Origin of the sequence: Krasilnikovia sp. MM14-A1259, from assembly GCF_047159535.1 — a bacterium.
Taxonomy (GTDB): Bacteria; Actinomycetota; Actinomycetes; order Mycobacteriales; family Micromonosporaceae; genus Actinoplanes.
The window spans coordinates 1,488,464-1,949,836 of sequence record NZ_BAAGAJ010000002.1 but is presented as its reverse complement, the minus strand read 5'-3'; the positions used below and the strand labels follow the sequence as shown (position 1 = coordinate 1,949,836).

Annotated in this window: 384 protein-coding genes, 2 pseudogenes and 1 riboswitch (2 of these 387 only partly in view); of the genes and pseudogenes, 220 read left to right on the top strand and 166 right to left on the bottom strand. The window is 72.4% G+C overall.

Annotation, left to right across the window (positions count from 1 at the left end; genetic code table 11):
• From ACMCNK_RS08375 to ACMCNK_RS08365, 3 genes are all read right to left on the bottom strand, one after another.
• Positions 1-212, bottom strand: the 5' portion of a protein-coding gene (locus tag ACMCNK_RS08375; protein WP_412735823.1) for a hypothetical protein. 208 nt of this gene lie to the left of the window's left edge; only the first 212 of its 420 coding nucleotides appear in the window; it begins with the start codon at positions 210-212; the stop codon falls past the left edge of the window.
• A gap of 10 nt (positions 213-222) precedes the next feature.
• Entirely contained in the window at positions 223-2,037 is a 1,815-nt protein-coding gene (locus ACMCNK_RS08370; RefSeq protein ID WP_412735822.1) for a DUF4157 domain-containing protein, read from the bottom strand.
• A gap of 65 nt (positions 2,038-2,102) precedes the next feature.
• Complete coding sequence (locus tag ACMCNK_RS08365) at positions 2,103-2,294, bottom strand: hypothetical protein (protein ID WP_412735821.1); 192 nt, start codon at positions 2,292-2,294, stop codon at positions 2,103-2,105.
• 152 nt (positions 2,295-2,446) lie between these two features.
• Between ACMCNK_RS08365 and ACMCNK_RS08360 the strand changes: the two genes are divergently transcribed.
• The gene (locus ACMCNK_RS08360) at positions 2,447-2,707 is read left to right on the top strand and encodes a GntR family transcriptional regulator (RefSeq protein WP_412735820.1); all 261 of its coding nucleotides are present in this window, start codon (positions 2,447-2,449) and stop codon (positions 2,705-2,707) included.
• A 149-nt stretch (positions 2,708-2,856) separates the two neighbouring features.
• On the opposite strand, the gene ACMCNK_RS08355 is transcribed toward ACMCNK_RS08360, so the two are convergent.
• From ACMCNK_RS08355 to ACMCNK_RS08345, 3 genes are all read right to left on the bottom strand, one after another.
• Positions 2,857-5,835, bottom strand: a complete 2,979-nt coding sequence (locus ACMCNK_RS08355; protein ID WP_412735819.1) for a glycine--tRNA ligase — start codon at positions 5,833-5,835, stop codon at positions 2,857-2,859.
• A gap of 88 nt (positions 5,836-5,923) precedes the next feature.
• Positions 5,924-6,382: a peptidoglycan-binding domain-containing protein gene (locus ACMCNK_RS08350; protein WP_412735818.1), complete on the bottom strand. Its 459-nt coding sequence runs from the start codon at positions 6,380-6,382 to the stop codon at positions 5,924-5,926.
• A gap of 181 nt (positions 6,383-6,563) precedes the next feature.
• A complete protein-coding gene (locus ACMCNK_RS08345; RefSeq protein ID WP_412735817.1) occupies positions 6,564-8,090 on the bottom strand; it encodes a diguanylate cyclase domain-containing protein in 1,527 nt (508 codons plus the stop codon).
• 130 nt (positions 8,091-8,220) lie between these two features.
• Between ACMCNK_RS08345 and ACMCNK_RS08340 the strand changes: the two genes are divergently transcribed.
• From ACMCNK_RS08340 to ACMCNK_RS08330, 3 genes are all read left to right on the top strand, one after another.
• Positions 8,221-9,585: a UDP-glucose dehydrogenase family protein gene (locus tag ACMCNK_RS08340; protein ID WP_412735816.1), complete on the top strand. Its 1,365-nt coding sequence runs from the start codon at positions 8,221-8,223 to the stop codon at positions 9,583-9,585.
• A gap of 173 nt (positions 9,586-9,758) precedes the next feature.
• Positions 9,759-12,257 (top strand): LamG-like jellyroll fold domain-containing protein, encoded by a 2,499-nt coding sequence (locus ACMCNK_RS08335; protein WP_412735815.1) that lies wholly within the window; start codon positions 9,759-9,761, stop codon positions 12,255-12,257.
• Positions 12,258-12,537: 280 nt separating this feature from the next.
• On the top strand, positions 12,538-14,271 hold the full coding sequence (locus ACMCNK_RS08330; RefSeq protein WP_412735814.1) for a glycoside hydrolase family 6 protein: 1,734 nt from the start codon (positions 12,538-12,540) through the stop codon (positions 14,269-14,271).
• Between the two features lie 52 nt (positions 14,272-14,323).
• On the opposite strand, the gene ACMCNK_RS08325 is transcribed toward ACMCNK_RS08330, so the two are convergent.
• The gene (locus tag ACMCNK_RS08325) at positions 14,324-15,139 is read right to left on the bottom strand and encodes a hypothetical protein (RefSeq protein ID WP_412735813.1); all 816 of its coding nucleotides are present in this window, start codon (positions 15,137-15,139) and stop codon (positions 14,324-14,326) included.
• A 445-nt stretch (positions 15,140-15,584) separates the two neighbouring features.
• Between ACMCNK_RS08325 and ACMCNK_RS08320 the strand changes: the two genes are divergently transcribed.
• The 6 genes from ACMCNK_RS08320 to ACMCNK_RS08295 all read left to right on the top strand — a co-directional run bounded on the left by ACMCNK_RS08320 (position 15,585) and on the right by ACMCNK_RS08295 (position 24,170).
• Positions 15,585-17,354, top strand: coding sequence for a translation initiation factor III (locus tag ACMCNK_RS08320; protein WP_412735812.1), 1,770 nt, complete (start codon positions 15,585-15,587; stop codon positions 17,352-17,354).
• Positions 17,355-17,406: 52 nt separating this feature from the next.
• Positions 17,407-18,879, top strand: a complete 1,473-nt coding sequence (locus tag ACMCNK_RS08315) for an NADH-ubiquinone oxidoreductase-F iron-sulfur binding region domain-containing protein (RefSeq protein WP_412735811.1) — start codon at positions 17,407-17,409, stop codon at positions 18,877-18,879.
• A gap of 35 nt (positions 18,880-18,914) precedes the next feature.
• Entirely contained in the window at positions 18,915-19,436 is a 522-nt protein-coding gene (locus ACMCNK_RS08310) for a TlpA family protein disulfide reductase (RefSeq protein ID WP_412740784.1), read from the top strand.
• A 3-nt stretch (positions 19,437-19,439) separates the two neighbouring features.
• Positions 19,440-20,294 (top strand): cytochrome c biogenesis CcdA family protein, encoded by an 855-nt coding sequence (locus ACMCNK_RS08305; protein ID WP_412735810.1) that lies wholly within the window; start codon positions 19,440-19,442, stop codon positions 20,292-20,294.
• A complete protein-coding gene (locus tag ACMCNK_RS08300; protein ID WP_412735809.1) occupies positions 20,291-22,231 on the top strand; it encodes a serine/threonine-protein kinase in 1,941 nt (646 codons plus the stop codon). Before ACMCNK_RS08305 ends, ACMCNK_RS08300 begins: the two co-directional genes overlap by 4 nt.
• Positions 22,232-22,415: 184 nt before the next feature.
• Positions 22,416-24,170: a serine/threonine-protein kinase gene (locus ACMCNK_RS08295; RefSeq protein ID WP_412735808.1), complete on the top strand. Its 1,755-nt coding sequence runs from the start codon at positions 22,416-22,418 to the stop codon at positions 24,168-24,170.
• 41 nt (positions 24,171-24,211) lie between these two features.
• Here ACMCNK_RS08295 and ACMCNK_RS08290 read toward each other — a convergent pair whose 3' ends face one another.
• Both ACMCNK_RS08290 and ACMCNK_RS08285 read right to left on the bottom strand, forming a co-directional pair.
• Positions 24,212-26,671, bottom strand: coding sequence for a Tex family protein (locus ACMCNK_RS08290; protein ID WP_412735807.1), 2,460 nt, complete (start codon positions 26,669-26,671; stop codon positions 24,212-24,214).
• 70 nt (positions 26,672-26,741) lie between these two features.
• Complete coding sequence (locus ACMCNK_RS08285) at positions 26,742-27,845, bottom strand: LuxR C-terminal-related transcriptional regulator (protein WP_412740783.1); 1,104 nt, start codon at positions 27,843-27,845, stop codon at positions 26,742-26,744.
• 64 nt (positions 27,846-27,909) lie between these two features.
• On the opposite strand from ACMCNK_RS08285, the gene ACMCNK_RS08280 reads away from it, so the two are divergent.
• Positions 27,910-28,629: a PP2C family protein-serine/threonine phosphatase gene (locus tag ACMCNK_RS08280; protein WP_412735806.1), complete on the top strand. Its 720-nt coding sequence runs from the start codon at positions 27,910-27,912 to the stop codon at positions 28,627-28,629.
• Positions 28,630-28,652: 23 nt separating this feature from the next.
• Entirely contained in the window at positions 28,653-29,171 is a 519-nt protein-coding gene (locus ACMCNK_RS08275; protein ID WP_412735805.1) for a GNAT family N-acetyltransferase, read from the top strand.
• Here the strand turns inward: ACMCNK_RS08275 and ACMCNK_RS08270 are convergent.
• The 6 genes from ACMCNK_RS08270 to ACMCNK_RS08245 all read right to left on the bottom strand — a co-directional run bounded on the left by ACMCNK_RS08270 (position 29,155) and on the right by ACMCNK_RS08245 (position 38,578).
• Positions 29,155-30,174, bottom strand: coding sequence for a helix-turn-helix domain-containing protein (locus ACMCNK_RS08270; RefSeq protein ID WP_412735804.1), 1,020 nt, complete (start codon positions 30,172-30,174; stop codon positions 29,155-29,157). The two genes, ACMCNK_RS08275 and ACMCNK_RS08270, sit on opposite strands and share 17 nt — an antisense overlap.
• Positions 30,171-31,190 (bottom strand): helix-turn-helix transcriptional regulator, encoded by a 1,020-nt coding sequence (locus ACMCNK_RS08265; RefSeq protein WP_412735803.1) that lies wholly within the window; start codon positions 31,188-31,190, stop codon positions 30,171-30,173. The genes ACMCNK_RS08270 and ACMCNK_RS08265 overlap by 4 nt, the downstream gene beginning before the upstream one ends.
• Before the next feature lie 130 nt (positions 31,191-31,320).
• Positions 31,321-33,435 carry a 1,4-alpha-glucan branching protein GlgB gene (gene glgB, locus ACMCNK_RS08260; protein WP_412740782.1) on the bottom strand — a complete coding sequence of 705 codons (2,115 nt, stop codon included), beginning with the start codon at positions 33,433-33,435 and terminating at the stop codon, positions 31,321-31,323.
• Positions 33,436-33,499: 64 nt separating this feature from the next.
• On the bottom strand, positions 33,500-34,816 hold the full coding sequence (locus ACMCNK_RS08255) for a maltokinase N-terminal cap-like domain-containing protein (RefSeq protein ID WP_412735802.1): 1,317 nt from the start codon (positions 34,814-34,816) through the stop codon (positions 33,500-33,502).
• Complete coding sequence (gene treS, locus ACMCNK_RS08250; RefSeq protein WP_412735801.1) at positions 34,816-36,570, bottom strand: maltose alpha-D-glucosyltransferase; 1,755 nt, start codon at positions 36,568-36,570, stop codon at positions 34,816-34,818. The genes ACMCNK_RS08255 and treS overlap by 1 nt, the downstream gene beginning before the upstream one ends.
• A 40-nt stretch (positions 36,571-36,610) precedes the next feature.
• Positions 36,611-38,578 (bottom strand): maltotransferase domain-containing protein, encoded by a 1,968-nt coding sequence (locus ACMCNK_RS08245; protein ID WP_412735800.1) that lies wholly within the window; start codon positions 38,576-38,578, stop codon positions 36,611-36,613.
• Between the two features lie 279 nt (positions 38,579-38,857).
• Here ACMCNK_RS08245 and ACMCNK_RS08240 point away from each other — a divergent pair, with 279 nt between their 5' ends.
• Positions 38,858-39,445 carry a hypothetical protein gene (locus tag ACMCNK_RS08240; protein ID WP_412735799.1) on the top strand — a complete coding sequence of 196 codons (588 nt, stop codon included), beginning with the start codon at positions 38,858-38,860 and terminating at the stop codon, positions 39,443-39,445.
• Between the two features lie 17 nt (positions 39,446-39,462).
• Here ACMCNK_RS08240 and ACMCNK_RS08235 read toward each other — a convergent pair whose 3' ends face one another.
• Together ACMCNK_RS08235 and ppgK are read right to left on the bottom strand one after the other, a co-directional pair.
• Positions 39,463-39,927 (bottom strand): PPOX class F420-dependent oxidoreductase, encoded by a 465-nt coding sequence (locus ACMCNK_RS08235; protein ID WP_412735798.1) that lies wholly within the window; start codon positions 39,925-39,927, stop codon positions 39,463-39,465.
• A gap of 6 nt (positions 39,928-39,933) precedes the next feature.
• Positions 39,934-40,725: a polyphosphate--glucose phosphotransferase gene (gene ppgK, locus ACMCNK_RS08230; RefSeq protein WP_412735797.1), complete on the bottom strand. Its 792-nt coding sequence runs from the start codon at positions 40,723-40,725 to the stop codon at positions 39,934-39,936.
• Between the two features lie 313 nt (positions 40,726-41,038).
• Here ppgK and gsmA point away from each other — a divergent pair, with 313 nt between their 5' ends.
• The 4 genes from gsmA to ACMCNK_RS08210 all read left to right on the top strand — a co-directional run bounded on the left by gsmA (position 41,039) and on the right by ACMCNK_RS08210 (position 49,509).
• A complete protein-coding gene (gsmA, locus tag ACMCNK_RS08225) occupies positions 41,039-42,187 on the top strand; it encodes a sporangiospore maturation cell wall hydrolase GsmA (protein WP_412735796.1) in 1,149 nt (382 codons plus the stop codon).
• Between the two features lie 110 nt (positions 42,188-42,297).
• Positions 42,298-46,239, top strand: a complete 3,942-nt coding sequence (gene hrpA, locus ACMCNK_RS08220) for an ATP-dependent RNA helicase HrpA (protein WP_412740781.1) — start codon at positions 42,298-42,300, stop codon at positions 46,237-46,239.
• Positions 46,240-46,389: 150 nt separating this feature from the next.
• Positions 46,390-48,633 (top strand): putative bifunctional diguanylate cyclase/phosphodiesterase, encoded by a 2,244-nt coding sequence (locus ACMCNK_RS08215; RefSeq protein ID WP_412735795.1) that lies wholly within the window; start codon positions 46,390-46,392, stop codon positions 48,631-48,633.
• A 138-nt stretch (positions 48,634-48,771) separates the two neighbouring features.
• Positions 48,772-49,509 carry a LamG-like jellyroll fold domain-containing protein gene (locus ACMCNK_RS08210; RefSeq protein ID WP_412735794.1) on the top strand — a complete coding sequence of 246 codons (738 nt, stop codon included), beginning with the start codon at positions 48,772-48,774 and terminating at the stop codon, positions 49,507-49,509.
• A gap of 70 nt (positions 49,510-49,579) precedes the next feature.
• On the opposite strand, the gene ACMCNK_RS08205 is transcribed toward ACMCNK_RS08210, so the two are convergent.
• Entirely contained in the window at positions 49,580-49,810 is a 231-nt protein-coding gene (locus ACMCNK_RS08205; RefSeq protein ID WP_412735793.1) for a hypothetical protein, read from the bottom strand.
• Positions 49,811-50,087: 277 nt separating this feature from the next.
• Entirely contained in the window at positions 50,088-50,879 is a 792-nt protein-coding gene (locus ACMCNK_RS08200) for an exodeoxyribonuclease III (protein ID WP_412735792.1), read from the bottom strand.
• Positions 50,880-51,038: 159 nt separating this feature from the next.
• Here ACMCNK_RS08200 and ACMCNK_RS08195 point away from each other — a divergent pair, with 159 nt between their 5' ends.
• A complete protein-coding gene (locus ACMCNK_RS08195; RefSeq protein ID WP_412735791.1) occupies positions 51,039-51,584 on the top strand; it encodes a hypothetical protein in 546 nt (181 codons plus the stop codon).
• Here the strand turns inward: ACMCNK_RS08195 and ACMCNK_RS08190 are convergent.
• Complete coding sequence (locus tag ACMCNK_RS08190) at positions 51,560-53,860, bottom strand: putative bifunctional diguanylate cyclase/phosphodiesterase (protein ID WP_412735790.1); 2,301 nt, start codon at positions 53,858-53,860, stop codon at positions 51,560-51,562. The two genes, ACMCNK_RS08195 and ACMCNK_RS08190, sit on opposite strands and share 25 nt — an antisense overlap.
• Before the next feature lie 112 nt (positions 53,861-53,972).
• On the bottom strand, positions 53,973-54,833 hold the full coding sequence (locus ACMCNK_RS08185; RefSeq protein ID WP_412735789.1) for a universal stress protein: 861 nt from the start codon (positions 54,831-54,833) through the stop codon (positions 53,973-53,975).
• A gap of 158 nt (positions 54,834-54,991) precedes the next feature.
• Between ACMCNK_RS08185 and ACMCNK_RS08180 the strand changes: the two genes are divergently transcribed.
• From ACMCNK_RS08180 to ACMCNK_RS08145, 8 genes are all read left to right on the top strand, one after another.
• Positions 54,992-56,275, top strand: coding sequence for a citrate synthase (locus tag ACMCNK_RS08180; RefSeq protein ID WP_412735788.1), 1,284 nt, complete (start codon positions 54,992-54,994; stop codon positions 56,273-56,275).
• A 114-nt stretch (positions 56,276-56,389) separates the two neighbouring features.
• The gene (locus ACMCNK_RS08175; protein WP_412735787.1) at positions 56,390-56,701 is read left to right on the top strand and encodes an ArsR/SmtB family transcription factor; all 312 of its coding nucleotides are present in this window, start codon (positions 56,390-56,392) and stop codon (positions 56,699-56,701) included.
• Positions 56,701-57,228, top strand: coding sequence for an SRPBCC family protein (locus tag ACMCNK_RS08170; protein ID WP_412735786.1), 528 nt, complete (start codon positions 56,701-56,703; stop codon positions 57,226-57,228). Before ACMCNK_RS08175 ends, ACMCNK_RS08170 begins: the two co-directional genes overlap by 1 nt.
• Before the next feature lie 8 nt (positions 57,229-57,236).
• A complete protein-coding gene (locus tag ACMCNK_RS08165) occupies positions 57,237-58,754 on the top strand; it encodes a gluconokinase (RefSeq protein WP_412735785.1) in 1,518 nt (505 codons plus the stop codon).
• 74 nt (positions 58,755-58,828) lie between these two features.
• Positions 58,829-58,951: riboswitch (cobalamin riboswitch) on the top strand.
• A 58-nt stretch (positions 58,952-59,009) separates the two neighbouring features.
• On the top strand, positions 59,010-61,181 hold the full coding sequence (locus tag ACMCNK_RS08160) for a VWA domain-containing protein (protein ID WP_412735784.1): 2,172 nt from the start codon (positions 59,010-59,012) through the stop codon (positions 61,179-61,181).
• The gene (gene cobO, locus ACMCNK_RS08155; protein ID WP_412735783.1) at positions 61,181-61,780 is read left to right on the top strand and encodes a cob(I)yrinic acid a,c-diamide adenosyltransferase; all 600 of its coding nucleotides are present in this window, start codon (positions 61,181-61,183) and stop codon (positions 61,778-61,780) included. The genes ACMCNK_RS08160 and cobO overlap by 1 nt, the downstream gene beginning before the upstream one ends.
• Positions 61,774-63,129: a cobyrinate a,c-diamide synthase gene (locus ACMCNK_RS08150; protein ID WP_412735782.1), complete on the top strand. Its 1,356-nt coding sequence runs from the start codon at positions 61,774-61,776 to the stop codon at positions 63,127-63,129. Before cobO ends, ACMCNK_RS08150 begins: the two co-directional genes overlap by 7 nt.
• Positions 63,126-63,512, top strand: a complete 387-nt coding sequence (locus tag ACMCNK_RS08145) for a cobalamin biosynthesis protein (RefSeq protein WP_412735781.1) — start codon at positions 63,126-63,128, stop codon at positions 63,510-63,512. The genes ACMCNK_RS08150 and ACMCNK_RS08145 overlap by 4 nt, the downstream gene beginning before the upstream one ends.
• Here ACMCNK_RS08145 and ACMCNK_RS08140 read toward each other — a convergent pair.
• From ACMCNK_RS08140 to ACMCNK_RS08130, 3 genes are all read right to left on the bottom strand, one after another.
• The gene (locus tag ACMCNK_RS08140; protein WP_412735780.1) at positions 63,509-64,987 is read right to left on the bottom strand and encodes a glutamate--cysteine ligase; all 1,479 of its coding nucleotides are present in this window, start codon (positions 64,985-64,987) and stop codon (positions 63,509-63,511) included. The two genes, ACMCNK_RS08145 and ACMCNK_RS08140, sit on opposite strands and share 4 nt — an antisense overlap.
• 261 nt (positions 64,988-65,248) lie before the next feature.
• Complete coding sequence (locus ACMCNK_RS08135; RefSeq protein WP_412735779.1) at positions 65,249-65,788, bottom strand: hypothetical protein; 540 nt, start codon at positions 65,786-65,788, stop codon at positions 65,249-65,251.
• Positions 65,789-67,720: 1,932 nt separating this feature from the next.
• Positions 67,721-68,527, bottom strand: a complete 807-nt coding sequence (locus ACMCNK_RS08130) for a hypothetical protein (RefSeq protein ID WP_412735778.1) — start codon at positions 68,525-68,527, stop codon at positions 67,721-67,723.
• 832 nt (positions 68,528-69,359) lie between these two features.
• Between ACMCNK_RS08130 and ACMCNK_RS08125 the strand changes: the two genes are divergently transcribed.
• Together ACMCNK_RS08125 and secA2 are read left to right on the top strand one after the other, a co-directional pair.
• Positions 69,360-70,490, top strand: a complete 1,131-nt coding sequence (locus ACMCNK_RS08125; RefSeq protein WP_412735777.1) for a SigB/SigF/SigG family RNA polymerase sigma factor — start codon at positions 69,360-69,362, stop codon at positions 70,488-70,490.
• Between the two features lie 127 nt (positions 70,491-70,617).
• Positions 70,618-72,909, top strand: a complete 2,292-nt coding sequence (gene secA2 / locus ACMCNK_RS08120; protein ID WP_412735776.1) for an accessory Sec system translocase SecA2 — start codon at positions 70,618-70,620, stop codon at positions 72,907-72,909.
• Here secA2 and ACMCNK_RS08115 read toward each other — a convergent pair whose 3' ends face one another.
• Positions 72,910-73,848 carry a DUF3500 domain-containing protein gene (locus ACMCNK_RS08115; RefSeq protein ID WP_412735775.1) on the bottom strand — a complete coding sequence of 313 codons (939 nt, stop codon included), beginning with the start codon at positions 73,846-73,848 and terminating at the stop codon, positions 72,910-72,912.
• A 727-nt stretch (positions 73,849-74,575) separates the two neighbouring features.
• Here ACMCNK_RS08115 and ACMCNK_RS08110 point away from each other — a divergent pair.
• From ACMCNK_RS08110 to ACMCNK_RS08080, 7 genes are all read left to right on the top strand, one after another.
• On the top strand, positions 74,576-75,154 hold the full coding sequence (locus ACMCNK_RS08110) for a winged helix-turn-helix domain-containing protein (RefSeq protein ID WP_412735774.1): 579 nt from the start codon (positions 74,576-74,578) through the stop codon (positions 75,152-75,154).
• Between the two features lie 26 nt (positions 75,155-75,180).
• Positions 75,181-75,813, top strand: a complete 633-nt coding sequence (locus ACMCNK_RS08105; RefSeq protein ID WP_412735773.1) for a uridine kinase — start codon at positions 75,181-75,183, stop codon at positions 75,811-75,813.
• 294 nt (positions 75,814-76,107) lie between these two features.
• A complete protein-coding gene (locus ACMCNK_RS08100) occupies positions 76,108-76,530 on the top strand; it encodes a TraR/DksA family transcriptional regulator (protein ID WP_412735772.1) in 423 nt (140 codons plus the stop codon).
• 69 nt (positions 76,531-76,599) lie between these two features.
• Positions 76,600-77,475, top strand: a complete 876-nt coding sequence (locus ACMCNK_RS08095) for a DUF72 domain-containing protein (protein ID WP_412735771.1) — start codon at positions 76,600-76,602, stop codon at positions 77,473-77,475.
• A 496-nt stretch (positions 77,476-77,971) separates the two neighbouring features.
• On the top strand, positions 77,972-78,523 hold the full coding sequence (locus tag ACMCNK_RS08090; RefSeq protein WP_412735770.1) for a GNAT family N-acetyltransferase: 552 nt from the start codon (positions 77,972-77,974) through the stop codon (positions 78,521-78,523).
• Between the two features lie 619 nt (positions 78,524-79,142).
• Positions 79,143-80,534 carry a hypothetical protein gene (locus ACMCNK_RS08085; protein WP_412735769.1) on the top strand — a complete coding sequence of 464 codons (1,392 nt, stop codon included), beginning with the start codon at positions 79,143-79,145 and terminating at the stop codon, positions 80,532-80,534.
• A gap of 75 nt (positions 80,535-80,609) precedes the next feature.
• Entirely contained in the window at positions 80,610-81,050 is a 441-nt protein-coding gene (locus ACMCNK_RS08080; protein WP_412735768.1) for a hypothetical protein, read from the top strand.
• 280 nt (positions 81,051-81,330) lie between these two features.
• Here ACMCNK_RS08080 and ACMCNK_RS08075 read toward each other — a convergent pair whose 3' ends face one another.
• Positions 81,331-81,873 carry a DUF2716 domain-containing protein gene (locus tag ACMCNK_RS08075; protein WP_412735767.1) on the bottom strand — a complete coding sequence of 181 codons (543 nt, stop codon included), beginning with the start codon at positions 81,871-81,873 and terminating at the stop codon, positions 81,331-81,333.
• A 283-nt stretch (positions 81,874-82,156) separates the two neighbouring features.
• Here ACMCNK_RS08075 and ACMCNK_RS08070 point away from each other — a divergent pair, with 283 nt between their 5' ends.
• Positions 82,157-82,285, top strand: a complete 129-nt coding sequence (locus tag ACMCNK_RS08070; protein WP_412735766.1) for a hypothetical protein — start codon at positions 82,157-82,159, stop codon at positions 82,283-82,285.
• Positions 82,286-82,294: 9 nt separating this feature from the next.
• Complete coding sequence (locus ACMCNK_RS08065) at positions 82,295-82,720, top strand: VOC family protein (RefSeq protein WP_412735765.1); 426 nt, start codon at positions 82,295-82,297, stop codon at positions 82,718-82,720.
• A 595-nt stretch (positions 82,721-83,315) separates the two neighbouring features.
• Here ACMCNK_RS08065 and ACMCNK_RS08060 read toward each other — a convergent pair.
• Entirely contained in the window at positions 83,316-84,368 is a 1,053-nt protein-coding gene (locus ACMCNK_RS08060) for a serine hydrolase domain-containing protein (RefSeq protein ID WP_412735764.1), read from the bottom strand.
• Positions 84,369-84,424: 56 nt separating this feature from the next.
• Positions 84,425-85,239, bottom strand: a protein-coding gene (locus ACMCNK_RS08055) for an IS5 family transposase (RefSeq protein ID WP_412740780.1) whose coding sequence is annotated in 2 segments (ribosomal slippage) — positions 84,425-84,889 and positions 84,892-85,239 — 813 coding nt in all. Because the reading frame shifts where the segments join, the coding sequence is not laid out codon by codon here.
• A gap of 376 nt (positions 85,240-85,615) precedes the next feature.
• Here ACMCNK_RS08055 and ACMCNK_RS08050 point away from each other — a divergent pair.
• Positions 85,616-86,497: pseudogene (locus ACMCNK_RS08050) on the top strand (AraC family transcriptional regulator).
• Positions 86,498-86,881: 384 nt separating this feature from the next.
• Here ACMCNK_RS08050 and ACMCNK_RS08045 read toward each other — a convergent pair.
• Entirely contained in the window at positions 86,882-87,310 is a 429-nt protein-coding gene (locus ACMCNK_RS08045) for a hypothetical protein (protein ID WP_412735763.1), read from the bottom strand.
• A gap of 270 nt (positions 87,311-87,580) precedes the next feature.
• Between ACMCNK_RS08045 and ACMCNK_RS08040 the strand changes: the two genes are divergently transcribed.
• Both ACMCNK_RS08040 and ACMCNK_RS08035 read left to right on the top strand, forming a co-directional pair.
• Complete coding sequence (locus ACMCNK_RS08040; RefSeq protein ID WP_412735762.1) at positions 87,581-89,986, top strand: polymorphic toxin-type HINT domain-containing protein; 2,406 nt, start codon at positions 87,581-87,583, stop codon at positions 89,984-89,986.
• A 7-nt stretch (positions 89,987-89,993) separates the two neighbouring features.
• Complete coding sequence (locus ACMCNK_RS08035; protein ID WP_412735761.1) at positions 89,994-90,452, top strand: hypothetical protein; 459 nt, start codon at positions 89,994-89,996, stop codon at positions 90,450-90,452.
• A gap of 512 nt (positions 90,453-90,964) precedes the next feature.
• Here ACMCNK_RS08035 and ACMCNK_RS08030 read toward each other — a convergent pair.
• Both ACMCNK_RS08030 and ACMCNK_RS08025 read right to left on the bottom strand, forming a co-directional pair.
• Entirely contained in the window at positions 90,965-93,760 is a 2,796-nt protein-coding gene (locus ACMCNK_RS08030) for a BTAD domain-containing putative transcriptional regulator (RefSeq protein WP_412735760.1), read from the bottom strand.
• A gap of 380 nt (positions 93,761-94,140) precedes the next feature.
• The gene (locus ACMCNK_RS08025; protein ID WP_412735759.1) at positions 94,141-94,530 is read right to left on the bottom strand and encodes a DUF4190 domain-containing protein; all 390 of its coding nucleotides are present in this window, start codon (positions 94,528-94,530) and stop codon (positions 94,141-94,143) included.
• Between the two features lie 1,011 nt (positions 94,531-95,541).
• Between ACMCNK_RS08025 and ACMCNK_RS08020 the strand changes: the two genes are divergently transcribed.
• Positions 95,542-97,590: an ATP-binding protein gene (locus tag ACMCNK_RS08020; protein WP_412735758.1), complete on the top strand. Its 2,049-nt coding sequence runs from the start codon at positions 95,542-95,544 to the stop codon at positions 97,588-97,590.
• Positions 97,591-97,838: 248 nt separating this feature from the next.
• On the opposite strand, the gene ACMCNK_RS08015 is transcribed toward ACMCNK_RS08020, so the two are convergent.
• From ACMCNK_RS08015 to ACMCNK_RS07985, 7 genes are all read right to left on the bottom strand, one after another.
• Entirely contained in the window at positions 97,839-98,627 is a 789-nt protein-coding gene (locus tag ACMCNK_RS08015; protein ID WP_412735757.1) for a DUF72 domain-containing protein, read from the bottom strand.
• A 24-nt stretch (positions 98,628-98,651) separates the two neighbouring features.
• Positions 98,652-99,329, bottom strand: coding sequence for a hypothetical protein (locus ACMCNK_RS08010; RefSeq protein WP_412735756.1), 678 nt, complete (start codon positions 99,327-99,329; stop codon positions 98,652-98,654).
• Positions 99,326-101,968: an FtsK/SpoIIIE domain-containing protein gene (locus ACMCNK_RS08005; RefSeq protein WP_412735755.1), complete on the bottom strand. Its 2,643-nt coding sequence runs from the start codon at positions 101,966-101,968 to the stop codon at positions 99,326-99,328. Before ACMCNK_RS08005 ends, ACMCNK_RS08010 begins: the two co-directional genes overlap by 4 nt.
• On the bottom strand, positions 101,961-102,833 hold the full coding sequence (locus ACMCNK_RS08000; protein ID WP_412735754.1) for a hypothetical protein: 873 nt from the start codon (positions 102,831-102,833) through the stop codon (positions 101,961-101,963). The genes ACMCNK_RS08005 and ACMCNK_RS08000 overlap by 8 nt, the downstream gene beginning before the upstream one ends.
• A gap of 6 nt (positions 102,834-102,839) precedes the next feature.
• Positions 102,840-103,100 (bottom strand): hypothetical protein, encoded by a 261-nt coding sequence (locus tag ACMCNK_RS07995; RefSeq protein WP_412735753.1) that lies wholly within the window; start codon positions 103,098-103,100, stop codon positions 102,840-102,842.
• 117 nt (positions 103,101-103,217) lie between these two features.
• Entirely contained in the window at positions 103,218-103,649 is a 432-nt protein-coding gene (locus ACMCNK_RS07990; RefSeq protein WP_412735752.1) for a hypothetical protein, read from the bottom strand.
• 53 nt (positions 103,650-103,702) lie between these two features.
• Positions 103,703-104,680: a LysR family transcriptional regulator gene (locus tag ACMCNK_RS07985; RefSeq protein ID WP_412735751.1), complete on the bottom strand. Its 978-nt coding sequence runs from the start codon at positions 104,678-104,680 to the stop codon at positions 103,703-103,705.
• 275 nt (positions 104,681-104,955) lie between these two features.
• On the opposite strand from ACMCNK_RS07985, the gene ACMCNK_RS07980 reads away from it, so the two are divergent.
• Positions 104,956-106,263, top strand: coding sequence for a M20/M25/M40 family metallo-hydrolase (locus ACMCNK_RS07980; protein WP_412735750.1), 1,308 nt, complete (start codon positions 104,956-104,958; stop codon positions 106,261-106,263).
• 30 nt (positions 106,264-106,293) lie between these two features.
• Positions 106,294-106,962, top strand: a complete 669-nt coding sequence (locus ACMCNK_RS07975; protein WP_412735749.1) for a hypothetical protein — start codon at positions 106,294-106,296, stop codon at positions 106,960-106,962.
• A gap of 30 nt (positions 106,963-106,992) precedes the next feature.
• Here ACMCNK_RS07975 and ACMCNK_RS07970 read toward each other — a convergent pair whose 3' ends face one another.
• Complete coding sequence (locus ACMCNK_RS07970; protein WP_412735748.1) at positions 106,993-107,184, bottom strand: DUF5703 family protein; 192 nt, start codon at positions 107,182-107,184, stop codon at positions 106,993-106,995.
• A gap of 5 nt (positions 107,185-107,189) precedes the next feature.
• Positions 107,190-108,191, bottom strand: a complete 1,002-nt coding sequence (locus ACMCNK_RS07965) for an aldo/keto reductase (RefSeq protein ID WP_412735747.1) — start codon at positions 108,189-108,191, stop codon at positions 107,190-107,192.
• A gap of 153 nt (positions 108,192-108,344) precedes the next feature.
• Here ACMCNK_RS07965 and ACMCNK_RS07960 point away from each other — a divergent pair, with 153 nt between their 5' ends.
• From ACMCNK_RS07960 to mshC, 5 genes are all read left to right on the top strand, one after another.
• On the top strand, positions 108,345-109,397 hold the full coding sequence (locus ACMCNK_RS07960; protein ID WP_412735746.1) for an LLM class F420-dependent oxidoreductase: 1,053 nt from the start codon (positions 108,345-108,347) through the stop codon (positions 109,395-109,397).
• 2 nt (positions 109,398-109,399) lie between these two features.
• Positions 109,400-110,104 (top strand): histidine phosphatase family protein, encoded by a 705-nt coding sequence (locus ACMCNK_RS07955; protein WP_412735745.1) that lies wholly within the window; start codon positions 109,400-109,402, stop codon positions 110,102-110,104.
• 200 nt (positions 110,105-110,304) lie between these two features.
• Positions 110,305-110,883 (top strand): DUF3090 domain-containing protein, encoded by a 579-nt coding sequence (locus ACMCNK_RS07950; protein WP_412735744.1) that lies wholly within the window; start codon positions 110,305-110,307, stop codon positions 110,881-110,883.
• Entirely contained in the window at positions 110,880-111,698 is an 819-nt protein-coding gene (locus ACMCNK_RS07945) for an SCO1664 family protein (RefSeq protein WP_412735743.1), read from the top strand. Before ACMCNK_RS07950 ends, ACMCNK_RS07945 begins: the two co-directional genes overlap by 4 nt.
• A gap of 58 nt (positions 111,699-111,756) precedes the next feature.
• Positions 111,757-112,995, top strand: coding sequence for a cysteine--1-D-myo-inosityl 2-amino-2-deoxy-alpha-D-glucopyranoside ligase (mshC, locus tag ACMCNK_RS07940; protein ID WP_412735742.1), 1,239 nt, complete (start codon positions 111,757-111,759; stop codon positions 112,993-112,995).
• Here mshC and ACMCNK_RS07935 read toward each other — a convergent pair.
• A complete protein-coding gene (locus ACMCNK_RS07935; protein ID WP_412735741.1) occupies positions 112,992-113,717 on the bottom strand; it encodes a helix-turn-helix transcriptional regulator in 726 nt (241 codons plus the stop codon). The two genes, mshC and ACMCNK_RS07935, sit on opposite strands and share 4 nt — an antisense overlap.
• A gap of 138 nt (positions 113,718-113,855) precedes the next feature.
• Here ACMCNK_RS07935 and folE point away from each other — a divergent pair, with 138 nt between their 5' ends.
• Both folE and ACMCNK_RS07925 read left to right on the top strand, forming a co-directional pair.
• Entirely contained in the window at positions 113,856-114,452 is a 597-nt protein-coding gene (gene folE / locus ACMCNK_RS07930) for a GTP cyclohydrolase I FolE (protein ID WP_412735740.1), read from the top strand.
• Positions 114,453-114,484: 32 nt separating this feature from the next.
• Positions 114,485-115,708 carry an NAD(P)/FAD-dependent oxidoreductase gene (locus tag ACMCNK_RS07925; RefSeq protein ID WP_412735739.1) on the top strand — a complete coding sequence of 408 codons (1,224 nt, stop codon included), beginning with the start codon at positions 114,485-114,487 and terminating at the stop codon, positions 115,706-115,708.
• A gap of 6 nt (positions 115,709-115,714) precedes the next feature.
• Here the strand turns inward: ACMCNK_RS07925 and ACMCNK_RS07920 are convergent, their stop codons facing one another.
• Both ACMCNK_RS07920 and ACMCNK_RS07915 read right to left on the bottom strand, forming a co-directional pair.
• On the bottom strand, positions 115,715-116,506 hold the full coding sequence (locus ACMCNK_RS07920) for a GntR family transcriptional regulator (RefSeq protein ID WP_412735738.1): 792 nt from the start codon (positions 116,504-116,506) through the stop codon (positions 115,715-115,717).
• 143 nt (positions 116,507-116,649) lie between these two features.
• The gene (locus tag ACMCNK_RS07915; protein WP_412735737.1) at positions 116,650-117,519 is read right to left on the bottom strand and encodes a PAC2 family protein; all 870 of its coding nucleotides are present in this window, start codon (positions 117,517-117,519) and stop codon (positions 116,650-116,652) included.
• 161 nt (positions 117,520-117,680) lie between these two features.
• Between ACMCNK_RS07915 and metH the strand changes: the two genes are divergently transcribed.
• Positions 117,681-121,199, top strand: coding sequence for a methionine synthase (metH, locus tag ACMCNK_RS07910; RefSeq protein WP_412735736.1), 3,519 nt, complete (start codon positions 117,681-117,683; stop codon positions 121,197-121,199).
• Here metH and ACMCNK_RS07905 read toward each other — a convergent pair.
• The 5 genes from ACMCNK_RS07905 to ACMCNK_RS07885 form a co-directional block, all read right to left on the bottom strand.
• A complete protein-coding gene (locus ACMCNK_RS07905; RefSeq protein WP_412735735.1) occupies positions 121,186-121,539 on the bottom strand; it encodes a hypothetical protein in 354 nt (117 codons plus the stop codon). The two genes, metH and ACMCNK_RS07905, sit on opposite strands and share 14 nt — an antisense overlap.
• Positions 121,540-122,070, bottom strand: coding sequence for a GrpB family protein (locus ACMCNK_RS07900; RefSeq protein WP_412735734.1), 531 nt, complete (start codon positions 122,068-122,070; stop codon positions 121,540-121,542).
• 56 nt (positions 122,071-122,126) lie between these two features.
• Complete coding sequence (locus ACMCNK_RS07895) at positions 122,127-122,984, bottom strand: PhzF family phenazine biosynthesis protein (protein WP_412735733.1); 858 nt, start codon at positions 122,982-122,984, stop codon at positions 122,127-122,129.
• Positions 122,984-123,550 carry a carboxymuconolactone decarboxylase family protein gene (locus ACMCNK_RS07890; protein WP_412735732.1) on the bottom strand — a complete coding sequence of 189 codons (567 nt, stop codon included), beginning with the start codon at positions 123,548-123,550 and terminating at the stop codon, positions 122,984-122,986. Before ACMCNK_RS07890 ends, ACMCNK_RS07895 begins: the two co-directional genes overlap by 1 nt.
• Before the next feature lie 78 nt (positions 123,551-123,628).
• Entirely contained in the window at positions 123,629-123,916 is a 288-nt protein-coding gene (locus ACMCNK_RS07885; protein ID WP_412735731.1) for a winged helix-turn-helix transcriptional regulator, read from the bottom strand.
• Between the two features lie 205 nt (positions 123,917-124,121).
• Between ACMCNK_RS07885 and nadC the strand changes: the two genes are divergently transcribed.
• The 3 genes from nadC to ACMCNK_RS07870 all read left to right on the top strand — a co-directional run bounded on the left by nadC (position 124,122) and on the right by ACMCNK_RS07870 (position 126,263).
• The gene (gene nadC / locus ACMCNK_RS07880; RefSeq protein ID WP_412735730.1) at positions 124,122-124,994 is read left to right on the top strand and encodes a carboxylating nicotinate-nucleotide diphosphorylase; all 873 of its coding nucleotides are present in this window, start codon (positions 124,122-124,124) and stop codon (positions 124,992-124,994) included.
• Positions 124,995-125,215: 221 nt separating this feature from the next.
• Positions 125,216-125,509 carry a DUF1330 domain-containing protein gene (locus ACMCNK_RS07875; protein ID WP_412735729.1) on the top strand — a complete coding sequence of 98 codons (294 nt, stop codon included), beginning with the start codon at positions 125,216-125,218 and terminating at the stop codon, positions 125,507-125,509.
• Positions 125,510-125,744: 235 nt separating this feature from the next.
• Positions 125,745-126,263, top strand: a complete 519-nt coding sequence (locus tag ACMCNK_RS07870; protein ID WP_412735728.1) for a hypothetical protein — start codon at positions 125,745-125,747, stop codon at positions 126,261-126,263.
• Positions 126,264-126,488: 225 nt separating this feature from the next.
• Here the strand turns inward: ACMCNK_RS07870 and ACMCNK_RS07865 are convergent, their stop codons facing one another.
• The 4 genes from ACMCNK_RS07865 to ACMCNK_RS07850 all read right to left on the bottom strand — a co-directional run bounded on the left by ACMCNK_RS07865 (position 126,489) and on the right by ACMCNK_RS07850 (position 130,264).
• Positions 126,489-126,980, bottom strand: coding sequence for a hypothetical protein (locus ACMCNK_RS07865; protein ID WP_412735727.1), 492 nt, complete (start codon positions 126,978-126,980; stop codon positions 126,489-126,491).
• A 169-nt stretch (positions 126,981-127,149) separates the two neighbouring features.
• The gene (locus ACMCNK_RS07860; RefSeq protein WP_412735726.1) at positions 127,150-128,298 is read right to left on the bottom strand and encodes an ankyrin repeat domain-containing protein; all 1,149 of its coding nucleotides are present in this window, start codon (positions 128,296-128,298) and stop codon (positions 127,150-127,152) included.
• Between the two features lie 213 nt (positions 128,299-128,511).
• Positions 128,512-129,135: a transglycosylase domain-containing protein gene (locus tag ACMCNK_RS07855; RefSeq protein ID WP_412735725.1), complete on the bottom strand. Its 624-nt coding sequence runs from the start codon at positions 129,133-129,135 to the stop codon at positions 128,512-128,514.
• A 58-nt stretch (positions 129,136-129,193) separates the two neighbouring features.
• Entirely contained in the window at positions 129,194-130,264 is a 1,071-nt protein-coding gene (locus tag ACMCNK_RS07850) for a hypothetical protein (protein WP_412735724.1), read from the bottom strand.
• 222 nt (positions 130,265-130,486) lie between these two features.
• Here ACMCNK_RS07850 and ACMCNK_RS07845 point away from each other — a divergent pair, with 222 nt between their 5' ends.
• A complete protein-coding gene (locus tag ACMCNK_RS07845) occupies positions 130,487-130,648 on the top strand; it encodes a hypothetical protein (RefSeq protein WP_412735723.1) in 162 nt (53 codons plus the stop codon).
• A 70-nt stretch (positions 130,649-130,718) separates the two neighbouring features.
• On the opposite strand, the gene ACMCNK_RS07840 is transcribed toward ACMCNK_RS07845, so the two are convergent.
• Positions 130,719-131,144 carry a hypothetical protein gene (locus ACMCNK_RS07840; RefSeq protein WP_412735722.1) on the bottom strand — a complete coding sequence of 142 codons (426 nt, stop codon included), beginning with the start codon at positions 131,142-131,144 and terminating at the stop codon, positions 130,719-130,721.
• 152 nt (positions 131,145-131,296) lie between these two features.
• On the opposite strand from ACMCNK_RS07840, the gene ACMCNK_RS07835 reads away from it, so the two are divergent.
• Together ACMCNK_RS07835 and ACMCNK_RS07830 are read left to right on the top strand one after the other, a co-directional pair.
• Positions 131,297-131,767 carry a hypothetical protein gene (locus tag ACMCNK_RS07835; protein WP_412735721.1) on the top strand — a complete coding sequence of 157 codons (471 nt, stop codon included), beginning with the start codon at positions 131,297-131,299 and terminating at the stop codon, positions 131,765-131,767.
• 208 nt (positions 131,768-131,975) lie between these two features.
• Positions 131,976-133,151, top strand: coding sequence for a methyl-accepting chemotaxis protein (locus tag ACMCNK_RS07830; protein WP_412735720.1), 1,176 nt, complete (start codon positions 131,976-131,978; stop codon positions 133,149-133,151).
• 42 nt (positions 133,152-133,193) lie between these two features.
• Here ACMCNK_RS07830 and ACMCNK_RS07825 read toward each other — a convergent pair whose 3' ends face one another.
• The 6 genes from ACMCNK_RS07825 to ACMCNK_RS07800 all read right to left on the bottom strand — a co-directional run bounded on the left by ACMCNK_RS07825 (position 133,194) and on the right by ACMCNK_RS07800 (position 138,808).
• Positions 133,194-133,340 carry a hypothetical protein gene (locus tag ACMCNK_RS07825; protein ID WP_412735719.1) on the bottom strand — a complete coding sequence of 49 codons (147 nt, stop codon included), beginning with the start codon at positions 133,338-133,340 and terminating at the stop codon, positions 133,194-133,196.
• A gap of 413 nt (positions 133,341-133,753) precedes the next feature.
• Positions 133,754-134,929, bottom strand: a complete 1,176-nt coding sequence (locus ACMCNK_RS07820; protein WP_412735718.1) for a helix-turn-helix domain-containing protein — start codon at positions 134,927-134,929, stop codon at positions 133,754-133,756.
• Between the two features lie 118 nt (positions 134,930-135,047).
• On the bottom strand, positions 135,048-135,818 hold the full coding sequence (locus ACMCNK_RS07815) for a class I SAM-dependent methyltransferase (protein WP_412735717.1): 771 nt from the start codon (positions 135,816-135,818) through the stop codon (positions 135,048-135,050).
• A gap of 14 nt (positions 135,819-135,832) precedes the next feature.
• Entirely contained in the window at positions 135,833-136,042 is a 210-nt protein-coding gene (locus ACMCNK_RS07810; protein WP_412735716.1) for a helix-turn-helix transcriptional regulator, read from the bottom strand.
• 94 nt (positions 136,043-136,136) lie between these two features.
• The gene (locus ACMCNK_RS07805) at positions 136,137-137,192 is read right to left on the bottom strand and encodes a BMP family lipoprotein (RefSeq protein WP_412735715.1); all 1,056 of its coding nucleotides are present in this window, start codon (positions 137,190-137,192) and stop codon (positions 136,137-136,139) included.
• Positions 137,193-137,203: 11 nt separating this feature from the next.
• Positions 137,204-138,808, bottom strand: a complete 1,605-nt coding sequence (locus ACMCNK_RS07800) for a methyl-accepting chemotaxis protein (RefSeq protein ID WP_412735714.1) — start codon at positions 138,806-138,808, stop codon at positions 137,204-137,206.
• Between the two features lie 177 nt (positions 138,809-138,985).
• On the opposite strand from ACMCNK_RS07800, the gene ACMCNK_RS07795 reads away from it, so the two are divergent.
• The 4 genes from ACMCNK_RS07795 (at position 138,986) to ACMCNK_RS07780 (ending at position 146,399) form a co-directional block, all read left to right on the top strand.
• Positions 138,986-139,561: an HD domain-containing protein gene (locus ACMCNK_RS07795; protein ID WP_412735713.1), complete on the top strand. Its 576-nt coding sequence runs from the start codon at positions 138,986-138,988 to the stop codon at positions 139,559-139,561.
• A gap of 46 nt (positions 139,562-139,607) precedes the next feature.
• The gene (locus ACMCNK_RS07790) at positions 139,608-140,261 is read left to right on the top strand and encodes a hypothetical protein (RefSeq protein WP_412735712.1); all 654 of its coding nucleotides are present in this window, start codon (positions 139,608-139,610) and stop codon (positions 140,259-140,261) included.
• Between the two features lie 59 nt (positions 140,262-140,320).
• Positions 140,321-142,567 carry a putative bifunctional diguanylate cyclase/phosphodiesterase gene (locus ACMCNK_RS07785; RefSeq protein WP_412735711.1) on the top strand — a complete coding sequence of 749 codons (2,247 nt, stop codon included), beginning with the start codon at positions 140,321-140,323 and terminating at the stop codon, positions 142,565-142,567.
• Positions 142,568-142,664: 97 nt separating this feature from the next.
• A complete protein-coding gene (locus ACMCNK_RS07780; RefSeq protein ID WP_412735710.1) occupies positions 142,665-146,399 on the top strand; it encodes a hypothetical protein in 3,735 nt (1,244 codons plus the stop codon).
• 8 nt (positions 146,400-146,407) lie between these two features.
• Here the strand turns inward: ACMCNK_RS07780 and ACMCNK_RS07775 are convergent, their stop codons facing one another.
• Complete coding sequence (locus ACMCNK_RS07775; RefSeq protein ID WP_412735709.1) at positions 146,408-147,145, bottom strand: YqjF family protein; 738 nt, start codon at positions 147,143-147,145, stop codon at positions 146,408-146,410.
• 133 nt (positions 147,146-147,278) lie between these two features.
• Between ACMCNK_RS07775 and ACMCNK_RS07770 the strand changes: the two genes are divergently transcribed.
• Genes ACMCNK_RS07770 through ACMCNK_RS07760 form a run of 3 tightly spaced genes read left to right on the top strand, consistent with a single transcriptional unit; the run spans position 147,279 to position 149,326 of the window.
• Positions 147,279-147,926, top strand: coding sequence for an HAD family hydrolase (locus ACMCNK_RS07770; RefSeq protein WP_412740779.1), 648 nt, complete (start codon positions 147,279-147,281; stop codon positions 147,924-147,926).
• Between the two features lie 60 nt (positions 147,927-147,986).
• The gene (locus tag ACMCNK_RS07765; RefSeq protein ID WP_412735708.1) at positions 147,987-148,475 is read left to right on the top strand and encodes a DUF1778 domain-containing protein; all 489 of its coding nucleotides are present in this window, start codon (positions 147,987-147,989) and stop codon (positions 148,473-148,475) included.
• 29 nt (positions 148,476-148,504) lie between these two features.
• The gene (locus ACMCNK_RS07760) at positions 148,505-149,326 is read left to right on the top strand and encodes a DUF4097 family beta strand repeat-containing protein (protein WP_412735707.1); all 822 of its coding nucleotides are present in this window, start codon (positions 148,505-148,507) and stop codon (positions 149,324-149,326) included.
• A gap of 147 nt (positions 149,327-149,473) precedes the next feature.
• Here the strand turns inward: ACMCNK_RS07760 and ACMCNK_RS07755 are convergent, their stop codons facing one another.
• Positions 149,474-150,166, bottom strand: coding sequence for a response regulator (locus ACMCNK_RS07755; RefSeq protein ID WP_412735706.1), 693 nt, complete (start codon positions 150,164-150,166; stop codon positions 149,474-149,476).
• A 41-nt stretch (positions 150,167-150,207) separates the two neighbouring features.
• Positions 150,208-151,317: a RecB family exonuclease gene (locus ACMCNK_RS07750; protein WP_412735705.1), complete on the bottom strand. Its 1,110-nt coding sequence runs from the start codon at positions 151,315-151,317 to the stop codon at positions 150,208-150,210.
• A 75-nt stretch (positions 151,318-151,392) separates the two neighbouring features.
• Here ACMCNK_RS07750 and ACMCNK_RS07745 point away from each other — a divergent pair, with 75 nt between their 5' ends.
• From ACMCNK_RS07745 to ACMCNK_RS07735, 3 genes are all read left to right on the top strand, one after another.
• On the top strand, positions 151,393-152,553 hold the full coding sequence (locus ACMCNK_RS07745; RefSeq protein ID WP_412735704.1) for a M50 family metallopeptidase: 1,161 nt from the start codon (positions 151,393-151,395) through the stop codon (positions 152,551-152,553).
• 44 nt (positions 152,554-152,597) lie between these two features.
• The gene (locus tag ACMCNK_RS07740; protein ID WP_412735703.1) at positions 152,598-153,566 is read left to right on the top strand and encodes a tRNA (adenine-N1)-methyltransferase; all 969 of its coding nucleotides are present in this window, start codon (positions 152,598-152,600) and stop codon (positions 153,564-153,566) included.
• A gap of 93 nt (positions 153,567-153,659) precedes the next feature.
• On the top strand, positions 153,660-154,247 hold the full coding sequence (locus ACMCNK_RS07735; protein ID WP_412735702.1) for a hypothetical protein: 588 nt from the start codon (positions 153,660-153,662) through the stop codon (positions 154,245-154,247).
• A 63-nt stretch (positions 154,248-154,310) separates the two neighbouring features.
• On the opposite strand, the gene ACMCNK_RS07730 is transcribed toward ACMCNK_RS07735, so the two are convergent.
• Positions 154,311-154,604, bottom strand: coding sequence for a ferredoxin (locus ACMCNK_RS07730; protein ID WP_412735701.1), 294 nt, complete (start codon positions 154,602-154,604; stop codon positions 154,311-154,313).
• A 175-nt stretch (positions 154,605-154,779) separates the two neighbouring features.
• Here ACMCNK_RS07730 and arc point away from each other — a divergent pair, with 175 nt between their 5' ends.
• From arc to prcA, 7 genes are all read left to right on the top strand, one after another.
• A complete protein-coding gene (arc, locus tag ACMCNK_RS07725; protein ID WP_412735700.1) occupies positions 154,780-156,561 on the top strand; it encodes a proteasome ATPase in 1,782 nt (593 codons plus the stop codon).
• Between the two features lie 69 nt (positions 156,562-156,630).
• The gene (locus ACMCNK_RS07720; RefSeq protein ID WP_412735699.1) at positions 156,631-158,088 is read left to right on the top strand and encodes an acyltransferase family protein; all 1,458 of its coding nucleotides are present in this window, start codon (positions 156,631-156,633) and stop codon (positions 158,086-158,088) included.
• 47 nt (positions 158,089-158,135) lie between these two features.
• Positions 158,136-159,653 (top strand): depupylase/deamidase Dop, encoded by a 1,518-nt coding sequence (dop, locus tag ACMCNK_RS07715; protein WP_412735698.1) that lies wholly within the window; start codon positions 158,136-158,138, stop codon positions 159,651-159,653.
• A gap of 174 nt (positions 159,654-159,827) precedes the next feature.
• Positions 159,828-160,043 (top strand): ubiquitin-like protein Pup, encoded by a 216-nt coding sequence (locus tag ACMCNK_RS07710; RefSeq protein ID WP_412735697.1) that lies wholly within the window; start codon positions 159,828-159,830, stop codon positions 160,041-160,043.
• Between the two features lie 21 nt (positions 160,044-160,064).
• Entirely contained in the window at positions 160,065-160,385 is a 321-nt protein-coding gene (locus ACMCNK_RS07705) for an endonuclease VII domain-containing protein (protein ID WP_412735696.1), read from the top strand.
• A complete protein-coding gene (prcB, locus tag ACMCNK_RS07700) occupies positions 160,304-161,143 on the top strand; it encodes a proteasome subunit beta (protein WP_412735695.1) in 840 nt (279 codons plus the stop codon). The genes ACMCNK_RS07705 and prcB overlap by 82 nt, the downstream gene beginning before the upstream one ends.
• Before the next feature lie 58 nt (positions 161,144-161,201).
• Positions 161,202-162,026 carry a proteasome subunit alpha gene (gene prcA, locus ACMCNK_RS07695; RefSeq protein WP_412735694.1) on the top strand — a complete coding sequence of 275 codons (825 nt, stop codon included), beginning with the start codon at positions 161,202-161,204 and terminating at the stop codon, positions 162,024-162,026.
• A gap of 108 nt (positions 162,027-162,134) precedes the next feature.
• On the opposite strand, the gene rfbB is transcribed toward prcA, so the two are convergent.
• Positions 162,135-163,109, bottom strand: coding sequence for a dTDP-glucose 4,6-dehydratase (rfbB, locus tag ACMCNK_RS07690; protein WP_412740778.1), 975 nt, complete (start codon positions 163,107-163,109; stop codon positions 162,135-162,137).
• Between the two features lie 149 nt (positions 163,110-163,258).
• Between rfbB and pafA the strand changes: the two genes are divergently transcribed.
• Together pafA and ACMCNK_RS07680 are read left to right on the top strand one after the other, a co-directional pair.
• Positions 163,259-164,617: a Pup--protein ligase gene (gene pafA / locus ACMCNK_RS07685; protein WP_412735693.1), complete on the top strand. Its 1,359-nt coding sequence runs from the start codon at positions 163,259-163,261 to the stop codon at positions 164,615-164,617.
• A 26-nt stretch (positions 164,618-164,643) separates the two neighbouring features.
• Entirely contained in the window at positions 164,644-164,886 is a 243-nt protein-coding gene (locus tag ACMCNK_RS07680; protein WP_412735692.1) for a hypothetical protein, read from the top strand.
• 12 nt (positions 164,887-164,898) lie between these two features.
• Here ACMCNK_RS07680 and ACMCNK_RS07675 read toward each other — a convergent pair whose 3' ends face one another.
• Positions 164,899-165,999 carry a DUF3866 family protein gene (locus ACMCNK_RS07675; protein WP_412735691.1) on the bottom strand — a complete coding sequence of 367 codons (1,101 nt, stop codon included), beginning with the start codon at positions 165,997-165,999 and terminating at the stop codon, positions 164,899-164,901.
• Positions 166,000-166,070: 71 nt separating this feature from the next.
• Here ACMCNK_RS07675 and ACMCNK_RS07670 point away from each other — a divergent pair, with 71 nt between their 5' ends.
• The 7 genes from ACMCNK_RS07670 to ACMCNK_RS07640 all read left to right on the top strand — a co-directional run bounded on the left by ACMCNK_RS07670 (position 166,071) and on the right by ACMCNK_RS07640 (position 170,909).
• Positions 166,071-167,075: a helix-turn-helix transcriptional regulator gene (locus ACMCNK_RS07670; protein ID WP_412735690.1), complete on the top strand. Its 1,005-nt coding sequence runs from the start codon at positions 166,071-166,073 to the stop codon at positions 167,073-167,075.
• Complete coding sequence (locus ACMCNK_RS07665; protein ID WP_412735689.1) at positions 167,072-168,070, top strand: helix-turn-helix transcriptional regulator; 999 nt, start codon at positions 167,072-167,074, stop codon at positions 168,068-168,070. Before ACMCNK_RS07670 ends, ACMCNK_RS07665 begins: the two co-directional genes overlap by 4 nt.
• Before the next feature lie 18 nt (positions 168,071-168,088).
• Positions 168,089-168,322, top strand: coding sequence for a hypothetical protein (locus ACMCNK_RS07660; protein WP_412735688.1), 234 nt, complete (start codon positions 168,089-168,091; stop codon positions 168,320-168,322).
• 95 nt (positions 168,323-168,417) lie between these two features.
• Positions 168,418-168,729 (top strand): Sec-independent protein translocase subunit TatA, encoded by a 312-nt coding sequence (tatA, locus tag ACMCNK_RS07655; protein WP_412735687.1) that lies wholly within the window; start codon positions 168,418-168,420, stop codon positions 168,727-168,729.
• 9 nt (positions 168,730-168,738) lie between these two features.
• Positions 168,739-169,689, top strand: coding sequence for a twin-arginine translocase subunit TatC (gene tatC / locus ACMCNK_RS07650; RefSeq protein WP_412735686.1), 951 nt, complete (start codon positions 168,739-168,741; stop codon positions 169,687-169,689).
• A gap of 42 nt (positions 169,690-169,731) precedes the next feature.
• Positions 169,732-170,634: a diacylglycerol/lipid kinase family protein gene (locus ACMCNK_RS07645; protein WP_412735685.1), complete on the top strand. Its 903-nt coding sequence runs from the start codon at positions 169,732-169,734 to the stop codon at positions 170,632-170,634.
• Between the two features lie 68 nt (positions 170,635-170,702).
• The gene (locus ACMCNK_RS07640) at positions 170,703-170,909 is read left to right on the top strand and encodes a hypothetical protein (RefSeq protein ID WP_412735684.1); all 207 of its coding nucleotides are present in this window, start codon (positions 170,703-170,705) and stop codon (positions 170,907-170,909) included.
• Between the two features lie 15 nt (positions 170,910-170,924).
• Here ACMCNK_RS07640 and ACMCNK_RS07635 read toward each other — a convergent pair whose 3' ends face one another.
• Complete coding sequence (locus tag ACMCNK_RS07635; RefSeq protein ID WP_412740777.1) at positions 170,925-171,677, bottom strand: HAD family hydrolase; 753 nt, start codon at positions 171,675-171,677, stop codon at positions 170,925-170,927.
• Positions 171,678-171,754: 77 nt separating this feature from the next.
• Here ACMCNK_RS07635 and ACMCNK_RS07630 point away from each other — a divergent pair, with 77 nt between their 5' ends.
• The gene (locus ACMCNK_RS07630; protein WP_412735683.1) at positions 171,755-174,529 is read left to right on the top strand and encodes a DEAD/DEAH box helicase; all 2,775 of its coding nucleotides are present in this window, start codon (positions 171,755-171,757) and stop codon (positions 174,527-174,529) included.
• A 34-nt stretch (positions 174,530-174,563) separates the two neighbouring features.
• Here the strand turns inward: ACMCNK_RS07630 and ACMCNK_RS07625 are convergent, their stop codons facing one another.
• Positions 174,564-175,175, bottom strand: coding sequence for an adenylate/guanylate cyclase domain-containing protein (locus ACMCNK_RS07625; RefSeq protein ID WP_412735682.1), 612 nt, complete (start codon positions 175,173-175,175; stop codon positions 174,564-174,566).
• 51 nt (positions 175,176-175,226) lie between these two features.
• On the bottom strand, positions 175,227-177,752 hold the full coding sequence (locus ACMCNK_RS07620) for a CHAT domain-containing protein (protein WP_412735681.1): 2,526 nt from the start codon (positions 177,750-177,752) through the stop codon (positions 175,227-175,229).
• A gap of 175 nt (positions 177,753-177,927) precedes the next feature.
• Here ACMCNK_RS07620 and ACMCNK_RS07615 point away from each other — a divergent pair, with 175 nt between their 5' ends.
• The 3 genes from ACMCNK_RS07615 (at position 177,928) to ACMCNK_RS07605 (ending at position 180,444) form a co-directional block, all read left to right on the top strand.
• A complete protein-coding gene (locus ACMCNK_RS07615; protein ID WP_412735680.1) occupies positions 177,928-179,289 on the top strand; it encodes a S8 family peptidase in 1,362 nt (453 codons plus the stop codon).
• 100 nt (positions 179,290-179,389) lie between these two features.
• The gene (locus tag ACMCNK_RS07610) at positions 179,390-179,983 is read left to right on the top strand and encodes an RNA polymerase sigma factor (protein ID WP_412735679.1); all 594 of its coding nucleotides are present in this window, start codon (positions 179,390-179,392) and stop codon (positions 179,981-179,983) included.
• Positions 179,983-180,444: a carboxypeptidase-like regulatory domain-containing protein gene (locus ACMCNK_RS07605; RefSeq protein WP_412735678.1), complete on the top strand. Its 462-nt coding sequence runs from the start codon at positions 179,983-179,985 to the stop codon at positions 180,442-180,444. Before ACMCNK_RS07610 ends, ACMCNK_RS07605 begins: the two co-directional genes overlap by 1 nt.
• Before the next feature lie 12 nt (positions 180,445-180,456).
• Here ACMCNK_RS07605 and ACMCNK_RS07600 read toward each other — a convergent pair whose 3' ends face one another.
• From ACMCNK_RS07600 to ACMCNK_RS07560, 9 genes are all read right to left on the bottom strand, one after another.
• Positions 180,457-181,185 (bottom strand): FHA domain-containing protein, encoded by a 729-nt coding sequence (locus ACMCNK_RS07600; RefSeq protein ID WP_412735677.1) that lies wholly within the window; start codon positions 181,183-181,185, stop codon positions 180,457-180,459.
• Complete coding sequence (locus tag ACMCNK_RS07595; protein WP_412735676.1) at positions 181,182-182,447, bottom strand: VWA domain-containing protein; 1,266 nt, start codon at positions 182,445-182,447, stop codon at positions 181,182-181,184. Before ACMCNK_RS07595 ends, ACMCNK_RS07600 begins: the two co-directional genes overlap by 4 nt.
• A 10-nt stretch (positions 182,448-182,457) precedes the next feature.
• A complete protein-coding gene (locus tag ACMCNK_RS07590) occupies positions 182,458-183,519 on the bottom strand; it encodes a PP2C family protein-serine/threonine phosphatase (RefSeq protein ID WP_412735675.1) in 1,062 nt (353 codons plus the stop codon).
• 20 nt (positions 183,520-183,539) lie between these two features.
• Positions 183,540-185,834, bottom strand: a complete 2,295-nt coding sequence (locus ACMCNK_RS07585) for a tetratricopeptide repeat protein (RefSeq protein ID WP_412735674.1) — start codon at positions 185,832-185,834, stop codon at positions 183,540-183,542.
• Positions 185,831-187,033 carry a hypothetical protein gene (locus ACMCNK_RS07580; protein WP_412735673.1) on the bottom strand — a complete coding sequence of 401 codons (1,203 nt, stop codon included), beginning with the start codon at positions 187,031-187,033 and terminating at the stop codon, positions 185,831-185,833. The genes ACMCNK_RS07585 and ACMCNK_RS07580 overlap by 4 nt, the downstream gene beginning before the upstream one ends.
• 7 nt (positions 187,034-187,040) lie before the next feature.
• Positions 187,041-188,006, bottom strand: coding sequence for a glutamate ABC transporter substrate-binding protein (locus tag ACMCNK_RS07575; RefSeq protein WP_412735672.1), 966 nt, complete (start codon positions 188,004-188,006; stop codon positions 187,041-187,043).
• Positions 188,003-189,364: a hypothetical protein gene (locus tag ACMCNK_RS07570; RefSeq protein ID WP_412735671.1), complete on the bottom strand. Its 1,362-nt coding sequence runs from the start codon at positions 189,362-189,364 to the stop codon at positions 188,003-188,005. The genes ACMCNK_RS07575 and ACMCNK_RS07570 overlap by 4 nt, the downstream gene beginning before the upstream one ends.
• Before the next feature lie 210 nt (positions 189,365-189,574).
• A complete protein-coding gene (locus tag ACMCNK_RS07565; protein WP_412735670.1) occupies positions 189,575-191,122 on the bottom strand; it encodes a long-chain-fatty-acid--CoA ligase in 1,548 nt (515 codons plus the stop codon).
• Between the two features lie 137 nt (positions 191,123-191,259).
• Positions 191,260-192,603 carry a ferric reductase-like transmembrane domain-containing protein gene (locus ACMCNK_RS07560; protein WP_412735669.1) on the bottom strand — a complete coding sequence of 448 codons (1,344 nt, stop codon included), beginning with the start codon at positions 192,601-192,603 and terminating at the stop codon, positions 191,260-191,262.
• A 263-nt stretch (positions 192,604-192,866) separates the two neighbouring features.
• Between ACMCNK_RS07560 and ACMCNK_RS07555 the strand changes: the two genes are divergently transcribed.
• Together ACMCNK_RS07555 and ACMCNK_RS07550 are read left to right on the top strand one after the other, a co-directional pair.
• Complete coding sequence (locus tag ACMCNK_RS07555) at positions 192,867-193,064, top strand: ferredoxin (protein ID WP_412735668.1); 198 nt, start codon at positions 192,867-192,869, stop codon at positions 193,062-193,064.
• 99 nt (positions 193,065-193,163) lie between these two features.
• Positions 193,164-194,675, top strand: a complete 1,512-nt coding sequence (locus ACMCNK_RS07550; RefSeq protein ID WP_412735667.1) for a M1 family metallopeptidase — start codon at positions 193,164-193,166, stop codon at positions 194,673-194,675.
• Between the two features lie 65 nt (positions 194,676-194,740).
• Here the strand turns inward: ACMCNK_RS07550 and ACMCNK_RS07545 are convergent, their stop codons facing one another.
• The gene (locus ACMCNK_RS07545; protein WP_412735666.1) at positions 194,741-196,972 is read right to left on the bottom strand and encodes a putative bifunctional diguanylate cyclase/phosphodiesterase; all 2,232 of its coding nucleotides are present in this window, start codon (positions 196,970-196,972) and stop codon (positions 194,741-194,743) included.
• Between the two features lie 61 nt (positions 196,973-197,033).
• Positions 197,034-198,683, bottom strand: coding sequence for an acyl-CoA dehydrogenase family protein (locus ACMCNK_RS07540; RefSeq protein WP_412735665.1), 1,650 nt, complete (start codon positions 198,681-198,683; stop codon positions 197,034-197,036).
• Between the two features lie 195 nt (positions 198,684-198,878).
• On the opposite strand from ACMCNK_RS07540, the gene ACMCNK_RS07535 reads away from it, so the two are divergent.
• Both ACMCNK_RS07535 and ACMCNK_RS07530 read left to right on the top strand, forming a co-directional pair.
• Positions 198,879-200,666, top strand: a complete 1,788-nt coding sequence (locus ACMCNK_RS07535; RefSeq protein ID WP_412735664.1) for a dynamin family protein — start codon at positions 198,879-198,881, stop codon at positions 200,664-200,666.
• A gap of 14 nt (positions 200,667-200,680) precedes the next feature.
• Positions 200,681-202,174, top strand: a complete 1,494-nt coding sequence (locus ACMCNK_RS07530; RefSeq protein WP_412735663.1) for a dynamin family protein — start codon at positions 200,681-200,683, stop codon at positions 202,172-202,174.
• 102 nt (positions 202,175-202,276) lie between these two features.
• Here ACMCNK_RS07530 and ACMCNK_RS07525 read toward each other — a convergent pair whose 3' ends face one another.
• The 3 genes from ACMCNK_RS07525 to ACMCNK_RS07515 all read right to left on the bottom strand — a co-directional run bounded on the left by ACMCNK_RS07525 (position 202,277) and on the right by ACMCNK_RS07515 (position 207,541).
• Positions 202,277-204,817 (bottom strand): Hsp70 family protein, encoded by a 2,541-nt coding sequence (locus tag ACMCNK_RS07525; protein WP_412740776.1) that lies wholly within the window; start codon positions 204,815-204,817, stop codon positions 202,277-202,279.
• Between the two features lie 70 nt (positions 204,818-204,887).
• Positions 204,888-205,943 carry a hypothetical protein gene (locus tag ACMCNK_RS07520; protein WP_412735662.1) on the bottom strand — a complete coding sequence of 352 codons (1,056 nt, stop codon included), beginning with the start codon at positions 205,941-205,943 and terminating at the stop codon, positions 204,888-204,890.
• Between the two features lie 20 nt (positions 205,944-205,963).
• Positions 205,964-207,541 (bottom strand): NlpC/P60 family protein, encoded by a 1,578-nt coding sequence (locus ACMCNK_RS07515; protein ID WP_412735661.1) that lies wholly within the window; start codon positions 207,539-207,541, stop codon positions 205,964-205,966.
• Positions 207,542-207,727: 186 nt separating this feature from the next.
• Here ACMCNK_RS07515 and ACMCNK_RS07510 point away from each other — a divergent pair, with 186 nt between their 5' ends.
• The 3 genes from ACMCNK_RS07510 to ACMCNK_RS07500 are packed head-to-tail and all read left to right on the top strand — an operon-like array spanning position 207,728 to position 210,869.
• Positions 207,728-208,348, top strand: coding sequence for a LuxR C-terminal-related transcriptional regulator (locus ACMCNK_RS07510; RefSeq protein ID WP_412735660.1), 621 nt, complete (start codon positions 207,728-207,730; stop codon positions 208,346-208,348).
• Between the two features lie 6 nt (positions 208,349-208,354).
• A complete protein-coding gene (locus tag ACMCNK_RS07505) occupies positions 208,355-210,310 on the top strand; it encodes an ATP-binding protein (protein ID WP_412735659.1) in 1,956 nt (651 codons plus the stop codon).
• A complete protein-coding gene (locus ACMCNK_RS07500; protein WP_412735658.1) occupies positions 210,291-210,869 on the top strand; it encodes a DUF4255 domain-containing protein in 579 nt (192 codons plus the stop codon). The genes ACMCNK_RS07505 and ACMCNK_RS07500 overlap by 20 nt, the downstream gene beginning before the upstream one ends.
• A gap of 58 nt (positions 210,870-210,927) precedes the next feature.
• On the opposite strand, the gene ACMCNK_RS07495 is transcribed toward ACMCNK_RS07500, so the two are convergent.
• From ACMCNK_RS07495 to ACMCNK_RS07485, 3 genes are all read right to left on the bottom strand, one after another.
• On the bottom strand, positions 210,928-211,353 hold the full coding sequence (locus ACMCNK_RS07495) for a type II toxin-antitoxin system VapC family toxin (RefSeq protein ID WP_412735657.1): 426 nt from the start codon (positions 211,351-211,353) through the stop codon (positions 210,928-210,930).
• Positions 211,350-211,595, bottom strand: coding sequence for a FitA-like ribbon-helix-helix domain-containing protein (locus ACMCNK_RS07490; RefSeq protein WP_412735656.1), 246 nt, complete (start codon positions 211,593-211,595; stop codon positions 211,350-211,352). The genes ACMCNK_RS07495 and ACMCNK_RS07490 overlap by 4 nt, the downstream gene beginning before the upstream one ends.
• A 93-nt stretch (positions 211,596-211,688) precedes the next feature.
• Positions 211,689-213,290 (bottom strand): diguanylate cyclase, encoded by a 1,602-nt coding sequence (locus ACMCNK_RS07485; RefSeq protein ID WP_412735655.1) that lies wholly within the window; start codon positions 213,288-213,290, stop codon positions 211,689-211,691.
• A 176-nt stretch (positions 213,291-213,466) separates the two neighbouring features.
• On the opposite strand from ACMCNK_RS07485, the gene ACMCNK_RS07480 reads away from it, so the two are divergent.
• From ACMCNK_RS07480 to ACMCNK_RS07465, 4 genes are all read left to right on the top strand, one after another.
• Positions 213,467-214,132 carry an SMI1/KNR4 family protein gene (locus tag ACMCNK_RS07480; protein ID WP_412735654.1) on the top strand — a complete coding sequence of 222 codons (666 nt, stop codon included), beginning with the start codon at positions 213,467-213,469 and terminating at the stop codon, positions 214,130-214,132.
• The gene (locus ACMCNK_RS07475; RefSeq protein WP_412735653.1) at positions 214,102-215,403 is read left to right on the top strand and encodes a helix-turn-helix domain-containing protein; all 1,302 of its coding nucleotides are present in this window, start codon (positions 214,102-214,104) and stop codon (positions 215,401-215,403) included. The genes ACMCNK_RS07480 and ACMCNK_RS07475 overlap by 31 nt, the downstream gene beginning before the upstream one ends.
• A 176-nt stretch (positions 215,404-215,579) precedes the next feature.
• Positions 215,580-215,708 carry a hypothetical protein gene (locus ACMCNK_RS07470; RefSeq protein WP_412735652.1) on the top strand — a complete coding sequence of 43 codons (129 nt, stop codon included), beginning with the start codon at positions 215,580-215,582 and terminating at the stop codon, positions 215,706-215,708.
• On the top strand, positions 215,705-215,941 hold the full coding sequence (locus ACMCNK_RS07465) for a hypothetical protein (protein WP_412735651.1): 237 nt from the start codon (positions 215,705-215,707) through the stop codon (positions 215,939-215,941). Before ACMCNK_RS07470 ends, ACMCNK_RS07465 begins: the two co-directional genes overlap by 4 nt.
• An 11-nt stretch (positions 215,942-215,952) precedes the next feature.
• On the opposite strand, the gene ACMCNK_RS07460 is transcribed toward ACMCNK_RS07465, so the two are convergent.
• Positions 215,953-216,411: a YdeI/OmpD-associated family protein gene (locus tag ACMCNK_RS07460; RefSeq protein ID WP_412735650.1), complete on the bottom strand. Its 459-nt coding sequence runs from the start codon at positions 216,409-216,411 to the stop codon at positions 215,953-215,955.
• A 94-nt stretch (positions 216,412-216,505) separates the two neighbouring features.
• Here ACMCNK_RS07460 and ACMCNK_RS07455 point away from each other — a divergent pair, with 94 nt between their 5' ends.
• The gene (locus ACMCNK_RS07455; protein ID WP_412735649.1) at positions 216,506-217,348 is read left to right on the top strand and encodes a hypothetical protein; all 843 of its coding nucleotides are present in this window, start codon (positions 216,506-216,508) and stop codon (positions 217,346-217,348) included.
• Positions 217,349-217,398: 50 nt separating this feature from the next.
• On the opposite strand, the gene ACMCNK_RS07450 is transcribed toward ACMCNK_RS07455, so the two are convergent.
• Together ACMCNK_RS07450 and ACMCNK_RS07445 are read right to left on the bottom strand one after the other, a co-directional pair.
• On the bottom strand, positions 217,399-218,103 hold the full coding sequence (locus ACMCNK_RS07450) for a tetratricopeptide repeat protein (RefSeq protein ID WP_412735648.1): 705 nt from the start codon (positions 218,101-218,103) through the stop codon (positions 217,399-217,401).
• A 52-nt stretch (positions 218,104-218,155) separates the two neighbouring features.
• Positions 218,156-222,046: a DUF4157 domain-containing protein gene (locus tag ACMCNK_RS07445; protein WP_412735647.1), complete on the bottom strand. Its 3,891-nt coding sequence runs from the start codon at positions 222,044-222,046 to the stop codon at positions 218,156-218,158.
• 148 nt (positions 222,047-222,194) lie between these two features.
• On the opposite strand from ACMCNK_RS07445, the gene ACMCNK_RS07440 reads away from it, so the two are divergent.
• The 14 genes and pseudogenes from ACMCNK_RS07440 to yiaA all read left to right on the top strand — a co-directional run bounded on the left by ACMCNK_RS07440 (position 222,195) and on the right by yiaA (position 234,176).
• Complete coding sequence (locus ACMCNK_RS07440) at positions 222,195-222,527, top strand: hypothetical protein (RefSeq protein ID WP_412735646.1); 333 nt, start codon at positions 222,195-222,197, stop codon at positions 222,525-222,527.
• 15 nt (positions 222,528-222,542) lie between these two features.
• Positions 222,543-224,162 carry a phage tail sheath family protein gene (locus ACMCNK_RS07435; RefSeq protein ID WP_412735645.1) on the top strand — a complete coding sequence of 540 codons (1,620 nt, stop codon included), beginning with the start codon at positions 222,543-222,545 and terminating at the stop codon, positions 224,160-224,162.
• A 12-nt stretch (positions 224,163-224,174) separates the two neighbouring features.
• Complete coding sequence (locus tag ACMCNK_RS07430) at positions 224,175-224,606, top strand: phage tail protein (RefSeq protein ID WP_412735644.1); 432 nt, start codon at positions 224,175-224,177, stop codon at positions 224,604-224,606.
• On the top strand, positions 224,603-224,962 hold the full coding sequence (locus ACMCNK_RS07425; protein WP_412735643.1) for a hypothetical protein: 360 nt from the start codon (positions 224,603-224,605) through the stop codon (positions 224,960-224,962). Before ACMCNK_RS07430 ends, ACMCNK_RS07425 begins: the two co-directional genes overlap by 4 nt.
• Positions 224,963-224,979: 17 nt before the next feature.
• Positions 224,980-225,129 (top strand): annotated as a pseudogene (locus tag ACMCNK_RS07420) (DUF6760 family protein); the annotation flags it as partial.
• Positions 225,122-225,580: a phage tail protein gene (locus ACMCNK_RS07415; RefSeq protein ID WP_412735642.1), complete on the top strand. Its 459-nt coding sequence runs from the start codon at positions 225,122-225,124 to the stop codon at positions 225,578-225,580. The pseudogene ACMCNK_RS07420 and the gene ACMCNK_RS07415, both read left to right, overlap by 8 nt.
• Positions 225,558-227,564, top strand: coding sequence for a DUF4157 domain-containing protein (locus ACMCNK_RS07410; protein ID WP_412735641.1), 2,007 nt, complete (start codon positions 225,558-225,560; stop codon positions 227,562-227,564). Before ACMCNK_RS07415 ends, ACMCNK_RS07410 begins: the two co-directional genes overlap by 23 nt.
• On the top strand, positions 227,564-228,241 hold the full coding sequence (locus tag ACMCNK_RS07405) for a CIS tube protein (RefSeq protein ID WP_412735640.1): 678 nt from the start codon (positions 227,564-227,566) through the stop codon (positions 228,239-228,241). The genes ACMCNK_RS07410 and ACMCNK_RS07405 overlap by 1 nt, the downstream gene beginning before the upstream one ends.
• Positions 228,234-229,886: a VgrG-related protein gene (locus tag ACMCNK_RS07400; protein ID WP_412735639.1), complete on the top strand. Its 1,653-nt coding sequence runs from the start codon at positions 228,234-228,236 to the stop codon at positions 229,884-229,886. Before ACMCNK_RS07405 ends, ACMCNK_RS07400 begins: the two co-directional genes overlap by 8 nt.
• Positions 229,887-229,897: 11 nt before the next feature.
• Positions 229,898-230,299 (top strand): GPW/gp25 family protein, encoded by a 402-nt coding sequence (locus ACMCNK_RS07395; RefSeq protein ID WP_412735638.1) that lies wholly within the window; start codon positions 229,898-229,900, stop codon positions 230,297-230,299.
• A 55-nt stretch (positions 230,300-230,354) separates the two neighbouring features.
• A complete protein-coding gene (locus tag ACMCNK_RS07390) occupies positions 230,355-232,313 on the top strand; it encodes a putative baseplate assembly protein (protein ID WP_412735637.1) in 1,959 nt (652 codons plus the stop codon).
• On the top strand, positions 232,310-232,888 hold the full coding sequence (locus ACMCNK_RS07385) for a phage tail protein (RefSeq protein WP_412735636.1): 579 nt from the start codon (positions 232,310-232,312) through the stop codon (positions 232,886-232,888). Before ACMCNK_RS07390 ends, ACMCNK_RS07385 begins: the two co-directional genes overlap by 4 nt.
• Complete coding sequence (locus tag ACMCNK_RS07380) at positions 232,881-233,375, top strand: hypothetical protein (protein ID WP_412735635.1); 495 nt, start codon at positions 232,881-232,883, stop codon at positions 233,373-233,375. Before ACMCNK_RS07385 ends, ACMCNK_RS07380 begins: the two co-directional genes overlap by 8 nt.
• Positions 233,376-233,654: 279 nt before the next feature.
• A complete protein-coding gene (gene yiaA, locus ACMCNK_RS07375) occupies positions 233,655-234,176 on the top strand; it encodes an inner membrane protein YiaA (protein ID WP_412735634.1) in 522 nt (173 codons plus the stop codon).
• A gap of 45 nt (positions 234,177-234,221) precedes the next feature.
• Here yiaA and ACMCNK_RS07370 read toward each other — a convergent pair whose 3' ends face one another.
• The 6 genes from ACMCNK_RS07370 to aceA all read right to left on the bottom strand — a co-directional run bounded on the left by ACMCNK_RS07370 (position 234,222) and on the right by aceA (position 243,026).
• Positions 234,222-236,402 (bottom strand): ATP-binding protein, encoded by a 2,181-nt coding sequence (locus ACMCNK_RS07370; protein ID WP_412735633.1) that lies wholly within the window; start codon positions 236,400-236,402, stop codon positions 234,222-234,224.
• A gap of 120 nt (positions 236,403-236,522) precedes the next feature.
• Complete coding sequence (locus ACMCNK_RS07365) at positions 236,523-237,137, bottom strand: dihydrofolate reductase family protein (RefSeq protein ID WP_412735632.1); 615 nt, start codon at positions 237,135-237,137, stop codon at positions 236,523-236,525.
• A gap of 120 nt (positions 237,138-237,257) precedes the next feature.
• Positions 237,258-238,670 carry a hypothetical protein gene (locus ACMCNK_RS07360; RefSeq protein WP_412735631.1) on the bottom strand — a complete coding sequence of 471 codons (1,413 nt, stop codon included), beginning with the start codon at positions 238,668-238,670 and terminating at the stop codon, positions 237,258-237,260.
• A gap of 52 nt (positions 238,671-238,722) precedes the next feature.
• Positions 238,723-239,907, bottom strand: a complete 1,185-nt coding sequence (locus ACMCNK_RS07355) for a hypothetical protein (protein WP_412735630.1) — start codon at positions 239,905-239,907, stop codon at positions 238,723-238,725.
• A 199-nt stretch (positions 239,908-240,106) separates the two neighbouring features.
• Positions 240,107-241,735: a malate synthase A gene (gene aceB, locus ACMCNK_RS07350; protein ID WP_412735629.1), complete on the bottom strand. Its 1,629-nt coding sequence runs from the start codon at positions 241,733-241,735 to the stop codon at positions 240,107-240,109.
• Between the two features lies 1 nt (position 241,736).
• Positions 241,737-243,026: an isocitrate lyase gene (gene aceA / locus ACMCNK_RS07345; protein WP_412735628.1), complete on the bottom strand. Its 1,290-nt coding sequence runs from the start codon at positions 243,024-243,026 to the stop codon at positions 241,737-241,739.
• 128 nt (positions 243,027-243,154) lie between these two features.
• Here aceA and ACMCNK_RS07340 point away from each other — a divergent pair, with 128 nt between their 5' ends.
• The 6 genes from ACMCNK_RS07340 to ACMCNK_RS07315 all read left to right on the top strand — a co-directional run bounded on the left by ACMCNK_RS07340 (position 243,155) and on the right by ACMCNK_RS07315 (position 248,139).
• Entirely contained in the window at positions 243,155-244,636 is a 1,482-nt protein-coding gene (locus ACMCNK_RS07340) for a helix-turn-helix domain-containing protein (RefSeq protein WP_412735627.1), read from the top strand.
• 364 nt (positions 244,637-245,000) lie between these two features.
• Complete coding sequence (locus tag ACMCNK_RS07335) at positions 245,001-245,741, top strand: lytic polysaccharide monooxygenase (RefSeq protein WP_412735626.1); 741 nt, start codon at positions 245,001-245,003, stop codon at positions 245,739-245,741.
• Between the two features lie 8 nt (positions 245,742-245,749).
• Positions 245,750-246,334 carry a DUF305 domain-containing protein gene (locus ACMCNK_RS07330; protein ID WP_412735625.1) on the top strand — a complete coding sequence of 195 codons (585 nt, stop codon included), beginning with the start codon at positions 245,750-245,752 and terminating at the stop codon, positions 246,332-246,334.
• A 109-nt stretch (positions 246,335-246,443) separates the two neighbouring features.
• Positions 246,444-246,926: a MarR family winged helix-turn-helix transcriptional regulator gene (locus ACMCNK_RS07325; RefSeq protein WP_412735624.1), complete on the top strand. Its 483-nt coding sequence runs from the start codon at positions 246,444-246,446 to the stop codon at positions 246,924-246,926.
• A gap of 32 nt (positions 246,927-246,958) precedes the next feature.
• Entirely contained in the window at positions 246,959-247,549 is a 591-nt protein-coding gene (locus ACMCNK_RS07320; protein WP_412735623.1) for a DinB family protein, read from the top strand.
• Between the two features lie 65 nt (positions 247,550-247,614).
• The gene (locus ACMCNK_RS07315; protein WP_412735622.1) at positions 247,615-248,139 is read left to right on the top strand and encodes a GNAT family N-acetyltransferase; all 525 of its coding nucleotides are present in this window, start codon (positions 247,615-247,617) and stop codon (positions 248,137-248,139) included.
• A 5-nt stretch (positions 248,140-248,144) separates the two neighbouring features.
• Here the strand turns inward: ACMCNK_RS07315 and ACMCNK_RS07310 are convergent, their stop codons facing one another.
• Both ACMCNK_RS07310 and ACMCNK_RS07305 read right to left on the bottom strand, forming a co-directional pair.
• A complete protein-coding gene (locus ACMCNK_RS07310) occupies positions 248,145-248,783 on the bottom strand; it encodes a response regulator (RefSeq protein WP_412735621.1) in 639 nt (212 codons plus the stop codon).
• Entirely contained in the window at positions 248,780-249,955 is a 1,176-nt protein-coding gene (locus tag ACMCNK_RS07305; protein ID WP_412735620.1) for a sensor histidine kinase, read from the bottom strand. Before ACMCNK_RS07305 ends, ACMCNK_RS07310 begins: the two co-directional genes overlap by 4 nt.
• Positions 249,956-250,110: 155 nt before the next feature.
• On the opposite strand from ACMCNK_RS07305, the gene ACMCNK_RS07300 reads away from it, so the two are divergent.
• The 5 genes from ACMCNK_RS07300 (at position 250,111) to ACMCNK_RS07280 (ending at position 257,611) form a co-directional block, all read left to right on the top strand.
• Positions 250,111-250,887: an ABC transporter ATP-binding protein gene (locus ACMCNK_RS07300; protein ID WP_412735619.1), complete on the top strand. Its 777-nt coding sequence runs from the start codon at positions 250,111-250,113 to the stop codon at positions 250,885-250,887.
• A complete protein-coding gene (locus ACMCNK_RS07295; RefSeq protein WP_412735618.1) occupies positions 250,884-253,418 on the top strand; it encodes an FtsX-like permease family protein in 2,535 nt (844 codons plus the stop codon). Before ACMCNK_RS07300 ends, ACMCNK_RS07295 begins: the two co-directional genes overlap by 4 nt.
• 169 nt (positions 253,419-253,587) lie before the next feature.
• Positions 253,588-254,226, top strand: a complete 639-nt coding sequence (locus ACMCNK_RS07290) for a GNAT family N-acetyltransferase (protein ID WP_412735617.1) — start codon at positions 253,588-253,590, stop codon at positions 254,224-254,226.
• Between the two features lie 175 nt (positions 254,227-254,401).
• Positions 254,402-256,717, top strand: coding sequence for an N-acetylmuramoyl-L-alanine amidase (locus ACMCNK_RS07285; RefSeq protein WP_412735616.1), 2,316 nt, complete (start codon positions 254,402-254,404; stop codon positions 256,715-256,717).
• A gap of 138 nt (positions 256,718-256,855) precedes the next feature.
• Positions 256,856-257,611: a L,D-transpeptidase family protein gene (locus ACMCNK_RS07280; protein WP_412735615.1), complete on the top strand. Its 756-nt coding sequence runs from the start codon at positions 256,856-256,858 to the stop codon at positions 257,609-257,611.
• Between the two features lie 66 nt (positions 257,612-257,677).
• Here the strand turns inward: ACMCNK_RS07280 and ACMCNK_RS07275 are convergent, their stop codons facing one another.
• Entirely contained in the window at positions 257,678-257,905 is a 228-nt protein-coding gene (locus ACMCNK_RS07275; protein WP_412735614.1) for a hypothetical protein, read from the bottom strand.
• A 247-nt stretch (positions 257,906-258,152) separates the two neighbouring features.
• Here ACMCNK_RS07275 and ACMCNK_RS07270 point away from each other — a divergent pair, with 247 nt between their 5' ends.
• The 3 genes from ACMCNK_RS07270 to ACMCNK_RS07260 are packed head-to-tail and all read left to right on the top strand — an operon-like array spanning position 258,153 to position 261,441.
• The gene (locus ACMCNK_RS07270; RefSeq protein WP_412735613.1) at positions 258,153-259,526 is read left to right on the top strand and encodes an efflux RND transporter periplasmic adaptor subunit; all 1,374 of its coding nucleotides are present in this window, start codon (positions 258,153-258,155) and stop codon (positions 259,524-259,526) included.
• Positions 259,523-260,260, top strand: a complete 738-nt coding sequence (locus ACMCNK_RS07265; RefSeq protein WP_412735612.1) for an ABC transporter ATP-binding protein — start codon at positions 259,523-259,525, stop codon at positions 260,258-260,260. The genes ACMCNK_RS07270 and ACMCNK_RS07265 overlap by 4 nt, the downstream gene beginning before the upstream one ends.
• Complete coding sequence (locus tag ACMCNK_RS07260; protein WP_412735611.1) at positions 260,257-261,441, top strand: ABC transporter permease; 1,185 nt, start codon at positions 260,257-260,259, stop codon at positions 261,439-261,441. The genes ACMCNK_RS07265 and ACMCNK_RS07260 overlap by 4 nt, the downstream gene beginning before the upstream one ends.
• 11 nt (positions 261,442-261,452) lie before the next feature.
• Here the strand turns inward: ACMCNK_RS07260 and ACMCNK_RS07255 are convergent, their stop codons facing one another.
• The 5 genes from ACMCNK_RS07255 to ACMCNK_RS07235 all read right to left on the bottom strand — a co-directional run bounded on the left by ACMCNK_RS07255 (position 261,453) and on the right by ACMCNK_RS07235 (position 270,533).
• On the bottom strand, positions 261,453-265,742 hold the full coding sequence (locus ACMCNK_RS07255; protein ID WP_412735610.1) for a hypothetical protein: 4,290 nt from the start codon (positions 265,740-265,742) through the stop codon (positions 261,453-261,455).
• 542 nt (positions 265,743-266,284) lie between these two features.
• Positions 266,285-267,145, bottom strand: a complete 861-nt coding sequence (locus ACMCNK_RS07250; RefSeq protein ID WP_412740775.1) for a pirin family protein — start codon at positions 267,143-267,145, stop codon at positions 266,285-266,287.
• A gap of 65 nt (positions 267,146-267,210) precedes the next feature.
• Positions 267,211-268,569 carry an acyltransferase family protein gene (locus tag ACMCNK_RS07245; protein ID WP_412735609.1) on the bottom strand — a complete coding sequence of 453 codons (1,359 nt, stop codon included), beginning with the start codon at positions 268,567-268,569 and terminating at the stop codon, positions 267,211-267,213.
• Positions 268,570-268,657: 88 nt separating this feature from the next.
• On the bottom strand, positions 268,658-269,074 hold the full coding sequence (locus tag ACMCNK_RS07240; RefSeq protein WP_412735608.1) for a pyridoxamine 5'-phosphate oxidase family protein: 417 nt from the start codon (positions 269,072-269,074) through the stop codon (positions 268,658-268,660).
• Between the two features lie 28 nt (positions 269,075-269,102).
• Complete coding sequence (locus ACMCNK_RS07235; protein ID WP_412735607.1) at positions 269,103-270,533, bottom strand: DUF2252 domain-containing protein; 1,431 nt, start codon at positions 270,531-270,533, stop codon at positions 269,103-269,105.
• 96 nt (positions 270,534-270,629) lie between these two features.
• Here ACMCNK_RS07235 and ACMCNK_RS07230 point away from each other — a divergent pair, with 96 nt between their 5' ends.
• The 3 genes from ACMCNK_RS07230 (at position 270,630) to ACMCNK_RS07220 (ending at position 275,859) form a co-directional block, all read left to right on the top strand.
• Positions 270,630-271,673, top strand: coding sequence for an ROK family protein (locus tag ACMCNK_RS07230; protein WP_412735606.1), 1,044 nt, complete (start codon positions 270,630-270,632; stop codon positions 271,671-271,673).
• A 106-nt stretch (positions 271,674-271,779) separates the two neighbouring features.
• A complete protein-coding gene (locus ACMCNK_RS07225) occupies positions 271,780-273,729 on the top strand; it encodes a PPC domain-containing protein (protein WP_412735605.1) in 1,950 nt (649 codons plus the stop codon).
• Positions 273,730-273,903: 174 nt separating this feature from the next.
• On the top strand, positions 273,904-275,859 hold the full coding sequence (locus ACMCNK_RS07220) for a PPC domain-containing protein (protein WP_412735604.1): 1,956 nt from the start codon (positions 273,904-273,906) through the stop codon (positions 275,857-275,859).
• Between the two features lie 42 nt (positions 275,860-275,901).
• On the opposite strand, the gene ACMCNK_RS07215 is transcribed toward ACMCNK_RS07220, so the two are convergent.
• Positions 275,902-276,234: an STAS domain-containing protein gene (locus tag ACMCNK_RS07215; protein ID WP_412735603.1), complete on the bottom strand. Its 333-nt coding sequence runs from the start codon at positions 276,232-276,234 to the stop codon at positions 275,902-275,904.
• Positions 276,235-276,368: 134 nt separating this feature from the next.
• On the bottom strand, positions 276,369-277,862 hold the full coding sequence (gene zwf, locus ACMCNK_RS07210) for a glucose-6-phosphate dehydrogenase (protein WP_412735602.1): 1,494 nt from the start codon (positions 277,860-277,862) through the stop codon (positions 276,369-276,371).
• 160 nt (positions 277,863-278,022) lie between these two features.
• Here zwf and ACMCNK_RS07205 point away from each other — a divergent pair, with 160 nt between their 5' ends.
• Positions 278,023-278,964 (top strand): exopolyphosphatase, encoded by a 942-nt coding sequence (locus ACMCNK_RS07205; protein ID WP_412735601.1) that lies wholly within the window; start codon positions 278,023-278,025, stop codon positions 278,962-278,964.
• Between the two features lie 175 nt (positions 278,965-279,139).
• Here ACMCNK_RS07205 and ACMCNK_RS07200 read toward each other — a convergent pair whose 3' ends face one another.
• Entirely contained in the window at positions 279,140-280,141 is a 1,002-nt protein-coding gene (locus ACMCNK_RS07200) for a DUF1775 domain-containing protein (protein ID WP_412735600.1), read from the bottom strand.
• Between the two features lie 79 nt (positions 280,142-280,220).
• Here ACMCNK_RS07200 and ACMCNK_RS07195 point away from each other — a divergent pair, with 79 nt between their 5' ends.
• Both ACMCNK_RS07195 and ACMCNK_RS07190 read left to right on the top strand, forming a co-directional pair.
• A complete protein-coding gene (locus ACMCNK_RS07195; protein ID WP_412735599.1) occupies positions 280,221-280,427 on the top strand; it encodes an RNA-binding S4 domain-containing protein in 207 nt (68 codons plus the stop codon).
• Positions 280,428-280,477: 50 nt separating this feature from the next.
• On the top strand, positions 280,478-281,371 hold the full coding sequence (locus ACMCNK_RS07190; RefSeq protein ID WP_412735598.1) for a hypothetical protein: 894 nt from the start codon (positions 280,478-280,480) through the stop codon (positions 281,369-281,371).
• Positions 281,372-281,500: 129 nt separating this feature from the next.
• Here ACMCNK_RS07190 and ACMCNK_RS07185 read toward each other — a convergent pair whose 3' ends face one another.
• A complete protein-coding gene (locus tag ACMCNK_RS07185; protein WP_412735597.1) occupies positions 281,501-281,869 on the bottom strand; it encodes an FKBP-type peptidyl-prolyl cis-trans isomerase in 369 nt (122 codons plus the stop codon).
• A gap of 188 nt (positions 281,870-282,057) precedes the next feature.
• Here ACMCNK_RS07185 and ACMCNK_RS07180 point away from each other — a divergent pair, with 188 nt between their 5' ends.
• The 4 genes from ACMCNK_RS07180 to ACMCNK_RS07165 all read left to right on the top strand — a co-directional run bounded on the left by ACMCNK_RS07180 (position 282,058) and on the right by ACMCNK_RS07165 (position 285,215).
• Positions 282,058-283,035 carry a lytic polysaccharide monooxygenase gene (locus ACMCNK_RS07180; RefSeq protein WP_412735596.1) on the top strand — a complete coding sequence of 326 codons (978 nt, stop codon included), beginning with the start codon at positions 282,058-282,060 and terminating at the stop codon, positions 283,033-283,035.
• Between the two features lie 113 nt (positions 283,036-283,148).
• Positions 283,149-283,430: a hypothetical protein gene (locus ACMCNK_RS07175; protein WP_412735595.1), complete on the top strand. Its 282-nt coding sequence runs from the start codon at positions 283,149-283,151 to the stop codon at positions 283,428-283,430.
• 46 nt (positions 283,431-283,476) lie between these two features.
• On the top strand, positions 283,477-284,871 hold the full coding sequence (locus ACMCNK_RS07170; RefSeq protein ID WP_412735594.1) for a DUF4331 domain-containing protein: 1,395 nt from the start codon (positions 283,477-283,479) through the stop codon (positions 284,869-284,871).
• Entirely contained in the window at positions 284,868-285,215 is a 348-nt protein-coding gene (locus ACMCNK_RS07165; protein WP_412735593.1) for a phospholipase, read from the top strand. Before ACMCNK_RS07170 ends, ACMCNK_RS07165 begins: the two co-directional genes overlap by 4 nt.
• A 135-nt stretch (positions 285,216-285,350) precedes the next feature.
• On the opposite strand, the gene glgC is transcribed toward ACMCNK_RS07165, so the two are convergent.
• On the bottom strand, positions 285,351-286,583 hold the full coding sequence (glgC, locus tag ACMCNK_RS07160; RefSeq protein ID WP_412735592.1) for a glucose-1-phosphate adenylyltransferase: 1,233 nt from the start codon (positions 286,581-286,583) through the stop codon (positions 285,351-285,353).
• 59 nt (positions 286,584-286,642) lie between these two features.
• Here glgC and glgA point away from each other — a divergent pair, with 59 nt between their 5' ends.
• Positions 286,643-287,854, top strand: a complete 1,212-nt coding sequence (gene glgA / locus ACMCNK_RS07155; protein WP_412735591.1) for a glycogen synthase — start codon at positions 286,643-286,645, stop codon at positions 287,852-287,854.
• Between the two features lie 150 nt (positions 287,855-288,004).
• Positions 288,005-289,615: a methyl-accepting chemotaxis protein gene (locus tag ACMCNK_RS07150; protein ID WP_412735590.1), complete on the top strand. Its 1,611-nt coding sequence runs from the start codon at positions 288,005-288,007 to the stop codon at positions 289,613-289,615.
• Between the two features lie 21 nt (positions 289,616-289,636).
• On the opposite strand, the gene ACMCNK_RS07145 is transcribed toward ACMCNK_RS07150, so the two are convergent.
• Positions 289,637-290,554 carry an NAD(P)/FAD-dependent oxidoreductase gene (locus ACMCNK_RS07145; protein WP_412740774.1) on the bottom strand — a complete coding sequence of 306 codons (918 nt, stop codon included), beginning with the start codon at positions 290,552-290,554 and terminating at the stop codon, positions 289,637-289,639.
• A gap of 87 nt (positions 290,555-290,641) precedes the next feature.
• Here ACMCNK_RS07145 and ACMCNK_RS07140 point away from each other — a divergent pair, with 87 nt between their 5' ends.
• Positions 290,642-292,195, top strand: a complete 1,554-nt coding sequence (locus ACMCNK_RS07140; protein WP_412740773.1) for a glycoside hydrolase family 10 protein — start codon at positions 290,642-290,644, stop codon at positions 292,193-292,195.
• Here ACMCNK_RS07140 and ACMCNK_RS07135 read toward each other — a convergent pair.
• Positions 292,185-293,819, bottom strand: a complete 1,635-nt coding sequence (locus ACMCNK_RS07135; RefSeq protein WP_412735589.1) for an ABC-F family ATP-binding cassette domain-containing protein — start codon at positions 293,817-293,819, stop codon at positions 292,185-292,187. The genes ACMCNK_RS07140 and ACMCNK_RS07135 overlap by 11 nt on opposite strands.
• 83 nt (positions 293,820-293,902) lie before the next feature.
• On the opposite strand from ACMCNK_RS07135, the gene ACMCNK_RS07130 reads away from it, so the two are divergent.
• From ACMCNK_RS07130 to ACMCNK_RS07075, 12 genes are all read left to right on the top strand, one after another.
• Positions 293,903-295,312: a sigma 54-interacting transcriptional regulator gene (locus ACMCNK_RS07130; protein WP_412740772.1), complete on the top strand. Its 1,410-nt coding sequence runs from the start codon at positions 293,903-293,905 to the stop codon at positions 295,310-295,312.
• 1 nt (position 295,313) lies between these two features.
• On the top strand, positions 295,314-297,278 hold the full coding sequence (locus ACMCNK_RS07125) for a hypothetical protein (protein WP_412735588.1): 1,965 nt from the start codon (positions 295,314-295,316) through the stop codon (positions 297,276-297,278).
• Between the two features lie 127 nt (positions 297,279-297,405).
• Positions 297,406-298,035, top strand: coding sequence for a CDP-alcohol phosphatidyltransferase family protein (locus ACMCNK_RS07120; protein WP_412735587.1), 630 nt, complete (start codon positions 297,406-297,408; stop codon positions 298,033-298,035).
• Entirely contained in the window at positions 298,032-298,949 is a 918-nt protein-coding gene (locus tag ACMCNK_RS07115) for a DUF881 domain-containing protein (RefSeq protein WP_412735586.1), read from the top strand. The genes ACMCNK_RS07120 and ACMCNK_RS07115 overlap by 4 nt, the downstream gene beginning before the upstream one ends.
• The gene (locus ACMCNK_RS07110; RefSeq protein ID WP_412735585.1) at positions 298,946-299,278 is read left to right on the top strand and encodes a small basic family protein; all 333 of its coding nucleotides are present in this window, start codon (positions 298,946-298,948) and stop codon (positions 299,276-299,278) included. Before ACMCNK_RS07115 ends, ACMCNK_RS07110 begins: the two co-directional genes overlap by 4 nt.
• A gap of 286 nt (positions 299,279-299,564) precedes the next feature.
• Positions 299,565-300,515: a DUF881 domain-containing protein gene (locus ACMCNK_RS07105; RefSeq protein WP_412740771.1), complete on the top strand. Its 951-nt coding sequence runs from the start codon at positions 299,565-299,567 to the stop codon at positions 300,513-300,515.
• A 43-nt stretch (positions 300,516-300,558) separates the two neighbouring features.
• Entirely contained in the window at positions 300,559-300,939 is a 381-nt protein-coding gene (gcvH, locus tag ACMCNK_RS07100; RefSeq protein ID WP_412735584.1) for a glycine cleavage system protein GcvH, read from the top strand.
• Positions 300,940-301,160: 221 nt separating this feature from the next.
• The gene (locus ACMCNK_RS07095; protein ID WP_412735583.1) at positions 301,161-301,613 is read left to right on the top strand and encodes an FHA domain-containing protein; all 453 of its coding nucleotides are present in this window, start codon (positions 301,161-301,163) and stop codon (positions 301,611-301,613) included.
• A gap of 65 nt (positions 301,614-301,678) precedes the next feature.
• Positions 301,679-302,362 (top strand): MerR family transcriptional regulator, encoded by a 684-nt coding sequence (locus tag ACMCNK_RS07090; protein WP_412740770.1) that lies wholly within the window; start codon positions 301,679-301,681, stop codon positions 302,360-302,362.
• A gap of 172 nt (positions 302,363-302,534) precedes the next feature.
• Complete coding sequence (locus ACMCNK_RS07085; protein WP_130507654.1) at positions 302,535-302,999, top strand: bifunctional nuclease family protein; 465 nt, start codon at positions 302,535-302,537, stop codon at positions 302,997-302,999.
• Positions 303,000-303,132: 133 nt separating this feature from the next.
• Positions 303,133-303,690: a MerR family transcriptional regulator gene (locus ACMCNK_RS07080; protein WP_412735582.1), complete on the top strand. Its 558-nt coding sequence runs from the start codon at positions 303,133-303,135 to the stop codon at positions 303,688-303,690.
• Between the two features lie 49 nt (positions 303,691-303,739).
• Positions 303,740-303,862, top strand: coding sequence for a hypothetical protein (locus ACMCNK_RS07075; protein ID WP_412735581.1), 123 nt, complete (start codon positions 303,740-303,742; stop codon positions 303,860-303,862).
• An 80-nt stretch (positions 303,863-303,942) separates the two neighbouring features.
• On the opposite strand, the gene ACMCNK_RS07070 is transcribed toward ACMCNK_RS07075, so the two are convergent.
• From ACMCNK_RS07070 to ACMCNK_RS07045, 6 genes are all read right to left on the bottom strand, one after another.
• Complete coding sequence (locus ACMCNK_RS07070; RefSeq protein WP_412735580.1) at positions 303,943-304,227, bottom strand: peptidoglycan-binding protein; 285 nt, start codon at positions 304,225-304,227, stop codon at positions 303,943-303,945.
• 177 nt (positions 304,228-304,404) lie between these two features.
• On the bottom strand, positions 304,405-307,908 hold the full coding sequence (locus ACMCNK_RS07065) for an ATP-binding cassette domain-containing protein (protein ID WP_412735579.1): 3,504 nt from the start codon (positions 307,906-307,908) through the stop codon (positions 304,405-304,407).
• A gap of 125 nt (positions 307,909-308,033) precedes the next feature.
• The gene (locus tag ACMCNK_RS07060) at positions 308,034-309,215 is read right to left on the bottom strand and encodes a metallophosphoesterase (protein ID WP_412735578.1); all 1,182 of its coding nucleotides are present in this window, start codon (positions 309,213-309,215) and stop codon (positions 308,034-308,036) included.
• Positions 309,202-309,918: a nucleoside/nucleotide kinase family protein gene (locus tag ACMCNK_RS07055; protein ID WP_412735577.1), complete on the bottom strand. Its 717-nt coding sequence runs from the start codon at positions 309,916-309,918 to the stop codon at positions 309,202-309,204. Before ACMCNK_RS07055 ends, ACMCNK_RS07060 begins: the two co-directional genes overlap by 14 nt.
• Before the next feature lie 148 nt (positions 309,919-310,066).
• Positions 310,067-310,717, bottom strand: coding sequence for a hypothetical protein (locus tag ACMCNK_RS07050; protein ID WP_412735576.1), 651 nt, complete (start codon positions 310,715-310,717; stop codon positions 310,067-310,069).
• A 66-nt stretch (positions 310,718-310,783) separates the two neighbouring features.
• Positions 310,784-311,035, bottom strand: coding sequence for a hypothetical protein (locus tag ACMCNK_RS07045; protein WP_412735575.1), 252 nt, complete (start codon positions 311,033-311,035; stop codon positions 310,784-310,786).
• Between the two features lie 271 nt (positions 311,036-311,306).
• Here ACMCNK_RS07045 and ACMCNK_RS07040 point away from each other — a divergent pair, with 271 nt between their 5' ends.
• Positions 311,307-312,119 carry a polysaccharide deacetylase family protein gene (locus ACMCNK_RS07040; RefSeq protein WP_412735574.1) on the top strand — a complete coding sequence of 271 codons (813 nt, stop codon included), beginning with the start codon at positions 311,307-311,309 and terminating at the stop codon, positions 312,117-312,119.
• Positions 312,116-313,162 (top strand): glycosyl hydrolase, encoded by a 1,047-nt coding sequence (locus ACMCNK_RS07035; protein WP_412735573.1) that lies wholly within the window; start codon positions 312,116-312,118, stop codon positions 313,160-313,162. Before ACMCNK_RS07040 ends, ACMCNK_RS07035 begins: the two co-directional genes overlap by 4 nt.
• Before the next feature lie 12 nt (positions 313,163-313,174).
• Here the strand turns inward: ACMCNK_RS07035 and ACMCNK_RS07030 are convergent, their stop codons facing one another.
• The 5 genes from ACMCNK_RS07030 to ACMCNK_RS07010 all read right to left on the bottom strand — a co-directional run bounded on the left by ACMCNK_RS07030 (position 313,175) and on the right by ACMCNK_RS07010 (position 321,000).
• Positions 313,175-314,296, bottom strand: coding sequence for a hypothetical protein (locus ACMCNK_RS07030; protein WP_412735572.1), 1,122 nt, complete (start codon positions 314,294-314,296; stop codon positions 313,175-313,177).
• The gene (locus tag ACMCNK_RS07025; RefSeq protein ID WP_412735571.1) at positions 314,293-317,352 is read right to left on the bottom strand and encodes a hypothetical protein; all 3,060 of its coding nucleotides are present in this window, start codon (positions 317,350-317,352) and stop codon (positions 314,293-314,295) included. Before ACMCNK_RS07025 ends, ACMCNK_RS07030 begins: the two co-directional genes overlap by 4 nt.
• A 210-nt stretch (positions 317,353-317,562) precedes the next feature.
• Positions 317,563-318,942 (bottom strand): glycosyltransferase, encoded by a 1,380-nt coding sequence (locus ACMCNK_RS07020; protein ID WP_412735570.1) that lies wholly within the window; start codon positions 318,940-318,942, stop codon positions 317,563-317,565.
• Positions 318,939-319,913, bottom strand: a complete 975-nt coding sequence (locus ACMCNK_RS07015; RefSeq protein WP_412735569.1) for a glycosyltransferase family 2 protein — start codon at positions 319,911-319,913, stop codon at positions 318,939-318,941. The genes ACMCNK_RS07020 and ACMCNK_RS07015 overlap by 4 nt, the downstream gene beginning before the upstream one ends.
• A gap of 58 nt (positions 319,914-319,971) precedes the next feature.
• Complete coding sequence (locus tag ACMCNK_RS07010) at positions 319,972-321,000, bottom strand: glycosyltransferase family 2 protein (RefSeq protein ID WP_412735568.1); 1,029 nt, start codon at positions 320,998-321,000, stop codon at positions 319,972-319,974.
• A 1,016-nt stretch (positions 321,001-322,016) separates the two neighbouring features.
• Here ACMCNK_RS07010 and ACMCNK_RS07005 point away from each other — a divergent pair.
• Positions 322,017-322,367, top strand: coding sequence for an STAS domain-containing protein (locus tag ACMCNK_RS07005; RefSeq protein ID WP_412735567.1), 351 nt, complete (start codon positions 322,017-322,019; stop codon positions 322,365-322,367).
• 4 nt (positions 322,368-322,371) lie between these two features.
• On the opposite strand, the gene ACMCNK_RS07000 is transcribed toward ACMCNK_RS07005, so the two are convergent.
• Entirely contained in the window at positions 322,372-323,076 is a 705-nt protein-coding gene (locus tag ACMCNK_RS07000) for a DUF3626 domain-containing protein (protein ID WP_412740769.1), read from the bottom strand.
• A gap of 215 nt (positions 323,077-323,291) precedes the next feature.
• On the opposite strand from ACMCNK_RS07000, the gene ACMCNK_RS06995 reads away from it, so the two are divergent.
• The 6 genes from ACMCNK_RS06995 (at position 323,292) to ACMCNK_RS06970 (ending at position 330,395) form a co-directional block, all read left to right on the top strand.
• Positions 323,292-323,870: a TetR/AcrR family transcriptional regulator gene (locus ACMCNK_RS06995; protein WP_412735566.1), complete on the top strand. Its 579-nt coding sequence runs from the start codon at positions 323,292-323,294 to the stop codon at positions 323,868-323,870.
• Positions 323,871-323,886: 16 nt separating this feature from the next.
• Positions 323,887-325,167 carry a cytochrome P450 gene (locus ACMCNK_RS06990; protein ID WP_412735565.1) on the top strand — a complete coding sequence of 427 codons (1,281 nt, stop codon included), beginning with the start codon at positions 323,887-323,889 and terminating at the stop codon, positions 325,165-325,167.
• A gap of 65 nt (positions 325,168-325,232) precedes the next feature.
• Positions 325,233-325,682, top strand: a complete 450-nt coding sequence (locus tag ACMCNK_RS06985; protein WP_412735564.1) for a DUF5990 family protein — start codon at positions 325,233-325,235, stop codon at positions 325,680-325,682.
• Positions 325,683-325,732: 50 nt separating this feature from the next.
• Positions 325,733-328,804: an SNF2-related protein gene (locus tag ACMCNK_RS06980; RefSeq protein WP_412735563.1), complete on the top strand. Its 3,072-nt coding sequence runs from the start codon at positions 325,733-325,735 to the stop codon at positions 328,802-328,804.
• Positions 328,797-329,576 carry a hypothetical protein gene (locus ACMCNK_RS06975; protein ID WP_412735562.1) on the top strand — a complete coding sequence of 260 codons (780 nt, stop codon included), beginning with the start codon at positions 328,797-328,799 and terminating at the stop codon, positions 329,574-329,576. The genes ACMCNK_RS06980 and ACMCNK_RS06975 overlap by 8 nt, the downstream gene beginning before the upstream one ends.
• Positions 329,577-329,711: 135 nt before the next feature.
• A complete protein-coding gene (locus tag ACMCNK_RS06970; RefSeq protein WP_412735561.1) occupies positions 329,712-330,395 on the top strand; it encodes a DUF6328 family protein in 684 nt (227 codons plus the stop codon).
• Positions 330,396-330,407: 12 nt separating this feature from the next.
• On the opposite strand, the gene ACMCNK_RS06965 is transcribed toward ACMCNK_RS06970, so the two are convergent.
• Positions 330,408-333,257: a helix-turn-helix transcriptional regulator gene (locus ACMCNK_RS06965; protein ID WP_412735560.1), complete on the bottom strand. Its 2,850-nt coding sequence runs from the start codon at positions 333,255-333,257 to the stop codon at positions 330,408-330,410.
• A gap of 221 nt (positions 333,258-333,478) precedes the next feature.
• Here ACMCNK_RS06965 and ACMCNK_RS06960 point away from each other — a divergent pair, with 221 nt between their 5' ends.
• From ACMCNK_RS06960 to ACMCNK_RS06945, 4 genes are all read left to right on the top strand, one after another.
• Positions 333,479-333,652 (top strand): hypothetical protein, encoded by a 174-nt coding sequence (locus tag ACMCNK_RS06960; RefSeq protein ID WP_412735559.1) that lies wholly within the window; start codon positions 333,479-333,481, stop codon positions 333,650-333,652.
• A gap of 225 nt (positions 333,653-333,877) precedes the next feature.
• A complete protein-coding gene (locus tag ACMCNK_RS06955) occupies positions 333,878-334,387 on the top strand; it encodes a DinB family protein (RefSeq protein ID WP_412735558.1) in 510 nt (169 codons plus the stop codon).
• A gap of 53 nt (positions 334,388-334,440) precedes the next feature.
• The gene (locus ACMCNK_RS06950; protein ID WP_412735557.1) at positions 334,441-335,115 is read left to right on the top strand and encodes a DNA polymerase beta superfamily protein; all 675 of its coding nucleotides are present in this window, start codon (positions 334,441-334,443) and stop codon (positions 335,113-335,115) included.
• Positions 335,112-335,858, top strand: coding sequence for a DNA polymerase beta superfamily protein (locus ACMCNK_RS06945; protein WP_412735556.1), 747 nt, complete (start codon positions 335,112-335,114; stop codon positions 335,856-335,858). The genes ACMCNK_RS06950 and ACMCNK_RS06945 overlap by 4 nt, the downstream gene beginning before the upstream one ends.
• 38 nt (positions 335,859-335,896) lie before the next feature.
• On the opposite strand, the gene ACMCNK_RS06940 is transcribed toward ACMCNK_RS06945, so the two are convergent.
• Positions 335,897-337,036, bottom strand: coding sequence for a peptidoglycan recognition family protein (locus tag ACMCNK_RS06940; RefSeq protein ID WP_412735555.1), 1,140 nt, complete (start codon positions 337,034-337,036; stop codon positions 335,897-335,899).
• 80 nt (positions 337,037-337,116) lie between these two features.
• Here ACMCNK_RS06940 and ACMCNK_RS06935 point away from each other — a divergent pair, with 80 nt between their 5' ends.
• Positions 337,117-338,139, top strand: coding sequence for an NAD(P)H-dependent flavin oxidoreductase (locus ACMCNK_RS06935; protein ID WP_412735554.1), 1,023 nt, complete (start codon positions 337,117-337,119; stop codon positions 338,137-338,139).
• On the opposite strand, the gene ACMCNK_RS06930 is transcribed toward ACMCNK_RS06935, so the two are convergent.
• The 4 genes from ACMCNK_RS06930 to ACMCNK_RS06915 all read right to left on the bottom strand — a co-directional run bounded on the left by ACMCNK_RS06930 (position 338,140) and on the right by ACMCNK_RS06915 (position 343,496).
• On the bottom strand, positions 338,140-339,576 hold the full coding sequence (locus tag ACMCNK_RS06930) for an SDR family NAD(P)-dependent oxidoreductase (protein ID WP_412735553.1): 1,437 nt from the start codon (positions 339,574-339,576) through the stop codon (positions 338,140-338,142).
• Positions 339,577-339,649: 73 nt separating this feature from the next.
• Positions 339,650-340,642 (bottom strand): hypothetical protein, encoded by a 993-nt coding sequence (locus ACMCNK_RS06925; RefSeq protein ID WP_412735552.1) that lies wholly within the window; start codon positions 340,640-340,642, stop codon positions 339,650-339,652.
• Between the two features lie 302 nt (positions 340,643-340,944).
• The gene (yaaA, locus tag ACMCNK_RS06920) at positions 340,945-341,751 is read right to left on the bottom strand and encodes a peroxide stress protein YaaA (RefSeq protein WP_412735551.1); all 807 of its coding nucleotides are present in this window, start codon (positions 341,749-341,751) and stop codon (positions 340,945-340,947) included.
• Positions 341,752-341,780: 29 nt separating this feature from the next.
• Positions 341,781-343,496, bottom strand: a complete 1,716-nt coding sequence (locus ACMCNK_RS06915) for a copper resistance protein CopC (RefSeq protein ID WP_412735550.1) — start codon at positions 343,494-343,496, stop codon at positions 341,781-341,783.
• A gap of 107 nt (positions 343,497-343,603) precedes the next feature.
• Here ACMCNK_RS06915 and pgm point away from each other — a divergent pair, with 107 nt between their 5' ends.
• Entirely contained in the window at positions 343,604-345,247 is a 1,644-nt protein-coding gene (gene pgm, locus ACMCNK_RS06910; RefSeq protein WP_412735549.1) for a phosphoglucomutase (alpha-D-glucose-1,6-bisphosphate-dependent), read from the top strand.
• A 132-nt stretch (positions 345,248-345,379) separates the two neighbouring features.
• Positions 345,380-347,728, top strand: a complete 2,349-nt coding sequence (locus tag ACMCNK_RS06905) for a putative bifunctional diguanylate cyclase/phosphodiesterase (protein WP_412735548.1) — start codon at positions 345,380-345,382, stop codon at positions 347,726-347,728.
• Between the two features lie 43 nt (positions 347,729-347,771).
• Here the strand turns inward: ACMCNK_RS06905 and gndA are convergent, their stop codons facing one another.
• The 4 genes from gndA to ACMCNK_RS06885 form a co-directional block, all read right to left on the bottom strand.
• A complete protein-coding gene (gene gndA, locus ACMCNK_RS06900; RefSeq protein ID WP_412735547.1) occupies positions 347,772-349,202 on the bottom strand; it encodes an NADP-dependent phosphogluconate dehydrogenase in 1,431 nt (476 codons plus the stop codon).
• A gap of 417 nt (positions 349,203-349,619) precedes the next feature.
• Positions 349,620-349,844 carry a hypothetical protein gene (locus ACMCNK_RS06895; RefSeq protein WP_412735542.1) on the bottom strand — a complete coding sequence of 75 codons (225 nt, stop codon included), beginning with the start codon at positions 349,842-349,844 and terminating at the stop codon, positions 349,620-349,622.
• Positions 349,844-350,014 carry a hypothetical protein gene (locus ACMCNK_RS06890; protein WP_412735546.1) on the bottom strand — a complete coding sequence of 57 codons (171 nt, stop codon included), beginning with the start codon at positions 350,012-350,014 and terminating at the stop codon, positions 349,844-349,846. The genes ACMCNK_RS06895 and ACMCNK_RS06890 overlap by 1 nt, the downstream gene beginning before the upstream one ends.
• Positions 350,011-350,145, bottom strand: a complete 135-nt coding sequence (locus ACMCNK_RS06885) for a hypothetical protein (RefSeq protein WP_412735545.1) — start codon at positions 350,143-350,145, stop codon at positions 350,011-350,013. Before ACMCNK_RS06885 ends, ACMCNK_RS06890 begins: the two co-directional genes overlap by 4 nt.
• Before the next feature lie 199 nt (positions 350,146-350,344).
• Between ACMCNK_RS06885 and ACMCNK_RS06880 the strand changes: the two genes are divergently transcribed.
• Positions 350,345-351,235, top strand: a complete 891-nt coding sequence (locus ACMCNK_RS06880; protein WP_412735544.1) for a helix-turn-helix domain-containing protein — start codon at positions 350,345-350,347, stop codon at positions 351,233-351,235.
• Complete coding sequence (locus ACMCNK_RS06875; protein ID WP_412735543.1) at positions 351,225-351,431, top strand: DUF397 domain-containing protein; 207 nt, start codon at positions 351,225-351,227, stop codon at positions 351,429-351,431. Before ACMCNK_RS06880 ends, ACMCNK_RS06875 begins: the two co-directional genes overlap by 11 nt.
• 115 nt (positions 351,432-351,546) lie before the next feature.
• Here ACMCNK_RS06875 and ACMCNK_RS06870 read toward each other — a convergent pair whose 3' ends face one another.
• The 3 genes from ACMCNK_RS06870 to ACMCNK_RS06860 are packed head-to-tail and all read right to left on the bottom strand — an operon-like array spanning position 351,547 to position 352,072.
• Positions 351,547-351,771 carry a hypothetical protein gene (locus tag ACMCNK_RS06870; RefSeq protein WP_412735542.1) on the bottom strand — a complete coding sequence of 75 codons (225 nt, stop codon included), beginning with the start codon at positions 351,769-351,771 and terminating at the stop codon, positions 351,547-351,549.
• Positions 351,771-351,941, bottom strand: a complete 171-nt coding sequence (locus ACMCNK_RS06865; protein ID WP_412735541.1) for a hypothetical protein — start codon at positions 351,939-351,941, stop codon at positions 351,771-351,773. Before ACMCNK_RS06865 ends, ACMCNK_RS06870 begins: the two co-directional genes overlap by 1 nt.
• Positions 351,938-352,072, bottom strand: coding sequence for a hypothetical protein (locus ACMCNK_RS06860; protein ID WP_412735540.1), 135 nt, complete (start codon positions 352,070-352,072; stop codon positions 351,938-351,940). The genes ACMCNK_RS06865 and ACMCNK_RS06860 overlap by 4 nt, the downstream gene beginning before the upstream one ends.
• Before the next feature lie 278 nt (positions 352,073-352,350).
• On the opposite strand from ACMCNK_RS06860, the gene ACMCNK_RS06855 reads away from it, so the two are divergent.
• Positions 352,351-352,533 (top strand): DUF397 domain-containing protein, encoded by a 183-nt coding sequence (locus ACMCNK_RS06855; protein ID WP_412735539.1) that lies wholly within the window; start codon positions 352,351-352,353, stop codon positions 352,531-352,533.
• 118 nt (positions 352,534-352,651) lie between these two features.
• Here ACMCNK_RS06855 and ACMCNK_RS06850 read toward each other — a convergent pair whose 3' ends face one another.
• The 3 genes from ACMCNK_RS06850 to ACMCNK_RS06840 all read right to left on the bottom strand — a co-directional run bounded on the left by ACMCNK_RS06850 (position 352,652) and on the right by ACMCNK_RS06840 (position 357,352).
• Positions 352,652-354,820 (bottom strand): glycosyl hydrolase, encoded by a 2,169-nt coding sequence (locus tag ACMCNK_RS06850; protein ID WP_412735538.1) that lies wholly within the window; start codon positions 354,818-354,820, stop codon positions 352,652-352,654.
• A complete protein-coding gene (locus ACMCNK_RS06845; RefSeq protein WP_412735537.1) occupies positions 354,817-355,626 on the bottom strand; it encodes an HlyD family efflux transporter periplasmic adaptor subunit in 810 nt (269 codons plus the stop codon). The genes ACMCNK_RS06850 and ACMCNK_RS06845 overlap by 4 nt, the downstream gene beginning before the upstream one ends.
• Positions 355,627-355,744: 118 nt before the next feature.
• The gene (locus tag ACMCNK_RS06840) at positions 355,745-357,352 is read right to left on the bottom strand and encodes a glycosyltransferase (protein WP_412735536.1); all 1,608 of its coding nucleotides are present in this window, start codon (positions 357,350-357,352) and stop codon (positions 355,745-355,747) included.
• Positions 357,353-357,814: 462 nt separating this feature from the next.
• Here ACMCNK_RS06840 and ACMCNK_RS06835 point away from each other — a divergent pair, with 462 nt between their 5' ends.
• The 4 genes from ACMCNK_RS06835 to ACMCNK_RS06820 all read left to right on the top strand — a co-directional run bounded on the left by ACMCNK_RS06835 (position 357,815) and on the right by ACMCNK_RS06820 (position 361,097).
• The gene (locus ACMCNK_RS06835) at positions 357,815-358,129 is read left to right on the top strand and encodes a type II toxin-antitoxin system PemK/MazF family toxin (RefSeq protein WP_412735535.1); all 315 of its coding nucleotides are present in this window, start codon (positions 357,815-357,817) and stop codon (positions 358,127-358,129) included.
• 191 nt (positions 358,130-358,320) lie between these two features.
• Complete coding sequence (locus tag ACMCNK_RS06830) at positions 358,321-359,670, top strand: PP2C family protein-serine/threonine phosphatase (protein ID WP_412735534.1); 1,350 nt, start codon at positions 358,321-358,323, stop codon at positions 359,668-359,670.
• A gap of 11 nt (positions 359,671-359,681) precedes the next feature.
• Positions 359,682-360,098, top strand: coding sequence for a DUF1810 domain-containing protein (locus ACMCNK_RS06825; protein WP_412735533.1), 417 nt, complete (start codon positions 359,682-359,684; stop codon positions 360,096-360,098).
• Between the two features lie 63 nt (positions 360,099-360,161).
• Positions 360,162-361,097: an FAD-dependent oxidoreductase gene (locus tag ACMCNK_RS06820; protein ID WP_412735532.1), complete on the top strand. Its 936-nt coding sequence runs from the start codon at positions 360,162-360,164 to the stop codon at positions 361,095-361,097.
• A 2-nt stretch (positions 361,098-361,099) separates the two neighbouring features.
• Here ACMCNK_RS06820 and ACMCNK_RS06815 read toward each other — a convergent pair whose 3' ends face one another.
• Positions 361,100-361,795, bottom strand: coding sequence for a GNAT family N-acetyltransferase (locus tag ACMCNK_RS06815; protein ID WP_412735531.1), 696 nt, complete (start codon positions 361,793-361,795; stop codon positions 361,100-361,102).
• 245 nt (positions 361,796-362,040) lie between these two features.
• Here ACMCNK_RS06815 and ACMCNK_RS06810 point away from each other — a divergent pair, with 245 nt between their 5' ends.
• The 5 genes from ACMCNK_RS06810 (at position 362,041) to ACMCNK_RS06790 (ending at position 367,029) form a co-directional block, all read left to right on the top strand.
• Positions 362,041-362,718 carry a DUF1775 domain-containing protein gene (locus tag ACMCNK_RS06810; protein ID WP_412735530.1) on the top strand — a complete coding sequence of 226 codons (678 nt, stop codon included), beginning with the start codon at positions 362,041-362,043 and terminating at the stop codon, positions 362,716-362,718.
• A 103-nt stretch (positions 362,719-362,821) separates the two neighbouring features.
• On the top strand, positions 362,822-363,664 hold the full coding sequence (locus ACMCNK_RS06805) for an alkaline phosphatase family protein (RefSeq protein ID WP_412735529.1): 843 nt from the start codon (positions 362,822-362,824) through the stop codon (positions 363,662-363,664).
• A 1-nt stretch (position 363,665) separates the two neighbouring features.
• Positions 363,666-365,036, top strand: a complete 1,371-nt coding sequence (locus ACMCNK_RS06800; RefSeq protein ID WP_412735528.1) for an MFS transporter — start codon at positions 363,666-363,668, stop codon at positions 365,034-365,036.
• Positions 365,033-366,007: a TolB family protein gene (locus tag ACMCNK_RS06795; RefSeq protein WP_412735527.1), complete on the top strand. Its 975-nt coding sequence runs from the start codon at positions 365,033-365,035 to the stop codon at positions 366,005-366,007. Before ACMCNK_RS06800 ends, ACMCNK_RS06795 begins: the two co-directional genes overlap by 4 nt.
• 83 nt (positions 366,008-366,090) lie before the next feature.
• Positions 366,091-367,029, top strand: a complete 939-nt coding sequence (locus ACMCNK_RS06790) for an NAD(P)-dependent oxidoreductase (RefSeq protein WP_412735526.1) — start codon at positions 366,091-366,093, stop codon at positions 367,027-367,029.
• Between the two features lie 84 nt (positions 367,030-367,113).
• On the opposite strand, the gene ACMCNK_RS06785 is transcribed toward ACMCNK_RS06790, so the two are convergent.
• Complete coding sequence (locus tag ACMCNK_RS06785) at positions 367,114-368,478, bottom strand: sulfatase-like hydrolase/transferase (RefSeq protein WP_412735525.1); 1,365 nt, start codon at positions 368,476-368,478, stop codon at positions 367,114-367,116.
• A gap of 195 nt (positions 368,479-368,673) precedes the next feature.
• Between ACMCNK_RS06785 and ACMCNK_RS06780 the strand changes: the two genes are divergently transcribed.
• Complete coding sequence (locus tag ACMCNK_RS06780; RefSeq protein ID WP_412735524.1) at positions 368,674-369,132, top strand: glycosyltransferase family 2 protein; 459 nt, start codon at positions 368,674-368,676, stop codon at positions 369,130-369,132.
• 25 nt (positions 369,133-369,157) lie between these two features.
• Here ACMCNK_RS06780 and ACMCNK_RS06775 read toward each other — a convergent pair whose 3' ends face one another.
• Positions 369,158-370,075, bottom strand: coding sequence for a 5'-3' exonuclease (locus tag ACMCNK_RS06775; RefSeq protein ID WP_412735523.1), 918 nt, complete (start codon positions 370,073-370,075; stop codon positions 369,158-369,160).
• Positions 370,076-370,266: 191 nt separating this feature from the next.
• Here ACMCNK_RS06775 and ACMCNK_RS06770 point away from each other — a divergent pair, with 191 nt between their 5' ends.
• The 3 genes from ACMCNK_RS06770 to ACMCNK_RS06760 are packed head-to-tail and all read left to right on the top strand — an operon-like array spanning position 370,267 to position 372,930.
• The gene (locus ACMCNK_RS06770; protein ID WP_412740768.1) at positions 370,267-371,652 is read left to right on the top strand and encodes a ferric reductase-like transmembrane domain-containing protein; all 1,386 of its coding nucleotides are present in this window, start codon (positions 370,267-370,269) and stop codon (positions 371,650-371,652) included.
• An 18-nt stretch (positions 371,653-371,670) separates the two neighbouring features.
• A complete protein-coding gene (locus tag ACMCNK_RS06765) occupies positions 371,671-372,168 on the top strand; it encodes an FMN-binding protein (RefSeq protein ID WP_412735522.1) in 498 nt (165 codons plus the stop codon).
• A 24-nt stretch (positions 372,169-372,192) separates the two neighbouring features.
• Positions 372,193-372,930, top strand: coding sequence for an alpha/beta hydrolase family protein (locus ACMCNK_RS06760; RefSeq protein ID WP_412735521.1), 738 nt, complete (start codon positions 372,193-372,195; stop codon positions 372,928-372,930).
• A gap of 44 nt (positions 372,931-372,974) precedes the next feature.
• On the opposite strand, the gene ACMCNK_RS06755 is transcribed toward ACMCNK_RS06760, so the two are convergent.
• Together ACMCNK_RS06755 and ACMCNK_RS06750 are read right to left on the bottom strand one after the other, a co-directional pair.
• Positions 372,975-373,865 (bottom strand): SCO6745 family protein, encoded by an 891-nt coding sequence (locus ACMCNK_RS06755; protein ID WP_412735520.1) that lies wholly within the window; start codon positions 373,863-373,865, stop codon positions 372,975-372,977.
• Positions 373,866-373,887: 22 nt separating this feature from the next.
• Positions 373,888-375,033: a hypothetical protein gene (locus tag ACMCNK_RS06750; RefSeq protein ID WP_412735519.1), complete on the bottom strand. Its 1,146-nt coding sequence runs from the start codon at positions 375,031-375,033 to the stop codon at positions 373,888-373,890.
• Between the two features lie 236 nt (positions 375,034-375,269).
• On the opposite strand from ACMCNK_RS06750, the gene ACMCNK_RS06745 reads away from it, so the two are divergent.
• From ACMCNK_RS06745 to ACMCNK_RS06715, 7 genes are all read left to right on the top strand, one after another.
• Positions 375,270-376,385 carry a uroporphyrinogen-III synthase gene (locus tag ACMCNK_RS06745; protein WP_412735518.1) on the top strand — a complete coding sequence of 372 codons (1,116 nt, stop codon included), beginning with the start codon at positions 375,270-375,272 and terminating at the stop codon, positions 376,383-376,385.
• Positions 376,382-377,134 (top strand): sirohydrochlorin chelatase, encoded by a 753-nt coding sequence (locus ACMCNK_RS06740; RefSeq protein ID WP_412735517.1) that lies wholly within the window; start codon positions 376,382-376,384, stop codon positions 377,132-377,134. The genes ACMCNK_RS06745 and ACMCNK_RS06740 overlap by 4 nt, the downstream gene beginning before the upstream one ends.
• Before the next feature lie 56 nt (positions 377,135-377,190).
• Complete coding sequence (locus ACMCNK_RS06735) at positions 377,191-379,359, top strand: molybdopterin oxidoreductase family protein (protein ID WP_412740767.1); 2,169 nt, start codon at positions 377,191-377,193, stop codon at positions 379,357-379,359.
• Between the two features lies 1 nt (position 379,360).
• Positions 379,361-381,877, top strand: a complete 2,517-nt coding sequence (gene nirB / locus ACMCNK_RS06730; protein WP_412735516.1) for a nitrite reductase large subunit NirB — start codon at positions 379,361-379,363, stop codon at positions 381,875-381,877.
• On the top strand, positions 381,874-382,203 hold the full coding sequence (locus tag ACMCNK_RS06725) for a Rieske (2Fe-2S) protein (RefSeq protein WP_412735515.1): 330 nt from the start codon (positions 381,874-381,876) through the stop codon (positions 382,201-382,203). Before nirB ends, ACMCNK_RS06725 begins: the two co-directional genes overlap by 4 nt.
• Positions 382,200-383,576: an MFS transporter gene (locus ACMCNK_RS06720; protein WP_412735514.1), complete on the top strand. Its 1,377-nt coding sequence runs from the start codon at positions 382,200-382,202 to the stop codon at positions 383,574-383,576. Before ACMCNK_RS06725 ends, ACMCNK_RS06720 begins: the two co-directional genes overlap by 4 nt.
• 110 nt (positions 383,577-383,686) lie before the next feature.
• Entirely contained in the window at positions 383,687-384,208 is a 522-nt protein-coding gene (locus ACMCNK_RS06715; protein WP_412735513.1) for a hypothetical protein, read from the top strand.
• On the opposite strand, the gene ACMCNK_RS06710 is transcribed toward ACMCNK_RS06715, so the two are convergent.
• Both ACMCNK_RS06710 and ACMCNK_RS06705 read right to left on the bottom strand, forming a co-directional pair.
• Positions 384,178-385,728 carry a hypothetical protein gene (locus ACMCNK_RS06710; protein ID WP_412735512.1) on the bottom strand — a complete coding sequence of 517 codons (1,551 nt, stop codon included), beginning with the start codon at positions 385,726-385,728 and terminating at the stop codon, positions 384,178-384,180. The two genes, ACMCNK_RS06715 and ACMCNK_RS06710, sit on opposite strands and share 31 nt — an antisense overlap.
• Positions 385,729-385,738: 10 nt before the next feature.
• Positions 385,739-386,848, bottom strand: coding sequence for an FAD-dependent monooxygenase (locus ACMCNK_RS06705; RefSeq protein ID WP_412735511.1), 1,110 nt, complete (start codon positions 386,846-386,848; stop codon positions 385,739-385,741).
• 329 nt (positions 386,849-387,177) lie between these two features.
• Here ACMCNK_RS06705 and tuf point away from each other — a divergent pair, with 329 nt between their 5' ends.
• A complete protein-coding gene (gene tuf / locus ACMCNK_RS06700; protein WP_412735510.1) occupies positions 387,178-388,365 on the top strand; it encodes an elongation factor Tu in 1,188 nt (395 codons plus the stop codon).
• 41 nt (positions 388,366-388,406) lie between these two features.
• Here tuf and ACMCNK_RS06695 read toward each other — a convergent pair whose 3' ends face one another.
• From ACMCNK_RS06695 to ACMCNK_RS06680, 4 genes are all read right to left on the bottom strand, one after another.
• The gene (locus ACMCNK_RS06695) at positions 388,407-393,554 is read right to left on the bottom strand and encodes a hypothetical protein (RefSeq protein ID WP_412735509.1); all 5,148 of its coding nucleotides are present in this window, start codon (positions 393,552-393,554) and stop codon (positions 388,407-388,409) included.
• Positions 393,555-393,608: 54 nt separating this feature from the next.
• Positions 393,609-394,229, bottom strand: a complete 621-nt coding sequence (locus ACMCNK_RS06690; protein ID WP_412735508.1) for an L-threonylcarbamoyladenylate synthase — start codon at positions 394,227-394,229, stop codon at positions 393,609-393,611.
• A 115-nt stretch (positions 394,230-394,344) separates the two neighbouring features.
• Positions 394,345-394,791 (bottom strand): cellulose-binding domain-containing protein, encoded by a 447-nt coding sequence (locus ACMCNK_RS06685; RefSeq protein ID WP_412735507.1) that lies wholly within the window; start codon positions 394,789-394,791, stop codon positions 394,345-394,347.
• 183 nt (positions 394,792-394,974) lie between these two features.
• On the bottom strand, positions 394,975-396,900 hold the full coding sequence (locus tag ACMCNK_RS06680) for a hypothetical protein (protein WP_412735506.1): 1,926 nt from the start codon (positions 396,898-396,900) through the stop codon (positions 394,975-394,977).
• A gap of 205 nt (positions 396,901-397,105) precedes the next feature.
• On the opposite strand from ACMCNK_RS06680, the gene ACMCNK_RS06675 reads away from it, so the two are divergent.
• The gene (locus ACMCNK_RS06675; protein WP_412735505.1) at positions 397,106-397,531 is read left to right on the top strand and encodes a hypothetical protein; all 426 of its coding nucleotides are present in this window, start codon (positions 397,106-397,108) and stop codon (positions 397,529-397,531) included.
• A gap of 112 nt (positions 397,532-397,643) precedes the next feature.
• Here the strand turns inward: ACMCNK_RS06675 and ACMCNK_RS06670 are convergent, their stop codons facing one another.
• Genes ACMCNK_RS06670 through ACMCNK_RS06660 form a run of 3 tightly spaced genes read right to left on the bottom strand, consistent with a single transcriptional unit; the run spans position 397,644 to position 401,550 of the window.
• Positions 397,644-398,315, bottom strand: coding sequence for a hypothetical protein (locus tag ACMCNK_RS06670; protein ID WP_412735504.1), 672 nt, complete (start codon positions 398,313-398,315; stop codon positions 397,644-397,646).
• A complete protein-coding gene (eccE, locus tag ACMCNK_RS06665; protein ID WP_412735503.1) occupies positions 398,315-399,844 on the bottom strand; it encodes a type VII secretion protein EccE in 1,530 nt (509 codons plus the stop codon). Before eccE ends, ACMCNK_RS06670 begins: the two co-directional genes overlap by 1 nt.
• Positions 399,845-399,870: 26 nt before the next feature.
• Positions 399,871-401,550 carry a right-handed parallel beta-helix repeat-containing protein gene (locus tag ACMCNK_RS06660; RefSeq protein ID WP_412735502.1) on the bottom strand — a complete coding sequence of 560 codons (1,680 nt, stop codon included), beginning with the start codon at positions 401,548-401,550 and terminating at the stop codon, positions 399,871-399,873.
• A gap of 142 nt (positions 401,551-401,692) precedes the next feature.
• On the opposite strand from ACMCNK_RS06660, the gene ACMCNK_RS06655 reads away from it, so the two are divergent.
• The 3 genes from ACMCNK_RS06655 to ACMCNK_RS06645 are packed head-to-tail and all read left to right on the top strand — an operon-like array spanning position 401,693 to position 403,805.
• Positions 401,693-402,079, top strand: a complete 387-nt coding sequence (locus ACMCNK_RS06655) for a YwqJ-related putative deaminase (RefSeq protein WP_412735501.1) — start codon at positions 401,693-401,695, stop codon at positions 402,077-402,079.
• The gene (locus ACMCNK_RS06650) at positions 402,076-402,561 is read left to right on the top strand and encodes an SUKH-3 domain-containing protein (RefSeq protein ID WP_412735500.1); all 486 of its coding nucleotides are present in this window, start codon (positions 402,076-402,078) and stop codon (positions 402,559-402,561) included. The genes ACMCNK_RS06655 and ACMCNK_RS06650 overlap by 4 nt, the downstream gene beginning before the upstream one ends.
• Positions 402,558-403,805, top strand: a complete 1,248-nt coding sequence (locus ACMCNK_RS06645; RefSeq protein ID WP_412735499.1) for an SseB family protein — start codon at positions 402,558-402,560, stop codon at positions 403,803-403,805. The genes ACMCNK_RS06650 and ACMCNK_RS06645 overlap by 4 nt, the downstream gene beginning before the upstream one ends.
• A gap of 10 nt (positions 403,806-403,815) precedes the next feature.
• Here the strand turns inward: ACMCNK_RS06645 and ACMCNK_RS06640 are convergent, their stop codons facing one another.
• The 6 genes from ACMCNK_RS06640 to eccCa all read right to left on the bottom strand — a co-directional run bounded on the left by ACMCNK_RS06640 (position 403,816) and on the right by eccCa (position 413,555).
• Positions 403,816-404,190, bottom strand: a complete 375-nt coding sequence (locus ACMCNK_RS06640; protein ID WP_412735498.1) for an ArsC/Spx/MgsR family protein — start codon at positions 404,188-404,190, stop codon at positions 403,816-403,818.
• Between the two features lie 29 nt (positions 404,191-404,219).
• Entirely contained in the window at positions 404,220-405,500 is a 1,281-nt protein-coding gene (mycP, locus tag ACMCNK_RS06635; RefSeq protein ID WP_412735497.1) for a type VII secretion-associated serine protease mycosin, read from the bottom strand.
• Between the two features lie 192 nt (positions 405,501-405,692).
• A complete protein-coding gene (gene mycP / locus ACMCNK_RS06630; protein WP_412735496.1) occupies positions 405,693-406,970 on the bottom strand; it encodes a type VII secretion-associated serine protease mycosin in 1,278 nt (425 codons plus the stop codon).
• Between the two features lie 97 nt (positions 406,971-407,067).
• Entirely contained in the window at positions 407,068-408,858 is a 1,791-nt protein-coding gene (locus tag ACMCNK_RS06625; protein WP_412735495.1) for a hypothetical protein, read from the bottom strand.
• A gap of 14 nt (positions 408,859-408,872) precedes the next feature.
• The gene (locus ACMCNK_RS06620) at positions 408,873-409,553 is read right to left on the bottom strand and encodes a hypothetical protein (protein ID WP_412735494.1); all 681 of its coding nucleotides are present in this window, start codon (positions 409,551-409,553) and stop codon (positions 408,873-408,875) included.
• Between the two features lie 45 nt (positions 409,554-409,598).
• A complete protein-coding gene (gene eccCa / locus ACMCNK_RS06615; RefSeq protein ID WP_412735493.1) occupies positions 409,599-413,555 on the bottom strand; it encodes a type VII secretion protein EccCa in 3,957 nt (1,318 codons plus the stop codon).
• A 129-nt stretch (positions 413,556-413,684) separates the two neighbouring features.
• On the opposite strand from eccCa, the gene eccD reads away from it, so the two are divergent.
• On the top strand, positions 413,685-415,067 hold the full coding sequence (gene eccD / locus ACMCNK_RS06610; protein ID WP_412740766.1) for a type VII secretion integral membrane protein EccD: 1,383 nt from the start codon (positions 413,685-413,687) through the stop codon (positions 415,065-415,067).
• Positions 415,068-415,073: 6 nt separating this feature from the next.
• On the opposite strand, the gene ACMCNK_RS06605 is transcribed toward eccD, so the two are convergent.
• Positions 415,074-415,808, bottom strand: a complete 735-nt coding sequence (locus ACMCNK_RS06605) for an SUKH-3 domain-containing protein (RefSeq protein ID WP_412735492.1) — start codon at positions 415,806-415,808, stop codon at positions 415,074-415,076.
• 131 nt (positions 415,809-415,939) lie between these two features.
• Between ACMCNK_RS06605 and eccB the strand changes: the two genes are divergently transcribed.
• The 3 genes from eccB (at position 415,940) to ACMCNK_RS06590 (ending at position 418,121) form a co-directional block, all read left to right on the top strand.
• Positions 415,940-417,364 carry a type VII secretion protein EccB gene (gene eccB / locus ACMCNK_RS06600; protein ID WP_412735491.1) on the top strand — a complete coding sequence of 475 codons (1,425 nt, stop codon included), beginning with the start codon at positions 415,940-415,942 and terminating at the stop codon, positions 417,362-417,364.
• A 126-nt stretch (positions 417,365-417,490) separates the two neighbouring features.
• On the top strand, positions 417,491-417,823 hold the full coding sequence (locus ACMCNK_RS06595) for a WXG100 family type VII secretion target (protein ID WP_412740765.1): 333 nt from the start codon (positions 417,491-417,493) through the stop codon (positions 417,821-417,823).
• A gap of 13 nt (positions 417,824-417,836) precedes the next feature.
• The gene (locus ACMCNK_RS06590; protein WP_412735490.1) at positions 417,837-418,121 is read left to right on the top strand and encodes a WXG100 family type VII secretion target; all 285 of its coding nucleotides are present in this window, start codon (positions 417,837-417,839) and stop codon (positions 418,119-418,121) included.
• 115 nt (positions 418,122-418,236) lie between these two features.
• Here ACMCNK_RS06590 and mycP (ACMCNK_RS06585) read toward each other — a convergent pair whose 3' ends face one another.
• The gene (gene mycP / locus ACMCNK_RS06585) at positions 418,237-419,544 is read right to left on the bottom strand and encodes a type VII secretion-associated serine protease mycosin (RefSeq protein ID WP_412735489.1); all 1,308 of its coding nucleotides are present in this window, start codon (positions 419,542-419,544) and stop codon (positions 418,237-418,239) included.
• Positions 419,545-419,698: 154 nt separating this feature from the next.
• Here mycP (ACMCNK_RS06585) and ACMCNK_RS06580 point away from each other — a divergent pair, with 154 nt between their 5' ends.
• The 4 genes from ACMCNK_RS06580 (at position 419,699) to ACMCNK_RS06565 (ending at position 435,276) form a co-directional block, all read left to right on the top strand.
• The gene (locus tag ACMCNK_RS06580; protein ID WP_412735488.1) at positions 419,699-420,091 is read left to right on the top strand and encodes a YbaB/EbfC family nucleoid-associated protein; all 393 of its coding nucleotides are present in this window, start codon (positions 419,699-419,701) and stop codon (positions 420,089-420,091) included.
• Positions 420,088-420,432, top strand: coding sequence for a hypothetical protein (locus ACMCNK_RS06575; RefSeq protein WP_412735487.1), 345 nt, complete (start codon positions 420,088-420,090; stop codon positions 420,430-420,432). Before ACMCNK_RS06580 ends, ACMCNK_RS06575 begins: the two co-directional genes overlap by 4 nt.
• Positions 420,433-420,586: 154 nt before the next feature.
• On the top strand, positions 420,587-434,428 hold the full coding sequence (locus ACMCNK_RS06570) for a toxin glutamine deamidase domain-containing protein (RefSeq protein ID WP_412741086.1): 13,842 nt from the start codon (positions 420,587-420,589) through the stop codon (positions 434,426-434,428).
• A gap of 20 nt (positions 434,429-434,448) precedes the next feature.
• Positions 434,449-435,276 (top strand): DUF6406 domain-containing protein, encoded by an 828-nt coding sequence (locus ACMCNK_RS06565; RefSeq protein ID WP_412735486.1) that lies wholly within the window; start codon positions 434,449-434,451, stop codon positions 435,274-435,276.
• Positions 435,277-435,298: 22 nt separating this feature from the next.
• Here the strand turns inward: ACMCNK_RS06565 and ACMCNK_RS06560 are convergent, their stop codons facing one another.
• Entirely contained in the window at positions 435,299-435,844 is a 546-nt protein-coding gene (locus ACMCNK_RS06560) for a hypothetical protein (protein WP_412735485.1), read from the bottom strand.
• Positions 435,845-435,976: 132 nt separating this feature from the next.
• Here ACMCNK_RS06560 and ACMCNK_RS06555 point away from each other — a divergent pair, with 132 nt between their 5' ends.
• Positions 435,977-436,786: a thioesterase family protein gene (locus ACMCNK_RS06555; protein WP_412735484.1), complete on the top strand. Its 810-nt coding sequence runs from the start codon at positions 435,977-435,979 to the stop codon at positions 436,784-436,786.
• Between the two features lie 100 nt (positions 436,787-436,886).
• Positions 436,887-439,034, top strand: a complete 2,148-nt coding sequence (locus ACMCNK_RS06550; RefSeq protein WP_412735483.1) for a transglycosylase domain-containing protein — start codon at positions 436,887-436,889, stop codon at positions 439,032-439,034.
• A gap of 53 nt (positions 439,035-439,087) precedes the next feature.
• On the opposite strand, the gene ACMCNK_RS06545 is transcribed toward ACMCNK_RS06550, so the two are convergent.
• The gene (locus tag ACMCNK_RS06545; RefSeq protein ID WP_412740764.1) at positions 439,088-439,915 is read right to left on the bottom strand and encodes a DUF72 domain-containing protein; all 828 of its coding nucleotides are present in this window, start codon (positions 439,913-439,915) and stop codon (positions 439,088-439,090) included.
• Positions 439,916-440,038: 123 nt separating this feature from the next.
• Here ACMCNK_RS06545 and ACMCNK_RS06540 point away from each other — a divergent pair, with 123 nt between their 5' ends.
• Positions 440,039-440,788 carry an alpha/beta fold hydrolase gene (locus ACMCNK_RS06540; RefSeq protein WP_412735482.1) on the top strand — a complete coding sequence of 250 codons (750 nt, stop codon included), beginning with the start codon at positions 440,039-440,041 and terminating at the stop codon, positions 440,786-440,788.
• Here the strand turns inward: ACMCNK_RS06540 and ACMCNK_RS06535 are convergent.
• The 3 genes from ACMCNK_RS06535 to ACMCNK_RS06525 are packed head-to-tail and all read right to left on the bottom strand — an operon-like array spanning position 440,763 to position 444,685.
• Entirely contained in the window at positions 440,763-442,577 is a 1,815-nt protein-coding gene (locus ACMCNK_RS06535; RefSeq protein WP_412735481.1) for a GMC family oxidoreductase N-terminal domain-containing protein, read from the bottom strand. The genes ACMCNK_RS06540 and ACMCNK_RS06535 overlap by 26 nt on opposite strands.
• On the bottom strand, positions 442,570-443,982 hold the full coding sequence (locus ACMCNK_RS06530) for a hypothetical protein (RefSeq protein WP_412735480.1): 1,413 nt from the start codon (positions 443,980-443,982) through the stop codon (positions 442,570-442,572). Before ACMCNK_RS06530 ends, ACMCNK_RS06535 begins: the two co-directional genes overlap by 8 nt.
• Entirely contained in the window at positions 443,921-444,685 is a 765-nt protein-coding gene (locus ACMCNK_RS06525; RefSeq protein WP_412735479.1) for a FadR/GntR family transcriptional regulator, read from the bottom strand. The genes ACMCNK_RS06530 and ACMCNK_RS06525 overlap by 62 nt, the downstream gene beginning before the upstream one ends.
• A gap of 385 nt (positions 444,686-445,070) precedes the next feature.
• Between ACMCNK_RS06525 and ACMCNK_RS06520 the strand changes: the two genes are divergently transcribed.
• From ACMCNK_RS06520 to ACMCNK_RS06460, 13 genes are all read left to right on the top strand, one after another.
• Positions 445,071-446,678: a GMC family oxidoreductase gene (locus tag ACMCNK_RS06520; RefSeq protein ID WP_412735478.1), complete on the top strand. Its 1,608-nt coding sequence runs from the start codon at positions 445,071-445,073 to the stop codon at positions 446,676-446,678.
• Positions 446,599-447,654, top strand: coding sequence for a quaternary amine ABC transporter ATP-binding protein (locus ACMCNK_RS06515; protein ID WP_412735477.1), 1,056 nt, complete (start codon positions 446,599-446,601; stop codon positions 447,652-447,654). Before ACMCNK_RS06520 ends, ACMCNK_RS06515 begins: the two co-directional genes overlap by 80 nt.
• Positions 447,651-449,621, top strand: a complete 1,971-nt coding sequence (locus ACMCNK_RS06510; protein WP_412735476.1) for an ABC transporter permease — start codon at positions 447,651-447,653, stop codon at positions 449,619-449,621. The genes ACMCNK_RS06515 and ACMCNK_RS06510 overlap by 4 nt, the downstream gene beginning before the upstream one ends.
• Positions 449,622-449,684: 63 nt before the next feature.
• A complete protein-coding gene (locus ACMCNK_RS06505) occupies positions 449,685-450,650 on the top strand; it encodes an ABC transporter substrate-binding protein (RefSeq protein WP_412735475.1) in 966 nt (321 codons plus the stop codon).
• A 117-nt stretch (positions 450,651-450,767) separates the two neighbouring features.
• Positions 450,768-453,218: a nitrate- and nitrite sensing domain-containing protein gene (locus tag ACMCNK_RS06500; RefSeq protein ID WP_412735474.1), complete on the top strand. Its 2,451-nt coding sequence runs from the start codon at positions 450,768-450,770 to the stop codon at positions 453,216-453,218.
• Positions 453,219-453,255: 37 nt separating this feature from the next.
• Positions 453,256-453,681 (top strand): roadblock/LC7 domain-containing protein, encoded by a 426-nt coding sequence (locus tag ACMCNK_RS06495; RefSeq protein WP_412735473.1) that lies wholly within the window; start codon positions 453,256-453,258, stop codon positions 453,679-453,681.
• A gap of 32 nt (positions 453,682-453,713) precedes the next feature.
• On the top strand, positions 453,714-454,115 hold the full coding sequence (locus ACMCNK_RS06490) for a DUF742 domain-containing protein (RefSeq protein WP_412735472.1): 402 nt from the start codon (positions 453,714-453,716) through the stop codon (positions 454,113-454,115).
• Positions 454,099-454,707 (top strand): GTP-binding protein, encoded by a 609-nt coding sequence (locus tag ACMCNK_RS06485; protein ID WP_412735471.1) that lies wholly within the window; start codon positions 454,099-454,101, stop codon positions 454,705-454,707. Before ACMCNK_RS06490 ends, ACMCNK_RS06485 begins: the two co-directional genes overlap by 17 nt.
• A 5-nt stretch (positions 454,708-454,712) precedes the next feature.
• Positions 454,713-455,669 (top strand): ABC transporter substrate-binding protein, encoded by a 957-nt coding sequence (locus ACMCNK_RS06480; RefSeq protein WP_412740763.1) that lies wholly within the window; start codon positions 454,713-454,715, stop codon positions 455,667-455,669.
• Between the two features lie 89 nt (positions 455,670-455,758).
• Complete coding sequence (locus tag ACMCNK_RS06475; RefSeq protein ID WP_412735470.1) at positions 455,759-456,802, top strand: hypothetical protein; 1,044 nt, start codon at positions 455,759-455,761, stop codon at positions 456,800-456,802.
• A 99-nt stretch (positions 456,803-456,901) separates the two neighbouring features.
• The gene (locus ACMCNK_RS06470) at positions 456,902-457,780 is read left to right on the top strand and encodes an LLM class flavin-dependent oxidoreductase (RefSeq protein ID WP_412735469.1); all 879 of its coding nucleotides are present in this window, start codon (positions 456,902-456,904) and stop codon (positions 457,778-457,780) included.
• Positions 457,781-457,851: 71 nt separating this feature from the next.
• Positions 457,852-458,733, top strand: a complete 882-nt coding sequence (locus ACMCNK_RS06465; protein WP_412735468.1) for a L,D-transpeptidase — start codon at positions 457,852-457,854, stop codon at positions 458,731-458,733.
• Between the two features lie 164 nt (positions 458,734-458,897).
• Positions 458,898-459,545, top strand: coding sequence for an HNH endonuclease family protein (locus ACMCNK_RS06460; RefSeq protein WP_412735467.1), 648 nt, complete (start codon positions 458,898-458,900; stop codon positions 459,543-459,545).
• Positions 459,546-459,548: 3 nt separating this feature from the next.
• On the opposite strand, the gene ACMCNK_RS06455 is transcribed toward ACMCNK_RS06460, so the two are convergent.
• Positions 459,549-460,955 (bottom strand): DJ-1/PfpI family protein, encoded by a 1,407-nt coding sequence (locus tag ACMCNK_RS06455; protein WP_412735466.1) that lies wholly within the window; start codon positions 460,953-460,955, stop codon positions 459,549-459,551.
• A gap of 33 nt (positions 460,956-460,988) precedes the next feature.
• Positions 460,989-461,373 carry the final stretch of a GlxA family transcriptional regulator gene (locus tag ACMCNK_RS06450; RefSeq protein WP_412735465.1) on the bottom strand. Its footprint extends 584 nt past the window's final position, so the window shows 385 of its 969 coding nt (coding positions 585-969); its start codon lies beyond the right edge, outside the window — the gene reads right to left on this strand; the stop codon is at positions 460,989-460,991.

The following is a 461,373-nucleotide window of genomic DNA, read 5'->3' as shown; positions in this document are numbered from 1 at the left end:
GACTCGTCGCGGTCGCCGGTGAACCTCAGCACCCGCGAGTCGTCGAGCAGCACGGAGAACCAGTCCAGATGGATCTCGCCGACGTCCACATGACTCAGGACGGTCAGCTCCGCCGGGCCCGCGTTGTGCAGCGTGAACGTCACGGTGCCACCGTCGGCCGCCCCACCCAGCCGCAGCCCGTCCACCACCGGCGACCACGCCACCGCGCCCACCGCGCCCCCTTCAGCGCTCGTAGCCGACCCGAACGTCGTAGTCGGCGTCGTCCATCGACGACTTGTTGCGGATCTGACCCATCGACGGCGCCCACCGCATCGACACGATCTTGTCGTCGGCGTCCGGTGTGTCCTCGTCGAACACCTCGATCAGCACCGCCGAGGCCAGCGGCAACGTGGTGGTGAACGCCTCCAGCGGCACGAGGAAGTCGTGACTGTCGCCGTCGTTGAGCTTCGTCACCTTCGTACGGTGCTTCTTCTGTCCGGTGACCTTGACGTAGACCTCGTCCGCGCCGGTCCAGTCCTCCGTGCCGCGCACCTTGACCCAGACCTCGACGTTGCGGTGCGCCAGCTCCCGCTCGTACGCGAGCCGGGTGAAGTCGCGCCGCACCCGGTCCGGGCCCGCCGCCAGGGCTGCGACCTCCGCACGGATCTCGACCAGCCGCCGGGCCAGGTTCACCGTGTCGAAGATGTCGATGTCGTGCGCGATCGGCAGGTCGACCGTGTTGTACACCGTGCCGGTGCCCGGGTCGGTGAACGTCAGCGAGTTCCACTTGACGGCCGCGTCGCCGAACGCCTCGGTCGGCGGCCCCTGCCGGACCAGCGCGATCGCGGCCGGATCCAGCTTGGCCCGGCCCGCGTCGTCGGTCCGCCAGCCCCACGCGACGCTGCCCAGATACATCCCGGCCAGCGGCCCGTCGATGGCCAGCGCGGCCACCTCGAAACTCTGCGTCCACTGCTGCCCGGCGAACGCAGGCGTACGCCCCGGGGTGTCGTCCAGCACCGCATCGACCGCCGGGAAGAACGTGCCGTCGGGCTTGCGGCGGTGCGCCCCCGTGGCGTTGTTGCCGCCGCTGGCCGCCACATCGCCCAGCGCCGCCGACACCACCGCCGCGGCGGCCCCGGCCGGGGCCACGTTGTAGACGCCGTACAGCGGATTGGTGTTGGGGATCGTGCCGCCCCGGCCGAAATCGCGCCGGTCGATGCCGCGGCCCACGTCACCCTCACCGCGCTGCAGGAAATCCGGCATCGTACGGGCATTCGACGGCGTGTCCACCGCCCCGCCGCGGGTCGTCGCGGACAGCGTCTTCACCGACTGGGTCAGGCCGATCCGGGTCGCCTCGACCAGGTCGTTCGCGGTGAAGTGCAGCTCGATGTGTGCGCCGATCGTGCCCGCCTGATTGACCGGCCGGTACGCCGCGGTCGTCCAGGACCCACCGGCCGTGGCCACCAGCCGGTGGATCACCGGCGCCGCCCCCGTCACGCGCGGGGCGCCCGCGGCGGCCGCCCGTTCCGTCGCGTCGGCGGGAGAGCTCACCGCGTCCGGCCGCGGCGGCAGGCTCACGCCGTCATGCTGCACGACGTGGGCCAGCTCGTGCGCGACGACCGTGGGGGAGGGACGGGCATCCGCGAACGCGACGCGGTTGCCGTACGCCGCGGCGTGCGCCCCCAGCGCCGCCAGCCCGGCCCGCGCCGCGTCCCCACCCAGGTACGCGTCGACGTGTCCGAAGTCGTGCCCGAACCGCTCCTCCATCTGCTCCCGGTACGGCACCGCCCCGGCACTGCCGGAGGTCGCCAGCGCGAACGCGTCCGCCGGGGCGAGGGTGGTGTTCCGGTCTGGGACGGCGGGACCTGCCACGCCCGCGACCAGCCGGTGGATCGCCGCGTTGCCTGCGGCCAGCACGGCCTCCAGCGACGATCGGTCGGGCGGCACCTGCCCGGGGGCCCACCGGCCGGGCAGTGACGACCGGACCGGTGCGGATGCAACAGGGCGGGCTTCCACCGCGTCGTCGGCGTCTCGCCGCGGCTCCAGCCTGGCCCGCATCGCCACCACCCGCTCTCGCCCGCTCGTCTCACGGTAGCCACCGCGGGCCCGCCGCGACAGCAGCCCTACTGGTCGCGACCGCCTTGGGTGGCGGTGGCGGCGCCCGCGTCCGATCCAAGGCGGGCCAGAAACGATTCCAGTACCGCCGCGAGTCCATCGATCGTGTCGTCCTCCACGAAGGCGTGACCGGATTCGGCAAGGCGGTCAGCGACCTGCTCGGCGATCCGCCGAAGCTGGTTGTCGCCCTGGAGACTCATCGCATCCTCCCTCGGAAGAGCGGGCGAAGTCCGTCGTCCGCTTCGGGCGGGCCTGGAGCGGCGACCCGGGCAGATGATAGGCCAAGTTCCTCATGCCTGTACAGGGTTCACCATGGTTCCCCTTTGACGATCACGGTGTACACCGAGGTGGGATGGTCGACGATGTGATCGACCATGATGGCCCGACGCCGTTGTACGTGCAGGTGGCGGATGCTGTCCAAGCCCGTATCGAGGCAGGTGAACTGCTCCCGAACCGGCCCATCCCCTCGGAGAACCAGCTTGTGCAGGAGTACGGCATCGCGCGAGGAACGGCGCGCAAGTCGATCCAGCTGCTCCGTGAGCGCGGACTGGTGGTGACAGTGGTGGGTCGCGGCACGTACGTCGTCGCCAAGCCCTCGACGGAGGAGAAGTAGCCGACGAAGATGCGTGCGTGGCGGGCGGCCGGACGGTCACCGTGGAGGACTGGCGGCGATCAGCGGAAGTCTTCACAGACCTGGATGATCCGCGGGTGATGGCCGCCGCATGGCATTGACGGATGACTTGCCACCGGCGGACTTCCGGATCAGATGCGTAGTTGCGGCCAGTCCAGCAGCGTGGCGCCCAGGTCGCGGATCGTGGCGAGCAAGCCGAGGCGGGCCGCCCGTAGCGCCGGGTCCTCGGCCATCACGAAGATGTCGGTGAAGAACGCGTCCACCGGCGCGACCAGCCGGCCCGCAACGCGGGTGAAGCCGGTGAGATCCGACTCCGGGCCCAGGTCCGCGCGGACCGCCTGGACCGCCTCGTGCAACCCGGCCTCGGCGGGTTCCTTGAGCAGGCCCGGATCGTACGCGGCCGGGGTGCCGTCCGGCACGATGCGCCGGGCCCGCTGGATCGCTGCGGCGACGCCCCGGAACGCGGGATCGTCCGCGAGACCGGTCAGTTCGGACAGCAGATGGTCGACCCGGGACGGGCGGTCGGCGTGCGGCAGTACCGCCCGGACCCGGTCGACCGGGTGGCCCTCCTCGGTCAGCGCCTGTTCGAGGCGGCGGGCGAGGAACTCCGCGACGTCGCGGCGTACCGGATCGGTCACCTCGACGGGCTGCAGGCGCGCCGCCGCGGCCAGCGCGCCCGTGAGGCTCAGCGGGGCCAGCCCCGGGTGGGCGCGGTGCACCGCGAGGGCGCCGAGGGCAGCGCGGCGTATCGCGAACGGGTCGCTGCTGCCCGTGGGCAGGCCCACCGTGGCGGCCAGACCGGCCAGCAGGTCGAGGCGGTCGGCGAGCGACAGCAGCGCGCCGGGCAGCGTACGCGGTGGCGCGTCGCCCGCGTGGCGCGGCAGTTCCACCTCGTACAGGGCGGTGGCGACGTCCTGGGGTTCCCCGGCGTGGCGGGCGTAGTCGCGGGCCATCTCGCCGGCCAGGCTGGTCATCTCCGTGACGAGCTGGGCGCCCAGGTCGAACTTGACCAGCGGGGCCGCCCAGCGCAGCGTGGCCGCGTCGGTGCTGGAGAGCCCGAGCGGGGCGGCCAGTTCGGCGGCCAGGGCGGCGATCCGGTCGGCCCGGTCGGCCATCGAGCCGAGTCGGTCGGTGAACGTCAGCCGGGCCAGCCGCTCGCGCAGCGCGGCCGGGCCGGCGCGCAGGTCCGCGGCGTAGAAGAACGCGGCGTCGGTGAACCGGGCCCGCAGCACGGCCTCGTTGCCCGCGCGTACCCGGTCCACGTCGACCGGGCCGTTCGCCACCGCCACGAAGCGCGGCAGCAGCGCCCCGGTCGAGTCCCGCACCGGCAGGTATCGCTGGTGTTTGCGCATCACGGTGGTCAGCACCGCGTCGGGCAGTTCGAGGTGGGCCTCGTCGAACGTGCCGAGCAGCGGGGTCGGCTGCTCCACCAGGTACGTGATCTGGTCGATGAGGTCGGCCTCGGCGGCCACGTCGATGCGGCCGTCCGGGTAGACCAGGTCCTGGGCGCCGGTCACCACGAGGTCGCGCCGGTCCTCGGCGTCGGCCACGATGCCGTTGACCGCGATCAGTTCGGCGAACTCCTCGGCCGAGGGCACCTCCACGATCGGCTCCGCGGCGGTCCGCAGCAGCTGCGTGCGCCGGCCCGCGGCCAGCGCCGACACCGCGACCGGCACGACGTGCTCACCCCACAGGGCGAGCAGCCGGCGGATCGGCCGGGTGAACGACAGCCGTGGATCGTTCCAGCGCATGTTCCGGCTGCTGCGCAGGCCGGTGACGACGGGCGCGAGCGCGGCGGCGAGCACCGCGGGTGCCGCGCCGCCGGCTTCGTGCCGCTGCACCACCACATGGGGTACGCCGTTGACGTCGGCGGTCTGCACCGCGTCGGGTGTGACGCCCTGGGCGCGGGCGAAACCGGCGAGCGCCGGGGTGGGACGGCCGTCGGCGTCGTACGCGGCCGAGGCGCGCGGGCCGCGGACCGTGACGACCCGGTCCGGTTCGTGGGCGGCCACGTCGGACACCGTCGCGATCAGCCGTCGTGGTGTCGCGGCCACACGGACCTCGCCGTGCGCGAGCCGGGTTGCGGCCAGCCGGTCGGCGACGTCGCGGCGCAGCTGGGCGCACGCGGCGCGCGCCTCCGTCGGCGGCATCTCCTCCGTCCCGATCTCGAACACCAGCATGCGCGGCCGATCGCCGGTGGCCTCGGCCACGGCCGCCGGGGACGCGGGTGCCGTCGCGGCCGACACGCCGAGCGGGTGGTCCAGTTCGGCGCGGCGGGCGACCCAGAGGCGGGCGACGTCACCGGCGAGGCGGCGCATGCGGGCGAACTCGGTGGCCCGGTCCGCTGTGGACACCGCGCCGCGGGCATCCAGCACGTTGAACGCGTGCGAGGACTTGAGCACGTACGTGTGCGCGGGGACCGGCAGCCCGGCGTCGACCATCCGTTGCGCCTCGGCGGCGTACTCGTCGAGCAGCCGGCGGTTGGCGGCGACGTCGGCATCGTCCAGGTAGTACCGCGACATCTCGTACTCGGCCTGGCCGAACGCCTCGCCGTAGCTGACGCCGGGCGCGTACGTGATGTCCTTGAAGTGCCGGACCTCCTGCAACGCCATCATGATCCGCTCGACGCCGTAGGTGATCTCCACCGACGGTGGGTCGAGGTCCAGGCCGCCGGCCTGCTGGAAGTAGGTGAACTGGGTGATCTCCAGCCCGTCGAGCCAGACCTCCCAGCCCAGACCCCACGCGCCCAGCGCGGGGGAGGCCCAGTTGTCCTCCACGAACCGCACGTCGTGGGCGGCGACGTCGATGCCGAGCGCCGCCAGACTGCCGAGGTAGAGCTCCTGCGCGTTGCCCGGCTCCGGCTTGAGGATCACCTGGAGCTGGGTGTGGGTCTGGATGCGGTTGGGGTTCTCGCCGTAGCGGGAGTCGTCCGGACGCACGGACGGCTCTACGTACGCGACGCGCCAGGGCTCCGGCCCGAGCACCCGCAGGAACGTGGCCGGGTTCAGCGTCCCGGCGCCGACCTCGGTGTTCATCGGCTGGACGGTCAGGCAGCCCTGTTCCGTCCAGTAGCCGATCAACCGGGCGAGTGCGTCCTGCATGGTCAGCATGGGTCCGAAGTCTATTTGCGGCCCGGGTGGGCGCGTACCGAATTGAGCGCCGACGCCCTTACGGCCCGGCCCTCGCAAGGCCCGGCACTCAGAACGACAGCATGCCGCTGATCAGCGCCTGCCACGTCATCGGGCCGACGACACCGTCGACCGTCATCGACGGGACGTCCGCATGGATGGCCTGCTGGAAGTCGCGGACGAAGCGTTCCGTGACGGGTCCGAAGACGCCGTCGATCTGCGGCCCCTTGCTCGGATCACCGGACAGGTTGCGGAACTGGAACTCCTCCTGCACCGCGCGGACCGCGTCGCCCTGCGAGCCGCGCCGTACCGTGATGATCAGCGCCGCCCACGTCAGCGGCCCGACGATGCCGTCCACGGTGAGGTGCCGCTCGGTCTGGAACGCGCGTACCGCGGTCTCGGTGTGCGGGCCGAAGTCACCGTCCACGGTGACGGTGTGACCCCGTGCCCGCAGCAGGTACTGCAGGCTGGGGACCGGGTGTGCGGTGGCGCCTCGGCGCACGATGGGCCAGGGTTGCAGGGCGGCCATGTCGATCATCCCCTTCGGGCAGCGCTGCGGGGGCTGCCCCTGCCGCAATCGTGACCCGCCCACGCCGCGGTGCCCACCCGGTGTCACCGTTGCGACACGGGTATCACCCGTCAGCGGGCCGCAGCCCGGGGGATTTCGAGGATCAGCCCGTCGGCGGGCCGCAGCCCGGGGGATTTCGGGATCAGCGGGCCAGGCGGACGCCGCCGCCGTGACGCTTGGCCCGGTACATGGCGGCGTCGGCGCCGCGCAGCAGGTGCGGAACGTCGCTCGCGTCGTCGGGGAACAGGGCCACCCCGATGCTGGCACCGATCGTGACGGACCGGCCCTCGATGTCGAACGGCTCGCTGAGCCGCTGATGGATCCGCTCGGCGATGGTGGCCGCCGACGCGGCGTCGGGGTTACGGGTCAGCAGGATGGCGAACTCGTCGCCGCCCAGCCGCGACACCAGGTCGTTCTCGCGCACGGTACGCAGCAGGCGGTGTGCCACGGCCTGCAGCAGCGCGTCGCCCGCGTGGTGCCCGGCGCTGTCGTTGACCTGCTTGAATCCGTCGAGGTCGAGCAGCAGCAGCGCGGTGCGCTCGTCGGCCCGGGTGGCGGCGGTGACCGCCTGCTCGGCGCCCTCCAGCAGGTGGGAGCGGTTCGGCAGGCCGGTCAGCGCATCGTGGAACGCCTGGCGAGTGAGCTCGGCGACGTGCAGCTGCTCGGCCTGGCGCAGCCGGGCGCTGTCGACGATGAGGGCCCCTTCGACCGCGAGCTGGCGGGCCAGGCCGTGGTCGTCGGCGCTCCACCGGCGTCCGGCGTTGGCGTCGCCGCACAGCACGATGCCCACGGGACCGGTCGCGGACATCAGCGGCATGGCGATGAACGACCGCAGACCCATGGTGTGCACGAAGCCGCCGGGCGAGACGCCGACCGTCTCGACATCGCCGACCAGGACGGGCGAGCCGTCGCGGACGGCGGCGCGCCAGATCGGGGAGTCGTCGGCCATCTTGCCGATCAGGTTGCGCTGCAGCGCCTCGGTGATCTCGGCGGTCGGTCCGACGCCCGTGGCGTACCGGATCCGGCCGTCGGTGTCGACCAGGTGCAGCCCGGAGAACTCGGTGCGGAACGCCTCGGCGGTCGCCCGGGCGACCAGTTCGGCGGCCGTCTCGACACTGGTCGCGACAGTGCCCTGCTCGAACAGGCGGCGGATGGTGGTGGTCGCGTTGGCGAGGAACTGCCGCTGCCGTTCGGCTTCCAGCGATTGCAGCGTGGCGGCCAGGTGCAGACCGGCCGAGGCAATGACGTCGACGCGGATCAGGTCGAGCCGGCCACCGGTCAGGACGAGCACCCCGACCGTCTGGCCACCGATGCGCAGCCGTACGGTCAGACGATCACCGTTGCGGGTCGGGGGCGCGCCTGCCGGGACGCGGAAAACCATGCCGGCGGTGCGCAGTTCACCGGGTTCCGGCTCGCCGACCGTGGCGACCGGATAGAGACCGCCGTCCTCGGAGCTGAGCGTGAAGACCGTGGCGCAGCGCAGTCCCGCGTACTCGCCGAGGTACCGGTGCACGAGGTCGAGGACGTGCTCGATGACCGGTGTGTCCCGGGTCATCACGTCGACGAGTGCGGCGAGCAGGTCGGTCTGCTCGTCGACGGCATGCGGCTGCGCGGGCACGGTGAACCCGTCCCGGCTACCGGCGAGGCGCACGCCACTGCTCACAGTCACGGACCTAAGGTCGGCAGCGACCCCCTGAGCTTGAGGTTGCCGCCGCAGGGGTTTCCTGTGGGCCTCGGTGCATTACCGTGGCGGACCGGGTGCGGCGCAGCGCATCCCGGCACGGAAAGGGACACGAGCGATGAAGGTGTGCGTCGTCGGTACAGGCTACGTGGGGCTGACCACCGGGGTGTGTCTGGCATATCTGGGACACGAGGTGACCTGCGTCGACCTGGACGAGGCGAAGGTCGAGTCGCTGCGGGCGGGCCGTTCCCCGATCTACGAGCCGCACATGGACGAGCTGCTGGCCGAGGCGGCCGAGCGGCTGCGCTTCACCACGGAGTACGCCGAGGGCGTGCCCGGCGCGGATGTCGTGTTCATCGCGGTGCAGACCCCCTCGCTGCCGGACGGCAACCCGGACCTGCGGCACCTGCGCGCGGCGGCGGAGAGCGTGGGCGCCAACATCACCGGTCCGTTCACGGTGGTGGTGAACAAGTCGACCGTGCCGATCGGCAGCGGCAACTGGGTCGACGCGATCCTGCGCGAGTCGTTCGAGCGGACCCACGCGCGCCGCGCCGACGGCGAGTTCTCGGTGGCGTCGAACCCGGAGTTCCTGCGCGAGGGTGTCGCCCTGTTCGACACGTTGTACCCGGATCGGATCGTGATCGGCTCGGATCACCCGCGCAGCCTCGAAGTGCTCAACCAGCTCTACCGCCCGATTCTGAACCAGTCCTTCACCGCGCCGACGTACCTGCCCCGGCCCGGTGAGGTCGGGGCGGTGGCGATGGTCTCCACGGACCTGGCCTCCGCCGAGCTGATCAAGTATGCGGCGAACGCGTTCCTCGCCATCAAGATCAGCTACATCAACGAGATCGGCCGGCTGGCGGGCCGGGTCGGCGCCGACATCATGGAGGTGGCCCGCGGCACCGGGCTCGACGCCCGGATCGGGCCGCGCTTCCTGCAGCCCGGGGTCGGCTGGGGCGGTTCGTGCTTCGGCAAGGACACCGCCGCGCTGATCACCACGGCGGGGGAGTACCACCACGACATGCCGATCGTGCAGGCGGCGCGGGAGGTCAACTTCCGCCAGCGCCGCATGGTGGTCGACCGGCTGCTGGACGAGCTGCGCCTGATCAAGGGCCGCCGGATCGGGCTGCTCGGGCTCGCGTTCAAGCCGGACACCGACGACATGCGCGACGCGCCCGCGATCGACATCGCGGAGCAGCTCATCGCGCACGGGGCGCGGGTGGCGCTGCACGACCCGGTGGCCGCGGACCGGTTCCGCCGGGAGCGTCCGGACCTGGCCGGGCACCTGTGCGACACCGCCGAGGAGGTGTTCGACGACAGCGACGCGGTGGTGCTGGTGACGGAGTGGTCGCAGTACCTCGACCTGGACTGGGCCAAACTGCGCCCGCTGCTGCGTACGCCGGTGCTGCTGGACGGGCGGCACTGCCTCGACCCGGAGCGCATGCGCCGCCTGGGCTACCGGTACGTGTCGGTGGCCGGCTGACCGGCTGCTCCTTCCTGTCTCTGCGCGCCGCCCGGTCCGTCCGGGCGGCGTTTCGCATCTCAGGGATCGAAGATCGTCAGCACGGAAACCTTGACGTTACCTGAGCAACATTGTTGGAATGTGTTGGCTCATGGCGTTCCGCGAGCGCTTTCCTCGACGATTGGACGCATCCCATGAACCGACGACGACCGCGGGCGCTCACGGTGGCCGCCGCGTGCCTGCTCGCGCTGGGCCTGGCCGGGCCCGCCGCTGCCGTGCCGCCGCGGCCCGCCGCCCCCGCCTGGCACCCCGGCGTCCCACCCCTGGCCACCCCCTGGACCGCGCAGGTCGGCCCGGACAACGCGCTGCCCGAGTACCCTCGCCCGCAGCTCACCCGGTCCCGGTGGCAGAACCTCGACGGCGTGTGGCAGTTCGCCGGGGCCGAATCCGGGCAGGCCCCGCCGGTCGGGCGGGAGCTCGGCGAACGGGTGCTGGTGCCGTACCCGATCGAGTCCGCGCTCTCCGGCATCCAGCGCCACGAGGACCGCATGTGGTACCGCCGCACGTTCGAGGTGCCCGCCGACTGGCGGGCCGGCGGCGACCGGCTGCTGCTGCACTTCGGGGCGGTCGACTACGACGCGCGGGTCTGGGTCAACGGCATCCCGGTGGCGACCCACCGCGGCGGCTACGACTCCTTCGACGCCGACGTCACGGACGCGCTCACCACCGGCCCGCAGGAGCTCATCGTGTGGGCCGAGGACCTCACCGACGCCACCGGGCAGCCGATCGGCAAGCAGCGCCGCAGCAGCGATCACGGCATCTTCTACCAGGGCAGCTCCGGAATCTGGCGCACGGTGTGGATGGAACCGGTCCCGCCCGCGAGCATCGACAGCCTCACCATGACCCCCGACGTGGCCGCCGGAACGCTGCGGCTCACCCCGCACCTGCGTGGCGGCGCACCGCCGGGACTCACGGTCCGGGCGGTCGCCCGTGCGGGCGGCCGGGTGGTCGGGCGGGCCTCGGGCGCCGCGGTCGACCCGCTGGCGGTGCCCGTACCCGGCGCCCGGCTGTGGTCGCCGGACTCGCCGTTCCTGTACGACCTGGAGGTCACGCTGCTCGACGGCAACCGGGTCGTCGACTCGGTCGGGTCGTACTTCGGCATGCGGCAGATCGGCACGGCGCGCGGCGCCGACGGCAAGCTGCGCATCACGCTCAACGGCCGGATCCTGTTCCATCTGGCGAACCTCGACCAGGGCTTCTGGCCGGACGGGCTGAACACCGCTCCGACCGACGCGGCCCTGAAGTTCGACCTGCAGCAGGACAAGCGGATGGGCTTCAACGCGGTGCGCAAGCACATCAAGGTCGAGCCGGACCGCTGGTACTACTGGGCCGACAAGCTCGGCCTGATGGTGTGGCAGGACATGCCGGCCACCAACACCGGGCCGATGCCGCAGGAATGGCGGCCCCAGTTCGAGTCCGAGCTGCACGAGATGGTGCGCGAGCACCAGAGCTGGACGTCCATTGTGGCCTGGGTGCCGTTCAACGAGGGCTGGGGGGAGTGGGACCGGGCGGCCACCGGCCGCATCGCCGACGAGGTCAAGGCGCAGGACCCGAGCCGGCTGGTCAACGCACACAGCGGCGTGAACTGCTGCAACTCGCACGGCGACAGCGGCCGTGGCGACGTGCTCGATTTCCACCAATACCTCGGGCCGGCCTTCCCGTCGCCCGGCGGTGATCGGGTCGCCATCGACGGGGAGCACGGCGGCTTCGGGCTCAAGGTCGCCAATCACATGTGGTTCGGCGACGGGCAGGCGTACGAGATGGAGCCCGACTCGGCGACCCTGACGAGCAAGTACGTCGCCAACCAGGAGGCCGTACTCACCTCGGCGCGCTCCTGCGGCATCAGCGCGGCCGTGTACACCCAGCTCACCGACGTGGAGGGCGAGCTCAACGGCTTCTTCACGTACGACCGGCAGGTGACCAAGATGGACCTCGACCAGGTACGGGCGGTCAACACGAGAATCATCGCCGGGGCGGACGGCTCGGCGGGGCACGTGCCGCAGCCGTCGCCCGGCACCCCGGGCCTGACCGGCGTCACCTTCTACCCCCTCGACGGTACGGGCGCCGACGCGGCCGGTGACCACGACGCGACCGTGGTCGGCGGGGCCGCGTTCGTCGACGGCCGCTCCGGACAGGGCCTGGCCCTCGGCGGTGCGACGCAGTACCTGGACGCCGGTGCGCCCGTTCTGGACACGGCCGCGGACTACACCGTGGCCGCGTGGGTGAAGCTCGACCGGGTCGACGGTGCGTTCCAGACCGTGGTCAGCCAGGACGGGCCCACCAACAGCGACTTCTACCTGCAGTACTCCGGCGCCGATCAGCGGTTCGCGATGAGTTTCGCCGGGGTGCGTGCCCTGGCGCCGGTCAGGCCGGAGCCGGGCCGGTGGTATCACCTCGCCGGGGTGCGCGACACGGTCCGGGGCGAGCTGCGGCTCTACGTCGACGGCGAGCCGGCCGGTGCGCAGAGCGCCTGCCTGCCGCAGGCGGGCCCGACCGGGCACACCGTCGTCGGGCGCGGCCGGTACGGCGGCAACCCGGTGGACTATCTGGACGGCACGGTCGACCAGGTGCACCTGTACGACCGGGCCCTGTCCGCCGCAGAGATCAAGCAGCTCTTCGAGTCGGGCGAGTGAGCCCGCGCCGCCGCCGGGCCCGGTGCCCGGCGGCGGCCCTCAGCCCGAGCGGGTCGGGTCGCAGCCGGCTCAGGGTGTCGCGGGCGGGCGCCGAGCACGGCACCCGGCCGCGTCTGCCTGGGGTGATGGCGGTGATGTTTCCGAAGTGTGTCGAAGTGATTGCACTGGGAGCGCTCCCATGCGATGCTGGCGGTGCGAGCGCACAGCGATCCATGCACATGTCTCGATCACCATGTGCCTCGCCATCCCGGCCCCCGCCGTCCCCCGAGGAGCTCCCACCATGAGATCCGATCCCCCCGCCCGGCGCGCCCACCTGGTCCGCGGCGCCGCCGTGGCCGCCGCCACGCTCGTCTCCGGCATCGGTGTCGTCGCGGTCGCCACCCAGGCCCACGCCGCGGCCGGCTGCCGCGCGGACTACTCCGTGAACCAGTGGAACACCGGCTTCACCGGCTCAGTCACCCTCACCAACCTCGGCGACCCGATCACCGGCGGCTGGGCCCTGACCTGGGACTTCGCCGGCAATCAGCACATCACCCAGGGCTGGAACGGCACGTTCAGCCAAACCGGCACGCACGTCAGCGTCACCAACCCCGCCTGGTCGACGTCGCTGGCCACCGGCGCGAGCGCGTCGCTCGGCTTCAACGCGGACTACTCGGGCACCAACCCGGCCCCCGCCACGTTCTCGCTCAACGGCGTCGCGTGCACCGGCTCGGTCCCCACCACCGCGCCGACCACGACCCCGACCACCCCGCCGACGACACCGCCCGCCGGGACGCGCGCCGACAACCCGTACGCGGGGGTGAAGGGATATGTGAATCCCGAGTGGAAGGCGAAGGCGGACGCCGAGCCGGGCGGCAGCCGGGTCTCGAACAACCCCACCGCGGTGTGGCTGGATCGCATCGCCGCCATCGGCGGCGCTGCCGGGAGCATGGGCCTGCGCGACCACCTCGACGCCGCGCTGGCCCAGGGCGCCGGCTACATCCAGTTCGTCATCTACGACCTGCCCGGCCGCGACTGCGCCGCGCTGGCCTCCAACGGCGAACTCGGCCCGGACGACCTGCCCCGGTACCAGAGTGAGTACATCGATCCGATCGCCGCGATCCAGGCCGACCCGAAGTACCGCAACCTGCGGATCATCGACGTCATCGAGATCGACTCGCTGCCGAACCTGGTCACCAACACCTCCGGCCAGGCCGGTGCCACCGCGATGTGCGACACGATGAAGGCCAACGGTGGCTACGTCAACGGCATCGCGTACGCGCTGCGCAAGCTCGGCGCGATCGCCAACACGTACAACTACCTCGACGCCGCGCACCACGGCTGGATCGGCTGGGACTCCAACTTCGGCCCCACCGCCGACCTGATGCTGCAGACCGCGCGGGCCTCCGGGGACGTCCGCAACGTCGCCGGGTTCATCACCGACACGGCCAACTACTCCGCGCTGCGGGAGCCGTACTTCACGGTCGCCACCACCGTGAACGGAACCTCGGTGCGCCAGTCCAGGTGGGTCGACTGGAACCAGTACGTCGACGAGCTGTCGTTCGCCCAGGCGTTCCGGACCAAGCTCGTGTCGATCGGCTTCGACCCGGGCATCGGCATGCTCATCGACACGTCCCGCAACGGCTGGGGCGGCCCGAACCGGCCCACCCGGGCCAGCACCGCCACGGACGTCAACACGTTCGTCGACCAGTCCCGTATCGACCGCCGCATCCACGCCGGCAACTGGTGCAACCAGTCCGGCGCGGGCCTCGGCGAGCGGCCCACGGCCGCCCCCGAGCCGGGCATCGACGCGTACGTGTGGGTGAAGCCGCCGGGGGAGTCGGACGGCTCCAGCACGCTGATCCCCAACGACGAGGGCAAGGGCTTCGACCGGATGTGCGACCCGACCTACACCGGCAACGCCCGCAACGGCAACAACCTGTCCGGTGCGCTGCCGGGCGCACCGATCTCGGGCGCCTGGTTCTCCGCGCAGTTCCGCGAGCTGATGGCGAACGCGTACCCGCCGCTGTCCTGAGCACGCTGGCCTGACCGGCGGCGGGGTCCCTGCGGACCCCGCCGCTCGCAGGTCACGGCGCGGGATAGAACGACGTCGGCATGTGCTGCTGCGCGGCCCGGTTGCGGGTACGCAGCCGCAACAGCAGGCCGACCCCGGCGAAGACCAGCAGCGCCCCGACGATCAGGCCCGGGCCGAGCAGGCCGGAGCTGTCGCTGGACGCGGCGGCGCGATCGGCCGCCGGAGCGGTCGCGGGGGTCTTCGCGGGCGGATCCGCGGTGTCGTCACCGGCCGCGGCGCCGGGATCGTCCGAATCGCTCGGTGACGGGCTCGGCTCGGCGTCGTCGGACTCGCTCGGCTCCGGACTCGCCGCCTCGCCCTGCACCGTGGCGGTCGCGACGGCCGCCCCGAGGGGCCGCGTACCGGCGTCGAACGCCTGCACCTCCAGCGTGACCCGTCCCTGCGACGCGTCCCGGTCCACCGCGACCCGGTACCGCGCGGTCACCGTCTTGCCTTTGCACAGCTCGCCCGGGTCGAACTGGACGTCGGTCAGGCGGGCGGCATCACCGGCGGTCTGCACCTGGACCGGGAAGGCGCCGTCGTCCTCGATCCGTTCCACGCGTACCTGGTCGAGGCGGGGGCCTTCCGCCCGCACCACCGCCGACCAGCGCACCTTGCGGCACCGGCCGCCGCGGTCCGTGGAGACCACGGCGGTGACCGTACGCGTGTCCGCACCCGCGGTGAGCGCCTGCGGCGCCTCCGTGATGCGTACCTCGGCGCCGCCGGGCCCCGGGCCGGGCGCCGCCGACGCGGCACTGGGCAGGGCCAGGAACGCGGCCGCGGCCGCAACCGCCGGCACCGCCGAGAGCAGGGCAGCACGATGCCGCACAGCGACCATCTCCTTACGCTCAGGCGTCAGCTTGCTCGCTCACCTACTAGTTCGCGCGGGGCACCCGAAAGGTTCACCACGTGTGCAGGACCATCCGCCAGAGGACCTTACTTTTTCCTTAGCGGACGGTTGCAGAACGATGTCTTAGCAGCTCAGACGCCAGGTAACGGGGTGCACTAGCACCCCTGCGCAAAGTTGCGGGTAAAGAAGTTCCGGATCGTTCATCCGCACACGGCCGCGGCACGTATTTGGGGATTGGGCAGGCACCGCCGCAACGCTCGGTGAGGAAGGTAGGTCTGCGGCACTGCCCGACGGAACAGCGCGGGGCATCCCCCACGGATGCCAGCGTCAGGAGCGCCCACCGAGACGCAGCCGCCGCGGAAACGAGGAGTCAATGGCCCGGACGAAGCTGAACCAACGATCCGCCAATCGTGGGACCGTCCCGATGGATGCCACCGGTGGCCCGACACCGCCGTCGAAGATGACGATCGCCATCCTCGGCGTCTCGATCATCCTGGCGATCTGGGCCGCGATGATGCTGACCCCGGTCGGTCGCGTCCTGTACGTCTACGTCTTCGCATACCTCGAGTGGTACATGGGTGTGCTCACGCTCGTGTCGCTCTCGACCGCGATCATGCTCGGACTGGTCTGCACCGACCGGCTCGTGCTCTCCGTCCGGCAGCGCGTCCTGCTGCAGTCCGCCCACCGCACCTTCGGCGTGATCGCCGTGGGGGCGCTCGGTATTCACCTGTGGGCGAAGCTGATGGAGAAGCACATCCGTGTGATCGACATGTTCATCCCGTTCCTGCACCCCGGCAACACCCTGTTCGTCGGGTTCGGCACGATCTCCGCCATCGTCCTGGTCACCGTCTTCTGGTCGGGGATCGCGCGGGCCCGGTTCATCGGCCGCGGCAAGCCGTGGATGTGGCGTTCGGTGCACGCGAGCTCGTACCTGATGTGGCCGATCGCGATGGTGCACGGCCTGAACGCGGGCCGCCCCGCCGCGGTCTGGGTCATCGTCAGCTACGTCGTCTGCGCCCTGATGGTCGTGCTCGGCCTGGCCGTCCGCGTCTCCGTGAGCCTGAACCGCAAGAAGGACTTCGCCTCGCAGTCCGGCACCAGCACCGGCGCCATGAAGCCGGTCGGCAAGATGGCACCCAGCGGCGCCTCGAAGCGCGGCTCGTCGCGCCGCGGCTCCGACCTCTCCGGCTCCCGCGCCGCCTCCGACCCGGGCCTGACCGCCACCGCGGTCCTGGAGCCGTGGATCCCGGCCGCCCCCGCACCGGACAAGGAAGCCCCGGCCCCCGCCAAGGCGGCCGGCGACGAGGTGTACCGGCGCGATTCCCGGCCGCGCCGCGGCGCCGACGACCAGGACCGCGCGCCGCGCGGCCGGCGCGACGACGAGCAGGACGCGCCGCGTTCACGCCGCCGTGCCGAGGAGGAGGCGCCCGCCCGGCGCCCCGCCGACGGCTACGACGAGGAGACCCGCGCGATGTCGCGGCGGGCGATCGAGTCGTCCGGCCGCCGAATCGAGGCCGACGACGAGCCGGCGCCGCGCTCGCGCCGACGCACCGCCGAACAGGAGCGCTACGAGCCGCCCCGCTACGAGCGGGAGAGCCGCGGCGGCCGGTACGCCGAGGACGACGAGCCCGCCCCCCGGCAACGCCGCGCCATCGAGGCCGCGCCCGCCCGCAGCAGCCGGTACGCCGACGACGAGCCCCAGCGTCCGCGCCGGGGCGGCGACGAGGAGCCGCGCGGCCGCCGGTACGCCGAGGAGGCGCCGCGGGGTCGCCGCTACGCCGACGACGACGAGCCGCCCCGCCGCACCGACCGGTACGCCGATTCCGGCTATTCGTCGGGGCCCCCGGAACCCCGTTCGACCCGGTACAGTGACGACCCCCTGCCCGCGCCCCGCTCCCGGCGCGACCGTGGGGACCGCGGCGGCGACGTCGACCGGACCGACTCCGGCCGGCACAGCCGCAGCGAGTTCGTCGACCTCGGCGGCCCGCAGTACGACCGCCAGTCGTGGGGTCCCGACCTGGAGCCCGACGACACGCCGACCCTCGTGGACATGGCGTCGCGGCGGGCCCGCCGGGCGGCGCAGCCCGAGTCCCCGCGCGGGGCGAGCCGGGGGGCTCGTCGCGGCCGGGGGTACAGCACCGACGATGTGGCCGACGACCAGTACTGGCGTCAGCTGCGAGGAGAAGCGCAGTGAAGAAGCACCAGCACGGCAGGGGTGACGCGGGGCAGCGCCGGGGGGCGCGGCCATGAGCGGGTCCAAGGTTCCACCGGTCACCGCGATCGGGACACCGCGCATCACCGCCGGTTTCGACGAGTACGGCCGCCTTGACCTGGTCGCTCACCAGGAGGTGCACGGCGGCTTCGCGGCACTCAGCTCAGGGGAGCTGATCGGGCTGGCCGACCGCATCGAACTGCGCGGCCGCGGCGGCGCGGGGTTCCCGTTCGCCCGCAAGGTGCGCGCGGTGCTGGACTCCTGCCGCCGCCAGGACCTGCCGCCGGTCATCGTGGTCAACGCGACCGAGGGTGAGCCGCCGTCCTGGAAGGACAAGGCGATCCTCACCCGCGGCCCGCACCTGATCCTGGACGGGGCCGCGCTGGCCGCCGCCGCGCTGGACGCCGAGGAGATCGTCATCGGTGTCGCCGACGACGGCATCGGCCAGGACTCGCTTGCGGCCGCACTCGCCGAGCGCAAGATGCCCGTACCGACCCGGATCGTCACGGTTCCGCACCGGTTCATCTCCGGCGAGGGCGGCGCGCTGGTGCGCGGCATCAACGGCGAGGCGCACATCCCGCCCGGGCGCAAGGTGCGCTCCAGCGACAACGGGGTGATGGGACTGCCGACCCTGCTGTCCAACGCCGAGACGTACTCGCAGCTCGCCATCGCCGCCCGGCTCGGGCCGTGGGAGTACAACAGCGTCGGCATCCCCGAGGAACCCGGCACGGTCATGCTCACGGTCGGCGGCTCGGCCACCGCCCCGGCCGTCGTCGAGGCCCCGACCGGCACCCCGCTGATGGACATCCTCACCATGTGCGGTGCCGACATCGGCCCCGGCATCCTCATCGGCGGCTACCACGGCAAATGGCTGACCGCCGAGGCCGCCAAGACCGTCACGATCAGCCGCAAGGGCTTCGCGAAGGCCGGGGCCACCCTCGGCGCCGGCATGATCCTTCCGATCGGGTCGGGCACCTGCCCGATCGGCGAGGTCGCCCAGGTCACCCAGTACCTGGCCGGCGAGTCCGCCGGACAGTGCGGGCCGTGCCGGCTCGGCCTGCCCGACCTGGCCCGCTCGGTCACCCTCGTCTCGCTCGGCGGCAGCGCGCTGGAGGACGTGCGCGCCGCCGCAGGCGTGGTCAAGGGCCGCGGCGCGTGCAGCCACCCGGACGGCACGGCCCGGTTCGCGCTGTCCGCGCTGGAGGTGTTCCACAAGGACGTCGCGGCGCACGCCAACGGCGAGGGCTGCGGCAAGCAGGTCCGCGGCATCCTGCCGCTGCCGTACCACCAGAACCAGGGTGTCCGGAAGCTCGCCCTGGACTGGTCGCGGTGCGACGGGCACGGGCTGTGCTCCGCGGTCGCGCCCGAGATCATCCGGCTGGACGCCAACGGCTTCCCGGCGTTCCCGACCACCCCGCTGCCGCCGTGGCTGGAGGACGGCGCCCGCAAGGCGGTCAACGTCTGCCCGGCGCTCGCCCTGCGGCTCACCGAAGCGGCCGGCAAGTGACCCGGCGGGCCGTGGCGGCGGCGTTGGCCCTGGCGGTGGCGGCCGCCGGCCTCGCCGCCACCACGGCCGGCTGCGCCGCCAGCCCGGCTCCGGCAGCCGCCGCGGGTGCGGGCGCACCGGCCTCCGGGACCGGCGGTTCCGCGGGTACGGCAGTGCCCGCGAACCTGCAGTTCACCGGCCGCACGCTCGACGGCGCGGCGTTCGACGCGGCCACGCTCGCGGGCCGGCCCACCCTGCTGTGGTTCTGGGCGCCCTGGTGCGCCACCTGCGCCGCCGAGGCCCAGTCCGTGGCCGACCTCAAGGACACGTACGCCGACCGCATCGCCGTGCTCGGCATCGCCGGAATGGGCGACAACACCGCGATGCACAAGTTCGTGACCGACCTGAACGTCGGCGGCGTCCCGCACCTCGACGACGAACAGGGCGTGCTGTGGCGCCGCTTCGGCGTCACCGAGCAGAGCACGTACGTGCTGCTGGACCGCGCCGGCAAGGTGCGCGTCTCCGGGTACCTCGACGATTTGCAGCTCACCGCGCAGATCAAGGCGCTGGTGGCCTGAGTCGTGCAGGCCACGCTGCTGCTCGCGCTCACCGCCGGGATGCTCGGCGCGGTCAACCCGTGCGGTTTTGCGTTGCTGCCCGCGTACCTGTCCATGCTGGTCGCCGCGGACGGCGCCGGTGGGGCGCCGCGGGCCGCCGCGGTCGCCCGGGCGTTGCGCTGCACCGCCGCCCTCACCGCCGGGTACGTCGCCGTGTTCGGCGCGTTCGGGCTGCTGCTCGCACCGCTGGCCACCGTGCTCCCACCGCACCTGCCGTGGCTGACCGTCGTCCTCGGCGTGCTGCTCGCCCTGCTCGGCGGGTGGCTGCTGGCCGGGCGGTCGCTGCCCGGGCTCGGCGCCCGGCTGCGCGCACCACGGCTGACCGGCACGCTCGCCTCCACGGCACTGTTCGGCGCCGCGTACGCGCTGGCCTCGCTCGGCTGCGCCGCCGGGCCGTTCCTGGCCATCGTCGCGTCCAGCCTGCGCGCCGGAACTGTCGGTGCGGGCCTGGCGCTGTTCGTGGCGTACGCGATCGGCATGGGTGTGGTCGTCGGTGTCGTCGCGGTCGCGGTCGCGCTGGTCCGGGTGTCGGCCGTGGCGCGGATGCGCCGGGCCGCCGCCGTGGTGCCCCGTTTGGGCGGCGCGGTGCTGGCCGTCTGCGGCACGTACGTCGCCTACTACGGCTGGTACGAGCTGCGCCTCGCCCGGGACCTGCGCGTCACCGACCCGCTGGTCGTCGCCGCCGGCGGTGTGCAGCACCGCCTCAGTGACCTCGTCGGCCGCGTCGGCGCGGGCTGGCTCGCCGTGATCCTCGTGGTGCTCGTCGCCGCCGGGCTGCTGCGGCCGCGCCGCGTCCACCCCGCGGGAGCGGGCCGATGAGCGCCCCCACCGCGCCCCGGGTGCGTCCCCTGCACCGCAACGACCCGCGGCACCTCGGCGCCTACCGGCTGACCGGGCGGCTCGGGCAGGGCGGCATGGGCGTCGTCTACCTCGCCGAGGACCCGGACGGCGACCCGGTCGCGGTCAAGCTGGTGCACGCCACGCTCGCGCACGACCCCGAGTTCCGGGAACGGTTCCGCAGCGAGGTGCAGCAGGCCCGGCAGGTGCCGTCGTTCTGCACCGCCGAGGTGCTCGACGCGGATCTCGAACACCAGCCGCCGTACCTGGTGGTCGAGTACGTCGACGGGCCGAGCCTCGGCGAGGCGGTCGACGAGCGGGGCCCCCTGACCGCCGCGAACCTGCACTCCGTGGCGGTCGGTGTCGCCACCGCGCTGGCCGGCATCCACGGCGCGGGCGTCATCCACCGCGACCTGAAACCGGAGAACGTACTGCTCGCCCCCGGCAGCCCGAAGGTGATCGACTTCGGCATCGCGCGGGCGTTCGAGTCGACCAGCCAGCTCACCCGTACCGACCAGATGGTCGGCACGGTGGCGTACATGGCGCCGGAACGGTTCTCCTCCGAAGCGGGCCGGCCGCTCACCGCCGCGGCCGACATCTTCGCCTGGGGCTGCGTCGTGGCGTACGCGGGGACCGGGCGTACCCCGTTCCGGGCGGACTCGCCCCCGGCCACCGCCGCGCGGATCCTCACCCAGCCGCCGCAGCTCGCCGGGCTGCCCCAGCCCCTGCGCGACCTCGTCGAGCTGGCACTCGCCAAGGACCCGGCCGACCGGCCCACCGCCCGGGAACTGCTCGACATGCTGCTCGGCGACGCCCCCGTACCGCGGCCTGCCGTCCCCGCCGCGATGCCGCGCGTCGCGCATCCCCGTCCGGCGCCCGTGGCGCTCTCCGGAGCGCCGGGGATGTCGGGGACGCGGGCGTATCCCGTGCTGCGCCCCGCCCCGGTCCGTGCGCGCCGCCCCCGCGGCGGGCGCCTGCTGGCGACGCTCGCCGTCCTGCTCGTGCTCGCGGGCGTGGCGACGGTCGGCGCGGTGCTGCACCTCGACGACCGGGTGCGCGGCGGCCTGGTGTCGGACACCGGCGCAGCCGCGGGCGGCACGGGCGGTGGTCGCGGCGTACCGGGCACGTCCCGCGGCCCCGGCGCCGATCCCAGCGGATCGGCGGCGGACGACGGCGGCGGCAGGAACCGCGGCGGCGGCGGCAACGGCGGCAACTCCGGCCCGGGCGGTGGCAACGGCGGCAACTCCGGCCCGGGCGGCGGCAACGGCGGCAACTCCGGCCCGGGCGGCGGGAACTCCGGGCCGGGCGGCAACGGCGGAGAAGCGGGTGCCGACGGCGGTGCCGACGTCCCGGTCGAACCGACCGGCGAACCGGACATCCAGGACTCGCTCGACTCACCCGGCCAGTGGAGCGACACCGCCGTACGCGCGGACGGCGCGGGCTGCACGGTCCGCGGGGGCCTGCGGGTCACCCGCGTCGGCCCCGGCACCGTGCAGTGCCCCGGTCCGCAGGACGCCATCGACGACGACCTCGGCGTCGAGGTGACCGTCGCCCTGCAGAACGCGGGCGGGTGCGCGGCGATCTGGTTCCACTGGGCCGACGAACAGGGCGGCCAGGTGCTGCGGGTGTGCCAGCGGGAACTGTCGGTCGCCGCCGACACCCCCGAGGACCGGCAGGTGTTCGGCACGCTGCCGCTGGCCCGCCAGATCCCGCTGGGCACCGCCACCCGGATCCACCTGGTCGTTCGCAACGGGCGCGCCGAGGTGTTCCGGTCCGGCGATTTCGTCGGCGCGGTCCCGTTGCCCGCCGACGGCCCGGAGAGCGGCCAGGTGCTGCTCGGCATCAGCTCGAACCCGCCGGCCGGGCTGCTGCGCCGGACCACCGTGACCTTCGCGGACGTGCAGATCCGATCGTTCTGACCGCCCGCGCGACGATCACGGAGTGTCGGTCGGCCGGACGTGGTGACGCTTCCGGGACGATCACGGAGTGTCGGTTAGGCGGCAACGCGGGCTGGGGGCTCGCACACAGTCATGTCGCCCGATAGGGTGCCAGTCGGCCGCGGGTCGGCGCAGCCGTGGGGCGTGATAGGCGTTTGGGGGCACGATGACGGACGAGCGCGCGGCACCGCTGTGGTCGCGTGACCCGCGCCAGCTCGGGCCGTACGAGGTGGTGGGGCGGCTCGGGCAGGGCGGCATGGGCACCGTCTACCTCGCCCGGGACGCGAGCGGCACCCAGGTGGCGATCAAGGTCGTGCGCGCCGATCTCGCGCCGGATGACGAGTTCCGGCGGCGTTTCCGCAGCGAGGTCGAACGGGTCCGGCAGGTGCCGCCGTTCTGCACCGCGGAGGTGCTCGACGCCGACCCCGACCACGAGCTGCCGTACCTGGTGGTCGAGTACGTCGACGGCCCCAGCCTCGCCGACGTGGTGCAGGACCGTGGCCCGCTGACCGCCGCGAACCTGCACAGCGTGGCGATCGGCGTGGCGACCGCGCTGACCGCCATCCACGGCGCGGGGGTGATCCACCGCGATCTCAAGCCGCGCAACGTGCTGCTCGCCCCGGGCAGCCCCAAGGTGATCGACTTCGGGATCGCGCGGGCGCTGGAGGCGACCACCGGGCTCACCCGTACCGACCAGATGGTCGGCACGGTGGCGTACATGGCGCCGGAGCGTTTCGGCGACGACGTGCGCCACACCCTGACCCCGGCGGCCGACATCTTCGCCTGGGGCGGCGTGGTGGCGTACGCGGGCACCGGCCGTACGCCGTTCGCGGCCGATTCACCGACCGCCACCGCCGCGCGCATCCTCACCCAGAAACCCAACCTGGCCGGGCTCAGCGGCCCCCTGCGTGACCTGGTCGGGCACGCCCTGGAGAAGGACCCGGCGAACCGTCCCACCGCCCGGGAGCTGCTGGATCTGCTGGTCAGCGGCGCACAGCGCACGCCGGCCGCCGCGGCCGCGCTCGCCCACCAGCCGGGGCTGCGGGCGGCCACCGAGGAAGCCCAGGCCGCCACCGGGTACGACACGAACCGGCAGCTCACCATGCTCAACCCCGCTCCGGGGCTGGCCGCGCTCGCCGACGGCGAGTCCGTGACCGAGCCGGTCGGGGCGTTGCAGCCGGCGCCACCCGAGCCGCCCGCCGGGGCAGCGCGGCGCCGCCCGGGCCGGGCCGTGCTCACGGCCGCGGCCGCGGTGCTGCTGGCCGCGGTGTTCGGGGTCGCGACGCTGCTCGCGGTCGGGCCGCCGTGGGCCGCCGGCGGGGTGGAGAAGCCCACCACGAGCACGGCGCCCACCCTGGGAGTCTCCCCGGTCATCACGGACCCGCTCGTGGCTCCGTCACTGTGGCAGCCGACCACGTACACGGACGAGCAGGCGAGCTGCTCGTTCGCCGGGGCGTTGGTGGTGCGCCGGGAGAGCCCCGGGTCGTTCCGGTGCCGCGGCCCGTTGGACCAGGTGCCCAACAACCTGCGCACCGAGGTGGATGTGCAGCTGCGTACCCCGGGCAGTTGCGCCAGCATCTGGCTGCGGTTCAAGGAGAACCGCGGCTACCAGGTGCGGTTCTGCGAGAAGGCCGTGTACGTGGGCGTGCACAAGCGGGCGAACCCGGACGTCTACAAGACCTTCCCGCTGGACAGCTCGCCGCTGGTCGTCGGGGGACCGGCGACCCACGTGACGCTCACCATCACCGGCGACACCATCGACGTGCAGCGCGATGGCGCGGAAATCGGCATCGTGCCGCTGCGGGACCGTGACCTCACCGAGGGGCGCGTCATCCTCGGCATCTTCACCGAGGAAGGGGTGCCCGACGGGCGCCCGTACGAGGTGGCGTTCCGCAACATCCAGATCTACCCCGCGACCTGACCGGTCGGGGTGGCGCGGGGACACGCCACCCCGGTACGGCCTCAGTCCTTGGTCAGGCCCGCCCGGCGCAGGGCGTCCGCCATGGCACCGCCGTTGAAGCTGCCACCGGACCCGGAGGAGCCACCCGAGCGGCCACGCTGGCCACCTTGCCGCTGCTGACCGTCACGCGGCTGGCCGTCGCGGGGCTGACCCTGCCGCTGGCCGCCCTGCGGTTGACCGCCCTGCCGCTGGCCGCCCTGCCGACCGCCCTGGCGCTGCTGGCCCTGACCGGACTGGCCCTGACCGGACTGGCCCTGACCTGACCGGCCGTCGCGGGAGCGGCCGCCCGGCTCCCGGCGCGGCGTGTCCTCCAGCCGCATCGTCAGGGAGATCCGCTTGCGGGCCTCGTCGACGTCCACCACGCGGACCTTGACCACGTCGCCGGATTTCACCACCTCGCGCGGGTCCTGCACGAACGTGTTCGACAGCGCGGACACGTGCACCAGCCCGTCCTGGTGGACCCCGACGTCGACGAACGCGCCGAACGCGGCCACGTTCGTGACCACCCCTTCCAGGATCATGCCGGGCTTCAGGTCGGCGATCTTCTCCACGCCCTCGGCGAACGTGGCCGTGGTGAACGCCGGACGCGGGTCCCGCCCCGGCTTCTCCAGCTCACGCAGGATGTCCGTGACCGTGGGCAGCCCCACCGCGTCCGTGACGAACTGCTGCGGCTTGAGCCCACGCAGCAGCGGGCTGTTGCCGATCACCGTACGCAGGTCGGAGCCCGCCGCGGCGAGGATCGTGCGGACCACCGGGTACGACTCGGGGTGCACGCTGGACGCGTCCAGCGGGTCGTCGCCGCCCGGGATGCGCAGGAAGCCCGCGCACTGCTCGAACGCCTTCGGCCCCAGCCGGGCCACCTGCTTGAGCGCGGACCGGTTCCGGAACGGGCCGTTGGAGTCGCGGTGCAGCACGATGTTCTCGGCCAGCCCGGCACCGATCCCGGAGACCCTGGTCAGCAGCGGCGCGGACGCGGTGTTCACGTCGACGCCGACCGCGTTCACGCAGTCCTCGACCACCGCGTCCAGTGACTTGGACAGCTTCAGCTCGGACAGGTCGTGCTGGTACTGACCGACCCCGATCGACCGAGGGTCGATCTTCACCAGTTCGGCGAGCGGGTCCTGCAGGCGGCGGGCGATGGACACCGCCCCGCGCAGCGACACGTCCAGCCCGGGCAGCTCCTGCGATGCGTACGGGGAGGCGGAGTACACCGACGCGCCCGCCTCGGACACCATCACCTTGGTCAGTGTCAGCTCGGGATGCCGCTTGATCAGGTCGGTGGCGAGCCGGTCGGTCTCCCGCGACGCGGTGCCGTTGCCGATCGCGACCAGTTCCACGCCGTGCGCGGCGGCCAGCCCGGCCAGCTTGTGGATCGACTCGTCCCACTTGTTCTGCGGCACGTGCGGGTAGATCGTGTCGGTGGCCACGCACTTGCCGGTCGCGTCGACCACGGCCACCTTCACGCCCGTACGGAAACCGGGGTCCAGGCCCATCGTGGCGCGTGTGCCGGCGGGCGCGGCCAGCAGCAGGTCCCGCAGGTTGGCCGCGAACACCCGGACCGCCTCGTCCTCGGCCGCCTGCCACAGCCGGACCCGCAGGTCCGCGCCGAGGTGCACGAGGATCCGGGTACGCCATGCCCAGCGCACCGTGTCGGCCAGCCACCGGTCGCCGGGCCGCCCGTGGTCGCTCACGCCGAAGCGGCCCGCGACCCGCGGCTCGAACGACGACGCGTCCTCCGGCTCCGGCTCCATGGTCAGGTCGAGCACGTTCTCCTTCTCGCCGCGGAACACCGCGAGGATCCGGTGCGACGGCAGTTTCGTGTACGCCTCGGCGAAGTCGAAGTAGTCCGCGAACTTGGCGCCCTCGGTCTGCTTGCCGTCGCGCACCTTGGCGATCAGGCGGCCCTTGGTCCACATGAGCTCGCGCAGCTCGCCGATCAGGTCGGCGTCCTCGGCGAACCGCTCGACCAGGATCGCACGGGCCCCGTCCAGCGCGGCGGCGGCGTCGGCCACCCCCTTGTCGGCGTCCACGTAGGCCGCCGCCTCGGCGCGCGGGTCGCGCTGCGGGTCGCCCAGCAGCAGCTCGGCGAGCGGCTCCAGCCCGGCCTCGCGGGCGATCTGCGCCCGGGTCCGCCGCTTCGGCTTGTACGGCAGGTAGATGTCCTCCAGCCGGGCCTTCGAGTCGGCGGCCAGGATCTGCGCTTCGAGGGCGTCGTCCAGTTTGCCCTGGGAACGGATCGACTCCAGCACGGCCGCCCGGCGGTCCTCCAGCTCCCGCAGGTAGCCCAGCCGCTCCTCCAGCGTGCGCAGCTGCTGGTCGTCCAGGGTGCCGGTGACCTCCTTGCGGTAGCGGGCGATGAACGGCACCGTCGCCCCGCCGTCCAGCAGCTCCACCGCCGCGGTCACCTGGCGCTCGCGCACCCCGAGCTCCTCGGCGATGCGCTGATGAATCGTGGTCGTCACTCGTTCACCTCTCCTAGGACTGCCGCGACGATTGTGCCCAAGCGGACCGGGCGTTGTCGCGCCGCCCCGCTCATCGCTGCACGCCGGGATGAGCGCCGGCCGGTGCGGTGCTCGCCCGGACCGCCCGCAACGCCACCTCGGTACGCGACGCCGCACCGGTCTTACGCAGCAGGTTCGACACGTGCACCGTCACCGTGCGCACCGAGATCTCCAGCGCCCGGGCGATCTGTTTGTTCGACATGCCTTCGGCGAGGCAGCCGAGCACCTCCCGTTCGCGGGCGGTCAGCTCCTTCGGCGCGGCGAGGGGTTCCGGCGTGAGCGGTCCGCCGGCGATCTGCTGCTCCGCGCTGCCCTCGGCATGCGGGCCACCGGGCTGCAGCGGCGCCGCCGCTGAGAAAGTCGTCGCCAGGTACCCGGGCAGCGGCTCGTCCACCAGCGCCGCCGGGCCCCGCCCTCCCGCCACGACCAGCAGCTCGGTCAGCCGGTACGGGTTCCCGCCGGTACGTCGCCACACCGCGGTGGCCAGCTGCGGCGACGGCGCGTCGTCCGGGTACGCGTGCGCGAGGATCTGCCCGACCTGTCCCGCGTCCAGGGCGCCCAGGTGCCGGCGGACCGCGCCGGGCACGCCGGAGAGCCGGGCAAGGCTGCGCGCGGCCAGTTGCGGGGACACCGCGGCGTCCGGCGGGCGGCTGGTGACCAGCAGCAGGGCGGGCAGGTCCGCGGCGGCCAGCTCGCCGACCAGGTTCAGGCTGGCCGGGTCGAGCGCGTGCAGATCCTCGATCACGAGGATCGCGGGCCCGGCGCCGACCAGTGCCCGTACCGCGCCCACGGCGAGCCGCAGCAGCGCCTCCGGGGTGTACCGCTCCCGGGGGACGTCCGGGTGCTGGGCCAGCCAGGCCAGTGCGTCCGGCGGCACCGGCAGCGCGCTCAGGTCCCGCCCGGCCAGCACCGCGGCCAGCCAGTCGTACGGGGCGGGGGAGTGCAGGCGCGCCGCGCCGGTCAGCACCGTGCCCGGCCGTACCGTCTGCAGCAGCGCCCCGACCAGGGCGCTCTTGCCCGTGCCCGGCTCGCCCGTGAGCACCGCGGGCACGCATCCGCCCCCGTCGTCGACCCGCTGCCATGCCCGGCGCAGCTCGTCGAGCGCGTCGGCACGTCCCACCATTGGTACCGCCATCACCACCCAACACTACGTAGTAGGTACTACAGACAGCCCGGCAGGTTCTTGGCAGTCTGGTGGCATGACGCTGGTGCTGAGCGCCGTCACGGCCACCGATCAGGGACTCGTGCGCGACAACAACGAGGATGCGGCATTCGTCGGCGCCCGGTTGCTCGTCGTCGCCGACGGCATGGGCGGGCTGCCCGCGGGGGAACTGGCCAGCGACATCCTGGTCCGCGCGCTGGCGGTGGTGGACGACATGCCCGACAGGGGCGAGCCGTTGCAGGATCTGATCTCGGCGCTGGGCACCGCCAACGAGCGGATCGAGGCGGCGGTCGCCGACGACGGCGCCCGCGACGGCATGGGCACCACCGTGACCGCGCTGATGCTGACCGGGGACGCGATGGCCGCGCTCAACGTCGGCGACTCGCGCTGCTACCTCAGCCGCGAGGGGCAACTGACCCAGCTCACCCGCGACGACACGTACGTGCAGGCGCTGGTGGATTCCGGTGTGCTCAGCCGCGACGACGCCCGCCGCCACCCGCAGCGGGCCCTGGTGACGCAGGCGGTGCAGGGCGGCCCGATCCGGCCCGCGGGCAGAATGGTGCCGGTGCAGCCGGGCGACCGTTTCCTGCTGTGCAGCGACGGGCTCTCCGACTACGTCACCGACGAGGTGATCGGGGTGACGCTGCGGGACCATCCGGACCGGCAGCAGTGCGCGGCCGAGCTGATCGCCCGCACTCTGGAGGCGGGCGCCCCGGACAACGTCACCGTGATCGTGGCCGACATCGAGGAAGGCTGACGCTGCTCACCACGGAACGCCTGGTGCTGCGCCGCTTCCGGGGCGCGGACGCCGCGCCGCTGTGCACGTACCGGTCCGATCCGGACACTGCCCGCTACCAGTCGTGGGACGCCCCGTTCGGGCTCGACGCGGCGCAGGCGTTCGTCGCGGAGATGGCGGTGGCCGATCCGGACGGTCCGGGCTGGTTCCAGTACGCGGCCGAGCGCACCGCTGACCACGTACTCGCCGGCGACGTCGGCGTGGGCACGCACCCGGACGGGCGGCACGCGGACCTCGGTTTCACGCTGGCGCCGCAGTTCCGCGGGCGCGGCTACGCCACCGAGGCGGTGACCGCGGTCCTGGACCACCTGTTCCGGGTACGCGGCATGCATCGCGTCTCGGCCGACTGCGACGCCCGCAACCTCGCCTCCGCCCGACTGCTCGAACGGGTCGGCTTCACCCGCGAGGGCCTGCGCCGGGGGTACACCTGGGCCAAGGGCGAGTGGACCGACGACCTGCTGTTCGGCCTGCTCGCCACGGACTGGCTCACCCGTCCCCGGTGACGCTGGTGCGGCACGGCGCGTGCCCGTACGCATGGTGGTAGTCGGCCCGGAACCGGGCCGGGTCGGCGTAGCCCCACCGGGCCGCGACCTCGTCCACCGTGGCGTCGGAGAACGGGCCGGCGTCGGTCAGATGCTGGTGGCAGCGGGCCAGGCGGACCCGCCGCAGGTAGGCCGTGGGGGTCGTGCCGAGGTGGCGGCGGAACGCACGCTGCACGGCGCGGACCGTGACGCGGGCGGCCCGGGCTACGTCCACGACGCCGATGTCCAGATCGGCGTTGGCCTCCATGAAGCCGACGGCGCGCGACAGCGCGGCGGTGGTGGCATCGGTGCGGTCGTAGTGGCGCGGCTCGGTCGTGCACGTGTTGGGAAACGTGGTGAGCAGGGCCGCGGCGAGCAGCCGGGCGAACGGGCCGACCAGCAGCGGGTGCGTGATGAACTCGGGAGCGCTGTGCATGCTGTCCGCGACGTAGTCGACGACCCGCAACCAACGGTGGACGTCGGCCGGGCGGCCGGGGCGTACGGCGGTGAAGGACAACGGGGTTCCGGAGCGCTCGGGGTCGTTGCGGGCGACCTCGGCGACGACCTGCGGGGCGATGCCGACCAGTGAACCCTGCAGGGCCTCCTGCCGCACCCGCTGCGTTCGGCCGGTGTGGACGTGCAGGCCGAGATCGCCGGTGCCGTACCGGATGTCGCGGTCCAAGTCGGTGCGTAATCCGCGATGGACCCGCGTCACCATGATCGGAGCTTCGGGGCCGCAGCGGTACTCGATGACGGCCTGATGGTCCAGCGAATCGAGGTGGAACGGCCGGGCGCCGAGCCGGGTGTGCCGGAACCGGTACGTGTCCGGGTGGGCGCGGATGGTCATGGCGGAGTCGAATGCGGTATTGAGGTAGGCCCGGGCGCGCTCGGGATCGGTGGTGGCGAAGTCGATCCGGTACCGGTCCTCGCGCGCGGTGTCGTCCGTGGAGGGCACCCCGGCCGCCGGCGTGCGGCGCGCGTTCATGACCGCAGGGTTCGGCTCGGCGCCCGGCCGTACGCCTGCCGGTACGCGGCCGCGAAGCGTCGCGGGTGCGCGAATCCCCACCGCGCCGCGACGGTCGCGACGGTGCTGCCGTCGCCGGGCCCGGCGGCGGCCAGATCCTCGTGGGCGCGGGTCAGCCGGACCCGGCGCAGGTAGGCCCCGGCGGTGGTGTCGCGGTGGCGCCGGAACGCGGCCTGCAACGTGCGCGGTGTCACCCCGGCGCCGACCGCGATGTCACTCACGCTGATCGGCTCGCCGGCGTGCTCGTCGATGTACGCCGCGGCCCGGCGCACCGTGGCCGGGGTGGCCGGGTCGCGTGGCCGCCGCTGCTCGGTGGTCATGGTGGTGTTCGGGAACGTGGCGAGCAGGCTGGCCGCGACCGCCTGCTCCGCCGCGGCCAGCAACAGCGGCGGGTCCAGGTCACGGCGGTAGATGCCGCGCCGGACGAACTCCACCGTGGCCAGCCACTGCCGCCGTGCCGCCGCCGAGATCGCCTGCACGCCGGTGAAGCGGACCAGCGAGCGATCGAGTCCGGTTTCCTCCTCGGCCACCCGGAGCAGCACGTTCAGCGCCAGCCGCACGCTGGTGTACCGGCAGCAGTCGTTGACCACAGCGCCGCCGTCGAGCGGCAGGAGCAGCGCGTCATGTTTGCCGAATCGGACCTCCTCGCTGCCCTGGCGCAACCGGTACCGGCCGGCGTGGATCCGGCCCGCGACGATGCACGGCAGTGTCGGCCACTCCGTGATCGTGGTGGCCGCGGTGTACGTGAACCGGCCGACCGCAAGGTCGCCGACCTGGCCGAACTCGGTGACGAACCCGAATCCGTGGGACCGTGGCCGGATCGTGCGCCGATGATCGGTGTAACGCGTGGCGAGCCAGGCACGGTGCTCGTCCGGGTCGCAGGTGTGGATCCGGGCGATGTGTGCCGGTGTGGTCCGGCGGTCGGTCGCCGCGGCACCGTTCGGCCACCGGCGTGCGGTGGTGTCCTGGTCCGGCATCGGGGCTCCCGGGGCTGCGCGTCACCTGAGGATGCGGCGGCTCACGCCGATCCGGAGGGGCCTCTCCACCCTGCCACGCCACGCAGACACACGACAGCCCTGATCCGGCCGCAATCCGATCGTGTCACCGTCACGGGCCGGCGGACTCGTGGCGCAGCCAGACCGCGCCCAGCGGCGGGACCCGCAGGGACACCGAGAAGTCCAGGGCGTGCCACGGGGTGGGTTCCGCGGTCACCTGGCCGAGGTTCCCGACGCCGGAGCCGCCGTACAGTTCGCTGTCGGTATTGATCACCTCGCGCCAGACGCCCGGCCGGGGCAGGCCGATGCGGTAGCCCTCGTGCGGGATCGCCGCGAAGTTGACCACGCACGCGAGCGTCTCGCCGCCCGGGGCGAAACGCAGGAACGAGAACACGTTGTGCTGCGAGTCCTCGCTGCTGATCCAGCGGAAACCGCTCGGCTCGGTGTCCTGTGTCCACAGTGCCGGGCTGTCGCGGTACACCCGGTTGAGGTCCTGCACGAGCTGGCGGATGCCGCCGCGCCGCGGGTCCTGCAGCAGCTCCCAGTCCAGGCCGGTGCCCTCGTTCCACTCCCGCTCGTCGCCCATCTCGGCGCCCATGAAGATGAGCTGCTTGCCGGTGAACGCCCACATGAAGCCGAGCAGCGCCCGGGTGTTCGCGAGCTTCTGCCACAGATCGCCGGGCATCTTGCCGGTCAGTGAACCCTTGCCGTGCACCACCTCGTCGTGGCTGATCGGCAGGATGTAGTTCTCGCTCCACGCGTACACCGTGGCGAACGTCATCTGGTGGTGGTGCCACTGCCGGTGGATCGGCTCCTTGACCATGTACGTCAGGGTGTCGTTCATCCAGCCCATGTTCCATTTGAAGCCGAAGCCGAGCCCGCCCAGATGGGTGGGCCGGGTGACGCCGGGCCACGCCGTGGACTCCTCCGCGATCGTCACCACGCCCGGGTTGTGCTTGTACACGGTCGCGTTCATCTCCTGCAGGAAGCTGATCGCGTCCAGGTTCTCCCGGCCGCCGTACTGGTTCGGGGTCCACTCGCCGGAGGCACGCGAGTAGTCCAGGTACAGCATCGAGGCGACCGCGTCGACGCGCAGACCGTCGGCGTGGAACTCCTGACACCAGTACAGGGCGTTCGCGACCAGGAAGTTGCGCACCTCGGTACGGCCGAAGTCGAAGACGTACGTGCCCCAGTCCGGGTGCTCGCCGCGCCGCCAGTCGCCGTGCTCGTACAGGGGCGTGCCGTCGAAGCGCGCGAGGGCCCACTCGTCCTTGGGGAAGTGGGCGGGCACCCAGTCGAGGATCACCCCGATCCCGGCGGAGTGCAGCGTGTCGACGAGGTGGCGGAACTCGTCCGGGGTGCCGAACCGCGAGGTCGGCGCGAAGTACCCGGTGACCTGGTAACCCCAGGAGCCGCCGAACGGGTGCTCCATCACCGGCATCAGCTCGACGTGGGTGAAACCGGTGTCCACGACGTACGCGGTGAGCTGCTCGGCCAGCTCACGGTAGGACAGCCCGGGGCGCCACGAGCCGAGATGCACCTCGTAGATGCTCATCGGCTCCTGGTGCGGCTTGCGCTGGGCCCGGGCGGCCATCCACTCGCCGTCGCCCCACTCGTAGCCGGACTCGTACACCACGGACGCGGTCTGCGGCGGCACCTCGGTGTGCTGGGCCATCGGGTCGGCCTTCTCCCGCCACACCCCGTCGCGGCCGAGGATCCGGAACTTGTACTTCGTGCCGGGGGCGGCGCCCGGCACGTAGATCTCCCACACCCCGCTGGAGCCCAGCGAGCGCATCGGCCAGCCCTCGTGCGCGCCCCAGCCGGTGAAGTCGCCGATGATGCGCACCCCGCGGGCGCTGGGCGCCCACACCGCGAACGCCACCCCGGTGCCCCGCGGCTGCGCGCCCAGCACCTTCCACAGCTTCTCGTGGCGGCCCTCGGCGATCAGATGCAGGTCCAGTTCGCCCAGGGTGGGCAGATGCCGGTACGGGTCGTCGAACTCGGTCCCGTCGACGTCGAGGCGGTAGTCGAGCACCGTCCCGGCCACGTCGACCGCGAAGATGCCCTCGGGGTGCACCTTGGCCATCGGGGCCTTCTCGCCGCCGAACAGCAGCGTCACCTGCGTGGCGCCGCGCCGCAGTGTCCGGATCACGGTCCGCCCGCCGTGCGGGTGCGCGCCCAGGATCGCGTGCGGGTCGTGGGTGTCCCCGCTGATCACCGCGTGCATGGCCCGCTCGTCGGCGGCCGAGGAGCGCGAGGTGCTGTGCCCGATCATCGATGTCCTCCCGTGGTCAGCCGACGAGGCGGGCGATGGCGCGCAGCGGGATCCGCGACCACCCCGGCCGGTGCCGGGCCTCGTACACGGCCTCGTAGACCGCCTTGTCCAACTCGTACGCTGCGAGCAACGGAGCCTGATCGCGCGGGTCGGTGCCCGCCGCGGCAGCGTAGCCGTCGCAGAATGCCGCCCGGTTACGATCCACCCACTCGCGGGCGCGGGCGGCGAGATGCTTCTCGTCGTCGTCGGAGTCCACCAGCAGCTGGTACGCGGCGTACTCGTAGGAGCGCAGCACCCCGGCGACGTCGCGCAGCGGCGAGTCGGGCAGCCGCCGCTCGTCGAGCGGCGCCCCCGGCTCGCCCTCGAAGTCGATGAGCAGCCACGCGGACGGCGTGCGCAGCACCTGGCCCAGGTGCAGGTCGCCGTGCACCCGCTGAACGCTGACCTGGGCGCCGGTCAGCGTCCGGAACCGCGCCTCGATGGCCGGCACGAAGGGCGCCAGATCCGGCACGGCGGCGCCCGCGGCCCGCAGCCGGGCCAGCACCGCGTCCACCGGGAACGGTGCGGGGCCCGCACCGAGCTGCTCGGCGAGCGTGCGGTGCACGCTGGCCACGGCCTCGCCCAGCCGGTACGACTCGCCGGAGAAGTCGCCGCCCACCTCGTCCGCGCGCAGCTCCGCGTCCTCCGCGAACAGGTCCCGCGCGCTGGCGGTGGCCATCGCCCACCCTTCGGCCGAGTTGGCCGCGTATTCCGTGACCATGCCCAGCGCGCACGGCTCACCGCTCTCGGTGGTCTCGAACGAGCCGAGCAGCCGCGCCACGTGCGGGTTCCCGGCGCGGCCGAGCACCCGGTTCAGTTCGATGTCCGGGTTGATGCCGGTGGCCACGCGCCGGAAGACCTTGAAGATGGCCTCCTGCTCGTAGATGACGCTGGTGTTGGTCTGTTCGGCGTCGAACACCCGCGGCTCCGCGTCGACCGGCAGTGTCACCCCCGGTTCCGGTTCGAAGACGACGTCGCCGACGGCCTCGCCCGAGGCGACCAGCGACAGCAGGTACCGGTCCGCGTGGGGGTCGTACAGCGCGTCGTAGCCGGTGCGCTCGCCGTCGGCACCGATCGTGGCGATCGCGGCGAACTCCGCGATCGGGCCGGAATTCCAGGCCACCAGAACCTGATAACGCTCCGAGCTGCCGTCGGTGTACGTGACGTCGACCAGGACCAGGTCGAGGTTGTCGCGCAGTGCGGTGGACGATGCCGGTTTCGCGGACTCCAACGTGCGGGTCCGGCCCGCGTACCAGCGTTGCCGGGGCAGCCAGTCGACGAACGGCAGCGACATCACTTCTCCTCCGAGCGGCACAGCTGGAACCAGTAGAACCCGTGCCCGGGCAGGGTCAGCAGGTACGGCAGGTGGCCGATGCGCGGGAAGTTCACGTGGCCGGTCAGCTCGACCGGCGTGTATTCGTTCCAGTGCTGCAGATTGAGCTCGATGGGCTGCGGGAAGCGGGACAGATTGTTGACGCACAGCACCACGTCGTCGCCGGCCTCGCGCAGGAACGCCAGCACGGACGGGTTGGAGCCACCCAGCTCACGGAACGTGCCGATCGCGAACGCCTCGTGCCGGCGGCGTACCGCCAGCATCGTGCGGGTCCAGTTCAGCAGCGACGTCGAGTTGTCCCGCTGGGCCTCCACGTTGACCGCCTGGTAGCCGTACACCGGGTCCTGGTTGGCGGGCAGGTAGAGCCGGCCGGGGTTGGCGGTGGAGAAGCCGGCGTTGCGGTCCGGCGTCCACTGCATCGGCGTACGGACGCCGTCGCGGTCGCCGAGCCAGATGTTGTCGCCCATGCCGATCTCGTCGCCGTAGTACAGCACCGGGGAACCGGGCAGGCTCAGCAGCAACGCGGTGAACAGCTCGATCTGGTTGCGGTCGTTCTCCAGCAACGGGGCGAGGCGGCGGCGGATCCCGACGTTGGCTTTCATGCGCGGGTCCTTGGCGTACTCCGCGTACATGTAGTCGCGCTCTTCGTCGGTCACCATTTCGAGGGTGAGCTCGTCATGGTTGCGCAGGAAGATCCCCCACTGACAGTTCTCCGGAATCGCCGGGGTCTGGGCCAGGATTTCGGAGATCGGGAAGCGGGACTCCCGGCGTACGGCCATGAAGATGCGCGGCATCAGCGGGAAGTGGAACGCCATGTGGCACTCGTCGCCGCCGGTCGCCGGGTCGCCGAAGTACTCCACCACGTCGGCGGGCCACTGGTTCGCCTCGGCCAGCAGCACCCGGCCCGGGTACTCGTCGTCGATCACCTTGCGGCAGTGTTTGAGGAACGCATGGGTGGCGGGCAGGTTCTCGCAGTTGGTGCCCTCGGCCTCGAACAGGTACGGCACCGCGTCCAGCCGGAAGCCGTCGATGCCCAGGTCGAGCCAGAACCGCAGCGTGTCGAGCATGGCCTCCTGCACGGCCGGGTTCTCGTAGTTGAGGTCTGGCTGGTGGGAGAAGAACCGGTGCCAGTAGAACTGCCGCCGCACCGGGTCGAACGTCCAGTTCGACTCCTCGGTGTCCACGAAGATCACCCGGGCGTCGGGGTACGGCTCGCTGGTGTCGCTCCACACGTAGAAGTCGCCGTGCGGGCCCTCCGGGTCGTTGCGCGACGCCTGGAACCACGGGTGCGAGTCCGAGGTGTGGTTCATCACCAGGTCGGTGATCACCCGGATGCCCCGCTTGTGTGCCGCGTCGAGCAGCGCCACGAAGTCGTCGACCGTGCCGAAGTCCGGCAGCACCTTGTAGAAGTCGCGGATGTCGTAGCCGCCGTCGCGCAGCGGGGAGTCGTAGAACGGCGGCAGCCAGAGGCAGTCCACGCCCAGCCACTGCAGGTAGTCCAGCCGCTCGATCAGCCCGCGCAGGTCGCCCGAGCCGTCGGCGCCGGAGTCGTAGAACGCACGGACCAGTACCTCGTAGAAGACCGCCCGCTGGAACCACGTCCGGTCCGCGGGCAGGGCGTGCGCGTGGCCGAAGTCGCCCGCGCTGGGGTGCTCCACCACGCCGTGTTCGAGGTGACTGCCGTCCGCCGGGTCGAGATGACTCGCCTGGTCCATCTTTTCCCACCTACCCCACCCGCAGGAGTTCCAATCGCGGTCAGCGGCGCGGTTGCACCACGAACACGTGCGCCGGTTCGACGTACGGGTCGATGCGGACCGCGTTCTGCTGGCCCCACTCGTACGTTGCGCCGGTGATCTGGTCGGTCACCGTGAACCGCTCGTGCCAGTCCATGCCCAGTGCCGGCATGTCCAGCGTCGTGTTGGCCCACTGCACGTTGTGTACGTCGAACGAGCAGATCACCAGAATGGTGTTGCCCGTCTCCGCGTCCCGTTTCGACCAGCACAGCAGCGCGCCGTTGTCGACGTCGTGGAAATGCAGATTGCGCAGCCAGTGCAGCGCGGAGTTCTCCCGCCGGACCCGGTTGAGGGTGGTCAGGTACGGCGCGAGCGTGCGCCCGGACCGGGCGGCGCCCGCCCAGTCGCGCGGCTTGAGCTCGAACTTCTCGTTGTCGAGGTACTCCTCGGCGCCGGGCCGGGCCTCGTGCTCGAACAGTTCGAATCCGGAGTACATGCCCCACGACGGGGAGAGCAGGCTCGCCAGCACCGCGCGGATCTTGAACATCGGCGGGCCGCCGTGCTGCAGCGTCTCGTGCAGGATGTCCGGGGTGTTGGGCCAGAAGTTGGGCCGCATCCAGTCCGCGGAGGCGAGCAGCTGCTCCAGGTACTCGCGCATCTCCCAGGCCGTGGTCCGCCACGTGAAGTACGTGTACGACTGGGTGAAGCCGATCTTGCCGAGGCCGTTCATCATGGCCGGCCGGGTGAACGCCTCGGCCAGGAACAGCACGTCCGGGTCGGTGTCCTTGACCTTGGTGATGAGCCATTGCCAGAAGTTCAGCGCCTTGGTGTGCGGGTTGTCGACGCGGAAGATCTTGACGCCCTGCGCCACCCAGTGCAGGACCACCCGCAGGACCTCCTTGCGCAGGCCCGCGTAGTCGTTGTCCCAGTTGAGCGGGTAGATGTCCTGGTACTTCTTCGGCGGGTTCTCGGCGTAGGCGATGGTGCCGTCGGCGCGGGTCGTGAACCACTCCGGGTGCTCGCGCACCCAGGGGTGGTCCGGCGCTGCCTGCAGCGCGAGGTCCAGCGCGACCTCCATGCCGTTCTCGTGGGCCACCGCGACGAACGCCCGGAAGTCCTCCAGCGTGCCCAGCTGCGGGTGAATGGCGTCGTGGCCACCCTCCTCCGACCCGATCGCCCACGGGGAGCCGACGTCCTCGGGACGGGCGACGAGCGTGTTGTTGCGGCCCTTGCGATTGATCTTGCCGATGGGGTGGATCGGCGGCAGGTACAGCACGTCGAAGCCCATGGCGGCGACCGCCGGGATGCGCTCGGCGGCCGTGCGGAACGTGCCGTGCCGCACCGGGACGGCATCCGGGCCGATCTCGGCGCCCTCGGAGCGGGGGAAGAATTCGTACCACGCGGAGAACAGGGCGCGCGGGCGGTCCACCCAGATCGCGTACGAGCGGGTCGTGGTGACCAGGTGGCGCACCGGGTGCTGCCAGAGAAGCGCGTCCAGGTCTAGGGCGGGGGAGACCCGCTCGTACAGCGGGCGCTGCTCGTCGCGCAGCGCCGCGGCGGCGGCCCGGATCCGCTCCTCCTCCGCCGCCGGGACGATCTTGGTGGCCAGGTCGAGCACCTCGGCGCCCTCGGTGAGATCGTTCGCCAGCTCGCCCGGGCCCTGGCCGGCGCCGATCTTCTTGGTGACCGCGTTGCGCCAGGTGAGATATGCGTCATCGAACGCCTCTACCGTGAACGTCCACCGGCCGACCCGGTCCGGCTTGATCACGGTGTGCCAGCGGTCGAGGCCGGGCTCGCCCGGCTGCATCCGGGTGAACGGCTCGGGCTGGCCGTCCGGCCCCTGCCATACCACATTGACGCCGAGGGCGTGGTGTCCTTCCCGATAGGACATCGCCGAGACCGGCACGAGCTCGCCCACGACCGCCTTCGCGGGGTAGCGGCCGCAGGACACCGACGGCGTGACGTCTTCGATGGGAAAGCGACCGGTCATGATCTCCACCGTAGTGCTTGGGGGGCGGGGACGGGCTGCGCGACGGGGAAATCCACCGCCGCACCGCGGCGGCATCTCCGCTGTGGAGGAACGACGAGATCCGGTGGCGCCCGTACCGCCTCAACCTACCGGAGAGCGGGCCCGGCGGGTGCATCCTCGGGTGCGCGTCGGTTGCCAAGCGGTGCGATCCGAGTGATCTTGCTCAGCCTCGGCGCCGTACGGCCGAGGAACAGGGCGTGTCGCGCCCCGCCCGGGTCGCCTCGACTCTGGGAGGGCCCTGTGGCCGGTCCGTCTGCCGCGCTGTCGCCGGTGATCGCCGCGAGCACGCATTGGCTCGCGCGCGCCTACCCGGCCACCGGCGCGGACCACCAGGCGGCCGCGCTGGCCGAGCTCCAGGTACGCCAGGCGGTGACGGTCAGCGCGTGGCTGCGCTACCCGACGCCGGTGGACGCCGAGCTGGTGGCGCTCGCCGGGCCAGGCGGCTCGGCGGTGCTGGACTGGCGGGTCGGCTGCGAGCCGGTCGAGGAGTACGACGAGGACGAGGCGTGGCGCACCTGGGTCGACGAGGTCGTGGTGAGCTGGGCCGCGTGCCTGCTGGCCGACCCGATGCTCGCGGTCCACGCGGTGGGGGCGGTCGCCGCGGCCGTGCCCGAGCAGGAGGACCACCGCCGGCCGCGCCCGCGCCGGGCCGGGGACCTGCTGAGCCAGTTCCGCCGGCTGACCACCCCGAACCCGCGGGAACGTGCAGCCGCCGTGCTGCTGCGCCACCCCGACCTGCTGGACCCGGTGGCCGTGCTGCACCGCGACGAGCTGCGCTACCTGCTCGGCGTCGAGGTGCCCAACCCGTGGCTGGGCATCAGCGGCTGACCCTTCCCCTGGGCTGGTCAGTCGGCGAGCCGGGCCGGGAACCCGCCGGTGGCGATCGGCCCCCAGCTGTCGATCGAGATCCGGATCAGGGACTTGCCCTGCGCGATCATGGCCTGCCGGTACTCGTCCCAGTCGGGGTGCTCCCCGGAGATGCCCCGGAAGTACTCCACCAGCGGCTCCAACGCCTCGGGCAGGTCGAGCACCTCGGCCGTGCCGTCGAGGTGCACCCACGGGCCGTTCCACTCGTCGGAGAGCACACACAACGACACCCGCGGGTCGCGCCGGACATTGGCGACCTTCGCCCGCTCGGGGTACGTCGAGATGACCACCCGGCCCTCGGCGTCCACCCCGCACGTGTTCGGTGACGACTGAGGGCGGCCGTCGCGCCGGGTCGTGATGAGGATGGCGCGGTGCCGGGGCCGCAGGAAATCGAGCAGGTCGGCACGCCCGGCCCGGGTGTTGGTCGCGATGGTGCGGGCCACGGCCGCTCAGCTCCGGGGGGCGCCGGCGTGGGCGGCGTCGACCGTGAGCGGGCCCGCGTGACCGGCGGCCTGCTCGGCGGTCACCGCCGCGCCGATGATCCCGGCGTTGTTGAGCAGCGCGGCGGGCACCATCGGCGTACGGACGTCGATCAGCGGGAAGTACCGGTCCGCCTTCTTGCTCACTCCGCCGCCGATGACGAACAACTGGGGTGACAGCAGCATCTCCAGGTGGCGCAGGTACGTCTGGACCCGGCGCGCCCAGTCCTCCCAGCTCAGATCCTCCACCTCGCGCGCGCGGTCGGCGGCACGCAGCTCCGCGTCGACGCCGCCCAGCTCCAGGTGGCCGAACTCCGTGTTGGGCATCAGGATGCCGTCGAGGAACAGGGCGCTGCCGATGCCCGTGCCGAACGTGAGCATCACGGTCAGGCCGGGCTGCCCGCGGCCGGCGCCGAACGCCACCTCGGCGACGCCCGCGGCGTCGGCGTCGTTGAGCACCGCCACCGGCAGCCCGAGCCGCTGCGCGAACAGCTTCGCGGCATCCGCCTCCAGCCACGACGGGTCGACGTTCGCCGCGGTACGGACCACGCCGTCGACGATCACCCCGGGGAAGGTCACCCCGACCCGGTCGTAGCCGGAGAACCGGCCCGCCACCTCGGCGACCGCCTCGACCACGCTGGACACCTCCGACGGCTGGGGTGTGGGCACCCGGTAGCGCTCGTCGAGCAGCTCGCCACGGGCCGGGTCGACCGGCGCGCCCTTCACGCCGGAGCCGCCGATGTCGATGCCGAGGATGGCCATCCCTGATCCCGTCTGCCGTCCGATGGTGTCCCTGCTGTGTACCACGCGGTACCGACACCGGTTCCGACACCACCCTCACGGGGCCGGTCGCCCGGCCGTGCCCCGGCCGCCGTCCGGGCCCCCATGCCCAAGAACGCGTTTTTTCAACCCTGCCCCCGCCAGTCACCCCACAGGTCATAATTCCCTTACGCAACGTTTGCCCCAATGGTGCCGGCAGGTACGGGCAACCGTCCTGCTCCCCGGGTCCCCCCTCTACCGCAACGGCCCCCCGTGACTGTCGAACGGACGCCTGACGCCACAGAGGGGATCATTCATGCTGCACACCGCCCGCCGGCTGCTCACCGCACCGATGCTGGCCGTCGTGGTCGGCGGCGGCCTCGTCGTCGCGCCGGGAGCAGCCCAGGCAGCGAGCGTTCCCGCCACCGTGGACGTCACCGGAACGCTGCGGGTGCGCTCCGCACCGTCGCTTGCGGCCCCGGTGGTCGGCGCGGTCGGCGACCAGCAGCGGATCAATGTCGAGTGCGCGACCCGTGGCACCGAGGTGCGCGGCAGCGTCCGTACCACGGACGTGTGGGACCGGCTCGGCACCGACCGGTACATCTCGCACGCGTACGTCCTCGCGTCGGGCGGCATCCCCTCTTGCGCCGCCGTGCGGGCCCAGGCCCAGACGGTCAAGGTCCGCCCGGCACCGGTCCAGGCAGCCGCGGTGAAGTACGTGGTCGGCCGGGTCCGCAGCTCCGACGGCCGGGTCAACGTCCGCGCCGGCGTGACCATGAAAGCCAAGGTCAAGGGGACCATCCCGAACGGTGCGCGGGTCAACCTCGTGTGCGGCGTCGTCGGCGCCCGGGTCAAGGGCACCGTGCGGACCACCACGCAGTGGGACCGCCTCCCCAACGGCCTCTACGTCTCGCACGCGTATGTGGTGACGCCCACGCTGCACCTGTGCCCCGGCGCCCCCCGGCCCGCCGTGTCGACGCCGCCGCTGACCCCGGAGCAGTTCATCGCCCGGTCCGTGGCAGGCGCGCAGCGCGGCTGGCGCGACTACGGCGTCCCGGCGTCCGTGACGATCGCGCAGGCCGTCCTCGAGTCCGGCTGGGGCCGCAGCGACCTGTCGGTCGCCGACCGCAACTTCTTCGGCATCAAGTGCTTCGACGGCAACCACGGCCCGCTGGCCACCGGCTGCCACACCTACGTGACGCAGGAGTGCACGAAGGCCGGTGACTGCTTCACCACCACCGCGAGCTTCCGGACGTACGCCACGCAGGGCCATTCGTACCGCGACCACGGGTACTTCCTGCGGGTCAACAGCCGGTACAAGCCGGCCTTCGCGTACACGCGCAGCGCGAACAAGTTCATCTGGACTGTGTGGAAGGCCGGGTACGCCACGGACCCGAACTACTACACGAAGATCACCGGCATCATGACCAAGTGGAACCTGTACCGGTACGACATCTGGAAGTGAACCGGCGGCCGGGACACCCGGCGATGTGATCATGCCGCGGCCGGGCGCCGGGCGACGCTAATCATGCGGCGCCCGGCGCCCGATCCGCCTATCCTTGCTCCGCCATGTCGATGCCACCCCCGGACGCCGCCGCGCTGCGCCCCACCCCGACGACCCCGGACGCCGCCGCGCTGCGCCGTACCCTGACGACCCTGCTGCCCCGCGACGAGCACCGCCTCGGACGGCGTCTGGAGGGCACCCGGCGCATCCGCGACGCGGGCGCCCGCGCGGTGGCGCTGACCGAGATCGCCGCCGAGATAGCGGCGGCCCGCGGGCGGTACGAGGCGCGCCTCGCGGCCGTGCCCACGATCAGCTATCCGGAGGAGCTGCCGGTCAGCGCCCGCCGCGAGGACATCGCGGCGGCCGTTCGCGACCATCAGGTCGTGGTGGTGGCCGGGGAGACCGGTTCGGGCAAGACCACCCAGTTGCCGAAGATCTGCCTGGAGCTGGGCCGCGGCGTGCGCGGAATGATCGGGCACACCCAGCCGCGCCGGATCGCGGCCCGCACGGTCGCCGAGCGCATCGCCGAGGAACTGGGCACCCCGCTGGGCGCCACGGTCGGCTACAAAGTCCGCTTCACCGACCAGGTCAGTGACCAGACCATGGTCAAGGTCATGACGGACGGCATCCTGCTCGCCGAGATCCAGAACGACCGGGCGCTGCGGGCGTACGACACGCTGATCATCGACGAGGCCCACGAGCGCAGCCTCAACATCGACTTCCTGCTCGGCTACCTGAAGGAGCTGCTGCCGCGCCGCCCCGACCTGAAGCTGGTCATCACGTCGGCGACGATCGAGACGGCCCGGTTCGCGCAGCATTTCGCGGGCCCGTCCGCTGCGGCCCCGGTGATCGAGGTGTCCGGCCGCACGTACCCGGTGGAGGTGCGCTACCGGCCGCTGGTGGCAGACGAGGAGGGCCGCGAGGAGCCGGTCGACCAGGTCGACGGCATCGCCGCCGCGGTCGACGAGCTCAGCGGCGACGGCAACGGCGACATCCTGGTGTTCCTCAGCGGCGAGCGGGAGATCCGCGACACCGCGGACGCGCTGAACAAACGCGACCTGCGCAACACCGAGGTCGTCCCGCTGTACGGCCGGCTCACCGCGGCCGAACAGCACCGGGTGTTCGAGCGGCACACCGGGCGGCGCATCGTGCTGGCCACCAATGTCGCCGAGACGTCGCTGACCGTCCCCGGCATCCGGTACGTGATCGACCCCGGCACCGCCCGGATCTCCCGGTACAGCCACCGGCTCAAGGTGCAGCGGCTGCCGATCGAGCCGGTGTCGCAGGCCAGCGCGAACCAGCGCAAGGGCCGCTGCGGGCGTACCGCGGACGGCATCTGCATCCGGCTGTACTCCGAAGAGGACTTCGACGGCCGCCCCGAGTTCACCGAGCCGGAGATCCTGCGTACCAATCTGGCCAGTGTCATCCTGCAGATGACTGCGCTGGGCCTGGGTGATCTGGCCCGCTTCCCGTTCCTCGACCCGCCGGACCGGCGCAACGTCACCGACGGCGTCAAGCTGCTCGAAGAGCTGGGCGCGCTGGACGGGCGCAAGCTCACCCCGATGGGCCGCCAGCTCGCCCAGCTGCCGGTCGACCCGCGGCTGGCCCGCATGGTCATCGAGGCCGACCAGCAGGACTGCGTCGCCGAGGTGATGGTGGTGGCCGCGGCACTGTCCATCCAGGATCCGCGGGAACGCCCGGCCGACAAGCAGCAGCAGGCCGACGAGAAGCACGCCCGGTTCACCGACAAGGAATCCGACTTCTTCAGCTACCTCAACCTGTGGCGCTACCTGCGCGAGCGGCAGCGGGAGCTGTCCGGCAACCAGTTCCGCCGGCTGTGCCGCGCCGAGTTCCTCAACTACCTGCGCGTACGCGAGTGGCAGGACATCTACGCCCAGCTGCGGCAGGTCGCCCGTACGCTCGGGCTCAGCGTGGCCGAGCACGACGACGCCGAGCCGCCGGACGCGCAGCGGCTGCACACGGCGCTGCTGTCCGGCCTGCTGTCGCACATCGGCCTCAAGGACACCGACAAGCGGGAGTACCTGGGCGCCCGCGGCGCCAAGTTCGCGATCTTCCCGGGCTCGGCGCTGTTCAAGAAGCAGCCGCGCTGGGTGATGTCCGCCGAGCTGGTCGAGACCAGCCGCCTGTGGGCCCGGGTGAACGCCCGCATCGAGCCGGAGTGGGCCGAGAAGCTCGCCCCGCACCTGGTCAAACGCAGCTACAGCGAGCCGCACTGGGACCGCCGGCAGGGCGCGGTGCTGGGCTTCGAGAAGGTCACCCTGTACGGCCTGCCGATCGTGCCCCGGCGCAAGGTCGGCTACGCCCGGGTCGACCCGGTGCTGGCCCGCGAGCTGTTCATCCGGCACGCCCTGGTCGAGGGCGACTGGGACACCCACCACACGTTCTTCGCGCACAACGCGAAACTGCTGGCCCAGGTCGAAGAGATGGAGCACCGGGCCCGCCGCCGCGACATCGCGGTCGACGACGAGACCGTGTACGCCCTGTACGACGCGCGCATCCCCGCCGACGTGGTGTCCGCACGGCACTTCGACGCGTGGTGGAAGAAGGCCCGGCGCGCCGAGCCGGAGTTGCTGACGTTCACCCGCGACCTGCTGGTCAACACCGGCAAGGACGCGATGGATCCGGGGGCGTACCCGGACGCGTGGCTGGCCGACGGGGTGCGGCTGCCGTTGACCTACCAGTTCGAGCCGGGCGCGGCCGCCGACGGCGTCACCGTGCAGGTTCCGGTCGCGCTGCTCAACAAGGTGGACCCGGAGGACTTCGGCTGGTCGGTGCCGGGCCTGCGCAAGGACGTCGTGGTGGCGCTGATCCGGGCGCTGCCCAAGGCGCTGCGCACCAATTTCGTGCCGGTGCCGGACTGGGCCGAGGCGGTGCTGGCCCGGGTGCCCGCCCGCCGCGGCCCGCTGCCGGACGCGATCGGCACCGAACTGCGACGGCTCACCGGCACGGTGGTGCCGCGCGACGCGTGGCGTCCCGACCAGGTGCCCGAGCACCTGCGGATGAACTTCCGGGTGGTGGCCGAGGACGGCGCGGTGCTCGGCGAGGGCCGCGACCTGGAGGTGCTGCGCCGCAGCCTGGCGCCGAAGGTGCAGGCCACCATCTCGGCGGCGGCCGGGAACGTGGAACGCCGCGGCATCACCACCGCCGACATCGGTACGATCCCGCGCCACGTCGCCCAGGACCGCGGCGGGTACGCGGTGACGGTGTTCCCGGCCCTGGCCGACGAGGGTGACAGCGTGGCGGTGCGGGTCTTCGAGACCGAGCCGCAGCAGCGCGTGGCGATGCGCGCGGGCACCCGGCGCCTGCTGCTGCTCACGTTGCCGCAGGCGGCCCGGTATCTGCAGGGGCGGCTGGACAACCGGGCCAAGCTGGAGCTGAGCCGGGGGAACCCGTACCGGTCGATCGCGGAGCTGCTGGACGACTGCGCGGGGGCGGCGCTGGACCGGCTGGTCGCCGAGGCGGGCGGTCCGGCGTGGGACGCCGCCGCGTTCGCCACGTTGCGTGACGCGGTCCGGGCCGACCTGGTGGACGGCGTCGCCAACGTGGTGACCCAGGTGCGCGCGGTGCTGGCCACGGCGTACGAGATCGAGCAGCGCATCGGCGCCACCAAGGATCCGGCGCTGGTGCCCGCGCTGGCGGACGTACGGGCGCAGGTGCGCGCGCTGGTGCATCCCGGTTTCGTGACCCAGACCGGCTGGCGTCACCTGCACCATCTGCCGCGCTACCTGAAGGCGATCGCGTACCGGCTGGACCGGCTGCCCGGCACGCTGGCGCGCGACCGGCAGCTCATGGCGCAGGTGCACGAGATCGAGGCGGAGTACCGGGAGCTGCGGGCCGAGCTGGGTGCGGGCGGGCCCGCGGACGAGGGTCTGGACGAGATCCGCTGGATGATCGAGGAGTTGCGGGTCAACCTGTTCGCCCAGTCGCTGGGCACCGCGTACCCCGTATCGGACAAACGGATCTACAAGGCGATGGACCAACTGCCCGCCTAGCCCGTTCTGTCCTTTCCGCCCCCTTGTGGCGGCGTCCGTGCGACCGTGGGTGACACGGGCGGAAGGGGGCCGCCGGTGCACCAGGCACGGCAATCCGGAAACGCATCACGCGGGTGGTGGCCGTGGTGCCTGTGCGCCTCGGTGCTGCTGATGGCCGCCGGGGCGGCCGTGGGTGGCCTGGCCGGGCAGTTGCTAGTCGGCGTGGCCACCGCCGGGGCGATCATCGCGGGCATCCTCCTGCACCGGCCGGCGCGGCCGCTGCCCTGGTGGCTGCTCATGGCCGTGATCGGTGCGACGACGACACTCGGCCTGATCGGCCAGACACTGACCCCGCGCAACGGCACCGCGCCGCCACTCGTGGACCTGTTCTACTACCCGGTCTACCTGGTGCTGGCGGCCGCACTGGCGATGCTGGGGGCCCACGGCCGGATCCGTTCCCCCAGGGGCAACCTGGCCGAGGTGGGGATCCTCACCTGCGGCGCGGCGCTGCTGTGGTGGATCGTGGTGATCGACCCGCTCAGCGACGCGGGCAACCTTCCGATGCACGCCCGGACGCTCGCGTTCCCGTTGTTCGACTTCGCGATGGTCGCCCTCGCGGTACGGCTGGTGCGCGGTACCCGGCGCAACGCCGCGGCTGTCCTGATCGCGGGGGCCACGGTCATGCTGCTGATCTCGGACTCGGCGTACCTCGCGACGCCGGACGGGGTCACGCCCCCGCTCACCGCCGCCGGCTCGCTGCTGGCGCACGTGCTGCTCGGCGCGGCCGCGCTGCATCCGTCGATGGCCCGGGTCGGCGCGGGCGAGCCGCCGGCTCCCAGCCCGGCCGGCGCCACCACGGGTGGGCCGGACCATGCCACCGCCGCGCCGGTATACCTGCTCACGGTCGTGCTCGCCCCCCTGGTCACCGCCGGGTACCTGCTGCACGAGCAGCGGGCCCGGTCGGTGCAGCCGGCCGACATCGGGGTGCCGCTGTTGATCACCGCGGTCGCCGCGGCGCTGCTGCTGTGGCGGATCCAGCAGCTCAACAGCGTTGCCCGCCGGCATGCCTCCCGGCTGGAACAGGCGCTGCGCGCCGAGGCCGAACTGCAGGGCGAGTTGCGCCACCGCACCCAGCACGATCCGCTCACCGGGCTGCCCAACCGGGCCCTGTTGTACGAGCGGATCGGCGCCGCTCTCGCCGCGGGCACCCCGGGGGCGCTGCTTGTGCTCGACATCGACGACTTCAAGGACGTCAACGACCGGCTCGGGCACGCCGTGGGCGACGACTTGCTGATCGCGGTCGCGGACCGGATCACCGGCATGGTCGCGGACCGGGCGATGGTCGCGCGGCTGGACAGCGACGAGTTCGCGGTGCTGCTGGAGGGCGACAGCCCGGAAGAGGCGGCCGGCTGGGCCGAGGAACTGCTGGTCGCCATGCGCCGGCCGGTGACGGTGCAGCATCACGCCCTGTTCGCCGCGGTCAGCGTCGGCCTGCGCGGCCTGGACCCGGACCTGCTGACCGCGGACATCCTGCGCGACACGTACGTGGCGCTGCACGCGGCCAAGGCGGCGGGCCGCGACCAGCTCGCCATGTTCGACCGGCAGATGCGCGAGCAGCGGCTGGCCCGGGCCCGCACCGTGGAACGGCTGCGCGGCGCCCAGGACCGCGGCGAGCTGCTGCTGCACTTCCAGCCGCTGGTCCGGCTCGCCGACGAGCGGTACGTCGGTGCCGAGGCGCTGCTGCGCTGGCAGCCGCCGGGGGAGGCGATGGTGCCGCCGGACGCGTTCATCCCCGAGGCCGAGGACAGCGGTCTGATCGTGCCGATCGGCGCCTGGGTGCTGCAGGAGGCGTGCCGGGTCGCCGCCCCGTGGCACCGGCGCAACGGTGCGGTCGTCTCGGTCAACGCGTCGCCCCGCCAGTTGCGTGAACCGGACTTCGCCACGCAGGTCCTGGACGCGCTGCGCGGCGCCGGCCTGCCGCCGCAGGCGCTGATCCTGGAGATCACCGAAGGCGTGCTGGTGGCGTCGGGACCGGTCGCCGAGCAGGCGGTACGCCACCTGAGCGCGCTGCGCGAGCGGGGGGTCCGGGTGGCGGTCGACGACTTCGGCACGGGCTACTCGTCGCTGGCGTACCTGCGGGACCTGCCGATCGATCACCTCAAGATCGACAGGTCGTTCATGCCCGGTTCCGGTGAACCCGACCCGACCGCCCGGACGCTGGTCAAGGCGATCATCGATCTGGCGACCGCCCTGGGCCTGGGCACGATCGCCGAGGGGGTGGAGACCGCCGAGCAGGTCGCACTGCTGCGGGCACTGGGCTGCGAGCGGGCTCAGGGATTCCACTTCTCGCGGCCCGTACCCGCCGCCGAAGCGGGGGCGATGCTGGAACGCTCGCACCGCGAGGCCCCGGTGTGATTTGCGTCTTTGGCCGGGAGCGCCGTGACGGGCGTCGTGTGCCCGACCGGGGGGTCGCCCGGACCGATCGGATAAAGCGGCCGAAACGGCAACCGGAGCACTTTGCGCGCTAATGGCGTCTAAGTAACTTCAAACTCCATGAAGGTTCGAGCCAAACTCCTCACCCTCCTGCTCCTCGCCACCCCCGCCGTACCAGCGCTGGCCCTGTCCGCCTCGGCGGCCACCGGCCTCAGAACGGTCATGCGGTACACGTTCGACGCCGGCCCGACCGCCACCGGGCGCATCGCGGACCTCTCCGGCGTCGCTGCGCCCCTGGTCATGCGCACTGTGGACGGTGGCGTCATCCGATTCCTGCGCACCACCACCGGCCGGTACGTCGGCTTCCCCGCCCCGTGCGCCCGGACCGCCACCACCTGCCCCCGCGCGCTGTTCGAGGCACCCGACAACGCCAACCTCGACCCGGGCACGAACCCGTTCCGCTGGGGCGCGACGGTCTACGTCAAGCAGTGGCAGGTGATCGGCTCGTCCAACGTCATGCAGAAGGGTGTGTCGGACACCCAGAGCCAGTGGAAGCTGCAGGTCGGCGCGAATCGTGGCAAGGCCCAGTGCGTGGTCGTCGGCCGCGGTTCGAGTCAGGCGTACGTGGCGCGTTCCTCGGTGACGGTCGCCGACGGCACGTGGCACCGCGTGCTGTGCCGTCGCGCCGGCGCTTCGCTGGTCGTGTACGTCGACGGGGTCGTCCGCGGCCAGGCCGCCATCCCGGCGACGCTGGAGATCGGCAACGACATGCCGGTGCGGATCGGCGGGCCGAACTTCAACACGACCTCCGACATGTACCACGGGTACCTCGACGACGTGATCGCCGTCGCCGGCTGAACGCCCGCGGGCCCGGGACCATCCGGTCCCGGGCCCGCGGAGAATGCAATTCAGCGTGTACGCATCCCGCTCAGCTGCGGCGGAACGCGTACGTCCGGGTCTGGCCGGACCGGGACGCCCGGCCGGAGCGGTCCCGCTCCGAACGCTGCCGGGCGGCCAGCCGCGAGTCCTCGGCGCCGTGGTGCGACGCGGCGACGGACTCCGCCCGGTGGGCGTCGTGCTCGACCCCGGGTACGGCGGACATCTGCCGGCGGGCCAGGTCGTCCCGGTCGACGTGCGGGTGGAAAGTTCGGTCAGGCATACGGAAACCTCCTGAAGACGAGGCGGGAACCGTGGACGGAGGCGCCGCACCGGCGGCGCGAAGTCAGGTGTCCCGGGCTGCGGGGGCGGCCCCACGGCAGGCGATGCCGCCGCAGCGCCCGGAACCGGAGAGGTCGGCGCGGGCCCGCACGGCGGGCCCTGCGCGCGGATACCCGCTCGGCGGACCGGCACGGTGAGGCGCGGGTCGGCAGCGGGCCACGACGTCAGGAGATCATGCCGGGCACGCTACCCGCGCCCGGTCCGCGGCCGCCACGCATTTATCCGCCCTGTCCGGGCGCCCGATCGAGATCCACCACGATGGGCGCGTGGTCGGACGGGCCCTTGCCCTTGCGGGCCTCCCGGTCCACGACCGCGTCGCGCACCGCGGCCGCGACGTCCGGCGTGCCGTACACCAGGTCGATACGCATGCCCTTGTTCTGGTGGAACATGCCGGCCCGGTAGTCCCAGTACGTGAACGGGTGGTCGCCCTTGAGCGGGCGCGGCACGATGTCGGTCAGCCCGAGCGCCAGGATGTCGGCCAGCGCCTTCCGTTCCGGGGCGGTCACGTGGGTGGCGCCCACGAACACCGCGGGATCCCAGACGTCGTCGTCGGTCGGCGCCACGTTGAAGTCGCCAGCCACCACCACGGGGCCGGTGGCGACCTCCGACGCCAAGGACTCGCGCAGCGCCGCCAGCCAGCGCAGCTTGTAGTCGTAGTGCGGGTCCTGCGGGGTGCGGCCGTTCGGGACGTACAGCGACATGAAGCGCACCCCGGCGCAGAGCGCGCTGATCGCGCGGGCCTCCGGCTCGGGGAAGCCGGGCTCCCCGGCGAAGCCGAGGCGTACGTCGTCGAGCCCGGCCCGGGACAGCAGCGCGACCCCGTTCCAGCGGCCCTGGCCGTGTGTGGCGCTGGCGTACCCCAGCGCGGCGACCTCCTCGGCCGGGAAGCCGTCCGCGGCGACCTTGGTCTCCTGCAGGCAGACGACGTCGGGACGGGTGTCGGCGAGCCACTGCACCAGTCGGGGGAGCCGGGCCTTGACGGAGTTGACGTTCCATGTGGCGAAGCGCATCTGCACAGCCTGCCCGATCCCGCCGCCGGTCGCGCGTCGTCGGATTCCCTTGTGTCGGCCGGACCGCTGCCGATGCAAAGGAACGGTCCGCACCAGGGAATGCCGCATCGAGGCGCGTCATCGGCTACGGTCGATCGCGCCGAACGGGGAGGAACACTCATGCAGTTGGATGTCGTTTCGGAGCTGCCGGCTGAGCTGCTGGACGAGGCCTGGCGCTTCTACCGCGACACCTTCGACGAACTGCGGGTGCTCGCGGTGAACCGGCACCTCATGCACCGCCACGAGTTCGACGACCTGGCGGGCGACAAGCGGATCACCAAGTACGTGGCCCGCGACGGCGACGCGATCGTGGGTTTCGCCGCCCAGACCGACGACCTGCACGCGGTCCCGTTGATCTCGCCGGACTACTTCGCGCACCGCTGGCCCGAGCTGTACGCCCAGCGGCGGATCTTCTACACGGTGTTCGTCGGCGCCAAGCCCGGCCCGCGCGGCATGGGCGTCTTCGTTCGGCTGCTGCGCGAGATGACGCGCCCGGTCATCGAGGTCAACGGCATGGTCAACATCGACGTGTGCACGCACAACGAGGTCGTGCACTCGCTGCCCGAGCGCGTCGAGCTGATCCTCGGCCGGATCGCCGGGACGGCCCGTGGCCAGCGCCTGGACAGCCAGTCGTTCTGGTCCTACGAGTTCCCCGCGGCCAGCTGATCGCGGTTCGCCGCCGCGCCCCAGCCGGCGGCGAACTCCTCGGGGGCCACCGCGGGCCCCCACAGCCAGCCCTGGCCCTGGGTCACCCCGACCGCGGCGAGCGCGTCGCGCTGGCGGCGGTTCTCCACCCCCTCCGCGACGATGCTCAGCCCCAGGGCACAGCTCATCGCGACCACCGCGCGGACGATCTCCTCGTCCTCCACGATCTGGCCCAGGCCGGAGACGAACGACCGGTCGATCTTGACTCCGGTGACCGGGAAGCGGCGCAGGTACCCCAGCGCCGAGAAGCCCGTGCCGAAGTCGTCCACCAGCAGGCGCACTCCGAGCTCCCGGAGCTCGAACAGGACGCGGGCGGTCACGCTGGAACCGTCCATCATGACCGACTCGGTCATCTCCAGGGCGATCGCCCGCGCCGGGACGCCGTACTGCATCAGCTCCGCGGAGATGATCAGGGGTAGGTCGGCGTCGGTGAGCTGGCGCGGCGAAACGTTGACGGACAGGTAGAAGTCGTCGCTCACGGTGCCGTCGGCGCGCCAGCGGGCGAGCTGGCTCAGCGCCTGCTTGCGTACCCAGGTGCCGATCGCGCCGATCAGGCCGGCGTCCTCGGCGACCGGGATGAACGTCACCGGCGGAATCGCCCCGCGCTGCGGATGCTCCCAGCGGACCAGCGCCTCCGCCCCGACCGGGTGCCCGGTGGCCAGGTCCACGATCGGCTGGTACGTCACCCGCAGCTGCCCCTCGGCCAGTGCGGTGCGCAGCGCCACCTCCAGCTCGATGCGTTCGCGGACCCGGTCGTGCATCGAGACGTCGAAGACGGTGGACCGGCCCGGCCCCTCGGCCTTGGACCGGTACATCGCCGTGTCGGCATCCCGCAGCAGGGCCTCGGCGGTCACCGCCGGATTCGGGTCGCCCGCGGCGTGCGCGATGCCGACCGAGGCGCTGATCACCACCTCGGTGTCGCGCACCGGCAGGGGACGGGCGAAGCAGCGCTGCACCTCCTCGACCAGTTTCAGCGCCCCGGCCTGCTCGCCCACGTACGCCAGCACGAACTCGTCGCCGCCGACGCGGGCCAGCGTGGCCGCGGCCGGTACGGCGGCGCGCAGCCGGGCCGCAACCTCGATCACGAGCTGGTCGCCGGTGTCGTGACCCCAGGAGTCGTTGACCCATTTGAAGCCGTCCAGATCCAGGTAGCAGACCCAGACCCGGTGCGGCCCCTCCGGCGGCGCCGCCTCCACCAGCCGCGCGATGTGCGCGGAGATCATCCGCCGGTTCGGCAGCCCGGTCAGCGGGTCGTGCACGGCCTGATGCTCGGAGTACAACTGCGCCGCGACCTGCGCCTGCACCGCGGACACCGCCCGCGCCAGCAACAGCACCACCAGGGCGGCCCCGCCCACCGCGATGCTGAGCCGGTACGCCGGTGAATGCCCCCCGACCAGCACCAGGAGCAGGAACGGCACGCAGATGGCCGGCCCGAGCAGCGACATCCGGCGCCGGGACCAGGCCTGCACCGGCCGCCGGGCGGCCCGGTTCAGCTGGGCCACGGACGGGTGCAGCGCGGTCACCCCGAGCAGCACGTACGCCAGCAGGAACGGCACGTCCAGCAGCGGCGACGCGTACGTCAGCCCGGCCACCCCGATGATCGCGTACGCGATGTCCCCGACCACCATCAGCGTCATCGTGCCCAGCAGCGTGACCAGGCTGAACGGCCACGTGGTGGCGGTGAACGTCAGATTCACCACGAGCAGCAGCAGCATCACGTCGAACAGCGGGTACAGCCCGGCCAGGACGGACTCGGCCGGCGGGCGCCCCGGCACCGCCGCCGCGGGCGCCGCCAGCAGCAGCGCGCTGGCCAGCCCACCGGCCAGGCAGACGATCAGCCCGTCCAGCACGGCGTGGCGTTCCAGGCTCTGCCGGGCCCGCAGCAGCACCGCGAAGAACACCCCGAGCAGCAGATAGCCCGGAATGGTTGCGGCATCGCCGAGCAGATCCCGCGGATACGGCTGGGTGGTCGCCCACGGCCGGACCACGACCCCGACCAGGAAACACAGGGCCGCCGCGCCCATCAGCGACCAGGCCGCGCGCGGCTGCGCGCCGAAGCGGCGCGGGCCGGCGAAACAGGCCGAGACCGTGCCGACGCCGATCACTGCGAAGGCGAGCACGCTCGTGGTCCGCGACAGTTCGGCGACATAGACGGCCGTCGCGGCGACGCCGGCCACGGCGAACGCCCACCACGGCACGTGCCGCCGACCGCCGGTCGAACCAGCTGTGGATCGCACCGCCATCTCCCCCTGGCAGGACCGTCCCCGGCCGGCAGACCGGCGGAGTGCCTTCGTGACGAGACCTCGCCGGGCCACCCCGCCAGGACCGGGTGGCACATCCCGCGTCTGGTCAGGAGGCCAGCGCCCCCGCCGAAGGCACCGTACCCGTAGTGGTGTGGTCGTCGGCAGTGGTCCCGTGGACAAACAGCGTGGGACACACACATCGACGCAGCAGTTCGTGGGCAACGACGCCGAGCAATGGACTGCCGTCCGCGCCGCGCGGCCCGACGATCACCATGCGGGCGTGCCGGGATGCACGGACCAGTTCGGTCGCCGGTTCCCCGGTGAGCAGCAGGAGCCGAGGCGAAGGAAGCTCCGGTACGGCCGCGACGACCGTGTCCAGCAGACCCCGCCCGCGGGCCTGGGCCGCCGGGCCGGGCCGCTCCACGACGTGCGCGACCTCGATCACGACGTGCCGGCGGCGGGCCTCCGCGGCGGCGTGCCGCAACGCGGCCAGCGAGGGGGCGGAACCGTCCACCCCGGCGAGCAGCGGGCCGTTGGGCGGGCGTACGCCACGGGCCACGGCGACCGGGCAACGGGCGCGGGACACCGCCTGCAGCAGGACCGAGTCGGGCGCAATCCGGGTGGCCAGGTCGTCCTCGCCGAGCACCAGCAGCCGGGCGGTACGGCTGAGCTGCAGGAGCACCCGTACGGCGGGGCCGTCGACGACCAGGCCCCGGACCCGGGGGGCGGGGGTGGTGCGCCGTGCCAGCAGCACCGCCTGCTCGACCATCCGGGCTGCGGCGTGCCGCGCCGTGCCGTAGTCTTGGATCTCCGGGTTCTGCCCGGGGACAGGCCATGTGAATGCGTGCACGATCCGCAGTGCGCACCCGCGGGCCACCGCCTCCCGGGCACCCAGCCGCACCGCGGCGAGGCCGGCCGCGGTCCGGTTCACACCTACCACCACACCGGTCGAGCCCGGGGTCAGCATCGACTCCCACCTCCACAACCATTATCTATGGCGTGTGTGTTGCATTGCATAGGTGATCAATGCCTCAGCGGGCGGGCACCTGATGACCCATTCAGGTTCAGGGTTTACGGTGAACTTCACGTTCTAGGGGACATCTGCCGGTGAAGCGAGGGAAATACATGACGGATGTCAAGCTCGACCACCCCGGTGGCCAGTTGACGATGCCGGTGCGCGAGGCGGTCGAGGGCCCCGGCGGCATCGAGGTCAGCGCGCTGCTGAAGGAAACCGGTTTCGTCACCCTGGACCAGGGTTTCGTCAACACGGCCTCCTGCTCGTCGGCGATCACCTACATCGACGGTGACGCCGGCATCCTGCGCTATCGCGGGTACCCGATCGAGCAGCTGGCGGGCCAGGCCTCCTTCCTCGAGGTGTCCTACCTGTTGATCCACGACGCGCTGCCGACTCCGACCGAGCTGGCGGTCTTCGCGGACAAGATCCGGGTGCACACGCTGCTGCAGGAGGAGATGCGTACGTTCTTCTCCGGCTTCCCGCGCGATGCGCACCCGATGGCGGTGCTCTCCTCGGCGGTGACCGCGCTGTCGACGTTCTACCAGGACGCGCTGGACCCGACCGATCCCGACCAGGTCGAGATCTCCACGATCCGCCTGATGGCGAAGCTTCCGACGATCGCGGCGTACGCGTACAAGAAGTCCATCGGGCACCCGCTGCCGTACCCGGACAACTCCCTCGATTACGTCGAGAACTTCCTGCGCATGACGTTCGGCCTGCCCACGGTGCACTACGACGTCGACCCGACCATCGCCAAGGTCCTCGACATGCTGCTGGTGCTGCACGCCGATCACGAGCAGAACTGCTCCACCTCCACGGTCCGGCTGGTCGGCTCCAGCCAGGCCAACCTGTACGCGTCGGTCTCGGCCGGGGTGAACGCCCTGTCCGGCCCGTTGCACGGCGGGGCGAACGCGGCGGTGCTGGACATGCTCGAGCAGATCCAGCGCGAGGGTGGCGACGTCGACACGTTCGTCAACCGCGTGAAGAACAAGGAAAAAGGCGTCAAGCTCATGGGCTTCGGCCACCGGGTCTACAAGAACTACGACCCGCGCGCCGCGATCGTGAAGAAGGCCGCCCGGGACGTGCTGTCCACGATGGAGAAGCCGGATCCGCTGCTGGACATCGCGTTCAAGCTCGAGGAGATCGCGCTCGCCGACGACTACTTCGTCTCGCGCAAGCTGTACCCGAACGTCGACTTCTACACCGGCCTGATCTACAAGGCCATGGGCTTCCCGACGAATCTCTTCACGGTGCTGTTCGCGCTGGGCCGCCTGCCGGGCTGGATCGCCCAGTGGCGGGAGATGAACGCGGACCCGACCACCAAGATCGGCCGTCCCCGTCAGCTCTACACCGGTTCGCCGGAGCGCGAGTTCGTCCCGATCAGCAAGCGCTGATCCCGCTCGCTCGTCCGCCCCGTCGGCTTCGGCCGGCGGGGCGGTGTGCGTTCGGCGTTCGGCGGCCGTTGCTTGCCTTGACGGTTATATAACGGGAGTGGAATAGTCGGGCTCGTGCCCGTGGACGCCATCGCCGTGCTGGCGGATCCGGCCCGCCGCCGCATCCTCGACCGGCTGCGCCACGCCGACCACAGCGTCGGCGCCCTGGTCGGCGCGCTCAAGATGAGCCAGCCCGCGGTCTCCAAGCACCTCCGGGTGCTGCGCGACGCCGGGTTCGTCACCTGCCGGGCGGCCGCGCAGCAGCGCATCTACCACCTGGAACCGGAGCGGTTCCAGGCCCTGGACGCCTGGCTGGCGCCGTACCGTGCGCTGTGGACCAACCACCTGGACGCGCTCGAACGCCATCTCGATCGCGAGGAGGAGTGATGCGTACGACCGACTTCGACGCGGGTCCGCCCGCCGACGCGACCGTCGTGCCCGACGGCGACACCTGGACGCTCGTGTTCATCCGTGACCTGAAGCACCCGCCCGACCGGGTGTGGCGCGCCCTGACCGACCCCGCCGAGATCGACCAGTGGGCGCCGTTCGCCGCCGCCCGCGACCTCGCCGAGCCCGGCGACACCACACTCACCATGATCGACGGGGACACCCGGGCGGACCAGCCCGCCACCGTGGTGCGCGCCGAGGCTCCGCGCGTGCTGGAGTACACGTGGGGCGCGGACCGGCTGCGCTGGGAACTCGACCCGGACGGCGCCGGCACCCGGCTCACCCTGCGGCACACCCTGGCCCAGCCGGAGATGGACGCCATGGTCGCCGCGGGCTGGCACCTGTGCATCGCCGTCCTCGCGCGGCTGCTCGACGGCACCCCGGTCGGCGTCATCCGCGGCCGCGACGCGCTCGCGTACGGCTGGGACGACCTGCGGGCCGCGTACGCGCAACGCCTGCGGCACTGACCGTACCCATGGATGTGGTCCTCGGCATCGACACCGGCACCACCGCCACCAAGGCCGTCACGGCCGGCCCCGGCGGCGAGGTGCGGGCCCGCGCCGGCGTCCACTATCCGCTGTCCGTACCCGCCCCGGGCCGTGCCGAACTGGACCCGGGTGCGCTCGGCGCCGCCGCCGTACGCGCCCTGACCGACGTGGCCCGCCAGGCCCGCGACCGCGGCGACCGGGTCGTCGCGGTCAGCCTCAGCGCGTTCCTGCACGGGCTCGTCGCAATGGACGCCGGCGGCCGTCCCCTCGGCCCGCTGATCACCTGGGCCGACGGCCGTGCCGCCGCGCAATGCGACGCGATCGCCGCGGCGGGACACGCCCGGGAGTTGCAGGCCCGCACCGGCACGCCGGTGCATCCGATGTCGCCGCTCGCCAAGCTGGCCTGGTGGCGCGACACGCAGCCGGCGACGCTGCACGACACCCCACGCTGGGGCGGCGCGAAGGAGACCGTCCTGGGCGTCCTCGCCGGCGGGCCCGCGCTCGTCGACCTCTCGATCGCCTCAGGCACCGGGCTCTACGACATCCACCGGCGCCGCTGGGACCCCACGGCACTCGAGATCGCCGGGGTGCGCGCCGGGCAACTGGCCGAGGTCGTAGCCACCACCCACCGGCTCACGCTGCGCCCCGACGTCGCGGCCGCCGCCGGGCTGCCACCGGCCACCCCGCTGATCGTCGGCGCCGCCGACGGGCCGCTGGCCAACCTCGGCGCGGGCGCCACCGCCCCCGGGGCCGCGGCGGTGTCGCTGGGCACCAGCGGCGCGATCCGTACGGCCGTGCGTGCGCCCGCGGTGGACCGGGCGGGCCGGCTGTTCTGCTACGCGCTCACCGAGGACCGCTGGGTCATCGGCGGCGCCGTCAACAACGCCGGATCGGTGGTGCGCTGGGCCGGGCAGGCGCTCACGGGCCGGCCCGGGGAGCAGATGCCCACCGACGCCGATCTTCGTGACGCTGCGCTGCTGGCGGAGGCGGGCGGCGTACCGGCGGGCAGCGACGGCCTGATCTGCCTGCCGTACCTGCTGGGGGAGCGGGCGCCGTGGTGGAGGTCCGGGCTGCGCGGGGCGTACCTGGGACTGCGCCGCGAGCACGGCCGCGGCCACCTCGTCCGCGCGGCGGTCGAAGGAGTCTGCCAGCAGCTCGCCCTGGTCCGGGACACCTGCACCGACGAGGGCGTCACGATCACCGAGGTACGGGCCACCGGCGGCGCCCTCGCCTCCCCGGTGTGGGCGAGCGTGCTCGCCGCCACCCTGGACCTGCCGGTCGCGGTCGCCGACACCGCCGGCGGCACCGCGCTCGGCGCCTGCCTGCTCGGCTGGTACGCCCTCGGCGCATTGCCCGACCTGGACCGGGCGGCCGAACTCGTCGGCACCGCAGAACCCACCCGGCCCGACCCGGACGCCGCCGCGCTCTACCGCCGCCGACGGCCCCTCGTCGAACGCGCCGCATTCGCCGTGACGGACCTGCTCTCCGAACTGGACCGGCCCTGAGGTGCGGCGTGGAGCGTCACGTCACGTTGACGCCGGGCGCCGTGGTAGGAAAGCATGGCCGACGAGCGGTAGCGGAGGAACCCGGTGCGAAACCGGGGCGGTCCCGCCACTGTGACCGGGGAGTGACCCGCGACGACGCCACGGCTGGAGACGGCCGGAAGGCCGCGGACAGCGCCGATCCGGGAGCCAGGAGACTCCGGCCGCTCGTACCTTGAGGATGCGCGGGCGTGGACACCCGCGGAAGGGAAATGCCGCGTGCTGCCTGCGTACCCGTTCTCCGCCGTCGTCGGCCTCGACGACCTGCGGCTCGCCCTGCTGCTCACCGCGGTGTCCCCGGCCGTGGGCGGCGTCCTGGTCCGCGGCGAGAAGGGCACCGCCAAGTCGACCGTGGTCCGCGCGCTGGCCGCGCTGCTGCCCGAGGTCGACGTCGTGCGCGGGTGCCGTTTCGCGTGCGACCCGGCCGGACCCGACCCCGACTGCCCGGACGGCCCGCACGAGGCGCAGGCCCCGCACGGGCACCGGCCCGCCACCCTGGTGGAGCTGCCCGTCGGCGCCACCGAGGACCGGGTCGTCGGGACGCTGGACATCCAGCGCGCCCTCGCCGACGGGGTCAAGGCGTACGAGCCGGGGCTGCTGGCCGCCGCCCACCGCGGCGCCCTGTACGTCGACGAGGTCAACCTGCTCCCGGACCACCTCGTGGACCTGCTGCTGGACGCGGCCGCGATGGGCCGGGCACACGTGGAACGCGACGGCGTGTCGGTCAAGCACGCGGCCCGCTTCCTGCTGGTCGGCACCATGAACCCCGAGGAGGGCGAACCCCGCCCCCAGCTCGTCGACCGGTTCGGGCTGGTGGTCACGGTCGCGGCGCCCCGCGACGCCGGGCAGCGCGCCGAGGTGGTGCGGCGGCGGCTCGCGTACGAGGCCGACCCGGGAGGGTTCGCGGCCCGGTTCGCGGACGCCGAGCGGGCACTCGCGGACCGCATCGCCGCGGCTCGCGCCGCGCTGCCCGGCGTGGTGCTACCCGACGCCGAACTGGACCGGATCGCCCGCGTGTGCCTCGCGTACGGCGTCGACGGCATGCGCGCCGACATCGTGGTGGCCCGGTGTGCGGTGGCTCTGGCCGCCTGGCACGGACGGGACCGGGTGACCGTGGCCGACGTCAAGGACGCGGCCCGGCTGGCCCTGCCGCACCGGCGCCGGCGCGACCCGCTCGACCCGCCCGGTACGGACGAGCAGCGGCTCGACGACGCCCTGTCCCAGGCCGGGGGTGATGACGAGCCACCCACCCCGCCCGACGGCGCCGGCCCGCCTCCGACAGGCGGCCCGCCTCCGACAGACGGTCCCCCTCCGACAGGCGGCCCGCCTCCGACAGACGGCCCGCCGCCCAAAGGCGGCCCGCCTCCGGGGGACGGCCCGAGGCCCGGGGACGCCTCGTCGTCCGTGCAATCGGGCGGCGGGGACCCCGCCCCTGCGGCCTCGCCCGAGGAGCCGCCCCCCGCGGCGCAGGACGCCGCGGCACGCCGCCCCGGTGCGTCCGGGACTGCGCAGGCCGGTGCGGCGTTCCGGCCGCGCACGCTGCGGATCGCCGCGCGCGGGGAGGGCGGTCACGCGGGCCGTCGTTCCCCGGCGTACGCCCGGCGGGGGCGCGTCGTCGGCTCCCGGGTGCCGCACGGCCGCCTCGCCGGTGCCCCGCACCTGCCCGCGACGCTGCGCGCCGCCCTGCACCGGGCCGCCCTGCACCGGGACGCCGCGTACCAGGCGGTCCCGCGCCGACCCGGCGGCCTGGCAGAGCCGGCGAACCGGCCTGACCAGCACCACCCGGCAGCGGACCACGCTGCCCGCCGCGACGGGTTCGCCGTGCAGCCGCGGGATCTGCGCGAGGCGGTCCACGTCGGCCGGGAGGCGAACCTCGTACTGTTCGTTGTGGACGCTTCCGGCTCGATGGCCGCCCGCCGCCGGATGACCGTGGTCAAGACCGCGGTGCTGTCGTTGCTGCGCGACGCCTACCAGCGGCGGGACCGGATCGGCATGATCACCTTCCGGGGTTCGGCCGCGGAGCAGGTGCTGCCGCCGACCTCCAGCCACGAGGTGGGGGTGCTGCGGCTCGCGTCGCTGCGTACCGGCGGGCGTACCCCACTCGCGGCGGGCCTGCGTGCCGCGGCGGCGACCATCGCGACCGAGCGTCGCCGCGACCCGCGGCGACGTCCCCTGCTGGTCGTGGTCACCGACGGCCGGGCCACCAGCGGGCCCGATCCGGTGACCGCCGCCGCGGCCCTGGCCGGGGTCGCGACCGTGGTGGTGGACTGCGAGTCCGGTCCGGTACGCCTGGGCCTGGCCCGCCGCCTCGCCGCCTCCCTCGCCGCCGACCTGGTGCCGCTTGAGCACCTGGAGAACACCACCACCACGACCGCGAGGAGGGCAGCCTGATGCCGCAGGGCAAGGTCACCACGGTGCCGGACGACGGGCTGACCACGCGGCAGCGCCGCCGCCAGGCCGTGCTGGCGGTGCACACCGGGCATGGCAAGGGCAAGTCCACGGCCGCGTTCGGGATGGCGCTGCGGGCCTGGAGCGCCGGATGGCCGATCGGGGTGTTCCAGTTCGTCAAGAGCGAGAAGTGGCGGGTCGGCGAGGAGACCGCCCTCAAGGCGCTCGGCGCGACCGGCGGTGCGCCCGTGGCCTGGCACAAGATGGGGGAGGGCTGGTCCTGGATCCAGCGCGCCGGCACGGAACGCGACCACGCCGCCGAGGCGGCCGAGGGCTGGGCACAGATCAAACGGGACCTGGCCGCGCAGACCCACCGGTTCTATGTGCTCGACGAGTTCACGTACCCGATGAAGTGGGGGTGGGTGGATGTCGCGGACGTCGTCGTGACGCTGGCCGAGCGGCCCGGCACGCAGCACGTCGTGATCACCGGCCGGGACGCGCATCCCGACCTGATCGCGGCGGCCGACCTGGTCACCGAGATGACCAAGCTCAAGCACCCGATGGACGCGGGCCGCAAGGGGCAGCCCGGTATCGAATGGTGAGCGTTCCCCGCCTGGTCGTGGCCGCGCCGGCCTCCGGGCACGGCAAGACCACGGTGGCGACGGGACTGCTCGCGGCGTTCGCGGCGCGCGGACTCACGGTCGCGCCGTTCAAGGTGGGACCGGACTACATCGACCCGGGCTACCACGCCCTGGCCGCGGGGCGGCCCGGGCGCAATCTCGACCCGGTCATGGTCGGCGAGCGGCTGATCGGCCCGCTGTTCGCGCACGGCGCGGCCGGCGCGCAGCTCGCGGTCGTCGAGGGCGTCATGGGCCTGTACGACGGCCGCACCGGCGCGGGCGACGCCGGCTCCACCGCACAGGTCGCCGGGCTGCTGAACGCCCCGGTCGTGCTGATCGTGGACGCCGCCGCGCAGGGCCGCTCCGTGGCCGCCCTGGTGCACGGTTTCCGCACGTTCGGCGACGTGCGCATCGGCGGGGTCATCCTCAACCGGGTCGGCTCCGACCGGCACGAGGCGTTGCTGCGCGAGGCGTGCGAGGAGGTCGGCACGCCCGTGCTCGGTGCGTTGCGTCGCGCGGACGCGGTGGCCGCGCCGTCGCGTCACCTCGGGCTCGTCCCGGCGGCCGAGCGCCGCGCCGAAGCGGTCGCCGCGGTCGAGGCGCTGGCCGCGCTGGTCGCCTCCACCGTGGACCTCGACGCGGTGCTGGCCCTGGCCCGGGCCGCCCCGCCGCTGTCCGCCGCCGCGTGGAGCCCGGCGGCGGCGCAGCCCGTACCGGGCCGTCCGGTCGTCGCGGTCGCGGGCGGGCCGGCGTTCACGTTCTCGTACGCCGAGACCGCCGAACTGCTCGCCGGTGCGGGCGCCGAGGTCGTCACGGTCGACCCGCTGCGCGCCGAGGCGCTGCCCGAGAACACCCGGGCGCTGGTCGTCGGCGGCGGTTTCCCCGAGGTGTACGCCGCCGAACTGTCCGCCAACGAGCCGTTGCGCCGCAACGTCGCGGCCCGCGCCGCCGCCGGTCTGCCGATCGTGGCCGAGTGCGCCGGCCTGCTGTGGCTGTGCCGTTCCCTCGACGGCGCCCCGATGTGCGGGGTGCTCGACGCGGAAGCAGCCATGACCCCCACGCTGACCCTGGGCTACCGGGACGCGGCGGCGCTGACCGACAGCCCGCTCGCCGTCGTCGGCACGCGGGTCACCGGCCACGAGTTCCACCGTACGGTGGTGCAGCCGCGCTCCGGCCCGCTGCTGTCCCCGGCGGCGGGGGCCGCGTGGGCGTGGCGGGGCGCCGACCCGGAGGGTTTCGCCACCCCCGCGTTGCACGCGTCGTACCTGCATCTGCACTGGGCGGGCCACCCGGAGATCGCGCGCCGGGTGGTCGCCGCCGCGGCCGGATGACGGCGCCACGCGCGGTCGTCGGGGTGGGCGCGCGTTCCGGCGTACCCGAAGAAGAGCTGGACCGGGCGGTCGTGGCCGCGCTGGCGGCAGCGGGCCTGCGCAGCGCGGACGTCGGCCTCCTGGCCACACTGGATCGGCGGGCCGAGGTCGTGACGGTCGTCGCCGCCCGCCGCGGGTGGGCGGTCCGGGTGTTCCCGGCGGCCGAGCTCGCCGCGGTCCGGGTGCCGCATCCGTCGGCGCGGGTCGCCGCGGCGACCGCTACCCCGAGCGTGGCCGAGGCGGCCGCGCTGCTGGCCGCCGGGCCCGGCGCGGAGCTGGTCCTGCCGAAGACGGCCGGTGCCCGCGTCACGGTCGCGGTGGCCGTCGCGCCAGGAGTGGGTTAGGCGGGCAGCGGCCATTCGTGGACGGGCACGTTGCCGTGCATCAGCGGCAGGTAGCGGCCGAGCATCTCGCGCAGGGCGTCCTGGCGTTCCCGGCCGTCGGCCTCCAGCGCGTGCAGCGTGTCCACCTGCCACTGGGCGCCGTTGCGGCCGGTGAGGCAGCGGCGTTCGATGATGCCCAGCAGCCGGTCGCGCTCGGACGGGGGCACCCCCCACATGTCCAGGCCCTCGTGCGCGAGCGGCAGCAGGCGGCGCAGCACCAGCTCCGGGACCGAGACGTAGCCGAGGCCCGGCCAGAACACGCTCGCGGCGATGCCGTGCCGGGCCCCGGAGTGGAAATTCTCCTCCGCAGCGTGGAACGACATCTGGGTCCACAGCGGACGTTCGGCGTCGGCGAGCGTACGGACCAGGCCGTAGTAGAACGCGGCGTTGGCCATGGTGTCCACCACGGTCGGCCCGGCGGGCAGCACCCGGTTCTCGACGCGCAGGTGGGGGCGGCCGTGCACGACCGCGTAGATGGGCCGGTTCCAGCGGTAGATCGTGCCGTTGTGCAGGCGCAGCTCGGGCAGTTCGGGAACGTCGCCGCGCTCCAGGCTCTGCTCGGGGTCGCCGTCCTCACAGATGGGCAGCAGGGCGGGAAAGTACCGGACGTTCTCCTCGAACAGATCGAACACCGAGGTGATCCACCGCTCGCCGAACCACACGCGCGGGCGTACGCCCTGGGCTTTGATCTCCTCGCTGCGGGTGTCGGTGGCCTGCTCGAACAGCGGGATGCGGGTCTCGCGCCACAACTCCCGGCCGAACAGCAGCGGCGAATTGGCCCCCAACGCCACCTGCACGCCCGCGATGACCTGCGCGGCGTTCCAGTACGCGGCGAACTGCGCCGGGCTGACCTGCAGATGGAACTGGGTGCTCGTGCACGCCGACTCCGGCGCGATCGTGTCCGTGGTGACCGCGAGCCGGTCGATGCCGTCGATGCGGATGTCCAGGTCCTCGCCGCGGGCCGCGAAGATCTGCTCGTTGAGCAGCCGGTACCGCGGGTTCGCCGACAACGCGTCCGCGGTGAGGTGCTCGCGGCGCAGCGTCGGCAGGATGCCGATCATCACCATGCGCGCGCCGACCTTGCCGGCGTGCTGCTCGGCGCTGTTGAGGCTGGCCCGCAGTGTGCGTTCCAGATCGGTCTTGCCGTCCCCGGCGAGCTGGCGGGGCGGAACGTTGATCTCGATGTTGAACTGGCCCAGCTCGGTCTGGAAATCGGGGTCGGCGATGGCACCGAGGACCTCCGCGTTGCGCATCGCCGGATCGCAGTGCTCGTCGATCAGGTTCAGCTCGATCTCCATGCCGGTCAGCGGCCGCTCGAACTCGAACCGGGACTCACGCAGCATCGACGCGAACACGTCCAGGCTCCGGCGGATCTTCTGCCGGTACCGGGCACGGTCCTCGCGGGTGAACGCGTGCTGCCCGACATCTTCACCCATCGCGCATCACCTTCCCACGCACCGTCACCGTCTCACCGCATCATCGGGCCGCGCAACTCCCGCGGGCGCGCGCCGGGCCGGGTACCGCCCGATCGGTACGGCGTCCCGTCTCGAATGGACCGGTGGCCGGTGGCCGGTTGCCGGTGGCCGGGGCCCGTGGCCGGGGCCCCGCGTCCAGGGGCGGTGACCGGCCGCCGTGCCGCCGTCGCCGGCCGGCTCCTTGCCGGGCAGGTGCGGGTGAAGCCACCCGCGGGCCCCGGATCAGGCGAGCCACGCCGCCGCGAGCACCCCCGCAAGGGCCACGCCGGCCAGCGCCTGGATCAGCAGGCCCGGACCGAGATGCGACCAGAGCGTGGGCACCCGCGGGGTCAGCGGCTGCAGGGTGGTGAGGTTGAGGACCTGCCACGCCTTGACCGGCAGATGCGGGTCCTTCTGCGGCTGAGTGCGCAACTGTACGAGGTCGCCACGGTGCAGCGCGGAGACCGGCAGGTGCCCGTGCATCTCCACCTCGTACGTCTGACCCTGATCGTCGCGCAGCCGCAACGGCGTGACCAGGTACTCGGGGCCCTTCTTCAGCTCCTTGAAGGTGCGCCGCGCGCCCGGCCCGCCGCTGCGCAGGGCGGACAGCGCCAGCGTGAGCAGGCCCTGCGCGATGGCGGCGGCCGCGACGACCGCGAGCAGCAGCGGCTGCCCGACCTTGACCTCCCTGGTGTACGAGGCCTGATAGCCCAGGAAGCGGCCGGTGATGACGGGACCGGCGTGCCGGAGGATCTGTTCGCGGTACAGCCCGGTGTCGTCCATGGTTCACCTCCGGGGGGAGATGCTTGTCCACTGATGGTACGGAGAGCGACTTCTAGGGCACAGTGAGTGAATGATGGTTCAATGCGTCACTCCGTCGGCCGTCCTATCCCGGTGATCACCGGCATCCGGCCACCATGAGCCCGCGGCCGGTCCGCCGAAGGTCTACCGATTGCGCGAAACCGCTCCGAAGCCGCCCCCGGCGCGGTGAACTTGTGCTGACCACGCGCGTGCCGGCGCGCGGCGGACCGACGGGGGACGACCATGGCAGCAGGCTCGACGGCGTACATCCGGCCGGACAGCGTCCTGGCGCGTACCGCCGCGGAGGTGATGCAGGCGCACGCCGGCGGCGCGGGCCCGACCGAGGCGATGACCACCTGCCCCGTCTGCGGCGAACCCCTGCCCTGCTCCACCGGTCTCGCCGCCGCCGAGGTGCTCGTCGCCGCGGGACTGGCCGAATCGTCCGGCCTGATCGAGGCGGCCCGGCAGGGACGCGGCACGCCCACCGGGCGTCTCATGCCCCCGGCAGCGCCGACCACGCTGCGCATCGGTGAGCCCAGCCATGCGGAGCCCGTACCGGACTTCGACATGCCGGGCCTGCCCATGCCTCCCGGGTCCGCTCCCGCTCGGCGGGGCCTGCACGCGGGTGCCGGCCAGCCGGCGCCGATGCCGGCGGACGCCCCGATTCCGAGCGGCCCGGGCGCTCCCGCCTCGGGCCTGCCGCCCGCCCTTCCTCCCTCGGGCCCACCGCCGGCCTCCGGCCCGGGCCTGTCGCCGGCGTTGGCCCCGACCCTGCCGCCCGTCGACACCGGGCAAGCCGCATTGTCACCGTCCGGCCCGGCCGCATCCGAAGCGCCGGGCCGAGTCGTTTCCCCGGCGGACCTGCCCGCGTCGTCGCCGACCGCCCAGCCGTCCGGGCCCTTGTCCGCGCCTTCGCCCGCGGGCCCGCCGTCGGGTCTGTCTGCGTCCCCGCCTGCTGGCCTGCCGTCGGGTCTTTCGGCGCCTCCGCCGAGCGGCGCGCCGTCAGGCCTGTCTGCGCCTCCGCCGAGCGGCGCGCCGTCGGGTCTTTCGGCGCCCCCGCCTGACGGCCTGCCGTCGGGTCTTTCGGCGCCTCCGCCGAGCGGCGCGCCGTCAGGCCTGTCTGCGCCTCCGCCGAGCGGCGCGCCGTCGGGTCTTTCGGCGCCCCCGCCCAGCGGCCCGCCGTCCGGTCTGTCGGGCCCCGCTCCCATCGGCCCGGTGTCGTCCGGCCTGCCGGGCGCTGAGGCCGCCCACCGCGGGCCCGCCGAGAGGGGCGGCTTCCATGGCACCGAGCAGGCGGCCGCGACGGGACAGTGGGGCACGCCCAGCGGTGTACCCGCCGCTCCCTCCGGACTGTCCGGCGGCGCGCCGGGGGCGGTCCCGCCCGGTGCCCCCGCCGCGCCCGCCTGGGGCGCTGCTGCGGACCAGGCCGGAGGCATCCCCGTACACCCCGCAACGCCGGCCGAATCCGGCGCCGGCCCGTTGAACGGGGCGTCCGCGTCATCGCGTCTCGCCGCGCCGCGCGAGGGCGGCACGCCGCCTGTACCCCCGGGCCCGGGAACCGGGGGACCGGGCATGGGCCCTGGCGAGATGGCGGGCAGCCGCCCGTCGTGGGAGCAGACGCCAGGGACGCCGCCCCCCTCCGGGGCGCCGGCAGGCGGACCTGTCCCGTCCTCGTGGGGAGGCGCACCGTCCTCCCCGCCGATCGCGGGACCGCCGCCGTCCGCGCCGTCTCAGCCCGCCCTGCAGCCGTCCGCCCCGTCTCAGCCCGCCCCGCCGCCGGTCGCCGGGCCGTCCTCGGTGACCCCGCCGCCCGCCGTGCCGCCGACGCTGCCGCCCGACTTCGACCCGCTTCTCCTCGGCCCGCCGATCTACGTGCAGCAAAACCGGCCCTTGGACGCGCCCCAGTTCACACCGTCACGTCCGCGCCCGGACCAGCCGGGTGGCCGGCCGCCCACCGAGCAGGGGACCATAGCCGGGCCGCAGCCGGGGCCCGCAGGTCAACCGGGTCCCGGGGCTCCGCCCGCACCAGGCCGGCCCGAACCCGCCCCGCAGGCGCAGCCCGGCCACAGTGGACCCGGAGAACCCTCCACGATGGGCCCGCAGCCCGGTGCGCACTCCGGACTCCCGGGGCAGGCCGGGCAGGCGCCCGTGGGCCAGCCCCCGTTCGGCGCCGGACCCGGACAGCCCGGTGGCCAGCCGATGCCCGGTGGACTGCCGGCCGCGCAGCCCGGCGGCCTCTCGGCTGCCCCGGCGACCGGACTGACGGCAGCCCAGCCTCCGCAGCTCGGGCAGCAGAACCCCGAAGCGCCGACCCCCGGGCCTTCGGGCCTCTCGCCCCAGCCCGGCCAGCAGAATCGGCCGCCGTTGGCGGGTCACGCGGGAGGGCCGCCGCCCCTCGGCCCGCAGAACCAGGGCCAGGCCCCGGCCAGGCCGCCCGTGGACGCCCCGCAGCCGGGCCAGAGTCAGCCGCCGCAGCTCGGGCAGAACCGGCCCCCGATGGAGCCGCCGCAGCTTGGCCAGAACCGGCCCCCGACGGAGCCGCCGCAGCGCAACCAGCCGCCACTTGCGGGTCAGGGCCGGCCTTCGCTGGAGCCGCCGCAGATGGGTCAGAACCGTCCACCGTTGCAGCCGCCGCAGATGGGTCAGAGCCGGCCTCCGCTGGAGCCGCCGCAGACGGGCCAGAACCGTCCGCCGCTGCAGCCACCCCAGATGGGTCAGCACAACCCTCCGCCGCCGGGACAACCGGGAGCCCCGTCCGGGCAGCAGTGGGCGCAACCGTCGCCGGCCGGGGACACCGGCGCAGCGTCGTACCCCACCGTCCCCTCCGGACCGGACCCGGCACAGGCGCCCGGCGCAAACCCGCTTCAGGGTACGGGCGCCACGCGGTCGCTCGGTCCGATCCCGACTCCGGCCGCGCTGCAGACGCCGGCGCACGGATCCGGTCCCGCCGGGGCCCCGTCAGGACTGCACGGCCACGGAACCCCGGCACCCGGTACGCCGTCCGGTCTGCCCACGCCGTCGTCCGGGCTGCCCGGTCCGGGTTACCCGCCGCCGGCCTCCACCGACCTGCCCGCGACTCCCTCGGGACTTCCGGGCCCGGCAGCCGGCGCCCCGTCCGGCCTGCCCGGCCGGTCCTACGATCGGCCGGCGCCAGGCGCGACGGATCCCGGTACCCCCTCGTGGGCGCTGCGCCCGGAGGACAACGACGAGAGCACCGACCAGGCCGGGGGAAGCCATCCGCAGTCGCCGAGCGGCCTGCCCTCTCGTCCACAGCAGGACGACGCGCGCTGACGTTTTCCGCGTGGGCCCGGTGCCGCGAGGCCGATGCCGGGCTGCTCGCCGCCGCCCGCGCCCGCCTCGCTGTCCGGCCTCCATTTCGGTCGAGGCGTTTGAGCCAGGCAACCGTGGGCAGTAACGTCGCTCCAAGGGGCCGGTCCGCCGAGACCGCACGGATCGGCCGCCGGACGACGGCACCGGAGCGGCAGTCGCGCTTCGCGGCCGTGGGCCGAGGGCGGTTTCACCGGTCACGGTGGGGCCGCGCAAGGGAGAGACGATGCCGGCATCCGAGGATGTGCAGACGGTGGAGTGTCCCCCGGCGGATCTCGACGCCGCCGCGGTCGCCTACGCACAGCGTTGCACCGATGCGTCGCCCGACGACCGCCGCGTTCTGCGCGACGAGCTCATCGCGGCGTGCCTGACGTTCGCGGGCCGGCTGGCCCGCCGCTACCGGGGCCGCGGGGAGCCGCTGGAGGACCTCACCCAGGTCGCCCGCCTCGGCCTGGTCAAGGCCATCGACCGGTACGACCCGGGCCGTGGCTCGTTCACCGCGTACGCGGTCATCACGATCACGGGTGAGATCAAGCGTCACTTCCGGGACAAGACGTGGGGGGTGCACGTGCCGCGCCGGGTCCAGGATCTCAGCCTGGAGGTCGCCCAGGCCTGCACGGTGCTGACCGGCCGGAACTCGGGCAGCCCCACGGTGGCCGAGATCGCCGAGTACCTGCACGTGGACGAGGATGCGGTGATCGAGGCGATCGAGTCGGCGGCCGGGTACTGCCCGGCCTCGCTCAACGCCCCGGTCGGTGTCGACGGGGCGGGCGAACTCGGCGACCTGCTCGGCGGCGTGGACCTGGACCTGGAATCGGTCGACGACAAGCTGACCGTCGCGGGCCTGCTGCTGCGGATGCCGGCGCGGGAGCGGCGCATGCTGGCGCTGCGCTTCTACGGCAACCGTACGCAGGCGGAGATCGCCGCGGAGCTCGGCGTCTCCCAGATGCACGTGTCGCGGCTGCTCAGCCGGGCTCTGACCTGGCTGCGTGAGGCGATGCTCAGCGACACGCTGCCCCGATGGGAGGGCACGGTGGGGGCCGGGCACGACATGCGGGTCTCGGTGGCACGCATGGCCGGGCGGCTGACCGTACGCGTGTGCGGCGAGATCGACCGGGACACCGCCGGGCGGCTGCGCTCCGAGCTGCGGCAGGCGGTCGCGGGGGCGGCTGCCCAACCGATCGTCGTGGATCTGTCCGGTGTGCCGTTGATCGACGCCGCCGGCGTGGCGGCGCTGGTGGACGCGCGCGCGGTCGCCGCCCGCGCCGAGGTGCCGCTGGTCGTGCGCCGGGCCCAGCCGTACGTCGCGCGCATCCTGGCCGTCTCCGGCCTGGGCCCGATGGTGGCGCCGGCCTAGGACGGTGTGCCCACCAGACCCTGGCCGACCCGCGGGCGATCCTGGGCGCACAATCGGGCGGCATATCGGGCGTCGAGGGCGGGAGTCGGGCGCAATCGGCGGCCGGCATCAAGTACCGTTGCCCGCCATGGGTGTGTCGCAGCGGCTCAAGAGCCGGTTCCGTAAGTTTCTGCAGCGTCCGGGCACTACGGTCGATCTCGCCCCGCTGCGCCGGCGGCTGCCGGAGATCGACGCGCGTGAGGAGGCCCTGGCGGCGCTCGACGACGCGGAGCTGACCGCCGCGGCCGGCGAGGCCCAGGACTACACGGAGATCTGCGCGATCGGCCGGGAGGCGGCGAAGCGGGCGCTGGATCAGCGACCGTACGACGTGCAGCTGCTCGGCGCGATGGCGTTGCTGTCCGGCAAGGTCGCCGAGATGGCCACCGGCGAGGGCAAGACGCTGACCGCCACGATCGCCGCGTACGGGCACGTCCGGCGCGGCAACGGCCCGGTGCACGTGCTCACGGTCAACGACTATCTGGCCCGCCGCGACGCGACGTGGATGGAGCCGGTGTACACGCTGCTCGGCCTCACGGTCGGCTGGGTCACCGAGGCGTCGACCCCGCAGGAGCGCCGGGAGGCGTACGCGTCCGACGTCACGTACATCTCGGTGAGCGAGGCGGGCTTCGACTACCTGCGCGACCAGCTCGTCACGGACCTCGAGGACCGGGTGCAGGGCCGGCTGGCCACCGCGATCGTCGACGAGGCCGACTCGATCCTGATCGACGAGGCCCGCGTGCCGATGGTGCTGGCGGGCAGCATCCACACCGAGAGCGACCCGGTCCACGAGGCCGCCGACCTGGTCCGCGACCTGCGTGCCGGCAAGCATTTCGAGGTGGCCGACGACGGCCGCAGCGTCGCGTTCACCTCGGCCGGCCTGGCCGAGATCGAGAGCAAGATGGGCCTTGATCTGTACGCCCACGAGAACGTCGAGCAGCTTTCCGCGGTCAACGTGGCGCTGCACGCCCGGGCGCTGCTGCGCCGCGACGTCGACTACATCGTGCGTAACGGCTCGGTCGAGCTGATCGACGAGATGCGCGGCCGGGTCGCGCAGCGCCGCCGCTGGCCGGACGGCCTGCAGGCCGCGGTGGAGGCCAAGGAGGGGCTGAGCGCCACCGCCGAGGGCGAGGTGCTGGACACGGTCACGGTGCAGGCGTTCATCGCGTCGTACGAGACGGTGTGCGGGATGACCGCGACCGCGGTGCACGTGGGCGAGCAGCTCCGGGAGTACTTCAAGCTCGAGGTCGCGGTGATCCCGCCGAACGCCGAGAACATCCGCGTCGACGAGCCGGACCGGATCTACTCGGCGCACGACATGCGTGACGAGGCGCTGGTCGAGGAGATCAAGCTGGCCCACGAGAAGGGCCGCCCGGTGCTGGTCGGCACGCTCGACGTGAAGGCGTCCGAGCAGCTCGCGGCGCAGCTCGCCGCGGCCGGGGTCCCCTCGCAGGTGCTGAACGCGAAGAACGACGCCGAGGAGGCTGCGATCATCGCGGAGGCGGGCGCGCTGGGCGCGGTGACCGTCTCCACCCAGATGGCCGGCCGCGGCGTCGACATCCGCCTGGGCGGCAGCGACGAGAAGGACCGGGACCAGGTCGTCGAGCTGGGCGGCCTGTACGTGATCGGCAGCGGCCGCCACGACAGCCGGCGCGTCGACGACCAGCTTCGCGGCCGGGCGGGCCGGCAGGGTGACCCGGGCGGCTCGGTGTTCTTCGTCAGCCTGGAGGACGACCTGGTGGTCCGGCACGCCGGCGACATCCTGCCCGCGTCGCCGCGGATGGACATCGACGGTGTGGTGCACGACGAGACCGTGGACTACGCGGTCGAGCACGCCCAGCGGGTCGCCGAGGGCGTCAACCACGAGATCCACCGCAACACGTGGCGGTACAGCGTGGTGATCGAGCAGCAGCGGGTGGAGCTGGCCAGGCGCCGGGAGCGGCTGCTCACCAGCGAGATCGCTGCGATCATGCTGCTGGAGCGGTCCCCGGAGAAGGCGAAGGCGACCGACGAGGACGTGCTCAGCGACGCCGCCCGGGCCATTGCGCTGTTCCACCTGGACCGGCTGTGGGCCGAGCACCTGGCGCATCTCAACGAGGTCCGCGAGGGCGTGCACCTGCGGGCGCTGGGCAAGCTGGACCCGCTGGACGAGTTCCACCGGGCGGCGGTGCCCGCGTTCCAGACCCTGTTCACCGACATCGAGAAGCGCACCATCGACACGTTCGAGGAGGTCGACCTCGACGAGGGGTGGCGGCCGGAGCAGGCGCAGATCGTGCGGCCCAGCGCCACCTGGACGTACCTGGTGCACGACAACCCGTTCGGTTCCGAGCTGGACCGGCTCATCGCGGCCGTGGGCCGCCGCCTCACCTCCAGCGGGCAATAGCTACAGGGTGTGCGCCGCGCTCGCGTGGTGGGCGGCGAGGACGTCGTCGCCGAAGTCGCCGCGCGGGCGCCGCAGCACGGTGTGCGCGTGGTTGCCGTCGTCGGTGGTGTTGTCGTACTCGATGAGCAGGTCGTCCGCCTGGATCCGGTAGTAGTGGCGGCTGCCCGGCCCGGGCGGGCCTTCCCACGCGAAGTGCACGTCGGAGCCGAGTGTGTCCACGTACGCGGCGGCCAGCTCGTCAGGCAGCCGGCCCAGGTAGAGCGCGACGAGCTGGTCCAGCAGCGCCCGCTCGCCGGGGCGCAGGTCGGCACGGTGGATCCCGGCGGGTGGGATCGTGCCCGCCATCGGTGCCGTGCCGCTGCGGATGTCGTACGGCGCCTCGTCGGCCACGACGGCGCGCCCGCGCGCCGCGGGGGTCATGGCCAGTAGCAGTTCGCGTCCCAGGTCCTCCTCGGCGGCCAGGGGCCGCAGCACCACCCGTCCGGCGGTGTCCACCCGGGCCGGGTTGGCACCCAGGAAGACCGGGGCGGGGGAGACCACGTCGTCGGCCACGGTCATGCTGACCGACAGGTGATGGCCCTCGAACCGCCATCCCCACCGGTCGGCGCCCGGGGTGCCGAAGACGATCACCCGGTAGTCCTCGCTGTGCCGTCCCCGGCGCCACCCTTCCCGGAGGTCCAGCACCTCCTCCAGCGCGATGACGGCCATGGCCTGGGCGTACGCCGGTGGGCTCAGCGCGGTGGCGAGCAGGCGGTGTGCCGCCTTGCGGGCGGCCACGCCGAGATCGGCCAGGCTGAGACCGGGGCGCGGCTCGGGCCGGTACTCGATCCATCGGCGGTCCGAGTCGTCGAACGGGCGGGCCGCCGCGGCGTGCTGCTCACCGGTCAACGTGCCGAGCAGGGTGTCCGCGGCGGTGCGCATGTCGTGGGCGAGGATCATGTCGGCGCTCCTGTCGCAGCGCAGCAGAGACGGGCGGTCGGGCATCCCAGTGTGAACGCGATCGTTTCGCCGTCTCGCGTGCGGATGATTTCGTCGGCAACGACCTGAGGGTACGGCGCCAATCTCCGGCGTGCATTCGTGGAGGTGCGGATGTGACGGGCGGCGCTGCCTGGGCTCAGCGTCACAGGTGGCGCGGTCCGGACAGCTCGTGGCCATTTCCGGCTGACGCCGACCGGCGCCGTGGCGGGCGTGGCCGGGTGAACCAGCACTTCCTGCTCCGACGGCCGTGGGCGGCGTGGCCCGTTCCGGGCCGCGGTGCGGGTCGTGTCGCGCACCAGGGCGCTGTGCTGGGCAAACGGGACTTTCCCCGCGAGCTCGGGCCCGGTTTGGCCGACTTGCCCCGGGGCGGCGGCGCGAGGCCAGGGGTACTCATCGTAAGATAGCCATCACTGCCCGGGTGGCGGGCTGCGCTCGGACGCGATAGTTTGACCCGAGGAAAACTGTTCTTTCCCGAGGACTCCAACGAATGGATGCATGCTGTTAACCCGTGACGGGAATCGCATTTCCAGTGCGGAAATCTCTCATGTGGAACGACCTTCCCACAGTGTGGTTGCCGCCTTGACCGGACAACCCGGGGACAGACAATATCGACCCCGTTTACGAATGTATTGATTTCGTCAGCCGCTTCGGGGTGCGGCCTATCCGTATCGCAATTTGGGGGGCATTCATGCCGGTCACGGCACTGTCGGCACGCGCTGGGCGGCGTGGTTCGCACGCGACGGGAGCGAGGAACGTCGCGACGATCCGCCGCACTCCGGCTGCGCCCGCGGCCGATCCCGCGCTGACCGTCACACTGGCGATCCCGCTCACCGACGAGGGGCTCACTCCGCAGGCCCACCGCCTGCTCGACGCCGTCCGCGAGCTCGTCGAGCTCGGTCAGGGCGCGGTCTCCGTCGCGCCGCCGGATCCCGAACCCGCATTTCCGGTCACCGCGCACAGCGGGCCGGAGCTGCGCCTGCTCACCGCGTCGCGCCAGGTCATGCTGGACGGCGAGGTGCTGCCGCTCACCCGGCTGGAGTTCGACCTGCTGCTGTTCCTGGCGGAGAACCCGCGCCGGGTCTTCAGCCGCACGCAGCTGCTGTCGGCGGTGTGGGGCTACGAGCACACCGGCGAGCGCACGGTCGATGTGCACGTGCGGCGGCTGCGGGTCAAGCTGGGCGGCAACGTCCCGCTGATCACCACGGTCTACGGCGTCGGGTACCGCCTGTCCGACGAGGCCCGCGTCGTGGTGCAGCCGCAGGACTGAGCGGCGTACGCGGCTATCGTGGCCGCATGCGTGCCCGCCCGGTCTCCCTCGCGGCCCTGGTCGAGGAGCTGGCCGACCGCTTCGCGGCGACCGCGCCCGACGGGTGGCTGCGAGTGGGGGTGGACGGGGCCCCGGCCGCCGGTCCGGCGGAGCTGGCGGACGCGCTCGTCGGCCCGTTGCGGCTGCGCGGGCGGCCCGCCGTCCGGATCGCCGCCGAGGACTTCCTGCGCCCGGCGTCGGTGCGGCTGGAGTTCGGCCGGACCAACCCGGACTCGTTCTACGCCGGGTGGCTGGACGAGGCGGGGCTGCGCCGGGAGGTGCTGGACCCCACCGGTCCCGGCGGCAGCGGACGTATCCTGACCAGGCTGTGGGACACGCGTACGGACCGGTCCGCGCGCGAGCCGTATCGTGACCTGCCCGCGGGCTCCGTGGTGCTGGTGAGCGGGCCGTTGCTGCTCGGCGGTGGCATGCCGTTCGACCTGGCGGTGCACCTGACCATGTCGCCTGCCGCGCTGGGCCGGCGGACGACACCGGAGCTGCGCTGGACGCTGCCCGCGTACGCGCGGTACGACGCCGAGGTCGATCCCGCCTCCTTCGCCGACGTGGTCGTCCGGGTGGACGATCCGCGCCACCCCGCCGTGCTGGTCGGGCGGCCCTGACAAATCGGGCGCGGCGCCCGTCTGGGGGCCGTCGGCGGGCCCGAATCCCGGTCCGCGGGACCGGCCGTACGTGGAAAAACCGCCCCTGACCTGCGACGCGAAAGGATCCTGGCGCAGTCCGTGGCGGTTTCGAGCACTGACAGTTATGCTCCGATTACTTTTCAGCGAAGATCCCGTTTGAGATCTTCCGCGGTGGGTATCAGCCGGCTTTCACGGAGGCCATGCCGGCCCGGGGGGACCCCACCGGCAGGGGCAGAGACCGGCAGGGCCACAGGGGAAGGGCAGGGGGAGCGCATGCTCGTCAACAGCACGGTTATCGCGGGGAAGGGTGCGGAGACCGCCACGGGGCGCTCAGCGGAGGAGACGGAGCAGATCCGTACGGTGCTGCGGACCCGCTTCGAAGACCTCAACACCGAGTACGAGGACGCGGTGGCGGAGAACCAGAAGCTGCGCCTCGTCGAGATCGGCGACGCGGCAGGCGACGACCAGGCTGACAGCGGCTCCAAGACCGCGGAACGCGACGCGGCCACGTCCCTGCTGCGCACTCTGCTCGACCGGCGGATGCAGGCGGAGCTCGCGCTGCAGCGGCTGGAGGACGGCACGTACGGCTACTGCGACGGCTGCGCCGGCCCGATCCCGGTGGCCCGGCTGGAAGTGTTCCCGTCGGCCACCACGTGCGTGAGCTGCAAATCCCACCGCGAGCGCCGCGCCGGCTGACCCGGATTCGATACCGGTCCGCCACCCGTGCCGGGCGGCGGACCGGCCTCATCCGGGCTAGCGTGAATCGTGGGCGCGATCGAGGTCGGCACGGCGTCGTGGACCGACCGGACCCTGCTCGACTCGGGGTGGTATCCGCAGACCGCGGACAACCCGGAGAAGCGTCTGGCCTACTACGCCCGCCAGTTCCCGGTGGTCGAGGTGGACGCCACCTACTACGGCCCGCCCGCCGAGCAGACCACCAGGCTGTGGGCCGAACGCACACCAGCGCACTTCACCTTCAACATCAAGGCGTTCAGCCTGCTCACCGGCCATCCCACCCGGGTCTCCGCGATCTACAAGGACCTGCGCCCGCAGACCGAGAAGGCGACCGTCTACCCGAGCGACCTGCCCCCGCAGACCTACGAGGAGATCTGGTCCAGATTCCTGTCTGCGCTCGACCCGCTGCACGACGCGGGCAAGCTCGGCGCGGTGCTGTTCCAGTTCCCGCCATGGTTCGGCATCCGGCGTTCCCACAAGGAGTACCTGCGCGAGGTCGCCGCCCGGTGCAAGCCGCTGCAACCCGTCATCGAGCTGCGCAACGCCTCCTGGTTCGACGGCGTCAACCGCAACGAGACCCTGGACTTCCTGCGCGCGTACGGGCTGCCGTTCGTGTGCGTCGACATGCCGCAAGGGCACCGCAGCTCCGTGCCGCCCGTCCTGGCCGCCACCGCCGACCTGGCCGTGGTCCGCTTCCACGGCCACAGCGACAAGTGGACCAGCAAGGACATCCACGAGAAGTACGGCTACCGGTACACCGGCGCCGAACTGGCCGGCTGGGCCCCGAAACTGCGGGCCCTGGCCGCCGAGGCGCAACACACCCAGGTGTTCATGAACAACTGCTATCGAGACTATGCGCAGACGAATGCGGCCGACCTGCAGCGCCTCCTAGCTGCGGAAACGTGACCTCTGCAAAATCGGGCACCTGTGCATAGTGGCCCTGGTGCTCATCATCTGGCGGAGTGCATCCGGACTTCGACGCCCTCACCTACAGTTGGGAGCGTGGCGCTCGGTGCTGACGGCTTTTCCCGCAACACGCTCGCCGCGTACCGCCAGGCGCTCGGCTCGTTCGCCCGCTGGATTTCCGGCGAAGCCCCCGGCATCGGGCCGGTCCAGGCCAGCCGGGACCACCTCCGAGGCTGGCTCGTCCACCCTACGGGAAACCACCTCGCCGAACACCGCCCGTGGCTGGTTCGCAGGCGTACGCCACTTCTTCCGGTGGATGGTGGCCGAGGGGAGCGAAGCGACGACCCCACGCTCGGCATCAAGACGCCTACCAAGGGCGACCCGCACACGCCTGTCCTGAAGCCCGCAGACATTCGCGCCCTGCTCGCTACCTGCGACGCAGGTCTGCGGCCGATAGTTGGCGAGTTGCCTAGAGGTGTGCGAGATGATCTCAGCGATGGAGCTGACCACACCTCGCCTGCTCTTGCGCGAGTTCCGCTTCGACGACCATGCCGCCGTGCATGCTTTCGCCAGCGATCCCGAGGTCGTTCGATATACCGACTGGGGCCCCAACGATCCGCAGGACACCACGGCCTTCCTGCACGAGGTTGCCGAGCAGGTTCAGGCCGCACCACGGTCGGTGTTCGCCCTGGCGGTGGTCGACCGCGCCGATGACTGGCTGATCGGATCGGTCCAGTTGGCTGTCATCAGTACCCAGCACCGACGGGCTGAGATGGGCTTCGTGCTGACCCGATCGCGGTGGGGGCAGGGATACGCCACCGAGGCGGCCGCAGCCCTGCTGCGGTTCGGCTTCCATGAGCTCGGGTTGCACAAGATCAGCGCGACGTGCGATCCGGACAACGTGGGCTCAGCCCACGTCCTCACCAGGATCGGCATGCAGCGCGAGGGGCATCTGCGCGAGCACCTTTATATCCGTGGGCAGTGGCGCGACCGGCTGCTGTTCGCCGCGGTTGAGCCCTTGGTTGGCGATCACCACCACGACATCTGATATTGAAGCCGCTGGCCGACACTGGGCTCGGTCGGGCCGTTAGGGTCGAACTTGAGGGTCAAGGTGGCGATCCTTGCAGCTGCCGACCGGCGACCACCTTCGCGCCACGCTCAGTCAGCACGGGCGTCCGGTTGGCGCGCGGATCGCGGCTTGGTTGGTCGTTGATTCCTCGGGCCACAGGCCGGGCAGGATGCCGAGCTCGCCGCGCGCGCTCGCTCAGGTCGCATACTGCTCACGTGCTGACGACGGCCCGGCTGTGGATTCGCCCCTTCACTCTCGACGACGTGCCCGATGCGACCGCCGCGATCGGGCTGCTCATGGACAGCGCCGAGCGAAACCGCGAGTGGCGTGCGGTAGGCCAACTAACGGATGTAAGTCACAACTTGTGTCACTACGGACGTTAGTTGGCGAGTCTCCGTTCGATATTTGGCGCGTTGGCTGGGCTCGCCACCCACCCGCGGCGCATACAGGCCCCGAGGCCACCAACGCAGCAGCGGTGACTGTGGTCCCGTACGCGCCGAACATCCTGGTGGACAGGTCGTGTCAGCGCATGCCGATATGCACGATGACGTTGGTCGTGGGCTCTCGGATTGCTGGAATGAACCGCTAGGTTGGTGCGATGTCGCCCAACCAAGATCGCGATCTGCGGGCCGCGCGTGACCGAGTAGCCCGGCTGCGCGACTCCGCCGCCGGGACCAGCCGTGTCGGCGCCGCCAACGCGGTGTCCCTCGCCAAGGAGCTGGCGGAACTGGCGTCGATGCTGGGCGCCTACGGGGAGTATCCGGAAGCGGCCGCGAGCGCGGTTGAAGCGTTGGGGCTGGCGTCGACCAGTCAGGCCCTGGTAACGGTCCAGGGTGTGCCCGAGGAGCGCCCCGGTGACGCCGTGGTGTCACCGGACGCCATGCAGACGACCGGGCCGGCGTCGCACCTCGATGCCGGGTACGCGCGGGCGCTGGCCCGCCTGGTGCTTCTGCACGCCGTGCTCGATGACACGCCTTTCGAAGACATGCGGGCAGAGGTGGCAGAGGACAGGGTGGATGTCGCCACGCTGGTCATTCCCGCATGGGACACCGGTCTGAGACAGGACGCCGCCCAGCCCAAGGTTCGGGTGGAGCAGTACGACTGGAACGAGATCGAGTCGTTGTACCGGCGCTACCGCAATCTGGTGCAGATACGCCGATTCCCGGAGGCGGAGGGTCTGATCGAGGACCTCATTGCCATGTTGCGCAGGGTCGCGCCGGCCGATGATTGGGCCGAGGCGATGCTGGCCGCCGCCCTCGGCGATTTTGCGGGTATGCGGCATGACATGGGCAAAGAGTTCGCGTTCAGCGCCGGATGCGAGGCCGTCGAACGCAAAGCGCGGCTCGCCACCGCACAACCCGGCCGGCACCTCGACACACTCGCCCAATCGCTGGCCAACCTTCAGCTCATGCTGGACGACCAGTCCCACACCCTGATGACGCTGCGCCTGAACGCCGAATTGGTCTGGCTGCATCGGCGACTGGCGGCCGACGACGGCGACAGGTTCGACCATGAGCTTGCGGCCACGCTCAATGACGCCCAGCGGTTGTTCAAGCTGCTGAATCGTAGAGAGCAGGCACTCCCGGCGATCCTCGAGGAGGTCGAGGTCTACCGACGGCTGGTCGCACGCGGCGACGCGACCCATCGGCCACTGCTGGCCGCAGGCCTCAACAATGCAGGTGTCGCACTGATGGAAGCGGGACGACACACCGAGGCGCTCGCGGCCACCGCGGACGCCGTCACGACCTACCGGGAGTTGGCTGGCGCCGGACCTGAGCACCACCGAGGGCTTGCGCTCGGCCTGTGGACCTACGCCGAAGTACGCCTGGCCGCCGCTGCCGAGCTACCCGAAGCCGCGACCGCGATCGACGAGGCAGTAGCGCTGTACCGCGGTCTGAACGAGCCCACGCCCGACGACACCGCCAACCTGGACGGCGCCGCGGCAATGCGCGACGACGTGCTCAGGACCCTTCGATCGAATGCCCGATAGCCTGACGGCATCCGCTTCGCCGCTGTCGGGACGAACCTGACCGGCTCACGAGCCCGGCCGGGATAACCTTCTCCGGTGTCCCATCCGCGTGAGGATGCTTCCAGCGACGACGGATTCGAGCCCGTCCACATCGAGCTGGACTGGTACGACGGTCCCCGCAGCGGCGTGGCCGACATCGACGCCGCGCCGCACTACTTCCGGGCCGTCAACGATTCTCCCCGGCAGGGCGAGAACGACGAGTACTTCGTCTGGCCCGCCGGCCAAGCCGCGCTGGCAGGGGAACGTGAACGGTGGGACGTGTTCGTGGAACGGTTCGAGCGTGTCAATTCTGGCAACGCCATCCCCGTAAGCGACATCGACCGCCGCCATGATGAGCTGACCAGACGACTCGAACCACACCGCACCGTGCCGGACGGCGCCCGTCGGATGAAGGCCGAATGGCGACCCCGGCCGACCCAGACGATGCCGTACCACCCTGACGGCCCCAGCTACCGCGCCAAGTGGCGACCGGTCTAAGCGGCGGGACGCAGCTCGCGTGTGACCAGGGCCGTTGATCGTCACCGCCGGTCAGTGTGGCGACAGCCCGCAGGCGCCTTGTAGCGCGGGCACCAGAAGCAGACCAATCACCACTGCCCCCGGTTCCAGCGCGCCCTTCTGACCTACGCCTCCGAATTCGCCATCCGCATCGATCACCACCACGACATCTGGTGGAGGTGAACCGACCGGCGTCCCGCCACCTATCGGTCGCAGACTCGCCAACCGACGTCCGCAGTCCCCCATCCGTGGCAGGCGCAGATCAGTTCCTGCGCTTCACCGCCAGCCACAGGGCGAACTCCGAGACGAGCACCTCGGTCAGGTCGCTGCCGAACACACAGATCGTCTGCTCCCAGGGATGACCGAAGATTCCCTGTTCAAGGTCCTGGGTGATGAACGCGTGGTAGTCGCCGTTGGGGAAGGCCGAGATGCGCCACGGCTCGCCTTCGACGGCCTGCCGGTGAGGCCAAAACCAGTAGGACGGGTGCTGCCAGTCCAGAGCGACCAGAGGAAGGTCGGCAGAGAAGACGGCGGTCATGGCGGAGAGAACCTGGTCGTTCAGCGCGTCCTCGTCGGCGGAGAAGCCGCCGGCACGTTCGAAGACAGAACTGAGGTCGAACGTCACCGAACCGGCCGGCTCCTTGATCGCTGGCCAAGTAGCGGGATCCATCCCTGGCCGAAAGTGGAAGCGGTCATCGAACGGAGTCCAGAACTGCTCGTAGTCCCGGATCTGCTGCCACGCATCGTTGTCCCACCCCGGCCCACTCACGAGACAAATCGTCGCATCCTGGCCCGCTTCGATCACCGCATGACCGCAACCGGCTCTCCGCTCCCGCCCGAACTCACGACATCTCAATACGCGATGCCGTCAGTAAAGATCGGATTTGGGTCGGTCGTACGGTCTCGGTATGACCGGTGGCGAGCGTGGTGCTCGGGGTTGGTTGTCGCTGGTGCCGCAGCCGGCCAGGGCCGGGCGGGGGCGCCGGAGGAGCTGGCGCCGCAGCGGTGGCTGGATCGGCAGGTGTCGGCGGCGTTCTGTACGCCGCGGCGTCGGACGCGGACGTGGCGGGCGCAATCGCATCCAGTTCGTGATCGGTGATCGGGCGCTGGAGATCGAGCCCCTGCAGACGCAGGGTGGCGCGCATCCGGCCCGCAGCGAAGTCGCGTACTCGTTCACCGAGACGCCGCAGGGGATGGGATGGACGAGAGTCCTATGATCGCTGGTCATGACGATCGCGGCTCTCGGCGTGGCCCATGTCCGGCTTACTGTTACCGACATCGCCCGGTCACGGGCGTTCTACGAGCAGGTTTTGGGGTTCACGCCCGTGCTGCAGGTGCCCGCTGATGCCGATTCGGCGACCCGCGAGGCCCTGGGCTTCCTTTTCGGCGGTGTGCTGTATCGGGTTGGTGGTGCAATGATCGGTTTGCGGCCGGTGGCATCGCAGACCGATCGCTTTGATGAGGACCGCGTCGGCCTCGATCATCTGTGTTTCTCGGTCGCGGCCCGGGCCGAGCTCGACGCGGCTTGCCAGACGCTGGAGGCCCATGGCGTCCCCCACGGCGGAGTGAAGGACATCGGCCGTGGTGGCTTCATCCTGGAGTTTCGCGACCCCGATGGCATCGCGCTGGAGTTGTCGGCTCCGGCAGGCTGACCGGCGGCGTCCAAATTACCGGTAGGCGGCGGCCGAGATGCCCCAGTACCGGACGCCCGCGCTCGGCGGGTATCACGATGACCAGTTGGGCCACCGGGCCTTCGCGTGCGTGTCCGACGACCGGCTCGTTCACTGCAGACGGCCGTGAACTGAACCGTACTGTCCGCTGTCATGGGTCGCCTGGCGTGTAGCTGCGTCGGAGCCGGTAGTCCGGATCTCGAACGGGTGGACAGCATGCGCCCGTGGGTGCTGATGTCTTCGCGCTGATCACGGACTGGCAGTCGATGGTCGCCGACTACCGCGTTCATCTGTGACTACCTCGCCGACGCCGACCTGCGCCGCGAGATCAACGACGGCCTCCAGCTCGTGGAGAACACTCCGCCAACCACGACCTGTTCTACGGCAAAGACGGCGACCGGCGAGCCCTGTCCCCGCTGTTCTGGACCCACGTCAACCCTTATGGGTATCGACGGGGTGTCGCGGCCGCAGGCCACCGGCCGTCGAGCGTGACTGGCAGTAGCCCCGCCCACCTGCGAATTTCGAGCGGGAGAGGAGAAGGGAAAGCCTGTGCGGGCCCAGGCCGCCCCGTTGCCTGTCAATGCAGTCCGCTGTAGGCGGCCATCACGATCTCCATGCCGCGGTTGTCCTCCTGCCGGTTCCGGTCGATCATCTGGTTCATGACATAGGCCACCGTCATGCGTGAACCGGGATCGCTCACGACCAGCGAACCGCCCCAGCCGCCCCAGCCGAAGGTGTTGCCGAACTTACCGAATCCCACCGTCCAGCACATCGGGGTGCCCAGCACGCGGTCGTCACCGCGGAACACTTCCTGCCACGCGGGCTCGCAACCCTTGGGGGACAGCAGCCGCACGCCGCCGGCCGCACCTTGGTTCGCCAAGACCGACTGGACAAGGGCGATGGAGCGAGCATTGCCGAAGCCGTTTACCGCAGGGATCTGCGTCCGGCGCCAGGCCAGGGAGTTGGTGTCCTTGACCCGGATCGCCACCCCGGTGTTTTCCCGGCGTGTGCCGTCCGGTCCGAGCGGTGCGCTGGCGGCGTACTCGTCGGTCAGTGACGGCGGCGGGATGAGCGGTGCGATCCGGTGGTCATGCTCGGCGGAGAGCCCGATGTGGAAGTCCGCACCGAGCGGTTTGGCCACCTCTTCGGCGAAGAACTCGCCGAGACTGCGGCCGGTGATACAGCGGACGATCTCGCCCATGAGGAAGCCGAAGGTGAGCGCGTGATAGCCGGCGGCCGTTCCGGGCTCCCATTCGGGCGCCTGCGCAGCCAGCCCTGACGTCACGCTCTCCCAGTCGTAGAGCTCCTCGACCGTCGTCGGCCCGGACAGGTCCGGCAGTCCCGCGGTGTGCGACAGTACGTGCCGCACCAGCACGTTCTCCTTACCGGCCGCGGCGAACTCGGGCCAGTAGGCGGCGACCGGCGCGGACAGATCGAGCTCGCCCCGGTCGGTAAGGATCAGCGCGCACAGGGCGGTCATGTTCTTGGTCGTCGAGTTCACGCCGGTGAGGGTGTCGCGCTCCCAGCCGGCGGAGCGATCCGCATCGGCGTACCCGCCCCAGATGTCGACCACCGGCTCGCCGTCGACGTAGACGGCCGCCGAGGCACCCACGTCGTCCTTGCCGAGCAAGGCGGCAAGGGCCGCCCGGACTGCCTCGAACCGCGGCTCGCAAAACCCCTTAGGGCTCATCCCAGATGGCTGTGTTTGGTCAGTCGGCGGTAGGCCAGCAGGAGACAGCCCAGGTCAGCGAAGGCTTGGAAGTGTTCGGCTTTGCGGTCGTAGCGGCGCACGAGGCGCCGGTTGTGCTGCAGCCAGGACAGGCACGATTCCACGATCCAGCGGTGCCGGCCGAGCCGTTGGGAGGACTCGACGCCTTTGCGGGCGATACGTACGCCGATGCCGCGGCGGCGGACCTCGGCGCGTAGCGCTCGCACGTCATAGGCTTTGTCGGCGTGCAGCTTCTCCGGAACGTGCCGGGGCCGGCCTCGGTGGCCGCGGATCGGGATGATCGAGTCCAGCAACGGGAGCAGCAGTTGCGCGTCCGGTACGTTCGCGGCGGAGATCAGGACGGTCAGGGGCAGGCCGGTCCGGTCGCACAGAACGTGGATCTTCGAGCCTGGTTTGCCGCGGTCGACCGGGTTTGGGCCGGTCTCGTCGCCCCCTTTTGCGCGCGCAGGCTGATCGAGTCCACGATCGCCCGCGACCAGTCGATCTCACTCATCATCCCGAGCTGGTGCAGGAACTGCTGGTGCAGTCGTACCCATAGCCCGTCGTGGGTCCACTCGGTGAAGCGCCGGTGCACGGTGGAGCGGCTGACTCCGAACATCACCGCGGGTAGCTTGGCCCAGGAGCAGCCGGCCTGGACCAGGTACACGATCGCGGCCAGCACCGCTCGGTCATCGGCGCGTCGTTTCCCGCCGCCCTGCGGTCGCGCTGCTGGTACTGGGATCAACGGGCGTGCTGCCTGCCAGAAGTCGTCCGGCGCCCACGTGCAGACCATGTCCTCAACGACCGTCGTCACTCAATCAGGATCGCAGCCCAGGCCAGAGCCCAACCATCTGGGATGAGCCCTTAACATCAGTCATGGGCACAAGCCTCAGGTCACGCGGTCTTTCCTGCCCGACAATTCCCGCGCCGGTCTTGTCGGGCGAGGGCGCGGCCACATCTTCTCTACTCCAGCAGGGCGGCCTGATGGCCGCGCACGGGACCGCTCGGTCGACCGATCCTGTCTTCGCCTCCTGCGTGCCCGGTCGATGACCCGGTCGGCACCCCAGAGCGCAGCACTGATGACGGCCGCCACGGCACCACGTGCGCGGTGAGCGACTCCAGCGTGGGGGTGTTCCCGCGGAGGAGACAAGAACGAAGGACGGATAGGCGTGCTGGAGCGGCTGAATCAGGCGCTGGACCACCTGGAGGCCAGCCTCGACCGGGAGGTCGACATGACCGAGGTGGCCCGGATCGCCGCGGTGTCGGAATACCACTTCCGGCGGCTGTTCTCCGCGCTCGCCGGGATGCCGCTCCCGGTCTACGTGCGGCGTCGGCGGATGACGCTCGCCGGGGCCGAGGTGCTGGCCGGGGACCTGACGCTGCTCGACATCGCGGTGCGGTACGGGTACGGCTCGGGCGAGGCGTTCGCCCGGGCATTCAGGTCGGTGCACGGCATCGGGCCGGGCGAAGCCCGGCGCACGGGTGCGGTGCTCACCGCGCATCCGCGCATGTCCTTCCGCGTGGTCGTCGAAGGCAGTACGACCATGCGCTACCGGATCGTGGAGAAGGAGCCGTTTCGGATCGTCGGCAAGTAGGCTCGGCTCCCACTCGTGCCGGAGGGGCTCAACAGGGCGGCTGCGGCGCACCTGGAAAGCCTGGACGAGTTGGCGATCGTGCGGATGAAGGAGCTGGCCGGTCAGGAGCCGGCCGGGATCTTGTCGGCGGTGGTGTACCTGACCGACAGCCGGGAGGAGGGCGCCGAGGCGGACTACTGGATCGGCGTGGTGACCGGCCCCGAGGCGGCCGCCGAAAACCTTGACGCGCTCGACGTGCCGGCCGGGAGCTGGGCGGTCTTCGACAACCACGGCTCCTATCCGAGCGCCCTCCAGGAGCTGTGGCAAGACGTGTTCACGCAATGGTTCCCCTCGAACCCGTACACGAGCCGGACAGGTCCAGAACTCCTGCGGACACAGCCGGTGGAGGTCGGCGCGGAGACCGACTCCCAGCTTTGGATCCCGGTCGAACGGAGCAGCGGGAGCACCGAGGTGTGAACACCGGCACCTGGATCCACTCTCGCCAGATGGCCGGCGTCGCTACTTCGCCCGTGACGACACGCTTCTTACCCGGCACCCCGACCACGCTGCCAGCTCGATTGCGGCTGGGTTGGTTCGGACCAGGGCGCGGTACTGGCCTTGCGACCAGCCCGTTTTCCCGATCCGCCCGCCGCACCCGCCGTGCGTGTCTCCACGCAACGGGCGCTCTACGTGCCCTAGCGGGGCAAACCAGACGGCAGGCGAGCGCCTCAACCGCGAGCACCGCTTCGTCGTACGCCCTGTCGGGATCCGGCTGCCGCCCGTACGCGGCAGACCAGGCCGCGCGCAAATGCTCACGGGCCTCGTCGCTAGCCGTGGCAGCAGTCCCGATGACCTCGGCGGTCACGGTGTCATCGACCCGGCGTTCCAGGGCATCGCCATCGGCATGACGCGCCACGCTGACCCGCCTCCGTTCAGGGCGTCGCTCAGCAGGGATCGCGGCCCCGGGTATTGGTGCCTCACGCCCTCCACCCACGTGTACCTCTTTGGATCATCGAGATCGACCTTCGGCCACCACCGCAGCACGCCGTCGATGATGTCGAGCAGCGGCTCACCATCGATGTAGTCGAGGTCCTCGACCTCCAGCGCCTGCTGCAGGCGCCATTGCAGTTCCTCTAGCGCATACGGGTTGGCGTTCCAACGGTCACGGGCCCAACTCCGCATGGCAGGTCGCAAGTGATCCGGTACACCATCGTAGAGCGTGGGGTCGGGGCCTATGCCCGCGATTCGGCGGCTCAGCGGCGCCCACGGTGTCGTTTCGTCCTGCTCCACCGCAGGCTCTGCGGAGGGTCGACTGCCGGTTTACCGGCCGCCAGTTCACTGACGGCGGCCGCTGCGGCATGCAACCCGGCGATGGCGGTGAGGGCGACGACCGCGGACGTCAGGAGCAGGCGGCGCGGCATCGGCGTCACTCGGTGGGTGAGGGCCCTCACAAGATCATGACCGCAACGCCCAGGCCGTAGCTACCTGCCGGTAACTTTCGCCGATTGACCACGTGGGGGAAAGGCTGTTGTGAGAAGAACACTTGTCGCGTCAGCGGTGGTGCTGGCGCTCGTGGCTGGGTCGCCGGGGATTGCTGTGGCGTCGCCCGCGGCTCGCGCCGCCGCATCGGAAACGGCGGCGCAGCCGAGCATGGCGGCGTTGCAGAAGTGTGTCGATGACGTCATGGCGCCGGGTGGTAACGCCGATTCGGACACCTGGTTGCAGAAGCTGGGGCGGCTGAACAAGTTCCGCACCTGCGCGGATGACGCCGGTTTCCCGATCTCGGCTGCTCTGGAGTGTGTGGACAAGTCCACGGGCGACACGCTGACCGCCCGGTACGAGCAGATCAAGCAGTGCCTGATCGAGACTCAACGTTCGGTGGGCGTGGCGGCGATGGAGTTCACGCTGTCTGGCTACACCATGGACGTCTTCCGGGACAGTCTCCCGCAGCTGAACGCCGACGCCGCCGAGCTGATCGCCGACATTCGGGACGAGATGACCGACGGCCAGCAGAACAGCGCGACCTTGAAGGGGCTGCTGGACCAGCAGGCCAAGGTCGCTGACCCGGCCACGATCGTGGCCGGGTTGCCCGAGGCGGTCGCGCAGTACACCGCGTGGATGACGGATTCCCAGAACGTCGTGGAGGGCTGGCGCGAGGATCTGCAGGATCGCTATGAGCGGTTGCAGGGCGTGGTCGAGACGATCCGGTACGCCGTGGGTGTCCTCTCCGATCTGCGTGACAAGATTAAGCAGCAGATCCCCTCGCTGGATGCGCTGGTGCAGAAAGCGACCGAGGCGATCCAGAAGTTCAGCACAGTTCTCGGCCAGGTTGTCGACATCTACGAGACGCTCACGCAGGCCGCCTCCGATGCCACCCGCCTGATGGACGAGATGAACGCCAGCCTCGCTGAGGCGAACCGCGGCCTGGACAAGATGAACGCCGCAATGCGGCAGGTCAACCGCGGCCTTGGCGCGATGAACGAGGGCATCGCCGGGGCTAACCGGGGCATGGACCAGCTGAACGGGGCAATCGCGGACTGGGTCCGGAATCTGGATCAGATGAACGCGGCCATCGCGGGCGCCAACCGCGGCATGGATCAGATGAACGACGCCGTCGCCGGGATGCCTGACATCACCAAGCTGTTGGGCAGCGGCGTTTCCCTCAAGGGATTCTCGGACAACTTCAAGGACCCGTTCATCGGTGACCGCACGCCCGAGCAGCGGTTGCAGGACCTCGCCGACCAGCAGCACCGAGACGCGGCGATGGGGCTGATGCTCGACTTCGCCCCAGGAATCGGCGACGCCAAGGGGTTGTACGAGGCCTTCACGGGCAAGGACATGGCCACCTCGGATCAGCTCAATGGCATCGAGCGTTCTCTGGGTGCGTTGTTCCTGTTGCACCATGTCAAGGACCTGGGCAAGGGCGCCGACTTCGTGCGGGGTACGGGCAAGCTGAACAAGGCGTTCGGGTCGTTGCGCAACGCGAAGGACGCGGTGTCGGCGCTGCGTACGGGAGGCAATCTGCCGGCCGGCTGGACCACCCGGCGCCTGTCGAGTCCGCCCCCGGGGATGTCCGCGAGGGCCGGGCGGACGTGGACCGAAGCGGTCTACAAAGACGGCGGCCGGCTCGTCTACACCAGCGACGGCAGCATCTACGCGGCCACCGATGACGGACTGGAATACCTGGGCAGCGCCAAGCGCGCCCCCATCAAGGAGTCCTGCCTCAACAGCTTCAGTGCCGACACGCGGGTCCTACTCGACGGCGGGGGCACCGCCGCGATCAAGGACATCCGGCCCGGCCAGCGCGTACTCGCCGGCAACCCCGGCACCCAGACCACGATCGCAAAACCCGTCACCGCCATCCACCGCCACCGCGATACCACGCTGACCGACCTGACCCTCGCCGACGGATCGGTCCTGCACACCACCGCGCAGCACTGGTTCTGGCAACCCCACAAACGAGCCTGGACCCAAGCGGCGGACCTGACCCCAGGCACCGCACTGAGCAGCCCCGGCGGCATCAAAACCACGGTACGCAGCGTACGCACGCACCGCGGCGCCCAACTCATGTACAACCTGACCGTCGCCAGCCGACACACCTACTATGTGCAGGCCCAGGGCACACCCGTGCTCGTCCACAACTGCCCGATGAGCCGCGCGCCCAAGGTGCTGCGCGGCGTCAAGCTGCCCGGGCGGATGGAGGGCGTGGAAATCAAGCACGTCCGCGACGGTCACGTCAAGGGCGGCGCAGAGGTAGACCCGCGCAATGACCTTTGGCCGGACAACATCACCGACGCCGAGATCACTCGGGTGGCGAACGATGCCTTCCGCAACAATCCGCGGGTGACTGGCTGGGACGCGCGAACCCGGATGGTCCAGGCGCAGGCCCGGGTAGGTGGCAAGCTGTACGAATTCATTATCAACAAGGACACCGGGGTCATGCGATCCATCTATCCCAAGAGGTGAGGCGGACATGACCACAGGGTCCATAACCTGGCACGTCACCAAGTTCGGCCTTCCGGAGAACGCCGACGGAATCATCACAGCGCGGGTGTGGCTCACCCTCAACGGTGTCGACTACCCCAGAGCGCTCTGGTGGGATCTGCCTATCTCCGTGGTGAGTGCGGCCGTCACGGCGTACACCGAGATCGCCAACGGGGAGAACGAGGCGTTTTCGTTCTTCTTCGAAGGGTCGTACTACCTGTACTACCGGCGCACCGAGGCGGACGAGCCAACGGTCTACATCGAGGCGAACTGCGACAGCGACGAAAACAACCCGGTCTCGATAGCGGTCGGCGAAGTCCCCATGGAACAACTCCGGACCGCCTTGGTGCAAGTCGCGCACGAAACATTGGCCGCTATCTGTGATAAGCCGTTCACGGAAAAGGAAGTGGCCATAATGAATGAAATTCTGGAGGCCCTCAACGCCTGACCGGCGCCTCAACAGGCGGGCAGCGAACTCGAGATTCGCTGCCCGCCTGCTTGCTGCAGCTATCCGACGCCGAGCGTCGGTAACAGGTCTGCGACCTTGAGAACGCGTCCTGACGCTGGACCGCCCTGTCCCTCGTTCGATCGACTCTGAGGCTGCCGTTGCCTCCGAGCACCGCGAGCCCAATATGACGAGTTGGTATCGCCCAATAGTGTGATCCTGAGTGCGTGTACGACCGGGTGGATAAGCTGCGCCAACTGCTCAACGAATGGGACTTCATCGGCGTCTTCAATTGCGGGTGCCTCCGGCGCCAGAGTTGAAGACTTAGCTGGCCGCGGCTTGGAAGATGGAGATGACCGCGCCGGAGGGGAGCAGGACCAGCAGCAACGCAGCGGTGCGCCGTACCTCGGCGGTGTTGAACACCGCGTGCCATACCAGAAGGAGACTATGCGCAGACGAATGCGGCCGACCTGCAGCGCCTCCTAGCTGCCGAAACGTGACCTCTGCAAATCGGGCTACGATGTGGCCGCCCGCGAGGCCTGAAGTTTGGCGCGGACGCTCGCGGCGTCGGGCATGTCGAGCTCGGTGAACGTGTCGAGCGCCTGCTGCCAGGCGTCCCGCGCCGCTGCGGGGTCGCCGGCGGCATCGTGGTTGTCGCCGAGATGGACGAGCGTGGCGGCTTCGTAGTAGCGGTCGTCGAGTTTGCGGTACAGGGCGATGGCCCGGTGGTAGTAGTCGGCCGCCTGGACGTGGTCGCCGAGATGGTGGTGGCTGTAGCCGATGCTGTCCAACGTGGCCGCCACGCCGGGCTCGTGACCGATCTCCTCGAGCACCACGAGCGCTTTCGAGCAGTAGGCCAAGGCCTCGGCGTACCGGCCCAGCAGGCCATGGGTCCAGCCGACGGCGTTGAGTGCGTCGGCCTGCCCACGGCGTTGGCCACTCGCTTCGTACAGGGCGAGCCCCTGCTCGTTGTAGCGGTGGGCCTCTTCCAGATGGTCCTGCCGTTCCTCGAGGTAGCTCAGGTGAAGAGCGGTCCGGGCGGCGCCGGTCAGAATGCCGACCTCGGTGAACAGGGCGAAAGCCTGCCGGAGGTGGGACTGTGCCGCGGCGTACTGGTTGAGATGAAGGTGGGCACGGCCGAGATAGCGAAGGGCATCGGCTCGTGCGGCCGGGTTGTCGAGCCGCTTGGCGGCCTGCGCCGCGTATTGCCAGGCCGTTATCTCCTCGCCGCGAAGACCTTCCCGATCCAGGAAGGTGTCGAGGGCCCACGCCAGCAGCCAGCTGTAGGTGTCTCGCCTGGTGGTGTCCGCGTGCGACTGGGCGGCCATGAGGTTGCGCAGTTCGGCTCGTAGCCAGGCGTTCGCCTCGTCGGCGTCGGCGAACCGTTCCGGGTGACTGTCGGGATCCGGCGTAGGGAGTGGCAGCTCGCTGGGGTTGCGAAGGGGGAACAGGGCCTTGTCGGCGGCGCATGCGGAATGGAGATAGTGGTCCAGCATCCGCCCGAGGGCACCGTGTCTGGCCGGGTCGTCGTCGTGCTCCTGAACGAGTTCGGCGGCATAGGCGCGCAGGAGATCATGTGCGGTGTACCGGCCGGGTACGTACTCGGTGAGCAGGTTCGCTCTGGCGAGCTCGGTCAGTAGCCGGCGGGCTTCCCGCGGCGGGCAACCGGCCATGCTCGCGCCCACGGCCGCCGACATGTCCGGGCCGGGATGCAAGCCGAACAGGCGGAACACGGCGGCCGCCGGCGGTGTGAGCTCGCGGTACGACCAGGAGAACACGGCCCGGATCCGGCTGGCGGGGTCGCCCGCGTCCAGCGTCTCCAGCAGCCGATCGTGCTTCTCCAGCTCGCCCGCGACCACGGCGAGCGGAAAGCCGCTCTGTTCAGCACGCGCGGCGGCGATCGCGATCGCGAGCGGCAGCCGGGCACATGCCGCGATGATGCGGTCGACCGCCTCCGGCTCGGCCGTGATCCGGCCGGTGCCCAGCCGCCGCTCGAGCATCGTCCGAGCCTCCTCGGTCGACAGCGTGTCGAGCGCGATCGGCCGGGCCCCTTCGGTGGCGACCAGCGGGGTGAGCTGGTTGCGGCTGGTCACCACCGCCAGTGCGGTGGGTGTCCCGGGCAGCAGCGGGCGCACCTGCTCGGCGTCGCGGGCATTGTCCAGTACGACCAGCACGCGCCGGCCGGCGAGCAGGCTGCGGTACAGGGCGGCCTGCGCGTCCAGCGTTGCCGGGATCTTCTCGACCGGTACGCCGAGGGCGCCGAGGAAGTCGCACACGGCCTCTGAGGGTGTCGCGCGGTGCTCGTCGGGGCCGAAGCCGCGGAGGTTGACGTACAACTGCCCGTCCGGAAACCGCTCGGCGACGCGGTATGCCCAGTGCACCGCGAGCGCGGTCTTCCCCACACCCGCGGTGCCGGACACGGCGGAGATGAGTACGGCGGTCGGCTGCTCGGACCCGGCGGCCAGCACGGCGTCGAGCCGGTCGAGTTCGGCGTCGCGGCCGGCGAATCCGTGCACGTCCACGGGCAGTTGCGCGGGCACGGGAACGGCCGGCGGCTGCCTGGGCAGTCCGAGGTCGCCGCGCAGGATCGCCAGATGCAGCTGCTGCAGCTCCGGTCCCGGGTCGACACCCAGCTCCTCTGCCAGCCGCTGCCGGATCGCGGCGTAACACTCCAGTGCCTCCGCGGCACGGCCGGCGCCATGCAGAGCCCGCATCAGTTGACCGACGAACCGTTCCCGCAAGGGGAACTCGGCGGTCAGCGCGGTCAGCTCGGCGATCACCTCGCCGTGTCGCCCATCCGCCAACTCGGCGTCGATGGCGAGCTCGACGGTGGTGACCCGTTGTTCGGCCAGCGCCGTACCGATCCGGTCGCGGAGCCGTTCCGAGGCCACGTCGGCGAGCAGTGGGCCACGCCACAGTGCCAGCGCCTGCCGAAGGATCGCCGCTCGTTGTCCGGGGGCGGACATTCTGCCCGCATCGTCCACCAGGCTGTGGAAGCGGTGCACGTCGACGGCCTGCCGGTCCACGTCGGCCCGGTAGCCGCCGTCGCCGCTGATCAGCTGGAACCCCCACGCTCCGGTGCCGTCCCGGTCGAGGTGAGCCCGTAGCCGTGACACATGGGTGTGGAGGTTGGCGCGCGCCGTGGCCGGTGGGTCCTCGTCCCACAGCAGATCGACCAGCCGCTCGACGGGCACGACAGAGCCGGCCTCGAGCAGCAGCACGGCGAGCAACGCTCGCTCCCGGCGTCGTCCCAGCTCCAGGCGACGGCCGTCCTGGTCCGCCTCCATCCGGCCGAGCAGGCGGAATTCCATATGTGTGACCTTAACGATGGGCGGCAAGGCGTTTGGCAAGGGTAGTGGAAAGGACGGGACGCGAGCCTTTCATCGCCGTAAGGGCGGCGAGATCATCACGGGGGGTCGCGCAAACGGCACGGCGGGTAGCCAATGGAGGGCCGACGGTGATCGGGCGCGGGTGTCATGCCTGGAGGCGCCCGGATGCCGTCGGCTCCGGCTCCCCGGCGGACGAGCCCGCGCCCACGATCTGGCGGCCGGCCACCCCCCTCGGTTTGCCGCCCGAATGGACGGTCGCTGACCGGCACGGATGACACCAGGTCGCAGGCCGCCCGTAGACAACTGCTACCAGGACTTCACCCAGCGCAACGCGGCCGTGCTGCAGCAGCTCCTGACGTCCGCTACGGCGTGATCCCCTCCCGCATCGCGCTCAACCCGCCCAGGTAGTAGAACAACACCCACGGCACCACGAACAGATAGCCCAGCACCAGGCCCGTGACCGCCATGCCGCGACCGTCCCGGGCGCCGTCCCGCGTGGCGGTCACGCCCTGATGGCCCAGCACGATCGCGACCAGGCACGGCATCCCGAGTGCACCCCAGCCCGCCACCGCGCCGACGATGCCGAGCACCATCGCCGCGACCGCTGTTCCCGAGGTCCGAGGCAGCGGTGCCACCGCCACCTGCGGCGTGACGCGGCCGAGATCCGGGCCCGGCAGCGGCGTGCCGGGGACCACGGGGACCGGGTAGGCCCAGCGGGTGCGTTCCTGCTCGTACGGCGTCTCGAAGGTCACGGTCAGGCTCCGTCCGGCTGGAGTCCGACCACGTGCGCGGCCGGCCCCCAGCCCAGAACCGGCCGCTCGACCACTGTGGTCGGTGTGGCGTGGCGTGCACAGGGGGCAGCGCCCATTTCGGATGATCGGCGGCACGATCGGCCCGCCCCGGCCACCACTCGCGGCCGGCGTACGAGAACGGGCAAGCGGGAGGAGGAACCCGTCCGGGTCATCGACCACGCGGCTTCACGTGGACCGCCGCGTCCAAACCAGGAACCGCTCAAAGGCTGCTGCCGGCGGCTCGTCGACCCGATCGCGGCAGAAGTCCTCGAGGTAGGCTGCCATGACCCACCGCCAGCCCCGTGCCCCCGCCCGCATCGGTGGCCGGCCCCAGACGGGCGGGATCGCATGGCCAGGGTTTCGCGCAGACGCCTGTGGGTACGGGTTCCGCATCGGTTTCCTCTCGCCATCGCATGTGGTGGTCCGGGTGGGTGTGACTGGACCCGGCGGACGATCCGTGTTCGGCCGGTCCGCCGCCACTCCGATCGTGAGGAACGCGCACGAAGGCTGAAAGTGAGCACGGGACGACCCGGCTGCCGCGGCTCATCGGGGTTTCCTGGGCGGGCCGGGCACCGATGAGTTGATGCAGGCCGTGACGGTCCTGAACATGGGCCTGACCGCGATCTGTCTGGAGCCCTTGTCTTCGGCGATGCGGGCCTGCTCGTCCCGTGGCGTGACCTGGACTGATCACGTTTCAGGGGCTCGACCGAACGATCAGCCGTTCCGCTCGGACCGGGGTGTTGTAGCGTGATCTGACAGTCCCGGAGAGCGGACGTCGATGGGCGTTCCGCCGTGCCGATGCATTCCGTGGGCGGTCCGTTCGGCCGCGCTGCAAGATCTGACAGCGGGCAGGCGGACCCGTGGACACCGCGTACGCCAGCCATTGCCGGCAGGGTGACGATCACCGTCGAGGTAGCGGCATGGTGTTGATCCGGGCTTCTGACGACGTGGATCTCGGGAGCGGGCGCGGACATGACCTTGATGTGGCGCTGGCGGGCGAAGGGCCGCAGCGGGCCGGTGACCGTCGGCCGGCTGATGAACCGGGCGTTCACCGTGTTGGTCGGCCTCATCCTCGTCACGGGTCTGGCCGGGCTGCTGGCGTCGGCACCGGCGTTCATGCTGGTCAGCAATCCCCTCATCAAGGTGACCGAGGCACGCAGCGCCTTCAATAAGACCCGCGTCCTGATGGGGGACGCGCAAAGGAATCTCGACGGTTACCTACTGACCGGCGGAGACGCCTACCGGGCGGCGTACGAACAGCGCAAGAGGGCATATCCCGACGTGATCGCCGCCCTGCGGTCCGCTGGCGGCTACATGGCCTCCCGGCAGATCGGCGTATTCGACGAGGAGGCGATGCACTGGTGGGCGTTGGCCGATCCGCTGATCCGCGAGATTCCCAGGTCGGCGCCGTCCCACGAGGAGGTCAACGCGATCCACGCCCAGTACGCCCGGACAGCCACCGCTGGCCGGGCGGTCGATCTTGTCATGACAGACCGTTTGGTGCAGCTCAACCGCACCAATGACATCCTGAACCTGGTCTCGCTGATCCTGCTCGTCACCACCGTCGTGGTGGGTGTGCTGCTGGGCGCGCGGATCGGCCGGTCGACGACCCGGCGCATCACCACTCCGCTGGCGCAGGTGCTGCGCGTCCTCGACCGGATGCGCCGGGGTGATCATGACGCGCGCGTGACGCTCGCCGAGGCCCCGGCGGAGGTCGATACCGTTGCCACGGCGCTCAATGCCGCAGCAGACGAAGCAGCCAGGGAGCGCGACATGATCCGGGCCTTTCAGCAGCACAGCGCCGCGGTGCGCCAGCACCTCTCGCAGGCGCATGCGGTCACGGCGGCTGCGCAGTCGGCGGGCGAGCTGGTCGACGCGGACCACGCGGTGATCCGGCTGGTCCCGGACGAGGAGGCGCCGTCCGGGCCGCACGTCTGGAGTGCCTCGGACGCCGTCGGGGACGTGGGCCCGCTGGCCGCGACGCCGGTGGAGTGGCTCGCCGTCGGCCCGTCGATGGCCTTCGTCGCCGTCCCCGACAGCGGCCCCCACCCGCCCGAGACGGAGGTCGTCGCGCTGCGGAAGGCCGGAGCCGGGCCGGTGATCACGGTGGCGTTCGGCGAGGGCGCCGAACCGGTCGGGCACCTGACCGTCATCCGGCGGCAGGGGCGGGCAGCCTGGCACCCGTACGAGGTGCACCTGATCAGCATGCTCGCCGCCGAACTGGGGCGGATCCTGACCCAGGCCCGGCTGTTCGAGCATGCGAGCGAACTGGTGACCCGGCTGCGGGAGGTGGACGCTGCCAAGACGGCGTTCCTCGCGACGGTCTCCCACGAGTTGCGTACCCCGTTGACCAGCGTGGCCGGATACCTGGAGGTCATCATCGAGCAGGAGGCCGGGCCGCTCACCGCGACCCAGGACCGCATGCTCGAGGTGATCGACCGCAATGTCCTACGCCTGCGGCGCCTCATCGAAGACCTGCTGATCATGTCCCGGGCCGAGGCCGGCGGCCTCGAGTTCACCCGCGAGTCGATCGACCTCCGCACGGTGATCGAGGCGGTGATCCACGTGGTCGAGCCGGCCGCCCACAAGACCGGCGTCACGGTGACCCACGAGATCGCCGAGCCGATCACGATCGACGGCGATGTGTCCCATCTGGAACGAGCGATCATCAACCTGGTCTCGAATGCGGTGAAGTTCACCCCAGACGGCGGGGCGGTCACAGTGACCGCGCGCGCCGATGGACCCGACGCGGTTCTCGTCGTCCGCGACACCGGCATCGGTATTCCGGCCGAAGATCTGCCCTACCTGTTCACCCGATTCTTCCGGGCCAGCAACGCCACCCGCCAGGCGATTCCCGGCACCGGCCTCGGCCTGGCCATCGTGTCGACCATCATCGAGGGGCACGGCGGGACGATCACGGCCGACTCCCGCGAAGGCGTGGGCACCACGATGACGATCCGCATCCCGCTCAGCGCGACAACCACGGAATCGATCGCCCCAGCCACCGCCGGAGCAACCTGAACACCCCAGCGCGAACCGTTGTACCTATCTCAACCCCTGTCGCGGGTGTTGGCCACGGTCAGCTCACGCTGCAGCCCACGGTCGTCGGGCAGTCGACACTCACGCGCGCGGCTTCGGCAAGGCGTTCCTGGGCCATGGGTTTCCTCGGCGCAGGCGTGCGATCGTGTCGCCGATGGTCGGCTGATCCATGGGCGTGCTCCCGGGGTCGTGGCGGCCTGCCACACGACCGACGCTACCGCGGGTGTCGCTCAGCGGCCCGGTCGTGGTTTGATCCGCGGCGTACGCGTGACCTCGATGCCGCGGCGCCGGGCCTGCGCGGCCATCGCCGCCGCGTCGATCACGGCTGCGCCGCCCGGGTCGTTGTTGAAGTACACGTACGTGTCCACCGGCTGTTGCGCGATCCGGTCGAGCCAGCTCGCCAGCGCCGCCCGCCCATAGCGCGGCCGCGGGCGGGCCCGTCCCTCGTGCAGGCGCAGGTAGCCGAACCCGGCGGTCACCCACAGCGGGGTGACCGGCCGGCCTTCGCGGTCGGCCCAGCACAGGGCCGCACCGCGCTTCTCCAGCAGTGCGCGCACCTCGTCGGTGAACCACGACTCGTGCCGCGGCTCGACCGCGACCCGTACCCGCGCCGGAAACCGGGCCAGTGTGTCGTCGAGGGCGCCCGGGTCGGCCCGCAGCGTCGGTGGGAGCTGCAACAACACCGGGCCGAGCTGGTCGCCCAGCGCTTCGGCGCGGCGGAGGAACCGGGCCACCGGCTCGGTCGGCTCCTGCAGCCGCCGGATGTGGGTCAGGTAGCGGCTCATCTTCACCGCCACGACGAAGTCGTCCGGGGTGCGGTCGCGCCACTGCCGGAACGTGTCGCGTTCGGGCAGCCGGTAGAACGCGTTGTTGATCTCCACTGTGGCGAACCGCTGCGCGTAGTGTTCCAGCCACAGGCGCTGCGGCAGGCCTCCCGGATACAGGTACCCGGTGTCGTCGTCGCCCTTGGCCGGCTGCCAGTCGCGGTACTGGAAGCCCGAGGTTCCGATGAGCAGCACCTAGCTGGATTACCCAGCGCGGCGTCAAAAACCGCGCAGGGCGCCGACGAGCAGCCCGGCTGTCACCAGGCCCGCCACCAGCACGGTGGTGACGGCAGCGGCGTTCAGCTCCGCGCCGCGGCGGTCCGCCACCCGCTTGGCCGCGAACACCGCGATCACCGGGCCGAGCACCAGCGCGATCAGGGCCACGACCGGCAGGGCGACCGCCCAGTCGCCGCCCGCGGCGGCGCCGGCCCAGCGCAGCAACTGGTGCGCGGCCATGCCCAGGACGCCGCCGATCGCGCCGAACACCGCGAACACCGTGGTGGTGGCGCCGGTGAGCGGCCGGGCCGGCGGTGTCCAGCCGATCTTTGCCGCGACCTCCTGCAGGTAGTCGTCGGCGCTGAGCGCGCTGCGCTGGCGGGGCAGCGCCGGCTGCGGCACGGTACGCCCGAACCGTTCGGCGGCCGGGCCTACCCGGTGCACGAAATCGGACCACAGTCCGGCGGCTCGCGCGTCGACCTCCTCCAGATCCCGCTGCGCCGCCCGAACGGCTGCGGCTGCCTCGCGAACGGTGTCGTCCGCGGCGCGCAGGGCGTCGCCGGCCGCAGCGACCCGCCCGTCGTGCCAGGCCACGGCCTCGGCCCGGTGTCCGGCCGCGGCGGCGTCGAGCGCGGTCAGCCGCGCCAGCACCGCCCGGTACTCGTCCGCCGGGGAGCTCACGACGCACCGTACGGGATGATCACCTCGGCGCCGCGATGCACCGAACGGTCGAAGTGCAGCGCCCGCCACGGCCGCGGATACCACACCGGGGCGCCCGCGCCCGGGTAGTACGGGGCGAGCTCGCTGCCGTGCACGTCGAGGGCCACCCACGCGCCGATGGCATCGGTGCGCGAGCCCTGCCCGCCGAGCGTCTCGCGCAGCAGCGCGGCGCCACGCCACCAGCCGAGGACGTGGATGCGCCGTTCGGGGCCCTGGCGCAGGATCGTGCGCAGCAGCTCCGCGGTACGGGCCCCGCCGGGCGCGGCGTCGACGGCGTACAGGATCAGGAAGTGCGGCCGGTCGGCCGGGATGTCCGCGGCAGCCGCGCCCGCGGCGTCGTCGAGCAGCCAGCCGACGCTGTCCGGGCCGTACCATCCGGCGGTGGTGGGCAGGTCGGGGCGCAGCGCGTCGACGGCCGCGGCGGCGTCGGGGTCCAGGCACGCCACGGAGAACCGGGCCGCCCCCGCCCGGTATTGGGCGGCGAGTGACCGCGCCGCGGTCCCGAGCACGGCGCACGCCTCGTCGACCCGGGTGCCGAGCACCGCGAGGTTGCGGCCGGGGGCGCGCCGCAGCACGGTACGGGCGGAGCGCGCGGCGACGTCGATCGTCTCGCCGAGCAGCACGACCGGGGCGGGCACCACCGCGGCCGGGGTGAGATCGGCGTAGTCGGGGCTGTCCGCGAGCCGCGGCACGGCGTCGCCGTCGAACAGCCGGGGCGCGCTCAGCTCGCCCGGCCGTCGGCGCCACAACCGGTGCTGCAGGGCACCCCACCGGTCCCGGTCGCCGGCCGCGGGCACCCGCACCACCCGGTTCGCCTCGACGGCGCCGGAGTCGGCGTTCACCACGGCGTGGAAGCGGGGCAGCGCCTCGGCGGCCGGGTTCGTCTCGGCCAGGATGCGGCGGGCGCGGGGCAGCGCGATGCGCAGCGAGAACTGGGCGACCAACGCGGGCCGGCCCCACAGTGCCTCGATGCCGGAGACGTCCTGGCTGGCCAATACGAGGTGGATGCCCTGGGAGCGGCCGCGGCGGGCCAGGTCCTCCAGCAGGTCCACGGCTTCGCCGGCGAGTGCGTCGCGCCCGGCGAGCAGCACCTGGAACTCGTCGACCACGGCCACGATTCGCGGCCAGTGCCCGTCCGGGTCCTCGGCGCGCAGCTCGGCCAGGTTGGTGACCTCGTGCCGTTTGGCCGCGTCGGCGCGTCGGCGCAGCTCGGCGCCGAGGAAACGCAGCAGCGCCAGCCCGAACTCGCGGTCGGTGTTGACGTTGACGCCGACCAGGCGTACGTGGGGCAGCCAGCTCGGGTCGCGCCGGCCCGGCGCGAACCGGGCGAACGACACCCCCTCCTTGAAGTCGAGCAGGTAGAACGCGAGCTCGGCGGGGGAGTACCGGGCGGCCAGCGCCCCGATCCACGCGTAGATCAGGTTGGTCTTGCCGGTGCCGGAGGGGCCCGCGATGAGCGCGTGTGGCGGGTAGTCGCTCAGCGTCACGGTGACCGGGGCGCCCTGCGGGCCGTCGCCCAGCGGCGCGCTCAGGCCGGCGGCGGAGCTCTCCGACCACTCCTCGGCGGGCAGCAGGCTGTCCAGCGCCACCGGCCCGGGGCCTGCGGCGACCTGGTCGGCGATGCGGCGGCTGGTCGCGGTGACCAGCGCCGCGGGCGGCCCCTCATCCAGGTGTACGGGCAGGTCACCGCAGCCGGACAGCCGGGCGGCCCCGCCGCGCGCGGCGTCGATCACCTCGACCCCGGCGGGCGGGTCCACGCCGATCCCGCGCAACAGAAGGTGCACCCCGCACGCCGCCCCGGTGCGCAGCAGCCGGTCGAGCTGCTCGCGCTCGTGGCGGGACAGCTCGTCGCCGCGCCCGCCGCCCAGCAGCACCGACAACCGCCACGGCTCGGGGCGGCGCCCGGTCGCGGCGGCCAGCTCGCGTACCGACTGGTGCTCCCCGGCCAGCACGGTCTCGTTGATCCGCCGGACGTGGTCGACCAGCTCGTCGAGCAGGGCGCCGAGCCCGCCCGGCCCGACGAACGTGAGCACCCCGGCAGTGGCGAGCGCGGCGAAACCGGCCAGCCCGCCGCCGAGTTGCTCCGGGTCGTACCCGGTGAGCCGCAGCGTGCCGGCCGGGACCGTGCCGAGCACGCGCAGCAGCAGGCCGGCCACCACGTCGTCACCGGCGGCGGCGTCGCCGCGGACCAGGACGTGGCCGCGGTCGAGCAGCGGCACCAGCGCGGGCACCTCCCCGTCGTACGGCAGCAGCAGCCGGCCGACCCGCAGCTCGGATCCGGCGTCCGCGGGAGTGGGGGTCCAGCCCGGCCACGGATCGCCCGCCGCGCCCGGGGCGCCGCGGTGCCCCGCGTCGGCCGCCGCCCCGGCGAGTGCGGCCAGGTCGTCGTGGTGCTGGTGGTCGATGTCGCGCAGCCGGGTGTCGCGTTCGACGGCCAGCCGGATCTTCTGGGTCTCCGCGGCGGCGGCGACCCGGTTGCGGCGTTCGACCGCGGCGAGGTGGCGCTGGCGGGCGGCGTCGAGCGCGGTCTGTGCGGCGCCGAGCGCGTGCGCCAGCCCGGCCCGTACGTCGAGCACCTGCTGGGTGGAGGACTCAGGCATCGGTGTCGCGGGCGCGCACGGGCTCGGGGGCGGACGGGTGCAGGCTGGCCGGGTCGCGGCCGAGGCGGGCGAGCAACACCCCGGTCAGTACGGCGGCGGTGACCGCGGAGTCGGCGGGGTGGGCTTGCGCCGGTTCGCGCTCGGGGGCGCGGCACACGCGGGCGAGCAGCGTGTCGAGGACGGTGGGCGGGGCACCGGGCAGCAGCGAGCCGACCGGCCCGGCGGCGGCGCTGCGCAGCCGCGCGACGTCGGCGGGCCGGGGCTCGTGGCCGAGCAGGTCGCCCGCGAGGCGGTGCAGGACGGGCGGGGTGAGCGCGGACAGGGCCAGCCCGGACGAGGCGTTGACCGCGTGCAGGTCGCGGCCTAGCCGGGCGCGGTCGCCGCTGCGCACCCCGGCGGCGACCCGGCGCAGCAGCTCGCCGGTGTCGGCCGCGCCGGTCCGGCCGTCGCGGTCCGGCGGGGGCGGGGCCTGCCCGGTCAGCTCGGCGACCCGCTGCTGCCACCACGGGCCCAGCCGCTCGGGTGGCGGGGGACCCGCGCCGGCGGCCGGGGGTGGGGCGGGTTCACCCAGCCCGGCCCGCCAGCCGGATTCGGGCGCGGCGGCGGCGTCGCCCGCCAGCCCGAGCACACCGAGGTACGCCGCGAGGGCGTCCTGCGCGATCCGCAATGCCGCGGCCGCGTTCTCGGCGTGCTCGGTCGCGTTGCCGAGCTGCGGTACGCCGAGCGGGTCCACGGAACTCTGCCGGACCCAGTTCAGCAGCTCCGTGGCGGAGCGCAGCCGGGCCATCGCCACGGTCACCAGGCCGGTGGGCAGTTCGTCGCTGGTGGCGCGGACCTGCGCGCCCAACTCCTGCAGGACAGACATCGCGCGCTACAGCGTGGCGGTGTAGGTCTGGGCCTGCTCGACCGCGACCAGCGTGGCCGCGAGGCATTCCTCGAGCTGCTGGTCGGCCTGCGACAGCGCGGCGTGCGCGGCGCCGACCGTGTCGTTGGCGCTGCCGTCGAGCGCGGCGGCGAGGCTCTGCTGGGCCTCGCCCAGCTTCTCGCGCGCCGCCTGGATCGCCGCCTGACCCTCGGTGACCTGTTGCAGGGCGGCATCGACGGCCGCTCTCAGCTCGGCGACGCTGGCCACGGGTGCAGCCTCCTGGGGGTGTGCGGGGGGACTACCGCCGCCCAGGATAGTCGTCCCCGATGGGGTACTCATGCCCGCACGCCCGGTTCGACGCTCCCCGTCCGGCGCCGCCGACGATCATGGGTTTTCGTCTATTTGATCCTCGTTTGGCCGGGCCTCGTTCGGGTGACGCGGGGGGCGCGGGAGGGCGGACGGGCCGCGGGTCTCGGCGCCGAGGGCGGTGACGCGGGCGCGCAGTTCCCGGTCCGCGGTCACCACGATCACCCGGCGGCCGGGTGACGCCGCGCCGACCAGGTCCACGATGGTGTCGTCGCCGGAGCCGGGGGCGCGCTCCACCCGTACCGTGCCGGTGGCCGGGATGTCGCGGGCCTTGCCCTCGACGACCAGGACGACCTCGACCGGGGCCGGCAGGCCGGGCAGCCCGTCGGCCGCGAGCGGCGCCAGGCGCTCGCGCAGCCGCACCGCCGCGGCGGCCCGGTCGCGCCACCACCCGTCGGGCACGGAACCGACCACGTTGGCCCCGTCGACGATGAGCAGCGGTGCGGCCATGTCCTCAGCCTCGCACGTACGGCCACCGCGGTGCCGCCGGGCCGCGCCGCCGATCATGCCGCCGCGAGCTGGTGGCTGCTGAGTGCGGGATAGGCGGCCAGCCATTTCAGGTATCGCGGGTTACGGGCCACCGCCTCCTTGTACGCCTCCCGGGCCATGCCGATCAGCCATGGGGCGACGTGGGCCGCGGGGCTTTCGGGATGCCACCCGAGCACCTGCCGCCAGCGCAGCGGAGCGCCCGCGAGGGGCCGGTGGGTCAGCCCGGCGGGTGGCCGGAACGTGGGCTGGCAGATGCCGATGGCCAGGCCCATCTCGACCATGTCCACCACGCCGCGGACGTCGGTCTCCAGGACCCGGCGAGGGGTGAACCCGGCCCGGGCGCAGGCGGCCGCGAAGCACTCCGCCATGCAGCCGTCGCCGGTGCCGGCCGCCCACTGCTCCTCGGCGAGCTCGGCCAGGTCGATGTCCTCGCCCCGGGCCTGCGGGTGGTCCTCGGGCAGCAGGATGCACACCGCGTCGACCGCGATGGTCTGCCAGAGCAGGCCGTAGTCCGCGGACGGCATCGCGTCGCCGCAGACGCCGACCTGCGCGTAGTCCAGCTTGCCCGCGACGACCATGTTGGCCAGTTCGTCGACGTAGTACGAGGCATGGGTGGAGATCTGGGCGTCCGGCTGCGCCGCGGACAGCCGGTGCACCAGCCCGCCGATCACCGGCCCGCCGATGGTGCCGATCCGGTACCGGCTCATGCCCTGGTCGGTGCCGGCCCCGGCGAGCCGGGCGGCCTCGTCCTGCAGGCCCTTCATCGCGGGCAGCAGGACGCGGGCCCGGGAGAGCACGAGCTCGCCGAGGGCGGTGGCGCGGGCGCCGCGCCGGTCGCGTTCGAACAGTGGGCCGCCGAGGGTGCGCTCGATCCGTTGCAGTTGGGCGGTCAGGGCCGGTTGGGCGAGTCCCAGCAGCGACGCCGCCTTCGTGACGCTGCCCGTCTCGGCGATGGCGCAGACCACCTTGAGATGCCGCAGCTCCAGGTTCATAGCGTGACGGTAGGACGTTCATGGGATCGACGGGAAGACCTTTGGATGGTGATAGATCCGCTACATATGACAAACGGGTTACGCAAATGGACACTTCCTAATAACTCGTACGCAAGATCTGAACTTTCCGTGCCCAAACCAGCACGCCACGCGTGATCAACGTCTACTTTGTACGTTGTTCACAGGTTCGCGCTCACATTGATGAACATCACGACGGGTCCGGACCGTGCACGGCCAGACGATGGCCGTCCCGCCCGGCCTGGTATGAAAGGCGGATGGACGCCACTGCCGACGACGAGGTCGTGGAGATCTGCCGCGACCTGCTCCGGATCGACACCACCAACACCGGCGACCCGCGCACCACCGTCGGCGAGCGCGCCGCCGCGGAGTACGTGGCCGAACGCCTCGACGACGTCGGCATCCCGGCGCAGATCTACGAGTCCGCCCCGGGGCGGGCCAACCTGGTCGCCCGCATCCCCGGCGCGGACCCCGCCCGGGGGGCCTTGCTCGTCCACGGTCACCTCGACGTCGTTCCCGCCGACGCGAGCGAGTGGTCCGTCCCGCCGTTCTCCGGCGCCGAGCGCGACGGCTACCTGTGGGGGCGCGGCGCGGTCGACATGAAGGACTTCGACGCGATGATGCTCGCGGTGGTCCGGCAATGGCGCCGCACCGGTGTGCGGCCGCCGCGCGACATCGTGCTGTGCTTCACCGCCGACGAGGAAGCCGGCATGGAATACGGCTCCCAATGGCTGGCCCGCGAGCACGCCGACCTGTTCACCGGCTGCACCGAGGCGATCGGCGAGGTCGGCGGCTTCTCCTACTCCGTCAACGACGACCTGCGGCTCTACCTGATCGAGACCGCCGAGAAGGGGCTGGACTGGCTGCGCCTGCATGCCCGCGGCCGCGCCGGGCACGGCTCGTTCGTGCACGACGACAACGCGGTCACCGCGCTGGCCGAGGCGGTCGCCCGGGTCGGGCGCCACCGCTTCCCCATGGTCGTCACGCCCACGGTCGCGGCGTTCCTGGAACACGTGTCCGACGCGTTCGGCATCGAGCTGGACCCGGCCGATCCCGAGGTGGCCATCGCCAAGCTGGGCCCGATCGCCAACCTCATCGGCGCCACCCTGCGCAACACCGCCAACCCGACCCGCCTCGACGCCGGGTACAAGGACAACGTCATCCCCAGCCGGGCCTCCGCCACGATCGACTGCCGCACTCTGCCCGGTCAGGCCGAGGCGTTCCTGGAGCAGCTGCGCGACGTGATCGGGCCGGACATCGAGATCGAGCACATCTCGCAGCAGGGCGCGGTCGAGACCAGCTTCGACGGCGCGCTGGTCGACGCGATGGCCGCGGCGCTGCGCGCCGAGGACCCGGGGGCGCGGGCGGTGCCGTACATGCTCTCCGGGGGCACGGACGCGAAGGCGTTCAGCACCCTGGGCATCCGCTGCTTCGGCTTCGCCCCGCTGCGGCTGCCCGCCGATCTGAACTTCTCCGCCCTCTTCCACGGCGTCGACGAGCGCGTGCCGGTGGAAGGACTACAGTTCGGCGTGCGCGTGCTCGACCGACTTCTGCAGACCAGCTGATTTCATCATTTCCGAAGGGACGTCGTCACCATGTCCGACCAGTATGCGGAGCTGGACAAGGCCCTGGAACGGGTCTTCGACGCCGCCCGGGCCCATCTTGCCGCGGTCAAGGCCGCGGAGGGCCGAGTCGACGACGACGAGGTGTGGCAGGCGTACGTCACGCTCAACAACACCTCCTATGCGTACGACGAGCAGCTTCTCGACACGTTCGGCGAGGTCACGCCGTGGGACGTCGAGTCGATCGACCCCGACGAGGCGGACCGCCGCTTCGGGCTCGGGATGGACGGGCTGGGCGGAAACGGCGCCGCGGACCCGTATCCGCAGGTGATCTCGGTGCGCCAGCGCCGCGACTACCGCGTGCCCAGCGTCGCGGCCCTGCTGCGGATCGCGGAGGTGGCACGCCGCGAGGCGGTGCCCGCCGACGAGGACGCCGGCAGCGTGGAGAGCGTCGGCGAGGCCGTGCTGGAGCTGCTGCAGGCCGGCGACGGATCGCTCGCCTCGCTCGACGTGCCCGAGCTGGAGCCGCTCGACGGTCTGCTGACCGTGAGCGAGGTCGCCCAGCCGCTCGACCTGGAGGCGTACGACGACGCCGACGGCACCGGGCCGTTCACCCCCGAGGCCGGCGACCTGCTGGTCGGCCGGCTCGACGAGCACCCGTTCCTGCCGGACGAGGACGAGGAGCACGACCACCAGCACTGAAACGGCGCCCGCCGGGAGGCGGGCGCCGTTTCAGTACGACAGTCCCGGTTGCGCGGGGCTCTGCGCCAGTCGGCGCAGCATCACCCGCCGGGAGCCGTCCGGGAAGAGCTGGACCCGGGCCAGCTCCCAGCCTGAGAACTCCGCCCGGATGGCCAGCTGCGCCGCAGCGGTCAATCGATCGACATTCGACGGCAACCGCAGCGGCGCATATTCGTAGTCCATGTGACCTAATATGCGCCAGCCTGCGGACCTTTGCTAGTACCCTCGCGCTCCGGGTAACCCACGGCAACCGCGGACACGTCATCCAGCGCCGCGGCGATTTCCGCAGGCAGCGTGAGCCCGTCGCTGGCCAGCGCGCCCTGCAACTGGCCCGCCGTGCGCGCGCCCAGGATCGGCGCCACCACCCCGGGCCGGTCGCGGACCCACGCCAGCGCCACCTCCAGCGGCGACACGCCGAGACCGCCCGCGGCGATGACGACCGCCTCGACGATGCTGGAGCTGCGCGGCTCCAGGTAGGTCTGGACGAACGGCGCCAGGTGCTCCGAGGCGGCCCGGGAGTCCGCCGGGCGCCCGTTGCGGTACTTGCCGGTCAGCACCCCGCGCCCGAGCGGGGACCATGGCAGCACACCGATGCCCAGCGCCGCCGCGGCGGGCAGCAGCTCCCGCTCGATCCCGCGCTCCAGCAGCGAATACTCCATCTGGGCGGCCACCACGGGCGCCCGCCCCGGGTACGCGGCCTGCCACGTCGCCGCCCGGGCGGTCTGCCACCCGGCGAAGTTGGACACCCCCACGTACCGGACCCGGCCGGAGCTCACCGCGTGGTCCAGGGCTGCGAGGGTCTCCTCCAGCGGGGTCTGCGGGTCGTACCCGTGCACCTGCCACAGGTCCACATAGTCGGTGCCGAGCCGCCGCAGCGACGCGTCCAGCGCGCGCAGCAGATGCCCCCGGGAGCCGTCGCGGCGCCGGTGCGGACCCCGGGCCAGGCCCGCCTTGGTCGCGATGAGGATCTCGTCGCGCGGCACGAGCTGGTCGATCAGGGAACCGATGACGGTCTCCGCGTCGCCGTCGCCGTACACGTCGGCGGTGTCCAGCAGGGTGCCGCCCGCGTCGAGGTAGCACTTGAGTTGCGCGGCCGCGTCGTCCGGGTCGGTGTCGCGGCCCCAGGTCATGGTGCCGAGCGCGAGCCGGGAGACCGCCAGCCCGCTTCGGCCGAGCGGTCGTTGCTGCATGGGTGAACCTTATTCAGACCTGGTCATCCGCGAAATCCTTGCGGCAGGTCAACCGCGTCGGGAAGGCGACGGAACACCGCGGAGATCACCGTACGTGTTTGCGTAGGCTTCCTGACGGGAGCAAGGCGGCTCCCGCGACGATCGGGAGGACCCGTGCGGCTCGGACTCAGCCTCGGCTACCAGACCTCGTGGACCACCCCCGCCGACCACCTCGCCCTCGCCCAGGAAGCCGACCGGCTGGGCTTTTCGGTGGTGTGGGCGGCGGAGGCGTACGGCTCGGACGCCCCGAGCATGCTCGCCTGGATCGCCGGGCAGACCCGGCAGATCGACGTCGGCGCGGCCGTGATGCAGATCCCGGCGCGCAGCCCCGCGATGACCGCGATGACCGCGGCCACGATCGACACGGTCTCGGGCGGCCGGTTCCGGCTGGGCCTGGGCGTCTCCGGCCCGCAGGTTTCCGAGGGCTGGCACGGCGTGCGGTTCGCCAAGCCGCTGGGGCGCACCCGCGAGTACGTCGACATCGTCCGGCTGGCCCTGGCCCGTAAGCCGGTCGCGTACGCCGGGCAGCATTACCAGCTGCCGCTGCCCGACGGCGCGGGCAAGGCGCTGCGGCTGGGTTTCCACCCGCCGCGCGACACGATCCCGGTGTACCTGGCCGCGGTGGGGCCGAAGAACCTGGAGCTGACCGGCGAGATCGCCGACGGCTGGCTGGCGATCTTCTTCGCGCCGGACGCCGCCGGGGAGTATCTGCAGCACATCGAGCGCGGCCGGGCCAAGAGCGGCGCCGGGCTCAGCGGCTTCGACGTCAACGTCACCGCCCCGCTGGTGGTGGGCGACGACATCGCGGCCGGCGCCGACCTGATCCGCCCGCACGCCGCCCTGTACGTCGGCGGCATGGGCAGCAAGGACCAGAATTTCTACAACCAGCTCGCGGTACGGATGGGCTACGAGCAGGAGGCGGCGAAGGTGCAGGAGTTGTACCTGGCCCGCCAGATCCGCGACGCCGCGGCGGCGGTGCCGCAGGAGTTCATCGAGCGGGTCTCGCTGATCGGCCCGCCCGCCCGCATCGCCGAACGCATGCGCGAGTACGCGGCCGCGGGCGTCGGCACCCTGTCGATCGAGCTGCACGCCACGTCCCGCGAGCACGCCCTGGCCGCCATGCGCGCCGCGGCGGAGGCGTACGAGGCGTCCGGCGTGGCCGTCTAGCCGTGGCGACCGTTCTGCTGTTACGCCACGGGCGTACCGCCGCCAATGCGAGCGGCGGGCTGGCCGGGCGGCAGCCCGTGGAGCTCGACGACACCGGCGGCGAACAGGCGAAGCGGGTGGGCGAGCGGCTGTCGGCACTGTCGCTGGCCGCGGTGGTGACCAGCCCGCTGCGCCGCTGCCGGCAGACCCTGGAGCTCGCGCTGCCCGGCACCGATCCGGCCGTCGACGACGGCCTGATCGAGTGCGGGTACGGCGACTGGGAGGGCCAGCCGCTGAAGAAGCTGGCCAAGGACCCGCTGTGGCCGGTGGTGCAGCACCATCCCAGCGCGGTGGTCTTCCCGAACGGCGAGGCCATGGCGGACATGTCGGCGCGGGCCGTGGCCACGATCCGCCGGTGGGACGCCGTGGTGACCGCGGAGCACGGGCCCGAGGCGGTCTGGCTGGCGTGCAGCCACGGCGACGTGATCAAGGCGATCGTGGCGGACGCGATGGGGCTGCACCTGGACCAGTTCCAGCGCATCGTGGTCGATCCGGCGTCGGTCACCGCGATCCGGTACACCCCGACGCGGCCGTTCCTGGTCCGGCTGAACGACACCGCCGACCTGGCGTCGTTGGTGCCCCCGAAACCGGCGCGGCGGCGCCGCTCGGCACGTCCGGCGGAATCCTCGGACGCGGCGGTCGGCGGTGGGGCCGGCGCGGGCGTCTGAGCACAGCCCGTGACCGGCGTGTTACGCCTGCGTGTGCCGGGTTGCGCCCTCCGCGAACCCGCCCCGGTGGACTGCGCAGCCGCGTGCGGCGACGGCTAGGGTCGGGGTATGACCGAGCGCAGCGAGGGGCACTGCGGCATGCCGGAGAGGAGCAGCGGCGTGCCGCGGCGGCACCGGGCCATGCCGGAGGGGAGCCGGGGATGACCCACCAGGTGCATGCGTTCGAGCCGCCGGAGCGATTCGTCGCCGGGACGGTGGGGGAGCCGGGCGACCGGACGTTCTTCCTCCAGGCCCGTGGCGGCGGCCGGGTGATCAGCGTGGCGCTGGAGAAGGTGCAGGTCTCCCTGCTGGCGGAGAAGCTGGAGGAGCTGCTCACCGAGGCGAGCCGGCGCTTCGGCATCGCGCTGCCGGAGAGCACCGCGTCCGGGCACGACAACGAGCCGCTGGACACCCCGGTCGACGAGGAGTTCCGGGTCGGCACGCTGGGACTGGCCTTCGACGTCGACTCCACCACGGTGGTGATCGAGGCGATCGAGGCGGGGGAGGGCGAGACCGAGGCCGAGCTGGCCGACGAGGACGAGGACTCGGCCGACGAGGAGGACGAGCCCGACGACGACCTGGACCGGCTCCGCGTGCGGCTCACCCCGGAGGCGACCCGCGAGTTCATCGACCGGGCCCGCCGGGTGGTCGCCGCCGGGCGGCCCCCGTGCCCGCTGTGCGGCCAGCCGCTGGACCCGGCCGGTCACCTCTGCCCCCGCCACAACGGCTACCACCGGTGACCACCGCGGAACCGGCCTCCGTGCTGTCCGAGGACGACGCCCTCGAACTGCTCCAGCGCGGCGAGATGGAGCTGGAGGGGCGGCTGGTCGAGGCGTCCAACACCACGCTGCGCGCCGAGATCACGCTGGCCGGGGTCCAGGCCCGCTGCGTGTACAAGCCGGTGCGCGGCGAACGCCCGCTGTGGGACTTCCCCGACGGCACGCTTGCCGGCCGGGAGGTCTCGGCGTTCCTGGTCTCCCAGGCGACCGGATGGGGCCTGGTGCCGCCGACCATTCTGCGGGATGGGCCGCTCGGCCCCGGCGCGGTGCAGTTGTGGATCGACGAGCCGGAGGACGCCGAGACGCTGGTCGGCTTCGTCCCGGCGTACGACGTGCCCGCGGGCTGGTTCGCTATCGCCTCGGCCCGCGACCCCGACGGTGATGCGTACGCCCTCGCGCACGCCGACGACCGGCGGCTGGCCCGGCTGGCCGTGCTGGACGCGGTGCTCAACAACGCCGACCGCAAGGCCGGCCACGTCCTGTACGGCCCGGACGCCCGGATCTACGCGGTCGACCACGGCGTCTGCTTCCACGTCGAGAACAAGCTGCGGACGGTGCTGTGGGGGTGGACCGGCAAGGCCCTGCCCGCCGAGGCGGAGCAGGTGCTGGCCACGCTCGGTGAGAAGCTGGACGGGCCGCTGGGCCAGGCCCTGGAGGAGCACCTGACCGTGTCGGAGGTGCAGCACGTGCGGCTGCGGGCGCGGCGCCTGGCCCGTTCGGCGCGTTTCCCGAAGCCGTCGCGGGACTGGCCGTCCGTCCCGTGGCCCCCGGTGTAGCCCGCAGAGGCCTAGCTCACGCCCGCGGCGCCGGGCCGCCTGGATAGGCTCGGTGACCATGGACGCTTGGACCGGGCACGAGGTGCCGACGCTGCCGGGAACCGCCACACCCTTGGCGCTGTACGACTCGGCCCGCCGATCCGTGCAGCCCACCACCCCGGGCGCGACGGCGACGATGTACGTCTGCGGGATCACCCCGTACGACGCCACGCACCTCGGGCACGCCGCCACCATGATCACATTCGATCTGATCAACCGGGCGTGGCGCGACGCCGGCCACCCGGTCACGTACGTGCAGAACGTCACGGACATCGACGACCCGCTGCTGGAGCGCGCTGACCGGGACGGCGAGGACTGGGTCGTGCTCGCGATGCGCGAGACCGCCCTGTTCCGCGAGGACATGGAGGCGATGCGGATCATCCCGCCGGAGCACTACATCGGCGCGGTCGAGTCCATCCCGGCCATCGCGGTGCACGTGCGCGAACTGCTGGAGACCGGCGCGGCGTACCGTCTCGACGACGGCACCGGCGACGTGTACTTCCCGATCTCCGCGGCCCCCGCGTGGGGTTACGAGTCGCACCTGACCCGCGAGCAGATGCTCGTACTGTCGGCCGAGCGCGGCGGCGACCCGGAACGCGCCGGCAAGCGCGACCCGCTCGACCCGCTGTTGTGGCGCGGCGCCCGCGACGGCGAGCCCGCGTGGGACGGCGGTGACCTCGGCCCCGGCCGGCCCGGCTGGCACATCGAGTGCGCCACGATCGCGCTCGGCCTGCTCGGCACCACCATCGACGTCCAGGGCGGCGGCAACGACCTGATCTACCCGCATCACGAGTGCTCCGCCGCGCACGCCGAGCGGCTGACCGGTGCGGCCCCGTTCGCCCGCCACTACGTGCACGCCGGCATGATCGGCCTGCACGGCGAGAAGATGTCGAAGTCCAAGGGCAACCTGGTGTTCGTGTCGCGGCTGCGCGGCGACGGCATCGACCCGATGGCGGTGCGGGTGGCCCTGCTGGCCGACCACTACCGCGCCGACCGGCAGTGGACCGACGACGTGCTCAAGGCCGGTCAGGAGCGCCTGACCCGGTGGCGCGAGGCCGCAGCGGCGCCCGCCGGGCCGTCCGGGGCGGGTCTGCTCGCGGCGGTACGCGCGGCCCTCGCCAACGACCTCGACACCCCCGCCGCGCTGGCGTTGCTCGACGCCTGGTCGGACGCCGCCCTGGCCGGGGCGGGCGACGACCGGGATGCGCCCGCCCTGATGGCGCGCGTGACCGACGCCCTGCTGGGCGTCCGCCTCTAGCCGGGGCCCGGGTGATCCGCGGGCGCTGCGTGAAGCGGTGACGTCCCGGGCGCCGGGGACTGCCCGCCGGGCTGGTCGTCCAGCTCGACGCAGCAGTGGCCGGGCCGGGGTTCCAGCCGGGCGGTCACGTCCGTGCGCCCGGTGCCCTCGATCAGGCCGGCGAGGAATGCGTGGTTGAGCCCGCACACCAGGGCGGTCTGCCGGGTCGCCACGGCGTGGAACGGGCAGTTGCGCAGCACCACCCGGGCGCCGGCCGCCTCCGGGTCGAAGCCGAGCCCGGACAGCGCGGCAACGAGGTCGCCGGGCTCGGCGCGTAGCCGGGTGCCCAGGTCGTACCCCCGCTGCCGGGCGTGCCGCCGGGCCGCCTGCTCGGCGTTGCCGGGGTCGTCGGAGACGGCGTCCGCCAGGATCTCGGCGATGAGCTCATAGCGCCGTTCGGGAACGGTGAGGGCCACGCCCTCGCCGTCCGCCGGTTCGTAGACCTTCGGGGCGCGGCCGCGGCCGCGTGGCCGCCCGGCGGGCGTCTCGTAGCGGGCGCGCAGCAGGCCGGACTCGACGAGCTTGTCGAGGTGGAACGCGGTGAGATTGCGCGACATGTGATGGGCGTCGGCCGCCTCCTCGCGGGTGACGGGGTGGCCGGCGCGGCGCACGTAGTCGTACAGCGCGCGGCGGGACACGTCGACGAGCGCCGCCATCGCGCTCCAGCGATCACCCGTGTCCATCACCGGAGATTATCACCAACATGTGCTATTGAAATTCCCGCCGGGTCGGTGCAGCATGATCGTTAACACCAACGACGATTAGCGAAAATCGGAGGCTCGGAATGACGCCGCACCGACCGGACCACGAGGGCTGCTGACGTGAGCGTCACGCCGCTTCCCGTACACCGTGCGCGCCCGCGCCGCGACGAAGCCGCCGCGGTGCGGGCCGCGGCCGCGTTCCTCGACGCGCTCGGCGTGGATCTCGACGCCGACGGGCTCGCCGACACCCCGGCCCGGATGGCCCGCGCGTACGCCGATCTGCTCACCCCGCGCGAGTTCACACTGACCACGTTCGCCAACGACGAGGGCTACGACGAGCTGGTGCTGGCCCGGGCCATCCCGATCCGGTCGGTCTGCGAGCACCACCTGCTGCCGTTCGTCGGCGTCGCCCACGTCGGCTACCTGCCCGGCGACCGCATCCTGGGCCTGTCCAAACTGGCCCGCGTCGTGGAGCTGTTCGCCCACGGTCCCCAGGTGCAGGAACGGCTCACCAAGCAGATCGCCGACTGGCTCACCACACAGCTCAGCCCCCGCGGTGTGGGGGTGATCGTCGAGGCGGAGCACCTGTGCATGACGCTGCGCGGCGTGCAGGCGGTCGGGGCCACGACCATCACCTCCACCCTGCAGGGAACGCTGCGCAGCGACGCCCGTTCCCGCGCTGAGTTCTTCACCCTGGCCGGCGTCGGCGCCCGCTGATACCGGCCGTACCCGAAGATCGGAGACCCGTGATGACCGCAGACGGCACATTCGTGATCGTCGGCGCAGGACTGGCCGGTGCGAAGGCCGCGCAGACGCTGCGTGAGGAGGGCTTCTACGGCCGGATCGTCCTGATCGGCGCGGAGCCGGACCGCCCCTACGAGCGCCCGCCGCTGTCGAAGGGGGTGCTGACCGGCGACGCCGTGCCCGACAGCGTGTTCGTCCACGACCCCGGCTGGTACGCCGAGCACGACGTCGATCTGCGTACCGGCATCCGGGCCACCGGGCTCGACCGCGCCGCCCGGCGGCTGCGCCTGTCCGACGGCACCGACCTCACGTACGACAAGCTGCTGCTGGCCACCGGTGCGAGCCCGCGCCCCCTGGACGTCCCGGGCGCGCGGCTCGACGGCGTGCAGCAGCTGCGTACGCGCGCCGACAGCGCCCGCATCGCCACCGCGCTGACCGGCTCGCCCCACGTCGTGATCGTCGGCGCCGGGTGGATCGGGCTGGAGGTCGCCGCCGCCGCCCGGCAGCGCGGCGCCACGGTCACCGTCGTCGAGACCGCCGCACTCCCACTGCAGCGGGTCCTCGGCGACGACATGGCCCACGTCTTCGCCGACCTGCACCGCGGCCACGGCGTCACGTTCCGCTTCGGCACCGGGGTGGCTGAGATCCGCGGCACGGGCAAGGTCTCCACGGTCGTGCTGACCGACGGCGCCGAGCTGCCCGCCGACCTGGTCGTCGCCGCCGTCGGCGTACGGCCGGACACCGAGCTGGCCGAGGCGGCCGGGCTCACGGTCGACAACGGCGTCGTGGTCGACGAGTCCCTGCGAACCGCGGACCCGCACATCCACGCCGCCGGTGACGTCGCCAACGCGTACCACCCGCTGCTCGGGCGGCACCTGCGCGTCGAGCACTGGTCCAACGCGCTGCACGGCGGCCCCGTGGCGGCCCGCGCCATGCTGGGACAGCAGGTCAGCCACGACGACCTGCCCTACTTCTTCACCGACCAGTACGACCTGGGCATGGAGTACACCGGGTACGCCCCGCCCGGGGGCTTCGACCGGGTCGTGATCCGCGGCGACCTCGACCGGCGCGAGTTCATCGCGTTCTGGATCTCCGACGGCCGGGTGCTGGCCGGCATGAACGTCAACGTGTGGGACGTCGTCCCGGCGATCCAGGCGCTGATCCGTTCCGGAAAGCCGGTCGACCCGCACCGCCTCGCCGACCCCGGCGTCCCGTGGGACGAGATCTGAGTCCGATCACGCCAGGGTGAGCCCCGGGCCCGGTTCGGGCTCGGGGCTCGGCGCGGGGATGCGGTACTCCTCGGTCAGCGTGGTCATCGGGCCCGGCCAGGTCGCCTGCGCCACCTCGATCGGCTTGCGGGTCTCGTCGAACGCGACGTGCAGCAGATGCAGCACCGGGGTGTCCGGGCGGATCTGCAGGATCTCGGCTTCCTCCCGGCTGGGCTGCCGGGCGCTGATCGTGTCCGTGGCCGAGGCGTACCGGCGGCCGATGGCCTCCTCCGCCTCCTGGTAGAGCGGCCGCCCGAACGCCTCCACGCGCTCCAGCGAGGTGCCGCCCGCATCCGTGACCCGGAACCAGGACGCGCCCACCTCCACCGGGGCGTCGTCGGTACGCACGATGTGCCTACGGACCAGCATCTCGGTGCCGTCGCGCACCCCGAACGCGTCGGCCACCTCGGGCGGGGCGGGCTCGCGGCCCACCCCGGCGAGCTGCTGCCGGTACCGGGCGGCAAGATCGGCGTGGTAGCCGCGGTGGGCGCCGTACCGGCCGCGGGAGAGGCGGTTGAGGCGGCGCCGTGTGCCGCGCACGTACGTGCCCGACCCCGGCTTGGTGATCAGTACGCCCTCGACGCGCAGCTGGTCGACCGTCCGCTGCACGGTCTGCTTGGCCACCCCGAACATCTCCGCCATGGCCGGGATGGACGGCAGCCGCTCGCCGGGCTGCCAGTCGCCGCGGCGGATGCGCTCGCGCAGCTGGGCGGCGATCTGCCGGTGGGGGAATTCGGCGGTACCAGGGTTGATCGTCATGGCGCACCTCCGGCTCGCAATGAACCCAGGTTCCTAGGATGCGCCACGCGCGGTGTCCCGCGCCGCCGACACGCCGAAATCGCCCGGCTCGGCGCGGCGGGGCTGAGGCGTGCCGGTCCGGTGTGGACGCCGAGACGAGCGCGTTACCAGGAGCCCGCGGTGGGGCCGGCGGACCCGCCGCGGCGACGCAGGTACTTCTCGAACTCGCTGGCGATCTCGTCACCGGTCAGCGGCTGGATGCCCTCGTCGCCGACGCGTTCCTCCAGCTCGCGGACGTATTCGCCGAGCTCCGAGTCCTGCTCGGCGGCCGAACGGACCCGAGCCTCCCACTCGCCGGACTCCTCCGCCAGATCCGCCATCGGCACCGGCAGATCCAGGACGTCCTCGACGCGGTGCAGCAGCGCCAGTGTCGCTTTCGGACACGGCGGGTTGTTCGCGTAGTGCGGCACGTGCACCCAGAACGACAGGGCCTCCAGCTCGGCCCGGCCACAAGCCTCCTGCAGCACCCCGACGATGCCGGTGGGGCCGTCGTAGCGGGTCGGCGCGACCTTGTACTTCTCGGCCGTCTCCCGCCCCGTGGCGGTGCCGCTGATCGGCAGCGGACGCGTGTACGGCACGTCCGCCAGCAGCGCGCCGAGCAGCACCACCCGGTTCACCTCCAGGCTGTGACAGACCTCGAGGATCTCCTCGCAGAACGTCCGCCACCGCATGCTGGGCTCGATGCCCCGGATGAGCACGACATCGCGTTCCGTCCCGGGCGGGCTGGCCACCATGAACCGGGTCGTCGGCCACTCGATCCGGCGGGTCTCGCCCTCGGCCATCGTGATGGTCGGGCGGCTCACCTGGAAGTCGTAGAACTCCTCCGGGTCGATGCTGGTGATCTCGCGGGCCTGCCAGACCTGCTCCAGGTGTTCCACGGCAGCGGTGGAGGCGTCGGCCGCGTCGTTCCACCCTTCGAACGCGGCGATCGCCACGGGGGAACGCAGCAGGGGGAGGCCGTCGAACTCAGTCACATCGCCAACCTTACGTGGCCGCCGGGACACGCACCCGCCGGCCGCGCCGTGGGAGTGACACGCCGGCACCCGGTACCACGGCCGAGAGCCCCGTCACACTCCCGCGTCCCACGTGGCGGCGGATGTTCGGCCGGGCGTCGGCAAAGCCGTAGCCTGGGGAGGTGCCTAACGATTTCCTTTCTGCGCTGACCGACCGTGTCCTCGTCGCCGACGGGGCCATGGGGACGATGTTGCAGGCCGCCGACCTGAGTGTGGATGAGGACTTCCAGGGGCTCGAAGGCTGCAACGAGATCCTCAACGTGACCAGGCCGGACGTGGTCCGGGGGGTGCACGAGGCGTACCTCGCGGCGGGCAGCGACTGCGTCGAGACCAACACGTTCGGGGCGAATCTCGGCAACCTCGGCGACTACGACATCCAGCACCGGATCCGGGAGCTGAGCGAGGCCGGGGCGCGGATCGCGCGTACGGCCGCGGATGCGTACGCGACCGCCGAACAACCCCGGTACGTGCTCGGTTCGATCGGCCCCGGCACCAAGCTGCCCACGCTCGGCCACACCCGCTACGACGTACTCCGCGACGCGTACCTGGAGAACGCGGCCGGCCTGATTCTCGGCGGCTCCGACGCCCTGATCGTCGAGACGTGCCAGGACCTGCTGCAGACCAAGGCGGCCGTGATCGGCGCGCACCGGGCGATGGCCGAGGTCGGCCGTACGGTGCCGGTGATCTGTCATGTGACCGTCGAGACCACCGGCACCATGCTGCTCGGCAGCGAGATCGGCGCCGCGCTCACCGCGCTGGAGCCGCTGGGCATCGACCTGATCGGGCTCAACTGCGCCACCGGCCCCGCCGAGATGACCGAGCACCTGCGCTTCCTGTCGCAGCACGCCCGCGTACCCCTGTCGGTCATGCCGAACGCCGGCCTGCCGGTCCTCGCGGCCGGCGGTGCCTACTACCCGCTGGGCCCGGACGAGCTGGCCGAGGCGCTCGACCGCTTCGTCACCGAATACGGCGTCCCGCTCGTCGGTGGATGTTGCGGCACCACCCCGGCGCACATCGAGGCTGTGGTGCGGCGCGTACGCGGCCGGCAGGCCGCCGCGCGCAGCCCGGAGCACGCGGCCGGCGCGGCGTCGATCTACCACGAGGTGCCGTTCCGGCAGGACGCCGGCGTGCTGATGATCGGGGAGCGGACCAACGCGAACGGATCCAAGGCGTTCCGCGAACCGATGCTCGCCGGTGACTGGCAGGCCTGCGTGGAGATCGCCCGTGGCCAGGCCCGCGACGGCTCCCACATGCTGGACCTGTGCATCGACTACGTGGGCCGCGACGGCACCCAGGACATGCGCGAGCTGGCCGGCCGCTTCGCCACCGCGTCCACGCTGCCGATCATGCTGGACTCCACCGAGCCGCCGGTCATCGAAGCCGGGCTGGAGATGCTGGGCGGCCGGTGCATCGTCAACTCGGTCAACTACGAGGACGGCGACGGCCCGAACTCCCGCTTCGCGCGGATGATGCCGCTGGTCAAGGAACACGGCGCCGCGGTGGTCGCGCTGACCATCGACGAGCAGGGCCAGGCCCGCACCGCGGACTGGAAGGTACGGGTGGCCGCCCGGCTCATCGACGACCTCACCGGCACGTGGGGGATGAACCGCGCCGACATCCTGATCGACTGCCTGACGTTCCCGATCGCCACCGGCCAGGAGGAGACCCGCCGCGACGGGATCGAGACCATCGAGGCGATCCGCCGGATCGCCGAGCTGTACCCCGGGGTGAACTTCACGCTCGGCGTCTCGAACATCTCGTTCGGTCTGAACCCGGCCGCCCGGCAGGTGCTCAACTCGGTGTTCCTGCACGAGTGTGTCCAGGCTGGACTGACCAGCGCCATCGTGCACGCCAGCAAGATCCTGCCGATGTCGAAGATCCCCGACGAGCACCGCCGGGTCGCCCTCGACATGGTCTACGACCGGCGCAGCGAGGGCTACGACCCGCTGCAGAAGTTCATGGAACTGTTCGAGGGCGTCGATGCGACCAGTGCCCGCGCCTCCCGCGCCCAGGAACTGCTCAGCCTGCCCCTGGACGAACGGCTCAAGCGGCGCATCATCGACGGCGAACGCAACGGCCTCGAAGACGACCTGATCGCCGCGCTGGCCGACAAGCCCGCGCTGACCATCGTCAACGACGTGCTGCTCGACGGCATGAAGACCGTCGGTGAACTGTTCGGCTCCGGCCAGATGCAGCTGCCGTTCGTGCTGCAGTCCGCCGAGGTGATGAAGGCGGCCGTGGCGTACCTCGAACCGCACATGGAGAAGAACGAGGACGAAGCCGGCAAGGGCCGCATCGTGCTCGCCACGGTCAAGGGCGACGTCCACGACATCGGCAAGAACCTCGTCGACATCATCCTCAGCAACAACGGGTACGAGGTCGTCAACATCGGCATCAAGCAGCCGATCAACGCCATCATCGACGCCGCGGAACAGCACCACGCCGACGCCATCGGCATGTCCGGCCTGCTGGTCAAGAGCACCGTGGTGATGAAGGAGAACCTGCAGGAGATGGCCGAACGCGGCGTCGCCGGCCGGTACCCCGTCCTGCTCGGCGGGGCGGCACTGACCCGCTCGTACGTGGAGGACGACCTGCGGTCCGCGTACGACGGGGACGTGCACTACGCCCGGGACGCGTTCGAGGGCCTGGCCCTGATGGACAAGGTGATGACCGCCAAGCGCGGCGGCACCGCCGTCGTGGACGCCGAGCGGGAGACGGTGTTGCAGGCACGGCGCGAACGGCGGGCACGCCAGCGCGCCACGGTCACGGACAACCTGCCCCCGTTGGACGACACGTCCGTGCGCTCCGATGTGGCCACCGACGTCGAGGTGCCCACGGCGCCGTTCTTCGGGACGCGCGTCATCAAGGGCATCCCGCTGGCGGAGTACGCGTCGATGCTGGACGAGCGGGCCACATTCCTCGGGCAGTGGGGCCTCAAGGGTTCCCGGGGCGGCGGCGGGCCGACGTACGAGGAGCTGGTGGAGACGGAGGGCCGGCCGCGGCTGCGGTACTGGCTGGACCGGCTCGCCGCCGACCACGTGCTCGAGGCGGCCGTCGTGTACGGGTACTTCCCGGCGTACGCCGAAGGCAACACGCTGGTGGTGCTGGACGAGAACGGCGTCAGCGAGCGGGCCCGGTTCACGTTCCCGCGGCAGCGGCAGGAGCGGCGGCTGTGCCTGGCCGACTTCTTCCGCCCCCGCGGTGACGGTCTCGACGTCGTCGGCCTGCAGCTGGTGACGGTGGGCCAGCCGATCAGCGAGTACACCGCGAAGATGTTCGCCCGCAACGAGTACCGGGACTACCTGGAGGTGCACGGCCTGTCCGTGCAGCTGACCGAGGCGCTTGCGGAGTACTGGCACCGCCGGGTGCGCAGTGAGCTCGTCCTGCCCGGGGGCGGCTCCGTGGGTGCCGGCGATCCGGCCGACCTCGCCGGCATCCTCAAGAACGCCTACCGCGGCTGCCGGTACGCGTTCGGGTATCCGGCCTGTCCCGACCTGGAGGACCGGGCGAAGGTGGTGGACCTGCTGGACGCCGGGCGTATCGGCGTCACGCTGTCGGAGGAGTTCCAGCTGGAGCCGGAGCAATCGACCGACGCCATCATCGTCCACCACCCGGAAGCAAACTACTTCAACGCCAAGTAGTCGACGTACCGCCGCTGACCTGCACAAACAGGTCCGGAAACGGCCCGAGAATCATGATCATGCCGTCTCCAGGCCGTCTCGGGGTCAGCGGCGGTTCGTCCGGATCGTCGGCGAACGCGGCGTCGATCGCCCGCCGGGTGCGGTCCTCGCCGGTCGGCGACCGGTGCGTGTAAACACGCAGCGTGAACCCCGTGTCGGCGTGGCCCAGGTGGGCCGCCAGCGCCTTGATCGTCTTGCCGCGTCGAGCGGGACCGAGGCGCAGGTGTGGCGCAGTACGTGCAGCCCGTTGCGCCGGTCGTCCTCGATCCCGGATCGCCCGCTTCCACACCCGGGCGTTCAACTACCCGTCAACGCTTGCGGCGAAGATGCGGGTGAAGATGGCGTCGATAACTTCGCTCTTGGCCATGGTGTAGTCGCCGTCGGCCGCGTCGCGGGCCAGACGCCGCTTGGTCGAGGCGTACAGCTCTCGATCATCGGGGTGGGTGCGTAGCCAGTCGCGAAAAAGCCGGTGCCGAGTGACCTCCGGTGCGCCCTGGGGCCAGACGTGCACGTGGACGTCCTCCTCGGTGTCGACGAGCATGCGGTGCCCATGCCACCACGGCTCACGCAGAACGAGGACGTACCCGAGCTTCTCCAGGGCCGGAACGTAGCGCGTCTCGGACTCGGTATCGGCGATGACGAGGTCGACATCCACGATGGCCTTGGCGGCCAGGCCAGGAACCGACGTGGATCCGACATGTTCCAGCTCGAGAATCGAATCGCCCAGAGCGCCGCGCAGCGCGGCGGCGATGGTGTCGTAGCGCTCTGCCCAGGCGGGGTTGTAGTTCTCGATGACGATCGTTCTCCAGCCGTTGGGCGGTTCGCGAACCATGCGGGACGCATCCTGCTCGGGCGTACCCGGCACGCGTTGCCGGATGTCCTCATATTTCAGCCGGGAACGATGGGCGGGCCGAGGTCGACCACTCCGCCGATTCTGGCGACGATGCCGGCTCCGGTGTGGGTCGCGCTGGCGGAGATCGATGATGGTCGCCGGGCCGTGTCACCCTGGTGGACCTCGATTTCGCCGGTGCCGGATGTGTCGAGTAGGTGGGCGGCGAGGCAGCCGACACTGTTGGCGTTCGCGATGTCCTCGTTGACGCCGATCGCGGGGGCGAACATCCGAGCTGCGGCCGTTCTTGCGGTCGGCGAGAGTGCGTACGTGAAGCAGCCGAGATACCCGAGTCTGCGGCACTCGATTGCCAGACGATCGAAGTCGGGCCGCATCGACAGCAGCGTCCGGTGATCCCGGACGGGGACGAGCAGTCGTGGCGTGCCGGGCGAAGCGACCCGCACGTCGGCGGCGATGTCTGCTCGGTGCAGGCCGAGTGCCGCGATGATGCCATCGCCGGTGGCGTCGGCGTAGTCCGCAAGGGCGACAACGCCTTGGTCGAACCAGACTTCGACGCCGTTGCGGCGGCGGATGGCGGTCGTGGCGAAGATACGGCCTGCGGAGTTTAGACGCCCGTGGTGCTCGGTGGCGCCGCTGCGGTGCAGCAGGACTGCTTGCGCGGCGATGATTCCATGGCCGCAGTTCGTGAGTTCCCCGACGCTGGTGAAGTAGCGCACCGTGGGTGTGTCCGGTGTGCTGGTGTCGATGAACGCGGTGTGGGAGGTGCCGGTCCTGCGGGCGGTGGCGTGCCGCTCGTCGTCGGTGAGCGTGGCGTCGTCGATCACGACCGCGGTGGGGCTGCCGCCCTGGCCATCGCGGGTGCAGGCGTTCACCACTGCCATGGGTGGGCCGGCCATCAGGCGGCCGTGATGTCGGCGAAACGGGGAGCGCCGGACTCGAGGTCGACGCGAGCGGTGCGGGCGGCGAAGCAGATCGCGTGGTACCACCCGCACAGCAGCAGTACGTCGAGCAGTTGCCGCTCGTCGAGCAGTTCCTGCGCGGATCGCCACAGTTCGTCGTCGACGTCGCTCGCGTCGTGCAGGGCGTCCGCCATCCGGATGAGCGCGGCTTCGCGGTCGGCCGTCCAGCAGGGATTGTCAGGGGAGCCGCGGGTGAGCGAGGCGACCTCGGCCGGCGAGAGGCCGGCACGGTCACCGAAGACCATCAGGTGGACGCCCCACTCGTACTCGCAGCCGCAGCGCACGCAGGTGCGCAGGATGACGATCTCCCGCTCTCGAAGTGTCAGCGTCAGGTCGCGGCCGAGTTCATACCTGCCCCAGCTGCTCATCGCCATGGTCATCGGCAAGTTCTTCGCGAACGTCCGGAACAGGCCGATCGGAGGCACGCCAGCCGGCATCATCGTGGCGAGTTGTGCCTCCACGTCCGGCGTGAACGGCGGTTCGAGCGCCATGATGCGAGCCATGGCCCCTCCAGGTGATTCGGATTCAGAAGCACATTAGCGCTTCGGATTACGAAGCGCCAGGGGCGAGCCCTCGCGGTTTCAGTCTTCGCCGCCCTTGCCCAGGGCCGAGGCCCACGCGTCGGACCACCGGGCGAGTGGGCGCAATGCCTGGTAGACGCCGTGGCCCAGGTCGGTGAGCGTGTAGGTCGTGTCCGGCTGCTGGGCAACGAGTTGGGCGTCCAGAAGTTCGGTCAGCCGTTGCCGCAGGACGCTGGAGGACATGTTGTCACAGCGCTGCTGCAACGCGCGGAACCCGACCGGCCCGTGCTGCAGCTCCCAGACGATGCGCAGGTTCCAGCGGCGGCCGAACAGGTCAAGGGCGGCCATCAGGGGTCGCCCGGTACTCGATCCGCGTACCGGCCGGCCTGGCCTGGGTGCTGTCATTGCCTGTGCCGCCCCTCTTGATGCTTCGATATCCGACACGGTACCGTCCCGGATGTTGATTCGATTTCCGAAGCACTAGGGGTGGGGTGCCTGGCCCACGATCACCGGCACCCCCGTCCGATCGAACCGGAAGCTAAGGACCGCCCGCATGCAGTTCCCTCACATGGCAGCCCGGAACGCGGTGACACTCGCGCTTTCCGAAGATGCAGCCGCCGATGACGTCACCACTCGATGGAGCGTCGCGCCGCGACGATGGGCGACGGCAGTCATCATCACCCGCCAACCGGGCCTGGCCGCCGGGGTGCCCATGGCCGCCGAGGTCTACGCCCGTATCGGCGCGGAAACACAGATCGACGAATCAGTACCCGACGGCACTCGGGTGAAGGCCGGCGACGTCCTCGCGAGCATTTCCGGCCCTGCACACCAGATCATCACCGGCGAACGGACGGTGCTGAATTTCCTCCAGCGCCTGTGCGGTATCGCCACACTCACCGATCGGTACGTGGCCGCCGTGCGCGATCTGCCTGTCCGGGTCCTGGATACCCGCAAGACCGCCCCTGGGCTCCGGTTGCTGGACAAGTACGCGGTCGCCGCGGGCGGCGGGCACAACCATCGGCTGGACCTCGGCGCCATGGTGCTGCTCAAGGAGAACCACATCACGGCCGCAGGCGGCATAACCGCCGCCATCGACAACGTCCGCAAGAACATGGCGTCGGAGGGCAGGCCCATGGCCATCGAAGTAGAGGTGGCCACGATTGCGCAAGCTCGTGAGGCGCTGCGAGCCGAGCCGTCATGGATCATGCTCGACAACATGAGCGTGCCGCAGTTGGCAGAAGCCGACCGCCTTCGACGGGAACTGGCCCCCGACTCCGGCATCGGGCTGGAGGCCTCGGGCACGATCACCCTGGACAACCTGCGCGCCGTCGCGGAAACCGGTGTCGACGCCATCTCCGTCGGCTCGCTGACTCACAGCGCACCGGCCATGGATCTGAGCATGCTTCTGAGCATCAGCCGATCCTGAGAGGCTGAGTCGGCAGCCTCGCTGGAATCGCGGACTGCCAACATCGCCGCTGATCCGGAAGGCGCGCCGGACGCCGACCGCAATGTCGTCAGCGGCCATCGCTGGCCCGAACCCGGGCTGACCGGCGCGTGCTCTGAATCGCCCCGGTGACCCCTCGTCGGGGAATCAACCTGAATTGTGAATTCGAAGACAGATGTGCTCTTCCGAACACTGGAGGTTCCGTGGCCAAGGGCTACTGGGTCAGCGTCTACCGCACCATTTCAGACCCTGAGAAGCTGGCTGCTTACAACAAGCTGGCCGGTCCGGCCGTCCGGACCGGGGGCGGTCGGACCCTCGTCCGTGGAGGTCGGGTCGTGGCGCACGACGCCGGAATCGCCGAGCGCACTGTCCTGGTCGAGTTCGACAGCTTCGAGCAGGCCGTCGCGGTGCACGAGAGTGCGGCCTACCGAGAGGCGCTGGTCGCCCTCTCCGACGGCGTGGAGCGCGATTTCCGCATCGTCGAAGGCATCGACTGACCGCGGGCTCAGCCCTTTCGAAGCCTGCGGGGGCCGGGGCGTCACCGACCTGGGCGAGAAGCACGGCCACCGCGTCCCGCGCGTGTGCGGCAAGGGCGGCAAGGTCGTCCTCGTCCCGCTACCGCCCGGGGTCGCCCGCGCCGGTCGACCGTGCCGTCAACGGCTGCGGCGTCGGGCCGATCCTGCGGAACACTGCACCGCAGAGAGTGTCAGAGGGCGGCGGTAACGTCGCCGCATGTCGTCGATCAACGCACCCGCATCATCCTCGCCGCCGGCCGACGGTCGCTCCGACTTCGACTTCCTCCATGGTTCCTGGCGGGTTGCCAATCGCCGGCTCGCGAATCCTCTCGACCCGGTGGCGACTACATGGATCGAGTTCGAAACCATCGCCGTCGCGCGACCCGTGCTGGGAGGCCTCGGCAATACGGACACGTACGACAGCATCGGTGAGGTGCCATTCCACGGCATGACGCTGCGGTTGTTCGACCCGAGTACGTGTCTCTGGCGAATCTGGTGGGCCTCCGCGAGCCGGCCGGGGCACCTCGATTCACCGATGGAGGGTCGCTTCGAGGCGGGGCATGGTGTGTTCTACGGGAAGGACGTCCTGTCGGGCATCGATGTCGACGTGCGTTTCGACTGGTATGTCGATGATTCAAACCACGCGCGCTGGCGGCAGGCATTCTCGACCGACCGTCGACTTACCTGGAGCGAGAACTTTGCCATGGACTTCGTCCGAATAGCCGAACACGGCTGAGCCGAGACGATCCCGATCCGGGACCGGCCGAGTTGGTCACTGCTGTCGACGAGTAGCCGTAACGCGACCGTGGTGTCGTCGACGATGACCTGCCGCAGGTCAGGGGTTCGCAGGGCGGCGACGGGGTCGGTCTTGGGGCCTTGGCCGGTGGAGAATACTCGGGCCCGGGCGGACAGTTTCGCGGGTCGCAACGACTGAACGGCCCCCAATCGCATCCAGCGACGGTCATTCCTCGTCGGCAGGGTTCGCCACCCCCAGGGTGGTGCGGCCTCCTGGGCAGCCGTAGAGCCACATCGTTCCCGTTGGCGGAGCCGGAAGCGGCCCACGCAGCAGACCTGCCAGCGCGCGGCCAAGTTCCGCGACGGGCTTGGTGTCCGTGGCCGAATCACCCCGGAAGATCACGGTCTCGTCGTCGATGACCCGCCACCCGTCCGCCTCCTCGGCGGTGAATATCCCACGGTCGCTCAGGCGATCGGCGGCCTTTTCCAGGAGCTCGGCGAACTCCTCTCGCTCGTCCGCGCCCGATCCACCGGCCAGTTCGAAGGAGATGTCACCGATCGTGGCTTGGAGGCGGAGCTCCTCGGCTCGGTCCGCCCACCATCCCGGGCGGCTGTCGGGAGGGGCCGCCTCCACGGAGCGAATCACTTGCGCCAGCAACAGCGACAGCGCCGCGTCGTACGCCCAGATCTCGCGCTGAGGATCCGGGCGCTCTGGCATCGACGCTCCGTAACAGGCCACTGATTTGGTCTTGCTCATGCCTCCGATCGTGCCATTTGCTGAGCCGGTGAAGCAGCGAGGACAACGCCACGCGGCGTCCTCAGAGCCGAGCTGACAGTGGGGTTCGATTCCCGACACCCGCGCAACAACCAACGGCTGCGGACGCGAGTCAGGGCAACTGTGCATCGAGTTCGTCGAGCGCGTCGTGGACGTACTCCTGCCCGAGGCCGTCCGGCAGCGTGACGCGGACCGCGTAGGCGAGTTCCACGAGTGCCTGCCGCACCGTGGCCAGCTCTGCTGTGGTCAGCTCGATGCAGTGCCACGATGCCGTGGGTGACTTGGCCGGTTCGTCGATGAGCCTGTGGGCGACGGTGTGGGCCAGCTCGTACGGGGTGCCGGTGCGCGCGTCCCAATCGTCGTCGCCCAGTGCCTGGGTCGCGCATGCGAGGAGCTGCCCCCAGCGGCGGAGGTCCGCCGCATCGCCGCGCAGCTCGTACCCGGTGGGATGCAGCCGCACGGCCGTGCGGGCGATCGGTACGTCATCCAGGCCGACGCTCATCTCGCCCAGGTGGAACTGAAACCTCTGTCGCTGCCAGCCCCGCGCCATCTCGAGCGCCCCCGCATCGTCGGCACCGGCCAGCATCAACGCGGTGCTCACGGCCTGCTCGTTGCGTTCGATGGCGTGCATCAGCGCGGTGTGCCCATCACCGTCGACTGCGTTCGGATCAGCGCCTGCGGTGAGCAGCACGTCAACCGCGGCATGGTCTCCGCGCCGAGCGGCGAGAATGAGAGCAGGGGTGCCGTCGGAGCGCCGCGCGTTCGGATCGGCCCCGTGGCTGAGCAGCATGCGGATCGTGGCAGGTGCGGCCGATCCGAGCACCGCCTGGACGATCGGGGTCTCTTCGTCGGGGGCGGCGTCGGCGCCGAGTTCCAGCAGGTATCGCAGAACCTCCAACGCCGCAGCCCGGGGCCGGTGCCGGGTGGCGGCGATCGCGGCGGCGAGCAGACTGCCACGGTCCGTGCCCTCGACATCGAGCGCGCCACGATCGACGAGAAGCCGGATGACGTCGAGATGACCATTGGTCACCGCCGACAGCAGCGGCGACTGGTACCGCGGCATCCTCGCCCGCAGCGACGCCCCCGCGTCCAGCAGCAACCGGGCGATCTCCACCCGGCCCCTGCTCACCGCCTCGGACAGCACGGTCACGGTGAAACGGCTGGCGGCGGAGTCGGGGTCGGCGCCGTCTGCGAGCGCCTTCGCCACGGCCGCCGGATCGGCCGCGCGGACGGCTGCAACGAGCTGCGCATCACGGTCCATGGCATGACCCTCGCACATGCACGCGTACGCCCAGTGGTCGTCCGGTGTTCCTGGCGTTGTTGATCTAGGGTGGCGGGTATGTCGTCGTTGGTCGTGCTGATGCTGTCGGGCTGCCTGTGCGCGACGCTGTTCGTGGCGGTGGCTGTCGCGATCGGGTTGGTTCTGGCGCGCAAGCGGTAGCGCGGCGGTTTCATCGCGTCGGCCGGGCCCAGCTCAGCCGGGGAACGTGAGCGTTTTCCGTTCGGCCGGGCTCAACCAGCCGTGCCCCACCATGGTGTCCAGGATTTGCTCCCAACCAGCCTTCGGCGCGGGCCGGTCGGGGTGGAGTTGCACCGCGAGTAGTGCCGCCTCGGCGACGGTCAGTTGCGCGGCCGGCTTGTGAAAATACGTCTGGGCGGCGGCCACCAGGCCCACCGCCCCGCGGCCGTAGTCGGCTCTGTTGAGATAGCGATCCAGGATTTCTGTCTTGGTGTAGCTGGCCTCGGCCTTTCTTGCCATGACCCAGGTTCGCCAGATGGACTCTTCGCCGCTACCGGACGCAATCACTGTGTACCGCCGGGTGATCAGCGAGTTGGCGGAGACGTAGAAGTCCGGGTCGACGGCGGCGACGAAAGCATGCGCCACCGGAGGCGGTAGCTGCGCCACCGAGACGACCGGATACGAGACGTTGTTCTCGGCCAGGGGCACACTGTCGTAGTAATAGGTGAACGCGATCGCGCCGCCGGTCACCAGCAGCAGGACGATCAGAACGCCGATGGCCAGCCGCCGGCCGCGACGCCGTGACGGCAATGCGGAGTCCGGGTCGTGGGCAGGCGGGGCGGTGTCGGCGGTAGTCATCGCCACAACTTAGGTGCACGGTGCGTCCTACATCAACGTCGGTCTTGCCCGTTGACCATCAGCCTGCCTTCGTCCCCGAGGGGTGGTTGACGCGTACGCCTGCGGCGAAGCGGACGGCGTCGTCCGGCGTCAGTGGGGTCTGTTCGGGGTCCCACTCCACTTTCAACACCTGGCCCGCGCCGAGGTCGACGGTGAGCGAGGGAGCGCCGGCCCCGAAAACGGCACGACGGTCGCCCACCTGCAGAACATTGTTCGCGCTCGTGGACGGGAACGACTCCTTGGCCACGGACAGGCACAGTCCACGCGGCTGTGTCGCCGACTCATCGTCCCCGGCGGCCGCCGAGGTCTGCTTCGACGGCGCGAGGCACATCATCGCGGGGCCCTGGAACTGCAACGTCAGGCCGGCCGGGACCTCCGCGACGGTGAACGGCAAGGCCGTGGTCATGCTGCCCGGGCGCAGATTGTCGGCGAACCGCCGAACCTGTGTCTCGGTGAGGGCTCCGAAACTGAGGACCTGCACCCACCGCCCGTCGGCCAACCGCCATCGGATCCCGACGTAGCTGCCCTCCGATCCCGGATCGAATTTGTCGGCCGTACGAATGGTGGCGCGCCGCCCGCCCACGGTGCCCGCATGGGTCTCTTGTGCCTCGACCTCCCATGACCCCGGCACCGGTCCGACCTCGGCGGAGAGCACCGACCCTGACCACTCGTAATGCAGCGCCACGTTCGGGCCGATCTTGAGGACCCGTGGCTGTCCCGCGCCGGCCGGCGACCAGCCCGCAGTCAGGGGAAAGGTGGGGTTCGCCCAGCGGGGCTTCACCCACACCACGGGGGCAGCCGTGCTCGGTGTGGCCGAGGGGAGCGCCGACGGGGGAGTGGTCGGTGTGGTCGAGACGGGGGCAGGCGTGTTCGGCGCCGCGACCGTCACAGGGGTGTGAGGCGGCGACGGCTTGCCGGATTCACCGGATCGCAGCATGGGTACGGTCACCGCCGCGGCGAGAGCCAGCGCAACTGAGCCGCCGAGCAGAACGGTCCGACGCCGGCTGCCGCGGCCACCCGGGGTGCTGCCCAGTTCGATGATGTCCCACTGGGGTTCCGGCTCCCGGCCTGCGGTCGTTTCGGTGGTCATCTGGCGGTTCTCTCCCTGAATCAGTCGATCAGCCGCACTTTGTACACGTCCCATCCCTCGACATGCATCCGCTCATCGGCCATGTGGTCACGCTGAGTGCTCACACAAGCCAGCCGAAGGGAGTGCGGTGGTGTGCATCCGGCCGCTCGGCCGGGCACGACGGTCCGGGCGGTTGCGACGGGTGCCTTCTCAGCGGTGACCTGCCCTCGTACCTTTCACGGCATGAAGATCACGGAACACCTGACGCCCTTGGCTGCGGAGTCGGGGACACCGCTCGTACCGGTGTGGCAGCAGATGGTGCTGGCGTCGTTTCTGCTGTCGGTGATCGTCACCGCGTTTGCCGTGTGGGCGGTGTTGCGCTGGGTGAAGTCCAAGCGAGGGTAGCCACGCGTCCGGATCCGGCCGCCGGCCCGGCACGGCGGGGGTCCGGTTTCAGCGCTGTCGTAGCGCCGCGTCAGCGATAACGGATCGGCAGGACGGATCCGTCGCTGCCGCGGACCACCGCCCGGGTCCCGAGCGGCGCGGCAATCTGCAACTCGGCCCAGGCCAGATTGTCGACGGTGCCGATGCCCGCGCAGGACAGAGCGGAATCATCACGGCTCACGACCGTCCCCACTCGCACCTCGGTCGGCGTCTCGGTCGCCCGGACCTCGAACTGTCCCGCACAGTAGCCTTCTTCTCTCCAGGTCACACCGACCAGCACCTCGAGCGGGTCGGCGGGCGGATTCATGACGGTGACGATTTGCGGTTCGAGTCGCATCTCGGTCACCGACAGGCGTGCCAGCGGCCCGATGCCGCGAAAGCCGGCCGCTGCGGCGCAGACCGTGACGCAGGCCAGAGCGGCGGCGGCCGCGACGAGCCGGCGGCGGGTAATGCTCACGGCACACACCCCTTTCCGGCAACGGCGGGTGACCGTAGCAATTTGTGAGCCGCGGGGACAACCCCGGTGCCGTTGGTGTTTCCATCGTCGGGTTCCCATTCCTTGCGGTCGTCGGCAAGGGGCGGCGATATGGTGTGGCGGTGCGTCGGCCCATGCTTTTGCTCGACCTCGATGGCGTGCTGAACCCTTTCGGCGCGCCGGAATGTCCGGAGGGCTATCTCGAGCGGGAGTTCTTCCCCGACGAAGGGCCTGAGCGTTACTGCATCGCGCACGGCGAGTGGATCCGGGATCTCGCAGCGGTGGGCGAGTTGTGGTGGGCGACCGGGTGGGGTGAGCACGCCAATGAGTTGTATCTGCCGTTGCTCGGTGTCGAGCCGTTGCCCGTCGTACGTTTCCCGCCCGTACCGTTTGCCCCCGAGCTGAAGGTTCCGGCGATCGCGCAGGTGGTCGGCGACCGCGCAGCGGCCTGGATCGACGACAACCACACGGAAGCGGGCAGGGACTGGGCCGCAGGGCGCTCGGCACCGACGCTGCTCGTCCCGATCGACCCGGCGGTGGGATGGCGCCGCCGCGACGTCGACGAGGTGCTGGGCTGGGTGAGGTCGTTGCCAGGATATGTCTGACGAAATGCGCACCGAATTGTAGGTCTTTTCCGTTGCGGCGCCTGGTGTGAGGCGCACGGCATGAACTCAAGCGGCGTGTCGCGCGGTCGACCAAACTGGCATGACGCAGGGCCACGCACGGGTGCCGAAGCGGCGTAGTCCGCTCGAGGATCGCTCCATTTCCGGCAAATTGTTGCCCCGGCTCTTTCTGCCGACGGGTATCGCGGGAGTGGTCATCGGTCTGGCCAATGTCGACGGTTATCGCGGCTCCCTGCTGTTCCGCGGCCTGCTGGCCTGCGTGATCGCGGGAGCCACCTGGCGGGTCAACTGGGACAAGGTCCATCCGCAGGCGCTGCGCGCCCTGGCATACCTCGGCGTGATCATGATCGGGTTCGGGGCGGTGACCGCGCCGGAGACGTATTACCTGGTCATGCTCGACTCCGCCATTGCCCTCGTCTGGGCCGGGTTCACGCTGGAGCGCCGGGACGTGGTAGCGCTGTCGGCCATCATGGCCGCACAGACGATCATCACAGAATGGCGCCGGTCGGAGCCCTGGACGGCGGTGTGGCATTCGGTAGCGATCTGGCTGCTGCTCATGACGTTGTGCATCGTGATGCACTGGCTGCGCCGGCTGCTCGACGACAGTGCGGCCCAGGTCGCGCAGAGCCAGGCGGAGATCAGCGAACTGCAGGTGCGAACGCTGACCGAGCAGCAGCAGGCCGAGGCGCGCCGGGCCGAATCGGTGGCCGCCCAGATGTCCGAGCAGGCCCGTCTCCAGGAGCAGGTTGCCGAACAGGCGGCCGTGCTGGCCCAGTCGGCCGCCGAGGTCAGCCAGAACACCACCACCGCGGCGACCGCGACCGAGCAGATGTCGTGCGCATTGCAGGATCTGTCCCGTACGGCGCAGTCCACCGAGGAGATCACCAACGCGGTGGTGCGCCAGGCGGACGACGCCGCGACGGTGATCAAGGCGCTGGCGGTGTCCAGCGCTCAGATCATGGCGGCCAGCGACATCATCCAGTCCATCGCCGAGCAGACGAACCTGCTGGCGCTCAACGCCACGATCGAATCGGCCCGCGCGGGTGAGAGCGGCAAGGGGTTCGCGGTCGTGGCCAACGAGGTCAAGGAACTGGCCCGCCAGTCCGGCGAAAACGCCGACTCCATCAACCGCACCCTCACCGAGGTGCGCTCCCAAGTCGACGATGCTGTTACGCAGGTGACGGAGATCGCGGGCAGCATGAGCACGCTGTCGGCGCACCACAGCACGCTGGCCGCCGCGATCGAGGAGCAGTCCGCCGCGGTCGCGGAGGTGACCCGTACGGTCACTCAGACCGCTGGCGAGACGCAGACGATGGCCAGCGGCATCCGCGCCCTGGAACACATCTCCCGGGCCAGCCAGCAGTAGTCGAGAACGTTCCGGTCGCAATCCAGTCAGAGCGACCGGCCATCAGCCGCGCTGCCCAGGCGACCGGGTCCAGCGGATGAAGCGCTCGAACGCCTCGTTGGCCGGCTCGCCGATGCGGTCCTGGCAGAAGTCCTCAAGATGAGCCCACATGAGCATTGCCAGTCCGCTGCCGCCGCCGATGTCCGACATCAGATGCTCACGAGCCGGGTCGCACGGCCAGGGTTCGCCGCACGCGCCACAGTCCCACGATGGCCGTAGGGGTTGATGTGGGGGCCTCATCGCGCATCCGGCCAACGGCGGTCCCCGGGCGGGTTACCGAGCTGGATCGCACGCCGACGGCGCTCGTGAGCCGACGCGACAGGGCAAGGGTGGACCTCGAGGCCACACCGGCAGATCAGGCGGAACGGTCGCCGCCAGTACCAGCGCGGCCCGTGGACCGGGTAGCCGCATTTCACCGCTCGTCACCTCTCGCCATGGCCATCCCTTGCGCCGAAGGGATGGCGTTTTCACCGCCCGCCTGATCGTGCCCGGATGATCATGGCGGGGGGAGGAGGTCGGCGTCCGCCGACGGCGCTTGTCCGTCCGCGAAACGGCGGACGAGGCTACGAGCCAGGATGTGGGCGACAGTCCTTGGCGATCTGGTCAAGGTCGTCCGCCTCGGCGATGCCGGTACGGCGGACGCCCGCGATGACTTCGGCAGCACGCCACCAGTTCGAGGCCACGATTCGGCCGGAGGTGATGGCCGTACGCGCCTCGGCCGCTGCCTCATCCGGCTTCCGTGCGGAGAGCAGTGCCAACCCGAGGTCGAGTCGCGCCGAGGCGATCCGCCGTGGCCGGGCACCGTCCGCCTGAAGCTCCGTGATTACCTCTCGCGCGACGGTCTCCGCGGCAGGGTCACCGGCCCAGGCCAGCGTCGTCGCGACGTACGAATGCGCTTTCGCGGGGTCGTACTGGTAGTGGTGTTCCGGGTGCGTGGGCTGGTCGCGGTGCTCGGCGAGGCGCTCCATCCGTACGAGAACTCTGCCGGTCTCCGGCCGGTCGCCGAGCCGGGCCCACGCCCGGCCCTCCTGCGCGGTTGCCTGCACCATGGCCGACCCGTCGAGGGGCGCGAGGGCCTGCGCATGGCGCGAAAGTGTCAGTGCCTCCCGATAGTCGCCGCTGGTCAGGACCTCCCATGCCTTCGTCTCGAGGCACCAGGCGGCGAGTTCCCGCTGGCCGGTCTGGTCGGCCAGTTGGGCAGCGATGCGCAGGTAGGCCTCCGCAGCAGCACCGTGCCGCAGATCGATGTGGAGAGTCGCTCGCAACAGAGCCACCCACCCGCCGATGGCCAGCAACCGCTGGTGCTGGGCAAGGGTCTTGCGGGAGTCGAGGAGCGTTCCGACATAGTCCAGCAACCTGCGTACGCGCGGCAGGAGCTGGTCAGGCGTGTTGGTGGCGTACGCCATGGCCACCGCGTCGGCGGCGTGCTCCAACCGGTCGAGGGTATCCGTGCTCATGTCGGAGGCGGACACACGCCGGGCAAGCTCGATTGCCTCCAGTTCGGCCTCGGCTCCGTGGTCTATGGCCGGGCGCAGCGTGGCGGCCAGCCGTTCGTGCGCATCGAGGGCCTTGTCCAGGTTTGCTGCGACCGCGGGGTTGGGGGGTTTGCGACCCTTCTCCAGGTCCTCGATGTAGCTCTTACCCTGGTTGGCCCGTTGGGCGAGGGCGCGGTACGACAGGCCGCGCTGGGTGCGGAGGCGGCGGAGTTCGGTGGCGAAGCGCGAGCTCGGATCGGTCATCGGCAGTCCTCGCGATCGGGCCGGCGGACGGTGCCCTGCTTACCGGGCGGTCGCCTTTGAAGCTACCGCGCCCGACCGGACGCAACGGCTCTGTCCGTCTCTTGGAAGGGGCCTGCGGCTACACGCGGCGCGACAGCATTGCGTACGTTTCGTGCTGCGCCGCGACCGTGCCACCGACCGCTCGGATCGCGTCGTGCAACGCGTCCAGCAGCACCGGAAGTCGTGTCGCCCCGAGGCGCAGGTGATCGCTGATCGTCGCGACGAGACCCACCCATTCGTCGGCCGCGTACGTGCGCTCCCACGCGTATGTCCGCAGCGTCGGCGCCGAAAACGCCGCGCTGGCGGCGACCGCGTCGGGCCGGGTGGCGTGGAACCGCGGTACGCCCGAGCCGGCCCGCCACACCGGGGCGACCTCGGGTGCGTGCCGCCGGTAGACGGGCTCGAACGCGGCGACCAACGGTTCGCCGAGGACGAGTTCCGTCCAGAACCGGGCGATCGTGGCGCCCGGGGCCAGGACCGCCGCGGCCTTGGCGGCGCCCCGCTCGGGATCGATCCAGTGCCAGGCATCGCCGCAGGTGAGCAGGTCGAACGTGCGTCCGGCGTCGTCCCAGGTCTCGAAATCGGCGACCTCGACGTCGAGGTCGTGGCCTCGGGCCACCGCGGCCATGCGGTGATCGCGCTCGACCCCGAGTACGCGCACGCCGTGGGCGGCCAGCGCAGCGGCGACCTTGCCCGTGCCGCAGCCGACGTCGAGCGCGCGGGCCGGCGATGCCGTCAGCAGGTCGTCGATCAGCGCCGGTGGGTATGCATTGCGGAACCGGTCGTACTGCTCGGCGACCGAACCGAAGGAGCCTGCACGGCCGACGTCACGATGGAGCTCCGCGGGCATGGGCGCCCTATTCCTCATTCCTCGTCGCGGCGCGGGTCGTCGGGGCGGCGTTCCTTGATCCAGGCTTCGACGTCCTCGGCGAGCCAGACGTTGCCCATCGCCAGCTCGGCCACCGGGGTGGGGAAGTCGCGCCGGCTGGTGAGCTGGTAGGCCCGCTGGCGGCTGATGCCGCCGAGGCGGACCCGAATCTCATGCGCGCCCATGAGGTTCAGCTTCCTCCGCATGAACCGTAGGCTAGGCAGCCGCATAGGCGTCCATTGCCAACTTGGCAAGAGTCAAGCCTCCACACTGGACAGCGTGGAGGCTTGACCTGCGAAATCACGGCTTGGTGGGCGCCACGATCTTTCCGTCGTACAGCTGCTGGCGCAGCCGCTCCAGCTCGGGCTGCAGCGGGGCGATCTCGGCCTGGTTGGACGTCGCGTACCCGATGCCGTCGGTCTTCAGGTCGAAGCGGCGGACCCCGCCCGCGCGGTCGCCCTTGATGAACGCCTGGATCTCCTGGAAGACCGCGTTGTCGACGCGCTTGAGCATCGAGGTCAGCACCCGCGGCTGCACGGCCGGGTCGGCGCTGGCGTACTGGTCGGAGTCGACGCCGACGAATGCGGCGTTGTCCGTCGCCCCCACCGCCTGCAGCGCGCCCGAACCGGAACCGCCCGCGGCCGCGTAGATCACGTCGGCGTCGGCCTTCAGCATGTCGGCGGCGACCTGCTTCGCCTTGTCGGGCACGCCGAAGCCGCTGAAGTCCGGCGGGGCGCTCAGGTACTGCACCTGCACCTTGATCTTGGGGTTGACGTGCTTGGCGCCGGCGGTGAAGCCGGCCTCGAACTTCTGCAGCAGCGGGATCTGGACCCCGCCGATGTAGCCCACCACGCCGGTGTGCGACTTCAGCGCCGCGGCCGCACCGACCAGGAAGGATCCCTGCTCCTCCGCGAAGACCAGGGACACCACGTTGTTGGCGGCGATCGAGTCGTCGTCGATGATCGCGAACGTCGTCTCCGGGTGGTCGGCGGCGACCTTCTTGAGCGCGTTGACGTACTGGAAACCGACCGCGAAGACCGGGTTGTTGCCGGACTCGACCAGCTTGTTCAGCGTGGCGATGCGCACGCCGTCATCGCTCTTGGCCGGAGCCGTCTCGGTCACCTCGATCTCGAGCTCCTTCTTGGCCCGGTCGAGGCCGACACCGGCCATGTCGTTGAAGCTCTTGTCGCCGCGTCCGCCGACGTCGAACGCCATGCCCACCTTGATGTGCTCGGCGCCCAGCCCGGCGAGCGCGGCCGCGGCGGCGTCGGCGGGCGGTGCCGCGGGCGTCCGGCCGCATCCGGCCAGGGTCATTGCGGCCGCAGCGGTCACGGCCAGCAGCATTCTCGTACGCATGTCTCGCCCTCTCAGTACCGGAACTGGCCGACGGCTTCGCGCAGCTGACGCGACATGCGGGTCAGCTCGGCGGCGGCGGCCCGCGAACGGGCCACGTCGTCGCTGGCCGCGCTCGCCGCGGCGGCAACCGCGGCGATGTTGTCCGCGATCTGCGTGCTGCCCCCGGCCGCCTCGGCGACACCGCGGTTCATCTCGTTGGTGGTCGCGGTCTGCTCCTCGACCGCGCTCGCGATCGTGGTCTGGTAGCCGCTGATCCGGCCGATGACCTCGCCGATGCCGGAGATCGCGGTGGCGGCTGCGGCGCTGTCGTTCTGGATGTCCTGCACCAGCCGGCCGATGTCCTCGGTCGCCTTCGCGGTCTCCTGGGCCAGCTCCTTGACCTCGCCCGCCACGACCGCGAAGCCCTTGCCGAGCTCGCCGGCCCGGGCCGCCTCGATGGTGGCGTTGAGCGCGAGCAGGTTGGTCTGTTCCGCGATCGCGGTGATCAGCTGCACCACGTCGCCGATGCGGGCCGAGGAGGCGCCGAGGCTGGCGACCGTGCTGTTGGCGACGCCGGCCGCGGTCACGGCCTCGGTGGCGACCGCGGCGGCCTGCGAGGCGCTTTCGGCGATGTCGCGGATCGCCGAGCCCATCTCCTCCGCGCCCAGCGCGACCGTGTTGACGTTCGCGCTGACCTCCTGCGAGGCGCCGGCCACGATCCGGGCCTGGGTGGAGGTCTCGGCGATGTTGGTGGCGAAGGTCTCCGCGACCTCGTCCATCGCGGCCGAGGTCCGGTCCAGAACCTCCGCCTGCACGGCCACGTCGGCGACCACGCGGCGGATCGAGTCCAGCGCCTCGTCGAGCGTGGCGGCCATCTGGGCGGGCTCGTCGGTGCCGTCCCGCGGCAGCTCCACCTTCAGCTCACCGCCAGCGACCTTGCGCAGTGCATCGCGCGTCGCCACCACCGGCTTGGTGATGCTGCGGGTCACGGTCGCCGCCAGCAGGCAGCCCAGCAGCAGCGCGAGCAGGCTGCCGACCAGGATGATCTGCTTCGCGGTGTCGGCCGATGCGGCCGACTCCGCGACCGCGCGTTCGCTGCGCTGGTCGACCGACTCCACCAACTTCTGCGTGGTGGTCATGATCCGGTAGTACGTGTTCCAGCTGTCGTTCTGGGCGAGCTGGTCGCCCTTGCGCACCGCCGCCGGTGTGCCCGGCCGGTACGCCGCCACGACCTGATCGTTGACGTCGAAGTAGGCCGAGGTCTCCTTCTGCACCTTGGCGAACAGCGCCTGCTCGGCCGCGTTCATGTCGCTGCGGTGCACGGTCTTCAGGTACGCCTGGAAGCGGTCCCGCTCGCGCACCCACGCGCGGTAGTTGACCGAGTCGCCCCCGAACGCCCGGGCGGCGCCGAGGCGGTGGATGTCCGCGACGTACGCGCTCTGCCAGCCGTTGATGCTGGCGGCGTAGAAGCGGATCTCCTTCGCCTCGCTCGTGAGCACCTGCAGGGCGCGCACCTCCGCGGCGGTGGCCTTCTGGTTGCGGATCGCGCTGTATGAGACCGCTGACACCACCCCGAGTAGGGCGAGCACGGCGACGAACGCGGCAGCGAGCCGCGTCCCGATCCTGACTCTGCGCATGATCTTCCTTCGATCTTCCGGTGGCACGCTGTTCATCGGGCGCGGGCGTGACGACATGACGAAATGCGGGACTTCTCGCAGGTCGCCGCGCTCGGCCCCCCTCGGCGGGCCGGGATTCAGCAGGTGGTCATCCTCGCGTCGTCCGCCGTTCACCACCGTTTTGCACCATTCCGAGTCATGGACTTCGCCGGGATGCCGCTGGCCCACGTCGCGCAGCAGACCGCGTACGCGCTGCTCGGGGGCATGGGCGCCCGGTGGCGGCACAGCCGCGGGGTGGCGTACCGGGCGGCCGAGCTCGCCGGGCCGCTGGGCGTCGACACGGACCTGCTGGTCGCGGCGGCCTGGCTGCACGACATCGGGTACGCGCCACCGGCGGTCGTCTCCGGCTTCCACCCGCTGGACGGTGCGGGCTACCTGGCCGCCCGGCGCTGGCCGCCGCGCGTGGCGGGGCTGGTCGCCAACCACTCCGGGGCGGTGTTCGTGGCGGCGGCGCGCGGGCTGGACGATGCGCTCGCCGCGTTCCCCGACGAGGGCGGCGTGGTGGCCGACGCCCTGACGTACGCCGACCAGACCATCGGGCCCGGCGGGGAGCGGGTCACCCCGCAGGACCGGCGTGCCGAGATGCTGCGCCGGCACGGATCGGTGTCGTGGAACGCCCGGGTGGATCACGTGCGGTGGCCGTACCTGAAGGCGGTCGCGGAGCGCGTCGAGGACCGCCTCGCCGCTGAGCTGGGAGCGGCACTGCCGGTCTGACGCGTGAACCCGTGCGCTGCCGGCGGACGGCTCGCAGACTGGCCGTATGCGTCCCGGTCTGGCGTTTCGCGCCGCGACCGCCGCGTACGTGGCGGCCGTCGGGATGCTCGCGGCGGCCGGCCAGGGCCTCGCGGCCGCGCTGGTGTTCCCGGTCGGCCTGCTGTACGGCCCGGCCGACGGGTGGCTCACCGGCGCGCATGCGGCCCTGGCGCCCGCCCGGGTCGCGGTGCTGTGCCTGTTCGCGATCGCCAACGCGCACCTGCTGCGCCTGCTGCTGCGGCTGCTGCCCGCGGACCCGGCTGAGCGGGGCGTGCCACGGCGTCTGGCCCGCGCCCTGGTCGGCTCGGGGGTGCCGGTGACCGCGGCGGTGCACGGGGGCGGGCTTGTCCGCACCCCGGCCGGGCAGGTGCGCCGGCAGCGCAGCCTGGACCTGGGGGACCTGCCGCTGTCGTATCCGCAGCTGGTGGCGGTGTACCGGGGGATGTGGCGCCGTGCGGGCCTGCGGGTCCAGGAACAGGCAGACCCTCCGGCCGTGCGGGCGCTCGACCCCCAGGGATACGAGTACGTCATCGAGCCGGGTCCGCCCGGCGCGGCGGTGCTGCGCGTGTCGGGTCCGGTCCGGCGGTTCCAGAGGCTGACCCGCGCGATGGTGGTGGCGGCCGTCCCAGCGTTGGGCATCATAGTGTGGCGGCTGCTCTGAGTGCCCGCTCACGCCTGCCTCGACTCAGCCGGGCCCGGAATGCATCCGATTAGTCAGGCGTGAAGCTCAAGCCGCTCGCGGACGACTACGACGTCGAGTTCTGGGCGCGCCAGATCCGGATCTGTGCCTGGGTCGCTGTCGGGATCACGCTGCTGGCCGCCATGCGGATGGCGGTCGCGTGGGAGCCCGGCATGCGGTGGTGGGCCGTGCCGATGGGGTTCGCCGCCTTGGTGCAGGCGGCCGCGACCCGGCTGCCCTGGTCCCGGATCGTGCGGCTGCGGCACGCCCGCGAGGCGCTGCTGACCTGGTTCCTCGCCGAGCTGGTGGTCATCTTCGGGTTCGAAATCGTCGACAACACTGGCCGGATCCGGTACATCCCGGCGGTCATGCTGGTGGTCACGGCCGCCGCGGCCCTGTATCCGCCGCGGTGGGTGATCGGGGTCGGTGTCGTCGCGCTGGCCGGCTTCTTCGCCCTGGTGCCGACGCAGTCCGGCGTCGACGTCTCGTTCACCGCGGGCATGGCCGCGATGCTCGCCTGCGTGGTGGGCCTGTGTGCCCTGACCGCGGCCAGCCGCAGCCGCCTCGACGAGCGGCGGCGCGCCGCGGAACGGCGAGTCGAGCTGCTGCTGGAGAACTCGTCCGACGCGCTGCTGGCCATCGACCCCGCCGGGCGGCTGCGCTACGTCAGCCCGTCCGCGCGCACCCTGTTCGGCCACGACCAGCCGTGGAGCACCGACGGCAACCTCGGCGCCCTCGTGCACCCCGACGACCTGGTGCTCTCGCGCGAATGGCTCACCGCCCTGGCCGCCACCCCGGTCGGGCGTACCAGCCGTATCGAGGCGCGGCTGCGGTGCGCGGACGAGGCGTGGCTGTACGCCGACATCATCGGCACCAACCGCCTCCAGGACCCCGACCTGGGCGCGCTCGTGCTCAGCATCCGCGACATCGGCGCACGCCGTTCGCTGGAGGAGGAACTGACCCGCCAGGCGTTCCGCGACTCGCTGACCGGGCTGGCCAACCGGGCACTGTTCCGCGACCGGCTGGAGCACGCCGCGGCCCGGGCCCGGCGCGGCGGGGAGCACGTCACGCTGCTGCTCATCGACCTCGACAACTTCAAGATGGTCAACGACACCCTCGGGCACAGCGCCGGCGACGAACTGCTCGTCACGGTGGCGGAGCGGCTGCGCACCCAGGTACGGCCGTCCGACACGCTCGCCCGCCTCGGCGGCGACGAGTTCGCGCTGCTGGTCGAAGGCGTCGCCGAGCGCGAGGCGGTGGACCTGGCCGAGCGCATTCTGGACACCGTACGGGCGCCCGTGCCGCTGGCCGGACGCGACATCGTGTGCACGATGAGCGTCGGCGTCGCCACCGCCGACCCGGGGGACGGCCCCGCCGACACCGACGAGTTGCTGCGCAACGCGGACCTGGCGATGTACGCCTCCAAGCGCAACGGCCGCGACCGGTACGCCGTGTTCGACCCGGCCATGTACGCCGACGTGCTGCGCGAGGCCCGCGTCCGGTCCGAACTGGAACGCGCGGTCGCCGAGGAGCAGTTCTTCGTCCTGTACCAGCCGATCGTGGACATGCCCAGTGGCCGCCCCACCGGAGTCGAGGCGCTGGTCCGCTGGCGGCACCCCACCGACGGGGTGCTGGGCCCGGACACGTTCATCCCGTACGCGGAGGAGTCCGGCCTGATCGTGCCGCTGGGCCGGTGGGTGCTGCAGCAGGCGTGCGACCAGCTCGCCCGGTGGCGCCGGGACCTGCCCGCGGCGCGGCAGATGCACGTCAGCGTCAACCTGTCGGCGCGGCAGTTCCAGAACCCGCACCTGGTCGACGAGGTGGCCGAGGCGGTGACGCGTTCGGGTATCGAGCCGTCCGGCCTGGTCCTGGAGATCACCGAGACCACCCTGCTGCACGACTCCGAGGCCGTGCTGGAGGCCCTGAACGGCCTGCGCCGTCTCGGCGTACGGGTGGCCGTCGACGACTTCGGCAGCGGGTACTCGTCGCTGGGCTACCTGCGGCGCTTCCCGGTCGACATCCTGAAGATCGACCGTTCGTTCGTGCAGGGCGACCAGGCGGGTACCGAGTCCGCCACCCTCACCGAGGCGGTCATCGGCATCGGCCGGGCGCTGCGGCTGCAGACGGTCGCCGAGGGCGTCGAGACCAGCGCCCAGTGGACGACGCTGCGGGAACTGGGCTGCGATCTCGGGCAGGGCTTCTACTTCGCCCGCCCGTCGGAGGCCGAGGCGATCGGCCGGCTGCTCGCCGGGGACCTGCCGTCGGTCGCGCTGGTCGACGCCGGCTGACCCTGGGTCGCGCTCGTCGAGGCCAGCTGATCAGTCTCAGGAAATCCTCAAGCCCGCCGCGCCGACGGCGATGGGTCTCGCCGTGGCAGATCGGATCATGAGCGGGTTCCGGCGGTTCGCCGTCAGCGGGCTTGCGGCCGCACTGGTCGCCGCCATGGCACCCGGTACGGTCCTGGCGGCGGCCGCGGGCGAGGTGCCCGTGACCGCCGTGGTGACGGACGTCGTGGTCGACTCGGCGCCCGGTGCTCCGCCGGTCGAGGAGCACCTGACCACGCTGACGATGGCCGGAACCACCGTGCGGGTGGACGAGCCCGCGCTCGCCGACCTGCCGACCGGGACGACGGTCTCGGTCACCGTCGAGGGTGCGCGGACCGCGGCGCAAGCGGTCGCCGCCCTGTCCGCGGACCCGACCGCGGTGGTCAGCAGTCAGGCGGTCGCCGCCGCGGTACCGGCGAGCATCGCCGGGGCGCACGACACCCGGCTCGTACCGCTGACGTGGGGCACGTACGCGGGCACAACCCGCACCGACTGGCGCACCCAGGTCGAAACCGCCTGGGCCACGTGGGACAAGCTGTCCCACAGCGCCATCCGCGGTGGCTCCGTGACCGTCGAGCCGGTCCTGGCCATCGCGGACCCCGGCGGCTGCAACACCTCGCAGATCGTCACGTCCGTCCGGACGGCGCTCGGCCTGCCCGCGACCGGCGACCTGCACAGCCACCTCGTGATGGTGCTGCCCGAGGGCAACCCGTGCGACGGCGCCGGCTGGGCCGGACTGGGCAGCATCCACGGAAGCAACGTGTGGCTGCCCGACGATCTCGTCGGCGACGTTCCCAGCGCCGTGCTGGCCCACGAGTTCGGGCACAATCTCGGCCTCGACCACGCGAACTATCCCGTGGAGCAGTGCGCGTACAACTGGGTCTGCCCCCAGGGCGAATACGCGGATGGCGGGGAGGTGATGGGTAGCACCCGCTCACCAGAAACCCTCAACGCCGTCCACGCGGCGCAGCTCGGACTGCTGGGCGACGCCGACGTCTCCACGGTCGGCGGACCCGGCACGTACACGCTGGCGCCGAGCGCGGCGGCTTCCGGCCGCCGCGCACTCAAGATCGCGACGAGCGTTTCCTCGTACTTCCTGGAGTACCGGCCGGACGATGCGTCGTGGTACTCCGAGCACGGGTGGCGCGGCCTGCTGGCCCACACGGGTGGCGAGGCATCCACATTGGTGGACACCACGCCCGGTCCGGCCCGCAACCAGTACGACTCCCAGCCGGGCATGCCCGTCGGCGGGGTGTGGCGGGTGCCGTACTCCAGCCTCGCCGTGCGCCTCGTGTCGGCCACCGCGTCGGCGGCGACCGTCCAGATCACCGACTCCGGCAGCGACGTGACCCCGCCCAAGCCGCCGATCACGCCCGTGGTCAGCCCGGCGCCCGTCGCGGGGTACCTGGGCCGCGGGGACTACACGCTGTCGTGGAGCCGCCCGGTCAGCGGCGAGGCCGACGTCGCCGGTTACCGGATCGTCGCGCGCACCGGCGAGGGCACGGACGTGTGGATCACCACGCCGACCGGGGTGACCAGCGCCAAGCTGCCGTCCGCGGTATTCGGCTCCACCATGACGGACAGCTCGGCGCAGCTCAACATGTACGCCGTGGACGCTGCCGGCAACCTCAGCGAGCCCAACCCGCTGAGCCTGTCGCGCGACGCCACCGGCCCGGACAAGCCGACCAACGTGACGGCCCGGCAGAGCGGGCTCACCACGACGGTCACCTGGGACGCGGCGACCGACTACCGCTCCGGCGTCGACCACTACGAGGTAAAGGTCGACGGCACAGTGGCGGTGGCGAACGTCCCGGCCGGGCCCGGGCCGCTGTCCGTGAGCGTGCCGACCCCGCTCACCAACGCGACGCACGGATTCGGCGTCACCGCGATCGACAAGGTCGGGAACGCGGGTGGCACCACGACGGCCGGGCTGTGGACGAACCTGTCCGCCCCGCCGAAGCCGATCGTGACCGCGCCGGGCATCACGATGACCTCCCGCACCGCAACGATGTCCTGGACCCAGGCATCCCCGGACCTCGTCACCGGGTACGCGCTCAAGGTGGACGGTGTCACCGTGGCCAATCCGGGCGTGAGCGCACGGTCGTACCCGCTGACGCTCACGGAGGGCAGCCACAAGCTTCGGCTCGAGGCGAGCAACGTCGCCGGCACCTCCGTGGCGGAGCTGACGGTCACCGTGGACACCACCGCGCCGACCGCGCCGACGATCACCGGCCCCGGGGCGGCCGTGCAGCTCACCGGCACACCCAACCTGACCTGGACCCAGCCGAACGCGGGCCGCGTCACCGGGTACGAGGTGACCGTCGACGGCACCGCCGCACCCGCCCCGGCCGCCGGGGCCACCATCTGGCCGCTGAACCTTGCCGACGGCACCCATTCCGTGAAGCTGACCGCGGTGGGTCCGAACGGACGCGCCACGGCGAGCACCGTCGTGGTCGTCGACACCGCAGCCCCGGCGGCGCCCGTGATCACCGGTCCGGGCCTCGACTACGTGCGGTACAGCGACATATTCGTGTCCTGGACACAGCCGAGCCCGCACCGGATCACGAAATACGAACTGAGCCTCGACGGGGTGGTCATCGCCACGCCGTCGCCGTCCAGCACGTGGCGGAAGCTGGACCTGTCCGACGGGGTGCACACGATCGCGCTGACCGCGATCGGCCCGAACGGCCGTGCCACCGCAACGACCACACTCGACGTGGACACCGCCGTCCCGGAACCCGCGGTGATCACCCCGCTGGCCGACATCCAGCACACCCGTGTCGTCACGGTGTCCTGGGACCAGCCGCATCCGCTCCGGGTCGAGAAGTACGACATCTACGTCAACGGCAACTGGACCGACACCGCGGCGGGCACCGCGCGGTCCATCCCGCTGGAACTGCCCGACGGGGAGAACGCCGTCACGCTGGTCGCATCCGCCTTCAACGGGACGAGCGAGGCACAGACCACGGTGACCGTGGACGCGCCGCCTGCCCCCGAGGCACCGGAGCTCACCGGCCCGGACGGCGGCATCACCACCCGGCCCTCGACCACCGTCACCTGGACCCAGCCGGACGGCGACGGGCCGCTCGACGAATACCGCGTGTACGTGGACGGCGAGCTGGCCGGCACGCTCGCGGCCACGGAACGGTCCTGGACGCCCGAGCTCGCCGACGGACCGCACACGCTGGCCGTGCAGGCCAACGGCCCCGGCGGCCACACGGAACGGTACGTCTACCTGCACCGCGACACGACGCCGCCGAGGCTGGCGACGGCCACGTCGTACCCGGCGGTGCAGGAGGTCTCCCAGACGTTCACGCTCACCTGGCCTGCCGCGACCGATCAGGAGACCGGCACCGGCCTGGCGTCGTACACGGTCGTCGTGGACGGTCGCATCGTGGCCTTCACGACCTCGACCGCGACGGTGCTCAGCCTCCCGCTCGGGCGTCACACCGTCGAGATCCGGGCGACGGACCTGGCCGGCAATGTCGCGACGTTGCTGACCCGGGTCGTCGCCAGCGTCACGGGCCCGCGGATCACCGGTCCGGCCATGAAGGTCACCGGGGCGCGCAAGGGCGGCTACACGCCGGTGCGCATCACCGCGTCGGCGGCGCCCACGTCATCGGCCCGGGTGGTCAAACTGGTGCTCAAGGCCGGTACCAAGCTGCTCTACAGCGGCCCGCGCAGCAGTGTCGCCGTCAGCACCAAGCTGGCCAGCCGGAAACGGACCGCCCTCACGGTGACCGCGTACGATGCCGCCGGCCGGGTGACGACACGAACCGTGACCGTGACCGCGTAGCCGCGACCTCATCCGCCGGGCACGTCCGGCCCGCCGAAGACGACCGGCAGGCCGGGGGAGTGCAGCACGCTGACCGGCGGCCCGAGTGGATCCGGCAGGCCCGCCGCGCGGACCAGGCCGTCATCGAGGCGGAGCAGCTCGGCGCGGTGCAGCACCCAGGCCGGGTGCTCGTTGGGCAGGTGCAGGGTCCGGCCCCACGCGTGGGTGTGCAGCCCCCACCGGTCGGTCAGGAAATGCTCCAGTGGTGTCGGATCGGCGATCGGCGCCCCGACCCGGACGGACATGGCGTTGACCGCGGGCCGCGGGCCCGGGCAGAGGCGCCGGCTGGTGTAGTGCCGCACGTCGCCCTCGCGGACCAGCCGCATCCGCGACCACATGTACGGAAGCCGCAGCAGCACCCGCGCGACCAGCACCGGCACCAGCCGGGCCGCCTCCAGCGACCGGAACACCACGGCCCGCCGCCCGTGCCGGTCCACGCTGTACAGCCGCACGTTCGTCTCGCAGAACGTGCCGAAGTACGGCACCCCCGGGCCGCGCAGCGGACCCACCCCGACCATCCGGAAGCCGATCAGCCCGACGTACGTCATCCCGTCGAGGGTGTCCGGCACGGTGCCCGCGGGCAGCAGCGGCGCCACCACCTCCGGCGTCACCGCCCAGTGCAGGAACGTCAGGTCGTGCCAGCGCTGCGACAGCCACGGGCGGCGCACCGGCCGTACGGTCAGCGGGGTCACGTCCTCGGCCGGCACGGCCCCATCATGCCCGTCCCGGCGGGCCCGCGACGTGTCCGGTGACACATCGCCGGGGCGCCTGTGGGATCGCAGAATGAGCCGCACCCCTGCACCCCTGGAGGCGACCCTGAGTACACGGCAACCGGCGGCGGTGCTGTTCGACATGGACGGCACCCTGGTCGACAGCGAGACGGTCTGGGACGTGGCGCTGACCGAACTGGCCCGGCTCGCGGGCGGCGAGCTGTCGCTGTCCGCGCGGCACGCGATGATCGGCACCAGCATGACGCGCACGATGCAACTGCTGCGCGACGACCTCGGCCAGCCCGGCCGAGACGAGGCGGCGGACGCGGCGTGGCTGACCGGCCGCGTGTTCGAGCTGTTCGCTCGCGGGCTGGTGTGGCGACCGGGCGCCGCGGAGCTGCTGCGCGCCGTCCGCGCCGCCGGGATGCCCACCGCGCTGGTCACCTCCACCGGGCGGCGGCTGGTCGAGGTCGCGCTCGACACGCTGGGGCGGGCGAACTTCGACGCGGTGGTCTGCGGCGACGAGGTGACCAGGCCGAAGCCGGACCCGGAGCCGTACCGGACGGCTGCCCGGCTGCTGGGGGTGCCCATCGCGGGATGCGTGGCGATCGAGGACTCGCCGACCGGGGTGGCCAGCGCGCTCGCGGCGGGCGCGGCCGTGCTCGCGGTGCCCGCGGAACTGGAGCTACCGCCGATCGGCGGGGTGCACCTGCGGGAGTCGCTGGAGGGCGTGGACCCGGCGTACCTCGCGACGTTGCTTCCGGCGGTGCGCGTCTGACGGCACGTTGACGTCAAATTGATGGTTGACTGACGTCATCCAAGGCGTCAGTATGGAGTCATGGATTTGACCCCGTACCTGGAGATGCTCCGGGCCGACCTCGCGGCCGCCGCCGCGCCCGGCGGGCCCGACACCCAGCGCGCCGCCGACATGCTCGGCTATGCGCTGGAGGCGTCCGCCCGGCTGGCCCTGCTGGAGGCGTTGTCCGATGCGGCCGCCGAGATCACCACCCGGCTGCACGGCGCCGGCGTCGAGGTGCGCCTGCGCGGCCGGGAGGCCGACCTCGTCGTCACCGAGGCCGCCGCCGAGCCCATGCCCGAGCCGCCGCTGCTGGACGGCGGCGACCTGGCCCGGCTGACCCTGCGCATGCCCGAGGCACTGAAGAACCACGTCGAGCAGGCCGCGGCCGCCGAGGGCATCTCGGTCAACGCGTGGCTGGTGCGCGCGGTCACCGCGGCCGCCACCCAGCCCGGCGCCCCTCCGCGCAGCGAGCGCTCCGGGCGTTCGGGCCGCAGCGGCAAGCGCATCACCGGTTTCGCCCAGGCCTGACCCCCACCATCACCCGAAGGAGCAGCACCATGCCCGAGTACGACTTCACCCACGACGGCCCCGTCGACATCCGGCTGGAGATGCACCGCGGCGCCGCAGAGCTCACCACCGCGCCGGGCGACGCCGTCCGCGTGCAGGTCACGCCGTACGACGACAGCGCCGCCGCCCACCAGGCCGCGGAGAACTTCCGGGTCGACTTCGACGGCAACCAGCTCGCGGTGCGCCCGTACGAGGACGGCGGGTGGCCGTGGCGGCGCTCCGCCAAGGTGCACGTGGTCATCCAGGTGCCGGCCGGCAGTTCACTGGCCGTCCGGACCGCCTCCGCCGACCTGCGTGCCCGCGGCGAGTACGCGGCGCTGCGCGCCGACCTCGCGTCAGGCGACGCGATCGTCGAGCGGGTCACCGGCGACGCCCAGGTCAAGGCCGCCAGCGGTGACGTCACGTTGGACCATGTCGGAGGAAGCCTGCACATCGGCAGCGCCTCCGGTGACCTGCGCGTCGGCGACGTCGCCGGTGACGTCATCGCGAACTCCGCCAGCGGTGACCTCACGATCCGCAGCGTCGGCGGCTCCCTGCAGGCCAAGACCGCGTCCGGCGACATCGAGCTGGGCCGGCTCGTCCGGGGCCAGGCGAACATCCACTCGGCCTCCGGCGACGTCACCGTCGGGGTGGCCCGCGGCACCGGGGTCTGGCTCGACCTCAACACCGCGTCCGGCTCCTCCACCAGCGACCTCGCGATGGGTGGCGCGGGCGAGGGGGGCCAGCAGGTCGGCCTCGAACTGCGCGTCCGAACGGCCAGCGGCGACATCGCCGTGCGCCGGGCCGCCGCCGACTCCGCCCGGGCCGCCTGATGCTGCCGCACGACCGCGCCAGCATCGAGACGGCAGCGCGGCAGGTCGGGGAGCGTCTCAACACCCGTCGCGCGGGGCGGTTCGCGCCGGCGGCCAGGCCACGCCGGCATGGCCGCGCTCCGCAACCCTGAGAATGCTCCCCGCGGGTCAGGTGCCGCGCGTGACCAGCCCCGACTCGTACGCCAGAACGACCGCCTGAACGCGGTCGCGCAGGCCGAGCTTGCCGAGCACGTGCCCGACGTGGGTCTTGATCGTGGTTTCGCTGACCAGCAACGCCCGGGCGATCTCGGCGTTCGTGTGGCCGCGGGCCAGATGCGCCAGGACTTCGCGTTCCCGCTCGGTCAACGTGCCCAGCGCGGCGGGCACAGCTGCGGCCGGCGGCGGCACCGCGGCCGCGAGCCGGGGCAGCAGACGCGCCAGCGGCCCGGGGGCGACCACCGCGCCCCCGGCGGCGACGGTACGGATGGCCGCGGTCAGTGCCTCGGCGGGCGCATCCTTGCTCAGATAGCCGACCGCTCCCGCGGCGATGGCGCCCAGCACGAGGTCGTCGTGATCGTCCGCGGTGAAGACGAGCACGCGTGCGGGTAGGCCGGCTGCCGTGATCGCCCGGGTCGCGGCGAGACCGTCGAGCCGGGGCAGCGGCAGGTCCAGCAGCACGACATCGGGCAGCAGCCGGCGGGTGAGATCGACGGCCTCCGCGCCGTCGGCCGCCTCGCCGACGACGGTCAGGTCGTCCGCCGCGCCCAGCGCCATGCGCAGGCCGGAACGCTGCAGCGGCGCGGCATCCGCGAGCAGCACCCGGATCGGCCGGCTTGCCGCCGCCCCGCCGCCTGCCGTCACCGCTCGCCTCCCCGCACCGGCGCGTCCGGCCCGGTCTCACCCTAGGGGATCGGTCCCGCGCCGGACCCGGCCGCTCCGTCCGGTGCCGGGGCGCCGGTTCCGGCGCTGCCCGCGGCCGTCAGCCACTCGGCCGCGGGCGGTGCGGTGCCGGCCGGCGATGCGATGCCAACCTGCGGCTCGGTCTCGGACGGCGACACCGCCGCCTCGCTCGGGCCGGCGTCGGGCTCCGGATACGGCGGCGGGGTGCCGCCGAACTCCGGACAGAACTGCTGGTGGCGGCACCAGCCGCACAGACGGCTCGGCTTGGGGCGGAAGTCGCGGTCGCTCTTGGCGCGCTCGATCGCCCGCGACAGCGCGACCAGCGTGCGCTCGAAACGCTCCAGCTCCTCGGCCTCCGGCTGGTAGTCGCACACCTCGGCATCCTTCAGATACAGCAGGCGCAGCACCCGGGGCACCACGCCACGAGTGCGCCACAGCACGAGCGCATAGAACTTGAGCTGGAACAACGCCCGCCCCTCGAACGCCTCCCGCGGAGCGCCGCCGGTCTTGTAGTCGACCACGCGCAGGTCGCCGGCGGGGGAGACATCCAGCCGGTCGATGTACCCGCGGATCAGCAACTCGTCGTCGACCACGGTCGAGATCAGCTGCTCCCGCTCGGACGGCTCCAGCCGGCGCGGGTCCTCGACCGCGAAATACCCGGCGAGCAGGTCACCGGCACCGGCCAGGAAATCCGCCAGCAGGGCCGCCTCGTCGGGCAGGGCACCGGCCGGCGTCGAGAACAGGTCGGCGAGTGCGGGCTCCGCCGCGAGCAGGCGCTGCCACTCGGGGGCGATCAGCGCCGCCGCCGCGGCCGGCGTGCGCTCGGTGGCGGGCAGATCGAACAGGCGCTCCAGCACCGCATGCACGAGCGTGCCGCGGACCTGGTCGGCCGACGGCTGCTCGGGCAGGCGGTCGACCGTGCGGAACCGGAACAATAGCGGGCAGGTCTTGAAATCCGCGGCCCGGGACGGCGACAGCGACGGGCCTGTCGGCCGATCGGCCGGTGCGGCCGCCGAAGCGTCGCCTGCCCGCCCCGAAGCGGCCACCGGGGGCTCCGAAGCGGCGCTCGGCGGGGCGGTCGGTGGGGCCGGGAACGCCGTCTGTGCCGTCATGGGGGACAGGCTAGGGGAGAGGTACGACGAAACGGCGCATCGGTACGCGGCGGGGCGTTCCGTAGCATCGATGCCGTGGACGACACCCCGGACCGCCCGCGCCGCCCCTCGGTGCGCCGGGGCCGCCGCCTCGGCCGGGTCCTGGGCGTGCCGGTCTACGCCAGCCCGTCCATGGTCCTGCTGGCCCTCGTGGTCACGGTCGTGTACGGCGGCTACGCCCGCGCGGAGCTGGGCCTGCCGGACCCGATGGGCTACCTCGTGGGCTTCGGATTCGTGCTCTGCCTGCTCGCCTCGGTGCTGCTGCACGAGCTCGGCCACGCGCTGACCGCCCGCCACTACGGCATCGGCGTGCGCCGGATCACGCTGGAACTGCTCGGCGGGTGGACGGAGATGGACTCCGATGCACCCACGCCCCGCATCGACGCCCTCGTGTCGCTGGCCGGCCCGGCCGTGTCGCTGCTGCTGGGCGCGCTGGCGACCGCGGCCGCGGTGGCGCTGCCGGACCGTACGGTGATCGAGCAGGTCGCTTTCCAGATCGCCGCGAGCAACGTCATCGTGACGGTCTTCAACGTCCTTCCCGGCCTGCCGCTGGACGGCGGCCGGGCGCTGCGCGCCGGCATGTGGGCCCTGCTGCGCGACCGCAACCGGGCCACGGTCGTGGCCGGCTGGGCCGGCCGGGGCATCGCCGCGAGCACCGCGATGTTCGCGCTGGGCCTGTACCAGCTTCGGCTGTTCACGCTGTTCGGGCTGGCCTTCGTGCTGCTCGTGGCGGGCACGCTGTGGCAGGGCGCGGGGCAGTCGATCCGGCTGGCCCGGATGACCCGCCGGTTTCCGCTGGTCGACCTCGAAGAGCTGGCCCGCCCGGTGCTGGCGGTGCCGTCGGGGACTCCTCTGGCCGAGGCGCAGCGCCGCGCCGGGGAGACGCAACGGCCGCACGCGCTGGCGGTCGCGGACGCGGCGGGGCGGCTCGTCGCGCTGGTCGACGCGAGATCCGCGGCCGCGGTCCCGGCTCAGCGGCGGCCGTGGGTGGCGGTCGACACCGTGGCGCGGGGCCTGGCCGCCGTGCCCGCGCTGCCGGTCGAGCTCAGCGGGGAACAGGTGGTCCACGCGGTGCAGGCCCACCCGGGTGCGCAGTACCTGGTGACCGCAGGCGAGGATGTGCTCGGCGTTCTGCACGTCGGCGACCTCGCCGAGGTGCTGGAGCCGCAGGGCCGGCGGCGTGGGGGACCGCGCTGAGGCATCCGGGAAGCCGTCCGCAGCGGGGAACAGAGAGAAGTGCCGTGACCGTCCAATCCATCACCAGCATCGACGAGCCGGCACCCGTGCACCGCGGGCCGTTCCAGCCCGGGGATCGCGTGCAGCTCACCGACCCCAAGGGCCGCATGCACACCGTCGTGCTCGAACCGGGCAAGGCGTACCACACGCACCGCGGCGCGCTGGAGCACGACGTGCTGATCGGGCTGCCCGAGGGCAGCGTGGTGACCTCCGCGGGCGGCACGGCGTACCTGGCTTTGCGGCCGCTGCTGTCCGACTACGTGCTGTCCATGCCGCGCGGCGCCCAGGTGATCTACCCCAAGGACGCGGCGCAGATCGTGGCCATGGGCGACGTGTTCCCCGGCGCGAAGGTGCTGGAAGCGGGCGCCGGCTCCGGCGCGCTGACCTGCTCGCTGCTGCGGGCGGTGGGCCGTTCCGGCGAGTTGCATTCGTACGAGCTGCGCGACGACTTCGCGGCCATCGCCAAGCGCAACGTCGAGTCGTTCTTCGGCGGCCCCCACCCGGCGTGGCACCTGCACAACGGCGATGTGGCGGACGCCACGGAGACCGGTTTCGACCGGATCATCCTGGACATGCTGACGCCGTGGGAAGCCCTCGACATGGTCGAGCGGGCGCTCGTGCCCGGCGGCGTCTTCATCGGGTACGTGGCCACGACGCCCCAATTGTCCGAGCTGGTGGAGGCGTTGCGCGAGCGCGGTGGCTGGACCGAGCCGCGGGCCTGGGAGTCGCTGATCCGGGACTGGCACGCCGACGGGCTGGCGGTCCGCCCCGACCACCGGATGATCGCGCACACGGCGTTCCTGGTGTCCGCGCGCAAGCTGGCCCCCGGGGTCACCGCGCCGCCGCGGCGACGAAAGCCCAGCAAGGGCGCCGAAGCGTACGCGCTGCGCCGCGCCGCGCAGCAGACGCCGCCCGCCCCGGGCCCGCAGATCGACCCGGATCACGCGGAGACCGCCGCCGATCCCGGGGTGTGAGCCCGGGCCCGGCGTCGGGTAGGTTCCGTCGCGGACCCTGCAATCGCCGGGTGTCAGCGGAAGCCGGGTCGGCGGGAGGATGGGGTGGGCGCGATGAGTTCACCGCCGTTCGGCGGCAGCAACGAGATGCCGGCGGTGTTCCCGGACTGGTCGCCGTACGAGGATCTCGACTCGGCCGCCCGGGCGTACCTGCGCGACCCCGAGGTCGCCCTGGACGCGCTGTTCGGTGTGCTGCGCGGCGCCACGGTGCTGTGTTTCACACTGGAGCGCTTCGTCAACGAGGTGAACGGCGTCTGGCAGGAGGTCGTCATCTGTGACGGCAGCCGGCTCGTGCTGTGGCACGGCGAGGACGTGGCGCCCGGGGACGGCCCGGTCGGCTCGATGACCTCGTCGTTGCGTGTGGTGCCGTTGTCCACGGTCACCGAGGTGGGCTGTCGCCGGCGGCTGACCCGTACCCCCAGCGGGCAGGCGCGGGTCGACAGCATCGACGTGTATCTCCTGCTCAGCTCGGTTGACGACGCGGTGCCGCCGCCCGGGCTCGAAGACGAGGGCCGCCCGCCGCTGCGGCACGACGCGTTGCGCTTCGGCAAGACGCTCGACGACGGCGGCCCGGGGCAGATCGCCCGGCTCGAGGAGTTCTCCCGGGTGGTCGCGTCGCTGGTGGGCCGGCCGACCCTGTGACGGGGCAGCCCTGTGACGGGGCCGCCCTCTGTACGGGGCCTTTCGCTGCGGCTCCGGCGCGGGTCAGTCCGCGTCCGGGCCGGCGATCTCCACGTCGTCCGTGCGGCGCACGACGTGGATGCAGTCGCCCGGGCATTCCTTGGCCGCGTCGATCACCTCGAGGCGCAACCCGGCCGGCACGTCGGTGCGCACGCCAGGGCTCTGCAGCAGCTCACCCGAGCCGTCCTTGACGTACGCGAGGCCGTCGATGTCGAATTCGAACACCTCGGGCGCATACTGCACGCACAGGCCGTCCCCGGTGCACAGGTCCTGATCCACCCAGACCTGCAGCTCGTCCGTTTCCGTCTGCGTCGACATGCTGGGCCTCCCACAGTTCATCCGGACCGACCGTACCCGACGGCTCCGACCGGGTGGCGCAGCAGTCCGGCTCAATGGATCAAGGTTCAGTGACGAGGGTGTTGCACGGGTCGAAAACCGGCCCGCAACGGCTAGTGTTATCTGCAAGACGTTCGAGCCCCCGGGGAGGTGGGACGTGGCACGTAGCGACGAGGCGGATTCCCGCGCCGCACGTTGGGAGAAAGAGGCCAACGATCTCTCCAGCCAGGTCGCGTTCCTGCAGGAGGAACTCGCTCTGGTGCGGCGCAAGTTGACCGAAAGCCCCCGACACGTCCGGCAGCTCGAGGAGCGACTCGCGGCGACGCAGGCGCAGCTGGCCCGACTGACCGAGAACAACGACCGGCTCGTGGCGACCCTCAAGGAAGCCCGGGCCCAGATCGTCACTCTCAAGGAAGAGATTGACCGGCTAGCCCAGCCGCCGAGCGGCTACGGCGTGTTCCTTTCCGCCCACGAGGACGGCACGGTTGACGTGTTCACCGGCGGGCGCAAGCTTCGGGTGGCGGTGTCGCCGTCCCTCGTGGTCGAGGACCTCAAGCGCGGCCAGGAAGTGCTGCTCAACGACGCGCTGAACGTCGTCGACGCGTTCGGCTACGAGCGGGTCGGCGAGGTCGTCCTGCTCAAGGAGGTGCTGGCCGGGCCGGCGGGCGACCGTCCCGACCGGGCGCTGGTGGTCTCGCACGCCGACGAGGAGCGGATCGTCTACCTGGCCGAGTCGCTGCAGGTGTCCGCGCTGCGCGCGGGTGACTCGCTGATGATCGAGCCCCGCTCGGCGTACGCGTACGAGCGGATCCCCAAGAGCGAGGTCGAGGAGCTCGTCCTCGAGGAGGTCCCGGACGTCGACTACACCGACATCGGCGGCCTGCACGCCCAGATCGAGCAGATCCGCGACGCGGTGGAGCTGCCGTTCCTGCACGCCGAGCTGTTCCGGGAGCACCAGCTGCGCCCGCCGAAAGGCATCCTGCTCTATGGCCCGCCCGGCTGCGGCAAGACGCTGATCGCCAAGGCAGTCGCGAACTCGCTGGCGAAGAAGATCGCGGAGCGGCGCGGCGAGGAGAAGCACACCAGCTACTTCCTCAACATCAAGGGCCCGGAGCTGCTCAACAAGTACGTGGGTGAGACCGAGCGGCACATCCGCCTGGTCTTCCAGCGGGCCCGGGAGAAGGCCAGCGAGGGCACCCCGGTCATCGTGTTCTTCGACGAGATGGACTCGATCTTCCGGACCCGTGGTTCCGGCGTCTCCTCCGACGTGGAGAACACGATCGTCCCGCAGCTGCTCAGCGAGATCGACGGCGTCGAGGGCCTGGAGAACGTCATCGTCATCGGCGCCTCCAACCGGGAAGACATGATCGACCCGGCGATCCTGCGGCCGGGCCGGCTCGACGTGAAGATCAAGATCGAGCGCCCGGACGCGGAAGCGGCCAAGGACATCTTCGCCAAGTACATCCTCGCCGAGCTGCCGCTGTCCGACGACGACCTGATCGAGCACAGCAACGACCGGGACGTCACGGTGGCCGCGATGATCGAGGCGGTCGTGCTGAGGATGTACACGGAGTCCGAGGAGAACCGCTTCCTGGAGGTCACCTACGCCAACGGTGACAAGGAGGTCCTGTACTTCAAGGACTTCAACTCCGGCGCGATGATCCAGAACATCGTCGACCGCGGCAAGAAGATGGCCATCAAGGAGTTCCTCACCAACGGCAAGAAGGGGCTGCGCCTGCAGCACCTGCTGGACTCGTGCGTCGACGAGTTCCGCGAGAACGAGGACCTGCCCAACACCACCAACCCGGACGACTGGGCCCGGATCTCCGGCAAGAAGGGCGAGCGGATCGTCTACATCCGTACGCTCGTCTCCGGTGGCAAGGGCGCCGAGGCCGGCCGCTCGATCGACACGGTCAGCAACACCGGCCAGTACCTGTAACCGTGCATCGCCCGGCGCGGGCGGGGCGACTCCTCGTCGCCCCGCCCGCGCCGCGTCGTTGCACCCGGTGTGACCGCCGCATCCGGTGCGAACACCGGGACCACCGCCGCCGGGCCACCGGCCCAGCCGGGCTTACCTGGGCCGCAGACCCGCCCCGGCGCAGTCGCCGCGGGCGCCTGGAGGCTGCCTGAGCCTGCCGTAGGCGTCGGGAGCCTGCCCACGCCCGCCGCGGAACCGGTCCGGCTCGGCTGGCTCGACGCGTTGCGCGGTTTCGCGGCGCTCACGGTCGTCTGGTTCCACCTCAGCCCACTCGTGCTCGGCCCGCAGCGGCACCTGCGCATCTACCACCACATCGACCTCGGCAAGTACGGAGTGCTGCTGTTCTTCCTGGTCAGCGGGTACGTGATCCCGATGTCGCTGGAACGGCACGGGTCGCTGCGCCGCTTCTGGATCGGGCGGCTGTTCCGGGTGTATCCGGCGTACCTGGTGGCGATCGCGGTCACCGCGGTCCTCGCCATGACCGGGCTGGCCGGCATGCGGGCCTCGCTGCGCGCCGACCCGGTCACCGCGGTGCTGGCCCACGCCACGATGCTGCAGGACCCGCTGGGCCTGCGCGGCACGGTCCGGGTCTTCTGGACCCTGTCGTACGAAATGATCTTCTATCTGGTGGTGGCCGGACTCTTCGCGTGGCGGCTGCACCGGCACAGTGGCTGGTGGGCGGCCGGACTGGCGCTGGCGGCCCTGGCCGCCGGGTCGGTCCTGCCGGACGGGCTGTTCGCCGCGGGCCCCGCCGGGCGGCGGCTCACCGCGGCGCTGCTGCTGGTGCTCGTGGCGGGGGTGATCGCCGCATGCCTGAGCGGGCGGAGGCGGCTGATCGCGGTTGCCGGGGCGGCCGGGATCTGCTCCGTTGCGCTGCCCGCGCTCGACGGGCATCCCACGGCCGACAGCACGGTCGTGGCGTCCTGGCAGGGGGTGCTTCTGCTGGCGGTCATGTTCGCCGGGACGGTGGTGCACCGGGCCCAGCACGGGCAGCTCGGGTGGCGGGCAGCCGCGTCGGCCCTCGCGGTCGTCGGCGTCTGCACGGTCGCGGCGCACTGGATCTACCTGCCGGGGCGTACCGCACACCTGGTCTGGCTGACCACGGTGGTCGCGGTGGCGGTCACTTTCGCGGCGGCGTACGCCGCGCGGCGGCGCGCCGTGCCGCGAATCCTCGTCTGGCTGGGCACGATCAGCTACTCGCTGTATCTCCTGCACGTCCTGGTGCTGGCCCGGGTGGTCGCCCTCGTGCCCGGGCTCGCCACCCGCCCGGTGCCGGTGCGGGTTCTGGTGGGTGCCGCGTTCCTGCTGCTGGCGTTGGGTGCGGCCGGGTTGTCACACCGCCTGGTCGAGCGGCCGGGCCAGGCGCTCGGGCGGCGCCTTCTGCGGGCGTTGGACCGGGCGTCCGCCCCGGCACGGAGCGTGCCTGCCGCCACCGAGCGTGCCGCGCCGCGCACGGGCAGACGACATGATGCGCGGCGAAGCGTCTAGGCTCGATACATGGGCTCGGGGATCGACGTGGCGGGCGGAGTGACGGGATGAGCGTTCGACGGATCATGGGCACCGAGGTCGAGTACGGCATTTCCGTGCCCGGCCAGCCCGGGGCCAACCCGATGGTCACCTCCTCACAGGTGGTGAACGCGTACGGGGCGCGGCCGGAGCTGAATCGGGGCGGCCGGGCCCGGTGGGACTACGAGGAGGAATCGCCGCTGCGCGATGCGCGCGGGTTCACGTACTCGGGAGCGGCCTACGATCCGGCGGACGCCCTGGCGGACGAGGACCTGGGCCTCGCGAACGTGATACTGACCAACGGTGCGCGGTTGTATGTCGACCACGCCCACCCGGAGTACAGCACCCCGGAGTGCACCAATCCGATGGACGTGGTGCGGTGGGACAAGGCCGGCGAGCGGGTGATGGCCGAGGCGTCGCGCCGGGCCGCCACGATTCCGGGCACGCACCGGATTCAGCTGTACAAGAACAACACCGACAACAAGGGCGCCAGCTACGGTTCCCACGAGAACTACCTGATGCGCCGGCAGACCCCGTTCGCGGACATCGTCGCGCACCTGACGCCGTTCTTCGTGACCCGGCAGGTGTTCTGCGGCGCCGGGCGGGTCGGGATCGGCCAGGACGGCACGGGCGCCGGTTTCCAGATCTCGTCGCGGGCGGACTTCTTCGAGGTCGAGGTCGGCCTGGAGACGACGTTGAAGCGGCCGATCATCAACACCCGAGACGAGCCGCACGCGGATGCGGACAAGTACCGTCGGCTGCACGTCATCATCGGTGACGCGAACCTGTCCGAGATCTCGACGTACCTGAAAGTGGGCACGACCGCCCTGGTGCTGAGCATGATCGAGGCGAAGATCTTCACCGGCGAGCTCGGCATCGCGGACCCGGTGTCGGAGCTGAAGGCGGTCAGCCACGACCCCGCTCTCAAGCACCTGATCCGGCTGCGCGACGGCCGCCGGCTGACCGCGCTGGATCTGCAGTGGGCGTACTACGAGCGGGCCCGGTTGTTCGTGGAGGAGCGCTACGGCGACGACCTGGACGAGCAGACCGCGGACGTGCTGCGGCGGTGGGAGACGGTGCTCGACAAGCTGGGCCGCGACCCGATGCTGTGCGCGGACGAGCTGGACTGGGTGGCCAAGCTGCGGCTGCTGGAGGGCTACCGGGAGCGGGAGAACCTGGCCTGGTCGTCGCCCAAGCTGCAACTGGTCGACCTGCAGTACTCCGACGTGCGGCCGGAGAAGGGGCTCTATCACCGTCTGGTCGCCCGGGGCTCGATGAAGACCCTGCTGGACGAGACGGAGACCCGCCGGGCCATGGTGGAGCCGCCCGAGGACACCCGCGCCTACTTCCGTGGCCGGTGCCTGGCGCAGTACGCGTCCGAAGTGGTCGCGGCGAGCTGGGACTCGGTCATCTTCGATGTCGGGCGGGAGTCGCTGGTCCGGGTACCGATGATGGAGCCGGAGCGGGGGACTCGCAAGCACGTGGGAGCGTTGTTCGACCGCTGTGAGAGCGCGAAGGACCTGCTCGAGGTCATCACGAGTCGCTGAGTGCGTACGCGGGGCGAGAAACTCCCGGTGCGCCAGGGGTTTTCGTCGTACCCGCGAGGTAGGTTTTGTCCAACCCGATGGTGAGGTGGGCTCCGCACCTGAGGCGTGTGCAGCACCTAGGGACCCTCGGCACCCAGGCGTGCCGGGCAACAAGGGCGATGAAGGGGGACTCAGATGGCAACCCGAGACACCGGCGGCCAGTCGCAGTCCGGCAAGGGCCGCCGCGACGAGGAGATCGAGGACGTCACCACAGAGGCCAACCCGGAGGTCGCCGAGCGGCACGCCGAGATCACCGAGGATGTGGACGACCTGCTCGACGAGATCGACTCGGTCCTGGAGGAGAACGCGGAGGAATTCGTCCGCGGTTACGTCCAAAAGGGCGGCGAGTAGTACTTAAGGAGCGAATCGGACATGCCACGGGGGCTGGACGACCGCGACGGAGAGAGCTCGGTCGAGTTCGACGAGATGTTGCTGGCTCAGGAGGGTCGGTGCGCCATCTGTCAGGCGCCCGACCCCAAACACCTTGATCACGATCGTCGCACCGGATGGGTGCGCGGGATATTGTGCTTCAACTGCAGCGGCGGACTCGGGCGGTTCCGGGACGACCCGGAGCTTCTCGGGGAAGCGATCACGTATCTGAAGGGAACCACGTGGCATCGGGTTTTGATCCATCCGGGCGTCTTCCAGATGTGTTCACCAATGCGGGGACGTCCTCCTTCACGCAGTTCCTGAGCTACGCGGCACCCGAACTGCTGCCGGGTCGTCGGCCGCTGCCGCCGGGCATGGCCGCCGACCTGGCGCCGCACGGCACGACGATCGTGGCCATCGCGACCGCCGAGGGCGTCGTCATGGCCGGCGACCGGCGTGCCACGATGGGCAACCTCATCGCCAGCCGGGACATCGAGAAGGTGCACCCCGCGGATGCGTACTCGCTGATCGGCATCGCCGGCACCGCGGGTGTCGGCATCGAGCTGATGCGGCTGTTCCAGGTGGAGCTGGAGCACTACGAAAAGATCGAGGGAATGATGCTGTCCCTCGACGGCAAGGCGAACCGCCTGGCGTCCATGGTGCGCGGCAACCTCGGCGCGGCCATGCAGGGTCTCGCGGTCGTGCCGCTGTTCGCCGGGTACGACCTGACGCCTGCCGACAACGCCCGCGTCGGGCGCATCTTCAGCTTCGACGTGGCGGGCGGCCTCTACGAGGAAACCGGCTACGAGGCGATCGGCTCGGGCTCGCTGTTCGCCAAGGCCGCGCTCAAGAAGCGGTACCGCGCGGCGGTGAGCACCGCGGACGCGATCCGCCTCGCGGTCGAGGCGCTGTACGACGCGGCCGACGACGACACCGCCACCGGCGGGCCGGACCTGACCCGCAAGATCTACCCGGTCGTCATGACCGCGACGGCGGAGGGCACCCACCGCCTCCCCGAGTCGGAGATCACCGCCGTGGCCGAGGACGTGGTCCGCGGGCGGATGGAGAATCCGGGCGGCTGAGCGCCGGCGCTTTCCGAACGCCCCCTCCGCCATCCGGTCATCGAAGGAGTAGCCACCCGTGGCAATGCAGTTCTACGCCTCGCCCGAGCAGGTGCAGCGCGACCGCTCGGAGTACGCCCGCAAGGGCATCGCGCGCGGCCGCTCCGCGGTCGTCCTCACGTACGAGGGCGGCATCCTGCTGGTTGCCGAGAACCTCACGTCGCTGCGCAAGATCAGCGAGATCTACGACAAGATCGGATTCGCGGCCGTCGGCCGGTACAACGAGTTCGAGAACCTGCGCCGGGCCGGCGTGCGGATGGCCGACCTCAACGGGTTCAGCTACGACCGCCGTGACGTCACCGGCCGGGGCCTCGCCAACGCCTACACGCAGACCCTGGGCGCCATCTTCACCGAGACGCAGAAGCCGTACGAGGTGGAGATCTGCGTGGCGCAGGTGGGTGTCACCGCGGAGGCGGACGAGCTGTACCGCATCACGTACGACGGCTCGGTCATGGACGAGCCGGGTTTCATGGCCATGGGCGGGCAGTCCGAGGCGATCGCGAACGTGCTGCGCGAGCGCCACGACGTCACCGCCGACCTCGGCGCCGCGCTGAAGCTCGCGGTCGAGGCGCTGGGCAGTGTCGGCGGCGAGAACGGCGCCAACCGTGAGCTGGGTGCCTCCCAGCTCGAGGTGGCGGTGCTCGACCGGCGCCGCAAGGGCCGTGCGTTCCGGCGCATCGCCGGGGCGGCACTGATCACGCTGCTCGAGGGCGGTAAGGACCTTCCCGAACCGGAGAAGGGCGTCCCGACCGGGGACGCCGCGCCGCCTGCGCCCGCCGAGTCCAAGCCCACGGTTTCGGCGGCCTCCGAGGACCTGGAAGGCAACACCGACACCGACAAGTGACGGGCTGGCGCGACGGTCGGCAACGGCGGGCCGCCCGTCTGGACGGCCGCGCCTGACCCGCCTGCCGAGCGGGACATCCGGGGCCGCTCCGGCGCGTCCCTCGCCGCGTCAGTCGATGACCAGCGGGGCCCACCATTGCTCGTTCTCGCGGTACCAGCGGACGGTGGCGGGCAGGCCCTCGGCGAATGCCGTGCGCGGGCGGTAGCCGAGCTCGCGGCGGATCTTGCTGTCGTCGAGGGCGTACCGCTGGTCGTGGCCCATCCGGTCCGCCACCGTCACGACCGACGTCTCGTCCGCCCCGCACTCGCGCAGCAGCATGCCGGTGAGCTCCCGGTTGGACAGCTCCGCGCCGCCGCCGACGTGGTAGGCCTCGCCGGCGCGGCCCTGCAGCAGCACCAGTGCGGTGGCGCGGCAATGGTCGTCGACATGCACCCAGTCGCGGACCTGGGTGCCGCTGCCGTACAGCGGGACGGTGCGGCCGGACAGCAGGTTGGTGACGAACCGGGGGATCAGCTTCTCGGGATGCTGGTACGGCCCGTAGTTGTTGGCGCCGCGGGTCACCACCACGGGCAGCCCGAACGTGCGGTGGTAGGCGAGCGCGAGCAGGTCGCCGCCCGCCTTGGTGGCGGCGTACGGGGAGGTCGGTGACATCGGGGCCTGTTCGCTCCAGGCGCCGGTCTCGATCGAGCCGTACACCTCGTCGGTGGAGACGTACACGAAGCACCCGGTGCCGTGGCGCAACGCCGCGTCGAGGAGCACCTGGGTGCCCACCACGTTCGTCATGGCGAACTCCGCCGCGGCCAGGATCGAGCGGTCGACATGCGACTCCGCCGCAAAGTGCACGATCGCGTCGTGGCCCCGGACGACCCGGTCGAGAAGCGCGGCATCGCAGACGTCGCCCGGCACGAAGTCCAGCCGCCGGTGCTGGGCGACCGGGCCGAGGTTGCCGAAGTTGCCCGCGTACGTAAGCTTGTCCAGCACGGTGACCCGCGCCCCGGCCAGGCCGTCCAGCGCGTCGGTGAGCACGGACCGCACGAAGTGCGAGCCGATGAAGCCGGCACCGCCGGTGACCAGAAGATTCATCAAAGCGGCAGTTTATCCGCAGGTGCCCAGTCTGCGGCGGGCATGCGCGATCGAAAGACCACGCTGCGTGATGGTGATTTCCGGGATCTGTGAGCGTCGAGCCGGTTTCTGACTGCCGCTGATGCCCCTCGGGCGGCTAATGTTTCGTCATGGAACGGCGAATTTTCGGCCTCGAGACCGAGTACGGCGTCACGTGCACCTACCGGGGTCAGCGGCGGCTGTCGCCGGACGAGGTGGCCCGCTACCTGTTCCGCCGAGTGGTGTCCTGGGGACGCTCCAGCAACGTCTTCCTGCGCAACGGTGCCCGCCTCTATCTCGACGTCGGTTCCCACCCGGAGTACGCCACCCCCGAGTGCGACTCGGTGACCGATCTGGTCGCCCACGACCGCGCCGGCGAGCGGATCCTGGAGGGTCTGCTGGTCGATGCCGAGAAGCGCCTGCACGACGAGGGGATCGCGGGCGAGATCTACCTCTTCAAGAACAACACCGACTCCGCCGGCAACTCGTACGGCTGCCACGAGAACTATCTCGTCAGCCGGCACGGCGAGTTCGGCCGCCTGGCCGACGTACTGATCCCGTTCCTCGTCACCCGCCAGCTGATCTGCGGCGCCGGCAAGGTGCTGCAGACCCCGCGCGGCGCGGTGTTCTGCCTGTCCCAGCGTGCCGAGCACATCTGGGAGGGCGTCTCCAGCGCCACCACCCGCAGCCGTCCGATCATCAACACCCGCGACGAACCGCACGCCGACGCGGAGCGCTACCGCCGGCTGCACGTCATCGTCGGCGACTCCAACATGAACGAGGTCACCACGCTGCTGAAGGTCGGCAGCGCGGACATCGTGCTGCGCATGATCGAGGCCGGGGTGGTGATGCGTGACCTGACGCTGGAGAACCCGATCCGGGCCATCCGCGAGGTCAGCCACGACATCACGGGCCGCCGCAAGATCCGCCTGGCCAACAACAAAGAGGTCAGCGCGCTGGAGATCCAGCAGGAGTACCTGGCCAAGGCGACGGAGTTCGTCGAGCGTCGCGGCGGGGACCAGGTCGCCAAGCGGGTCGTCGAGCTGTGGGGCCGGGTGCTCAATGCGATCGAGAGCGGCGATCTCACGCCGGTCTCCCGCGAGATCGACTGGGTGAGCAAGCTCAAGCTCATCGAGCGCTACCAGGCCAAGCACCAGATCCAGATGTCGCACCCGCGGATCGCGCAGCTCGACCTCGCGTACCACGACGTGCGCCGCGGGCGCGGCCTCTACGCCCTCATGGAGAAGCGCAAGCAGGCCGACCGGGTCGCCAACGACCTGCAGATCTTCGAGGCCAAGGAGACCCCGCCGCAGACCACCCGGGCGCGGTTGCGGGGCGAGTTCATCCGCCACGCCCAGGAGAAGCGGCGCGACTTCACGGTCGACTGGGTGCACCTGAAGTTGAACGACCAGGCCCAGCGCACCGTGCTGTGCAAGGACCCGTTCCGGGCGTACGACGAGCGGGTGGAACGGCTCATCGCCAGCATGTGACCGCGGACGGATACGCTGGTCGGGCCATGTCCACGCCCACACCCGACCAGCACCCGCACCGGCCGCGACCGGAGGGATCCGACGACGACCAGCGCCGTGAGCGCACGGTCGACGACGTGCTGTGGAGCCGCGTGCAGCGGCGCCGGGACCGGATCCGCGACGAGATCCAGCGCAACCGGGCGGGCGGCCATCGCATCCCCACCTGGGTGCTCGCCGCGCTGCTCGGCCTGCTGCTGCTCGGCTGGCTGTATCTGATCATCACACGCTGACATCTGCCCACGTCATCCGCGGGCCTGGCCGCCGCTCACCAGCGTGGCGGCGTGGCGGCCCGCGGCCGCGGCGGTCAGGAAGTATGCGTGGTCGGCGTCCAGGCCCCGGCCCATCGTGGACAGCGGCACCGGGCTGGCCCGCAGTGCCCCGTCCAGGCCGGCCACCGGCACCCGGACCAGGCGGTGCCGGTCGGCCAGCGGGGCCACGGCCGCGGCCACGCCGGCGGCCAACTCGGCCGGCAGTTCCTCCGGCAGGACGAGGTCGGCGGGGGCGAGCGCCACCCGCCCGTACGCGGTGAGGCTGTGGTGGGAGAGGCCGCGGTGCCGGGGCCGTCCGTCTCCCGCGGAGATCCGCAGCGAACCCACCGGCCGACCGCCCAGCGTCGCCACGGCGTTGATCGCCTCGCCGACCGCCACCCCCGAGAAACCCCACGTGGTGCCGGTGCCGAGGTTCCCCGGGCCCTGGGCGACCACGGCCACGTCGGCGCGCAGGACGTGCCGGGCCGCGAGCAGCCCGGTGTGGACGGTGCCGGCCTCCAGGTCGCCGCCGAACGACTGCCCGGTCGTCACGGTTCCCGCCAGGTGTTCGCGCAGGCCGTCCAGCGTGCGGGAGAACCAGGCCGGGAGCGCGCCGCCGTCGGTCATCACGTACGCGACGCGGGCGTCGGGGCGCTGCGCGCGTACCCCGGCGAGGATGGCCGGCAGTGCGGAGTGCAGGTCCGCCGTGACCACCGGCATGCCGTCGAGGCTGTCCGCGGCGGCCATGACGGCGCGGTGCGGGGAGGCCTCCTCGTCGACGCCCAGCAGGATCGGCTGCAGCGGGGTGTACCGGGCCTTGACGAGATGGCCGGCGTCGCGGGTGGTGCCGTCGTCGGCCGGGTCGACCGGCAGCCGGTCGGGCAGTGCCACCACCAGCGCATATCCGCCGGTGCCCAGCCCCATCACCAGGGCGCCGACGTTGAGCAGCACCCGGTCGCCCGGCTCGGGCGCCCCGGTCAGCTCCGGGTACGCCAGGGCGCGCAGCTCACCGTCCGTGGTCTGCACGTCCAGCTCGGCCGCGCCGCGCCAGCGCCGCCGTACCCTCGTCACCGTCCCGGACCGCCACCGCACCATGGCGGCCAACCTATCGGTACCGGCGTCGGCGCGTTCCGCCAACGTCCGTCGAGGCTGCTAGCGTTTCTGCCGTGTCGCGGACCCGTACCGAGCGCCTGGTGAACCTGGTGATCTGTCTGCTGTCCACGCGACGGTTCCTGACCGCCGCGCAGATCGCCGCGACCGTGCCCGGCTACGAGCACGACGCGGAGGATCCGCGCGACCACGAGGCGTTCCAGCGCAAGTTCGAGCGGGACAAGGCGGAGCTGCGCGAGCTGGGTGTGCCGCTGGAGACCGGCACCGCCAGCGCGTTCGACAGCGAGCCGGGCTACCGGATCGCCCACCGCGAGTACGCGCTACCGGACATACCGCTCGAACCGGACGAGGCCGCCGCGGTCGGCATCGCCGCGCGGCTGTGGCAACACGCGGGGCTGGCCGCCGCCGCCTCCTCCGGGCTGGCGAAGCTGCGCGCCGCCGGGATCGACGTCGACCCGCAGGCCACCCTCGGGGTGGAACCGGTCGTGACGGTCGACCCGGCGTTCGGCCCGCTGACCTCCGCGGCACGCGACCGCCGCCCGGTCACGTTCGCCTACCGGGCCCCCGAGAACGACACCGCCGTGACGCGTCACCTCGAACCCTGGGGCGTCGTCTGCTGGCAGGGCCGGTGGTACGTGGTCGGACACGACCGGGACCGCGACGCCACCCGGTGTTTCCGGCTGTCCCGCATCGTCGGCAGCGTCCGGGCGTCCGGCCGCGAGCGCGCGTTCACCCCGCCACCGGACGTCGACCTGATCAGTCACGTCGCCCGCTGGTCCGGCCCGGTGGTGCACACCGGGCGGGCGACCGTGCTGGCCCGGCCCGGCTGTGCCGCGGGGCTGCGCCGGATGGCCGAGCGCACCGATCCCGGCGCCGACGCCGACCGGCTCACCATCGCGTACGCGGACGTCGAGCGGCTCGCCGCCACCCTGGTCGGGTACGGCGCCGACGTCCGTGTCGAAGCGCCCCCGGAGCTGCGGGAGGCGGTCATCCAGCAGCTCAAGGAGGTCGTCGCCCGGCACGACGGGCCGGCCCGCGCGGCCGCGGGGGCCGCGCCGTGACGCCGCAGCCGCGTACCCCTGCGACCCGCGCCTCGGCCGACCGGCTGGGCCGGCTGCTCAACCTGGTGCCGTACCTGCTGGCCCGGCCGGGGATCCGGGTGGCCGAGGCGGCCGCCGACCTGGGGGTCACCGAGCGGCAGCTGCGCGAGGACCTGGAACTGCTGTGGGTGTGCGGCCTGCCCGGATACGGCCCCGGGGATCTCATCGACATGGCGTTCGACGGCGACCGGGTCACGATCACCTACGACGCGGGCATCGACCGGCCGCTGCGGCTCACCCAGGACGAGGCGCTCGCGCTGGTGGTGGCGCTGCGAATGCTCGCCGAAACCCCCGCCACCGGCAACCGCGACGCCATCGAGCGGGCCCTCGCGAAGATCGAGGGCGCCACCGGCGACCTGGCCGACGCACCCGTCGCGGTCCGGCTGCCGGTCAACGCCGAACGGCTCGACGCGATCCGCGCCGCGGTCGAGCGGCGGCACGCGCTGCGGCTGACCTACTACACCGCGGCCCGCGACGAGACCACGGAACGCGTCGTCGACCCGATGCGCGTACTGATGGTCGGCGCCCGCGGCTACCTGGAGGCGTGGTGCCGGCGCGCCGAGGCGACGCGGCTGTTCCGGGTCGACCGCATCGACGCGTTCACCGAGCTGGCGGAGCCGGCCGCGCCGCCCGCGCAGGCCGTGCCGCACGACCTCACCGGCGGGGTGTTCAGCCCCGGCGGCGACCTGCCGCTGGTCACGGTCCGGGTGGGCCGCGGCGGCCGGTGGATCACCGAGTACTACCCGGTGGAGGACGTGCAGCGCGATGGCGACGGCTGGGTGGTCGCGATGCGGGTCACCGATCTGGGCTGGGCGCAACGGCTGCTGCTCGGCCTCGGCGCCGACGTCACCGTGCTCGGCCCGCCGGAACTGGTCGACCGCATCCGTGCGCAGGCCGCGACCGCTTTGGACCAGTACGCGGCGCCGCATCCCGCCCGGCCGGAGCCCGCCCGCTAGGCTGACGGGGTGGTATGGGTGATCGTGGGTGTGATCGTCGGGGCGGTGCTGTTGCTCCTGGCGGCGTTGCTGTCGCTCGGGGGCCGGCTGCGCGGGCTGCAGCGGGCCGCGGTGCGGTTGCAGCGCCGCCAGCAGGAGGCGGCCCGGCTGCAGGAGCGGGCGCTGACGCTGCAGCGTACGGCCGCTGACGTGGAGCAGCAGGTCGCCCAGTTGCAGGAGCGGGCCTCGGCGATCAAGGCCGTCCGCGGATAAACCAGACGTACGGCCGGGGTCACGCGAAGAATCTGCACGTACCATGGATCCGGCATACCGCCAGGACCGCTGTCCCACCGACTGGAGTCACCACCATGGGCGCCCTCAAGCCAGTGCACCTTCTCATCTTCGCGGCCGTCATTCTGCTGCTGTTCGGTGCGAAGCGGCTGCCGGACGCGGCGCGCTCGCTGGGCCGGTCGCTGCGGATCATCAAGGCCGAGACCAAGGGCCTGATGGACGACGGCACCAACGTCGCGGACAAGGCCGACGCGCAGCACGCCCGCGAGCCGCTGCACCCCTCGGAGATCCAGCAGCCGCAGCAGGGCTTCCAGCAGCAGCCCCAGGGCTACCAGCAGCCCCAGCAGCAGCCGATCGTCGACCCGGTACAGCGCACCAACGACCGCTGACCCGCAGGCATGTCTCTGACCCTGCGCCGTCGGGGGCCCAGTACGTTCGAACGGGCTTCCGACGGCTCCATGTCGCTGATCGAGCACGTCCGGGAGCTGCGTAACCGCCTGTTCTGGGCGTCGCTGGGCATCGTCGGGGGCCTGATCGTCGGCTTCCTCATCTCGCAGCACCCGGTCTTCGACATTCTCAGCGAGCCGTACTGCGCGCTGCCTTCGTCGAAGGGCGCCCACGGCTGCGAGTTCATCACGCTCGGCGTCACCGACCAGCTCCTGCTGCGGCTGAAGATCGCGCTGTGGCTGGGCCTGCTCCTCGGCGCCCCGGTGTGGCTCTACCAGCTCTGGGCGTTCGTCGCCCCGGGCCTGCACCGGCACGAGCGCAAGTGGGCGTACATCTTCGTGGCGATCTCGGTGCCGCTGTTCGCGGCCGGTGCGCTGCTCGCCTTCTCGGTCGTCGGGCACAGCCTGTCGTTCATCATGGAAGCCGGCGTGCTGGGCGCGCCGACGAAGCTCGAGGTGACCTCGTACATCGGCTTCGTCATGAACATGATCCTGCTGTTCGGCGCGGCGTTCGAGTTCCCCCTGATCCTGCTGATGCTGAACTTCACCGGTGTGGTGACGGGGCGCAAGCTGCTCAGCTGGTGGCGGATCGTGGTGTTCCTGTCGTTCGGCTTCGCCGCGATCGCCACCCCGGACCCGGGCCCGTTCGGCATGACGCTGCTGGCCGCGTGCATGTCCGCGCTGTACTTCCTGGCCGTCGGCGTGGCAATGCTCAACGACCGGCGCCGTGGCCGAGGCCGCGAGATGTACGCCGACCTGGACGACGACACGATCTCCGAGCTGGAGGACGAGCGTCAGCCGGTCGATGCGGCGGACCGGATCGAGGTGCCGACACCGATCGACGCCCCCGACCCGGTCACGAAGCCCCTGCCGCTGGACGGACGCTTCGACGACATGACGTAACCGGTGGCTCCATCGGGGCGCGTCAGGCCGTACGCTGCCCCGATGGTGACCGGTGAAGCCATCGCGGTGCTGGCCAACCCCGGGGCAGGCCGGGGCCGGCACCGCGCGGTGCTGCCGGGCCTCGTCCGCCAGCTGGGCGACAGCGGGTACGACGTCCAGGTGCTGCACGCGCCCACCGCCGAGGCGGCCGAACAGGCCTGCCACCGAGCCGTGGCCGACGGTGCCGCCGCGCTCGTGGCACTCGGCGGAGACGGCACGGTGCACCTGGCGCTGCAGGCCGTCGCGGGCGCCCGGATCCCGTTCGGGGTGGTTCCGACCGGCACCGGCAACGACTTCGCGGCTGCGGTCGGCGTACCCGCGGAACCGCTCGTCGCGGCCGACGCGGTCGCCGCGGCGTTGCGTGACGGGCGGCAGCGGCGGATCGACCTCGCCCGGGTGAGCGACGCCGAAGGCCGCGGCCGCTGGTTCGGCGCGGTGCTCGCGGCCGGCTTCGACGCGATCGTCAACGAACGCGCCAACCGGATGCGCCGGCCCAAGGGGCCGCGCCGCTACGACCTGGCGATCATGCTGGAGCTGGCCCGGCTACGGCCGCGCGCGTACACGCTGGTGCTCGACGGCCAGACCCACGAGTTCCCCGGGGTGCTGGTCGCGGTCGGCAACTGCGCCAGCTACGGCGGCGGGATGCGGATCTGCCCGGACGCGGACCCCGCGGACGGCCTGCTCGACGTCGTCGTGGCGGATCCGCTGGGCCGGGTCACCCTCGCCCGGCTCAAGCCCCGGCTGCGCAGCGGCACCCACGTCACGGACCCGCGGGTGCATTCCTACCGCGCCCGCGAGGTGGTCATCACCGCGCACGACATCGTCGGCTACGCCGACGGGGAGCGGATCGGCCCGCTCCCGCTGCGGGTCGGCTGCGTGCCCGGTGCGCTGCGGTTGCTGAGCTGAGCACGGCGTCAGGGGACGGGCGGGCGCACCGATCGGTACGGGCAGCACCCGCCGCAGAGAGGAACCAGATGTCGATCGGATCGGTCAGCCCGGCCACGGTCCCCGTGACCCCCGGCTCCCCGCCGACCGTCGCGGCGGCCGACTCCCCGATCCACGGCGGCGCCGCAGCGCGAACGCCCGAGGGCAGCGCGGCACCCGCGGCCCGGCCCGGTGCCGAGGAACCGGCGCACGAGCCGTGGATGACGCTCGGCACGGTCGTCGACCTGTACCTCTGAGCGCCCCTGAGACCCTCAGCGGGCGCAGCCCGCCAGCGCCAGGGTGGCGCCGAGGCCGTTGGCGCGACCCGGCTCGGCCGCCGGTAACACCAGCGCCGCGCAGCCCGCGGCCACCGCGCCGGCGTCCGCCGGGGTGTCGCCCACCATCAGCGTGCGCTCCGGGTCGACTCCGAGCAGCCCGCACGCGCGCAGGAAGATCGCCGGGTCGGGCTTGCAGCGGCCCACCTCGTACGACAGGACGAACGCGTCGATCAGGCCGGCCAGGCCCCACGCGGTGAAGATCGGCCGGATGTCGAAGCCGACGTTGCTCACCACGGCCACCTTGACCCCGGAGTCGTGCAGGTGGCGCAGGGTCGGCTCGGTGTCCGCGTACGGCAGCCAGCCCTCGGGGCCGAGCAGGCGCTCGTACAGCGCGTCGGCCAGGCCCTCGACGTCGGTGTTCACGGTCGCCGCCAGGCCGGTGTAGGCGGCGCGGTGGCTGTGCTCGTACAGATCGCGGTCGGCCCAGTGCTCCGCGAGGTGCGGTGGCACCCGGTGCGGCAGCGGGCCCCCGGCCCGGCCCGCCATGACCAGCCGGTCGGCCAGGCCGGTGGCCCGGCCCCGGTCCAGCTCCGCCCCGCACGCGGTCGCGGCGGCCTGCACCCAGGCGACCGGGTCCTCGACCTGCGCCAGGGTGCCGTGGAAGTCGAACAGGACCGCGTCGACCTGCGGGCGCGGGGATCCCGGCGGTGGACGGGTCGGATCGTGGACTTCCGGCACGCCGTGCACGATACCCACCGCGCCGGACGCGCCCGCCGCCAACCGCCGCGCGGTGACTGTCACACGGACGAATTAGCCTTGGTGTCATGACGAGCCCCGCCGAACGGTATGTGGAGTCGAAGCGGCGGGCGGACCGCGCGGCGCAGTTCCCGGCCCTCGCCGATTTCATGCTCGATGTCGGTTTCGACCTCGACGACTTCCAGCGACAGGCCTGCGAGGTCCTGGAGCGCGGCAGCGGCGTGCTGGTGTGCGCCCCGACCGGTGCGGGCAAGACCGTCGTGGGGGAGTTCGCGGTGCACCTCGCGCTGCAGGCCGCCGCGTCCGCCGGTGGGCCGCGCAAATGCTTCTACACCACGCCGATCAAGGCCCTGTCCAATCAGAAGTACCACGACCTGGTGGAGCGGCACGGCGCCGACAAGGTCGGCCTGCTGACCGGCGACAACGCGATCAACGGCGATGCCCCGGTGGTCGTGATGACCACCGAGGTGCTGCGCAACATGCTCTACTCGGGCTCGGCCAGCCTGCGCGGCCTGGCGTACGTGGTGATGGACGAGGTGCACTACCTGGCCGACCGGTTCCGCGGCGCGGTCTGGGAAGAGGTGATCATCCATCTGCCCGCGTCGGTGACCCTGGTGTCGCTGTCGGCCACGGTGAGCAACTACGAGGAGTTCGCCGACTGGCTGGTCACGGTGCGCGGGAAGACCGAGGTGGTGGTCAGCGAGCACCGGCCCGTCCCGCTGTGGCAGCACATGCTGGTCGGCAAGCGGATGTTCGACCTGTTCCACGACGCGGACGCGGCCCGCAAGCACGACGTGCACCCGGAGCTGCTGCGCTACACCCGGGAGATGATGCGCCGCCTCGAGATGGGGGAGCGGGCCGGCGGGCCGGGCAACCGGGGCGGGCGTTCCCGCCGATGGCTGCCACCGCCGCGGGCCGAAGTGGTCGACCGCCTGGACCATGCGGGTCTGCTGCCCGCGATCCTGTTCGTCTTCAGCCGCAACGGCTGCGACGCCGCGGTGCAGCAGTGCCTCGCCGCCGGTCTGCGGCTGACCAGCGCCGACGAGCGGGCCGAGATCCGCCGCATCGCCCAGGCCCGGGTCGCCGCCATCCCCGGCGAGGACCTGTCCGTCCTCGGGTACTGGGAGTGGCTCGACGGCCTGGAACGGGGCATCGCCGCGCACCACGCGGGGATGCTGCCCGCGTTCAAGGAGGCGGTCGAGGAGTGCTTCGTACGCGGGCTGGTCAAGGCGGTCTTCGCGACCGAGACGCTGGCCCTGGGCATCAACATGCCGGCCCGCTGCGTCGTGCTCGAACGCCTGGTCAAGTTCAACGGGGAGGCCCATGTCGACCTGACCCCGGGGGAGTACACGCAGCTCACCGGGCGGGCCGGGCGGCGTGGCATCGACGTCGAGGGGCACGCGGTGGTGCTGTGGAGCCCCGAGGTGGATCCGCGGCACGTCGCGGGGCTCGCCTCCACCCGTACCTATCCGCTGCGGTCCAGCTTCCGGCCGTCGTACAACATGGCGGCCAACCTGGTCGGCACGGTCGGCGCGGACCGGGCGCGGGAGCTGCTGGAGTCCTCGTTCGCCCAGTTCCAGGCGGACCGGTCGGTGGTCGGGCTGGCCCGGCAGGTGCAGCGCAACACCGAGATCATCGCGTCGTACGGCGCGGAGGAGACCTGCCACCACGGCGACTTCGAGGAGTACTTCGCGATCCGGGTGGCGATCGCCGACCGGGAGCGGGCCATGGCCCGTCAGGGCGCCTCGCAGCGCCGCGCGGCCGCGGTGCAGTCGCTGGAGCGGCTGCGCGTGGGTGACGTGATCCGGGTGCCGCAGGGCCGCCGCGCCGGGCTCGCCGTGGTCCTCGACCCGGGCACGGGCGGGTTCGGCGAGCCGCGCCCGCTGGTGCTCACGCAGGACCGCTGGGCCGGGCGGGTCAGCCCCGCGGACTTCCCCGGCCCGGTGGACGTGCTGGAACGCATCCGGGTCCCGAAGCACTTCAACCACCGCTCCCCGGCGGCCCGCCGCGACCTGGCCTCCTCGATCAACGCCACCGGCCTGGACCGGCACGGCGGCGGGCGGCGTACCCGCAACCGGGGCGGCGGCAACGGTGAAGACGCGGAGATCGCTCTGCTCAAGGTGCGGATGCGCCAGCATCCGTGCCACGCCTGCCCGGAGCGGGAGGAGCACGCCCGGTGGGCGGAGCGCCGGCACCGGCTGCAGCGCGACACCGACGGGCTGCGGGCCCGGGTGGCGGGCCGGACCGGCTCGCTGGCCCGTACGTTCGACCAGGTGTGCGCGGTGCTGGCGGACCGGGGCTACCTGAGCGTGGACGGCGAGGTCACCGAGGCGGGCCGGATGCTGGCTCGGATCTGGACGGAGGCGGACCTGCTCGTCGCCGAGTGCCTGCGCCGGGAGGTGTGGGAGGGCCTGGCCCCCGAGGAGCTGGCCGCGGCGGTGTCGATGGTGCTCTACGAGTCGCGCCGCGAGGGCGACGAGCGGGTGTCGGTACCCAAGGGCCCGACCGCGGCCGCGGTGGAGGCCTGCGGGAAGCTGTGGGCGGAGATCGAGTCCGTCGAGGCGGAGCGAGGTCTTTCGCTGACCCGCGAGCCGGACCCCGGCTTCGTCTGGCCGATGTACCGGTGGGCGCGCGGCGAACCCCTGGCCAAGGTGCTCGCGAGCGGCTCCAGCTACGACGCGGAGATGCCGGCCGGTGACTTCGTGCGCTGGGCGCGGCAGGTGCTGGATCTGCTGGGTCAGCTCAAGGACGCGTCCGGCGCGTCGCCCACGGTCCGGGACACGGCCCGCCGGGCGATCGCGGCGGTCAACCGCGGTGTCCTGGCCCACCAGCCCACGTTGTGAGGCGGCCGGCCGCAGTGGACGGTCCGAAGGGGACCTAGGCTGCTTCGATCATCGCCGGGTCGGTCTGCTGCGGTGTGCGCTGCGGGGAGATCCGGTGGGTCAGCACGGGCGCGGTGACTCCCTTGAGGCGGGCCCGGCCCGCCCGGGCCGGCCCGACGCAGCGCCGCACCCGCGCGTACGCCCGCGGCCCGATCTGCAGCTCACCGGGGCCGGCGAGCCCGCACAGCCGGCTCGCCAGGTTGACCGGGCGACCCCAGACGCCGTACCCGGCGGGGGGCCAGGATGTCGTCACGAAGATCTCGCCGGCCTCCACGCCCGCATGCACCGAGGGGCGGATGAGCCTGGCGCCGCCCGCGGCCACGAGTTCGAGGCCGGCGGCCACGGCCCGTTCGGCCTCGTCGCCGTGCGTCGTGTACAGACCGAAGACGCACATGAAGCCGTCGCCCAGCACCTGCTGGATCTCGCCGCCGTGATGACGGGCGATGGTCACCAGGTCGTCCATGAGCGGCCGGACCACCTGGTAGACGATCTCCGGCTCGACGGACTCGACGAGTTCGGTGAAGCCGGAGAGGTCGGCGAACAACACGGCGGCCTCCCGCCGGTGTCCCGTCGTGCGGTCGAGGTGGTGCTGCTGTCCGACATCCACGTTGAGTCAGAGTTCGGGCGATCACTGGTGATACATCACCGGGGTCAGCCTTTAGGCTGCTCCGTACGCGCTGAACGTGCACCAGTTGACGTACGCGGCCGGGTTCGTGGGGTCCAGCACCGCCCGCGCGGTGTGCAATGCATGCGCCATCGTGCGGCCCGCCGACACCTGTTCGTGCAACGCCAGCATGAGATCCACCGCGGCCACGTCCGGTACGGCCGCCACGCTGGCCACCACCCCGGCGGTGCCGCGGGCCAGCAGCGAGCTGATGAACCCGACCACCTCGTCGCCCGCGTAGCTGACGTCCGCGCCGGACTGGCACGACGCCAGCACCAGCCGGTGCGGGGCGACGCCGCTGGTCTGCAACTCCTGCACCGTCAGCGGCCCGTCGCTGAGCACCAGCGAGGAGAACAGCGGGTTGTCCGAGCGCAGCCAGCCGTGGCAGGCCAGATGCACCAGGTCGGCGCCGTCGAGGCGGCGCAGCACCCGCTGGGTGGTGCTCTCCGGCGGGGCGATCGTGACCGCGCCCGGGTAGCGTTCGGACAGCCGCCGCACCTCGGTCGTCGCGCCGGGCAGGTTCGGCCCCTCGACGAGCACGGTGAGGCCCGGTTTCCGGTGTGCCAGGGCCGCCTCGCGGGTGCGCGCCCACAACGCGGCCGACGGCGCCAGCGACACCGGCGCGTCCCACAGCGCCGACCACGGGATGCCGTGCAGATGCCCGGCGGGCACCACCACCAGCTCGGCGTCGGCCGCCACGGCCAGCGGTGCCAGCAGCAGTTCGCGCAGCTTGCCGACCCGTACGTCGGCGCTGAGGTGGGCTGCCTCCAGCGACGAGTCCGGCAGCGTGCGGGTCATCCGGCGCAACGCGAAGAACAGCGCCCGGACCTGCTCCAGCACCGGCGCGATCGCGCCGAGCGCGACGAGCCGGCTGCGCCGCGGCTCCACGACGACCGCGACGATGTCGTCATGCAACACGGCGTACTCGACCAGGACACGGCCGTCCAGGGCGGCGCGCAGCCGGGCGGGCCGGATGGTCGCGGTGACCTGCCGGTTCTCCGTACGGCGGCGCCAGCTCGCCCGCCGGATCCGGTCCTCGATCGCCTTCTGCCGCGCCAGCAGCGGATCGCGCAGCCCGACCGTGCGGTCGCCGGCCGTCAGCCCGTCCAGTTCCGCGTGGATGCCGCGCAGCGCCTCCAGGTCCGCCACGTCCGTGCCGCCGGGCGGTTCCACGGCCAGCAGCGCGGCCGCCCGGGTGCGTTCCATCCAGTCCAGCACGCGGGGTGCGGAGCCGCCGCGCACCATCACCTCCAGGCCGAGCTGGCCCAGTTCGGCGCCGTGGCCCGACGCGAGCGCCCGCAGCTCGACCGACGGCAGCGCGGTGCGGTGGCGGGCGAGGTCGCTCAGTCCACGCCGGCAGTGGGCGAGCACGGCGGCGTCGTCGCCGAGCAGCGCCGCGGCGGTCGCCCCGGCCACGCTGCCCCGCATCCGGACCAGTACGGGGCTGCGCCGCGCCAGCTCCACCGCATGCTGCAGCGACGTGACCGCTTCGCGGCGGCGTCCCAGGGCGGCGGCGAGGCGCCCGGCGATGTCGTACGCGCCGACCGCGTACGACCAGGTGCCCTGGCTCTCCAGGGTGCGGCAGACGCGGCGGGCGTCGCGCAGGTCGGCGGCCGTGGCGGTGCCCGCGTCCAGCCGGGCCTGTGCGTGGACCAGACTGGCGCGGGCCTTCCACGCGCGGCGCCCCTGCCGCTCGAAGCTGCGCGCCGCGGCGGCCGACGCCTGCTGCGCTTCGTCCGGGTCGCCGGTGAGCAGGGCGAGCTGGGCGACCCGCAGTTCCGCCTCCGCGCCCATCAGCGGCACCCCGTGGCGCGCGAACTGTTCCGCGGCGGCCCGGGCGGCGGCGGTGGCCTCCGGGATCAGGCGCAGGTCCATCAGCGCGTCCGCATACTCCACGTAGTGCTCGCCCAGCGGCAGGCCGGCGGCCTCGAAGGCGTGCGCGGCGTCGTCGAACAGCCGTACCCCGTCGGCGAGGCGCCCGGCGTGCACGGTCGCCCACGCCCGGGTCTCGATCACCATCGCCACCAGGGCGGGGCCGACGTCGCGGGCCAGTGTGCCGGCGTCGTCGAGGTGGCGCAGCGCGTCGGTGTGCCGGCCGTACTGGGCCTCGATGATGGCCAGGTTGTTGCCCGCGATGACCCGGGTCCGGGCCGGGGTGGCGGACCGGGCCAGCAGATCGCGGTACGCGGCGGCGGCCTGCGCGAGCAGCCCGATGTTCTGGTGCAGCACGGCCCGCTGGAACGTCAGCTCCACGGCCCGTTCCGGGGCCACCAGGGGTTCCGCCATGTCGAGGTCGTGCTGGGCGCTGTCGAGGCGCCCGAGCTCCTGGTTGACCGCGGCGCGACTCATCAGCACGTCCGCCAGCACGGACTGCAGCTTGTGCCGGCGGGCGATCCGGGCGGCCTCGTCGAGCAGTTTGCGGGCACCGGCGGCGGCCAGCCGGGCCCGTTCCGCCCAGGCGAGGGCGCGCAGCGCGAGCGCCAGCGCCTCGGGGGAACCCGAACGGCGTACCGTGCGCACGAGATCGGCGGCGATCGGCCCGTAGCGTCGGGGATCCGCTATTACGCCCTCATGAACTCGCCTAGCGTGTATCACAAGGTCGTCTGGCGTCTCTATTTCCACCGAGGGTTCCATTTCCACCGCGCGTGCGACCGCCCGTCGCTGTGCCGATCTATCACAAAGGCCAGGAACCGCTATGAATCTGACTGACGCGCCCCTTGGCTACGCCTTCGAGGGCGACTATCCGGAATCCTACGGCTCCGAGCTGCCACGCTTGCGCACCATCGTGGCCCAGCAGGTGGTCCGTCTGGCCGACACGCGGCCGTCCGCCGACGGCCGCCTGCTCGGCATTCTCATCGGGCGCCGTTCGAGCGACCCGCAACGCGCCCAGATCGAGGTGGCGCTGCGCCGGGACGGTACACCGAGCCTGCTGGCCCGCGGCGAGCTGCTGATCTCGGCGAAGGAACTCGCCCGCGGCACCGTCGGTGCGCTGCTGCAGGACTACGACGACCGGGCCGTCGGCGACCACGTACGACTGCGCCGTTTCGGGGCCGGACGGGCCGAACTGGCCCGGATGATCGACGGATGCGGCGCGCAGGACGTCGTCGCGCACCCGAACTACATCGCGTCGATGGCCGCGGTCGGCAAGGGCATCGGCGGCCCGGAGAACGCGCCGTCGCTGGGCGACTTCGCGAACTACGCGATCCCGAACGCCCCGAGCGACGGCGGCCCCGGGCCCCGGCCCCCGGTTGCGGTGATCGACACCGGCGTGGAGGGGACCATCCGCGGCGACCACTGGCTCGGCGACGTCACGCGTACGCCGGAGAACACGGACATGCTCGACGTCCTGCCCCGCGGCGGCGACGGATTCCTGGACTACGAGGCCGGGCACGGCACGTTCGTGGCCGGGGTGGTGCAGCGGGTCGCGCCGACCGCGGACATCAAGGTGTACCGGGCCGCCGACACCGACGGGTTCGCCACCGACGACGACATCGCGGCCGCGATCGTGCAGGCACACCGCGACGGTGCGGAAATCATCAACCTGTCGCTGGGTGGCAAGACGCTCGACGACACGCCGCCGGTGCTCATGCAGCAGGCGGTGGAGACGGTGCACGCCGAGGCGGGCCGCGATAAGCAGGGCCGCTACAACAAGGTGATCGTGGCTGCCGCGGGCAACTACGGCGACCGGGGCATCGTCTGGCCGGCCGCGCTCGACGGCGTCGAGTCGGTCGCCGGGCTGACCGCGTACCTGTCGCCCGCCTCCTGGTCCAGCTACGGCGCGGTGCGTTTCTCCACCGTGGGCGAGGGGATCCGCTCGGTGTACCCGGCCGGACAGGAGTCGCCGATCTTCGACCCCGAGCCGGACACGTTCGGCCCGGACGCCGCCGCAGTGTGGCTCGGCACCTCGTTCTGCGCGCCGCAGATCGCCGGGGCGGTCGCCCGGATCGTCGCCGAGCAGAACATCTCCCCGCGCGACGCGGTGGACCTGCTCGACGACCGCGGCAAGGCAGTCGCCGGATTCGGCAAGGCGATGCGCATCCTGCAGGGAATCGGCTGATGCCGCCGCCCCGCCGGGCACGGTCCGCGCGGCGGGGCGGCGACATGACACCGGGCGGCCCTACTGTCCGACCAGGTGAAGCGGGGACAAGATGGCAGACATGCTGGAGTGGGAACTGCCGGCGCTAGTCAAGGCCAGCGCCGAGCGTGACGAGGACGCGTGGAACGAGATCGTGCGCCGGTTCGCCGGCCTGGTGGCGTACGTGATCCGGCGCTACCGCCTGTCCGTTGCCGACACCCAGGATGTCAGCCAGCTCGTGTGGCTGCGCCTGGTCGAGCACCTGGGCCAGCTCCGCGAGCCGTCCGCGCTGCCCGGCTGGCTGACCACCACCACCCGGCACGAGTGCGAGCGGTACCTGCGTACCAACGGACGCAATGTGGCCGTGGACCCGCTGACGATGCCGTCGCTGGACCGCGCCGACGGGCCGGACATCGACGAACTGCTCATCGCGGCCGAACGCCGCCAGGTGCTGCTGGACGGCCTCGGTGAGCTGGCACCCCAGCAGCGGGAACTGTTGCTGATGCTGACCGCGGACCCGCCGTACTCGTACGCGGAGATCAGCCGGATCCTCGGCGTCCCGATCGGCAGCATCGGGCCGACACGCAGCCGCGTGCTCGGCAAACTTCGTGACACGGACGCCATCCGGGCGTACCTCGGGACAGACGAGTCAGCACACATTGGGGGGTGTCCGTGATGCCTTGGCGCAACTGGAGTGACGACGAGGAGCTGTTCCTCGACGTCCGTGACGCGCTGCACCCCGACCCGATCGAGGCCCAGGTGCTCGAGGCGGCCCGCGCGGTGCGGGCCTGGCAGACCGCGGACCCGGACCGCGAGCTGGCGGCCCTGATGTACGACTCCTATCTCGACCACTCCGTGGGCGTACGCGGCCCGCAGCCCGGCAGCGCCCCGCGCAACCTCGTGTTCGGGCGCGACGAGCTGCGGGTCGAGATCGAGCTCAGCGATGGGGGTATCGAGGGCCAGCTCATCCCGCCGGAGCCGGCGACCGTCCGGCTGTTCACCGTGGCCGGTCCGGTCGCCGAGACCGTCGCGGACGAGGTCGGGTGCTTCACGTTCCCGGCCACCCGGCCCGGCCCGATCCGCATCGAGTGCGAGGTGGCGGGCCGCCAGGTCGCGACGGAGTGGATCAGCGTCTGACGGGCCCGTACCTCAGGCGGGTGGCGCGTGCAGCGTGATGGTCGTCCACGCGCCGACGTGCACCCGGTCGCCGTCGCCGAGCGTACGGCTCTGCCCGGCGGTCAGCGGTGCCGGCTCGTCGTTGACGTACGTGCCGTTCGTGGAACCCAGGTCGGACACCAGCCAGACACCGTCGATGTTGAGCGTCAGCAGCGCATGGCTGTGCGAGACGCCCGGGTCGAGCGGGGCGGCGGACAGGTCGATCTCCGGGTCGGTTCCCTTGGACGTGCTCTTGCGGCCGATCCGTGCCTGCGGGGCGGGCAGCACGAAGCGGCGCTCCGGGCACTGCGCGGGGAACTCCACGCCCTCGATCGCGTTGGCGTCGAAGTACTGCCGGTCGGCGGTCACCGTCGCGCTCCACTGACCGGTCGGGCGGGGGGCCGTCGGCGCGTCCAGCACGGGCACCTGGCCGGTCGTGTGGTCGTAGCCGCAGTCCTCGCAGAACCGCCACATCGCGGTGCGGGGGGTGCCGCAGTGCGGGCAGGGCGCGCCGCGGCCCGGCAGCGGGGCGGGCGCGGCGGACACGGGCGCGGCGGACACGGGCGCGGCCGAGACGGGTACGGCCGAGACGGGTACGGCCGGGGCCGCAGTCGCGGCGGCCGGCGGGGCGGCCGGTACGGCGCCACCGATACGGGCGCCGCACGTGTCGCAGAAGTCGTCCGTGCTGGACTCGTGACCCTTTGGGCAGGCGTACGTGGTCACTGGGCGCGCCCCACGCGAACCGTCTTGGTGGAACGGGTGTCCAACGCCATCTCGTCCGCGGCGTCGACCTTGCGGCGCAGCCGTACCGTGCCGGTCGCCGGGTCCTCGATGTCCACCACCGTGGCCAGCAGCTCCTCGGTGGCCTTGTTGCCGCTGGCGTGGGCGAGCTGCGCGGCCCGGCCGAACTTCAGCGTGGCCGTACGGTCGTCGCCGGCCTTGCGCGCCTCCAACCCGGCCTGGATCGCGTCGGCCAGCTCGGCCTGGCCGGTGTAGTGCGCCACCTGCCGGTTGATCCGGGTGGACAGCGCCGTGTCCTCGGTCCACACCGCCCGCACCAGGCATTGAGCCAGCACGTCGTCGCCCTCGACGACCGACACCCGGGCGGCGAGCATCTCGTCGCCGGACCCGCCGGCGGCCACGTCGATGCAGACGTGGTAGTCGCGGCTCTCGGCACCCCACGACCCGAGCGGGTAACGCCCCGCGCGCGGCCCGTCCTCGGTCCGCTTGCCGGTCAGATCGACCACCTCCGGCTCGACCTGCTTGACGAAGCGGACCGTGGAGTTGACCGGGGTCCACACCTTGAGTTGTACGTCCGCGCTGGTCTTGCCCATCGCCGCGGTCATCATCTGCTCGAACGCGGCGGTCAGGTCGGCCGGGCGGGCGACGATGTCGACCGTGCCCAGCAACGCCGTGGCGATCTTGCGCAGCTCCGAGACCTGCCAGTTGGTGCCGACGCCGCGGCAGTCGCACTGGAACCGGCCCGCGATCTGCTGCAGCACCTGCTCCAGGTAGCCCTGGTACTCGCCGTTCTCGCCGTCGGTGAGCAGGATGGCGTGCGCGATGTCGCCGGGCCGCTGGGCGAACAGCTGGGACGCCAGCGTGAGCCAGGCGCCCATGGCCGTGCCGCCGCCGGCCTGAAGCCGGTCGATCGAGCGGACCGCGTCGGCCCGGCTCTGCGGCGAGGCGACCGCGAGCTGCCCGGGCGCGGGGAACAACTGCTGCGCGGTGCTGACGCCCGCGATGATGGCGAAGTGGACGCCGTCGTCGATGCACTCGATGGCGGCCTTGGCGGCCTGCCGGGCCGCGGCCATCCGGCCCTCGGCCTGCATCGAGCCGGACGCGTCCACGATGATGATCTCGGTGGCGCCGGCGGTGCGCCGGCCCCCCTCACTGCCGGACGACGCGACCGTGACGATCGCGTTGACCTCGGTGGCGCCCAGCGTGAGGAATTCGTTCTGGAACGCCTCGGCGGTGTACGGCACGGGCTCTCCTTCAGATCGCGGCGGTGGGTGGGGCGGTGGTGGGTACGACGGGGAGCAGCGCGACCGTGATGTTGTCCGCGCCGCCCGCCTCGTTGGCGAGCGTGGTGAGCGATCGGGCAGCGGCCAGCAGCGGGTGCTCGGCGCCGGCCGCGGCGGCCAGATGCGCGCGGACGGCCTCGCCGAACGCCACGGGCTCGGCCAGATAGTTCCACAAGCCGTCGCTGCAGAGCACGACGTGCCCCGGGCCGGGCGCGGTGAACTCGCCGGTACGCGGCATCACCGGGCCGGCGTCCGCGCCCAGCCAGGCGGTGATGGCGTGCGCCTTGGGGTCGCGCCACGCGGCCTGCGGGTCGGCGCCGAGCGAGATGGCGTGCTGCGCCCACGAGTCGTCCACGGTCAGGGGCACCAGGTCCCCCGACGCGGGCAGCCAGTACGCCCGGCTGTCACCGACCCAGCCGTACCCGACCTCGGCGCCGCGCACGCACGCCGCCACGATCGTGCACGCCGGGTTGGAGGCGGCCCGCCGGGGGTCGCCGGTGCGGGCCAGCGCGGCGACCGCCGTACCGGCCTCGGTGAGCGCCGCCGTGATCTGATCGGGCAGATCCTCGGCGGCGGCAAGCAGCTTTCCGGCCGTCTCGGCGGCCAGCTCGGACGCCACGTCCGGGTCGAACGAGGCGGAGACCCCGTCGCAGACCACGGCGTCGATGCCGGCCGCGTGGACGGCCAGGAACATCGCGTCCTCGTTGCGGTGGTGCCGGCGGCCCCGGTCCGTGACCGCCGCGGCGGCGCCCGCGATGGACTCGACGTGATCGCGGGGGCGCCCGGCGAGCATGCCGCACTGCTCGCAGTAGCCGTCCGCGCCGATCGCGCCCGGTGTGCCGCAGGACGGGCACGCCTGCCCCGCCTGCGTCTCCGTCGGCCCGGTCTGCGCCGGCGCGGGCCGGGCCGGCGCCGGCGGCGTGTGGCTGCGCTCGGTCGCGGGCGCCGCGGTCAGTGGCCGGCCGCACTCCTCGCAGAACGCGGCTCCGGCACCGCGTTCGTCCACGCAGGACGTGCATTCGGTGAGCGTCACGCCGGACTCCTCCTCGGACATCAGGTACGGGTCCGCGGACGCGCCGCGTTGGCCAGGTCCACCAGGCGGATCTTCTCCGCGCCGTGCGCCGCGTGCGCCATCTCCCGGTACGCGGCCTCCAGCGCGAACCGCACGTCGCGGTCCGTCGCGGCGCCGTTGTTCGCCGCGCTGCCGCCCAGCACGGCCGCCGGAACGGCGCCGCCCGCCGCGAGTGCCTGCAGCGCCTGCTCCAGCAACTCGGAACGCAGAAGGGCCAGCTGGGCCGCCTCCACCTCCAGTTTGTCGATGAGTGCCGCGGCGGCGGCCAGCGCGGTCGCGTCCGCGGCGGCGCCGGGGTGCGGGCGCACCAGGGCGCGCACCGCGCCGACCTGGGAGCTGCGGAACGCCGACGACGTCCCCGGCACCCGGTTGTACGCCTCCACGGCCCCGCCGCGATCCCCGGCCGCCAGCCGGCACCGGGCCAGCCCCCCGGCCGCGGTCGTGTACGCCGGGTCCGTCCGGCTCACCACGTCGTAGTAGCCCGCGGCGTCGCCCGGCCGCCCCGCCATCTCGTACGCCAGCGCCAGCGCCAGCTTGGGCGCGTGCTCGCCGGGCAGCGCGGAGTACACCGCGTCGAACCGGGCCACCGCGGTGCCGGTGTCGCCGCCGGCGAGCGCCAGCACCCCGTCGTACCAGGCGAGGCGCCAGTCCGCGGCGGCGCCCGCGGCGATCGTGTCGCGCATCCGGCGGGCGTCGGCGAACGGGTCGTCGGTCTCGCTCGCCGCGCCCAGGTCGATGAGCGCCCGCAACGCCCGCAACTGCACCTCGATGGTGTTCTCCGGGGCCTTGCCGAGCAGCGTGAGGACCTCCTGCGGGTCGGTCACGGTGACCGAGGCGAGGAATGCGGCCGCCGGGTCGGTGAGGTCGATCAGCGGGGCGGGCAGGAACCGCCAGTTCGGCTCGTCGGTGCGCGAGTCGGTGCGCAGTTCTCCGGTGAACAGCCGCGACTGCGCCGGGTGCGGTTCGCCGCCGGCGGCGAGGACCTCCCGCAGCACGCCGAGCATCTGATCGCTCAGCTCGGCCGCGTCGACGAACCGCTCGGCCGGATCGGTGCGGGTGGCCCGCTGCAACAGCCGGTAGTACGACTCGAACCGGCGGTACACCGCGAACTCGCCGCGGTCCGGCAGGCTGTCCTTGTACGTGCTCTGGTAGCCGCGGAAGTCCGTGGTCAGCACCGCGAGCGTGCGCCCGATCGTGTACACGTCCGACTGGATCGACGGGCCCGCGGTGGCCATCTCCGGGGCCTGGTAGCCGATCGTGCCGTAGATGGCCGAGTCCAGGTCGTCGACGCGGACGACACCGCCGAGGTCGATGAGTTTGACCTGGTCGCCGGTCTGGATGACGTTGTCGGGCTTGAAGTCGCAGAAGATCAGGCCACGGTCGTGCAGGTAGCCGAACGCGGGCATGATCTCCAGCACGTACGCGAGGGCCTGGTCGACCGGCAGCGGGTCGGGATTGCCCGCGTTGGCCGTCATCCGGGCCTTGAGCATGCTCTTGAGCGATTCGCCGCCGACGTACTCCATGACGATGTACCCGGCGCCGTCGTGCTCGACGAAGTTGTAGATCTTGACGATGTTCGGGTGTTCCACCTCGGCCAGGAAGCGCCGTTCGGCCACCGCGGCGGCCAGGGCGTCCTCGTCACCGGAGTTGAGCAGGCCCTTGAGCACCACCCACCGGTCGGAGACGTTCTTGTCCACGGCCAGGTAGATCCAGCCGAGGCCGCCGTGCGCGAGCGGGCCGACCACCTCGTACTGGCCGCCGACGAGGTCGCCCTTGGACAGTTTCGGGGTGAAGTCGAACGGTTCGCCGCAGGACGGGCAGAACCCGGCGGAGCGGCCGGGCCGCTCACCGCGGGCGCGCCCGACCGGCTTGCCGCACTTGGCGCAGTACCGCTTGTCCTCGGGCACCTGCGCGATCGCCATGACGGCGGTCGACGGGTCGCGCTGCGGCAGCGGCGCGACGTCGACCAGGCCGCCGCCGAAACGGCGCCGCCGGCTGCCGGTACGGCTGCTGCCCGAGCCCCTCGACCCGCTGGTACGGGTCGAAAGCGCCCCGGTACGCACGGACGGCGCGGTAGCGGTGCGCTGCGCGGGCAGCCCGCCGCCGCTCGTGCCGCCGGCGCCGGAGGTGGTCGCGGCGATGCTTCCGGCGGGACCGGTCGCCGCCGGGGCGGCGTCTGCGGCCGCCGTGGCCGGGACCGCCGCGGGCGGCGCCATGCCGCAGGTGTCGCAGTAGCCGTCCTCGATCGTCCCCGGGCAGTCGCGTGGGCACCTCATTGCTGGCCATCCCTGAGTTGCGTGGCGGTGAGCGCGGTGACCGCGTCCTGGTAGGCGTTGACGGCCGCGCGGGCGGCGTCGAGGTCGCACGGGGCGGTCCACAGCGCCGCGCGGGCGGCCTCGGCGAGCGGGGTCAGCGTGGCGTCCTCGGCGGCGCCGCGCCGGGCGGCCTTGGCCTGGTACGCGTCGAACCGCCCGCGCAGCTCGTTGCGTGCCGCGAGCAGCCCGGAGTTGCGGCCGGCGGCGTCGCGAACGGTGTCGAGGCGGTGCCGGGCGTGGCGGGTCCAGTCGGCCAGCCGGGGGCTGAGCAGCGACCAGTGCCCGGCCGTGGCGAGCGCGTCGATCGCCGCCAGGTCGGGCCCGAGGTCGGGGCCCGGCTCGGGGTCGCTGACGCCGGTGAACCGGCCGGCCACCGCGTCCGCGGCGGCCTGCGCGGCCCGGCCGGCCTCGGCCAGTTCCCCGGCGAGGGTGTGCGCGTCGGCGAGCCGCCGGGCCAGCGCCTCGCGCAGCTCGGCCGCCGAGGTGCGCTCGGCATCGGCCCGGTCGATCAGCGCCCGGACCGCGGTCAGGCCACTCTCGTCGCAGCCCAGCGGGTCCGTGGCCAACGCGGCCGTGACCTCGCCGAGACGGCGGTCGGCCTCCGCCAGGGTGGCGCCGCCCGCGGCCCCGGCCAGTGCCCGGACCCGGTCCAGGGCCGCGGCGAGTTCGGCGGCGCGCGGCAGCAGCCGCTGCCAGACCTCACCGGCGCGGGTGGCGACGTCCACCACGGTCGCGAACGCCGCCTCCATCGCCGCGAGCAGCTCCGCCGGGGTGCACGTGGTGCTGACCTGCCCGGCGCCGAGCAGCCCCCGCTGCGCCAGCGGGACCGTGGCGGTGGACAGCGTGATCGAGCGGCCCAGCACCTGCTCCACGTACGCGGCCTTCTCCGCGTCGCCGAACCGGCGCTGCTCGCGGGCCGCCCGGGCGCCGGTCGTCAGCGCGGTGAGCAGGCCGTAGCCGTCCCACAGCTGGGTCAGCGCGGCGGTCGCGTCGGCCCACGCCGTGGCGGTGGCCCCGGCCAGCCGGGTGCTGTCCAGCTCCTTGCGGGCGGCGTTGTCGTCGAGGTCCACCAGGTTCGCGGCGACGGCCGTGGCGGCGGCCTCCAGGCGCCGCAACTCCGTGTCGGCGCGGGCCAGCAGCTCGGCGGCGGGTGCGGTCATCGCCGGGTCAGTCCTTGTACTCGGCGACGGGCGGCTGAGGGGCGGCCCCGAACCGGCCGAGCCACCGATCGTACGTGCGCTTCCAGGTGCCGTTGGCGCGGTTGCGCTCCAGCACGGCGTTGACGAACCGGGTGAACTCGGGGTGCTTCTGCGACATCGCCATGCCGTACGGCTCCTCGGTGAACCGTTCGCCGACCACCTTCGCGTACGGGTCCTGGGCGGCCAGCCCGGCGAGGATCGTGTCGTCGGTGCTGATCGCCTCGACCTCGTTCTGCTGGAACGCGACCAGGCAGTCGCCGAAGCTCGGCCGTCCCACCGCCTTCGGCTGGGGGGTCAGCTTTTCGAGGTTCTTCAGGGACGTGGAGCCGGTGGGCGCGCAGACGCGCTTACCGCCGAGGTCGGCGATGCTCTTGGCCCCCGAGTTCGTGGAGACCAGGACCTTCTGCCCGGCGTCGTAGTAGACGGTGGAGAAGTACACCCTGTTCCACCGCTCGCAGTTCATCGTCATCGTGTACGCCACCAGGTCGACCGTGCCGTCTTCGGCGTCGTCCAGCCGCTTGTCGTTCCCGATGACCTTGATTTGCAGTTTGTTCGGGTCCCCGAAGATCGCCTCGGCGATCTGGCGGCCCATGTCCACGTCGAAGCCCTCGACCGCCCCGGTGAACGGGTTGCGCGAGCTGAACAGCAGCGTGTCCTGGCTGGTCCCGAGCACCAGCCGGCCCCTCTTCTGGATCTGCGCCATGAACGTGCCCGCGGGCATCCTGCCCGGCTGCGGCAGAGCGCCGCTGGGCCGGAGACTGCGCCGCGGCTGGCAGGACGTGTCCGGGGCGGCGGGCGTGGACGACGCGGGGGTGGCCGCGGCCTGCACCGCGGGCGGGGGGTCGACGGCGGTGCATCCCGTGAGGGCCGCCGTGGCACACAGCACCGTCACGGCCAGGGCGGCGCGGGTGGCTGCCAGTTTCGGGCGGGTCACCGGTACTCCTCCAGTCGGGTACGGATCCCGGCGACTGCCAGGCCGCAGACGAGCAGCGCGAGCAGCGGGCCGAGCACGGTGACCACGCCCAGGCCGTTCCCGGCCGTACCGATCGCATCCGTGAACGCGGCCCTGCGGTCGGCCAGCGCGTCGCCGATCGCCTGGGTGCCGGCGCCGAACGTCGCCGAGGTGGCGTCGCTGATGGCGAGGCCCACCGCGGCGTCGTAGTCGCCGTCCTTGGCCAGCGTGCGCACCTTGGTGTGCGCCGCGGTGTAGCCGGTGAGCTGCCGGCCGGCTTCGCCCACGGACGAGGCGGCCGGGCCGTCCAGGTCGGCCGCGAGCCGGTCGAGCAGCTCATGCAGCTGCTGGTCGACCGCGGTGAAGTCCGCTTCGTACGTGCGCGGGCCGCCACGCGGGTCCGGGATCGGCGCGTCGTCGCCGCTGCGGGCCGCCAGGGTCAGCGCCTCGTCGCCGCGCTCACGCAGGGCGAGGATCCGAGCCTCGGCGAGCTGGGCGACCGGTGCGGACCCTTCGGTGTCCGCGGTGTGCAGATGCGCTCGCTGGTGGGCGAGGACGCCGCCCGCGCCCAGCGCCAGCACCGCGGTGACCACGGTCGCGGCCAGCAGCGGCAGGTTGAACGTCCGGTGCGTGGTGCGGCTCAGGTACCGCTGGGCGAGCACCAGCGCCACCAGCAGCGCGACCAGCAGCAGCGCCAGCAGGCTCACCCAGACGCTGCTGCGGGCGTCGCCGTACCCGGCGTCGACCTCGGCCTGGGCGGTCCTGAACAGCGTCTGCGCCTGGGGCAGCAGGGTGTCGCGGTTGAGGGTGGAGGCCTCCGACAGGTACGCGGCCCCGACCGGCAGCCCCTGCCGGTTGTTGGCGCGTGCCGTGGCCACCAGCGCCGCGTAGCGGGCGACGCCGGAGGAGAGCTCGCGGATGGCCTCGGCGCTCGGGCCGCCCTGCGGGGTACGCCGGGCGGCCGAGGCCAGCGCGGTGGTGGCCCGTTGCAGGTCCTTGTTGTAGAGGTCGGTCAGCCCGGGAGGCTCCAGCCCGCCCGCGAGGAATGCCTGCGCGGCCGTGGTGTCGGCGTCGGCGAGCGCCGAGTAGATCGTCTCGGCCTCGATCAGCAGCGGCTGGGCCCGCCCTCCGAGGTCGGTGGTGCCGGTCGCGGCGGCGCGCGCGGCCAGCCCGCTGACCAGGCCGGTGAGCAGCCCCAGGGCGAGCAGCCCGGCGAGGATCAGCTGAAGGCGGCCGGGCGAGGTGTGGCGCAGGGCGCCGATCCGGTGCAGGACCCGGGCACCACGGGCCGGCGCGACGTCGTGCGCGACCCGCGGCCGGTCGAGCTGGTCGGTGGGCAAGCTTCCTCCGTCGGTGCCGTGCGTGTACGACCTGTCACCCTCACACTGTGCGGCACCGCCGCAACAGATGATCTTCCTGGCGGCGGTACCGCCCGGGGCGATCGGGCGGCTGGCCGGCCGAGTCTACGGACATGGCCGCGCGCCCGGCGCGATGGTCCACCGGGCGCGTCGCCGTACCGGTCGGTCGGCCGCGCGTGTGCGGCCGTCCGGTCAGCTCAGCTGACGTTTCAGCAGCTTGCCGGTGGCGGTCATGGGCAGCGAGTCGACGAACGCCACGACCCGCGGATACTTGTACGCGGCCATCTGCTCCTTGGCCCAGCCGACCAGCTCGTCCTCGGTGATCGTGGCGCCGTCGGTGCGGATCACGTACGCCTTGACCTCCTCGCCGTGCTGGGGGTGCGGCACGCCGATGACCGCGGCGAGCGAGACCGCCTCATGGGTCATCAGGACCTCTTCGATCTCGCGCGGGTACACGTTGAAACCACCGCGGATGATCATGTCCTTGGCCCGGTCGACGATGTAGTAGAAGCCGTCCTTGTCGCGGCGGGCGAGGTCACCCGTACGGAACCAGCCGTCCTTCATCACCTCGGCGGTGGCCTCGGGCCGGTTGTAGTAGCCGCGCATGATGTTGTGGCCGCGGATGGCGATCTCGCCGATCTCGTCCGAGCCGGTCACGGTGTTCCAGTTCTCGTCGATCAGCTTCACCTGCACGCCCCAGATCGGGACGCCGATCGAACCGGCGCGGGGCTCGCTGTCCGGGTCGGAGAACGTGGCCACCGGCGAGGTCTCGGACAGCCCGTACCCCTCCAGGATCTGCACGCCGAGCCGGTCCTTGACCTGCCGGATGATCTCGATCGGCAGGCTGGAGCCGCCGGAGACCGCGACCCGCAGGTTGCGGGCGATGCGCTCGACGTCCACCCCGTCGGTGAGCGCGTTGAGCAGCCCCCAGTACATCGTGGGCACGCCCGCGAAGAACGTGATCTCCTCCTGCTCGAACAGCTTGACCGCCGCCGCCGGCTCGAAGCGGGGCAGCAGCACCAGGGTGGCGGCGACCGCGAAACCGGCGTTCATGTTGACCGTCGAGCCGAACGAGTGGAACAGCGGCAGCACCAGCAGGTGGGTGTCCGTGCCCGGCTTGGCCTGGAACAGCCGGTTGGAGGTCAGCGCGTTGAGGATCAGGTTCGAATGGGACAGCTCCGCGCCCTTGGCCTGCCCGGTCGTGCCGCTGGTGTACAGGATCACCGCCGGGTCGGTCTCGGCGGCCAGCACCGTCTCGAACGTCGGCGGCTGCCCCTCGAGCGCGGCACCCATCGTCTCGGCGCCCTCGATCGGCGATGCGGCGGCCGGGTCCGCGGTGATGAGGAAGAAGTGCTCGCACCCCGGCACCTGGCTGAACCCGGCGTGGCCTGCGGCGCCCATCGGCAGCTCGGCGGTGCCCTCGAAACAGAAGTACGCCTTCGCCTCGCTGTCCGCCAGGTGGTACGCGACCTCCCGGCCCTTGAGCAGGACGTTCAGCGGCACCACGACTGCACCGGCCTTGAGGATTCCGTAGTAGACGACCGGGAAGTAGGGCAGATTCGGACAGGACAGGGCCACCTTGTCGCCGGGGCGGACGCCGCGCGCCGCCAGCAGGTTCGCCACCTGGTTGGCCGCCGCGTCGACCTGCGCGTACGTCAGGCGCTGCGGGCCCAGCACGACCGCGGCCCGTTCGGGGTAGTGGCGGGCGCTGTCCTCCAGCAGGACGGAGAGATTGAGCATCGCGGCAGTCTCCTCGCGGGGGTCCGGGGGGTGGGACGACGCACCAATCCCAACATGCCCGAACCGTCGAGGAAACCTTCGTGCCGGGCACGTTTCGGCGACGGCGCCCGGCGCTGCACGGCCGGGCGCCGGGCGGATCAGCTCGCCAGGGCGAACCGCTCGGCGTGCACCTGGCGGCGGGGCACCCCGAGGCTGCGCAGGCTGCGCACGACCGCGTCCGTCATGGCGACCGGGCCGCAGACGTACACGTCGCGTTCGGTGATGTCCGGGACCAGGGAGTGCAGCCCGCCCGGGCTCAGCGGCTGGTTGCCCGGCCCGGTGCGGCCGGTGAGCAGGTGCAGCCGGGCCCCCCGGGCGTCGGCGATCGCCCGCATCTCGGCGAGCAGCACGGCGTCGGCCTCGGTGTGCACCCGGTACAGCACGACGATGTCGCCGGTGAGCGTGGGATCGTCCAGCAGGGCCCGGATCGGGGTGATGCCGATGCCGCCCGCGATGAGCAGCGTGTCCTCGCGGGTCTTCTGCACCGCGGTGAACGCGCCGTACGGGCCCTCGGCGAACACCCGGGTGCCGACCGGGATGTCGCGCAGCCCGGCGCTGCCGGTGCCGACGGCCTTCGCGGTGAGCCGCAGCGAGCGCCCGTCCGGCGCGGACGACAGCGAGAACGGGTTGACCTGCCAGATCGGCCGGAAGCCGGGGAAGCGCCACAGCATGAACTGTCCGGCCCGGGCGGGCAGCTCGTCGAGGCGGCGGCCGGTGACGTGCACCGAGACGGTGGTGTCCGACTCGGGCACCACGGCGGCGACGCGCAGCTGGTGGCGGGAGTTGCGGACCAGCGGGACGATCACCCGGCCGGTGAGGAAGGTGCCCACCGAGAACGCCCACAGGGCCCACCAGTACAGCGTCGCGGCGGCCGAGGTGCGGAACGTGGTGCCTTCCAGGAACTGGTGCACCAGCGCCAGGGCGAGCGCGAGATACAGCACGAGGTGGATGGCGTGCCAGGTCTCGTACTGCACGCGGCGGCGGGCGGCCCGGATCGAGGCGGTGACCGCCACGACGATGGCCAGCAGCGCGAGCATGCCGAGCAGCGACGCGGGCACCCCGGCCAGCGCGGCGAACGTGCGCAGCGGGGAGACCTTGTCCAGGACGGAGAACCCGGCGACGATCAGCATCGCGTGGGTGACGATCGTCCAGAACAGGGTGAAACCGACCCAGCGGTGCCATGAGGTCAGCTTGTCCATGCCGATCCGCCGGTCCAGCCACGGCACCCGGGCCACGAGGATCAGCTGCAGGAAGATCAGCAGGGCGGCGTGCAGGCCGACGAACTTGCCGACCCCCAGTACGTGGTTCTTGGCGGGCGGGGAGGCGAAGAACATCACCTCCACGATCAGCACGTTGACCACGAGGGTGGCCCACAGGGCCACGCGGGCCAGCGTGGCTGGGGAGGTGGGGGAGGTACGGGTCGGGTGGTGGGTGACCGTCATGTCAGTCTCCGGCGCTCGTGGTCGTCCCCAGTGTGTACACCGCCGGTGGCCCGACGGTTCGAACACAGGCTAGGAGCAGGGCGGACCCGGCGGGCAGAGTTGTATGGTTTCCGTCCCTCGTCGTGGGGACAGTCGGATTTGCCCGCCGGGTGGATGTGGCGATGATCATGATGGATCCCCCGGCGGACACACCATTGACCACCTTCGATTCAACGGGCAGTGTTGGTGCGGTCACGCCCTGTCCGTACAGTGTGGAGGGTTCGATGAAGGTCGCCGTGGACACCAGTCTGTGCATCGGGTCGGGGATGTGCGCGCTGACCGCCCCGGCCGTCTTCGACCAGGATCCGGACGAGGCGGTCGTGGTGCTGCTCGACCCGGCGCCGCCGCCCGCGCAGCACGCGGCCGTGCGGCTCGCGGTGCAGCGTTGCCCGGCCGCGGTGATCACGGCGACCGAGGACTGACGTTCCACGGCGCGAATCGACGAAGTTCGATAGGTTCTCCGGTGACCCTCTCGACCTGCCGGACCGCGACCCGGTCCGCCGACGGAAGGACCTGGCACCGTGCGACGAGCGCTCGTGGCCCTGATCGCCACAGCCGCCACCCTCGTGGGGACCGCCGTCCCCGCCCTCGCCACCCCCGCGGCCGGCGCCGCCGGCCTCGGAGACGAGTACTTCCCGGACTACGGCAACTCCGGGTACGACGTCTCGCACTACGACATCCGGCTGCGCTACCGCCCCGACACCGACACGCTGACCGGCACCACCACCATCCTGGCCACCGCCACGCAGGATCTGAGCAGCTTCGACCTGGACTTCGTCCTCGACGTCACGAGCGTGCGGGTGAACAACCGGGTCGCGACCGCCACCCGTACCGGCGACCATGAGCTCGTCGTCACCCCGCCGCGCAGCATCGCCGCCGGGCAGGCGATGACGGTCGTGGTCCAGTACTCCGGGGTGCCGTCCGGCAAGCGGGCCGAGGGGTTCACCGCATGGACCCGTACGGCCGACGGTGCGCTCGCGGTAGGCGAGCCCGAGATGGCGTGGTGGTGGTTCCCCAGCAACGACCACCCGTCGGACAAGGCGACGTTCGACATCTCCGTGGCCGTCCCCGACGGCATCCAGGTCCTCAGCAACGGGGTGCAGCCTCGCCCGCCGTCGGAGGAGATCGCCGGCTGGACCAGGTGGAACTGGCGCTCCGTCAAGCCCATGGCCACCTACCTGGCGTTCCTGGCCATCGGCCAGTACGACATCAGCACGGACACCGCGCCCAACGGCCAGCCGGTGCTCACCGCGTACTCGAAGCTGCTGACGCCGGACTTCGCGGACGCCGCCCGGGCCAGCGTGGAGCGGACCGCCGAAGTGATCGACTGGGAGAGCGGGGTCTTCGGGCCGTACCCGTTCGAGGCGCAGGGCGGTGTGGTCGCCCCGCCCGGCACGGTCGGCTTCGCGCTGGAGAACCAGACCCGGCCGGTCTACTCGTCCAAGTTCTTCCGCAGCGGCTCGAACACCTACGTGGTCGTGCACGAGCTCGCCCACCAGTGGTTCGGTGACTCCGTCTCGGTCGCCCAGTGGAAGCACATCTGGCTCAACGAGGGCTTCGCCAGCTACGCGGAATGGCTGTGGTCGCAGCAGCAGGGCGAGGGCACCGCGCAGGAGCTGTTCGACTACACGTACGCCCAGTACCCGGCGGACAGCCCGTTCTGGTCGGTGACGCCGGGCAATCCGGGCGCCGACCACGTCTTCGACGGCGCGGTGTACGACCGCGGCGCGATGACGCTGCACCAGTTGCGCCTGGCCGTCGGCGACACCGCGTTCTTCGACATCCTGCGGTCCTGGACCGCCGCCCACCGGTACGGCAACGGCACCACGGACGAGTTCGTGGCGCTGGCCGAGAAGATCTCCGGCAAGGATCTCGGCGCGCTGTTCCAGACGTGGCTGTTCACCCCGGCCAAGCCCGCCCTGACCGCGGCGCCCGCGCCGTCCGCGGCGCGCGCGGCGGCACTCGCCGCCCCGCACCAGCCCAAGTCGTGGGCCCGCATCCAGCAGGCGCACACCCTGCTGGCCGGTCACTGATCCGTCCGGCGCAGCCCTGGTCCTCGACGACCAGGGCTGCGCCGGGCGAACGACCCGGGGCCGTCTCAGGCCGCGGCGGTGATCTCGGCAGGGCCGAAGTCAGGTTCGGCCACCGGCTTGCCGAAGTGGTATCCCTGGGCCAGCCGGTAGCCGAGCCGGTGCAGCTCGGCGGCCTGCTCGGCGGTCTCCACGCCTTCGGCCACCGCGGTCAGGCCCAGTCCGGTGCTGACGTTGATCAGGGCGGTCGCGATGACCGCATGACGTCCCGCCATGGTGATGTTGTCGACGAACGACTTGTCGACCTTCAGCACGTCCACCGGGACGGTCTGCAGCAGCCCGAGCGACGAGTGTCCGGTGCCGAAGTCGTCCAGCGCGACCAGCACACCCAGCGCGTGCAGCTCGTGCAGCGTCTCCTGGGCCCGGCCGCCCTCGAACACCGCCGTCTCGGTCACCTCAACGACCAGGCTGGCCGGAGGCAGACCGCTGTCGGCCAACGCGGCCGACACCAGATCGGCGAACCCCGGCTCGGCGAGCTGACGGGCCGACACGTTGACGTTCACCCGCGCGGGGGCGCGGGAACCGAGCCGGGCCCGCCAGTCGGCGGCCTGGGCGCAGGCCGTACGCAGAATCCACGCGCCCAGCTCCACGATCAGCCCGTTCTGCTCGGCCACCGGGATGAAATCGGCGGGCGAGACCCAGCCGCGCTCGGGGTGCACCCAGCGCACCAGCGCCTCCACCGACACCAGAGATCCGGTGGGCAGCGCCACGATCGGCTGGTACACGAGCTGGAACTGCCCGGCATCCAGCGCGGCACGCAGCTCGGCGCCCAAGCGGGCCTGCTCGGTCGAGTGCTGATCCAGCTCCGTGGTGTAGCGGTGGAACGGGTTGCCTGCACCCTTCGCCTCGTACATGGCCACGTCGGCGCGGCGCAGCACCTCCATCGGGCCGTCCGCGCCTTCGGCGCCCGCGATCCCGATGCTGGCGCCGACCAGCAGGTCCTGCTGGCCCGCGTGCACCGGAGCGTGGAAGGTGGCGGCGAGCCGCCGTACCACGGCGTTGCCGGCGCGGTCCGAGGCGTTCGGAATGAGTACCGCGAACTCGTCGCCGCCCATCCGGGCCACCATCGCGTCGGGACGCAGCACGCGGGTGATCCGGCGTGCCACGATCGTCAGCAGTTCGTCGCCGACCGCGTGGCCGAACCGGTCGTTGACGTCCTTGAAGCCGTTGAGGTCGAACAACGCCACCTGCGGCGATCCGGTGACGAACTCCGCCCGCAGCGCCTCCTCGAACCGGCGCCGGTTCGCCAGGCCGGTCAGGTCGTCGCGCATCGCCAGGTCCGCCAGCTGACCGGACTTGCGCTGCACCTCGGCCACGAAACCGGACATGCGCAGCACGACGAGCAGGAACAGGACTCCCGCGGACAGCGCGATGGCGATCCGGTCCCGGCCGTTCGCGGCGACGTCGGGCACCAGCAGCATGGCGGGCGCGATCAGGGAGCAGGCGCCGAGCAGCCAGAGCCGGCGCCGGTTCACATGGGTGGTGCCGATGACCGGCATGTCCCCGGTCGCGCGCATCGACGGATGCAGGGCGGCGGCGGCCCACAGCACGTACGACAGCAGCCAGCCGGCGTCGATGAAGCCGACGTCGTAGTTCGTGTGCAGCGTGACGAGGGAGAAGGCGACGTCGGCGGCCAGCAGTGCCAGCGCGGCGCCGCCGAGCAGCCGGGAACTCATGGTGGGTTTCGTGCTGCTGAGGAACAGCCGGGCCAGCAGGGCCAGCATCAGCGCGTCCATGGCCGGGTAGGCGTCGCTGACCGCCTGCTCCAGCACGGACGCGGAGGTGCCGACCGCGGTCGGCTCCATCACGAACACCCAGAACACCAGGCCCAGGCCGGTGCCGACGATCCCGGCGTCGATCAGCCCGGCCACGTCGCGGCGGGCCAGCCGCTGGCCGCCGCGGACCAGCAGGATCAACCCGAAGATCAGCATCGGGTACGCGGTGAGATAGAACACGTCCGCCAGTGACGGGTACGGCTCTTCGTGCAACGCGAGCCGGTAGTAGTCGAAGACCACGTCGCCGACGACCCAGATGATCTGTCCCACGGCGAACCAGTACCAGATGGTGCGCCGCTCGGGCCGGTGCAGGCGGATCGCCAGCAGGATCAGGATGCTGGAGGTCAGGCCGGTGAGGTTGTAGGCGATGCTGCGCGCCAGGCTGTGGTCGGGAAGCAGGAAGTAGCCGCCGGTGGACAGCACACCCACCGCCAGCCACCAACGCCACAGGCTGCCGAATCGCACACCGTGCCATCGGCCCCGCGAACCTTCAGTTGAGGCTCCCTTGAGCAGTGTGTGGCGGCCCTTACGCCGGGACGGCCCGCTCCACGAGCGCCGCCGTGTGGACGCCGGACGGCAGGGTGCCAAAAGCCAGACAGCTGTCCCCGGCCAACCGGCTGGTGCAGAATGCATCGGCAACGGGCTCCGGAGCGTGGCGCACCAGCAGCGACCCCTGCAACACCAGGGCCATCCGCTCCACCACCCGGCGCGCCTGGCCTTCCGGGTCCTGCCGGGCGGCCAGCATGTCCCGCAGCCGGGCGGCCGCCTCGTCCAGGCGCCGGTCCGCCCCGGCCGCCGCGTCCACCTCCGCGAAGAACGCGGCCAGGCTGTCCGGCTCCCGGCGCAACGCCCGCAGCACGTCGAGAGCCTGCACGTTGCCGGAACCCTCCCAGATCGAGTTCAGCGGGGCGTCGCGGTACAGCCGCGGCAGGCCCGACTCCTCGACATACCCGTTGCCGCCCAGGCACTCCAGGGCCTCGCCGACGACCGCGGGCTGCCGCTTGCACACCCAGTACTTGCCGACCGCGATCGCCAGGCGGCGAAACGCCTGCTCGGCCGCGTCGCCGCGCATCGCACGGTCCACCGCACCGGCCAGCCGCACCGCCAGCACGGTCGCGGCCTCCGATTCCACCGCCAGGTCGGCCAGCACGTTACGCATCAGAGGCTTGTCCGCCAGCGGGCCGCCGAACGCGTGGCGGTGCCGCGCGTGATGCACGGCCTGCACCAGCGCGCCACGCATCCCGGACGCCGAACCGACCACGCAGTCCAGCCGCGTCATCGCGACCATCTCGATGATCGTGCGGACCCCGTGCCCCTCCTCACCGACCAGCCACGCCACCGTGCCGTCGAACTCCGGCTCACTGCTGGCGTTGCTGCGGTTGCCGAGCTTGTCCTTGAGCCGCTGGATCCGGAACGTGTTCCGGGTGCCGTCCGGCAGCACCCTGGGCACCAGGAAGCACGACAGCCCGTCCGGCGCCTGCGCCAGAACCAGGAACAGGTCGCACATCGGCGCGCTGGTGAACCACTTGTGCCCCCGCAGCCGGTACGTGCCATCGACGGCGGGGACCGCGGACGTGGTGTTGGCCCGTACGTCGGAGCCGCCCTGCTTCTCCGTCATCCCCATCCCGGCCAGCAGCCCGCGCTTGCCCAGCGGCGCCCGCAGTCCCGGGTCGTAGACGCGGCTGGTCAGCAGCGGCTCGTACGCCGCGGCCAGCTCCGGCGCGTTGCGCAGCGCGGGCACCACCGCGTACGTCATGGAGACCGGGCAGGAGTGACCGGCCTCCACCTGGCTCCACACGTACAGCCCGGCGGCGCGGGCCACGTGTGCGCCGGGGCGGGGGTCCACCCACGGCGCGCCCGCCAACCCCTCCGCGACCGCGACGTCCATCAGCCGATGCCAGGACGGGTGGAAGTCGACCTCGTCGACGCGGTGGCCGTACCGGTCGTGGGTGAGCAGCCGCGGCTCGAACCGGTTCGCCTCGTCCGCCCAGCGCTGCGGCTCCGCTCCGCCCGCGAGCCGGCCCAGCCGGTGCACGTCGGCGACGGCCCAGCCCGCACCCTCCCGGCCGACCGCGGCCAGCAGGGCCGGATCGGCGGCGACGTCGTGGCCCACCAGCGGCGGCGGCTGGTTCAGCACCTCATGGGTCGCGGTCGCCTCGGACGTCGTCGTGGTCATCGGCTCAATCTACGGCCGGTGCCACCGGGCGACCATGGCCTGGCTGCTCGCTGCGGGTGACCGTACTGTTCCGGGTCCGGCGCCGCGGTGATCGTCCTTCCGTCACTCGCTGGTCAGCCGTCACTCCGGGCGCGTAGGGTCTGTGCAGAGCCGCGTCGACGGATCTTGGGGGAGCGGTTGGCCACGGTGACGCCCATGGCAGGGCGGCGCGGCGCGGCGGTCGCCGACCTGCTCGCCGAGTTCTCCGATGCCCAGCGGCTGGCCGCCGAGGCGGACCGGCCCGACCTGGCCGAGCGGCTGGCCCGGGCGGCACGCCGGCTGGGCGCCGACGACGTGACCGTTGCCGTGGTCGGCGAGTTCAAACAGGGCAAGAGCACCCTGGTGAACGCGCTGCTGCGTACGGACATCTGCCCGGTCGACTCCGACGTCGTCACCGCCGTGCCGACCATAGTGCGCTACGGCCGCCCGCCCGCGGTCCACCTCCAGGTGCCCGGCCCGGACGGCGCACCGACCACGGTGCCGGTCCCGTTCGACCAGTTGCGGCGCCACGTCACCGAGGGCGCCGGCGCGGGGCCTGACGACGAGCCGCCGCGCAGCGTCGAGGTACGGCTGGACCGGCGCCTGCTCGGCGCGGGCCTCTCCTTCATCGACACCCCCGGCGTCGGCGGCCTCGACTCCGCCCAGGGCAACCTCACCCTGTCCACACTGCCGCTGGCCGCCGCGGCGCTGTTCGTCACGGACGCGGCGCAGGAACTCACGGCCCCCGAGGTGGACTTCCTGCGACGGGTCAAGGAACGCTGCCCCCAGGTCTTCTGCATCGTCACGAAGACCGACCTGTACGCCGAATGGCGCCGCATCGTCGAGATCGACGAGGGCCACCTGCAACGCGCCGGGCTGGACGTACCCATCGTGGCGGTCTCGTCGTTCCTGCGCATGCGCGCCCAGGCCCGCGACAGCACCGCACTGAACACCGAGTCCGGCTTTCCGCGCCTGGTCGAGCTGCTGCACAACGACGTGCTCGGCGCCGCCCGCTCGGACGCGCTCGCCGCGGCCCGCGCCGAACTGGCGTTCGTGGTGGCGCAACTGCGCGAACGGGTGGCCGCCGAGCAGCAGGCGGCCGCCGCCCCCGCCGACGCCGCCAAGCTGGAGCGCCGCTACACCGAACGCAGCCGGCGCAGCGCATGGCTCAGCGGCGGCACCTGGCAGACCGTGCTCAGCGACGGCATCCAGGACCTGGCCGCCGACGTCGACCACGACCTGCGGGAACGGCTGCGGCTCATGGTGCGCCGCGGCGAGGAACTGCTCGACGAGACCGATCCCCGCGACACCTGGCGCGACTTCCAGGCGTGGGCGGCGCGCGAGGCCACCGCCGCGGCGGTGGACAACCTGATGCTGCTGGTCGGCCGCACCGAGCAGCTCGCCCGCGACGTGGCCGAGCGTTTCGACATCGAGTACGACAGCCTCGACGTCGACCTGCCCGCGCCCGAGCTGGCCCTGCGCAAGGTCGGCGAGCTGGACATCAGCTTCCAGAAGTCCGGCATCCAGCAGTTCCTCGGCGCGTTCACCGCGGCTCGGGTCACCTACGGCGGCTTCTACATGCTGGGGGCACTGGGCGCGCTGTTCAACGTGGCGCTGGCCGCGCCGCTGGGCCTGCTCGCCGGGATGACGCTGGGGCGGCGGCTGATGAAGGCGGAGCGGGACCGGCAGGCCCAGCAGCGCCGGCTGCAGGCCAAGGCGGAACTGCGACGGTACGTCGACGACGTCACGTTCCACGTCGGACGGGACTCGCGCGAGGCGGTCCGGCGTACCCAGCGGTTCCTGCGAGACGAGTTCGCCGCGCGGGCGCAGGCCATCGAACGGTCCGCCGCGGCGGCCGCCGCGGCGGTGCGCCGGACCGCCGCCCTGCCCGACGACGCGCGGGCCCGCCGCGCCGACGCCCTCGCCGAGCAGCGCCGCCGACTCGACCGCCTGGGTCCGTCATGACCGGTCCGCCCGTCATGACCGAGCGCACCGAGCGCAGCGAGGGCCACGAGGGCATGACCGGTCCGCTCAGCCTGACCCTGCTGGACCAAGTGCGGACGTTGCTGGACCGGGCGCAGGTGGAGCTGACCGACCCGACGCTGCGGGCCCGGCTGGCCGACGCCCGGCGGCGCGTCGACGAGCCGCTCCGCGTCGCCATCGCGGGAAAGGTCAAGGCCGGAAAGTCCACGCTGCTCAACGCGCTGGTCGGGGAGGAGCTGGCGCCGACCGACGCGGGCGAGTGCACCCGCATCGTCACCTGGTACGCCGACGGGCGCACGTACGAGGTGACCGCCCATCTCACCGACGGCAGCGCCGAGCAGCGCCCGTTCCGCCGGGTCAACGGCGCCGTCCGCATCGACCTGGGCCGCCCCGCCGAGCAGGTCGACCACCTGGAGGTACGGGTGCCCAGCGCCCGGCTGCGCCGGCACACGCTCATCGACACGCCCGGCATCGCGTCGCTGTCCACGGACGTGTCGCTGCGCACGATGGCGTTCCTGGAGGCCGAGGGGGAGCGGGCCGCCCAGACCGACGCCGTGATCTACCTGCTGCGCCACATGCACGGCAGCGACGTCCGTTTCCTGGAGTCGTTCCACGGCGACGGCCTGTCCAGCGGCACCCCGGTCAACGCGGTCGGGGTGCTCTCGCGCGCCGACGAGATCGGCGGCTGCCGCCTGGACGCGATGGCCGCCGCCGCGCGCGTGGCGGACCGATACGCCCACGACGAGCGGCTGCGCCGCCTGTGCCCGGTCGTCGTGCCGGTGGCGGGCCTGCTCGGCGCGGCCGGGGCGACGTTGCGGGAGGAGGAGTTCCGGCTCCTCGCCGCGGTCGCCGAGGAGCCGATGGAGCAGGTCGTGGAGCTGCTGCTGACCGCGGACCGGTTCGCCGGCTCGGGGACGGCGCGGGCGGCGGTGCTGGCCCGGCTGGGGCTGTTCGGCGTACGGCTGTCCGTGCGTCTGGTCCGCGAGGGCGCGGTCCGCGACTCCGCCGACCTGGCCCGCGCGCTGACCGAACACAGCGGCATCGACCGGCTGCGCGACGTGTTCGCCGCGCAGTTCGTGGGGCGCAGCGAGGTGCTCAAGGCCCGTTCCGCGCTGGCGGTGCTCGACGAGTGCCTCACCGGCCGGCGCGCCGACGGGCTGGCCGCCGAGGCGGAGCGGATCCGGGCCAGCGCGCACGAGTTCGTCGAGCTGCGGCTGCTGCATCTGCTGCGTTCGGGGCGGTTGCCCGGCGCCGAGGAGCAGCTGGCCGAGATGGACCTGTTGCTGGGCGGGGCGGGCGGCGCGCCGTACCAGCGTCTGGGGTTGCCCGCGGACGCCCCGCCGGAGCGGATCGCGGCGGCGGCGACCGCCGCCCTGGCCCGCTGGCAGGCCGCGGCGGAGCACCCGTTCTCGCCGCGCGAGCTGCGCACCGCGGCGCGGGCGACGGCCCGCAGCTGCGAGGGAATCCTCGCCACCATCAGCCCGCCGTGATCACGCCGCGTCACCGGGCGGCGGCCGTGATCGTCAGCTGTGTCGCGGTTCCGGCACGACGGCGGTCCGGTCCCGCGCCCCGGTGAGCCCGGCCCGGTGACGTCAGGACCAGCAGGGATGGCCCTCGCGGGCGTCCGCGGGCGTCAGCGTCTGCTCCTGCGAGCCGTCGGCCTTGATGATCGTGATCCGGGGCCGGTTCAGCTCACCGCGGGTGAACGCCAGCCACGTACCGTCGGGCGCCCACGTGGGGTCCATCTCGCGGGCCGGATCGCGGGTGAGCTGATGTGCATTGCTGCCGTCCGCGTCGACCACCCAGATGTCGGAGACGTCCTTGCCGGTCAGGCGGGTGTACGCGATCTTCGAGCCGTCCGGCGTCCACGCCGGATCGACCGCCGGTCCCGCGTCACCGGAGGTGATGGGGCGCCCGGGCTCCCGGGGGTCGGCGACGGACAGCGCGTAGATCTGCCGGACACCGTCGCGCTCCACCCAGTACGCGATGGAGGCGCCGTCCGGGGACCAAGCCGGGTCGTCCTTGTTCGCGTCGGCGTGGGTGATCTGGCGCGCGTCGTTCTTGCCGACCGTGATGACGAACATCTGCGGTACGCCACCGACCTTGCGGATGAACGCGAGCTTCGTGTCGTCGGCCGACCACGCCGCCCGGCCGCCGGTGACGTCGCCGATGACCTTCTGCTGGTCGCTGCCGTCGGCGTTCATCACCCAGATCTCATTGGTGTCGCCGAGATTGCGGGTGATGGCGAGCCGTTTGCGGTTGTGGGACCACTCGGGCAGCGCGTCCGCACCCGTGTCGACGATCTTCGTGCGGGCGGCGCTGCCGGGGGTGAGCTGGTAGACGCCGGATTTGCGGCTCGGCCGGTCGTCGCCACCGGTGTCCACCCGGATCAACATCGTGTCGGTCGGGAACGGCGGCGCGGCCGCACCCGACGTCGCCGCTCCGGCGCTCGACGGGTGGTCACGGCTGCCGTCGCGGCTGAGAGCGATGGCCGTGGCGGTTCCGCCTGCCAGCAGCGCCACCACGACCGCGCCGGCCGTCACGAGCAGTTTCGTCCGCGGGCCCCGGACGCCGGGCTGAGCGGGGACCACCGCGCCCGGCATGAACGGGTTGGGCACCGCGGTCGGGGACCAGGCCGCGGTCGGGCCGCTCGGGTGCCTCGACAGCCCGGCCCGGCCGCCGCCGCCCGGCCCCATGACTTCCCCGGGCGCGCCGAAAACTGCGGTGGTGGCCGCCTCGGCGCTACCCGGGACGGACGCGGCCCCGCGGCTGAACGTGACCGGCGTTCCGGCGCCGGGGGCTCCCGTTCCACCGCCGGACCCGGAGACGGGTCCCGGGCTGACCAGCGTGGTGTCGTCGCCGTTGCCCGGCGGCGGGCTCACCAGCGTGGTGTCCTCGCCGGACTGACCCGCCCCCGGCACGACCGGCGCCCCGGAAACGACCGGCGGCCCGGTAACGACCGGCGGCCCGGTAACGACCGGCGGCCCGGTAACGACCGGCGTGCCGGATGCGGCAGCGGCCGATCCGCCGGCGAGCGGGGGCCCCGACACCGCCAGCGGGGACGCCCCGCCCGTCACCGACGCGGTGGCGACCGCCGCGCCCATCGCGATGCTGTGCTCGGGGTGCGGGTCGGCGACCACCGGCCGCTCGAACGCGCTGGACAGCAACTGGGCGACCATCGGGATCCGCGACGACCCGCCCGCCAGCAGGACGGCGCTGAGGCCGTCCGGTGCGACCTGCGCGGAACGCAGCGCGCGCTGCATCGCGGCCACGGTGTCCTCGAGCGACGGCGCGATCATCGCTTCCAGCTCCGAGCGGTTGAGCCGGATCCGGGTGTGCAGCCCGGGCAACGCCACCGGGATCATCACCTCGGTGTCGAACGACAGCGCCTCCTTGGCCTCCACGCAGTCGCGGCGCAGCCGGGCCAGCGCGGTGACCACCTCCGGGTCGTTCGGGTCGAGGCCCTCCGCCTTGCTGCCGAGCACCTCCAGTACGTGCCCGAACACCGCCTCGTCGAAGTCGGCGCCGCCGAGCTGCTCGATGCCCTCGGGCTCGCCGAGCAGCACGAAGTCGTCGCCGACGCGGCGCAGCACGGCCGCGTCGAACGTGCCGCCGCCCAGGTCGTACACGGCGACGGTCTCGCCGGGGGCGATGCGCCGGGCCGTGGCGTGCTGCAGCGCGGCCGCCTCCGGCTCGGTACGCAGCAGCACCGGGCCCGCGTCGGCGAGCCGGATGGCCTGGTCGAGCTGCTCCCGCTTGTACGGCCCCCAGTTCGCCGGATGGGTCACGGTCACCACCGCGGGCGGCGCGTCCTGCAGTTGCGTGGCGGCGTCGAGCACGTGGCGCAGCAGCTTGGCGGTCAGCGCGTGCGCCGAGAACGGCACGCCCCCGACCAGGATCGGCACGGGGTCGCCGATGCGCCGCTTGAACTCGCGGGCGAGCCGGGCCGGCTCGGCCTGGCCGCGCCGTTCCGCGGCGTCGCCGATGAGCAGCCCGCCGTCCGGCTTCACGAAGACCAGCGACGGGATCTCCGCGCGCCGTCCGCCCAGCCGCAGGACCTCGACCTGGTCGTCGACGCGCACCGCGGCCGCGGTCTGAGTGGTGCCGAGGTCGACACCCAAGCCGTACTGCATCACCACGCCCCAGACCATAGAGGCCCGCGGCGCGCGGGGGCACCGACAGACCGGCGGTTCGTGAGGCGGCTCATGAGGTCACGGTGCATTTCGGTGCCAGGGAGCGCCACTGGGTGCAGTAGGCGGCTGCCGCCGCGGGGGTCGCGAAGCCGTCCTGCAGCAGCACCCAGAAACCTGCGCCCTCGTCGGCCAGCTGGTCGGAGGCCAGGCTGTCGACCAGCCGCACCGGCATCCCGGCGGCGGCGAGCCGGGAGCGTTCGGCCTCGGCGGCGGCGCGGCCGCCGTCGGCGCCCCGGTGCGGGAACACGTCCACGAGCGCGAACGGCCGCCCCACCACGACCGGGGTCACCGTGGGCGGGGCGGCGGGCACGGCGGTGCGGGCCCGGCCGGGCATCGGCAGCCGTACCCCGGAGACCGCGACCGCCGCGGTGCCCGCCGCGGCGAGCACCAGCGCGGCGATGCCCGCGGTCAGGGGCGACACGCGCGGGCGGCGGCGGCCGGTGCCGGTCGCGGTGAACAGCGGCGCTCGCTGCGGGTCGTGGGCGTCCGTGACGGACACGAGCACCGCGTACGGCTGGGGCGCCCCGAACAGCGGCCGCGTGGGCCGGGCTCGCACCACCACGGTGACGGCCGCGCCCGGGTCGAGCAGGGCGGCACCCGGTTCGGCGTGGACGCTGCCCGCCGGCGGGTCCAGCTTCGCCTCCAGCCGGATCGCGGCGGGCCGCGCGCTGTCGTTGGCCAGCCGCAGGTCGAACGCGTGCGGCTCCCCGGCACGCGCCACCAGTTCCCCGACCACGGGTACGGGAAGGGCCACGCTGAGCAGCCCGGTGGCGTACCCGGCCGGGGCGCCCCCGGCCGCCGCCTGCACCGTGAACGGCACCAGGGCGGCGCTGGGCGGCTGATCCGCGGGCGGCTGCAGGACGACGTCGACGGTCGCGGTGGCGCCGGCGGCGACGGCCACGGTGGCGGGTTCGACCGTCGCCCATTCGCCCGCGCGCCCGCGGGTCACCGACACGGTCACCTCGAGGTCGGGGCCCAGCGGGTTGCGCAGCTGCACGGGCACCCGGGTGGCGGCACCGGGCGCGAGCGTCACCGGCTCGGCCGGAAGGACCACCTCCACGTCCATGATCATCGCACCCGGGCTCGTCAGGGCAGGTCGTGGGCGTCGTCGAGCGGGGTGCCGGTCATCCGGCCGCCCAGCAGCTGGGTCTGGCCGAGCGCGGGCCCGGTGCCGGGGTGGCCGGCCGCGGGCATCGCGCCGGGGTCGTCGCCCTCGGCGCCGGGCAGGTCGCCGGGGTGATGCATCAACGGGTTGTCGTGCGGGTCGAGCGGGTTGCTGCCGGAGTGGTACTCCAGGCCGTCGCTGAAACCGTCCCCATCGGAGTCGCTGAGCCGCGGGTCGAGGCCGAGCACCCGTTCCAGCGCGTCGTCGAGTCCGTCCATGTCGGTGTCGGTCCGCGACGGGGCGAGACTGCCGTCGAGGTGACCGTCGTGGTCGGTGTCGGGCGAGCGCGGGTCCAGCCCCTGGGCCAGCTCGAACGCGTCGTTGAGCTGGTCGCCGTCGGTGTCGGCCTTGCGGCCGTCGGTCCCGTACGTGACGAGTTCCTGCGCGTCGGTGAGGTTGTCGCCGTCGGTGTCGGCGCGCATCGGGTCGAGGCCGTACCGGCGTTCCAGGGCGTCGCTGAGCCCGTCGTGGTCGCTGTCCGGGCCGCCCAGGTCGGGCAGCGGCGCGGGCTGCTCCGTGGTCAGCGGCGGCACACCCAGCTCGGGCGCCGTCGGCTCGGCGAGCGGGGTCGCGCTGCCGTCGGAGATCCCGGGCAGCACCGCGGCGTACTCGAAGCGGTGGCCCGCGGTGCTTTCGCGCACCCCGGCGCGCCGGTTGGCGGCCTCCACGATCTTGCCGTCGCCGAGGCTGATGGCCACGTGCGCGCCCGGGGTGCGGCCGTCGCCGGCCCGCGGCTCCCGGTCGAACGAGAACAGCAGGGCACCCGGGGTGTCCTTCGCTTTCTCGACCGGAATCAGCAGACCTTTCTCTTTAAGATCAAGATATTGTGCCGTGGCGCCGTCGGGGATTCGCACCCCGGCCTGATAAGCCGCCCATTGGGTGAATTCCGAGCAATCGAATACGGAAGGATCCGGATCGCTCAACTTGACCTCGGCGCCGAACACGTAACGATCTCCGATTTGGGCTTTGGCCACCCGCAACAGCGTTTCCAGCGCGGCATCGTCGCCCCCCGCGCCACCAGGGTCCGTGCCCGCGACGGCGCCCGCGACGTCGTGCACCGGCACCCCGGCCGGCCCGTCGCCCAGCGACGCCGACACGTGGTCCCCGTAACCCGCCGTGCCGGTCCACATGCCCCGGCCCGACCCGTCGCCGTACGCGACCGCCGCGGCCTGCGCCTCGTCCTTGTGCCGCAGGTAACGGGAGCTCAGGCCGCCGTGCGTCACGGTCCAGGGGGAGATGTCGTGGCCGTGCCGCGACACCTCGAACGCCGCCTTCGCGTTGTCCTGCGGGTTGTACAGGTCGTACTTGGTCAGGAAGCTCGGGTGGGCCCGGCCGTTGATCTGCCAGAGGCCGCGCGAGTCCTCACCGTGCGGGTTGTGCGAGCGGCTGTTCCCGCCGGACTCGGCGAGCGCGATCGCGGTCATGGTCGCCGCCTCGTCCGGCGAGAAGCCGGCGCGGCGAGCGAAACCGTAGATCTGTTCCGCGGAGTACCTGGGCATGTCCTGAGCCTAGAACCCTCGATCCACCGTGCAAAGCGCGATCCATTCTGCCCTTCTCGAACAGCCAAAACAGCGGCTAAGTCGGACCGGCGACAAAGCCCGAAAGAGCTATTGTTCTGATCGACTTCCTGGGAGCATCATGGGCGGGCGGTCGAGGGGGGCTCGCGCCGCTCGCCAGGGGGAATGATGCTCGCGCAACGGCCGCCTACGGTGTGGATCGACGACAGTCATGCCATCGTCCGTCGCGGAATGGCCGCCTGCCTGCAACAAGCCGATTTCGTCGTGCGCGGCGAAAGCGCCACCCTCGCCCCCGTTCCGGTCGTCGCCGACCTCGACATTCTCGTCTTCGAGTACGGTTCCACCGCCCTGCGCCGCGCGGTCCGGCTCGCCGAGGGCCGCACCACCCGGCTGGTCGCCACGGTCCGCGACGTCAGCGAGCAGGCTGTGCGGGAACTGGTCGACGCGGGCGTCGGCGCAGTCCTGCCGCACGGCACCCTGACCCCCGACACGCTGATCGCCACGGTCCGCGCGGTCGTCGCCGGCACGGTCGCACTGCCCGGCGACATGCTCGCCCGTCTGCTGCTGCACGTCACCCAGACCTCCCACCTCGGCCCGGCCGGGCTCAACTCGCGCGAGCGTTCCGTGCTGCGGCTGCTCGCCGACGGCCTGGACACCCGCGGCATCGCCGAGGACCTGTGCTTCTCCGAACGTACGGTCAAGAACGTGGTGCACGACGTGCTCACGAAACTGAACTGCCGGACGCGGGCACAGGCCGTTGCGGTCGCCACCCGCGAAGGCGTGATCTGACCGGACATGGCCGTGCCCGTGGAGCCCTGGATCACCCTGGCCGACACGCTGCTGCAGCGCGAGGCGCTGATCTGCCGGCTCGCCGAGGGCCGCCCGCCCCGCGACTTCGCCGGCCTGTACGTCGGCGACGAGGAGGTCGAGCGGGTGCTTGCCGGCCTGCCCGGCCTCGACGGCCCCGGGCCCGCCCGGGTCGCCGCGGTCCGTGCCGGCTCGGCGATCGTGGTCGGGCGCGCCCGCGAGGCGTTCCGGGCCGCGCACACCGGCTCCTCGCGGATGGCCGCCGTGGCCCGCGCCGCGCACCTGAGCGTCGCCGAGGCCGAGGTGCTCGCGCTCGTCGTCGCGGTCGAGCTGTCGCCCGCCCGCCAGCGGCTGGTCGCCTACCTGCAGGACTCGGTGCAACTGCCCCGGCTCACGCTGGCGACGCTCGCGCAGATCTTCGGGGACGACCCAGGCCACCCGGCCGAGCGGGCCCTGGCACCCGATGCCGGGCTGCGCCGCGCCGCGCTGGCCCGGCTCGGCGGCGACGGCCCGTGGGCCACCCTGGCCGTTGAGCCCGCCGCCCGGCTCCTCTGGCACCTACGCGGCGACACGTCCGCCGACCCCGCGCTGCCGCCCGGCACGATGCGCGTGCCCGGCGACTCGCCGCAACGCCCCGGCGGGCTGCTGCTGGTGCACGGCGGCGACCGGGAGAGCCGGCTGCGCGCCGTCCGCGGCCGCTGGCCCGGCGCCGGACGGCTCGTCTGCCCGCCACCGGAGACCGCCGCGGGCTGGGAGGCGGTGGTCCGTGAGGCCACCATCGGCAACCTGGTCGTCGTCCTCGAAACCGCCGCGCCGCCGAGCGCCGCCGCCCGCGACGCGGTCACCCGCGCCGCCCACCTCGACTGGGTGCTGTCGTCCACCGGGGAGCAGCCCCTGGAAGCCGTCCCGGACCGGCCGTGGCAGGAGATCCGGGTCGGCGACGGCGAGGCCGACGTCGACGACTGGCAGCAGGCGCTGGGCCGCTCGCCCGACCCGGCGTACCGGCTCAGCCGCGAGCAACTGCGCCTGGTCGCCGCCGCGGCCGCCGCCGACTCCGGCCAGGTCGCCCCGGCGGTGCGCCGGCTCGCCGGGGGCCACCTCGACGGCGTCGCCGTACGCATCCGCCCCCGCCGCGGCTGGGACGACCTGATCCTGCCGCCGGACGAGACCGGCCAGCTGCACGAGCTGTCCGCCCGCCACCGCGGCCGCGACACCGTGTACGGCCGGTGGCAGTTCAGCCCCGTGCCCTCCACCGGGGTGGTCGCGCTGTTCGCCGGACCCTCCGGTACGGGAAAGACACTCGCCGCCGAGGTGGTCGCGGGCGAGCTGGGCCTCGACCTGTACAAAGTGGACCTGTCCGCCGTGGTCAGCAAGTACATCGGGGAGACCGAGAAGAACCTGGAACGCATCTTCGGCGCGGCCGCCGCCGGTGACCTCGTCCTGTTCTTCGACGAGGCCGACGCCCTGTTCGGCAAGCGTTCCGAGGTCAGCGACGCCCACGACCGGTACGCCAACATCGAGGTGGCATACCTGCTGCAACGGCTGGAGACGTACGACGGGCTGGTCGTGCTCGCCACGAACCTGCAACGCAACATCGACGCGGCGTTCCTGCGCCGGATCTCGGTCGCCATCGACTTCGTCGCGCCGGAGGAGCCGCAGCGGCGCGCCATCTGGGCCCGCGCCTTCCCGCCCACCGCCCCGCTCGGCGACCTGGACCTGGACTTCCTGGCCCGGCAGTTCAAGGTCACCGGCGGGGTGATCAGCAACGCGGCGCTGGGTGCGGCGTTCCTGGCCGCCGCCGAGGACAGCCCCATCACGATGCGCCACGCCGTGCTGTCCATGAAGCGCGAATTCCAGAAGCTCGGGCGGCTGCGCACCGAGAAGGAGTTCGACCGCTACTTCGATCTGGTGAATCGAGACGCCGATGCTGCACCTGCTCGATGAGACGCTGGAGGCGTTCCTGCGCGCCGAGGTGCCGCTGCCCGCCCGCGACGTCGACGTGGCGTTCGACGCGCCCGACAACGAGTGGTCGGCGGCGCTGTCGACCCGGCCCACCGTGGACCTCTACCTGTGGGATGTGCGGCCCAACCTGGCCGAACGCGACTTCGGCGAGGTCGTCGTGGAGGAGGCCGACGGGCGCCGCTTCCGCCGCGACCCGCTGCCGCGCGTCGACTGCCGGTACCTGGTGACCGCGTGGACCAGCGAGGTCCGCGACGAGCACTCGCTGCTCGGCGACGTTCTGTCCGCGGTCCTGCTGCACCCGGTCATCGCGTCCGAGCACCTGCAGGGGGTGTTCGGCGCGGTGCGGCCGCTGCCGAGCCTGCGACTGCGCAGCGGCGACGGCAGCGAGAACTCCGACTTCTGGTCCGCGCTGGGCGGCCAGCTCAAACCCGGCCTGGACCTGGTCGTGACGGTCACCCTCGACGCGGCGCTGCGCGCCGCCGCCGGCCCACCCACCGAGACCATCACGGTACGGACCGCAGCCGGCATGCCGACCATCTGAACCTGTTCGTACGGGTATGGGATCGACGTCGCCGACCACCCGTGAGCAATGGCGGCGCTCAGCCGGCGCCCACGCGCCAGGGGTCGACGATCGCGATTCCCGTGTCCTTGAAGTCCTTGGTGTTACGAGTGGCGAGGGCGGCCGCATGCACGCGGCAGACAGCGGCGATCTGGGCGTCGAAGCCGTCGATCGTCCTGCCGAGGCGTTCGCGGCCGGCGACGACGTCGGCATAGGCGTTGGCGGCGGCGAGGTCGAAGGGGAGTACCTGGTGGGGGAACGCGGCGAAGATCTCGGTGGCGGCCTGATGCAGGGAGTCGCGGCGTCGACTATCGGGCAGCCGGGCGACGCCGTGGCGGACCTCCGCAACGGTGATCGCCGTGGTGCACAGGCCGTCGTCCTGGTGGCGTCGTAGCCACTCAAGAACGGCTGGAGCCGGTGCGGCGCGCATGAGTTCCGAAACGACGTTGGTGTCGAGGACGATCATTCCGGGAGATCCGCCGCGCGGACCGCGTGGGACCGGGCCGGGAGGTCAAGGTCGACTCCGCCGAGGCGCGCGAACCGCTCGGTGAGCGCGCTGAACAGGTCGGTCCGCGGACGTTCGTCGGTGACGGCTTCGGTCAGGATGGCGCGAGCCTCCGCCTCCATCGAGCGACCGTGCCGGGCGGCGCGCAGGCGCAGCTTCTCTTTGACGGAGTCGTCCAGGTCTCGGATGCTGATGGCGGCCATGGCCGTGCCTCCCCTCATCGCGTGCTAGCAATGCTAGCAGTTCGGTACCGGCCGCTGAGCTCGGCCTGGCCACCCTGCTCGGGCGGCAGAGGTTCAGGGCGCGGCGCGGTCGCGGTAGGCGCGGCGTCGGGGTTCGGGTTCTGTTCCGGTCACGACGCGGTCGCGCCCGGCGCGTTTCGCGGCGTACAGGTTGCGGTCCGCGATGGCCAGCACGGCGGACTGGCTGCGCGGGGATGCCTCGTTGACTCCGGCGACGCCGATGCTGACCGTGACGGGTAGGCCGTTGGTGATGTCGTGCCAGCCGTGTCCGCTGATGGCCTGCCGCAGGGTGTCGAGTTTCGCGCTGGCCGCCGCGACTGGTGTGAGCGGCAGTGCCAGCAGGAATTCCTCGCCACCGAGGCGGGCGGCGAACCCGTCCGGGACCATGGCGGTGAGTTCGGTGTCGAGGAGCTTGGCGACTCGGACGAGTACCTGGTCGCCGACGTCGTGGGACAGTGTGTCGTTGATCCGTTTGAAGTGGTCGATGTCGACGATGGCGATGCTCAGGTCCGGGTCGGCGGCGATGAGGGCGGCCAGTTCCTCGTCGACGTAGCGGCGGTTGCGCAGCCCGGTCAGCGGGTCGCGGCGGGCCTGCTCCCGGAACCGTTGGGCCTGGTCGCGGGCTTCGGCGGTCTCGAACTGGGCATGCCGGGTCAGCGCCTGCGCCTGCTGCTGGCGGGCGAGCAGTTCCTCGCGAGCCGCGACGAACGTCTTCTGCGCGGCGAACGCCTCGGCGTACGCCCCGCGTGCGGCGTGCAGTTCGGCCTGTTCCTGGTGCACCCGGACCAGGAACGCGTGCAGCTCACGGTCGACGCACAGCGTCCGGGCGGCGTCCAGGCTCACCTGTGCCCTGCCGACGGCGCCGAGGCCGCGCTGGGCGCGGGCCAGGTTGAGCCGGTACTCGGCCAGCTGGCCGGCGTGGTCGCTGTCGCCGGCCTCGTGCCGGGCGATACACACCAGCATCGTCTGCTCGGCCTGGGCGTATTCGCCGTTCTCGATCTGGATCGCGCCGATCGTGTCCAGCATCCCCGGGTTGAGGTCCAGACCGCGCGCGGTGGACAGCTCCTGCATCCGGTGGGCGATCTCGCGGGCCTGCGGGAAGAGGCCGGCCTCGTATTCGGAACAGGCCCAGTTGTTCAGCACCATGATGAGCAGCTCCCACTGCCCCAACTCCCGGGCCAGTGCCTCGGACTGGCGGAAGCGCGGCCGCGCCGCGTCCAGGTCGCCGTTGTCAGCCAGCGCATCGGCCAGTGTGGAGCGGTACCAGACCTGCATGTACGGGGCGGCGGTCTCGTCGAGCAGCTCGACCGCGCTCAGCGAATGCTCCAGGAACTTGGCCGTGTCGCCGGACAGTCGCTCGACGTTCGCCCAGGCCTGGTAGGTGCGGGCCTGCAGGCGGCGGTCGCCGTGCTCGAGGACCCAGGGTTGGACGTCGCTGAGCTGCCGTGCCGCGCCCGGCAGGTCGCCGGTTTTGCGGAGCAGGTTGGCGCGGATGAGGCGGGCGCGGGCGACGAGGTACTCGTCGCCCAAGGCCTCGGCCTGCCGTTCGAGCTCTGTCGCGGCGGCGTGTCCGGCCTCGAGATCCGCGGCGGTGTGGTCCTCCAGGGCCAACATGGCGGCCGACAGCTCCTCGGCGCCGGTCGCGCTGCCCTCCATCGAATCCACCCCCAGCCGCTACCGGCTGGCTTATCGGGGGCTCAGGCAACCTGACTGAGCAATTCCGGGGGCTTGTGACCCCGCGCACGCGCCGAGGTCAGGAAGCGTCACGGTACGGCGTACCGGCGCCCTGAAACGTCAGACGTGCCTGGTCACGGGCGACTATCCTGCTGCGGATGATCGATTGGACCGGCGTACGCGACCGGGTGCAGCGGCTCGCCCGCGCACCGCAGCCCAGCGGCGTTTTCGGCGGCGGCAGCCACGGCTTCGTCCTGGAGCCCCCGCTGACCCCGGCGGAGCTGACCAACGTGCAGGAACAACTCGGCATCGAGCTGCCCGAGGAGTATCAAGGCTTTCTCCGGACTGTCGGCCGCGGTGGGGCAGGACCCGCGTACGGCGTCTTCCCGCTGCGTCGCGGCCTCGATGGGCGATGGGGCTGGAACGGTGACGGCGCGGCCAGGACGGACCTGAATACGCTGGCCCTTCCGTTCCCGGTCCACCACCCGCGCGCCCAGGACCTGGACGATCACGACGATCTCTTTCCGAACGAGGAGGATTTCGCCACCACGGAGGGTTTCGAGGACGCACGCTCGGCATGGTCGGACCAGCGACTCGACCTGTTCTGGGATGACGCCCGTACCGTCGGTGCGATCTGCCTGTGCCATCACGGGTGCGGGTGGACCCAGTGGCTCGTGGTGACGGGCCCGGAACGGGGCAACATGTGGGACGACGGGCGGGCCGAGGATTGCGATCTGAGCCCGCTGACCCACCCGGACGGTTCCCGCGTGACCTTCGGCCAGTGGTACCTGGAATGGCTGGAGAAGGCCGCACGCGACGAGTAACCCGCCGGCTGGGCACCCTGCGGGACTTCGGCAAGGTCGTCCGGCTGGATAGACTCGGCTCTACAACTCGGCCCGGATTTCCTCAGGATGTGGAGCCGATGACCTCGGGGCCCACCAGTTTCGGCGCGCGCCTGCGCCTGCTGCGCCAACGCCGCGGCCTGTCCGTGCGCGACCTCGCCACGCTGTCGCACCACGGCAAGTCCTACGTGCACGACCTTGAGACGGGACGCAGGGTGCCGAATCTCGCGGTGGCGCGGCGCCTCGACGCCGCACTCGACGCCGGCGTAAGCCTGGTGCAACTCGCGGTACCCCAGCCCGAACCGGCACCCGTGCGGGCGCTCTCGCTGCCTGTCGCACCGGCCGACCAGCCCTTGACCGACGAAGACGTGCGGCACCTTCACGAGACCGTGCAGCACCTGGTGGCGCTGGATACGCTGCACGGGTCCGAAAGCCTTCACGCAACCGCCGTCCGCGCGTTCCGCAACGCCCATCGCAGACTCGCGACCGCCGGTGCCGCCCCGACGGCGCGCAGCGACCTGCAGGCGGTCATCGCCGAGGTCGGTGAGGTCGCGGCGTGGCTCGCTTACGACAGCGAACAACAGGACGTCTCGCGGGAGATCGCGAACGAGGCGCTGCTGGTGGCCCGCATGGCCGGCGACAGCAGCATGCAACGTTTCCTCCTCTCGCATCTGTCCATGCAGGCCACCTATCTCGAACGGGGCACCGAGGCGTTGGACCTCGCCGATCAGGTGATCGCCGAACGTCCCCGGTCGCGGCGGGTCGTCGGCATGATGCGCGTACGGCGTGCCCGGGCGCTGGGTCAGCTCGGCGATGGCACGCGGGCGCTCGCCGAGTTGGATCGCGCCCGAGGCGAGCTTGCCGGCGGCGTCGGGCCGTCTGATCCCGCCTGGTCGTGGTGGCTGCACACGGCCGAACTGGCGGTCCACGAGGCGCGGATCCGCTCCGCGGTCGGCGACGGTCGTGGCGCGGTGGCCGCGTCGGAGCTTTCCGTGCGTGAGCTGTCCGCTGGTCAGGGCCGTGACCAGGCACTGTACCGAGCGTGGCTGGTGTCGGACCTCGTCGATGTGGGGGCGTGGCGCGATGCGGGGGAGGTGGCTGAGCAGTTGATCGAGCGATCCTCCGTGGCAGGGTCGGCCCGGGTTCCGCGGATCCTGCGCCGGGCGGAGCGCCGCGCCGGGCGTGCGGGTGCTCCGATGTGGCTCGTCGACACCGCCCGGGAAGCCAGCGAGGCAACCGGTCCGGCGGCCTGATTCCTGTCCGCACATTCGGCGGACAGTTCCCGGCGTTGCGGACAGATGCGCGGACGCCGCCGTACTCCCATGCGGGTGATCGCTTCGCGACGATCGGAGACGTAGGCGGGTGGGTCCGCCCGAACGTCTTGCGACCTGGCCCGCCGCGTTCCCGATCAAATGGCGGAGGTGTGTCGATGTGGCTGTCGAAGCGATTGCCGTGGACGCGCAAGGCCCGCGCACGAGCGGCGCTGATCGCGGCGGCCGTCCAGCAGGACGCCGAACGCCTTGCAGCGTACGAGCGCATCCGCAGGCTGGCCCGGTGACCGCCGCGCACCGGCCGGACCGGCCGTCGTGGGATTGCACCGCATGTGCGAAGCCGTGGCCCTGCGCCCTGGCCCGTGACTATCTGGCGGCCGACACCGGCGGCGGCGCAAGCCTTGCGATGTTGATGTGGATTTACCTCGAGGACTATTGCGGCGACCGCCCCGAAGGGCCGCTCGGCGACGTCTTCGACCGGTTCATCGCCTGGACTCGGCACGGCCGACCGGGCCGGTAGCCTCCGAAGACTCATCGAGCTCGGAGTCGCTCCAGGGTCTGGGTCACGCGTCGGGTGCGCGTCTCGGCCCGCTTCGCGCCGGTGATCCACTCGACATACTCGCGGCGGTGGGTGAACGACAACCGGTCGAACGCGGCTGCGGCGGCATCGTCACCCGCGAGCGCGGCGACCAGGTCTTCGGGTACGGTCAGCTCCCGCGGCCGGTCGTCACGCCCGACCCGCAGTGTGATCTCGTCCCCGATGGCGACTCCGGCGGCCTCCCGGGTGGCCTTGTGCACCCCCAGGCACACCTTGCCCTCACCCATCCCCATCGTGGAGCTGGCGAAGTCGACACCGTTGAGCGTGCCGGTCACCCGTACGCGGCTCTTGCCGCCCAGCGCGGCGACGACGTGCTCGGGCAGTATCACGAAGGCGCCGCCTCCGCGGCCGGCCTCCAGCCGTGCGGAGAAGCCCTGCCCAGGATGGGTCATCGGTTCTCGCTTTCCTCGGGCGGTCTCACCGGGTCATGGTCCGCGGTATTGCCGATATCCCACAATTCATGTGCCGTGTCCCGGGTGTGCGATTGTGATCACGTTGAAGCGGTGCAATGCTCCGCTTGAAGTCATATCGACCAATGTCTGCGACGGGGGCGGCAGCAGGTTCACCACCCATGTCAATTCTGCGCCGATGGCATGGGTGATTGTTGTCGATAGTGATCAGAATCGACCGGTGGTTCCGGTACCCGTCCCCGTTCTGCAGCGACATCGGGGAGGTCGGAGAAGCGTGAAGGCCAGATCGTTCTTCGTAGCCGTGTGCGCACTGTTCATCGGATTGAGTTCGGCTACGCCGGCATTCGCCGGGAACCCCACCGCGGTCGGCTCCGACAGCGGTCCGCAGACCAGCGTCCGCCACGTGAGCGGCAAGGGGAGCAGGCCGCTCGGACACCTGCAGCTGCACGCGCGGCCCGGCACCGCCGGACCGAGTTCTCTGGACAGCCCGCCCGGCGGCGGCTGCCGGGCGAACTGGGCCTGGGACTATGTCGCCCACTACGTCGACCACACCTTGGCCAGCGCCACCGTCGCTTACAACACCCAGGTTGTCTGTACGGCCACCGGGCCGGCGCAGAGCATGGGCGCGTTGATCACCACCGCGGAGCTCTGGAAGGAGTCGACCGAGGTCAACGAGGCGCCGACGCAGAGCTGTACCAACTGTCTGGTGTCTCCCGTGTCCGGCACGGTCTATGTCTGCGATGTCGGCGTCGCCTGTGCCGGCGGATACTGGGTTGCGAATCTGCATGTCCTCGGAGCCCCGGCGGGTTACGTGTGGAGCTCCGTTCCCTCCGGGTGCGTTGGTCAGGGCAGGCCGCCGTACACCTTGATTCTGTGTTCGACTGTTTCTGATGTGTTCACCATTTCGCCAACATATTGACGGGCGTGGCGGGCGGACATTCGGTCCGCCCGCTTGACGTGGGTGCCGGGTCAGTTGCTGCGCCGCCACTGCGCCAACACCGATTCGGCGGCGCGGGTGTCGGGGTGCTCCGTCCCCTGTGTCCGCCGACGGTCGGCGACGACCCGTTGCATCGCCTCGATCGCTTCCGTGACGCGGCCTTGCGAGTGGTGCAGGTGCGCGAGCGTCGTCCGGGTGGTGACGGTTGCGGTGTGGTCCGGCCCCAGCGTGCGTTCGCAGTCGGCGAGCATCTGCTCCACGACCGGCACGAGCACGTCGGTGTGCCCCGCGGAACGGCTGGCGAGGACGAGGCTGACCCTCTCGTCCTCGTCCGGCGCTTCCGCCGTCCGGGTGACCTGCTCATCCACGCGCGACAGTTGCCGGATCGCGTCGATGTCGTGCTGCCCCGCACCGTGGCCCACGACCAGCCGGTCGTTGTCACCGATGCCACCCGCGTCCGGCACCGGGTGCCGTGTGTCCGGCGTCGCGCCGGGATCGATCTCCGCCAGCACCAGCGTCGCCAGGACGAGTGCCGTCCGCTGATCGGACTCCGACAGGTCCCGCAGGCGGATCGCCAGGTCTTCGGTGCGCACGGGCTCTTCCGGCGCCATGGCCAGGATCTCCCGCAGGGAACGCATCGCCGCGTCCGATGCCGGAGACAACCGTCCTCGTGCGATCATCTCGGCACCCTCCTGGAAGGCTGCCGAGATCACCTGCGCCAGATGCGTGATCTCCACGATGTCACTCCCTCTGATCGCCACGTACCTCGAGGGTAGGACTCGTGCGGCCTCACGTGTTGTCGGACGGGTCCGGCGGGGCGTCCGAGGGGCCGCGGAACCGGCGCGTGGCCGTCCATTTCTCGACGCGCAGCGACTCGTGGTTGCAGTTGCGGCAGAGCCCTTCGAGGTTGGACTCCAGGTTGTACCAGGTTTCCCGCTCGGTCTGCACCATGGTGAGCCCGGAGTCCTGGAAGTGCTCGACAACCGGCTTCTTGTGGTCCAGGGTCCACTGCCGCACCTCGTAGCCCTCGACCCGGCCGCGTGAGGAGAAGTACTCGCCGCAGTCCTTGCACCGGTACAGGTCGAAGCCCGAGGGGATGACCGCTCCGGGGTTGAGGCCGCGCCAGTAGTCCAGCCCTTCCTGGAACGCCGCGGTCTCGAACTTCTGCCGCACCCCGGAGGCCCAGTCGCCGTAGAACGTGTCGCGCCACAGTGGATAGCCGCGGTAGCCCTGCGAGATCGCGTCGCCTTCGACGTACCGGGAGCGGTGGCCGAGGTTCTCCAGGTCCTTGAGGTGCAGCGTGGTGCCCGCGGTTTCGAGCTGGGTCCGCCACGCGGATACCTGATCGGTCACCTTCTGCCGGTAGGCCGCCTTGGTCAGGAACTCGCCGCCGAAACACTCGCTTCTGATCTCCTTGGTGCCGCTCTGGTACGCGGTCTCCTGCCCGGGGATCTCATCCTCCAGCTTGCCCATGGCGTCGGACAGCTTCTTGCCCTCGGACAGGCCGTCGGAGGGAAACGCGGGATCCTTCATCGCCTTGTCGAGCTTGCCCTTGAGCCAGCCGGGCGACGACGCCATGAACAGCTGAGACTTGCCGCCCGCGGTCTCGAACCATACGGTGTGCCCCATGCCGTCCATCGAGAACGGCGTCTTGCCGGTGGGCACGATCGGCCCGTCCGCCCCTGCCGCCGCCGGCGCGCCGGGTTCGGCCGGCTGGCCGGGGGAGCCGCCGCCGGTGATCGCGTTCAACGCGGCCTGGCCCAGCGACTTGGCCTGCGCGAACAGCCATTCGACCGCCTCGTCGATCACCTTCTGCAGTTCCTTGACGTGTTCCGCCAGTTCCTCCGGGACGCTGCCCAGGCCGGCTTGATTCGCCAGGAACCCGATGGCCACCGGTACCGCGTTGGCGAGTCCTTTCTCGACCTTCGCCGCACCGGCCTGGATGTCGCCCTTGGCGATCGCGGCCAGCGTGGACACGTAGTCGTTGATGATCTGCAGGATCTCGCGAATGTAGTCGATGACCGACTGCACCGCCTTGAAGAACGCGATTGTGCTGTTGACCACGGCCATGATGCCGGTTGGGTCCAGCATGGACAGCAGCTTGGCGGTGGCCTTCTCGATGATCTCCTTCGTGATCCAGTCCATGACGATCTTCAGCAGCGTGTCCCACAGGTTGCCGAGCTGCTTCTCGACGTACTTCCAGATCGCGCCGACGCCGTTCTCCTCGACGTCCTTGATGAACGCGAACGCCTCACCGGCCATGTCGAGGCCGGCGCGGATCTTCTTGACGTTCTCCTCGCCGATCTGTTTGCCCAGCTTCTGCCACAACATCTCGGTGGTGATGCCGAGCACCTGCAGGACCAGGGTCAGGATGGACTTCAGCGACAGGTCGGGCGGCTTGTGGATGCCGATCTTCTCCAGGCCGCGGAACAGCCAGTCGGCCAGGCCGTTCAACAGGTACGTCAGCACCTTGTCGAGGAACCCGAACAGGCCCGTCTTGAGCGCCTGCAACAGGTTGAGGAAGAACGCCACCGGGTCGCGTTTGATGTCCTCGATCGCCGACATCGCGTTGGCCACGATGCTGCCCAGCAGCTCGGACGGGAAGTTCATCAGCTTGAGGATCAGGGTGACGACGACCTTGAGCACCTCGCCGACGAACGCGACGATGCGCCCCAGCGGCTCACCGAACTTGTCCAGCACCCGCAGGAACGCACCGATCGGGTTGAGCAGGTCCTCCAGCGTGAGCATGTTCCACACCCCGAGGAACGTGTTCTTGATCATGTCGGCGGAGATGCCGAGCCGCGCCATCGCGCCCTCGATCTGCGCGGCGGCGTCCGCGATCACCCCGGCCTCGGCGAGCTTCTGGTACGTGGCCTCCCCGTTGGGCAGCAGCGTGATGAACCCGCCGATCAGGTTCTCCGCGGAGCGCGGCACCGGCGCACCCGTGAACGGATCCATCCCGATGATCACGGTGAGCAGTTTGAAGCCCCGCGTCTGGTGCGCGTGCCGGCTCAGCCACTCCAGCAGCGCGTCCTTGATCAGGCTCAGCACCGTGCCGATCACGTCGTACGCGAATGCCCCGATCTTCTGCACCAGAGCGATCGCGTCGCGGGCCAGCTTGCCCAGATTGTCGGCCAGGTTCGCGACGTTCTCCGGCTGGATGGCGTTCCAGCCCGCCTGGAACAGCGCCACCAGCTCGTTGATCAGCCCCAGGAAGCGGGGGACCTGCAGGTCCAGCCAGTCCGCGGTTTTCTGCAGGGTGCCGCGTTCCTGCATCTGGGCGAGCGCGTCCTGCTTGCCGATCAGCTTGAGGAAGTCCGCGAGGATCTCCACGGTCGGGGCGTTCACCGGGGTGCCGCGCAACGGGTCGGTGTGCAGCACCTTCTTCGTCAGGTCCCACACCGGCGTGCCGACCAGGTACTTCTCCGCGACCCCGGCCGCGGCGTCGCGGATCAGTTGCACGACCGCGTCGATGATGCCCCGCACGAACCCGAGCGCATCGTTGTACAGCCCGTCGACGTGTCTGGTGACCACGGCCGTGTTGCCGTCGATGCCCTTGGTCACGCTGATCTCTGACCACGCCTGGTCGACCTCGTGCTGGAACCGGGCCAGCGTCAGGTTGTGCGCCGACAGCCCACTGTCGATCATCTTGTACGCGTCCTGCAGCACCCCCAGTTCCTGCAGCTTCGCCGCGACCACCCCGCCGAACGGCACCAGGCCGAGCACGCCGCGGACCAGGTTCTCCGGGGTGCGTTCGACCGTACGGTTGGCGATCGGGTCGTACGCGGCGACGACCGTGAGCATGTCGTAGCCGGGAATGGCGTGCACGGCCGAGCGCAGCGGCGCGAGCGCCCAGTCCGGCAGCAGGCTGTCGGAGTCGCGTTGCAGGCCGAGCCGGTACACCCCGACCGACTGCTGCTGCACCACGTGGGTGGCCTCGTGCGCCATCAGTGTCAGGTCGCTCGCGGACTCCCCGGCGCCCAGGAAGATGTGCCCGCCCGTGGTGAACGCCCGCGCGTTGAGCTGCGCCGCCCCCGCCGCCGCCCGGTCGGACGAGTGGACCTGCACCCCGCCCAGGTCGAACCGCAGATGCGACTCCACGCGCGCCCGTACGTCCGGCGGGATCGGCGATCCCGGTCCGGGGTCGCTCAGCAGGGCGTTCAGCCCCTGCGGGGCGTCCGCGGCGGGATCCCCGGCGTCCGCGGCCGGGGTGGCCAGCCGGGACAGTCCCGGCGCGCGCCCGGCCACCGCCTCGGCGGCCGGGCCGAGTCCGACCTGGGCGGCGACCGCGTCGGCCTCGCGTTCGAACCGGTCGCCCGGCCGGCTCACGGTCAGCTTCGGTTGCAGGTGCCGCAGCGCGCGGGCGCCACCCGACGCGAGCGCCCCGAGCGGCACGGGATGTGGCGCGCGGCCGGTCGCCAGCCGCGCGATCGCGGCGTTTCCGGCCGCGGGCTCCGGGGTACGCGGCGGGGCCGCCGCGTCCGGTCCGGCGTCCGCGGCTCGGGCCACGAGCGTTGCCCCCGGACCCGCGCCGGACCCCGCGGTTCCCCGGTCGATCCCCGGGTCGTGTGCCGGGTTCCGTTGCGTGTCGGACAGTGCGGCCCCAGCGGCGGGCGCCAGCCGGTGCACCGACCCGTCGTGCGCGTCGGTCAGTGGCTTCTCGCGCGTGGACAGCTTCACCGGCGACCCCCGACCCAGCATCGGGGCCGCCACCGGCCCGCGGCAAGGTGCCCGGGGCCCGGCTGCACCTTCGGCTGCACCGGCGCACCTTTCTCCCCCGTACGGGGGCGGCGCACGCTGAGGTCGGCGCGACCGTGGAGGTGAGGCGATGACGCGGGTCCTCATGGGGGACTTCAGCGCCCTGCACCGCCTCGGCCTGGAGGACATCTTGCGCACCGACGGCATCGAGCTGATCGACACCGCGGGTACGGACGTGCTCGCGCGGCTGCTCGAGGCCCTGCCGGACGTGATCGTGCTCGATCTCGACAAGCACGGCACCGGTGACCTGGTGAGTGTCATCGTCCACCGGTTCCCGGCGGTGAAGGTGGTGGCCTGCTCGTCGCGCCGGCCGCGCATGCGTGTCTTCCCGCCGTTGCACTACGGCGAATTCTACGAATCCGATTGTGATCCCGCGCTGCTCACCAGCGCGGTGCAGGCCTGACGAAGGGGTGCCAGCATGGCCGCGTCGTATGGAGCACCGGGCGTCTACATCGAGGAGCAACCCAGCGGCTCCATGCCCATCGAGGGGGTGGGTACGGCCGTGGCCGCGTTCGTGGGTTTCACCGAACGCTACGACAGCGAACAGGGCGACCCCACCGACCCGGCCGGGGTGAAACCCCAACTGGTGACGAGCTGGCCCCAGTACGAGCGGGTGTACGGCGGGTTCGTGCGCGGCGCGATGCTCCCGCACGCCGTACGCGGATTCTTCGAGAACGGCGGCAGTGCCGCGTACATCTGCCGGGTGCCGGGTGCCCGCGGTGACGACGGCGGCGGCGCCCGGCCGACGCTGACCGTGGCCGCCGCCGACAATCCAGAGGTCCCCAGCCTGCGGTTCTCCGCGCTGAACCCCGGTGCCCGGCTGGAGGTGGAAGTCGTCCCGCCGCCCCCGCCCGCCGAAGGAGCCGAGGGCGCGGAGGGCGGCGGCGAATACACGCTGCGCGTCTTCGAGGACGGGACGCTGCGCGAGGAACTGGGCGGGCTGCAGTTCAGCGGCCGCAGCACCCGCGCGGTCGAACGTACGGTCAATGAGCGGTCCCAGTTCCTGCGCATCGAGGTGCAGCCGTTGCAAGGTGCGTCACTGGCCGAACGGGCCCCCGCAGCCGGCCGGTACCCGCTTCAGGCGCCGCCGGTGTCCACCAAGGCCGTCACCCCCGCCGACCTGGTCGGCTCCGAGAGTGAACGCACCGGCTACCAGGGTCTGGCCATCGCCGAGAACGTCACGATGGTCGCCATCCCGGACCTGATCACCGTGGCCACCCGCGGCGACGGCACGGTCGACGAGGAGATGTTCCTCGCCGCGCAGCAGCAGCTGCTCGACTACTGCGAGGCCAGTCACACCCGGATGGCGATCCTGGACACGCCGCCCGGCCTGAACGCCACCCGGGCGCTGGAATGGCGGGGCCGTCTGGCCCGCGACAGCGCGTTCGCCGCGCTGTACTACCCCAACGTGGTGATCAGCAATCCGCTCGCCCGGCCTGGCGCCACCAACGGCGAGCTGTACCTCACCGTGCCCCCGTCCGGGCATGTGGCCGGGGTGTGGGCGCGCACCGACGGCGCCCGCGGCGTGTGGAAGGCACCGGCCAACGAGGCGCTGCGCGGCGCGGTCCGGCTGGAGACCGATGTGACCAGCGGCGAGCAGGATCTGCTCAACCCGGACGGGGTCAACTGCATCCGGTCGTTCGGCAGCTACGGCACCAAGATATGGGGGGCGCGCACGCTCGCCAAGACCGACCCGAGCTGGCGGTACGTCAACGTGCGGCGGCTGTTCAACTTCATCGAGGAGTCGATCCGGCGCGGCACCCAGTGGGCGGTGTTCGAACCGAACGACTTCGATCTGTGGCAGCGGGTCAAGCGCAACATCACCTCGTTCCTGCGAGGCCTGTGGAGCCAGGGTGCGCTGGTCGGGGCGACCCCGGAGCAGGCGTTCTACGTGCTGTGCGACGAGAGCAACAACCCGCCGTCGTCGGTGGACGAGGGCAAGCTCATCGTCGAGGTCGGCGTCGCCCCGGTGAAGCCCGCCGAGTTCGTCATCTTCCGGATCAGCCAGTGGCAGGGCGGCGGCGCCGCGACCGAGTAAGGGGAGACCGACATGCCAGACCTGATGACCACGTTCAACTTCGTCCTGGAGATCGGCGGAGTCGAGATGGCCAGCTTCCGCAAATGCTCGGGCGTCGAGTCGGAGACCGAGACGATCGAGTACAAGGAGGCCACCAAGGACGGCAAGATGATCATCCGGAAGGTGCCCGGGGCGATGAAGTGGAGCGACATCACTCTGGAACGCCGCATCGACGAGTCCAAGGCGCTGTGGGAGTGGCGCAAGCAGGTCGAGGACGGCGACGTCGACAAGGCACGCCGCGACGGCTCGATCGTCATCAAGGACTCGATGCACTCCGAGGTCGCCCGCTGGAACTTCGAACGCGGCTGGGTCTCCAAGTGGACCGGCGCCGAACTCGACGCCGGTGCCAACGAGGTGGCGACCGAGAAGGTCACCATCACCCACGAGGGGCTGCACCGAGGATGAGCGGCCTGCAGACCGAGTACCCGTTCACGCTGCCGAAGGGCTTCGTCGACGACAACGGCACCCTGCACCGTACGGGCGTGATGCGGCTCGCGTGCGCCCGCGACGAGATCGAGCCGCTGCGCGACGGGCGGGTCAAGGAGAACGACGCGTACGCCACGGTCATCGTGCTGTCCCGCGTCGTCACGGAACTCGGCAGCGTGCAGCGGGTCACCACCAAGACGATCGAGTCGCTGTTCGTCAGCGACTTCGGCTACCTGCAGGACCTGTACCGGATCATCAACTTCCAGGACCCGAGCATCCTCGAAACGCTGGAGCCGGGCATCCCTTTCCCGTCGACGTCCGTGGAGGTGGGCTAGGGCATTACGCCCACGACGAGCTGTGGCAGGAGATCGCTTTCCTGGCGTACCACCTGCACTGGGACCTCGACCGGCTGCTCGATCTGGAGCACGGGGACCGGATCCGGCTCCTGCGCGAGGTCGGCGGACTGAACGAACGCGCATGGCAAGGAGTGCAGGGTGGCTGACGCGCACACGATGGACCCGCCGTTCGTCGGCAAGTTCACCTTGGAGATCGGTGCGAGCGTGATCGGCTCGTTCACCGAGGTGTCCGGCCTGTCGGTGCAGCTCGACGTGGAGGAACTGGCCGAGGGCGGGCAGAACGCGTACACGCACAAGCTGCTCGGCCGGATGAAGTGGCCCAACCTCGTGCTCAAGCGCGGCCTCACCGACACCGACGCCCTGTTCGAGTGGGTCATGCAGTGCTCGGGAGAGGGGCTGACCGACAAACACAACAAGGTCACCCCGCGCAACGGCAAGATCAGCGTGCTGAACGCCGCCGGCCAGTCCGTACGCACGTGGACGATCCTCGAGGCCAAACCGGTGAAGTGGACCGGGCCCCGGTTCGCGGCGTCGTCGCGTGACCTCGCCATCGAGGAGCTGGAGGTGTGCCACAGTGGCTTCCGCTCCGGGAAGTGAGCGCCGCCCGCGTACCCTGCGCCGGGTCGTGCGCCGGCTGGCCACCGTACGCTGGCCCGGCCGTCCACGGCCCGGCTCGGGTGCGGCCCGCGGGCCGGCGGTCGCGGCCGACATCGCCGCCGGTCTGCCGGTACGGGCATCATGGACGCTGCTGCGCCGGTGGTGGCGGCGATGGTCGCGGCGCGCCGATCCGCCGGCCACCGGCAACGGCGCGATCGGCGGGGCCCCGGCCATGCTGCGCGGCTCTCCGGCTCGGAGCCGCGCAGCAACCGGCCGGGGCCTGCCCGGCACGCTCGCCCTGCGCCTGCCCGCAACAGTGGACCGGCGCGGTCCCGGGCGGGCGCCTCTGGGAGTCGGCCCGGTGCCCGGCCCACAGGTGCACCCCGGCCACGACCTGGTCCTGCGCCCGCCCCTCGGCATCGTCTCGGGCGACCACCGGTGGGGCGGCGATTCGCCACCCACCGCACGGGGTGCCGCAGGGCACGGCCGTGGCGTTCACGGCAACGGCTCGGCTGCACCGCACGGCGGGGCTGGGCCGCACGGCAGGGCGGGGCCGTACGGCAAGGCGGGGCCGCACGGCGGGGCGGGGCTGCACGGCGGGGCAGCAGCCCGCGGCGCCGTCAGCGGCACCGACAGCTCCGTCGGTCGCGCGTCGCGCAGCGGCAGCGGCCACCCCGATCGTCGGGGGGCGGGCGATGGTGCGGCGTACCGGGAAGGTCCGCTCGGCGTTCGCCCGCTGATGGCCTGGACCGGACACCTCGGCCGCCGGGCGGCTACACCTGGCCCGGTGCACCGCGACCGGTCCCCGGACGGGTTCGAGGCGCACGCAGAGACGACCACCCACGGGCCCGGCGACGGCCGGGGTACGGGATCCCCCGGCCGCGCCGTGCCCGGCCCGAGCCACGGCCTCGCGACCGGCCGGCGGCCGGTCGGCGCCCGATCGCTCGTGGCGCCGCACGTACCGGGCCCGTCGGTGCGTAACCCCGAATCCGCCCTGGACCTGCCCGTCCTGGGCGGCGCTGCGATGCCGCCGGGCACGCAACCCGACCCGTCGGGGGTGGTGAGCGCGTCCCGGCTGGGCGGGCGGGGGCTGCTCGGCGGGTACGCGGCGCCCGTACCGGAAAATGCGGACCCGCGGGCCCGGTGGGAGGCCGCGGTGGCCGCCCGCCCGCTCGAAGCTCCCCGGCAGTTGCCCGGCGCCCTGCACGCGATGGCATCCGCGCTGACCGGGCGGGCCCGGCCGCCGCTGTTCACGACCGGCCCGGCCACCCGGCAGGCGCTCGCCGCCGCGGGTGCGCGCGGCGCGACCACCGGCACCGTGGTGCACCTGCCCGAGGCGCCGCCGAACGTCCCGGCCATGTCCGAGGTCCTGGCGCACGAGCTGATGCACACCCGCAGCCCGGTGCGGCGGCCCCGGTTCCTGCTGGAACGCGCGTCCGGGTTGCTCGACGACGACGAACGGCAGGCCCTCGCGGCCGGCCGGCAGCGGCTCGCGGACGCCGGATCCGGGCTGCTCGGCGCGGGCCGCCAGGCAGGCGAGGGACTGCTCGTGGCGGGCGGGCAGCGGCTCGCCGACGCCGCACCCGCCGCCGCGGGGATCGTGGACCAACTGCCCGTGGGTGGCGGGCTCGGCGCGGTCGGCGACGTGGCGACCCGCGCCGCGCGGGCCGCCGTACTGGAAGCCACGTCCGGGCCGATGGCCCGGCTGACCGGCGCCGCGGGCGAGGCAGCCGACGCCGCCGCCGGGGCTATGACGTCTGCGGGCGGCGTCGTGTCCGACGCCGCCTCTGCGGCCACGGGTGCCGTCGACGCCGCGGCGGGCGCGGTCTCCGGCGCAGCCGGCCAGGCGGTCTCCACGGTCGCGGGCGGCGCGGTCGGGGCGGCGAAGGCGGCCCTGGACCCGGACAAGGTTGTGGAGATCGTCGAGGCGCGGCTGCTGCGCGAGATCGAGCGCCGCGGCGGTCGCTGGGCAGGAGTGTTCTGATGACCGCACCCACCGCACCCGCGAAGGCGTTCCTCAAGACCGAGAAGAACGTCCAGATCGACTTCCTGTTCAACCCGGCCGAGCTGACCATCACCAAGGCCAACACCTGGAACGCCGCCGAGAACAAGGGCGGCAACGCGCCGGAGCTGCGGTTTCAGGCCGGACAGTCGGGCACCCTCGCGCTGAGCATCACGCTGGACACCACCGCCACGGGCGAGGACGTCACGGTCCACACCAACAAGCTGCTCGATCTGCTCAAGGTGGACCAGAGCCTGCCCGGCTCGGACAAGCAACGCAACAAGGCGCGGCCGCCGTGGGTGGAGTTCCACTGGGGCAAGCTGCACTCGTTCAAGGCGATCGTGGAACGGCTGCAGGTGAAGTTCACGTACTTCGCGGCCGACGGGATGCCGTTGCGCGCCAAGGCCGACCTGTCGCTCAAGCAGTACAAGGACGAGGACAAGCCGCCGCTGCAGAACCCGACCTCGCACACCCCCACATTGCACACGGTGCACCGGCTGGGGCACGGCGAAACGCTCGACCGGGTAGCCGCCCGGCACTACGCCGACGCGACCCGGTGGCGGCTCATCGCCGCCGCCAACGGCGTGGTCGACCCGATCGGTCTCGCCCCCGGCACGCTGCTGGTCATCCCCGAGCTGCCGGTGCGCCGCCGTGGCTGAGGCGACCCGGCGCCTGGACGGCGTGGTGCTGACCGTGGACGGGCGGCCCCTGCCTCCGGACCTGTACCCGCGGCTGGCCCTGGTACGGGTCGAGGAGTCGGTGCACCTGCCGGACTTCTTCGCGGTGCACTTCGACGACCCGCACTTCGAGCTGTTCGACAGGGGCACGTTCACGCTGGGCACCAAGCTGGACATCGCGTTCCGCGCCGAGGGTGACCCGGTGGTGGTCACGTCCGGGGAGGTCACCGCGGTCGTCATCGAGCCGGGCGCCTCCGGGCGGCACGAACTGGTGCTCACCGGCTTCGACCTGACCCACCGGATGGCCCGCGAACCCAAGTCGCGCAGCTTCCAGCGGGTCACCGACGCCGACATCGCCAGCCGCATCGCGGGCGAATACGGCCTCGATCCGGACGTGGACGCCACCGGCTCGGTGCACGACTACGTGCTGCAGGCCGGGGAGACCGACTACGCGTTCCTGCGCCGCCGCGCCGCCCGCATCGGCTACGACGTGTGGGTCAGCGAACGCAAGTTCTGCTTCAAACGCACCCCGCGCTCCGCCGTCACCCCGCCGAAGCTGCGCTTCGGGCAGAACCTCAGCCGCTTCACCGTACGGTTCTCCGCCGCGGAACGCTGCGACGAGGTGCAGATCCGCGGCTGGGATCAGCTCGGCAAGCAGGCCATCGCGGGCCGCGCCGACCAGCCCGACCCGGGTACGGACGCGCCCGCCGCCGACGAGCTCACCGGGGCGGCGCGGCGCGCGTTCGGGCGGGTCAAACGCAACGCGGGGCAGTTCCCGGTCACCGACCAGGCCGAGGCGGACAAGCTGGCCTCCGCGCTGCTGCTGCGTGCCTCCGGCGAGGAGGTGGTGTTGCGCGGCGAGGCGGCCGGAGATCCGAACATCGCGGCCGGTGCCAAGGTGCAGATCGAGGGGGCCGGTTCCCGGCTCACCGGCAAGTACCGGGTCACCGGCGTCGAGCACACGTACGGGGCGGGCCGCCCGTACGTGACCCGCTTCGTGTGTGGCGGCAAGGAGCCCGGCGGACTGGCCGACCTGACGAGCCCCGCCACCGCGGGCGGCGACCGGCGCGGCTGGGGCGGCCTGGTCGTCGGCATCGTCACGAACAACGACGACCCGGAGAAGCTGGGCCGCGTCCGGGTCACGTTCCCGACACTGTCCGCGGACGACGAGAGCGCGTGGGCCCGGGTGGCCGCCCCCGGCGCGGGCCGCCAGCGCGGCATGCAGTGGCTGCCCGAGGTGGACGACGAGGTGCTGGTCGGCTTCGAACTCGACGACCACGCCCGGCCGGTGGTACTCGGCGGGCTGTGGAACCGTGACGACAACCCGCCCCAGCCGGACGCCGCGTCCGGCGGGAAGGTCAAGCAGCGAATGCTGGTCAGCCGCAAGGACTCCCGGCTGACGCTCGACGACGACGCGCCGTCGGTCACGCTGAGCCTGGGCGGCAGCCCCTGCACGGTGAAGCTGGCCCAGTCCGAGTCCACCCTGACCGGCGACCAGAAACTGGTCATCTCGGCGAGCCAGGTGGAGATCAAGGCCACCCAGAAGCTGACGCTCAGCGGCGCCCAGGTGGAGATCAACGCGTCCGGGTCGTTGTCCGCGTCCGGCAAGCCGATCAAGCTCAACTGACGGGGGCCGCCATGACACACGACTTCATCGGCAACGGGTGGGCGTTCCCGGCGGCGATCTCGCGGACCGGGTCGGTACGGCTGGTCAGCGGCGTCGACGAGGTGGACGCGGCGATCCGGATGATCCTGTCCACGGTGCCGGGGGAGCGGGTGATGCGCCCGGAGTTCGGCTGCGCCATGTGGGAACAGTTGTTCGCCCCGATCACCGCGGGCACTCTCGGGCTGGTCGAACAGGCCGTCCGCGAGGCCCTGGAACGGTGGGAGCCGCGGATCGACCTGCAGTCCGTCCTCGCCACGGGCGAGCAGGGCACCGGCACGGTGCACATCACCCTGGCCTACCGCATCAAGGCGACCAACGACGTACGCAACCTGGTGTTTCCGTTTTACACCATCCCGACCGAGGAGCCGGCATGAGCGAGTGCACCGAGCGTAGCGAGGGCCGCGAGCGCATGCCGAAAGGAGGCGCAGCATGAGCCTGCCTGCGCCGGACCTGGACGACCGCCGCTTCCAGGACATCGTGGACGAGGCGAAACGGCGCATCAACCGGCTCTGTCCGGAGTGGACGGACCACAACGTCTCCGATGCCGGGGTGGCGCTCGTCGAGCTGTTCGCCTGGATGACCGAGATGACTCTGTACCGGCTCAACCAGGTCCCCGACCGCCTGTACGTGAAGTTCCTCGAACTGGTCGGCGTCGAGCTGTTCTCCGCGGTTCCCGCCCGCGCCGACGTGCTGTTCCGGCTCACCGCACCGCGCGAGGACGTGGTCCGGGTGCCGGCGGGTACCCAGGTCAGCACGGAACGCCGCGAGGACGAGGAACCGGTCGTCTTCCTCACCGACACCGAGCTGCAGGTGACCCCGCCCGAGCTGACGGCCTGCCTGACGCATACCGGCGACCGGTACACCGACCACTGGGACACGCTGCGCACCGAAGCGTCGTCCGTGCGGCTGTTCCCCAGCCTGACCCACGACGAGGCGGTGTATTTCGGGTTGGCCGAGTCGGCCGCGGGCAACCTGCTGCGCCTCGACGTGCACACCGGCCCGGAGGGCGCCGGGGTGGACCCGCGCCGCCCGCCCCGCGTCTGGGAGGCGTGGGACGGCCAGCAGTGGCGTGACGTGCGCATCCTGGAGGACACCAGCGCGGGCTTCAACAGTCCCGGCCAGGTGACGCTGCTGCTGCCGGCCCGCCACGAAGCCCTCGCGATCGGTTCCCGGCGCGCACACTGGCTGCGCTGCCGCCTGATCCGGGCGGTCGAGGGCCAGCCCGAATACACCAACCCGCCCGTGCTGGAGTCGCTGTCCGCGGTGGCACTGGGCGGCGCGGTGCCCGCCCACCACGCCGAACCCGCCCCGGCCGAACTGCTCGGCGCCAGCACCGGCCGCCCCGGCCAGGTCTTTCAGGTACGCCGCGTGCCGGTGCTGCCGCGCCGCCACGACGAGCACGTCCGGGTGGTGCTGCCCCGCCACGAACGCACCGGCGAACCCGAGGAACAGGACTGGATGGAGGTCGCCGACCTGGCCGACGCCACCGAGGACGACCAGGTCTACACCTGGTCCGGGGCCACCGGGGAGATCCGGTTCGGGCCGCGGGTGCTGGACCGGCACGGCCAGGTGTGGCAGCACGGGGCGATCCCGCCGATCGACGCGCAGATCTACGTCACCGGCTACCGGTTCGGCGGGGGCCGCCGCGGCAACGTCGCCGCCGACCGGCTGACCGTCCTGCACACGTCGATCCCGTTCGTCGCCTCGGTCACCAACCTGGATCCCAGCGCGGGCGGGGTCGACGCGGAGACCGTGGAGAACGCGAAGGTGCGCGGCCCGATGCTGCTGCGTGGCGGCCGCCGCGCGGTCACCGCCGAGGACGTCGAACGCCTCACCCTGGACGCCGCCCCGAGCGTCGCGCGGGCCCGCTGCCTGCCTCCCGCGTCCCCGGACGAACCGGCCCGGCTGCTCGTGGTCCCGCGCGTCGACATCGCCCCGGAAGCGCTGACCCTGGACGACCTGGCGATCTCCGACGAGCTGGAGGAGCAGATCAAGGCGTACCTGGAGCCGCGCCGGCTGCTCACCATGCGGCTGCGCATCGACTCGCCCCGCTACCAGGGGGTCAAGGTGGTCGCGGAGGTGCGGGCCGGGCCCGGTGTCCGCACCGAGACGGTCCGGGAACGCGCCGAGCGGGCGCTGTACGAGTACCTGAACCCGCTGACCGGCGGCCCGAGCGGGCAGGGCTGGCCGTTCGACACCGACCTGCGCCTCGGCGACGTGTACGGCGTGCTGCACGGATCGTTCGGCGTGCAGGGCGTGGAGGCCGTACATTTCTTCTCCGCCGACCTGCGCCGCAAGCGCACCCTGGACCAGGTGGAGCAGCGGCTGCGCCTCATGCCGGAGGCGCTGTTCATGTCGTACGAGCATCGGGTGGTGGTGCAGCAGTGACCGTCACGACCGGTTGGCTGGTGGGCCAGCTTCCCAGGGTCATGGCCACCGACCCGGTGCTGCACGGGTTCGTGTCCGCGTTCGAGGAGGTCGCCGACACCGTCCGGGAACGCATCGACAGCGTCGAGCACCAGATCGACACCGGCCTGGCCAGCCCGGAGATGCTGCAGTTCCTCGGCGCGTGGCTGGGGGTGGAGCTGGAGCCCACCGACCCGGCCGAGTACCGGCGTTCCATGGTCCGCGAGGTGGGCCGGCTGCTGGGCTGGCGCGGCACACGCTTCGGGGTGGAGGCCCTGCTGGAGGCGGCCACCGGCGCGCGGGTCACGGTCGTCGACGCGGGCGGCGTGTACGGCCGCAACGACACGGTCCCGCCCGCCGACCCGGTCGTCGTGGTGCAGATGGACCACACCGGGCACCTCACCGAGCGGCAGGTGCTCGGCTTCCTGCAGAGCGAGCTGCCGCTGGGCGCCCGGGTGCAGCTCGACGTCCGGTTCCATCCGCAGACCGCCCGCGGCCGGGCCCGCCCGCCGGAAGGCCCCGGCAGTGGCGGCGACCCCGGGACCGGCAATGGCTGAGCGCGGCGGCGGGATGCGGCAGATGCCGTGCCCGGACTGCGGTTCCCCGGTACGCCCGGACGTCGACCAGTTGTGCCCGCGCTGCGGCTACCCGCTGATGTTCCTGCGCCCCCCGGCCGAGGACGACGCCCGAGCCGTACCGCGTTCCCCGAACGAGAAGGACGACCCGACCGGCCTGCTGCGTTCCGCCCCGGGCCGGGCCGACACCCGCCAGTTCCCCGCGGCCACGTACGGCCGCCCGCCCGTGGCCCCCGGCCAGGTCGCCTGCCCCCGCTGCGGGTACGGCAACGAGGGGGCACGGATCCGCTGCGAACGGTGCGGCCATGAACTGCGCCCCGCCCGGCCGGAACCGGTGGTACTCGGCCCGCCCGTACCGCGTCACCAGCCGCAGCACGGCGGCTGGGGCTGGGTGATCGCGCTCGTGGTGCTCGCCGTACTGGCGCTGCTCGTCCTGATCGGCGTACTCGTCTGGACGTTCCTGCGCTGAGCGTTCCCGCCGTCCCACGGTGCGCTCGGTGTCCCCTTTGCGCCTGACCGACGGGCAGCTCCTCCTCAACTCTTCGGGTCGGCTGCCGATGGTCCGCGGCGTCCGGCGTGAGGGGCTGCGCCGGCGACACCGGGAAGGAGCGGACTCAGGGAATGGGCAACGGCGTACCCACCGCGGTTGAGTACCGCTACTCAGGATCGTCGTCCGGCCATTCAGCAGGCTGATCTCTCATGAAACGGCGCTCGCCGGTTCACGTTTGCGACCCACCTATCCGGCAGAATGCCGGCGCTGCTCACCCATTCGGAGAATGAGATGTCCAATCAACCGTCGTCCCAGGCCAAGCCCACTGCTGCCTTCGTTGGAGCCTCCTGGGCGGTGCTGGTTCTCGGCGTCATCACCTTCGCGGTCGGGCTGTGGAACGCCACGATGACCAAGAGCGAGAAAGGCTTCTACGCCGCGGTTGTCGTTCTCGGATTGTTCGCCGCCGTTTCTCTGCAGAAGGCGGTCCGTGACCGGGCGGAGAACCTCCCGGTGTCAGCTCTGTACCTGGGACTGTCGTGGGCGGTGCTCGCCCTCGCCGTGCTGATGCTGGCGGTCGGCCTGTGGAACAGCGGGATGGCGCTCAGCGAGAAGGGCTTCTACGGCCTCTCGTTCGCCATGACGTTGTTCGCTGCTGTCGCGGTACAGAAGAACGTTCGCGACACGCTGCAGTACAACGCGCCGGCTCCGGCGCCCGCCGTCGTGATGCCGGAACTGCAGTGGGGCAGCCGGGCCGGCGGCAACAGCGGCATCGCCAATTGACGGCCAGGGTCGCCGGCCGTACCCGGCGACCCTGTGCACCCAGGCTCAGCGGCCCGCCACGGCCGGGGTGCGCACCCGGCCCTGGGGCAGGGCGGCGTAGGCCGGGTGGGACGAGTTCGGAAGTCCTGCTCCCGTGACGGTGGGCAGGGTGAACCGCATGCGGGTGCCCCCACCCGGATTGTCGGACACGGTGATGGTGCCCTCGTGCCGGTCGATGATGCGCTGACAGATGCTCAGGCCGAGTCCGGTTCCGGCGTAGCCGCGATGGCTGGCGGAGCGGTGGAACGACGTGAACACGTGCGGCTGGTCGGCGGCGGGGATGCCGATGCCCCGGTCGGCGATCTCGATCCCGGCCGTGCCACCGCCGGCGGGCCGGCTGGAGATGGCGATGTGGGCGGGCTGGCCCGGCCGGGTGTACTTCAGGGCGTTGCCGATGAGGTTGTCGAGCAGCTGGCGGATCATCGCCGGGTCCGCGTTGACGACCGGCAGCGGGCCGGTCTCGATGGTCGGGAGCTGGGCCTGCGGGACGCGTCCGGCGCGCAACGGGGCGGTGCGCTCGGTGACGACCTCGGCGACGAGGGCCTGCAGGTCGACCGGTTCGCGGTGCAACTGGGCGTCGCGGGCGGTGGCGTAGGCGAGCAGATCGTCGATGAGCCGGCGCATCCGGTCCATGCCGCTGCGGATGCGGTTCAGGGCGGGACGGAGCTGGGTCGGCTCGGTCGTGCCGGCGTCGAGGTGGTCGTCCAGGATCTCGGCGAACCCGGCGACCGCGCCGAGCGGGCCCTTCAGGTCGTGCGCGACGACACCGGCGAACGCCTGCAGGTCGGCTTCGCGTTCGCGTAGCACGGTGATGTCGGAGGCGGAGCAGACCGCACCGATGATGCGTCCGGTGTAGTCGCGCAGCGGCCGCGCATCGACCAGCAGGTTGCGCCGGGGCCGGCCGGGCGGTTCGATGGTCATCTCTTCGCCCATGATGGAATGGCCGAACAGGGCCCGGGCCAGCGCCCGGTCCAGATCGTCGGGCGCTGCGCCGGTGCCGGTGGCGCCGTGCGCCCGGCTCCAGTCGACGATGGTCTGGTTGGCGTGCACGATCGCCCCGGTGGTGTCGCAGGTGATCACGGCCGTGTCGAGGTTGTCGAGGACCTGGGTCAGGTAGGTCCGCTGCTGGGCGAGCCCGTCGCGGGCGGCGCTCAGCCGCGCCACCGCGGTGCGTACGCGTGCCTCGGCCCGGGCGCGCCCGGTGGCCAGGACCCACACCAGGCCGGCCGACAGCAGGCCGATCAGCGTGCCGACGACCGCGACCAGCAGCGGCAGCCGGGTCGAGCCGCCCGGTAGCAGTTTCGCGACGGAGTTGACCGTCAGCGACCAGTTCCGGTCGGCGACCGCGACGTCCGCGGTTCGGCGCAGATCGCGGTGCTCGGGCGTGTTGGCGATCAGGGCGGCGACGGCCGGGCGGGTGCCGTCCGTGCCGGGAGCGTGCAGGGTGACGTCGATCAGGTTCTGCGAGAGCCGGGTCAGGGTGGCGCCCATGAAGTCCTGCCCGCGCATGGCCATGACCACCCACCCGCGGAACTCCCGCGGCCCGGCCTCGGTCGCGGGCCCGTAGACCGGGGCGGTGAGGGCGAACGACAGTTGACGCTGCGCGGCGGGCAGTTGCCGGTCGGCCAGAAGCTGATACGCGTCGGAGACGGACACCTGGCCGGTGCGACGGGACCGGGCCAGCGCCTGCGCCGGGGCAGGGGCCGGCGAGAAGTCGACCCCGGTCGTGGCGGGCCGGGCGTCGAAGCGGCGGCTGACGACCGAGAACATGTGCCCGTGGTTGCCCTCCGCGGGGTGCAGCGTGAGCTGGGGAACGCCACGTGCGCGCCATCGCGCCTGGGTCGCGGTGACGTCGCCGGCGGCGCTGGGCACGACGAAGCCGATCGAGGCGGCTCCGGCCAGCCGCATGTCGTCCAGCGGCTGCACGGCCTGGGTGAAACGGGCCGCGGTCGGTGCGTCGGGACCGCTCAGGTCTGCGGCGACCATGCGCAGCGTGTCCACATACCGGCCGGCTTCGGCGGTCACGGCCGCCGCCACCAGGGAGGAACGCCGGTCGAGTTGCTGCTGGGCGTTGTCACGCTGCTCGCCGGCCACCAGCGCAGCCGCGCCCGCGGAACCGGCGGCGACGGCCACCGCGACGAGGGCCGCGAGGACGCCGGCCGTTCGTACCTGTCTGGTCAACCGCACGGGCGTGAGCTTCACACTATCCGCGTCGGCGGTGCCGTCGCGCGGCTGATACCAGGTTCCCGATTCGCACCCGGCCGACCACCGAGTCGAACCCGGCCGGCCCGCGGACCGTGACGGCCGTTACTTGCCCTCGGGCACCTGGCTCTTGATGTCGTCGTAGCCGACCTTGGCGGGTGGCGGGGCCGGCGCGTAGATCACCCGGAGCACGCCGGTCGGGAACGCCTCGGTCGCCAGCACCGTCAGGTGATAGGGCACGTCGCCGTCGTCGAACAGCTTGCGGCCCTTGCGCGCCGCCACCGGGTGCACCAGCAGGCGCAGCTCGTCGACCAGGCCCGCGGCGAGCAACTGCTGCACCACGGAGATCGATCCGGGGATGAGGATGCCCTGGACACCGGCGTCGGTCTTGAGCGCGGTGACGGCCTCGACGAGGTCGCCTGCGATCAGTTCGGAGTTGCGCCACGAGAACTCCAGCGGCTGCCGGGAGGCCACGATCTTGCGTGCGTCTCCGAGCTGCTTCGCGAACGAGGCGTCGTCGCCGCCCCCCGCCTCCCGCTCGGGCCACGCCCCGGCGAAGCTGTCGTACGTCACGCGGCCGATGAGCAGCACGTCGGAGGTGTCGTAGTCCTCGGTGACGGCGCGGCCCATGTTCTCGTCGAAGTACGGGAAATGCCAATCGGGGTCGACCTCGGCGACGCCGTCGGCCGAGACGAACAGCGTGGAGATGACCTTGGCCATCGCGGTGATCCCATCGAGTCGGTGGTGTGGCATGTGGACCGGCACAGCACCCGCACCTTATCGCCCGGTCACGGGTCGCGCTGCCGACGACGGCGACCGTCACGCGGTGGGGGAGACCCGTCAGCCCAGCGGGCCGATCCGGATCCCGGTGATCGCGACGTCGGCGGGCGTCGCACCGCCCGCACCGGCGCGGGGCCGGACCAGGACGAAGTCGATGCCGCCGTGCCCGGCCGCGTTGGCGACCGTGAGGTCGGGCCGCACCTCGCGGGTGAGGTCGCGGTACACGACCTCCATCTCCAGGGTGTCCGGGTTCAGCGGGGTCACCTTGACGGATCCGGCGGGCGCGTCCGCCGCGAAGTCGATCATCAGCGGGACGGTGTGGCATTTCGCCGGGTCGTCGGCGCTGGAGGAGGTGAGGAACTTCCGACCGTCCGGGCCGGCGACGATCGCGACACTGCGCGCGTCCTCACACCCGGCGACAACCACCGTGCCGGGATCGGCGCTGGCCAGGAAGCCCTGGTTGCGGAACGCGTCGCTGGCCAGTACGCCCGTACCGACCGCACCCAGGTCCACGTCCCGGGTGCCGCCCCCACCGGCGCTCGACGTGGACGCCGACGGCGTGGTGGACGACGGGGGAGCGGACGATGCCGTCGCGGCGCTGCTGGCCGGTGCGGACGGCGCGGCCGCGGACGACGGGGCGGCGCTGGGCGCGGGCGGCGGCGCGGCGGCGCTCTGCGGTCCGGTGGCTGCGCTGTTCTGGGGCGACTTGTTGTCGTGCTTGTTCGCGTTGACCACGAGGGCGGGCACCGCGATCGCGGCGGCCAGCAGAGCCACCGCGGCGCCGATCCCGGCGACCTTCGCGAACTTCGACGCGAAGCGGGGCTGCTGAACGAACGTGGCCGTACCGGTGCCGGCCGCGGCGCCGGGCAGGTCGGGTGTCGCGGTGATGGTGAGCTGCCGCTGCTTCTCCTTGTTCCACGGCAGCGGGGCCTGCACCGACAGCAGGGCCTGCGCGGACGTGCCGGGCGGCAGGTCCACCCAGGGCGGCTGGAACTCGGTGCGTACCCGGCGTTCCGGGTCGGTGGCGGCCAGGTACAGGCGGACCGGGGCGTTGCCGCCGTTGCCGATCTCGATGGTGTAGCGCCCGGCCCGGCCCCCGGTCACGATCTCGGGGGTGGCGCGCAGGGTGATCTGCTCGACCGCCGCCAACTGCAGCGGCACTTCGACGCAGCGCGAGACGTCGTCGCGGTACCGGGACTTCACCAGTGCCCCGAGCACGTACGTCCCGGCCGGCGCGGGCGGCTGCACGGGCAGGGTCACCCGTACCGTGAGGGTGCCGGTCTCGGAGGGCCGCAGCTTGGCGACCTCCGGCTCGGTACGGACCGTGGCCCCCTCGGGCAGGCCGAGCAGTTCGAGGGCGTAATGCTCCACGATGTCGCTGGCGTTGCGCACGGTCACGTCGAACGTGAGGGCGTCGCCGGGTGCGGCGTCGGCCCGCTCGGGCGCCACCGTCACCCGCAGCGGCAGAGTCATGGCACCAGGGTAAACACACTCATCCCGGCCGCGCGATGGTGACGCAACGTTGTCACGCGGCGCCCAGGTATTCGGCCCAGCCGCCCGCCGGCCGCTGCCCCACGGGCAGGGAACGCAGGCGGCGCAGTACGGCCGGATCCTGCGCCTCGAGCCATGCGACGAGCTGGCGGAACGACACGAACCGTACGTCGGGGTGCTCCGCCATCGCGGTGACCGCCGCGGCGACGGCGTCCATGTAGATGCCGCCGTTCCAGCGCTCGAAGTGGTTGCCGATGATCAGCGGTGCCCGGTTCGAGCCGTACGCGCGCCGGAACCCGGCCAGGAACGACTCCCGCGCCTGACTGCCCCACGTGGCGCGCATGCGGGGATCGCCGTTGGGGATCTTCGACTGGTTGTACATCATGTTGTAGTCCATCGACAGGACCTCGAAGCTGTGCCCGGGGAAGGGGATCTGCTGCATCGGCAGGTTCCACAGGCCGTTGGCGAAGCGCGACGGCCACACCTGGGTGCCCGTTCCGGAGCTGTCGTACTTCCAGCCCTGGACCCGTTTGGCCCGCCGTAGATTGGCCCCGCCCTCCAGGCACGGCGTACGGCCGCCGATCAGCTCGCGCCGGTAGTCGAACGGCAGCGGCGGCAGGTCGGTGAATCCGGTGTTGGTCCGCCAGTTCGACACGAACCCGATCGCCTGGTCGATCTCGGAGTCCCAGTCTGCGGGCGACCACCGCTGCACCCCGGTCGGGCCGCAGAAGTGACCGTTGAAGTGGGTTCCGATCTCGTGGCCTTCGTTCCAGGCCAGGCCCACCTGCTCGATCGTGGCGTGCACCGAGGAGTCGGAGAGGAACCCGATGGCGGAGGAACCGACCGGATGCTGCGGGGGCCTGTACGACATCCGCTTCGACTCGGGCAGCGTGTAGATCCCGGAGAGGAAGAACGTCATCGAGCCGTGCACGTCCTGGGCGAGACCGCGGAACCGGGAGAACAGTTTGGCCGCGGTCTCGCCGGCGCCGTCCCAGGACAGCACCACGAACTGCGGGGGCGTCTCACCGGGCGCGAGCCGCTGCGCGACGGGCTGGTGCGGCTGCGGCCCGCTGTCGTGGGTGCTGCCGTCGCCGACGGGTGCCGAGGAGGGCGAGGCGGACGGTTTCCCGGACGCCGGGGCCGGGTTCGGCGCCGCCGCCGGGCGGGCCGTGGTGCCCGCGGTGCCGCAGGCCGCCAGGGCGCCGACGGCCGTTCCCACTGCGCCACCCAGGAAAGACCTTCTGCCAATCGCCACGCCGCGCTCCCTTGCGCCGGAGTCAGCGGGCCACATGACCGCTGTGTGGCATTGACGTTAGGAAACGATTCAGGGGGCCGAATCACGGAATCGTGCCAGCCGGGGCGGGGCGGAAACGCGAAGCGGCCCGGGGGTTTCACCCCCGGGCCGCAGCTGCCACCGATCAGGCAGCTATCGCGGCGGTCTGGGTGGCGGGCGTCGCGATGCCGCCACCCATGTGCCGCAGATAAGCCGGCAGAGTCAGGAACTCCGGACACGTACGCTCACTGAGCAGCACGGTCAGCAGCGTGCGCGCCTGGCCGAACAGCCGCGCCGACTCCTCGTCCAGTGCCCCGGTCTCGCTGAGCACGTCGAGCTCCTCGCGCAGGAACCGCATCACCAGGCCCGCCGTGACCGGCACGCCGTAGTCGGTGGGGGTGCCCTGCGCGATCCACTGCCACAGCTGGGCCCGGCAGATCTCCGCCGTGGCGGCGTCCTCCATCAGGCCGTTCAGCGCGACCGCGCCCCGCCCGCCCAGCCAGGCCGCGACGTAGCGCAGCGCGACGCTGACCGACGTACGCAACGCCACCTCGCTGACCGCGACCGTGCCGAACCGGACGTCGAGCAGCTGCTCCGCGGTGACGTGCACGTCGTCGCGGCGCCGCACGACCTGGTTCGGCTCGTGGCCGAGCCACTGGTCGAAGACCTCCTTGCACGTCTCCACCAGGCCGGGGTGGGCCACCCACGAGCCGTCGAAGCCGTCGCCGACCTCGCGCCGCTTGTCCTGCCGGACCTGGTTGAGCGCGCGCTTGGCGGCCACCGGGTCACGGCTGGGCACGACCGCGGCCATACCGCCGATCGCGTGGGCCCCGCGCCGGTGGCAGGTGCGCACGAGCAGTTCCGTGTACGCCCGCATGAACGGCGCGGTCATGGTCACCTGGGCACGGTCCGGCAGGACCACGTCCGGGCGGTTCTTGATCATGCTGAACAGGTAGTCCCACCGGCCCGCGTTCAGGCCGGCCGAGTGTTCGCGCAGCTCGTAGAGGATCTCTTCCATCTCGAACGCTGCCGTGATCGTCTCGATGAGCACCGTCGCGCGGATCGTGCCGCGGGCGATGCCCAGCCGCTCCTGGGCGAAGACGAACACGTCGTTCCAGAGGCGGGCCTCCAGGTGACTTTCCAGCTTCGGCAGGTAGAAGTACGGCCCTGAGCCCCGGTCGAGCTGCTTCTGGCCGCAGTGGAACAGGTACATGCCGAAGTCGAACAGCGACGCCGACACCGCCCGCCCGCCGATGCGCACGTGGCACTCCGGCAGGTGCCACCCGCGCGGGCGCACCATGATGGTCGGCAAGGTCTCGCCGACCTTGTACTCCTTGCCGTCCGAGGCGGTGAAGTCGATCTTTCCGTCCAGCGCGTCCTTCAGGTTGAGCTGGCCGGTGATGACGTTGTCCCAGGTCGGTGCGGTGGCGTCCTCGAAGTCGGCCATCCACACCTTGGCACCGGAGTTGAGCGCGTTGACGGTCATCTTGCGCTCCGGCGGACCGGTGATCTCGACCCGGCGGTCGGTCAGGTCCGGCACCGGCGGAGCCACCTGCCACGACTCGTCATCGCGGATGACCTTCGTGGACGGCAGGAAGTCGAGCTCCGTGGTGCGGGTTGCCCGGCGCCGGCGGCGCCGGTCCAGAAGCTGGACCCGGCGCGCGCCGAACTCACGATCCAGGGCGACGACGAAGTCGATCGCTTCCGGAGTCAGGATCTCTGTGTACCGGCCCTCGGCGGAGCCGGTGATCGTGATCTCCTCCTGGGTACGCATGTCAGAACTGCTCTTCCTCAGTGGAGCCCGACAGCGCGGTGGTGGAGGAGTCCGGGTTCAGCGCGGTGGAGACCGCGTCGAAGTACCCGGTGCCGACCTCCGCCTGGTGCTTGGTGGCGGTGTAGCCGATCGCCTCGTTGGCGAACTCCGCCTCCTGCAGCTTCACGTACGCGCTCATGCCGGTCTCGGAGTAGCCCTTGGCCAGCTCGAACATCGAGTGGTTGAGGGCGTGGAAGCCGGCCAGCGTGACGAACTGGAACTTGTAGCCCATCGCGCCGAGCTCGCGCTGGAACTTGGCGATGGTGTCGTCGTCGAGGTTGCGCTTCCAGTTGAACGACGGCGAGCAGTTGTACGACAGCATCTTGCCGGGGTGCTCCTTGTGCACCGCCTCGGCGAACTGCCGCGCGAACTCCAGGTCCGGGGTGCCGGTCTCGACCCAGATCAGGTCGCAGTAGTCGGCGTACGCGAGGCCACGGGCGATGGCCGCCTCGGGGCCGCTGCGGACCCGGAAGAAGCCCTCCGCGGTGCGCTCGCCGGTGACGAACGGCTTGTCGCGCTCGTCCACGTCCGTGGTGAGCAGGTCCGCGCCGAGCGCGTCGGTACGGGCGATGATCAGCGACGGGACGCCGCAGACGTCGGCGGCCAGACGCGCCGCGTTCAGCGTACGGATGTGCTGCGCGGTCGGGATGAGCACCTTGCCGCCGAGGTGGCCGCACTTCTTCTCCGACGCGAGCTGGTCCTCCCAGTGCACGCCCGCGGCACCGGCCGCGATCATGCCCTTCATCAGCTCGAACGCGTTGAGCGGGCCGCCGAAGCCGGCCTCCGCGTCGGCCACGATCGGGGCGAGCCAGTCACGCTCGTCGCGACCCGCGGCGTGGTCGATCTGGTCCGCCCGCAGCAGGGCGTTGTTGATGCGCCGCACGACCGCGGGCACCGAGTTCGCCGGGTAGAGGCTCTGGTCCGGGTACGTGTGCCCGGAGAGGTTCGCGTCCGCGGCCACCTGCCAGCCGGACAGGTAGATCGCCTTGAGCCCGGCGCGGACCATCTGGACCGCCTGGCCGCCGGTGAGTGCGCCCAGCGCGTTGATGTAGTCCTCGTTGTGCAGCAGATCCCAGAGCCGGCGGGCGCCCCGCTCGGCCAGCGTGTGCTGTTCCTGGACGGTGCCCCGCAGCTTCACCACGTCCTGCGCGGTGTAGCTGCGCTTGACGCCCAGCCAACGGGGATCGCCGGCCCACGCCCGAGTGAGGTCCGCGGCGGTACCGCCCCTGGCTTCGGTCGACTGATCGCTCATCAGATGGTTCCTTTCCCGTGTTTCTTCCTGCTGATCGGTGGAAGAACTCGACTGTTGCGCACCGCGCAAGCCCTGAAGAAGGCTGATGTGAGGAGAAGAAGCGAAGAAATTCTGCTACCGTGAAACGCGTGTCCGCTTCGCCTCTCACCAACGCCTCCGCGGCCCCTGCGCCGGACGGTCAAGTTGATCTCGTCACACTCGGCCAGCGCCTGCGTCACCTGCGCCGCGCCAAGGGCATGACCCTCGATCAGCTCAGCGCCGCCGTGGGCCGTGCCCCGTCACAGCTCTCGCTCATCGAGAACGGCAAACGCGAACCCAAGCTCAGCGTGCTGCAGGCGATCGCCGCCGCGCTCGGGGTGGGCGTGCAGGACCTGCTGCGCCCCGAGGCGCCCAGCCGCCGCGCCGGGCTGGAGATCGAGCTGGCCCACTTCCAGCGCCAGAGCGCGTACGGTGCGCTCGGCCTGCCCGTGGTGCGCGGCGGCCGGCGGCTGCCCGCGGACGCCCTGGAATCGCTGATCGGCCTGCACCGCGAGCTGACCCGCCTGCTCACCGAACAGAGCGCCACCCCCGAGGTGGCCCGCCGCGCCAACCAGCAGCTACGCGCCGACATGCGCCGGCGCGACAACTACTTCCCCGAGATCGAGCAGGCCGCGGCCCGGGTCCTGGAGTCCGTGCGGAACACCACCGGGCCGCTGTCGCAGCGCGGCATCCTGGACATCGCGGAACAGCTCGGCTTCACCCTGAACTACGTCAGTGACCTGCCCGGCTCCACCCGTTCCATCACCGACCTGCGCAACCGGCGCATCTACCTGCCGCAGGTGGCCAGCGGCAAGGGCCACGACCCGCGCGCGGTCGTGCTGCAGACACTCGGGCACTTCGTGCTCGGCCACCCCGAGCCCGCCGACTTCGGCGACTTCCTGCGCCAGCGGGTCGAGGCGAACTACTTCGCCGCGGCGCTGCTGATGCCGGAGAAGTTCGCGGTCGACTTCCTGGCCGCCGCCAAGGCCGACAAGGCCCTCGCGATCGACGACTTCCGCGACGCGTTCGGGGTGTCGTACGAGACCGCGGCGCACCGGTTCACCAACCTCGTGACCCACCACTTCGGCATCCCGGTGCACTTCACCCGGGTGCACGAGAGCGGCACCATCTACAAGGCGTACGAGAACGACAACGTGCGCTTCCCGTCGGACGTGACCGGGGCGATCGAGGGTCAGCACGCCTGCCGCAAGTGGGCGTCGCGCACGGTGTTCCAGGCCGACGACCCGTACTCGTCGTTCTACCAGTTCACCGACACCGCGTCCGGGACGTACTGGTGCACGGTGCACATCGAATCGACGCGCTCGGGGGAGTTCTCCGTGACCGTGGGGACGCCGTACGAGCACGCCCGCTGGTTCCGCGGCGGCGACACCACCCGGCGTACCGTCTCGACCTGCCCGGATCCGCGCTGCTGCCGGCGGCCCCCGGCGGAGCTGGTGGAGCGCTGGGCCGGGCACGCGTGGCCCAGCGCGCGGGTGCACGCGCATCTGCTGGCCGCGCTGCCGCCGGGCACGTTCCCCGGCGTCGACGCCCAGGACGTGTACGAGTTCCTGCAGCGCCGTTCTGTGAGCTGAGCCGACGGCCGGTCGGGCCGGGTCGGAAGATCACGCCGGGATGCTCGTGGGATCTCAGGGCCTCGTCGATGAACATGTTGGCCACGGACGACGTAGTCGACCCTGGCCAGATTGTGAACGCGCTCTCCCGGCGGGTGGCCCAGAAATGCCCCTCATCCTGCGGTGGGGCCTCATATTGAAAATCTTGATTAGGTGTCTTTACTGTTAACACTCTTTAACTTATGTTGAGCGGACAGTCGACGGCGTGTCCCCACATCGGCCGGTCGGCTCCGGAACCATCCCCAACCCCTTGCTGTGGCGGGCCGTCCCCAGCCCGGTCCGCCGACCCCACAGAAGCCGTCCCCCGACGCGCAAGGAGTGCTCCATGAGACGCCGGATCGCCCTACCCCTGCTGACCGTCGGCACGGTCGTCACGTCGTTCTTCATCGCCGTGGCGCCCGCCTCCGCGCACGGATACATCTCGTCGCCGCCCAGCCGCCAGGCCAACTGCGCCAGCGGCGCGGTCGCCAACTGCGGCGACATCATCTACGAACCGCAGAGCGTCGAAGCCCCCAAGGGCTCCATGCAGTGCAATGGCGGCGGCAGCCGCTTCGCCGTCCTCAACGACAACAGCAAGAACTGGCCCGCGGCCTCCGTCGGGCAGACCGTCACGTTCAACTGGGTCTACACCGCCCGGCACGCCACCGCCAACTGGGAGTACTTCATCGGCACCACCCTGCTGGCCTCGTTCAACGGTGGGGGAGCGCAGCCCGGCGCCACCACGACGCACACGGTCAGCATGAAGGGCTTCACCGGGCGCCAGACCCTGCTCGCCCGGTGGAACATCGCCGACACGGCGAACGCCTTCTACTCCTGTGTGGACCTGAACATCGGCGGGGGCTCCACGCCACCGCCCACCACGCCGCCGACGACCCCGCCGACCAGCTCACCGACGACCCCGCCCACGACCACGCCACCGGCGGGTGGCACCTGGGCCGCCGGGACCGCGTACGCGGTCGGGGCGGTCGTCACGTACGGCGGGGCGTCGTACCGGTGCCGGCAGGCGCACACCGCCCTGGCCGGCTGGGAACCGCCGAACGCGCCCGCGCTGTGGGAACTCATCTGAACCCCCGGGTGGGTCCACGACCACGGGTGTGGACCCACCCGGCATTCCGGGGGCTCGTGGTGCTGCTCGCCGCCCTCACGCTCGGCGGGTGCCGCCCGGCCGCCCCGGCCGCCCCTGCGCCGCGGACCGTCACCGGCAACGCGACCGACGTCATGTTCCTGCAGATGAGTCTCGCGTACGCGGATCAGGGCACGCAGGTGGCGCAGATCGCCGAGCAGCGCGCCACCGACCCGCGGGTGCGGGCGCTCGGCGCCCGGCTGCGTACCGAATGGGATGCCGAGTCCGGGACGATGCGGCGCTGGCTGCTCGGCTGGCAGCAGCCGATCACCCCCGACCCGAGCGACGGGGCCCATGCCGGACACGGCGATCTGCATTCCTTGCGCCCCGCGGACATCGCGGAACTGCGCGCGGCCCGGCCCGCCGACCTCGACCGGACCGCGCTGACGCTACTCGTCGGCCACCTGCACAACTGCGTGGCGGTGAGCCGGATGGAATCCGCGGGCGGCGGGTATCCGCCCGCACGGGATCTCGCGACGACCATCACCCAGACCCGCCAGGAGGAGATCCGCCAGATGCTGCAGCTCGTGGCGTGACGCTCGTGCGTGACCTCGTGGCGTGCCCGACTGCATCGAGCGCCGGACAGGCACGGCGTGACCCGATCGGGTGAACTTGAAGCTTCAAGACCGGCCTACACTGGGAGCCGTGAGCGCCGCCCCCGCCGACCCGCCGCGCTGGCTCGACCCCGCCGAGCTCGGCTCCTGGCTGCCGATCGGTGGCCTGCTGCTGCGCCTGCCCGCCGCACTGGACACCCAGATGCAGCGCGACTCCGGCCTGAGCCACTTCGAGTACCTGGTGCTGGCGAGCCTGTCCGAGGCACCGGGGCGTACCCGCCGCATGAGTGCCCTGGCCGCCCTGGCCAACGGCTCGCTGTCGCGGCTGTCGCACGTCGTCAAGCGCCTGGAGACCCGCGGCTGGGTGACCCGGGCGGCCTGCCCTGAGGACGGCCGCTACACCAACGCGGTGCTCACGGACGCGGGGTGGGACAAGGTCGTGGCCAGCGCGCCCGGGCACGTGCAGATCGTCCGTACGCTGATCCTCGACGCCCTGACCGACGCCGAGCTGGACCAGCTCGGCGACATGGCGCGGCGCATCCTCGCCCGCCTCGACGCCACGCCGGAGAGCTGACCCTGTCGTACCCGTGGGGAAGACTGGCGGGCATGGCTGATCTGAGTGACCCGAAGACTGCGCTGCACCACTATCTCCGCACGACGCGCGACGATCTGATCTGGAAACTCGACGGGCTGAGCGAACGCGAGGCCAGACTGCCCCGCACCGACACCGGCAACAATCTGCTGGGAGTCGTCAAGCACTGCCTCAACGTCGAAGCCGGCTACTTCGGGCCCACCTTCGGACGCGAGTTCCCGACCCCGGGGGAACTGGTACCCATGTCGGCGTACGAACAGGATCCGCAGGCGGACTGGTACGCATCGGAGGGTGAGACGAAGGACGGGCTGATCGACCTCTATCGCCGGGTCGGGGCGTTCGCGGATCAGACGATCGCACAGCTGCCGCTCGACGCGCCCGGGCAGGTGCCCTGGTGGCGGCCGGGGGAGCGGACCGTCACCTTGCAGCGGATCATCGTCCACGTGATCTGCGACCTCGCCCGGCACGCCGGGCACGCGGACATCATGCGCGAGCAGCACGACGGGGCGGTCGGCTGGCAACGGGAGGATTCCAACATCCCGCGCGGATACGACTGGCCCGCGTACGTCACCAAGCTGACCAAGCTCGCCGACCGGTTCGAGTAGCCGGCCCCGTGGTCGGCTTCCGAAACCGCTGGCCCGGGGGTGTGCGGCGCGGCTAGCGTCGGCGCATGCCCGAGCTGATCACGCCCACCACCCGGCTGCACCGCGCCTGGCTCGACGCGCGCGACGACTGGGGCCGTGGGGTCCACCAGGACGGCTCGGGCCTGCACCCCGACGACGACGTCGACTCGCCTGACGGCTTCGCCGCCTGGGTGGCCCGGCTGTGCCGTTCCGCCGACCCGGCCGTCGAGCAGGAACCGGGCCGCGTGCACTGCACGTACTGGTGGATCGTCGAGGACGGCACCGTGCTCGGCGCGATCGCGCTGCGCCACGTGCTCAACGACTTCCTGCTGCGCGCCGGCGGCCACATCGGCTACGGGATCCGGCCCGCTGCCCGGCGCCGCGGGCTCGCCGCGTTCGCGCTGGGCGAGGTGTTGCGGCACGCCAAGCAGCTCGGCCTCGACCGGGTGCTGATCACCTGCAACGTCGACAACGAGGCGTCGCGGCGCACCATCGAACGCCACGGCGGCGTCCAGGAGGACGTGCGCGACACCGAGTTGGGCCGGATCCGCCGGTACTGGATCACGCTGTAGCGGGCTCAGCCCACCAGGCGGCGCTCCCACACCCACGCCGCGATCTCCACCCGGTTCCGGGCGCCGAGCTTGGTCTGGACGCTGCCCAGGTGCGTCTTGACCGTGCCCACCGAGATGAACAGCTGGGTGGCGATCTCCGCGTTGGTCAGGCCCCGCGCGGCGAGCTTCACCACGTCCAGTTCCCGCGGGGACAGGCCGCCGTCGTCGCCGGTGGGCGTGGGCGGGCTCAGGTGCTCCAGCAGCCGTACCGTGATCGACGGGCTGATCAGCGCGTCGCCCGAGATCGCCGCGCGGACCGCCTCCACGAGCAGGGCGGGGCCGGAGTCCTTCAGCAGGAAGCCGCATGCGCCGTTGCGCAGCGCGGTGTGCACGTACTCGTCCAGGTCGAACGTCGTGACGACGACCACCTTGACCGGCTCCGCGACGCCGGGCCCGGCGAGCAGCCGCAGCGCTTCCAGGCCATCCATCTTCGGCATCCGGATGTCGAACAGGGCGACGTCCGGCTTGAGCCGTCGGGCCAGCGCGACCGCCTCGACCCCGTCGGCGGCCTCACCGATCACCTCCATGTCGGGTTGCGCCCCGATGATCATCCCGAAGCCCGTGCGGACCATGGCCTGGTCGTCGGCGATCAGTACCCGGATCACTTCGTCACCTCCTGCAGCACCGGCAGGGCCGCGTCGACCACCCAGCCGCCGTCGATGCCCGGCCCGGCGGTGATGCGCCCGCCGACCGCGCGGACCCGTTCGGTCAGGCCCACGAGACCGTACCCCGGGCGTTCCCGCGGCATCGTGGGCCGCGGCGCTGCGCCGTCGTTGGCCACCCGGACCAGCAACCATTCCGGGGTACGGCGGATCCACACGTCCGCCACCCGCGCCCCCCGCGCGTGCTGGCGGATGTTCGTCAGCGCCTCCATCACCACCCGGTACGCCGAGGTCGACACCTCGACCGGCAGCCCGGTGATGTCCCCGTCGACGTGCAGCCGCGCCAGGGTGCCGCCGGAGCTGCTGAACTGCTCCAGCAACGGGCCCAGCTCCGTCACCCCGGCCAGCGGTGTCAGCGGGGCGTCCGGGCTGGCGTTCGGGTCGCGCAGCACGCCGACCATCCGCCGCATCGACGCCATGGTCTCCGCGCCTGCCTGCTCGATCTGTTCCAGCGCCAGCAGCACCCGCTGCGGGTCCTGCTCCGCGATGAACCGGGCCCCCTGCGCCTGCACCACGATGCCGGTCACGTGGTGGGCGATGAAGTCGTGCAGGTCCCGGGCGAACTCGGCGCGCTGCTCCGCCCGTACGGTGTCCATCGCCCGCTGCCGGGTGGACTCGATCGTGCGCAGGTACACCCCGCCGCCGATCGCCGCGGTCGACACCAGCGCCAGCATCAGCCCGGCGATGACGTACTCGGCGTTGAGCCCGCCGCGCAGCGGCAGCAGGCCGACCGCGACGACCGTGACCACCACCGCGGCCACCGCCCACTGCGCCTCGCCGCGGCGGCTCACCACGTACAGGGTGCCGAGCAGGCCCAGCGACTCGGCGATGCCGAAGCTGCCCTGGGTCGGGCCGGAGATCGCGACCATGAACGTCACCAGCAGCGAGAACCCGGCGACCAGCATTGCGACTTTCGGCAGACGCGTCGAGCCCTGCTTGTGCCGGGGCAGCCACACCGCGGCGGTCGCCATCGCGGACAGGATCTGCAGCAGGACGACGTCACCGGAGCCCGCCATGCCCGCGCTGATGTCGAACAGCCCGAGCACCGCCATCAGGCCCAGCAGGGCGAGCTGGCCGAGGCGGAACAGCACGTTCCGGTTTTGTTGCGTCAACATCGTGACCCAGCGTAGTTGGCGCCGGACGGGCCCTTCATCGGCCGAAAGGCAGACCCGGCATCGCCCCAGGTCCCGGCTGCGGGCCGATGCGGATGTTGATCCATGTCGAACAGGATGCTCCCCAGCTTCCGATCCCGAGCGAAGAGGACTCCACGATGAGAACGCAGTTCCCGGCCGCCGCGTCGATGCCGGCGGACACCACCAGCGCCGCGGTCGCGGCCGTCGACCTGGTGAAGGTGTACGGCAGCGGCGACACCGCCGTACGGGCGCTCGACGGTGTCACCGTGGGCTTCGCCCGGGCCGCGTTCACCGCCATCATGGGCCCGTCCGGCTCCGGCAAGTCCACGCTGATGCACTGCCTGGCCGGGCTGGACACCGCCACCTCCGGGCGCGCGCTGCTCGGCGGCACCGACCTCACCGCGCAGCCGGACCGGGTGCTCACGAAGGTGCGCCGCGAGCGGATCGGGTTCGTCTTCCAGTCGTTCAACCTGCTGCCACAACTGACCGCGGAACAGAACATCACGCTGCCGCTCGATCTCGCGGGCCGCCGCGCCGAGCGGGGCCTGCTGCAGCACCTCGTCGACGTGCTGGGCATCGGGGCCCGCCTCGGGCACCGGCCCAGCGAGCTGTCCGGTGGCCAGCAGCAGCGGGTTGCGCTGGCCCGGGCGCTGGTGTCGCGGCCCGAGGTGGTGTTCGCCGACGAGCCGACCGGCAACCTGGACTCCCGGTCCGGCGCCGAGGTGCTGGCGTTCCTGCGCAACTCGGTCCGCGAGCTGGGGCAGACCATCGTCATGGTCACGCACGACCCGGCCGCCGCGGCGTACGCGGACCGCGTCGTGCTGCTCGCCGACGGCCGGGTGGCCGGGGAGATCGACCGGCCGGACCGGGCCAGCGTCGCCGAGGCGCTGCACTCGCTGGGCGGCACCCGATGAGGGCGGTGCTGCGTACGCAGCTCGGCGGGGTGGCCCGCCGACCCGCCCGGCTGCTGCTCACCGGCCTGGCCATGCTCGTCGCGTCGTTCGTGGTGTACGCGACCGTGCTGGCCCAGCAGATCACGCTGCGCACCGCGCTGGACAACCTCAGCGGCACCCCCGCTGCCGTCGACCTGGTCGTCGACACCCCGAACACGGAGAATGCCGTTCCGATCAGCACCGCCCAGCTCGCCAAGATCAAATCGGTGCCGGGGGTGGCCGAGGCGGTCGGCCGGGTCGAGACCGGCGGCGAGATCGGCGGCCAGTACCTGAGCCTGGTCGGCGACCCCGGCAGCGGGGCCCTGTCCGTCGTCCACGTCACCCAGGGCCGGTACCCGGCCGCGCCGAACGAGATCGCGGTGACCCCGCGCACGGCCAGCCGCATGGGTCTGCCCGTCGGCACCAAGCTCGGGCTGAAGGTGTACGGCGCGGACGACAAGCAGAAGACCGTGAACCTGACCGTCGTCGGCCTGGTCGGCACCGCGGACGACTTCGGCTCGACCGGGTACGCGCCGCCGAGCGAAGTGTCCACGCTGACCGGCGGAAACACCGTCCAGAAGGTCGACGTCCGGCTCGCCGCGGGCGCCGACGCCGACGCCGTACGGGCAGCCATCGCCGCGACCGGTGGCAAGCAGGCGCCCAACGTACGCACCGGAGCGGACGTGCGCCTCGCCGAGGCGCAGGCGGCCGCCTCGGACCTGAACGCGCTGTTCGCCGTCGTGGCCATGTTCATCGCCATCGCGGTGGCCGCGGCCGGGCTCGTCGCCGCGTCCACGTTCCGGATCGTGTTCGCCCAGCGGATGCGCCAGCTCGCACTGCTGCGCGCGGTCGGCGCCGGACGCGGCACGCTGGTCCGCGCACTGGCCGCGGAAGGCGCGCTGACCGGCCTGGCCGCGGGCGTCACCGGCGTGCTCGGGGCGCTGGCGCTGGGCTACGCGGTGCCGCCGATCCTGCGGCTGTTCGACATCACGGTCGCCGGGCCCGGCCTGCCGGTGCTGCCCGCGCTGGGCGTGATCGCGCTGGCCGTGTTCGTCACGCTGCTGGCCGTCATCGCACCCGCGGCTTCGGCCGCCCGGGTCGCGCCGCTGGAGGCGCTGCGGGCGGCGAGCACCACCGCGGGCAAGCACGGCATCGGCAAGCTGCGCTGGGCGTTCGGGCTGCTGCTGGTCGCGGGGGCGGCGCTGTCCGCCGCGTACGTGGCCACGCACCTGCCCGGCCGCGACACCAAGGACTACCGGCCCGACATGATGCTGCTGGTCATCGTGCTCTCCGGTGCGCTCGCGTTCTTCGCGCTGATCGCACTGGGCCCGGTGCTGATGCGGCCCGTGCTGGCCGCGGTCGGCCTGCCGCTTCGCCGCCTCGGCCCGACCGGCCGGCTCGCGGTCGGCGGGGTCGGCGGCGCCACCCGCCGCGCCGCGGCCGTGTCCGTGGTGGTCGCGCTCGGGGTCACGCTCATCGCCGGGGTGGTGGTCGGCGGGGCGTCCGTGCGGGTGCTCGCCGACCGCGAACTCGCCTCGTCCGCCCCGGCCGACTTCGAACTGACCGCGGGCGACGGCGCCAGCCTGCCCGCGGATCTGGTCAGCCGGGCCGCCGCCAGCCCGCAACTGCGGCACACCACCACGTACCGGCGGCTCAACGACCTGCAGCTCGGGTCCGCGGCGTCGCAGTTCGACGCGAACGACCTCGACATCGCCGCACTGCCGGTGCTGAGCAAGATCGACGTCTCGGAGGGTTCCCTGGCCGCCGTGCGTCCCGGGAGCATCGCGGTGTCGGGCTGGGCCCGCGACGAAGCCCACGTGCAGCTCGGCGACCGCGTCGACGTGAGCACCGGCAAGGGCAAGCACAAGGTGAGCCTCACGGTCGCGGCGATCCTGCCGGGATCCATCCCGCTGGGCTCCAGCGTGCTGCTCAACCGCAGCGACATGGACAAACTCGGCGCCCCCGCCCAGGCGTCCGGCCTGCTGGCCGACGCGGCACAGGCGGGCGAGGACGGCCGTACGGCCGGGCAGCAGGCGCTGCGCCAGCTCATGGACAACCGGACCGGGCTCGGGCTGAACGTCCTGGCGGACCAGCGGGACCAGGAGAACCAGGCGCTCGACGCGGTACTGGCCGTCGCGTTGGGGCTGATCGGGCTGACCGTACTGATCGCGGTCGTCGGCGTCGGCACCACGGTCGCGCTGTCCGTGGTCGAACGGGCCCGCGAGTCCGGGCTGCTGCGCGCGATCGGGCTGACCCGTGGCGGCCTGCGCACCATGCTCACCACCGAGTCCGGCCTGTACGGCGTGATCGGTGCGGTGCTCGGCCTGCTGCTCGGCGTGCCGTACGCATGGCTGGCGGTCAAGGCGCTCGGCGTGAACGCGCCGCTGCGTCTGCCGGTGCTGCAACTGCTGGCCGTGTTCGGTGTGCTGGTGCTGTTCACCGCGCTGGCCGGAGTGCTGCCCGCCCGGCGGGCGGCGCGGGTCAGCCCGGTCGCCGCGCTCGGCACCGAGTAGAACCGCCGCGGCGGCGCCGGGCCGGTCGGCCGCCCGACACCGGCCGCCCGGCACCGACGCCGCCGCGGCGCACCGACGCGCGGGCCACGCCGATCGAAACCCCGGCGTGGCCCGCGCGTCTTTCCCAAACCGGTGGTGCGCGGCCGCCCCGGCCGCCATGCTCGCCAGCATGACGATGCCGGACTGGCCGCTGTTCGGGATCCGGCTCACCTGCCGGGCCGCCACCCTCCAGCCGGTCCGCGAACAGGACCTGCCCGAGCTCGCGGACGCGCTGCCGAGCGACGTCGGGCACGACCCTCGGCTGGAGCTGTTCGACGACCAGTCCGCGGCGCAGAACGAACGCCGCCTGTTCTGCCAGGGCTACTGGCGGGCGCTGGGCACCTGGTCGCCGTCGTCGTGGGTGCTGCACCTCGCGGTGCGGCACGCGGGGGCGCTGGTGGGGGTGCAGACGCTGGAGGGCGACGACTTCGCGGTCATGCGTACGGTCGACACCGCCTCCTGGCTGGTGCCGTCCGCCCGTGGACGCGGGCTGGGGGTGGCGATGCGGATGGCCGTGCTGGGGCTCGCGTTCGACCATCTCGGCGCGCTGGCCGCGGTGAGTTCCGCGGTGGTGACCAACGCCGCGTCGCTCGGGGTGTCCCGGCGCATCGGCTACCGCGACAACGGCCGGGGCTTCGTGGCGGAGACGACCGGCCGGGCCGAGCTGCAGCACCTGCGGCTGACCGTGGACGCGTGGCGGTCGGCGGGGCACGGCCGGGAGGTGACCGCCGCCGGGGTCGAGCCGTGCCGCCGGTGGTTCGGGGCATGAGCTGGGTCACCTAGTCTGTTCGGTCCATTCGCGTTGACCGGAAGGCCGATGTGTCCGAGGTCGCGGTGGATCGTCCGTGATGGAGCCTCCGGGAGCGGTCCGCGGACGCTGGTAGCCAACCGGTACCCTCACGCCGATCCGGCCGCGCCCGCGGCCGGCAGGCATGGGGGTGCGCGTGAACCGGCGTCAGGTCATCGGCGTGATCGTCTCCACGGCAGTCGTGGCCGTGGGCACCGCCGCGGTCGCGCTGAACCGGCCCGGGGCGTCGTCCGCCCCGCAGGCCGCCACCCCCGCGTTGGAGGCCGCCGCCGGGCCCGCCGCGGTGCCCGCCAAAGCGGCCGCGCGCAAGGGTCCGCCGGTGAAGGTGCGCCGGCACACCCTCGACATCGCCCCGGCCGGCCGCGAGGCGCACACGCTGCAGGTCCCGGAACGCCGCACGGCGACGTTCAGCCTTCTCGGCATCACCTGGACCGATCCCAGCGCACTGGTCACCGGCACGGTCCAGGTCCGGACGCGTGCGGCCGCCACCGGGGCGTGGTCGGCGTGGCGGACCCTGGACGCCGACGACAGCCTCGGACCGGACACGGCGGCCGAGCGCGGCCACCACCGCGGCGGCACCGCGCCGTTGTGGGTCGGCCCGGCCGACGGCGTGGCCGCCCGCGTCGTGGACGCTGCGAGCGGCACCTCCCGGGCCCTCCCGGCGGGCCTGCGGCTCGAACTGCTCGACCCGACCGCGGGTGGCAGCGCCCGGGGGACCGGCAGCGGCGGCCAGGGTGGCGGCGACGAGGTCGACCCGGGCGGTTCACCGGCCCCCGAGCAGTCCGCGACGCAGGAACCCTCCGCGGACCCGGTGCCGTCCGCATCCGCGTCCACGCCCGCCGCGCCGGCGAGCACGGCACCGGAGACCACCTCACCCGCGCCCGCGGTGGCCACGACCGCGCCGGTCAAGCCGGCTCCTCCCGCCGCGGCGCCGAGAATCGCGGCCAAGGACGTGCCCGCGACCGGCATGCCGGCGTACGTCAGCCGGGCCGCCTGGCAGGCCGACGAGTCGCTGGTCAAGGACACCCCGACCTACGCCACCAACGTCGGCGTGGTCTTCGTGCACCACACCGCGACCGGCGACTACCAGTGCGCCGACTCCGCGTCGATCGTGCGCGGCATCCTGGCCTACCACGTGCAGAGCCAGGGCTGGAACGACATCGGCTACAACTTCCTCGCCGACAAGTGCGGCACCCTGTTCGAGGGCCGCAAGGGCGGGGTGGACAAGGCCGTCGTCGGCGCCCACACGTACGGGTTCAACACCGGCTCGGCCGGCATCGCGGTGCTGGGCACGTACACCGACGCCCCGGTGACCGACGCGGCCAAGTCCGCGGTCGCGCAGCTGGCCGGGTACAAGCTGGGCATGTACGGCTTCGACCCCAACACCAGCACCCAGCTCACCGAGGGTGTCTCGGACGGCAAGTTCCCGAAGGGCACCGTGGTCACGTTCGCGCGGATCTCCGGGCACCGCGACGGCGTCGCCACGGAGTGCCCCGGCGACGCGCTGTACGCCCAGCTCGGCGACATCCGCACCGCGGCCGGCGCCGGGGTGTACGGCCTGACCGCCACGCCGGGCGGCGCCGTGTTCTCCGGCGGCACCTACTACGTGCGCGGCCCGGCCACCCTGAACTGGTCGGTCGCCACCCCGTCCACTGTGCTCACCCGGTTCGACCTGCTGGTCGACGGCGCGGTGGCGGGCACCGCACCGGGCGACGCGCGGTCCGCGTCCGTCCCGGTGCCGGCCGGCAGCCACAAGGTGCAGGTCCGCGCGGTGCGCGACAACGGCGCCACCGCCACCTCCGCGCCCTCGACGGTCCTGATGGACTCCGCGGCGCCGACGTTCCCCGGCTACCCCGACGTGGTGCTGCGCGGCGGCACGGTGTCGACGACGTCCGTGCCGGTGACGCTGACGTTCCGGGCCGCCGACAACGTGCAGGTCGCGTCGCTGGCGCTCACCGCGCCGTCCGCGCGCACGTTCGGCCCCACCACCACGTCGTGGGCGGCAACGGCCACGCCGAACACCGCCACCGCGTGGCGAATGACCGCCAAGGACGTGGCCGGCAACGCCGGTAACGGCGCGGTCACCCGTACGCCGGTGCTGGTCCCGGAGACGTGGGGCAAGCGGGCCGGAAAGTGGGGCGCCGCCTCGAACGGCTCGTACCTGGGTGGCAAGGCACTCACCAGCAGCACCCGCAACGCGAAGGTGACGTGGACGTTCACCGGCCGGTCCGCAGCGCTGGTGTTCGCCCGTACCAGCAAATCCGGCAAGGTGGACATCTACCTGGACGGTAGGAAGGTGGGCACGCTCGACCTCAAGTCCGGTGCGACCAGCTACCGGCAGGCGATGTGGACCCGCAACGTGCCCAGCGGCAAACACACCGTGGCGATCGTGGTGCAGGCCACCAAGGGCCGCCCGTCCGTGACCACCGACGGGCTCGTGTACACGAGGTAGCCGGCGCGCGTTCCGCTCGCTGGTCAGGGGCGGTGGAGGCGCCGAGGTCACGGTTTCATGCCACGGTCGGCCGGAGCATCTTGCGCCATCGACTCCTTGTGCTTCTATGTCGGCACACATCTGTTCGGGGAGGAAGATTTGCAACAGCGAGTTTCCGTACGCCTGGTCACCGCCTCGCTGGCGGCGGCCGTCGGCGGCGGTCTCGGCGCCGTCGCACTGACGCCCGGCGCGGCCGGTGCGGCAGGTCCGGTGGCGGCAGCCACTCCGGCCGCCGTGGTGGTCCGCCAGGCGGCGGCGGCCTCGTGCGCGACCGGCAAGTACCAGCGTCAGGTCGAGGACGCCATCAAGAAGATCGGCGGCTTCGGCGCGGTCACGGTCGACGGCAAGCAGTCGCCCGCGGACTGCGCGGCGATCAAGAAGTTCCAGAAGCGCTTCGGCATCCAGCCGGCCGCCGGCCTCGCCGGCCCCACCACGTGGGCGGTGGCTCAGCGGCTCGCCGCCACGGACACCGCGGCGTGCAAGGCCAGCAAGAGCAAGACGACGGTCTGCGTCGACCTGACGCACCAGACCATGTGGGTGATGAAGGACGGCGCGGTGTTCGCCACGCCGACCGTCACCCGCACCGGCATGAAGGGCTTCGCCACTCCGACGGGCACGTTCGCCATCTGGCAGCGGGCGCCGAAGGAGTACTCGGAGAAGTACAAGGTCTGGATGCCGTACTGGCAGCGGTTCGTGGGTGGCATCGGCCTGCACCAGACCACGACGTACCTGCACGACACGTGGCGCGGCTCGCACGGCTGCGTCAACCTGCTGCCCTCGGATGCCCAGAAGCTCTACGGCATCGGCAAGATCGGCACGACCGTGAAGGTGTTCGGGCGCCGTCCCGGCACCTGATCCACCCGTACCACGACAGCGGCCCGCCGGCACCTGCCGGCGGGCCGTTCGTCGTCTGCGCGCCGGTCAGGCGGCCAGGCCCTGGTCGCGCCGGCGGGCCCGGTGGGCGAGCCGCACGTACGTGGTCAGCACCTCGTGCCGCGCGAACTCCGTCTCCCGCCCGTCCGCGGTGCGTACCCGCAGCCCGTGCCGCCCCAGCGTGTACGTGACGTCGGTGAAGCGGCTGACCGTGTCGTCGTGGTGCACCACGAGCAGCTCGTCGGCGGGCAGCATGGCGTTCACCGCGCCCGCCACGCGGCGGCACGTGTGAAGAGCGGGACCTGGATCATGGTGGCTCCTTCGCGGGGCGCCGGATCAGCAGGCGGCGAAAGGGCGCGAACATCGGTAGCCCCCGCACCGTGTGACAGCAATGGTGCGCCGCGGCGTCAACCGGAACAGTCGCCACGACGACAGCGTCCGGAACCAGGCATCCGGTATCACGACCGGGCAAGCCGGGCGGGAGGCGGGCACGGATCGGCCGACGCTGATCCACGGGCATAGCATGGCCCCCGTGCCTGTCGCCCCGCGCCGCCCCGTCGCTCTGCTCGCGGGGGTCGTCCTGCTCGTGTGTCTGACCGCCGCGTCGTGCGGCGACAAGCCGTCCGGCATCGCGCTCGGCGCCGCCACCCGCGGCGCAGTGGCGGAGATCGTCGAGGCACCGGGCGCGGTGACCGCCCGGGCCGCCGCCACGGTCAACGCGCCCGCCGACGGCACCCTCGCCGAGCTGCGCGTCGGCGCGGGCGACCGGGTCCGCAAGGGCCAGGTCGTGGCCGTCATCGACTCGCCCGCGACCCAGCGGCGCCTGCGCGACGCCCAGCGGGCGCTCGACCAGGCTTCCGGCAGCACCGCGGTGCCGAGCGGTGGCGCTTCCGCCGTCACCGCCGCGCAGCGCCGCACGGACGCGCGTGCCGCGGACGCGTTCACCGCCGCCCAGGACGCCGCCCGCCAGGTCACCGATCCGCAACTGCGGGCCGCGCTGCTCGCCCAGCTCGACGCGGCCCGCCGCCAGTACGCCGCGGCGTCGGAGACCGCATCGGCCGCGGCGCGTTCCGTGCAGCGGGGCGTGGCGAGTCTCAGCGAAGCCGTCGGCGCCCTCGGCGCCGCCCAGCGGATGCAGGCCCAGCAGGCGTACGCGCTGGCCGACGCGGCCGCCGAAGCGCTGACGCTGCACGCCCCGGTGTCCGGGGTGGTCCAGCTCGGCGGCACCCCGTCCGGCGGCGCGACCTCCCTGTCGGACCTGCTGGCCTCCGGTGCCGGTCCGGCTGCGGGCGCCGCCGCGGGCGCACCGGCCGCCGGGGCCGGGTCAGGCCTGCCCGGCGTCGACGCCGCCCTGCCGGAGGGCGCCGCGGTCAGCGCCGGCACCCCGATCCTCACCGTGGTCGACGTCGGCCGCCTCGGCCTGGCCGCCGACGTCGACGAGACCGACGTCCTGCTCGTACGGCCGGGCGTGCGCGCCGACGTCGAACTGGACGCGGCCACCGGCGCCACGTACCAGGCCACGGTCCGGGCGGTCGACCTGCTGCCGACCACCTCCGCGCGCGGCGGGGTCTCGTACCGGGCCCGCCTCGACCTCGGCTCCGGCCGGTACGCCGACGGGCGGCCCGCGCCGACGCCACGCCCCGGCATGAGCGCGGTCGTCCGCCTCCAGGTCCGCCAGGTGACCGACGCCGTGACCGTGCCCGCGTCCGCGATCGTCGACGCCGACGGCCACGACACGGTCTGGGCCGTGCGGTCCGGGCGGGCCGAACGGGTGCCGGTCACGGTCGGCGTCCAGGGCGAGGACGTGGTGCAGGTCGTGTCCGGCGTCGAGCCCGGCCAGCGGATCGTGGTCGGAGGCGCCGACCAGGTCAGCGCGGGCCAGGAGTTGCCGCGTTGACCGTCCCCGCGATCGCCGCCACCGACATCACCCGCACGTACGAGCTCGACGGGGTGTCCGTTCCCGCTCTGCGCGGGGTCTCGCTGACCGTGCAGCCGGGGGACTACGTGGCGATCGTCGGCACCTCCGGTTCCGGCAAGTCCACGCTCATGCACCTGCTCGGCGCCCTGGACCGGCCGACCAGCGGGCAGCTGCTGATCGGCGGCCGTGACGTGTCCACGCTGTCCCCGGGTGAGATGGCCCGGCTGCGCAACGAGACGATCGGCTTCGTGTTCCAGTCGTTCCACCTGCTCGCCCGCACCACCGCGCAGGACAACGTGGCGCTGCCGCTGGTGTACCGCGGGGTCGGCCGCCGCGAGCGGCGGCGCCGCGCCGCCACCCTGCTCGAACGGGTCGGACTGGCACACCGCATCCGCCACCGCCCCAACCAGATGTCCGGCGGCGAACAACAGCGGGTCGCCATCGCCCGGGCCCTGGTCACCGGCCCGTCGGTGCTGCTCGCCGACGAGCCCACCGGCAACCTCGACTCGGCCACCGGCCGGTCCGTGCTCGCCCTGCTGGAGTCGCTGCACGCCGAGGGCGTCGCGGTGGTCCTGGTCACCCACGACCGCGACGTCGCGGCCCGCGCCCACCGCCAGATCGTCATGCGCGACGGCCTGATCGTCGACCCGCCACCCGAAGGCCTGATCGTCGACCCGCCGCCCGATGGCGGAACGGAAGGGATCACGGCGTGAGGCTCGCGGAGGCGTGGCGGGTCGCCCTCGACGCGTTGCGCGCGAACCGGCTGCGCAGCGTACTGACCATGCTCGGGGTGGTCATCGGCGTGGCCGCGGTGGTGGCGCTGGTCGCGATCGGCACCGGCACCAAGCAGCTGATCGAACGCCAGGTCGAAGGGCTCGGCTCCAACCTGCTCATCGTCGTACCGGGCCGGCTGACGGCGGGTGCCGCCCCGACCGTCTCCACCATGACGCTGGACGACGTCGACGCGGTCGCCCGGGTCGTCGGCGACCGCTCCCGGGTGGCGGTCACCGTCCAGTCCGGCCAGACCGTACGGGCGGGCAGCCGGTCGGCGTACGCCAGCATGCAGGGTGTGCTGGAGACGACGCCGGACGTCTTCGTGCGCCGACTGGACCGGGGCACCTACCTCACCCGCGCCGACGTGCGCACCGGGCGCCGCGTGGCGGTGCTGGGGGCCGGGACGGCGCGCACGCTGTTCGGCGACCTGGACCCGATCGGCCGGCAGATCACCCTTGGTGGGGTGCGGTTCCGGGTCATTGGGACGTTCGCGCCGCTCGGGCAGAGCCTCGGCGTGGACCGGGACGGCGAAGTGCACATCCCGGTCACCGCCGCGCAGCGGCTGCTGGGCACCGACCGTATCGACGGCCTCGCCATCCGGGCGCCGGACCGCGACCACATCGACGCGCTGGGCAGCGCGGTCGTCGCGGCACTGGTCAAACGGCATCCCGACACCGACTTCAGCGCGGTCACCCAGCAACAGATCCTCGGCGTACTCGGCGACATCCTGGGTGTCCTCACCGGCGTGCTGGCCGCCATCGCCGGGATCAGCCTGCTGGTCGGCGGGGTGGGTGTCTCCAACATCATGCTGGTCAGCGTGCGGGAGCGGACCCGCGAGATCGGGCTGCGCAAGGCGGTCGGCGCCCGGCCCCGCGACATCGGCGTGCAGTTCCTGCTGGAAGCCGTCCTGCTGACCACGCTCGGCGGAGCGATCGGCATGGCGTTGGGTGTCGCCGTGGCGTTGCTGGTCGACCGGCTCTCGCCGGTGCCCGCCGCGATCACCTGGTGGTCGATGGCGCTCGCGTTCGGGGTGTCCGCCGCGGTCGGGATCGTGTTCGGCGTGGTGCCCGCGCAACGCGCCGGCCGGCTCGACCCGGTGGTCGCCCTGCGCACCGAGTGAAGGCCGCGCGGCTACCCGGCGGGAGGTGTTGCGGCGGGCTGGTCTGCGGGATCGCCCAGGATCTCCCGGCGCAGCCTCGGGTACGGACCCCAGCCGTCGCGCAGCACATGGATGTAGATCGCTTCGAGCGAGACGTCGATGCGCTCCACGAGATCGAGGTCCTCGGGGTCGCCGAGCCGGATCGCCCGGGCGAAATGGTCCAACGCCTCCATGTGCCGGCCCTGGTCGAAGCAGCTCCGGCCGGCGTTCTCGTGGACGACGCTGCGCAACACCGGCGGCGCCTCGGAACTGGCCGCCACCTCGAACAGCCGGTCCGCCTCGGCGTAGTCGCCGCGCAGCCGCAGCACGTGCGCCAGCTCCGCCTGAGCGATGACCACGGCTTGCACCTCGCCGGCGGACTCGGCGTGGCTGAGCGCGAGGCGGCTGGCCGCGGCGGCCATGCCGAGCTCGTCGAGCAGGCGATACACCTCCGCGCGTACGGACAGCAGCCCCGCCCGGGTCGCGTGGTCCGCTTCGCCGGTGAGCGGCTCGTCCAGGCGGGCGCCCAGTTCCCGTAGCGCGTCCCGGTCGTCGACGACCTCCCGCAGCGTCCCCCCGTCGAGGCGCCAGCGGATCGCCGCCAGGTCCTCGGCGGACAGTGGCTTCAACGGCCGGGAGGGGGCTTTCGGCTCGGTGGGCGTCTCGCGGGGCATCACCGATCGTTCCCGCTGACCGGCGGCCGGGGTGTCAGGGCCGGCTGCGGTGTTCGGGCTTGCTGCGGTGTTCGGGCTTGCTGTGGTGTTCGGCCCGGCCGTGGCATTGTCGGCCGTGGCGTCCTGACGGTCGCCGTCCGGGTCCTGGTCCGTGGGCAGGGTCGGGTGCGGTACGACGGTGGACTGTTCGCCGGTGGCCAGGTTCTTCAGGATGTCGGTGATGTCGAGGTCGACCACCATCCCGGGGGCGCCTGAGGGCTGGCCCGGGGCGGTGACGGCCTCGGACTTGGCCGCTGCGGAATCCGGGGCGGGTGCCTCGTCGGCCTTGTGCGGGGTGAACCAGCCACCGGACAGGCCGGCATCGGCGTACCGGCGGGGGCCGGTGTCCGGGCCTGAGGTGGCGAGCCGGGCGACGGGCTTCAGCGGCGTATTGCTGCTGGTCTGCACGGACGGTCGTCCGCCCGCCGGCGGGGGGACGACCGCTTGCGGCGTCGGGCCGGCGGGTGATGGGCCAGCGGGCGCCGCGCCGGAAGGCGCCTGGGGGTTCGGTGCCGCGGGCGGCGAGGGCTGCGGCATGGCTGCGCGCTCGCCGGGTGCCGGCCTGGGGCCGAGTTCGCCGGTGCCGGGCCCACCCTGCGCGGCCGCCGGAGATACCGGAACAGGCCCGGCAGGCGGCGGTACCGCGGAGGCCGGTGCGGGCGCCGCGGAGAGCGGTACGGCCGGTGGGGACGCGGCCGGTGCGGGCGTGTCCGGGCGCGCGGGTGCCGGCGTGGCTGCGGCGGCACCGGCCGGAGCGTGCCCCGTCGTCGCCGCGGGTGTGGCGTGTGGCGGGACCGGTGGCCGGACGTGGGGCACGGGTGCGCCCCGGTCGCCGGTCGCCGGCCGTAGGCCGGGGGCATCCGCGCCGCGGGACCGACCCGACGGGCCGACCAGGCCCGCCGCGGGCGGCTCCTGTCCGGCCCCGCCTTGTCCGCTCGCGCCTGGTCCGTTTGCGCCTGGTCCGCTCGGGGCGGGTACGCCCGAGGCCGGGGAGGTGGCGCGCACGTCCTGGTCCGGAGGCACCGTGGGGACGGAGCCCGGCCGTTGCGCCGCCGCCGGATTCGCGGCGGGCGGCATGGCCGGCGCGGCCGGTGGAATCACCCGCGCCGGTCCCACCTGGGAGACGGTCCCGACGATCCGTGGCGCCGCGGGCGGTTCGGCTTTCTTGAGTACGCGCGGGGCGGGCGGGGGCTCGGTCTTGTGGATGATCCGCGGCTGAGTGGGCGGACTCGCCTTGCTGAGCACCCGGGGGCCCGACTCGGCCTGTGCGGGCTCGGTCGGCCGCTCATCACGCCGCTCGTCGGCGTCGCGTTCCCGACGGGCCCGCGCGGCAGTTTCGAGCGGGTCACCGACCCGCCGGTCGACGTCCGCCTCCCGTTCGCGGTACGCCGGGTCGCTGCGTGACGAGTCCCATTCGCGGGATTGCCGGTCAGCGGGCCGGTCCGCCTCGTCGTATCGGCCGGCGAACACCGCCCCGTCGGCGAACGCACCCGAGTCGGCGGACGCGTCAGTGAACGCGCCCGAGCCGGCGTACGCGTCCGTCGGGCGTCGACGGTCCCACGACTCGGGGTCCGCCTCCCGATCGTCGCGCGGGGCCTGCTCGCTCCACCGCTGCGAGCCCTGCTCCCGGTCGGTGTCCCAACTGTCCGGGTACCGCGCGTCGTCATCCCAGCGGTCGGCGTCGCCGCGGCGCAGGTCCTCGGCCGGGGCGGATCCGCGAGCCGCCGGAGGCTGCGACCACCGCTCGTCGTCTCGTCCCGCGGCCGCGGGACGGTCGGACAGCGGCGTGGGAGTGCGCCCGTCGCCGGGGTTGCGGCCCGGCTCGGTCCGGCCCGGCGCCCCGAACACCGGCTGTTCCCACGGCGGGCTGGGCGCGGGTCCCCACGGACCGGGGACGCCGGGGCCGCCCCAGCCGGGGAAACCGGGTCCCGGGAACGGTCCACCGGCCCAGCCCGGGAAACCCGGCCCGGGGAACGGGGCGCCCGGCCCGTACTGCTCGGTGTACGGCCCGGCGTCGCCGGCCTGGTCGCCGGGACGTTGGCGCTGGCGCCGCGGGTCGGGTGGCAGCAGTTCGCCGTGCAGCACGTCGTCGCGCCGATCCGTCTGCGGGCCGTTGCGCGGGTCGTCGTCCGGGCGTGCGCGCCGGTCGTCGCCGCCCCGGTCGTCGCCGCTCCGGGGGCGCCGGTCGTCGCCGGGACCTGCGTGCCGCCGGGCTGCCGGACGCTCGTCGTCCGTCCACTCGTCGCTGTCCATCCGGTCGCGGCGCGCACGGCCGGTGTCGTTCCATCCGGCCTCGTACGGGTCGCGGTCGGCAGGTTCAGCCCAGCCACCCGTCCGACGGGTGCGGTCGTCGGGCCGGGTCCAGCCGGTCGCCCGCCCGCCGCGGTCGTCGGACTCGGACCAGCCGGCCGCGCGCCGGTCCGTGGCAGGCCGCCCCGGCGGGCGTCCACCGTCGCCGGCCCAGCCGGCGCCCCGCTGGTCGTCGCCCGCCCAGCCGGCGCCTCGCTCGTCGTCGCCGGCCCAACCGGCCACGCGCTGGTCGTTGCCGCCCCAGTTCGCCGTCCGGCGTTCGTCGTCGCGGTCGGCGGGCCGCCGTGGGGCTTCGCCGCGACCGGAGGCCGTCCGGCCGCCGGGCCATGCCGCACCGTCGTCGGTCCAGGCGTCCTGGTCATCCCGGTCCCCGGCCCAGACATCCCGGCCGCGCCGGTCGTCGGCCCATGCGCCGCTGTCGCGCCGGTCCTCGGCGTCCCGGTCGCGCCGGTCGTCGCGCGGCACCGTGGCACGGCCGTACGCGTCGTCGGACCGCACCTCGCGGGGACGCCGACCGCCCTCCGCGGTGCCGTCGCGGTCCGGCGGGCCCTGGTCGGCCGCGTTCCTGCGGTGCGGCGGCAGGTAGAGGTCGAGCGGCGGTTCGTCGCCGGCGGTCCGCTCGGGCACGCGGGCCCGTCCCGACGCGGGCTGCGGCGGCCGGCCGTCGTACTCGACCGGTTCGCCGCGGGTGCGCCGCCGGCCCGGCTGGCGGATCGGGCCGTCGTCCTCCCAGCTGTCGTCCACGGTGGCGCCGCGCTGCGCCCGGTCGCCGGACGGCGGATCCCAGTCCTGCGCGGGTGCGTCCCAGCCGCTGCGCGGTGCTTCCCAGTCGTCCTCTGCGTCCCAGTCGTCGTCCGGGGCGTCCCACTCGTCCGCGGCGGGACGCGCGGGGGCGCGGCGGTCGGCGGCCGGGGGCTCCCGGTACCCGTCGGTCCGTGTGCGGGCGCCGGGGTCCCGGCGGCCGGCGAACGCCGGATCGTCCAGCCAGTCCGGTCGCTCAGCGTCGAAGGCGGCCCGGATCTGCTGCTGGCGGTTCGCTGACTGTGCGTTACTGCGCTGGCGTCGTTGGCGCCGTACGGCGAGCTCGTCGTACCCGTCCGGATCGTCGCCCCAGCCGGCTTCTGCGCCACCATTGCGGCGCGACGGCACGGGCCGATCGACGTATGCATATCGATCGTGCGCGACCGCGGTGTTGTCGGCGTACCCGACGGCCCCATCCGAGTATTCGGCTTCCCAGTACTCGTCGTCCTCGAAGCTCATCGGGCCCCCTCGGGGCGGCGCCCGCCGGCGAGGTGGCCCACGGCGGGCAGGCGGCTGCCGATGTGGCGCCGTCCGCTCCGGTGCCGCATCCGTGCCCCCAGTCCTCGCCGCGTCCCTGTCCGCGCGCCCGATACCACCTTCCACGCGGTCGAGTGGGAAGGTTAACCGTGGGTGGATGGCGTGCGCCAGAGCCCCTGGAAGCGCTTCACCCACCCGCGGACGTCGGTGGCAAGCGGACGAATCCGGCGCGGTGGTACGCCGGAGGTGTCCCGTCAACGGACTGTACGCACGGACGTGCCGTCCGGTTCACCCGACCGGCCAGCGCCTACGCCCGGTCGGCGGAAATTGACCATCCGTTGCTGTGGTCCCGGTACGTGAACGCGTTTCTCGTCATTCCGTGCGCGGCCGGTCGGCACAGCCGGTTCCCGAATTAAGAAACATTTAATGCAGCGCGCGCGGAATCGGCGGAATGGGATGCCCGCACCGTGCCGAATCGCGAGGTCGGCGGCTACTCAAGGTGACTGCTGCGTATGTGCGGACGGTTACGGATGGCGGGCCCGGCCGCGCGGCACGAGCCGCGTGATCGGCATCGGTGGCGCGGGCAACGGGTCACCGTCGTAGCCGCGCACCTCGCCGAACCCGCCGTCGACCCACCGCCGGCGCGCCTCGACGATCTCGTCATGCTCCCGGGCCACGAAGTTCCACCACATCACCAGCGACTCGGCGAACGGCTCGCCACCCAGCAGCACCAGCCGTGCCGGGCCGCCGTCGGCCGCGAATTCACACTCGCGTCGACCGGTGCCCAGGTACAGCAGCGGGCCGGGCTTGACGGGCACCCCGGCCACGGTGGCGGCGCCGTCGAGCGCCAGCACCGCGTACTCGAAGTCCGGCCGCACCGGCAGCCGTGCCGCCGTCCCGGCGCGCAGCGTCAGCTCCGCGCCGACCAGCGGGGTGTGGCACCGGGCCGGGGAGACCGCCCCGGCCAGCTCACCCATCAGGACGACGGCCCGCAGGCCGCCGTCGGTGAACACCGGCAGGTCGGCGTGGTGCGTGAAGTCCGGCGCCACCGCCCGGTCGCGGTCCGGCAACGCCACCCACAGCTGTACGCCGTGCAGCACCCCGGAATGCCGCGCCGGGGTCTGCTCCGAGTGGGCGATGCCGCGCCCGGCGGTCATGAGATTGAGATGCCCGGGCCGGATCTCCTGCGTGTTGCCGAGGCTGTCGCGGTGCAGGATCTCCCCGGCGGCCAGCCAGCTCACGGTCTGCAGTCCGACGTGCGGGTGCGGCGCGACCCGCATGCCCGGTGCGCCCGCGGCGAGGTCGTCCGGGCCGTACGCATCGAGAAAGCACCACGCGCCCACCATCCGCCGGTCCCGGCCGGGCAGTGTGCGGGTGACCTCCATGGCCCGCGGGCCGCCCAGCGGCACCGGCACGCCCGCCAGCAGCTCGACCGGCCCCGGGTCCGCGCTCACCCCGCCACGGTAGCCCGCACAGCGGGCCGCAGCAGCATCGCGCCCGCCGCCACCATCGCCAACGTCGCGGGCGCGGTGACCGGCAGGACCAGCAGGTTCGCGGAACGGCCGTCGAGCAGACCGCCGAAACCCACCGTCGAGACCCCGAGTACGCCCAGGGTGCACAGGACCATGCCGAGCCCGGCCCGGGCCGGGTGCCCGCCGCCCGGCGCCACCGGCCGCCCGGGCGCGTCACACCGCCGGAAGACGCTCACCAGCACCGCCGTGCACAGCGCCGCGGCGGCCAGCCACAGCGGCCGGGTCAGCCACCACATCGGCCCGCCCGGCACGCCGAGGTCCCAGCCGCGGGCCGTGACCACACCGACCACGGTGAACGCCGCGCCCAGGTGCCACAGGAACGCGGTCATCGCCAGCCCGTTGGCGGTCACCACCGTCCGCCACACCCGGGCCCGGCCCAGCCAGCGGGTCGCCGGGCCACGCAGCAGCAGGACCAGCCCGGTCAGCCAGACCGCGTGCGCCGCCAGCGCCAGCGTGGGCGGAGACATGTTGGACACCGCCTCGCCCGGCACCCCGACCATGGACACCGGGTACGGCCCGAACGTCGTCAGCGCCACCAGCGCGAGCAGTCCGCCCCCGGCGAGGCAGGCGCCCAGCCGGCGGCCGCCACGCTGCAGGATGCCGTCGGCGTACAGGAAGCCGAGCTGGTGCACGCCCGCCCAGACGAGCAGCAGGTTCAGGGTGGCGAGGCCGGTGTGGCCCGCCCCGAAGCGCAACACGTCCACCCCGGCGGCCGCGACCAGCAGCGCCGCGGGCACCACCGGCGCCCACCGGCCGAGGCGGCGGTGCACCCACCACAGCGGCGGGGTCAGCGCCACCAGCGCCAGGTAGACGCCGAGGAACCACAGCGGCTGGGTCACCGTACGCAGCGCCAACCGCACCAGGCCGTGATCCCGTCCCGCGAGCCCCGCCAGCGCGGCGAGCGCCAGCCACACCGCCAGGAAGACCGCGGTGGGGCGCAGCAGCCGGGTGGCGCGGGCGCGGGCGAAATCGGCGTACCGGCCGCCGCGGCGGCGCACCGACGCCCAGCCGGTGCCGTGGGCGAACCCGCCGACCAGGAAGAACACCGGCATGACCTGAAGCAGCCAGGTCAGCGGCTGCAGCGCGGGCACCGCGGCGAGCACGTTGCCGACCTGCACGGACCCGTCGGCCGCCACCACGGGTACGGCCATCAGCCAGTGCCCGAGGATCACCGCGGCGAGCGAGACGACGCGGAGCAGGTCGACGTACCGGTCGCGGCTCGCGGGGGTCCGCGCGGCCAGCTCGGCGGCACGGGGGGATCCGAGGACGACGTTCATGACGGGCAGCCTGCCGTCCGGCGGGCCCGCGCGGATGAGTGCGCGTACGCAGACCCGCCCGAGTACGGCGACCCGGCCGTGCCCGCGCTCAGGTGTCGAGGAGCCGGTGCGAGCCGAGCACCCGGGTGATCCGTACCTCGATAGCCACCCGCAGCGGGTTCGGCCGCGGCGGACGGTAGCGGGCCGCGTACCGGTGTTCGGCCTCGGCGACCGCGGCCGGGTCGGCGCGGATCACGGCGATGCCCTCCAGGGTGCTCCACCGGGCCCCGTCGACCTGGCACACCGCGACCCGCGCGCCGCCCGGCCCGGCCGCGGCGATGTGGCGCACCTTGGCGGACGACCGCGTACTGATCACGCGGGCCAGTCCGGCGTCGGCGTCGAGGGTGGCACCCACCGCCACCACGTGCGGAGAACCGTCGGCCCGCAGCGTGGTGAGCGTGCACAGATGCCGCTCGGCCCAGAACGCGGCCAGCGCCGCCCCACCCAGTTCCAGCCGCCCGCTCATGGTCTCCTCTCCGCTCCGGCCGCGCCGCTCAGGCGGGTGTGGCGGGGAGGATGCCGCGGCGTACGGCGTCGACCAGCCGCGCGTGATCGTTCTCCACCTGGTCGGCGTACGCGCGGGCGAACCGGCACAGCATCACGTCCATCTTGTCGCTGCCGCCGATGTACCCGGCGATCATCGATGCGCCACTGGTCCGCGCGTGACTGCGGGCCAGCAGGTACCCACAGACCCCGGCGTAGTCGGCCAGCGCGGCCGCGTCGACGCCCTCCACGGTGATGGCGCCCTTCATGTCCCGGAACTGCCGCACGTAGTACTGCTGGTCGCCGATCGTGGCCCAGCCCAGCAGCGGGTCGCTGACCGTCTGCAGGGCCTGCTGGTACTCCACCACCCGCTGGCCCTGGTGCCGGTGCCACGCGGCGTCGCCGTGCTGGTGCCGGGCCACCACCGAACGGCGGGCCTGCTTGAGCTGCAGGAAGATCACATCGTCGGGGTTGCTGCCCTCGCACAGTGCGACGTACGCGCGCAGCCCGACCGACCCGACCCCGACGACCTTGTGCGCGATGTCGAGGATCCGGTAGCCGCCCAGGATCCGCGCCCAGTGCGGCGGCAGCGTGTTCAGGTAGCCGTCCAGCGCCGCCGCCAGCCGGTCGACGTCCGCGGTGCTCGGCCGGGTGATCAGCGGCGGCTCCTCGACGATGCTGCGGGTGCCGTCGCGTTCCTCGGTGAAGCGAGGCAGCGCCCGGTCACTGGTGCGCCGCCGGGCCCGCCGGGCCGCCCGTTCGATCTCGTCGCGGAAGCTGGCCTTGGTCGCCGCGGCCCGCAGCCGGTCGACGTCCAGCCGGTCGAACGAGCGCGCCAGCAGCGGTTGTTCCGCGAGGTGGCCGATCTGCTCGCGGTACTGCTCCAGGCAGTGCAGCACGGCGTCGGCGCACGCGGGCTCGGCGAAGCCGTTCTGCCGCCCGGCGAGGTGCACGCTGGTGGCGAGCCGGCGCAGGTCCCACTCCCACGCGCCGGGATGCGCCTCGTCGAAGTCGTTGAGGTCGAAGACCAGCTCCCGCTCCGGTGAGGCGTAGAAGCCGAAGTTGCCGAGGTGCGCGTCACCGCAGATGACCGGCGTGATGCCGGTGCGCGGCAGGGTCGCGAAGTCGTCGGCCATGATGTTCGCCGATCCGCGCAGGAACGCGTACGGGGAGGCGATCATCCGGCCCACCCGGACCGGGATGAGCTCCGGCACCCGGCCGGCGTGCGCCGCGATGAGCTGGTGCACCGGGTCGATCCGGTCGGCCGCGGGTGCCCAGTGGCCGAGCCCGCCGCGCGGAGAGCGCTCCCGCAGGGACCGCCCCAGCTCGTAGCGCTCGGCCCGGGGGCGGGCGGCCAGCCGCAGGGAGGCGAAGCCCTGTTCGCGCCTGGTGCCCAGCACCACGTGTCCGGTGGCGGAATCGGGTACCGCGTCGGCGTGCATCACACCCGAGCCTACGTGCCTTACGCCCGCGCCCAGCGGCCGGGAAAGACCAGGCACCCGTTCCCGCCCGGCTCAGCACCGACGTACGCTCAGCGCGTGGATCTCAACGAGTCGGTGCGTACGCCGGCATCCTGGGTCGTGGTCGGCCTCGACAACGGCGGTACCTGCAACAACGCCACCGTGCTCGACGCCACGGGGCAGTTCCTCGTCGAACACATGACCGAGAGCCCGAGCCGGGTGCAGGAGGGCCCCGAGCTGGCGGTCGAGGCGCTGGCCGAGGCGTTCGCATCGGTGCTCGATCTGACCAGCACCCCGCTGACCCTGGTCCGCGCGGTGGGCCTGGACACTCCGGGCCCGGCCAGCGCCGGTGGCGTGATCTCCTCGAAGGGCTCGACGAACTTCTCCCAGGTGGCCTGGCGGGGTTTCGACATCCGCGGCGCCCTGGAGGCCCGCATCGGCCTGCCGGTGGTCTACAACAACGACGCCAACGCGGCCGCCCTGTACGCCCATCACCGGCACTTCGGCGCCTCCGCGATGCAGCGCTCGTCGGTCGCGGCGATCGTCGGCACCGGCTTGGGCGGCGGTGTGGTGGAGGCCGGCCGGGTGATCCGCGGCACGGTCGGCATGGCAGGCGAGCTGGGGCACGTACAGATCCCGCTGCACGGCGTGCTGGAGGACGGCCAGCCGATCCCGCAGTGCAACTGCGGTTTCGCCGGTGACGTGGAGAGCATCGCGTCGCTGACCGGCATCACGAACAACCTGCTGCCGTACTGGCTGGGCCGGTTCCCGGACCATCCGCTGGCGGCCGAGCCGGTCGCGAAGGCGGCCAAACAGCTCCGCGGGTACGGCGAGAAGGAGGACCCGCTCGCCCTGTCCGTCTTCGCCCAGCAGGCGAAGGCCATCGGCAAGCTGTTCACGATCGCGGCGAACTTCACCGACCCGTCGGCGTACTTCCTGGGCGGCGGGGTCGTCGAGGCCGCGCCGTCGTTCCGTGCGTGGTTCCTCGATCTGGTGCGCGAGCACACGCAGTTGCGCCGCGAGCAGACCGCCGCGGCGACGTTCGCGCTCGTGCCGGACCTGGACATGGCCGGAGCCCGCGGCGCGGCCGTGGCGGCGCTGGAGTCCGTGCGCAACGCGTAGCACCTGTGAAGGCCCATCGACATCTCTGGATGTGGATCACCCTCTTCAGTAGCGTCGGCCGTGCCGTACGGGGCGGAGGCCCCGGACGCTCGAAGGGGGACTCCTGATGCGACGAAGCATCGCAACAGTCGGGGCGGTCGTGCTCGGGCTCGCCGTGGTCACGCCGGCCGCGCCCGGCGCCGCCGCACCTCCCGATCCCGGGCTCAGCCGGGCCGACCGCGCCAGCCTGACCGCCGGGCTTCCGGTGGCTCCCAAGGCCGCGCTCGGCGCCAGGCCGGCCGGCCCGAACCCGTATCTGGCGATGGTGCCGGACGCGGCCCGGGTCGACTACAGCGGCTGGACCCACTACCTGCAGCGCCAGGCGTCCGGTCAGGCGGCCGCCCGCCTCAAGGCGCTCGCTGCGAAGCCGGCCGCGGTCCGCCCGGCCGCCTCCGCCGTGGTCGTCGACGAGGACGAGCCGGACAACACCCGCGGGTCCAACGACGACCCCGCGTCCGCGCAGCTGATCCGCAACTTCGGCACCGCCTCCGGGCAGGACTCGCGGATCCGCATCCTGGGCAGCCTCGATCCCGAGACCGTGTTCCCGACCTCGGTCGCGGCCAACCCGGAGGACGACGGGTCGATCCCGCTCGCGGGTGACACCGGCATCGGCGCCGGCCGCGACGGCATCGTGACCGACGCGCAGATCGGCGACGGCCCGCACGGCTCCGCCGGGGCGGGCACCAACGACTTCGACTTCTACAAGCTCACCGCGCCGGCCGGCAAGGTCATCACGGTCAAGACCGCCACCCCGACCGGGTCGCTCGACACCGTCGTCGTGCTGTACGACCCGAAGGGCAACGTGCTGGCCGCCAACGACGACTTCGGGGGCAGCCTGGACAGCCAGCTCACGTACAAGGTTCCGGCCGAGGGCACGTTCTACGCGATGGTCGCGGCGTACAGCGGGCTGCCGGCCGACCCGTTCGACCCGGCCAGCGGCGACGGCGGGGCGAGCGAGGGCCCATACACGCTCACCATCACGTCGGCGGCGGACGACACGGACTACTTCGCGGTCAAGCTCAAGCCCGGTGACGTGCTGGGTGCGGCCGCGAAGGGCGCGAACACCTACCTCACGGTGTACGACACCACCCCGCGCGAGGTGCACGGCTCCCAGCAGGACGCGTCGTTCATCTACCCGATGGCCTCACCGTTGCCCGGCGGCGCCAAGCAGGTCACCGACTACGTGGCGACCAAGGCGGGCTGGCACTACATCGGCGTGTCCGGCGGTTCCGGCGCGTACGACATCACGGTGGAGGGTTACCGGCCCCCGTTGCAGGGCGCCAAGACCACCCAGACGCTATACCTGGACTTCGACGGTGCGCGGATCAACACGGGCGTCTTCGGCGGCACGGGCAATGTGGACCTGAGCCCGCTGTCGGCCTTCCTCGGCAAGTGGGGCATCCCCCGCGCCGACGAGGACCGGCTCATCGACGCGGTCGTGGCGAGCGTGACCGAGAACCTCAAGCAGGACATGGTGGCGAGCGGCCTGAACAACCGCTTCAAGCTCAAGGTGCTCAACAGCAAGGACGACCCGGACCCGTGGGGCAAGCCCAACGTGAGCCGCATCGTGGTGGGCGGGACGATCGCCGAGTCCGGGGTGCCGACGATCGGCATCTCGCAGAGCATCGACCCGGGCAACTTCGAGACCCAGGAAACCGCGATGGTCCTGCTGGACGTGCTCAGCAACCCGGCCGGTGACGAGGCCTCGCTGAACACGTACCTGACCCCGGCGAGCGACCGGGTCGCGTTCGTGGGCCACGCGCTGGGCAATGTGGTCTCCCACGAGGGCGGGCACTTCTTCGGCAACTGGCACACGGACAACTCCGACGCGGTGCCCAACCTGCAGGACGCGGGCGGTGCCAACTTCGGCAACCTGTTCGGGGTGGGCCCGGACGGCGTGGGCGGTACCGCCGACGACACTGATGTGGACTTCGGCGACGACCGGTTCAGCCCCGCTGAGGGCTTCGTCGGCACCGAGGACACGCTGGGCCGGATCGTGTTCGGCGTGACCAGCTGACCCGGCTTCCGTGATCCAGGCTCCGGCCGGGGGCGTGCGCGCCCCCGGCCGGAGCATTGTTGCAGCTAGTACGCCTTACGTGTCACCGACATCGTGGATCTTGGAGGTCTGCTTCAGTAGCGTCGGGAGTGCCGTTCGGGGCGGGGGCCCCGGACGATCTAAGGGGGACTCTTGATGCGACGAAGCATCGCCACCGTCGGGGCCATCCTTCTCGGCCTTGCCACAGTCATCCCCGGCTCCGCTCCGGGCGGCGCCGCTCCGCCACCCGGTCCCGGGCCCAGCGCGGCCGACCGGGCCAGCCTGGCCGCCGGGATCCCGGTGGCGCCCAAGGCCGCTCTGGGCGCCAAGCCGGCCGGCCCGAACCCGCTGCTGTCGATCGTGCCCGACGCGTCCCGAGTCGACTACAGCGGCTGGAGTCACTACCTGCAGCATCGGGCCCCGGCGCAGGCCGCCACCCGGCTCAAGGCGCTGGCCACGATGCCGGGTGCGGTCCTTCCGGCCAAGCGGACCGTGATCGTCGACGAGGACGAGCCGGCCGGCACCCGCGGCTCCAACGAGACCCCGGCGTCCGCGCAGCGGATCGGCATCTTCGGCACCGCGGCCGGCAAGAGTTCACGGATCCGCATCCTGGGCAGCCTGAATCCCGAACTGGTCATCCCGGACAGTGTTCCGGCCAACCCGGAGGACGACGGGTCGATCCCGCTCGCGGGCAACACCGGCATCGGCACCGGCACGCGTAAGGGCATCGAGACCAGCGCCGTGATCGGCGACGGCCCGCACGGCTCTGCGGGCACGGGCACCAACGACTTCGACTTCTACCGGCTCACCTCGACACCCGGCAAGGTGATCACGGTCGCGACGTCGACCCCGACCGGTGACCTGGACACGGTCGTCGTGCTGTTCGACCCGGCGGGCCACGTGCTGGCCGCCAACGACGACTTCGGCGGCAGCCTGGACAGCCAGCTCACGTACAAGGTGCCCGCGGCGGGCACGTTCTACGCGATGGTGGCGGGCTACGGCGGCCTGCCGGCCGACCCGTTCAACCCGGCCAGCGGCGGTGGCAACGGCAGCGAAGGACCGTACACCGTGTCCATCACGTCAGGTGACGACGACGCGGACTTCTTCGCGGTCAAGCTGCGCGCCGGTGACGTGATCGGGGCGTCCGCCAAGGGCGCGAACACCGACCTCGCGCTGTTCGACACCACGCCGCGGGAGGTGCACGGCTCCGAGCAGGACGCGTCGTTCATCTACCCGATGGCCTCGCCGCTGCCCGGCGGCGGCAACCAGGTCACCGACTACGTGGCGACCCGGCCGGGCTGGCACTACATCGCCGTGACCGGCGGCCGGGGCGGGTACGACGTCACGGTCGAGGCGTACCGGCCGGTGCTGGCCGGCGCCACGACGACCCAGACGCTGTTCCTCGACTTCGACGGCGCACGGGTGAACACGGGCGTCTTCGGCGGCCGGGGCAACGTGGACCTGAGCCCGCTGGCGGCGTTCCTCGCCAAGTGGGGGATCCCCCGCGCGGACGAGAACAAGCTCATCGCCGCGGTCACCGCGACCGTGGCCGAGAACCTGCGCAAGGACATGATCGCCCGCGGTCTGAACAAGCGGTTCAAGCTCAAGGTGGTCAACAGCCGTACCGGCGACCCGTGGGGCAGGCGCAACGTCAGCCGCGTCGTCGTCGGCGGCACGATCGACGAGTCCGGAGTGCCGACGATTGGCATCTCGCAGAGCATCGACCCGGGCAACTTCGAGACTGAGGAGACCGCGCTGGTGCTGCTGGACGTGCTCAGCGATCCGGCGGGGGACGAGGCGTCGCTGAACACGTACCTGAGGCCGGCGAGCAACCGGGTCGCGTTCGTGGGGCACGCGCTGGGCAACGTGATCGCCCACGAGGGCGGTCACCTGTTCGGCGACTGGCACACGGACAACTCCGACGCGGTGCCCAACCTGATGGACTCCGGCGGCGCCAACTTCGGCGTTCTGTTCGGTGTCGGCCCCGACGGCGTCGGCGGTACGGCCGACGACCGTGACGTCGACTTCGGCGACGACCGGTTCAGCCCGGTCGAGGGCTTCACCGGTACCGAGGACACGCTGGGCCGCATCGATTTCGGTGTGACCAGCTGATCGGCGGATGCGGCCGGGGCGCGCGTGCGTCCCGGCCGCACGTCACTCCTTGAGCGCGGCCGCGACGTCCGGGTGCAGGGACAGGTGACCCGTGAGCCCGAGCGTGTCCAACAGGCGGCACAGGAACTTCGAGGGCGCGGCGAGCCGCACCCAGCCGCCGCGCTCCACCGCCCGGCCGTGTGCGGCGACGAGGACACCGACCCCCACGGAGTCGCAGAAGTCCAGGCCGCCCAGGTCGACGACCACCCGGGGCCGGGGCCGCTCCACGAGCCGGGTCAGATTCGCCTTCAGCGACGGTGCCGTGTCGATGTCGAGGGAGCCGCGCAGGACGAGGACGGCCGTGTTCGGCGGGTGGTGCGCGACGGAGACCTGCATTCCGGTGGTCGCTTTCAGTTGTCGAGCGGCGCGCGCGGCCGGTCGGGGCCGCCGGTCGGGTGGATCCCTCCACCCTAGGCGGTTTCGCCCCGACTGGCCGAGTAGGGCTGTTCGCCCCGCTCGGCCCGCCGGCGTCAGACGCTGTTGCGCCAGCGGCGACCGCTGCGGCCGATCAGCCGGTCCGCGTCCGTCGGCCCCCACGAGGCGGCCTCGTACGTGGGGATCGGTGACGGGTCGTTGGCCCAGTGCTCGATGATCGGGTCGACGATCCGCCAGCACTGCTCGACCTCGTCCGTACGGATGAACAGCGTCGGGTCGCCGAGCAGCGCGTCCAGCAGCAGCCGCTCGTACGCCTCGGGCGACTCTTCCCGGAACGTGGCGTCGTACGAGAAGTCCATGCTGGCCGTGCGCACCCGGAACGAGTGGCCGGGCACCTTGGCGCCGAAGCGCAGCGAGATGCCCTCGTTGGGCTGGATGCGCAGGATGAGCGCGTCGGCCTCCAGCCCGGTGAGCTGGTCCTGGGGGATCGGCAGGTGCGGCGGGCGCTGGAACTCCAGGGCCACCTCGGTCACCCGGGCGGGCAGGCGCTTGCCGGTGCGCACGTAGAACGGCACCCCGGCCCAGCGCCAGTTGTCCACGTCCAGCCGCATCGCGGCGTACGTTTCGGTGCGCGACAGCGGGTCGACCCCGGGCTCGTCGCGGTAGCCCGCCATCAGCTCCTCGCGGGTGCCGCCGCGGGTGTACTGGCCGCGGACCGCGGTGTCGGCGATGTCGCGGTCGGTGGGCAGCCGGATCGCCTGCAGCAGCTTGACCTTCTCGTTGCGCAGCCCCTCGGCCTCGAACGAGGCGGGCGGTTCCATCAGCGCGAGCGCGAGCACCTGCAGCACGTGGTTCTGCACGATGTCGCGCATCGCGCCCGCGTGCTCGTAGAAGCCGCCGCGGGTCCCGACGCCGAGCGTCTCGGCCACGGTGATCTGCACGTGGTCGACCCAGGTGCGGTTCCAGATCGGCTGGAAGATCGCGTTGGCGAAGCGCAGCGCGAGCACGTTCTGGACGGTGTCCTTGCCCAGGTAATGGTCGATCCGGAAGACCTGCGGCTCCTCGAACGCGGCGTGCACGACCCGGTCGAGCTCGCCCGCGGTGGCCAGGTTCCGCCCGTACGGCTTCTCGATCACGAGGCGGGCGAACGAGCCCGGCCGGGCGTGGTTGAGCCCGGCTCCGGCCAGCCCGTTGATGACCGGCTCGAACGCCTCGGCGGGGGTGGAGAGGTAGTAGAGGCGGTTGCCCGAGGTGCCGCGCTGGGCGTCGAGCTCGTCCAGGACCTCGCCGAGCCGCTTGTACGTGGCCGGGTCGTCGTACCCACCCGATACGTACCTGATTGCACCGGAAAGTCCAGGCATGTTCCGCAGGCCGCGCTCGCCGAGGGCGCGCTCGATGAACTGCTCGTCGTCCATGCTGCTGCGCGCCACGCCGACCAGCGCGAACTCAGCGGGCAGCCGGCCGTGCCGGGCCAGGCTCTCGACCGCGGGGATCAGCTTGCGCCGGGTCAGGTCGCCCGACGCGCCGAAGATCACCAGAGTGGCGGGCGGGGCGTTGCGATCCTGCGTGAGCTGAGGGGCGATGTCCATCGTCTCGTTCTTCCTCCGGGGCCGCGTCCGTGGGCGTTCCTCAGAACCTTACGCAGCGCGAGCCTCCCCCGGTTCAGGTCCGTAGGTCGATGCCTTGGGTGAAATCCCGCGAAAGTGGCAAACTGGGGTGGACCGGCATGGCGACAGGGAGGGAACTCGCGTGAAGTACCGGCTCGTGACCCGCAGTGACTTCGACGGCCTGGTCTGCGCCGTGCTGCTCAAGTTCATGGACGTCATCGACATCGACGACATCAAGTTCGTGCACCCCAAGGACGTCCAGGACGGCACGGTCGAGATCACCGACCGCGACATCCTGACCAACCTTCCGTACGCCCCGGGCGCGCACCTGGTCTTCGACCACCACCACTCCGAGACGCTGCGCAATCCCGGCGAGCGGTCGAACCACATCATCAACCCGGATGCGCCGTCCGCCGCCCGGGTCGTCTTCGAGTACTACGGGGGCGCCGAACGCTTCCCGGAGGTACCCCAGGACCTGATGCGCGCGGTCGACCAGGCCGACTCGGCCCAGTACTCGATCGAGGACATCCTCAACCCCGACGGCTGGACGCTGCTCAACTTCATCATGGACAGCCGTACCGGCCTGGGCCGCTTCCGGGAGTTCCGGGTCGCCAACTTCGACCTGATGGCCACGCTCATCGACGCCTGCATCCAGATGGACATCTCCGAGATCCTCAAGATGCCGGACGTGGCGGAACGCGTCGACATGTACCGCGACTCCTCCGCGATGTTCGTCGAGCAGCTCAAGAGCGTCTGCAAGATGGACGGCGACGTCGTCATCGTGGACCTGCGCAACGAGGAGACCATCTACGCGGGCAACCGCTTCATGGTGTACGCACTGTTCCCGGAAGCCCGGGTGTCGGTGCACATCATCTGGGGCTTCAAGCAGCAGAACACGGTGTTCGCCTGCGGTAAGTCGATCCTCGACCGCACCTCACCGGTCGACATCGGCGCGGTCATGCTCAAGTACGGCGGCGGCGGTCACCAGGCCGCGGGCACCTGCCAGGTCCCGCACGCGGATGCCGCGCGGGTCCAGCGCGAGATCATCCAGGCGCTGCGCACCCCGCGTACGGTCAGCGTCTGAAAAGCCCGGCGGGGCCGTCAGCGTCGGAAAAGCCCGGCGGGGCGGGAAGGTCGTCCTTCCCGCCCCGCGCGCCGCGAGTCGTGGGCCGTGCCCTGAGGCCCCACCCGCTCGTCGTGTTCCGCGCCCCACGCGCATCATCACGACCACCCGCGCCCACCTGCGCGGGGAGTTTCTGTCACGGACCGTCCCGGTAGCTCCACCCGGTCACCCGGGCGCGGCTCGCGCCCGCACCGACCGGCTCGTCCGCGGGCTTCTTCCCGTCCGCTTCCGTCCCGTCCGGGGCGTCGCCGGCCTCCGCGCCGCTCGCGTCGTCCGCCGGGCCGTCCTTCTCCGGCGCGTCCGCCATCGGGCCGTCAGCCTTCGAGGTCTTCGCCTTCGGGGTCTTCGCCTTCGGGGCGGCCGTGTCGCCGGCCGGTCGCTCGTCCACGGCGTCCTCGCCCGCGGAGCGTCGCCGGGAGCGCCGTAGCGCCAGCACCGCGCCCGCCGCGGCCAGCACGGCCACGACCCAGCCCGCGACCGACCAGAAGCCCGGCCCCTGATCGGCCTCGCTCACGATCTTGGCGAACTCCGCGTCCTCGGCAGCCGACGAACCGCCGGGGGAGTCCTGCCCGGTGCCGTCCTGGGTGGTGCCGCCGTGTCCGGCATGCGCCGCGGGCGCCTGCCCGGGCGCCGCCGGGGTCAGGGTCAGCGCGGCCGACATGGCCGGGACCTGACTGCCGTCCGCGTACGTGGCCTGCACCGTGAACCGCATCGAACTCAGCGTCGGCAGCGGGCCCAGCGCTACGGGCAGGTCGGCGGACTTGCCCGGCGCGATCGACTTGCCGCCGGCCGCGATCCAGGTGATCGCCGCCGCGGTCTCGTCCACCGGGGTGCCGCCGTGGATCGTCTCCAACGGCGTGTCCAGGTGCCGCGGGTCGATCCGCGGTGCCCAGTCGTCCACCGACAGCGGATACACCTCGGCGATCGGGGAGTCCGCCGGAAGCACCAGCCGCACCGTCGTGATCGGGGCGCTGCCCGGGTTGGTGACGTGGAACGTCAGGTTCTGGCCACTGCCCTGCGGGACGCTGCCCGGACTCACCGTCACATCGGCGGACGCGGGAGCGGCCGCGCACAGCACGCCCGCCGCGGCGGCGGCCGCGAGGACGCCGGCCCGGCGAGTGTCGAGGAGTCGGCTCACACCCGGTAGTTCGCATCCGGCGCCGGAATGGTTCAACCGGCCGACGGAAGTTTTTGCCCGCTGCGGCAAGATGAACGCCATGCACGACGTGGAGATCGACGGGGACATGATCAGGCTGGGCCAGTTCCTCAAGCTCGCGGACCTCGTCGACACCGGTGGCGAGGGGAAGATACTCATCGCCTCCGGCGACGTCACGGTCAACGGCGAGGTCGACACGCGCCGCGGCCGTCAGCTCCACCGCGGGGACGTGGTCCGCGTCCAGGGCCGCTCGGCACGGGTGTCGTGAAGTTGTCGATGCGAGGGAACCGGCGGGTGGCTGGCGGCGTCGTACCCGGCATGACCAGACTCCGCGGCACATGGACGGCCGCCGCTGTGACCCTTCTCCTGCTCAGCGCCTGCGCCCGCACCACCGCGAGCGGGGCGGTCGGCGACGCCGCCGCGCCCGCCGCGTCGAGCAACCCCCCGGCCAAGCCCGGCGACGCGCTCGTGCTGCGCGTCGAGCACTACGGGGGCTTCGTCGGCACCAACCTCCGGGCCGGCCGGATCCCGGACGTCAGTGTGTACGCCGACGGCCGGATCATCACCCAGGGCCCGCAGATCGCCGTCTACCCGGGCCCGGCACTGCCCAACCTGGTGGTGCTGCAGACCACGCCGGAGCGAGTCACCGAACTGACCCGCAAGGCACTGGACGCCGGGGTGCGCACCGGCGGCGAGCTCGGCCGTCCCGGGGTGGCCGACGCCACCACCACCCGGATCACGATGGCGACCGGCGACGCGAAGTACGCGGTCGACGCGTACGCGCTCGGCGAGGCCCAGTCACAGGACCCGGCGCTGACCCCGGAGCAGAACGCCGCCCGCAGCAAGCTGGCGGCGTTCGTCAAGGAGCTGACCCAGTTGCCGACGGCCACGGGCATGCCCCAGGCGCAGCACTACGCGGCGTCCAGCATCGCGGTGCTGGCCAGCCCGTTCGTCAAACCCGGCAACGACCTGCCCCAGCAGCCCGGCCCGCAGGCGTGGCCCGGCCCCGCGTTGCCCGGCGACTACCTGAACGAAGGCGTGAAGCAGGGCTGCATCACCGTGACCGGGGCAGAGGCGCAGACCGTGCTCACCGCCGCGCAGAAGGCCAACACGAACACCCCGTGGGTCTCCGGCGAACAGCAGTGGCGGGTCACGTTCCGGCCGCTGCTGCCGGACGAGACCGGATGCAACGCCCTGCGGACGCGCCAGTGACCCCGATCGGGGAACCAGCCGACCTGGGCGCGGCCGCGCATCACCCGCAGCCCGCCGAGGAGGCCGTGAACGCAGTCGGGCCGGGGCAGGCACCGCCCGCCCCGGCCCGTCCGGTCTGCCGCCCCGGATTCAGCGCACGCCGAGCAGATCCACCACGAAGATGAGCGTCTCGTTCGGCTTGATCACGCCACCGGCGCCACGGGAGCCGTACCCCAGGTGCGGGGGGATCGTCAGCTTGCGGCGACCCCCGACGCGCATGCCGGCCACGCCCTGGTCCCAGCCGGCGATGACCTGCCCGCCGCCCAGGCCGAACTCGAACGGCTCCCCGCGGTTGTACGACGCGTCGAACTCCTTGCCCGACGAGAAGGACACGCCCACGTAGTGCACGCTGACGACCTGACCGGGCGTGGCCTCCGGGCCTTCGCCCACCGTCAGGTCCTCGACCTGCAGCGCGGCGGGCGGCTCGCCCTCGATGGGACCGACGTCGGGCTTGTCCATGTGTTTCTCCTTGTGTCGCGTTACCGGGTCACATGCAATCACATCGGCGCCGCCCGGACGGACATCGACTCACGGTAGTGAACGACTGACGGCCGATCTTCGTAGTCTTCGCCGTGAGGCCCCGTGCGGCCTCCGAGCCCGCGGGGGCCGATGCGGCCTCCGAGCCGCCGCGCCCGAGGAGAATCCCCATGACGCACCGCATCGCCGCGCAGCCTCGCCCGGCCGGTCCGCAGGCGCGCCGCCTCGCTGCGGTCGCCGCCGCGGGCGCTCTCACCGCCGCCGCGGGACTGCTGCCTGCCGCACCCGCGTTGGCGCACGGCGCCCCTACCCTGCCGCTGAGCCGTACCGCCGCGTGCGCGTCCGGCGGCACGGACACCGGGGCAGCGGCCTGCCGGGCGGCCTTGGCGGCCAACGGCCGGCCGTTCGGCACGTTCGACAACCTGCGGGTGCCCGGGGTCAATGGCAAAGACCGCCAGTTCGTCCCGGACGGCCAGTTGTGCAGCGGGGGACTGCCCGAGTTCAAGGGCCTCGACCTGGCACGCGCGGACTGGCCCGCCACCAAGCTGAGCGCGGGCGGCGACCTGACCATCAAGTACCGCACCACGATTCCGCACCAGGGGTCGTTCCGGGTCTACCTCACCAAGCCCGGGTACGACCCGAGCAAGCCGCTGCGCTGGTCGGATCTCGGTGCCAAGCCGATCCTGACCGCGGACAACCCGCCGGTGCGTGACGGGGCGTACCGGATGAGCGGGCGGCTGCCGGACGACCGGACCGGGCGGCACGTGTTGTTCACGATCTGGCAGACCACCAGCACGCCGGACACCTACTACTCCTGCTCGGACCTTGTCCTGACCGGGGGGCCGACGGCGGCCGCCGCGGCGCCCCGCTCGTCGGGCGCCTCGGCTCCCGCGTCGCACCCCGCCACAACGCACCCGCCGGTCTCGCGGTCACCGCAGCCGGGGGTGGCCACCGGTCCCGCCGACCACGGCGCGGCGGCCGAGGCCGACGGGCAGCGCGGGGTGTCATTGAGCCCGGTGAGCGACGAGGACAACAGCACACTCGGCCGTCGGCTCGTCGCGGCCGCACTGATCGCGCTGGTCGGCATCACCGCCATCGCCGGCTTTCGGCGAATCCGGGCCCAGCGCAGGTCGCGCGAAAAGCGTTGAACCACTTCCGGGTCTTGCGCCGTACTGATGGGCGTCGACGACGTTTGTCCGGGCATCACAGACCCTCGCTCTCGGGTGGCACCGCCGCCCGAGAGCTTTCCGAAAGGCCGAGCATGAGTCGTGTCCAGTACGGCAGCCGGGCGGTTTCCCGCCTGTCGCGTCGCAAGGTCCTTACCATCGCCGCCACGGTCGGGGTCGGCGCCGCCGGCGCGAGTGTCGCCGGGCTGAGCCTGGCCGGGACGAATTCCTCCGCGAAGAACGACGGCGAGCCGCTGGTGCTCTCGTTGCGTGACGCCCAGAAGGGCACGTTCGACCTCTTCTCCGGCGGCTCCAGGGTCACCATCACCGACCAGAAGCTCTGCGCGCAGCTGCTCAAGGCCGCCAAGCGCGGCTGATCGCCGCCCCCTCGCCCCTCAACCCCCATTCCCCGAAGGACGACGCATGTCTTCGCACCGTGAAGCGCCGGAGATCAGCAAGGACCCGGTAGCGGACAGCTCCGACCTGTACGCGTTCGTGAGCCCGGACCACCCGGACACCGTCACCATCATCGCGAACTACGTGCCGCTGCAGCTCCCGGCCAGCGGCCCGAACTTCTTCGAGTTCGGCGACGACGTGCTGTACGAAATCCACGTCGACTCCAACGGCGACGGCCGGCCCGATCTGACCTACCAGTTCCGGTTCCACACCGAGCTGCGCAACAACAACACGTTCCTCTACAACACCGGCCCGATCGAGTCGCTGGACAGTGCGAACTGGAACCGGCGGCAGTTCTACTCGGTCACCAAGGTGGACGCGCACGGCAAGCACGAGGTGCTCGCCCGCAAGCTGCAGTGCCCGCCGTGCAACGTCGGCCCACTGTCCATCCCGGACTACGGCAAGCTCGCCGACGACGCGGTGCACCACCTCAAGAGCGGTGAGAAGGTGTTCGCCGGGCAGCGCGCAGACGCGTTCTTCGTCGACCTCGGCGCCATCTTCGACCTGGGTACGCTGCGGCCGTTCCAGGACAAGCACCTGGTCGGCAAGAAGCTGTTCAACTACGCGGGCAAGGCGGTCAACGCCACCGACGAGCTGAACGTGCACAGCATCGCCGTTCAGGTACCGATGCACATGGTGCGCCGCGACGGCAACAAGAAGGTGCGCGGACGTGACCCGGGCGCGGTCATCGGCGTGTGGACCTCCGCCAGCCGCCGCCAGGTGCAGATCCGCGACGGCCGCAGGGCCGGCGAGGATGTCGAGGTCGGCCCGCAGGTGCAGGTGTCGCGTCTGGGCAACCCGCTGTTCAACGAGGTCATCGTGCCGATGGCGCAGAAGGACCTGTGGAACAGCCTGCCGCCCACCGAGGACAAGCGGTTCGCCAAGTTCGTGGAGAAGCCGGAACTGGCCGGGCTGCTGCCCGTGCTGTACCCGGGCCTGTTCAACAACCTGCAGAAGCTGAACGAGACCGGCCACCCCCGCGCGGACCTTGTGGCGATCCTGCTCACCGGTATCCCGGACGGGCTGATCGACGGGTTCCAGAACAGCACCGGCGCGGTGCAGGCGGACATGCTGCGGCTCAACACCGCCATCCCGCCGGCGAAGGACGAGAACGCGTTCGGCATCGTCGGTGGCGACCTGGCCGGCTTCCCGAACGGCCGGCGCATCGCCGACGACGTGGTGTCCATCTCGATCCGGGCCATCGCGGGCGTCACCGTTCCGCTGGTCGACGAGAAGTTCAAGCCGGACGCCGCGGCCGCCCAGGTGGAGCAGGGGCTGAGCATCAAGGACGTGAGCGCCAAGCTGCTCAAGCGCTTCCCGTACCTGCCCATTCCCTTCGACGGCTTCAACCACCCCAAGTGAGCGCCGGGGCGCACCACCACCACACCCTCGCCCCGTCGGGGCAGGGGACCGTGGTGCTCAACATCGGGGCGGACATCGGGGCGCTGGTCATCCACACCCCGGGCAGCCTGCATGGCCACGAGATCGAGGTCAGCCCGGTCGACGCGCCGGACACCCGTACCCATGCGGCGGTCCGTGCCCGGTACGTCAGCACCGGCGTCCGGTTCAGCGTCGTCATCGACAGCCTGCGCGCCGGTCGGTACGCGATCTGGCGTGACCCGGTGACCCCGCTGGCGGAGGTCGACATCTCCGGTGGCTCGGTCACCGAGTTCGAGTGGCCGCAGGAAGGCGCCGCCGCCGCATAGCCCAGACCGGCCGGGCCCGCCGTGGACTGCGACCCACGGCAGGCCCGGCCGAGCTGTGCGTCGAGCCGGGCAGACGGCTGTGACCGGTTGACGGCTGTGCCCGGCCGGACCCGGCGCGGGCGCGGGCCCGGCCGGTCACAGCTCCACGTGCTGGTTCTTGCCGACCACCACGACGCCACCGTCGGACACGGTGTACAGCTTGCGGTCGCGGTCGAGGTCCACACCGATCTGCGCGCCCTCGGGGATCATCACGTTCTTGTCGATGATCGCGTTGCGGATCACCGCGCGGCGCCCGACCGACACCCCGTCCATCAGCACTGAGCCCTCCACGTGGGCCCACGAGTTGACCCGCACGCTCGGGGAGACGATCGAGCGTTCCACGTACGCGCCGGAGACGACGACGCCCGGGGAGATCATCGACTGGACCGCGCGGCCCTGCCGGTCGTCGTGCGAGTGCACGAACTTGGCGGGTGGCCACGAGCCGTAGTTCGTGAAGATCGGCCAGTCCATGTTGTAGAGGTTGAACACCGGCAGCGTGGCGATCAGGTCCATGTGTGCCTCGTAGAACGAGTCCAGCGTCCCCACGTCGCGCCAGTAGCCGCGGTCGCGGTCGGTGCTGCCGGGCACGTCGTTGTCGCGGAAGTCGTAGACGTTGGCCTCGCCGCGCTCCACCAGCATGGGGATGATGTTGCCGCCCATGTCGTGCTTGCTGTCGGGGTCGCGGGCGTCGGCGGTGACCGCCTCGCACAGGGCCCGGGTGCTGAAGACGTAGTTGCCCATCGACGCGAAGATCTCGTCGGGGGCGTCCGGCAGCCCTTCCACCTTGCGGGGCTTCTCCCGGAACGCGCGGATGCGCCGCCCGTCCTCGGCCACGTCGATGACGCCGAACTGGTCCGACAGCGACTTCGGCTGGCGGATCCCGGCGACGGTGACCGCGGCGCCCGAGGCGATGTGGTCCTTGACCATCTGCTTCGGATCCATCCGGTAGATGTGGTCCGCGCCGAAGACGATCACGTAGTCGGGGCTCTCGTCGTTGATCAGGTTGAGGCTCTGGTAGATCGCGTCCGCGGAGCCGGCGAACCAGCGCGGACCGAGGCGCTGCTGCGCGGGCACCGGCGTGACGTAGTTGCCCAGCAGCGTCGACATTCGCCAGGTCTTGGTGATGTGCAGGTCCAGAGAGTGCGACTTGTACTGGGTCAGCACGACGATCTTGAGATAGCCCGCGTTAGCCAGGTTGGACAGCACAAAGTCGATCATGCGGTAGATCCCGCCGAACGGGACCCCGGGCTTGGCCCGGTCCGCGGTAAGCGGCATCAGGCGCTTTCCTTCGCCGCCTGCCAGAACGATAGCGAGGACCTTGACACCCATGCAGCGACGCTAACTTTCCTCGTGCCCGAACACCAGCCAAAGCAGCTATTCTGCGTCTCGTGACCGACTCGGGTGCCTTGCGCGTGGATCTGCTGACCCGGGAGTACCCGCCGGAGGTGTACGGCGGCGCCGGCGTGCACGTGGAGTATCTGGCCCGCGATCTGCGCCCCCTCGCCGACGTCCGGGTGCACTGCTTCGGCGCCAAACGCGACGAGCCCGGCGTCACCGCGTACCCGGAGCCGGAGCAGTTGCGTGACGCCAACGCCGCGCTGCGCACGATGGGCGTCGACCTGGCGATGACCGCCGGCTGCGCCGGTACGGACATCGTGCACAGCCACACCTGGTATGCGAACTTCGCCGGCCACCTCGCCAAGCTGCTGTACGGCGTCCCGCACGTGCTGACCACGCACAGCCTGGAGCCGCTGCGGCCGTGGAAGGCCGAGCAGCTCGGCGGCGGGTACGCCCTGTCGTCGTACTGCGAGCGCACCGCCGTCGAGGGCGCCGACGCGATCATCGCGGTCTCCGCCGGCATGAAACGCGACGTGCTCGCCGCGTACCCGGGGGTCGACGGGGACAAGATCCAGGTGGTCCACAACGGCATCGACACCGAGCAGTACCGGCCCGACCGCGGCACCGACGTCATCGAGCGGCTCGGCATCGACCCGGCCCGGCCCGGTGTGGTCTTCGTCGGCCGGATCACCCGGCAGAAGGGCCTGCCGTACCTGATGCGGGCCTGCCGCGACCTGCCGCCGCAGGCGCAGATCGTGCTGCTCGCCGGGGCCCCGGACACTCCGGAGATCGCCGCCGAGGTGGAGGAGCTGGCCGCCGCGCTGCGCGCCGCCCGCGACCCGCGCGGGGTGATCTGGGTGCAGGAGATGCTGCCCAAGCACGAGGTCGTGCAGGTCCTCACACACGGCACGGTCTTCGTCTGCCCCTCGGTGTACGAACCCATGGGCATCGTCAACCTCGAAGCGATGGCGTGCGAGACCGCGGTGGTGGCCACCGCTACCGGCGGCATCCCCGAGGTCGTCGCGGACGGCGAGACCGGCCTGCTGGTCCCCATCGAACAGGTGGCCGACGGCACCGGCACACCGGTCGACCCGGACCGCTTCGTCGCCGACCTCGCCGCCGCGCTCACCACGCTGGTCGAGGACCCGGACCGGGCCCGCCGGATGGGGCTCGCGGGGCGGCGCCGGGCGGTCGAGACGTTCTCGTGGGCGAGCATCGCCGAGGACACCATGCGGGTGTACCGGTCCGTGCTGAGCCGCTGAGGGCGGCCGCCCCGCGGGCCCGGGGCAGCGCGGGTGAGCCGTCCCCGGATAGCCCAAATAGTGCATTCCGGGCCCGTCGGCACCCCGCCGGGCCGCATACTGCCGATGTCACATCCGGCGATGCCACATCGGCAGGTATGCGAGGTCCCCATGGCTCGTGCCGCTTCGGGCAGCCGCCGGTCCGGTTCTCCGCTGCGGTGGTTCGCCGACCTGCGCGTCGCCGGCAAGGTGCTGACCGCCGTGGCCGTCCCCATCGTCGGGATGCTCGCCGTGGGCGTGGTCAGCCTGATCGGCATCAACCAGATGAAGAACACCCGGTCCGATGAGGTCGGCCGCGAGGTGCCGTACATCTCGAACCTCAACCTGGCCGGGCTGACGGCCGCGGGCGCGGTCACGGACGAACGTACGTTCCTGATCAACGGGGACGACAAGTTCCGCGTCTCCACCCTCAACCGGCAGGGGGCGATCAACAACGCTCTCGCCACCGCCGGCAAGTACGCCGACGAGGACGTGGAGAAGACGGCGATCGCCAACCTGAACGCCGCGACGAACCAGTGGTTCACCGCCATCCGCGCCGAGTTCGACCTGTTCGCCACGGATCCCGTGGGCGCCCGCGCCCTCGCCCTCGGCCCCAATCAGGTGCTGCGCGCGAAGATCTCCGCGATGCTTCTGGCCGAGCTGAAGCGGGCCAACGACGTGCTGGTCACCGGCAAGGACTTCGATGCCTCCGTCACCCGCACCTTCGTGCGTACCGTGGTGGTGCTGGCCGTCGCGCTGATCGCGGCGCTGGCACTGGCGTTCTGGGTCGCCCGCCTGATCGCCGCGCCGCTGCGCCAGGTCAAGGCGGTCCTCGACGCGGTGGCCGACGGCGACCTGACCCGGGAGGCGGACGTCCACCAACGCGACGAACTCGGCGCCATGGCCGCGGCGCTGCGCCGCGCCACCATCAATCTGCGCCACACCATCGCCTCCATCGGCGCACACGCGGGCACCCTCACCAGCGCCTCGGACGAGCTCACCCGGATCAGCGCGGACAGCGCCGGCAGCGCGGAACGCGGCTCCCGGCAGGCCAACCAGGTCGCCGAGGCCGCGGCGGCCATGTCGCAGAACATCCAGACCGTCGCGGCGGGCGCCGAGCAGATGGGCGCCAGCATCCGGGAGATCTCGCACAGCGCGACCGAGGCGGCGTCCGTGGCCGCGCGCGCGGTCGACGTCACCGGCGCCACCAGCGGCGTCATGGCCCGGCTCGGCGAATCGTCCGCCGAGATCGGCAACGTCATCAACGTCATCACCGACATCGCGGAGCAGACCAACCTGCTCGCGCTCAACGCCACCATCGAGGCCGCGCGGGCCGGGGACGCCGGAAAGGGCTTCGCCGTGGTCGCCGGGGAGGTCAAGGACCTGGCGCAGGAGACCGCCCGGGCCACCGAGGACATCAGCCAGCGGATCGCGGCCATCCAGTCCGACACGACCGGCGCGGTGAGCGCGATCGAGGAGATCACCGGGATCATCGGCAGCATCAACGAGTTCCAGACCACCATCGCCTCGGCGGTGGAGGAACAGACCGTCACCACGAACGAGATGACCCGCAACGTCGCCGAAGCGGCCCAGGCGGGAACCCGGGTCGCGGACAGCATCACGGACGTCGCCGACGCGGTGCACGACACCACGGGCGCGTCGACGCAGGCGAACCAGTCGGCGACCCAGCTCGCCGACCTGTCGACCGAGCTGCGGCGGCTGGTGGCCGGGTTCCGGGTCTGATCCTGTGCGGCGTCGCGCAGGTCAGCCGAGGCGGGCTGCCAGCGCGATCCCGGCGGCACGCCCGGACAGCCAGGCCGTCTGCACCCGGGGCCGCCCGAACGCATCACCGGCCAGCGCGATCCCCGCGTCCAGCGCGAACGCGGGCGCGTCCGGCTGCGCCGTGGGCTGGGCGTGGCGCCACCGGCGTACCGCGACCGAGGCCGGCGGGCCGGGCAGGCCGAGCAGATCCCGGACTGCGCGTTCCACCGCGGGCCCGGCGTCCGCGGGCCGGTCCAGGTGCGCCGCGGCGAAGCGGGCATTCGTGTGCGCCACCAGCACGGGGGCACCGTCGCCGTGGCGGTCACCGTCGTCGCACACCGTGGCCAGCACCGGGTGGTCGTTCACGAACGCACCGTGCAGGTCCGGCCACGACCGATCCGGGTACGTCAGCACGACCGCCAGCACCGGCGACCACCGCTGCGCGCGGGCCGCCGCGACCACCGCCGTGTCGGGGTGCGCCTGCAGCAGCGGCAACGCCTGCGGGCCCGGCATCGCCAGCACGACCGCGTCGGCGTGCGGCAGCTCGGTGACCGTGCAGTCCAGCGTCACGTCCAGCCCGGCGGCCAGGTCCTCGGCGAGCGCGCGCAGGCCGCCCGGGGCGGCGTACCGCATCGGGCCGGTGGTGGCCCGCGGCGGCCCGCCCCGGTCGTACGCGAGCAGCGTGTCCGTCCACGGCCGGGCCAGCCCTGCGGCCTGCCACTGCCGCACCTGCGCGACGAACACCGGGTCGTCCGCGGTGAGATACGCGGCCCCGACGTCCGCGGCCCGCCCGGCGACCTCCAGGCCGGCGAGGCGCCCGCCGACGGCCGGCCCGCGCTCCAGCACCCGCACGGCCACCCCGGCCCGGGTCAGCTCCCGCGCGCACGCCAGCCCCGCCACACCCGCACCCACCACGACCACACCCACCCGCGGAACTGTACGACCAGCCGGTCGGAGGACCGCGGCGCGCCGGGCACACTGGGTGGCGTGCCTCGTGTGCCCGCCCGGATGATTGCCGTCGGTGCCGCCCTGGCCGCCGCGCTCGGCGGCGTCGGGGCGGGGCTGATGCGCGCGGCCACCGCGGACCCGCCGGCCCCGGCTGCCACGGCGGTCGGCTCGTGCGCGAGGGTGCCCGTTGCGGCGCCCCGGGACCTGCGGGGCATGTGGCTCACCACGGTCAACAACATCGACTTCCCGAGCCGGCCCGGGCTCAGCGAGGACCGGGTCAAGGCCGAGTACCGCGCCTGGCTGGACCTCGCGGTGGCCCAACGGCACAACGCGATCTTCGTGCACGTACGGCCCAGCGGCGACGCGTTCTGGCCCTCGGCGTACGCGCCGTGGTCGCAGTGGCTGACCGGGCGGCGCGACGGCCGTGGGCCCGGCTGGGATCCGATGGCGTTCATGGTGGCTGAGGCGCACGCCCGCAACCTGCAGTTCCACGCGTGGTTCAACCCGTACCGGGGCAGCCAGCCGGCACCGGCCGGACCCGGGGCGGACCTGGCGAAACTGCCCCCGAACCACCCGCTGCGGCGGCACCCGGACTGGGCGATCGCGTACCCGACGGGGCCGGCCGGGCGTCTCTACTTCGACCCGGGGAACCCGGACGCCCGCCGGTTCGTCGAGGATTCCATGCTGGAGGCGGTCGGCCGGTACGACGTCGACGGGGTGCACTTCGACGACTTCTTCTACCCGTACCCGCAGCGGGGGCAGGACTTCCCGGACGGCGGCAGCTACGCCCGGCGGGCGCGCCCGGGGCAGAGCCGGGCCGACTGGCGACGGGAGAACGTGGACACCCTGGTACGGGAGATGAGCGAACGCATCCGGGCGCTCAAGCCGTGGGTCCAGTTCGGGATCAGCCCGTTCGGGATCTGGCGCAACGCCGCCACCGACCCGGCCGGGTCGGACACCCACGGGTTGCAGAGCTACGACGAGATCTACGCCGACACCCGCCGGTGGGTGCGCGAGCGCTGGCTGGACTACGTGGTGCCGCAGCTGTACTGGACGATCGGCTTCGACCGCGCCGACTACGCCAAGGTGCTGCCGTGGTGGGCAAAGCTGGTCGAGGGCACCGGGGTGCGGCTCTACATCGGGCAGGCCGACTACCGGGTGGGGGAGAAGGGCCCGTGGCGCGACCCCGCCGAGCTCGACCGCCAGCTCACCCTCGCCGCCCGGTACGGCGCCGACGGCAGCGTCCACTTCAGCGCGACGCAGGTCCGGGCGAACCGGCTCGGCGCGGTCACCCGCTACCGCGACGCGCACTACCAGACGCCCGCTCTCCCGCCGGTGGCGAGCCGCCTGGTGACCGCCGGTCCCGCTGCGCCGCGCCTGATGGCGCACGACTCGCCGGGCTTCGACTGGGGGCCCGGCACCGGTCCGGCCCCGGCCGGATGGGTCCTGTACCGGGTGACCGGCGGCACCGCGGCCGTCGCGGCGACCGGCCGCGCGGGGACACCGGTGGCCGACCCGGCGCCGCCCGGCGCCCCGGCGAGCTACTGCCTGACCGCCGTGGACCGGGCCGGCAACGAGGGCGCGCCGTCGAGCGCCGTCGCGTTCACTCCGTGATCTTGCCGTCCGCCACCGAGAACTGCCGGGTGGTGTGCACGGCTGACAGCATTCGCCGGTCGTGGGTGACCAGCAGCAACGTGCCAGGGTAGCTCGCCAGCGCCGACTCCAGCTGCTCGATCGCGGCCAGGTCCAGATGGTTGGTGGGCTCGTCCAGCACCAGCAGGTTCACCCCGCGCGCCTGCAGCAGCGCGAGCGCGGCCCGGGTCCGCTCGCCCGGCGACAGGCTCTCCGCCGGGCGCAGCACGTGCGCGGCCTTGAGGCCGAACTTCGCCAGCAGCGTACGGATGTCCGCATCCTTGAGCTCCGGCACCGCCGCGGAGAACGCGGCCAGCAGCGACGTCTCGCCGAGGAACAGCCCGCGGGCCTGGTCCACCTCGCCCACCACCACGCCCGGGCCGAGCGCGGCCGCGCCCGAGTCCAGCGGGATCCGGCCCAGCAGCGCGGCCAGCAGCGTGGACTTGCCCGAGCCGTTGGCGCCGGTGATCGCCACCCGGTCCGCCCAGTCGATCTGCAGCGTGACCGGCCCGAGCGTGAAGTCACCGCGGCTGAGGACCGCCTCGCGCAGCGTGGCGACCACCGCCCCGGCGCGGGGCGCGGCGGCGATCTCCATCCGCAGCTCCCACTCCTTGCGGGGCTCCTCCACGACCTCCAGGCGCTCGATCAGCTTCTCCGTCTGGCGGGCCTTGGCCGCCTGCTTCGCGCTGGTCTCGCCACGGAAGTGCTTGATGTTCTTGTCGTTGTCCGTGGCCTTGCGGCGCGCGTTGCGCACGCCCTTCTCCATCCACGCGCGCTGGGTGCGGGCCCGCTCCAGCAGGTCCTCCTTGCGCTCGGCGTACTGCTCGAACTCCTCGCGGGCGTGCCGGCGGGCCCGCTCCCGCTCCTGCAGGTACGCCTCGTACCCGCCGCCGTACAGGTTGACCTGGCGCTGGTGCAGGTCCAGTTCCAGCACCGCGGTCGCGGTACGCGCCAGGAACTCGCGGTCGTGGCTGACCAGTACCGCGCCCGCCCGCAGCCCGGTGACGAACTGCTCCAGCCGGGCCAGGCCGTCCAGGTCCAGGTCGTTGGTGGGCTCGTCGAGCAGGAACACGTCGTACCGGCTGAGCAGCAGCGACGCCATCTGGGCGCGGGCCGCCTGGCCGCCGGACAGCGCGGTCATCGGGTGTTCCAGGCTCACCCCGAGCCCCACCTCGGCGGCGACCGCTTCCGCGCGTTCCTCGAAGTCCGCGCCGCCCAGCGACAGCCAGCGCTGCAGCGCGTCGTCGTACCCGTCGTACGCGGCCGCCACCCCCGCCGCCATCGCCTCGGCCGCCGCCTCCATCGCCGCGTGCGCCGGGGCGACCCCGGTGCGCCGGGCCAGGAAGTCGTGGACCGTCTCGCCGGTGCGCCGCTCGCGCTCCTGCGGCAGGTAACCCACGGTTGCCGTGGGCGGGCTCAGCGACACCGAGCCGCCCTCGACCTGCAGCAGCCCGGCCAGCGTACGCAGCAGGGTCGTCTTGCCGGCGCCGTTGACGCCGACCAGCCCGATCACGTCGCCGGGCGCGACCACCAGGTCGAGCCCCGTGAACAGGGTGCGGTCGCCGTGCCCTGCGGCGAGATCCCGGGCGATCATGGTGGCGCTCATCAGGGGGCGATCGTATCCGGGCCCGCGAGGGTCCGGTAACGCCCGGTTCACGAGGTAGCGTTCGTACGGTGACTGCTGCTTCCATGCCGCTCGTCCCAGAACCGCCCACCGACCTGCCGCGCACACTCGGGGAACTGCGCGCCTCCGGTCACGAATTCCGCACCGTCAAGCAGGAGCTGCGCGACAACCTGCTGGCCCGGCTGCGCGCCGGCGCCCCGCGCTTCCCCGGCATCGTCGGCTACGACGACACCGTGCTGCCGGAGGTCGAGCGGGCCCTGCTCGCCGGCCACGACATGGTGCTGCTCGGCGAGCGCGGCCAGGGCAAGACGCGCCTGATCCGCAGCCTGGTCGATCTGCTCGACGAGTGGACCCCGGTGATCGAGGGTTCCGAGCTGCGCGAGCACCCGTACGAGCCGGTGACCCCCGCGGCGCGGCGCCTGGCCGCCGAGATGGGTGACCTGCTGCCGGTCGCGTGGCTGCACCGTTCCGAGCGGTACGGCGAGAAGCTGGCGACCCCGGACACCAGCGTCGGCGACCTGATCGGCGACGTCGACCCGATCAAAGTGGCCGAGGGCCGGGCCCTGGGCGACCCGGAGACCATCCACTTCGGTCTCGTGCCGCGTACCAACCGGGGCATCTTCGCGGTCAACGAGCTGCCCGACCTGGCCGAGCGCATCCAGGTGTCGCTGCTCAACGTGCTGGAGGAACGCGACATCCAGGTGCGCGGCTACCAGCTGCGGCTACCGCTGGACCTGCTGCTGGTGGCCAGCGCCAACCCGGAGGACTACACCAACCGGGGCCGGATCATCACCCCGCTCAAGGACCGGTTCGGCGCGGAGATCCGCACCCACTACCCGCTCGAACTGGAACTGGAGACCGCGCTGATCCGGCAGGAGGCGGCGCTCACCGCGTCCGTGCCGGACCACCTGGTCGACGTGCTGGCCCGGTACACCCGGGCGGTGCGCGAGTCCCCGGCGGTGGATGCCCGTTCCGGGGTGTCGGCGCGGTTCGCGATCGCGGCGGCCGAGACGGTCGCCGCGTCCGCGCTGCGCCGCGCCGGGCTGCGCGGCGAGCGTGAGGCGGTCGCCCGGATCTGCGACGCCGTCTCGGTGACCAGCACCCTGCGCGGCAAGGTCGAGTTCGACAGCGGCGAGGAGGGCCGGGAGACCGAGGTCCTCGCCCACCTGCTGCGGGTCGCCACCGCGGAGACGTTCCGGGCCCGGCTCGCCGGGCTGGACCTGTCCGGCTTCACCGACGTGGTCGCGGACGGCGCGATCATCGAGACCGGCGAGCTGGTCGCCGCGGACGAACTGCTCGCCCAGATCGGTACGGTCCCCGGTCTGGCCAAGGTGCTCGACCGGCTCGGCCTCGGTGACGCCCCCGGCCCGGGGCAGGCCGCCGCGGGGGTCGAGTTCGTCCTGGAGGGCCTGCACCTGAGCCGCCGGCTGGCCAAGGAGCTGACCGACGACGGCCGCACCCTGTACGGGAGCTGAGATGAGCAGCCACCGGTTCCGGTACGGCGCGTGGCGCGACGGCCCGGACCCGCTCGCCCCGCCGTACGACGTACGGGCCGCGGTCGACGAGGTCGGCGAGCGGGTGCTGGCCGGGGAGAGCCTGCGCGACGCGCTGCGCGACCTGGTGCGCCGCGGCCCCCGCGAGGGGCGGGGCCTGGACGATCTGCGGGCCCGCGCCCGCCGGATGCGCCGCGACGCGTTGCGCCGGGGCAACCTCGACGGCGCGGTGACCCGCGCCCAGGCCCTGCTCGACCAGGCCCTGGCCGCCGAACGCGACGAGCTGCGCGGCAGCGACGACGAGTCGGCCCGGTTCCGTGAGGCGGTGCTGGACAACCTGCCCCGCTCCACCGCGCAGGCGGTGCGGGAGCTCGCCGGCTACGACTGGGCCAGCGATGCGGCCCGGGCGACGTACGAGCAGATCCTCGACGGGTTGCGCCGGGAAGTGGTGGAGCAGCGGTTCGCGGGCCTGCGCGACGCGCTGCGCGGCGGCGACCCGGCGGCCGACGCCCGGGTCGCCGACATGCTGCACGACCTCAACGACCTGCTGGACCGCCACAGCCGCGGCGAGGACACGCAGGACGCGTTCGCGGACTTCATGGACAAGCACGGGGAGTTCTTCCCGGACCGGCCGGAGACGGTCGACGAGTTGATCGACTCGCTGGCCCGCCGCGCGGCCGCCGCGGAGCAGCTGCTGCGCTCGCTCACCCCGCAGCAGCGCGACGAGCTGGCCGGACTGATGGAGCAGGCGCTCGGCGACGGCCCGCTGCGCGGGCAGCTCGCCGAGCTGACCGGCCACCTGCAGGCGCTGCGCCCGAACCTGCCGTGGGGGCGCGGTGAGCGGATGCGCGGCGCCGAGGATCTCGGGTACGGCGACGCCACCGCCGCGCTGGGCGACGTGGCCGAGCTGGACGAGTTGCTGGACCAGCTCGGCCAGGAGCACCCCGGTGCCACGCTGGACGACGTCGACGTCGAGGCGGTGGAACGGCGCCTGGGCCGGTCGGCCGCCGACGACGTACGCCGGCTGCGCGAGCTGGAGCGGGAGCTGCGCCGGCAGGGCTGGGTGAGCCGGGACTCCGACGGGCTGACGCTGTCGCCCAAGGCGTTGCGCCGGCTGGGGCGTACCGCCCTGGCCCGGGTGTTCGCCGAGCTGGCCGGGCGGCGCCGCGGCGAGCACGACCTGCGCGACGCGGGGGCGGCCGGGGATCTGGTCGGCTCGTCCCGCCGCTGGCACTACGGCGACGAGCAGCCGATCGACGTGGTCCGCACGATCGGCAACGCGGTGCGCCGCCGGGCTGCCGAGGGTTCGGTCGCCACCCTGCCGGTGCGGCTGCACCCGGAGGATTTCGAGGTGGCCGAGACGGAGCGGCGCGCCTCGGCCGTGGTGGCGCTGTGCGTCGACCTGTCGTACTCGATGTTCGCCGACGGCCGGTGGGGCCCGATGAAGCAGACCGCGCTGGCGCTGTCGCACCTGGTGGCCACGCAGTTCCCGCAGGACTCGCTGCAGATCGTCGGCTTCGGCCGGTACGCGCTGCCGCTGTCCCAGGGCGAGCTGGCCGCGATCGAGCCGGACCTCGTGCAGGGCACGAACCTGCAGCACGCCCTGAAGCTGGCGGGCCGCCACCTGCGCCGCCATCCCGGTTCCGAGCCGGTGGTGCTGGTGGTGACGGACGGTGAGCCGACCGCCCACCTGGACGACGACGGCGAGGCGTTGTTCTCCTGGCCGCCGCTGCCCGACACGGTCCGGGCGACGGTCGAGGAGGTGGACCACCTGACCCGGTACGGCGCCACGCTGAACCTGTTCATGCTGGGCGAGGACCCGTCGTTGCGCCGTTTCGTGGACGCCATCGCCCAGCGCAGCGGCGGCCGGGTGTTCAGTCCCGACATCGCCGAGCTGGGCCGGTACGTGGTCGATGACTACGTCCGGGCGCGCCGCGGACGTCGCTGACCACCAGAGCTAGGGTCCTAGGACGGCTACGCGGTGTGCGCGCCGCAACGGGCGGTGAACCGACAGTTGCGGGCCTGGTTATAGTTGCTGCGCGAGTTGACCGGCCAGCGGGGGAGAGGGAGTCGCGATGCCGCAGCAGCCTGCGCCCGTCGCCCCGCGCCCACCGGTCGCCTCCGACCGGATCTGGACGATTCCGAACGTCATCAGCTTCGTGCGCCTGCTCGGCGTGCCGCTGTTCCTCTACCTGCTGCTCGGGCCCCACGCGGACGTCGCGGCGCTGATCGTGCTCGCGCTGGGCGGCACCACCGACTGGGTCGACGGTTATGTGGCCCGGCGCACCGGCTCGGTCAGCCGGCTCGGCGAGCTGCTCGACCCGTTCGCGGACCGGCTGTACATCCTCGCCACGCTGATCGGCTTCACCATCCGCGAGGTCGTGCCGTGGTGGCTGACCGTCGCACTGCTGGCCCGCGAGGCGGTGCTCGGTGTGGCGCTGCTGGTGCTGCGCCGTCACGGCTACGGGCCCCCGCCGGTGCACTACGTCGGCAAGACCGGCACGTTCGTCCTGCTCGCCGCGTTCCCGGTGCTGCTGCTGGTACATGCGGTGCCGTCGACGGCCACCGTGGCCGGGCCGATCGGCTGGGGGCTGGCCTGGTGGGCGCTGGGCCTGTACTGGGCCGCGGCGGCCCTCTACCTGATCCAGACCGCCACGGTGCTGCGCGCCGACCGGGCCGCACGCGCCGGGACGGCCGCCGGATGACCGCACCCTCCGGCCGCGACGAGCGGCGGACGTTCAACGCGGACTTCCTGATCGAGCTGTTCCGCAACCCCCTGGACCCGGGGTACGCCGACGCGGCCGCCCGCCGGGCGCGGGAGGGCCCGCGTACCGGGACGCGGCGGCGCGTCATCAGCGGGGTCAGCGCGGTGACGATCGCCGCGGTCGGCTTCCTGCTGGTCGTGGCGTACCAGCAGACCGTGGCGGACGAGCCGGGCCGGACCAAGGCCCGGGCCACCCTGGTCGAGCAGGTGCAGCACCGGCGCGGCGGCACGGTCGCGCTGCAGAACCGCGCGGACGAACTGCGCGCCGAGGTCGCCACGCTGCGGGAACGGCAGCTCGGCGGCGCGGCCGTGGCCCGCCTGCGCGACCTGGAGGCGGAGACCGGGCTGGCACCGGTGCGCGGTTCCGGGGCGAAGATCACGATCGGCGACGGTCCCACCGCGGTCAACCCGGTGACCGGAAAGCAGTCGACCGAGGCGCGGGTGCGCGACAGCGACCTGCAGCTCGCCGCGAACGCGTTGTGGGCCGCGGGCGCGGAGGCGATCGCGATCAACGGCCAGCGGCTCACCGCCACGTCCACGATCCGGCAGGCGGGCGAGGCGATCCTGGTCGACTTCCGGCCGGTCGCGACGCCGTACGAGGTGGTGGCGATCGGGCCGGACACCCTGGCCGACGAGTTTCGCGACGGCTACGCTGGGCGCTTCTTCCGCGAGCTGGTCGCCCGGTACGGCATGAGCTTCGACGCGACCGGCGTGCACGACGTCACCCTGGACGCGGCCACCGAGCTGAAGCTTCGCGTCGCGGTGCCGTCAACCCCGCCTCCCTCCACCGGCCCTTCGTCCCCCGGCCCGGACTCACCCCCGCCGTCCGGCACCCCCAAGAAAGGCGGCCGATGATCGCCGTACTCGCCCTGGCCGCCGGGGTCGTCCTCGGCATCGTCCTGCACCCGACCGTGCCGCCGGGTCTGCAGCCGTACCTGCCGATCGCCGTGGTGGCCGCGCTGGATGCTGTGTTCGGCGGGGTAAGGGCGAAGCTGGACGGCATCTTCGACGACAAGCAGTTCGTGGTGTCGTTCATCGCCAACGTGGTCGTGGCCGCGCTGATCGTCTACCTGGGTGACCAGCTCGGCGTCGGCACCCAGTTGTCCACGGGCGTCGTCGTGGTGCTCGGCGTGCGGATCTTCGGCAATGTGGCGGCGATCCGCCGGCACCTGTTCCGGGCCTGAGATGAACGAGCAGCACGAGCCGCGGCCGGGCGAGGCGACCCCGGAAACCGCCGCGGACGACGAGCAGACCGTCGTCACCCCACGCCGGGTCGATGACGAGCCGCCCGCGGTCACATCGCGCCCGGTGGATGACGAGCCGACCGTGGTCACGCCACGTCTGAAGGCCGACCAGCCGACGGTTGTCACGCCGCGTCAGGAGGACGACGAGCCGACCGTGGTCACGCCGCGCTCGGTAGACGGCGGGCAGACGGTCGCCACGCCGCGCCCGGCACACGACGACCAGTCCGTGGTCACGCCACGCCCGGAGGGCGATGCAGCCGTTCACGAAGCCGCCGCGGCGGCGGAGCCCGCCCCCGAGGCAGGCTCGGAGCCGGACCGGGCCGGTGCGGCAGCTGGCCTGTCACCCGATCCGGTGGATGCCGTCCAGGTGGAGGCGGACCGTGACCCGCCCGCGGCGGCGGAGCCGGGCAGCGGGGAGCCGGAGAACGGAGCCGCCGGGCCGGCGGGCGCGGTCGCGGGGCTGCGTGGCAGGGCGCCGTGGCGGCGGGTGTCGTCCGCGGGCACGTTGATCTGGGTGCTGCTGGCGCTGTTCGGGTTCACGCTGGTGGTGCAGTTGCGCAGCAACGGCGCCGACGAGGGCCTGGCGACCGCGCGGCAGGAGGATCTGGTGCGCATCCTGTCCGATCTTGAGGCCCGCGACACCCGTCTGCAGGCCGAGATCAACGCGCTGGAGCAGAGCCAGCGGCAGCTCACCTCGGGCGTGGCGGGGCGCCAGGCAGCGCTCGCGGAGGCGGACAAGCGGGCGGACGAGCTGGGCCTGCTCGCGGGCACGCTGCCGGCGCGCGGGCCGGGCCTGCAGATCATGATCGATCCGAAGGGGCAGGGCCTCAAGGCGTCGGCCGTTCTGAACGCGGTGCAGGAGCTGCGCGGCGCGGGCGGCGAGGTGATGGAGGTGGCCGGGGCGGACGGCACCGCGGTACGCATCGTGGCGTCGAGCTATTTCGTCGACGGTGACGGGGGCCGGATCACGGTCGACGGCGCCCGGCTCTCCGGCCCGTACACGTTGCGGGTGATCGGGGTGCCGCAGACCATGCAAACTGCGCTGCAGATCCCCGGTGGGGTGGTCGCGTCCGTGGAGGGCGCCGGCGGTAGCGTGACCATGGAGCAGCGCGCCATGGTCGAGGTGACCGCGGTGCGTAAGGCCACCAGTCTGCAGTACGCGCGTCCGGTCTCCTGACCGGTCGCGGAGCGATTCGCCGGGTTGTGACAACGGAGGAACTGTGATTCCTGAGGACCTGCGGTACACGTCCGAGCACGAGTGGGTGGCGGGCGACGGGAGCGGCCCGGTGCGGGTGGGCATCACCCACTTCGCGCAGGACGCGCTCGGCGACATCGTGTTCGTGCAGCTGCCCGACGAGGGCACGGCGGTGCAGGTGGGTGACGCACTCGGCGAGATCGAGTCCACCAAGAGCGTGTCGGAGATCTACGCGCCGGTGTCCGGGACGGTCGTGGCGCGCAACGCCACGCTCGCCGACGAGCCGGAGCTGATCAACGCCGAGCCGTACGCCGCCGGCTGGCTGGTGGAGATTGCCCCGGATGATCCGGAATCGGTGCAAGGCTTGCTGGACGCTGCCGCCTACCGCTCGCTGACCGAGAGCTGACGCGGCGTATCACACACTCCGCGCGTCCGGTTGCCGCGCTTTTTCGCGCTGACTAGGCTCGCGGAGCACATGAAGTAGACCGTTATTCATTCGCAACCGATAGTCGTCCGTCCGGAGCCTCCGGGCAGCGGCGGGGGGTGCCGCGCTCCGGGCGTCTTGTCCGGTTCCGCTCACCTCTCGTGTCCGCGGGCGGCGACCGACCAGATCCGTGAGGTGGTCCGATGACGCGCCCAGACGACGAGTTTCCCCCGCTCGACGTCACGTCCACGCTCAACCTCGGCGCCCTCGACGAGGTGCTCGAGGGCCCCGAGACCGATGTGGTGCCGAGCCGGATGTCCGGTTCGCTGCCGCCCGGCATGGCGTTGCTGGTGGTGCGCCGTGGCCCGAACGCGGGGGCGCGGTTCCTGCTGGACCATGACGTGACGACCAGCGGCCGGCACCCCGACAGCGACATCTTCCTCGACGACGTGACCGTGTCCCGGCGCCACGCGGAGTTCCACCGCGACAACGGCACCTTCACGGTGCGCGACGTGGGCTCGCTCAACGGCACGTACGTCAACCGTGAGCGGGTCGAGTCGGCGACGCTCAGCAACGGCGACGAGGTGCAGATCGGCAAGTTCCGCCTGGTGTTCATCGCCGGCCCGCGGCCGGAGAGCGAGGGCGGCGGGGCGTGAACCCGTCCGGGGCGGCCGCGCGCGACCCGGGTGCCCAGGATGTGGGCGCCCGGGACGGCGTTCTCATGAGCATCGGGGAGGTGCTGGCCCACCTGCGGACGGAGTTCCCCGACACGACGATCTCGAAGCTGCGTTTCCTGGAGGCGGAGGGGCTGGTCGATCCCCAGCGCACCGCCTCCGGATACCGCAAGTACACGTGGAACGACGTGGCCCGGCTGCGGTTCGTGCTCACCGCCCAGCGCGACCAGTACCTGCCACTGCGGGTGATCCGCGAGCAGCTGGAGACCCTGGAGCGCGAGCAGGGCGAGCCGCCGGCCACCGGGCGTCCCGCGCTGGTGGCGGTCGGCTCCGGCGGCGACGTCCCGGTCGAGACCGCTTCCGTGCGGGTCTCCCGTACGGATCTGATCGCGCGGACCGAGGTGGACGAGGAACTGCTCGTCGAGCTGGAACGGCTCGGTCTGGTCCTGTCCCGGCCCCCGGGGTGGTACGACGGTGACGCCGTGGTCATCGTCGAGGCCGTGGTCGGGCTGACCCGGCACGGCCTGGAGTTGCGGCATCTGCGCGCGTTCCGGGCCGCGGCGGACCGTGAGGTGGGACTGTTCACACAGTTGCTGGCGCCGCTGGTCCGCCAGCATGATCCGGGTGCCCGGGCCCGCGCCGCCGAGACGGCCCGCGAGCTGCAGGCGCTGTCGCAACGGCTGCATGCGGCCCTAGTCCGGGCCGGGCTGCGCGGGACGCTGGGACGCTGACCGGTTCGTCGTAGGCTTCGAGGGGTAACCCCGGTGAGGCATGGACACGGACCTCGTGTGGAGGCACGCCCGACGGCGCCGTGTACCGTGCAGGTGAGGGCGCGGGAAACAGCCCGAAGGCCGCCGCGGGTGGCCATTTGGGGCGGCGACGACAGCGACACGGAGGCGGGCGGTGCGCGAGCTGAGCGTGGTCGGGGTTCGGGTGGAGCTGCCCAGCAACCAGCCGATCGTCCTGCTCAGGGAGGTCGACGGTGATCGGTATCTGCCGATCTGGATCGGCGCGGTGGAGGCGACCGCCATCGCGTACGAGCAGCAGGGCGTCAAGCCGGCCCGGCCGTTGACCCATGACCTGCTGCGGGACATCCTCGCGGCGCTGCAGGCGCCGCTGAAGGCCGTGGAGATCACGGAGCTGAAGGAGAACGTGTTCTACGCCGACCTGCTGATCGGCGACGATCTGCGCGTTTCGGCGCGGCCCAGCGACTCGATCGCGCTGGCGCTTCGGGTGGGCGCGCCGATCCGGTGCGCGGACCAGGTGCTCACCGAGGCCGGCATCGTCATCCCGGACGAGCAGGAGGACGAGGTGGAGAAATTCCGCGAGTTCCTCGATCAGGTCCGGCCGGAGGACTTCGCGGGCTGACGCATCGACCGTCACCACAGGTCTCGTCGCCCACACGCGGCGTGTCGCGGCATTACCTCCCTGTTCGGCGGCCCGGTGCGATATACGCTCGGGGCATCCAGATGAGGTGGCCGCGCAGCGGGGAGGTAGTCGCGTGCACGAGTCAGATCCTCTCGAGGGTCCCCGGGTGGGCGAGGACGGCGACGTCGGCTATCGCGGCGTGACGGCCTGCCACGCGGTGGGCATCAGCTACCGGCAGCTCGACTACTGGGCGCGGACCGCGCTGGTCGTGCCCAGTATCCGCGACGCGTCCGGTTCCGGCACTTCCCGGCTCTACTCGTTCCGCGACCTGGTCGTTCTCAAGGTCGTGAAACGGCTGCTCGATGCGGGTGTCTCGTTGCAGAACATCCGTAAGGCGATCGAGGCGCTGCGCTCGCGCGGCGTCGACGACCTGGCCGGCATCACGCTGATCTCCGACGGCACGACGGTGTACGAGTGCCGTTCCCCCGAGGAGGTCGTCGACCTGTTGCAGGGCGGTCAGGGCGTGTTCGGCATCGCCATCGGGGGTGCCTTCAAGGAGATCCAAGGTTCGTTGTCGCATCTGCCGGCCGAGCCTGCGAGCACGCCGCAGCCGGTCAGCGCGAGTGCGCCCACCGAGCCGGCCGCGGGCGACGAGCTCGCCGCCCGCCGCGCCCGCCGCCGGGTCGGCTGACCCCGGCCCTCAGCGGTCGGTTCCCACCCCGCACCCGTACCCTCCTTCGGTGATCAAGGGACGGGTCCTCGCTGCGGTCGTGCTGGTCGGTGCCGTGACCGGTGCCGTGCCGGCCGCGCCGGTCCGGGCGGACGTCGGGTTCACGGTGGCAGCGACCTACAACCTGCTGTGACCGAGCATGCCACCGCCCGTTCCCGGGCCGCCGAGACCGCCGCGTCCGTGTCGTCGTCGACCGGTCCCCGCCGGCGCGCCTCAGGCTGCGCGGAAGCGGCGTAGGTCGCGAGCCTCCGCAGCGGAGCGGGCCAGCCGGTGCACGGTGCGGGGCCCGGCCACCCCGTCCTCCGCCAGCCCCGTACGGGCCTGGAACGACTGCACGGCCGCGGTCAGGTCCCTCTCGGCGGGCCCGACCGCGACGCCCAGGTCACCGAACAGTTCCCGTAGCGCGGCCGGGTCGGCCGACGGCGGCTCGTCGGCGGGCCAGCCGATCAGCCCGCCGACCGCCGTGCCGACCACGCTGAGCATTCCTCGTGCGGACATCGCAACCTCCCCGGATGGTGTGGAGGCCAGCATGTCCGGCGGCGGCAGGTCCGCGCCTCTACCCGCCGACCCGAACCGCCGCCTCACACCTGCGACTTTCGGCCGAGCCCGAACCCCAGGGCCCTGGCCTCGGGCCCGCTGCCCAGAACCCAGGGCCCGAAGCCCAGGCCCCGCGGCTCAGCCGGCCAGGTGCCCCCACTGGTCTTCCAGCTCGGGCCACGTGCCCTGCGCCACCGCCCGGCCACCGATCAGCACGACCACCCGGTCCGCCTGGCTGAGCGCGGCCCGTTTCGACGTCGAACCGACCACGGTCACCCCGTGCGCGCGCAGCGCCCGCCACAGCTCCAGCTCCGTCGTCACGTCCAGCGCGGACGACACGTCGTCCGCGATCAGCAGCTCCGTACGCGGCGCCAGCGCCCGGGCCAGCGCGAGGCGCTGGAGCTGCCCGCCGGACAGCCGGGTGCCCTTGTGACCGATGAGCAGTTGCAGGCCACCACCGCCCGCGGCCAGGTCGTGTTCGAGCTGGGCGGTGGAGACCGCGTCCGCGGCGTCGACCGGGTGGCCGAGCTGGATGTTGTCCGCCACCGTGCCGGACAGCACCCGGGGCAGCTGGGCCACGTAGCCGACCTGGTTGGGGCGCAGGAACAGCTCCGGCTCGTCCACGGGCTGGCCGTTCCATCGCAGCGTGCCGGTGTGGTGCACGATGCCGGCGAGCGCGCGCAGCAGCGACGACTTGCCCGCTCCGACGGGGCCCAGCACCAGCACCAGCTCGCCGCGTTCCACGGCCAGGTCGATGTCGTGCGCCCCGACGGCGCCATTCTCGTGCACCGCGCTGAACGCCTCCAGCTCCAGGCGCGTCAGCGGGTTGCGCGGGGTCGTGGGCGGCGCCGGGGCGGTGCCCGCGGCGATGTCCACACCGGGCACCGCGGCCGAGTACTCGGCCGCCCCGGCCATGGCGACCGTCCGGCCCGTCCACACCCGGGCCGACGGCATCTGGGACACCAGCGAGGCGGTCGTCCACGCGAACCAGCGCGCCGCACCCAGCGTCGCCACCGCGATCAGCGTGGCCGCCGCGGACAGCGAACCGGCCAGGTACAGCGCCCACGCCGCGATCGGGAGCAGGCCACTGACCAACGACGGGGTGGAGCGGGCCCACACCTGGATGGTGATCTCGCGGCGCTGCCGCTCGCTGCGGTCGGTGTCCAGCCGGGCCAGGTGGGTGAGCACCGGCCTGGTCGCCCCGGCCAGCTTCACGGTGCGGGCCGCGGACAGCGACGACACCAGCGCGGTCGCGAACGCGGCGCGGGAGGCGACCGTACGCCGGGCCGCCTTCTCCAGCCGCGGCCCGAACGTCGTCGCGGCCAGCCCGGACAGCACCATCGTCCCGCCGAAGAACATCGCCGGAACCGGCGAGCCGGACGCCCACGTCATCGCCACGATCATGACGAGGCTGGTGACCGTGTCGATGAGGTTGTCCGCCAGGACCACGACGCGTTCGGTGTCGCCGCCCTGCGCGACCACCTCCGCCGGGGTGTGTTTGCTGACCCGGCGCGGCCCGACCTGGCCGTGCACGAGCCGCAGGCTGATCCGCAGCATCTGCCGGACCCACCACTCCGGGAACCACGCGCCGGTGTAGTACAGCGCCGGGGTGGTCAGCAGCAGCGCCGCGGCGATGGCCAGCGCCGGCACCATCGGGTTGCCGATGCCGTCGACGACGTGCGACCACAGCAGCGGCAGGATCGAGCCGTCCAGCCCGAACAGGACCAGCACCACGAACAGTGCGACCGCGGCCAGGCCGTACCGGGGGTCGTTGAGGGTCAGCCGGACGATCTCGCGCAGCGTACGCGTGCGCGGCGGGTCCGGAAGCGGCGGCGGCTCCGCGGTCGGCGGCGTGGCCGGCGGCTCGGCCGAATCCACGGACTCCAGCTCGGCCGCGGTCTCGTCCCAGTCGTCGCGCTCGGCGAGCAGCAGCCCACCGGACGCCGCCTCGCCCGGCGCGGTCGCCGCCGGTGCGGTGGCGTGGCTGGTGGCCAGCAGCTCGGCGAAGCGCCGCGAGCTGCGCAGCGGCCCCGCCTCCAGCACCCGGCCGTCGGCGAGCACGACCACCTCGTCGCAGCGGCGCACCGACGACAGCCGGTGCGCCACGATCACGCCGATGCGGCCGTCGAGCAGCCGGTCGGTGGCGCGCTGCACCCATCCCTCGGTGACCGGGTCCATCCGGGCGGTGGCCTCGTCGAGGATCACCACCTGCGGGTCGCGGACCAGGATCCGGGCGAACGCGACCAGCTGCTCCTGGCCGGCGGACAGTTTGTGCCCGCCCTCGCCGAGTTTCGTGTCGATGCCCTCGGGCAGGCTCTCCACCCATGTCGTCAGGCCCAGCTCGGCCAGCGCGTCACCCGCGCCGGGCAGCAGCGCCGGGTCGAACAGGGCAATGTTCTCGGCGAGCGTCCCGGCCAGGATCTCGGTGCGCTGCGGGACGATCGCGGTCCACTGGCGCAGCTTCTCGACGTCGATGTCGTTGAGGTCGACGCCGCCCAGCGTCACGGTTCCGCGCGGCACCTCGACGGAACGGGTGAGGATCTTCGCGAGCGTGGACTTGCCGGAGCCGGTGCGCCCGATCAGTGCGTACGAGTGGCCGCGGGCGAACGTCAGGCTGACGTCGCGCAGCGCGGGCGGGCGGTCCGCGTCGCTCTCGCCGTACCGGAATGTCAGGTCGCGGATGACCAGGTCGCCGTCGGCCGGAGCGGCGCCCCCGACGGGTTCCTGCCGGACGTCACGCAGCAGCTGGACCCGGCTCCACGCGCCCAGCGCGTTCTGCAGCTCGGGCACCATCCGGGTGACGTGCTCCAGCGTGCCGCCGAAGCCGAGCGCCAGCAACCACACCGCGGTCAGGCGGGCGCCGTCGACATGCCCGGTGGTCAGCGCCCACGCGCCGGTCACCACAAGCACCGCGATCAGCGTACGGGTGATCGTGCCCGCGCCCAGTGTCACCTTCGACGAGGTGCGCCACACGCGCCGGCCGCGCTGCAGCACCTCGCGGGCCCGCTGGGCGTACAGGCGCAGCACGTACGGGGCGGCGAGGCTGGTACGGACGTCGTCCTGCCCGTGGATCGCCTCCTCCATCACCGCGGCCAGGTCGCTCCACGCCTCCTCCTCGGCGATCCGCAGCGGGGAGATGCGCTTGATCGGCCCGCTCATGGTTCTCGCCAGCAGCGCCGAGACCAGCACCATGGCGACACCGGCCGGCCACCACACCGCGAACGCCGCGACGACCGCCAGCGTGGCGACGGCCAGCTGCTGCGCGAGCCGGACGCCCGGCCCGCGCAGCTCGGAGCCGACCTGGTAGACGTCGTTGTCGATGCGGTCGAGCAGTTCACCGACCGGGGTGTTCTCCAGCGTGGGCAGGTCCTGGCCGAGCGCGACCCGGCACAGACCGCGGCGGATCGCGGCGGTCCAGTCCGCGGTGAGCCCGGCGGCGATCAGCCCGACCGCCAGGTCGCTGAGCACCGCGGCGACCAGGGCGGCGGCCAGCACCGCGAACATCGGCACCGAGCGGTTCACCAGCACCGGGCCGGCCAGCGCGAGCGCCGCGGCCTGACCGCTGGCGCCGAGCAGAATGAGCGCCGCCACCAGCGTGGAACGGCGCGGGGAAGTGGCCCACAGGTCGCGGAGCAGGCGCATGAGAGGTCCTCACGATCGGGGGGCGGTACCCCCCATCCTGCGGGCCGTCCGGTGAGCGGACAAACCAATTACGGGCGCGCGGGTATCGCCTGTGTCAACCCTCGCGAGCGTGCCCGCGTCGCTGCTCAGCCGCGCCGCAACGTGATCAGGGTGATCTCGCTGGGGGCGAACACCCGGAACGGCGGCCCCCAGAACCCGGTGCCGCGGCTGGTGTAGAGCTGCGTACGCGCGCCGTGCCGGCTCAGGCCCTGCAGCACCGGCTGGTCCGTGCGGACCAGGTAGTGGAACGGCCAGATCTGGCCGCCGTGGGTGTGCCCGGACAGCTGCAGGTCCACGTCGTGCGCCACCGCGCCGCCGATCTGCTGCGGCTGGTGGGCGAGGAGCAGCACCGGCAGCGCCGGGTCCGCCCCGGCCAGCGCCGCCGCGTGGTCCGCGTGATGGCCCGGAACGCCGGAACCTTCGGCAGTCCGGTCGTCCACCCCGGCCAGCACCAGCCGGTCGCCGCCGCGCTCGACCACGATGTGCCGGTTGTGCAGGGCCTCCCAGCCCAGCGCGGCCATGTGTTCCACCCACCGCTGCGCCCCGCTGAAGTACTCGTGGTTGCCGGTGACGTACACCCGGGCGAGGGCGGCGCGCACGTCGGCCAGCGGTGCGGCCTGCGCGCGGCGGTCGGCCACCTCGCCGTCGGCGATGTCGCCGGTGTGGGCCACGACATCCGCATCCAGTGTGTTCATCACCTCGACGACGCGGGCCGACCAGCGGGCCCGGTCGATCGGGCCGTAATGGGTGTCGGTGATCAGGACGACCTTCAGGCCGTCGAGCGCCGGGCCGAGCCGGTCCAGCCGCACCTCGACGCGCCGCACCCGCGGCACCCGCATCGCCTCGACATACCCCCAGACGAGCAGGACGGCGGCGACGGCGACGACCGCAGCGGTGACCACCCGCGAGCGCACCGGGTCGGCGACACCCGCGAGCCCCAACGCGAGGCGGGCCAGATTGCCCAGCACCGACCAGGTGAACAACACCCAGACCACGCCCAGCTCGGTGTCGGACACCCGGGCCGCCCAGTCGGCGCGGCGGCCGGCGTGCCCGGCGATCATCAGCATCGGGAACGTCGCCACCGCGGCGACGACCAGCACGGTGCCACCCGCGACGACCGCGGCGGGCCAGTGGTTGCCCGCCACCAGCAGCGTCCACCAGGGGACCCCGTACAGCAGCAGCACGATCGCCGTGATCGTCGCGGCGAACCGCGCCACTCGCCCTGCGCGGCGCTGGGGCCGGGCCTGCACCGACTCATCGACCGACACGCCTACGAGAATGCCACGGCCGGGTCAGTTCGGCGCCATCGGCGAGCCGCAGCATGACCGCGGCGGGCACCACCAGGTCGGCGCGGTCACGGGTCGCGGCGATCAGGGCGGCGTTGCGCTCGTCCGTGCCGGTGGCCCAGGCGACGGCATCCGGCTCGGCTTTGCCGAACCGTACGTGGCGGGCGATCAGCCGGCGCAGCCGCTCGTCGTCGGGCAGTTCCACGAACCAGATCTCGTCGCACATCGTCCGGGCCTGCCGCCAGCGCGGATCGTCGAGCAGCAGGTAGTTGCCCTCGGTCAGGATCAGTCGGGCGACGCGTGGCACCCCGATCGCCCCGGCCAGCGGTTGTTCGAGGTCGCGTGCGAAGCCGGGCGCGTACACGACGTCGTCGGTGTCGTCGCGCAGGCGGCGCAGCAGGGCGGCGTACCCGAGGGGGTCGAACGTGTCCGGGGCGCCCTTGCGGTCCCGCAGGCCCAGCCGGTCCAGCTCCCGGTCGGCCAGGTGGAAGCCGTCCATGGGCACGTGCGCCACCCAGCCCGGCGCGGGCAACCCGGGCGGGGGCGCCGGGGCGAGGGCGGCCAGCAGCGCCTCGGCCAGCGTGGACTTGCCGGCGCCCGGGGCGCCGGCGATGCCCAGGACGGCGCGGTGCCCGCCGTCGGCGAGCGCACGCGCACGATCCACCAGCGCCGCAAACGTCAGCATGCGCAGAGTCTGTCACCGGCCGCCCGCACGGCCCGGCACCGCCTGCACGGCCCGGCACCGGCCGCTCGCACCCGGCCGGCCGCGGGCCGAGCCGCGGCAGCCGAGCCATGACCGGCGACCCTGTTCAGCCGACCGGCGCGGGTGAGGCCTACAGGCCGAGACGCAGGGCGGCGACACCGCCCGGCGACAACGGGCGCACCGTGGCCCGCCGCAGGTCGGCGCGGATGCCGACCGGAAGCTGGGTGCCGAGCGCGCACAGCGCCGGGAACAGGTCGAGCACGTCGCGGTGGCTCAGCGCCCCCACGCCGATGATCAACCCGTTGACCGCCGGTGGCGTACGGGCAAGTTCCGCGCACAGTTCCATGCGCCAGATCGGGTCGGCCACGTGTGTGGCGAACTCCCGGGCGATCCGCGTGCCTGCGGCGCACCCGGCGTCGGGTGCCGCGTGCCTCCCGGAGGTCGCCAGCACGGGAGCCGGCCGTACGGCGACCCCGAGACGTTCGGCGAGCTCCGGCACGGTCAGGGTGGCCAGCCCGTACGCGCAGGCGTCGCAGAGGCGGCGGAACGTGTGCGCGTCGACCACCATCGCCGCGCTCGGGCATCCGCCCGGTGCCTCGCAGATCGCGTCCATCACGACCTCGGCGAGCCGGCCGCCGGCGTCGAAACGCCCGACGCCGAAGTACGGACCGGGGGTGGCACGGCACGCCTGCAGTGCCGCTTCTTCACTGGTGTATCCGTCGGGGTCCACGCCGATGCGCGGGATGCCATGGTGTGGGTGGAGGTGGATGAGTCGGTACATCCCGTCGCTCCCGGGGTCGTGCCTGGCGTCGTCGACCCGGGGTACGGCCGCGATGGGCCCGTCGGTTCAGTCCTTACGCTGTGTGTAAGAAAATTGCCGCCGATCGCGGTGACCAGTAAGCCTGAAGCAGTCGAATGTCACGGCGTGTAACGCGTACGTGCCGGCGGTGAGCAGGACCAGCACCGCTGCCAGCGCCGCCACCACCGAGGTGTCGAGCATCCGCCAGGCGGCGGGCAGCGTCACGACCCCGAGCACCACCGTCGCCTCCGCGGCCGCCTCGGCGAGGCGCCGTGGGTCGAGTACGCGTCGTTCGGTCATGGTGCACAGCTTTCCGTCGCGGCCGTCGCGGTCGCTTCCCTCCGCGGTGGGAACGACAGCTATGACTTTCGGCCGAGCCGGGGACACCCGCCGGGGGAGATGGGCGCTCCCGGTGACATCCGGAAAACGGCGTGACCTGCGGCAGATCCCGGAAACGGATGGTCAGAAACGGCCAGTGGGACGGTTGCCAACGATCCCGATAACGCCGAAGCTTGCCAATGCACCGGCCGATTTGTCGTCGTGACCGGCCCGAGCGGGGAGGAACACGCAAGTGACCGTCACGGCGTCGCCGACGTGGGAGACCATGCCGGCGCTGATGTACCACTCGGTGTCCGCGGTCGGTGGGCCCATGCGGGACCTGGCCGTGCCCCCGGACCGCCTCGCCGAGCAGCTCACCGCGCTCACCGCGGCCGGCTACCGGCTCGTCGGCCTCACCGAGGCCCTGGACCTGCTCGACGCCGGCTGCACGGACAATCTGCTCGCGGTGACGTTCGACGACGGCTACCGGGACTTCCTCACCGCGGCCGTACCGGCGCTGGCCGCCGCGGGTGCCTGCGCCACCCTGTACGCCTCCGTGGGCCACCTCGGCGAACACGCCGACTGGCTGGGCCAGTGGTCGCCCGACTTCGGCCCGATGCTGTCCTGGGACGAGCTCGCCGAGGTCGCCGCCGCCGGCGTCGAGATCGGCAACCACAGCCTCGTGCACCACCCGCTCGACGTGCTGCCCCGCGCCCAGCTGCGCGAGGAGGTCGTCCGCAGCCGCGACGAGTTGGAGCAGCGCCTGCAGCTGAAGGTGCGCAGCTTCGCCTACCCGCACGGCTACAACGGCCGCCGGGTGCGCGACGTCGTGCAGGCCGCCGGGCACGACAACGCCACCGAGGTGGGCCGCCGGCTGCACAATCCCCACGAGCGGCGCTTCGCCGTACCCCGTCTGCAGCCGACCCCCGACCACACCGGCGCGGACCTGGTGGCGCTCGTGGCCGGCGGCGGCAGTTCCCTCGTGCCGCAGGTCAAGCGGCTCGCCCAGCCTGGGTGGCGGATGGTGCGCCGCGTCGCCCGCCGCGCCGGCCGGAACCTGACGTGAGCGACACGCCCCGCCCGGGGCCGCGGCTGACCCGTCGCGGCGTCCTCGGTCTGGGAGCGCTGGCCGCGGTGCCGGCCGTGACGCTGGTGGTGCACGAGGCCGGTTCGTCGAAAAGCAAGGCCGCGGGTCCGCGAGCGCCGTCCGCGTCGCCGTCGCAGCCGCACAGTTCGCCCGCCGCGCCGCCGGTCGTCACGAAGGGCGGGGGGCCGGTCCCGTTGGTCGCGGGCAAGGTGCTGCTCGGCTCGTACCTCGCGCTCAGCGGCATGACCATGCGGCAGAGCCTGGAGCTGCGCGACCGCCAGCTCGGCCGGCCGCAGCGCCTGATCAACCTGTTCTACGAGTGGACCGACAACCTGCCCAACCGGCTGCCCGACCTCCCCGAGCGGGCGGTCCCGATGATCTCGTGGCGCGGCACCAAGTACTCCGCCGTCAACGGCGGCGCCGCGGACGCGCTCATCGCCCGGGCGGCCCGCCGCATCGCCCAGTACGGCCGGCCGGTCATGCTGCGCTACGCGTGGGAGATGAACGGCTTCTGGTTCCCCTGGGGTGGCGCCAAGAACGACGACGACCCGGACGGCTACATCGCCTGCTGGCGCCGGGTGCACCGGATCTTCCGCCAAGCCGGCGCGCGGAACGTCTCGTGGGTGTGGAGCCCCAACTGGCACTCCGATCCCGCCGAGGACTGGAACACCCCGCAGGCCTACTACCCGGGCGACGAGTACGTCGACTGGGTCGGCATCTCCGGCTACAACCTGCACCGCGAGTCCCCCGAGACGCTGTTCGACGGCATCTACCAGCGGTACGCCACCCGCAAGCCGATCGCCGTCACCGAAGTGGGGTCGGTGGACCGTGGCGGCAGCACGAAGGCCGACTGGATCACGCTGTTCGCGCAGTGGGTGCAGAACCGGCCCGCGGTCGGCGCCGTGACCTGGTTCGACACGGACACCCACCCGGGCTACAACGAGAAGTGGCGCATCGACACCGACCCGCAGTCGCTGGCCGCGTACCGGGCGATGGCCACCAGCGAGCGTTTCAGCGCCTGACGTCCCGCCCGGTCAGTGGACCGCGGCGATGTACAACGTCCGGTACGGGGTGGTCTCGCCCGCCCGGAACAGGTTCACGGTCGTGCGCTGCCCGCTGGGCATGCCGATGCTCGCGGTCCAGGTGCCGTCCGTGGTCACCGCGATCGTCCGCTGCTCGGTGGTCTTGCCGTTGGGACCGGTCACCGCCAGCGTGTACGGCCCGTACTCGGGGAGCAGGCCGGTCGCCGTGACCGGCACGAGGCGGCTCCCCGACGCGTTCACCGGGCCGGGCTGACCGGCCGACAGCGCGGTCACGGTCGTCTCGTAGCTGCGGATGGAGCTGCCGTAGGACAGCCATCCGGCCCCGCCGAGCACGGCGAGCACGAGAACCAGCGGGAGAAGCTGCCACACCAGCCGCCGCGGTTCCGCGGGCTCCGCGGTGTCGCCCGGCGGCGCGGCGTCGACGACCCTGGGCAGCAGCATCGTCGAGACCTGGTCTTCGGTCAGCACGGGAGTCGCGGCCACCGGGCGGGGGGCGGGCGCCGCGACCGGCACCGCAACGGGGGCGGGCGCCGGAGCCGGAGCCGGAGCCGGAGCCGGAGCTACGGCGGTTTCCGGGGCGGGGTCCGGTTCGTCGTCGTCCTCCTCCTCCTCGTCCCAGAGCTTGCTGACCTGGGCCTTCAGCCAGGCCACCCTAGGGTGGGGGACCTTGGCCGGGACCGGAGCCGCGACCGGGGCCGGTGCCGTTTCCGGGGCGGCGTCCGGTTCGTCGTCCTCCTCCTCGTCCCAGAGCTTGCTGACCTGGGTCTTCAGCCAGGCCACCCCACGGTCGGGGACACCGGCCAGGACCAGCGCCACCAGCGTGACGCCGCCGGTGGCGATCGTCCACGACGTCCGGCCGATCGGGAAGCCGGTCACGTGGATGACCAGGCCGCCCAGGACCAGGACGGCGAGGCTGAGCGCCGCGGTCAGCACGGTGCGCTCGACCGCGCTCAGTTCGCGGCCGCGCAGCAGCGCCCCGGTCAGTGCCGCGCCGGGCAGCGCGAGCGCGAGCGGGAGCCCGCCGGCCATGGCGAGTGCGGGTGGCCCGTACATCACCCCGGCGGCAGCGGCGACGGTCATCGCGGCGAGGGCGAGGGCCAGCTTCGGCCTCATTCGGCGTCCCCCACGTGATAGATGCGGACGGTGCCGTTGTCGTACACCCGGTCCACCTCGCTCAGGGTGTCGAACTTGCCGATCTGCGCCGTGGTCAGCGGGCTGGTGATCCGCCCGGCGCGGGGGTCGTTCTCGAAGTACGCGTCGCTGACCGGCAGCCGGGTGGTGAGCCGCTGGTCGACCACCAGGTACTCCAGGTGCACCCGGGTCGCGAGGTCGTCCTCGGCGAGGCCCCAGTGGTCGGCGTAGAACAGCGGGCCCACCTCACGCACCGGGTCCTGGCGCCCGTACGTCGAGCCCAGGGACACGGACGTGACGTCGCCGCCGATGCGGTGGTCCGGTCCCAGGGTCTCCCGTTCCCAGTTCGCGGCCGCGACCCCGTACGCGTCCACGGACCGTTCGAAGCCGCCCGGCAGGTACGGACCCGGCAGCAGCGACACCAGCGGCGGCCAGCCGCCCGCCCGCGCCCCGATCATCAGCAGCGTGACCAGCGCCGAGCCCGCGGCCACCCGGGTGAACAACGGCCAGCCCACCGGCGCCGGATAGTCGTACACCGGGGCGGCGGCGCGCCACCGGTGGCCCGCGCTGTCCCGCAGCGGGATGATCTGCACGCCGCGGACCAGGGCGATGGCGGACAGGATCGCGATCGGGATGTACGTGAACGTCTGCAGCCGCCCGGAGATCTCCGGACCGTTCTGGCCGAGGAAGCGCACCGCGTTGCCCGCGAAGAACAGGAAACTGCCCACCACGGCCGCCCACCGCCAGGAGTCCCGGTCGTGCCGGTGGATCATGTCGCGCACGCACGCCAGGTACAGCACGAACAGGCCGAGCAGACCGGCGCCCTGCACGACCAGCTGGCCGACCGACACCGCCGCCGAGGCCGCCTCCGGCGTGGTCTCGTCGTTGAGCAGCTGGCGGACCGTGGCGATCACCTGGGTGATCGGGTCCTCCAGGTACTCGATCACGTCGCTGGCCACGAACAGGATCCACGCTGCGACGATCGCCAGTGCCACCGCCGGCATGACCAGCGTCGCGGCCCGCCGGGGACGCTGCGTGACCAGGTCGGCCACCGCCAGCAGGACCAGCGTCGCGACCAGCGCGAACGCGGTCACGTGGTGGCTGACCGTGGTCACCAGGATGGACCCGACCGCGATGATCGCGAACGGCTTGCCGCCCTCGGCCAGCCAGCGGCGCGTCGCCCAGATCGTCAGCATGAAGAACGGCAGCGCCGCGGTCTGGTACAGGAACATCGAGTTGAAGAACAGGTAGTGCATCGCGGTGGCGTACAGCGCGCAGGCGACGCCCGCGACCGCGGGGGAGTTGCTCGCCCGCAGCGCGGTGGCGAACAGGACGCCCACGAACACCAGGTGCGCCACCCCGGCGACGATCACCCCGGACGCGGTCACCGGCATGCCGGTCAGGCCCGACAGACCGGCAGCCATCTCGGCCAGCCCCGGGAAGTGCACCGCGGGCGGCAGCGCGGGATTGGGCTGGAACAGCTTGCCGGTCTCCATCAGGACCGTCGTGGCCAGCCAGTGCTGCAGCTCGTCCGGGAAGCGGAACTGGTCCGGGCTGTACATCCACTTCAGCAGGTACTGGTTGACGGCCAGGCCCATGACCAGTAGGAATGACTCGCCCACACCCGCCATGCGGCGGCTGAGCAGCCGCAACACGACCGGGGTGAAGACCACGACCTGACCGATCCAGTACGCCGTCATCGCGCTCGACGCGCCGTTTCGGCCACCCTGGTACGAGAACGCGACCAGCAGCACGCCGAGGCTGGACAGTGCCAGCACCAGCGGCGCATGTCCCAGGTCCAGCGGTTGGCGGCGGACGCTTGCCGGCTTGGGCGCGCGGGCCGGATCGGGTGCGGGGGTGGCGGGCGTGGGCGGCGCGTTCAGACGTCCGGGCACCACCGGGATCCGGGTCGGGGGCATCTCGCCGGGCGTGGGCGTCGGCGGCGGAAGCGTGGTGGAGTCCTGCCCGGCTCCGGGCACGACCGCCGCGCCGCGGATCTTGGGCTGGACGCGGGCCCGCCCCTGGGCCTCGGCCGCCGCCGGCTGGTCGGCCTGCGGCCGTTGCTCCTGCACGCCTGACTGATCGGCCGCGGGCACTCGTTCGGTAAGCCTTGGCTTGCCGTTAGCCGCAGCGTGTCCGGTCGCCGCGCCCGGTGCCTTCGCACGACCGGCCACTCGCTCACCCGGTGGGCCGGGCTGGGCTGGTGCCGCCGGTGGGGCGGGCCGGGCTGGTGCGGCTGCCGTTACCGGCGGGGCGGGCTGGGCTGGTGCGCCCCGCACCACCGGCGGGGCGGGCTGCGCAGGTGCGCCCGGTACTACCGGCGGGGCGGGCTGGGCTGGTGCGCCCGGTACTACCGGCGGGGCGGGCTGAGCTGGTGTGCCCGCCACTACCGGCGGGGCGGGCTGAGCTGGTGCCACTGCCGGTGGGGCGGGCCGCGCCGCGTCGGCCTGCGGTTCGACCCGCGCGACGGGCACCTTCGGCGGGGCTTCCGTGCCGGTCTGCGGGGCGGCGGCCGTTGTCGCGGCGGGCGATGTGGCGGGGGCCGGGTTCTCGGCGGCCGGCGATCCGGCGGCGGCCGGGGCCTTCGCGGGTGGAGGCGTCGCCCCGGCTGCGCCCGTCGCGGCTGCGGCCTTCCCCGGCGTACGCGGAGAAAGGCCCGGCGTGCCCAGGGTGAGGCCCGGCGGTGGCGGAAGGGGGGTTTTGGGCACGCCCGTGGTGGTTTGAACGTCCGCCCGCGGGCCGGCGGTCTGCACCCGCGCCGTGCCCCGGGCACGGTCGGGCTGCACCCGGGCGGTGCCGCGGGCGGTGTCGGGCTGCTCACCCTCGCGCTTGTCGGTCCCGTCTGCCGTGCGCTGGTCCGCGGTGTGCTGGGCCTCTGCGTCTTCCGGGGATTCGAACTGCTGGATGGACTGCATCACGCCGGTCGGGCGCTCCTTCACCTGGTCGTTGCCGGGTTCCGGCCCGTCGCCGGGTGCGACGGCATGGTGCGGGATCCAGCCGCCGTCGGGCGGCGGCTCGGGTTGGCGCGAGATGGGCATTCAGTTTCCCCGTGAAGCGTGGACCGGACGGCGGGGCGCGGGCCGCACGGCCCGGCACCCCATGGTCCCCGATCGGGGCGGCCATCGGCCGCCCCGGCCGGTTGGGCCATGCCCATGAGCTGGTGGCAGATCATTAGCGTCATATGGTTCCGCGCTGCCGGGAATGCCCCTTACCGGGAGAACATTTCGGCGAACGGACGAGTCCCGCGCTCAGCGGCCCGCCGTGCGGTTCTTCGTACGCGCCTGCCGTCGCCCCTTCAGGTACGCCCGGGGCCCGGCGAGCATGCCGCGCCGGTTCGCCTTGAGCAGCTCCCGCGGGAAGTCGTCCTGCAGCGTGGCCACCCGCAGGCTGTCGCTGCCGGTGAGGTCGCGCAGCGCGCCCGGCACCAGCTTGAGCAGCGGCCACAGCAGGCCGGGCCGGTGCATCAGCAGGCTCGTGTACGCGGCGGTGAGTCCCGCGCCGTACCCGACCATCTGCTTCTCCAGGCCGGCCAGGTCGCGCCGGTGGTAGTGGTGGGTGACCGCGGTGGGCTGGTAGACGATCGTGCCTCCGCTGACCAGCACCTGGGTGAACGCCAGGGTGTCCTCCGAGCCCATCGCCGGGGTGCCGGCGCCCAGCGCGGTGTCGAACCCGCCGATTCGCTCGATGACGCCCGCACGGAACGTCATGTTCGCACCGGTGCCGAACGGGGGCAGAGGGTACAGCGGGCTCTGGCGGTGTGCGGTGGCCGGGCTGAACACGTCCGGCTTGAAGCCGCGCCCCTTGCTGTGGCCGCCGAACTGCTCGAACCACAACTGCGCCTGGGTCTCCAGCTCGGCCGGGACGATCACGCCGGAGACGACGTCCGCGTCGGGGTGATCGGCCAGCGCCCGGGCCACCTCGGCGAGCCAGTTCGGGTCGGCGTACTCGTCATCGTCGATCCAGGCCAGGATCTCGCCCGGGGCGACGGCGACCGCGGCGTTGCGGGCGAACGACAGCCCCGCCTTCGGCTCGACCAGGTAGTCGACCGGGCCGCGGCGGGCCGCAGCGCGGACCACCTCGGCGGTCGCGTCGGTCTCCGGGGCGTTGTCCACGACCAGCACCCGGAACTGCGGGTAGTTCTGGGTGAGCAGGCTGTCCAGGCAGCGGGCGAGCGCGCCGGGACGCTCCCGGGTGCAGATCACCACGGTGATCGGCGGGGCGTCTGCGAGCACCTGGCGGCGGCGGGCCAGGAATGCGGGCTCGCCGTCCGGGGTGATCCCGTCGACCGGCAGCGCGTCCAGGCCGAACTCACCCAGCCGGGGCCGCAGCGCCGCGCCCAGCTCGGCGTCGATCGCGGCGGCCAGCTCACCGGGACGCAGACCCTCATCGGGTACGTCGAGCAGCAGCGTCCCGATCGGCTCGGTGAACAGCCGGACCAGCAACCAGGCCCGGGCGACGCGGCGCCCGTCGGCATCGACCGCGCCCACGGAGGTCAGCGGCTCGGACAGGTCGACGTCGTACACGGCGGCGGGCAGCACGTCACCAGTGTGCTCGATCGCGGGCGGGGTGATGACCTGCTCCGCCCGTGGAGTCGCCGTCCGGAGCTGTCCGTTCACCCGGGCGGTCACCGGGTCGCCCCGGCGGGGGCGGCGGCCGGGCGGCGTTCGGCGCGACGGCCGGCGACGGTCTCCACCGCGCCGCCGAAGCCGGCAGCGGCCACCCCGGCGAGGACTCCACCGGCACGCAGGGCGTGGTTGACGCCGCGTCCCCGCGACGCGGCGGCGATGTTGCGCACGACCGCCTTGGGCAGCGACCGCAGGTAGTCGCGCTCGGAGCCGAGGCTCTCGGAGCCGTCGAGCAGCCCGGCCATCTGGACCTTGCCGCGTCCTTCGGCGTAGCAGCGGCGCAGGAAGAAGCCGAACGTGGCCGCCTTGGCGGGGACCGCGTGGCGGATCACCGCGTCCGGGACGTACATCCAGTGGCCGCCGCCGTGCGCGCTCATCCGCAGGCACAGCTCGGTGTCCTCGGGGCTGGCCTGGTTGCCCTTCTTGCCGAAGCCGGTGCGGAACCCGCCGACCGCCATGAACGTCTCGCGGCGCACCACCATGCTGGCCGACCAGACGTTGCGGATCCGCGACGTGGTCGTCGGCATGCCGGTGTACGAGCCGCCGACCGCCCACAGGAACTCGTCGGGCATCCACCGGGGCCGGCTGTTCTCCCATGCCGGGCTGATCCCGCCGCCGGTGCCGACCACGGCCGGGTCGGCGAACGGCGCGACGAGCTTGCCGAGCCAGTCGGTCGCGGCGATGACGTCGTCGTCCAGGAACGCGATCAGCGGCGTGTGGGTGTGGAACGCACCGGTGTTCCGGTTGCCCGACACGCCCTGCTCGTACAGGTTCTCCAGCACGGTCACCCCCGGCAGGTCGCGCCGGGCCCGGCGGTACAGCTCCGGGTTGTGGTCGATGACGACCACGATCTCGGCCGCCGGGTACTCCTGTGACTTGGCGGACGCGACCGTACGGACCAGCAGCGGCCAGCGCTGCTCGCTGTGGGTCGGGATGACGATGCTGACGGCGGGGCGGTAGGTGGGGTTCTCCACGCGGGAAGCTCCTCGACAGGTGGCGGTGACCGGGGGGACCAGGGCGCGCGGCGAGGGCTCAGTCCTCGAGCGTCGCGCGGGCCCGCCGGGCGTTGATGTCGTCGGTGCGGCGGGTGCCGACCTCGCGGCCGCGGTTGATGCGCGGGGTGTGCTGCCGGTGCTCGGGCCGGGTCCGCCCGGACACCGACGGCCGGTTCACGATCTGCTCCAGGCTGGTCTGTGCCGGGATCCGCGCGGTCGTGGTCTCGGTGGCCGTGGTGGTGTTCGGCGCCTGCTGGACGCGGACCGGCGCGACGGCGCCACGGTGCTTCGCCTTGCGCTGGCCGCGTGCCCGGCCGTACTCGCTGAAGATGGTCCGCAGCACCCGGAAGCCGTCGCGGAACGTGTTGAGGTTGCTCTGGCCGTGGATGCGCTCGTGCTCGATGCTGCCGACCTCGCCGACCTTCATGCCGTCGGCGGCGGCGCGAATGTTGATCATCGTCTCGATCTCGAAGCCGTCACCCCACAGCTTGCTGCCGTCGGCCGGGCGGGGCAGGGAGATGTCCGGAAGGTCCAGGGTGGGCACGACCCGGCTCCAGAACGCGTTGTAGCCGTAGCACAAGTCGGTGAATTTCGTTCCGAAAAGGACGTTCACCACAAGGTTGAGGCCGTCGTTGCCCAGCTTGCGCAGTCGGGTGATGTCGTGGCTGTGGCCGCCCTTGGCAAAGCGCGAACCCTTGACGAAGTCAGCGCCGTCGACGAGCTCGGCCACGAAGAGTGGGATTTCCGCCGGGTCGGTCGAGCCGTCGGCATCGATCATCACGATGATGTCGCCGGTGCAGGCGGCGAAGCCGCACGCGAGCGCGTTGCCCTTGCCGGTCCGGGTCTGCTGGACGACGACGACGTCCGGTCGCAGCTCCTTGGCGACCTCGACGGTGCGGTCCACGGACCCTCCATCGACCACGATCACCTCGGACACGCCGGCCGGCAACTTCCCGAAGACGTGCGGCAGGTTCCGTTCCTCGTTGAGGGTCGGAATGACGACGCTTACCTTCGGTGACGTTTCTCCGTTACGAGGCGTGTTGCCCGAGCTGGAGGAAAGCTGCATGTCGGTCCCTTTCCGGGGCGGCAGATGCGGTCGAATCAGGCGTTTTCGGTGGGGAAAACGCAACCCTTAAGTCGCTGCTGACCAATCTAGCAATGCGCTACGTAGCGTCAACTAACCAAAGGGACAACGTGCCTCCATCGGCGCAGCCCAGGGCCGCCAACAGGATGACCTGTGGGTATGCTCTCGGGCAACAATGGTGTCCATAAGCACTCATCCGTCACATCCAGTAGCGGACGGGGGGACGCACGAAGGCATTGCAAAGGGCGTGTCGGACAAAAGGGATATTCCCCTACAGGCGGGGCTGTAGAAAGACAAAAACTAAATGTCGGATTCCTCCATGTGAAACCCGTCACGCTCGGTCGACATTACGGAACGTGTTTCTACGGGTGCAGGTCGGTTGCAGAGCCGCCAGCCACCGTCACCTCTGCAGAGATGGATAGGTTGATCCCGGTGACCCATTGGCCCGCCTGGAGTCTGAGAGTGTGCGTACCACCACTATGGGTAACCCGGTGACGCGGCAGGACGCGCTCTGTGTCTGTGGCCACCAGCGCCGCGCCCACGAGCACCACCGCCACGGGACGGACTGCACCTTTTGTGGAGCCGACCGCTGTCCTCGGTTCCGCGTCCCCCGGTGGTGGCGGCGTCGAGCCGTCTGATTCCCACCGCCCCCGTCGCCCGGGTCTGCTCGACCCGGCGGCGGGGGCGCCTTCATCGGCCGGGTGCCTCGTGGTCGCCGCCTCGCTGAGAGCCGGATCACCCCGCCGCGGGGCGCACCGCGCATCGATCTTCGTCTGGCCTAGCGTCGCGGCACACACTCCGGTTCCCGGTGCCTGCCGCCAACCCCGGCGGAAGGGCAGCCGCGGTGCCGCCCATGACGGAGCCGTCCCACGAGGACGGGCTCCGTCATGCCGCATTCCTTGTCCGTCGCGCGCACCCGAATGGGCGGCAGCCTGCGGACGGGAACGGCCCCGTTGTACCGTGATCGCACGGGCAGGCCGCCAGGGCGGAGGATCGCGATGGGCGAGGCCGTGATGACGACGCGCCGGCAGGCCGACGGGGCGATCGTCGTCGATGTCCGAGGCTCCCTGGACGCCGCCACCGTCGACGCGTTGCGTGCCACACTGCTGTCCACACTGCACGGCGAGCGCCCGGTCCGCATGATCGTCGATCTGACGTTCGTCACGTTCATGGACTCCATGGGCGTGGGCGCGCTCGTCGCGGGCGCGAAGGCGGCCCGCGAGGTCGGCGCCCGTTTCACGCTGCGCAACCCCAGCGAGTTCGTGCACCGCCAGCTACGGGTCACCGGCCTGGCGGACATGTTCGGCCTGGCGGACGCGCCCTGGGCCCCGCAGGCCCACCCCGGCTGACCCGCTACGGCGCCGGGTCCGACCCGGTGCGGCCGAACCGGGCCAGGTAGTGCCAGACCCGCTTGAGGTGCTGCTCGTCGTAGCGGCCGGTGCGGGCGGCATCCCCGAGGATCCGCGGGGTCAGGCATCCGCCGACCGCGATACCGGCGCCCAGCTCCACGTACTGCGCACCGCGGAAGCCGGGGTGGCGCCGCAGCTCGGAGACCGACAGGCGGAAGCCCTCGTGCCACTCCAGCCGGCACGGCAGGCGGCGCGCGGCCGCCTCGACGCCGGTGCCCCGGTAGCTCGGGTCGAGAACCAGCGCCTCCACGTCACGCTCGAGCCGCACCGGACCGTGCACGTGCGCCTCGATGTAGTCGTCCAGCTCGTCCCGCCGGTCGCCGGTGGCGAGCTCGATCAGCGACATCCGGTCCGCGGTCGCGAACGCGGTCGGTTCCAGGAAACTGTCCGGATAGCAGAACGTCGCCCGCGTCCGCGCCGCACCGGTCAGCCGCAGGTGGGCCGATCCGAAGCGGGGTGCGCCACCCACCGGCTTGCGCCGGAAGTTCAGCGCACCGTAGACCGGCCGCGTGTGGGCAGGGGCGTCGTCGTACGCCCCGCCGAAGATCCGGCTCTCCCAGCGCCAGCGGTCGCCGCCGGGAAACGCGCTCAGGCCACCGTTGCTGGTGCCGGTGACGAATTGGGAGACGTACGCACCCTCGGCGGCCAGGGCCGCCAGGAGCCCGGCGCGATCCGGGTGGAAGTTCAGGGTGATCCGCAGCTCCGGATCCACCGGCGGGCCGGACGACACCGCGGCCACGTGCCGCAGCGCCCGCCGCCACGCCTCGTCGTCACCTGCTCGCACCCCGGAAGTGTGCACCACCGGTGCATCTGACACATCGATCGGTCTTCAGTTCGGCTGAACACTTATGTACGGTTGCGAACATGAGTGTTCGCGTGGCGCGGCGGCGCTCCGCCGTACGCCTGGCCACCGCGGCCGCGCTGCTCGACGTCGCCGTCGAAGTCCTCGTCGCCGACCCCGCCGCATCCCTCGCCGAGGTCGCGGAGGCGGCCGGCATCGGCCGTACCACCCTGCACAAGCACTACGCCACCCGCGACGACCTGCTGCGCGCCGTCGGTCACCGCGCCATCGACCTGTGGGAACAGATGATCGGTACGGCGGTGCGCGCCGCCGACGCGCCCGACGGCGGGTTGCGGGCCCTCGCCGAGGCGATGATCGCGGTCGGCCCGCACCTCGCGTTCCTGTGGCGCAATCCGATCTTCGACCACGCCGAGGACATCGGCCGCCGCTGGAAGAGCGTCGAGCCGCAAGCCCTCGCGGTCCTCCAACGCGCCCGGGACCGCGGCCTGCTGCGCGCCGAGGTCCCCGACCACTGGCTGCTGCAGACGTTCTACTCGCTGGTCTACGTCGCGGCCGAATCCGTCTACTCCGGACACCTCGCTCCCCGCTCCGCGCCCGACCTCGTCGTGGACACCTACACCCGAGGACTGGGCGCACCCTGACGAAAGGGCCCCGCACATGGCCGACCTCCGCCGTACCGCCGCGTTCGCCGCCGCGCTCTACCGACGCCGCCTCGAATTCGCCTACCACGGGTACGTGCGCCGCGACCCCGTGTCCCTGCTGCACCTGCGCGCCGGGCGCGACAACCCGTACGCCGTCTACGACGGCCTGCGCCAGGCCGGGCCGCTCGCCCCGACCCGGCTGAACAACTGGGTCACCACCAGCCACCGCGTCTGCAGCACCGTGCTGCGCGACCGGCGCTTCGGCGTACGCGCCTCCGAGCTGACCGTGCCCGCCCCCGACGACGAGTTCGACATGTCGTTCCTCGACCGTGACCCGCCCGACCACACCCGGCTGCGCCGCCTCGCCCAGCCCGCGTTCAGCCCCCGCCACATGGCCGGCTACCGCCCGCGCATCGAGGCCCGCGTCGACGACCTGCTCGACCGGGCCGGGACACACTTCGACCTGGTGTCCGCGTTCGCGGCGCCGCTGCCCATCGCGGTCATCACCGACCTCATGGGGGTGCCCGACGCGGACGCCGACCGGTTCACCCGGTACGGCACGGTGATCGGCAGCGCCCTCGACGGCATCCGCTCGCTCACCCACGCCGCCCGCCTCAAGGCCGCCAACGACGAACTGCGCGAACTGTTCGAGAGCCTGTTCGCGCTGCGCCGCCGGACGCCCGCGGACGACGTGATCAGCCGGATCGTCGCCGCCGAGGGCGACCAGATCCAGCCGTCCGAGATGCTGCCGATGTGCTCGCTGCTGCTGGTCGCGGGCTTCGAGACCACGGTCAACCTGATCGGCAACGCGGTCAACGCGCTGCTCGAACACCCCGCACAGTGGGCCGACCTGTGCGCCGACCCGGCCGGGCTCGCCGCCGCGGCCATCGAGGAGACGCTGCGGTGGGATCCGCCGGTGCAGCGTACGGCCCGGTGCGCTCTGCAGGACGTGGAGCTGGAAGGGCGTACGGTCGCCCGCAACCAGTTCGTCGTCACGCTGCTCGGCGCCGCCAACCGCGATCCGCAGGTGTGGCGCGACGCGGACCGGTTCGACATCCACCGCGAGCAGACCGCCGACCACCTCGCGTTCTCCAGCGGCATCCACTACTGCGTGGGTGCGCCGCTGGCGCGGCTGGAGGCGACCATCGCGCTGCAACGCCTGGCGGAACGCATGCCCGGGCTGCACCGCACCGGCCCGCTGCGGCGCCGCCGCTCCAGCGTCGTCCGCGGCCCGTTGCACCTGCCGGTCGGCAGCACCGCGCCGGCCCGCCGCGTCGACCACGGGCTGACCGCGTGACGACGGCACCGGCCCACCCGGTGATCGCTGCCGGGACTGTCGGAGGGGTTGCCTAGAGTCGGGGCGTGTTCGTCCGGATCGAGGGTGTCGACCTGCCCGGCCGCGGCGGCGGCGCCGAGGCGGCCGCCCTGCGGCTGGGCAACGTGCACGTCGGCGTCCAGCGCCGCGCCGAGGCGGTCGCGCTGGTCCGCGCCGACGCCGCGTCCGCGACGTGGGAGTTCGAGGTGGTCACCCGGGAGGTCGACGGGCTGCTCGACGTGTCCGGGCCGTGGGTGCACGGGCGGCCCGGCGCCCGCTTCCTGTACCTGAGCTGGGGCAGCGTCGACGGCGACGGGTTCGCGATGTTCCGCCGCGCCAAGCTGATGTTCGGCGACGTCCCCGGTGCCCTGCTGCGCGCGGCACACGCCGGCGACGGCGTACTGGCCGGGCGCCTGGGGCTCACCGACGCGGCGGGCGGTCCCCGCTGCGCCCGCGTCCGCCCGCCGGACATCACCTGGGAGCTGGTCGCCCCGTGACGACCCGCCCGGCAGGTCCACCCGTATCGCCGCGCCCGGAGGCGGTGCGCGTGGCGCACGGCTTCATCACCCGCGACGGCAGCCTCGGCGTGTGGGCCGAGACCGACGCGCCGCCCCGCGCCGCGATCGATCCTGCGTCGACCGGTGGGCGGGCCGGGATCGACATCCATCCCGCCGCTCGCGCAGCCGGTCCGGCAGACGGGATCGCTACGGATGGCGGGCCGGGTCCGGCGGGCGGGGCGGGGCAGGGTCCGCGGTCGCGCTCCCGCGGTGCCGCCCCCGCACACCCGTTCGCCGTGGACCCCGGTCCCGTTCCCGGCGCCGCGCCGCAGCCGGTGACCCTGCTCCTGCCGTCCACCGGGGCCGGGCCGCTGGCCTCGCCGCAGCTCGGCCTGCCCCCGCGCCGCGGCACCCCGCGGCTGCGCCCGTGGTCCGTGCCCGCCCTCACCGTCCCGGCTGTGCCGGAGGACTTCGCGGACGCTCTGGACGCCCGGGCGGCCCCGTCCCTGACCTGGCTCGCCGAGCTGAGCGCCTTCGCCGCCGACCTGGTCACCCGCGGCCGGGTCCTGCCCGCGGTGCTGGCCGACCGCCCCCGCCCCCGTGCCCGCTGGCGACCCGTCCTCGCGGGCGCCGACGCCACCCGCCACGCGGACCTGCTGCGCCACATGCCCGCCGCGTGCCGCGCCGAGCGGGCCCGGCCCGGCGTGCTCGCGGGCCTGCCCGCCGCGGATGCGCTGCACGCGGCGCTCGGGCGGCTCGTCGACACCGAGACCCGGCGGCGGCTGGCCGGGCACGGGCCCGCCGGCGCCGCGTGGCTCGCCGCGCTGACCGGCGACGCCGCGTTCGACGCGCCGCCCGACGCGCTCGACCGGCTCACCGACGCGCTCGACGGCTGGCACGCCCAGGCGACCGCGGGCACCGCCGTGCGGGTCTGCTTCCGGCTCTCCCACCTGCCCGACGAGCCCGACCCGACCGCGCTGCCCGCCGCGGAGGGCTGGCGGCTGGAGTTCCTGCTGCAGGCCCGCGACGAACCGAGCGCCCTCGTGCCCGCCGCGCAGGTGTGGCGCGACCGCACCGCCCCGCTGCGCCGCTGGACGCACCACCCGCAGGAGCGGCTGCTGACCGGCCTGGGCCGGGCCGCCCGGCTGGTGCCCGAACTCGATCCCGCGCTGGACTCCACCCACCCCACCGAGCTGATCCTCGACACCGCGGGGGCGTACCGGTTCCTCGCCGCAGCGCCGATCCTGGAGCAGGCCGGCTACGGCGTGCTCGTGCCCGCCTGGTGGCGCAGACCGCAGGGCCTCGGCCTGTCCCTGCAGGTGCGCCCGCGCGACGCGACGACCCCGGTGCGGCGCGACGACGCGGTCGACCTGGCGTCGATCGTCGACTACCGGTGGGGGCTGGCGCTCGGCGGCCGTACCCTCACCGAGGACGAACTGGCCGACCTCGCCCGGGTGAAGGTGCCGCTGGTGCGGCTGCGCGGCCGCTGGGTCCATCTGGACGCCGGGCACCTCCGCGCCGGGCTGGCCTTCCTGCGCCGCGGCGGCGGCTCCATGACCGCCGGGGACGCCCTGCGCCTGGTGCGCCTGCTGCCACCCGAGGAGCTACCGCTGCCGGTCACCGCGACCGGCGGGACGGGATGGCTCGCCGACCTGCTCGGCGGCGAGCTGGCGCAGCACCTGGAGCTCGTCGACCCGCCCGCCGGACTGGCCGGGCAGCTCCGGCCGTACCAGCGGCGCGGGGTGTCGTGGCTGGCGTTTCTCGACCGGCTGGGCCTGGGTGCCTGCCTCGCCGACGACATGGGCCTGGGCAAGACCGTCCAGTTGCTGGCGCTGCTGCTGCACGCCCGGGGCGGGCCGACACTGCTGATCTGTCCGCTGTCGGTGCTGGGCAACTGGCAGCGGGAGGCGGCCCGGTTCGCCCCGGGCCTCGTCGTGCGGGTGCTGCACGGCGCGGACCGGCCCGACCCGGCCCACCTGGCCGACGGGTGCGACGTGGTGCTGACGACGTACGCGACCGCCACCCGCGACGCCGCCGCCCTGGCCGCGGTGCGCTGGGACCGGATCGTGCTGGACGAGGCGCAGCACATCAAGAACAGCGCCAGCGCGGTCGCCCGGGCGGTGCGCCGTTTCCCCGCCCGCCACCGGGTCGCGCTCACCGGCACCCCGGTGGAAAATCGGCTCGCCGAGCTCTGGTCCATCCTGGACTTCCTCAACCCCGGCGTGCTCGGCCCGGCGCACACGTTCCGCGCCCGGTACGCAGTCCCCATCGAGCGGTACGGCGACGACGGGGCCGCCGACCGGCTGCGCCAGGCCACCCGGCCGTTCCTGCTGCGCCGTGTCAAGACCGACCCGTCCGTGCTCGCCGACCTGCCCGACAAGCGGTACGTCCGGCACCTGTGCGGGCTCACCGCCGAGCAGGCCACGCTGTACCAGGCGGTCCTCGACGAGCTGCTGGCCCGGCTCGGCGAGGCGCACGACAAACGGCGCAAGGGCATCGTGCTGGCCGCCATGACCAAGCTCAAACAGGTCTGCAACCACCCCGCCCATCTGCTCGGCGACGGCTCGCCGCTGCCCGGCCGCTCCGGCAAGCTGGAGCGGCTGGAGGAGATCCTCGACCGCGTCCTCGCCGACGGCGAACGGGCACTGTGCTTCACCCAGTACGCCCGCTTCGGCGCGATGCTCACCCCGCACCTGGCCGCCCGTTTCGGGGTGCCCGTCCGCTACCTGCACGGCGGTACCCCGCGGGCCGCCCGCGACGACATGGTCGCGCAGTTCCAGGCCGACCCGCGGCCCGGCGTCTTCGTGCTGTCGCTCAAGGCGGGTGGCACCGGTCTCAACCTCACCGCCGCCAACCACGTCGTGCACGTCGACCGGTGGTGGAACCCGGCCACCGAGGCGCAGGCCACCGACCGGGCGTTCCGCATCGGGCAGGACCGCGACGTGCAGGTGCACACGCTGGTCTGCCTCGGCACGCTGGAGGAACGCATCGACCGGCTGCTCGTGGACAAGGGCACTCTCGCGCAGCGGGTCGTCGGCACGGGGGAGGGGTGGCTCACCGCGCTGTCCACCACGGAGCTGCGCGACCTGCTCGCCCTGGATCGGGAGGCGATCGGTGACTGACCGCTTCTCCGCGCCGTTCCTGTCGATGATCGAGTCACTACGGATGGGGCCGACGCTCGCCCGCGGGCGCCGCGACGCCCGTGCCGGGCACGTGCGCAGCCTGACCATCTCCAGCAGCCTGGTGGTGGCGCAGGTCCGGGCGGGCGACGAACCGGCCGCTCACCGGGCCCGGATCGCGGTGCGGGCCTTCGGCGCCGCCGAGTGGGCCCGTGTCGAGGACGACCTCGCCACCCAGGCCCGGTACGTCGCGGACCTGTTCGCCGGGCGCATGCCGGACGACATCGCGGCGATCTTCGCCCGGGCCGGGCTGAGCCTGCTGCCGATGTCGCTGGACGAGGTCGCGATGGACTGCACTTGCGAGCGGTGGCCGATGCCGTGCGTGCATCTCGCCGCGACCTGCTACGCCCTGGCGGACGCGCTGGACACCGATCCGTTCCACGCGTTCGCCTGGCGCGGGCGCGGGCGCGACGAGCTGCTGGAACGGCTGCGGCAGCTCCGCGGCGCCGCCGTCCACGAGGATCCACCGCCCGCAGCGGATCTCCCCGGCGACGGCGACCTCGGTGACCTCGGCGAGTTCTGGGGCGCCGCCGCGCCCGTCCGCGAGACCGCCGCGTCCGGCGGCACCGATTCGTGGCCGGCTCCGGCCGGTGCCCGCCCGGATGCCCTGCTCGACGAGTTCGACGCGCCGCCACTCGGATACGGCGGCCGCACCCTCACCGACCTGCTGCGGCCCGCGTACCGAGTGCTGGGCGCCGACCCCGCGGCCCCGTGATCCGTCGCCCGCCCGTTGGCGGATCTTCCGGTGTCGTACGGGCGGAGATCGCGTTCGCGGATCCGCCGCGGTGCCGATGTCTCGAGACCACGCCACCGGCGATTCTGGCCTGGAGCACGGGATGAGGAGGCCGCGGTGGCAAGCCCATGGTTCGAGGGAACGCCCACGACAGATCGTCGAGTGACCGGCGGCGGGAGCCCCGGCATCCGCCGCGTCGAGGACCCGGCCGACCGGATCGTACGGTGGGACGGCCGACGCGGTGCCGATGACGATGCCCATGGGCGGGGCCCCGAATCCCACGACTCGTGGAACCAGCGGGTCCGGGGCGAGACGCCGACGCAGCGGCTCGACCGCTGCTACGCCGAGCTGCTGCAGGAAGTGCGGCTGGCCCAGGCCGGAGTGCAACTGCTGCTTGCCTGCCAGCTCAGCCTGGCGTTCACTCCCCGATTCGCCGTCCTCACCGACGACCAGCGTCACCTGTACGTGGTCGGGCTCGTGCTCAGTTGCGCCGCCGCGGCGATGCTCATCGCGCCCGCCCCGTTCCACCGGATGCTGTTCCAGCAGCGGCTCAAGCGGCAGGTGGTGGTGGCCGCCGGCCGGTTCGTGCTGTGCGGGCTGCTGTTGATGCTGCTCGCCATGGGCGCGGCGTTGATGCTGATTCTCAGTGTCGTGGTGGACGGCCGACTTGCGGTCGGGGTCTCCGCCGCCACGATGTCGTGGTGCGCGATGTGGTGGTACGCCGTGCCGCTGGTGCGCCGGATCCGGCGCACCCGCCGGATCGCTTCGGTCACCGCCGTGACGGACCGGCGCCGCGGCTGACCGTATTGCCGCTCATGCCAGCGGGGCGAGTGTGCGCAGGCTCGCCTCGCGGGCGACGTCCGTGCGCGAGCGCAGGTCGAGCTTGGCGAGAATGTGCGACACGTGGGTCTGCACGGTCCGCCGGGACAGGAACAGCTGCGCGGCGATCTGCGGGTTGGACATGCCGCGGGCGATCAGCGCGACGACCGTCGTCTCGGCCGGGGTGAGGCTGTCCCAGCCTTGCAGGGCGCGCCGGTGCGGGGTGCGCGGCCCGCGCCGGATCCCGTACGTGCGGAACCGGGCCTGGGTGCGGGCGAGATCCCACGCGGCGCGCAGGCCGGAGTAGAGCGCGTACGCCTCGGTGAAGTGCCGCCGCCCGTCGGCGAGGTCGCCGCCGTCGGCCGCTGCCACACCGGCAGCCTCCAGCGCCTGGGCGCGCAGCAGCGGGCGGCCCGCGCCCCGGTACCCGTCGGCGGCCCGCAGGAGCACCCCGGCGTCGTGGTCGAGCAGCCCCCGGCAGTGCAGTGCGGTCGCCCGATGGTGGGGGACCGGTGAGTGACCGGCCAGCAGCTCTGCACGGCCGGTGACGTCCGCGGCCGCGGCGCGGTCACCCACGGTGGTGGCCAGGCGGACCGCGGCGGCGAGCAGGTCCTCGGTCTCTTCCAGCTCCTCGGGCGAATCCGACAGGCTGTCCATCAGTACGGCCAGCGCCGCGTGCGGCGCCCCCGCCACCTCCCGGTCGAGGCTTCTGGCCAGCACGAACGGGCCGATCACCCGCTCGCCCAGCCGGGCCGCGTACGGCTGCGCGTCGCGCAGGTGCCCGGCGGCGTGCGGCTCGCCCCGATGAAAGTGGACGGCCGCGGCAATCCCATGATCACTGCATTCGACGACCGGGTCCCGGGACAGATCACCGGTCAGCGGGCCGGGAGCCAGCTCGGCCAGGACCTCGTCCCACCGCCCGATGTCGAACAGCAGCTCGGCCAGGACACTGTGGGCTTGCGCGCGGCGCAGCAGGTTGCCGAGGTGGTCGGCCAGCAGCCGGGCCCGCTGCGCGGCGACCACGGCGTCGGAGTAGCGGTCGAGGTCGCCCAGCGCCGCGGCGTAGTTGATCTGCAGCACCAGGCGCAGGTCGCCCAGGTCCGGGTCGCCGTCGGTGGCGGCCAGTGCGCGCTGGAACAACGGCAGCGCCTGCTGGACCTCGCCGCGCATCCCGTGCACGAGGATCGAGACCGCCAGCGCCCACGCCGTAGCCCACCGGTCGTTCGCCGCGGTCGCCTCGGCCAGCGCGGTCGTGGCGGCCCGGTCGGCGGCGTCGACATGGCCGAGGCTGCGATGCGTACGGGCGGTCAGCGCGAGCAACCGCGCCCGGTGGCGGGCCGTGAGTACGGGCGCGGCCAGGGCCGCCTCCAGCACCGCCAACGACTCCGCCGACCGTCCTTGCAGCGCTCGGCACTGCGTCAACGTCCAATGCAGATCGACCAGGGCGTCGGGCGACCGTACGTGGCCCAGCGCGCAGGTCGCGACCGTGGCCGCGGCGTCGGCCTGGCCGACCCGGTACAGCGCGTCGGCGAGCCGGGCGGCGAGGGTGTCGTGCGGCGGCGTCCCGGCCGGGGTGCCTTGCACGGCCCGGCGCAGCAGCGGCACCGCCGCCTGGGGAGCCTGGTCGAGCAGCCGGCGGCTGTTGTCCGTGAGCCACCGGACCGTCCAGTCGTCCGGCGGCCCGTCGTCGACGGGCCGGCCGTCCGGCTCCGTCGCATCGCAGGCGGCGAGCATCTGGCGGGCCACCCGGTCGACCCGGCCGCCGTGCGCGGCCAGCGCCCGGGCCGCCTCCTGGTGCCAGGCCGCACGCACGGCGGCGGGAATGCTCTCGTACAGCGCGGTGCGGATCAGCGGGTGCCGGAACGCGAGCGTGCCGTCCTGGTCGCGCAGCACCCCGGCGACCACCGCCTCTTCCAGCGCGGGCACCAGGTCGGCCACCCGGCGGCCCGACACGGTCGCCAGGTCGGCGACCGAGAACCCCACGCCGAGCAGCGCGGCCGCCCGCAGCAGCCGGCGCACCGGCGCCGCCACGAAGTCCAGGCGGTCGGCAATCGCCGCGGACAGTGACGTCGGCGTACCGTTCTCGGTCACCTCGACACCCTCGCCGGTTGCGACGAGACGGCCGCCGCGCCGCAGCGCGCCGATGAGTTCCGTCAGGTACAGCGGGTTTCCGGCGGCGTCCTGCGCCAGCCGCGACAGGTGCTCGCCCGGCGTGCCGCCCACGAGCCCGGCGACGAGCCGGGTGGACTCCGGATGCCCCAGCCCGCCGAGCCGCAGCAACGCCCCAGGCTCCACCACGCGCCGCAGCATGACGACGTCCTCGCGGTGCGGCACCGGGCGGGTCGTCCCGATCAGTACGAGCGGCAGCCGCCGCGTCGAGCGTGCCAGCCGGCTCCAGGCCGTCACCGTGCTCGGATCGGCCCACTGCAGGTCGTCGACGATCAGCAGCGCAGGCGACGCCGCGCACGCGTGCTCCACCAGCGCGACGACCTGCGCGGTCGCGGCGGGGACATCGGCCTGTTGCCCGGGGGTGGCGTCGCCGTGGAGCAGCCGCATGACGGCCCGGCGCCCGGGATCGGCCGCCGCATCGTCGACCTCGAACGCCTCCAGCAGCGGCAGCAACGGGAACGCCTGACTGAGCTCGTCGCAGACCGCCGAGAACGCGCGGCAACCGGCCGCGGCGGCCGCGGCGGCGGCAGCCCGTGCGAGGGACGACTTCCCGATCCCCGGCTCGCCTTCGACGAGCAACGCCGATCCCTGCCCGGCCGTCGCGCGCATGATCGCGTCACTCAGGACGAGAAGCTCGCGCTCCCGGCCCACAAACGACGACAAGGCATCGACCATCTTCGGAGCATACACCGAATGTTCACCGGAATATCCGTGCCATTCATTCGGCGTACACCTTGTTCTTGCGCATTCCGAATGGTGATCAAGTGTGTCGTCACCCGCCGGGCGCCAATAGTTGGTGTGGTCGTTACCGCCGGATCCTTGCTCGGCGACGTACGACTGCCATGGTGGCAACAACCTGGCCAGGTGTCATGCAGCTATCCCAGGCAGGAGAAGACATGCGGAAGAGGCTCAGCGCCGTCCGCCTCCTCGCGGCTGCGGCCGCAGTGGGCGCGATCGTCACCGCACCGGTGACCCTCCACCCCGGCGATCGGAATGCCGTCCGGTCCGATGCGGCCGCAACGTCGCACCACAATGCGGAAACGACGTCGGCCGTGTACCACGACATGTGACAAAAGCATTTGCCCGGGCGTGCGGAATACGCCCGGGCGAATCATTTCCGGGGACGGAATCGCCATTCACGGTCCGCCTCGTGTCGCAACCCTGAAGCCGGTGCGTCACGAGGCGGGCCATGCGCCTCGGCTCAGCATCCGCCACGCGGGCCGTACGAAACATCAGCCACCTGGCGGATACGCCGTGCCCGGCGGGCCGATCGCCCGGTCGTCCACAATGACGGCATGACGATGCCCCACCCCTCGCCGCTGTTTCCCGCCACCGGGCGCACCGAGGTGTTCCTGAGATATCTCGACTACTTCCGCGAGACCGTGCTGGCGAAGGTGGCCGCGCTGCCCGGCGACGAGCTGCGCCGCAGCCGGCTCCCGTCCGGCTGGACCCCGCTGGAACTGGTCAAACACCTGCGGTACGTCGAACTGCGCTGGATCGCGTGGGGATTCGAAGGCCGCAAGATCGACGAACCGTGGGGCGACCGCCGCGACGACCGGTGGTACGTCGCGCCCGACGAGACCCGCGAGGGTCTGCTGGCGGCGCTGCGGGAGCAGGGTGCCCACACGAGCGAGGTCGTGTCGCGCACCGACCTCACGACGGTCGGGGCGCCGAGCCCGCGCTGGGACGGCGAACCAGCGCCCCCGCTGGAGCGCGTGCTGTTCCACCTCCTGCAGGAGTACGCCCGCCACCTCGGGCACCTCGACATCGTCGCCGAGATGTCCGGCGGCCCCATCGGCGAGTAGCTGCTGCGTAAAGGCAGCGCCCCCGGGCGGGACCGTTCGGTAGCCTGCCCGGCATGATCGACCTTGTCGAACGGCACACGATCCTCGGCGTCGTGGTCGGCTCCCGCGCCTACGGGCTGGACGGCCCCGGGTCCGACCACGACCGCCGGGGCGTCTACGCCGCACCGACCCGCGCATTCTGGCGCCTCGACAAGCCACCGACCCATCTCGACGGCCCGGCTCAGGAACAGTTCTCCTGGGAGCTGGAGCGCTTCTGCGTGCTCGCCCTGCAGGCCAACCCCACCGTCCTGGAGGTGCTGTGGTCCCCGCTGATCGAGACGGTGACCGCGGACGGTGAGGCGCTGCTGGCGGTCCGGCAGGCGTTCCTGTCGCGGCGAGTGGCGGACACGTACGGCGGTTACGCCCGGGATCAGCTCGACCGGGTCGCGGCCCGCCGCGCGCGCACCGGCGAGACCAATCACAAGCAGGCCATGCACATGATCCGGCTCCTGTTCGCAGGGGCGCACGTGCTGCGTACCGGGGAGGTCCTGGTGGATGTCCGGGACCTGCGTGACCGGTTGCTCGCGGTCCGGCGTGGCGAACTGTCCTGGGAGATGGTCGCTGCCTGGGCGGCGGATCTGCTGGCCGAGCTCACCGACGCCGCCACGACCTCACGGTTGCCGGAGCAGCCCGACCGGGACACCGTCGACCGGCTGCTCGTCGCCGTACGGGAAAGGAACCTGCAGTGACCACCGAAGTGCCGCACTGGGCCGCCGAGCAGGCCCGTGCGCTGCCGCGTCCCGTGTTGTTCGCCACGGTCAGTGGCGCCCACCTGTACGGATTCGCGTCCATCGACTCCGACCTCGATCTGCGCGCCATGCACCTGCTGCGCGCGGACGAGGTGGTCGGGCTGCACACCGGTCCTTCCACCCTGCAGCACACCGGGGTCCGCGACGGGGTCGAACTGGACGTGGTGAGCCACGACCTGCTGAAGTTCGCCAGGCTGCTGAACAGCCGCAACGGCTACGTCCTGGAGCAGCTGCTGTCGCCGCTGGTGGTCGTCACGACCGAGGTGCACGCCGAACTCATGGCCCTGGCCGACGGCTTGATCACCCGCAATCACGCCCACCACTACCTCGGGTTTGCGGCCGGCCAGGAGCGGCAGTACGTCAGGACCGGGCAGCTCAAACCTGCGTTGTACACGCTTCGAGTGTTGCTGACCGGCATCCATCTGATGCGCAGCGGGCGGCTGGAAACGAACCTCGGCGTGCTCGGGTCCGGGCTGGCGTACGTCCCGGAGCTGATCGCCGCCAAGCGGGAGGCGGAGCATGGGCCGCTCCCAGCGGGCGCAGCGGAGCGACTCGCCGCCGACGTGCCCCGGCTGCGCGCCGAGCTGGAGGCGGCACGCGACGTCTCGGCGCTGCCCGAGCACGCCGACCCGGCTGCCCTGGCAGCGCTGCACGATCTGGTGGTGCGTACGCGTCTGCGCTGAGCGGTCCGTGAGTTGTCGCGCCGGGTCCTCGTGAACGCTCAGCTGCGGAGCGTGTGCACCAGGGCGGCCGCCCGTCTGCGGAGGTCGGGCAGCCGGGCGTAGAGCTGGTCGCCGGGGCACAGGGTCGACCCGGCCGCCGGGTTGGCCGTGTGCCAGTCCTGGTGGCCGGCGATCGTCGCGATCGTGGCGATGGCACCGGACACCGGGTTGACGTAGTGGGTCGTGCCGAGCGGGTCCAGCCCGGTCGACGCGGCCAGCAGCGCCAGCACCACGGTCAGCGACCGCATCGACGCGGACGACGGCGGCGCGAGCATGTAGTTGCCGAGTACGCAGATGCCGATGTTGCCCGCGTTGAACCCGCCCACGTGCGCGCCGTTGACCATCAACGGGTGGCCGTCCGGGCCGCGCTGCGGCCCGAACACCGGAATCCGGTCCTCGTCGGAGTACGTGCCCTCGTAGACCCGGCCGTCGGCGTCGATGAGCAACTGGTAGCCGATGTCGCCCCAGTCCATCGCGACGGCCTGGTTGTAGTAGATCCCGCGGATGTGCGCGATCGGGTCCGGCTCCGGGTTGTCCTCGCCGCTGTGATGCACGGTCAGCGTCTGTACGCCGTAGAACGCGGGCGGGGTGTCCAATGTGCCGTCCGGGTTGTAGCGGTACGACTCGTCGGCGCCCCACGCGGCACGGCTCAGGTAGCGGGGACGCCAGTCGCAGCCCGCGGCGTGCGGCAGGGGAAGCACCGGCGCGACCGGCGCCGCCGCGGCGCGCACCGGGCCGGCCACGGTGTTCAGCTCGGTGACCTCGACCGGGGCGCCGTCGGGACGGCGGACCTGGTATTCCACGGTGCCGGTGGCGCCCACCAGCAGGCGGGCCGCGGCGGGCGGCTGATCGGGGCCGGCCGGGCAGCCGGTGGCGGGGCGCCACGGCTGCCAGCCCTCGGCGGTGCGCAGCCGGACCTCCGCGGGCGCCGACACCAGCAGGTGGGTGGGGGTGAGCTCGGGGGTGATCACCCGGGCGTCGTCGAGCGGGCCACGCGCGGCACTCACGGTCGCCGCCACCGCCGCCCCGGCGGCCTCGTGAGCGGCGCCCACGGCCTTGGTTCCGGCCGGACCGGCGGACAACGGCAGCGCGGCGGCCAGACCGCCGGCGCCGCGCAACAGGGATCGACGAGAAACCATGGATGTCAATGTACCGGTGCGCGGCGACGGCTGCGGGCCGAACGGCATCCACGGTGGCGGAGTTGCGGTAGAACCGTCGCATGGGTACGCCGTTGCCAGCTCTCGACCTTGCCGTCCCGCTGATCGCCGCCCCGATGGCGGGCGGCGCGTCCACCACCGCGCTGGTCACCGCCGCCGCCCGCGCCGGCGGTGTGGGGTTCGTCCCCGCCGGGTACCGCACCGCCGCCGACCTCGCCGCGGCGATCGCCGAGGTGCGCGACGCCGGGACGCCGTTCGGGGTCAACGTGTTCGCGCCGCCACCGGTGCCGGTCGACCCGGCCGCGTTCCGCCGGTACGCCGACCTGCTCCAGCCGGAGGCCGCGGCGTACGGCCTCAGCCTCAAGGACGCCGCACCGGTCGAGGACGACGACCACTGGCAGGACAAGGTGGACCTGCTGCTCGCCGACCCCGTACCCGTGGTGAGCTTCACGTTCGGCATCCCGGCGCGGTCCATCGTCGCCGCGCTGCGCCGCGCCGGGACGCTCGTCTGGCAGACCGTGACCGACCCGGCCGAGGCGCAGGCCGCGGCGGACGCCGGGGTGGACGCGCTGATCGTGCAGTCGGCCGCCGCGGGCGGCCATTCCGGCACGCTCAGTCCCCATCGGAGCCTGCCGGATCTGCCGCTCACCGACCTGCTCGCCGCGGTCCGCGCAAGGACCGCGCTGCCGATGGTGGCGGCCGGAGGCATCGGCACAGCCGCGGAGGTGGCCGAGGCCGGGCGCGCCGGCGCGGCCGCGGCGGTGGTCGGGACCGTGCTGGTGCGTACGCGGGAGAGCGGCGCCCCGGAAACCTACCGGGCCGCGCTGGCCGAGGGGCGGCGCGACACCGTGGTGACCAGGGCGTTCACGGGGCGACCGGCGCGCGGGCTGCGCAACCGTTTCACCGACCGGTACTCGGAGCCGGCCCCGCTGGGCTACCCGGCGCTGCACCACCTGACCGCGCCGGTGCGCCGCGCGGCGGCCGCCGCCGGTGACCCGGAGCGCCTGCACCTGTGGGCGGGTACCGGATACCGGCACGCCCGCGCGGAACCGCTGGCCGACACGTTCCGGCGGCTCTGCCCATAGTCACCAGGGCGCGGGGGCGTAGTCCTTCAGGAAGCAGCCGTACAGGTCCTCGCCGCGTTCGCCGCGCACGATCGGGTCGTACACCCGGGCCGCGCCGTCGACCAGGTCCAGCGGGGCGTGGAAGCCCTCGTCGGCCAGCCGCGCCTTGGTCGGGTGGGGACGTTCGTCGGTGATCCAGCCGGTGTCCACACTGGTCATCAGGATGCCGTCGGTGAACATGTCGGCCGCGCTGGTGCGGGTCAGCATGTTCAGCGACGCCTTGGCCATGTTGGTGTGCGGGTGCCCCGCGCCCTTGTAGCCGCGGTTGAACACCCCTTCCATGGCGGACACGTTCACCACGTAGCGGCGCGGGAACGCCGAGGCGGTCATCGCCGCGCGCAGGCGGCTGACCAGGACGAACGGGGCGGTCACGTTGCACAGCTGCACTTCGAGCAGTTCCAGCGGGTCGACCTCGTGCACCCGGTCGCTCCAGCTGTTGCTGGCGGCCAGGTCGGGCACGAGGCCACCCGCATCGATCGCGGTCGACCCGGCGGTGAGCGCGAGCGCGGTCACCGCCTCCGGGGTGATCGGCACGATCGGCGCGGCCGACGGGTCACCGGAGGGCGGACCGGTCAGCGCGGCGGCCGCGGAACGGCCGCCGAGGAACTCCAGCTCCGGCAGGGGACCGGCGGGAAGCGGCGCGGACTCGGCGGCCACCAGCGCGGAGTACGCGCCGGGGGAGCGCCGTACCGTCTGGGCGGCGTTGTTGATCAGGATGTCCAGCGGGCCGCGCGCCGCGACCGAGTCGGCCAGCGCGACGACCTGGGCCGGGTCCCGCAGATCGATGCCGACCACCCGGAGCCGGTGCAGCCACTCCGCGCTGTCCGGCATCGCCGCGAAGCGGCGCACCGCGTCGTTCGGGAAGCGGGTGGTGATCGTCGTGTGGGCGCCGTCGCGCAGCAGCCGCAGCGCGATGTACATGCCGATCTTGGCTCGTCCGCCGGTGAGCAGCGCCCGCCGACCGGTCAGGTCCGTACGGGCGTCGCGGCGCTCGTGATGCCGCGCCGCGCATTCCGGGCACAACTGGTGGTAGAACGCGTCGACCTCGCGGTAACGCTGTTTGCACACGTAGCAGGCGCGGGCGCGGTGCAGCACCCCGGCGCTGCGGCCCGCGGTGTTGGTGCGCAGCGGCAGCCCCGCGGTCTCGTCGTCGATGCGTCCCGGCGCTGCGGTCGCGGTGGCCGCGTCGACCGCCCCGTCGGCGCGGCGGATCGCGTCGCGGCGTTCCTCGCGGCGGCGCTGCTTGACGACCTTGAACATCCCGGCCGTGGCCCGCCGGACGGCGACCGCGTCCGGGTGCTCCACCGGCAGTTCCTGGACCTCGGCCAGGACCTGCAGGCACAGCTCCAGGCGATCCTTGTCCACCCCGGCGGTCCCGGGATCAGCGGCGGTCGTCATCGGCGTCCTTCCGTGGGCCGGCCCATCGGCGCGTCTGGGGGCGAATCAGCACCACCTTCGGCCGGCGGCCGGCTCACCGTAGCGTGGCCGCCTGGAGTGCCACTCCGCCGCAGTCGGGGTTGAACGACTTCTCGGTGGTCCAGGTCAGCTTCAGCGTGCCGTCCTTGGGCGCCCGGTACGTCACGGTGAACACCGCCGTGTCCAGATCGCCCCGGCGCTGCTCGAACGTGGCCGCGCTGCTGGCCTCGTCCCCGGGCAGCTTCGCGGTCAGGCGGCCCCGGGCGGCCAGCGCGCCCACGTACAGCCGCAGGGTGCGGCTGGTGCGGGTGGCGGGGGCGGAGATCGTGAACCCGTTGCCCTCGTCGCAGGTCCGGATGCCGGTCGGGGTGCCGTCGGAGTTGCTGACCGGCGAACCGTCGGTCCAGGTGAACCGTTGCGGGCTCAGGGCGTGCCGGAACCGGGGGGCGGTCGGCGCACCCTCCAGGATCTGGAAGTCGCCGTTGCGGTCGCGTTCCAGGGAGAACGTGCCGCCCTCGCCCCAGTGCACCCAGTCCCGGGTGCCCTCGGCGGACAGGTCCACCACGTCGGCCACCCCGGAACGGCTGATCGCGACGGATCCGCGGTCGGGCGGCGGGGACGAGGTGGGGGCCGTGCTCTTGCTCGGCGACGGCGTGGGGGAGCTCGACGGGCTGGGCGACGCACTGGGCAGCGGAATGGTCTGCTCCGGAGTGGGGTCGAGCTGCGCCCCGCCCAGCGCGGGCGGCTGCGGCCCGCTGATCGGGGCTTCGTCTTTGCGCTGGGCGCGGCTGACGAAGAACGCGAACGCCACCACGAGCAGCACACCCGCGAGGATCACCGAGGCGGGCAGCACGAATTCACCGAGGCGGCGTCGCGAGCTGTCGTTCAGCAGGATCGACGGTACGGCAGGGCCGCGCCGTCCCGTGTTGCGGTAGCCGTAGCTGGTCCGGCGGCTGGAGCCACCTGCCGCGTACGGCCGCTGCCCTGCTGCCTGCCCGCGCCCCTGCGGTTGAGGCCGGCGTACCGGCCCGCGGTCGTCGTCGGGCAACCGACCCTCCTCGGTCGTCCGTGGGGCTTCGCCGCGCGCCGCCGGGCGGCCGCGCGGGCAGCCCTGTGCTGCTCTTCTGGCGGGTCGGCGCGGTGTTCCGTCGCCGACCGTGGTCGTGGGGAGCTACACGATCTCATTTCGATCGGTGGCGAACCAGAGCGGAATCGGTAACCGACCCAATGGTCGAGCCCGTGCATCGGCGGTTCGGCGGACCGGCAATGTCCGCCCTGTCCCCCGTCCGGCCCGGTGACCGGAAGGCCCGTTCCGCGGCTCGCTCGCCACCGTCGGCGCGACCCGCCGGCCTACACCTCGGAGACGACCACGTCGAGGCGGCGGGGCCGGGCCGCGGCCGCGGGTGCCTCCTCGACGGTGTGCCCGAGATCGCGCAACGCCACGATCAGCTCGTCCACGGTGCCCGGCGCCGCACCCGCGGCGGCCAGCGCGCGCACCAGGCGGCCCTTGGTGGCCTTGTTGAAATGGCTCACCACGCTGCGCCGGGTCACCCCGTCGACTCTCCGTTCGTGCAGCACCCGGACCGTGGCCGTACGCGCCGCGACCGGCCCGGCGGGCGCCCACATCGCGCCGTACGCCCCCGAACGCAGGTCCAGCACCAGGCCGTCGCCCGCGGCGCGCTCCAGCGCCGACCCCAGCGCGGCCCGCCAGTACGCGGCGAGCCCGCCGACCGCCGGCAGGCTGACCCCGACCGAGCAGCGGTATGCGGGAATCCGGTCCCCGGGCCGCACCACGCCCCAGAGCCCCGAAAAGACCACCGCGCGGGCGTCGACCCAGTCCCGCGCAGCCGGGTCCAGGGTGGCCAGGCCCAGCGCCTCGTACAGCACCCCGGTGTAGATGTCGGCGGCCGGCGCGGTGGCCGCCTCGGCCAGGGTCGCGTTGCGGGTCACCTCCGCCCGCTGCCCGGCGCCCAGCCCCAGGGTGGCCAGGGAGTCGGCGACGCCGCGGGCGCTGCTGCGCCGGCACAGCGCGACCAGCCGGGTGAGCACCCGGCGACGGGCCGGGGCGAGCTGGGGGAGCCACAGCGCGGACAGGTCGACCGGGTCGCCGGTGGCCGGGGCGGTCTTGCCCTCCGACGGCGGCAGCAGGATCAGCACGCGCCAGAGGCTACCCAGGACCGGCCCGGTCAGCGCCGCGGCCCGGCCCCGGGAACGGTGATCGTCGTCGTGACGGTGCCCTGGTCGATGTCGGAGGTCCGGACCGTGAACCGGACCTCGTACGTCCCCGGCAGCGGGAACGTCAGCGCCCCGACCGCGTGGTGGCGCGGCACCAGCGGCAGCATCGGGGTGCGGACCGGTTCGATGTCCGTCCCGGCGAGCCGCGTGGTGATGGTCCATTCCTCCGCGGGCAGCGGCGCCCCGGCCGGGGTGTACACGAACGCGTGCACGGTGTTGTTCTCGCCGACCTCCACCGGATACACGTTGAACTGCAGCGTGAACAGCGGGCAGCTCAACGTCTGCGACACCCCGGTGTCCGATTCGGCGGCGCGTTCGGCGGCGACGCTGCGCCCGGGGGTGGCCTGCACCAGCACCGCGCTGAGCCCGAGCACCACGCACGTCGCCACGGCCTCCAGGGCGACCGCGCGCCGCAGCCGGGACACCCCGGCGGCCGGGTCGCGGCGCACCAGCCGGCGCGCGTACGCGGCCGCGCCGAGCGTCACCGCCAGCACCGCGATCTTCGCCAGCAGCAGCCGCCCGTGGTCGGTACGCCACAGCGCGGGTACGGACCCGACCTGGACGACGGCCTGCACCACCCCGCCGCCGACCAGCCACACCACCGCCAGCGCCGCCCACCGCGACCAGGCGGGCAGCAGCACCCCGAGCACCCGTGGGTGGGCGCGGGGCAGCAGGAACACCGTGAGGGTCGCGAGGCCACCCAGCCACACCGCCATCGCGGCGAGGTGCACCACGTCCGCGGCGGCCACCGCGCCCGCCAGCGGGGCGGCCACGGCGTGACCGGTCAGCGGCCAGGTCACCAGCGCGGCCAGCGCCAGCCCGGTCACGGCGAGCGCCCGGCCCCGCCCGGCGGTACCGCGCAGCACCGGGGGCAGCAGCGCCCCCACGATCGCGAGCACGGCCAGCCGGGCCGTCAGCGCCAGCCCGTACGGGCTGGCCAGGACCTCGCCCAGCTCGCCCGGCGACACCCGCCACAGCGGGTCGCCGCTGGAGTTCGGTGCCTGCACCCACAGCCCTGCGAGGGTGCCCGCGGCGAGCAGGCCCAGGCCGGTGTACGCCAGCCGGATCGGGCCGCGGCGCGACATCCGGCGCGGCCACAGCAGCGCCAGCAGCAGCGTGGGGCCCACGGCCAGGGCCAGTCCCGCGTACCCGAGGAACCGGGCGGCCGGGACCGCGACCGCGACCGACGGGTGCACCCCGGCCGCGGGCGGCTCGGCCGGGCGCGCCGACGGCGCCCCCACCGAGAACGTGAGCGCCCCGCCGACCGGGTGGCTGTCCGCCGAGACCACCCGGTAGCTGACCAGGTAGGTGCCCAGCGGGTGGTCGGCGCGGCGCACCGGGATGCGCAGCACGGTGCCCTGCGCCCGCGCGGCCCCGCTGATCCGGGTGCCGTCCGGGGCGAGCACCTGCACGCGCCCGGGCACCGGGGTGACCGGCTCGCTGAACACGACGCTCACCTCGGTCGGTGAGGCGGCGACGATGCTGCCCGCGGCCGGCGCGGCGGCGACCATCGCGGCGTGCGCGGACGCCGGGCCGGCGGGCAGCAGCAGCGCGGCGGCACCGGCCAGGACCGCCACGATCCAGGCGGGCAGGACCCGGGCACTCCTGCGCAGGGCACGCCGGGCTCGGGTGGTCGGCGGCCCCCCGGCCGCGTCGGCACCAGTCACGACGAGTAGTTCGCAGGCGGGAGCGGAAAGGTTCAACGCGCGGCAACTCCGGGTGCCCCGGAGGCGACGATACGATCCGGGCAGGCCCATGACACAGGAGGTCATCGATGTCCGTGCACCCCCGCGCCGGCGAGCCCGCCGAGGCCCGCGACGCCATCGACGTGCCCCGGGTGGTCCTCGCCTACTACACCGAGCACCCCGACCCGTCGGTGGCGGAGCAGCGGGTCGCGTTCGGCACCTCGGGGCACCGCGGCTCCAGCCTCAAGGTCGCGTTCAACGAGGACCACATCGTGGCGACCAGCCAGGCCATCGTCGAGTACCGCAAGGCGCAGGGCACCGACGGTCCGCTGTTCCTCGGCCGCGACACGCACGCGCTCAGCGAGCCGGCGATGGTCAGCGCGCTGGAGGTCTTCGCGGCCAACGACGTGACCGTGCTGGTGGACAGCCGCGACGGGTACACCCCGACCCCGGCGCTGTCGCACGCCGTGCTCACCCACAACCGCGGCCGCACGGCCGGGCTCGCCGACGGGGTGGTGGTCACCCCGTCGCACAACCCGCCGGACGACGGCGGTTTCAAGTACAACCCGCCGCACGGCGGCCCGGCCGACACCGACGCCACGACCTGGATCCAGGACCGGGCGAACGCGCTGATCGCGGCCGGGCTCAAGGAGGTACGCCGGGTCCCGGCCGCGCGGGCGCGTACCGCGCCGACCGTGTCCGGGTACGACTTCCTGGCCCGCTACGTCGACGACCTGGGCTCGGTCATCGACATGGACGCGATCCGGGCGGCCGGGGTGCGCATCGGGGCGGACCCGCTGGGCGGGGCGTCCGTCGCGTACTGGGGCGAGATCGGCGAGCGGTACGGGCTGGACCTGACCGTGGTCAACCCGGAGGTCGACCCGACGTTCCGGTTCATGACGCTGGACTGGGACGGCAAGATCCGGATGGACTGCTCGTCGCCGTACGCGATGGCGTCGCTGATCGGCCAGAAGGACCGGTTCCAGCTCGCCACGGGCAACGACGCGGACGCGGACCGGCACGGCATCGTCACCCCGGACGCGGGTCTGATGAACCCGAACCACTACCTGGCGGTGGCGATCTCGTACCTGTTCCGGGCCCGTACGGACTGGCCGGCCGCCGCGGCGGTGGGCAAGACTCTGGTCTCCTCGTCGATGATCGACCGGGTGGCCGCGGACCTGGGCCGCCGCCTGGTCGAGGTGCCGGTGGGCTTCAAGTGGTTCGTGCCGGGTCTGCTCGACGGGTCGGTCGGCTTCGGCGGTGAGGAGAGCGCCGGGGCGTCGTTCCTGCGCCGCGACGGCAGCTCGTGGAGCACCGACAAGGACGGCATCCTGCTCGACCTGCTCGCCGCCGAGATCGTCGCCGCCACCGGGCGTACCCCCAGCGAGCACTACCGGGACCTGGCCGGACGGTTCGGCGAGCCCGCGTACGCCCGTATCGACGCGCCCGCGACCCGCGAGCAGAAGGCGGTCCTGGCGAAGCTGTCGCCGCAGCAGGTCACCGCGACCGAGTTGGCCGGTGAGCCGATCACCGCGGTGCTCACCACGGCACCGGGCAACGGCGCACCGATCGGCGGGCTGAAGGTGAGCACCGAGTCGGGCTGGTTCGCCGCGCGCCCGTCCGGCACCGAGGACGTGTACAAGATCTACGCCGAGTCGTTCCGCGGCCCGGACCACCTCGCCACCATCCAGCAGGAGGCCCGCGCGGTCGTCACCGCCGCCCTGCAGGGCTGACACCCGCTCGGGCTTCCCCGCTCCCCGGGCTGCCCCCGCACTGGGCTGCCCGACTGCCCGCCCTGCTCAGCTTTGTCCCGCCCAGGCCGACTTGACAACCAAGAACGCCGACACGGGGAGCCTGGGCGAGGGATGAGCGCAGCCAAAAAGCGGGAGCAGGGCAGCCAGGTGGCCGCCGCTGCGCACCGAGGGCTGCCGCCGATGCTCGCCGCGGTCGCCACGGTGATCGGTGCGGTCGCCTGGCTGCTGCTGCGGGACCCCGGCACGTCCCAGACGCCCGGGTTCGCGGCGGCGCCGCTCGCGATGGCCGCCGCGGCGTACGCCTGCCACCGCATCGGCGCGATGATCGTGCTGCCCCGGCACATTCGCGGCTTCTGGCGCCGGATGTCGCATGCCTGCCTGAGCATGCTCCTGGCCACCGCCGTGGGCCTGCCGAACGCCAGTGACAGCCCGGGACTGTCGCCGATCGTCGCCGCGCTGATGGTGCCGGCCCTGATCATGGCAATGCTCGCCTTCCTGCACCTGCCCCGCGGCGCCCTGTCCCCGCTGCGCCGGGCGCAGCTCGCCCTCGACGGGGCGACGATCTCGGCGGCCGGCGGGCTGATCTTCTGGTTCGTGGTCGCCGACCTGGCGCCCCCCGGCACCCCGGGCAGCACCCAGGCCGCCGCCGCCCTCGTCGGCGTCGGTGGCGTGCTGGCGCTTGTGGTCATCGGACGGGCCACGACCCGGCCGGACATCCAGCTCCACCCCGCGTCCCTGCGCACCCTGGCGGTGGTGCCGCTGGCCGGGGTCGTCGCGGCGGTGGTGCTGCTGGTCGGCGACAGCACGAGCCGGCTGGTGCTGTCCGTACTGTGCGTGCCGCTCATGGGTGCCGCCGTCGGCATCGCGGCGTACGTGCAGCTGCGTGCGCTGCGCCGCCCGACGCCGCCGCGTCCCCCGTGGGCCGCGCGCAAGATCCTCGGCGCGCTGCCGCTGCTGGCCGTGGCCGCCACCGCCGCCCTGGTCGTCACGGTCTCGGCGCGGCAGATGACCTGGAACCAGCGCGCCCTGATCATCGGTGCGGTGCTCACCGCGTCGTTCGTGGTGGCCCGGCAACTGCTCGGGCTGCGCGAGCACGCCCGGCTGCTGAGCGGGGTCCGGCGCCAGCAGGCCGAGCTGGAACATCTCGCGATGCACGACCCGCTGACCGGGCTGGCCAACCGGGCCCGCTTCAGCGCCGCGCTCGCCGAACGGCTCGCCGCCCACCAGCCCGCCAGCGTGCTGCTCATCGACGTCGACGACTTCAAGATGGTCAACGACACGATGGGCCACGCGATCGGCGACCGGCTGCTGTTCGAGGTGGCGCAGCGGCTGCAGCGGCACAGCGCGCCAGGGTTCCTGCCCGCCCGGCTGGGCGGCGACGAGTTCGGGGTGCTGCTCGACGTCGACACGCCCGCCGAGGCCGAGCAGGCCGCGGTCCGGGTCTGCGCGACGCTCGCGGAGCCGGTCCGGGTCGGCGAGCACCAGCTGCTGGCCCACGCGTCCGTCGGGGTGGCCGTGGCCGGGCCCGGCGACAGCGCCGACGAGGTGCTGCGCAACGCCGACATCGCCATGTACGCCGCGAAGGACGCCGGCAAGGCGTCCTGGGCGCGGTTCGAGCCGCGGATGCGCCAGGAAGTGGTCAACCACGCCCGGCTCGGCTCCGAGCTGCACAACGCGATCATCCGGCACGAGCTGTACCTGCTGTACCAACCCGTGTTCGACATCGTCACGGGCAAGCTGTCCGGCGTCGAGGCGCTGGTGCGCTGGCAGCACCCGAAGCAGGGCCCGATCTCGCCGGGCGACTTCATCCCGGTCGCCGAGCGTTCCGGGCTGATCGTGCCGCTCGGCTCGTGGGTGCTGCGTACCGCGTGCGAGCAGCTCGCCCGCTGGCAGGCCGAGTACGGCAGCGCCGCCATCCGGGCGATCAACGTCAACGTGGCGGCCCGCCAGTTGCGCGAGGCCAGCTTCGTCGGCGAGGTCACCGCGGTGCTGCACGACACCGGCCTGTCCCCGGGCAACCTGGTGCTGGAGGTCACCGAGTCGTCTGTGCTCGACGGGCCGCACGTCCGGGAAACCCTGGAGGCCCTGCACGAGCTGGGGGTACGGCTCGCGCTGGACGACTTCGGCACCGGGCAGTCGTCGCTGAGCCTGCTGCGGGCGTTCCCGGTGGACGTGCTGAAGCTCGACAAGTCGTTCGTCGACGGCATCTGCGAGGGCGCGGACCGCGGCCGGCTGGCCGTGGCGGCGGCGGTCGCCCAGCTCGCCGAGCACCTGCAGTTGTCCGCGGTCGCCGAGGGCATCGAGAGCGCCGAGCAGATGAACCGGCTGCGCGAGATGGGTTACCGCCTCGGCCAGGGCTTCCACCTGGCCCGCCCGCTTCCCGCGGACGAGGTCGGCGCGATCATGGCGCGCCCGGACGCCGCGCTCGACGCTTCCGTCCCGATCGCCCGTATCGCCTGAGCGCGGCACCCCGGCCCGCGAGTGGGGCCGGGGTGCCGCCGCGTCAGGCCGACACCTCGTTGCGGTCGCCCGCCCACAGCGTGTGGAACGCTCCCGGCTTGTCGACCCGGTGGTACGTGTGCGCGCCGAAGAAGTCGCGCTGCCCCTGGATCAGCGCCGCGGGCAGCCGAGACGCGCGCAACCCGTCGTAGTACGCCAGCGCCGACGCGAAGCCCGGGGCCGGGATGCCCTGCTGCGCGGCCGTGGCCACGACCCGCCGCCAGGCGTCCTGGGCGCCCGCGACGGCGTCCAGGAAGTAGTCGTCGACCAGCAGCGTGGCCAGGCCGGGCTGCTTGTCGTACGCCTTGCGGATGAAGTCGAGGAACTTCGCGCGGATGATGCAGCCGTCGCGCCAGATCTTCGCCATGGCGCCCGGGTCGATGTCCCACCCGTACTCGGTGCTGGCGGCCTGGATCTGCTGGAAGCCCTGCGCGTACGCGACGATCTTGGACGCGAACAGCGCCTGCTCGACGTCGGCCTGCAGGTCGGCGCCGCCGGCCCCGGCCGCCGCGGACGGGCCGGGCAGCCCCGATGCGGCCTGGCGCACCGCCGGGTCACCCGACAGCGCCCGTGCGAACACCGCCTCCGCGATGCCGCTGACCGGCACCCCGAGGTCCAGTGCGGCCTGCACGGTCCACCGGCCGGTGCCCTTCTGCTCGGCCTGGTCCAGGACCACGTCGACGAACGGCTTGCCGGTCTCGGCGTCGGTCTGGCTGAGCACCTCCGCGGTGATCTCGATCAGGTACGAGCCGAGCCGGCCCGCGTTCCACCCGCGGAAGATCTCCGCGATCTCGGCCGGTGAGTGCCCGCCCGCCCGGCGCAGCAGGTCGTACGCCTCCGCGATGAGCTGCATGTCGGCGTACTCGATGCCGTTGTGCACCATCTTGACGAAATGTCCGGCGCCGTCGGGGCCGACGTGCACGCAGCACGGCTCGCCGTCGACCTTCGCCGCGATGTCCTCCAGCAGCGGGCCGAGCGCCTCGTACGACTCGGGCGAGCCGCCGGGCATGATGCTCGGGCCGTGCAGGGCGCCCTCCTCGCCGCCGGACACGCCGGTGCCGACGAAGTGCAGCCCGCGTTCCTTCAGCGCGGCCTCGCGGCGGCGGGTGTCCGCGAAGTGCGCGTTGCCCGCGTCGATGATCATGTCGCCGGGCTCCAGCAGCGCGGCGAACTCGTCGATCACGGCGTCGGTCGGCTTGCCCGCCTTCACCATGATCACCACCCGGCGGGGGCGTTCCAGGCTCGCCACGAACTCCTCGGCGGTCTCCGCGGGCAGGAACGTCCCCTCGTGGCCGAACTCCTCGACCAGCTCTTTCGTACGGCCGTAGCTGCGGTTGTGCACGGCGACCGTGTGACCGTGACGGGCGAAGTTGCGCGCCAGGTTGCGCCCCATCACCGCCAGGCCGGTTACGCCGATCTGAGCCTTCTCCGTCATGAACGTCCTTCCTCCGCGCGAGTGCCCGGACGCCGAGTCCAGGCTGCTCGCAGGCCACTCGACGCCGGTGCGTCGGGACACGCCCATTCTTACGTGTTCGCGGCGCCGGGAGTTCGAGTCTGCCCGTCAGATGGACCGAAGCAGCGTTCAGCCGCCGGGCTCCGCGCTGACCCGTCGCGGCTGCTTCGCGCGGCCGAACTCCAGGCCGCCCAGCCGCGATGCCGCATCCGACGTACGGCACCCTCAGCGCCTCCGCCAGCGGGGCCTTTACTCCCGGCCGGAGCGGCCCGAGAGCGGCTAGCACGTCGACGAAGTACCGCACGAGGCCGCGGCTGGTGCCGGCTCCCGCGGGACTTCGGCATTTCGACCGGGGGTGGAAGGCGAGGGCGAGAGCCGTGAGAGGTCCTGAGGCGCTGGTCAGCCGCGTCGGGCGTTGCGCAGAGCCGTCGCGCGGAGGTAGAGCCGTCGTCCTCCGTCCGGGCCGACGGAGCCGGGTACACGTGCGACGGCTTCGACGTCCCACCACGGTTCGCCGTCGTATTCGACCTCGGCCACGATCGCAGTGACCCGGACGACCAGCGGGCCGAGGCCGTACCGGTAGTCCTTCTCGGTGATTTCGTAGGTAGCTCCGACTTCGGGCATCACCGATCGATCACCTGCCAGCGTCGGAGACCGTTGAGAAGGATCATCATCGACTTCTCGTCCAGGTACCAACGGTCGTCACTCACGTTGGGGACCGGTGTCCGCCGCTCGCCGCGTGGCACGGTGGCGCCGGGTATCCGCTGTGGAAGCTTTGGCTTCTCCTCGGTCACGGATGCCGCTCCGGGTGATATCCCGTGGTCAGCGAGCCGCAGCGCGGGCACCACCGCGATTTGACCTTGAAGCTCAGCAGCCCGGCCAGGAACCCCGACAGCAGGGCCGCTACGACGATGGGCAGCAGCATCCGGTCACCCCATGTGGTCACTTGTATCGTGTGGGTACAGATGCTCACTCCGTAAGGTGCCGGGGTCAACCTTCCAGAGTGGTAATGCAGGCCTTGATCTCCACGGATCAACAGAATGTCGGACGACGTTACAGACCGAGCCCCTGTACCTTCCAATTTGGAAGGTTCGAGGGGCCGATGTGGAAGGGAGGCGGCTCGCGTGACAGACGCGGCCGTAGGCTCGACCGTCCCTCGGCGCATCCTCGGGATCGCACTTCGCCGATTCCGGACCAAAGCCGGCAAGACCATGCGCGAGGCTGCCGAGGCCATCGGCCAGTCCGAGCAGTCGGTACGTCGCATCGAGCAAGGCGCAGTGTCCACGCCGGCGGGGAAGGTGGCGAACCTCTGCGAGCTGTACGGCGTTCCCACTCAGACCCGCCAAGCACTCGTGCAACTGGCCAAGGAAACCAAGAGCACGGCCGCACGCTGGTGGCACTCCTACGCCGATGTCGTGCCCGCCTGGTTTGAGCTGTACGTCGCATTGGAGGCCACGGCCTTCCGCCTTCGCTGCTTCGATCCGCTGTTGGTCAACGGACTCTTACAGGCCGACGCATACATGGAGCAGGCCATCAAGGCAGTCGAGCCAAACCTCACCGAGGAAGACATCGACGCCAGAGCCGAGCTGCGTCGTTCTCGACAGCGGCACCTCGCCCGGTTCCCTGATCCGCTGCGCCTGGAAGTGATCATCAGCGAAGCGGTGCTCCTGGCTGAGCTGCCTGAAGGGGTGATGCGCCGTCAGTTGTGGCACCTGCTACAGGCAAATGAGCTTTCACACGTGCAGGTCCGCGTGCTTCCATTGGCCGCTGGGCTACATAGAGCAGTGGTTGCTGGAGCGTTCACGGCGCTCGACTTCGCCGCCGAGGACGGAGCGGTGGCAGCAAGCACGGTCTACAGCGAGAGCCAGACCGGCGCCATTTACCTCGATGCTCCGTCCGAGGTTGCTGAATACCAAGGGGTGTGGGAGGCACTCGAAGCCTCCTCACTCGACAAGACTGATTCCGTCGAGTTGATATCCAAGAGAATGAAGGAGTTGAACGACCGTGAGTCATGACCTGACCGGGGCCGTGTGGCGCAAGTCGTCTCGGTCCGGCGGCAGCGGCCAATGTGTCGAAGTCGCCACCAATTTGTCTGACATCGTCGCCGTCAGAGACACCAAGGACAACGGCGCCGGACCCATCCTGCTGTTCACGCCAGCAGAGTGGGACGCCTTCATCGGTGGCGCGAAGAACGGCGAGTTCGACCGGTAAGACCCAGGTCCACAAACAAAGGGACGGTTGCTAGCCGGCAACCGTCCCTTTTGTTTGCCTCCACCCGGATCTTGGCGCCCATCTCACCGCGGCAAGATTCCGAGTGGGTCGAAGATCAGCCGCGTCGGGCGTTGCGCAGAGCCGTCGCGCGGAGGTAGAGCCGTCGTCCTCCGTCCGGGCCGACGGAGCCGGGTACACGTGCGACGGCTTCGACGTCCCACCACGGTTCGCCGTCGTATTCGACCTCGGCCACGATCGCAGTGACCCGGACGACCAGCGGGCCGAGGCCGTACCGGTAGTCCTTCTCGGTGATTTCGTAGGTAGCTCCGACTTCGGGCATCACCGATCGATCACCTGCCAGCGTCGGAGACCGTTGAGAAGGATCATCATCGACTTCTCGTCCAGGTACCACCGGTCGTCACTCACGTTGGGGACCGGTGTCCGCCGCTCGCCGCGTGGCACGGTGGCGCCGGGTATCCGTTGTGGAAGCTTTGCCTTCTCCTCGGTCACGGATGCCGCTCCGGGTGATATCCCGTGGTCAGTGAGCCGCAGCGTGGGCACCATCGCGATTTGACCTTGAAGCTCAGCAACCCGGCCAGGAACCCCGACAGCAGGGCCGTTACGACGATGGGCAGCAGCATCCGGTCACCCCATGTGGTCACTTGTATCGTGTGGGTACAGATGCTCACCCTGATACCGATCACTTGCAACGGTTGGAGCGGTGTTTGCCCAGTCGATCTGGAGCAGCCGACACATTTTCAGTTGACAGACGATCTACCTGGACAACCAGGAAGACATCGACGCCTACGAGGAGGTGTGGGATGCGCTGGATGCTCTCGCCCTGGACCAAACGCTATCGATCGAATATTTGCCTGAGAGATTGAAGGAGCTAACCGACGGAACATGACCTGACCGGGCTTTGTGGAAGAAGTCCACGCGGAGCGGCGCAAACGGCCAATGTGTCGAAGTTGCCACCAATTTGTCTAACATCGTCGCCGTCCGAGACACCAAGGACAATGGCAACGGACCCGTCCTGCTGTTCACGCCCGCGGAGTGGGACGCCTTCATCGGTGGCGCGAAGAACGGCGAGTTCGACCGGTAACACGTAGCTCCACAACGAAGGACGGTTGCTCGCCAGCAACCGTCCTTCTTGGTTTCACCTCCACCCGGGCCTCGGCGCACGTAACACCGCGCGACCAATCCACCGTGGATTGTCTACATCAGCCGCCGGGGTCCGCGCTGACCCGTCGCGGCTGCTTCGCGCTGCCGAACGCCAGGCTGCCCAGCGGGGCCACCACCCCCGGCTGGGGCGGCCCCAGCGTGGCCAGCACGTCGACGAAGTACCGCACCAGGCCGCGGCTGGTGCCCGGCTCCCGCGGGACTCCGGCGTCCAGGCGAGCCCGGGCGGCCTCGGGGTCGGCCACCGCCAGGTCCGCGGCGAACAGGTCGCCCCATGCCCGCGGGGGACCGCCCACCGCGGCGCGCAGCTCGGCGTCGCGAGCGGTGGCCGCCGTGGGTGACGACCGGTACAGCGAGCCGAACGTCAGCGGGAGCAACTGGATGCCCAGCACCGATTCGGGCTTGGGGTCGAACCACGTCGCGTAGTCGATTTTCGCGTCCCAGACGATGCCCGCGGTGGTGTGCGCGTACCCGGGCGGCCGGTCGGCGTCCTCGCCCAGCCAGTAGCGGCGCGCGGTGGCCGCCTCCATGGCGTAGTGGGTGGCGCCGAACTCGGTCAGCGCCGCGTCGCCGCGGACCTGGCCCCACCGGGTCACCGCCTCCCACGCGGCCACCGCCTCGCTGGACGACTCCTGGTTGTTGCCGTCCGCGAACGGCGCGAACCCGGACGCGGCCGAGCTGCCGAGGTAGGCGTTGAAGCTGCGGAACGGGGGGAAGCCGCCACCGGCTGAGGGCACCGCCCGGCTGCCCGCGAAGTCGCGGACGACCAGGTCGACGACGCCACCGTAGTCGTGCCGGAACCCGGGGTCGACTGCGGCGAGCACGCTGGCGGCGCGGACCAGGTAGCCGTACTGGAAGTGGTGGTCGTTGTAGTCCTGACTGCCGAACTCGGCGGGCACCGCGATCAGCCCGCCCCACGTCCGGTCGTAGGCCAGATAGTGCGGGTCGGCCGGGGCCGAGTAGGTCAGCCAGTCGACGAGCTGCGGTTTGAGCCGGGCGAGCGCGGCCTGCTGCTGGGCGGTGGCGCCGACCGCCGCGGCCACCTCCGCGATCGAGGCGAGGCGGCCCAGCTCCTTGAGCCCGAAGTAGCTGCCGCCCGCGGCCGGCTTGTCGGCCAGGTCGCGGTCGAGGTCGGCGACGACCGCGCGGCGCTGGTCGGCCCCCACGTCCACCCGGGGTACGCCGGTGAGCAGTCCCGGCAGCGGCACCCGGACCTGCACCCGGTCCGACTCGACGAGCGAGAGTGTGCCGCGGGCGTCCGGGTACGTGCCGGCCAGCGGCTCCGGCCCCGGCACGAGCCCGGCGCGCTGGTGGGGCAGCAGCGCCCACAGCCCGGGCCGGCCGGAGGCGCGGGTGGCGGTGAGCGTCTGGGTGACCGTCCCGGACCCGGCGTCGTACGCCATCGTCGCGGTCGTGTCCATCACCGGGTCGGCCGCGGCGGCGGTGACCTCCTTCTCCCAGCTCGCGGCGTCCACCCCGTCCGGTACGCGGGCCACCGCCATCTGCGGATCGGTGCCGGTCAGGTCGGCACCGGACAGGGTGAGGCCCGTCCCGGCGACGTCCCAGCGCTGACCGGCGATGTCGAGCCGGGCGAGGCCACCGCTGTCGCCCAGGTCGCGGACGGCGCCGAGCGCGCTGAGCCGGGCGGTGGTACCGCGGAAGCGCAGCCACACGACCGGGCTGCCGCTGACCACGGTCATGTCGACCGTGCCACCGCCGGCCAGCGCGACCCGCAGCACGACGTGGAACGCGCCGTACCCGACCACGCTGGTGGCGCCGGTGGCCGCGGTGCTCAGTGCGGGCACGAACGGGGTGGTGATCGCGTTCGCGGCGGCGGTGACCGGGGCGCTGCTGAGCTGCACCCCGCTCGCGCCGACCCGCACGGCGAGCGGGTGCGCCCACATCGGCTGGGTCCCCGGGCCGGTCAGCGCCGAGCTCCACCACTGGTTGGTGGGCAGGGCCTGCTTGCCCAGCCCGGCCGCCTGTGCGGGGGCCTTGGTGGGGGTCGCGGCGGCCGGGACCGTGGCGGCCACACTGCCGCGGCCGGTCCCGCCCGGTACGGCGATCCGGTTGTCGGCGCTCGCTTCGGTGACCGGGCCGAGCGCCCCCGGCCCGGTCACCGAGTGTTGCGGTGTGGTGTCGTGGTCCGGAGTGCACCCGGTCATCAGCACGGCGGCCGCCAGGATTGCGGGGAGCAGGCGGCGGGTCACGCGCTGTTCACCGCCGGGGTGTGGCCGGCCGCGGTCGTGGTGTCCACGACCACCGAGAACTGCAGGCCCGGCACCAGGGTGCGGACCGTGACGAGGTCGCCCGCCGCCGGCTTGAGCACGACCGTGAGCAGCCCGGACGGGTCGGCGGGGGTGGGGATCATGGACACCTTGGGCTCCACCCGGTCCAGGGTGGTGGTGATCCGGCGGGGCAGGCCCGGGCCGTCCACGTAGGCGGTCATGCCCAGGCGCAGCTTGCGCAGCGTCTCGACGGGCACGTCGACCACGAACGACATCGCGGCCGGGTCGTACAGCGTGATCACGGGTTCGCCGCCGCGGGCCACCTGGCCCTGCGCCACGTTGATCTCGCTGACCAGGCCGGTGGCCGGGGCGCGCAGGTCCTCGATGCGCGGCTTGGTGCCGGGCGCGGTGGTGATGGCGAGGCTGGCCAGCCGGGCGCCGCCGGCGACCGCGGAGCCGTCCTGCACGTACACCTGCTCGACGACGCCCGCGGCGGCCGAGCCGACCGGGATGGGCTCGGCGGTCAGCACCGCCGTGCCCGCGTCCACGTACGCCCGGTCGGCCAGGCGCTGCCGGACCAGGTACGTGCCGCCCACACCGGCGGCGGCGAGCAGGGCCACCACCACGAGCGTGGTACGCGCGACCCGCAGCGCGCGCATCAGTCTCGGGTGGCGTGGACCGGCGGGGGGTTCGGGGCCGGGGTTCTCGGTGGGTTCGGCGTTCTCGGTGGCGGCGTCCTCGGCGACCGGGGTCTGATCGAGTCCGGTGTCGCTGATGATCGTGCTCATGACGACGTCCTTCTTGGCCGGAGGTCCTGCCCGGCCGGTGGTCGGGGTGAACGCGGCCCGCGGACCGGTTCGGGGAGGGGTGGGACCCTCGGGTGGCGGCGCTGCCGCCCGGGGCGTCTCAGGCGGCGTTCGCGCCGACCGGCACCGGCGTCTCCGCGTGGGCGATGCCGGTCTGCCGGGGGACCGTGACCGGGGCGACCGGCGGCGTGTGCCGGATCCGGCCGCCGGTCACCGATTCGACGATCATGCGGCCGAGGATCAGCACGATCATGGTGGCCCAGCCGACGGAGAGCCAGGTCGGCGGCGGATCGGCCATGACGATCAGCCCGACCACGATCGCGGTGACGTTCAGGACGAGCAGCGCCACGTGCGGCATGACCGCCCACAGTGAGCGGGCGCCGCCGCCGGCGGAGTTGGTCACCCGCCACGTCGCGGGTTTGTTGCGCAGCACCGCCCACAGCGCGCGCAGGTGCACCGGGGCGGCGCCGATGCTGGCCACGATCGCGGACGGTTTGAACCCGCCGGACTGCAGCCACGTCACCAGCAGCACCGCCGCCTGGAACGGCAGGTAGTGGGTGGCCCACACGAAGCCGTCGGCGCGGATCGGGCTCAGCGCGAACAGCAGGTACAGCGACGGGAACAGCATGAAGGTCATCATCGCCAGCGACAGCAGGTAGTGGGTGCCGCAGAACAGGTACTGCAGCCGCTGGTCCAGGGTCAGGCCGGAGTTGCGTTTGAACAGCCGGCCCCGCAGCAGGATCTCGAAGCCGCCGCTGGCCCACCGCAACTGCTGCTTCAGGTACGAGGTCACGTCCTGCGGCGCCAGCCCGCGGGCCAGCACCTGCGGCACGTAGATCGACGCCCAGCCGCGCTTGTGCAGCTCGATCGAGGTCCAGATGTCCTCGGAGTTGCTGCCGGTCCAGATGCCACCGATCTCGTCGAGGGCCGCGCGCCGGAACATCACGTTCGTCCCCACGCAGAACGCCGCGTTGAAGTGGTTCTTGCCGGGGCAGACCAGCTCGTAGAAGATGCGCTGCGCCTCCGCGGAGCCGGTGGCCACGAGGTTGACGTGGTTCGTGTACGACTGCGGCGACTGCACGAACGCCACGTCCGGGTCGACGAAGTGCGGCAGCACGCTGAGCAGGAAACCGGGCTCGGGCACGTGGTCCGCGTCGAAGATGACCGCGAACTGCCCGTCCGTACGGGCCAGTCCGGCGTTGACGTTGCCCGCCTTGGCGTGCTGCCCGCCGGGCCGCCGGAAGTAGCCCGCGCCCTCGGCCGCGGCGATGGCGCGCAGTTCGTCGCTGTCGCCGTCGTCGAGCAGGTACGTCTGGTGCGGCAGCTCCATCGCCACCGCCGCCCGCACGGTGCGCCGCACCAGTGCCGGCTCCTCACCGTACGCGGTGATGAAGACGTCGATCGGGGGCACCTCCGCCCCGGCGCGCAGCCGGTTGCGCCAGACCGTGACGTCGACGGGCTCGCTGCGGTCGTCGTGGGCGAGGATCGTCCACCACGTACCGATGAGGTGCAGCGCGGTGAGCCCTTCGGCCGTCAGCATCGACAGCCACAGCCAGGTGGGTCCGCGGTACGCGGGGTTCAGCAGGAACAACTGATAGAAGACCGTGGCGACCAGCGCGCCGATGATCGCCACACGGGTCGAGCGCTGCAGTGGCCGCCAGGCCAGTGCCGCGCCGGGGCGGCTCGGAGGTGCGGATGGGGCCGGCATTGTCGAGCTCCTGCACGTCGGTCGGGGCGCCCGGGGTTCGTGCGCCTCCACTCAGCGAACAGGAACCCACGGACATTCGCGAGTCGTGCGACGCACATTTCTTCCAGGTGACATTGGTCGATCTATTCAGCCTGTTTTCGAGCGCGTGAACAAAGGTGTTGCCGAGTTCGCACCATCCCTCCACGACGGAGCTTTGACCAGGAGCGATGCTCGGGACACAGACGTCACGGTAAACCGATGGGTAACAAATTTCGGTGCGGTGTGGACCGCCGATCAGTGAGGGAGCTAACACGATCTCCCCGGCGCCCCGGAACACGAATTCCGCGTAACCGAAACACACCCTTAATCGAATGGTCGCTTGGGTCTGCGCGACGGCCCGGCGGCGCGCCGCGGACGGGCGCGCGCGGGCAGAGATCTGCCCGACGGTACGCTCACCGGCATGGCCGCCGGGACCGTACCGCGATGAAGCGCGGCGAGATCTGGACCATCGGCAACCGCACCGACCTGCGCTACCGCGTGCTCGTTCTCTCCGCGGACAGCTACAACGAACGCGCCAACGCGGCGCCGTACTGCGCGCCCATCGTGCGCCAGCGTGGCGCGACGCAGCTGCCGCCGTACGCGGTGGCCCTCACGGAGCAGGACCCCATCACCGGCGTGGTCGTGGTCAACCGGATGCGCCGCCTGCCCGCCGCCGTCGGCGCGGAGCGTATCGGCATGGTCACCGGCGCGAGCATGGCCCGGCTCGCCGAGGCGATGCGCGAGCTGTTCGAGCTCTGACACATCCGCCCTGGTCAACGGGGTGGCCCGACCGTACGCATAGGCCGTCCGGCCAGGTTGGGCTGTCGCCCGGCCGAGTGATCGGCGGCAAGGAACCGCCACTGGTCGTACATCGCCTGCGTGAACGGGGGATGCCGCCGGGGTCCGCACAGGCGTATGCAATAAGCCGGTACAACCGAGGCGGGAGGGGCATGAGCGGCGCTCACATGTACGCCGGGCCGGCGGACACCCGGCACGCCGGGCTGCACTCCGCCGTGGAGTCGCCCCGCGCGACCCTGGACCGCAGTGCCGTCGGCGTCGCCGCGGTACGCCGGCGCGAGCCGTGGCTGGCCACGGTGCAGCAGGTCCTCGACGCCATGCCGGGCGCGGCCGCGTTCCTCACCCCGGTCCGGGACCGCGCCGGGCGCCTCGCGGACCTCGTCGTCGCCGCGGTCACCCCCGAGGCGGTCACGTCCGGCGGGCGCCGCGGCGCCCAGCTCGTCGGCACCCGCGTCGCCCTGTACTCCCCGGAAACCGTGGCCAGCGACCGCTGGCCGGTCTACCAGTGGGTCCTCGACACCGGTGAGCCCGCCACCCTCGGCCCGTTCGACCACACGGACGGCCGGTACTCGGTACGGGTGCGCCGCCTCGGCGACGGCCTGCTGATGACTTGGTTCCGGCACGACGTGCCCGCCCAGGCCGACCGGGGCGTCACCACCGAACTGCGCCTGGCCCAGGTGGAGCGTGAGCTCGCCGAGCACCGCCGCGACCTGGCCGCCGAGCACGAGATGGCCGCCCGGTTGCAGCACATCATCCTGCCCATCCCGGAGGGGCCGATCGAGCTGCCCGGCCTGCGTGTCGCGGTGCGCTACCTGCCCGCGGGCCAGCAGAGCCGAGTGGGCGGCGACTGGTACCACGCGGCCGCGCTGCCGGACGGTTCCGTGCTGCTCGCGGTCGGTGACGTCGCCGGCCACGGCACCCCGGCGGCCACGTTCATGGCCCAGCTCCGCCACGCGCTGCGCGCCCTGGCGGTCACCACCACGGACCCGGCGCAGTTGCTCGGCCACCTCAACCGGCTCACCTGCGACCTGGAACGGGAGGCCCCGGAGATCTCCGCGACCGCGGTCATCGCCCGCTACGAGCCGCAGCGCCGCCGCCTGACCTGGGCGCAGGCCGGGCACCCGCCGCCGGTGTTCAGCCACGCCGGGCGCGCCGCGGCACTGGACCGTCCACCCGGCCCGGTGCTGGGGGTCGTCGAGGACGCCCGCTACGCGAACGCCACGCTGGAGCTGGACTTCGGCGACATGCTGCTGTTCTACACCGACGGCCTGATCGAGCACCGGCATCGCAGCCTCGACGAAGGACTGCAGGCGGTCATCGACACCGTGGACGAGGCCGTCGCCTCGTCCTCCACCCACCCGCTGATCGAGCTGTTCGACCGCTTCCGCCGGCCCAATCCGGAGGACGACACCTGCATCCTGGCCATCCGGCCGCTCACCGGCCTCACCCGCGACCTGCGGCGATTCGCCGCACCGCAGTTCCTGCCGCGGCCGCCCCGGTAATCTCACCCGGTGTGAGTCATGACCTGGCCCGGTTCACGGAGGCGCAGCGCGACGTGTACGACCGGGCGCTGGTGGAGCTGCGCGCCGGCGACAAGCGCAGCCACTGGATGTGGTTCGTCTTCCCGCAGCTGGCCGGCCTGGGCCACAGCCCGACCGCCCGGCGGTACGCGATCGGCTCGCTCGACGAGGCCCGTGCGTACCTGGCTGATCCGGTGCTGGGCCGGCGCCTGGCCGAGTGTGCCCGCGCGCTGCTGGCCGTCGAGGGCCGCTCCGCCACGCAGATCCTCGGCTCTCCCGACGATCTGAAGCTGCGCTCCTCGATGACCCTGTTCGCCCGGGCGGCCGACGACCCGGCGCTGTTCCAGGCGGTGCTGGACCGTTTCTACGACGGCCTGCCGGACCAGCGCACCGTGGACCTGCTCAGTTAGCCCGGCGAGTCCGGTACTCAACACGGTTGCGTACCGGGCATCGGAATGCGGCAGCATGAACGGATGGCGGACGTCATCGTTCTGGGCGGCGGCATCATCGGGCTCACGGCCGCGGTGCGGCTACGCGAGCGCGGCGCCGAGGTCGCACTCTGGTCGCCCGACGACTCGGCCGCCACCACCTCCGCGGTCGCCGCGGCGGTCTGGTATCCCACTCGCGTCGACGGCAATCCGCGCGTGTTCGCGTGGGCTGCCGCCACGTACGCGGAGTTCCGCAAGCAGGCCGTCGCCGGGGTGCCCGGCGTGATGCTGCGTCCCACCCGAAACCTCGAGCACGGCCCCGATACCGAGCCGCCGTGGTGGGCCCGCGCCGCCGGCACGGTGACGTACGGCCCGGCCACCGCCCCGTGGACGCGTGAGGTCCGCTTCGTCGCCCCGCTCGCCGACATGGGCCGCTACCTGCCGTGGCTGCGGCGCCGGTTCGTGAGCGCGGGCGGCCGGATCGTGCGCCGTGGCGTCCGGCATCTCGACGAGGCCCTGGTCGAGGCGCCCGTGGTGGTCAACGCCACCGGGCTGGGTGCGGCCCGGCTGTGCGGGGATCCGTTCGTGCACCCGGCGCGCGGGCAGGTCGTGGTGGTTGCCAACCCCGGGCTGGACACGTCCGTGCGCGTCGTGGGCGACCCCGGCACGTACGTGCACCCTCGTGAACACGACGTCGTGCTCGGCGGTACCTGGGACGTCGACGAGTGGGACACCCGGCCCGACCCGGCGGTCAGCGAGGCGATCCTGGCCCGGTGCGTGGCGTTGGTGCCGCAGCTGGCGGGCGCCGAGGTGGTGGCGGAGCGGGTCGGGTTGCGCCCGGCGCGCCGCGGCGGCCCGCGCGTGGCGGCCCAGAGGTGTCCACTGGGGACGGTGGTGCACGCGTACGGTCACGGTGGCGCCGGCATGACGCTGTCCTGGGGTTGCGCCGACGAGATCGCCGCGCTCGCCCTACCGGCCTGACCTCAGGCCGGTGGCCGCAGCAGCGCGAACGTGACCGGCGTGCGCAGCGTGAAGCCGAGCTTCTCGTACAGTCGAATCGCATTCGTGTTGTTCTCGGCCGCGTGCAGGAACGCGGTCTCACCGCGCCGCCGGATCCCGGCCGCGACCGCCCGCACCAGCCGCGCGGCCAGCCCCCGGCCCTGGAACGCCGGGTCGGTGCACACCGCGCTGATCTCGGTCCAGCCGGGCGGGTGCAGCCGTTCGCCGGCCATGGCGACCAGTGCCCCCTCGTGGCGCAGCCCCACGTATCTGCCCATCGCGATGGTGCGGGGCAGGAACGGTCCGGGCTTGGTCCGGGCGGCCAGGTCGAGCATGTCCGGCACGTCCGCCTCGGTCAGCTCGACCGCCTCGGGATCGTCGTCCGCGCTCATCCCGGTGTCGGCGAGCTGCACGCCGGGCAGCGTGAACGTGGCGGTCCATCCGGCCGGCGCCTGCAGCGCCGGGCCGACCAGGAACACCTCGGTGCCCGCCCCGGCCAGCCGTGCCAGGTCCGCCCACGCCGCGGGGTCCGCCGGGTCGGCGGGCGCGTGGAACATCGACATGTCGGCCGGGTAGCGGGCGGCGCGGCCGTGCCGCTCGGCCAGGGCGGCGTGCGGGCCGCTCAGTGCCGCCCACACCGGGTTGTCCAGGACGCCCTCGTTGATCTCTGCCGGTCTCACGGGGGCGACTCTACGGCCGCGGCCGTGATGGCGGCACCGGGTATCGTCCCGGTTCGGCGGAGTCCCGCCCGTGCCGTGCCCGCGCGGGGGATCATCGTCTCGACGGCGACGGGTTCCGGAAACTCGCGGGAACTTTTCCGCGGCGGCCACCGACTGTGTGACCGGTGGTCCGGGCCCGGGCCGCCACGATCTCAGGAGGGCGGGTCCGGGTGCGCATCGGGTACCGGTTGATGACGGTTTGTGCCGTGGCGGGTGTCGTCGTGGTGGGGGTGGCCGGTCCGGCGCTCGCCCACGTGGAGGTCAGCGCCGACAAGAAGCAGGCCGGCGCGACCGACGTGACGCTCACCTTCGTCGGTGAGGCGGAGTCGACCAAGGCCGGCATCGTCAGCGAGCGGGTCGTGCTGCCGCAGGGCATCGCCCCGGCCGACGTGACGCTGGTGAAGGCGCCGGGCGGGTGGGCGTACAAGGCCGATCCGGACGGCTTCACGGTCAGCGGCAAGGCCCTTCCGGTGGGCAAGGACTCGGAGTGGAAGGTCAAGATCGCGAAGCTGCCGGACGGCGAGACCCGGCTGTCCTTCAAGACGGTGGAGACCTACAGCGACGGTTCGGTCGACCGGTGGATCGAGATCCAGGAGCCGGGCGAGGCGGAACCGGATCACCCGGCTCCGCTGCTGACGCTGCAGCCCGCCCCGAAGTCCGCGACCGGCCAGCCCGGCGCTTCGGCGACACCAAGCGCCCCCGCCTCCAGTGCCCCGGCCTCCAGCCCGCCTGCCTCGCCGGCCGTCGTGGCCTCGTCGGCGCCGGTCGATCCGGCCGCCGGGCACAGCAGCTCGACGTGGTGGATCTGGCCCGCCGTGGTGGTCGCGGTCCTCGTCGCGGCGGGTGCGGTATTCGCGTACCGGCGGCGGGGCGACAGCGCCTGAGGCTCTTGATCTGAATTGACGTTCATCTATCTTTAACTCGACGCGGAGCATCTCGCAACACAACGTTAATGGCGGCGTCGGGGGTACCGCTGACGATGCGCGCATGTCCGTACAGCGCCTCGGGGCCGCGATCGCGGCCACGGTACTCCTCGGCGTCGGCCTGACCGCCGCGTCTGCCCCAGCCCGGGCGGCCACCGCCGTCCCGGGCTTCGACCACATCGTCCTGGTGATGTTCGAGAACAAGTCGGCGTCACAGATCACCGGCTCCAGCGCCCCCTACTTCACCGCGCTCGCCGCTCAGGGCGCCACCTTCACCCAGTCGTACGCGATCACCCACCCCAGCCAGCCCAACTACATCGCCCTGTTCTCCGGCTCCACCCAGGGCGTCACCAGCGACGACTGCCCCAAGTCGTTCACCGGCGCGAACCTCGGCGCGCAGCTCACCGGCGCGGGCCTGAGCTTCACGGGCTACTCCGAGGGCATGCCGTCCGACGGTTACACCGGCTGCTCCAGCGGCAACTACCGGCGCAAGCACAACAGCTGGGTGGACTTCTCCACCGTCCCGGCCGCCGCCAACCGCACGTTCGCCGCGTTCCCGGCCGACTACGCCACCCTGCCCACGGTGTCGTTCGTGAGCCCGGACATGTGCAACGACATGCACGACTGCTCGATCGCGACCGGGGACACCTGGCTGCAACGCAACCTCGACGGCTACGCCCAGTGGGCCAAGACCCACAACAGTCTGCTCATCGTCACGTTCGACGAGGACAACTACCTGGCGCTGAACCGCATCCACACGACGTTCGTGGGCGCGCACGTCACGCCGGGCTCCTCCGCCACCAAGATCACCCACTACACGGTGCTGCGGACCATCGAGGCCGCGTACGGGCTGCCCGCGCTCGGCGGCGCCGCCCAGGTCGAACCGATCACCGGCATCTGGTCCTGACGTGTACCTCGCCACGGTCGACCGCCCCGCCGGGGCGGTCGACCGGACCAGACGCGTCGCACCCACCGTCCTGGCCCTCGGGGCGGTCAGCCTGGTCACGGACGTCTCCAGCGAGATGGTGACCGCGGTCCTGCCGCTCTACCTCGTCGCGGTGCTGCACCTGAGCCCCGCCGGGTACGGCCTGATCGACGGCCTCTACACCGGGGCGACCGCGCTGCTGCGCCCGGTCGGCGGCTACCTGGCCGACCGCGCGCAGCGCCGCAAACTGCTCGCCACCATCGGGTACGGCCTGTCCGCGGCCGCCAAACTGGGCCTGCTCGCCGCCGGGGCGGCGCTGCCCGGCCTGGGCGCCGCCATCGTCGCGGACCGCGCCGGCAAGGGCCTGCGGACCGCGCCCCGCGACGCGCTCATCACGCTCGCCACCCCGGCGCCGGACCTCGGCCGGGCGTTCGGCGTGCACCGGGCCATGGACAGCGCCGGCGCGTTCGCCGGGCCGCTGGTCGCCCTCGGTGTGCTCGCCGCCTCCGGCCAGGCGTTCGACGCGGTGTTCGTGGTCAGCGCGTGCGTCGCCACCCTCGGCGTCGTGCTGCTGGTGCTGCTGGTCCGTGAGCACCGCGAGCCGCGCCCCGGCCCGGCCGCGGTCCGCCCCCGGGCCGCGGCGGGCCTGCTGCGCCGCGGCCCGCTGCGCCCGGTACTGCTTGGCGCCACCCTCCTCGGACTCAGCACGATCGGTGACGGGTTCGTGTACCTGCTGCTGCAACGCCGCGAAGGGCTGGCGGCGGGCTGGTTCCCGGTGCTGGCGATCGGCACCAGCCTCGCGTACCTGATGCTGGCCGCGCCGGTCGGCGCGCTCGCCGACCGGATCGGCCGGCGCACGGTCCTGCTCGGCGGATACGCCGCCCTGCTGGCGGTGTACGTGCTGCTCGCCGCACCGTGGACCGGCCTGCCCGGCGTGCTCCTGGTCCTGGCCCTGTACGGCCTGTTCTACGCGGCCACCGACGGGATCCTCATGGCGGTCGCCGGCCCGCTGCTGCCGCGCGAGCTGCGCACCACCGGGCTGGCACTGGTGCAGAGCGGTCAGGCGCTGGCATACCTGGTCTCGTCGGTGGCGTTCGGCCTGGCCTGGCAGTGGTGGGGTGCGGCGGCCGCGATCCGGGCCACCGCGGTCGCGGCCGCGTTCACCCTGGCGGCGTCGGCCCTGCTGCTCCGCAGTGGATCGGGCCGCAGCAGGCCCGACCGTGCCGACGCATCCAGCGGGTCGGATCGGGCTGCCGCGCCGCACGTGGGCGGCGCTGCTCCGGACGGCGGGGCCCGCGCGGCAGCCACGCCGGAGGTGGGTGGCGCGACCTCGGACCGCGGGGCCCGGGCATGACGCGCGGTCGTGTGGCGGTCGCGGTGGTGCTGTCGGCTGCGTTGCTGGCGGTGGGGGCCGGGTACACGATCGTCGCCGGGCGGCACGCGCCCGCCGCGGGCGCCGAGACGGTCGACGCGGGCCCCGGGGACCGGTTTCTGGTGCGCAGCACGGCCCCGGACAGCTACGGCCGGATCGCCACCGTCGCCCGCGCCGCCCCGGGCGGACCGCGGCGCGTCTCCGGCGTGTCCTGCGACCGTGTGTACGCCGCCGCCGGCACCGTGATCTGCCTGCGCCGCGACGGCCCGCTCACCACCTACCAGCTCGCGGTGCTGGACTCCCGGCTCCGCGTACGATCGGAGTATCCGCTGGTCGGCGTGCCGAACCGGGCCCGCGTCGCGCCCAGCGGGCACCTGGTCGCGTGGACCGTCTTCGTCGCCGGTGACGGCTACAACGGCGGCCGGTTCTCGACCCGCGTCGGCATGCTGGACACGGTCACCGGCGCCACAGTGGACACCCTGGAGGACTTCACGATCGTCCGGGACGGCCGGATCGTCCGGGCCGCGGACGCGAACTTCTGGGGCGTCACGTTCGCCGACGACCGGCGCTTCTACGCCACGATGTCGACCGCGGGCCGCCGCTACCTGGTCGTCGGCGACGTGGCCGCGCGTACGGTGCGCACCGTCGCCACGAACGTCGAGTGCCCGTCCCTGGCACCGGACGGGGCCCGGTTGGTGTTCAAGGCGGCCCGCGGCGGCGACCCCGCCCGGGGCTGGCGGCTCACCGTGCTGGACCTGGCGACGCTGGCGCGTACCCCGCTGGCCGAGACCCGCAGCGTCGACGACCAGGCCGCCTGGCTCGACGATGACACCGTCATGTACGCGGTTCGCCGCGGCACCCGCGACTCCGACGTGTGGTCGGTGCCGGCCGACGGCGGGGGACACCCGTCGCTGCTCGTGCCCGACGCGGAATCCCCGGCCGCCCTGTGGTGAGCCGCCACCCTGGGTGAGCCGTCGCCCTGGGTGAGCCGCCGGGTCCGCCGGTGGCGCCCGCCGGTCTGGCACAGTGACCTGGCATGAAGCTCCTGTTGCCCGACAGCATCGATCTCGACCTGCGGCTGCCCGACGACGTGCACGCGGTCCGCTACGCGATCGACCAGCCGGTCCCGGCGGCCGACGTCGACGCCGAAGCCCTGGTGGTCTGGGGCAACGCACCTGCGCAGGTGCGGGACGCGGCGCGCCGGCTGACCCGGCTGCGGTGGGTGCAGACGCTCGCGGCCGGACCGGACGTGGTGATGCAGGCGGGCTTCGCACCGGAGGTGGTCGTGACCGCCGGGCGTGGCCTGCACGACCACACGGTCGCCGAGCACACCCTGGCGCTCACGCTGGCCGCCGCCCGTCGCGTCCACCTGCTGACGCGGGCGCAGATCGGGCACCGCTGGGCGGGGGAGTGGGGCGGGCTGCAGCCGGTGCACGAGGCGGACAGCTTCCGTACGCTGCGCGGCGCCCGGGTGCTGATCTGGGGCTTCGGCGGCATCGCGGCCACGCTGGCGCCGCTGCTCGCCGCGCTGGGCGCACAGGTCACGGGCGTGGCGCGCGCCGCGGGGCGTCGCCACGCGTTCGACGTCGTCGCGGCCACCGACCTGCCGCGGATGTTGCCGCACACCGACGTACTGATCATGATCCTGCCGGCCATGCCGGATACCTCGCGGGCGCTCGGCCCGGACCTGCTCGCGCTGCTGCCTGCCCACGCGTGGCTGGTCAACGTCGGGCGGGGCAGCACCGTCGACGCCGACGCGGTCCTCGCCGCGATCCGGGCCGGACGTCTCGGCGGGGCGGCGCTGGACGTCTTCGACACCGAGCCGTTGCCGCCGGACTCGGGCCTGTGGGACGAGCCGAACGTGATCATCTCGCCGCACGCGGCGGGCGGGCGGCCGGTCGGCGCCGCGCAGCGCGTGGCCGAGAACCTGGCCGCGCTGCGGGCGGGACGCCCGATGTACGACGTCGTCCGGTGATCGGCTGAACCGATACGGGCCGGCGGGAGGCTTCCGCCGCCCACCAGGGCAGGGTGACCGTCCGGCAGCGGTGCGGCGCTGCGGTCAGGGACAGGCGCGGCCGGTGCAGGTGCGCTGGGTGGCCAGCGCCGCGGCCAGCGGCGCGATCGCGGGGTCGTTGCCCGGTCTGCCGTCGTGGAACAGGTTGGTGAGCTGCCACGGGTCGGTGGCGAGGCGGTAGTACTCCCGGTCCAGCACGGTTCCGTCGTCGCGGTAGATCTCCGTGTACTGGTACCGCCCGGGCACGTAGGTGGCGGCCCACGTCGGGATGCCCGCACCGTTCGCCGGGTCGCGCCAGTACTCGAACAGCAACCGGTCCCGGCCACCCGCGGCGAGCAGACTGCGCCCGTCGTACGTGTAGCTGGGGGTCAGGCCCGCGGCGGCCAGAGCGGTCGGGGTCAGGTCGACGTTGGCGGCCAGGCGGTTGTCCTGCGCGCTGCTCAGGTGCCCGGGCCAGCGCATGAACAACGGGACCTGCTCGGCCTGCAGGTACGGCATGAACTTCTCCAGCAGCCCGTGCTCGCTGAAGAACATGCCGTTGTCCGACAGCAGGAACACCAGGGTGTTGGTCTCCCCGAGCGCGTCGAGGTGCCGGTGGATCGCGTCCACTGCGTCGTCGACCGACAGCAGGGTGCGCAGCATCGCCTGCCGGGTCGCCGCGCCCTGCTGCAGCGTCTGGTGGAAGCTGCGCACGTACGCGGGTTTGTCGGAGCGGTCCGTCTCGGCGACGGCCGGGTTGCCGGACCACGGGTACGGGACCGTCGCATACTTCGGTTCGGCGGTGAACGGCGCATGCGGTGCGGTGAACCCGGCGTAGATGAACCACGGCGTCGCGTCGGTCCGCTCGTACGCGTCCAGGTACCGGTTCACCTGCTGGCCGATGAACGTGGTGCCGTACGGGGCGGTGACTCCGGTGCCGTCGACGTCGAAGACGGCATCGGTGTAGCCCGCGCCCAGCGCGTAGTTGTCGAAGTACGGTGGGCGGACGTGGATGTTCCAGTCGTTGAAGAGTTTGCCGACCGCCGCGGTGCGGTACCCGGCCGTCTTGAGGTCGTGCTGCAACGTCTTGTGGTGGTCGTAGTTGCCGATGCCCGCCTGCTGCCGGACGCGGGTGTTGTGCGCGTACCGTCCGGACAGGATGGACGAACGGCTCGGGCAGCACGAGGGCGTGGTCACCACCGCGGCCGGGAAGTAGGTGCCGCCGTCGGCCATCCACGCGGTGGCCTTGGGCATCACCCAGGTCATGCCGGTGCGTGCGTCGTCCATGAGCAGGATCAGCACGTTGGGACGCGCGTTCGGTGCCTGCCTATGGCTGGCGGCGGCGGGCAGGGGGCCGGTGAGTGCGACGACGACCGCGGCGGCGGCGCAGCCCGCCGCGGCCCGGCGGATCGCCCGCGCAGCGTCCCGCATTCTCCCCTGAAGCACCATATGTACCATAATAATGTATTTTGTCGGTTGCCGGGTTGCTGCCCCTTCAGTCTGAAGCCGTCCCCACACCGTGCGCCCCGGTTCTCCGTAAGCCGCCCAATCCGGGTCCGGGACCTTTGCGCGGCTGTTGACGGGCGCCTGAGGCCAGATTGAGTTTGGCGGCCGAACGTGAATGGCATGACCACCACCGTTGCGAACCTCATCGCCGCCCCGCCCGTCGTCCTCCCGGCCGCCGGCCCCAGCGCGGTCGACTTCTCCGTCGTCATCCCGTTCCACCGCCCGGGCATCGCCCTGCGCCAGACCGTGCAGCGGCTGACCGAGGTGCTGCACGCCCAGAACATCACCTTCGAGGTGATCGCCGTGTCCGCGGGCTGCATCGACGGCTCCGGCGCCACGCTGCAGGAGCTGGCGCACACCCGGCTCATCGCGAGCCGCGACATCCAGGACAAGGGTGCCGCCCTCGACGCCGGGTTCACCGCCGCCACCGGCGCGTGGATCGGGATCGTCGACGTCGACGGCGACAGCGAGATCGACCCGTACGAGGTCGTCGAGCGGCTGCACCTCGCCCGGGAGCGTCAGGACCTCGCGTCGCGCGGCGCCGCCATCGTCCGCCAGGGCCGGCTCGTCACCGTCTGAGCCGGCTCCGGCAACCCTGAGCCCGTCACCCGTGGCCGGCGAGCGCGTCCACCAGGCGCCGCGCCGAACCGGCCAGGTTCCACCGCTGGGCCAGGGCCAGCAGCGCCTCCGGCTCGACCGGAGCCGTGGGTAGCGCCGGATCGAAGTCGGGCAGCTCGACGTCACGAGCGACCCGGCACACCGGCAACGCGGCAGTCAGGTAGTCGCGGGAACCGGCCAGCTTGGCCCGCAGGCCGGGCGCGAAGCCGGCCGCCGGATCATCCAGCGCGGCGAGGATCTCCTCCACCCCGCCGTAGCGGGAGACGAGCCGGGCCGCGGTCTTCTCCCCGACCCCGGGCACGCCGGGCAGGCCGTCGCTGGGATCGCCGCGCAGCGCGGCGAAGTCGGCATACCACCGGGCGGGAACGGCGTACTTGGCGGTGACCGCGGCGTCGTCGCTGTCCTCCAGCTTCGCCACGCCCCGGCCGCAGTAGAGCAGCCGCACCCCCCGGGCATCGTCGACGAGCTGGAACAGATCCCGGTCGCCGGAGACGACCTCGACCGGGGCGCTCTGGGTGGCGGCGAGCGTGCCGAGCACGTCGTCCGCCTCGTAGCCGGCCACCCCGAACGCCGGGATGCCCACCGCCGCCAGCACCTCCAGCAGCACGGGGATCTGCCGCTCCAAGCTCGCGGGCACCTCCTCGACCGCATCGTGGGCCACCCGGTGCCGCTTGTACGAGGGCACGAGCGCGACCCGCCACGCCGGGCGCCAGTCGGCATCCAGCGCGCACACCACCCGCCCGGGCTGCCGGGTGCGCACCAGCTGGGCGATCATGTCGAGGAAGCCCCGGATCGCGTTGACGGGCTCACCGGCGGTGGTCCGCGCGGCGGACTCCGGGATGCCGTGGAACGCGCGGAAGTACAGGCTCGGCGCGTCCACGGCCAGCAACGGTCTGTCGGTCACCGCATCACCCTGGCACACGGGTCCGACAACCCCCACCCGCCACGGCCGGATTCCGGCGGCGTGGTCGGCCGAGCCCGGTGGCGGGCCACCGGCGCACAGCAAACCCACAGCGAGTACCTAACCGCTGGACAACCGGGCCGCCGACGCTTGCCAACGTGACCACGACGACCGCGCCGCCGAGCGCCACCGCAATGCCCGTGCTGCGCACCCCGGCACCGACGCCGCGACCGACCCCGCGCTGGTGGGCCGACGTGGGCGCATTCGTTGCCGGCCTCAGCCTGGTGGTGGTCACCGCGCTGTGGGTCGGCAACGGCGGGGTAGAGCAGCTCGCCGCGGGAGACTGGGGGGCCGTCGCCGCAGCGGGGCGGCTTCTCGGGCTGTGGGCCGCCGACCTGATGCTGTTGCAGGTCCTGCTGCTGGCCCGCATCCCCGCGGTGGAGCGGGCGTTCGGGCAGGACCGGCTGGCGCTCTGGCACCGGTGGACCGGGTTCACCTCGTTCCACCTGATGCTGGCGCACATCGTGCTGATCACGCTCGGGTACGCCGGACCGGTCCACGCCGGTGTGCTCGCCCAGTTCTGGGACCTGCTGGTGACATACCCGGGGATGCTGCTTGCCGCCGCGGCAACCGCCCTGCTGGTCATGGTGGTCGTGACCTCGGTGAAGGCGGCACGGCGCCGCCTGCGCTACGAGTCCTGGCACCTGCTGCACCTGTACGCCTACCTCGGCGTCGGCCTGGCGCTGCCGCACCAGCTCTGGACCGGCGCGGACTTCGTCGGCTCGGCACCCGCCCGCGCCTACTGGTGGACCCTGTACGGGCTCTGCGCCGGAGCCGTGCTGGCCTACCGGGTCGCGTTGCCGGCCTGGCGCAGCTGGCGGCACCGGATCGAGGTCAGCCACGTGGTCCCCGAAGGGCCCGGCCTCACCTCGGTGTACCTGCGGGGGCGGCACCTGGACCGGCTCGGGGTGCGCGCCGGGCAGTTCTTCCAGTGGCGGTTCCTGGACGGGCCGGGCTGGACGCGGGCGCACCCGTACTCGCTGTCCGGTCCGCCGCGGCCCGACGGCATGCGGATCACGGTCAAGGACCTGGGCGACGGCAGTGCCCGCGTGGCCGCCCTGCGCCCCGGCGTCCGGGTGCTCATCGAGGGCCCGTACGGGCGACTCACCGGGCAGGACTACACCGGCGGGCCGGTCACCATGTTCGCCTGCGGCATCGGGGTCACCCCGCTGCTCGCGCTGCTGTGGGAGCTGCCGTACGCCGACGGCGAGGCAACCCTGGTCTACCGCGCCCGCGACGCCGCCGACCTCGCGTTCCGCAGCGAGCTGGAGTGGCTGGCCGCGCACCGCGGCGTGCGGCTGGTGTTCCTGCTCGGCCCGCGCGCCGTACGCGACTCCTGGCTGCCCGCCCAGTACGCCGACCACACCGACGTCGCGGCGCTGCAGCAGATCGCCCCGGGCATCGCCCGGCACCACCTGTACGTCTGCGGGCCGCCCCCGTGGGCCGACGCGGTGCGCGCCGCGGCCCGCACCGCGGGAGTCCCCGCCGAGCGCATCCACACCGAACAATTCGCCTGGTGACCCGGAGGATCTGACCCCATGCGACGCATCACCCTATGGATCTTCTCGACCGTGGCCGCGCTCGTGCTGCTGTTCAGCTACCGCACCAGCACCATGGGCGCGGGCGGCACGACCGCCACCGCGGCCGCGGCCGTGCTGCCGGCCACCCCGGACAGTCCCACCGCCGGCGCGACACCGCAGGCCACGTCCGGCCCCGGCCAGAACGACGCGACACCGCAGGCCACCGGGAGTGCCGGGTCGGGCGGGACCTATCAAGGTTCCATCGTGCAGACCCGGTGGGGCCCGATCCAGGTCACCGTCACGGTGTCCGGCGGAAAGATCACCGACATCGCGGTGCCCACGTACCCGAACGGCAACCACCGGGACGCCGAGATCAACGCGTACGCGCTGCCCGCGTTGCGCGAGGCGACGCTGAACGCCCAGAGCGCCGACATCGACAGCATCTCCGGTGCCACGGTCACCAGCGACGGCTACAAGCAGTCCCTGCAGTCCGCATTGGACGCCGCGCACCTGTGACAGGGCGTCGACTATGATCACACGATGGCGTACCAGAACTTCATGAATCCGTTCGTACTGCCGGTCGACGTGCGCGAGAGTGAGCGCCACGGTGCGGTGGACCTGTACCTTCCCGACACTGCGCAGCCCCGTCCCGCCGTCCTGTTCATCCACGGTGGACCGATCGGGCCGGAGATCAGCCCGTCGCCGCGCCACTGGCCCATCTTCCAGGCGTACGCTTCGCTGGCCGCATCCCGCGGGCTGGTCGGGGCGACGGTCGACCACCGGCTGCACGCGGTCACCGACTACGCGCAGGCCGCCGACGACATCGCCGCGGCCGTCGAGCAGCTGCGGGCCGACCCGCGCGTCGACGCCGACCGGGTCGCGTTGTGGTTCTTCTCCGGTGGCAGCCCGATCATGGCCGACTGGCTGCGCACCACCCCGTCCTGGCTGCGCTGCCTGGCCACCACGTACGGCATCCTGTCGTGCCCGCCCGAGTACGGCACGAGGTTCAACCCCGCCGACGCGGTCGCGCAGGCCGGCGACCTGCCGATCGTGATGACCCGGGTGGGCCGGGAGATTCCCGAGCTGGCCGAGACCCAGGCGACGTTCGTCGCCGCCGCCGAGGCGTGCGGTGCCCGGCTCGACATCGTGGACGTGCCGAACGGCCGGCACTCGTTCGAGATCCTCGACGACACCGACGAGTCACGGGAGGCGATCGAGCGGGCGTTCGACCTGGTCGTGACCTCGACCGTGGGCAAGGAGCTCGACCCGGCCACCTGACCCCGCACGCCGGGCGCTCGACCCGGCCGTCTGATCCACGCTCGTCAGCGCGACGCCGCCAGTGCCTTCTCCGGATCGAGCAGGCCGGCCTTGACGACCGTGCGGCTCAGCGGCCGGGCGAGCTCGGCCAGCCGGGCACATCCGGCCGCGCCGATCCCCGCGTACGCGGGAGTGGCCAGCCGGTCCGTGCTCGCCTCCACCTCGGCGCGCAACGTGCGGCCCTGATCGCTGAGCGCCGCCGCGTCGGGCCCGGGCGCCAGCAGGCCCCGCTCCCGGAGCCCGGCGACCGCCGCCGCCCACTCGTCGCGGCTCCAGCCGCGGCTGATCCGCAGGAACCGCTCCTCGATCTCGCCGGACGCGGTGTGCATCACCAGCGCCTCCAGACCGCTGAGCCCGGCCACCAGCAGCGCCGCCACATGCCCGTCGCCGCGGAACTCGCGCAGCATTGTCTGCGCATGCCACAACACCGTGTGCGGCGCCTCGGGCCAGGGCAGCTCGGCGTGCGCCGCGAACAGCGGGCGGCCACCGCAATGCGCCGTGGCGTCCTCGGCGGCCCGGCGCGCCAGATGCGCCGCCTCGGCGAGCTCCGGGCCGTGGATCGCCTCACCGAGCGCCCGGGTCAGGGCGGCGTCCGCGGCCGCCAGCCGTGCCGCCGCGGCGGCCGCGGGAGTGGTCCGCGACCAGGCCGCGGGCAGCACCCGGGCGATCAGGGCCGGGTTGAAGTTGTAGAACGTGGCCGCCACCGGACCCGGACCGACCGGTCCGAGCGCGGCGGCGCGCGTCGCGAAGTAGCCCATCGGCTGGGGGATGCCGAGGGCCGCATACCGTTCGTGGGCCTCGGACGCGAAGTAGATCAGGCCGTGCAGGGGCTCGACGGCCCGCCACGCGAGTCGCACGGCGGCCGGGTCCGGCCCGGCGGGGGGTTCTGCTGCCATGCCGGTCATGCTTTCACGTCCATCAGTACGGTGCGACCGTGAGCGCCGACACCCCGGCCGCCGCGTCCACGTCGATCCGGTCGACCGCCTCCTCCCAACCGTCCACGGTGAACAGGGCGCCCGCGGCGACCCCGTCGTGGGCGCGCCCGGCCAGCACCACCTGGCCCGCACCCGCGACGAGCCGGACCCGCACCGGCACCCGCGCGGCGGTGTGCACGTCGAAGCGGCTCACGCCGCCGGTCATGCGTACCGTCAGCGTGCCGTCGGGCCGGGGCAGGGTGAGGTCGACGAGGCTGGCGCCGCCCGCCAGGTCCACCGTGCCGAGCCGGCCCTCCCGCAGGTCGAGGGTGCTGAGCGACGCCCCGCCGGAGACCCGCAGGTCCCAGCGGACCCGCGCACTGAGCGCCACGTCCACCTCGGCGGGCCCGGCGCCCGGCGCCCGGTCCAGCCCCAGCCTGACCCGCCCGCCGTCGGTGGTGATCCGCGGCACCACGCCCGCGCCCGGCGGTGTGCTCACCCGGTACAGGTCGGCGCCCAGGTCCGCGGTGCGCAGGCGGATCGCGGTGGCGCCGTCGAGCAGGTCCAGGCCGGCGCGGGTACGCCCGTCCAGCGGTGCCGTTACGGCGCGCGGCGCGTCTGCGGGTGAGGTGCCGCCGCCCCACCGTCCGGTGGGTGCGGCAACCGTGGGCGGGTGCGCGGTGGTGTCCGCGCGCCCGATCGCGGCGATGGCACCGCCCGCGACCAGCAGCGCGGCGGCGGCCACGACGGCGATGGCCGCCCACCGGGTGCCGTGACGTCGGCCGGCCGGCGCGGGGAGCTCACCGGTGGGTTCCTGGTCGTCCGTCGGCCCGGGCGGCGCGGGGATCTCCCCGGTCGGCTCGTCCTCGTCGTCGGCCAGCATGACCGATTCGGGGAGTTCCTCGGTGGGTTCGCCCTGGTCGTCGTTCTCCTCGGTCGGGAGTTCGCCGGTGGGTTCGCCCTGCTCGTCGTCCTGCACGGCCGGCGCCGGGAGTTCGCCGGCGGATTCGTCCTGCTCGGCCGGTGCGGCGTCGCAGTCGTCCACCCGCGTGGTCGGGTCGGCCGGCTCGTCGGCGCCCGTGCGCGCCTGGGGGAGCGCGTCGTCGGGCGCTTCGGCGTCGTGGATGCCGGGCCGTGCGGACTCGTGCATGGCGTGCCCTCCGATCGTCGGCGGCGCCCCCATCGGGTGCCGCCGATGGATACGGACGCACCGTGCCGGATCGCTCAACGGCGGGCCGGGCGTGTCCGGATGGTAGGCACCTGGGAGGCTCTGCCCCCTTACCCGTGCCGGACTCACCGCGTCCACGGGGTTCCGGTGACAAGCGGTTTGCACGTTGGTAACACGTACTACTCCGGCGGGTAACGCCAGGTGGGGAGCCTGTGCGCATGGATGAGCCCGACGGTACGGCCCCGCTGGCCGGTTTCACGGTGGCGGTGACGGCCGAACGTCGGCGCGACGAACTGGCCGCGCTGCTGGAACGCAGGGGTGCCAAGGTGGTGCAGGCACCCGCCATCACGATCGTGCCCCTGCAGGACGACGAGGCGCTGCACGCGGCGACCGTGGCCTGCGTGGGCCTGGCCCCCGACATCGTCATCGCCACCACGGGCATCGGCTTCCGGGGCTGGCTGGAGGCCGCCGAGGGCTGGGGCGTCGGTGACGCGCTGCGTGCCGCGCTGGGCCGGGCGCGGCTGATCGCCCGCGGCGCCAAGCCCTGCGGGGCGATCCGGGCCGCGGACCTGAGCGAGGAATGGACCGCGCCGTCGGAGTCCTCCGAGGAGATCCTGGAACGGCTGCTCGCCCAGGGCATCGCGGGCCGGAGGATCGCGGTGCAGTTGCACGGCGGACCCCAGGCCGAGTTCACCTCCGCGTTGCGGGCCGCCGGGGCGGCCGTCGTGGAGGTGCCGGTGTACCGGTCGGCGCTGCCGCCGGATCTCGCCCCGGCCCGCCGCCTGGTCGGCCAGCTCACCGCCGGCCAGGTGGACGCGGTGACGTTCACCAGCGCCCCCGCCGTGCTGTCCCTGCTGGAGATCGCCGGGGTGGCGGCACCCGAGGTGCTGGACGTGCTCCGGGTCCGCACCATGGCCGCGTGCGTCGGGCCGGTCACCGCCGCGCCGCTGGTCAAACTGGGTGTGCCGGTGGTCACGCCGCACCGGTCCCGGCTCGGCGCCCTGGTCAAGATGGTCACCGACGAACTGCCCCGGCGCGCCGCGCGGATCTGGGTGTCCGGCAGCCTGCTGGAGGTGCGCGGGCACGCCGTACTCATCGACGGCCGGCTCCAGCCGCTGGCGCCGGCCGCCATGGCCATTCTGTCCGCGCTCGCCGCCCGCCCGGGCGCGGTGGTGTCGCGGGCGCAGCTGGCGGCGGCGCTGCCGCGCGGCGACGACGGCCATGCGGTCGACATGGCGGTCGCCCGTCTGCGCGCCGCGCTCGGCGCGGGCAAACACGTCGAGACGGTCATCAAACGCGGCTACCGTCTCCGAGTCGACGAGGTCTGCGCATGAACGAGTGCACCGAGCGCAGCGAGGGCCGCGAGCGAATGCCGAGTCGGCCCAGCATGAAGCCGGTCCTGCTGGGAGTCGCCCACGGCACCCGTTCGCCCGGTGGGCAGGATCAGATCCGGCGGCTGGCGGCTGGGCTCGCGCTGCGGCGCCCGGGACTCGACGTCCGGCTGGCGTATGTGGACGTGCAGCAGCCGCATGTCGCGGACGCGGTCGCGCAGCTGCGCGGCGCCCCCGTCGTGGTCGTGCCGCTGCTGCTGTCGACCGGCCATCACGTACGGGTGGACATCGGCGCCGCGGTCGAGGGCACCTCGGCGGTCGTCACCGCCCCGCTCGGGCCCGACCCGATGCTTGTGGAGCTGCTGGCCCGGCGGCTGCGTGCCGCCGGCCCGGCCGACGCGGTGGTGCTGGCGGCGGCCGGTTCCGCGGAGCCCCGTTCCCGCGCGGACGTGGCCGCGGTCGCCCGTGCCCTGCCCGGCCGGGCGCGCGTGGGTTACGCCTCGGGCAGTGGCCCGCGCGTGACCGACGTGGTGGCCGAGCTGCGCGCCGCCGGGGCCCGCCGGATCGCGGTGGCGGCGTACCTGCTGGTGGACGGGTTGTTTCATCGGGCGTTGCACCGCGCGGGCGCCGATGTGGTCACCGCCCCGCTGGTGACCTCGGGCTCGGTCGCCGAGCTGGTGCTGAGCCGCTACGACGCGGCGGTCACGGGCGGCCCTGTTGCCGAATTCTCACAATCGACGTTGTGCGGTTGACGGAGGAACTGTACGGCCGCGTAATGGCCCGGGGACCGGTGCGGTAACAGCGTCACCTGAGCATTTGCGGTGTGAGCACATCACGCACGGTCGAGACGCACTGCCCGTACTGCGCGTTGCAGTGCGGGATCTCGCTGAGCCCCCGGCTCGGCGGGGTCGAGCTGAGGCCGGCGGACTTCGACGTCAATCGCGGCGGCCTGTGCGCCAAGGGCTGGACCGCGGCCGACCTGCTCGACCACCCCGACCGGCTGCTCACGCCGCTGGTCCGCAAGAACGCCGCGGACCGGACCAGCCCGCTGCGCGAGGCCAGCTGGGACGAGGCCCTGGACCGGATCGTCACGGCGATCCGCGGCTCCCAGGATCGGTACGGCCCGGACAGCGTCGGCGCGTTCGGCGGCGGCGGGCTCACCAACGAGAAGGCGTACGCGCTGGGCAAGTTCGTCCGGGTCGGGTTGCGGTCCGCGTCGATCGACTACAACGGCCGGTTCTGCATGTCGTCGGCGGCGACCGCGGCCAACCGGGCGTTCGGGGTCGACCGGGGCCTGCCGTTCCCCCTTGCAGACCTTGCCGAGGCGCGGACCGTGCTGCTGGTCGGCGCGAACCCGGCCGACGCGATGCCACCGTCCATGCAGTACCTGGACGCGGGCCGGGCTGCGGGCGCCCGGCACATCGTGGTGGACCCGCGCCGTACCCCGACCGCGGCGGGCGCGCACCGGCACCTGCAGCCGCTGCCGGGCACGGATCTTGCGCTGGCCAACGGCATGCTGCACATCGCGATCCGCGAGGGCCTGGTCGACGACGAGTATGTGCGGAACCGCACCACCGGCTTCGACGCCGTGCGCGCCGCGGTGGCCGCGTACTGGCCGGACCGGGTGGAGCGGATGACCGGGGTCAGCGCGGCCGACCTGCGGGCCACGGTGCATGCGCTGGCCGAGGCCGACTCCGCGATGATCCTCACCGCGCGTGGCGCGGAGCAGCACAGCAACGGCACGGACACCGCGCAGGCGTACCTGAACCTGGCCCTGGCGCTGGGTCTGCCCGGGCGCCCGCACTCCGGGTACGGGACGATCACCGGGCAGGGCAACGGGCAGGGCGGCCGGGAGCACGGCCAGAAGGCCGACCAGTTGCCCGGGTACCGCAAGCTCGACGACCCGGCCGCCCGGGCGCACATCGCCCGCGTCTGGGGCATCGACCCCGACGAGCTGCCCGCTCCGGGGCGTTCCGCGTACGAAATGATCGACCGTCTCGGCACCGACGGCGGCGTCCGGGTGCTGCTCGTGCTGGCCAGCAATCTCGCGGTCTCCGCACCGCACACCAACCGGGTCCTGGACCGGCTGCGCGCCCTGGACCTGCTGGTCGTGTCCGACATCTTCCTGTCCGAGACCGCCGCGCTCGCCGACGTCGTGCTGCCGACCGCCCAGTGGGCGGAGGAGGAGGGCACGATGACCAATCTGGAGGGCCGGGTGCTGCGCCGCCGCCGCGCCCTGCCCCCGCCGCCGGAGGTGCGCACCGACCTGGCGGTCATGGCGGAGCTGGCCGAACGCCTGGGCCGCGGCCGGTTCTTCACCGCGGACGAGCGTGAGGTCTTCGACGAGCTGCGGCGGGCCAGCGCGGGCGGCATCGCGGACTACTCCGGCATCACCTGGGAGCGCATCGAGGCCGAAGAGGGCGTGTTCTGGCCGTGCCCGGCCGAGGACCATCCGGGTACGCCGCGGCTGTTCGCCGAGTCGTTCCCGACGCCGGACGGGCGGGCCCGCTTTCACAAGGTGGAGCACCGCGATCCGGCGGAGCTGCCCGACCGTGACTACCCGTACGTGCTGACCACGGGCCGGACCATGCAGCACTATCAGTCCGGCAACCAGACCCGCCGGGTGCGGGCGCTGACCACCGCGCTGCCGGACCCGCGCGCCGAGCTGCATCCCGACCTGGCCCGGCGGCACGGCATCGCCGCGGGTGACGTGGTGGAGCTGCGCACGCGCCGCGGCCGGGCGTTCTTCCGGGCCAAGCTCAACGACGGCATCCGGCCCGACACCGTGTTCGCGCCGTTCCACTGGGGCGGCAGTTCCGCCGCGAACGGCCTCACCGACCCGGCGCTGGATCCGCACTCGCGGATGCCCGCCTTCAAAGCGTGCGCCGTGGCGATCGCCCGCGCCGGTGGGCCGGACGACACCGGCCTGCTCACCACGGACGCACCCCGCCTGCCCGCCAACGAAAGGGACCGTTGAAGTGCATACGTCACAGCCACCCGAGCGGATGCGCCTCGTGGTCGTCGGCAACGGCATGGCCGGTGCCCGCACGGTCGAGGAGATCCTGCAGCGTGACCCGGACCGGTTCGACATCACGATGTTCGGTGAGGAGCCGTACGGCAACTACAACCGGATCATGCTCTCCAACGTCCTGGCGGGCGTGGAGGACGAGGCGGGCATCTTCCTCAACGACACCCAGTGGTACGCCGACAACGGCATCACGTTGCACGCGGGCTGCCGGGTCGACCGGATCGACCGCAAGCGCAAGCGGGTGCACGCCGACGACGGCACGCAGACCCCGTACGACAAGCTGATCATCGCGACCGGCAGCACCGCGTTCGTGCCGCCGATCGCCGGGGTGCACCGGCCCGGCCGCGGCTACCACCAGGGCGTGTTCGCGTTCCGGACGCTGGACGACACCCGCAACATGATCCGCTATGCGCGGGACCACGAGCGGGCGGTCGTCATCGGCGGCGGCCTGCTCGGCCTCGAAGCGGCGCGTGGCCTGCAGCAGCACGTCAGCCACGTGACCCTGATCCACGCCATGGGCCACCTGATGAACACCCAGCTCGACGAGCCGGCCGGCAGGACGTTGCAGGCGAGCGTCGAGAAGCTCGGCATCGAGGTGATCTGCGACGGGCTCACCACGGAGATCCTCGGCAAGCACGCGGTCACCGGGGTGAAGCTGAAGAACGGCCGGGTCATCGACTGTGACGTCGTGGTGCTGGCCGCCGGCATCCGCGCCAACGCGGAACTGGCCTCGACCAGCGGGCTCTCGGTCGAGCAGGGCGTGGTCGTCGACGACCAGATGCGGGTGGCCGGCGAGACCGACATCTACGCGGTGGGGGAGTGCGCCCAGCACCGCGGCGTCACGTACGGGCTGGTCGCGCCGCTGTGGGACCAGGCCCGGGTGCTGGCCGACCACGTCACGGGCACGAACGATGCCGCGGCGTACCAGGGCTCCCAGGTCGCCACGAAGCTGAAGGTGGCCGGGGTGGACGTCGCCGCGATGGGCCTGAAGGAACCCGAGCTCGACACGGACGAGACCGTGACGTTCGCCGAGCCGCGCCGCGGCGTCTACCAGAGCCTGATCATCCGCGACGACCGCCTGGTCGGCGCCACCTTGGTCGGCGACGTCCGCAAGGTCGCGTTCCTGATGCAGGCGTTCGACCGCGGGCTGCCGCTGCCCGAGGAACGCGCCCAGCTGCTGTTCGACATCGGTACGGGCCCGGCCGAGGTCAGTGCCGCCGACATGGCCGACGACGCCCAGGTGTGCAACTGCAACGGCGTGTGCAAGGGGGAGATCGTCGAGGCGGTCCAGTGCGGCATCAAGTCCGTCAACGGCGTGATGGACAAGACCCGGGCCGGCAAGGGCTGCGGCTCCTGCAAGGGCCTGGTCCAGCAGATCGTCGAGTGGGCCGCCGGCGACGACGTCGAGGTGGACCCCGCGGCCAGCTGGTACGTGCCCGGCGTGCCGATGCCCAAGCCGGAGCTGATGGAGGCGATCCGCACCCACGGCCTGCGCAGCGTGTCGGCGGTGTTCGCACTGCTCGCCCCGGGCGGCGAGGAGGACGCCAAGAGCAAGATGGGCCTGGCGTCGCTGCTGAAGATGATGTGGGGCCCCGAGTACGAGGACGAACGCGACGCCCGCTTCATCAACGACCGGGTGCACGCCAACATCCAGCGCGACGGTACGTTCTCCGTGGTGCCGCAGATGAAGGGCGGGGTCACCACCCCGGCCCAGCTCAAGCGGATCGCCGAGGTGGCGGAGAAGCACGCCGTACCGATGGTGAAGCTGACCGGCGGGCAGCGCATCGACCTGCTCGGTGTGCCGAAGGAGAACCTGCCGCAGATCTGGGCCGACCTCGACATGCCGTCCGGCTGGGCGTACGGCAAGAGTTTCCGCACCGTGAAGACCTGCGTGGGCTCGGACTACTGCCGGTTCGGGGTCGGCGACTCCACCGCCCTGGGCATCGCCCTCGAGGAGCGGTACCAGGGCCTGGAGGGGCCGGGCAAGATGAAGCTCGCGGTCACCGGCTGCCCGCGCAACTGCGCCGAGGCGTACGTGAAGGACCTCGGCGTCGTCGCGATCGACGGCGGCAAGTGGGAGATCTATGTGGGCGGCGCCGCGGGCGCGCACGTGCGCAAGGGCGACCTGCTGGCCACGGTGGACTCCCCGGACGAGGTGCTCACGCTGACCGGCCGGTTCCTGCAGTACTACCGGGAGAACGCGAACTGGCTGGAGCGCACGTACGCGTTCGTTCCCCGCGTCGGCATCGAGCGGGTCCGGGCGGTCGTCGTGGACGACTCCGACGGTATCGCCGACCGGCTCGACGCGGCCGTCGCCGCGCACGTCACCTCCTACCGCGACCCGTGGACGGAACGGTCCGCGCCGGTCACCCCGGGACAGTTCCGTACCTCCCTGCCCCTGACCGTGCTGCCCCAGGTGCCGGTCCGGCAGCCGGTCGCCGCCGCGGCGAAGGAAGGACTCGCATGACCACCCAATCGGTCGCGGAACACCGGCTCGGCCCGGTCGACGAGATCCCGGTCGGTGAGGCCCGCACGTACGCGGTCGGCGCGGACATGGTCGCGGTGTTCCGGCTGCGTGACGGCGGCCTGCGGGCGGTGTCCGCGGTCTGCCCGCACGCGGGCGGTCCCCTCGCGGACGGCCTGGCCGACCACCGCATCGTGGTGTGCCCCCTGCATCAGCACGCCTTCGACCTGCGCACCGGGTGCTCCACCACGGGCGCCGCTCCGCTGACGGTCTACCCGGTCCGGGTGGACGAGGAAAACATCATCATCATTCCGGGAGGTCTGCCATGACAGCCACCTTGCCCGTTGCTCCTGCTACCCGCCCGAGCATGACGATCCGGGGCCATTGGATCGACGACTGGCGGCCCGAGGACCCGGCATTCTGGGAGGCGTACGGCGCCCGGGTCGCCCGGCGCAACCTCATCTTCTCCATCTTCAGTGAGCACATCGGTTTCTCGGTGTGGACGATGTGGTCGGTGCTGGTGCTGTTCCTCGGCCCCGCGTACGGCATCGACCCGGCCGGCAAGTTCCTGCTCACCGCGGTGCCCGCGCTGGTCGGGGCCGCGTTGCGGATCCCGTACACGTTCGCGGTGGCGCGGTTCGGCGGGCGCAACTGGACCATCGTCAGCGCCACGCTGCTGCTGGTGCCCGCGATCCTCGCCGCGTTCCTGATCAAGCCGGGGGTGTCGTACACCACCCTGCTGATCATGGCGGCGGTCGCCGGGGTCGGCGGCGGCAACTTCGCCTCGTCGATGGCCAACATCAACGCGTTCTACCCGGACCGGCTCAAGGGCTGGGCGCTGGGCATCAACGCGGGCGGCGGCAACATCGGTGTCGCCGCGGTGCAACTGGTCGGCCTGGCCGTGCTCGCCACCCTGGGCGCCGGACACCCCGGCGCGGTGGCGGGCATCTACATCCCGCTCATCGTCATCGCGGCGTTGTGTGCGGCTCTGTTCATGGACAACCTGAGCCACGCCCGCAACGAGAAGCGGGCGATGCGCGAGGCCACCAGGGAACCGCACACCTGGATCATGTCGCTGCTGTACATCGGCACGTTCGGCTCGTTCATCGGGTTCGGGTTCGCGTTCGGCCAGGTGTTGCAGGTGCAGTTCCACGACACGTTCAGCACTCCGGTCAAGGCGGCGTACCTGACGTTCCTGGGCCCGCTGCTCGGCTCGCTGATCCGGCCCGTGGGCGGGTTGCTGGCCGACCGGCTCGGCGGTGCCCGGGTCACGTTCGTGAACTTCGCGGCGATGGCGCTCGGTGCGAGCATCGTGCTGGTGGCCTCGCAGCAGCACTCGCTGCCGATGTACCTGGTCGGTTTCATCGCGCTGTTCGTGTTCAGCGGCGTCGGCAACGGCTCGACGTACAAGATGATCCCGGCCATCCTGCGGGCGAAGTGCGCGGCGCGGGCCATGAAGGGTGCCGACCCGCGCGAGGCCGAGCACGAGGCGCGGCGGCTGTCCAACGCGCTGATCGGGATCGCGGGTGCGATCGGCGCGTTCGGCGGGGTGCTGGTGAACCTGGCGTTCCGGCAGTCGTTCCTGGCGTACAAGAGCGCGGACGCGGCGTACCTCGCGTTCATCGCCTTCTACCTCGTCTGCCTCGCGGTCACCTGGACCGTCTACCTGCGGCCCTCGCCCGGCCGCCTGCGCGGCGTCTGACCGCCGCGCTCCCCACGGGGTACGTCCAGCTCCGGGGGATCGGAGGCCGCCCGGCAGGTTCTGCCGGGCGGCCTCGCCGTGTGCCGGGCCCGGCCGCATATCCTGCCGGGATGGACGTCACCGCCGACGGTGCCCGCTTGGCCGCGGACCTCGAAGCCCGGCTCGCGGACCTGAGCTTCACGGACGCCGACCAGCACCAGGTCACGGCGCAGATCATCGACGCGGCGGTGGCGTGGGCGCAGGAGCAGGGCTGGCGGGCGTACCGCCGGGCGGCCAGCGTCGTCTCGCTGCCCGCGCCGATGCAGCACCGGCAGTCCGTGCTCGATGTGGCGTGTGCCCGCCCGGCCGCCCCGCCGATCGCGATCGAGGTGGATCACTCCGATCGCCAACGTACGGTCGACAAGCTGCTCGCCGAGGCGCAGGCCGGTCGCGTGGCGATCTGGATCCGCTGGGGTCCGGGCCGGTTCGCGGCGCCGCCCGCGCCGGTGCACCTGGTCACAGTGGCGGTGACCCGCCGCCCGGGCTCCCGGTTCAGCCGGTCGCACGCCGCCGAGCTGCCGCCTCCGCGGCACTCCCTGGACGCGCCGGTCGCGGGTGACGTTCAGACGCTCCCGCTGATCGCCGACTCCTGAGCCGCCGTCGCCGGATCCGGACGCCCGGCGGCACGCGCACACAGGAACGGGCGGGCCAGCACCAGCGCCACGGTCGTCAGCACCACCCCGACGTAGACCGGGGCCAGGTGCACGAGGTCGGTGTAGCCGATCACGAAGTGCACCACGACGGCCGGGCCGAACCCGGCGGCGGCGGCGAGCGCCAGCGACCACCACACCCAGGCCGCGCCGCGCCGCCATCCCCACGCGCTGAGCAGCGTGACCGCGAGCGCGGCGGCCATCAGCGCACCGCCGAACCCGGCCCGGTCGTGGGCGATGAACGGCATCAGCCGCGGGTTGACCGCGTGCAGGTGACCGGCGTCCGTGCCCAGATATCCCAGGTCCGTGGGGACGAAGACCGAGGTGAGTCCCACGACGGAGACCACCGCGCCGCCGATCAGCAGGCCCAGCCCCGTGGCGATCATCAGGAGCTGACCGGTCAGCGCCCGCCGGCGCAGATACTCCGGACCGTCCGCTGCCAGGCGCCACCGCGGTGCCGCCGGGCGCCCCCGTACCGCCAGCACGAACATGGGGAACAGCAGCACGGCGACCGCGGTGTGCAGCGGCTCCAGGAACCCGGAGACGAGGAAGTAGAACAGCGTCGGGAAGCCGACCGCGCCCGAGACGAGGTACGCGTCGCGGGCCCACCGCCAGCCGTGCCGGATGCCGCCCCAGGCCAGCCCGGCGTAGAGCACGCCGATCGCCACCATGGTGCCGGCCATGGTGATCCGGTCGTGCTGCAGGAACGGCGGCAGGTGGCCGTTGATCCCGAGCAGATTCTCCCGGTGCATGCCGAGATAGTCGTTGTCGTACCACAGCAGCAGCGGCCCCAGCGTGATCGCGGCGGCGCCGACGCCCGCACCGGCCATGCCCAGGCCGACCAGCACCCCCCACAGCCACGCGGGCCAGCGGCGCGGGTCGGCAGCAACGTCGCGCAGCCGGTCCGGCGGCCCGGTCGGTGTCTCCGCCTCGATCACCCGCTGGAACCAGCCCGGCCCCGCGCTGACGAGCACGCCGGGGGTGGCGAGGACCGTCACGGCGGGATCGTCGAGGGCGGCCGTCGCCGCGGCCACCTCCGGATCGACGAGACGGACCAGGTCCGCCTCGGCGCCGGTGACCACCCGGTCGACGTACGGCGCGACCTGCGCGGCGATTGCCGGATCGGTGACCCGGGCGAGGACCGTGCAGCGCCGTCCGGTGGTGGCCCGGCGCAGCGCCGGGACGTCCGCGGCGCGGACCGGGCCGACCTCGATGACCTCGGCGCCCTGCACCGGCAGGGCCCGGATCGCGTCGTACGCCACGGGCACGGGCACGGTTGCGCCGAGCCGCCCGGCAAGCTGCGCGGGCGGCCGGGGGTGGGCGAACGCCCGGGCCACCACACGGGCACCACCGGGCAGGGAGGTCAGCGTCGCCAGCGCCCGCAGCGCGGCGCGCTGGGAGCGCCGCCGTCCGAGCATGGCCGCGGCCAGCGGGTTCAGCGGGTGGTAGGTCCAGTCCGGCACCGCGCCATGCTCACACAATCGTCTCCGGTCGCATACCCCAGCCGAGGACGGGCGTCATCGCGCGCAGCGTGACGCGTTCCGGAATCAGCCGGGCGGCCAGGTCCCGGGCGGCGGTCGCCGGTGGCCAGCTCAGCTGACCGGCGCGGCCGAGCCGGGCGGAACGGCGGGTGATCGCCTGGGTACGCGGGCGGCGCAGAAGGTCGTACCGGGTGAGGGCGTCCGCGATGCGCGGCGCGTCGGCGAGACAGGCGGTGAGAGTCACCGCGTCCTCCAGCGCCTGGCACGCGCCCTGGCCCAGGCTCGGTGTCATCGCGTGGGCGGCGTCACCGAGCAGCACGGTGTTGCCGGACACGAACGACGGCAGCGGTGGCAGGTCGTACAGGTCGTGGCGCAGCACGTGCTCCGGTGCGGTGGCCGCCAGCAGGGCCGGGATCGGGTCAGGCCAGTCGCCGAAGCGGCGGTGCAGTTCGGCGTACTCGCCGTCCGGGCCGGTCGCGCCCTCCGGTGTGTTCGCGGTGGCGAAGCAGTACACCCGCCCGCCGGTCATCGTCGTGTACCCGAACCGGGCGCCGCGGCCCCAGACGACCGCGCCCTCGGCCGGTGGTGCCGTCGGCCGGGTGACCACGCGCCACGCGGTGTGCCCGGCGTAGCGGGGCGCGTACCCGGGGAACAGGCGTTCCCGCAGGACGCTGCGCAGGCCGTCGGCCGCCACCACCAGATCGGCCTGCGGTACCGCGCCGACCTGCACGCCTGCGCGCAGCGCACCGGCCGGCAGCGCCGCGAGCAGGATCTCGACGAGGTCGACGCGATGCACCACGAGCAGGGGGTGGCCGAATCGTCGTTCCAGCTCGGCCGACCGGGTCCGCGACAGCCAGCGCCCGCGGCGGTCCCGGACACCGCCGCAGCGTTCCACCGCGCCCGCGGTGACGACCTGCTCACGGACGCCGAGCAGGTCGAGCGCGCGCAGCGCGTTGGGCCACAGCGACAGGCCCGCACCGAGCTCGGTGACACGGTCCGCGCGCTCCAGGACGGTCACGTCCCAGCCGGTCCGGTGCAGCGCCACCGCGGCGGCGAGCCCTCCGATGCCGCCGCCCACCACGGCCGCCGTCTTGTTGATCATGCGGTCAGCGTAGTGAAAACCCGTTGGCCCGTGCGCGGCCGTGCTCTACGGTCATCGGCATGTTCGCGTCCCGGTCCCGTGTGCCCGCAGGCCTCCGCCTGCGCCGGCGGTCGACCGTGCGTGCGCGCCGAGTCGATCTCTGACCCTCTCCCAGCCCCAGCAGGATCCGCGGGAGAGGGTGTCCTTCCACCCGGGTGCCACCGCCGTCCCGCGGTGGTGTGCGGTCGTTGCCGCGGTCCTGGCGCGGAATCAGTCGAAGCGGGGTGGCACCCGCCCGCGTACCACCGTCCCGCCTTCCCTGTCACCCAGATGAGGGGGCACGCAACACCATGGCGAAGAGTGCGTTCGTGCGCGCGAAGGCGCACCTGAACATCGGCACGATGGGTCACGTCGACCACGGCAAGACGACCCTGACCGCCGCGATCACCAAGGTCCTCGCCGACCGCGACCCGGCATCCAACCGGTACGTCGCGTTCGACGGGATCGACAAGGCACCGGAGGAGGTCGCCCGCGGCATCACCATCAACATCGCCCACGTCGAGTACGAGACGGCCACGCGGCACTACGCCCACGTCGACATGCCCGGCCACGCCGACTACGTGAAGAACATGATCACGGGGGCGGCGCAGGTGGACGCCGCGATCCTGGTGATCTCGGCGCAGGACGGGTCGATGCCGCAGACCCGCGAGCACGTGCTGCTCGCCCAGCGGGTCGGCGTGCCGTACCTGGTGGTCGCGTTGAACAAGGCCGACACGGTGGACGACCCGGAACTGCTCGACCTGGTCGAGCTGGAGGTCCGGGAGCTGCTGTCCGGCTACGGGTTCCCCGGCGACGAGGTCCCGGTGGTCCGGGTGTCGGCGCTGTTGGCCCTGGACGGCGACCCGCGGTGGGTGCAGAGCATCCAGGACCTGCTCGACGCGGTCGACTCGTACGTCCCGGTGCCCGACCGCGAGCTGACCAAGCCGTTCCTGATGCCGATCGAGAACGTGCTGAGCATCTCCGGCCGCGGCACCGTGGTCACCGGCGCCATCGAGCAGGGCACGCTGCGCGTCGGCGACCCGGTCGAGGTGGTCGGGCTCGGCCCGACGCTGTCCACGGTGGCCACCGGGCTGGAGTCGTTCGGCCGTACCCTGGCCGAGGCGGAGGCGGGCGACAACGCGGCGATCCTGCTGCGCGGGGTCAAGCGTGACCAGGTGCAGCGCGGCCAGGTCGTGGCGATCCCGGGCTCGGTTACGCCGCACCGGCGGTTCACGGCCCGGCTCTACGCGCTCACCACCGAGGAGGGCGGGCGGCACACGCCGTTCGTGGCGAACTACCGGCCGCAGTTCTACTTCCGGACCACCGACGTGCCCGGTGCGCTGGAGCTCGGCGAGACCGCGATGGTCGCGCCGGGCGACACCGTCGAACTGACGGTCGAGCTGGGCAAGCCGGTGGCGATGGACGTCGGGCTGGCCTTCGCGGTCCGCGAAGGCGGCCGTACGGTCGCCGCGGGCACCGTGACCGCGCTGCTCGACTAGCGCGTCGGCGGGCGGGCGTCGATGACGTCCGCCCGCCGCCGTCATCGCGGCGTGACATCCAGCGAGATCACGCCGTTCTCGGTGCCGGCGACGATGTGGCCGTCGCGGCCGGACACGCACAGCACGGAGGTGTCCAGCACGATCTCGCCGTCGACCGCGGCGCCGTACCGGCACAGCAGCAGCCGCGTCCCGGCTGCCGCCACCAGCCGGCCCTCGCCGAGGTGGGCCAGCCCGCACACCGGCGCGCCGACATGGACCTCGGGCAGCTGCGGCGCGGGCCGTTCCCGGCGCAACGACCAGCGGCGCCGGTGCAGCCCGGCCTCCAGATCCCAGATCCGTACGGCGCCGTCGTCGTCCCCCGTGACCGCCGCGAGGTGACCGTCGAGGCGGATCAGCACGACGCTGGTGACGGCGCCGGTGTGCCCTTCCAGAGGGTCGCCCAACGGGTGGCCGGTCGCCAGGTCCCACCGCCGGACCGTACGGTCCCGGCCGCCGGTGACCACGATGGCGCCCCCCTCCACCGATCCGACCGCCACACAGGTCACCGACCCGGTGTGCCCGGTCATCGGCTCGCCCCACGCGCCCGCCGCCGCCAGGTCCCACCGCCGTACCGCGTTGTCGTGGCCGCCGGTGACCGCGACCGGCCGGTCGTCGACCACACCGGTGGCGACGCATGCGACGCCGGCGGTGTGCCCGGTCATCGGCTCGCCGAGCGCCCGCCCGTCGGCGAGGTCCCACACCCGTACGGTCTCGTCCGGCCCGGCGGACACCAGGGCGGCGCGCCCGTCCATCTCGGTCACCGCGAGCGCGGCGACCGATGCGGTGTGACCGGTGAACGCGGTTCCCACGGGCCGCCCGGACGCCATGTCCCACACCCGGATGCTGTGGTCGGCACCGCCGGACACGGCCACCGCGGCGCCGTGCACGTCACCGATCGCCACCGCCTTCACGGCGTCGCTGTCGGCGGAGTAGTCGACCGGTACGCCGCTGGCGAGATCCCAGACGCGGATCGTGTTGTCGTGGCCGCCGGAGACGACGACCGGGGTGCCGTGGCGTTCGGCGACGGCGACCGCGCGGACGCCGTCGTCGTGCCCGGTGAACGCCCGGCCGATCGCCCGGCGGGTCGTCAGGTCCCAGACCCGTACGGTCTTGTCGTCGCTGCCGGAGACCACCACCGGCCGCCCGTCGATCTGGCCGAGGGCCAGGGCGGTGACGGTGTCGCGGTGCCCGGCCAGCGGCAGGCCGAGCGCTTCGCCGGTGTCCGGGTCCCACAGCCGGACGGTCTGGTCGGCCGACCCGGACACCACGACGGGCTGCCCGTCCACCTCGCCGATCACCACCGCCCACACGGGGCGGGCGTGGCCGGTCAGCGGTTCGCCGCTGGGGCGCCCGATCCGCAGGTTCCACAGGCGCAGCTTCTGGTCCCGGCCGCCGGACACGGCGACCGGCTTTCCGCCGAGCACCCCGACGGTGAGCGCGGTGACACCGCTGGTGTGGCCTTCGCGTTCGTGGATCTGGGTCAGGTCGTCGAGGCCCCACGTCCGTACGGTGTGGTCGTCGCTGCCGGACACGGCGACCATCCGCCCGTCCAGATCGGTCAGCGCCACGGCCCACACCCACGCGGTGTGGCCGGTCAGCGGTTCGCCGATCGGCTCGTGGCGGGTGAGGTCCCACAGCCGCAGCCGCTGGTCGGCGCCTGCGGAGACGGCCACCGGGTGACCGTCGCGGTCGGCGACCGCGACCGACCACACGCCGCCGGTGTGGCCGGTGAGCGGCCGGCCGATCGGATGGCCGGTCATCAGGTCCCACACCCGGACGGTGTGGTCGGCACTGCCGGAGACGACGACCGGCAGACCGGCGAGGGAATGCACGGCCAGCGACATCACCGAGTCGGTGTGCCCACCGAAGGGCCGCCCGACGCGCCGCTCCAGCGCCGAGTCCCACAGCCGTACGGTGTGGTCGTGCCCGGCGGACACGGCGACCGGCCTTCCGTCGACGTGCCCGACGGCGACCGCCGCGACGGCGCGGGTGTGGCCGGTGAGCGGTTCGCCGACGGGCAGGCCGGTGCTCAGGTCCCACAGCAGCAGGGTGCGGTCGTCGGAGCTGGAGATCGCGACCGGGTAGCCGTCCAGTTCGGCCAGTGCCACTCCGGTGACGGTTTCGGCGTGACCGGTGAGCGGGATGCCGATCGGGCTGTGGGTGGTGACGTTCCACTGCCGGATGGTGTGGTCGTGTCCGGCCGACACGGCCACGGGCACGTCGCCGCGCACCTCGTACGCCACCGCGGTGACCGGGGCGGTGTGCCCGCTGATCGGCTTGCCGACCGGCTCTCCGGACTTCAGGTCCCAGACCCGGACCGTGGCGTCGTGCCCGCCGCTGACCACGATCGGGGAACCGTCGAGTTCCCCCAGCGCCAGCGCGGTGACGGCGCCGGTGTGCCCGGTCAGCGCGGCCCCGTCGGCCTTCCCGGTGTGCGGGTCCCAGCGCCGCAGCGTGCCGTCGTGGCCGGCCGAGACGAGCCAGGTCCGCCCGCCCGCGGCGCCCAGGGCCACCGCGTCGATGCCACCGGTGTGCCCGGTCATGGGCTCCCCGATGGGCGCGCCCGTGCCGAGGTCCCAGAGCCGGACCGTGCGGTCGTCGCTGCCGGAGACCACGACCGTACGGTCGCTGATCCGGCCGACCGCGACCGCGGTGACCCCTGCCGTGTGACCGCGCAGCGGCGGCCCGATCGGTTCGCCGCTGGTCAGATCCCACACCCGCAGGTTGTGGTCGTCGGCGCCGGTGACCGCGACGTCCACCCCGTCGCGCGGGCCGATCGCGGTGCACAGGACCGGGCCGGTGTGCCCGGTCATCGGCCGGTTCTGGACGGCCACCTGCCAGGACGCCCACCGCGCGGACCACGGACGCGGCACGCCGCCGGCCGCGACGGCGTCGGCGAGCGCGATCGCGCCGCCGCACCGGGCGGCCAGTTCCAGGTAGGCGGCGTGGGCTCCGGCCGGGGCGGTGCGCAGCCGTTCCTCGGCCCGGCGGTACACGTCAGCCGCGGCCCTGGCCGCCTCCCCGCGGGCCGCGGGCAGCGCGGCCACCACGGACGGGTGCGCCGCGGACATCAGGAAACCCGCGTCGGTCAGCAGGTCGTCCACGTCCGGGACGGCGGCGGCGTGCGTGACGAGGTGCGCGCGGGTGTACGGCTGCGCGTGCGCCCAGTCGAGACGGTCGCCGCCCGTACGGGGCACCGTGGCGCGCAGCGCAGTGGCGATCGCGTGCTGATCGGCCACCTCGTCGCGTCCCGCACGCAGGCACGCGGCGATGGCGGCATGGCGCAGCCGGTACACCGACTGGTCGCCGCACACGTCCTCCACGATGTAGCCGCCGGCGGCATCGCACAGCCAGTCCAGGTCGTCGTGGCCGTACCCGGCGCCCGGGTGCAGGGCCTCGGCCAGCCCCGGCCAGGTGTCCTCCCACGGCAGGCCGGTGCCCAGGGCGTACGCCAGCGGCAGCAGCAGCGCCCGCGCCCGGTCCGCGTCGCCGCCCACCCGGGCGGTCAGGTCCGCTGCTATCGCGGCGCCCACGTCGCGGGGCAGCCCGGCTCGCCACTGGGGGTCGTCTACCGTGGCGCCCAGGTCGGCCGCCGTGGCGGTGACGCCGACCGACGCCGCGGCGATCAGGGCGGTGAGGAACGACGGGCCGGTCGCCTCCACGATCGCCTCGGCGGCCCGGGCGTGGACCGCCGCGGGCGCGGTCGCGAACGCGGCCGAGCGGGCCAGCTTCCCGCGGACGAGTTCCCGGACCGCGTCCAGGTCGGCGTACGGGTCGGCGTCGAGATCGACGACCTGCGCGTCGTCGCCCAGCACCGGTACCAGCTCGCGCCGCGTGGCGAGCAGCACCCGCAGTCCGCCGCCGCCGTACGCGGCCAGGGGCAGCAGGACGGCCCGGATCAGCTCGGCGGGATCCACCGCCTCGTCCACGCCGTCCACCAGGATGTTCAGCGGCCGGTCACGTCCGGGCAGATGCGCGAGGACCGCGTCGACGGTGGTGCCGTCCGCGCCCGCCGCGGCGGCGATCCGCGCGAGGATCGCGTCCTCGGTCTGACCTTTGGCGTCCAGGACGAGGTCGGGACGGACGGCAAGCGCGCCGGCCTGGTCCGTCAGCGCCCGGAGGACGGCTGACTTCCCGGCGCCCGCGGCGCCCGTGACCACCTGCATCGCCGGCCCGTCGCGGCCGGCACGCAGCCAGTCGGCGACCGCGGAGAGGGCGGCGGTGCGGCCGGTGAACCGGGCCGGGTCCGGAACGTCCGCGGCGTCGCGGGCCGCCAGCGGCAGACCGGCGGCACCGGGCCGGTACCGGGGATTGGGCAGCGTCGTCTGCACCCCGTCGGCCCGGCCCAGCCAGTGATGCGTGACGGTCAGACCGGCGACCTGGTCGGCGCAGAGCGTACGGACGATGCCCGCCACGGTCAGCGTCGCCTGGGCGGGTCCTCCGCTGGCGCGTAACTTCGCGGCGCGGGCGAACAGCGCCGCAAGGTCCGCGCCGCCCAGGTTCGACCCGGCCGGGTCGCGCGCAGCCGCGCCAGCGGTGCCGTGGGCGTCGTCGGCCCGATCGGCGCGGGTGGCGAGCACGATCTCGACGACGGTGTCCTGGCCCGCGACTTCCGCCGCGTCGTGTTCCGGCTGCTCCGCCACGTCGTGGCCCTCGTGTTGCTCCGTGTCGTGGCCGGGTTTGTTCGCCGGGCCGTGGTGCAGCCACCCTGGCACCAGCCGCCGCGCCTCCTCGGCGGCTTCCGGGTCGCAGCGCACGTCGAGCAGCAGCACGACCTTGCGCAGCGGGGAACCGCGGCCCAGCCACTGCACGAGCTGGGCGGCGCGTACGCCATCCGAGCCCGGGGTGCCGGTGTCCGGGTGTAGCAGCAGGTCGCCCGCGTCGAGCGAGCCGCGGGCCTGCACCGCGGCGATCACGATGTCGTCGGCGCGGCGTTCCGCGACGAACAGTCGCAACGCGGCACGTGTCCGGTCGGGCTGGCCGAGGTCGACGAGCGCCTCGGTGCGGAAGCCGAATGATGTGGTGAGCAGCGTCGCCGCCGGGTCGCCACCGTCGCGGGCGGGCGCGCCGGTGGTCACCAGCAGCCGGGCCGCGCCGTCGTGCGCGGGCGGGCTGAGGTCACCGGGCGCGGTGCCTCGCGGAGCGGTCACAGATGAAATGCTAGGTTTTGTGCTGCTTCCGGGTGGTTGGAACCGGTAGGACGGCTATTCGAACAAGGTCGGGTCGCCGCCGCCGACCCGGACGACCTCCGCCTCGCCCTGGGACAAGTCGATCACCGTGGTCGGGGTCGTGCCGCAGTCGCCCGAGTCGATCACCGCGTCGACGGAGTGGTCCAGCCGCTCCTTGATCTCCCAGCCCTGGGTCATCGGTTCCTCGTCGCCGGGCAGGAGCAGGGTGGTGGACAGCAGGGGTTCCCCGAGCTCGGCCAGCAGCGCCTGGGCCACGACGTGGTCGGGGATGCGTACGCCGACGGTCTTCTTGCGCGGGTGCAGCAGTCGCCGCGGCACCTCGCGGGTGGCCGGCAGGATGAACGTGTAGTTGCCGGGCGTGACCGCCTTGAGCGTACGGAAGATGTTGTTGTTGATCTGCACGAACTGGCCGAGCTGCGCGAAGTCGCGGCAGACCAGCGTGAAGTGGTGATCGGGGCCGAGCCGGCGGATCTCGCGCAGCCGGTCCAGGCCCGCCTTGTCGCCCAGGTGGCAGCCGAGGGCGAAGCAGGAGTCGGTCGGATACGCGATGACCCCGCCGTCGCGGACGATGCCGACCACCTGGTTGATGGCGCGCGGTTGCGGGTTGACCGGGTGTACGTCGAAGTACTTCGCCATAGGCCGCAGCCTAAGCCCGGCGCCTTGTGCCGCCCGGTTCCCGCGCCGCCCGTGGTCAGCGCCACGGGCGGCGCGGGCCGACCCGGTAGCCGGCCGGGGGTACCGGCGCGGGTGGCTACGGTGCGGTGCGGCACGCCGTGCCGTTGAGGGCGAAGGCGGCGGGCGCCGGACTGCCGCCGGTACGGCCGGCGTCGAACCCCGCCACGACTGACGCCCCGGCGGCGATGGATCCGTTGAAGCTCGCGTGGCGCAGCGTCACCCGGGCGCCGGCCTGGGTGGCGGTGGCGTTCCATGCCCGGGTGATGACCTGACCGGCGGTGAAGGAGAACGTGAGGCGCCAGCCGTAGACCGGGGCGGACCCGGTGTTCGTGATCATCACGTTGCCGGTGAATCCCGTCCTCCATTGGCTGACCACGGTGTACGCCACCGAGCAACCGCCGGCCGCCGCGGGACCCGGCGACGCGGGTGACGGGACGGTTGCGTCGGGGGGCATGGCCATCAGAGCGCCGGTGCCGACGAGGGCGGCGGACAGGCCGAGTGCGAGCCGGGTCGAGCGAAGCATGTCAGCTCCTGGATAGCGAAACTTCCAGCGCCCGGCGGGCGGGACCGTCCGGAACGGAGCTCCAGTAATCGACTGGTGACGATATGCTGCGCGCCTTTTCGCCGCGTGTCAACACGGCGGACATGATTCCGTCACCCTCTCGGGTGGCTCCGAGAGTTTCGGCCTTGCCGATCGAGATTCCGCTCAGCGGTCGTCCGCGGACTCCCGCTGCCAGAGGATCTCGGTCAGCCGGTCCACCCCCGCCGCGAGGTGCCGGCGGAACGTGCTCATCGGCAGGCGCAGCAGATCGGCCGCCGCCTGCTGCGTCCCGGCCGGCTGCAGGTACGTGTGGTGCAGCGCCCGGTACGCGGAGCGGTCCCGGGGTGACTCGGCCATCGTGGCGGCGGCCGACTCGACCACGACGCGCAGCGCGTCGACCGTACCCGCGCCGCCGCTCTCGCGGGTGACCAGGCGGCTCGCCAGCAACGGGCTGGCTGCCAGGCGGTCCGGGCGGCTCCACTCCCGCAGCGCCTCGCGGACCGCCGCCGCGTACGCCGTCCGATCCAGCGTGGACGGCGCGGCGGGCGGTTCCACGGCCATCGGCTCGCCCGAGGTCTCCCGGGAGGCGAGCAGGCTCAGCCACGCCAGCCGCGGCGTACGGCGCCAGTCGTGGCCGAACCCGGCGAACCGTCGGCCGTCGACCGTGAAGTCGGCGCCCTCGGCGCGGGGGAAGTCGACGTACTCGTACATCTGGGCCCACAGGTCCGGGTCGGACTGGTAGATCAGCGAATACCCGAGATGCGGTGTGGTCAGGTAGTGGCGGACCGAATTGATCGAGATGAGCGCCTGGACCGGAGACGGGTCCTGGTAGACCTCGGCGTCGAGCCAGTACCGCACCAGCGACACCGCCTCGCCCGGGGCGGGGGCGGCGCACCGCCACGCCGCCGCGGCGGCGGGATCGACCGGGTCCGCCGCGTCCAGGGTGAGCAGGACGACGAGGCCGACCGCGACGCCCTGCGCGTCGACGACCGCGTGCACGCCCTCGGGCATCCGGTCGCACCAGTGGTCGAAGATCTCCGCCGACGCGGCGCCCTCGTGCCGCGCGACCATGGCGCGCAGCACCGGCCACTGGTGCGGATCCGCGGCCACCACGCGCAGGTCGCCGTCCGGGGCGAGCTGCAGGAACGCCCCGATCACCGCGCTCTCGCGGTGCAGGAACGCGAAGTCGAGCAGGATCCGGCGCTGATCGTCCGCGGCGGCGTGGTCGAACTGCCGCCGGTACCAGGTGCCGGCGCGGCGGTGGATCGCGGCGTGCAACTCGGCGTGCCGCCAGCGCAGATCCCGGGCGAGTGCCTCGCGGGCCAGGTCGTGCAGGACGAGCCCGCGGGTGCTTGCGGAGATCACCGACAGCCCTCGCAGCCAGGCGAACAGCTCGTGCGCATCCGGCACGTCCAGCAGTTCCGCGAGCAGCGGCTCGGTTGTCACGGCCACCTGCGAGACCGCGTCCAGAGCCATCCGATGCGCCGGGCTCGGCACCGCATCGACCAGCGCGGTGAGCAGCGTGGCCACCACCTCCGGCCCCGCGGCCGGGGCGAGCGCGCTGCGGCGCTGGGCGTGCACGTCGGCGATCAGCGCCAGGGCCAGCGGGTGGCCGTGTGTGAAGGCCAGTGCGTCGGCGTGCGCTTCGGCCGGTACGGACCGGCGGGTCAGCAGCAGCCGGCTCTCGTCCGGCTGCAGGTTGGCCAGCGGCACGGGATGCAGCACGCTGCGCCACCCGGGATCGGTACGGAAGCGCAGGGGCGGTTCCGACCGGCTCGCCACCGCCACTACGGCGTCGGCGGGCAGTGCCGCGAGCACCCCGGTCTCCACCGCCTCGTCGGCCAGGACCACGAGCCGATCGCCCTGCGGCACCGCGTCCTCCAGCCAGATCACCGGTCGTCCGGCCTCCTCGGCGAGGCCCGCGAACTGGTGCAACAGCGTGGTCTTGCCGACCCCGCCGGGCCCGGAGACCCAGACCAGCGCGCCGGTGTCGCCCGCCAGCAACTCCGCGAACGCGGCGAGCTCGGCGCTGCGGCCGACGAAGTCCTGGCGGCGGGCCGCCGCCACCTGATCGGCGAACCGGATGCTCACCGCCCCAGTCTCGTCCGGTTCACCGGACTTTGGAAGACGAAACGGTCAAACGGGTGAGCGGGGTGAGCGGAAAGTGAGCAGGAATCGGGCGGTGAACGGTCTGTTTTATGGCTATTTCGCGGCCCTAGCGTCATCTGCGTCAGAACGAGCGGCGCCCACCCGGAGCCCGCCACCCGCACACCGCACCGACCCGAGGAGATCCACGATGATCCGCACGACGTCCCGTACCGCCGCCGGCCGCCGCTCCCGCCGTACCCTGCTCGCCACCGCCGCCGCCGGGTTCTCCGGCCTCGCCCTGGTCGCGATGCCCGGAGCCGCGCACGCCTCCGCCACCGGCTGGGGCGGCACCCTGATGCCCGGCCAGCAGGCGTGCCTCACCGCCTACGCGAGCTACCAGGTCCGCGCGGACGGCCAGGCCACCAAGCAGGGCGCCAAGTTCAAGGTCCAGCGCAACGGCGTGGTCGTGTACGGCAGCCCGACCGGCACCACGACCGCGTTCGCGTACGAGGGCCGCACCTCGTACGGCACGTTCCCCGGGCCGGGCACCTACACGGTCTGCGCGACGAACAACAACAGCACGAACACGCTCGTGAACATCCACCTGTTCACGGACGCTGACCTGCCCTACTGACGGGCCGGCCCATCGACGGGCTGGTAAGGCCCCGCGGCGTCGCGGACCGTTCACCCCGGACGGTCCGCGGCGCCGCGGCATGCTGGGGCCCGGGGTGGGCTGAGGAACAGGCTCAGGGGCGGGCGACCGAGCCGAGCACGGACTGCTCGGTCGGCGTCGACGACAGCATCACCCACTGCAGGCTCGCCCGGCTTGCCAGCCCGACCATCTCGTCGGGCAGCTGGGGCAGCCAGCCCTGCGCCTGCCGGATGCCGAGCAACGACGCGGCCATCGACGACTCCGGCTCGGTGAGCCGCTGCAACACCACGACGTCGCTCTGCTGCAGCAGCGCCTCGTCCCACGAGGCGAGGTCGTCGCGGACGACCAGCGTCGCCTGCCACGAACCCCCCGCGCCCGGAGGCGGGCCCACCACCGCACCGATGTCGACGATCACCAGGTGCGGCGCGTCCGGGCTCGCCGACACCGGCGGGTACCCGCCCGGCGGCAGGAACGCCGCGGTGTCGCGGCCCACCCCGCAGCGGCGCAGGAACGCGTCCCACACCTGCTCCCGAGCGGTCTGGATGAACAGCTTGGCGCCCACCGCCAACGCCCGGAACGCCAGCAACTGGGCACACCCGACGCCGCCGACCACCAGCATCCGCGTCGGCGTCGGCCGGAACGGGCGCAACGTCACCGGCAGCTTCTGGCGGTTCCGGCCGATCATCAGCCCGGCACCGCCCGTACACAATGCATGGTCGTCGAGGGCCTGCGGGCCCGCGGCGAACATCCCCACGCGGCTACCCATCACAGCAGGAAACCTCCGAACGGAAGCGTGGCGGCCAGCCCGTCCACCTGCTCGCCGTCGAGCCTTTCGGTGCGGCCGTGCGCGGCCCGGACCGCGTCCTCCAGCACCCGCTCGCCCGCGGCCAGCGTCGCCGGGTCCGGTGCGATCAGCCGGAACGCCACCTCGATCCGCACGTCGTCACCCGCGGCCGCCTGGGCGGGGCCGTGCGCCACCGCCAGGGAAAGGACGCTGCCCACCGCGGACGCCTTGCCCAGCAGGTCCTCGGGCCGCCAGGCACCGGCCGGCCAGCGCACCACCCGATGGCAGCTCTGCGCCGTCGCATCGATCGCCAGACTGCGCCACGCCTCCCGGCTGGTCGGTCGCGCCGGGTCACCGCTGGCCGAGGCACGGCCGCCGCGGCGCCCGGCGGCGCTGCGAACCACCTCGGAGAGCCCGCCGAGATGGCCGATCGCGGACCCCAGCGCGTCGCGGTCCAGCACCCGCGCCTCCACCTGGTCCATCCGCAGATGGCGGCGGGCGCGGCGGACCGCGGAGATCAGGGCCGGCTGCAGGTCGGCGTCCGCGTACGCGTCGGCGGTGCGGGTCGCCTGCAGCACCAGCCAGCTGCGCCGCTGGGCCGGCACGTCCCCGCCGGTCAGCTCCCGGTACGCGCGTTCCACGACGCCCGGGCCGACCACGGGCGCCGGGCGCAGCGACACCAGCAACTGCGCGGTGGTCGGGATGGCGTGCGCCTCCGCCCCGGGCAGCAGCGTCACCGGCGACGGCAGGGTCACCGGCTCGCCGCCCAGCAGGACGTTGTCGTCCGGGCCGAGTGCCAGCACGGCGCACAACCCGCCGCGGTGGGTGAGCAGCGCCGCCTCGTGCCCGTCGAGCTCCATCGTGGTCACCGCCACGCTCGACTCGGCGTGGATGAGCAGGTCGAGCGCCGCGGCTCCGCCGGTGACGGCGGCCGTACGGGGTCGCCCACGGTAACGCAGCCACACCCCGAACCAGCGGTGCAGCCAGCGACCCCGGAACCGCACGATGGTCGGCGCGACCAGCGCCACGGCCACGGCGGCCACCGCTGCCATCACCACCATGTCGCCGTCGTGGTACGCGGCCAGCACCGCGGCCGCCGCGACCTGCCAGACGAGCACCTGGCCGATCCCGAGCGCACCCGACCCGGTACGCACCGGACGCGGATGGCCCGGCGCGGTCACCACGGGTGGCGGGGGAGGTGCGGCCGCCGCGGCGGCCCGGCTGAAGTCGTACGCGGCCGGTGCGGCGCTCGCGGCCGGGCTCATCTGCGCCGAGGACGCGGCGTAGGTCGCCGCCGCCGCGGAACCCTGCCCGGCTGCGGCGGCGCTGGCGTACGCCCGGGACTGCGACGGAATGCTCGCGAAGCCCTGCGTCTGCTGCTGCCCCCACACCGCTGGCTGCTGCGCGGCCGTCTGGTGATCCCGGGCCCGGCCCGCGTCGCCCTGGGAGCCGTACTGGGCCTGCGCGCCGGCCTGCGACTCCTGGCTGTGCCGGCCGTACGGCGCGGTCACCGGGCGTCCCCGTTGCTGGTCACCGCTCAGCGCCCCACGGTGGCGCGGACGTCGTCGACCTCGACGGTGCGCAACTCGTCGAAGCTGGGCCGCCGGCCGGACAGCCGCAGCCGCTGAGCCTGTGCCTTGCGGACGCCCTCGAACAGCTTGCGGGCCTCGCGGGCGTTGCCGAAGTTCTGGTCCATCTCGATCGTCGAGAAGTGGTCGTGCAGCACGTCGGTCACGCCGTCGGACAGCAGGTACTCGTCCGAGCCGGCCATCCGCGTGACGATCGTGACCAGCTGGTCCGGCGAGTAGTTCGCGAACTCGATCGTCTTGGCGAACCGGGAGGCCAGACCGGGGTTGGCGTCCAGGAACTCCAGCATCTCCCCGGTGTAACCGGCCGCGATCACGGCGATCTCGTCGCGGTGGTCCTCCATGAGCTTGACCAGCGTGTCGATCGCTTCCTGACCGAAGTCGCCGCCGCTGCCCATCGACCGCGACAGCGTGTACGCCTCGTCGATGAACAGCACCCCGCCGCGCGCCTTGTCGAACGCCGCCGCGGTCTTCTCCGCGGTGTGACCCAGGTACTGCCCGACCAGGTCCCGCCGCGACACCTCACGGAACGGGCCGCCCGGCAGCGCGCCCAGCGCCGCCAGCAGCTCGCCGTAGATCCGCGCGACCGTGGTCTTACCGGTACCCGGCGCCCCGGCGAAGATGAGGTGGTGGCTGACCGCGCTGACCGGCAGCCCGGCGCTGCGCCGCCACTCGTTGACCTGGATCTCGTCGATCAGCGCCCGAACCTCGTCCTTCACCGACTCCAGGCCGACCATCGCCTCCAGCTCGGCGAGCAGCTCCTCGGTACGGGCCGGGTCCTGCTGGGTCGCCGTGGTCGCCGCCTCCGCGCCGTACACCGCGCGCTTGTTGGTGGTGCCCTCGACGATCGTGGGGGTCGCGCCGTCCAGGATCTCGACGGCGGGCAGGCCGGTGTTCTCGAACGTGCACGCCTCGACCGTGCCCTGGCAGCCCTTGCCGAACGAGACCGCCGGGCCGCGGGTGTCGTGGATCCGGCACCGGATCAGCGTCGGGGAGCTCTGGTGCGCGACGGCCACCGCCGTACCCGAGGTCTGTGAGATGTCACACGCCTCGATCGTCGGCTTGCCGTACTGATAGATGTAGATGCCCCGGCCGGCGCAGCGGGTGACCGTCGTGGTGCGGATGGTCGGCGCCGCGCCGATCCGCACGATGATGCCGTCCTCGGTGAGGTCGGCGAACTCGCAGCCGTCGACCGTGCCGTCCGCATCCTCCACGACCAGGCCGAAACGGGCACCGGTCACCTTGCACCGGCTCAGCGTGAACTCGCTGCGGCTGCGGACCGTGATCGCGGCGTCGTAACCCGCCGACAGGGAGCAGCCACTCATCGTGAGCTTGGTGCGGTCGGCGACCACCACCGGCGCGTCACCCGCCTTGAGCACCAGGTCACGCAGCTCCAGCCGGCCCCCCTCGCAGGAGACCGCCGGGTACGTCGAGGCGGACGTGTCGATGGTGACCGTGCCCGGGCCCTCCGCGGCCACCAGCGCGATCTCGCGGTCCGTGACGAACAGCGCCTCGTAGTACGTGCCGGGGCTCACCGACACCACGGAGTCCTCGGTCGCGGCCGTGAGCGCGTCCCCGATCGTCGGGAACGCGCCGGGCTGGTCCGGGGAGACGAGAAGAGTGCGCGGCATGGCTCCGAGTCACTGTCTAGGGGGAGGGGCGGAGCCGACGATATCGCAATCACACCGACCCTCGTGACCCCTGACCGGCTCGTACGATGCCGCTAGGCTTGCCCGGACCCGGCGAGGGCCGCGGAGCGGGGGAGAGGTACCGGTGGCGCAAGGGCGGACACTGCCGATGGCGGCGGGCGCACTCCTGCACGAAGGAGTCATCCACACCCACAGCTCGGTGCGCGGCGACGTCGCGCCGGAACTGCACCCGATGATCCGCCGGCTCCTCCACGAACTGCCCGCCGACCGCCGCGAACGCTACGCAGGGTGGTGCGCCGAGGCGGTACTGATCTCCGACCGGCTGTACGCCGCCGAGCAAGCTGCCGGCGGCACCCTGTCCGCGACCGCGGCCCGATCCCTGCTGTGGGGCGCCCGCGTCCGGGTCGTCCGGGTCCGCGAGGACGGCGACCCCCGCCACGGCCAAACCCAGCCGCCGTGCCGGTCCTGCGGCGAACTGCTCGACTACTTCGGCATCGAGGTGCTCCCATGACGGACCGCTTCCCCGCCACGGTGGCCGACGCGCTGCGCGCCGCGGGCTGGCAGCCCGGCACCCGCGACCACGAACGCGCCCAGCTGTGGGCGCTGAGCCTGTCCGCGTACGCCGCCCCCGACGGCCGCCACCACATGGTCGTGCCCGCGGCGATCGAGGCGTGGGCGGAGTTCGGCGGCCTGTCCGTGCCCGCGCAGCCCGACGGTGAGCAGATCGCCTCCAGCGCGTTCGCCATCGACCCGACGCTGGCGCTGCACAGCGTCGCCACCCTGGCGGCCCTGGCCGGCGCGATCGGCACGCCGCTCACCCCACTCGGCGAGGAAGGCGACGGCACCGGCATCCTCGCGGTCGACGCCCACGGCCGGGTCTTCGTCTGCGATCACGGCGGCGACTGGCTGCTCGGCGACACCGTCGACGAGGCGCTGACCGCACTCGTGCTCGGGTTCACCGCCCGCCGCGTCGCCGAGGACGGCACCTGGTGAGCGACTGGACACCGGCCACCGCCGCGGAGCACGCCATGCTGGCCGCCGCGCAGGCCGGGGACCGCGGCGCCCTGCTGGCCGCCCTGGTCACCGGCCCGCTGCTGATGCCGCTGTCGCCGGCCGCGGCGGAGGGCCGCGAACCCCCCGCCTGGGCCACCGGCGTGCACGACGGCGTCACGTACGTGCTGATGTTCACCTCGCCGCAGGCGATCGCCGCCTGCCTGCCCGGGCGGTCGGTGAGCTACCGCACGGACAGCGTGCCCGACGTGGCCGCCACCTGGCCCGACCGCGGCTGGAGGCTCGCCGTCGACCACGGCCTGCCGATCGGGCTCGCCCTCACCGCCGAGGAACTGCGCACGCTGCCCGACCTGGCCGTCGACGGCGAGGAGGCGATGCGCGCCGCCGTCGCCTCCGAGGACCCCGACGACCTGACGGCCGCGATGCTGCGCTCGGAGATGGTCGTGCCGGTCCGTCCCGCCGGCTCCCCGACCCGCGACCTGACCGACCCGGGCTTCCCGTGGTGGGTGCTGCCGGACGCGACCGGGACCCCCACCGTGGCCGTGTTCACCTCCGAGCAGCGGCTGCGACAGTCGATCGGCGAGCAGGACCTCGTCGTCGTCTCCAGCCTGCAACTCGCCGAGCACTGGCCGGACCCGGCCTGGCAGCTCTGCCTCAACCCCGGCACCCCGCTCAGGGCACTGCTGCCCGGCACCGCGGTGCGTGAGCTGGGCGCCTTCCTCGGCGAGGTGCGGACCGAGCTGACCGAGGCGTACGAGCAGGAACGGCAGCGCGAAGAAGCGGAACAGCTCCGGGTACGCCCGGCGCTGGCCACCGCGCCCGCCGTGACCCCGCCGTACGAGCAGGATCCCGACGCACCGGTCCGGCTGCAGCTCGTCATCCCGCCGATGTACCTGTCCGCGTACCTGGAACAGGGCTACGACCGCGCCGCCGGCCTGGTCCACCGCTGGTACGGCCCCGGCCGCGAAACCCCCCGCAACCTGTACGAGCGGCTGGCACTGCTCGGCGAGGGGTCACCGTTCGGCGTCGACGACGACTGGGTGGCCGTGCTGCGCTGGACGCCGGACGAGCAGACCCCGCCCGAGTGGGCGGACGGCGACCCGCGCATGGAGTCCCTGGTCGTACCGCACGGCGCGGGCCTGCACCGGGTCGGCGCGGACGGCCACGACGTCCTGGTGGCCGTGTTCGACGCGGACGCCCGCCGCTGGACCCCGCCCGCGGACTGACGTCACCCGTCTACGCGCGGTCCTTGCGGAGGTCGAGCGTTGCGTGCACCGCCTCGGGGCTACGTGCGACCGTGGCCGTGCCGTCGTCGGCGGTGATGATGGGCCGCTGGATCAGCGCCGGATGTCCGGCCAGCGCCTCGATCCAGCGTTGCCGTGACTCGTCGTCGCGGGGCCAGTCCGCCAGACCCAGTTCCGCCGCGGCCGGCTCGCCGAGCCGGGTGATGTGCCAGGGCTCCAGTTCCAGGCGGGCCAGCACCGCGGTCAGCTCCGCCGCCGTCGGCGGATCCTCCAGGTAGTGGCGCACGGTGTACTGCGCCTGCTCGGCGTCGAGGATCGACAGCGCCGACGCGCACTTCGAGCACTGCGGGTTGATCCAGATCTCCATCGGCCCACCCTCTCACGCAACGTCGGCACTCAGACGGTCGGCGGCCGCCACACCGAGTCGTCCTCCTGCACCGGCGGGGGACCGGCCGGGACTGAGGGCGGCGGTGCGAACGTGGAGTTCGGCGGGGGTCCGGTCCCGACGGCATCACCCATCGGGACGGCCGCCGCCGCCTCCTTGTCCCTGCGCTTGCGGCGTACGGTCCGGACGATCAGGAAGGCGAGCCCCCCGAGGACAAGCAGGATCACGGACCAGAGGATTGCGGTGATGACCAGCACCGGCGGGCCGCGGTCATCGTCGTCGTCCTGCGCGTACGACGGGATCGGGGGCTCGGTGGTGGCTTCGGCCTTCTTGTTGTTGCGGCCGTCCGGTTGGCCGGTGAGGGCGTTCTTCAGGTCGAGGGTGCCCCAGCCGAAGACTTCGTCGTGGCCGGGCTTGCCGGCGTCCTTGGTGGTTTCCAGGACCCGTTTGAACATCTGGTAGGACGACAGTTTGGGGTACTTGGCGCGGACGAGGGCGACGGCGCCGGAGACGATGGCGGTGGCGTCGCTGGAGCCGGTGGAGGTGGCGTAGCGGCCGTTGGGCTGGGCAACGATGATGTCTTCGCCGGGTGCGGTGATGGCGGTTTTCGGCGACTTGGTGTTCTCTTTGCTGGGGCTGCCGTCCTGCTTGATGCCGGCGACGGCCATAGCGCCCGGCTGATTGGCCGGTGACTCGACGACCAAGCTCCCGGCGTCGGACTCGTTGCCGGTGGCGGCGACCACGATGACGTTGTTGTCGTAGGCGCGTTCGACAGCCTTGGCGATGTCGTCGTCGTCGGCGGCGCCCAGCGAGACGTTGATGACGTTGGCGCCGTGCGCGACGGCGCCGTCGATGCCTGCGGCGATGGCCTTGGGTGGGATGATCTTGCTCTTGGCTTCGACGTTGATCGGCAGGATCTTGGCTTTGGGTGCGATGCCGATGATGCCGTCGCGGTTGCCGGGTCCGTGTCCGTGTCCGGCGATGAGTGAGGCCATGGCGGTGCCGTGCCCGTTGCGGTCGACCTGTCCCTTGGTCTTCGGGTCGGCGATGTCGACGCCGGGTAGCACGTTGCCTTTGAGGTCGGGGTGGTTGGCGTCCACGCCGGTGTCGATCACGGCGACGATGATGCCTTCGCCCTGGGTGATCTGGTGCACGGCGTCGAGGTCGAGGGTCTTGACCCACCACTGCTCATTGCGGATGTCGTCGGCCATGGCCGGTCCCGCGGGAACCACGAGGGCCGCGATCACACCGAGCACGGTGGCGCAGAGCGTTGCCGGTCTGACGGCACGCATATCGGTTCAACCTCCTTGACGGCTGCCTTGGCCGCCCTGTTCGGAACACCCGTGCCGTGAACAGCCGGGACGTGCGGCGGGCTGGTCACCCCGTCGAGGTGACCAGCCCGTATGCGGCTGGCTGCCAATGATCCAGAAGTCAGCCCAGTCTCTGTGTCCGGCCCGGCATGTGGATCAATGACCGCGTGGAGATCAGGCAGACGGAGGGCGCCACACGGAGTCGTCGTCCTGCACCGGCGGGGGACCGGCCGGGACTGAGGGCGGCGGCGCGAACGTGGAGTTCGGCGGGGGTCCGGTCCCGACGGCGGCACCCACCGGGACGGCGGATGCCGCTGCCTGCTTTTCCCTGCGCTTGCGACGCACGGTCCGGACGATCAGGAATACGAGTCCACCGAGGATCAGCAGGATCACGGACCAGAGGATTGCGGTGATGACCAGCACCGGGGGACCGTGTTCATCGTTGTCCGCGTAATACGGGATCGGAGGCTTGGTGGTGGCTTCGGCCTTCTTGTCGTTGCGGCCGTCCGGCTGGCCGGTGAGGGCGTTCTTCAGGTCGAGGGTGCCCCAGCCGAAGACTTCGTCGTGGCCGGGTTTACCGGCGTCCTTGGTGGTTTCCAGGACCCGTTTGAACATGTCGTAGGACGACAGTTTCGGGTATTTGGCGCGGACGAGGGCGACGGCGCCGGACACGATGGCGGTGGCGTCACTGGAGCCGGTGGAGGTGGCGTATCGGCCGTTGGGCTGCGCCGCGATGATGTCCTCGCCCGGTGCGGTGATGGCGGTCTGCTGCGCCTCGATGTTCTCCTTGCTGGAGCTGCCGTTCTTCTTGATGCCGGAGACAGCCATGGCGCCTGGTTCGTCGGCGGGGGCTCCGATGATGAAGCTCGAACTGTCCGACTTGTTGCCGGTGGAGGCGACGACGATGATGCCCTTGTCGTAGGCGCGCTCCACGGCGTTGGAGATGATTTTGCTGTGGCCACTGTTGATCGAGACGTTGATGACGTTGGCGCCGTGGTCGATTGCCCAGTCGATGCCCGAGCCGACGAGGTCGGGAGTGAGCAACCCCTTTCTGGGCACGATTGCCACCGGCAGGATCTTGGCTTTCGGCGCGATGCCGATGACGCCGTCACGGTTGCCCGGTCCGTGCCCGTGTCCGGCGATGAGCGAGGCCATGGCGGTGCCGTGACCCTGACGGTCGACCTGCCCCTTGGTCTTGTCGTCGAAGAAGTCGACGCCGGGTAGCACGTTGCCCTTGAGGTCCGGATGGTTGGCGTCGACGCCGGTGTCCACCAGGGCGACCGTGATGCCTTCGCCCTGCGTGATCTGGTGCACGGCGTCGAGGTCGAGAGTCTTGACCCACCATTGCAAGTCCCGGACGTCGTCGGCCATGGCCGGTCCCGCCGGGACGACCAGGGCTGCGATCACGCCGAGCACGGCGGCGCAGAGCGCGGCCGGTCTGACGGCACGCATATGGGTTCAACCTCCTTGACGGGCCAAAATGGCCACCTACGAACACCGAGCGGGCCGGTCACCCCAGGCGAGGTGACCGGCCCGTACCGAACTGTTGTCAGCCGTGGCCCAGGACCCGGCCCTGCTCCTGCGGCCGGTGCTCGGCGGGCGTCTCGATGACGCTCATCGCCTCCGACTCGACCGTGAAGAGCTCGTCGTCCTCGCCGATGCCCCACTCGAGGTTCTCGTCGTGCTCGTCACGCCGCTTGTCGCGGCGCTGGCCGAGCAGATCGGACGCCCCGCGACGGCCGCCGAGTGCGGGCTTCTGGCCCGCTCCGGCGGCGTTGCGCCCGGCCGGCGACTCGGCGGACCGGCCGGCCAGATCCGGCTTGCCGGGCACGCCCGGCTTGGCGCCGTTCGGGCGGGCCGGCGTGCCCGGACGCCCGCCGTGCGCAGCCTCGCCCTCCGGGCCACCGGGTGCGCCCGGCCGATTGCCGCGGCCACCGAGCTGTGGTGAGCCCGGACGGTTGGTGCCGTTCGAGGGGGAGCCGGGCTCACTCGGAGCCAGGCCGCGCTTGCCGCCGAGGTTCGGCGACTGCGGACCACGACCGCGCGGGGCACCCGTCCGGGGTGAGCCGGGACGGCCCTCGCCCTCCGCGGTGCTGCCGGGCAGCCGGGGCGCGCCGGGAGCGCTGCCCCGCCGCGCGGCACCGGGGCCGCCCGGAGACCCGGGCCGGTTGCCCGGGCCGCCGTTGGTCTTGCCGGGCAGCGTCGGCTTGGTGGGGGCCGGGCCGCGGCCACCGGGGGCGCCGCCCCCTGCGCCGCCGCCCGGAAGGCTCGGCCGGGCTGGACCCGTGCCTGCCCGCCCGAGCGTCGGCCCGGTGGGCGGGACGCCGGGCCGGCCACTGAAGTTGGCCGGCACCCCGGTCGCCGGGGGCGGTGTCGGAGCCGGGCCCGGCGCCACGGTCGGAGGTGCGGGTGGTGGCGTCGCCACCGGGGGAGCCGGCGGCGCTGCCGTGCCGCCCGCGAGGGTGACCCCGGTAGGCAGGTTGGCCGGCGGTGGCGTGGTCGCACCGGGAGGCGCCGGCGGGGCGCCCGGAGGAGCACCCGGCGGCGGAGCCGGCTGGTTGCCGCCACCCGACAAGGTCGGCCTGTTCGGCGCGGCACCCCGGGCGCCCGGGGGAGGAGCCCCCGGGGGGGCCGGCTGCGACGGGTGTGGCACCTGTGCCTTCGTGTTCACGACAGCGTTGATCGGGCCCCTGTACTTGACGCCACGGGAGATGTCGGAGATGAACACGTCGATGTACGTCTCAGCCAGCGGCTTCACCTTTGCGATGAACTGCGGCTTGTACTCGTCGTGCACCTCCTCGTGCGTCATCCCGTCCGTGTCGACGCCCGCAAGGAAGTCGCCGGCCTTCTCGAAAAAGCCTTCCTTGTCGTGCTCGTCGCTCTTCTTCTTCTCCGACGCCTGCTTGGCGAGGTATTCCTCCCACAGCGGCTTGAGTTCGAGCTGGGTGTTGCTGATCTTGTTGCCGACCGCCTCGAGACCCCGCGCGTTGTCGTCGGCGACCTTCTTCCACTCGTCGAGCGAGTAGAGCGCCATCCCGACCTTCTCCATGAAGACGTCGCCGGCATCGCCTGACCACTTGGTCCGGAGCGCGGCGGCGTGCCGATGGAGGTTGTCCCGGGTCGCCTGGAGCAGGGAGCTGGTGCGGTTCCACATGGAGGCCAGCGCGAACGCGCGCTCGTCGCTCTCCTTGCGGACCATCTCCCACATTTCCTCGACGGACTTGCCGCCCCAGTCGGTCGGCGTGTACGGATCGGGGTCGTTCTGCGCGATGTAGTCGTCAGAGGCGCCCGCGTAGCTGAAGACCGGAGGCCCGCTGTACCCGAAGTAATTCTCGCCCATCTATGCCTCCCCGCTCACTGGTTCACGTTCGTCGGCACGTCAAGGCTCGGATCGTTGAGGTGCTGCGTGTCGGCCGGGATGTAGTACTGACCGGAGGTGTTCTTCGCGACCCACGACTCGTCGTACATTCCGCCGGTCTTGTCGCCGTCGGCGACGCCGTCGCCGTTCTTGTCCGTGAAGTACTTGCTCGGGTCCTTTGCTTCATCCGGGATCGCACCGTCGACCTGCTTGTCCGGCGGCGTCTGCTTCGCGATGTCGTCGAGCGTCTTCAGCCCGTCGCCACCCTGGAACGACTTGTAGACGTCCTCGGTCGACGCCTGCGCCAATGCGTCGCCCGTCAGGTAGTCGGCCGCGATCGACGTCGCCGCCAGGTGCAGGGCGGTGAGGCCCTTCATGACTTCCCCGAGCATCGAGGCCGCCGCGGCGCGGCTCTCGTCATGGCGGCTGCGGAAGAACTTCGCCTCGCCCAGCCCACCCGAGCCGAACGGCGCCTGCACCATCAGCATCGGCTTGATGCCGTGCTCAAAGCTCGGCGTGAAGTTCTGCTCCACCTCAGCCCGGATGTGTTTCGCGAAATCCTGCAGGTGGTTGATGTCGACGTCGATTTCTTTGTCGGACAGCCACTCCGGTCCCATAGTTCCCTCCCCCGTTCCTTCCCACTCCACGTCGAGCCCGCCCTCGCCGTTGACGTCCACTTTCGCCCCGGCTGCGGGCAGGCGGCAACCCGTGGACGCCGAACGTTACGTGCGCGAAGGCAGATCGAGCAACTGCACCAATCGGGTGCCCCCACGGCGCGTGACCAGCCAGCCACGTCCCGGCGGGAGCGGCCCCGGACGCACCGTTCCGAGCAGCACACCTTCGTCCCGATCGCCCGACATGACCATCCCTGGGGTGCTCAATTCGCGCAATCTCATCAGGATCGGCTCGTACAGTGCCCGGCTCGCGCCGCCTGTGCGACGCGCCACAATCAGGTGCAGGCCGATGTCGCGTGCCTGCGGCAGGTACTCCAACAGCGGCGTCAGCGGGTTGCCGCTGCCGCCCACGACCAGGTCGTAGTCGTCGACCAGGATGTACAGATCGGGGCCCTTCCACCAGCTGCGGGCGCGCAGCTCCTCCGGGGTGATCTGCTGCGGGGGCAGCCGGTCGCGCATCACGGCGGCCACCTCGGCGATGATCCCCTCGGTGACCTGTTGTGACGAGCCGTAACCGATCAGGTGCGAGCTGGTGATGTCGCCCAGCATGCTGCGCCGGTAGTCGACCATCACGATCCGCGCCTGGTCGACGTCGTTCTTGTCCACGATGCTCTGCGCCAGCGAGCGCAGGAACGTGCTCTTGCCCGACTCGCCGTCGCCGAACAGCAGGAAGTGCGGGTCGGCCGCGAAGTCCAGCATGACCGGCTGCAGGTCGATCTCGGCGATGCCGATCGCGACGCCGGGCTGACCGGTGTCCGGCAGGCTCCCGTACGGCACGCTGGCCGGCAGCAGCCGGATCGGCGGCGCACCCGGGCCCTGCCACGCGTTCGCCAGGTCGCTGATGAGCTTGCGGGAGCCCTCGGGCAGCTGCTCCGGGTCCGAGATTCCGCCCACGCGCGGCAGCGCGGCGAGGAACTGCATGCCCTCGGGGGTGATACCCCGGCCGGGTGCCTTCTCGGGCACGTTCATCGCGGCGCGACGGTCCAGCGCCGAGTCGCCGGCGTCGGCGAGACGCAGTTCCAGGCGGGTGCCGAACGTGTCGCGCACGGCCGGGCGGACGTCCATCCAGCGGGCCGCGCTGACCAGCAGGTGCACCCCGAACGACAGACCACGGTTGGCCATGTCGATGATGGCCGGTTCCAGGTCCTCGAAGTCCGACCGGATGCTCGCCCAGCCGTCGATCACCAGGAACACGTCGCCGAACGGGTCGTCCGCGTGTTCGCCCAGCCGGCGGGTCCGCCGGTACTCGGCCATCGACTCGACGCCGAGCGCGGCGAAGCGGCGTTCCCGCTGCGTCATCAGCAGCTGCAGCTCGGCGATCGTGCGCCGGACCTGCCCGGCGTCGAGCCGGGTGGCGACGCCGCCGACGTGTGGAAGCTCCCGCAGTGACGACAGGGCGCCGCTGCCCAGGTCGAGGCAGTACACCTGGGCCTCGCGCGGGGTGTGCGTGAGAGCCAGCGACATCACGAACGTACGCAGAATGGTGCTCTTGCCGCTCTGCGGGCCGCCGACCACGATGGCGTGCCCGGCGGCGCCCGCCAGGTCCAGCCACAGCACGTCGCGGCGCTGCTCGAACGGCTTGTCGACGATGCCCGCCGCCGCCTGCAACTGGCCCTGCAGTGCCGGGTCGGCGACCGTGATGCCGCGCATCGGGTCGGCGGCCAGCGGCGGCAGGAGCTGGTCCAGGGTGGGGGCCTCGTTCAGCGGGGGCAGCCACACCTGGTGCGCCGGTTCGCCGCGGCCCGCGAGCCGGCCGACGAGGATGTCGAGCACGCTGTCACCGCCGGCCGCCTCCGGGGCCTGATCGGCTGCCTCCTGCGGCTCGCGGGGCAGCCGGGCAGGCACGTACGACGTCACGTACTCCTGCACCCGGTCGTCGGTGTCACCGGCGGCCATCGCCGCGGCCGTCTTGCTGCGGTACGCCCCGGACACGTACGCGGCCTTGAACCGCTGCAACGGCTCGGTGCCGAACCGCAGGTAGCCGTGGCCAGGCGCGCGGGGCAGCTCGTACGCGTCGGTGGCGCCGAGCACGACCCGGCTCTCCATCGCCGAGAACGTCCGCAGGCCGATCCGGTACGACAGGTGCGTGTCCAGGCCGCGCAGTCGTCCTTCCTCCAGGCGCTGCGACGCCAGCAGCAGGTGCACGCCGAGCGACCGGCCGACCCGTCCGATCTGCACGAACATGTCGATGAAGTCGGGCTTGGCGGTGAGCAGCTCGGAGAACTCGTCACAGATGATCAGCAGGCTGGGCAGCGCGGCCAGCGGGGCACCGGACGCGCGGGCCTTCTCGTAGTCGCGCTGCGACGCGTAGTTACCCGCGGCGCGCAGCAGCTCCTGGCGGCGCACCAGCTCACCGTTGATTGAGTCCTTCATACGGTCGACCAGGGGCAGCTCGTCCGACAGGTTCGTGATGACCGCACTGGTGTGCGGCAACCGGTCCAGCCGGGTGAATGTGGCGCCACCCTTGAAGTCGACCAGGACGAAGTTCAGGCTCTCCGAGGAGTGCGTCGCGGCGAGCGCGAGCACGAGCGTACGCAGCAGCTCGCTCTTGCCGGAGCCGGTGGCGCCGATGAGCAGGCCGTGCGGGCCCATGCCGTCCTGGGCCGACTCCTTGAGGTCGAGCTCCAGCGGGCTGCCGTCGGCGGCGATGCCCAGCGGCACCCGCAGCCGGTCGCGGTTGGGCCGCGGGGTCCAGGCACGCGCCACATCGAAGTCGTACGGGTCGCCCAGCTCCAGCAGCTCCATCAGGCCCTGCTCGGCGCCGAGCGGGCTGGCCGAGCCGCGCGATGCCGCCGACAGCCGCAGCGGCGCCAACTGCATGGCGAGCGCCTCCATCTCGGCGACGCCGCAGGCGTCCGCCTGCCCGATCGGCGCGCGCCCGTCGAATGTGGCACTCTGCATCGTCCGATCGGCCGACACCTCCAGCACCAACCGGGCACGATCCAGGATCCGGGGCGGCGGATTCGACAGGTCGATGATGGTGACGCCTTCCACCCCACCGTCGGTCATCAGATGGTCCGAACCGGCGGTGTCGCCGCCGTCGATGACCACCACGACGTGCGGGCCCTCCACCTGCTGGTCACTGCCGGACGGGTTGAACCGCGGCCGGCTGCCCAGCACGTCCTCCAGCATCGCGTCCAGGCCCGCCACGCTCGGCGCGACCAGCCGCAGCGCGCCCAGCGCATCCGTCTTCACCGGGTGCAGCGCGTGCGGCAGCCACTTGGTCCACTCCCACGCGGCGCGGCGTTCCGGCGACGCGGCCACCGCCACCAGCATGTCGTCCGGCGCGTGGAACGCGGTCACCTGCGCCAGAAGCGCCCGCACCAGCGCCCGCGAGGCGTCCTCGTCGCCGCGCACGTGCACGCGGGCGAAACCGTTCAGTGCCATGGTCACGGGCAGGTCCGGGACCTGCGCGTACGTGGTGACGAAGCGGCGCAGCGCGAGCGCGCACATCGGCTCCATCTTCTCCAGCGACGCGGACGCCGGAGGGACCAGCGGGGTGGCCAGGTCCTGCGGGCCCAGCCCGATGCGTACGGTCGCGAAGTCGGCGTCGCCGCGCCGGCGCTCCCACAGCCGTGGCCCCACCGGCAGCGACCACAACGCGTCCGGCTCGGGATGCCGGTACAGCGCGGCCTCGCGCTGCATCTCGACCGTCTTGAGGACCTTCTTGCGCTGTTTGGACAGGTGCTGCATGTACTCCCGGCGCTGTTGCAGCATCTCCTGTTTGCTCGGGCCACCGCCCTGGCCGAGCTGTGACCCCAGCATGCCCACCGCGGACAGACCGAACAGGCCACCCGTCACGTAGCCGAGCGTGCTGCCACGCTGCCCGGCGAACATCAGCGCCATCGCCATCGAGCCGCCCAGCATGGGCAGCATCATCATGATCTGACCCCAGCCGCGGCCCGACGGCGGCGGCACCTCGGGTGGTGCGTCAAGCATCACCTCGCCGCTCGGGTACTGAGGCTCCGGTTGCCGTGCCGGACGCCGTACCACCACCGTGCCCACCCTGGAGACCTCCCCGTTACCTGCGGTCCCATCACTCCGGGCACCACGACCAGGGCACATGGTAGGTAACCTTCAGCCGTCATGGACACCCCCGCGGGCCCGCAGGCCCGCCCCGGGCTAGGGAGCGACGTGGTCACGCAGGCAGGAACCGGACTTGCGCGCATTGCGCTGATGGCGCCCAAGCGCAGGATCGACCTTGCCCTGCCGGAGCATCTGCCGCTGGTGGGGTTGCTCCCGGCGGTGCTGCGCCAGTCGGACGAGGAACCCACGGACGGTGCGGCGCACGGCGGCTGGGCGTTGCGCCGCAGCGACGGCACGCAGCTCGACCTGTCCGGCACGCTCGCCGCGCAGGACGTCCGCGACGGCGAGATGCTGCACCTGGTGCCGCGCCGCGCCGAGTGGCCGGAGCTGTCGTACGACGACCTCACCGAGGCGGTGGCGGCCGGCGCCCGGCTGCGCGGCCGCGCCTGGACCCCGGGGGCCACCCGGCTCACCGGCCTTGTCGTCGCCGGGGTGCTGCTCGCCCTCGGCCTGTTCGCGATCGGTGCCGCCGATCGTCTCGGATGGATCGGCGGGGCGGCCGCGCTGGGCATCGCGGTGGTGCTGCTCGGCGCCGGGATCCTGTTGTCCCGCGCGGTCGGCGACTCGGTGGCCGGCTCGGTCGTCGCCGGGCTTTCCCTGCCGTACGCGCTGGCCGGCGGCGCCCTCGTCATCGCCGGCGGCGAGCCCTGGCACGAGTTCGGTGCGCCGCACGTGCTGCTCGGTTCGGCCGCGGTGCTCATCACGGGCGTACTCGGCCTGCTGGGCGTCGGCGACGGCGGCCGGGTCTTCATCGCCGCCATCTTCGCGGGCGCCCTCGGTGCGGTCGCAGGCGCGCTGGCGTACGGGCCGATGGGCGCCGCGGAGGCGGCCGCGGTCGTCGTGGCCCTTGCGGTCCTAATGCTGCCCGCGATGCCCGCCCTGGCCGTACGCCTGGGCAAGATGCCGATGCCGGTGCTGCCCCGCACCGCCGCGGATCTGGTCCGCGACGACCCGCAGCCCAGCCGCGAGCGGGTCTACCAGGCCACGGCCCGCGCCGACGAGGTCCTCACCGGCATGGTGTTCGGCGCGGCGGCGGTGACGATCGCCGGCCTGGTCGCGCTCTGCAAGGCGGGCACCGTGGCGTCGTTGCTGCTCGGCAGCATCGTCACGCTGGCCTGCCTGCTGCGTGCCCGTCTGGTGCCCACCGTCCGCCAGCGGATCCCGCTGCTGGCCACCGGCCTGACCGGCGTGGCGCTGGTCACGCTGCTGGGCGTGCACGAGCCGGTCGCCCGGGTGCTGGTCCTGGTGCCGGTCGTCCTGGTGGCCGCGACGATCGCGATCACCGCCGGTCGTACCTACAGCCGGCGGCAGCCGTCGCCGCGGGTGGCCCGCCTCGGTGACGTGGCGGACGTGTTGCTGCAGCTGTCGATCGTCCCGGTGGCGTGCAGCGTCCTCGGCCTGTACGCGTTCATGCGGGGCCTGGGCGGCTGATCCGGGTCAGCGCGCGGCGGACTCCGCGCTGGGCCACGGGCCGCCGCGGACCAGGGAGACCACGGCGGCGTCGATGTCGGCGCCGATGAGGAATTCGTCACCCCAGTGCAGGAAGAACACCCGGCCCTGCTCGTCCATGGCGATGACGGCCCCGTCGTCCTCGCTGAACCCCAGCGGGAACACGGCGAAGCCGTAATCGTCGTCGAACCCTTCGGCCCGGTCCGCGAAGAAACCCGCGGTCGTCGGGTAGAGGTGGCTGGTGAACCCGCCGCCGAGTTTGCCGTCGCCGTCGTACTGGGGCAGCACGAGCCCGCCGAACTCGGCCAGGGCCGCCCGCGCGGCCGGGAAGAACGGGAACGGGTCCAGCTGCTCGGCGGTCTCCTGAGCCCAGGCGTCGACGGCCGCGGCGACGTCGCGGCCGGGCGACCATCCGGCATCCACGAGAACCCGGCTGACGTCCGCGGGGAAGCGGTTTCCGGCGGCGCGGGTGGTGGCGTACCGGGCGGCGACCGTCGGGGCCGGCAGGGCCGGCCAGCGGCTGATCTCGCCGGTCTCCCGGTCGATGACGATCTGTGGTCCGCCGGTCACCGCTGGTGGCCGGGTGGGGTCGTCTGATGCGGGAACGACCGGCCACGCGACCCAGCCGAGGTCGAACTCGTGCAGCCCGATCTGCGGCTCGTCCCCGCGCCCCACGCTCATCCAGGCGCGGGCACGGTCCAGGGCCTCATCTCGGGTGATCATCGGCGTCGTCCTCCAGCAAGAGCTGCAAGCCTCACGCCCGGGGCGGGCAGCATTCCGAGGCCAGGATGCCTATCGTAGGCACCGCGCGCTGCCGGAACTCGACACGGCCGCGCACTCAACGGGAGGTTTGTATGCCGTCGCGGCGCGACCAGGTGCAGTCGTACCAGTTCTTCGTGCAACGGCTGACGTCGGCGCTGGTGGCCCGAGAGCCGGACCCCGAGGCCGCTCCGTTCCGGCGCCTCGGCGGCGCGGGGCTGGGCGGCATCATGGTCGCCGTGCTGTGCCTGGCCGCCGCAGGGATCTTCGGCCTGATCCGGCCGGGTGGCTCCACGAGCTGGCAGAAGGGCGATGCGGTCATCGTCGAGAAGGAGACCGGTACGCGGTACGTCTACCGCGACGGCAAGCTGCACCCGGTCGCCAACTACGCGTCGGCACTGCTCGCGCTCGGTGCGTCGAACACCGTCCAGGTGTCGCGCAACTCACTGACCGGCACGGCACGCGGCGCGGTGATCGGCATCCCGAACGCCCCTGACTCTCTGCCCGATCCGGCGCGGATGCTCGACGGACTGTGGACGCTGTGCTCCCAGTCGACCCGCGACGGCGCGGGCGAGAACGTGGCGACCACGGTGCTGACGGTCGGCCGCCGGGTCAACGGCGGGCGCGAGGCCGGTGACCTGGCCCTGCTCGTCCGCGACGACTCCACCAAGACGCTGTATCTCATCTGGCACGACCACCGCTACCAGATCAAGGACGAGCGGACCGTACTCGAAGGCATGTCCCTGACCGGTGCGCCGGTGGTCGTCGCGGGCGGTGCCTGGCTCAACGCCCTGCCCGCCGGTGAGCAGATCGGCGGGCGCGGGGTCAACGGCCGCGGCGAAGCCTCCAACGCGATCCCCAACGGCGTCGTCGGCCGGGTGTATCTGGTGAAGGGCCAGTCGGGTGAGCAGTTCTACCTGGCCAAGTCGCAGGCTCTGGTGCCGCTGACCCAGCTGGAGGCCAGCGTGTTGCTGACCGACCGGCAGACGCGCGACGCATACGGCGGTGGCGAGCCGCATCCCGAGGATCTGGCGGCGGACACCGCGGCCGCGGCGCGGAAGGACAAGCCCGCTTCCGACGGCCGGCTCCGGGCTCCCGCTCCCCAGACGGTCCCGAAGGTTGCCCAGCTGACCGGCGACCAGCCGGCCGTGTGCGCGGAGTACACCCCCGGCACGGAACAGCCGCGGGTGGTGCTGGACGCGCAGATGCAGGCGCTCACCGACCCGGTGCGCACCACGGGGCGGACCGGGGACGGGGTGCCGCTGGCCGACCGGGTCGTGGTCGAGCCCGGCTACGGCGTCCTCGTCTCCGCGATGTCCTCGCCGGATGCCCCCGCGGGCACGCTGAACCTGGTGACCGATCTCGGCTACCGCTACCCACTGGCCTCGGCGGAGGTTGCCACGATGCTCGGATACGGGCAGGTGAAGGCGGTGAAACTGCCCGCGAGCCTGGTCGTACGGCTGCCGAGTGGCCCGGCTCTCGATCCTGTGGCAGCGAAAAATCCGGTTGGTAATGATTGAGGCATTTACCGGTGTGGCGCGGGCTGGCGACAGCGGTTACCGTTCCGCACGACGGGTGGCTTACCCAGGCCATCAACACTGTCCCGGAGGTTCCGGGGCGATCCAGCGAGAACGGGGGTGACCGCCATGTCGCAGATGCAGTCCGATACCCATTTGATGTCGAAGACCGCGGGGGATGTCGAGGGCGTCGCGGATCAACTGACCAGCAGCCTCAACAAGCTCATGGACGAGCTGGCGCCGCTGCAGGACGCGTGGAAGGGTGCCGGTGCCGGTTCCTTCCAGCAGGTGCGTCAGCGCTTCGACGAGGACATGGCCAAGCTGAACGTGGCCCTGCGCGCCGTCGCCGAGGCAGTCGGTTCGGCCGGCAAGGACTACGACGTGAGCGACGACGAGATCCGCTCCGACATGCAGTCCGCGGGCGCGAGTGCCGGTCAGATCACCGCGGCACTGAAGCTCTGACGGGGGGACACAAATGGAGATCAAGTACAACTTCGTGCAGCTGAACGTCGCTGCGGACACCTGCGGCAGCGCGGTGAGCAACATGACCGCACAGCTCGACGGCCTCAAGCAGGGCCTCCAGCCCATGCTGTCGACCTGGGACGGCGACGCCCGCACCGCATACTTCCAGCGGCAGAGCGAGTGGGACAAGGCCGCCGGCGACCTGCGCGACCTGCTCACCGGCATCGAGAAGGCGCTGCGTGAGTCGGCCATGAAGATGCAGGCCCGCGAAGCGGCCAACAAGGCGAAGTTCGACTGAGCACGCCACGTAAAGGAGGCCCGGCGCGTCACGCGCCGGGCCTTCTTCGTGTCTGTGTCCATCTCGGGGCGACGCGGTGTCTGTGTCCCACCCCCGGGGCGACGCGACGCCCCGGTCAGCCCATCGGTGCCGTGGGGACCCGGAAGAACACCTCTTCCGGGTCGTCGGACTCCGCCGGCGGCCGCTCCGGGCCCGTGGCCGTCCGGGTCGGCTGCCAGCGGCGCCGGCGACCGAACTGCGCCAGCAACGCCACCACCGCGACCAGCAGCGCCGCCGCGACCAGGCCCAGTGCCACCCACATGCCGGCCTGACCGATCGTGGCCCAGCGCGCAGCGCGCGCGGCCCGCGCAGGGTCGTTGGGCACCGCGGGCAGCGCCTGCGGGGCCTGCGCCGGGGCATCGGTCAGCCGTTCCGTGACCGCCCGGTACGGGTCCACGACGCCCTGCCCGTAGCCCTGCGCGGCGCCGCCATGAGCCGGATCCGCCGTGGCCAGCAACCGCTGGGTCACCTGCGCGGCGCTCAGCTTCGGCTCGGCGGACCGCATCAGCGCCACGGTCGCGCTGACCATCGGCGTCGCGAAGCTGGTGCCGATCCAATAGTTGTGCCCGCTCACCCGGGTCGCGGCCACCACCTGATCGCCAGGGGCCACGATGTCCACGTACTTTCCGATCTGCGACTTTTCGACCCGGGCGCCGTTCTGGTCGATCGCGCCGACCCCGATCACCCCGTCGTACGCGGCCGGATACGGCACCGGGTCCGGCTTGCCGTTCTGATGCAGGTTTCCCGCCGCGGCGACCAGGACCACGTCCTTGCCGACGGCGTACTTCACCGCGTCCTCGACGACCGGGAAGTTCTGGTAGAGCGTCACCGACAGGTTGATGACCGTGGCGCCGGAGTCCACCGCCTTGCGGATGGCCTCGGCGAACCGCTCGGGAAGGACACTTTCGCCCTGTCCCTTGTCCCCGTCCGCCTCGCGCTCGCTCACCCGGATCGGCAGGATGTCCGCATCCGGGGCGAGGCCGACGAATCCGATGCCCGGCTTCCGCTGGGCCGCGATGATGCTGGCCACCGCGGTGCCGTGCGAGTTGCAGTCGACGTCGCCGCCTGCGCCGTTGCTGAGCATGTCGAAACCACGCTCCACGTGGCCCTTCAACTGCGGATGCGACGCATCCGTGCCCGAATCGATGACCGCGACCCGGACCCCGGCGCCGGTGCTGAACGGCCACACCCGTTCCGGTGCCAGCCACTGCTGCTGCCATGGGGTCTGCGTGATGACTTTGCCCGGCTCGCCCGCGTTCTCGCTGCAGCCCGCCGGGGCGTACCGATGAAACGCGTGCGGCCCGGCAGTGGCCGGAGCCGCGCCCATGAGGCCCAGCACGACGCTCGCCGCGACCACCGCGCCACCGCGCAGAAACATGCTCATCGCGCCACACCTCCCCGTCGTCGCCCGGCGCCTGACGCATCGTAGCCGGGTCCGCCGCATCGCCGGGGGCACCGGAAATCGCTGCGATTAAGTAAGGTCGGAGCGGTCACGCCGCTGGCATCGCCGCAGCGGGCGGCACACGGGGAGGGATGTTATGGACCTGGCGGGTATGCGGGCGCACGCCGATGAGCTGATGGCGCGGTTCCAGCAGATGCGCTCGGGCGTCGGTGACCTCCAGCAGAAACTCAAGGCGGTCCAGGCGACCGTCACCTCCGATGACGGCCTGGTCACCGTGGTGGCCGGGCCCCGCGGGCAGGTCGTCAAGGTCGATTTCGACCCGCGTATCTACCGCCGTCCCAATTCCAAAGAACTCTCCGCGACGGTTACCGACACGATCCGTAAGGCGACCGAAAAAGCGATGTCCCAAGTGGAAGAGCTCATGCGGCCGTTCATGCCGAACTCCGAGTTCCAGGCATACATCGACCATGATCTCGACGGTATCTTTCGACAATTGGACAGCGAACTTCCGAAGGGTGACGAGCGATGAGTGGAGTCGACGACACGTTCCTGGATCCGGCGAAGGCGGCCGGCGGTGCGATGCAGCTCACCCACGCGGGCGAAGACCTTTCCAGCTCGTTCCACCGTCTCGCCGGTGTCATCGACAAGCTGAACGGGGCCAAGCCCTGGGGCACCGACGATCCGGGCAACCAGTTCAACAAGCAGTACCTGGAAAACGGCGCTGAAGCGCCGGCCGCGGCGATGCTGACGGGCGGCAAGAAGGTGGTCGACCTGGTCGGCAGGCTCGGACCGGACGTGCGCGACGCGATCGAGGGCACGGTCGAGATGGACGACCTGGTCGCCAAGTGGTTCGGCGACGACAAGAAGTAACCGTCGGCGAGATCTGACCGGCACGGGGGCAAAGGGGTAGGACGGCTTGGCGGTACCAAATCCGAAGGGCTCACTCGGCGAGTACGGGTGGGTCTGGGATGCCGTCTGCTGGGTCAGCGCGGGCGAGGCATGGCCCACGGGCGACGAAGACAAGATGCGCGAGCTGGCCGACGCGTGGACCCAGCTCGCCGACGCCATCGGCCAGTCGCTCAACAGCGCCGACCCGGCCGTGATGAAGATCCTCGAGGGCTGGGGCGGCGCCGCCGGCCAGGCATTCAACCAGCTGTGGGACCAGATCGGCGTCAGCCCGAACAGCGGCCTGCCCGCCCTTCAGGAGGGCGCATCCGCCATCGGGGCGAGCTGCGACAACGCCGCCATGGAGATCGAGTACGCGAAGCTGACCGTACTGATCTCCGTCATCATCACGGTCATCGCGGTCTTCGTCGCCCTGCTCATGGCGTGGCTCGGCGGTGTGTCCGCGGGTGCCATCCCCGGCATCCTGCAGGCCGGCCGTGAGGCCGTCACCGTCGCGTTCAACCGGCTGCTGGCGGCGCTCGGCCGAAAGATCCTGGTCAAGGGCGCGATGACCGCCCTGAAGAAGGGCGCCGAGAAGGTCATCAAGGATGAGATCAAGCGGGAAGCGCTCAAGGAACTCCGCAAGGAAATCGTCCATGAGGTTGTCGAGGAGGTCCGCGAGGAGCTGATCATCGACCTCGGGGCCCAGGCGTACCAGAACGCCAAAGGCACGCGACATGGCTGGGACAGCAACCGCACACTGACCGCCGCCGCGGGTGGCGCGATCGGAGGCGGTCTCGGCGTAGGCGTGGGCAAGCTCGCCCCGAAGTTGCCGATCAAGGTCAAGATGCCGTCGACCAACTTCCGCGGCGGCGGCCTGATCCGGTGGGGCGGCACCACGATCGGCTCCGGCCTGCAGAACGCCGTCATCTCGCCCGCGGCCAGCGTGCTCTCCAACGGTCTCGTCAATCACCAGTGGCAGATGCCCGGCGCCAGCGACTTCCTCGGCGGGTTCGCCGGCGGCGCGGGCCGCGTCGGCGCGACCGGCGCGGGCCACACCCTCGGCGCCGGCGCCGGCTACGTCCACAACCTGATCAACGTCGGTGGTGGCGCTGCCGCACCGACGGGTGGCACCGGCAGCGTCGAGGTCGGCGCGGGCGGCGTCAACACAGTCAACGGTGGCGGGCTCGACCTGAGTGGGATCGGCGCAGGCGGGACCACCGATTCGGGTACGGGTGCCGGTGCGTCCTCCGGATCCGCGGCCGGCTCCGGGTCGACGTCGTCCGGCGGCGCCGGCTCGACCGCGTCGGGCGGGTCCTCGGGCGGTTCGTCTGCTTCAGGTGGGTCTGGAGCTTCCGGGTCGTCTGCTTCGGGCGGTTCCTCCGGCGGTGCCGGTTCGTCCGCTTCAGGTGGGTCTTCTGGAGCTTCCGGCTCATCTGCATCTGGCGGTGCCGGGTCGGGCTCATCCGCAGGTTCGGGTTCGTCTGCGGGGTCGGGTGCCACTGCGGGTCCTGGATCGGGTTCCGCCGGCAGTTCGGCCGCGGGTTCCGGATCGGGTTCCGCCGGCAGTTCGGCCCCGGGTTCTGGATCGGGTTCCGCCGGCAGTTCGGCCGCGGGTTCCGGATCGGCGGCCGGAGCCGGTTCGGCAGCAGGGTCGGTCTCAGCCGGCGGGTCAGGTCCGTCGACGGGGTCGGTCTCGGTGCCGAGCCCGGCAGCCGACGGCGGGTCGTCCGGTGGGTCCGGTTCCACCGGGGATTCCGGAGCGTCGGCGGGTTCGGGCACCGCGGCGGGCTCGGGCGCCACCGGCGGCTCGGCCTCCACAGGGGACCCGGGTTCGTCGGTCAGCTCCACATCCGACGGCGCCGGGGCGCAGGGAGATGCGGGTGCGGCTGCTCCTGCGCCCGCCACGAACGGCCAGGGGCAGGTCCACGTCCCGGCAGGCGACGGCCCGGCAGCGGTGAACACCGACTCTGCTGCCGGCTCTCATTCCTCCGGCGGAAGCGATGCGTCGCCTGGCACCGGTTCGTCCTCGACAAATGGGGCCGGCCCGAACACGCAGCCCGGCTCGCATTCCGCCGGCTCACATTCGTCCGGCACGGCGAACACGTCCGCCGGTGCGGGCTCGTCCGCGGGAACATCCGGTTCCGGCGCCGCGTCCAACGGCGGGGCGGGATCCGGGGCAACGACGACGCATGCCACGACGTCGGACGGAGGCTTCGGCGCGTCCACGCCGGCCCTGGTGCCTGCAGGCACCGCCGGTTCGCCCGCGGGTGGCGTACCCGTGGCGGGTGGGCCCGGAACGGTCACGGCAGGCCCTGCCGTCGGCGCGGGTCCGGTGGCGGCCAACGCGGGCCCCACGCCCGGCACCGCAGGTCCGGTTGCGGGAGTGACCGGGACCGCGGGGGTCACCGCCACCCCAGGCGGGCCGACGGCGACAACGACCACGGGTCCCACGACAGGTTCCGGTCCCGCAGGTCCCACGACGACAGCGACCAGCGGGTCTGCCACGACGTCGACAACGACCACCGGCTCGACCACAACCGGCACAGCGAACACGGGAACGACGAACACAGGCGCCGCGAACCCGGGTGCGACCGGGACGTCGAGTTCGGGCACCACCTCCACCGGTGGCCGGACCGCCCCGAACGGTGCCGGCGGCACCTCGGACAACAACGCGAGGTCGGCGCCTTCCACGGGATCCGTCTCCGTCGCACCGACCACCTCCACGGGGAGTGTCGACACCGAGACCACCGCAACGACCGACCACGGCCTCTCGGACGCCGATGGCACCACGTCTGACTCCACGACTCGCGGCGTTCCCGAGGGCGTGCCGGTCGGAGCGGGCCCGGTCGACGCCACATCGGACTCCTCCACCCCCGGCCACCCCGATGCAGACCCGACAAACAATCCCGGCGACACGGACACGCGGGGAGCCACGGACCATCGCGGCGCCGACAGCGGTGTAGCCGCGGATCAGCGTGGCCCGGACGCCAGTGCAGCTACTGATCAGCGCGGCCCAGACAGCCGTACGGCTACTGATCAGCATGCATCGGACAGCGGCTCCGCGCTGGATCGCACTGGCCCTGACAGCAATTCAGGGTCGGATCAGCGTGGCCCTGCCGGCGACACGACGTCGGACCACCGTGGGCACACCGACCCGGCATCGGGTCGCTCCGATGCTCAGGGCGGGAGGGACACGAACGCACAGCCCGGCGCCACGAACACGACGTCTGACACACATACCTCCTCCGGGCAAGACACCTACGCGGCCACGGACATCTCGTCGGGGCGGGACGGCACCACGGAAACCCTGTCCGGGCGCCATTCCCACGCCGCCACGGACACCCCATCGGGGCATGACACCAACGCCGCCGGCCCGGAAACCGACTCGAGGCAACACTCCGACGGCAGTCGCGACGCCGACTTCCGCCATGGCCACGACACCACGTCCGGCACCCACCACGACGGGACGTCGGAGCATCACGATCAGCGGAACACGGACCACTCCACAGGGGACGGCCCGGGCCTTGTGGTGCCCGTACCTGTGTTGTCCGGAACGCACGGCCATGGCCATGCCGGCGGTGCCGACCCCAACACCTTCCGGCGCTCGACCGGGCGGACCGCCAACGGTACGAACAGCTGGCAGCTCGACTCGACCACGACCGACGCGGACCCGAACAGTGCGGAAGCGGAACAGGCGCTGATCGACGCATCACGGACGCTCGCCGAGCGCGCCCGCCTCGAGGTGAGCCAGAACGACATCCCGAAGCGGCAACGGCCCGGCATGGGTGGCGCGCTGCTGACCTCGGACGGCGACATCCACATCCACAGCAGCATGCTGCCGAACCGCAGTCGCACCCCGCACGTGCAGCCGACGGTGCACCCGCTGGCGCAGGCGGCCCTCGGCCGGGTCCTGAACAATGTGTCCCGCCCCGGTGCCGGACATGGCAAATGCGCCGAGGTGGCACTCGTCTCCGACCAGCTCTACGCCATTGAGGGCCGCTGGAACGCTGCCGGGCAACCCGGGAACCTGCTCGACTTCGCACTCGGAGAGCTCGACGGTTCCAAGATCGTCACCCATCAGCTCGGTACCAACACCAGCGAGGGACAGACCTACCACGACGGCGACTATCGCGCGCCGTGCCGTAGCTGCACCGAATTCCTCCCCGAATTCGGCGTCGAACCGATCGTCGATCACGGCCGTATGCCGGGTCAGTGGACCAGGCCTGCGGAAACCGGCGCGCTGGGCAACGGTCAGCCGCTCGTCGACACCCGGCCCACCGGGCCGGAGGGGCTTATCCCGCCCACCGACGTCGACCAGCATGCGCTCGACAACGAGGTGCCGCGGAACGCCGACGGCCGGCCAGCCGTCCACCCGGATCCGCGTACAGGCAACTGGGCCGGCCTTGTCAACGACGGCGGACCGACCAACCCGGGCCGCAACAGCAACTGCCCGGACGTCGGCCTGTCCGTGCTGTCCACCTGGTACGGCGACCCGCAGGTCGCCGGTGCCGTGGCGCAGCAGAACGGGCTGGAGGCCAACAGCACCGCCCGCCAGGAGCAGTGGCTCGGCACCAGCTTCGACTACCGCGGTGCGGGTGTCGACGGGCTGGATGCGGTAGCGAACCAGCTCCGGCAGGCCGGGCCTGGCTCGTCCGCGCTCATCATCTCCAGCTGGAACGACGGAGGCCCGGCACACACCTGGAACGCGGTCAACGTCGACGGCACCGTGGTGTGGGTCGACGGCCAGACCCGCGAGGTCAGCGACACCGGACCGATCTACACGAGCGAGGTCGAGAACACCTGGTCGATCACGCTGGACGCGGACGGGAACCCGTACCACCCTGATTCGGTGGATCCGGCCGTACCGACGGTCAACACCGCGTCTACCGACGGCAACCACCATCAGACCTCCGACCACCACGACGGAGTCGGGGATCAGCATGGATCCGACGCCGACTCGCCGCACAGTCACGACGACACGACCGGCCCGGATCGCCACGGGTCGCAGCCGGACACGGACGCTTCGCCGCATGGCGACGCGACCGTTCCCGACTCCGATACTGCGCCATACGATCCCGCGCACGACACGGGCACCTATTTCGACTCGCTCGATGCCGGATTCCAGCAGGAGGTGCTCGACGGCATCGCTGCGGCCAAGCAGGACGCCAACCGCGTCCTCGACACGCTCAACGAGATCGTTTCCCGCGTCAACGGTGATCACTCCTTGGCCGGCCCGGACATGCTGACGCCGGTGGGCGAGGAGAACCGGGTCAAGGGCGCCGAATCGATTGCTCGAAAGTTCAACGCGGAGCACCGGGCCCTCGGCCAGGATGTGAAAACCGCGCTCGGCAAGATGAACGACGTAGTCCGGTTCTCGGTGCGGTCGCCCGAGTCCGAGGCATATGGACCTGCGGTGGAGCAGGTTCTCCGAAGCCTTGAGGCGAGCGGCTACCAGGTCGGCAAACTGAAGAACTTCTGGCGAGCGGGAAACCGCTTCTACGGTCTGAACTGCACCGTCACCTCTCCTGCCACGCCGCAGTCCCCGAACGGCCGTGTGTTCGAGTTGCAGTTCCCGACGGCGACCAGCAAGGCCATTGGAAACCAGACACATGAGGCGTACGAGATTGCCCGGGATCGGAACGTCTCCCCGAGTGAGCGGATCCACGCCTTCCTGGACATCCTCGCAATCAACCGGAATTTCGGTGCTGCCGAGCACATGCCCGGCGGCATGGAGGGTCGGGACGTCATCCCGGCTGCGAAGGACAAGAGCCTGGCGAGTTGGCTCAATGAGGCCGACACTTCCGAACTCGCAGCGGGTTACCGGAACTGGTCGGAGGAAACCGGTAGTACCTTCTCTGAAGCGCTTACGGAGCGCGGACTGGATTGGTCTGACCTTCCTGGTCTGGACCCGGCAACGCTGGAGAGCGGCAATGGACCTGCTGAAGTTCGGGTACCACCTGGTGTACGAGCCGGGGGACCAGGACGAGAATCCGATCCAACCCGGGGAAGCCCCGCTGAACCTGATAGCAGTGGGCGTCTCGTCGGGCCCGCTGCCGGCCGTGGTGTGGGACTATCCGACGCGGGAGTGGACCTTCCAGCCGGAGGTCGCGATAGCGATGCTCTACATCAACTCGGACGACCATCGGACCCGGCGGGTGGATCGGGAGACGGCGGAGCGCGAGGCGTTGAGGTTCGCGACGAAGCCGTTGCCGAGCGTGGCGGAGTTGACGGCGATCTGCCGGGCGGCAATCTCGAGCTGACTCCTACTAACCCAGTCGGGGCACCGGCCGACGTTGCGAATGATGCGGTGACAGCTGTGCATGTCGGCCCGTCCGACACGACCGTGGGTGGCGAGGGGGCTCTAGGTGCGGAGACACAGGGAGATGAGCGGAATGACCGAGACGGAGCTGCCGGACGGTCGGTACATCCGTTGGCAGGGTCGGCTGCATCCGGCCTATCCAACCTCCAGTCCGCCGAAGACGGTCCTCGTGCATCTGAGCCCGGAGGAGCAGGTGTCGGACCGGTACCAGCGGGACGGCCGGAGGCCGGAACGGATCTTCATCCCGAAGTCGGAGCTCGAGGAGTACTTCGAGCTGACGACGTACTGCGAATGGCAGGGGATCCGCTCGAGGGTCGAGTGGACGAGCACCCCGGATCGGATCGTGGTGACAGCCTCCCTGATCGGCTCGGAGCGGGCAGCGATACTGGGCATGACTCCGACGTACGAACGGGGGGTCTACATGAAGGAAGTTCCGGTGAGCGAGCTGACCTACCTGCAGCAGGAGCGGTCGGACATTCCGCTGGACTGAACGGCCCTGCGGCCGGCGAGGTTCCCGCGCCACCCATCAACGTCGCCCCAGACGGGACGGTCGCACTGGCCGACGGCACGCGTGTCCGCCCCGAATGGTCGCGGCAGGCTCTCGCGGGCCGCGCGTCGTTCGAGGCTTCGTTGCCGAGCCGCCTGCCTGCCGACATGACCACCCAGGAGTGGACGCAGGTCCGCACCACCGCACCACGACACCTCACCCCGGAGCAGGTCTCCCTGATCCGGAGCATCCGGGACGGAGTGGAGACACCCCCGGACGTGCCGGTGCAGCGCGCCATGCCGGCCGAGACGCTGCGGAACTACCTGTCCAACACTCGGATACCGGGTATTTTCCACCCTGCCGAGACCCGCGGTTTCACCTCGCGCTATGCGGACACGCAGATGCTCACGACGCCGGCCGAGGTGCACGAAGGGCTGCGGCTGGACTACACCGACGAGGGATACGTCGATCGCAACGGCCGGGCGCCGTACCTGCCGGGCGACGAGGGCGTCGCAGTGATTCGGTTCGCCCTGGACAGCCCTGCCGACCTGTCCATTCCGTACGGTGGCCCGACACCCGAGGACCGCGCGGCCATCGGCGGATCTGAGGAGCAAGCCGCGCCGTTCACCGGAAATGGGTTCACGGGCAGCGCGCATCACGACGTGCCCGAGTTCACCCTGAGCCCCACGTCGATTCCGCACGACGCCGAGATCTATCTCCTGGATCGGAACGGCAATGAGACATTGCTGGGCCGGTTCGACGAGGCCGACGGCTGGATCGCCACCGACGCGGGTCAGGCCATCCTCGATAACACCGGCTGGCCGGCGACGGTGTCCGACACCACGGCGTCCAGTGTGGACCCGTCCAGTGCCCCGATTGAGGCGGAGACACAGAGGGGTGAGCGCGATGACCTCTGGTCCCTGACCGTGCCGGAGGGAGGATCTACCTATGACGGAGGAACAGGCGCTGGCCCTGGTCACCCGGCTGCTGGGCACCCGGCATCAGGTGACTCTGCACCCGTTCGAGTTCGGCTGGCTGGCGCATCCGAGGCTGTCCGAGGAGGAGCGGTCCCAGAGCAGAGGTCTGGGGCCGGGGATCCTCATCATCGACCGGGACGGGACGGTGACGGTCCATCCCAGCTTGTCGACACGGATTCTGATGCGCCGGTACGCGCAGGCGCGCCGGGAGGGCCGGATCATCGGCCGCCAGGTGTGGCCGGAGGCGGACCCAACGACCTGACCGGCGGAGAACCACACTCCGGGGACGGACCGGACCTGCGCCGGGCCGCTGCTGGAACGACGTTCGGCGGGGCGTTGCTCGACGCCGATCCGGCGCGGACGTCCGCCGCCGTCGACCAGGCGCTACGGGATGGGCTGCTGCCCGCCGGGGCCACTGTCGACCCGGACGCCCGGGTCGTCACGATTGCCACGCCGAACGGGTCCTACCGCGTCGAGCTGGAGCTGACCGCGGTCCCGGACGGGACTACCGTGGCGCCGGTCGCCACGGTGCACCTGGGCGCGGACTCGGCGACCGTACGGATCTCCACGTCCGCCCACCCGGATCACGTCCGCCGCGCTGTCGCCTCCGCGCTGGCCGAAACCGACTTCGTGGCTCAGCAGCGTGCGGTCGACGTGCGGGTCGACGCGACGTCTGCGCTGGCCGAGGGGTCACGCGAGCGGGTCATCACCGCGCGGGACGCGGGACGGCTGGCCGAGCTGCAGGCGGTCGCCGCCGACCTCCAGGCCACGACCGACCCCGGGCGGCGGGCACAACTGGAAGCGGACGCGGCCGGTCTGCTCGTCTCGGCGGGCCTGCTGGAACAGACGCCGTCTCATCCCGTACACGGGCTGAACGACAACGTGCCCCAGGTCGGGCCGGACGCCGTGCAAGCGCGCCTCGAGCTGATCGGCGGGCACCTCGACCCGGCGCAGTTCGCGGCGGTGACCGGCCTGATGGCCGGTGCCGCGGCGGCCGACGGTCTGGCCGCGGCCGTCCGGGTCACCCAGTCCGAGGTACGGGCGGACGCCCGCGCGTGGGCCCGCGAGGCGACGAGACTGCGCAATGAGGCCGATGTGGCCCTGACCGCCCACGTCGATGTCGCGCTGGACGCCGACCCCGGGCATGTGTTCAAGCGGCTGGTCATCGGTGGGGGCTGGGCGGCTACCGCCGACTTCGTCACGATGCGCGTTCCCGGGCACACCGGTGCCGACGGGCTGCCTCCGGTGCTCTGCCTGTCGCAGGGCCACGACCCGTGGGGTGGCCGCCAGGACCTGCTGATGGGCCAGGTGCCCACGGAGCTTGAGATTCCAGGGTTGCCGTTCCAGCCGGCCGACCTGGCGGAACGGCCCTCAACGGACCCGAGTGCCAGGCCTGAAGATGCCCGCCCCAGCGACACCGGCTTCACGCCCTCGGACGTGTTCGCTGACGCGGTCGGTGCCGCGCGGGCGCTGTCCGGCATGCCTACGTACCAGGGCTTGGCGACCAGCATCGAGGCGCAACCGGAGGCCGATGCTGCGGGATGGCCGGACGGCGCCCGGTACAAGGTCACTGTGGGCAGCCGCACGTTCTGGGCGGGCTCGGTCGACATCGCCAGCGGCCCCGGCACCCCCCGGGTTGCTTCACCTGCCACTCCAACGGGCCGGTATGTGGACCCGGCCTCCGGGTACAGCGTGGATCGTGGCGGGAGTGCCCCGGTGTTCCGGGACTCGTCCGGCGTGGTCGTCGATCCGGCGGACATGCCCGCCAGTGCCCGGGTGGTGCTCGACGCCCCGGTGCGTGGTGGCCTCAGGTCGCCGCTGCTCGCCGATACCGGTGGGCGGCTCACCGACCCGCGGATCATCGACCCGGCTTCCGGGTACGCCGTCGATGCGGCGACGCAGCAGGCATTCGAGCCTGACGGCACGCCGGTTACGCCCGAGTCTCTTCCCGCTGAAATCCGTGCACGACTGGGCTTCGACGCTGACGGTGTGTTCACCGATCCCCGGCCGGAGCAGCCCACGGTGGTTGACTTCGGAGGTCAGAATCTCGCGGACGCCTACCGGCCCGGTGATCATGTTCTGGTGTTCGGGGCCGGCGCGTCCGGGGCGTGGGACATCGAGCAGGCGGTCGCCTCCCCGGCCGAGCACGTCTCCTGGGTGTCGGAGTCCAATTTCGATGGCGGCTACAACCGGCGGAACACGCTGCCCGGCGTGGGCGCGTACGCCGTGCTGGACCAGGTCCAACAGTCGGTGAACCAGCTCACGTCAGTGCAGCACACTGTCGACGGGCGATTCCTCGTCACGTTCACGGACGGCAGCCAGGCCCAGTTCGACCGGGTCGTCTTCTCCATCGGACAGGAGCCGAGCCTGCCTGGTGGATCAGGCGCCCTCGTCCAGGACCACGACCTCAGGCCCATCATCGGTCCCGCTGTGGCTGACGGCCCGGAAAATCCGCTCCGTGACGTGCTCGGCCTCTCCGACGGCGCCGGCCTGCGCGTTCTCGGTGCGGCAATCGCCAATCCGACGGTGCAGGGCCAGCTCGGCTCGCGCCAGGAGGCCGTTGCCAACGCGATGAAAGTCCAGGCGGAGGCGCTGCCTCAGGACTCCCGACGTATCGTGCCCAGCATTCGGTTCCATGCCCAGCGCATCGCCGAGGCCAATCGTGCGGCGGTCCCGCCCGTCCAGCAGCGTTCCGGCGGCCCGGACGGTGCGGGCTCAGACGGTGCCGAAGGTCGGCGGGGCGCCCTCGTCGAGCCATTCGCGGCGCATCCAGCGGAAGGGCCCGTAGCGTTCGTTGAGACGGGTGCCGAACTCGGGAATGTAGATGTCGAACGGCGATCGTCCGTCGATGTCGACCCCTTCGCCGTACGGAATGAAGGGGGTGTTCCGGTCGAATCCCAGCCACTGGAGGTTGGGCAGTCGGGTGGGAGCAGCCTCGGCGAGGGCTTCGGCGCCGGCCTCGCCGACAGCGCAGTTGGTGAGGTTGAGCCAGCGGAGTCTGTGCAGGTGTTCCGAGGCGATCAAGGCGCTGAGGCCGCGGTCGCCGATTCTGCAGTCCTTCAGCGAGATGCTGACGAGTTGGCCGAGCACCGGGCTGGCGGCGAGCCGGGTAACAAGGTCGGCATCGACGTTCTTGAGGATGGCGTGGCGGACGGGAACCCGTTCACGGAGGGTGGCCCCGTTCGCCAGGAAGTCGACGCCGCGCATCGTGACCGCCTCGGGGAAGCCGCAGACGAGGTCGAAATCCCGCACCAGGTCGGCGATCGGGGCGCCGAGCCGGCCGCCGATGCGCTGCTCGAGCAGGAATCCGTGGCGGTAGGCACGGGCGATTTCGTCGGGCCAGGGTTTGACGCCGAGGTGGGTCTCGAGGCGGATGTGTTCGCGGCGGGTGAAGTCGATCTGCGCGCGGATCAGCTCGGCGTGGTCGGGGTCGCGGGTCTCGATGGCGTCGGCGTAGGCCAGCCGCAGGTCGAGGTCGTCGGGGGCGGCCAGGATGGCGGCGTACAGGTCGGCGGGGTCGGTCATGACGCGAGCGTAACGACGGACGGCGCGGCCGGACGGATCACGGCCGCCGCCGTGCCGGGTTCGACATTCCACGGTCACGGCCGGGCCGCCGCGGACCCGCAGGCCGTGCTCGACACGGCCCGGGCCGTGCTGCCCGGGCTGGCCGAGGTCGCCGAGGTCTTCTCGATCATCGAGATCACCCCAGGCAACTTCGAGGTACGCCCGTACGGCGCCGGCGGGCTGCGGGTGCGGCTGGAGACCGGCCCGCTGAGCGTTGACGTGGTGGCGCAGACCGTCCGCGACGCCGACGGCGACTACACGCTGACCGTTTCGGACCGCGCTGCCGATCCGACGATCGCCCGCGCCCTGGCGCACGAGATCGCCGAGCTGAACGCGCTGCACACCACGTCGCTCATCGCGACCGGCCCGCTCGACGGCGGGCCGGTCGGGCCGATCGACCCGGCCGGGCTCACCGCCCACGACCGGGGACGGCTGGCCGAGATCCGGGTGCTGGCGGAGGAGCACGCCCATGCGGATCCCGCCGGGCAGGTGACGATCCGCTCGGAGCTGGACGCGCTGGCCGAGCATCTCGGGCTGCGGTCGATCGATCCGGCCTCGTCGGCGCGCTGGTCGTTGTTGCCCGCCGATCTGCACACCACGATGCGCCGGCTCACCACACCGGCGATCACGTCGGCGTACGCGGAGCACATCTGGACGACGCTGCCGAACAACGTCAGTGAGCACTTCCGGCAGATCGACTACCGCAGCAGGCTGACCAGCGGCGGGCAGACCCTGTCCGATGCGGACATCGCGGCCCGCCTGCGCGAACTCAGCATCAACGGGGAGAACGCGCAGAACAGCGCGCCCCGGCTGGCCGAGTACGCGGGCCAGTTCCTCCACCTGCCCGGCCCTCTGGTGAACGCCATCGGCCAGGTGGATCCGCAGCTGGCCGCCCGGGTTGCCACCGAGGGCGTGTACGTCAACCTCAACGGACGCGTGGACCTGCGCGCGTACGCGCTGGACAGCGTCTCGGACATCGACATCAGCAGCGGTGTGCCCAGGTTCGATCTGACGACGCCGGAGGGCCGCAGCGCCCAGCTCGTGGAGGACCGGGCGCGCGCCGAGTCGGCCCTGCGGACGAACCAGAACACCCAGGCCGCGGCGTCCGCGTTGCTGGCGACCAACAGCCTGCACTACGCCAACGACGCCCGGACGATGTTCCTGGTGCCCGACGTGCTGACGGCCGCCATCGCCCAGGTGGCGCCGCCGCCGGTGGTGGTGGCCCACGAGGCGACGGCCACCTCGGACACGGCCGCGTCGGTCACGGCGACGGCGGACCGGGTCAGCCTGCCCACCCCGGAGCCGCACCGGTCGGCGCCGACGTACGGCCGTCCCGCGGACGCCTCCGGCCAGCACGTTCCGCTGTTCGACGGGACACCGGTGCGGGAACAGGTGGCCCAGGGCGCCCTCGGTGACTGCGGCATGCTCGCCACGGTCGCCGCCGTGGTCGGGCACCGGCCCCAGCTGATGAGCCACCTGATCCAGCCGAACCCCGACGGCACCGTCGACGTGGTGCTGCATGACAGCAGCATGCCGGGCACCACCACCACGGCGACCGGACGCGAGCTGCGCATCACGGTCTCCCCCGACATGCCGTCCTACGGCGCGTCACCGGCCGACTCCGCGTACGCGCGGCAGCAGGCCGTCCGGTCGGCGTGGGCGTCCACGGTGGAGAAGGCGCTCGCGGCGGTCGACCGTACCTGGAGCAACGCCCGCCGCGACCTGTGGCAGAGCACGTGGACGGGCTGGACCAACCCGACGGCGCCGAACGCCGCCGCGCCGCTCGGGTACGGCCGAATGAATGTGGGCAGCGTCCCGAGTCTGTGGGCGGAGTTGCTGACTCAGCTCACGGGCGAGTCCGCGCACACCGGCAGCTTCGACCTGACGCCGGGCACCGAACCGGCCACCGAGGCGTGGCTCAGCAGCAGGCTGGCTGCGGGAAGCCCGATCATCGTCAGCACCAAGGGGATGGCCGAATACCCCGCCCCGATGCAGGTCGCGCTGCCGTTCAACCTGCGGGCCGGTCATGCGTACGAGCTGATCGGGGTCGGCAACGGCCAGGTGCAGCTGCGCAACCCGTGGAACACGGAGCATCCGGCGGCGATGCCGATCCGTCAGTTCCTGGATCTGATGGCGAACGACTTCGCGTACCTCGGCGTGCAGACCGCCACACCGCCGACGCCGGCGTTCGCGGGTCCGCAGCCACCGGTGACCGGTCCTGCCGGTCCGCAGGCGCGGTCTGGCGGCCTGCACCCCGCCGACATGCCTGGCGGCGTCCACCCCGCCGACATGCATACCGGCCTGCACCCCGCCGACATGCCGATGAGCGCCCCGGCGCCGGACGCCGGGATGGGTCCGCACGACGCCGCGGGCCGGATCCACATCGACAAGCACGGCTATTCGTTCGTCTACTTCGCGGTCATGACCGTCGACGGGACGGTGGAGGGCCTGACCGTGGTCGAGGTGGCCGAGGGCGGCCCGAGATCCGCGCGGTGGATGGCGGACCCGTACGCCCAGGGCAGGGGCGGAGAACGTGCAGTGAGTCGTGCGGAGGCGGAAGGGATCGCGATCGACGTGCTCGGGTTCCCGCTGCCGGACGAGGCGACGTTGCATGGAATGCTGGACGGATGACACAGGCGGGAGGGGCTCCGGTGGAACCCGATGACCGGGTGGTGTGGATCAACCAGGCCACCGTCGGTTGGACACCCGCGGGCGACATCGGGATCATGGGCGCGACAACGGTGCCGGAGCCGCGCGTCAACCTGGCGGTCATGTCCCACGACCGGTCGGTCAGCACCAAGCATCTGCTGATGTTGGGGGAGACGTTCCCGATTGGCGACGAGCTGTGGCGGCTGGCGGACATCGACTTCCGCAGCGCCACCGACTATTCGGTGTGCATTCGCCGGGTGGACGCGAACGAGCCGCAGGACCCGCCGACCGGCCACGTCTGGCAGGACGCCGAGTTCCGGGCCCACAGTACGTTGTCCGAGGCGCAGCTCTCCGCGGCGGAGGCGCAGCTCGGGCTGAGGCTGCCGAAGGTCTACCGGGATTGGCTCGGGCGCAACAACGGTGCGCAGCCGGTTCAGCCGTACCGGCTGGGGGGATGGCATTTCCTCCTGACGCCGGAGCGTCCGCTGTTCGGCCTGCACCCGGAGTATCCGGCGTTCGACCTGATGGCGGCGCAGCGGACGTGGCGCGACCCGTATCTGACACGCGACCATCTGGTGATTGCGACGCCGGGCGGCATCGGTGGGCTGCTGACCGTGAAGGTCGGCGGGGCAGACGTGGACATGATCGGCTATCTGTCGCCGGATGCGATGACCGGCCAGCTGGATCCGGCGGACCGGGTGCGTCTGCTGCGCGGCGTGGCCCGCGACCTCGGGTACTTCCTCGGCTCGCTGGTCTCCTACGAGCCGGAGGGGCCGCCCGCTCGCGTCGTCCAGCCCGGCGACCCGGACTATCGGCCGATGCCCGGCTGAGCCGGGGCGATCCTCCCGGGGCTCAGGCGAACTGGCCGAGCAGCCCCGCGTACGCGTGGCGGACCGCGGCGAGCCGGTCGCGCCGGAACCTGCCCGGTTCCCGCCGGTACGCCTCCTGGCCGGGGCCGGTGACGAACGCGCTTTCCGGGACCGCTTCCGCTCCGTCGGGGATGAACTTCAGGACCTCGTCGAGCGCCGCGACGGCACGGGCGAGGACCGCCTGGGCGTGCCGCGCCTGATCAGGGGAGAGGCCGGCCGCCTGCGCCGGGGCCTGGTCCGCGTACGCGTCGCTGACGGTGAGCCACTCGCCCGGGTCGATCAGCTCGGACGGCTCGGCACCGCCGTAGGAGAAGCCAGCCGCGGGGACCGGCTCGGCCGGGAGGCGGAACGTGTAGTCACGGGTCGCGCCGCAGCGCGGGCAGGTGCCGGTGTAGCGGCGACCGAGATCACCATTGTCCAGCACGACCACCGCGCTGTCGGGTGTGAACGTGCGCTCTCCGCAGTCGCACCCGTGCAACTCCAGGTAGAGGTGGGCTTCGGCGCTGGTGCGGGCGAGCGGGAGAACCATGCGCCCACCGTACTCAGGATCATGTGCGCGCGATGCCCCGAGGGTGACCGCCGACCGTGACGGTGATCATCGCGAATTGTCGGACCCCCGTGCTTAGCTGACGCTCTGTCCGTCACCGAAGGGGGGCCCGCGTTGGCCGGCTTCGTCGAGGCCACGCAGGTGGCCGCCCGTACCGATGGCACGACCTTCGACGTCGAGCTGGACCCGCGCTGGACGATCGGCGACAAACCCAACGGCGGCTACCTGCTCGCGGTGCTCGCCCGCGCCGCGACCGCCGCCGAGGCGGGCGCGCCGCATCCGCATCCGCTCGCCGCGAGCGCCACCTACCTGGCCGCTCCGACGGTCGGCCCGGCCGTGGTCGAGGTGACCCCGCTGCGCACCGGCCGGTCCGCCAGCCAGATGCGGGCCCGGCTGGTTCAGGGCGGCCAGGTCTGCGTGGAGGCGCTGTTCACGCTCGGCAAGCTGGACCCGGAGGCCGCGCCGCGCTGGGCCGACAGCCCCGCGGTGGAGCTGCCGCCGGAGGAGGACTGCGCGCTGATCCCGGTCGAGCCCCCGGGCGCGGGGGTGAAGGTCAACCTCATGGAGGAGGTCGAGCAGCGGCTCGACCCGGCCGTGCTGGGCTTCGCGTTCGGCATGCCCAGCGAGCGGGCAGAGCTGCGCGGCTGGCTGCGCTTCGCGGACGGTACGCCGGCGGACCCGATCGCGCTGCTGTTCGTCGCGGACTCGTTCCCCCCGGCCACGCTCCCCATCGGCAGCGTCGGCTGGGTGCCGACGCTGGAGTTGACCGTCTACGTCCGTGCGGTTCCGGCGCCGGGCCCGCTGCGCGTGCGGCAGATCGCCCGGCTGGTCGAGGACGGCCTCGTCGACGAGGTCTGCGAGGTCTGGGACTCCCGCGGCCGGCTGGTCGCCCAGGCGACCCAGCTCGCCAAGGTCAGGTTCTGACCGGACCCTCCGCCCGTCACCGCTCGGCCCTCGCCCGGCTTCAGGTTGCTCCCAGCCAGGCGTGGTACCGAGGAGGCGACCACGCGAGAGGGGAGCCCGGATGGGGCGGTTCTCCACGGACCGGGCGGGCGATGCGGACCGGGCTTGCGGCGCCGGCGGTCGACGGCCGCGTGTCGATGCCGCGCTCGGCCGGCTCGGCGCGATCGTGCTGGCGGTGTGCGCGCTGGCGGTGTCGGCCGCGATCCCGGCGGCCGGGCTGGGCGCCGACGCGGCCCGCCTGCTCGCCGACCAGCACCTCGGGCTGCCCGCCGAGCTGCTGAGCCCGCCGACCGCGCGGATGACCCGGGTCTACGCGAACGACGGCACCACACTTATCACCACGTTCTACGACGAAGATCGGCAGGACGTGGCGCTGGCCGCGGTCGCGCCCGTGATGCGTCAGGCGATCGTGGCCGCCGAGGACACCCGCTTCTACCACCACGGCGGCGTCGATCTCCGCGGGGTGCTGCGCGCCCTGGTCAGTGACAGTCAGGGTGCCCGGCAGGGCGGCTCGACGCTGACCATGCAGCTCGTGCGCAGCGTCCTCAAGGAGGACCCCGACCTGAGCGCCGCGCAGCGTCGTGCGGCCACCGCCGGCACGCCGGCCCGCAAGCTGCGCGAGGCTGCGTACGCGGCGCAGCTCGAACAGCACCTGACCAAGGCGCAGATCCTGCAGGACTACCTGAACGTCGTGTACTTCGGCGCCGGGGCGTACGGCGTCGAGGCGGCCAGCGAGCGGATCTTCGGGGTGCACGCGGCCCGGCTCGACCTGGCCCAGGCGGCGTTGCTGGCCGGCGTCGTCCAGTCCCCGGACACCGACAACCCGGTCGGCGGAACCTGGGGGCGCGCCCGGGTCCGGCAGGACTACGTCCTGGCCGCCATGGTCCGGGCCGGAATGATCACTGCCGGGCAGCAGGCGGCTGCCGAGGCGGAGCGGCTCACCCTTGCCGGTACGCCCCCGCCCGACGGGTGCGTCGACGCCGCCGGTTCCGCGCAGGCGTGGGGTTTCTTCTGCGACTACGTGCGCCGCTGGTGGGACGCGCAGCCCGCGTTCGGGGCCACGCCCGCGCAGCGCGACCGGGCCCTGCGCCGGGGCGGGTACACCGTGGTGACCACGCTGGACCCGCACGTGCAGCACGCCGCGGCCATGTCGTCCAAGTCGGTGTATCCCGTCCACAGCCGCCGGGTGTTGCCGATCGCCGTGGTCCAGCCGGGCACCGGGCGCGTGCTGGCGCTGGCGGTCAACCGGCGCTTCGGCACCGGCAACTCCGTCGCCGACACGGTGAACCCGCTGGTCACCGGCGGCGGCAGCCTGTACGGCTACCCGTCCGGATCCACGTTCAAGCTGTTCACCATGCTGGCCGCGCTGCAGGACGGCCTGCCGCTGGACACCGCGTACGATGCGCCGGCGCGGCTGCGGACCCGCTGGCCCGACTACGGACCGCACGCCTGCGACGGCCGGTACTGCCCGCACAACGCGAATCCGTCGTGGATGGACGGGCACCGCACGATGTGGGACGGCTTCGGCCGGTCGGTCAACACGTACTTCGTGCACCTGGAGGAGATGGTCGGGCCGGGCGCCGCGGTGGCCGAGGCGCGCAAGCTGGGCATCAGTTTCGCCGCGCCGCAGGACGCCGCGATGGCGCGCGGCGACACCGCGACCTGGGGCGCGTTCACGCTCGGCGTGGTGGACACCACCCCGTTGGAGCTGGCCTCCGCCTATGCCACGATCGCCGCGGACGGCACCCATTGCAGCCCCGTGCCGGTGCGGTCGGTCACCGACGGCCGGGGGGCCGCGACGCCGATCCCGTCGGACTGCCGCCAGGTGCTGCCCGCGGACGTGGCTCGCGCCGCGGTGGACGCGGCGCGCTGTCCCGTGGGGGAGCAGAGCGCCTTCCACACCTGTGACGGCGGGACCGCGGAGCAGGTCGCGCAAATCTTCGGCGGGCACCCGGTCGCCGGGAAGACCGGCAGCACCGAGGACAACACCACCGAGAGTTTCGTGGGCTTCACCCCGGCCGTGGTGGCGGCCGGGACCGCGGCGGACCCGGCGGACCCCACGGACCGGGTCGGCAGCGCGGTGGAATCCCAGGTCGTGACGGCCGTGGCGCAAACGCTGCGGGCGGCCGCGGGCGACGGACCGTATCCGGCGTTCGTGGCGCCGAGCTCGGCCATCGCGCTGGCCGGCAGCGGCTCCTCGGCGGGGTAGCCGACCGGCCGATCAGGACGGCACCGGCCGCACGGTCGGACCGGCCGGAGCGGTCAGAACAGCGTGGCCGGTTCCGTCGGCTCGGGCTCGGGCAGCGGCCGCAGAGCGGGTACGCGGCGGCGTACCTCGTCGTGGAATCGGCGGGCGAGGGCCGGGGCGTCGGCGTTGTCCGGCGTGTGCACGAACACCGTCGGCGACCGGCCCTCGGCCAGCCAGCCGGCCACCACGTCGACCCACCGCTGCCAGCCCTCGACCGTACGGCCGGTGTCGTCGCGGCCGAGATACCGGACGATCGGGCGGTCGGTCAGCGCGCGGGTGCGCAGCGGCATCCGGGGCTTCTTGGTCCAGGCGTCACGTTCGGCGTCGCTGGTCGGCGCGCTCGCGAAGAACGCGCTGGTGTCGAACGGGATCCACTCCGCGCCGACCGGCGCGAGCGCGTGCTCCAGCACCCGGGCGGCACCCGCGTCGGTGAAGAACGCGGGATGCCGGACCTCCACGGCGTAACGGTGCGTGCGGGGCAGCGTACGCAGGAAGCGGGCCAGCGTCGCGGAGTCGGCCGGGCCGAACGAGCCGGGCAGCTGCACCCAGAGGGCGCGGGCGCGCGGGCCGAGCGGCTCGACCGCGTCGAGGAACGCGGCGAGCTCGCCGTCGCCACCGGTGAGGCGGCGCTCGTGGGTGATCACCTGGGGGAGTTTGACGACGAATTGGAAGTCCGCATCGGTCTGCTCCGCCCACGACGCCACGGTCTGCGGGGTGGGCGTGGCGTAGAACGTGGTGTTTCCCTCGACCGCGTTGCACCAGCCCGCGTAGTGGCGCAGGCGCTCGTTCGCCGCAAGCGGATGCGGGACGAAACGGCCCTGCCACGCCTTCAGATTCCACATCGCGCACCCGACGTGCAGACGCATCCGAGCTCCTCGTGCCGACCGACACCCGTACCGTAATTCCTGCGCCGCGGGGCCCGGCGCTGCGGGCCCGCCCGCAAGCCGGCGTGGCAGACTGCCGGGATGGCGGCTGATCTGCGCGTCCAGCAGGGTGGTGACCCCGGTCCGGTCCTGCTGCTGTTGCACGGTCTGGGCGCGACCGGTGACGTGTGGGGCGGCTGGCCGGATCTGCTGCGGCACCGCTGGCCAGGGCGGTGGATCGCCCCCGACCTGCCCGGTCACGGCGGCTCGGCGCCGCTGGAGCGGTACACGTTCGACGGGCTGGCCGCGGCGGTGGCCGGGCTGATCGCGCCGGACGTGCCGACGGTCGTGCTCGGGCACTCGCTGGGCGGGGTGGTCGCGCTGGAGCTGGCCGCGCAACGCCCGGCGCAGGTGCGCGGCGTCGTCGGGCTCGGCATCAAGGTGGCGTGGAGCGACGAGGATCTGCAGCGGGCCCAGGCCATGGCCGCACGCCCGCGAGCCTGGTACCCGTCGCGCGCCGAGGCTGCCGCCCGCCACCTGCGGGTGGCCGGTCTGGACGGCCTGCTCGCGGCCGACGACCCGGCGGTGAACGCGGGGCTGGTGCAGCACGACGGCCGGTGGGCTCCCGTGCTCGACCCGGCCGCGTTCGGCGTGGGGCGGCCGGACATGGCGGGGCTGCTCGCCCGGTGCGCGGCGCCGGTGGTCCTGGCCCGCGGCGCGGACGATGCGATGAACACCGACGAGCAGCTCGCGGCGCTCGGCGTCGACACCGTGACGCTGCCGGGGGTGGGGCACAACGCCCACGTGCAGGACCCGGAGCTGACGTTCAGCCTGCTCGACAGCTTTCAGTAGCGGCGGCCCGGGCGACCGCCAGCGCGACCGCCATGATGCTCACCTGAGGGTTGACCTCGGGACAGCTCGGCAGCGCGGACGCGTCGGCCACCCACACCCCGTGTACGCCGCGCAGACGGCCGTCCGGGTCGACCGGTGCCCGCTGCGCGTCGGCGCCCATCGCGACGCTGCCGCTGGGGTGGAACGCCGCCAGGTGCAGCAGCCGCGGATCGGCGGTGGCGACCGCGTCCCGCAGCTCGGCCACGTCGCGGGCGTACGGGTGGTGGGCGAGGCCCGTGAGGACCTCCTGCGCCCCGGCCGCGAACAGCAGCCGCCCGATCGCCACGATCGCGAGCCGCAGCCGGTCCGCGTCGGTACGGGCCAGCCGGTACCGCACGAACCGGGCACCGACCCGCCCGCCCGGCCGGTCCGCGATCATCGCCCCGAACGTGGCGAGCCGGTCCGCGCCCGCGAGTTCGGCGTGCAACTCCCGGCCGATGCCGGGCGGCACGAACGACACCAGCCCCGGCGGGCCGGCGGTGGCCTCGATGAGCACGCCGTCGTCGTGCAGTTCCTCGACGCCGACGCTCTGCAGCACCCCCCGCGACGCGACGACCGGCTCGGCGAACCGGCCGGCCACGCTGACCGCCGGGTGCACCGCGAGGCCGCGGCCGACCCCGGGGTGCCGGGCCAGCCCCGAGCGGGCCAGCAGCCGGGGCGTCTCGATCGCACCGGCCGCCAGCACGACCAGCGGCGCGGCGATCAGCCGGCGGCCGAAGCGCACCCCGACCGCGCGCCCGCGCGCGGTGACGACGCGATCCACCCGGGCCCCGGTCACCACGACCGCGCCCGCGGCGCACGCCTGCGGCAGGGCGTTGAGGTGGACACCGTTCTTGGCGTTGCGCGGGCAGCCGACCACGCACTGGCAGGAACCTGCGCAGCCGGGTGCGTTGCGGCGCAGCGGCGCCGCCCGCCAGCCCAGCGCTGCCGCCCCGGCCAGCGCCAGCTCGCCGTTGCGGCCCAGTACGTCCACCGGCTGCGGGGCAACCCGCAGCGTGCGTTCCACGTCGTCCAGCAACGGGGTGAACGTCGCCGGGTCGGCCACGGGCAGGCCGTGCACGTCGCGCCAGCGGCGCAACACCCGGTCCGGGGTGCGGTAGCAGGTGCCGGCGTTGACCAGCGTGGTGCCGCCGACCCCGCGCCCGAGCGGCAGGAACACCGGCGGGGCACCGAACGCGACGGTCGCGCCGCCGTCGCGGTACAGGTCGACGAAGCGGTCCGCGGCGGACCGGCGGCGGAACTCCGCGGCGGTGAACCGGCGGCCCTCCTCCAGCACCACCACGGACAGGCCCGCCCGGGCCAGCTCGCGGGCGGCCATCGCCCCGCCCGCGCCGGAACCGACCACGACCGCGTCCGCGCGGCTGCGGTGCGGCCAGTCGGCGGCGGCCACACAGGTCAGATCGGGCTCGGGTACGCCGTCGCCCGCCGGCGCGGCCACACCCGGTCCGCCGGTCGCGGCGGCGGCCAGCAGCAGCGGGACCTTCAGCGCCTCCAGCAGGGCCCGGCCGCCGGGGGCAGCGGCGAGCGTGGTGCACACGTCGTCGCGGGCGGGCGGGTCGAGCCGGGCGAGCGAGCGCCCGGCCAGCAGCCGGGCCGCCACGTCCAGACCGCCGCCCGCGGCGTGCAGCCCGAGCCGTACCGGCCGGGGGAACGCGGCGGCCAGCCGGGTCAGCTCCGCGGCGACGCGGTGACCCTCGGCGAGGTCGACGCCGAGCAGGGTGGCGGCGGTCGCCGCCCGGCGCTCAGTCATGCTCGCCCAGCTCGGCGTGCGCGGTGCCGGTCAACTCCCAGTGCCGTTCCGGTGCCCAGCCGCCCGGGGTGCGCCGGTCCAGCCGGATCGTCGCGTCGGCGACCTCGCAGTTGTGGCAGACCAGGGACGTGCCGTCCGGGTCGGCGTACGGCACCGCGAGAGTGCGTTCCGGTGGCATGGTCACCGTGATGGTGATGCGCCGGTCGCCGTCGCGGCCGCTGACCGTCCATCGGGGACGGTCCAGCCGGGCCCGGAAGCGCAGCGCCGCCAGCAGCGGGTCGCCCACCGGGAGGTCGACCCCGCCGACGCGCAGCCGGACGAACGGCAGCGGCGCCAGCTTGTTCAGGCCGGGCCGGGTGGACACGGCCGCCACCACCTCGCACACGTCGCCGCCGCCGAGGTCGGCGTGCAGCCACGCCCACTTGCGGGCGTGTCCGTGGCCGTAGATGCGCGCGGTGTTGCCGGGGGCGTCGGCCACGGTCAGCTCCCGGTCGCCGACGTGGACCGTACCGGTGAACCGTCCGGTGGGGACCGCCACGACCTGGGCGGCGGGCAGCGCCTCGCGGTCCCAGGCCCAGCGGGGGAACGTGAACAGCGGTGCGCCGCCGCCGCTGACCCGCAACTGCCAGCGCAGGTCTCCGGCTGCGCCGGTCAGCTCGTCCGCGGTGACGCTGACCCCCGCGGCGCGGTAGCCGTCGGCCGGGGGATCGGCGGGCCACGGGTCCGGGCCGAACCGGGCCAGGGTCGGCGCGGCGCCGGGCGGGAAGACGGCGGCCCATCCGTGCGCCCGGGCGGGGGAGCCGTCGGACGGGGCGACCAACTCGTGGTGCAGCCACACGCCGGTGCCGGTGGCCGGGTCGGTCACGGTCGTGTACCAGACCTCCAGCCGCCCCGGCTGCCCCCGCCAGCGCGACCGCAGCAGGCCGTCCGCGCCCGCGGCCTGCGCGGCGGACGGCCACGGCCGTCGGGTCCGGCGCATCCGCATGCTCAGCAGGAACGGCAGGAGCTCGCTGCGCAGGTCGAACACGAGGCGGGCCTCGCCGACCACGGTGCCCGCGGCGTCCAGCAGCCGGGCGCTGAGCCGGGTCATGCTGTACAGCGGCCGGCGTACCGTCACCGCCTTGCCGCCGTCGAGCCACAGTTTTCGCCCGTCGAGGGCGGTGAAGGCCAGCCGGTACCCGATCCGGCCGGAGCGCAGCGGGGCGATCTGCATGCTGCCGGTCGCCGCGGCGTCGTCGGCGAAGCCGGGCACCTCGACCCGCCCGGCGGCCTCGGCGTGCAGGTCGGCGAGCGGGTGCAGAGCGCCGGGCGCGGTGACCCGCAGCGCCAGCCGGATCGGGCGCTCAGTGTCCTCCCCGGTCAGCCGGACCGTCCCGGTCATCGCCTCGCGCAGCGTCGTGATCACTGTCGCCTCCCAGCATGAGTCGTTCGGTGCACAGGTAGTAGGCGTCGGCGGCGGCGTGTGCCGTGGCGGCATCACCGGTCCGGACCGCCTCGACCAGGGGGGTGATCCGTTCCGCCGCGGCCGCCGGGTCGCGGAACGGCCCGGTGAACAGGTGCCGGACGTCGTCGTACGCCCGCAGCAGCGAGTTGACGAGCAGCTCGTACACCCGGTTGCCGGAGGCGGTGGCGAGCGCGCGGTGCACCTCGGCCTCGGCCTGCTGTGCCGGGTCTCCGCCGGGGGCGGCAGCGACCTCGTCGCGCAGCCGCCGCAGCCGGGCCCGGTCGGCGCCGGACGCGTGGACGGCTGCCCGGGCCGCGATGAGCGACCCGATCTCGCGCCGCGCGGCGAACACCTCGGTCAGCCAGCTCGGATCGTCCAGGGTGACCAGGAACGGCAGGAGGTCGGGGCCCGCGGTACGGCGATAGTCGCGCACCCGGGTGCCGACGCCGTGGCGGGTCTCCAGCAGACCGGCTCCGACGAGGCGGACCAGCGCGTGCTTCAGCGAGGTACGGGTGACCCCGTAACCGGCGGCGAGCTCCCGCTCGGGGGGAAGCAGGCTGCCCGGGGCGTACCGCTGCGAGAGGACGTCGGCGCGGAGGCGGGACACCAGGACGTCGACGACCGTGTCCCGCGCGATGGGCGAGTGGATCAGTGGATCAGCCACTCCGTCACTGTGGCAGCTTCATGCATGTCAGTCAATGGGGTGAATTTCGCGTCTCCGCGGTGGCAGAATCGCAGCGATCCGACGTGGACGACGGATGCACGTTGGCGCTGGTCGATCTCGGAGCACCGTGGAATTTCCGCGAGAAGTGGGCCGAGGCCGCGATTCTTCCGCCCGTACTCATGCCTCCAAGGTGGACTTGGAACTAGTCATTGCGCTCTGGTAAAACCTTCGGCCCGGCATTGACCGTTGTGGTGATGTCCCTCGATCCTATGGCGATGGCTCGGCGGGCGACGCCGTCCACAGTGGCCGCCGACGAGACGGCCGGCAGGCAGGGCGAGCGGGCAGGAGCAGGGCACTGAGGACGTCGGGCACAACCGAGTACGACGTGGTGGTCGTCGGCGGCGGTACGGCCGGAGCGGTCGTCGCCTCCCGGCTCTCGGCCGATCCGGACGTGCGCGTGTGCCTCGTCGAGGGCGGCCCTTCCGACGTCGGCGACGACCGCGTGCTGAGACTGCGGAATTGGCAGAATCTGCTGGAGACCGAGCTCGACTACGACTATCCGATCGTGCCGCAGCCCCGCGGGAACTCGCACATCCGGCACTCGCGGGCGCGGGTGCTGGGCGGCTGTTCCTCGCACAACACGATGATCAGTTTCCTGCCGCCCCCGGCGGACTTCGCGGATTGGGTCGCCGCGGGCGCCACGGGCTGGTCGTACGAGAAGATGCTGCCGTACTGGCGGCGGCTGGCGATCCACATCCAGCCGGTGGCCGCCCAGGACCGCAACCCGCTGACCGCCGACTTCGTGACCGCCTGCCACCGCGCGCTCGGGGTGCCGGTGCACGAGGACTTCAACGCGGCACCGTTCGCCGAGGGCACCGGGTTCTTCCCGGTCGCCTACCACCCCGGGACCGGCATCCGCTCCTCGTCGTCCGTGGCGTACCTGCACCCGTACCTGAATCGTCCGAACCTGACCGTGCTGACCGAAACCTGGGCCTACCGTCTGGACACCGCGGGGACGGCGGTCACCGGGGTCCGGGTCCGCGACCGCGACGGCACCCACCACCGCCTCACCGCGACCGGCGAGTACGTGCTGAGCGCCGGGGCGATCGACACCCCGCGCCTGCTGCTGCTCTCCGGCATCGGCCCCGCAGCCGACCTGCGCGAGCTGGGCATCGACGCGACGCTCGACCTGCCCGGCGTGGGTGCCCACCTGCTCGACCACCCCGAATCGCTGATCCTCTGGGAGTCCACCCGGCCGATCCCGCCGCAGTCGGCGATGGATTCCGACGCCGGGCTGTTCGTGCGCCGCGAGCCGGGCGCCGACCGGCCGGACCTGATGTTCCACCTCTACCAGCTGCCGTTCACCACGAACACCGCCCGCCTGGGCTACGACGTCCCGGTTCACGGCTTCGGCATGACCCCGAACGTGCCCCGGCCGCACAGCACCGGCCGGCTCTGGCTGACCAGCGCGGACCCGGAGGTCAAACCGGCGCTGGACTTCGGCTACTTCACCGACCCGGACGGCCACGACGAGCGGACCATCGTGGACGGGCTGCGGCTGGCCCGGGAGGTCGCCGCCACCGAGCCGTTGCGGTCGTGGATCGCCCGGGAGATCGCCCCCGGCCCGCGGCTGCAGACCGACGAGGAGCTTTCCGCGTACGGGCGGGCCGCGCACCACACGGTCTACCACCCCGCCGGCACGTGCCGCATGGGCGCCGTCACCGACCCGTCCGCGGTCGTCGGCCCCGACCTGCGGATCCGTGGGCTGACCAACGTACGGGTCGCCGACGCCTCCGTGTTCCCGACCATGACCTCGGTCAATCCCGTGGTCGCCGTCCTGATGATCGGTGAACGTGCCGCCGACCTGGTCGCCGCGTCACTGACCATCGAGCTGTCACCCCCCGAGGATGAGCATGACGGTCACCGGTACCGCCCACCCGCCCAAGATCAAGGTCGAGCGCCTGTGGAAGGTGTTCGGTCCCCAGCCGGATAAGGTCGTCGGCACACCGCTGGCCGGCCTGTCCCGGGCGGAGTTACGGGCCCGAACGGGCTGCCTGGCCGCGGTCCGCGACGTCACCTTCGACGTGCTGCCCGGCGAGGTGTTCGTCGTGATGGGCCTGTCCGGCAGCGGCAAGTCCACCCTGGTGCGCTGCCTGACCCGGCTCATCGAACCGACCAGCGGCCAGGTCCACGTCGACGGCGAAGCGGTGCGCTCGATGAGCCCGCGGCGGCTGCGCGAGCTGCGCCGGCACCGCGTCGCCATGGTGTTCCAGCACTTCGGGCTGCTGCCGCACCGGCGGGTCGTCGACAACATCGCGTACGGCCTGGAGATCCAGGGCGTCGGCCGGGCCGAACGGCACCGCCGCGCGGGCGACCTGCTGAGCCTGGTCGGCCTCGACGGCCACGAACACCAGTACCCCCACCAGCTGTCCGGCGGCATGCAGCAGCGCGTCGGGCTCGCCCGGGCGCTGGCGACCGACCCGGCCGTGCTGTTGTTCGACGAGCCGTTCAGCGCGCTCGACCCGCTGATCCGCCGCGACATGCAGGCCGAGGTGCGGCGCCTGCACGCCGAGGTCGGCAAGACGCTGGTGTTCATCACCCACGACCTCGCCGAGGCTCTGTCGCTGGGCGACCGCATCGCCGTGCTGCGCGACGGCGAGCTGATCCAGGTCGGCACGCCGGAGGAGCTGGTCGGCGCGCCCGCGGACGACTACGTCGCCGACTTCGTGCGCGACGTGCCCCGCGCAGACGTGCTCACCGTCCGGTGGATCGTCCGTGCGGCCCGTGACGGTGAGGCGCTCGCGGACCAGGCGCTGCCCGCCGGCACCGTGATCCGGGACGCGGTACCGCGGGTGCTGCGCGCCGACCGGCCCGTCCCGGTCGTCGACGACGACGGGCTGCTCGGGGTGATTGACGCCGAGCAGCTGCTGCCGGCCCTGGTCGGCCACCGGCCCCCGGTGCCGGCATGACGACCACCCTGCCGTCGGTGCCGCTGGTCACCGACACCCCGCGCCCCCCGGCGGCTCTCGGCTGGGCCCGGCCGGGCCGGTTCACCCTGCCGCGGCGCCGCATCCTCGTGCTCCTTCTCGTGGCGGCCACCGCCGGGGCATATCTGGCGGTGCGCACCACCGGCGCGGCGGACACCGACGACGCGTGGGCGTTCCACTTCTTCACCGGACTCCGCGCCTGGGTCGACGGCCACCGCGACACCAGCCCGGTCTTTCTGTACGGCGTCAACTACCTGCGCCTGGCCGTCGCCGTACTGGTGAACTCCGTGCAGGCCGCGCTGTCCGGTCTCGGCTGGGCCGGTCTGGTCGGGGTCGCCGGCGCGCTGGCCGCGGTGCTCGCGGGCCGCCGTACGGCGGTCCTGACCGTCGCCGGCTTCCTGAGCCTCGGGCTGCTCGGACTGTGGCAGGAGACCGTCGACACGCTCGTGCTGACGCTGTCCGCGGTCGTACTGGCGGTGCTGATCGGGGTGCCGCTCGGCACACTGGCCGCCCGGGTGCCCGCGGTCGGTGCGCTGCTGCGCCCGCTGCTCGACGCCATGCAGATCATGCCCACGTTCGCCTACCTGGCACCGATGACGCTGCTGTTCGCGATCGGCGAGCCGGCCGCGGTCATCGCCACGCTCATCTACGCCGTCCCGGTCACCATCCGCATCACCGCGCTCGGCATCAGCGAGGTGTCCGCAACGACCGTGGAGGCGGCCACCGCGCTGGGTTCCACCCGCTGGCAGTTGCTCGGCAAGGTCCGGCTGCCGATGGCGCGCGCGACGATCGTGCTCGCGGTCAACCAGACCATCATGATGGCGCTGTCCATGGTGGTCGTCACCGCGCTGATCGACGCGCCCGGCCTGGGCCAGAGCATCGTGCTGGCCCTCGAACGCGTCGACGTCGGCGCCGCCTTCGACGCCGGGCTCGCCATCGTGGTGCTGGCGGTGGTGCTGGACCGGATGACCACGCGGGCGGCGTACCGGGCGCGCCCGGCGGGCCGGGTGTGGGCGCCGCTCGCCGGGGTCGCCCTGATGGCGGTGCTGGCGCGGGTCACGGGCTGGGGCGCGCAGTTCCCGCCGGGCTGGCGGTTGTCGTTCGCCGGCGGTGTGAACGCGGTGACCGGGTGGGTCGAGCTGCACTGGTACGACGCGACCGAGGCGCTCAAGAACGCGGTCAGCACGGGACTGCTGGATCCCCTGCAGAACGTTCTGGTCACCACGCCGTGGTGGCTGTTCGTGGTGGTGGTGCTGGTCTTCGGCACGTTGGGCAGTGGCCCGCGCGCGGCCGTGCCCGCGGCGCTGGCCGCCGCCGGGGTGGCGGGTCTCGGATTGTGGCAGCACGCGATGCAGACGCTCGCGACGGTCCTGGTCGCCGCGTTCGCGACGATGGTGCTCGGCGCGGTGCTCGGGGTGCTGTGTGCGCGGCACGACCGGTTCACGCGGGCGCTGCGTCCGCTGCTGGACGCGGCGCAGACCATGCCGTCGTTCGTCTACCTGCTGCCCGCGGTCGCGCTGTTCGGCGCGAGCCGTTTCACCGCGGTCGTCGCGGCCGTCATCTACGCGGTCCCGCCCGTGGTCCGCCTCGTCGAACGCGGCATCCGTGACGTCCCGCCGACCGTCGTCGAGGCGGCCCGCGCCGCCGGCTCCACCTCCTGGCAGCTGCTGTGGAAGGTGCAGCTGCCGGTGGCCCGTGGCGGCCTGCTGCTCGCCGCGAACCAGGGCATCGTCATGGTGCTCGCGATGGTCGTGGTGGGCGGCCTGGTCGGTGCCGGGGCCCTGGGCTACGACGTCGTCGCGGGTTTCGCCCAGCGTGAGGACTTCGGCAAGGGGCTCGCCGCCGGCTGCGCGATCGTGCTGCTCGGCGTCCTGCTCGACCGGCTCACCCAGGGGGCAGGTCGTCGCAGCCGCGATGCGGCCCCGCGCCCCGAGGTCCGAAGTACCTGAACCGCCCGTCCCATCCCCCTCTGCCGCCGACCGGCGGCCTGCACCACCCGGAAGGACTTCTCGATGAAACACGCAATGCGGCTCACCGCGGTGGTCACGGCGCTGAGCCTGGCCGTGGCCGGGTGCAGCGGCGTCAAGTCAGACGCGGGCACCACCACCCCGGCCGCGGCCGGTTCCCAGGGCACCGTGAAGATCGCGGTCAATCCGTGGGTCGGTTATGAGGCCGACGCGGCCGTCGTCGGCTACCTGCTTCAGAAGAAGCTCGGATACACCGTGGAGAAGAAGAACCTCAAGGAAGAGATCTCCTGGCAGGGCTTCGAGAACGGTGACGTCGACGTCATTCTGGAGAACTGGGGCCACGACGACCTCAAGAAGACGTACATCGAGGACAAGAAAGTCGCCGTCGAGGTCGGACCGACCGGAAACAAGGGCGTGATCGGCTGGTACGTGCCCCAATGGATGGCCGACAAGTACCCGGACATCACCGACTGGCACAATCTCGGCAAGTACGCCGACCTGTTCAAGACTTCCGAATCGAAGGGCAAGGGGCAACTCCTCGACGGTGACCCCTCCTTCGTCACCAACGACGCTGCACTCGTCAGCAATCTCAAACTCAACTACGAGGTGGTCTACTCCGGCAGTGAGGCGGCACTCATCAAGGCCGCCCAGCAGGCCACGGCGCAGAAGAAGCCGCTGCTGTTCTACTTCTACGAGCCGCAGTGGCTGTTCTCCCGGGAGAAGTACGTGCGGGTCAAGCTGCCCGCGTACACGACGGGATGTGACGCCGACCCGAAGAAGGTGGCGTGCGACTATCCCGACTACGCGCTGGACAAGGTCGCCAGCAAGAAGTTCGCCGACACGGGCGGTGCCGCGTACCAGTTGGTCAAGAATTTCCGGTGGACCAACGACGACCAGAATCTGGTCGCGGATTACATCACCAACCAGGGGATGAGCGCCGACGCGGCGGCCGAGAAGTGGGTCAACGAGCACGAGTCGACGTGGAAGGCGTGGCTTCCCGCCACGAGCTGAACGGCCGAATTCCGCAGGTTAATCGTCAGTACATTATGGACTTTCGCGGCTTCGCATAGTTATGGTCTGCGAAGTCGCGCAAAGTCCGAGCCGTCCCTAGGTCAGAGGAGAGTTTGCGTGTCCGCACGGAGTGGTCCGGCCCGAGCGCCGGTCGGCGACACGATCCGCCGCCGGATCGTGCGGACCCTCGCCCTGCCCGTGGTGGCCGTTCTCGTACTGCTCGGCGTCGTCACGGTCGCCGAGGTACAGAACTACCGGACGGCGGCCGCCACGGCCCGCGCCGTGACGCTCGCGCTCGCGGTGCAGGACCTGGTCCAGGAACTGCAGACCGAGCGTGGCCTGACCGCGGGTCTGCTCGGCGGCAACATCGGCTTCCGGCCCGAGCTGGGCCCCGCCCGCAAGCGCGTCGACGATCAACGGACCGCTGTCGAGCGGCTGGTCGGCGGCGGTGGCGTCGCGCAGGACCGGGTCGCGAGCGCCGTCCGCCAGCTCGACGGGCTGGCCGCGGTCCGGGCCGCCACCGACGCGGGAGCCGCCGCCCGCGCTCCCACGTTCACGTTCTACACCGGCCGGATCGCCGAGCTGAGCAACGTCGACTACGGACTGGACAGTTCCGCCGACCCGGCCCTGCGGCGCGGCGTGGCCGCGCTGGGGGCGCTCGGCGACGCCAAGGAGAGCCAGGCGCAGGAACGGGCGTTCCTCAACGGCGTGTTCTCCGCCAGCGGTTTCAAGAAGAACGAGTTCCTCCAGTTCGTCACGATGCGGGCCGCCAAGGACGCCGCGTTGACCGCGTTCGACCGGTACGCCACCGGCACCCAGCGCACCGGACGCGACTACCTGCTGAACACCGGGGCGGCACAGACCGCCGCGTTCTTCGAGCAGGTGGCCCTCGGCTCCGGCGACGGGCGTTACCTGCAGGTCAATCCGCAGTCCTGGTGGTCGTCGCAGACCACGCTGCTGGACGACATGCGGCAGTTGCAGCAGCATGTCGGCTCGGTCATCCGCGCGCGCGCCGCGACCCTGCAGGACCAGGCCAGCCGCCGCATGGCGGTGCTGCTCGGCGGCATGGCCCTCTGCCTCGTCGGCGCGGTCTATCTGGCCGTGGTCGCGTCCCGCTCGCTCGCGCGGCCGTTGGCGACGCTGGCCGACGAGGCCAACCGGCTGGCCGGGGAACAGCTGCCCGAGTCCGTGCGGAAGGCGACCGCCGGCCAGAGCGACGCCGCGCCACCGGCGATCCCGATCCCGGCGGGCGCCACGGACGAGATCCGCTCGGTCGCCGACGCCCTCGACCGGGTGCAGGCCACCGCGTACGCGCTGGCCACCGAGCAGGCACTGCTGCGGCGCAGCACCACCGAGTCGCTGGCCAACCTCGGCCGGCGCAACCAGAACCTGCTGCGCCGCCAGCTCGGCTTCATCACCAGCCTCGAACGCGAGGAGTCGGACCCGACCGGGCTGGCGAACCTGTTCGAGCTGGACCACCTCGCCACCCGCATGCGACGCAACGCGGAAAGCCTGCTGGTGCTCGTCGGCGCGGCGAGCCCCCGGCAGTGGTCGAACCCGGTCCCGATCTCCGACGTCATCCGCGCCGCGGTCGCTGAGGTCGAGGAGTACCGGCGCGTCGGGCTGCGCCGCGTCGACGACGTCCTGGTCGCCGGTTCGGTCGTGGCGGGCGTCATGCACATGCTCGCGGAGCTGGTGGAGAACGCGCTGTCCTTCTCCCCGCCGGACGTGGACGTCGAGATCCAGGGCCGCCGCATCGGCGACGACTACCTGATCGCCATCACGGACCAGGGCATCGGCATGAAACCCGCCGACCTGGAGATGGCCAACCAGCGGCTGCGCGGCGAAGGCGACTTCATCACCGCGCCGACCCGGTTCCTCGGCCACTACGTCGTCGGCCGGTTGGCCACCGAAATGGGCATCGACGTCCAGCTCGCGCCGTCACCGGTGGTCGGCGTGACCGCCCGTATCGTGCTGCCCGCCGCCGTGCTGGCCGATCCGCAGGCGGTCGCCGCGCCGCCACAACGCACGGTGCCGCCCGGGAAGACGCCGCCCGGCAAGGTGACCCGCGGCGTGCCGGACACGCCGGCACTTCTCGCCTCCGATCCGGCCGACGCGCCGGTGCTCCTCGCGTCCGATCCGGCCGACACCGCGGTGCTGACGCGGCCGGCCGCGGAGCCGGCCGACCGGCGGATCCGTCCGGAGACCATCGAGTACGTCACCGTGCCCGGCAACCCCGAGGTGCGCCTGCAGCCGGATGCTCCGGACACCACCGGCGCCACCATCGCACGGTTCGAGGCGGCGATGACGTCCTCGGCGGTCGACCTGGACGGTCGCCCGCCGGCGATCGCCGACGGTGAGCGCACCTCCAACGGGCTGCGCAAGCGCAGTCCGCGAGCACGCAAGCCGGCGAACGTCCGGGCCGGACAGTCCGGCGGCGCGGCCCCCACCCGTACCGCGGAGCGACCGGCGCCGGTCAACGATTCACCGGAGGGCGTACGGGCCCGGCTGACCGCGTTCCGCACCGGTGTGCAGCGCGGCAGCACCGAATCCACCGATGGACCGTGACCCCCGCCCACCCCGCAACCAGGTCGAAAGAAGTCCCATGAGCGTCGATACGTCTGCCGACCGGCACCAGCTCAACTGGCTGCTGGGCAACTTCGTCCACCAGACCGACGGGGTCCGCGACGCGGTCGCGGTGTCCTCCGACGGCCTGCTCATCGCGAGTTCCGACGGGCTGAACCGGGCCGAGGCCGACCACCTGGCGGCGATCGTCTCCAGCCTGGCCAGCGTCGCCCGCAGCGCCTCGCGCCGCTACGACTTCGACGGGCTCAAGCTCATCATGATCGAGATGCGGCGGGGGTTCCTGCTGGTGTCGGTCATCGCCGGCGGGAGCTGCCTGGGGGTGGTGGCGGGCGGCGACAGCGACGTGGGCCTGGTCGGCTACGAGATGTCGCTGCTGGCCGACCGGTTCGGCGCCCTGCTCACCCCGGCGCTGATCTCCGATTCGCGGCAGCACCTGCCGCGATGACACATCGGGGGGAGTGGGGACCGGACCCGCGCATGGTTCCGTACGCCGAACCCGCCCCGGCCGCCGGGACCGCTCCCGCTCCGGCGCACCGGGCGCCCGAGACGGAGGTGGACGACGTCGTCGTGCGCCCGTTCATGCTCACCGGCGGCCGGACCCGGCCGTTGCAGGACGGCCTGCGGATCGAGACCCCGTTGCACGCCGCCCCCGCGGCGTTGTCGGCGCCGCTGCGTTTCGAGTCCCGCCGCATCGTCGAGCTGTGCCAGGTGCCGATGTCGATCGCGGACCTCGCGGTGGCGCTGAAGGTACCGTTCGGCGTGTTACGGGTCATCGTCGCCGACCTGTTGACCGATGGCTACCTGCGGGTCGAGCAGCAGCTCGGTGAGCTGCCCATCGAATTGATCGAGAGGATCAGGGATCGTGTACGGGCGCTCTAGGCAGGCGGCACCGGTGGCGCTGCCGCCGGTGGCGGTCAAGATCGTCATCAGTGGTGGTTTCGGGGTGGGTAAGACGACCTTCGTCGGCGCGATCTCCGAGATCGAGCCGCTGGTGACCGAGGCCGAGTTGACCGAGCGGTCGATCGGCATCGACGACACGTCTGCGGTGTCGGCGAAGACCACCACGACGGTGGCGCTGGACTTCGGGCGCATCACCCTGGAGGACGCGCTGCTGCTCTACCTGTTCGGCACGCCGGGGCAGGACCGCTTCGACTTCCTCTGGGACGACCTGGTCGACGGCGCGCTGGGCGCCGTGGTCCTGGTCGACACGCGCCGGATCGAGGACTGCTTCCCCGCGGTCGACTACTTCGAGGAGCGCGACATCCCGTTCCTGGTCGGGGTGAACATGTTCGACCGGTCGCAGCGGTTCGACCTGGAGGAGGTCCGGGAAGCGCTGGGCATCAGCCCGGACGTGCCGGTGCTGGAGTGCGACGCGCGGCACCGCGAGTCGGTCAAGGCCATCCTGGTCGCGCTGACCGAGGAGATCCTCACCAAGCGGCTGAGCCGGGAACAGCAGGTGGCGACGTGGTGATCGGGATGCGCAAACGGCTGCGCCGGGCCGCGGCCCTGCTGAGTGTGGTGGCGCTCGCCGCCTGCGGTGAGCCGGCCTCCGCGATCGTCGCGCCGCCCGGGGTTGCGCGTACGCCGTGTGGGACGGTGTCGATCGCGGTCAACCCGTGGGTGGGTTACGCGGCGAACGTCGCGGTGGTCAGCTACCTGCTGCGGCACGAACTGGGCTGCAAGGTGGTGGAGAAGGACCTCACCGAGGAGGCCTCGTGGGAGGCCATGGGCAAGGGCGAGATCGACGCCATACTGGAGGTCTGGGGCCACGACGATCTGAAGAAGACGTACATCGACGACAAGAAGGTCGCGGTCGAGCAGGGCCTGACCGGCAACAAGGGCGTGATCGGCTGGTACGTGCCACCGTGGATGGCCAAGCAGTACCCCGACATCGTCCAGTGGCAGAACCTCAACGAGTACGCCCACCTGTTCCGCACCGCCAAGTCCGACGGCAAGGGCCAGTTCCTGGCCGGTGACCCGTCGTTCGTGACCAACGACGCCGCCCTGATCAAGAACCTCAAGCTGAACTACTCCGTGGTCTACGCAGGCAGCGAGGACGCGCTCATCGCCGCGTTCCAGCAGGCCGAGGCGGACAAGAAGCCCCTGATCGGATACTTCTACACGCCGCAGTGGTTGCTGTCGGAGATCAAGCTCGTGCACATCCCGCTGCCGCTGTACCGGCCCGGCTGCGACGCCGTCCCCGAGAACGTGGCGTGCGATTACCAGCCGTACGACCTGGACAAGATCGCCCGGAAGTCGTTCGTGGACTCCGGCAGCCCGGCCGCCGACCTGATCAAGAACTTCCGGTGGACCAACGACGACCAGAACGCGGTCGCCCGCGACATCACGGTCAAGAAGCTCTCCCGCGACGACGCCGCGAAGCGCTGGCTGGACACCCATCGCTCGACCTGGCAGCAGTGGTTGCCGCAATGACGCCGGGAACGCGAGATTATCGACATGAATTCACATATCTCTTGATATCTGTCCGTTTGAGGATGGCTACCGGTCGGTAATCACTCATCATGTGGACCTCAGATCACCGCTTCCGGATACGCCGGAAGCTCACCATCGCGACGGTCGCCGCCGTCGCCGCGCTCGCCCCGGCCACCGCCGCGCATGCGGCGGGGCTCTACCTGGTCGACAGCACCGCCGATGCCCCCGACGCCTTCCCCGGCGACGGGCTCTGCGCGAGCGCCGACGGCGCGTGCACGGTGCGCGCGGCCGTCATGGAAGCCAACGCCGACCCGGGAGCGACCATCGTCATCCCCGCGGGCCGGTACCGGCTGACCATTCCGCCGCTGCTCGGCAAAGCGTTCACGGACTACACGCTCGCGGACGCCGCACACGGCAACCTCAAGATCTTCGCGCCGACCCGGGTGGAAGGAGCGGGCCGCGACCGTACGGTGCTCGACGGTGGACACCTCGACCGGGTGTTCACCACTCTGGGGCCGACCACGATGACCGACCTCACCATCACCGGCGGGGTCTCGGCGCCGGTGGCGTCGCTCTACAACTACTACGGCGGCGGCGCGGTCCTCAACTCGTCCGATCTGACCATGGAGCGGGTGCACCTGACCGGCAACAGCGCCCGCTTCGGCGGCGCCGTGCAGAACATCCCGTTCGCGCCGATGACGTTGCGCGACAGCCTCGTCGACGGCAACGAGGCCGGTGAGGCGGGCGGCCTGCGCTTCGACTGGAGCGGACGGGTGGAACGCTCCGTGATCACGGACAATCGCGTGACCGACCCGTACGACCCGACCCGGCCCGCGGAACTGGCCGGATACGGCGGGGGCATCGACGTCCGGGGGCCGCAGACGGTGACCGTGGTGGACAGCACGGTCAGCCGCAACCACGCCGACAAGGGCGGCGGCGGCATCAACATCACGTTCGGGTACGTTCCCGGCCCGCCCGGCACTCCGGGGCCCGGCAAGGTCGTGCTGCAGCACACCACGGTCACCCAGAACACCAGCAACGCCGGGCCGTCGGACTGCCGGGCCGTGCTGGCCCGGATCGTCGACGTCGGCGGCTCCGTGGATTCCGACGGCACCTGCGTGACCGGCCGTTGAAGCGGGGCCCGGCCCGGGACTACGCCCGGGCCGGGCCGGCCACGGTCCGTTCAGGTGCTCGGTGCCGCCGTCGCCGGACCGGGCCGTACGCTGACGATCATGCGGATTGGCATCGTGATTCTCCCGGATCAGCGCTGGTCGGACGCGCAGCATCGCTGGCGGCAGGCCGAAGCGTGGGGTTTCGACCACGCCTGGACCTACGACCACCTCGGCTGGCGGGAACTGGTCGACGGACCCTGGTTCGACTCGATGTCCACGCTCACGGCCGCCGCCACCCTCACGTCCCGGATCCGGCTGGGCACGCTCGTGGCCTCGCCCAACTTCCGTCACCCGGCGGCGTTCGCCCGCCAGGTGACGACCGTGGACGACGTCAGCGCCGGACGGCTGCTGCTCGGCCTCGGCGCCGGCGGCATCGGCTTCGACGCCCTCGTGCTCGGCGGCGAGGAACTGCCGCCGCGGCAGCGGGTGGACCGCTTCGCCGAGTTCACGGAGCTGCTCGACCGGATCCTGCGTACGGACGGGACCACCTGGCGCGGCGAGTGGTTCGCCGCGGTGGACGCCCGCAACAACCCCGGCTGTGTGCAGCAGCCCCGGGTGCCGTTCGTGGTGGCCGCGAACGGGCCCCGCTCGATGCGCCTGGCGGCGCAGTACGGCCAGGGCTGGGTCACCACCGGCACCGTCTTCGACGACCTGGAGACCTGGTGGTCCTCGGTGGCCGGGCTGGCCGCGCGGATGGACGCGGCGCTCGACGCCGCCGGACGTGACCCGGCCACCCTGCAGCGCCACCTGCTGCTCGACGCGGCGCCGGTGTTCTCGCTGGTCAGTGCGGACTTCTTCGCCGAGCAGGCCGCCCGCGCCGCCCGGCTCGGCTTCACCGACGTGATCACCCACTGGCCGCGCGCCAGCAGCTGGTACGCGGGCGACGAGGCGGTGCTGGCCGATGTCGCGACCCGGCTCCTGCCGGAGTTGCAGGCGTAGGGGTACCCCGATGCGGTGATGGCGGGGACTTGCGGGGGTGCGGCGAGCCGGGGCTCCGTACCCTGGGGCGGGTGCTACGCGGCCTGCGTACCCTTCATCCGCGGCGCCCGATACCGAGATACCTGTCGGCCATCGTCGTGTGTGTCCTCGCCGGGTCCGCGGTCGCGGCGGTGGTGATCCGTGCCCGCGACGGCGACCCGGGGTCACGCATCTCGTCGGCGGCGCCCGGTGCGGCGTCGCCCGAGCCTGCTCCGCAAGGGCCGACGCCGCCGGCCCGCCCGGCGCCGGCCCACCTCCCCGTGATCGACTACTGGTCCGTCCCGTCCGGATTCCCAGCCGACCCCAAGCCGCTGTCGGTCACCGCCCTCACCGAGGGCCTGCACCCCGCCGCCGGGGCCGCCGTCTACGACGCGCCCGGCGGCCGGCCCCGCGCATTCCTGCCACCGTCGATCAGCGGCGTGTCGGTGACGGTGCCGATCCTCGCGCGGCGCACCGGCTGGGTGGCCGTGCTGCTGCCCTCGGTCAACCGGACCATCGGGTGGCTGCCCGCCGGGCACTGGATCGCCCGGCCCCTGCACGACCATCTGGTTCTGCGGCGGCGCACGCACGAGCTGACCTGGTTCCGCGACGGCGTCGAGCAGGCCCGCTGGACCGTGTCCACCGGCTCGACGGCGACACCGACCCCGCTGGGCCGCACGTTCGTGCTGGGCCGCAGTACGCCCCGCGGTGCCGTGTACGGCGGGCTCGACGTCCTGGTCCTCGGCTCGGTGCCCGACGACCGCCACGCGGTAGGGGTCGCCCTGCAGGGTGCGCACACCGGCATTCACAGCTGGTACCGCAGCGGCGTGTTCGGGCGCAGCGTCTCCAACGGCTGCATCCGGGTGCCGAAGGCGGGGCAGCGGCGGCTGCTGAGCGCCATCACCTCCGGCACCCCGGTGACCGTGGTCGATTGACACGCCGCCGTCCGCCCGGATTACGCCGGTCAACCGGCAGGTGACGGCCCGTTCGGCGCGGCGGCGCGACGCTCACTCGATGTTCATCGCCACCGGCCAGAGCTCAGTGCCGCATCGCGCCACCATCGAGGGACACCCCGTTCCTGCACCGATGGGAGTCGGCCATGAGCCGCGCGCCTCGCTGGACCACCCACCTCGCCACCCTGCTCACGCTGACCGCCGCGGCCGTCGCCGTCCCGGCCACGGCCGCCGACGCCAGCCCGTCCGGCATCCCCTCGGCCGCGACCGCGCGGGCCGAACTGGCCGCACTGACCGTGGCCACCCAGGGCTCCATGAGCGGCTACTCGCGGGACCTGTTCCCGCACTGGATCACCATCAGCGGCAGCTGCAACACTCGCGAGACCGTCCTCAAGCGCGACGGCGACTCGGTCGTGACCGACGCGTCCTGTGCCGCGGTCTCGGGCAGTTGGTATTCGGAGTACGAGGGCGCCACCTGGGATGCCGCCTCCGACGTGGACATCGACCACGTCGTCCCGCTGGCCGAGGCGTGGCGTTCCGGCGCGAGCGCGTGGACCACGAGCCGCCGCCAGTCGTTCGCCAACGACCTCACCCGCCCCGAGCTGATCGCGGTCACCGACAACGTGAACCAGGCCAAGGGCGACCAGGACCCGTCCACGTGGCAGCCGCCGCTGACCTCCTACCGGTGCACGTACGCCGAGATGTGGGTCGCGGTGAAGTACTACTGGAACCTCACCCTGCAGTCCAGCGAGTACAGCGCGCTGCAGGGCATGCTCGCCGCCTGCCCGTCGTAGCGGTCACGCGGCGGCCACGGACTGCCGCCCGGCCGGAGCGTCCTCGACCCGCGCTGCCGGCCGGCGGCGTACCCGCCGGATGACCAGCGCCGGCAACAGTCCGATCCCGGCCGCGGCCGCGACGGTCGCGGCGCCCAGCAGCGTCGACCGCCACGGCCATGCGCTGCCGGAAAGGACCAGGTGCTGCGCGGGATACTCGGTGAACTTCGCCGTCGCACGGGCCGTGGCCCGGTCGGCGTGGGCCGCCAGATCGCGCAGCACCGGGTCGAACGGGAACTCGCCCGGCGCCTGTGCGGTATGCGGGAGCGTCACGTCGAGGTGCCGGTCGGCCGCCCACCGGGCCAGTGCGGGATCCGGCCGCTCCACGCCGGGCACCACGAGCCGGTCCACGCGCGGCGCGGCCGCGTCGGCGGGCGTGGTGAGCAGCAGCAGCCCGTGCCGGGTGGTCACCGACCGGCCCGCTGCCAGCGGCACCGTACGGGCCGCGAACGACGTGCCGGAGTACACCTCGAACGCGGCCGCCGCATCCACTTCGCCGACGCCGTCGACCAGGCCGATCCCGACCGAGGGGCGCAGCCACGGGAACGCGGCGTTCAGTGCGTACGGCAGGTCCGCGACGGCGAGCCGCTGCTCGGGGATGCGGGTCGTCGCGCCGGCCGACCATCCGGGATACGCCAGTTCCCGGCCCACCCGGTCCGCCTCGGGGCGTCCGGCGATCACCTCGATCAGATGCAGCGCACCGACCAGCCCCGACGTCACCCCGGCCGTGGTGACGATCCGGCCGTCCTGCACGTAGCGCTGCCCGGCCACCCAATGCACCCGCGGGTGCTCGTCGCGCAGCGCGCCGAGGCTCTGCCAGAACGACGTGGCCCGCCGCCCGTCCAGCAGGCCGCTGACGGCCAGCACCTTGGCGCCGACGCACACCCCGAGCACGTACGCGCCGTGGCCGGCCTGGCGGGTCAGCCAGCCGCGCAGCGGTGCCTCCTGGGCACCGGCCGGGTCCACGACCGCGGGGACCACCACGACGTCCGGTGCGGGCGCGGCGCCCGCGTCGACCTCGGCGAACGTGTGCTCGGGGACGACCTGCACGCCACCGGACAGCGGCAGCGGCGTGCGCCGCGCGGCGACGACGTACACGAAGAACCGCGACGAACGGGCGAACGTCTCGTACGGCAGCAGCACGTCACTGACCACCGACCCGGTCGACCCGGCCACCACCGCCACGACCGTGACGCCGGGCGGCGCGCTGCGCGGCGCCGGCCAGCCCTGCGGCGGCGTGCCCGCGGCGGCGCCGGGAAAGCTGTCACCCATCGTCACCGCCAGCCCGGCGGCGGCGGTCGCGCCGACGATCGCGGCGGACAGGACGAGACCGAGCAGGCCGAGGGCGATCCGACGCAGGGAACGGGGCATGGCTGTCTCTCCGTACGGTGTGGCGGGTCGCGGTCAGGCGGTGCGGGCTGCGGACGGCGGTGTGCCGTACCGGGCGCCGTAGAGGCGGCGGAAGTGGCGGGCGTCGCGGAATCCGCACCGGGCCGCCACCGCCTCGACGGTCAGGTCGGTCTCGGTGAGCAGGTTCGCGGCGAGGTCCAGGCGCAGCCGCTGCTGGTATTCCAGCGGGGTGAGCCCGATCGTCGCGGTGAACGCCCGGCTCAGTCCGCGCGGCGACAGGCAGGCGACCCGGGCCAGCTCGTCGAGGCTGTGCGGGGTGTCGAGGTGCTGGGCGAGGTGGTCCTGCACGCGGTGCACGGCCGGGTGCAGGTGGCTGCGGTGCTGCAGGAACGGGCTGATCTGCCGGTGCGAGCCGTCGCGGCGCAGATAGATCACCAGC

Bases quoted from the DNA above. Each gene is read 5' to 3' on its own strand.
- ACMCNK_RS08370 (WP_412735822.1), bottom strand. From the start codon at position 2,037: ATGCGGGCCAGGCTGGAGCCGCGGCGAGACGCCGACGACGCGGTGGAA.
- ACMCNK_RS08365 (WP_412735821.1), bottom strand. From the start codon at position 2,294: ATGAGTCTCCAGGGCGACAACCAGCTTCGGCGGATCGCCGAGCAGGTC.
- ACMCNK_RS08360 (WP_412735820.1), top strand. From the start codon at position 2,447: ATGGTCGACGATGTGATCGACCATGATGGCCCGACGCCGTTGTACGTG.
- ACMCNK_RS08355 (WP_412735819.1), bottom strand. From the start codon at position 5,835: ATGCTGACCATGCAGGACGCACTCGCCCGGTTGATCGGCTACTGGACG.
- ACMCNK_RS08350 (WP_412735818.1), bottom strand. From the start codon at position 6,382: ATGGCCGCCCTGCAACCCTGGCCCATCGTGCGCCGAGGCGCCACCGCA.
- ACMCNK_RS08340 (WP_412735816.1), top strand. From the start codon at position 8,221: ATGAAGGTGTGCGTCGTCGGTACAGGCTACGTGGGGCTGACCACCGGG.
- ACMCNK_RS08335 (WP_412735815.1), top strand. From the start codon at position 9,759: ATGAACCGACGACGACCGCGGGCGCTCACGGTGGCCGCCGCGTGCCTG.
- ACMCNK_RS08330 (WP_412735814.1), top strand. From the start codon at position 12,538: ATGAGATCCGATCCCCCCGCCCGGCGCGCCCACCTGGTCCGCGGCGCC.
- ACMCNK_RS08320 (WP_412735812.1), top strand. From the start codon at position 15,585: ATGGATGCCACCGGTGGCCCGACACCGCCGTCGAAGATGACGATCGCC.
- ACMCNK_RS08315 (WP_412735811.1), top strand. From the start codon at position 17,407: ATGAGCGGGTCCAAGGTTCCACCGGTCACCGCGATCGGGACACCGCGC.
- ACMCNK_RS08300 (WP_412735809.1), top strand. From the start codon at position 20,291: ATGAGCGCCCCCACCGCGCCCCGGGTGCGTCCCCTGCACCGCAACGAC.
- ACMCNK_RS08295 (WP_412735808.1), top strand. From the start codon at position 22,416: ATGACGGACGAGCGCGCGGCACCGCTGTGGTCGCGTGACCCGCGCCAG.
- ACMCNK_RS08285 (WP_412740783.1), bottom strand. From the start codon at position 27,845: ATGGCGGTACCAATGGTGGGACGTGCCGACGCGCTCGACGAGCTGCGC.
- ACMCNK_RS08280 (WP_412735806.1), top strand. From the start codon at position 27,910: ATGACGCTGGTGCTGAGCGCCGTCACGGCCACCGATCAGGGACTCGTG.
- ACMCNK_RS08270 (WP_412735804.1), bottom strand. From the start codon at position 30,174: ATGAACGCGCGCCGCACGCCGGCGGCCGGGGTGCCCTCCACGGACGAC.
- ACMCNK_RS08265 (WP_412735803.1), bottom strand. From the start codon at position 31,190: ATGCCGGACCAGGACACCACCGCACGCCGGTGGCCGAACGGTGCCGCG.
- glgB (WP_412740782.1), bottom strand. From the start codon at position 33,435: ATGCACGCGGTGATCAGCGGGGACACCCACGACCCGCACGCGATCCTG.
- ACMCNK_RS08255 (WP_412735802.1), bottom strand. From the start codon at position 34,816: ATGTCGCTGCCGTTCGTCGACTGGCTGCCCCGGCAACGCTGGTACGCG.
- treS (WP_412735801.1), bottom strand. From the start codon at position 36,570: ATGGACCAGGCGAGTCATCTCGACCCGGCGGACGGCAGTCACCTCGAA.
- ACMCNK_RS08245 (WP_412735800.1), bottom strand. From the start codon at position 38,578: ATGACCGGTCGCTTTCCCATCGAAGACGTCACGCCGTCGGTGTCCTGC.
- ppgK (WP_412735797.1), bottom strand. From the start codon at position 40,725: ATGGCCATCCTCGGCATCGACATCGGCGGCTCCGGCGTGAAGGGCGCG.
- gsmA (WP_412735796.1), top strand. From the start codon at position 41,039: ATGCTGCACACCGCCCGCCGGCTGCTCACCGCACCGATGCTGGCCGTC.
- hrpA (WP_412740781.1), top strand. From the start codon at position 42,298: ATGCCACCCCCGGACGCCGCCGCGCTGCGCCCCACCCCGACGACCCCG.
- ACMCNK_RS08215 (WP_412735795.1), top strand. From the start codon at position 46,390: ATGGCCGCCGGGGCGGCCGTGGGTGGCCTGGCCGGGCAGTTGCTAGTC.
- ACMCNK_RS08210 (WP_412735794.1), top strand. From the start codon at position 48,772: ATGAAGGTTCGAGCCAAACTCCTCACCCTCCTGCTCCTCGCCACCCCC.
- ACMCNK_RS08205 (WP_412735793.1), bottom strand. From the start codon at position 49,810: ATGCCTGACCGAACTTTCCACCCGCACGTCGACCGGGACGACCTGGCC.
- ACMCNK_RS08200 (WP_412735792.1), bottom strand. From the start codon at position 50,879: ATGCGCTTCGCCACATGGAACGTCAACTCCGTCAAGGCCCGGCTCCCC.
- ACMCNK_RS08195 (WP_412735791.1), top strand. From the start codon at position 51,039: ATGCAGTTGGATGTCGTTTCGGAGCTGCCGGCTGAGCTGCTGGACGAG.
- ACMCNK_RS08185 (WP_412735789.1), bottom strand. From the start codon at position 54,833: ATGCTGACCCCGGGCTCGACCGGTGTGGTGGTAGGTGTGAACCGGACC.
- ACMCNK_RS08180 (WP_412735788.1), top strand. From the start codon at position 54,992: ATGACGGATGTCAAGCTCGACCACCCCGGTGGCCAGTTGACGATGCCG.
- ACMCNK_RS08170 (WP_412735786.1), top strand. From the start codon at position 56,701: ATGCGTACGACCGACTTCGACGCGGGTCCGCCCGCCGACGCGACCGTC.
- ACMCNK_RS08165 (WP_412735785.1), top strand. From the start codon at position 57,237: ATGGATGTGGTCCTCGGCATCGACACCGGCACCACCGCCACCAAGGCC.
- cobO (WP_412735783.1), top strand. From the start codon at position 61,181: ATGCCGCAGGGCAAGGTCACCACGGTGCCGGACGACGGGCTGACCACG.
- ACMCNK_RS08150 (WP_412735782.1), top strand. From the start codon at position 61,774: ATGGTGAGCGTTCCCCGCCTGGTCGTGGCCGCGCCGGCCTCCGGGCAC.
- ACMCNK_RS08145 (WP_412735781.1), top strand. From the start codon at position 63,126: ATGACGGCGCCACGCGCGGTCGTCGGGGTGGGCGCGCGTTCCGGCGTA.
- ACMCNK_RS08140 (WP_412735780.1), bottom strand. From the start codon at position 64,987: ATGGGTGAAGATGTCGGGCAGCACGCGTTCACCCGCGAGGACCGTGCC.
- ACMCNK_RS08135 (WP_412735779.1), bottom strand. From the start codon at position 65,788: ATGGACGACACCGGGCTGTACCGCGAACAGATCCTCCGGCACGCCGGT.
- ACMCNK_RS08125 (WP_412735777.1), top strand. From the start codon at position 69,360: ATGCCGGCATCCGAGGATGTGCAGACGGTGGAGTGTCCCCCGGCGGAT.
- secA2 (WP_412735776.1), top strand. From the start codon at position 70,618: ATGGGTGTGTCGCAGCGGCTCAAGAGCCGGTTCCGTAAGTTTCTGCAG.
- ACMCNK_RS08115 (WP_412735775.1), bottom strand. From the start codon at position 73,848: ATGATCCTCGCCCACGACATGCGCACCGCCGCGGACACCCTGCTCGGC.
- ACMCNK_RS08110 (WP_412735774.1), top strand. From the start codon at position 74,576: ATGCCGGTCACGGCACTGTCGGCACGCGCTGGGCGGCGTGGTTCGCAC.
- ACMCNK_RS08105 (WP_412735773.1), top strand. From the start codon at position 75,181: ATGCGTGCCCGCCCGGTCTCCCTCGCGGCCCTGGTCGAGGAGCTGGCC.
- ACMCNK_RS08100 (WP_412735772.1), top strand. From the start codon at position 76,108: ATGCTCGTCAACAGCACGGTTATCGCGGGGAAGGGTGCGGAGACCGCC.
- ACMCNK_RS08090 (WP_412735770.1), top strand. From the start codon at position 77,972: ATGGAGCTGACCACACCTCGCCTGCTCTTGCGCGAGTTCCGCTTCGAC.
- ACMCNK_RS08085 (WP_412735769.1), top strand. From the start codon at position 79,143: ATGTCGCCCAACCAAGATCGCGATCTGCGGGCCGCGCGTGACCGAGTA.
- ACMCNK_RS08065 (WP_412735765.1), top strand. From the start codon at position 82,295: ATGACGATCGCGGCTCTCGGCGTGGCCCATGTCCGGCTTACTGTTACC.
- ACMCNK_RS08035 (WP_412735761.1), top strand. From the start codon at position 89,994: ATGACCACAGGGTCCATAACCTGGCACGTCACCAAGTTCGGCCTTCCG.
- ACMCNK_RS08030 (WP_412735760.1), bottom strand. From the start codon at position 93,760: ATGGAATTCCGCCTGCTCGGCCGGATGGAGGCGGACCAGGACGGCCGT.
- ACMCNK_RS08020 (WP_412735758.1), top strand. From the start codon at position 95,542: ATGACCTTGATGTGGCGCTGGCGGGCGAAGGGCCGCAGCGGGCCGGTG.
- ACMCNK_RS08005 (WP_412735755.1), bottom strand. From the start codon at position 101,968: ATGCCTGAGTCCTCCACCCAGCAGGTGCTCGACGTACGGGCCGGGCTG.
- ACMCNK_RS08000 (WP_412735754.1), bottom strand. From the start codon at position 102,833: ATGTCTGTCCTGCAGGAGTTGGGCGCGCAGGTCCGCGCCACCAGCGAC.
- ACMCNK_RS07990 (WP_412735752.1), bottom strand. From the start codon at position 103,649: ATGGCCGCACCGCTGCTCATCGTCGACGGGGCCAACGTGGTCGGTTCC.
- ACMCNK_RS07985 (WP_412735751.1), bottom strand. From the start codon at position 104,680: ATGAACCTGGAGCTGCGGCATCTCAAGGTGGTCTGCGCCATCGCCGAG.
- ACMCNK_RS07980 (WP_412735750.1), top strand. From the start codon at position 104,956: ATGGACGCCACTGCCGACGACGAGGTCGTGGAGATCTGCCGCGACCTG.
- ACMCNK_RS07975 (WP_412735749.1), top strand. From the start codon at position 106,294: ATGTCCGACCAGTATGCGGAGCTGGACAAGGCCCTGGAACGGGTCTTC.
- ACMCNK_RS07970 (WP_412735748.1), bottom strand. From the start codon at position 107,184: ATGGACTACGAATATGCGCCGCTGCGGTTGCCGTCGAATGTCGATCGA.
- ACMCNK_RS07965 (WP_412735747.1), bottom strand. From the start codon at position 108,191: ATGCAGCAACGACCGCTCGGCCGAAGCGGGCTGGCGGTCTCCCGGCTC.
- ACMCNK_RS07950 (WP_412735744.1), top strand. From the start codon at position 110,305: ATGACCCACCAGGTGCATGCGTTCGAGCCGCCGGAGCGATTCGTCGCC.
- mshC (WP_412735742.1), top strand. From the start codon at position 111,757: ATGGACGCTTGGACCGGGCACGAGGTGCCGACGCTGCCGGGAACCGCC.
- ACMCNK_RS07935 (WP_412735741.1), bottom strand. From the start codon at position 113,717: ATGGACACGGGTGATCGCTGGAGCGCGATGGCGGCGCTCGTCGACGTG.
- ACMCNK_RS07925 (WP_412735739.1), top strand. From the start codon at position 114,485: ATGACCGCAGACGGCACATTCGTGATCGTCGGCGCAGGACTGGCCGGT.
- ACMCNK_RS07920 (WP_412735738.1), bottom strand. From the start codon at position 116,506: ATGACGATCAACCCTGGTACCGCCGAATTCCCCCACCGGCAGATCGCC.
- ACMCNK_RS07900 (WP_412735734.1), bottom strand. From the start codon at position 122,070: ATGGTTCGCGAACCGCCCAACGGCTGGAGAACGATCGTCATCGAGAAC.
- ACMCNK_RS07895 (WP_412735733.1), bottom strand. From the start codon at position 122,984: ATGGCCGGCCCACCCATGGCAGTGGTGAACGCCTGCACCCGCGATGGC.
- ACMCNK_RS07890 (WP_412735732.1), bottom strand. From the start codon at position 123,550: ATGGCTCGCATCATGGCGCTCGAACCGCCGTTCACGCCGGACGTGGAG.
- ACMCNK_RS07885 (WP_412735731.1), bottom strand. From the start codon at position 123,916: ATGGCCGCCCTTGACCTGTTCGGCCGCCGCTGGAACCTGCGCATCGTC.
- nadC (WP_412735730.1), top strand. From the start codon at position 124,122: ATGCAGTTCCCTCACATGGCAGCCCGGAACGCGGTGACACTCGCGCTT.
- ACMCNK_RS07870 (WP_412735728.1), top strand. From the start codon at position 125,745: ATGTCGTCGATCAACGCACCCGCATCATCCTCGCCGCCGGCCGACGGT.
- ACMCNK_RS07865 (WP_412735727.1), bottom strand. From the start codon at position 126,980: ATGCCAGAGCGCCCGGATCCTCAGCGCGAGATCTGGGCGTACGACGCG.
- ACMCNK_RS07860 (WP_412735726.1), bottom strand. From the start codon at position 128,298: ATGGACCGTGATGCGCAGCTCGTTGCAGCCGTCCGCGCGGCCGATCCG.
- ACMCNK_RS07855 (WP_412735725.1), bottom strand. From the start codon at position 129,135: ATGACTACCGCCGACACCGCCCCGCCTGCCCACGACCCGGACTCCGCA.
- ACMCNK_RS07850 (WP_412735724.1), bottom strand. From the start codon at position 130,264: ATGACCACCGAAACGACCGCAGGCCGGGAGCCGGAACCCCAGTGGGAC.
- ACMCNK_RS07845 (WP_412735723.1), top strand. From the start codon at position 130,487: ATGAAGATCACGGAACACCTGACGCCCTTGGCTGCGGAGTCGGGGACA.
- ACMCNK_RS07835 (WP_412735721.1), top strand. From the start codon at position 131,297: ATGCTTTTGCTCGACCTCGATGGCGTGCTGAACCCTTTCGGCGCGCCG.
- ACMCNK_RS07825 (WP_412735719.1), bottom strand. From the start codon at position 133,340: ATGTCGGACATCGGCGGCGGCAGCGGACTGGCAATGCTCATGTGGGCT.
- ACMCNK_RS07820 (WP_412735718.1), bottom strand. From the start codon at position 134,929: ATGACCGATCCGAGCTCGCGCTTCGCCACCGAACTCCGCCGCCTCCGC.
- ACMCNK_RS07815 (WP_412735717.1), bottom strand. From the start codon at position 135,818: ATGCCCGCGGAGCTCCATCGTGACGTCGGCCGTGCAGGCTCCTTCGGT.
- ACMCNK_RS07810 (WP_412735716.1), bottom strand. From the start codon at position 136,042: ATGCGGAGGAAGCTGAACCTCATGGGCGCGCATGAGATTCGGGTCCGC.
- ACMCNK_RS07805 (WP_412735715.1), bottom strand. From the start codon at position 137,192: ATGCGTACGAGAATGCTGCTGGCCGTGACCGCTGCGGCCGCAATGACC.
- ACMCNK_RS07800 (WP_412735714.1), bottom strand. From the start codon at position 138,808: ATGCGCAGAGTCAGGATCGGGACGCGGCTCGCTGCCGCGTTCGTCGCC.
- ACMCNK_RS07795 (WP_412735713.1), top strand. From the start codon at position 138,986: ATGGACTTCGCCGGGATGCCGCTGGCCCACGTCGCGCAGCAGACCGCG.
- ACMCNK_RS07790 (WP_412735712.1), top strand. From the start codon at position 139,608: ATGCGTCCCGGTCTGGCGTTTCGCGCCGCGACCGCCGCGTACGTGGCG.
- ACMCNK_RS07780 (WP_412735710.1), top strand. From the start codon at position 142,665: ATGAGCGGGTTCCGGCGGTTCGCCGTCAGCGGGCTTGCGGCCGCACTG.
- ACMCNK_RS07765 (WP_412735708.1), top strand. From the start codon at position 147,987: ATGGATTTGACCCCGTACCTGGAGATGCTCCGGGCCGACCTCGCGGCC.
- ACMCNK_RS07760 (WP_412735707.1), top strand. From the start codon at position 148,505: ATGCCCGAGTACGACTTCACCCACGACGGCCCCGTCGACATCCGGCTG.
- ACMCNK_RS07750 (WP_412735705.1), bottom strand. From the start codon at position 151,317: ATGACGGCACAGACGGCGTTCCCGGCCCCACCGACCGCCCCGCCGAGC.
- ACMCNK_RS07735 (WP_412735702.1), top strand. From the start codon at position 153,660: ATGAGTTCACCGCCGTTCGGCGGCAGCAACGAGATGCCGGCGGTGTTC.
- ACMCNK_RS07730 (WP_412735701.1), bottom strand. From the start codon at position 154,604: ATGTCGACGCAGACGGAAACGGACGAGCTGCAGGTCTGGGTGGATCAG.
- dop (WP_412735698.1), top strand. From the start codon at position 158,136: ATGAGCGTTCGACGGATCATGGGCACCGAGGTCGAGTACGGCATTTCC.
- ACMCNK_RS07710 (WP_412735697.1), top strand. From the start codon at position 159,828: ATGGCAACCCGAGACACCGGCGGCCAGTCGCAGTCCGGCAAGGGCCGC.
- ACMCNK_RS07705 (WP_412735696.1), top strand. From the start codon at position 160,065: ATGCCACGGGGGCTGGACGACCGCGACGGAGAGAGCTCGGTCGAGTTC.
- rfbB (WP_412740778.1), bottom strand. From the start codon at position 163,109: ATGAATCTTCTGGTCACCGGCGGTGCCGGCTTCATCGGCTCGCACTTC.
- pafA (WP_412735693.1), top strand. From the start codon at position 163,259: ATGGAACGGCGAATTTTCGGCCTCGAGACCGAGTACGGCGTCACGTGC.
- ACMCNK_RS07680 (WP_412735692.1), top strand. From the start codon at position 164,644: ATGTCCACGCCCACACCCGACCAGCACCCGCACCGGCCGCGACCGGAG.
- ACMCNK_RS07675 (WP_412735691.1), bottom strand. From the start codon at position 165,999: ATGGTGCGGTGGCGGTCCGGGACGGTGACGAGGGTACGGCGGCGCTGG.
- tatA (WP_412735687.1), top strand. From the start codon at position 168,418: ATGGGCGCCCTCAAGCCAGTGCACCTTCTCATCTTCGCGGCCGTCATT.
- tatC (WP_412735686.1), top strand. From the start codon at position 168,739: ATGTCTCTGACCCTGCGCCGTCGGGGGCCCAGTACGTTCGAACGGGCT.
- ACMCNK_RS07645 (WP_412735685.1), top strand. From the start codon at position 169,732: ATGGTGACCGGTGAAGCCATCGCGGTGCTGGCCAACCCCGGGGCAGGC.
- ACMCNK_RS07640 (WP_412735684.1), top strand. From the start codon at position 170,703: ATGTCGATCGGATCGGTCAGCCCGGCCACGGTCCCCGTGACCCCCGGC.
- ACMCNK_RS07630 (WP_412735683.1), top strand. From the start codon at position 171,755: ATGACGAGCCCCGCCGAACGGTATGTGGAGTCGAAGCGGCGGGCGGAC.
- ACMCNK_RS07615 (WP_412735680.1), top strand. From the start codon at position 177,928: ATGAATCTGACTGACGCGCCCCTTGGCTACGCCTTCGAGGGCGACTAT.
- ACMCNK_RS07610 (WP_412735679.1), top strand. From the start codon at position 179,390: ATGCTGGAGTGGGAACTGCCGGCGCTAGTCAAGGCCAGCGCCGAGCGT.
- ACMCNK_RS07605 (WP_412735678.1), top strand. From the start codon at position 179,983: ATGCCTTGGCGCAACTGGAGTGACGACGAGGAGCTGTTCCTCGACGTC.
- ACMCNK_RS07585 (WP_412735674.1), bottom strand. From the start codon at position 185,834: ATGAGGTGCCCACGCGACTGCCCGGGGACGATCGAGGACGGCTACTGC.
- ACMCNK_RS07580 (WP_412735673.1), bottom strand. From the start codon at position 187,033: ATGACCGCACCCGCCGCCGAGCTGCTGGCCCGCGCCGACACGGAGTTG.
- ACMCNK_RS07565 (WP_412735670.1), bottom strand. From the start codon at position 191,122: ATGCTCAATCTCTCCGTCCTGCTGGAGGACAGCGCCCGCCACTACCCC.
- ACMCNK_RS07560 (WP_412735669.1), bottom strand. From the start codon at position 192,603: ATGACGGTCACCCACCACCCGACCCGTACCTCCCCCACCTCCCCAGCC.
- ACMCNK_RS07555 (WP_412735668.1), top strand. From the start codon at position 192,867: ATGAAGGTCGCCGTGGACACCAGTCTGTGCATCGGGTCGGGGATGTGC.
- ACMCNK_RS07540 (WP_412735665.1), bottom strand. From the start codon at position 198,683: ATGACCACGACGACGTCCGAGGCGACCGCGACCCATGAGGTGCTGAAC.
- ACMCNK_RS07535 (WP_412735664.1), top strand. From the start codon at position 198,879: ATGGCAGGGCGGCGCGGCGCGGCGGTCGCCGACCTGCTCGCCGAGTTC.
- ACMCNK_RS07530 (WP_412735663.1), top strand. From the start codon at position 200,681: ATGACCGAGCGCACCGAGCGCAGCGAGGGCCACGAGGGCATGACCGGT.
- ACMCNK_RS07525 (WP_412740776.1), bottom strand. From the start codon at position 204,817: ATGCAGTACGGCTTGGGTGTCGACCTCGGCACCACTCAGACCGCGGCC.
- ACMCNK_RS07520 (WP_412735662.1), bottom strand. From the start codon at position 205,943: ATGGACGTGGAGGTGGTCCTTCCGGCCGAGCCGGTGACGCTCGCGCCC.
- ACMCNK_RS07515 (WP_412735661.1), bottom strand. From the start codon at position 207,541: ATGCCCAGGTACTCCGCGGAACAGATCTACGGTTTCGCTCGCCGCGCC.
- ACMCNK_RS07510 (WP_412735660.1), top strand. From the start codon at position 207,728: ATGCTCGCGCAACGGCCGCCTACGGTGTGGATCGACGACAGTCATGCC.
- ACMCNK_RS07505 (WP_412735659.1), top strand. From the start codon at position 208,355: ATGGCCGTGCCCGTGGAGCCCTGGATCACCCTGGCCGACACGCTGCTG.
- ACMCNK_RS07500 (WP_412735658.1), top strand. From the start codon at position 210,291: ATGCTGCACCTGCTCGATGAGACGCTGGAGGCGTTCCTGCGCGCCGAG.
- ACMCNK_RS07495 (WP_412735657.1), bottom strand. From the start codon at position 211,353: ATGATCGTCCTCGACACCAACGTCGTTTCGGAACTCATGCGCGCCGCA.
- ACMCNK_RS07490 (WP_412735656.1), bottom strand. From the start codon at position 211,595: ATGGCCGCCATCAGCATCCGAGACCTGGACGACTCCGTCAAAGAGAAG.
- ACMCNK_RS07485 (WP_412735655.1), bottom strand. From the start codon at position 213,290: ATGGAGGGCAGCGCGACCGGCGCCGAGGAGCTGTCGGCCGCCATGTTG.
- ACMCNK_RS07480 (WP_412735654.1), top strand. From the start codon at position 213,467: ATGATCGATTGGACCGGCGTACGCGACCGGGTGCAGCGGCTCGCCCGC.
- ACMCNK_RS07475 (WP_412735653.1), top strand. From the start codon at position 214,102: ATGGCTGGAGAAGGCCGCACGCGACGAGTAACCCGCCGGCTGGGCACC.
- ACMCNK_RS07470 (WP_412735652.1), top strand. From the start codon at position 215,580: ATGTGGCTGTCGAAGCGATTGCCGTGGACGCGCAAGGCCCGCGCACGA.
- ACMCNK_RS07460 (WP_412735650.1), bottom strand. From the start codon at position 216,411: ATGACCCATCCTGGGCAGGGCTTCTCCGCACGGCTGGAGGCCGGCCGC.
- ACMCNK_RS07440 (WP_412735646.1), top strand. From the start codon at position 222,195: ATGACGCGGGTCCTCATGGGGGACTTCAGCGCCCTGCACCGCCTCGGC.
- ACMCNK_RS07435 (WP_412735645.1), top strand. From the start codon at position 222,543: ATGGCCGCGTCGTATGGAGCACCGGGCGTCTACATCGAGGAGCAACCC.
- ACMCNK_RS07430 (WP_412735644.1), top strand. From the start codon at position 224,175: ATGCCAGACCTGATGACCACGTTCAACTTCGTCCTGGAGATCGGCGGA.
- ACMCNK_RS07425 (WP_412735643.1), top strand. From the start codon at position 224,603: ATGAGCGGCCTGCAGACCGAGTACCCGTTCACGCTGCCGAAGGGCTTC.
- ACMCNK_RS07405 (WP_412735640.1), top strand. From the start codon at position 227,564: ATGACCGCACCCACCGCACCCGCGAAGGCGTTCCTCAAGACCGAGAAG.
- ACMCNK_RS07395 (WP_412735638.1), top strand. From the start codon at position 229,898: ATGACACACGACTTCATCGGCAACGGGTGGGCGTTCCCGGCGGCGATC.
- ACMCNK_RS07390 (WP_412735637.1), top strand. From the start codon at position 230,355: ATGAGCCTGCCTGCGCCGGACCTGGACGACCGCCGCTTCCAGGACATC.
- ACMCNK_RS07380 (WP_412735635.1), top strand. From the start codon at position 232,881: ATGGCTGAGCGCGGCGGCGGGATGCGGCAGATGCCGTGCCCGGACTGC.
- yiaA (WP_412735634.1), top strand. From the start codon at position 233,655: ATGCCGGCGCTGCTCACCCATTCGGAGAATGAGATGTCCAATCAACCG.
- ACMCNK_RS07365 (WP_412735632.1), bottom strand. From the start codon at position 237,137: ATGGCCAAGGTCATCTCCACGCTGTTCGTCTCGGCCGACGGCGTCGCC.
- ACMCNK_RS07360 (WP_412735631.1), bottom strand. From the start codon at position 238,670: ATGACTCTGCCGCTGCGGGTGACGGTGGCGCCCGAGCGGGCCGACGCC.
- aceB (WP_412735629.1), bottom strand. From the start codon at position 241,735: ATGCGTACCCAGGAGGAGATCACGATCACCGGCTCCGCCGAGGGCCGG.
- aceA (WP_412735628.1), bottom strand. From the start codon at position 243,026: ATGAGCGATCAGTCGACCGAAGCCAGGGGCGGTACCGCCGCGGACCTC.
- ACMCNK_RS07335 (WP_412735626.1), top strand. From the start codon at position 245,001: ATGAGACGCCGGATCGCCCTACCCCTGCTGACCGTCGGCACGGTCGTC.
- ACMCNK_RS07320 (WP_412735623.1), top strand. From the start codon at position 246,959: ATGGCTGATCTGAGTGACCCGAAGACTGCGCTGCACCACTATCTCCGC.
- ACMCNK_RS07315 (WP_412735622.1), top strand. From the start codon at position 247,615: ATGCCCGAGCTGATCACGCCCACCACCCGGCTGCACCGCGCCTGGCTC.
- ACMCNK_RS07305 (WP_412735620.1), bottom strand. From the start codon at position 249,955: ATGTTGACGCAACAAAACCGGAACGTGCTGTTCCGCCTCGGCCAGCTC.
- ACMCNK_RS07300 (WP_412735619.1), top strand. From the start codon at position 250,111: ATGAGAACGCAGTTCCCGGCCGCCGCGTCGATGCCGGCGGACACCACC.
- ACMCNK_RS07295 (WP_412735618.1), top strand. From the start codon at position 250,884: ATGAGGGCGGTGCTGCGTACGCAGCTCGGCGGGGTGGCCCGCCGACCC.
- ACMCNK_RS07290 (WP_412735617.1), top strand. From the start codon at position 253,588: ATGACGATGCCGGACTGGCCGCTGTTCGGGATCCGGCTCACCTGCCGG.
- ACMCNK_RS07270 (WP_412735613.1), top strand. From the start codon at position 258,153: ATGGCCCCCGTGCCTGTCGCCCCGCGCCGCCCCGTCGCTCTGCTCGCG.
- ACMCNK_RS07255 (WP_412735610.1), bottom strand. From the start codon at position 265,742: ATGAGCTTCGAGGACGACGAGTACTGGGAAGCCGAATACTCGGATGGG.
- ACMCNK_RS07250 (WP_412740775.1), bottom strand. From the start codon at position 267,145: ATGGAGGTCACCCGCACACTGCCCGGCCGGGACCGGCGGATGGTGGGC.
- ACMCNK_RS07245 (WP_412735609.1), bottom strand. From the start codon at position 268,569: ATGAACGTCGTCCTCGGATCCCCCCGTGCCGCCGAGCTGGCCGCGCGG.
- ACMCNK_RS07240 (WP_412735608.1), bottom strand. From the start codon at position 269,074: ATGAGCGGGCGGCTGGAACTGGGTGGGGCGGCGCTGGCCGCGTTCTGG.
- ACMCNK_RS07235 (WP_412735607.1), bottom strand. From the start codon at position 270,533: ATGCACGCCGACGCGGTACCCGATTCCGCCACCGGACACGTGGTGCTG.
- ACMCNK_RS07225 (WP_412735605.1), top strand. From the start codon at position 271,780: ATGCGACGAAGCATCGCAACAGTCGGGGCGGTCGTGCTCGGGCTCGCC.
- ACMCNK_RS07220 (WP_412735604.1), top strand. From the start codon at position 273,904: ATGCGACGAAGCATCGCCACCGTCGGGGCCATCCTTCTCGGCCTTGCC.
- ACMCNK_RS07215 (WP_412735603.1), bottom strand. From the start codon at position 276,234: ATGCAGGTCTCCGTCGCGCACCACCCGCCGAACACGGCCGTCCTCGTC.
- zwf (WP_412735602.1), bottom strand. From the start codon at position 277,862: ATGGACATCGCCCCTCAGCTCACGCAGGATCGCAACGCCCCGCCCGCC.
- ACMCNK_RS07195 (WP_412735599.1), top strand. From the start codon at position 280,221: ATGCACGACGTGGAGATCGACGGGGACATGATCAGGCTGGGCCAGTTC.
- ACMCNK_RS07190 (WP_412735598.1), top strand. From the start codon at position 280,478: ATGACCAGACTCCGCGGCACATGGACGGCCGCCGCTGTGACCCTTCTC.
- ACMCNK_RS07185 (WP_412735597.1), bottom strand. From the start codon at position 281,869: ATGGACAAGCCCGACGTCGGTCCCATCGAGGGCGAGCCGCCCGCCGCG.
- ACMCNK_RS07180 (WP_412735596.1), top strand. From the start codon at position 282,058: ATGACGCACCGCATCGCCGCGCAGCCTCGCCCGGCCGGTCCGCAGGCG.
- ACMCNK_RS07175 (WP_412735595.1), top strand. From the start codon at position 283,149: ATGAGTCGTGTCCAGTACGGCAGCCGGGCGGTTTCCCGCCTGTCGCGT.
- ACMCNK_RS07170 (WP_412735594.1), top strand. From the start codon at position 283,477: ATGTCTTCGCACCGTGAAGCGCCGGAGATCAGCAAGGACCCGGTAGCG.
- glgC (WP_412735592.1), bottom strand. From the start codon at position 286,583: ATGGGTGTCAAGGTCCTCGCTATCGTTCTGGCAGGCGGCGAAGGAAAG.
- ACMCNK_RS07150 (WP_412735590.1), top strand. From the start codon at position 288,005: ATGGCTCGTGCCGCTTCGGGCAGCCGCCGGTCCGGTTCTCCGCTGCGG.
- ACMCNK_RS07140 (WP_412740773.1), top strand. From the start codon at position 290,642: ATGATTGCCGTCGGTGCCGCCCTGGCCGCCGCGCTCGGCGGCGTCGGG.
- ACMCNK_RS07135 (WP_412735589.1), bottom strand. From the start codon at position 293,819: ATGAGCGCCACCATGATCGCCCGGGATCTCGCCGCAGGGCACGGCGAC.
- ACMCNK_RS07130 (WP_412740772.1), top strand. From the start codon at position 293,903: ATGCCGCTCGTCCCAGAACCGCCCACCGACCTGCCGCGCACACTCGGG.
- ACMCNK_RS07125 (WP_412735588.1), top strand. From the start codon at position 295,314: ATGAGCAGCCACCGGTTCCGGTACGGCGCGTGGCGCGACGGCCCGGAC.
- ACMCNK_RS07120 (WP_412735587.1), top strand. From the start codon at position 297,406: ATGCCGCAGCAGCCTGCGCCCGTCGCCCCGCGCCCACCGGTCGCCTCC.
- ACMCNK_RS07115 (WP_412735586.1), top strand. From the start codon at position 298,032: ATGACCGCACCCTCCGGCCGCGACGAGCGGCGGACGTTCAACGCGGAC.
- ACMCNK_RS07110 (WP_412735585.1), top strand. From the start codon at position 298,946: ATGATCGCCGTACTCGCCCTGGCCGCCGGGGTCGTCCTCGGCATCGTC.
- ACMCNK_RS07095 (WP_412735583.1), top strand. From the start codon at position 301,161: ATGACGCGCCCAGACGACGAGTTTCCCCCGCTCGACGTCACGTCCACG.
- ACMCNK_RS07090 (WP_412740770.1), top strand. From the start codon at position 301,679: ATGAGCATCGGGGAGGTGCTGGCCCACCTGCGGACGGAGTTCCCCGAC.
- ACMCNK_RS07070 (WP_412735580.1), bottom strand. From the start codon at position 304,227: ATGTCCGCACGAGGAATGCTCAGCGTGGTCGGCACGGCGGTCGGCGGG.
- ACMCNK_RS07065 (WP_412735579.1), bottom strand. From the start codon at position 307,908: ATGCGCCTGCTCCGCGACCTGTGGGCCACTTCCCCGCGCCGTTCCACG.
- ACMCNK_RS07055 (WP_412735577.1), bottom strand. From the start codon at position 309,918: ATGCTGACGTTTGCGGCGCTGGTGGATCGTGCGCGTGCGCTCGCCGAC.
- ACMCNK_RS07050 (WP_412735576.1), bottom strand. From the start codon at position 310,717: ATGTACCGACTCATCCACCTCCACCCACACCATGGCATCCCGCGCATC.
- ACMCNK_RS07045 (WP_412735575.1), bottom strand. From the start codon at position 311,035: ATGACCGAACGACGCGTACTCGACCCACGGCGCCTCGCCGAGGCGGCC.
- ACMCNK_RS07030 (WP_412735572.1), bottom strand. From the start codon at position 314,296: ATGAGGCCGAAGCTGGCCCTCGCCCTCGCCGCGATGACCGTCGCCGCT.
- ACMCNK_RS07025 (WP_412735571.1), bottom strand. From the start codon at position 317,352: ATGCCCATCTCGCGCCAACCCGAGCCGCCGCCCGACGGCGGCTGGATC.
- ACMCNK_RS07010 (WP_412735568.1), bottom strand. From the start codon at position 321,000: ATGCAGCTTTCCTCCAGCTCGGGCAACACGCCTCGTAACGGAGAAACG.
- ACMCNK_RS07005 (WP_412735567.1), top strand. From the start codon at position 322,017: ATGGGCGAGGCCGTGATGACGACGCGCCGGCAGGCCGACGGGGCGATC.
- ACMCNK_RS06995 (WP_412735566.1), top strand. From the start codon at position 323,292: ATGAGTGTTCGCGTGGCGCGGCGGCGCTCCGCCGTACGCCTGGCCACC.
- ACMCNK_RS06990 (WP_412735565.1), top strand. From the start codon at position 323,887: ATGGCCGACCTCCGCCGTACCGCCGCGTTCGCCGCCGCGCTCTACCGA.
- ACMCNK_RS06965 (WP_412735560.1), bottom strand. From the start codon at position 333,257: ATGGTCGATGCCTTGTCGTCGTTTGTGGGCCGGGAGCGCGAGCTTCTC.
- ACMCNK_RS06960 (WP_412735559.1), top strand. From the start codon at position 333,479: ATGCGGAAGAGGCTCAGCGCCGTCCGCCTCCTCGCGGCTGCGGCCGCA.
- ACMCNK_RS06955 (WP_412735558.1), top strand. From the start codon at position 333,878: ATGACGATGCCCCACCCCTCGCCGCTGTTTCCCGCCACCGGGCGCACC.
- ACMCNK_RS06950 (WP_412735557.1), top strand. From the start codon at position 334,441: ATGATCGACCTTGTCGAACGGCACACGATCCTCGGCGTCGTGGTCGGC.
- ACMCNK_RS06940 (WP_412735555.1), bottom strand. From the start codon at position 337,036: ATGGTTTCTCGTCGATCCCTGTTGCGCGGCGCCGGCGGTCTGGCCGCC.
- ACMCNK_RS06935 (WP_412735554.1), top strand. From the start codon at position 337,117: ATGGGTACGCCGTTGCCAGCTCTCGACCTTGCCGTCCCGCTGATCGCC.
- ACMCNK_RS06930 (WP_412735553.1), bottom strand. From the start codon at position 339,576: ATGACGACCGCCGCTGATCCCGGGACCGCCGGGGTGGACAAGGATCGC.
- pgm (WP_412735549.1), top strand. From the start codon at position 343,604: ATGTCCGTGCACCCCCGCGCCGGCGAGCCCGCCGAGGCCCGCGACGCC.
- ACMCNK_RS06905 (WP_412735548.1), top strand. From the start codon at position 345,380: ATGAGCGCAGCCAAAAAGCGGGAGCAGGGCAGCCAGGTGGCCGCCGCT.
- gndA (WP_412735547.1), bottom strand. From the start codon at position 349,202: ATGACGGAGAAGGCTCAGATCGGCGTAACCGGCCTGGCGGTGATGGGG.
- ACMCNK_RS06895 (WP_412735542.1), bottom strand. From the start codon at position 349,844: ATGCCCGAAGTCGGAGCTACCTACGAAATCACCGAGAAGGACTACCGG.
- ACMCNK_RS06885 (WP_412735545.1), bottom strand. From the start codon at position 350,145: ATGCTGCTGCCCATCGTCGTAGCGGCCCTGCTGTCGGGGTTCCTGGCC.
- ACMCNK_RS06870 (WP_412735542.1), bottom strand. From the start codon at position 351,771: ATGCCCGAAGTCGGAGCTACCTACGAAATCACCGAGAAGGACTACCGG.
- ACMCNK_RS06860 (WP_412735540.1), bottom strand. From the start codon at position 352,072: ATGCTGCTGCCCATCGTCGTAACGGCCCTGCTGTCGGGGTTCCTGGCC.
- ACMCNK_RS06845 (WP_412735537.1), bottom strand. From the start codon at position 355,626: ATGAGCACGATCATCAGCGACACCGGACTCGATCAGACCCCGGTCGCC.
- ACMCNK_RS06840 (WP_412735536.1), bottom strand. From the start codon at position 357,352: ATGCCGGCCCCATCCGCACCTCCGAGCCGCCCCGGCGCGGCACTGGCC.
- ACMCNK_RS06835 (WP_412735535.1), top strand. From the start codon at position 357,815: ATGAAGCGCGGCGAGATCTGGACCATCGGCAACCGCACCGACCTGCGC.
- ACMCNK_RS06830 (WP_412735534.1), top strand. From the start codon at position 358,321: ATGAGCGGCGCTCACATGTACGCCGGGCCGGCGGACACCCGGCACGCC.
- ACMCNK_RS06820 (WP_412735532.1), top strand. From the start codon at position 360,162: ATGGCGGACGTCATCGTTCTGGGCGGCGGCATCATCGGGCTCACGGCC.
- ACMCNK_RS06805 (WP_412735529.1), top strand. From the start codon at position 362,822: ATGTCCGTACAGCGCCTCGGGGCCGCGATCGCGGCCACGGTACTCCTC.
- ACMCNK_RS06795 (WP_412735527.1), top strand. From the start codon at position 365,033: ATGACGCGCGGTCGTGTGGCGGTCGCGGTGGTGCTGTCGGCTGCGTTG.
- ACMCNK_RS06790 (WP_412735526.1), top strand. From the start codon at position 366,091: ATGAAGCTCCTGTTGCCCGACAGCATCGATCTCGACCTGCGGCTGCCC.
- ACMCNK_RS06785 (WP_412735525.1), bottom strand. From the start codon at position 368,478: ATGCGGGACGCTGCGCGGGCGATCCGCCGGGCCGCGGCGGGCTGCGCC.
- ACMCNK_RS06780 (WP_412735524.1), top strand. From the start codon at position 368,674: ATGACCACCACCGTTGCGAACCTCATCGCCGCCCCGCCCGTCGTCCTC.
- ACMCNK_RS06770 (WP_412740768.1), top strand. From the start codon at position 370,267: ATGCCCGTGCTGCGCACCCCGGCACCGACGCCGCGACCGACCCCGCGC.
- ACMCNK_RS06765 (WP_412735522.1), top strand. From the start codon at position 371,671: ATGCGACGCATCACCCTATGGATCTTCTCGACCGTGGCCGCGCTCGTG.
- ACMCNK_RS06760 (WP_412735521.1), top strand. From the start codon at position 372,193: ATGGCGTACCAGAACTTCATGAATCCGTTCGTACTGCCGGTCGACGTG.
- ACMCNK_RS06755 (WP_412735520.1), bottom strand. From the start codon at position 373,865: ATGGCAGCAGAACCCCCCGCCGGGCCGGACCCGGCCGCCGTGCGACTC.
- ACMCNK_RS06750 (WP_412735519.1), bottom strand. From the start codon at position 375,033: ATGCACGAGTCCGCACGGCCCGGCATCCACGACGCCGAAGCGCCCGAC.
- ACMCNK_RS06745 (WP_412735518.1), top strand. From the start codon at position 375,270: ATGGATGAGCCCGACGGTACGGCCCCGCTGGCCGGTTTCACGGTGGCG.
- ACMCNK_RS06740 (WP_412735517.1), top strand. From the start codon at position 376,382: ATGAACGAGTGCACCGAGCGCAGCGAGGGCCGCGAGCGAATGCCGAGT.
- ACMCNK_RS06725 (WP_412735515.1), top strand. From the start codon at position 381,874: ATGACCACCCAATCGGTCGCGGAACACCGGCTCGGCCCGGTCGACGAG.
- ACMCNK_RS06720 (WP_412735514.1), top strand. From the start codon at position 382,200: ATGACAGCCACCTTGCCCGTTGCTCCTGCTACCCGCCCGAGCATGACG.
- ACMCNK_RS06715 (WP_412735513.1), top strand. From the start codon at position 383,687: ATGGACGTCACCGCCGACGGTGCCCGCTTGGCCGCGGACCTCGAAGCC.
- ACMCNK_RS06705 (WP_412735511.1), bottom strand. From the start codon at position 386,848: ATGATCAACAAGACGGCGGCCGTGGTGGGCGGCGGCATCGGAGGGCTC.
- tuf (WP_412735510.1), top strand. From the start codon at position 387,178: ATGGCGAAGAGTGCGTTCGTGCGCGCGAAGGCGCACCTGAACATCGGC.
- ACMCNK_RS06690 (WP_412735508.1), bottom strand. From the start codon at position 394,229: ATGGCGAAGTACTTCGACGTACACCCGGTCAACCCGCAACCGCGCGCC.
- ACMCNK_RS06685 (WP_412735507.1), bottom strand. From the start codon at position 394,791: ATGCTTCGCTCGACCCGGCTCGCACTCGGCCTGTCCGCCGCCCTCGTC.
- ACMCNK_RS06675 (WP_412735505.1), top strand. From the start codon at position 397,106: ATGATCCGCACGACGTCCCGTACCGCCGCCGGCCGCCGCTCCCGCCGT.
- ACMCNK_RS06670 (WP_412735504.1), bottom strand. From the start codon at position 398,315: ATGGGTAGCCGCGTGGGGATGTTCGCCGCGGGCCCGCAGGCCCTCGAC.
- ACMCNK_RS06660 (WP_412735502.1), bottom strand. From the start codon at position 401,550: ATGCCGCGCACTCTTCTCGTCTCCCCGGACCAGCCCGGCGCGTTCCCG.
- ACMCNK_RS06650 (WP_412735500.1), top strand. From the start codon at position 402,076: ATGACGGACCGCTTCCCCGCCACGGTGGCCGACGCGCTGCGCGCCGCG.
- ACMCNK_RS06640 (WP_412735498.1), bottom strand. From the start codon at position 404,190: ATGGAGATCTGGATCAACCCGCAGTGCTCGAAGTGCGCGTCGGCGCTG.
- mycP (WP_412735497.1), bottom strand. From the start codon at position 405,500: ATGCGTGCCGTCAGACCGGCAACGCTCTGCGCCACCGTGCTCGGTGTG.
- mycP (WP_412735496.1), bottom strand. From the start codon at position 406,970: ATGCGTGCCGTCAGACCGGCCGCGCTCTGCGCCGCCGTGCTCGGCGTG.
- ACMCNK_RS06625 (WP_412735495.1), bottom strand. From the start codon at position 408,858: ATGGGCGAGAATTACTTCGGGTACAGCGGGCCTCCGGTCTTCAGCTAC.
- ACMCNK_RS06605 (WP_412735492.1), bottom strand. From the start codon at position 415,808: ATGATCACCCGAGATGAGGCCCTGGACCGTGCCCGCGCCTGGATGAGC.
- eccB (WP_412735491.1), top strand. From the start codon at position 415,940: ATGCCGTCGCGGCGCGACCAGGTGCAGTCGTACCAGTTCTTCGTGCAA.
- ACMCNK_RS06595 (WP_412740765.1), top strand. From the start codon at position 417,491: ATGTCGCAGATGCAGTCCGATACCCATTTGATGTCGAAGACCGCGGGG.
- ACMCNK_RS06590 (WP_412735490.1), top strand. From the start codon at position 417,837: ATGGAGATCAAGTACAACTTCGTGCAGCTGAACGTCGCTGCGGACACC.
- mycP (WP_412735489.1), bottom strand. From the start codon at position 419,544: ATGAGCATGTTTCTGCGCGGTGGCGCGGTGGTCGCGGCGAGCGTCGTG.
- ACMCNK_RS06580 (WP_412735488.1), top strand. From the start codon at position 419,699: ATGGACCTGGCGGGTATGCGGGCGCACGCCGATGAGCTGATGGCGCGG.
- ACMCNK_RS06575 (WP_412735487.1), top strand. From the start codon at position 420,088: ATGAGTGGAGTCGACGACACGTTCCTGGATCCGGCGAAGGCGGCCGGC.
- ACMCNK_RS06570 (WP_412741086.1), top strand. From the start codon at position 420,587: ATGCGCGAGCTGGCCGACGCGTGGACCCAGCTCGCCGACGCCATCGGC.
- ACMCNK_RS06560 (WP_412735485.1), bottom strand. From the start codon at position 435,844: ATGGTTCTCCCGCTCGCCCGCACCAGCGCCGAAGCCCACCTCTACCTG.
- ACMCNK_RS06550 (WP_412735483.1), top strand. From the start codon at position 436,887: ATGGGGCGGTTCTCCACGGACCGGGCGGGCGATGCGGACCGGGCTTGC.
- ACMCNK_RS06545 (WP_412740764.1), bottom strand. From the start codon at position 439,915: ATGTGGAATCTGAAGGCGTGGCAGGGCCGTTTCGTCCCGCATCCGCTT.
- ACMCNK_RS06540 (WP_412735482.1), top strand. From the start codon at position 440,039: ATGGCGGCTGATCTGCGCGTCCAGCAGGGTGGTGACCCCGGTCCGGTC.
- ACMCNK_RS06535 (WP_412735481.1), bottom strand. From the start codon at position 442,577: ATGACTGAGCGCCGGGCGGCGACCGCCGCCACCCTGCTCGGCGTCGAC.
- ACMCNK_RS06515 (WP_412735477.1), top strand. From the start codon at position 446,599: ATGACGGTCACCGGTACCGCCCACCCGCCCAAGATCAAGGTCGAGCGC.
- ACMCNK_RS06510 (WP_412735476.1), top strand. From the start codon at position 447,651: ATGACGACCACCCTGCCGTCGGTGCCGCTGGTCACCGACACCCCGCGC.
- ACMCNK_RS06505 (WP_412735475.1), top strand. From the start codon at position 449,685: ATGAAACACGCAATGCGGCTCACCGCGGTGGTCACGGCGCTGAGCCTG.
- ACMCNK_RS06495 (WP_412735473.1), top strand. From the start codon at position 453,256: ATGAGCGTCGATACGTCTGCCGACCGGCACCAGCTCAACTGGCTGCTG.
- ACMCNK_RS06490 (WP_412735472.1), top strand. From the start codon at position 453,714: ATGGTTCCGTACGCCGAACCCGCCCCGGCCGCCGGGACCGCTCCCGCT.
- ACMCNK_RS06480 (WP_412740763.1), top strand. From the start codon at position 454,713: ATGCGCAAACGGCTGCGCCGGGCCGCGGCCCTGCTGAGTGTGGTGGCG.
- ACMCNK_RS06475 (WP_412735470.1), top strand. From the start codon at position 455,759: ATGTGGACCTCAGATCACCGCTTCCGGATACGCCGGAAGCTCACCATC.
- ACMCNK_RS06470 (WP_412735469.1), top strand. From the start codon at position 456,902: ATGCGGATTGGCATCGTGATTCTCCCGGATCAGCGCTGGTCGGACGCG.
- ACMCNK_RS06460 (WP_412735467.1), top strand. From the start codon at position 458,898: ATGAGCCGCGCGCCTCGCTGGACCACCCACCTCGCCACCCTGCTCACG.
- ACMCNK_RS06455 (WP_412735466.1), bottom strand. From the start codon at position 460,955: ATGCCCCGTTCCCTGCGTCGGATCGCCCTCGGCCTGCTCGGTCTCGTC.